The organism is Altericista sp. CCNU0014 (assembly GCF_044923475.1).
Lineage (GTDB): Bacteria > Cyanobacteriota > Cyanobacteriia > Thermosynechococcales > Thermosynechococcaceae > JAAURS01.
Genome location: NZ_CP137338.1, coordinates 789770 through 1242823 on the forward strand (window position 1 = coordinate 789770; position 453054 = coordinate 1242823).

Annotated in this window: 450 protein-coding genes, 4 tRNA genes, 1 other RNA gene and 5 pseudogenes (1 of these 460 running past the window's edge); 218 read left to right on the top strand and 242 right to left on the bottom strand. The window is 51.2% G+C overall.

Going from position 1 to position 453054, the window contains the following annotated elements:
• Positions 1–6: 6 nt before the first annotated feature.
• Together R6H26_RS03960 and R6H26_RS03965 are read left to right on the top strand one after the other, a co-directional pair.
• Positions 7–2310, top strand: coding sequence for a ComEC/Rec2 family competence protein (locus tag R6H26_RS03960; RefSeq protein ID WP_404788530.1), 2304 nt, complete (start codon positions 7–9; stop codon positions 2308–2310).
• 256 nt (positions 2311–2566) lie between these two features.
• On the top strand, positions 2567–3148 hold the full coding sequence (locus R6H26_RS03965) for a hypothetical protein (protein ID WP_404788532.1): 582 nt from the start codon (positions 2567–2569) through the stop codon (positions 3146–3148).
• A 140-nt stretch (positions 3149–3288) separates the two neighbouring features.
• Here the strand turns inward: R6H26_RS03965 and purQ are convergent, their stop codons facing one another.
• Positions 3289–3975 carry a phosphoribosylformylglycinamidine synthase subunit PurQ gene (gene purQ, locus R6H26_RS03970; protein ID WP_404788534.1) on the bottom strand — a complete coding sequence of 229 codons (687 nt, stop codon included), beginning with the start codon at positions 3973–3975 and terminating at the stop codon, positions 3289–3291.
• Positions 3976–3978: 3 nt separating this feature from the next.
• On the bottom strand, positions 3979–4281 hold the full coding sequence (purS, locus tag R6H26_RS03975) for a phosphoribosylformylglycinamidine synthase subunit PurS (RefSeq protein ID WP_404788536.1): 303 nt from the start codon (positions 4279–4281) through the stop codon (positions 3979–3981).
• Between the two features lie 308 nt (positions 4282–4589).
• Between purS and R6H26_RS03980 the strand changes: the two genes are divergently transcribed.
• Together R6H26_RS03980 and R6H26_RS03985 are read left to right on the top strand one after the other, a co-directional pair.
• A complete protein-coding gene (locus R6H26_RS03980; protein WP_404791198.1) occupies positions 4590–4958 on the top strand; it encodes a GFA family protein in 369 nt (122 codons plus the stop codon).
• A 698-nt stretch (positions 4959–5656) separates the two neighbouring features.
• Complete coding sequence (locus tag R6H26_RS03985; RefSeq protein WP_404788537.1) at positions 5657–6568, top strand: branched-chain amino acid transaminase; 912 nt, start codon at positions 5657–5659, stop codon at positions 6566–6568.
• Between the two features lie 67 nt (positions 6569–6635).
• Here R6H26_RS03985 and R6H26_RS03990 read toward each other — a convergent pair whose 3' ends face one another.
• Positions 6636–7547, bottom strand: a complete 912-nt coding sequence (locus R6H26_RS03990; protein WP_404788539.1) for a hypothetical protein — start codon at positions 7545–7547, stop codon at positions 6636–6638.
• A gap of 148 nt (positions 7548–7695) precedes the next feature.
• Positions 7696–9468, bottom strand: coding sequence for a peroxidase family protein (locus R6H26_RS03995; RefSeq protein WP_404788541.1), 1773 nt, complete (start codon positions 9466–9468; stop codon positions 7696–7698).
• Positions 9469–10458: 990 nt separating this feature from the next.
• On the opposite strand from R6H26_RS03995, the gene R6H26_RS04000 reads away from it, so the two are divergent.
• The 11 genes from R6H26_RS04000 to nuoK all read left to right on the top strand — a co-directional run bounded on the left by R6H26_RS04000 (position 10459) and on the right by nuoK (position 19750).
• Complete coding sequence (locus R6H26_RS04000) at positions 10459–11928, top strand: NADH:flavin oxidoreductase (protein ID WP_404788542.1); 1470 nt, start codon at positions 10459–10461, stop codon at positions 11926–11928.
• A 50-nt stretch (positions 11929–11978) separates the two neighbouring features.
• On the top strand, positions 11979–13436 hold the full coding sequence (locus R6H26_RS04005; RefSeq protein WP_404788544.1) for a c-type cytochrome: 1458 nt from the start codon (positions 11979–11981) through the stop codon (positions 13434–13436).
• A gap of 76 nt (positions 13437–13512) precedes the next feature.
• The gene (locus R6H26_RS04010; RefSeq protein ID WP_404788546.1) at positions 13513–14124 is read left to right on the top strand and encodes a hypothetical protein; all 612 of its coding nucleotides are present in this window, start codon (positions 13513–13515) and stop codon (positions 14122–14124) included.
• Positions 14125–14151: 27 nt separating this feature from the next.
• Positions 14152–14565 carry a hypothetical protein gene (locus R6H26_RS04015; RefSeq protein WP_404788548.1) on the top strand — a complete coding sequence of 138 codons (414 nt, stop codon included), beginning with the start codon at positions 14152–14154 and terminating at the stop codon, positions 14563–14565.
• Between the two features lie 265 nt (positions 14566–14830).
• Positions 14831–15130, top strand: coding sequence for a DUF3288 family protein (locus R6H26_RS04020; protein WP_404788550.1), 300 nt, complete (start codon positions 14831–14833; stop codon positions 15128–15130).
• Between the two features lie 27 nt (positions 15131–15157).
• Positions 15158–15655: a phosphohistidine phosphatase SixA gene (gene sixA, locus R6H26_RS04025; protein ID WP_404791199.1), complete on the top strand. Its 498-nt coding sequence runs from the start codon at positions 15158–15160 to the stop codon at positions 15653–15655.
• Positions 15656–15700: 45 nt separating this feature from the next.
• Positions 15701–16837 (top strand): citrate synthase, encoded by a 1137-nt coding sequence (locus R6H26_RS04030; protein WP_404788552.1) that lies wholly within the window; start codon positions 15701–15703, stop codon positions 16835–16837.
• A gap of 199 nt (positions 16838–17036) precedes the next feature.
• Positions 17037–18155: an NADH-quinone oxidoreductase subunit NuoH gene (gene nuoH, locus R6H26_RS04035; RefSeq protein WP_404788553.1), complete on the top strand. Its 1119-nt coding sequence runs from the start codon at positions 17037–17039 to the stop codon at positions 18153–18155.
• Positions 18156–18209: 54 nt separating this feature from the next.
• Entirely contained in the window at positions 18210–18815 is a 606-nt protein-coding gene (ndhI, locus tag R6H26_RS04040) for an NAD(P)H-quinone oxidoreductase subunit I (protein ID WP_404788555.1), read from the top strand.
• Positions 18812–19408, top strand: coding sequence for an NADH-quinone oxidoreductase subunit J (locus R6H26_RS04045; RefSeq protein ID WP_404788557.1), 597 nt, complete (start codon positions 18812–18814; stop codon positions 19406–19408). Before ndhI ends, R6H26_RS04045 begins: the two co-directional genes overlap by 4 nt.
• A 36-nt stretch (positions 19409–19444) precedes the next feature.
• Positions 19445–19750: an NADH-quinone oxidoreductase subunit NuoK gene (gene nuoK, locus R6H26_RS04050; RefSeq protein ID WP_404788559.1), complete on the top strand. Its 306-nt coding sequence runs from the start codon at positions 19445–19447 to the stop codon at positions 19748–19750.
• A gap of 85 nt (positions 19751–19835) precedes the next feature.
• Here nuoK and R6H26_RS04055 read toward each other — a convergent pair whose 3' ends face one another.
• The 4 genes from R6H26_RS04055 to hisC form a co-directional block, all read right to left on the bottom strand.
• Entirely contained in the window at positions 19836–22607 is a 2772-nt protein-coding gene (locus R6H26_RS04055) for a DUF3536 domain-containing protein (RefSeq protein ID WP_404788561.1), read from the bottom strand.
• A 179-nt stretch (positions 22608–22786) separates the two neighbouring features.
• Entirely contained in the window at positions 22787–23179 is a 393-nt protein-coding gene (gene nirD, locus R6H26_RS04060) for a nitrite reductase small subunit NirD (RefSeq protein WP_404788563.1), read from the bottom strand.
• Positions 23180–23261: 82 nt separating this feature from the next.
• Positions 23262–25796 carry a nitrite reductase large subunit NirB gene (gene nirB / locus R6H26_RS04065; protein ID WP_404788565.1) on the bottom strand — a complete coding sequence of 845 codons (2535 nt, stop codon included), beginning with the start codon at positions 25794–25796 and terminating at the stop codon, positions 23262–23264.
• A gap of 129 nt (positions 25797–25925) precedes the next feature.
• Positions 25926–26975: a histidinol-phosphate transaminase gene (gene hisC / locus R6H26_RS04070; protein ID WP_404788567.1), complete on the bottom strand. Its 1050-nt coding sequence runs from the start codon at positions 26973–26975 to the stop codon at positions 25926–25928.
• 311 nt (positions 26976–27286) lie between these two features.
• On the opposite strand from hisC, the gene R6H26_RS04075 reads away from it, so the two are divergent.
• The 6 genes from R6H26_RS04075 to R6H26_RS04100 all read left to right on the top strand — a co-directional run bounded on the left by R6H26_RS04075 (position 27287) and on the right by R6H26_RS04100 (position 31670).
• Positions 27287–27487, top strand: a complete 201-nt coding sequence (locus R6H26_RS04075; protein WP_404791201.1) for a YgiT-type zinc finger protein — start codon at positions 27287–27289, stop codon at positions 27485–27487.
• Positions 27488–28106: 619 nt separating this feature from the next.
• Positions 28107–28886 carry a photosystem II S4 domain protein gene (locus R6H26_RS04080; protein ID WP_404788568.1) on the top strand — a complete coding sequence of 260 codons (780 nt, stop codon included), beginning with the start codon at positions 28107–28109 and terminating at the stop codon, positions 28884–28886.
• Between the two features lie 8 nt (positions 28887–28894).
• On the top strand, positions 28895–29119 hold the full coding sequence (locus R6H26_RS04085; RefSeq protein WP_404788570.1) for an RNA-binding S4 domain-containing protein: 225 nt from the start codon (positions 28895–28897) through the stop codon (positions 29117–29119).
• Positions 29120–29281: 162 nt separating this feature from the next.
• Positions 29282–30481 (top strand): NAD(P)/FAD-dependent oxidoreductase, encoded by a 1200-nt coding sequence (locus R6H26_RS04090; protein ID WP_404788572.1) that lies wholly within the window; start codon positions 29282–29284, stop codon positions 30479–30481.
• A 77-nt stretch (positions 30482–30558) separates the two neighbouring features.
• Positions 30559–31158, top strand: coding sequence for a peroxiredoxin (locus R6H26_RS04095; protein WP_404788574.1), 600 nt, complete (start codon positions 30559–30561; stop codon positions 31156–31158).
• A 146-nt stretch (positions 31159–31304) separates the two neighbouring features.
• Entirely contained in the window at positions 31305–31670 is a 366-nt protein-coding gene (locus R6H26_RS04100) for a single-stranded DNA-binding protein (protein ID WP_404788576.1), read from the top strand.
• A gap of 18 nt (positions 31671–31688) precedes the next feature.
• On the opposite strand, the gene R6H26_RS04105 is transcribed toward R6H26_RS04100, so the two are convergent.
• The gene (locus R6H26_RS04105; protein ID WP_404788578.1) at positions 31689–32441 is read right to left on the bottom strand and encodes an SIMPL domain-containing protein; all 753 of its coding nucleotides are present in this window, start codon (positions 32439–32441) and stop codon (positions 31689–31691) included.
• 430 nt (positions 32442–32871) lie between these two features.
• On the opposite strand from R6H26_RS04105, the gene R6H26_RS04110 reads away from it, so the two are divergent.
• Positions 32872–34035 (top strand): AI-2E family transporter, encoded by a 1164-nt coding sequence (locus tag R6H26_RS04110; RefSeq protein WP_404788580.1) that lies wholly within the window; start codon positions 32872–32874, stop codon positions 34033–34035.
• A gap of 28 nt (positions 34036–34063) precedes the next feature.
• On the opposite strand, the gene R6H26_RS04115 is transcribed toward R6H26_RS04110, so the two are convergent.
• Both R6H26_RS04115 and R6H26_RS04120 read right to left on the bottom strand, forming a co-directional pair.
• Positions 34064–34900, bottom strand: a complete 837-nt coding sequence (locus R6H26_RS04115; RefSeq protein ID WP_404788581.1) for a sterol desaturase family protein — start codon at positions 34898–34900, stop codon at positions 34064–34066.
• Between the two features lie 159 nt (positions 34901–35059).
• Entirely contained in the window at positions 35060–35209 is a 150-nt protein-coding gene (locus tag R6H26_RS04120) for a hypothetical protein (protein WP_404788582.1), read from the bottom strand.
• Here R6H26_RS04120 and R6H26_RS04125 point away from each other — a divergent pair.
• From R6H26_RS04125 to psb34, 4 genes are all read left to right on the top strand, one after another.
• The gene (locus tag R6H26_RS04125) at positions 35208–35945 is read left to right on the top strand and encodes a GUN4 N-terminal ARM-like repeat domain-containing protein (protein ID WP_404788584.1); all 738 of its coding nucleotides are present in this window, start codon (positions 35208–35210) and stop codon (positions 35943–35945) included. The two genes, R6H26_RS04120 and R6H26_RS04125, sit on opposite strands and share 2 nt — an antisense overlap.
• 50 nt (positions 35946–35995) lie before the next feature.
• A complete protein-coding gene (gene glyS, locus R6H26_RS04130; protein ID WP_404788586.1) occupies positions 35996–38143 on the top strand; it encodes a glycine--tRNA ligase subunit beta in 2148 nt (715 codons plus the stop codon).
• Positions 38144–38293: 150 nt separating this feature from the next.
• Complete coding sequence (locus R6H26_RS04135) at positions 38294–39325, top strand: DUF2235 domain-containing protein (protein ID WP_404788588.1); 1032 nt, start codon at positions 38294–38296, stop codon at positions 39323–39325.
• A gap of 167 nt (positions 39326–39492) precedes the next feature.
• Complete coding sequence (gene psb34, locus R6H26_RS04140) at positions 39493–39660, top strand: photosystem II assembly protein Psb34 (RefSeq protein ID WP_404788590.1); 168 nt, start codon at positions 39493–39495, stop codon at positions 39658–39660.
• A 114-nt stretch (positions 39661–39774) separates the two neighbouring features.
• Here the strand turns inward: psb34 and R6H26_RS04145 are convergent, their stop codons facing one another.
• The 4 genes from R6H26_RS04145 to R6H26_RS04160 all read right to left on the bottom strand — a co-directional run bounded on the left by R6H26_RS04145 (position 39775) and on the right by R6H26_RS04160 (position 43216).
• On the bottom strand, positions 39775–39903 hold the full coding sequence (locus R6H26_RS04145) for a hypothetical protein (protein WP_404788592.1): 129 nt from the start codon (positions 39901–39903) through the stop codon (positions 39775–39777).
• Between the two features lie 122 nt (positions 39904–40025).
• On the bottom strand, positions 40026–41417 hold the full coding sequence (locus R6H26_RS04150; protein ID WP_404788594.1) for an aldehyde dehydrogenase: 1392 nt from the start codon (positions 41415–41417) through the stop codon (positions 40026–40028).
• Positions 41418–41545: 128 nt separating this feature from the next.
• Positions 41546–42487, bottom strand: a complete 942-nt coding sequence (locus R6H26_RS04155; RefSeq protein ID WP_404788595.1) for a hypothetical protein — start codon at positions 42485–42487, stop codon at positions 41546–41548.
• A gap of 210 nt (positions 42488–42697) precedes the next feature.
• Positions 42698–43216: a hypothetical protein gene (locus R6H26_RS04160; protein ID WP_404788597.1), complete on the bottom strand. Its 519-nt coding sequence runs from the start codon at positions 43214–43216 to the stop codon at positions 42698–42700.
• 97 nt (positions 43217–43313) lie between these two features.
• On the opposite strand from R6H26_RS04160, the gene R6H26_RS04165 reads away from it, so the two are divergent.
• Positions 43314–43559, top strand: a complete 246-nt coding sequence (locus R6H26_RS04165; RefSeq protein ID WP_404788599.1) for a hypothetical protein — start codon at positions 43314–43316, stop codon at positions 43557–43559.
• On the opposite strand, the gene R6H26_RS04170 is transcribed toward R6H26_RS04165, so the two are convergent.
• The 5 genes from R6H26_RS04170 to R6H26_RS04190 form a co-directional block, all read right to left on the bottom strand.
• Complete coding sequence (locus R6H26_RS04170; RefSeq protein ID WP_404788600.1) at positions 43525–43998, bottom strand: hypothetical protein; 474 nt, start codon at positions 43996–43998, stop codon at positions 43525–43527. The genes R6H26_RS04165 and R6H26_RS04170 overlap by 35 nt on opposite strands.
• An 87-nt stretch (positions 43999–44085) precedes the next feature.
• On the bottom strand, positions 44086–44439 hold the full coding sequence (locus R6H26_RS04175; RefSeq protein WP_404788602.1) for a HesB/IscA family protein: 354 nt from the start codon (positions 44437–44439) through the stop codon (positions 44086–44088).
• 74 nt (positions 44440–44513) lie between these two features.
• On the bottom strand, positions 44514–44906 hold the full coding sequence (locus R6H26_RS04180; RefSeq protein ID WP_404788603.1) for a phosphomannose isomerase type II C-terminal cupin domain: 393 nt from the start codon (positions 44904–44906) through the stop codon (positions 44514–44516).
• A gap of 10 nt (positions 44907–44916) precedes the next feature.
• Positions 44917–46785 (bottom strand): phosphodiester glycosidase family protein, encoded by a 1869-nt coding sequence (locus R6H26_RS04185; RefSeq protein ID WP_404788605.1) that lies wholly within the window; start codon positions 46783–46785, stop codon positions 44917–44919.
• Between the two features lie 9 nt (positions 46786–46794).
• Positions 46795–47154, bottom strand: a complete 360-nt coding sequence (locus R6H26_RS04190; protein WP_404788607.1) for a hypothetical protein — start codon at positions 47152–47154, stop codon at positions 46795–46797.
• Between the two features lie 469 nt (positions 47155–47623).
• Here R6H26_RS04190 and R6H26_RS04195 point away from each other — a divergent pair, with 469 nt between their 5' ends.
• Positions 47624–48295 carry a DUF1997 domain-containing protein gene (locus tag R6H26_RS04195; protein WP_404788609.1) on the top strand — a complete coding sequence of 224 codons (672 nt, stop codon included), beginning with the start codon at positions 47624–47626 and terminating at the stop codon, positions 48293–48295.
• Between the two features lie 70 nt (positions 48296–48365).
• On the opposite strand, the gene R6H26_RS04200 is transcribed toward R6H26_RS04195, so the two are convergent.
• On the bottom strand, positions 48366–48797 hold the full coding sequence (locus R6H26_RS04200) for a hypothetical protein (RefSeq protein ID WP_404788610.1): 432 nt from the start codon (positions 48795–48797) through the stop codon (positions 48366–48368).
• A 459-nt stretch (positions 48798–49256) separates the two neighbouring features.
• Between R6H26_RS04200 and R6H26_RS04205 the strand changes: the two genes are divergently transcribed.
• The 6 genes from R6H26_RS04205 to R6H26_RS04230 all read left to right on the top strand — a co-directional run bounded on the left by R6H26_RS04205 (position 49257) and on the right by R6H26_RS04230 (position 56379).
• On the top strand, positions 49257–50492 hold the full coding sequence (locus tag R6H26_RS04205) for a DUF4912 domain-containing protein (RefSeq protein ID WP_404788612.1): 1236 nt from the start codon (positions 49257–49259) through the stop codon (positions 50490–50492).
• 297 nt (positions 50493–50789) lie between these two features.
• A complete protein-coding gene (locus R6H26_RS04210) occupies positions 50790–52313 on the top strand; it encodes an AAA family ATPase (protein WP_404788614.1) in 1524 nt (507 codons plus the stop codon).
• Between the two features lie 16 nt (positions 52314–52329).
• The gene (locus R6H26_RS04215; RefSeq protein ID WP_404788616.1) at positions 52330–52722 is read left to right on the top strand and encodes an SH3 domain-containing protein; all 393 of its coding nucleotides are present in this window, start codon (positions 52330–52332) and stop codon (positions 52720–52722) included.
• Between the two features lie 25 nt (positions 52723–52747).
• Positions 52748–53953, top strand: coding sequence for a 5-(carboxyamino)imidazole ribonucleotide synthase (locus R6H26_RS04220; protein WP_404788618.1), 1206 nt, complete (start codon positions 52748–52750; stop codon positions 53951–53953).
• Between the two features lie 279 nt (positions 53954–54232).
• The gene (locus R6H26_RS04225; RefSeq protein ID WP_404788620.1) at positions 54233–55075 is read left to right on the top strand and encodes a mechanosensitive ion channel family protein; all 843 of its coding nucleotides are present in this window, start codon (positions 54233–54235) and stop codon (positions 55073–55075) included.
• A gap of 140 nt (positions 55076–55215) precedes the next feature.
• Positions 55216–56379: a DUF58 domain-containing protein gene (locus R6H26_RS04230; protein WP_404788622.1), complete on the top strand. Its 1164-nt coding sequence runs from the start codon at positions 55216–55218 to the stop codon at positions 56377–56379.
• A gap of 2 nt (positions 56380–56381) precedes the next feature.
• Here the strand turns inward: R6H26_RS04230 and R6H26_RS04235 are convergent, their stop codons facing one another.
• The gene (locus tag R6H26_RS04235; RefSeq protein WP_404788623.1) at positions 56382–57197 is read right to left on the bottom strand and encodes a hypothetical protein; all 816 of its coding nucleotides are present in this window, start codon (positions 57195–57197) and stop codon (positions 56382–56384) included.
• On the bottom strand, positions 57178–57426 hold the full coding sequence (locus R6H26_RS04240; RefSeq protein ID WP_404788625.1) for a hypothetical protein: 249 nt from the start codon (positions 57424–57426) through the stop codon (positions 57178–57180). Before R6H26_RS04240 ends, R6H26_RS04235 begins: the two co-directional genes overlap by 20 nt.
• Positions 57427–57752: 326 nt before the next feature.
• Here R6H26_RS04240 and R6H26_RS04245 point away from each other — a divergent pair, with 326 nt between their 5' ends.
• Both R6H26_RS04245 and R6H26_RS04250 read left to right on the top strand, forming a co-directional pair.
• Positions 57753–57929, top strand: coding sequence for a hypothetical protein (locus tag R6H26_RS04245; protein ID WP_404788627.1), 177 nt, complete (start codon positions 57753–57755; stop codon positions 57927–57929).
• An 81-nt stretch (positions 57930–58010) separates the two neighbouring features.
• On the top strand, positions 58011–58511 hold the full coding sequence (locus R6H26_RS04250) for a pentapeptide repeat-containing protein (protein ID WP_404788628.1): 501 nt from the start codon (positions 58011–58013) through the stop codon (positions 58509–58511).
• Positions 58512–58586: 75 nt separating this feature from the next.
• On the opposite strand, the gene R6H26_RS04255 is transcribed toward R6H26_RS04250, so the two are convergent.
• The 5 genes and pseudogenes from R6H26_RS04255 to R6H26_RS04275 all read right to left on the bottom strand — a co-directional run bounded on the left by R6H26_RS04255 (position 58587) and on the right by R6H26_RS04275 (position 62271).
• Complete coding sequence (locus R6H26_RS04255) at positions 58587–58742, bottom strand: hypothetical protein (protein WP_404788630.1); 156 nt, start codon at positions 58740–58742, stop codon at positions 58587–58589.
• Between the two features lie 715 nt (positions 58743–59457).
• Positions 59458–59790: a P-II family nitrogen regulator gene (locus tag R6H26_RS04260; protein WP_404788632.1), complete on the bottom strand. Its 333-nt coding sequence runs from the start codon at positions 59788–59790 to the stop codon at positions 59458–59460.
• An 84-nt stretch (positions 59791–59874) separates the two neighbouring features.
• Positions 59875–60987: a sodium-dependent bicarbonate transport family permease gene (locus R6H26_RS04265; protein ID WP_404788634.1), complete on the bottom strand. Its 1113-nt coding sequence runs from the start codon at positions 60985–60987 to the stop codon at positions 59875–59877.
• A 143-nt stretch (positions 60988–61130) separates the two neighbouring features.
• Positions 61131–61334 (bottom strand): annotated as a pseudogene (locus R6H26_RS04270) (SulP family inorganic anion transporter); the annotation flags it as partial.
• A gap of 718 nt (positions 61335–62052) precedes the next feature.
• Complete coding sequence (locus tag R6H26_RS04275; protein ID WP_404788636.1) at positions 62053–62271, bottom strand: REP-associated tyrosine transposase; 219 nt, start codon at positions 62269–62271, stop codon at positions 62053–62055.
• A 188-nt stretch (positions 62272–62459) separates the two neighbouring features.
• Between R6H26_RS04275 and R6H26_RS04280 the strand changes: the two genes are divergently transcribed.
• The 4 genes from R6H26_RS04280 to R6H26_RS04295 all read left to right on the top strand — a co-directional run bounded on the left by R6H26_RS04280 (position 62460) and on the right by R6H26_RS04295 (position 65284).
• Positions 62460–62771 carry a hypothetical protein gene (locus tag R6H26_RS04280; RefSeq protein WP_404788638.1) on the top strand — a complete coding sequence of 104 codons (312 nt, stop codon included), beginning with the start codon at positions 62460–62462 and terminating at the stop codon, positions 62769–62771.
• 135 nt (positions 62772–62906) lie between these two features.
• Positions 62907–64262: a bifunctional UDP-N-acetylglucosamine diphosphorylase/glucosamine-1-phosphate N-acetyltransferase GlmU gene (gene glmU / locus R6H26_RS04285; RefSeq protein WP_404788639.1), complete on the top strand. Its 1356-nt coding sequence runs from the start codon at positions 62907–62909 to the stop codon at positions 64260–64262.
• Positions 64259–65032 (top strand): hydroxyacylglutathione hydrolase, encoded by a 774-nt coding sequence (gene gloB / locus R6H26_RS04290; protein ID WP_404788641.1) that lies wholly within the window; start codon positions 64259–64261, stop codon positions 65030–65032. Before glmU ends, gloB begins: the two co-directional genes overlap by 4 nt.
• Positions 65033–65101: 69 nt before the next feature.
• On the top strand, positions 65102–65284 hold the full coding sequence (locus tag R6H26_RS04295; RefSeq protein ID WP_404788643.1) for an NblA/ycf18 family protein: 183 nt from the start codon (positions 65102–65104) through the stop codon (positions 65282–65284).
• Between the two features lie 4 nt (positions 65285–65288).
• On the opposite strand, the gene R6H26_RS04300 is transcribed toward R6H26_RS04295, so the two are convergent.
• Entirely contained in the window at positions 65289–66257 is a 969-nt protein-coding gene (locus tag R6H26_RS04300) for a glycosyltransferase family 9 protein (protein WP_404788645.1), read from the bottom strand.
• Between the two features lie 220 nt (positions 66258–66477).
• Between R6H26_RS04300 and ispD the strand changes: the two genes are divergently transcribed.
• On the top strand, positions 66478–67191 hold the full coding sequence (ispD, locus tag R6H26_RS04305; RefSeq protein ID WP_404788646.1) for a 2-C-methyl-D-erythritol 4-phosphate cytidylyltransferase: 714 nt from the start codon (positions 66478–66480) through the stop codon (positions 67189–67191).
• Here the strand turns inward: ispD and R6H26_RS04310 are convergent.
• The gene (locus R6H26_RS04310) at positions 67176–68054 is read right to left on the bottom strand and encodes a DUF4349 domain-containing protein (RefSeq protein ID WP_404788648.1); all 879 of its coding nucleotides are present in this window, start codon (positions 68052–68054) and stop codon (positions 67176–67178) included. The genes ispD and R6H26_RS04310 overlap by 16 nt on opposite strands.
• A gap of 220 nt (positions 68055–68274) precedes the next feature.
• Between R6H26_RS04310 and R6H26_RS04315 the strand changes: the two genes are divergently transcribed.
• A complete protein-coding gene (locus tag R6H26_RS04315) occupies positions 68275–69162 on the top strand; it encodes a DUF1003 domain-containing protein (RefSeq protein WP_404788650.1) in 888 nt (295 codons plus the stop codon).
• 176 nt (positions 69163–69338) lie between these two features.
• On the opposite strand, the gene R6H26_RS04320 is transcribed toward R6H26_RS04315, so the two are convergent.
• The 5 genes from R6H26_RS04320 to R6H26_RS04340 form a co-directional block, all read right to left on the bottom strand.
• Complete coding sequence (locus R6H26_RS04320) at positions 69339–69497, bottom strand: DUF4926 domain-containing protein (RefSeq protein ID WP_404788652.1); 159 nt, start codon at positions 69495–69497, stop codon at positions 69339–69341.
• A gap of 134 nt (positions 69498–69631) precedes the next feature.
• On the bottom strand, positions 69632–70000 hold the full coding sequence (locus tag R6H26_RS04325) for a hypothetical protein (protein WP_404788653.1): 369 nt from the start codon (positions 69998–70000) through the stop codon (positions 69632–69634).
• Complete coding sequence (locus R6H26_RS04330; protein WP_404788655.1) at positions 69997–70272, bottom strand: hypothetical protein; 276 nt, start codon at positions 70270–70272, stop codon at positions 69997–69999. Before R6H26_RS04330 ends, R6H26_RS04325 begins: the two co-directional genes overlap by 4 nt.
• 114 nt (positions 70273–70386) lie before the next feature.
• The gene (locus tag R6H26_RS04335) at positions 70387–70698 is read right to left on the bottom strand and encodes an AAA family ATPase (RefSeq protein WP_404788656.1); all 312 of its coding nucleotides are present in this window, start codon (positions 70696–70698) and stop codon (positions 70387–70389) included.
• Positions 70699–71185: 487 nt separating this feature from the next.
• A complete protein-coding gene (locus tag R6H26_RS04340; RefSeq protein ID WP_404788658.1) occupies positions 71186–71869 on the bottom strand; it encodes a class I SAM-dependent methyltransferase in 684 nt (227 codons plus the stop codon).
• 309 nt (positions 71870–72178) lie between these two features.
• Here R6H26_RS04340 and R6H26_RS04345 point away from each other — a divergent pair, with 309 nt between their 5' ends.
• Positions 72179–72439: a site-specific integrase gene (locus tag R6H26_RS04345; RefSeq protein ID WP_404788660.1), complete on the top strand. Its 261-nt coding sequence runs from the start codon at positions 72179–72181 to the stop codon at positions 72437–72439.
• A 335-nt stretch (positions 72440–72774) separates the two neighbouring features.
• Here R6H26_RS04345 and speA read toward each other — a convergent pair whose 3' ends face one another.
• The 3 genes from speA to R6H26_RS04360 form a co-directional block, all read right to left on the bottom strand.
• Positions 72775–74766, bottom strand: a complete 1992-nt coding sequence (gene speA / locus R6H26_RS04350) for a biosynthetic arginine decarboxylase (RefSeq protein WP_404788662.1) — start codon at positions 74764–74766, stop codon at positions 72775–72777.
• A gap of 70 nt (positions 74767–74836) precedes the next feature.
• Positions 74837–75571, bottom strand: coding sequence for a DUF928 domain-containing protein (locus tag R6H26_RS04355; RefSeq protein WP_404788663.1), 735 nt, complete (start codon positions 75569–75571; stop codon positions 74837–74839).
• Positions 75572–76126: 555 nt separating this feature from the next.
• Entirely contained in the window at positions 76127–76783 is a 657-nt protein-coding gene (locus tag R6H26_RS04360) for a YdcF family protein (RefSeq protein WP_404788665.1), read from the bottom strand.
• 92 nt (positions 76784–76875) lie between these two features.
• Between R6H26_RS04360 and R6H26_RS04365 the strand changes: the two genes are divergently transcribed.
• Positions 76876–77730, top strand: a complete 855-nt coding sequence (locus R6H26_RS04365; RefSeq protein ID WP_404788667.1) for an alpha/beta fold hydrolase — start codon at positions 76876–76878, stop codon at positions 77728–77730.
• Between the two features lie 28 nt (positions 77731–77758).
• Here R6H26_RS04365 and R6H26_RS04370 read toward each other — a convergent pair whose 3' ends face one another.
• The 6 genes from R6H26_RS04370 to R6H26_RS04395 form a co-directional block, all read right to left on the bottom strand.
• Positions 77759–78043, bottom strand: coding sequence for a DUF1816 domain-containing protein (locus R6H26_RS04370; RefSeq protein ID WP_404788669.1), 285 nt, complete (start codon positions 78041–78043; stop codon positions 77759–77761).
• Between the two features lie 127 nt (positions 78044–78170).
• Positions 78171–79109, bottom strand: a complete 939-nt coding sequence (gene rlmB / locus R6H26_RS04375) for a 23S rRNA (guanosine(2251)-2'-O)-methyltransferase RlmB (protein ID WP_404788671.1) — start codon at positions 79107–79109, stop codon at positions 78171–78173.
• Between the two features lie 77 nt (positions 79110–79186).
• Positions 79187–79621, bottom strand: coding sequence for a Mini-ribonuclease 3 (locus R6H26_RS04380; protein WP_404791203.1), 435 nt, complete (start codon positions 79619–79621; stop codon positions 79187–79189).
• Positions 79622–79749: 128 nt separating this feature from the next.
• On the bottom strand, positions 79750–80088 hold the full coding sequence (locus R6H26_RS04385) for an STAS domain-containing protein (RefSeq protein ID WP_404788673.1): 339 nt from the start codon (positions 80086–80088) through the stop codon (positions 79750–79752).
• A 115-nt stretch (positions 80089–80203) separates the two neighbouring features.
• The gene (carA, locus tag R6H26_RS04390) at positions 80204–81367 is read right to left on the bottom strand and encodes a glutamine-hydrolyzing carbamoyl-phosphate synthase small subunit (protein ID WP_404788675.1); all 1164 of its coding nucleotides are present in this window, start codon (positions 81365–81367) and stop codon (positions 80204–80206) included.
• A 71-nt stretch (positions 81368–81438) separates the two neighbouring features.
• On the bottom strand, positions 81439–81681 hold the full coding sequence (locus tag R6H26_RS04395; RefSeq protein ID WP_404788677.1) for a type II toxin-antitoxin system HicB family antitoxin: 243 nt from the start codon (positions 81679–81681) through the stop codon (positions 81439–81441).
• A 479-nt stretch (positions 81682–82160) separates the two neighbouring features.
• Here R6H26_RS04395 and speD point away from each other — a divergent pair, with 479 nt between their 5' ends.
• Together speD and R6H26_RS04405 are read left to right on the top strand one after the other, a co-directional pair.
• Positions 82161–82661, top strand: coding sequence for an adenosylmethionine decarboxylase (gene speD, locus R6H26_RS04400; protein WP_404788678.1), 501 nt, complete (start codon positions 82161–82163; stop codon positions 82659–82661).
• A gap of 227 nt (positions 82662–82888) precedes the next feature.
• A complete protein-coding gene (locus R6H26_RS04405) occupies positions 82889–83839 on the top strand; it encodes a spermidine synthase (RefSeq protein WP_404788680.1) in 951 nt (316 codons plus the stop codon).
• A 189-nt stretch (positions 83840–84028) separates the two neighbouring features.
• On the opposite strand, the gene R6H26_RS04410 is transcribed toward R6H26_RS04405, so the two are convergent.
• The 3 genes from R6H26_RS04410 to R6H26_RS04420 form a co-directional block, all read right to left on the bottom strand.
• Positions 84029–87019: a response regulator gene (locus tag R6H26_RS04410; protein WP_404788681.1), complete on the bottom strand. Its 2991-nt coding sequence runs from the start codon at positions 87017–87019 to the stop codon at positions 84029–84031.
• Between the two features lie 120 nt (positions 87020–87139).
• Positions 87140–87301: a hypothetical protein gene (locus R6H26_RS04415; protein ID WP_404788682.1), complete on the bottom strand. Its 162-nt coding sequence runs from the start codon at positions 87299–87301 to the stop codon at positions 87140–87142.
• A 352-nt stretch (positions 87302–87653) separates the two neighbouring features.
• Complete coding sequence (locus R6H26_RS04420) at positions 87654–88841, bottom strand: HhoA/HhoB/HtrA family serine endopeptidase (RefSeq protein ID WP_404788684.1); 1188 nt, start codon at positions 88839–88841, stop codon at positions 87654–87656.
• Positions 88842–89074: 233 nt separating this feature from the next.
• Between R6H26_RS04420 and R6H26_RS04425 the strand changes: the two genes are divergently transcribed.
• The 3 genes from R6H26_RS04425 to R6H26_RS04435 all read left to right on the top strand — a co-directional run bounded on the left by R6H26_RS04425 (position 89075) and on the right by R6H26_RS04435 (position 92517).
• Positions 89075–90562, top strand: a complete 1488-nt coding sequence (locus tag R6H26_RS04425) for a RecQ family ATP-dependent DNA helicase (RefSeq protein ID WP_404788686.1) — start codon at positions 89075–89077, stop codon at positions 90560–90562.
• Between the two features lie 1320 nt (positions 90563–91882).
• Positions 91883–92200: a hypothetical protein gene (locus R6H26_RS04430; RefSeq protein WP_404788688.1), complete on the top strand. Its 318-nt coding sequence runs from the start codon at positions 91883–91885 to the stop codon at positions 92198–92200.
• Positions 92201–92256: 56 nt separating this feature from the next.
• Positions 92257–92517, top strand: a complete 261-nt coding sequence (locus tag R6H26_RS04435) for a hypothetical protein (RefSeq protein WP_404788690.1) — start codon at positions 92257–92259, stop codon at positions 92515–92517.
• A gap of 104 nt (positions 92518–92621) precedes the next feature.
• On the opposite strand, the gene R6H26_RS04440 is transcribed toward R6H26_RS04435, so the two are convergent.
• Entirely contained in the window at positions 92622–93908 is a 1287-nt protein-coding gene (locus R6H26_RS04440; protein WP_404788692.1) for a transposase, read from the bottom strand.
• A gap of 244 nt (positions 93909–94152) precedes the next feature.
• On the opposite strand from R6H26_RS04440, the gene R6H26_RS04445 reads away from it, so the two are divergent.
• The 3 genes from R6H26_RS04445 (at position 94153) to R6H26_RS04455 (ending at position 97337) form a co-directional block, all read left to right on the top strand.
• Entirely contained in the window at positions 94153–95520 is a 1368-nt protein-coding gene (locus R6H26_RS04445) for an IS4 family transposase (protein WP_404783463.1), read from the top strand.
• Between the two features lie 269 nt (positions 95521–95789).
• On the top strand, positions 95790–96092 hold the full coding sequence (locus R6H26_RS04450; RefSeq protein ID WP_404788693.1) for a hypothetical protein: 303 nt from the start codon (positions 95790–95792) through the stop codon (positions 96090–96092).
• A gap of 93 nt (positions 96093–96185) precedes the next feature.
• Positions 96186–97337 carry a transposase gene (locus R6H26_RS04455; protein ID WP_404783408.1) on the top strand — a complete coding sequence of 384 codons (1152 nt, stop codon included), beginning with the start codon at positions 96186–96188 and terminating at the stop codon, positions 97335–97337.
• Between the two features lie 218 nt (positions 97338–97555).
• Here the strand turns inward: R6H26_RS04455 and R6H26_RS04460 are convergent.
• A pseudogene (locus R6H26_RS04460) lies at positions 97556–98760 on the bottom strand (ISAzo13 family transposase).
• Positions 98761–98879: 119 nt separating this feature from the next.
• Between R6H26_RS04460 and R6H26_RS04465 the strand changes: the two are divergent.
• A complete protein-coding gene (locus R6H26_RS04465) occupies positions 98880–99644 on the top strand; it encodes a hypothetical protein (RefSeq protein WP_404788695.1) in 765 nt (254 codons plus the stop codon).
• A 384-nt stretch (positions 99645–100028) separates the two neighbouring features.
• On the opposite strand, the gene R6H26_RS04470 is transcribed toward R6H26_RS04465, so the two are convergent.
• The 4 genes from R6H26_RS04470 to R6H26_RS04485 all read right to left on the bottom strand — a co-directional run bounded on the left by R6H26_RS04470 (position 100029) and on the right by R6H26_RS04485 (position 101449).
• Positions 100029–100328: a type II toxin-antitoxin system RelE/ParE family toxin gene (locus tag R6H26_RS04470; protein ID WP_404788697.1), complete on the bottom strand. Its 300-nt coding sequence runs from the start codon at positions 100326–100328 to the stop codon at positions 100029–100031.
• On the bottom strand, positions 100328–100570 hold the full coding sequence (locus tag R6H26_RS04475) for a type II toxin-antitoxin system ParD family antitoxin (RefSeq protein WP_404788699.1): 243 nt from the start codon (positions 100568–100570) through the stop codon (positions 100328–100330). Before R6H26_RS04475 ends, R6H26_RS04470 begins: the two co-directional genes overlap by 1 nt.
• Positions 100571–100763: 193 nt before the next feature.
• A complete protein-coding gene (locus R6H26_RS04480; RefSeq protein ID WP_404788700.1) occupies positions 100764–101093 on the bottom strand; it encodes a helix-turn-helix domain-containing protein in 330 nt (109 codons plus the stop codon).
• Positions 101090–101449, bottom strand: a complete 360-nt coding sequence (locus tag R6H26_RS04485) for a type II toxin-antitoxin system RelE/ParE family toxin (protein WP_404788702.1) — start codon at positions 101447–101449, stop codon at positions 101090–101092. The genes R6H26_RS04480 and R6H26_RS04485 overlap by 4 nt, the downstream gene beginning before the upstream one ends.
• Before the next feature lie 529 nt (positions 101450–101978).
• Between R6H26_RS04485 and R6H26_RS04490 the strand changes: the two genes are divergently transcribed.
• Both R6H26_RS04490 and R6H26_RS04495 read left to right on the top strand, forming a co-directional pair.
• On the top strand, positions 101979–102395 hold the full coding sequence (locus R6H26_RS04490; RefSeq protein WP_404788704.1) for a hypothetical protein: 417 nt from the start codon (positions 101979–101981) through the stop codon (positions 102393–102395).
• Positions 102392–102853: a type II toxin-antitoxin system VapC family toxin gene (locus tag R6H26_RS04495; protein ID WP_404788705.1), complete on the top strand. Its 462-nt coding sequence runs from the start codon at positions 102392–102394 to the stop codon at positions 102851–102853. The genes R6H26_RS04490 and R6H26_RS04495 overlap by 4 nt, the downstream gene beginning before the upstream one ends.
• Positions 102854–103184: 331 nt before the next feature.
• On the opposite strand, the gene R6H26_RS04500 is transcribed toward R6H26_RS04495, so the two are convergent.
• Together R6H26_RS04500 and R6H26_RS04505 are read right to left on the bottom strand one after the other, a co-directional pair.
• Positions 103185–103463, bottom strand: coding sequence for a type II toxin-antitoxin system RelE/ParE family toxin (locus R6H26_RS04500; RefSeq protein ID WP_404788707.1), 279 nt, complete (start codon positions 103461–103463; stop codon positions 103185–103187).
• On the bottom strand, positions 103463–103714 hold the full coding sequence (locus tag R6H26_RS04505; protein ID WP_404788709.1) for a CopG family ribbon-helix-helix protein: 252 nt from the start codon (positions 103712–103714) through the stop codon (positions 103463–103465). The genes R6H26_RS04500 and R6H26_RS04505 overlap by 1 nt, the downstream gene beginning before the upstream one ends.
• A 152-nt stretch (positions 103715–103866) precedes the next feature.
• On the opposite strand from R6H26_RS04505, the gene R6H26_RS04510 reads away from it, so the two are divergent.
• The 3 genes from R6H26_RS04510 to R6H26_RS04520 are packed head-to-tail and all read left to right on the top strand — an operon-like array spanning position 103867 to position 104679.
• Positions 103867–104004: a hypothetical protein gene (locus tag R6H26_RS04510; RefSeq protein WP_404788711.1), complete on the top strand. Its 138-nt coding sequence runs from the start codon at positions 103867–103869 to the stop codon at positions 104002–104004.
• Complete coding sequence (locus R6H26_RS04515; RefSeq protein ID WP_404788712.1) at positions 104001–104249, top strand: hypothetical protein; 249 nt, start codon at positions 104001–104003, stop codon at positions 104247–104249. Before R6H26_RS04510 ends, R6H26_RS04515 begins: the two co-directional genes overlap by 4 nt.
• A gap of 1 nt (position 104250) precedes the next feature.
• On the top strand, positions 104251–104679 hold the full coding sequence (locus R6H26_RS04520; RefSeq protein WP_404788714.1) for a PIN domain-containing protein: 429 nt from the start codon (positions 104251–104253) through the stop codon (positions 104677–104679).
• A 175-nt stretch (positions 104680–104854) separates the two neighbouring features.
• On the opposite strand, the gene R6H26_RS04525 is transcribed toward R6H26_RS04520, so the two are convergent.
• Together R6H26_RS04525 and R6H26_RS04530 are read right to left on the bottom strand one after the other, a co-directional pair.
• Positions 104855–105115: a hypothetical protein gene (locus R6H26_RS04525; protein ID WP_404788715.1), complete on the bottom strand. Its 261-nt coding sequence runs from the start codon at positions 105113–105115 to the stop codon at positions 104855–104857.
• A gap of 120 nt (positions 105116–105235) precedes the next feature.
• The gene (locus R6H26_RS04530; RefSeq protein ID WP_404788717.1) at positions 105236–105418 is read right to left on the bottom strand and encodes a hypothetical protein; all 183 of its coding nucleotides are present in this window, start codon (positions 105416–105418) and stop codon (positions 105236–105238) included.
• A 317-nt stretch (positions 105419–105735) separates the two neighbouring features.
• On the opposite strand from R6H26_RS04530, the gene R6H26_RS04535 reads away from it, so the two are divergent.
• The 7 genes from R6H26_RS04535 (at position 105736) to recR (ending at position 112049) form a co-directional block, all read left to right on the top strand.
• Positions 105736–106212 (top strand): YraN family protein, encoded by a 477-nt coding sequence (locus tag R6H26_RS04535; protein WP_404788718.1) that lies wholly within the window; start codon positions 105736–105738, stop codon positions 106210–106212.
• Positions 106213–106295: 83 nt separating this feature from the next.
• Positions 106296–107243 (top strand): DNA polymerase beta superfamily protein, encoded by a 948-nt coding sequence (locus R6H26_RS04540; RefSeq protein WP_404788720.1) that lies wholly within the window; start codon positions 106296–106298, stop codon positions 107241–107243.
• Positions 107244–107272: 29 nt separating this feature from the next.
• Entirely contained in the window at positions 107273–108055 is a 783-nt protein-coding gene (locus tag R6H26_RS04545) for a DNA polymerase beta superfamily protein (RefSeq protein WP_404788721.1), read from the top strand.
• A gap of 501 nt (positions 108056–108556) precedes the next feature.
• Entirely contained in the window at positions 108557–109513 is a 957-nt protein-coding gene (locus R6H26_RS04550; protein WP_404788723.1) for an RNA polymerase sigma factor, RpoD/SigA family, read from the top strand.
• Between the two features lie 247 nt (positions 109514–109760).
• Complete coding sequence (locus R6H26_RS04555; RefSeq protein WP_404788724.1) at positions 109761–110096, top strand: DUF760 domain-containing protein; 336 nt, start codon at positions 109761–109763, stop codon at positions 110094–110096.
• Between the two features lie 70 nt (positions 110097–110166).
• Entirely contained in the window at positions 110167–111306 is a 1140-nt protein-coding gene (gene mutY / locus R6H26_RS04560; protein ID WP_404791205.1) for an A/G-specific adenine glycosylase, read from the top strand.
• A 140-nt stretch (positions 111307–111446) separates the two neighbouring features.
• Entirely contained in the window at positions 111447–112049 is a 603-nt protein-coding gene (gene recR, locus R6H26_RS04565) for a recombination mediator RecR (RefSeq protein ID WP_404788726.1), read from the top strand.
• 9 nt (positions 112050–112058) lie between these two features.
• Here the strand turns inward: recR and R6H26_RS04570 are convergent, their stop codons facing one another.
• Positions 112059–112598, bottom strand: a complete 540-nt coding sequence (locus R6H26_RS04570) for a PleD family two-component system response regulator (protein WP_404788728.1) — start codon at positions 112596–112598, stop codon at positions 112059–112061.
• A 344-nt stretch (positions 112599–112942) separates the two neighbouring features.
• Between R6H26_RS04570 and lipA the strand changes: the two genes are divergently transcribed.
• The 4 genes from lipA (at position 112943) to R6H26_RS04590 (ending at position 117732) form a co-directional block, all read left to right on the top strand.
• Entirely contained in the window at positions 112943–113824 is an 882-nt protein-coding gene (lipA, locus tag R6H26_RS04575; protein ID WP_404791207.1) for a lipoyl synthase, read from the top strand.
• A 117-nt stretch (positions 113825–113941) separates the two neighbouring features.
• Positions 113942–115891: a two-component system sensor histidine kinase NblS gene (nblS, locus tag R6H26_RS04580; RefSeq protein WP_404788730.1), complete on the top strand. Its 1950-nt coding sequence runs from the start codon at positions 113942–113944 to the stop codon at positions 115889–115891.
• Positions 115892–116326: 435 nt separating this feature from the next.
• A complete protein-coding gene (locus R6H26_RS04585; RefSeq protein ID WP_404788731.1) occupies positions 116327–116941 on the top strand; it encodes a hypothetical protein in 615 nt (204 codons plus the stop codon).
• Between the two features lie 209 nt (positions 116942–117150).
• A complete protein-coding gene (locus R6H26_RS04590) occupies positions 117151–117732 on the top strand; it encodes a thioredoxin family protein (RefSeq protein WP_404788733.1) in 582 nt (193 codons plus the stop codon).
• Positions 117733–117756: 24 nt separating this feature from the next.
• On the opposite strand, the gene murG is transcribed toward R6H26_RS04590, so the two are convergent.
• The gene (gene murG, locus R6H26_RS04595; RefSeq protein ID WP_404788735.1) at positions 117757–118848 is read right to left on the bottom strand and encodes an undecaprenyldiphospho-muramoylpentapeptide beta-N-acetylglucosaminyltransferase; all 1092 of its coding nucleotides are present in this window, start codon (positions 118846–118848) and stop codon (positions 117757–117759) included.
• Positions 118849–119018: 170 nt separating this feature from the next.
• On the opposite strand from murG, the gene R6H26_RS04600 reads away from it, so the two are divergent.
• Together R6H26_RS04600 and R6H26_RS04605 are read left to right on the top strand one after the other, a co-directional pair.
• A complete protein-coding gene (locus tag R6H26_RS04600; protein WP_404788736.1) occupies positions 119019–119735 on the top strand; it encodes an MgtC/SapB family protein in 717 nt (238 codons plus the stop codon).
• Positions 119736–120177: 442 nt separating this feature from the next.
• Positions 120178–121530 carry an ABC transporter substrate-binding protein gene (locus tag R6H26_RS04605; RefSeq protein ID WP_404788738.1) on the top strand — a complete coding sequence of 451 codons (1353 nt, stop codon included), beginning with the start codon at positions 120178–120180 and terminating at the stop codon, positions 121528–121530.
• Positions 121531–121538: 8 nt separating this feature from the next.
• On the opposite strand, the gene R6H26_RS04610 is transcribed toward R6H26_RS04605, so the two are convergent.
• Positions 121539–122528: an AEC family transporter gene (locus R6H26_RS04610; protein ID WP_404788740.1), complete on the bottom strand. Its 990-nt coding sequence runs from the start codon at positions 122526–122528 to the stop codon at positions 121539–121541.
• Between the two features lie 449 nt (positions 122529–122977).
• Between R6H26_RS04610 and R6H26_RS04615 the strand changes: the two genes are divergently transcribed.
• A complete protein-coding gene (locus R6H26_RS04615) occupies positions 122978–123880 on the top strand; it encodes a LysR family transcriptional regulator (protein WP_404788741.1) in 903 nt (300 codons plus the stop codon).
• Positions 123881–123904: 24 nt separating this feature from the next.
• Here R6H26_RS04615 and R6H26_RS04620 read toward each other — a convergent pair whose 3' ends face one another.
• The 7 genes from R6H26_RS04620 to cobW form a co-directional block, all read right to left on the bottom strand.
• The gene (locus R6H26_RS04620) at positions 123905–124198 is read right to left on the bottom strand and encodes a hypothetical protein (protein WP_404788743.1); all 294 of its coding nucleotides are present in this window, start codon (positions 124196–124198) and stop codon (positions 123905–123907) included.
• Between the two features lie 124 nt (positions 124199–124322).
• On the bottom strand, positions 124323–125903 hold the full coding sequence (locus tag R6H26_RS04625; protein WP_404788745.1) for an iron uptake porin: 1581 nt from the start codon (positions 125901–125903) through the stop codon (positions 124323–124325).
• 103 nt (positions 125904–126006) lie between these two features.
• Positions 126007–126792: an amino acid ABC transporter ATP-binding protein gene (locus R6H26_RS04630; RefSeq protein WP_404788746.1), complete on the bottom strand. Its 786-nt coding sequence runs from the start codon at positions 126790–126792 to the stop codon at positions 126007–126009.
• Positions 126793–127005: 213 nt separating this feature from the next.
• Positions 127006–127899 (bottom strand): transporter substrate-binding domain-containing protein, encoded by an 894-nt coding sequence (locus R6H26_RS04635; protein WP_404788748.1) that lies wholly within the window; start codon positions 127897–127899, stop codon positions 127006–127008.
• 20 nt (positions 127900–127919) lie between these two features.
• The gene (locus tag R6H26_RS04640; protein WP_404788750.1) at positions 127920–128573 is read right to left on the bottom strand and encodes an amino acid ABC transporter permease; all 654 of its coding nucleotides are present in this window, start codon (positions 128571–128573) and stop codon (positions 127920–127922) included.
• 14 nt (positions 128574–128587) lie between these two features.
• Positions 128588–129259, bottom strand: coding sequence for an amino acid ABC transporter permease (locus tag R6H26_RS04645; RefSeq protein WP_404788752.1), 672 nt, complete (start codon positions 129257–129259; stop codon positions 128588–128590).
• A gap of 182 nt (positions 129260–129441) precedes the next feature.
• Entirely contained in the window at positions 129442–130491 is a 1050-nt protein-coding gene (gene cobW, locus R6H26_RS04650) for a cobalamin biosynthesis protein CobW (RefSeq protein WP_404788753.1), read from the bottom strand.
• Positions 130492–130628: 137 nt separating this feature from the next.
• Between cobW and R6H26_RS04655 the strand changes: the two genes are divergently transcribed.
• Positions 130629–131051: a peptidylprolyl isomerase gene (locus tag R6H26_RS04655; RefSeq protein WP_404788755.1), complete on the top strand. Its 423-nt coding sequence runs from the start codon at positions 130629–130631 to the stop codon at positions 131049–131051.
• 100 nt (positions 131052–131151) lie between these two features.
• Here R6H26_RS04655 and R6H26_RS04660 read toward each other — a convergent pair whose 3' ends face one another.
• The 7 genes from R6H26_RS04660 to R6H26_RS04690 all read right to left on the bottom strand — a co-directional run bounded on the left by R6H26_RS04660 (position 131152) and on the right by R6H26_RS04690 (position 139074).
• On the bottom strand, positions 131152–132912 hold the full coding sequence (locus R6H26_RS04660) for a DEAD/DEAH box helicase (protein ID WP_404788756.1): 1761 nt from the start codon (positions 132910–132912) through the stop codon (positions 131152–131154).
• A 296-nt stretch (positions 132913–133208) separates the two neighbouring features.
• Positions 133209–133598: a hypothetical protein gene (locus tag R6H26_RS04665; protein WP_404788757.1), complete on the bottom strand. Its 390-nt coding sequence runs from the start codon at positions 133596–133598 to the stop codon at positions 133209–133211.
• 181 nt (positions 133599–133779) lie between these two features.
• A complete protein-coding gene (locus tag R6H26_RS04670) occupies positions 133780–134046 on the bottom strand; it encodes a hypothetical protein (RefSeq protein WP_404788759.1) in 267 nt (88 codons plus the stop codon).
• A 20-nt stretch (positions 134047–134066) separates the two neighbouring features.
• On the bottom strand, positions 134067–134891 hold the full coding sequence (gene map / locus R6H26_RS04675) for a type I methionyl aminopeptidase (protein WP_404788760.1): 825 nt from the start codon (positions 134889–134891) through the stop codon (positions 134067–134069).
• A 195-nt stretch (positions 134892–135086) separates the two neighbouring features.
• Positions 135087–137384, bottom strand: a complete 2298-nt coding sequence (locus R6H26_RS04680) for a Tex family protein (protein ID WP_404788762.1) — start codon at positions 137382–137384, stop codon at positions 135087–135089.
• 84 nt (positions 137385–137468) lie between these two features.
• Positions 137469–138335 (bottom strand): hypothetical protein, encoded by an 867-nt coding sequence (locus R6H26_RS04685; RefSeq protein WP_404788764.1) that lies wholly within the window; start codon positions 138333–138335, stop codon positions 137469–137471.
• Positions 138336–138468: 133 nt separating this feature from the next.
• Complete coding sequence (locus R6H26_RS04690) at positions 138469–139074, bottom strand: DUF1517 domain-containing protein (RefSeq protein ID WP_404788766.1); 606 nt, start codon at positions 139072–139074, stop codon at positions 138469–138471.
• A gap of 277 nt (positions 139075–139351) precedes the next feature.
• Between R6H26_RS04690 and R6H26_RS04695 the strand changes: the two genes are divergently transcribed.
• The 3 genes from R6H26_RS04695 to hpnA all read left to right on the top strand — a co-directional run bounded on the left by R6H26_RS04695 (position 139352) and on the right by hpnA (position 142498).
• The gene (locus tag R6H26_RS04695; RefSeq protein WP_404788768.1) at positions 139352–140545 is read left to right on the top strand and encodes an ABC transporter permease; all 1194 of its coding nucleotides are present in this window, start codon (positions 139352–139354) and stop codon (positions 140543–140545) included.
• A 182-nt stretch (positions 140546–140727) separates the two neighbouring features.
• Positions 140728–141486, top strand: coding sequence for an ABC transporter ATP-binding protein (locus tag R6H26_RS04700; RefSeq protein ID WP_404788770.1), 759 nt, complete (start codon positions 140728–140730; stop codon positions 141484–141486).
• 10 nt (positions 141487–141496) lie between these two features.
• Entirely contained in the window at positions 141497–142498 is a 1002-nt protein-coding gene (gene hpnA / locus R6H26_RS04705) for a hopanoid-associated sugar epimerase (RefSeq protein ID WP_404788772.1), read from the top strand.
• 41 nt (positions 142499–142539) lie between these two features.
• Here the strand turns inward: hpnA and R6H26_RS04710 are convergent, their stop codons facing one another.
• The 4 genes from R6H26_RS04710 to R6H26_RS04725 all read right to left on the bottom strand — a co-directional run bounded on the left by R6H26_RS04710 (position 142540) and on the right by R6H26_RS04725 (position 145971).
• The gene (locus tag R6H26_RS04710; RefSeq protein WP_404788774.1) at positions 142540–143523 is read right to left on the bottom strand and encodes a homogentisate phytyltransferase; all 984 of its coding nucleotides are present in this window, start codon (positions 143521–143523) and stop codon (positions 142540–142542) included.
• Positions 143524–143528: 5 nt separating this feature from the next.
• A complete protein-coding gene (locus R6H26_RS04715; RefSeq protein WP_404788775.1) occupies positions 143529–144380 on the bottom strand; it encodes a methyltransferase domain-containing protein in 852 nt (283 codons plus the stop codon).
• Positions 144381–144711: 331 nt separating this feature from the next.
• Positions 144712–145800 (bottom strand): 3-isopropylmalate dehydrogenase, encoded by a 1089-nt coding sequence (gene leuB, locus R6H26_RS04720; protein WP_404788777.1) that lies wholly within the window; start codon positions 145798–145800, stop codon positions 144712–144714.
• A 42-nt stretch (positions 145801–145842) separates the two neighbouring features.
• Positions 145843–145971, bottom strand: coding sequence for a hypothetical protein (locus R6H26_RS04725; RefSeq protein WP_404788779.1), 129 nt, complete (start codon positions 145969–145971; stop codon positions 145843–145845).
• Positions 145972–146030: 59 nt separating this feature from the next.
• Between R6H26_RS04725 and R6H26_RS04730 the strand changes: the two genes are divergently transcribed.
• Both R6H26_RS04730 and R6H26_RS04735 read left to right on the top strand, forming a co-directional pair.
• Complete coding sequence (locus tag R6H26_RS04730; protein ID WP_404788781.1) at positions 146031–146357, top strand: hypothetical protein; 327 nt, start codon at positions 146031–146033, stop codon at positions 146355–146357.
• A gap of 581 nt (positions 146358–146938) precedes the next feature.
• Positions 146939–147199: a hypothetical protein gene (locus R6H26_RS04735; RefSeq protein WP_404788783.1), complete on the top strand. Its 261-nt coding sequence runs from the start codon at positions 146939–146941 to the stop codon at positions 147197–147199.
• 67 nt (positions 147200–147266) lie between these two features.
• Here R6H26_RS04735 and R6H26_RS04740 read toward each other — a convergent pair whose 3' ends face one another.
• From R6H26_RS04740 to R6H26_RS04755, 4 genes are all read right to left on the bottom strand, one after another.
• Positions 147267–148265 (bottom strand): aldo/keto reductase, encoded by a 999-nt coding sequence (locus tag R6H26_RS04740; protein ID WP_404788785.1) that lies wholly within the window; start codon positions 148263–148265, stop codon positions 147267–147269.
• A gap of 138 nt (positions 148266–148403) precedes the next feature.
• Positions 148404–149834, bottom strand: coding sequence for a Re/Si-specific NAD(P)(+) transhydrogenase subunit beta (pntB, locus tag R6H26_RS04745; RefSeq protein WP_404788787.1), 1431 nt, complete (start codon positions 149832–149834; stop codon positions 148404–148406).
• Between the two features lie 176 nt (positions 149835–150010).
• Positions 150011–151633 (bottom strand): Re/Si-specific NAD(P)(+) transhydrogenase subunit alpha, encoded by a 1623-nt coding sequence (gene pntA / locus R6H26_RS04750; protein WP_404788789.1) that lies wholly within the window; start codon positions 151631–151633, stop codon positions 150011–150013.
• A gap of 293 nt (positions 151634–151926) precedes the next feature.
• Positions 151927–152364: a GNAT family N-acetyltransferase gene (locus tag R6H26_RS04755; RefSeq protein WP_404788790.1), complete on the bottom strand. Its 438-nt coding sequence runs from the start codon at positions 152362–152364 to the stop codon at positions 151927–151929.
• 109 nt (positions 152365–152473) lie between these two features.
• Here R6H26_RS04755 and R6H26_RS04760 point away from each other — a divergent pair.
• Positions 152474–152596: pseudogene (locus R6H26_RS04760) on the top strand (IS4 family transposase); the annotation flags it as partial.
• Between the two features lie 256 nt (positions 152597–152852).
• Here the strand turns inward: R6H26_RS04760 and R6H26_RS04765 are convergent.
• The 4 genes from R6H26_RS04765 to R6H26_RS04780 all read right to left on the bottom strand — a co-directional run bounded on the left by R6H26_RS04765 (position 152853) and on the right by R6H26_RS04780 (position 157230).
• A complete protein-coding gene (locus tag R6H26_RS04765) occupies positions 152853–153593 on the bottom strand; it encodes a TerC family protein (RefSeq protein WP_404788792.1) in 741 nt (246 codons plus the stop codon).
• A 167-nt stretch (positions 153594–153760) separates the two neighbouring features.
• Positions 153761–154105, bottom strand: a complete 345-nt coding sequence (locus R6H26_RS04770; RefSeq protein WP_404788794.1) for a rhodanese-like domain-containing protein — start codon at positions 154103–154105, stop codon at positions 153761–153763.
• A 1163-nt stretch (positions 154106–155268) separates the two neighbouring features.
• Entirely contained in the window at positions 155269–155943 is a 675-nt protein-coding gene (locus R6H26_RS04775) for a hypothetical protein (protein ID WP_404788796.1), read from the bottom strand.
• A gap of 798 nt (positions 155944–156741) precedes the next feature.
• The gene (locus tag R6H26_RS04780) at positions 156742–157230 is read right to left on the bottom strand and encodes a nucleoside deaminase (protein WP_404788798.1); all 489 of its coding nucleotides are present in this window, start codon (positions 157228–157230) and stop codon (positions 156742–156744) included.
• Between the two features lie 533 nt (positions 157231–157763).
• Here R6H26_RS04780 and der point away from each other — a divergent pair.
• Positions 157764–159128 carry a ribosome biogenesis GTPase Der gene (gene der, locus R6H26_RS04785; protein WP_404788800.1) on the top strand — a complete coding sequence of 455 codons (1365 nt, stop codon included), beginning with the start codon at positions 157764–157766 and terminating at the stop codon, positions 159126–159128.
• A 173-nt stretch (positions 159129–159301) separates the two neighbouring features.
• On the opposite strand, the gene R6H26_RS04790 is transcribed toward der, so the two are convergent.
• The 3 genes from R6H26_RS04790 to R6H26_RS04800 all read right to left on the bottom strand — a co-directional run bounded on the left by R6H26_RS04790 (position 159302) and on the right by R6H26_RS04800 (position 160075).
• On the bottom strand, positions 159302–159595 hold the full coding sequence (locus R6H26_RS04790) for a hypothetical protein (protein ID WP_404788802.1): 294 nt from the start codon (positions 159593–159595) through the stop codon (positions 159302–159304).
• Positions 159592–159813 carry a hypothetical protein gene (locus R6H26_RS04795; protein ID WP_404788804.1) on the bottom strand — a complete coding sequence of 74 codons (222 nt, stop codon included), beginning with the start codon at positions 159811–159813 and terminating at the stop codon, positions 159592–159594. Before R6H26_RS04795 ends, R6H26_RS04790 begins: the two co-directional genes overlap by 4 nt.
• Positions 159814–160002: 189 nt before the next feature.
• Positions 160003–160075: transfer RNA gene (locus tag R6H26_RS04800), tRNA-Val, on the bottom strand.
• Between the two features lie 75 nt (positions 160076–160150).
• Here R6H26_RS04800 and R6H26_RS04805 point away from each other — a divergent pair.
• Both R6H26_RS04805 and mazG read left to right on the top strand, forming a co-directional pair.
• A complete protein-coding gene (locus R6H26_RS04805; protein WP_404788806.1) occupies positions 160151–160675 on the top strand; it encodes a metal-binding protein in 525 nt (174 codons plus the stop codon).
• A gap of 356 nt (positions 160676–161031) precedes the next feature.
• Positions 161032–161817, top strand: coding sequence for a nucleoside triphosphate pyrophosphohydrolase (mazG, locus tag R6H26_RS04810; RefSeq protein ID WP_404791208.1), 786 nt, complete (start codon positions 161032–161034; stop codon positions 161815–161817).
• Between the two features lie 96 nt (positions 161818–161913).
• Here mazG and R6H26_RS04815 read toward each other — a convergent pair whose 3' ends face one another.
• Positions 161914–164340: a pentapeptide repeat-containing protein gene (locus tag R6H26_RS04815; RefSeq protein ID WP_404788807.1), complete on the bottom strand. Its 2427-nt coding sequence runs from the start codon at positions 164338–164340 to the stop codon at positions 161914–161916.
• 528 nt (positions 164341–164868) lie between these two features.
• On the opposite strand from R6H26_RS04815, the gene R6H26_RS04820 reads away from it, so the two are divergent.
• The 3 genes from R6H26_RS04820 to R6H26_RS04830 all read left to right on the top strand — a co-directional run bounded on the left by R6H26_RS04820 (position 164869) and on the right by R6H26_RS04830 (position 168350).
• On the top strand, positions 164869–166200 hold the full coding sequence (locus R6H26_RS04820; RefSeq protein ID WP_404788809.1) for an MFS transporter: 1332 nt from the start codon (positions 164869–164871) through the stop codon (positions 166198–166200).
• A 72-nt stretch (positions 166201–166272) separates the two neighbouring features.
• Entirely contained in the window at positions 166273–167052 is a 780-nt protein-coding gene (locus R6H26_RS04825) for a sterol desaturase family protein (protein WP_404788811.1), read from the top strand.
• A gap of 50 nt (positions 167053–167102) precedes the next feature.
• Entirely contained in the window at positions 167103–168350 is a 1248-nt protein-coding gene (locus R6H26_RS04830) for a glycosyltransferase (protein ID WP_404788813.1), read from the top strand.
• 16 nt (positions 168351–168366) lie between these two features.
• On the opposite strand, the gene R6H26_RS04835 is transcribed toward R6H26_RS04830, so the two are convergent.
• Together R6H26_RS04835 and R6H26_RS04840 are read right to left on the bottom strand one after the other, a co-directional pair.
• Complete coding sequence (locus tag R6H26_RS04835) at positions 168367–169563, bottom strand: glycosyltransferase (protein ID WP_404788815.1); 1197 nt, start codon at positions 169561–169563, stop codon at positions 168367–168369.
• A gap of 569 nt (positions 169564–170132) precedes the next feature.
• The gene (locus R6H26_RS04840; protein ID WP_404788816.1) at positions 170133–171740 is read right to left on the bottom strand and encodes a B12-binding domain-containing radical SAM protein; all 1608 of its coding nucleotides are present in this window, start codon (positions 171738–171740) and stop codon (positions 170133–170135) included.
• Positions 171741–171967: 227 nt separating this feature from the next.
• Here R6H26_RS04840 and R6H26_RS04845 point away from each other — a divergent pair, with 227 nt between their 5' ends.
• Both R6H26_RS04845 and R6H26_RS04850 read left to right on the top strand, forming a co-directional pair.
• Positions 171968–174670 carry an ATP-binding cassette domain-containing protein gene (locus R6H26_RS04845; protein WP_404788817.1) on the top strand — a complete coding sequence of 901 codons (2703 nt, stop codon included), beginning with the start codon at positions 171968–171970 and terminating at the stop codon, positions 174668–174670.
• A 269-nt stretch (positions 174671–174939) separates the two neighbouring features.
• Positions 174940–176625, top strand: a complete 1686-nt coding sequence (locus tag R6H26_RS04850; RefSeq protein WP_404788819.1) for an alpha/beta hydrolase — start codon at positions 174940–174942, stop codon at positions 176623–176625.
• Between the two features lie 41 nt (positions 176626–176666).
• On the opposite strand, the gene R6H26_RS04855 is transcribed toward R6H26_RS04850, so the two are convergent.
• Both R6H26_RS04855 and R6H26_RS04860 read right to left on the bottom strand, forming a co-directional pair.
• Positions 176667–177935: a cytochrome P450 gene (locus R6H26_RS04855; RefSeq protein ID WP_404788821.1), complete on the bottom strand. Its 1269-nt coding sequence runs from the start codon at positions 177933–177935 to the stop codon at positions 176667–176669.
• Positions 177936–177972: 37 nt separating this feature from the next.
• Complete coding sequence (locus R6H26_RS04860; protein ID WP_404788822.1) at positions 177973–180078, bottom strand: AMP-binding protein; 2106 nt, start codon at positions 180076–180078, stop codon at positions 177973–177975.
• A 633-nt stretch (positions 180079–180711) separates the two neighbouring features.
• On the opposite strand from R6H26_RS04860, the gene fmdA reads away from it, so the two are divergent.
• From fmdA to R6H26_RS04875, 3 genes are all read left to right on the top strand, one after another.
• The gene (fmdA, locus tag R6H26_RS04865; RefSeq protein WP_404788824.1) at positions 180712–181914 is read left to right on the top strand and encodes a formamidase; all 1203 of its coding nucleotides are present in this window, start codon (positions 180712–180714) and stop codon (positions 181912–181914) included.
• Between the two features lie 15 nt (positions 181915–181929).
• Positions 181930–182196 (top strand): FmdB family zinc ribbon protein, encoded by a 267-nt coding sequence (locus R6H26_RS04870; RefSeq protein WP_404788826.1) that lies wholly within the window; start codon positions 181930–181932, stop codon positions 182194–182196.
• An 809-nt stretch (positions 182197–183005) separates the two neighbouring features.
• Complete coding sequence (locus R6H26_RS04875) at positions 183006–183440, top strand: hypothetical protein (RefSeq protein WP_404788828.1); 435 nt, start codon at positions 183006–183008, stop codon at positions 183438–183440.
• Positions 183441–183478: 38 nt separating this feature from the next.
• On the opposite strand, the gene R6H26_RS04880 is transcribed toward R6H26_RS04875, so the two are convergent.
• The gene (locus tag R6H26_RS04880) at positions 183479–183703 is read right to left on the bottom strand and encodes a hypothetical protein (RefSeq protein ID WP_404788830.1); all 225 of its coding nucleotides are present in this window, start codon (positions 183701–183703) and stop codon (positions 183479–183481) included.
• A 301-nt stretch (positions 183704–184004) separates the two neighbouring features.
• Between R6H26_RS04880 and R6H26_RS04885 the strand changes: the two genes are divergently transcribed.
• The 3 genes and pseudogenes from R6H26_RS04885 to R6H26_RS04895 all read left to right on the top strand — a co-directional run.
• Positions 184005–185591, top strand: a complete 1587-nt coding sequence (locus R6H26_RS04885; protein WP_404788832.1) for a peptide ligase PGM1-related protein — start codon at positions 184005–184007, stop codon at positions 185589–185591.
• 77 nt (positions 185592–185668) lie between these two features.
• Positions 185669–185899 (top strand): regulatory protein SipA, encoded by a 231-nt coding sequence (gene sipA / locus R6H26_RS04890; RefSeq protein ID WP_404788834.1) that lies wholly within the window; start codon positions 185669–185671, stop codon positions 185897–185899.
• 198 nt (positions 185900–186097) lie between these two features.
• Positions 186098–187036, top strand: a pseudogene (locus R6H26_RS04895) (IS5 family transposase); the annotation flags it as partial.
• Between the two features lie 260 nt (positions 187037–187296).
• Here the strand turns inward: R6H26_RS04895 and R6H26_RS04900 are convergent.
• Together R6H26_RS04900 and R6H26_RS04905 are read right to left on the bottom strand one after the other, a co-directional pair.
• Positions 187297–189165, bottom strand: coding sequence for an LIC_10190 family membrane protein (locus R6H26_RS04900; RefSeq protein WP_404788836.1), 1869 nt, complete (start codon positions 189163–189165; stop codon positions 187297–187299).
• 14 nt (positions 189166–189179) lie between these two features.
• Entirely contained in the window at positions 189180–190115 is a 936-nt protein-coding gene (locus R6H26_RS04905; protein ID WP_404788838.1) for a glycosyltransferase, read from the bottom strand.
• 212 nt (positions 190116–190327) lie between these two features.
• On the opposite strand from R6H26_RS04905, the gene R6H26_RS04910 reads away from it, so the two are divergent.
• Both R6H26_RS04910 and R6H26_RS04915 read left to right on the top strand, forming a co-directional pair.
• Complete coding sequence (locus R6H26_RS04910; RefSeq protein WP_404788840.1) at positions 190328–190783, top strand: helix-turn-helix domain-containing protein; 456 nt, start codon at positions 190328–190330, stop codon at positions 190781–190783.
• A complete protein-coding gene (locus R6H26_RS04915; RefSeq protein WP_404788842.1) occupies positions 190780–191472 on the top strand; it encodes an ISL3 family transposase in 693 nt (230 codons plus the stop codon). Before R6H26_RS04910 ends, R6H26_RS04915 begins: the two co-directional genes overlap by 4 nt.
• Positions 191473–191493: 21 nt before the next feature.
• On the opposite strand, the gene R6H26_RS04920 is transcribed toward R6H26_RS04915, so the two are convergent.
• The 7 genes and pseudogenes from R6H26_RS04920 to R6H26_RS04950 all read right to left on the bottom strand — a co-directional run bounded on the left by R6H26_RS04920 (position 191494) and on the right by R6H26_RS04950 (position 201264).
• Positions 191494–192957, bottom strand: coding sequence for a lipopolysaccharide biosynthesis protein (locus tag R6H26_RS04920; protein WP_404788844.1), 1464 nt, complete (start codon positions 192955–192957; stop codon positions 191494–191496).
• Complete coding sequence (locus R6H26_RS04925; protein ID WP_404788846.1) at positions 192954–194171, bottom strand: glycosyltransferase family 4 protein; 1218 nt, start codon at positions 194169–194171, stop codon at positions 192954–192956. The genes R6H26_RS04920 and R6H26_RS04925 overlap by 4 nt, the downstream gene beginning before the upstream one ends.
• A 48-nt stretch (positions 194172–194219) precedes the next feature.
• Positions 194220–196790: an FAD-dependent oxidoreductase gene (locus R6H26_RS04930; RefSeq protein WP_404788848.1), complete on the bottom strand. Its 2571-nt coding sequence runs from the start codon at positions 196788–196790 to the stop codon at positions 194220–194222.
• A gap of 51 nt (positions 196791–196841) precedes the next feature.
• The gene (locus tag R6H26_RS04935; protein WP_404788850.1) at positions 196842–197909 is read right to left on the bottom strand and encodes a glycosyltransferase family 2 protein; all 1068 of its coding nucleotides are present in this window, start codon (positions 197907–197909) and stop codon (positions 196842–196844) included.
• A gap of 740 nt (positions 197910–198649) precedes the next feature.
• Positions 198650–199180, bottom strand: a pseudogene (locus R6H26_RS04940) (IS4 family transposase); the annotation flags it as partial.
• A gap of 419 nt (positions 199181–199599) precedes the next feature.
• Entirely contained in the window at positions 199600–200907 is a 1308-nt protein-coding gene (locus R6H26_RS04945) for a M16 family metallopeptidase (protein WP_404788852.1), read from the bottom strand.
• 12 nt (positions 200908–200919) lie between these two features.
• Complete coding sequence (locus R6H26_RS04950; RefSeq protein ID WP_404788854.1) at positions 200920–201264, bottom strand: hypothetical protein; 345 nt, start codon at positions 201262–201264, stop codon at positions 200920–200922.
• 266 nt (positions 201265–201530) lie between these two features.
• Between R6H26_RS04950 and R6H26_RS04955 the strand changes: the two genes are divergently transcribed.
• Positions 201531–203063, top strand: coding sequence for a phytoene desaturase family protein (locus R6H26_RS04955; RefSeq protein ID WP_404788856.1), 1533 nt, complete (start codon positions 201531–201533; stop codon positions 203061–203063).
• Between the two features lie 55 nt (positions 203064–203118).
• Positions 203119–204333 carry an FAD-dependent oxidoreductase gene (locus R6H26_RS04960; protein WP_404788857.1) on the top strand — a complete coding sequence of 405 codons (1215 nt, stop codon included), beginning with the start codon at positions 203119–203121 and terminating at the stop codon, positions 204331–204333.
• A gap of 21 nt (positions 204334–204354) precedes the next feature.
• Here the strand turns inward: R6H26_RS04960 and opcA are convergent, their stop codons facing one another.
• From opcA to bchL, 6 genes are all read right to left on the bottom strand, one after another.
• On the bottom strand, positions 204355–205716 hold the full coding sequence (gene opcA / locus R6H26_RS04965; RefSeq protein ID WP_404788859.1) for a glucose-6-phosphate dehydrogenase assembly protein OpcA: 1362 nt from the start codon (positions 205714–205716) through the stop codon (positions 204355–204357).
• Positions 205717–205805: 89 nt separating this feature from the next.
• Positions 205806–207338 (bottom strand): glucose-6-phosphate dehydrogenase, encoded by a 1533-nt coding sequence (gene zwf / locus R6H26_RS04970; RefSeq protein WP_404788861.1) that lies wholly within the window; start codon positions 207336–207338, stop codon positions 205806–205808.
• A 13-nt stretch (positions 207339–207351) separates the two neighbouring features.
• Positions 207352–208503 carry a transaldolase gene (tal, locus tag R6H26_RS04975; protein ID WP_404788863.1) on the bottom strand — a complete coding sequence of 384 codons (1152 nt, stop codon included), beginning with the start codon at positions 208501–208503 and terminating at the stop codon, positions 207352–207354.
• A 40-nt stretch (positions 208504–208543) separates the two neighbouring features.
• Positions 208544–209593, bottom strand: a complete 1050-nt coding sequence (gene fbp, locus R6H26_RS04980; protein WP_404791211.1) for a class 1 fructose-bisphosphatase — start codon at positions 209591–209593, stop codon at positions 208544–208546.
• Positions 209594–209765: 172 nt separating this feature from the next.
• Positions 209766–211172: a ferredoxin:protochlorophyllide reductase (ATP-dependent) subunit N gene (locus R6H26_RS04985; RefSeq protein WP_404788864.1), complete on the bottom strand. Its 1407-nt coding sequence runs from the start codon at positions 211170–211172 to the stop codon at positions 209766–209768.
• A 55-nt stretch (positions 211173–211227) separates the two neighbouring features.
• Positions 211228–212097 (bottom strand): ferredoxin:protochlorophyllide reductase (ATP-dependent) iron-sulfur ATP-binding protein, encoded by an 870-nt coding sequence (gene bchL, locus R6H26_RS04990; protein ID WP_404788866.1) that lies wholly within the window; start codon positions 212095–212097, stop codon positions 211228–211230.
• Positions 212098–212806: 709 nt separating this feature from the next.
• On the opposite strand from bchL, the gene R6H26_RS04995 reads away from it, so the two are divergent.
• Positions 212807–214771, top strand: coding sequence for a CHASE2 domain-containing protein (locus tag R6H26_RS04995; RefSeq protein WP_404788868.1), 1965 nt, complete (start codon positions 212807–212809; stop codon positions 214769–214771).
• Positions 214772–214779: 8 nt separating this feature from the next.
• Positions 214780–215841: a tRNA-dihydrouridine synthase family protein gene (locus tag R6H26_RS05000; RefSeq protein ID WP_404788870.1), complete on the top strand. Its 1062-nt coding sequence runs from the start codon at positions 214780–214782 to the stop codon at positions 215839–215841.
• Here R6H26_RS05000 and glnT read toward each other — a convergent pair.
• The 5 genes from glnT to hpf all read right to left on the bottom strand — a co-directional run bounded on the left by glnT (position 215838) and on the right by hpf (position 220764).
• On the bottom strand, positions 215838–217145 hold the full coding sequence (gene glnT, locus R6H26_RS05005) for a type III glutamate--ammonia ligase (RefSeq protein ID WP_404788872.1): 1308 nt from the start codon (positions 217143–217145) through the stop codon (positions 215838–215840). The genes R6H26_RS05000 and glnT overlap by 4 nt on opposite strands.
• Before the next feature lie 169 nt (positions 217146–217314).
• A complete protein-coding gene (locus R6H26_RS05010) occupies positions 217315–218331 on the bottom strand; it encodes an alpha/beta fold hydrolase (protein ID WP_404788874.1) in 1017 nt (338 codons plus the stop codon).
• Positions 218328–219275: a fatty acid desaturase family protein gene (locus R6H26_RS05015; RefSeq protein WP_404791213.1), complete on the bottom strand. Its 948-nt coding sequence runs from the start codon at positions 219273–219275 to the stop codon at positions 218328–218330. Before R6H26_RS05015 ends, R6H26_RS05010 begins: the two co-directional genes overlap by 4 nt.
• A 66-nt stretch (positions 219276–219341) precedes the next feature.
• Complete coding sequence (locus R6H26_RS05020; RefSeq protein WP_404788876.1) at positions 219342–219758, bottom strand: hypothetical protein; 417 nt, start codon at positions 219756–219758, stop codon at positions 219342–219344.
• A 400-nt stretch (positions 219759–220158) separates the two neighbouring features.
• Complete coding sequence (hpf, locus tag R6H26_RS05025) at positions 220159–220764, bottom strand: ribosome hibernation-promoting factor, HPF/YfiA family (RefSeq protein WP_404788878.1); 606 nt, start codon at positions 220762–220764, stop codon at positions 220159–220161.
• Positions 220765–220943: 179 nt separating this feature from the next.
• Here hpf and lipB point away from each other — a divergent pair, with 179 nt between their 5' ends.
• Positions 220944–221639, top strand: coding sequence for a lipoyl(octanoyl) transferase LipB (lipB, locus tag R6H26_RS05030; protein ID WP_404791214.1), 696 nt, complete (start codon positions 220944–220946; stop codon positions 221637–221639).
• 341 nt (positions 221640–221980) lie between these two features.
• On the opposite strand, the gene R6H26_RS05035 is transcribed toward lipB, so the two are convergent.
• The 7 genes from R6H26_RS05035 to R6H26_RS05065 all read right to left on the bottom strand — a co-directional run bounded on the left by R6H26_RS05035 (position 221981) and on the right by R6H26_RS05065 (position 224732).
• Entirely contained in the window at positions 221981–222298 is a 318-nt protein-coding gene (locus R6H26_RS05035; protein ID WP_404788879.1) for a hypothetical protein, read from the bottom strand.
• A gap of 109 nt (positions 222299–222407) precedes the next feature.
• Positions 222408–222626: a hypothetical protein gene (locus tag R6H26_RS05040; protein ID WP_404788881.1), complete on the bottom strand. Its 219-nt coding sequence runs from the start codon at positions 222624–222626 to the stop codon at positions 222408–222410.
• 103 nt (positions 222627–222729) lie between these two features.
• Positions 222730–222861 carry a hypothetical protein gene (locus R6H26_RS05045; RefSeq protein WP_404788883.1) on the bottom strand — a complete coding sequence of 44 codons (132 nt, stop codon included), beginning with the start codon at positions 222859–222861 and terminating at the stop codon, positions 222730–222732.
• A gap of 231 nt (positions 222862–223092) precedes the next feature.
• Positions 223093–223323 carry a hypothetical protein gene (locus R6H26_RS05050; protein WP_404788884.1) on the bottom strand — a complete coding sequence of 77 codons (231 nt, stop codon included), beginning with the start codon at positions 223321–223323 and terminating at the stop codon, positions 223093–223095.
• A 107-nt stretch (positions 223324–223430) separates the two neighbouring features.
• Complete coding sequence (locus tag R6H26_RS05055; protein WP_404788886.1) at positions 223431–223568, bottom strand: hypothetical protein; 138 nt, start codon at positions 223566–223568, stop codon at positions 223431–223433.
• A gap of 29 nt (positions 223569–223597) precedes the next feature.
• Positions 223598–224215, bottom strand: coding sequence for a leucine-rich repeat domain-containing protein (locus R6H26_RS05060; RefSeq protein WP_404788888.1), 618 nt, complete (start codon positions 224213–224215; stop codon positions 223598–223600).
• Between the two features lie 181 nt (positions 224216–224396).
• Positions 224397–224732: a XisI protein gene (locus R6H26_RS05065; RefSeq protein WP_404788890.1), complete on the bottom strand. Its 336-nt coding sequence runs from the start codon at positions 224730–224732 to the stop codon at positions 224397–224399.
• 284 nt (positions 224733–225016) lie between these two features.
• Here R6H26_RS05065 and R6H26_RS05070 point away from each other — a divergent pair, with 284 nt between their 5' ends.
• Positions 225017–226375: a S41 family peptidase gene (locus R6H26_RS05070; RefSeq protein ID WP_404788891.1), complete on the top strand. Its 1359-nt coding sequence runs from the start codon at positions 225017–225019 to the stop codon at positions 226373–226375.
• 290 nt (positions 226376–226665) lie between these two features.
• Here R6H26_RS05070 and R6H26_RS05075 read toward each other — a convergent pair whose 3' ends face one another.
• From R6H26_RS05075 to R6H26_RS05095, 5 genes are all read right to left on the bottom strand, one after another.
• A complete protein-coding gene (locus R6H26_RS05075) occupies positions 226666–227676 on the bottom strand; it encodes a sulfate/molybdate ABC transporter ATP-binding protein (RefSeq protein ID WP_404788892.1) in 1011 nt (336 codons plus the stop codon).
• 48 nt (positions 227677–227724) lie between these two features.
• Complete coding sequence (gene cysW, locus R6H26_RS05080) at positions 227725–228567, bottom strand: sulfate ABC transporter permease subunit CysW (RefSeq protein ID WP_404788894.1); 843 nt, start codon at positions 228565–228567, stop codon at positions 227725–227727.
• The gene (gene cysT / locus R6H26_RS05085; RefSeq protein WP_404791216.1) at positions 228554–229396 is read right to left on the bottom strand and encodes a sulfate ABC transporter permease subunit CysT; all 843 of its coding nucleotides are present in this window, start codon (positions 229394–229396) and stop codon (positions 228554–228556) included. Before cysT ends, cysW begins: the two co-directional genes overlap by 14 nt.
• A 99-nt stretch (positions 229397–229495) precedes the next feature.
• Positions 229496–229849 (bottom strand): NIL domain-containing protein, encoded by a 354-nt coding sequence (locus tag R6H26_RS05090; RefSeq protein ID WP_404788896.1) that lies wholly within the window; start codon positions 229847–229849, stop codon positions 229496–229498.
• Between the two features lie 23 nt (positions 229850–229872).
• Positions 229873–230967 carry a sulfate ABC transporter substrate-binding protein gene (locus R6H26_RS05095; protein ID WP_404788898.1) on the bottom strand — a complete coding sequence of 365 codons (1095 nt, stop codon included), beginning with the start codon at positions 230965–230967 and terminating at the stop codon, positions 229873–229875.
• A gap of 238 nt (positions 230968–231205) precedes the next feature.
• Between R6H26_RS05095 and R6H26_RS05100 the strand changes: the two genes are divergently transcribed.
• Together R6H26_RS05100 and R6H26_RS05105 are read left to right on the top strand one after the other, a co-directional pair.
• Entirely contained in the window at positions 231206–231997 is a 792-nt protein-coding gene (locus tag R6H26_RS05100) for a Crp/Fnr family transcriptional regulator (RefSeq protein ID WP_404788899.1), read from the top strand.
• A 568-nt stretch (positions 231998–232565) separates the two neighbouring features.
• Positions 232566–232895, top strand: coding sequence for a hypothetical protein (locus R6H26_RS05105; RefSeq protein ID WP_404788901.1), 330 nt, complete (start codon positions 232566–232568; stop codon positions 232893–232895).
• Between the two features lie 6 nt (positions 232896–232901).
• Here the strand turns inward: R6H26_RS05105 and gntT are convergent, their stop codons facing one another.
• A complete protein-coding gene (gene gntT, locus R6H26_RS05110; RefSeq protein ID WP_404791218.1) occupies positions 232902–234272 on the bottom strand; it encodes a guanitoxin biosynthesis MATE family efflux transporter GntT in 1371 nt (456 codons plus the stop codon).
• Positions 234273–234573: 301 nt separating this feature from the next.
• Between gntT and R6H26_RS05115 the strand changes: the two genes are divergently transcribed.
• On the top strand, positions 234574–236805 hold the full coding sequence (locus R6H26_RS05115; RefSeq protein ID WP_404788903.1) for an NADP-dependent isocitrate dehydrogenase: 2232 nt from the start codon (positions 234574–234576) through the stop codon (positions 236803–236805).
• A gap of 183 nt (positions 236806–236988) precedes the next feature.
• Here the strand turns inward: R6H26_RS05115 and R6H26_RS05120 are convergent, their stop codons facing one another.
• From R6H26_RS05120 to htpG, 6 genes are all read right to left on the bottom strand, one after another.
• Positions 236989–237336: a hypothetical protein gene (locus R6H26_RS05120; protein WP_404788905.1), complete on the bottom strand. Its 348-nt coding sequence runs from the start codon at positions 237334–237336 to the stop codon at positions 236989–236991.
• Complete coding sequence (locus tag R6H26_RS05125; protein ID WP_404788906.1) at positions 237333–237497, bottom strand: hypothetical protein; 165 nt, start codon at positions 237495–237497, stop codon at positions 237333–237335. The genes R6H26_RS05120 and R6H26_RS05125 overlap by 4 nt, the downstream gene beginning before the upstream one ends.
• 97 nt (positions 237498–237594) lie before the next feature.
• Positions 237595–239181: an IS5 family transposase gene (locus R6H26_RS05130; protein WP_404783413.1), complete on the bottom strand. Its 1587-nt coding sequence runs from the start codon at positions 239179–239181 to the stop codon at positions 237595–237597.
• Positions 239182–239401: 220 nt separating this feature from the next.
• Positions 239402–239473, bottom strand: a tRNA-Thr gene (locus R6H26_RS05135).
• 10 nt (positions 239474–239483) lie between these two features.
• Positions 239484–239565, bottom strand: a tRNA-Tyr gene (locus tag R6H26_RS05140).
• Positions 239566–239745: 180 nt separating this feature from the next.
• Positions 239746–241695 carry a molecular chaperone HtpG gene (gene htpG, locus R6H26_RS05145; protein ID WP_404788908.1) on the bottom strand — a complete coding sequence of 650 codons (1950 nt, stop codon included), beginning with the start codon at positions 241693–241695 and terminating at the stop codon, positions 239746–239748.
• Between htpG and R6H26_RS05150 the strand changes: the two genes are divergently transcribed.
• Together R6H26_RS05150 and R6H26_RS05155 are read left to right on the top strand one after the other, a co-directional pair.
• Positions 241660–242178, top strand: coding sequence for a hypothetical protein (locus R6H26_RS05150; RefSeq protein WP_404788909.1), 519 nt, complete (start codon positions 241660–241662; stop codon positions 242176–242178). The two genes, htpG and R6H26_RS05150, sit on opposite strands and share 36 nt — an antisense overlap.
• Before the next feature lie 299 nt (positions 242179–242477).
• Complete coding sequence (locus R6H26_RS05155) at positions 242478–242855, top strand: hypothetical protein (RefSeq protein WP_404788911.1); 378 nt, start codon at positions 242478–242480, stop codon at positions 242853–242855.
• 685 nt (positions 242856–243540) lie between these two features.
• Here the strand turns inward: R6H26_RS05155 and R6H26_RS05160 are convergent.
• Positions 243541–243825 carry a type II toxin-antitoxin system RelE/ParE family toxin gene (locus tag R6H26_RS05160; protein WP_404788913.1) on the bottom strand — a complete coding sequence of 95 codons (285 nt, stop codon included), beginning with the start codon at positions 243823–243825 and terminating at the stop codon, positions 243541–243543.
• The gene (locus R6H26_RS05165; protein ID WP_404788915.1) at positions 243816–244088 is read right to left on the bottom strand and encodes a CopG family ribbon-helix-helix protein; all 273 of its coding nucleotides are present in this window, start codon (positions 244086–244088) and stop codon (positions 243816–243818) included. The genes R6H26_RS05160 and R6H26_RS05165 overlap by 10 nt, the downstream gene beginning before the upstream one ends.
• A 121-nt stretch (positions 244089–244209) precedes the next feature.
• On the opposite strand from R6H26_RS05165, the gene R6H26_RS05170 reads away from it, so the two are divergent.
• Positions 244210–244848, top strand: coding sequence for a restriction endonuclease subunit R (locus R6H26_RS05170; protein WP_404788917.1), 639 nt, complete (start codon positions 244210–244212; stop codon positions 244846–244848).
• A gap of 108 nt (positions 244849–244956) precedes the next feature.
• On the opposite strand, the gene R6H26_RS05175 is transcribed toward R6H26_RS05170, so the two are convergent.
• The gene (locus R6H26_RS05175; RefSeq protein ID WP_404788919.1) at positions 244957–245280 is read right to left on the bottom strand and encodes a hypothetical protein; all 324 of its coding nucleotides are present in this window, start codon (positions 245278–245280) and stop codon (positions 244957–244959) included.
• 343 nt (positions 245281–245623) lie between these two features.
• On the opposite strand from R6H26_RS05175, the gene uvrB reads away from it, so the two are divergent.
• On the top strand, positions 245624–247627 hold the full coding sequence (gene uvrB, locus R6H26_RS05180) for an excinuclease ABC subunit UvrB (RefSeq protein ID WP_404788920.1): 2004 nt from the start codon (positions 245624–245626) through the stop codon (positions 247625–247627).
• Between the two features lie 47 nt (positions 247628–247674).
• Here the strand turns inward: uvrB and R6H26_RS05185 are convergent, their stop codons facing one another.
• Positions 247675–247803 carry a hypothetical protein gene (locus tag R6H26_RS05185; RefSeq protein WP_404788922.1) on the bottom strand — a complete coding sequence of 43 codons (129 nt, stop codon included), beginning with the start codon at positions 247801–247803 and terminating at the stop codon, positions 247675–247677.
• A gap of 131 nt (positions 247804–247934) precedes the next feature.
• Here R6H26_RS05185 and R6H26_RS05190 point away from each other — a divergent pair, with 131 nt between their 5' ends.
• The 4 genes from R6H26_RS05190 (at position 247935) to R6H26_RS05205 (ending at position 249754) form a co-directional block, all read left to right on the top strand.
• Entirely contained in the window at positions 247935–248249 is a 315-nt protein-coding gene (locus R6H26_RS05190; protein ID WP_404788924.1) for a muconolactone Delta-isomerase, read from the top strand.
• A 94-nt stretch (positions 248250–248343) separates the two neighbouring features.
• Positions 248344–248970, top strand: a complete 627-nt coding sequence (locus R6H26_RS05195) for a methyltransferase domain-containing protein (RefSeq protein WP_404788925.1) — start codon at positions 248344–248346, stop codon at positions 248968–248970.
• Positions 248971–249062: 92 nt separating this feature from the next.
• Positions 249063–249425 (top strand): cupin domain-containing protein, encoded by a 363-nt coding sequence (locus tag R6H26_RS05200; RefSeq protein WP_404788927.1) that lies wholly within the window; start codon positions 249063–249065, stop codon positions 249423–249425.
• Between the two features lie 41 nt (positions 249426–249466).
• Entirely contained in the window at positions 249467–249754 is a 288-nt protein-coding gene (locus R6H26_RS05205) for an antibiotic biosynthesis monooxygenase family protein (RefSeq protein WP_404788929.1), read from the top strand.
• Here the strand turns inward: R6H26_RS05205 and uraD are convergent.
• The 3 genes from uraD to R6H26_RS05220 all read right to left on the bottom strand — a co-directional run bounded on the left by uraD (position 249751) and on the right by R6H26_RS05220 (position 252188).
• Positions 249751–250248 (bottom strand): 2-oxo-4-hydroxy-4-carboxy-5-ureidoimidazoline decarboxylase, encoded by a 498-nt coding sequence (gene uraD, locus R6H26_RS05210; protein WP_404788931.1) that lies wholly within the window; start codon positions 250246–250248, stop codon positions 249751–249753. The two genes, R6H26_RS05205 and uraD, sit on opposite strands and share 4 nt — an antisense overlap.
• A 3-nt stretch (positions 250249–250251) precedes the next feature.
• Positions 250252–250614 carry a hydroxyisourate hydrolase gene (gene uraH / locus R6H26_RS05215; RefSeq protein WP_404788933.1) on the bottom strand — a complete coding sequence of 121 codons (363 nt, stop codon included), beginning with the start codon at positions 250612–250614 and terminating at the stop codon, positions 250252–250254.
• A 137-nt stretch (positions 250615–250751) separates the two neighbouring features.
• Entirely contained in the window at positions 250752–252188 is a 1437-nt protein-coding gene (locus R6H26_RS05220; protein WP_404788935.1) for an MFS transporter, read from the bottom strand.
• Between the two features lie 226 nt (positions 252189–252414).
• Here R6H26_RS05220 and atpD point away from each other — a divergent pair, with 226 nt between their 5' ends.
• From atpD to R6H26_RS05245, 5 genes are all read left to right on the top strand, one after another.
• Positions 252415–253872 (top strand): F0F1 ATP synthase subunit beta, encoded by a 1458-nt coding sequence (gene atpD, locus R6H26_RS05225; RefSeq protein ID WP_404788936.1) that lies wholly within the window; start codon positions 252415–252417, stop codon positions 253870–253872.
• A gap of 22 nt (positions 253873–253894) precedes the next feature.
• A complete protein-coding gene (atpC, locus tag R6H26_RS05230; protein ID WP_404788938.1) occupies positions 253895–254311 on the top strand; it encodes an ATP synthase F1 subunit epsilon in 417 nt (138 codons plus the stop codon).
• Between the two features lie 642 nt (positions 254312–254953).
• Positions 254954–255364 (top strand): hypothetical protein, encoded by a 411-nt coding sequence (locus R6H26_RS05235; RefSeq protein ID WP_404788940.1) that lies wholly within the window; start codon positions 254954–254956, stop codon positions 255362–255364.
• Between the two features lie 239 nt (positions 255365–255603).
• Positions 255604–256023 (top strand): hypothetical protein, encoded by a 420-nt coding sequence (locus R6H26_RS05240; protein WP_404788941.1) that lies wholly within the window; start codon positions 255604–255606, stop codon positions 256021–256023.
• A 201-nt stretch (positions 256024–256224) separates the two neighbouring features.
• A complete protein-coding gene (locus tag R6H26_RS05245; RefSeq protein WP_404783412.1) occupies positions 256225–257511 on the top strand; it encodes a transposase in 1287 nt (428 codons plus the stop codon).
• 46 nt (positions 257512–257557) lie between these two features.
• On the opposite strand, the gene R6H26_RS05250 is transcribed toward R6H26_RS05245, so the two are convergent.
• On the bottom strand, positions 257558–258319 hold the full coding sequence (locus R6H26_RS05250; RefSeq protein ID WP_404788943.1) for an AAA family ATPase: 762 nt from the start codon (positions 258317–258319) through the stop codon (positions 257558–257560).
• A gap of 573 nt (positions 258320–258892) precedes the next feature.
• Between R6H26_RS05250 and R6H26_RS05255 the strand changes: the two genes are divergently transcribed.
• Positions 258893–259297, top strand: a complete 405-nt coding sequence (locus R6H26_RS05255) for a type II toxin-antitoxin system HigA family antitoxin (protein ID WP_404788945.1) — start codon at positions 258893–258895, stop codon at positions 259295–259297.
• 12 nt (positions 259298–259309) lie between these two features.
• Here R6H26_RS05255 and R6H26_RS05260 read toward each other — a convergent pair whose 3' ends face one another.
• From R6H26_RS05260 to R6H26_RS05275, 4 genes are all read right to left on the bottom strand, one after another.
• Positions 259310–261430 carry an ATP-binding protein gene (locus R6H26_RS05260; RefSeq protein ID WP_404788947.1) on the bottom strand — a complete coding sequence of 707 codons (2121 nt, stop codon included), beginning with the start codon at positions 261428–261430 and terminating at the stop codon, positions 259310–259312.
• A 92-nt stretch (positions 261431–261522) separates the two neighbouring features.
• Entirely contained in the window at positions 261523–263229 is a 1707-nt protein-coding gene (locus R6H26_RS05265; protein WP_404788949.1) for a mechanosensitive ion channel domain-containing protein, read from the bottom strand.
• A 30-nt stretch (positions 263230–263259) separates the two neighbouring features.
• Positions 263260–263784, bottom strand: a complete 525-nt coding sequence (locus tag R6H26_RS05270; RefSeq protein WP_404788951.1) for a DUF4079 domain-containing protein — start codon at positions 263782–263784, stop codon at positions 263260–263262.
• A 225-nt stretch (positions 263785–264009) separates the two neighbouring features.
• Positions 264010–264417: a DUF1830 domain-containing protein gene (locus R6H26_RS05275; protein WP_404788953.1), complete on the bottom strand. Its 408-nt coding sequence runs from the start codon at positions 264415–264417 to the stop codon at positions 264010–264012.
• 467 nt (positions 264418–264884) lie between these two features.
• Between R6H26_RS05275 and R6H26_RS05280 the strand changes: the two genes are divergently transcribed.
• Together R6H26_RS05280 and R6H26_RS05285 are read left to right on the top strand one after the other, a co-directional pair.
• Positions 264885–266453 (top strand): photosystem II high light acclimation radical SAM protein, encoded by a 1569-nt coding sequence (locus tag R6H26_RS05280; RefSeq protein ID WP_404788955.1) that lies wholly within the window; start codon positions 264885–264887, stop codon positions 266451–266453.
• A gap of 43 nt (positions 266454–266496) precedes the next feature.
• A complete protein-coding gene (locus tag R6H26_RS05285; protein WP_404788957.1) occupies positions 266497–266883 on the top strand; it encodes a cupin domain-containing protein in 387 nt (128 codons plus the stop codon).
• 29 nt (positions 266884–266912) lie between these two features.
• Here the strand turns inward: R6H26_RS05285 and R6H26_RS05290 are convergent, their stop codons facing one another.
• Positions 266913–267194, bottom strand: a complete 282-nt coding sequence (locus tag R6H26_RS05290) for a hypothetical protein (RefSeq protein WP_404788959.1) — start codon at positions 267192–267194, stop codon at positions 266913–266915.
• 197 nt (positions 267195–267391) lie between these two features.
• On the opposite strand from R6H26_RS05290, the gene R6H26_RS05295 reads away from it, so the two are divergent.
• The 3 genes from R6H26_RS05295 to R6H26_RS05305 all read left to right on the top strand — a co-directional run bounded on the left by R6H26_RS05295 (position 267392) and on the right by R6H26_RS05305 (position 271574).
• Positions 267392–268159 carry a tellurite resistance TerB C-terminal domain-containing protein gene (locus R6H26_RS05295; protein ID WP_404788960.1) on the top strand — a complete coding sequence of 256 codons (768 nt, stop codon included), beginning with the start codon at positions 267392–267394 and terminating at the stop codon, positions 268157–268159.
• Positions 268156–269490: an ATP-binding protein gene (locus R6H26_RS05300; RefSeq protein ID WP_404788962.1), complete on the top strand. Its 1335-nt coding sequence runs from the start codon at positions 268156–268158 to the stop codon at positions 269488–269490. The genes R6H26_RS05295 and R6H26_RS05300 overlap by 4 nt, the downstream gene beginning before the upstream one ends.
• A gap of 305 nt (positions 269491–269795) precedes the next feature.
• Positions 269796–271574, top strand: coding sequence for a tetratricopeptide repeat protein (locus R6H26_RS05305; RefSeq protein WP_404788964.1), 1779 nt, complete (start codon positions 269796–269798; stop codon positions 271572–271574).
• Positions 271575–271790: 216 nt separating this feature from the next.
• Here the strand turns inward: R6H26_RS05305 and R6H26_RS05310 are convergent, their stop codons facing one another.
• The 15 genes from R6H26_RS05310 to R6H26_RS05380 all read right to left on the bottom strand — a co-directional run bounded on the left by R6H26_RS05310 (position 271791) and on the right by R6H26_RS05380 (position 284264).
• Entirely contained in the window at positions 271791–272030 is a 240-nt protein-coding gene (locus R6H26_RS05310) for a DUF6737 family protein (RefSeq protein ID WP_404788966.1), read from the bottom strand.
• Positions 272031–272033: 3 nt separating this feature from the next.
• Entirely contained in the window at positions 272034–272369 is a 336-nt protein-coding gene (locus tag R6H26_RS05315) for an NAD(P)H-quinone oxidoreductase subunit M (RefSeq protein WP_404788968.1), read from the bottom strand.
• Between the two features lie 52 nt (positions 272370–272421).
• Entirely contained in the window at positions 272422–273231 is an 810-nt protein-coding gene (locus tag R6H26_RS05320; RefSeq protein ID WP_404788970.1) for a sulfurtransferase, read from the bottom strand.
• 117 nt (positions 273232–273348) lie between these two features.
• Positions 273349–276039 carry a DEAD/DEAH box helicase family protein gene (locus R6H26_RS05325; RefSeq protein WP_404788972.1) on the bottom strand — a complete coding sequence of 897 codons (2691 nt, stop codon included), beginning with the start codon at positions 276037–276039 and terminating at the stop codon, positions 273349–273351.
• An 18-nt stretch (positions 276040–276057) separates the two neighbouring features.
• Positions 276058–276312: a UPF0175 family protein gene (locus R6H26_RS05330; protein WP_404788974.1), complete on the bottom strand. Its 255-nt coding sequence runs from the start codon at positions 276310–276312 to the stop codon at positions 276058–276060.
• Between the two features lie 27 nt (positions 276313–276339).
• Complete coding sequence (locus R6H26_RS05335; protein ID WP_404788976.1) at positions 276340–276792, bottom strand: type II toxin-antitoxin system VapC family toxin; 453 nt, start codon at positions 276790–276792, stop codon at positions 276340–276342.
• Positions 276789–277100 (bottom strand): hypothetical protein, encoded by a 312-nt coding sequence (locus tag R6H26_RS05340; protein ID WP_404788978.1) that lies wholly within the window; start codon positions 277098–277100, stop codon positions 276789–276791. The genes R6H26_RS05335 and R6H26_RS05340 overlap by 4 nt, the downstream gene beginning before the upstream one ends.
• A 34-nt stretch (positions 277101–277134) precedes the next feature.
• The gene (locus R6H26_RS05345) at positions 277135–278745 is read right to left on the bottom strand and encodes a site-specific DNA-methyltransferase (protein ID WP_404788980.1); all 1611 of its coding nucleotides are present in this window, start codon (positions 278743–278745) and stop codon (positions 277135–277137) included.
• A gap of 42 nt (positions 278746–278787) precedes the next feature.
• On the bottom strand, positions 278788–279123 hold the full coding sequence (locus tag R6H26_RS05350; protein WP_404788981.1) for a XisI protein: 336 nt from the start codon (positions 279121–279123) through the stop codon (positions 278788–278790).
• Positions 279111–279527, bottom strand: a complete 417-nt coding sequence (locus R6H26_RS05355) for an element excision factor XisH family protein (RefSeq protein WP_404788983.1) — start codon at positions 279525–279527, stop codon at positions 279111–279113. The genes R6H26_RS05350 and R6H26_RS05355 overlap by 13 nt, the downstream gene beginning before the upstream one ends.
• Before the next feature lie 56 nt (positions 279528–279583).
• On the bottom strand, positions 279584–279826 hold the full coding sequence (locus R6H26_RS05360; RefSeq protein WP_404788985.1) for a hypothetical protein: 243 nt from the start codon (positions 279824–279826) through the stop codon (positions 279584–279586).
• 44 nt (positions 279827–279870) lie between these two features.
• Positions 279871–280050, bottom strand: a complete 180-nt coding sequence (locus R6H26_RS05365) for a hypothetical protein (protein ID WP_404788987.1) — start codon at positions 280048–280050, stop codon at positions 279871–279873.
• The gene (locus R6H26_RS05370; RefSeq protein WP_404791220.1) at positions 280047–282686 is read right to left on the bottom strand and encodes an SNF2-related protein; all 2640 of its coding nucleotides are present in this window, start codon (positions 282684–282686) and stop codon (positions 280047–280049) included. Before R6H26_RS05370 ends, R6H26_RS05365 begins: the two co-directional genes overlap by 4 nt.
• Positions 282676–283827, bottom strand: coding sequence for a transposase (locus R6H26_RS05375; protein WP_404783408.1), 1152 nt, complete (start codon positions 283825–283827; stop codon positions 282676–282678). The genes R6H26_RS05370 and R6H26_RS05375 overlap by 11 nt, the downstream gene beginning before the upstream one ends.
• 23 nt (positions 283828–283850) lie before the next feature.
• A complete protein-coding gene (locus R6H26_RS05380; RefSeq protein ID WP_404788989.1) occupies positions 283851–284264 on the bottom strand; it encodes a hypothetical protein in 414 nt (137 codons plus the stop codon).
• Positions 284265–284406: 142 nt separating this feature from the next.
• Between R6H26_RS05380 and R6H26_RS05385 the strand changes: the two genes are divergently transcribed.
• Both R6H26_RS05385 and R6H26_RS05390 read left to right on the top strand, forming a co-directional pair.
• Entirely contained in the window at positions 284407–285069 is a 663-nt protein-coding gene (locus R6H26_RS05385; RefSeq protein ID WP_404788991.1) for a helix-turn-helix domain-containing protein, read from the top strand.
• A gap of 49 nt (positions 285070–285118) precedes the next feature.
• On the top strand, positions 285119–285721 hold the full coding sequence (locus R6H26_RS05390) for an RES family NAD+ phosphorylase (RefSeq protein WP_404788993.1): 603 nt from the start codon (positions 285119–285121) through the stop codon (positions 285719–285721).
• A gap of 9 nt (positions 285722–285730) precedes the next feature.
• On the opposite strand, the gene R6H26_RS05395 is transcribed toward R6H26_RS05390, so the two are convergent.
• Positions 285731–285910, bottom strand: a complete 180-nt coding sequence (locus R6H26_RS05395) for a hypothetical protein (RefSeq protein WP_404788995.1) — start codon at positions 285908–285910, stop codon at positions 285731–285733.
• A gap of 54 nt (positions 285911–285964) precedes the next feature.
• Between R6H26_RS05395 and cobU the strand changes: the two genes are divergently transcribed.
• On the top strand, positions 285965–286531 hold the full coding sequence (gene cobU, locus R6H26_RS05400; RefSeq protein ID WP_404788997.1) for a bifunctional adenosylcobinamide kinase/adenosylcobinamide-phosphate guanylyltransferase: 567 nt from the start codon (positions 285965–285967) through the stop codon (positions 286529–286531).
• A 6-nt stretch (positions 286532–286537) separates the two neighbouring features.
• Here cobU and R6H26_RS05405 read toward each other — a convergent pair whose 3' ends face one another.
• Positions 286538–286819, bottom strand: coding sequence for a LapA family protein (locus R6H26_RS05405; protein ID WP_404788999.1), 282 nt, complete (start codon positions 286817–286819; stop codon positions 286538–286540).
• Positions 286820–287129: 310 nt separating this feature from the next.
• On the opposite strand from R6H26_RS05405, the gene R6H26_RS05410 reads away from it, so the two are divergent.
• On the top strand, positions 287130–289586 hold the full coding sequence (locus R6H26_RS05410; protein WP_404789000.1) for a DNA topoisomerase (ATP-hydrolyzing) subunit A: 2457 nt from the start codon (positions 287130–287132) through the stop codon (positions 289584–289586).
• A 55-nt stretch (positions 289587–289641) separates the two neighbouring features.
• The gene (locus R6H26_RS05415; RefSeq protein ID WP_404789002.1) at positions 289642–290178 is read left to right on the top strand and encodes a hypothetical protein; all 537 of its coding nucleotides are present in this window, start codon (positions 289642–289644) and stop codon (positions 290176–290178) included.
• On the opposite strand, the gene R6H26_RS05420 is transcribed toward R6H26_RS05415, so the two are convergent.
• On the bottom strand, positions 290175–291068 hold the full coding sequence (locus tag R6H26_RS05420; RefSeq protein ID WP_404789003.1) for an amino acid ABC transporter substrate-binding protein: 894 nt from the start codon (positions 291066–291068) through the stop codon (positions 290175–290177). The two genes, R6H26_RS05415 and R6H26_RS05420, sit on opposite strands and share 4 nt — an antisense overlap.
• 203 nt (positions 291069–291271) lie before the next feature.
• On the opposite strand from R6H26_RS05420, the gene R6H26_RS05425 reads away from it, so the two are divergent.
• The 3 genes from R6H26_RS05425 (at position 291272) to nuoB (ending at position 293449) form a co-directional block, all read left to right on the top strand.
• A complete protein-coding gene (locus R6H26_RS05425; protein ID WP_404789005.1) occupies positions 291272–291748 on the top strand; it encodes an SRPBCC family protein in 477 nt (158 codons plus the stop codon).
• Positions 291745–292545 (top strand): bifunctional hydroxymethylpyrimidine kinase/phosphomethylpyrimidine kinase, encoded by an 801-nt coding sequence (gene thiD, locus R6H26_RS05430; protein ID WP_404789007.1) that lies wholly within the window; start codon positions 291745–291747, stop codon positions 292543–292545. The genes R6H26_RS05425 and thiD overlap by 4 nt, the downstream gene beginning before the upstream one ends.
• 187 nt (positions 292546–292732) lie before the next feature.
• Positions 292733–293449 carry an NADH-quinone oxidoreductase subunit NuoB gene (nuoB, locus tag R6H26_RS05435; protein WP_404789009.1) on the top strand — a complete coding sequence of 239 codons (717 nt, stop codon included), beginning with the start codon at positions 292733–292735 and terminating at the stop codon, positions 293447–293449.
• Positions 293450–293490: 41 nt separating this feature from the next.
• Here the strand turns inward: nuoB and R6H26_RS05440 are convergent, their stop codons facing one another.
• On the bottom strand, positions 293491–293679 hold the full coding sequence (locus R6H26_RS05440; protein ID WP_404789011.1) for a DUF2949 domain-containing protein: 189 nt from the start codon (positions 293677–293679) through the stop codon (positions 293491–293493).
• A 198-nt stretch (positions 293680–293877) separates the two neighbouring features.
• On the opposite strand from R6H26_RS05440, the gene R6H26_RS05445 reads away from it, so the two are divergent.
• From R6H26_RS05445 to cobJ, 7 genes are all read left to right on the top strand, one after another.
• Positions 293878–294093 (top strand): hypothetical protein, encoded by a 216-nt coding sequence (locus R6H26_RS05445; protein WP_404789013.1) that lies wholly within the window; start codon positions 293878–293880, stop codon positions 294091–294093.
• Between the two features lie 111 nt (positions 294094–294204).
• On the top strand, positions 294205–295212 hold the full coding sequence (locus tag R6H26_RS05450; RefSeq protein ID WP_404789014.1) for a S1 RNA-binding domain-containing protein: 1008 nt from the start codon (positions 294205–294207) through the stop codon (positions 295210–295212).
• Between the two features lie 46 nt (positions 295213–295258).
• The gene (locus R6H26_RS05455; protein WP_404789016.1) at positions 295259–297055 is read left to right on the top strand and encodes an RDD family protein; all 1797 of its coding nucleotides are present in this window, start codon (positions 295259–295261) and stop codon (positions 297053–297055) included.
• 121 nt (positions 297056–297176) lie between these two features.
• Positions 297177–299795 carry a TIR domain-containing protein gene (locus R6H26_RS05460; protein WP_404789018.1) on the top strand — a complete coding sequence of 873 codons (2619 nt, stop codon included), beginning with the start codon at positions 297177–297179 and terminating at the stop codon, positions 299793–299795.
• A gap of 13 nt (positions 299796–299808) precedes the next feature.
• The gene (locus tag R6H26_RS05465; protein ID WP_404789019.1) at positions 299809–300357 is read left to right on the top strand and encodes a hypothetical protein; all 549 of its coding nucleotides are present in this window, start codon (positions 299809–299811) and stop codon (positions 300355–300357) included.
• On the top strand, positions 300344–300955 hold the full coding sequence (locus tag R6H26_RS05470) for a HEAT repeat domain-containing protein (protein ID WP_404789021.1): 612 nt from the start codon (positions 300344–300346) through the stop codon (positions 300953–300955). Before R6H26_RS05465 ends, R6H26_RS05470 begins: the two co-directional genes overlap by 14 nt.
• 43 nt (positions 300956–300998) lie before the next feature.
• The gene (gene cobJ, locus R6H26_RS05475; protein WP_404789023.1) at positions 300999–302381 is read left to right on the top strand and encodes a precorrin-3B C(17)-methyltransferase; all 1383 of its coding nucleotides are present in this window, start codon (positions 300999–301001) and stop codon (positions 302379–302381) included.
• A 73-nt stretch (positions 302382–302454) separates the two neighbouring features.
• Here the strand turns inward: cobJ and R6H26_RS05480 are convergent, their stop codons facing one another.
• From R6H26_RS05480 to R6H26_RS05505, 6 genes are all read right to left on the bottom strand, one after another.
• A complete protein-coding gene (locus R6H26_RS05480) occupies positions 302455–302679 on the bottom strand; it encodes a type II toxin-antitoxin system HicA family toxin (protein WP_404789024.1) in 225 nt (74 codons plus the stop codon).
• Complete coding sequence (locus R6H26_RS05485) at positions 302679–302915, bottom strand: type II toxin-antitoxin system HicB family antitoxin (RefSeq protein WP_404789026.1); 237 nt, start codon at positions 302913–302915, stop codon at positions 302679–302681. Before R6H26_RS05485 ends, R6H26_RS05480 begins: the two co-directional genes overlap by 1 nt.
• Before the next feature lie 20 nt (positions 302916–302935).
• Positions 302936–303883 carry a hypothetical protein gene (locus R6H26_RS05490; RefSeq protein WP_404789027.1) on the bottom strand — a complete coding sequence of 316 codons (948 nt, stop codon included), beginning with the start codon at positions 303881–303883 and terminating at the stop codon, positions 302936–302938.
• A 26-nt stretch (positions 303884–303909) separates the two neighbouring features.
• Positions 303910–304530: a hypothetical protein gene (locus tag R6H26_RS05495; protein WP_404789029.1), complete on the bottom strand. Its 621-nt coding sequence runs from the start codon at positions 304528–304530 to the stop codon at positions 303910–303912.
• A gap of 126 nt (positions 304531–304656) precedes the next feature.
• On the bottom strand, positions 304657–305289 hold the full coding sequence (locus tag R6H26_RS05500; protein WP_404789030.1) for an EcsC family protein: 633 nt from the start codon (positions 305287–305289) through the stop codon (positions 304657–304659).
• 75 nt (positions 305290–305364) lie between these two features.
• Positions 305365–305514 (bottom strand): hypothetical protein, encoded by a 150-nt coding sequence (locus tag R6H26_RS05505; protein ID WP_404789032.1) that lies wholly within the window; start codon positions 305512–305514, stop codon positions 305365–305367.
• A 98-nt stretch (positions 305515–305612) separates the two neighbouring features.
• Here R6H26_RS05505 and R6H26_RS05510 point away from each other — a divergent pair, with 98 nt between their 5' ends.
• The 4 genes from R6H26_RS05510 (at position 305613) to R6H26_RS05525 (ending at position 307255) form a co-directional block, all read left to right on the top strand.
• Positions 305613–305825, top strand: a complete 213-nt coding sequence (locus R6H26_RS05510) for a hypothetical protein (protein WP_404789034.1) — start codon at positions 305613–305615, stop codon at positions 305823–305825.
• A 94-nt stretch (positions 305826–305919) separates the two neighbouring features.
• Complete coding sequence (locus R6H26_RS05515) at positions 305920–306063, top strand: high light inducible protein (RefSeq protein ID WP_404789036.1); 144 nt, start codon at positions 305920–305922, stop codon at positions 306061–306063.
• Positions 306064–306194: 131 nt separating this feature from the next.
• Entirely contained in the window at positions 306195–306902 is a 708-nt protein-coding gene (locus R6H26_RS05520; RefSeq protein WP_404789037.1) for a Uma2 family endonuclease, read from the top strand.
• 29 nt (positions 306903–306931) lie between these two features.
• Positions 306932–307255, top strand: a complete 324-nt coding sequence (locus R6H26_RS05525) for a low molecular weight protein tyrosine phosphatase family protein (RefSeq protein ID WP_404789038.1) — start codon at positions 306932–306934, stop codon at positions 307253–307255.
• Positions 307256–307291: 36 nt separating this feature from the next.
• Here R6H26_RS05525 and R6H26_RS05530 read toward each other — a convergent pair whose 3' ends face one another.
• The 4 genes from R6H26_RS05530 to R6H26_RS05545 all read right to left on the bottom strand — a co-directional run bounded on the left by R6H26_RS05530 (position 307292) and on the right by R6H26_RS05545 (position 309753).
• Positions 307292–308395 carry an ArsA family ATPase gene (locus R6H26_RS05530; RefSeq protein ID WP_404789040.1) on the bottom strand — a complete coding sequence of 368 codons (1104 nt, stop codon included), beginning with the start codon at positions 308393–308395 and terminating at the stop codon, positions 307292–307294.
• Positions 308396–308406: 11 nt separating this feature from the next.
• Positions 308407–308601, bottom strand: a complete 195-nt coding sequence (locus R6H26_RS05535) for a DUF2862 domain-containing protein (RefSeq protein ID WP_404791222.1) — start codon at positions 308599–308601, stop codon at positions 308407–308409.
• Between the two features lie 427 nt (positions 308602–309028).
• On the bottom strand, positions 309029–309463 hold the full coding sequence (locus R6H26_RS05540; protein WP_404789042.1) for a type II toxin-antitoxin system VapC family toxin: 435 nt from the start codon (positions 309461–309463) through the stop codon (positions 309029–309031).
• Complete coding sequence (locus R6H26_RS05545; RefSeq protein ID WP_404789044.1) at positions 309460–309753, bottom strand: type II toxin-antitoxin system prevent-host-death family antitoxin; 294 nt, start codon at positions 309751–309753, stop codon at positions 309460–309462. The genes R6H26_RS05540 and R6H26_RS05545 overlap by 4 nt, the downstream gene beginning before the upstream one ends.
• A gap of 156 nt (positions 309754–309909) precedes the next feature.
• Between R6H26_RS05545 and R6H26_RS05550 the strand changes: the two genes are divergently transcribed.
• Both R6H26_RS05550 and R6H26_RS05555 read left to right on the top strand, forming a co-directional pair.
• Positions 309910–313017 carry an alpha-mannosidase gene (locus R6H26_RS05550; protein ID WP_404789046.1) on the top strand — a complete coding sequence of 1036 codons (3108 nt, stop codon included), beginning with the start codon at positions 309910–309912 and terminating at the stop codon, positions 313015–313017.
• Between the two features lie 95 nt (positions 313018–313112).
• Positions 313113–313823 carry a DUF928 domain-containing protein gene (locus R6H26_RS05555; protein ID WP_404789048.1) on the top strand — a complete coding sequence of 237 codons (711 nt, stop codon included), beginning with the start codon at positions 313113–313115 and terminating at the stop codon, positions 313821–313823.
• A gap of 20 nt (positions 313824–313843) precedes the next feature.
• Here the strand turns inward: R6H26_RS05555 and R6H26_RS05560 are convergent, their stop codons facing one another.
• Together R6H26_RS05560 and R6H26_RS05565 are read right to left on the bottom strand one after the other, a co-directional pair.
• Positions 313844–315496, bottom strand: coding sequence for a CHAT domain-containing protein (locus R6H26_RS05560; protein ID WP_404789050.1), 1653 nt, complete (start codon positions 315494–315496; stop codon positions 313844–313846).
• Between the two features lie 45 nt (positions 315497–315541).
• Positions 315542–316567 (bottom strand): hypothetical protein, encoded by a 1026-nt coding sequence (locus R6H26_RS05565; protein ID WP_404789052.1) that lies wholly within the window; start codon positions 316565–316567, stop codon positions 315542–315544.
• Between the two features lie 262 nt (positions 316568–316829).
• On the opposite strand from R6H26_RS05565, the gene R6H26_RS05570 reads away from it, so the two are divergent.
• Positions 316830–317456 (top strand): COP23 domain-containing protein, encoded by a 627-nt coding sequence (locus R6H26_RS05570; RefSeq protein WP_404789053.1) that lies wholly within the window; start codon positions 316830–316832, stop codon positions 317454–317456.
• Positions 317457–317500: 44 nt separating this feature from the next.
• Here R6H26_RS05570 and R6H26_RS05575 read toward each other — a convergent pair whose 3' ends face one another.
• Positions 317501–318340, bottom strand: coding sequence for an SWIM zinc finger family protein (locus tag R6H26_RS05575; RefSeq protein WP_404789055.1), 840 nt, complete (start codon positions 318338–318340; stop codon positions 317501–317503).
• A gap of 128 nt (positions 318341–318468) precedes the next feature.
• Here R6H26_RS05575 and R6H26_RS05580 point away from each other — a divergent pair, with 128 nt between their 5' ends.
• Together R6H26_RS05580 and R6H26_RS05585 are read left to right on the top strand one after the other, a co-directional pair.
• A complete protein-coding gene (locus R6H26_RS05580) occupies positions 318469–319041 on the top strand; it encodes a Uma2 family endonuclease (protein ID WP_404789056.1) in 573 nt (190 codons plus the stop codon).
• A 358-nt stretch (positions 319042–319399) separates the two neighbouring features.
• Positions 319400–319927, top strand: a complete 528-nt coding sequence (locus R6H26_RS05585; protein WP_404789058.1) for a DNA-binding protein — start codon at positions 319400–319402, stop codon at positions 319925–319927.
• Between the two features lie 102 nt (positions 319928–320029).
• Here the strand turns inward: R6H26_RS05585 and R6H26_RS05590 are convergent, their stop codons facing one another.
• Positions 320030–323248: a DEAD/DEAH box helicase gene (locus tag R6H26_RS05590; RefSeq protein WP_404789060.1), complete on the bottom strand. Its 3219-nt coding sequence runs from the start codon at positions 323246–323248 to the stop codon at positions 320030–320032.
• Positions 323249–323365: 117 nt separating this feature from the next.
• On the bottom strand, positions 323366–324106 hold the full coding sequence (locus R6H26_RS05595) for a class I SAM-dependent methyltransferase (RefSeq protein WP_404789061.1): 741 nt from the start codon (positions 324104–324106) through the stop codon (positions 323366–323368).
• A 263-nt stretch (positions 324107–324369) separates the two neighbouring features.
• On the opposite strand from R6H26_RS05595, the gene R6H26_RS05600 reads away from it, so the two are divergent.
• Positions 324370–325740, top strand: coding sequence for an S-layer homology domain-containing protein (locus R6H26_RS05600; RefSeq protein WP_404789063.1), 1371 nt, complete (start codon positions 324370–324372; stop codon positions 325738–325740).
• Between the two features lie 30 nt (positions 325741–325770).
• Here R6H26_RS05600 and R6H26_RS05605 read toward each other — a convergent pair whose 3' ends face one another.
• Complete coding sequence (locus R6H26_RS05605) at positions 325771–326385, bottom strand: cupin domain-containing protein (RefSeq protein WP_404789065.1); 615 nt, start codon at positions 326383–326385, stop codon at positions 325771–325773.
• Between the two features lie 318 nt (positions 326386–326703).
• Here R6H26_RS05605 and thiO point away from each other — a divergent pair, with 318 nt between their 5' ends.
• Positions 326704–327780, top strand: a complete 1077-nt coding sequence (gene thiO / locus R6H26_RS05610) for a glycine oxidase ThiO (RefSeq protein WP_404789067.1) — start codon at positions 326704–326706, stop codon at positions 327778–327780.
• Positions 327781–327818: 38 nt separating this feature from the next.
• Here the strand turns inward: thiO and miaB are convergent, their stop codons facing one another.
• On the bottom strand, positions 327819–329174 hold the full coding sequence (gene miaB / locus R6H26_RS05615; RefSeq protein ID WP_404789069.1) for a tRNA (N6-isopentenyl adenosine(37)-C2)-methylthiotransferase MiaB: 1356 nt from the start codon (positions 329172–329174) through the stop codon (positions 327819–327821).
• Between the two features lie 374 nt (positions 329175–329548).
• Here miaB and R6H26_RS05620 point away from each other — a divergent pair, with 374 nt between their 5' ends.
• Entirely contained in the window at positions 329549–330589 is a 1041-nt protein-coding gene (locus R6H26_RS05620) for a fatty acid desaturase (protein ID WP_404791224.1), read from the top strand.
• Here the strand turns inward: R6H26_RS05620 and R6H26_RS05625 are convergent.
• Positions 330577–330774 (bottom strand): ParA family protein, encoded by a 198-nt coding sequence (locus R6H26_RS05625; protein ID WP_404789071.1) that lies wholly within the window; start codon positions 330772–330774, stop codon positions 330577–330579. The two genes, R6H26_RS05620 and R6H26_RS05625, sit on opposite strands and share 13 nt — an antisense overlap.
• 52 nt (positions 330775–330826) lie before the next feature.
• Between R6H26_RS05625 and R6H26_RS05630 the strand changes: the two genes are divergently transcribed.
• Positions 330827–331732 carry an Rpn family recombination-promoting nuclease/putative transposase gene (locus R6H26_RS05630; protein ID WP_404789073.1) on the top strand — a complete coding sequence of 302 codons (906 nt, stop codon included), beginning with the start codon at positions 330827–330829 and terminating at the stop codon, positions 331730–331732.
• A 156-nt stretch (positions 331733–331888) separates the two neighbouring features.
• On the opposite strand, the gene R6H26_RS05635 is transcribed toward R6H26_RS05630, so the two are convergent.
• From R6H26_RS05635 to R6H26_RS05675, 9 genes are all read right to left on the bottom strand, one after another.
• Positions 331889–332953 (bottom strand): 3-deoxy-7-phosphoheptulonate synthase, encoded by a 1065-nt coding sequence (locus R6H26_RS05635; RefSeq protein ID WP_404789075.1) that lies wholly within the window; start codon positions 332951–332953, stop codon positions 331889–331891.
• A 217-nt stretch (positions 332954–333170) separates the two neighbouring features.
• Complete coding sequence (locus tag R6H26_RS05640; RefSeq protein ID WP_404789077.1) at positions 333171–334940, bottom strand: SpoIID/LytB domain-containing protein; 1770 nt, start codon at positions 334938–334940, stop codon at positions 333171–333173.
• A 57-nt stretch (positions 334941–334997) separates the two neighbouring features.
• Positions 334998–335450, bottom strand: a complete 453-nt coding sequence (locus R6H26_RS05645; RefSeq protein ID WP_404789078.1) for an NUDIX hydrolase — start codon at positions 335448–335450, stop codon at positions 334998–335000.
• Positions 335451–335464: 14 nt separating this feature from the next.
• On the bottom strand, positions 335465–336634 hold the full coding sequence (gene lptC, locus R6H26_RS05650) for an LPS export ABC transporter periplasmic protein LptC (protein WP_404789080.1): 1170 nt from the start codon (positions 336632–336634) through the stop codon (positions 335465–335467).
• Entirely contained in the window at positions 336627–337259 is a 633-nt protein-coding gene (locus tag R6H26_RS05655) for an NYN domain-containing protein (RefSeq protein WP_404789082.1), read from the bottom strand. The genes lptC and R6H26_RS05655 overlap by 8 nt, the downstream gene beginning before the upstream one ends.
• A gap of 288 nt (positions 337260–337547) precedes the next feature.
• A complete protein-coding gene (gene metG / locus R6H26_RS05660; RefSeq protein ID WP_404789083.1) occupies positions 337548–339161 on the bottom strand; it encodes a methionine--tRNA ligase in 1614 nt (537 codons plus the stop codon).
• A gap of 121 nt (positions 339162–339282) precedes the next feature.
• Positions 339283–339627, bottom strand: coding sequence for an ATP-binding protein (locus R6H26_RS05665; protein ID WP_404789085.1), 345 nt, complete (start codon positions 339625–339627; stop codon positions 339283–339285).
• A gap of 137 nt (positions 339628–339764) precedes the next feature.
• Entirely contained in the window at positions 339765–339932 is a 168-nt protein-coding gene (locus R6H26_RS05670; RefSeq protein ID WP_404789087.1) for a hypothetical protein, read from the bottom strand.
• Positions 339933–339989: 57 nt separating this feature from the next.
• The gene (locus R6H26_RS05675) at positions 339990–341288 is read right to left on the bottom strand and encodes an MlaD family protein (RefSeq protein ID WP_404789089.1); all 1299 of its coding nucleotides are present in this window, start codon (positions 341286–341288) and stop codon (positions 339990–339992) included.
• A 196-nt stretch (positions 341289–341484) separates the two neighbouring features.
• Here R6H26_RS05675 and R6H26_RS05680 point away from each other — a divergent pair, with 196 nt between their 5' ends.
• The 6 genes from R6H26_RS05680 (at position 341485) to R6H26_RS05705 (ending at position 348183) form a co-directional block, all read left to right on the top strand.
• Positions 341485–342675 carry a hypothetical protein gene (locus tag R6H26_RS05680; protein ID WP_404789091.1) on the top strand — a complete coding sequence of 397 codons (1191 nt, stop codon included), beginning with the start codon at positions 341485–341487 and terminating at the stop codon, positions 342673–342675.
• Between the two features lie 157 nt (positions 342676–342832).
• Positions 342833–343621 (top strand): DUF2993 domain-containing protein, encoded by a 789-nt coding sequence (locus tag R6H26_RS05685; protein ID WP_404789093.1) that lies wholly within the window; start codon positions 342833–342835, stop codon positions 343619–343621.
• 122 nt (positions 343622–343743) lie between these two features.
• Positions 343744–344235, top strand: a complete 492-nt coding sequence (gene psbQ, locus R6H26_RS05690) for a photosystem II protein PsbQ (RefSeq protein WP_404789095.1) — start codon at positions 343744–343746, stop codon at positions 344233–344235.
• 129 nt (positions 344236–344364) lie between these two features.
• The gene (locus R6H26_RS05695; RefSeq protein ID WP_404789097.1) at positions 344365–345480 is read left to right on the top strand and encodes an NAD(P)/FAD-dependent oxidoreductase; all 1116 of its coding nucleotides are present in this window, start codon (positions 344365–344367) and stop codon (positions 345478–345480) included.
• 70 nt (positions 345481–345550) lie between these two features.
• Entirely contained in the window at positions 345551–347107 is a 1557-nt protein-coding gene (gene malQ, locus R6H26_RS05700; protein WP_404789099.1) for a 4-alpha-glucanotransferase, read from the top strand.
• A gap of 20 nt (positions 347108–347127) precedes the next feature.
• Positions 347128–348183, top strand: coding sequence for a zinc-binding dehydrogenase (locus R6H26_RS05705; protein WP_404789101.1), 1056 nt, complete (start codon positions 347128–347130; stop codon positions 348181–348183).
• Here R6H26_RS05705 and R6H26_RS05710 read toward each other — a convergent pair.
• The 3 genes from R6H26_RS05710 to R6H26_RS05720 are packed head-to-tail and all read right to left on the bottom strand — an operon-like array spanning position 348175 to position 349093.
• A complete protein-coding gene (locus R6H26_RS05710; protein WP_404789103.1) occupies positions 348175–348357 on the bottom strand; it encodes a hypothetical protein in 183 nt (60 codons plus the stop codon). The genes R6H26_RS05705 and R6H26_RS05710 overlap by 9 nt on opposite strands.
• 19 nt (positions 348358–348376) lie before the next feature.
• Complete coding sequence (locus R6H26_RS05715; RefSeq protein WP_404789105.1) at positions 348377–348550, bottom strand: hypothetical protein; 174 nt, start codon at positions 348548–348550, stop codon at positions 348377–348379.
• 33 nt (positions 348551–348583) lie between these two features.
• Positions 348584–349093, bottom strand: a complete 510-nt coding sequence (locus tag R6H26_RS05720; RefSeq protein ID WP_404789107.1) for a GNAT family N-acetyltransferase — start codon at positions 349091–349093, stop codon at positions 348584–348586.
• Between the two features lie 179 nt (positions 349094–349272).
• Between R6H26_RS05720 and cbiE the strand changes: the two genes are divergently transcribed.
• Entirely contained in the window at positions 349273–350490 is a 1218-nt protein-coding gene (gene cbiE, locus R6H26_RS05725; protein ID WP_404789109.1) for a precorrin-6y C5,15-methyltransferase (decarboxylating) subunit CbiE, read from the top strand.
• A 34-nt stretch (positions 350491–350524) separates the two neighbouring features.
• A complete protein-coding gene (locus R6H26_RS05730) occupies positions 350525–351019 on the top strand; it encodes a glutathione peroxidase (protein WP_404789111.1) in 495 nt (164 codons plus the stop codon).
• A 27-nt stretch (positions 351020–351046) separates the two neighbouring features.
• On the opposite strand, the gene R6H26_RS05735 is transcribed toward R6H26_RS05730, so the two are convergent.
• Entirely contained in the window at positions 351047–351394 is a 348-nt protein-coding gene (locus R6H26_RS05735) for a cupin domain-containing protein (protein ID WP_404789113.1), read from the bottom strand.
• Positions 351395–351589: 195 nt separating this feature from the next.
• On the opposite strand from R6H26_RS05735, the gene rpmG reads away from it, so the two are divergent.
• The 4 genes from rpmG to R6H26_RS05755 all read left to right on the top strand — a co-directional run bounded on the left by rpmG (position 351590) and on the right by R6H26_RS05755 (position 355403).
• Positions 351590–351778 carry a 50S ribosomal protein L33 gene (rpmG, locus tag R6H26_RS05740; protein WP_404789115.1) on the top strand — a complete coding sequence of 63 codons (189 nt, stop codon included), beginning with the start codon at positions 351590–351592 and terminating at the stop codon, positions 351776–351778.
• A 62-nt stretch (positions 351779–351840) separates the two neighbouring features.
• Positions 351841–352056, top strand: coding sequence for a 30S ribosomal protein S18 (gene rpsR / locus R6H26_RS05745; protein WP_404789117.1), 216 nt, complete (start codon positions 351841–351843; stop codon positions 352054–352056).
• A gap of 140 nt (positions 352057–352196) precedes the next feature.
• Positions 352197–354239, top strand: a complete 2043-nt coding sequence (locus tag R6H26_RS05750; RefSeq protein WP_404789119.1) for a ribonuclease catalytic domain-containing protein — start codon at positions 352197–352199, stop codon at positions 354237–354239.
• 168 nt (positions 354240–354407) lie between these two features.
• On the top strand, positions 354408–355403 hold the full coding sequence (locus tag R6H26_RS05755) for a hypothetical protein (protein ID WP_404789120.1): 996 nt from the start codon (positions 354408–354410) through the stop codon (positions 355401–355403).
• 142 nt (positions 355404–355545) lie between these two features.
• Here the strand turns inward: R6H26_RS05755 and apcD are convergent, their stop codons facing one another.
• Both apcD and R6H26_RS05765 read right to left on the bottom strand, forming a co-directional pair.
• Positions 355546–356031 carry an allophycocyanin subunit alpha-B gene (apcD, locus tag R6H26_RS05760; RefSeq protein WP_404789122.1) on the bottom strand — a complete coding sequence of 162 codons (486 nt, stop codon included), beginning with the start codon at positions 356029–356031 and terminating at the stop codon, positions 355546–355548.
• A 109-nt stretch (positions 356032–356140) separates the two neighbouring features.
• A complete protein-coding gene (locus tag R6H26_RS05765) occupies positions 356141–356452 on the bottom strand; it encodes a DUF6439 family protein (protein ID WP_404789124.1) in 312 nt (103 codons plus the stop codon).
• 59 nt (positions 356453–356511) lie between these two features.
• On the opposite strand from R6H26_RS05765, the gene ssrS reads away from it, so the two are divergent.
• Positions 356512–356695: non-coding RNA, 6S RNA (gene ssrS, locus R6H26_RS05770), on the top strand.
• A gap of 72 nt (positions 356696–356767) precedes the next feature.
• Here the strand turns inward: ssrS and R6H26_RS05775 are convergent.
• On the bottom strand, positions 356768–357421 hold the full coding sequence (locus tag R6H26_RS05775; RefSeq protein ID WP_404789126.1) for a TMEM165/GDT1 family protein: 654 nt from the start codon (positions 357419–357421) through the stop codon (positions 356768–356770).
• A 281-nt stretch (positions 357422–357702) separates the two neighbouring features.
• Between R6H26_RS05775 and R6H26_RS05780 the strand changes: the two genes are divergently transcribed.
• The 4 genes from R6H26_RS05780 (at position 357703) to R6H26_RS05795 (ending at position 364467) form a co-directional block, all read left to right on the top strand.
• The gene (locus R6H26_RS05780) at positions 357703–358467 is read left to right on the top strand and encodes a DUF2993 domain-containing protein (protein ID WP_404789128.1); all 765 of its coding nucleotides are present in this window, start codon (positions 357703–357705) and stop codon (positions 358465–358467) included.
• 263 nt (positions 358468–358730) lie between these two features.
• On the top strand, positions 358731–361442 hold the full coding sequence (locus R6H26_RS05785) for an EAL domain-containing protein (protein WP_404789130.1): 2712 nt from the start codon (positions 358731–358733) through the stop codon (positions 361440–361442).
• Positions 361443–361953: 511 nt separating this feature from the next.
• Positions 361954–362712: a hypothetical protein gene (locus R6H26_RS05790; RefSeq protein ID WP_404789131.1), complete on the top strand. Its 759-nt coding sequence runs from the start codon at positions 361954–361956 to the stop codon at positions 362710–362712.
• A gap of 156 nt (positions 362713–362868) precedes the next feature.
• Positions 362869–364467 (top strand): hypothetical protein, encoded by a 1599-nt coding sequence (locus R6H26_RS05795; RefSeq protein ID WP_404789133.1) that lies wholly within the window; start codon positions 362869–362871, stop codon positions 364465–364467.
• Positions 364468–364488: 21 nt separating this feature from the next.
• Here the strand turns inward: R6H26_RS05795 and R6H26_RS05800 are convergent, their stop codons facing one another.
• Together R6H26_RS05800 and R6H26_RS05805 are read right to left on the bottom strand one after the other, a co-directional pair.
• Entirely contained in the window at positions 364489–365181 is a 693-nt protein-coding gene (locus R6H26_RS05800; RefSeq protein ID WP_404789135.1) for an ISL3 family transposase, read from the bottom strand.
• Positions 365178–365633, bottom strand: coding sequence for a helix-turn-helix domain-containing protein (locus tag R6H26_RS05805; RefSeq protein ID WP_404789137.1), 456 nt, complete (start codon positions 365631–365633; stop codon positions 365178–365180). The genes R6H26_RS05800 and R6H26_RS05805 overlap by 4 nt, the downstream gene beginning before the upstream one ends.
• Before the next feature lie 368 nt (positions 365634–366001).
• On the opposite strand from R6H26_RS05805, the gene R6H26_RS05810 reads away from it, so the two are divergent.
• Together R6H26_RS05810 and R6H26_RS05815 are read left to right on the top strand one after the other, a co-directional pair.
• Entirely contained in the window at positions 366002–367033 is a 1032-nt protein-coding gene (locus R6H26_RS05810) for a hypothetical protein (RefSeq protein WP_404789139.1), read from the top strand.
• 22 nt (positions 367034–367055) lie between these two features.
• The gene (locus R6H26_RS05815) at positions 367056–367907 is read left to right on the top strand and encodes a hypothetical protein (protein WP_404789141.1); all 852 of its coding nucleotides are present in this window, start codon (positions 367056–367058) and stop codon (positions 367905–367907) included.
• A 9-nt stretch (positions 367908–367916) separates the two neighbouring features.
• Here the strand turns inward: R6H26_RS05815 and R6H26_RS05820 are convergent, their stop codons facing one another.
• From R6H26_RS05820 to R6H26_RS05835, 4 genes are all read right to left on the bottom strand, one after another.
• Positions 367917–371729 (bottom strand): hypothetical protein, encoded by a 3813-nt coding sequence (locus R6H26_RS05820; RefSeq protein WP_404789143.1) that lies wholly within the window; start codon positions 371727–371729, stop codon positions 367917–367919.
• Between the two features lie 191 nt (positions 371730–371920).
• Positions 371921–372733 (bottom strand): DUF928 domain-containing protein, encoded by an 813-nt coding sequence (locus R6H26_RS05825; RefSeq protein WP_404789145.1) that lies wholly within the window; start codon positions 372731–372733, stop codon positions 371921–371923.
• 193 nt (positions 372734–372926) lie between these two features.
• A complete protein-coding gene (locus R6H26_RS05830; protein WP_404789146.1) occupies positions 372927–374873 on the bottom strand; it encodes a CHASE2 domain-containing protein in 1947 nt (648 codons plus the stop codon).
• A 262-nt stretch (positions 374874–375135) separates the two neighbouring features.
• Positions 375136–375303: a chlorophyll a/b-binding protein gene (locus R6H26_RS05835; RefSeq protein WP_404789148.1), complete on the bottom strand. Its 168-nt coding sequence runs from the start codon at positions 375301–375303 to the stop codon at positions 375136–375138.
• Between the two features lie 340 nt (positions 375304–375643).
• Between R6H26_RS05835 and psaI the strand changes: the two genes are divergently transcribed.
• A complete protein-coding gene (gene psaI / locus R6H26_RS05840) occupies positions 375644–375742 on the top strand; it encodes a photosystem I reaction center subunit VIII (RefSeq protein ID WP_404789150.1) in 99 nt (32 codons plus the stop codon).
• A gap of 163 nt (positions 375743–375905) precedes the next feature.
• Here psaI and R6H26_RS05845 read toward each other — a convergent pair whose 3' ends face one another.
• The 6 genes from R6H26_RS05845 to R6H26_RS05870 form a co-directional block, all read right to left on the bottom strand.
• Positions 375906–376025 carry a photosystem II reaction center protein J gene (locus R6H26_RS05845; protein WP_404789152.1) on the bottom strand — a complete coding sequence of 40 codons (120 nt, stop codon included), beginning with the start codon at positions 376023–376025 and terminating at the stop codon, positions 375906–375908.
• Positions 376026–376150: 125 nt separating this feature from the next.
• Positions 376151–376267: a photosystem II reaction center protein L gene (locus R6H26_RS05850; protein WP_404789153.1), complete on the bottom strand. Its 117-nt coding sequence runs from the start codon at positions 376265–376267 to the stop codon at positions 376151–376153.
• Positions 376268–376276: 9 nt separating this feature from the next.
• The gene (psbF, locus tag R6H26_RS05855; RefSeq protein ID WP_404789155.1) at positions 376277–376411 is read right to left on the bottom strand and encodes a cytochrome b559 subunit beta; all 135 of its coding nucleotides are present in this window, start codon (positions 376409–376411) and stop codon (positions 376277–376279) included.
• Between the two features lie 6 nt (positions 376412–376417).
• Positions 376418–376669, bottom strand: coding sequence for a cytochrome b559 subunit alpha (gene psbE / locus R6H26_RS05860; protein ID WP_404789157.1), 252 nt, complete (start codon positions 376667–376669; stop codon positions 376418–376420).
• 182 nt (positions 376670–376851) lie between these two features.
• Positions 376852–377832, bottom strand: a complete 981-nt coding sequence (locus tag R6H26_RS05865) for a photosynthesis system II assembly factor Ycf48 (protein WP_404791226.1) — start codon at positions 377830–377832, stop codon at positions 376852–376854.
• Between the two features lie 93 nt (positions 377833–377925).
• Entirely contained in the window at positions 377926–378258 is a 333-nt protein-coding gene (locus tag R6H26_RS05870) for a rubredoxin (RefSeq protein ID WP_404789159.1), read from the bottom strand.
• Positions 378259–378457: 199 nt separating this feature from the next.
• On the opposite strand from R6H26_RS05870, the gene R6H26_RS05875 reads away from it, so the two are divergent.
• Both R6H26_RS05875 and R6H26_RS05880 read left to right on the top strand, forming a co-directional pair.
• A complete protein-coding gene (locus R6H26_RS05875) occupies positions 378458–378562 on the top strand; it encodes a PetM family cytochrome b6-f complex subunit 7 (RefSeq protein WP_404789160.1) in 105 nt (34 codons plus the stop codon).
• Positions 378563–378981: 419 nt separating this feature from the next.
• Positions 378982–379746, top strand: a complete 765-nt coding sequence (locus R6H26_RS05880; protein WP_404789162.1) for a DUF5672 family protein — start codon at positions 378982–378984, stop codon at positions 379744–379746.
• A gap of 131 nt (positions 379747–379877) precedes the next feature.
• Here the strand turns inward: R6H26_RS05880 and ychF are convergent, their stop codons facing one another.
• Entirely contained in the window at positions 379878–380969 is a 1092-nt protein-coding gene (gene ychF / locus R6H26_RS05885; protein WP_404789164.1) for a redox-regulated ATPase YchF, read from the bottom strand.
• Between the two features lie 123 nt (positions 380970–381092).
• Between ychF and R6H26_RS05890 the strand changes: the two genes are divergently transcribed.
• Together R6H26_RS05890 and R6H26_RS05895 are read left to right on the top strand one after the other, a co-directional pair.
• On the top strand, positions 381093–381398 hold the full coding sequence (locus R6H26_RS05890) for a DUF2499 domain-containing protein (protein WP_404789165.1): 306 nt from the start codon (positions 381093–381095) through the stop codon (positions 381396–381398).
• Between the two features lie 31 nt (positions 381399–381429).
• Positions 381430–381738: a DUF3593 domain-containing protein gene (locus R6H26_RS05895; RefSeq protein WP_404789166.1), complete on the top strand. Its 309-nt coding sequence runs from the start codon at positions 381430–381432 to the stop codon at positions 381736–381738.
• A gap of 62 nt (positions 381739–381800) precedes the next feature.
• Here the strand turns inward: R6H26_RS05895 and R6H26_RS05900 are convergent, their stop codons facing one another.
• Both R6H26_RS05900 and zds read right to left on the bottom strand, forming a co-directional pair.
• Positions 381801–382256, bottom strand: coding sequence for an SRPBCC family protein (locus R6H26_RS05900; protein ID WP_404789168.1), 456 nt, complete (start codon positions 382254–382256; stop codon positions 381801–381803).
• A gap of 22 nt (positions 382257–382278) precedes the next feature.
• Positions 382279–383754: a 9,9'-di-cis-zeta-carotene desaturase gene (zds, locus tag R6H26_RS05905; RefSeq protein ID WP_404789170.1), complete on the bottom strand. Its 1476-nt coding sequence runs from the start codon at positions 383752–383754 to the stop codon at positions 382279–382281.
• 226 nt (positions 383755–383980) lie between these two features.
• Here zds and R6H26_RS05910 point away from each other — a divergent pair, with 226 nt between their 5' ends.
• Entirely contained in the window at positions 383981–385222 is a 1242-nt protein-coding gene (locus R6H26_RS05910) for a hypothetical protein (protein WP_404789172.1), read from the top strand.
• Positions 385223–385280: 58 nt separating this feature from the next.
• Here the strand turns inward: R6H26_RS05910 and grxD are convergent, their stop codons facing one another.
• The 3 genes from grxD to R6H26_RS05925 all read right to left on the bottom strand — a co-directional run bounded on the left by grxD (position 385281) and on the right by R6H26_RS05925 (position 386746).
• A complete protein-coding gene (gene grxD / locus R6H26_RS05915) occupies positions 385281–385604 on the bottom strand; it encodes a Grx4 family monothiol glutaredoxin (RefSeq protein ID WP_404789174.1) in 324 nt (107 codons plus the stop codon).
• 103 nt (positions 385605–385707) lie between these two features.
• On the bottom strand, positions 385708–385983 hold the full coding sequence (locus R6H26_RS05920) for a BolA family protein (protein ID WP_404789175.1): 276 nt from the start codon (positions 385981–385983) through the stop codon (positions 385708–385710).
• Between the two features lie 61 nt (positions 385984–386044).
• Positions 386045–386746: a hypothetical protein gene (locus R6H26_RS05925; protein WP_404789177.1), complete on the bottom strand. Its 702-nt coding sequence runs from the start codon at positions 386744–386746 to the stop codon at positions 386045–386047.
• Positions 386747–386934: 188 nt separating this feature from the next.
• Between R6H26_RS05925 and R6H26_RS05930 the strand changes: the two genes are divergently transcribed.
• The 7 genes from R6H26_RS05930 (at position 386935) to R6H26_RS05960 (ending at position 397195) form a co-directional block, all read left to right on the top strand.
• Entirely contained in the window at positions 386935–387522 is a 588-nt protein-coding gene (locus R6H26_RS05930) for a nicotinate-nucleotide adenylyltransferase (protein WP_404789179.1), read from the top strand.
• Positions 387523–387586: 64 nt separating this feature from the next.
• The gene (locus R6H26_RS05935; protein ID WP_404789181.1) at positions 387587–388540 is read left to right on the top strand and encodes a class I SAM-dependent methyltransferase; all 954 of its coding nucleotides are present in this window, start codon (positions 387587–387589) and stop codon (positions 388538–388540) included.
• A 451-nt stretch (positions 388541–388991) separates the two neighbouring features.
• Positions 388992–390233 carry a response regulator gene (locus R6H26_RS05940; protein WP_404789183.1) on the top strand — a complete coding sequence of 414 codons (1242 nt, stop codon included), beginning with the start codon at positions 388992–388994 and terminating at the stop codon, positions 390231–390233.
• 127 nt (positions 390234–390360) lie between these two features.
• Positions 390361–390726 carry a response regulator transcription factor gene (locus R6H26_RS05945; RefSeq protein ID WP_404789184.1) on the top strand — a complete coding sequence of 122 codons (366 nt, stop codon included), beginning with the start codon at positions 390361–390363 and terminating at the stop codon, positions 390724–390726.
• 4 nt (positions 390727–390730) lie between these two features.
• Positions 390731–391228, top strand: a complete 498-nt coding sequence (locus tag R6H26_RS05950) for a chemotaxis protein CheW (RefSeq protein ID WP_404789186.1) — start codon at positions 390731–390733, stop codon at positions 391226–391228.
• Positions 391229–391411: 183 nt separating this feature from the next.
• Complete coding sequence (locus tag R6H26_RS05955) at positions 391412–393751, top strand: methyl-accepting chemotaxis protein (RefSeq protein WP_404789188.1); 2340 nt, start codon at positions 391412–391414, stop codon at positions 393749–393751.
• A gap of 21 nt (positions 393752–393772) precedes the next feature.
• The gene (locus tag R6H26_RS05960) at positions 393773–397195 is read left to right on the top strand and encodes a response regulator (RefSeq protein WP_404789189.1); all 3423 of its coding nucleotides are present in this window, start codon (positions 393773–393775) and stop codon (positions 397193–397195) included.
• A gap of 12 nt (positions 397196–397207) precedes the next feature.
• Here the strand turns inward: R6H26_RS05960 and R6H26_RS05965 are convergent, their stop codons facing one another.
• Positions 397208–397678 (bottom strand): VOC family protein, encoded by a 471-nt coding sequence (locus tag R6H26_RS05965; protein WP_404789191.1) that lies wholly within the window; start codon positions 397676–397678, stop codon positions 397208–397210.
• 31 nt (positions 397679–397709) lie between these two features.
• Between R6H26_RS05965 and R6H26_RS05970 the strand changes: the two genes are divergently transcribed.
• A complete protein-coding gene (locus tag R6H26_RS05970; RefSeq protein WP_404789193.1) occupies positions 397710–398474 on the top strand; it encodes a TIGR00297 family protein in 765 nt (254 codons plus the stop codon).
• 103 nt (positions 398475–398577) lie between these two features.
• Positions 398578–399681, top strand: coding sequence for a fatty acid desaturase (locus R6H26_RS05975; RefSeq protein WP_404789195.1), 1104 nt, complete (start codon positions 398578–398580; stop codon positions 399679–399681).
• A gap of 109 nt (positions 399682–399790) precedes the next feature.
• On the opposite strand, the gene R6H26_RS05980 is transcribed toward R6H26_RS05975, so the two are convergent.
• The 8 genes from R6H26_RS05980 to R6H26_RS06015 form a co-directional block, all read right to left on the bottom strand.
• Entirely contained in the window at positions 399791–402637 is a 2847-nt protein-coding gene (locus R6H26_RS05980; RefSeq protein ID WP_404789196.1) for a GAF domain-containing protein, read from the bottom strand.
• A gap of 91 nt (positions 402638–402728) precedes the next feature.
• Positions 402729–403679: a homoserine kinase gene (thrB, locus tag R6H26_RS05985; RefSeq protein WP_404789198.1), complete on the bottom strand. Its 951-nt coding sequence runs from the start codon at positions 403677–403679 to the stop codon at positions 402729–402731.
• 172 nt (positions 403680–403851) lie between these two features.
• Positions 403852–404283, bottom strand: a complete 432-nt coding sequence (locus R6H26_RS05990) for a type II toxin-antitoxin system VapC family toxin (protein ID WP_404789200.1) — start codon at positions 404281–404283, stop codon at positions 403852–403854.
• Entirely contained in the window at positions 404280–404651 is a 372-nt protein-coding gene (locus R6H26_RS05995) for a hypothetical protein (RefSeq protein ID WP_404789202.1), read from the bottom strand. Before R6H26_RS05995 ends, R6H26_RS05990 begins: the two co-directional genes overlap by 4 nt.
• A gap of 103 nt (positions 404652–404754) precedes the next feature.
• Positions 404755–405666 (bottom strand): EamA family transporter, encoded by a 912-nt coding sequence (locus tag R6H26_RS06000; protein WP_404789204.1) that lies wholly within the window; start codon positions 405664–405666, stop codon positions 404755–404757.
• Between the two features lie 9 nt (positions 405667–405675).
• A complete protein-coding gene (gene hemB / locus R6H26_RS06005) occupies positions 405676–406659 on the bottom strand; it encodes a porphobilinogen synthase (RefSeq protein WP_404789205.1) in 984 nt (327 codons plus the stop codon).
• 346 nt (positions 406660–407005) lie between these two features.
• Positions 407006–407266, bottom strand: coding sequence for a Txe/YoeB family addiction module toxin (locus R6H26_RS06010; RefSeq protein ID WP_404789206.1), 261 nt, complete (start codon positions 407264–407266; stop codon positions 407006–407008).
• Positions 407247–407501 carry a hypothetical protein gene (locus R6H26_RS06015; protein WP_404789208.1) on the bottom strand — a complete coding sequence of 85 codons (255 nt, stop codon included), beginning with the start codon at positions 407499–407501 and terminating at the stop codon, positions 407247–407249. Before R6H26_RS06015 ends, R6H26_RS06010 begins: the two co-directional genes overlap by 20 nt.
• A gap of 446 nt (positions 407502–407947) precedes the next feature.
• On the opposite strand from R6H26_RS06015, the gene R6H26_RS06020 reads away from it, so the two are divergent.
• From R6H26_RS06020 to R6H26_RS06065, 10 genes are all read left to right on the top strand, one after another.
• The gene (locus R6H26_RS06020; RefSeq protein WP_404789210.1) at positions 407948–409981 is read left to right on the top strand and encodes an N-6 DNA methylase; all 2034 of its coding nucleotides are present in this window, start codon (positions 407948–407950) and stop codon (positions 409979–409981) included.
• 3 nt (positions 409982–409984) lie between these two features.
• On the top strand, positions 409985–410635 hold the full coding sequence (locus R6H26_RS06025) for a Uma2 family endonuclease (protein ID WP_404789212.1): 651 nt from the start codon (positions 409985–409987) through the stop codon (positions 410633–410635).
• A 202-nt stretch (positions 410636–410837) separates the two neighbouring features.
• Entirely contained in the window at positions 410838–412124 is a 1287-nt protein-coding gene (locus R6H26_RS06030; RefSeq protein WP_404783412.1) for a transposase, read from the top strand.
• Entirely contained in the window at positions 412093–413382 is a 1290-nt protein-coding gene (locus R6H26_RS06035) for a restriction endonuclease subunit S (protein ID WP_404789214.1), read from the top strand. Before R6H26_RS06030 ends, R6H26_RS06035 begins: the two co-directional genes overlap by 32 nt.
• A 7-nt stretch (positions 413383–413389) precedes the next feature.
• Positions 413390–413998: a hypothetical protein gene (locus R6H26_RS06040; protein WP_404789216.1), complete on the top strand. Its 609-nt coding sequence runs from the start codon at positions 413390–413392 to the stop codon at positions 413996–413998.
• Positions 413999–414225: 227 nt separating this feature from the next.
• Complete coding sequence (locus R6H26_RS06045; protein ID WP_404789218.1) at positions 414226–414420, top strand: hypothetical protein; 195 nt, start codon at positions 414226–414228, stop codon at positions 414418–414420.
• Between the two features lie 22 nt (positions 414421–414442).
• Positions 414443–414745 carry a hypothetical protein gene (locus R6H26_RS06050; protein ID WP_404789220.1) on the top strand — a complete coding sequence of 101 codons (303 nt, stop codon included), beginning with the start codon at positions 414443–414445 and terminating at the stop codon, positions 414743–414745.
• Between the two features lie 28 nt (positions 414746–414773).
• A complete protein-coding gene (locus R6H26_RS06055; RefSeq protein WP_404789221.1) occupies positions 414774–414962 on the top strand; it encodes a hypothetical protein in 189 nt (62 codons plus the stop codon).
• A gap of 220 nt (positions 414963–415182) precedes the next feature.
• Positions 415183–415374 (top strand): type II toxin-antitoxin system VapB family antitoxin, encoded by a 192-nt coding sequence (locus R6H26_RS06060; RefSeq protein WP_404789223.1) that lies wholly within the window; start codon positions 415183–415185, stop codon positions 415372–415374.
• Positions 415371–415772 (top strand): PIN domain nuclease, encoded by a 402-nt coding sequence (locus tag R6H26_RS06065; RefSeq protein WP_404789225.1) that lies wholly within the window; start codon positions 415371–415373, stop codon positions 415770–415772. Before R6H26_RS06060 ends, R6H26_RS06065 begins: the two co-directional genes overlap by 4 nt.
• 21 nt (positions 415773–415793) lie before the next feature.
• On the opposite strand, the gene uvrA is transcribed toward R6H26_RS06065, so the two are convergent.
• The 4 genes from uvrA to R6H26_RS06085 all read right to left on the bottom strand — a co-directional run bounded on the left by uvrA (position 415794) and on the right by R6H26_RS06085 (position 420018).
• Entirely contained in the window at positions 415794–418808 is a 3015-nt protein-coding gene (gene uvrA, locus R6H26_RS06070; protein WP_404789226.1) for an excinuclease ABC subunit UvrA, read from the bottom strand.
• 99 nt (positions 418809–418907) lie between these two features.
• Complete coding sequence (locus R6H26_RS06075; RefSeq protein WP_404789227.1) at positions 418908–419351, bottom strand: ferredoxin; 444 nt, start codon at positions 419349–419351, stop codon at positions 418908–418910.
• Positions 419351–419737, bottom strand: coding sequence for a DUF1257 domain-containing protein (locus R6H26_RS06080; RefSeq protein WP_404789228.1), 387 nt, complete (start codon positions 419735–419737; stop codon positions 419351–419353). The genes R6H26_RS06075 and R6H26_RS06080 overlap by 1 nt, the downstream gene beginning before the upstream one ends.
• 71 nt (positions 419738–419808) lie before the next feature.
• Positions 419809–420018: a DUF2997 domain-containing protein gene (locus R6H26_RS06085; RefSeq protein ID WP_404789230.1), complete on the bottom strand. Its 210-nt coding sequence runs from the start codon at positions 420016–420018 to the stop codon at positions 419809–419811.
• A 534-nt stretch (positions 420019–420552) separates the two neighbouring features.
• Between R6H26_RS06085 and acpP the strand changes: the two genes are divergently transcribed.
• The 3 genes from acpP to tkt all read left to right on the top strand — a co-directional run bounded on the left by acpP (position 420553) and on the right by tkt (position 424358).
• Positions 420553–420798, top strand: a complete 246-nt coding sequence (gene acpP / locus R6H26_RS06090) for an acyl carrier protein (RefSeq protein WP_404789232.1) — start codon at positions 420553–420555, stop codon at positions 420796–420798.
• 139 nt (positions 420799–420937) lie between these two features.
• The gene (gene fabF, locus R6H26_RS06095; RefSeq protein ID WP_404789233.1) at positions 420938–422194 is read left to right on the top strand and encodes a beta-ketoacyl-ACP synthase II; all 1257 of its coding nucleotides are present in this window, start codon (positions 420938–420940) and stop codon (positions 422192–422194) included.
• Between the two features lie 148 nt (positions 422195–422342).
• Positions 422343–424358: a transketolase gene (tkt, locus tag R6H26_RS06100; protein ID WP_404789235.1), complete on the top strand. Its 2016-nt coding sequence runs from the start codon at positions 422343–422345 to the stop codon at positions 424356–424358.
• A 126-nt stretch (positions 424359–424484) separates the two neighbouring features.
• Here the strand turns inward: tkt and dcd are convergent, their stop codons facing one another.
• From dcd to R6H26_RS06120, 4 genes are all read right to left on the bottom strand, one after another.
• Positions 424485–425090 (bottom strand): dCTP deaminase, encoded by a 606-nt coding sequence (gene dcd, locus R6H26_RS06105; protein ID WP_404789237.1) that lies wholly within the window; start codon positions 425088–425090, stop codon positions 424485–424487.
• A gap of 59 nt (positions 425091–425149) precedes the next feature.
• On the bottom strand, positions 425150–425686 hold the full coding sequence (locus R6H26_RS06110) for a P-loop NTPase family protein (protein WP_404789238.1): 537 nt from the start codon (positions 425684–425686) through the stop codon (positions 425150–425152).
• 237 nt (positions 425687–425923) lie between these two features.
• On the bottom strand, positions 425924–426310 hold the full coding sequence (locus R6H26_RS06115; protein ID WP_404789239.1) for an MGMT family protein: 387 nt from the start codon (positions 426308–426310) through the stop codon (positions 425924–425926).
• Complete coding sequence (locus R6H26_RS06120) at positions 426303–426959, bottom strand: riboflavin synthase (RefSeq protein WP_404789241.1); 657 nt, start codon at positions 426957–426959, stop codon at positions 426303–426305. Before R6H26_RS06120 ends, R6H26_RS06115 begins: the two co-directional genes overlap by 8 nt.
• Before the next feature lie 233 nt (positions 426960–427192).
• Between R6H26_RS06120 and R6H26_RS06125 the strand changes: the two genes are divergently transcribed.
• From R6H26_RS06125 to R6H26_RS06140, 4 genes are all read left to right on the top strand, one after another.
• Positions 427193–427702: a bifunctional nuclease family protein gene (locus R6H26_RS06125; RefSeq protein WP_404789243.1), complete on the top strand. Its 510-nt coding sequence runs from the start codon at positions 427193–427195 to the stop codon at positions 427700–427702.
• Positions 427702–428838, top strand: coding sequence for an aldo/keto reductase (locus R6H26_RS06130; RefSeq protein WP_404789244.1), 1137 nt, complete (start codon positions 427702–427704; stop codon positions 428836–428838). Before R6H26_RS06125 ends, R6H26_RS06130 begins: the two co-directional genes overlap by 1 nt.
• 599 nt (positions 428839–429437) lie before the next feature.
• Positions 429438–430517 (top strand): glycosyltransferase family 4 protein, encoded by a 1080-nt coding sequence (locus tag R6H26_RS06135; protein WP_404789246.1) that lies wholly within the window; start codon positions 429438–429440, stop codon positions 430515–430517.
• A gap of 127 nt (positions 430518–430644) precedes the next feature.
• Entirely contained in the window at positions 430645–432042 is a 1398-nt protein-coding gene (locus tag R6H26_RS06140) for a glycosyltransferase family 4 protein (RefSeq protein ID WP_404789248.1), read from the top strand.
• Here the strand turns inward: R6H26_RS06140 and R6H26_RS06145 are convergent.
• Complete coding sequence (locus tag R6H26_RS06145; RefSeq protein WP_404789249.1) at positions 432039–433274, bottom strand: aspartyl protease family protein; 1236 nt, start codon at positions 433272–433274, stop codon at positions 432039–432041. The genes R6H26_RS06140 and R6H26_RS06145 overlap by 4 nt on opposite strands.
• Positions 433275–433748: 474 nt before the next feature.
• Here R6H26_RS06145 and R6H26_RS06150 point away from each other — a divergent pair, with 474 nt between their 5' ends.
• From R6H26_RS06150 to R6H26_RS06205, 12 genes are all read left to right on the top strand, one after another.
• Complete coding sequence (locus R6H26_RS06150) at positions 433749–435116, top strand: IS4 family transposase (RefSeq protein ID WP_404783463.1); 1368 nt, start codon at positions 433749–433751, stop codon at positions 435114–435116.
• A 262-nt stretch (positions 435117–435378) separates the two neighbouring features.
• A complete protein-coding gene (locus R6H26_RS06155) occupies positions 435379–435726 on the top strand; it encodes a transposase (protein WP_404789251.1) in 348 nt (115 codons plus the stop codon).
• The gene (locus R6H26_RS06160) at positions 435713–436105 is read left to right on the top strand and encodes a transposase (protein ID WP_404789253.1); all 393 of its coding nucleotides are present in this window, start codon (positions 435713–435715) and stop codon (positions 436103–436105) included. The genes R6H26_RS06155 and R6H26_RS06160 overlap by 14 nt, the downstream gene beginning before the upstream one ends.
• Before the next feature lie 401 nt (positions 436106–436506).
• A tRNA-Val gene (locus tag R6H26_RS06165) sits at positions 436507–436580 on the top strand.
• Between the two features lie 162 nt (positions 436581–436742).
• Positions 436743–437843: a tyrosine-type recombinase/integrase gene (locus tag R6H26_RS06170; protein WP_404789255.1), complete on the top strand. Its 1101-nt coding sequence runs from the start codon at positions 436743–436745 to the stop codon at positions 437841–437843.
• Complete coding sequence (locus R6H26_RS06175) at positions 437843–438601, top strand: hypothetical protein (RefSeq protein ID WP_404789257.1); 759 nt, start codon at positions 437843–437845, stop codon at positions 438599–438601. Before R6H26_RS06170 ends, R6H26_RS06175 begins: the two co-directional genes overlap by 1 nt.
• 197 nt (positions 438602–438798) lie before the next feature.
• Complete coding sequence (locus R6H26_RS06180; RefSeq protein ID WP_404789259.1) at positions 438799–439092, top strand: hypothetical protein; 294 nt, start codon at positions 438799–438801, stop codon at positions 439090–439092.
• Positions 439093–439104: 12 nt separating this feature from the next.
• On the top strand, positions 439105–439254 hold the full coding sequence (locus R6H26_RS06185; RefSeq protein WP_404789260.1) for a hypothetical protein: 150 nt from the start codon (positions 439105–439107) through the stop codon (positions 439252–439254).
• Complete coding sequence (locus R6H26_RS06190; RefSeq protein WP_404789262.1) at positions 439251–441773, top strand: DUF927 domain-containing protein; 2523 nt, start codon at positions 439251–439253, stop codon at positions 441771–441773. Before R6H26_RS06185 ends, R6H26_RS06190 begins: the two co-directional genes overlap by 4 nt.
• 243 nt (positions 441774–442016) lie before the next feature.
• Positions 442017–443168 (top strand): transposase, encoded by a 1152-nt coding sequence (locus R6H26_RS06195; RefSeq protein WP_404783408.1) that lies wholly within the window; start codon positions 442017–442019, stop codon positions 443166–443168.
• A 170-nt stretch (positions 443169–443338) separates the two neighbouring features.
• Positions 443339–443569, top strand: a complete 231-nt coding sequence (locus tag R6H26_RS06200; RefSeq protein WP_404789263.1) for a hypothetical protein — start codon at positions 443339–443341, stop codon at positions 443567–443569.
• A 13-nt stretch (positions 443570–443582) separates the two neighbouring features.
• Entirely contained in the window at positions 443583–443783 is a 201-nt protein-coding gene (locus tag R6H26_RS06205) for a hypothetical protein (RefSeq protein ID WP_404789265.1), read from the top strand.
• Here R6H26_RS06205 and R6H26_RS06210 read toward each other — a convergent pair.
• Positions 443780–444022 carry a hypothetical protein gene (locus R6H26_RS06210; RefSeq protein ID WP_404789266.1) on the bottom strand — a complete coding sequence of 81 codons (243 nt, stop codon included), beginning with the start codon at positions 444020–444022 and terminating at the stop codon, positions 443780–443782. The genes R6H26_RS06205 and R6H26_RS06210 overlap by 4 nt on opposite strands.
• A gap of 197 nt (positions 444023–444219) precedes the next feature.
• On the opposite strand from R6H26_RS06210, the gene R6H26_RS06215 reads away from it, so the two are divergent.
• Positions 444220–444588 carry a hypothetical protein gene (locus R6H26_RS06215; RefSeq protein WP_404789268.1) on the top strand — a complete coding sequence of 123 codons (369 nt, stop codon included), beginning with the start codon at positions 444220–444222 and terminating at the stop codon, positions 444586–444588.
• A gap of 7 nt (positions 444589–444595) precedes the next feature.
• Here the strand turns inward: R6H26_RS06215 and R6H26_RS06220 are convergent, their stop codons facing one another.
• On the bottom strand, positions 444596–445039 hold the full coding sequence (locus R6H26_RS06220; RefSeq protein ID WP_404789270.1) for a hypothetical protein: 444 nt from the start codon (positions 445037–445039) through the stop codon (positions 444596–444598).
• A gap of 88 nt (positions 445040–445127) precedes the next feature.
• Complete coding sequence (locus R6H26_RS06225) at positions 445128–445634, bottom strand: hypothetical protein (protein WP_404789272.1); 507 nt, start codon at positions 445632–445634, stop codon at positions 445128–445130.
• A 210-nt stretch (positions 445635–445844) separates the two neighbouring features.
• Here R6H26_RS06225 and R6H26_RS06230 point away from each other — a divergent pair, with 210 nt between their 5' ends.
• Both R6H26_RS06230 and R6H26_RS06235 read left to right on the top strand, forming a co-directional pair.
• Positions 445845–446249, top strand: a complete 405-nt coding sequence (locus R6H26_RS06230) for a hypothetical protein (RefSeq protein WP_404789273.1) — start codon at positions 445845–445847, stop codon at positions 446247–446249.
• Positions 446246–446506 carry a hypothetical protein gene (locus R6H26_RS06235; RefSeq protein ID WP_404789275.1) on the top strand — a complete coding sequence of 87 codons (261 nt, stop codon included), beginning with the start codon at positions 446246–446248 and terminating at the stop codon, positions 446504–446506. The genes R6H26_RS06230 and R6H26_RS06235 overlap by 4 nt, the downstream gene beginning before the upstream one ends.
• Before the next feature lie 378 nt (positions 446507–446884).
• Here the strand turns inward: R6H26_RS06235 and R6H26_RS06240 are convergent, their stop codons facing one another.
• The gene (locus tag R6H26_RS06240) at positions 446885–448990 is read right to left on the bottom strand and encodes a M3 family metallopeptidase (protein WP_404789277.1); all 2106 of its coding nucleotides are present in this window, start codon (positions 448988–448990) and stop codon (positions 446885–446887) included.
• Positions 448991–449179: 189 nt separating this feature from the next.
• Between R6H26_RS06240 and R6H26_RS06245 the strand changes: the two genes are divergently transcribed.
• Positions 449180–450844, top strand: coding sequence for a dipeptide ABC transporter ATP-binding protein (locus R6H26_RS06245; RefSeq protein ID WP_404789278.1), 1665 nt, complete (start codon positions 449180–449182; stop codon positions 450842–450844).
• A gap of 14 nt (positions 450845–450858) precedes the next feature.
• Here the strand turns inward: R6H26_RS06245 and R6H26_RS06250 are convergent, their stop codons facing one another.
• Positions 450859–451593 (bottom strand): M48 family metallopeptidase, encoded by a 735-nt coding sequence (locus tag R6H26_RS06250; protein WP_404789279.1) that lies wholly within the window; start codon positions 451591–451593, stop codon positions 450859–450861.
• A 10-nt stretch (positions 451594–451603) separates the two neighbouring features.
• Positions 451604–453054: the 3' end of a type I restriction endonuclease subunit R gene (locus tag R6H26_RS06255; RefSeq protein ID WP_404789281.1), read on the bottom strand. The gene runs 1702 nt beyond the window's last position; the window shows 1451 of its 3153 coding nt (coding positions 1703–3153); its start codon lies beyond the right edge, outside the window; it ends in the stop codon at positions 451604–451606.

Genomic DNA, 453054 nt, shown 5'->3' on the forward strand with positions numbered 1-453054 from the left:
GCATTAATGCCTGCATCGTTTTGGCCAAAGGAATCCGCAATTGCGCTGCTTTGCTGTGCTTACATTCTAGGTCTCCTCGTTTCAGGCTTGCCGCTGGGAAACCTTCTGGTTGCTGGATTGGGATTGACCGTTGCCTGGGTGCGATCGCCCGCAGCGCGGCAGTTCCTACAACGGCAGAAAATAGCTTTACCGCAGGCGTGGTGGCGCGGCCCGCCCTCTCGCTGGTGGGCTGTTGCATCGCTCGTCAGCCTTTTGGCGGCGGGGTACCTTCAAATTTCCTTGCCCTATGCTGCCTCTAATGATATCAGCCGTTTGGTGCCGTCCGCTCAGACCAGCGTGAGGGCTGAGGTGACTGGCACCATCCAAAGCCGTCCCGCCCTCACGCGCAGAGGCACGGCGCAATTGTGGCTGACCGCGCGCCAAGCTCGCGGAGCGCGGGGCAATCCTCAAACCGTATCGGGCAATGTCTTCGCAACTGTCCCTCGCAAAGCGGCAAGGGAACTGCATCCCGGTCAAACCGTTACCATTGCCGGATCGCTCTACCGACCGCAACGAGCGACGCGGCCCCACGGGTTCGATTTTGCGACGTATTTATCCCGAGAAGGTGCGTTTGCGGGGCTAAAGGGAGCGACCGTGCGAGTCGATCGCGAAGGCGGTGCTTGGGGCGGGTGGGCCATCCGGGCGCGGATCGTGCGATCGCTGCAAAAAGGGACGGACGCGCGGACGGGGGCGCTCATCGGCGCGCTGGTATTGGGCAAAGATGCGGCGGATGTTCCTTACGATCTCAAAGATAGTTTTATTCAGTCAGGGTTGGCCCACGCGCTCGCAGCCTCTGGGTTTCAGGTGTCGTTGATTTTGTCAGTCGTGCTGGGGGTGGGGCGATCGCGGCTCTCGACGGGGTGGCTGGTCGCGGTTGGCAGCGGAGCGTTGCTGCTGTACGGGTTCTTGAGCGGTGCCGATCCGTCGATCGTGCGCGCGATCGCGTTGGGATGCGCGAGTTTGGTTGCCCTTTTGCTAGAGCGCCAAATTCGCCCCATTCCGGCTTTAGCGGTCATTGCCGTTCTGATGCTCCTCTTCAAACCCTTTTGGATTTGGGATTTAGGATTTCAGCTCAGCTTTCTCGCAACCTTGGGGTTGCTCGCTTCGGCATCGCCACTCGCAGCAGCTTTAGACTGGCTTCCACCGACGATTGCCTCCGCGATCGCGGTACCTTTGGCCGCGACGCTCTGGACCTTGCCGCTTCAACTCTATGTTTTTGGGGTTCTGCCGCTCTACGGCTTGATGGCCAATGTGATGTCTGCGCTGCTCCTGTCTTTACTGACGGTTGGAGGGTTTGCGAGCAGTTTGGCTGCGTTGGTTTGGCCGCAGTTCGGCAGCGGGTTGGCTTGGGTTTTGTACTGGCCCGCTCAACTTCAGATCGCGATCGTCCGAGGCATCGGTCAGCTTCCCGGCCATTCCTTGGCCCTCGGTCGCATTTCTCTGCTTCAGCTTTTGGCCCTTTACGGCTGCATTGTTGCGGTTTGGCTGGTGCCTCAATCCCGGAAATATTGGCGGTTAGCGGCAGCCATTGGTTTGCTGCTCGTTGCGGTTCCTGTCTGGCAGGTGCAGACCCAGCGGTTTTCAGTGACGGTATTCGACCAAACGCAAACGCCCATGATGGCGATTCAGCATCCTCAAGGGACGGTTGTGATGAATAGCGGCGATCGCCTCAACGCCAGTCAATTTCTGGTTCCGTTTTTACAGCAGGAGGGCATCAACCGCATCGACTGGGCGATCGATACGGTCGATACGCCCAGCGATCGTTCTGGGTGGGTATCGCTTCTGCGAAAAATTCCCATTCAGGTGTTGAGTCGCTGCATCCCGCAGGCAGCGACGGAAGAACCGCAAAAACTGCGGCCTCAAAGGCAGATCGAGGTGAACCCTCACGAACGTCTGACCCTTGGCCACATTGAGATGGTGTTGTGGCGGGCGCGACCGACAACCCTAGAACTTCAGATCGGGCCTCAGAAATGGCTTCTTGTCGATGGCAGCACTGAGGCCGATTTTGCCGCTTGGCTGACGACCGTCCGACTTCCATCCATCCAGGTGCTTTGGTGGAGGGGAGCGCCGATTTCTCTACAGATCCTCGCCCAACTCAAACCCCAAACGCTGATTTTATCGGGGCAACGGATGAATCCAGCGGCGATCTCTGCTGAAGCGGTTCCAAAAGTGTTCTGGACAGAGAGAGACGGCACGATTCAATGGACGCCACAACAGGGTTTTAGCGGGACGATCAACCCCGGAGAAAATAATCTCTCCCCCTTGGGTTGAGGATGCGATATCCCCCTTGCGAGACGCCAATCTGAGCCACTGCAAGCATCACACGATCGAATGACATTGATTTCAAGTATAAGAATAGCTGATTAATTGAAACTTTATTTATGACAATTTGTCTATACATTTAGAAGGCTTAGTAGCTTAATTTCTGCTGGCATTTCTAATTCCTTGATGTCCCACGTTCCTTTATAACCGAGGTTTAACGTAAGCGGTCACGCAAGAAAGAAGTAAGAAAATTTGAGGTATTTTCATGAAAATTTCCAATTGTCTAGTTTCATTACTGGTGCTGAGCACTGCAACCTTTGGGTCGGTTTTAGCGGGCCACGCGCAGAAAGATAGCCCGGTCCTCATTTCGCAAACTACTCCTCCGGTGACGCCGAGCACTCCCGGTACAGTTCCAGAGACGCCTTCAACCACTCCTCCGGTGACGCCAAGCACTCCCGGCACAGTTCCAGAGACGCCTTCAACCACTCCTCCAACCACTCCTCCAGAGACTGCCCCGGCGATGCCGCCTAGTACTTCTCCCAGTACTCCCTCTGAGACACCCCCAAGTACTCCCTCTGAGACACCCCCAAGTACTCCCGCGGAACCGCCCGCGACACCTCCCAGCACGCCTGGCACGCCTGAGAGTCCAACAAGTGGCGATAAATCTTCTCCGTCGGGAAGCGGGGCGGTTTCCGATCCCACTTCAAGCACCTCTACTGGAACCTCAACAGCCGCTTTAGCCATGTGCGGTAAAAATGGCGCATCTTTCTTAATCGAAACAAATGAGGCTCCAGTCGGTTGTACGGAATCGAAAATCAACAGACCTCCTGCTGCTGCTCTGAAGTAAGCTGCCTTTTGTCTGAGCGGTTGCCCTATCTCGATGGAGGGCAACCGCTTTTTAATTTCAACTAGATGTCGCTATAGACTGACAAAAAGAGGAATTGTAAATTCAAAAATGAAGTGCAACGCCAAGACAACAACCTAGACCTAGGCATACTCTAACAGTCCTTTAAACAGCAGCAGCCCGTCTATACCGCCTAGCGCCGGATCCGAAGCTCGCTCTGGATGGGGCATCATCCCCAATACGTTTCCCTGACGGTTGCAAATTCCTGCAATATTATTGAGAGACCCATTTGGATTTGCCGCTTCCGTCGGGTTTCCTGTGGCATCGCAGTAGCGCAAGACGACTTGGCCGTGGGACTCCAGTTCTGCAAGAGTTTCGGCATCGGCATAGTAGCAGCCTTCTCCGTGGGCGATCGGAAGCTCGATGACCTGCTGCGGTTGATAGGCCGATGTCCAAGGAAGGTCGGTCCGCTCGACTTTGAGGGAGATGCGATCGCAGATAAAGTGCAAATCCCGATTCCGAACTAAAGCACCGGGCAACATCTTCGCTTCGGTGAGGACCTGAAACCCGTTGCAAATGCCTAATACCCATTTGCCCGCCGCCGCGTGTGCTTTGGTGGCCTGCATGATGGGCGAAAACTGGGCGATCGCCCCGCAGCGCAAGTAATCGCCGTAGCTAAACCCGCCTGGAATCACGATCGCGTCGAGGTCGCTGATGTCGGTTTCTTCATGCCAGACCATCCGGGTGGGCTGACCGAGGAGATCGCGGGCAACCATGGCCATATCGCGATCGCAGTTGGAGCCTGGAAATACCACTACGCCAAAATTCATGGGTTACGCTCCTGCTGTGGCAGTTGTGGCAGACTCTGGGTGCGCAGCGATCGCCGTTAACTCAAAGCGATAGTTTTCGACCACTGTGTTTGCCAAAATCCGATCGCACATTCGATCCACCTGGGCTTCTGCTAAAGCTTGGGTTTCGGCAGTAATATTTAGCTCGATGTATTTGCCAATGCGGATTTGGTCTACGTTGCTGTAGCCCAAGTGGCCTAATCCAGATTGAACCGCAGCGCCTGCTGGGTCGAGAACCGAAGGCCGTAACGTTACATAAATTTTGGCGAGATATTTCTGCTGCGTCACTGTGGGTGTTTTCCAACGACTCTGTAGTCTGACTGTACCCGATCTCGTTAACCCGCGCTATGCTCGATCGCCGTTTCGTCCCGGCTCGACCGATCGGACTCTGCGATTGTTGCTACTTGTGACGATGACCGCTTTCGACTCATTGCAGGCATAGAGACGTTGCTTTAGATTATTAGCACAAAGAGTACTATTGTCGAGTCGAGCTAAACGCTAGGGAGTCAGTGATGATAGACAGTAATCCTCATAGGACTGGTAAATGTAGATGTGGACAGGTTCAATTTGAAGTCAATTCAGAACCTCTAATTACCATGGCATGTCATTGCACAGGGTGCCAACGCATGACAGCAAGTGCCTTTAGTTTGAGCGCACTTTATCCAAGCAACGGGTTCAAGATAACGTTGGGTGAACCTGTCATTGGTGGACTGCACGGTACAACACGTCATTATTTCTGTGCGTACTGCATGAGTTGGCTGTTCACGCGCCCGGAAGGTATGGACGAGTTCGTCAATGTCCGAGCGACGATGCTGGATGATGCCCAATCTTTTAGTCCATTTGTCGAAACCTACACGGACGAGAAGCTGTCATGGGCGATGACATCTGCTGTGCATAGCTTTAAAAAATTTCCATCGCCAGATAGTTTTCCAGCGTTGCTCTCTGAGTTTGCAGAACAACATTAGTTGAAAGGACGCACAACAGACGATCGGTTAGTCTGCCAAGTCCCAGCAGCGATTGGTTGGGTGTGAGAGATGGCTAGGATGCAGAGGCGATCGGCGCGAGAACCCGCTAACAATCCCGTTACACGCCGACCGAAGGAGGGCGATCGGTTTATAATTCATAGGCGAGCTGCAGCGGGTGAACGGGAACGTTATGTTGCTTCATCTAATATTAGTTGTCCGATGTAAAGCCTAAAAGCTCTGCTAGTAATTGCTTCGAACAGTTTAGAAATAAGTGTGGCATCGCTAGAAGTCTTACTATGTCTCATCGCGCCGGAGGGAATATTCTTAAAGCAGTCCCAATTGGCTTTTCGGGTGCGAGCTATCTCGTAAAATTGCGGCGATCGCTGTGGTTGCCGCTACATTCCTGGCCCAATTGGCACTCACATGCAAAATTGCTCGTCCCGTTCCAGTTTTGCAAATTATGGGAACGCAAGATCCCCTGATGCCCTTTGACGACAGCAGTATTTCAAAAGGATATAGGAGGCACAGTTGCATCCGGCGATCGCGCCATTGCTTTCTGGGTTTGGCTGAATGCCTGCAAAACAGCCCCATTGACTGCCTATCTACCAAACGTTCTTAAACTCTCGCTTGCCATGCGGCACCCGCTCCCATAGGCTGAACTAAGGAGCTTTCCGCTGTTGAAGTCGATCGAGTCGCTCATGTATAACTTTTTGCCCGTCGCCTACTTTGAAAATCAATTCATCCCGTTTGAGAACGCCAAACTCTCAATCGCGACTCACGCCCTCCATTACGGCACGGGAGCCTTTGGCGGGATGCGAGGCATCCCGGACCCGCAGAACCCAGACCAAATTTTATTATTTCGGCTAGATCGTCACTGTCAGCGCCTTGCCCAAAGTGCCAAATTTTTGCAGTACGATCTACCCGCAGACCAAATTCAGACGGCCATTACTGAATTCGTGCAGAAAAACCAGCCCCACAAACCCTTCTACATCCGACCGTTTGTCTACACGTCCGACCTCGGCATCACGCCTCGGCTCCACGATATCGAAAAAAGCTTTTTTATCTACGGCATCGAGCTAGGAGATTATCTCCCTTCCGATGGCGTGCGCTGTCGCTTTAGCTCCTGGTATCGTCAAGAAGATCGCAGCCTCCCCTTACGCGGCAAAATCAGCGGCGCTTATATTACGTCTTCCTTGGCTAAAACCGAGGCGATCGCCTCGGGATTCGACGAATCGATCCTGCTCAACACTCAGGGCAAGGTCAGCGAAGCCTCAGGCATGAATATCTTCGTCGTACGAAACGGGCGCATTTTTACCCCCGGCGTCGATCAGGACGTCCTCGAAGGCATCACCCGCGATAGCATTGTCCAAGTTGCCCGCAATCTAGGCTACGAAGTCGTCGAGCGTCCCGTCGATAAATCGGAGTTGCTGATAGCCGATGAGGTATTTTTGAGCGGCACTGCGGCTAAAATTACGCCGATTAAGCAGATTGAAAATTACCATTTGCCGTCAGACAAACCCATTACCCATCAGCTCAAGGAAAAAATTACGGCAATCACTGAAAATCGAGAGGTCGATTACCAAGACTGGGTGTTTAAGATATCCCTATAGTAGGTTGATTATCTTCTGACAGTCTTTCTAGAACCTGACAAGAGGAAATAATATTTCTGCAATACATCTATCGATTTCCAAATCGTTGATGGCGAAAGAACAGAAAATTATCTCCATACTCCGAAGCCACAAATTCAGAGGTCGTCATTAACTGACCGATTTCTCGAGCTTGCTGGCGGTAATCCTTGCGATCGACGATTTTGGCAGCCGTCTCTGGATCGGCTTCTAGCGATTGAGGGTCTACTGCATAAACTCGGTAGAGCAAGCTCTCGGCGGGAATCGAGCTTAAATCTTCTCGAAAATCGCGGTCGGGGGTTTCAGGAAATTGAATGCTAGGGTTGGGAACTAAAAATATTTGATAGGGGAAGTAGGGCGTTTCAATAGGATTTCCATTCCGATCCACCTTTGCTAAATCCTGCAAGTAAAGCTTGGTGGGAAAGCGGGTCACCCGCTCAAAAATCCAATTGATGAGACGGGGACCAAAATCGCTGACGACTGGAACAATATTAGACATTTCGTTGGCAAAGAAATTGTAATTCTTCCCCTGTCCTGCCAAGGAAACCAAAGCCGAAAAATTCTCTGATGGTTTGCCATCGATCAATAGTTTTAATGCCAATCCTGGAGCAAATCCTCTTGCTGCGGGATCGCCAGTCAGAGAGAGTCGAACTAAGCAATGTTCTGCACCTTGAAACAGTCCTGTAAATGGGACATTAGGAGATGGCAAAAATTTGGCCTGAGCGACGACACCGTGGGCGTGAATCGCTTTTTTCCAAGACTGGGGAACCTGATCTGTTTTGAGATCCATTTTTACTCGAAGGGCAGTAAAAAATAAACCGATTGCATCAATGCGAGTCAATGGAGGTAAGGTTTGATAGCGAGAGGGTAAAATTCTTTCATTCCATAAATAGCGTTTCTTCTCTGCTGCCGATCGACTTTCGTAGTCGCTAGGCAGGGGAGCAATAGCAGCTTTTTGTCTCATCAGATCTTCCCTCGCTAGAAAGGATAAGTTTAGGATCGATGTCGATCTCCTTTGAAACAGAAGAGATCGATCGAGCCATCGCGATCGTCAAAAAAAGCGATCAAATTGAAAAATAAAGGGGGACTCAACCCATCCCCCAGTCCGAATGTTAATAACCAGAAACCCCTACTCGTCGCCAAGGCGCAAAGGCATGGGGAACTCTGAATAAAGCTGGCTTCAACTTAGGATAATGGCGTAAAATGACATCGATCATCGTAGTTTTATCGATGAAATCTAAGCCAAACTGCGTATAGACTTCCTTGCGGTAATCGTCCGTAAAAAAGCGATCGCTCTTTAAACGGCGAGAAGCCATCAAGATAAAGACGCGAAAAGCCGTATCGCTAAATCCAAAACCCTGGGGCAAATCTTCCGCATACATGCCGACCATCAAATCGACTGCTTCGAGGTCGTTATTGTAAACTTCTCGCAGTTCCTTTGCCCAAACTGGATTTTTAGGACAAATTTCTTCAAAAGAGTTCACCCGTCCCATGCCAATTAACTCTCGGAACTTATTGTAACGAGGAACGCCTCGCTCTCGATCGCGGAGGACATCTACCATGGCTAAATCGAGAGTTTGACCGTCATCCCGCACCAACGTCTGTAAAAAACGAGGATAGTTGTGCAGCGTAATTGCACCTGGATGAGCGATCCCCAAAGAGTACCAAAGATCGTTGATATCGATTTCTGCCATCAAGCCGCGCGTGCGGTTCCCCGCAACTTCTTGAAAGTTCTTTTCTGCCAGAAACTTTCCATTCGCAATAGAATAGAATTTCCAATCGTCGGGGATGAGGGGATGCAGGCGATACACGGAGACAAACTCTTCCGTCAAAGCGTAGGGCGCAGCGCCGTGATCCTGATGACTGCCGACAATACCGCTCAAAGCCTCGCCCCCTCCCACTCGACCGAACAAATTCTTAACGTGCTGCCCGAGTATCCCCCACCAGTTAGCAGCCATGGCAATTTGGAGGGCAGGATGAGATAAAATTCCGGGGGTCCATTCCACCGTATGGATTTTAGCCGTTAAGGCCGCATTGATTAATCGGGCTTTGTCAAATAGTTGACCGTCGTTCCAGTCAGGGTATCGTTTTTTGAGTTCGTCGCAAAGGTAGTTGTGTTCTTTAGCGAACGCAGTATGCAATAAGCTCAGACCTACCCACCAGTTGTCGTTAAACCCAGTGAAGTCAATACCGGGATGGGTTGGATCTTCTAACAGAAACCCATCTTCACCAATTTTGATTTTGCCGTCTTTATGGGTGCGTAACTCGTGCACCTTTTCAAAGGTACTCCCATAAATTTGAGATCCGTCCCACCAGTGGGTCACTTCGTTGATATGGGTTGGTAGGGCGGACGCGTCCCCTTCCAGACGAGAAGGATCGGGAGAGGTTTCATCGATGTTCATCGGACGGCGGTCTTGGGGCCAAGGATCGTCTTCCTTCAGCGGGATATTGATTTTCTTATTGGGATTGTTGCTGCCGTGAGAAAACCAATCGTGGTTTTGGAACTGAATCCACGCTGCTGCAAGCACGTTCAAACTGGTAGCGGGTTTGAATTCTTCCCGAGTCATCAATCTGCGACTAATTTCCCGAGGATTGGGGTTTAATAAATTCTTTGAATCGGGGAATGCATCTTCGATCGGCGCATTGCGACCGAAGCGCGCTCCTACCATTCCCATTTCAGGGTGTTCTAAGTCGTTATAACTACCATCCTCCATTCGCGCCGATAAATGGCGATCGCCATCTGGAGGAGCAGGATGGGGAAGCTTCTCTTTATCTGCAAATTGAGATGTGTCGTGCAAGTTATTTTTACGCAATTGCTCGCGAAATTGCGCCAATGCCAGCAAAGCAAGAAAAGTCGGTCGCTCGTGCCAAGGTTTTGTAGCCATTTCAAATTTCCTTTAATTCAAGTACTTTTGCTCGCCAAAGATAATGTTCTTACTCTCCGCATCAACCAGACAATTGCAGAACAAACCAGATACTATTAGAGCCTGGGTTGACGATAGATATTGTCTCGATCGAGATTTACCTTAATATTTATTCACAAAAAGCACTAGGTGATATCCAAGAAAGATTTTCAAGACCTCCACAATAACTGAGAAAAGACAAGATTTTCTGTCATAGCATTTTTATAATAGGATTTAACCTTAGGATCGCCAAAGTTGCTTCATCTAAAACGAGCTTTTATCAAGTCAATACAGCTTCATCACTTGAGCGTTTAAATTCTCAACCAATCTAGCGACTGGTATTTTTTCGTCAAAACTAGTCGAAACCAAACATTCTGCACGCTTAAGTTAAGACAACCTAACATTAATTCTTAGAACTTCCAGTATCAATCTACTACTTTAGTAATAGCAGATTCAAGAAAATCGCGATATTTAAACATATCTTTATTATTCGCTCTTAGAAAAACAGACTTAACCAGACTTTAAGAGTCTATTGCTTTTCTTCTTCATGCATGCATATTAAATCCTGTAACAATCTATGGACAATTCTAGAAGTCTTTCACTAAAGTTATATTGGTCAACTTGCGGTGAACTTTTCTTTCGGCTTGCTGAGATAAAATATAAATTAACAGCTTTTTAGATAAACTCTGAAGTACTTGCAGAGAAAATTATTGATTTGTCTTCAGTCTAAGTTTATAAAAATTTAAGTACAGACAACAAAGTAAGTTTGAATTGACAAAATAGCTCTATATTCAGAATTTATCGACGCTTAGAAAATGAGTCTATTAAGCTAAAGATTTATTAATTTCTTGATACTTAAGGTCAGTTTATACATATTAAATCAATCATTAAATAGATAGCATTCCTTACGCTTGAATTCATTTAGTTATAACTATTAAGATTTATATTGTCTACAAAGGAGTTCAGCTAAAGATGTCGAATGATATAATATTCGAGCCGTTAAAATTTCGTAACTTAACTGTTAAAAATCGTATTTTTCGATCTAATATATGCGGGCGTTTTGACAATTACGATGGTTCTGGCAATCAAGCTCGCATTAATTGGGAAAGGAAATTTGCGAAGGGAGGCGTTGGGGCGATTGTTACCTCTTTTGTGCCAGTCACGATCGAAGGAAGAATCGTCCCCAACTACGCAACGATTCATCGAGACGATCGCATCCCGTTCTGGCAAAAAGTTGGAGAAATGGCCCACGAGTACGACTGTAAATTCATCATGCAACTCAGTCACTCTGGCCGACAGCGAGATCTTGCCGGGGTGGAGAACCCTAAGATTGCAGTGAGTTCCACTGGCAAAACAGAATCTTTTCACGGGTTGCTCTGCCGTTCGCTGGCTCAAGATGAAATTAAGACTATCGTAAATGCCTTTGCAAAAGGCGCAGGACGCGCAAAAAAGGCCGGCTTAGACGGCGTAGAGCTGCACGGCGCGAATGGTTATCTGATTACTCAATTTCTCAGCTCCGGCATTAACGATCGTACTGATGAGTATGGCGGATCTTTGCAAAATCGGGCGCGGTTTGTGTTGGAAATTGTGGAAGCGGTGCGAAAAGAGGTGGGAGACGATTTCCACTTCCAAATGAAGATCAGTGCAGAGGATTTTAACAATGCCGTCATTCCTTGCGAAAAACAGGGCAATAAACTCGAAGATACTTTACAAATTTGTCAGTGGCTAGAAGAAGCTGGCATTGATGCCATCCACGTCTCTGTGGGCAGTATTTTCCCCCATCCCCTCAACCCACCCGGAACATTTCCCTTAGAAGGTATCTATGCGACGGATCGCGCCGTCAGTTCCTACGACACCATGCTATCCAGCGGCAACCAAACCTTCCGCAACTTTTTGTTGTTCAAATTCCCTATGTTGCACAAAATTTTTGAATTGCTTTGGTACCGCGTGCCTCGCAAAGTTTTCAAAGCTCCCAACGCGATCGCCGGGCTGCCGCTCAAGGCTGAAGATCTGCACGCGGAGTTTCTGCAAGGCATGGCCTTGGAAGCAATGCAAAAATTATTAGATACCTATCAAGGGCGCAATTTGGCCTATTCCAAGGCCATTAAAAATGCAGTTAAAATTCCCGTCATTTGTACTGGAGGCTTTCAACAGGCTTCTTTGATTCGCAAGGCGATTCACGAAGGATTTTGCGATGGCGTTAGCATGGCGCGGATGTTGGTTGCCAATAACGACCTAGTGCAGCAATTTCAAGCAGGCAAAGATATTCCAGAACGTCCTTGTACCTACTGCAATAAGTGTCTGTTGAATACCTTGGAAAATCCGCTGGGTTGCTACGAACCCATTCGATATGGGGGAGACTACGAAGCCACGATCCGCGAGGTGATGACCGTATACGATCCCCCGCCCTTTCCCGTCTTAGAATCAGCAGGAATCGGTTAGCAATCTGTAAAAACGGATCGATCTTCATTCACGATTTACTCGGTGCGACGATGAAAACCCTCATTCAAAAACTATTGACGCTTGTCGGTGGAATAGTGTTGGTCCTGCTTTTGATCGTGTTTCTTTCGATCGGGCCGTTGCCGTGGAACAATACCTCTGCCAGTTTTGCCGATATTGACGAACATTTCCGCTACGGATCCATCGGCGGAGAAAGTACGAATGGGCTTCCCTATTGGGTTTGGAAAGTACTCCCGACCATGTTTGCGGACAAATTGCCGGGCGAAGGCTATCAATCCCTCGGCTTTATGCAGGAACCTGGTAGAGACTTACCGATTGGCTTTGCAAAAAGTAAGGTTAACGGTTTAGAAGTCGTTACCCAAAATTGTGCGACTTGCCACGTGGGGCAGGTCAGAACGTCCCCTAACAGTAAACCGCTGTTCGTTTCCACCATGCCGTCTCATAACGTGGACTTGGGCGGTTATATCCAATTTCTGCGCGACGTTGCAGTTGACCCCCATTTCAACGCTCAGGAAATGATGCCCTACATTGAAGCGAGCGGAGCCAACCTGAATCCTCTAGAGAAGCTCCTGTACCGTTTTGTGGCGATTCCCCAAACCAAGGACGCGCTGATGATTCAAGGCAATCGCCTTTCATTTATGGATCGACAGTCCCCCTATGGTCCCGGTCGAGTAGATACCTTTACCCCCTATAAAACCTTACGGTTCAACTTTCCCAAGGATAAATTGGCTGACAGCGAACTCCAGGGCATCTCCGACTATCCCCCCGTTTGGAAACAGCGGGCCAGGGACGGTATGCAATTGCATTGGGACGGCAACAATGACTCCGTAGACGAACGAAATAAAAGTGCTGCGTTAGCCCTCGTCCAACCCACTACCATCAATTTTGCGTCCATTCACCGGGTCCGGGATTGGCTCTTTGACGTTCCCCCACCGAAATATCCTTTCCCGATCGATGCGGAGCTAGCCACCCAAGGCAAAACCCTTTACGAAAATAGCTGTGCCAGCTGTCATGCCTTTGGCGGGACAAAAACCGGAACGATAGAACCGATCGCGGAAATCGGCACCGATCGCGGTCGCCTGGATTCCTACACCCCCGAATTGGCCGCCAATCAATACGCGCTTTTTGCGGGCATTACCTACCAAGGAGAAGACCAACGGTTCACCCATTTCCGTAAAACCGACGGTTACGCCAACTTACCCTTAGATGGGGTCTGGCTGCGCGCTCCCTATCTCCACAACGGTTCTGTTCCCACGCTCTGGGATTTATTGCAAAAACCCAGCGATCGCCCCACTACCTTCTATCGAGGTAACGACCTATACGTTCCCGATAAAGTCGGTTTTGCAACCGATGTCGCGGCAGAAAATGGCAAGCGCTATTTCCCATACGATACCCGCTTGCCCAGTAACGGCAACGGCGGTCATCTCTACGGCACAGAGCTTTCTGCTGCGGACAAGAAAGCATTGCTGGAATATCTCAAAGGCATTTAAGCGGCTGCGGAAGTCTCCTGAATTCTGCTGTCGCCATCACGAGATCGCCACTCTTCCCTGTCATTCCACGAGTCTTATGGAACGATTTCTTCTCCTCTCCCAACGATTTTTCGCCCTGCTGTTGGCCTGTTTCTTAAGCATGGGAATCGTCTGGACCGATCGTTGGCTGCCGGGTCCTTTCAGCATCCCCTCCGCCTACGCTCAAACGGTCTCGACCGAACCGTCCTTTAGCGCGAGCGAGACCGAGCAGTATGCCGAGGTCATGCCCTATTGGCTGTGGGTCGTGTTGCCTCGCATCTTCCCAGAATATCTAGACGATAAAGGAGGCTATCTTTCCTTAGGATTCGCATGGGAAGCAGGCGAGAAAACTCCTGTAGGCATCGCAACCGATCGAGCGGGAGGGATAGAAATGGCATCCCTCTCCTGCGTTGCCTGCCACGAAGGAGGTCGAAATTTGTCGGATTCTACCTCAAAGCCGAGTTCCGCTCGATCGACGAGTCAGAACCTTCAATTCAATCACGAGCGCTACCATCAATTTTTCGTCAACTGCGCTCGGGATCCTCGTTTTACGGCTGATTATATTGTGCCAGCCATTGAATACAATCATCGACTCTCGTGGTTGCAAAAACAGCGCTATCGGTTATTAATTCCCAAGCTTAAAAATCGACTTCTGGCCAAAGCTGAATAATCCTTCGCCCGATTACGGGTATTTATTATGAACAAATTTTTAAAGTGGTTTAATATCGTTACACTTGTTGGCGTGCTGATTAACATCCTCGGGATGGCATTGCCATTTATTTTCACGCCGCAGTGGTATCTCGATTTTTTCGGTCTACCAGGTGGAGGCGGCTCTGTAATCTGGATGCGACAGGCCGGCCTGCTGCTATTTTTTATTTCGATCCTGTACCTCTCGGGAGGCCGCGATCCCATCCGTTATAGCTTAAATGCAAAGTTTGCCATTCTCGTCCGAATGGCGATCGGGAGTTATTGGTTGTGGCTGGTTTTTGTAGAGGGGCAAACGCGTTCCTTCTTGATATTTGGCATTCTCGACTGCACGTATGCTGTATTCAATGGCATTCTGCTTTGGTTGGCGCTCAAAAATAATAAACTTGAATTCAGTGCAAAATAATACTTTGGGTGATGAGTTAATTCAAGCTTTAAGGGGTATTTTTCAGATTTAAGGCGTTTCTAGAATTTCTATCGCTCGTGGATACCGATTCCAGGACGTTTGCTCATACAAATGACGATTAGCGCTGGATTTCCGCGACAAACTCAGAAAAGTTAGCTTATCTAGGTCGGCAATATATAATTTAGGAAAGTAAGCATGCCTGATGTGTTAAGAATGCTGCAAATTAAATTTTGACGACCCACGCGACCTTTATGCGGAGTCATTGATGGCCGACGCGACTAGTAAATCACCGAAAGAGCAACAACACCCCCAGTGGGGGTCCGATCGCCAAGTGGTCAATCAACTCCTGGCGGGGGACCCGATCGACTTCAACCTTGTCGAATTAGCCCGCCTGCTGATTCGGTATCGAGGGTTTCCGGGCGGGCGCGATATCCAAGCCGATCTGGAAAAGACTCTGAAACGATGGAAACTCACTGAAGAAGAGCTGTTTGCGAAAACGCGACAAATTCACGCACGCGAGCCCATCTATACAGTACGCTCGAATAAAAAGGAAGATTGGAACTAATCCGCATCAGGATAAAAGCTCATGCCCCTGCAGATTTACCTCATCCGCCACGGCTTGGCAGGAGAACGGGGAACCTATGAAGACGATCGCGAGCGCCCTCTGACGGCTAAAGGGCAATCCAAAACCAAGGCCGTTGCCCAGCAGCTCAAAGCCTTTGGTCTATCTTTCGATGAAATTTTGACCAGCCCTCTCGTCCGCGCGCGCCAGACTGCCGACATTTTGCTTCAGGCTGATCTCGCACCCCATCTCTCCACAACGGACGCCCTTGCGCCCCTAGGTTCTTTTTCCAGTTGGCTGGAATGGCTCCAAGCTTGGCGGCAGGGCGACAGCGATTCGCTCGCCCTCGTGGGGCACGAGCCAGATCTGAGCCAATGGGCCGAATTGCTGGTTTGGGGAGAGGTGCGGGGCGCGCTTCAACTCAAAAAGGCAGGCATCATCGGCATCGAGATTCCCGACAACGTCGATCCCCTTGGAAATAGCATTCTGTTTTGGTTGACACCGCCAAGACTCTTCGTTTTGTCGTAAAAGAGTAAAGGTAAGCATGCAGTCAACCCTTTATCGAGAGAAACCATGGCAGTTTGCGATTATCAACCTGGTTTAGAAGGCATTCCGGCTGCCCAATCTCAGGTCAGCTATGTAAACGGACAAGAGGGCGTTCTAGAGTATCGTGGCGTTGCGATTGAAGAGCTGGCCGATCGCAGCAGCTTTTTAGAAACGTCCTATTTGCTGATCTGGGGCCAACTCCCCACTGCCGAAGAACTGGCTGCCTTCGAACACGAAATCACTTACCATCGCCGCGTTAAGTACCGCATCCGGGACATGATGAAGTGCTTTCCTGAAAGCGGTCATCCCATGGATGCGCTTCAGGCTTCGGCTGCGGCGCTGGGGTTATTTTATTCTCGACGTAACTTGCAAGATCCGGCTTACATCCGAGCAGCCGTCGTGCGCCTGTTGGCCAAGATTCCAACCATGGTGGCGGCGTTTCAACATATCCGCAAGGGGAACGACCCAGTGCCGCCTCGGGACGACCTAAGCTACGCCGACAACTTTTTGTACATGCTCAACGAGCAGCAACCCGACCCCTTTTTTGCCCGCATTTTTGACGTGTGTCTGATTCTCCACGCCGAACACACCATGAATGCCTCCACCTTCTCGGCCCGAGTGACCGCCTCTACGCTGACGGATCCCTACGCGATCGTCGCGTCTGCGGTAGGCACCCTAGGCGGGCCGCTCCACGGCGGAGCCAATGAAGAAGTGATTGCAATGCTAGAGGAAATCGGCTCTGTAGAAAAAGTGGTGCCCTTTGTAGACGAGCGCATTGCCCGCAAGGCGAAGTTTATGGGATTTGGACACCGCGTGTATAAAGTCAAGGATCCGCGAGCCACAATTTTGCAGAAACTGGTCGATGAGATGGTGGCACGCTACGGCAGCGATCGCTACTATGACATCGCTCGCGAACTCGAAACGGTCTTAGCAGATCGGCTCGGGGACAAAGGCATTTACCCCAATGTCGATTTCTACTCGGGCTTAATTTATCGCCGCTTCGGAATCCCAACGGACTTGTTTACGCCCATCTTTGCGATCTCCCGCGTGTCGGGTTGGCTGGCCCACTGGAAAGAGCAGTTGGAAACCAACCGCATTTACCGCCCCACCCAGATTTACGTCGGTCAGCACCATCAGCCCTTTATCCCGATGGAAAAACGCTAGACCTCTCTGAATAAGGCTACTTCGACAAAAAATAAACCCTTGCGGCAACTGATGGACTTGCGAACGACGGAATGCCCTAAGTTTTTCATGCCAGCCCAAAGGAAATTCAATCCGATGGATGCTCTATAGACGAACCCACTATAGATATACTGTTAAGGGGCCAAGCCCTGCCAGTTCTGTTGAACCAAAGTCGAGGACCATGAACCCAGGGATTGACCTTCAACAACGCTTCATTGAAACCTTAACCAGCCTCGGACTTCCGAGCGGTGCTGCCAAAGCAGTCTGGATGCCAGTTCCCATGCTCCTCATGATTTTTGGAGCGACGGTGGGAGTTTTGGTTTCTGTATGGCTGGAGCGCAAGATTTCTGCCGCCGCGCAGCAGCGGATTGGGCCAGAATTTATCGGCCCTCTTGGCATTTTGGCCCCCGTTGCCGATGGTATCAAGCTCGTCTTTAAAGAAGATGTCGTGCCTGCCAACGCCGATCCGTGGCTCTTCACCCTCGGTCCGGCGATCGTCGTGATTCCAGTTTTTTTGTCCTACCTGATCGTACCCTTCGGCGAAAATCTGCTCGTATCCAACGTGGGTATTGGCATCTTCTTGTGGGTGGCGCTCTCCAGCATTGTGCCGATTGGCCTGCTGATGTCAGGATACTCCTCCAACAACAAATACTCCCTACTGGGCGGTTTGCGGGCTGCGGCCCAGTCCATTAGCTACGAAATTCCGTTGGCGCTGGCAATTTTGGCCATCGTGATGATGTCTAACAGCCTGAGTACGGTCGATATCGTCGAGCAGCAGTCTGGCTATGGCATTCTGGGCTGGAACGTCTGGCGACAGCCGATCGGATTGTTGCTGTTCTGGGTTTCCGCCTTGGCTGAATGCGAGCGGATCCCCTTTGACTTGCCCGAAGCTGAAGAAGAAATTGTGGCCGGGTATCAAACCGAATATTCCGGGATGAAGTTTGCCCTTTTTTACCTGGGTTCCTACGTTAACTTGGTGCTATCGGCGTTGCTCGTTGCAGTGCTGTATTTCGGCGGTTGGGATTTCCCCATCCCGCTCGACACAGTGGCAAATCTGCTTCATATTGAGACCGATAACATCATCTTCCAGGTGGCCACGGCATCTTTGGGCATTACGATGACTATGCTCAAAGCCTACTTCTTCATCTTTCTAGCAATCTTGCTGCGCTGGACCGTTCCACGAGTGCGGATCGACCAGCTTTTGGATCTTGGGTGGAAGTTTTTACTGCCCGTCGGCCTAGCCAACCTGCTTATCACCGCAGGCTTAAAGTTAACCTTTCCCTTCGCTTTTGGCGGTTAGCGTCACCCAGATTTCTTGAATTGAGCAGAACTCAACGATTGGAGAAGGTCTAGAATGCTGAAATTTTTGAACAAAGTGGGCGACTACGCCAAAGAGAGCGTTCAGGCCGCCCGATACATCGGGCAGGGGCTTTCGGTTACCTTCGACCACATGCGCCGCCGCCCCATTACGGTGCAGTACCCTTACGAAAAACTGATTCCTTCAGAGCGCTTTCGGGGCCGAATTCACTTCGAGTTCGATAAGTGTATCTCCTGCGAAGTTTGCGTGCGGGTCTGTCCCATCAACCTACCCGTGGTGGATTGGGAATTTAATAAAGAGTTGAAAAAGAAACAGCTCAAGCACTACAGTATCGACTTTGGGGTCTGTATTTTCTGCGCCAACTGCGTCGAATACTGTCCCACCAACTGCCTCTCGGTGACAGAAGAGTACGAACTCTCCACCTTTGACCGTCACGAGCTTAATTTTGACAGCGTGGCGATGGGGCGTTTGCCCTACAAGGTTACGGACGATCCGATGGTGACGCCCATTCGAGAATTTGCCTACCTGCCTGCAGGCGTTATGGACGGTCACGATCTGGCCAAAGATCGACTCAGAGCAGGGCAGCATCCTGAGGAAATTGCCCAGGCTGCCGAATCTAAGAAAGAGGAGAGTACCCCGTGAATTTGGCTGAAGGCGTTCAGTTTGTCTCGTATATCATCCTGGCAGTGATGATGCTCGGTGCGGCTCTTGGGGTGGTGCTGTCGGACAAGATTGTCTACTCTGCCTTTTTATTGGGCGGGGTCTTTATTAGCATTGCGGGCATTTATTTGTTGCAGAATGCAGACTTTGTTGCCGCTGCCCAGATTTTGATCTACGTGGGTGCGATTAACGTTTTAATTTTGTTTGCCATCATGTTGGTGAACAAAAAAGAAGAATACGTGGCTGTCCCTAGGCGCTGGCTTCGAAAAGGGGCAGCGGCATTTGTCTCCGTAGGTTTATTCGTGCTTTTGGGCATCATGCTCCTCAAAACGGACTGGAAAGTGGATGTGTCAGCTCCTTCTCCAATCTCGCCGATTCAGACGATGGGCGAGCATTTCTTTAGCGACTATCTGCTTCCCTTTGAGCTGGCCTCCGTACTGCTGCTCATGGCGCTGATTGGGGCGGTGGTCTTGGCCCGCCGGGAGACAGTGGTGGGAGAAGAGACTGCGATTGTCGGCGGAAGCCCTGCACCTGTCTTAGAGCTGCCAGAGCGTCCCCGCGAGCCTGTCGCTTAACGACGCTAGCTTTTGTTTGAGTTTTGGAATAGCACTATGCCCTTAGAATTTTTTTTGATGATTGCAGCGGCCCTATTCTGCATTGGCATTTACGGACTGGTGATCAGTCGGAATGCGGTGCGAGTGCTGATGTCGATCGAGTTGCTTTTGAATGCGGTCAATATCAATTTGATTTCCTTTTCTAATTTTTTAGACCGCCCGGCGATTAACGGCCAAGTTTTTACGGTGTTTGTGATTACGGTTGCAGCAGCGGAAGCGGCAGTGGGACTTGCCATTATTCTTTCTATCTATCGCAACCGCGATACCGTGGATATGGAGCAGTTTAATTTGCTGAAATGGTAAAGCCTTAGCGGCAGTCTGGATAGTAGCGAAAGCGCCTAGCAAGATATGCTAGGCGCTTTTTGATGTCCTTGTCTTCGGCAGGAACTCAGTCGCCCAATGCGATTTTGGCTGCTGGACTTTGGGCGATCGCATACTGTAACAGCGCCAGCCAAGGCTGCATGTCAATCGCCAAAAGCTGTCCTAGTTTCAGAAACGGCTGCACGTTGGGGAGGCGTTCTTCCGGGTCGAGCGCATCGGTGCCTATGGAGAAATGAAGCGTGGGCGACCCGCGATCGGAGACAGAAATGGTCGCTATTTCGAGCTGAAGGACGTGGGGCACCCATCGCTTTTGAAGAAACTGAATGTAAAGCTCTTGGAGGCGATCTTCCTGGATTTTGAGATGCATCCGGCGGAGCAACTCGAGCAGGTCTCTAAAGTCGTGGAGGAGCGCTAAGTTGTCGTGGTAGAGCGATCTCCAGAGCCAATCCTTCAGCAGCTTGTTGATGGGATGCGTCACGATGTCCAGGCTGAGATGACAGCCTAGATGCTGGGCTTCAGCGGAGATCGCCGCTAGTTCTGCCAGTTGGACGCGATAGTAAGGTTCGCAGGCAGAATCCTCCGCAAGGGGCGAAAGCAGCGACTGAATCGTTTGCGTCGCCCGATGGCTGAGGGCGACCTGAGCTGCCACGAGCAGTTCTTGGGGTGCTTCCAGATCGTCGTGGCGATAGGCCGTCAGAAGGCCGTAGTTATCGCGGTAGACTTGGGTGTACATTTGAGCGAGGCGCATGAGCGTCGCTTGGGAGAGGAGGTCTAGAAGCTGGTGGCGATCTTCGGCAAAGAGGTTTTGGATGCCGTAGTAGCGATCGCCGAAGTACTGGTTCATCGTCAGAACCAACCGCGGCGCGCTGGCCAGCTGCAATTGCTCGAACAGTGCCTGCTTCAGGGCGGTGTAATACGGACGGCCCGTAAAGGGCTGAATCACGACGTGAAAGTCCCAACCGCCCATGTGCAGCACTGCAAAAATGATTTGACTGGTCTCTCCAGTTGCGTCGGCAGTGAGCTGAAGGTGGCCGATTCCTAAGGCAAGGTTGCCCGTACGATGGATCTCGCAGTCCCACTGACGGGTTTGGTAACTGTAGGTCCACGACTCCTCTGGGTAAGTTCGAAAGAGCGAGCGCATGGCATAGTTGGCTACCACCTGATGGAATGTCACCTGAGACGACAGCACGAGATGGCGGTAGACCCCTGCCCCGTTCTCAAACTGTTCTATATTGCTGGGGGCCAGGGCGAGATGCTGAACGAATTCTGGCTCTAGGTTCGTGCCGGAGACTTCCCCCGCTAGGGCGATCGCCTTGGCCGCGTAGCGCAAGATTTGCACGCCCTCCGGACGGGACAGTTCTTCAAAAAACCAACCGCAGCTCGTGTACATGAGGAGCGCGTAGCGCTGAATTTCCAGCAGGCGTAGCGCGTCGACCTGCTCGGCAGCAGACAAGGGATGGTGCTGGTGCCGCGCGAGCAACCGATCTTTGGCTTCGGACTCGGTGGGATGCGTCCGCGCGAGCAACACGCTGATGTAATCATTGCGAGCGGCCCACGGATCTCGGAACAGGATTTCTCCCAATTCGGTATAAATCTGGGCCAACTGATCGCGCAACCAATCCAAGGCATCGCGCAACGGTCGCCGCCACTGCTGGTGCCATACGCCGCCCTCGCCGCCGCACCCGCAGTCATCCTGCCAGCGACCTACGCCGTGGGAACAACTCCAAGCCGTAACGGGCTTAATTTCGACCTCCCAAGCGGGCGGGTGAAGGCTGAGGAAATGGGCGAAGTTGGTAATCGTCCAGCCCCGTTGCGGCAGGATGTGGCGAAATCCGTAGGCGAGCGATTTTTCGGTACCGCGCTTGTGGTGGCCGAAGGTCTCGCCGTCCGTCGCGATGGAAATCAGCTGAGCGCTGTCCCGATCCTGCCGCACGGCTTGCCCCACTCGGTTGGCAAACTGCTCTGAGCTGTTGAGGACGTCTTCAAATCCCATCCCCCTCGAAATGGGACCGTCGTAGACAAAGATATCGATGTAGTCGCGGGTGCGATTGCCGCCTGCCAAAAAACAGCGATAGGGTCGGGTGGGGTCGATTTGCCCGCCCCCCACATCCTCCCAGGGATAATCCATGCCGTTGGGATCGGCCTCCGGTGCGATGGGTCGGCATCGCTGCACTTGAGAAGGAGCCAAAACAATAAACTTAATGCCCTCTTCGATCAGCGCTGCGAGGGTAGGGTAATCTACGGCAGCTTCTGCCAGCCACATGCCTTCAGCTTCGCGGTTGAAGCGCGCCCGAAAATCGGCCATGCCCCAGCGGATTTGAGTGACTTTGTCCGAATGGTTGGCCAGAGGCAAAATGATGTGGTTGTAGACTTGGGCGATCGCGTTGCCGTGGCCGTCGAGCCGCAGACAGCTATTGCGATCGGCCTCCAGGATGCGCTGGTAGACCTCAGTATCGTACTGTTCCAGCCAGCTCATTAGGGTGGGACCGATGTTGAAGCTGAGGTACTCAAAATTGTTGACGATCTCCACGACTTCGCCAGTGTCGTTCAGAATGCGGGCGAAGGCATTGGGACGATAGCACTCGTGGCAAATGCGCTCGTTCCAATTATGGAAAGGGGCCGCGCTGGACTGACGCTCGATAACGCCAATGTAGGGATTCTCGCGCGGGGGTTGGTAGAAATGGCCGTGGAGCGTGACATAAACGCCCTGGGTTGGTTTCGCGATCGCGCGTTCGGGGTAAGCGGTAGCGAGAGATCGGGCGGGATCTGTAGAGAGTCGGCCTGGATGGCTGTCCTGAATGGCTTTCAGAAACTGAGTTGGATTGAACTGTGCTTCCATAAGATACGCAATCGGAGGGGTTCCCTTGAAGCTCAGCTCTATAGCTAAAGCCGTCCTTAAGGCACCCTAGACGATCCCCATGCAAGCGTGGCGATCCCTCAATAGAAATTTATTAAGTTTTGTGTTTCTACGAGAAAGCCGAGCCGTTAAAATTGCAGCTCGCGAGTCCGTCTCAAGATTCACGAACGCGTGGGTTTTTGGTCGGTCCAGACGAATCGATCGCTCACCTGGACCTGTCCGTCTACGACTCGAACGGCAAATTTAGGAACGGTAATGCTGGGGTCGTCCAAGCATTCGCCAGTCGCGAGATTGAAGTTGTGCTTGTAGACGGGGGATGCCACTTTAGGGATGCCGTTGCGATCGCCGACAATCCCCCGCGACAGGACGTGGGCCTTGCTGAAGGGGTCGTAGTTGCCGATGGCATACACCTCCGTTCCATCGCCGATGCGAAAGACTGCAACTTGGCGATCGTTCACCAACGCGCAGACGCCCGTGTTGATGGCAATTCGATCTAAAGGACAGACGGTCGTCCACTGCGCTGCCGAGAATTGAGTCAATTGCGGGTCGATCATAAGAATGTAGAAAATGAAGACGAGTTAGGCTTGAGGGGAACGACGAGGGCGACAAGGTTGGCACCCGCAGCAGGCAGAGACGCTAGACCGTTTCAACGCCTAGGAGTTGGCGCTCGTGTTCGTAGGCCGGACGCTGTTGACCCCGCTCCTCAACGTGGATGAGATGGGGATCGGGGCGGTCGGTGTTGACGAAGTGGGTAAAGCGCTGAAGTCGGGTGGAGTCGTCGAGGGTTGTTTTCCACTCGCAGGCATAGGTGGCAATCTGATGGGCCATTTCGGCTTCGAGCTCGGCACAAATGCCGAGGGAATCGCGAACGATGACCTGTTGGAGAAATTCCATGCCGCCTTCGAGTTTGTTGAACCAGGTTGCGGTGCGCTCTAGGCGATTGGCGGTGCGAATGTAGAACATTAAAAAGCGATCGATGTAGCGAATCAGGGTTTCTTTGTCCAAATCTGCCGCTAGGAGTTGGGCGTGCTGGGGCTTCATACCGCCATTGCCGCAGACGTAGAGATTCCAGCCTTTTTCGGTGGCGATGATGCCAAAGTCTTTGCTTTGAGCCTCGGCGCATTCGCGGGTGCAACCGGAAACTGCCGACTTCAGTTTGTGGGGTGCCCGCAAGCCGCGATAGCGGAGTTCTACCTCTATGGCAAGACTGACGGAATCCTGAACGCCAAACCGACACCAGGTGCTGCCCACACAAGATTTCACCGTGCGCAGCGCTTTTCCGTAAGCATGGCCGGATTCGAATCCCGCTTCCACCAGACGCGCCCAAATTTGAGGTAATCGATCGACCCGCGCGCCCAGTAAATCGATCCGCTGCGCGCCCGTGATTTTGGTGTAGAGTCCGAACTCGCGGGCCACTTCGCCCAGCGCGATCAGCTTATCGGGCGTAATTTCGCCGCCGGGGATGCGGGGGATGACGGAGTAGGTCCCATCGCGCTGGATGTTGGCTAGATAGGCGTCGTTGGTGTCTTGCAATCCGGCATGGGGTTGGTTGAGGATGTAGTCGTTCCAAGCGGACGCTAAGATGGAGGCTACGGCAGGTTTGCAGATTTCGCAGCCCAGTCCGGTGCCGTGGCGCTCTAGGAGTTCGTCGAAGGTGTAGATTTGATGCGATCGCACTAAGGCGTATAAATCCTGGCGGGAGTAGGCAAAGTGCTCGCACAGGTGGTTTTTGACCTCGATTCCGGCTTTTTTGAGTTCTGCTTTCAGCAGGTCCGTCACCAACGGCACGCAGCCGCCGCAACCCGTTCCGGCATTCGTGCATTGTTTGACGCTGGCAATATCCCTTAATTCTCGGGTTTGAATGGCCGTGCAGAGCTCGCCCTTGGTCACATTATTGCAAGAACAAATCTGCGCCGTGGCGGGGAATTGGTCTACCCCCATCTGGACGGCGGCCCCGCTGCGCGGCGGCAAAATCAGATCTTCGGGATAGGGCGGTAGCTGCATTTGGTTCTGCACGAGCTGCAGCAGGGTGCCGTAGCTAGAAGCATCGCCGATCAAAATGCCACCCAGAAGGCGAGAGCTGGTCTCATCCACCACTAGCTTTTTGTAGGTGCCCTGCATCGCGTTGCTGATGGCAATTTCCCGCGCGCCGGGGGTTTTGGCAAAGGCATCGCCAAAACTGGCCACATCAATCCCCAACAGCTTCAGCTTGGTGGACATGTCCGCTCCGGTGAAGCTATTGCTGCTGGCCGGATTGCAAAGATGGTCGGCGGCGACTTCCGCCATCCGATAGCCCGGCGCGACGAGACCGTAGATAAAGTTTTTGTAAAGCGCGCATTCCCCAATTGCATAGATGTTGCGGTCTGAGGTTTGGCAATGCTCGTTAATGACAATGCCACCGCGCTCGCCAATCTCGAGGCCGCACTGACGCGCCAGTTCGTCTTGGGGGCGGATGCCCGCCGAAAAGACGATGAGGTCGGTTGCGAGGTCCGTGCCGTCGGCGAAATCCATCCGGCAGACTTTGCCCGTCTCGTCTCCTAAAATTTCGAGGGTGGATTTTCCCGTGTGGACTGCAACGCCCAGGGACTCGATTTTTTGGCGCAGTACGATCCCTCCGGCGTCATCCACTTGCACGGGCATCAAGCGCGGCATGAACTCGACCACGTGGGTCTCCAGCCCTAAATTCTGGAGCGCATTGGTGCATTCCAACCCCAATAACCCGCCGCCAACCACGACGCCAATTTTGCAGGTTTTGGCATAGGCGGCGATCGCTTCGAGATCCTCAATGGTGCGGTAAACAAACGTCCCCGGTAGATCGTTTCCCTTAATGGACGGTACAAACGGGTAGGAGCCAGTTGCCAGAACCAGCTTGTCGTAATCGACCACCACGCCGTTAGCAGAAGTCACGGTTTTGCGATCGCGGTCGATTGCAATGGCCTTATCGCCGATGTGGATCTGGACTTGGTGGTCTTGGTAAAACCCCGGTTCGACCAGGGAAAGGTCTCCTGCCGTCTTGCCCGAGAAAAAACTGCTCAGATTGACGCGATCGTAGGCAACGCGGGTTTCTTCGCAGAAGGTGACGATTTCCCATTGGGCCTCTTTCGCGATCGTCCGCTCTATAAATCTGTGGCCGACCATGCCATTCCCGATCGCAACCAGTCGATTAGCCATAGCTCAAGATGCCTGTCGCTGAATAAAATTTGTCTACCGTTAGGCTAGGTAGATCGATCGGGTTATTTTGTATTGATGGATACCTACGGCTTGACGAGTTTGATTTAATGCATTGAGAACGAGCGCTTTTTACATAAGTTCTTGCAGTCTTTGACAGAGCTGAGCGTTTTGTTCGTCGGTGCCGACGGTGATGCGCAGCTTGTCTGCAACCCCAGCCACATCAAAGTGCCGGACCAAAATTCCCCGTGCTTTTAATTGCTGCTGGAGGGCGATCGCAGCTATCTCTCTTGGCGGCTGCACTAGCAAAAAATTACCCTCCGACGGCCAAACCCGGAAGCCGAGCGCTGCGAGATCTCGATGCAAGATGGCGCGCGATCGCAGCACTTTCCGGACGTTACTGTTTTTGTAGGGCTGGTCTCGAATGGCAGCCGCTCCGACGAGGGCGGCGATCGCGTCCACGGCGTAGCTGTCTTTGATTTTGTTGAGGTCTCGGATGAGGGCGGGATGGGCGATCGCAAAACCAAGCCGCAGCCCCGCTAAAGAATAGCCTTTGGATAGGGTTCTGAGAACGATAACGTTGCGGTATTTTTGAACCAGATGGAGGGCGTTGGTACTCGTGAAATCCACGTAAGCTTCATCGACGACCAAGAGTCCCTGAAGGTTAGCGGCAAGCGTCTCCAGGTTATTGATTGAAACGACATTACCCAAGGGGCTATTGGGGGATGCGACAAACGTGACAGCGCCTTGGGCGTCTAGGATTTCTTTGAGTGGAAAATTAAAGGCTTCGTCGTAGGCGATCTCGACGGGTTGGGCTTCCTGAACCTGGGCCACCGCTCGGTAGTACACGTAGCTCGGCATGGGATAGATCGCAGTTTCCCCCGGTTCGACAAACGCTCGCACGACGAGACCGATCAATTCGTCGCTGCCGTTGCCGACGGCAATCCAATCGGGGTGCACGTTCAGAACCTCGCCGACGGCCTGACGCAGGGCGACGGTCGTGGGGTCCGGGTAGCGTCTGAGCCATTCTGGATCGAGGGTTTGGAGTACCCGAAAGACTTCTGGGGAGGGCGGATAGGGGTTTTCGTTGGTATTGAGTTTGATGACTGAGCTACCGGGGGGTGGCTGTTCGCCAGGTGTGTAGCCTGCAATAGATTGAAGGTGTTTTCGTAAAAAAGGCATGGGTCTAACAAGCGCTATCCACGTTCACCTTAAATTGAAATCGCGAAGCTACGCCATCGAGAAATGCGGTTCGATTGGCACCTCTGTGTTTGGCATAATTTGCCCTTCTCAATTCAACGCGTCCCGAAAATGAGTAACATTGGAATGGCAACTCGGCACTGTAATCCCATGCAGATCGATCGCATCCTCGCCAAAGCGGTACCAAAGTCCGTTATTGACGCTGAGCGAATAAGAGCGATCGCCTACAGCATGGATACGCTGGTGCCAGGGTTTTACGTTTGGCTTGGCTCGCTAACCCTTCGCTTTGGAGGTTGTATTCCAGACGACCAATCGGCAAGGGGGCGAATCTCCTTGTCATTGAGGGCATTCCGATGTGGTCTTGTCCGAGCTGTGGAGAGTCGTATTTCACGGCGCAGACGATGCATGAGCTAGAGCGAATCAAAGCCCTTCGTAAGTCTGTGGCAATGCCTCGGAATGTTGCGGTTGCTGTGTTCGCAGAGGTAGAAGCCTAGCTTTTCTCCGAATCCTATTTTGCTCGTTCCCGATGCCCAAATCTGGATGACCCGCATTGATTCGTGTTACGTCTACTGAAGAGTTTGATTGATGCTAGAAATCAGTTTTTTATGAAACCTTCTATTTCAATCATAAGGCGATCGCTCTAATGGGCTGAGATTTGGAGTGCGATCGGTACTGGGATAACGGTGGTAATCTGCACAAAATATCGAGAAAATGTAAATCAATTCCCACTAGACTGAGTCAATTTCGAGAGCAAATGCTCAGACATTTTTGATTCCCAGTCAGGATCTTCTGGACTTAAGGTTAGTTTCGCAGGTCGGCTACTCAGCTCTTTATAGAGAGGCTGTGCCTGAGGCGTCCCTCTTACTTCCCATAACAAATTGATTAACTGACGGGTTGTTAATTGGGACAAATCTAGTTGATTACTCATAATTTATAGAACTCCCTCCAGGGGTAATGTAGACAATAAAACGAGTCAGCGGATTGTCATAGCGACCAACCATTAAATATTAACTCTGGGCGTTATGAATCAGGTAGATCGCCCCACACCCCAGCATCAACCCTAAAAATGAAAGATACTGGAGAAGACAGAAAACACAGGCATTGTGACTGGGCATGTTACCGAAGACCGAGCTATTGAAAGGGATTGAGAACCAAGACCAAATCTCGCGGGTTCTAGATCGAGCCGACCAGGCCATCAAAACCTGGGAAGTCGTCTTTACCGATTTTTTATCGCCCCCAGAACTGGCAGAAGCCCAGACCGTCCTAGCCAAACTCACCGAAGTCTCAGCGATCGCCTGGGGTGGCTACCCCCAAGCCGAGCGGCAGCGACTGGCGATCGCCCGTTCCGAACTGCCCCTAGACACCGACCAAGTCGAACTGACCGCCCTCAGCATCGCGGGCAATTTCTTGTTCGACCCCGCATCTCACCGGGATTTTTTGGGTTCCATCTTGGGTACGGGTGTCGTCCGCGAAAAAGTGGGCGATATTTTGGTGCTGGGCGAGCGCGGCGCTCAGGCGATCGTCGTGCCGGATTTGGTCGAGTTTTTTCAGCAGAGCCTGACCCAAGTGCGGACCGTACCCGTCAAAGTTACGCCCATTCCCCTGAGCGAACTCCAAGTGCGGGAACCGCGCAAAAAAGAACTGGCAACCGTCGAAGCTTCGCTGCGACTGGATGCGATCGCCTCAGCGGGATTTGGGGTGTCTCGCAGTAAGATGGTGGATCTCATCAACAAGGGCGAGGTGCGGGTGAACTGGAAAGAGATCGGCCAGCCCAGCCACCAGCTTAAAGATGGAGACCTCGTCGCAATTCGCGGCAAAGGACGCCTGTTTGTGGGCGAAATTGCCGTTACCAAAAAAGATCGCTATCGAGTGCTGCTGACGCGGGTGAGTTAGGAGACAACATGTCAGACCGAGAAAAAATAATGAAGCTCGATCAGTTTTTGAAATTTCAAGGGGTGGTCTCCACAGGCGGCCAAGCCAAGCTTTTAATTCAAGATGGATTTGTTAAAGTCAACGGATTGCCAGAACTGCGACGGGGACGGAAGTTAGCGGTGGGCGATCGCGTGTTTGCCATGGGTCAAACCTTCACCGTAGACACCCTCGAACCTGAGAGTGAGATATCCTAAAGGTAAAGTTTTGTAATCTTCAGCCTTCCACGCACGAGATGGGAGGGTTGAGCGGCCTGTCCTGAGCGACCTGTCCTGAGCGGAGTCGAAGGAAGTCGAAGGGAGCCGAAACCCGCTTTATAGATAGCAATGTTTACCTACTTATCTGCGCGAGCTAAACCGATGTCTGAATCCTCACCCTCTATTGTCATTCTCGGCGGCGGTTTTGGCGGACTTCATACTGCCCTGCGCCTGAGCCAGTTCCCGTGGGCCGACGATGTTCGCCCCAATATCGTGCTGGTGGACCAAAACAGCCAGTTTTTGTTCTCGCCGCTGCTCTACGAACTGGTCACAGACGAACTCGACGCCTGGGAAATTGCGCCAGCCTTTAGCGATCTATTAGCCAATACATCCGTTCAGTTCGAGCAAGATACCGTCAGCGCGATCGATCTCGCCCAGCAGCAGATCGCCCTTGGCTCTGGCAAAACCCTGAACTACGATCGCCTCGTGTTGGCCCTGGGCGGCGAAACGCCCTTAGACATCGTGCCCGGTGCCGCAGAGTATGCCTTTCCGTTTCGCACTCTAGCGGATGCCTATCGCCTCAAGGATAAACTTCGACTTTTAGAAGCCTCCGAGTGGGACGCGATCCGCGTCGCAGTTGTAGGGGCTGGGCCCAGCGGGGTCGAGCTGACCTGTAAGTTAGCCGATCGATTGGGCGATCGCGGACGCATCCGCCTCATCGATCGCAACGATCGCCTCCTGAAACAGTCGCCCAAGTTCAATCAAACTGCCGCCCAAAAAGAGCTGGATCGGCGCGGTGTATGGGTAGATCTAGACACCCGCATCGAGCAGATTGGCGAAAGCGAGATCGTGCTGCTCTACAAAGAGCAAAAAGATAGCATTCCCGTCGATCTAGTTCTGTGGACCGTCGGCACGGCGATCGCCCAGCCGATCCGAGACTTACCCGTCCCCCACGCTGCCGATGGCCGGATCCGCATCGATACTACCCTTCAAGTCAGCGAACACCCCACCCTATTTGCCCTCGGCGACCTTGCCGAGGGCCTCGATGCCGAGGGGCAAGTCGTGCCGACTACAGCCCAATCTGCCCTTCAACAGGCAGATAACGTGGCCTGGAACGTGTGGGCGTCTCTTTCAGGGCGGTCTTTGCTGCCGTTCCGCTATACCTCCCTGGGCGAAATCCTGACCCTCGGGACGGATACGGCTGCCCTATCGGGTTTGGGTTTGACCTTAGACGGCCCTTTTGCGTACCTCGCTCGCCGTTTGATTTATCTCTATCGCATGCCAACCTTCGAACATCAGATGAAAGTGGGCTTTAACTGGGTCGTGAAACCTTTTTTAGAAGCGCTTCAACCTAAACCCTAACGTCCATTAGCCTTTACTATGGTGAAAGCGAAAACTCGCTAACAACCCCTATCGCTCTCTAAATAAGGTGAAGCATAATGACGGATAACGGATGCTTGCGAGTCGGCAACTTAGCGCCTGACTTTGCCGCCACGGCTGTTTACGACCAAGAATTTATCGACGTTAAGCTATCGAGCTATCGCGGTCGCTACGTGGTGCTGTTCTTTTACCCCCTCGACTTTACCTTTGTCTGTCCCACTGAAATTACCGCCTTTAGCGATCGCTACGATGAATTTAAGGCCATCAACGCAGAAGTTTTGGGCGTCTCCGTTGACAGCCAATTTTCGCACCTCGCTTGGATTCAAACCGATCGCAAATCCGGCGGCGTCGGCGATCTGCAATACCCCCTCGTAGCGGACTTGAAGAAAGAAATTAGCACGGCCTACAACGTCCTCGACCCAGATGCAGGCGTTGCATTGCGGGGCCTGTTCATCATCGACAAAGAAGGGATCGTCCAGCACGCAACCATCAACAACCTGGCGTTTGGGCGCAGTGTGGACGAGACCCTACGCACCCTCCAGGCCATTCAGCACGTCCAGGCCAATCCCGATGAAGTGTGTCCTGCTGGTTGGAAACCAGGCGACAAAACTATGAATCCCGATCCGACCAAGTCCAAAGTCTACTTTGAATCGCTTTAAATGCAGCTAGCCTTTTTAAAGTAGCGATCGTCGCCTCAGGTCTCATCACTCGATCCGTACTGTTTTGGATAAAACGAATCATCGTTTAGGATGAAGACATCGTCAATTGTGCGTAAAATCTAGCTCGTAATCCAGGTTGGGTTTGTATGAGTTTAAATGTTGTCAGTTTGGTCGGTCGGGTTGGGACAGAACCTGACGTTCGCTACTTCGAGTCGGGCAGCGTCGTCTGCAAGTTAACGCTGGCGGTGGATCGACGCACGCGCAACAACGACCAGCCCGACTGGTTTAATTTGGAATTGTGGGGCAAAAATGCCGAGATCGCAGCTCAATACGTCCGTAAGGGCAGCTTGATCGGCATTACGGGGTCGCTCAAGTTCGACCATTGGAAAGACCGCAGTACGGGCATGGATCGCCACCAACCCGTGGTTCGCGTAGATCGGCTCGATCTGCTGGGTTCTAAGCGGGATAACGATCCTGCCATGGCCGCTGCGGGCAGCCCGGACGAATTTTAGACCCATCCAAATGATGGTTCAATAGCTCATTTGCAGGGTAACAGAAGCCTGTACGGACTGCTCTCCACCCTCAACGGGGGTGGAGACAGCTTCTCCTGCCATTTTTGTGCTGGTCGAAAAGGCAACGGGGTAGGGTCTAGGTGGAGGCGTATTCGCATTGTTGATTTGAATGCTAACCACGTCTTTGAAGGTCAGCCCCAGCGTACCGAATACGGCCTGTGCCTGCTCTTGGGCATCTTGAGTGGCTTTGCGCAGAGCGATTTTCTGAGCATCGGCGATCGCCCGATCCGAAGCCGTGAAGGATAGGCTATCAATTCGACTGGCTCCAGCTTTGACAGCATCGTCTACGATGGATCCGGCTTGAGGGATGGGAACGCGGAAGCTGACGGTATTGCTGGCCTGATAGCCCGTGAGGGTTTGTTTGCCGTCGTTGTAGCTGTACTGCGGATTGAGGTTAATCCCGGTTGTTTGCAATTGCTCTACATTGCGAGACTTCAGCAGCGCGACGACTGCGGAGGATCGTTTGGCAACTTCCTGCTGAACCTGCTGGGCTGTCTTGCCCTGAGCTTCGACGCCAAGCTGAACTTGGGCAATGGTCGATGCAATTTTTTCCGTCGATTGACCCGTAACGGTTAAGGTGCGTAGCATTCGTTCCTGAGGGGGTTGGGGGAGCCGAGGTTGCGCTAGGGCAGACAAGGTAAGGGGACCTAACCCGGTCGCGCCTAAGGTACACAATGCGATCGCCGCAATAGTGTATCGTTTCCATTTCAAGATTGTATTGTTTGTTACTAGCGAGTTGTACATGATTGAATGACGTGACGATTTATTGTTCTTAAACCATCGCACGAGTCCAAAGGTGGATTGGCAAAGTTACAGAAACGGTAACCATTTTTACAGGCCGATCCATTTACAGAGCCGTACTAACACCCCGATATCTCTCTTAAGGGATCCACCCGTGCCAACGGGTAAAGCTTCACCGACCGCGTTGAGGAGATGGGATCGGTATTGCGACAGCGGGGGAAATGCCCCTAACGACGCCGTAAAATGATGGATACAATAATGACATCCGCGATGCAGCTAGACATTCAACTAGACATTAAGGATATTGTTCTAGTCATTGTTCAGTCGTTGATTATCTTCATTAGCCGCAAATTCAGTTTTTCAAAACCCGTAGTTTGCATTGCTGCATAAGGGCAGGCCCATGAATCGCTCTAACTATTTTCAGTGGTGGAACCAGCTTTCGGTTCCCGCAAGGCTTCTGATGATAGGGTTGTCGGCACCTATTTTGGTGTTGAACTTTTGGGCTATGGGATTGATGGCCAAGTTCTTTGGGGCGCTGATCGGCATTATTGTGGTCGCCGCGCTGCTGGCCTTTTTGCTCAACTATCCGGTGAGCTGGTGCGTAGACCGCAACCTCAAACGCGAACCCGCCTCTATTATTATTTTTCTGCTGGCACTTTCGGTATTGCTGGGCCTCGGCATTACGCTGTTCCCCTTGGCCTACGCTCAAGTGCAACAGTTGGCAGTTCGCCTGCCGGACTGGATCGAATCGGGGCGCCAACAGTTGCTGGTCCTGAGCGTAGAGGCCGAAGAGCGCGGCATTCACCTCAACTTGGATGGAATGACAGCTCAGATTGTGGATCGCTTGCAGGGACAGATCCAATCCCTCACGAAGAGTTTGGTCAACCTGACCTTAGGCACCGTCAGCAGTTTGTTCGAATCCGCCATTTCCATCTTGATCACTACTATTCTGACGTTTTACCTGCTGCAGCATGGCGACGAACTTTGGCAAAGCCTGATCGAGTGGCTGCCGGAAAACAAGCAAAAGCCCGTGTCTAATCTTCTGCGGCTCAGTTTTCAAAATTACTTTATCGGACAGCTCATTTTAGGCATCTGCATGGCCTTGGCGCTGATTCCTACCTTTCTCGTTCTGAAGGTTCCCTTCGGTTTGCTGTTCGGTCTCACGATTGGCACCATGGCGCTGATTCCCTTTGGTGGGACGGTGGGCATTATTTCGGTGACGCTGCTGGTGGCCCTGCAAAATATCTGGCTCGGTCTCAAGGTTTTAGTTGCAGCGGCGATCGTGCAGCAGGTGCTGGAGAATCTAGTGGCTCCCCGCGTCTTGGGTAGCGTGACGGGTCTGAATCCAGTTTGGGTGTTTATCTCCGTCCTCGTCGGCGCAAAAACGGCAGGGTTGGTCGGGGTGGTGGTGGCCGTGCCGATGGCAGTGGTCGCCAAAACCAGCCTCATGAACTTGCGATCGCGGATGGCGCAGCAAGAACCCGAAACCACGATCGAGATCGTGCCGGCCACGGCAGAGCCTGCCGCTACAGAAATAGAACGGCGGTCTAAAATTCCTTCTTGATAAAAAAGCAGCAAGGCGCGTTCTACTCTTAGCTGTAGCTGCGAGGACCGATCCACTTTTTGACGGCCTTCCATTTACGGAAAGGGTAGAGCATTTGCGCCTTAAAGGAATCCGGCATGGCCTCGCCGTCTAAACCAAAATTGCGAGGCTGTTGCCCCTTAGGCATGTAAAAGGTCCCGAACATGACATCGAAAATGGGAAACAGTCCGGCAAAATTTTTGCCATGTCCTTCCTTTTCGCGGGTATGGTGCCAGCGGTGAAAGGCGGGACTGGCGAACCAATAGCGAAAGGGTCCGTAGGTCCAGGACAGATTGGCATGAATCATTGCGACGTAGGCGGAGAGGAAAGGAACGTATAACTCGGCAGAGAGAGGAGAAAGCCCCAGCAGGAGGACGGGTGATGCTTGCGCGACTTTCGCGATCGCATCGTTGACGGGATGAATCCGAACGGCAGTGAGCCAGTCCATGACCTCAGAGCTGTGATGTACCGCATGGTAATCCCAGAGCTGGCGAGAATGGTTCAGGCGATGCACCCAATACCCCAAGAAATCTCCCAGGACAATGGCAATGAGTCCCTGTTCCCAAATGGGCAGTTGGGCCAGCGGGCCGTACCCTTTCAAAATGTCTTCAATGGCAAGGGAACGGCCTAATAAGAAATAAATAGGCAAGAACAAGACGACCATGGCCGCGATGTCTACAATCTGGGTTGCCATGGGCGTAAAAAACCAGTAAAACGCGTCCAACCACACGCCTCGACGGAACTTCGGTTGATTGCGAACGCTGGGAAACATCTTCTCCAGGATCCCAAAGACGAGCGTTAGCAGGACGAACAACAAAAGCGTTCTGAGAAACCGTTCTTGCATCATTCCGTGGTAGCTCCAGCTAATGTAGAGTAGGTTCAAATTCGGAAACTCGCGGCCAAATTAATATTAATGCGCGTTTTTAAAGTCGATGCAACTGCGATCGCCCTTCTCGCCCCCAGGCAAAGGCCCACTAGATGGGAAGATGGGAGGTTGAAGGGGAGCCTAGCGCGATCGCCCCACCACTGCATTGACAACCCTGAAAAATACTGTCGATCTAGAAGAGTTGCTCGTCAGGGTAAAGCCCTTTTTGATAGGGTTAAAGGGTAGGTAACGAATCCCATTCACACCCCCACTGTCGTCGAGTATCTTCATGCCTGAGTCTGCAAACGCATCTGCTCCCCTTTCCAGGGATTCCAACCCCGATCTGCATGAATTAAAAACCCAGCTCGCCACAGGCTCTGAGAAAAATCAGCTTCAGGCTGCGGCTGCACTCTACGAAGCAGGCGCAACGGGGTACGCCCTGCTGCAATCTTTTTTGCTAGAGCGACAGGCTGAAGGGGTAGCTGCCGCACCCGTTGACGGTCGCTGCTACGAGCTGTTGCTGTATGCTGAAACGCCCGAGACCGAAGCATTTTTGCAGGCGCATTTCCCCCAAGGCGTCGTGCCGCTCAAGTCAGAATCTGGCATCGACTATCGTCCGCTCCAGCAGCTATTGGCGCGGCAAAAATTTTTAGACGCCGATCGCCTGACACTTCAAAAACTCTGCGAATTGGCAGGTCCGGCGGCGATCAAGCGCAAATGGGTCTACTTCTCAGAGATCGACGGGTTTTCGGTAACGGATCTCAAGACCATTAACGCTCTATGGGTCGTGCATTCTGAAGGAAAGTTTGGATTTTCGGTGCAGCGGCAGATCTGGCTGGGCGTCGGCAAGGATTGGGAGGCGCTTTGGCCCAAAATCAAGTGGAAATCTGGCAAAACTTGGACGCGCTACCCTGGCGAATTTATTTGGGATTTGAGCGCGCCTCGCGGCCACCTACCCCTCTCCAATCAGCTTCGCGGCGTCCAGACCATCAACGGATTGCTGTCCCATCCTGCATGGACGACCTGAGAAACTGCCGAGCTTTCATTCTTTCTTTAAACCTGCACGAGTAACGCGCCATGGCGACATTTTTATTAGAAGTGGGCACCGAAGAACTTCCGGCGCAGTTTGTAGCGTCGGCGATCGACCAGTGGAAAGCCCGCGTTCCCGCTGACTTGAGCGTCTACGCGTTGGCGACCGAGCGCGTTGAGGTGTTCGGTACCCCTCGCCGTCTGGCAGTGCTGATTCGCGGTCTCCTCGACCGACAGCCCCAACAAACAGAAGAGGTAAAAGGCCCGCCCGCTCAGGCTGCGTTCAAAGATGGCAAGCCGACCCCTGCAGCGCTGGGGTTTGCTAAGAAGCAGGGCGTGGAGGTGACCGATTTTGAGATGCGCCCCACGGATAAGGGGGAGTTTGTCTACATCCGCAAAGTCATTGAGGGCCGTAAAACCCCTGACGTGTTGGCTGAGCTGATCCCCCAGTGGATTTTTGGCCTTGAAGGCAAGCGCTTTATGCGTTGGGCCGATGGCGATTTGCGGTTCTCTCGTCCGGTGCGGTGGCTGGTGAGTCTCTGGAATGAGGAGATTTTGCCCGTCCAGCTTGAAAATGAAGGGACGATCGTGAAAGGCGATCGCCAATCCGCAGGCCACCGCGTCTTGCACCCCGCACCTGTCACGATCGCTACCGCCTCTGACTATGCCAAGGCGCTAGCAGATGCTTACGTCCAAGTCGATCCGGCTAAACGAGAGTCTGCGATCGTGAAACAGGTCGAGACCGTAGCCCAATCTGCGGGCGGCGTTGCCGAAATTCCTCAGGACTTGCTGGCGGAGGTGGTGAATTTAGTGGAGTGGCCGACGGCGGTGGTCGGCTCCTTTGATGAAACGTTTCTAGAGCTGCCTGCGGAAGTGGTGGTGACCGAAATGGTGAGCCATCAGCGCTATTTCCCGGTCCGCAATGCGAGCGGCGACCTGCTCCCCTATTTCATTACGGTTTCCAACGGGGATCCGGCAAAATCTCAGATTATTGCGTCTGGCAACGAGCGCGTCATTCGGGCGCGGCTGTCTGACGGTCAGTTTTTCTTCAGGGCCGATCTCGCCATTCCCCTTGCAGACTACTTGCCCAAGCTCGAAACCGTTACGTTTCAGGCCGATCTAGGCTCGGTTCGGGCCAAGGTCGATCGCATCCGGGACAATGCCCGACGGATTGCCGAGCAGCTTCAGGTCGATGCTTCAACGGCAGCGACGGTCGATCGCGCTGCCCAACTGTGCAAGGCGGATCTCGTGACTCAAATGGTGGGCGAGTTCCCGGAACTTCAGGGCGTGATGGGCGAAAAGTATGCCCTAGCCAGTAAAGAACTCAAAGCCGTTGCTACGGCGATCGCCGAGCACTATCTCCCTCGCGGAGCGGAGGATGGCTTGCCCCAAACGCAGGTGGGTCAGGTGGTGGCGATCGCCGACCGTCTCGATACGCTCGCGTGCATTTTCGGGTTGGGAATGCTGCCCACGGGGTCGTCGGATCCCTTTGCATTGAGGCGATCGGCCAATGCCATTCTCAATATCATCTGGTCTGCGAAGCTATCGCTCGATCTCAAACAGCTTTTACAGGCTGTAACGGCAGCCTTTGCGCAAACGTTCGATAAGGCTGAAGGATTAGAAACCCTACAGCACCAGCTCCAGGAATTTTTCTTGCAGCGCATCCGCACCCTGCTCCAAGAAGAACAGCACGTCGATTACGACTTGGTCAACGCGGTATTGGGCGAAGCCGACCCAGACTACACCCAACGCGCCCTTGAGGATCTGCTAGACGTGCAGTCCCGCGCCTTATTCTTGCAGCAGCTCCGTACCGATGGCACCTTAGCCCGCATCTACGAAACGGTGAATCGAGCCACGCGATTGGCAAAGCAGGGAACGCTCGATACTCAGACCCTAGATCCGTCTGCGGCGGTAGATCCCAAATATTTCCAACAGCCATCCGAAAAAAATTTCTACGATGCGCTGGTGGCGCTCCTGCCGCAAACGCAAAAAGCTTCTAGCAGCCGAGATTACGGGCTGCTAATGAAAGGGCTAGCGGCGATCGCCCCCACCGTCAGCGAGTTCTTTGACGGCTCTGACAGCGTCTTGGTGATGGCGGACGATCCCCATCTCAAGCAAAATCGGTTGAACCTACTGGGCTTGCTGCGCAACCATGCGAGGATACTGGCCGACTTCGGTAAGATTGTCAAAACTTAGACCGCAAACTCGGACCCCGCAAACTCAACCAGTGTTACGAGTCGTGAAGGACATGATGCGATCGGAGATCGATTGTCGTTCAATAGTTTCGAACGTTACTGAGGAGACTCAATCCAGAATTTCTGTCGATCGCTCGAGAGGATTAAGCTGATGAAACGTCTCGTAGTCTGTTGTGATGGAACGTGGAATGGTTTATCTGGGGAGTATCCCACCAATGCGCTCAAGCTGTCTCAGATCGTTTTAGAAGTCGACGCACTCGGAGTTCCGCAGCAGGTCTACTACCAGGAAGGGCTGGGGACGAGGTGGTACGACCGATGGGTGGGGGGTATTTTTGGTTGGGGCATTGACAAGCATATTACGGAAGCCTATCGGTTTCTTTGCCTTAACTACAACCCTGGCGATGAAATCTACTGCTTTGGCTTCAGCCGGGGGGCCTACACGGTTCGAAGTTTAGTGGGATTAATCTATTGTTCGGGATTGCTGAAACCCTCCAATATTCAGAAAATTCCAGAAGCCTATCGGATCTATCGCGATCGCGAGATTAAACCCTCTAATGACATTGCCGTGGCATTTCGTCAGGAATTTGGCGATCGCGTCCCCATTACCGTTCTGGGTTGCTGGGATACCGTCGGCGCGCTGGGGATTCCAGATTTGGTGCCGTTGCTGCCCATCGATCGGCTGGCCAATCAAAAATATCAATTTCACGACACGGAGTTGAGCGCGATTATTCAACGCGCCTTCCACGCGCTCGCCGTTGACGAGCGACGCAGGTCCTTTATCGTCACGCACATGGGAAAAAGCGACAAGAACCCAGGTCAAGTCATTCGCGAAGTTTGGTTTCCGGGAACCCACGGCTGCGTCGGAGGCGGCACAGCAGCCAATCGGGGTTTGTCAGACGGGGCGCTGCAATGGATGATGGAGCAAGTGACCGAATCGGGACTCGGACTGGGGTTCGATCCGCGCCGGGCAAAAGATGGAATCGCGCTCGATCCGTCGATCGATTTCGATACCAGTCCGGGTATTTTTGGCCTGGTTGGAATGCTGGATCGCCCCGTAGAAGGCGGAATGGAAACCCTCCATAGCAGTATCAAAAAACGATGGTGCGATCGCAAAGATTATCGCCCTAACAACCTCAAGGCTCTGGCGACCGAACTGGATGCAGCGTGCCCGCCCCCTCCTTGAGCGACCTTTGGGTTGGAAAGCCCGAACGAACCACCCTATTTTCCCTATAACCCCTTCCTATCGGCGCAATTAGAAGTGCCGATGGCTCTTTTGTCAACTTCTATTGCTTATTTGTAACAATACTGTTATAAATATTTACATAGAGATACAACTTAAGGGGAAACACAATGTATACCGTTAACGAAACTGGGGTTCTGAACAACTACGCCACTGAGCCTGAAATTTACTTTGCTGAATACCCTTCACCAGAGCAGCAACGCCGTTATATGTTCCAAGGTGCACTTGCTGTCTTATTGGTTGCCGGGACCATCCTGACTGCGCTGTCTGTCAGCTAAGCTTTTTCGCTCGTTCGGTTCTGGGGCCAGTCGAGCGCCCCGCAATATTTGCGAAAAACCCCCGTCGGACGGTCCGGCAGGGGTTTTTCGATCGCGGGCAAATGCCATGGGACCTCAAGCAGCTTTAGGGATTTGAGAGACAAAGCGGTGCGTTGCGATCGCGAGGTTGTTGTCCGCGATCGACCATTGCAACTCTAGACGACCTTCAACAACAACCCAACGTGCGACCAATTCTGTTTTCATAGCTGTGACCTCCGAATTAATAACTGAATATCAGTATTATTCGACGATCTGCTAGAGGCGTCGGTGATGTCAGATCGAGCGAGCGATGATCCTCGTCACAAACGCATGCAGCTTATCTCGCCTCAGTCGTTGACAATCCGCCGGATGAGCTTGAGCTTCGCGTCTGTATAGGGAGCGTAGCGCCAGGTTAGATCGAGCCAGGTTCCTTTTTTGAGAACGCTTTTGTAGTGCGAAAACGTATCGAAGCTGGCCTTGCCGTGGTAGCAGCCCATGCCGCTTTCTCCCACGCCCCCAAACGGAAGCGAGGCGACCGCCACCTGCATGAGCGTGTCGTTGATGCATGCGCCTCCAGAGGAGGTGGCCTGTAAGACCCGCTCCTGTTTGCGCGCATCGTTGGAGAAAAAGTAGAGGGCCAAGGGTTTGGGGCGGGCGTTGACCAGGGCGATCGCCTCGTCCAAGCTCTCGTACTCCAGTACGGGCAAAATTGGCCCGAAAATTTCGTCTTGCATCACCGGAGCGTCCCAGCTCACTTCATCTAAAATAGTGGGCGCAATGTAGCGAGTTTCTGGGTCCGCTTGCCCCCCGACGACGGGCGTTCCATTGTCTAAAAAGGAGGTGAGGCGCGAAAAATGCCGCTGATTGATAATGCGTCCGTAATCTGAACTGGCGGCAGGGTCCGTACCGTAAAATTCTCGGACGTACTGTTCGAGCTTCGCAAGCAACGCTGGCTTAACGCGGCGATCCACCAGCAAATAATCGGGCGCGATGCAGGTTTGCCCCGCGTTGACGAACTTGCCCCAAGCAATGCGTTTGGCTGCATAGTCTAAGCGCGCGTCTGGTTCTACGATACAGGGGCTTTTGCCGCCTAGCTCTAGGGTAACGGGAGTGAGATGCTTCGCGGCAGCTTCCATCACGACCTGCCCGATCGCCTTGCCGCCTGTAAAAAAGATGTGGTCGAACTTTTCGACCAATAGCGCCTGACTGACTTGAGCGTCGCCTTCCACGACGGCAATGTATTGAGGGTCAAACGCAGATCGAATCAAATCTGCAATCACCCCAGCCGTATGGGGAGCGTGTTCTGACGGCTTGAGGATGGCGCAATTTCCAGCGGCGATCGCCCCCACCAGTGGCGACATCATCAGTTGAAACGGGTAGTTCCACGGCCCAATCACGAGCACGACCCCCAGCGGGTCCGGCTGAATCCAACCAGTGGAGGGAAACTGGTCTGCGGACACGGCAACCCGCTTTGGCTTCATCCATTGCTTGAGGAATTTGAGCGCCTGTTTGATCTCGGCAACGGTCGCAATTTCAAAATACGCTTCGTACTCCGGTCGCCCTAAATCCTGTTTGGCAGCCTCTACAATGGCCGTTTTATAGTCGGCGATCGCCTGTTGAAGTCGCTGAAGCTGCTGAATTCTAAATGCCAGCGGTTTGGTTTGACCCGTGCCGAAAAAATCTCGCTGCTGGCGAACCAGTGTTTGAAGGGTTGGGGGTGTTGCAATCTGTGCAGTCATGGCGATCGCTCTAACAGTGAACCTGAGGGGAAAGCAGTGGCCAGAACGCAACAGTCATTGGTTCTTGGAACGGTACCCTCCAGCTTTGTTATAGCAATTCTCGCCACATTGGTGAAACTAAGGTGCAGCTAAAACAAAACTTGAGAGCCGTTTGAGGCCGTATTGACCGCAGGGGTATTGCTGTCGATCGCGTATCTAAACCCAAACACCTGACTGATTAACTGTCGCTGCTGAACGGGAGGGTAGAGCGGCGCGGGAAGCTGAGTTGTGGCATAGTCATTGGCGGCGCGGATGATGTTGAGCGCGTCTGCCTGAGACATTTGACGCTGTTGGTAGCTTTGCAGTATTTTATCCAATCCCGCTTGATATTCCTGTTCCGTGCGGAACCCAAACCGAGGCGCGGTGGGCGCGCTTGCTGGCGTTGCCGCAACCGGAGCGGGAGGGGTTGAAAGCGCCACAGCAGTCTGTAGCGTCAGAACGTAGAGGCTGCCCTGGGGGATCTCGACGATGTGAACCGACTTCCCAGACGCAAGCCCGGCGATCGCCCCAATGCCAGAACCCAGCATGGCCCCTTGGCTGAACTGCATCGGATCGCCACCGTTGAGTCCGCCGAACAATCCGCCGCCAATCCGACCTGCTACGGGGCTGAGTGCTTTTGCTTCATCGGTGCCGTTGCTGAGGGTGACTTTGCGGCTGGGCAACACGGGGCTGGTGGCCTGAATGGGAACCGTACGTCCTTGAATGACAATGGATTCGGCAATTACCTGCGCGCCATCTTTCACCGGACGAATGCGGGCCGATACGGGGGAGTTTTGAGCCGCAATTTGATTGCCGTAGCTATCGAACAAGGGCTGAGCCAGCAAAAGCGTCGTCGGATAGTCCTGTTCTTTTTTGGCGTCGATGGTTAGATTGGCGGGAAATACAACCGTAAGAGCCGTGGATTGAGGGATGACGGTGGCGGGCGCATCGTAAGACTGAGGAGAAGGGACCGATTGCGCCGCTGCGGGGAGTGCTGTAGGAACCATGACAGAAGCGGATAAGGCTAAGACGTAGAGCAGTTGGCGTTTCATGGCGGGTTTCCTAGATAAGGCGGGTTGGATTGCTTCGATGAATGTATCTTCGCGGTTTTCCAAAAGAGTCTCAGTGACGATGCGGCTTGGGACTGGGTGACTTTACGGCAGTTGGGTTGCGATCGCCGTCACTGCAGGGACGCAAGCCCTTGCGTCCCTACAGAGTGGTTGGTCGTTTCTTTTTCGGGAATCGCCTAAGACGCGGCGACTTTACCACCCGATGAGCTGTTGGGTAATGGCCGTGCGGGATTGTACGACTGCGGTACAGTCTTGGCCGACAACGGCAGTAGAGCTGCTGGTGTCGTCGAAGGTGCTTTTATCGTGGAAGTAGTGGGAGCTGCGATCGTAGTAGTTACTGCTGGAGCCATAGCCAGAACTGGCTGTCTTATAGCCGCTAGAGCTGGCGCTACCGCCCGAACCGCTGGCACCAATGCCCAAAAAGCTGAAGCCACCGCCACCGCCTGCCGACTGTTGTTTGTAACCGGAAGCGCTGTTCATATAGCCGTAGGCATTGGACGAGCGACCGACGTCGTTTTGAGTCTTATCGACAATATTCTTGCGTTCGTGAATGTTGTTTTGGATATTTTGACCCAGATAAACGTCGTTGCACATGGCGCGACCGCTATTGCCGCTGCGGCTGCTTGGGGGGACTGGGTTGGCGCTGGCGGGAAGGATAGAAGCAAAAAGAGTAGCAGTGAGCGTCAGGGCGTAAATCGTTTGGCGTTTCATGGCGGGCTTCCTTTGGGCGGGTGATAGGTATTTCCTCGATGAATGTATCTTCGCGGTTTTGCTAAATTTACTCAGTGACTGATATGCTTGCCCCTTCGTGATTCTGCGGATTTCTTTCGGCGATCGCGCAGACCGCTGCCGAGCGATCGCCATCACCCGAAGCAACGCTTTTCACCGCGCCAAAGCGAAGCATTGGCCCAAAAAGAGAGCTGCCGACCTTCAAGGTCGGCGGCTCAAGCTAATGTTTGCAACGATACCCGAAACGGAGTTCGATCCAGATTTCAATCGATTTCAGTTGATTCTTCCACTTATTCTTCTGGCTCTGAAGGGACTGCGGGCGTAACTGCTCCGACTTCAACCTTTGGGGACGCGGTAACGGATTCTTTCGGCGGTGCAGCAGAACGAGCAGGCGACGGTGCGGACAGCACCGCTTTCGGCTCCGTCGGCAAGCCCAGCTGTTCTTTTGCCTGGGACACGAGTGACGTGGCGCTCGAGCGAGTAATAGCAGTCAATCGTTCCCTAGTTTCCGACCAAATATAGTCGGCTTTCGGTTCGGGAATGCTGGCAATCCAATCTTTCAACTGCCGTCCCGACTGCTGGCTTGTTTCCCCCAGCCAAGTAAACGACACTAGACCCAGACATAAAAACAGCCACACGAGCTTGGCGGTTTCTTGTAAGATGCGCCAAGTGAGCTGAATCGTTTTTTGATAGGTATCGAAGGTCTCTTTATTGGCAAGCGTCTGCCACCAAACATTAAACTGGTTTTGAAGTTGATAGCTCACTAAGCCCTCCTCGTATTCGACAAAAAATAGCTGCCTAAGGGCGTAGCTGTGCCTGGATCGGGCTCCGCTTCACTGAAATGTTCGAGGCTAAATCTGATAGTGATAAGTCCCAGACTCGACCGAGAAAGAGTGCCCGCAGCTACAGGTTTGCTTGGCATTGGGGTTGTGAAAGCGAAAACTGCCGCCCATTAGGTCTTCGGAATAGTCTAAGGTCAAACCGTCTACATAAGCCAGACTATGAGGATGCACGACAACCCGAATACTGTCGCATTCAAACACGCGATCGTCGGCCTGAACTGTCCCATCAAAACCGAGTTCGTAGGACAGTCCCGCACAACCTTTCGACTGAACGCTCACCCGTAAAGCCCCATCGCGAGCGCTCGGGTTCTTGCTTTGGAGCCGTTTAATTTCGTTAGCCGCAGTGGCGCTTAAGCGAATCATCAAACCATTGCCTTGGGAATCACTGTGCTAAAAAGTTGCTGCGCGCCAAAAAGCGGATTCAATCGTATCCTCTCCTAGCGCGAATAATCGTCGTCGAATCGGACAATATCATCTTCGCCCAAATACTCGCCATTTTGAACTTCGATGATCACGAGAGGCACTTTACCGGGATTTTCAAGTCGGTGGGCTGCAAAGCGATGCACGTAGGTAGATTCGTTGGTCGAGAGCATAATGACATCCTCGTCTCGCGTGACCTTAGCGATGCCGGAAATGACGATCCAGTGCTCGCTGCGGTGGTGGTGCATTTGAAGGCTGAGGCGATGTCCGGGCTTTACTTCAATGCGTTTGATTTTATAGCCAACCCCTTCTTCAAGAATTGTAAATGAACCCCAAGGACGCAGTTCCGTCGCAGCTAGCGGTTGAGACGATACTACGGTCAGAGAATCGACATCTTTGACTGAAGCCATAGGATTTACCTTAGTGATTTTTAAGTGATTTTTGCTCTATAGTACCCAACCCCATTCGGGATTGCGTCAAAGGTTGTAAAAATACGCCAATGCCATTCTGAACCCGCGCGGCGGTTTTGGGATGGCGGTCTAGCAGTTGTCCGCCTAGGTAAAGGCTGGTGGAACTGCCTCCATCTAGATTGAGGGCATTGACGGTGCCGAGACGCTGCATGACCTGCGCCCATTCGCCGAGGGTCGGCCCTGCCCCGCCGATCCGATTGTGGGTGACCGCAAGCAAGATGGTCCCGTCCGCAGTTTGACCGATCCCGCTGCGATCGGCGGCCTGGGTCGCAAAATTTTGGCTGAACTGCTCTGCGATCGCATCCACTGTCACGCGCCCGTTCTCGACCAAGACGGGTCCTCCCCCCACAATGTTGGGGAATGTCTCAAATTCCGGTCGCGAGGGCTGCATGCGATATTGAATGGAGGAACCCAAGGGCAGTTCTGAGAGTGCCGTCACCGATCGCGCGACGAGCAACGCACCGTTACTGGGGATCGGAAATGCCATGCCCTCTTTTGCGGGCTGCACGGACACCACGCGATCGTTGATGACGGTGAAGATCTGCTCGTTTTTGAGTACGGGACTGTAACTTGCCCCCCACTGTGCGGTGTAGCGAGCGATACCCTTTTGGGGATAACCGCTGTTGCTCGACGCAACGGTCAATGTCGTACCGCTACTCGTCACGATTTGCTCCTGCAGCATCAACCGCCCGACGCTCATGCGCCCCCGAGCGTCCCAGGCGACAACGCCTCGATTGAGGATGGGGCTAGAAATCCAGGTCCCGTCTCGACGAATGGCCCCCAGCGGAGACTGGCGATCGCGGCCAAAATAACCCGCATTAATCGCCGCAGCGGCCTGACTTTGCTGCGCCATCTTAGACAGCGGCGCGATGCCGACGATACCGCTCCCGCTGCTGCCCCAAAACGGCAGTAGCTTGAGTCCGGGCTGGCGCGGATTGACGGCCAACCAGGTTACGGGAAACTGCGCCTGCCCGACCGGTACGATCGCTTCTCGCCATTCGATGCCCGGCGCCCAAAGAATGCGACGCGATCTGACGGGATCCTGGCGCAGGTCCAATACCAGCCGAGGCGGATTGTCTAACGTCGATAGTTGAGGCTGAAGCCGCCCATCCATAGAACCGTGGATCAGCGTTTGCTGGGGCTTCCGTTCGACTTTTAACGCCTTTAATCCTGCCCCTGCAGGCGCGGATAAACCCTTAAATTCATCGGACCCCAGCGTTGCATCTACCTCAAGGGTGAATTTCCGATCTGTCCGACCCGTACGGCTGTTGGTCAACGCAGATACGCGCCAAGGGGCCGCGCGATCGAGCCGCACCACGAGGCGCTGCCCCCAAGGCTGCTGCCCCAATCCAATCGACTGGACGACAGCTGATGCAGTCTGAATGTCGAGCACCGCCCCCCTCGCCTGAACTTGCCATCCCCACTGACGCGCGCCCTCAGAAATAGCCAGATAACGGACCGCTCCGTTTTGACCCAGTCGGGCGGAGAGCGTTTTGGGAGAATCGGCAAACCACCGGACGGGCTGTTGCGCGGGACTGGTGTTGTCCAGTAAATCTCCGCCCAATTGACGCATCCAAACACTGTCGCTCACGCCAAGCATCGACTGCCCGGACTGCGGATCCGTCCATTGCGCCCAAGCGCCAGCAACCTGCTTGCCATCGATCGAAATCTGGCTGCCTTCTTGGATAAATGCGGCGGCGGGCAACTGTGAAGTTCCATCCGCCAAAGCCATGGAGCTGGAGAACAAAGAAACGCCTAAGCTTGCGCCCAAGAAAACACTTAACGTTTGGCCGATAGATTGCGGCACGGGATTAATCATGCCTAAATGCTATGGAAGCTGCGATGGACTGGAAATCGGCGAGGATGGCGCTACGGGAGACTGTGTTTTTTGCTGCTGCTTTTGACGAAATTCGCTCACCGCAGACTGAAAATTCTCATCTTGCTCGGCAGCAAAATCGTTTGGGTTGCGACCGTTAAGCAACTGGATCTTGTTGATCAACCCAAATAACGAGGAAGCGCTCTGGTCCCGATTCGTAAAAATATTGTTAAGGTCTTGCTCGCCGTTCAGACTTCCCCCCAGAGGCTGCGCTGTTGACTGAGCCAAAAGTGGGGCTGCATTTGTCCCCCATATAGCCACTAAGCTGCCCCCTACAAGAGATAACTTCAAAATTTGAGTCGAACGTTTCATAACGCACCTTTTAAAGCTCAACAGATTTGATTTGGAGGCCAGCACCGTCTCGCAAAACGTCGGGTTAGCTCTCTGAATCTTGCTGTACCCAAGATAGCAATTTTTATCGCCTTCACCCTGGAAACGCAAGGAGGATAGGCTGTCAAACACACCGTAAACGATTGAAGCCACGCTCTATGCTGCCGCTAAGATTCGTTATTCTAAAGGGACAGCCTCTACCCATGAGTCGGACTTTGCCGTTTTTTGTTCCGCCCGCGCCTTGATGTTTTCTAGAAAATCGTGGCATAACAAGAGAACTGTAAGTGCTATAGCAGCGTAGCTGTAAGTTATGGGTATAGATATAGGTCGCCCTCAATTGAAATCCCATGTTAAACCGCAGACTGATGGAGATTGCAGAAATAAAGTCAGGTCAACTGTCATACTGAGGGCTCCAACAGGGAGTGATAGATATAGGAAACGCTGTTTTTAAATGCTGGGAAAAGCAATGCAGTCAGACTACGCGCAATCGCTATCGCATGACAACTGGATGGACTTGACTGAGGAGCCGTCAGCTCAAACCGAATCGACATCAAAAGGGTTGATGCATTTTCACAGCCACTTTGTGGGTGCGATGGAACTAAAGGCCGATGCAGAGACGGTCGAGCAGTACCTCAACATCCACCGAGGCTGGTTTTGCCGCTGCGCCCACCCGATGGCCGTTGAGCCAGTCGGCGAAAATGGATACTTGCTGACTATCGGTCGCTACGGATCGTTTGGGTTTGAGGTCGAGCCTAAAATTGGCCTGCATCTCCTGCCGCCAGACGAACAAGGCATTTACCGAATTGAAACGATTCCTGACGTGACGCCTGAAGATAACGGATATAAGGTGGATTTCCGGGCGGCCCTTGAGTTGGTAGACCGTGCAACCGACAGGTCGCAGCAACCCGATGCATCCCAAAGCTCACCCCCCCAAAACTCAACTCATATCGAGTGGACCTTGGACTTAAACGTGGCGCTGCTGTTCCCGAAATTTATCCGACGGCTTCCCCATAACTTGATTCAGGGGACGGGCGATCGCCTTCTCGCTCAGATCGTCCGTCAAGTCTCCCGACGGCTGACCGCTAAGGTTCAGGACGATTTTCATGCCAGTCTCAATCGCTAGACCAAACGAAAAGCCTCAAACGCCGAACGTCTTGAGGCTTTTTAATTCCGGGTCATTCGAGCGATGAGAACTACTGACTTTTTTTAGGCATTACCGCTTCAACCAGCTTCTGTTGCTGTTCGCTATTGAGGACGGGTAAAAGCTCCATCCCGATCCCGATTCTCACTTCATTTAACTTAGCTTTCTGGTCGTCGGTGAGATTTAACGCTTTAAAGGATTCGGCATCGCCCTTTCCAGATTCGGCCAAAACCTTCAGCTGAGCCAGCTGATCGGGCGTCAGCACCTCTTTAATTTTCACGGCTGCTGAAGCCTGGATTTCGTCGACGCGCTTTTGCTGCTCGGGGGTTAAATTGAGCTGCTTCAAAATTTCGGTCACGCCAGTGGGCGTAGACGACGCAGATGTCGATGCAGGCGCAGTCTGCGCTATGGCTGGATGCGCGATGGACGCGGCTGCGAGGGCGATCGCGCTAGCCAATAACGCCAGCATTTTTTGTTTGATCATGGTATGTCCCCATTGGTGTAGACGGTCGTGAGGGTGGAGCAATCCTAGTATGCCCAATACCTAATTCTAACGGCAGCATTGGGACGCACCTTAAGTCCTCTGACTTCCTCTGACGATTTCTGCCTTAAAAGTTCCATCCCTGCAACGGGCCATGGGCAACCGATCGAGACCTGACCCCCTGCGCTCAAAAAAAGATCGCAGATCGAGACTTGGTTTTCGCAATCGACCGGGCTAAGACTGGGATCTTAATGTCATAAATTCATGACATTAAGATCCCCAAATTCCTGATAAGTCCTATAAGTCATTAATAACAATGGTTTTGGGGCTTGACTTCCGAACGTAAAATGTTACATTGTTGTTAAGAAGCCGATCCCCACGGATTGACCTCCCCTTAAAAAAGAATTTACTGCCAGCATTAATTTCTTTATTCTTAGTCCAGTTCAGGAGGTCTATCGACCTATGACCTACGATCAACCCCCGTTAGAAGAAATGACCTTGCGGCAGCTCCGCCGAGTTGCCAGTCGATTTGGCGTCTCTCGGTATAGCCGAATGCGTAAGGATCAGCTCTTGGCCGCTATTCAAGACATTCAAAATCAAAATATACAAGCTCCTATGGTTCCACACTCGTCCGATCCTCTCGAAATGCAAGAGCAGGTTGAATCCACTAAGTTTGACGTGGGTGTCTCTGCGCTCTACGATCCGTCCTTGGCGAGCGTGGACGAGTCCCTCGGCGACCTGCCCGAGGGTTATGGAGAAAGCCGGATCGTGCTCATGCCCCGCGACCCACAGTGGGCCTATGCTTACTGGGATATCCCTAACGAGCACAAGTCGGAGCTGCGATCGCAGGGCGGACAGCAACTGGCGGTGCGCATTTACGACGTAAGCGATATCGACATTCAGTATCAAGTTCCCCACAGCGTCCAGGAGTACCCCTGCGACGAGATGGCGCGGGAATGGTACTTGCCAATTCCGGTCAGCGATCGCGACTACGTCGTGGAAATTGGCTACCGCACCTTTGACGGACGCTGGTTGTTGATGGCGCGCTCTGCCGCCGTGCGCATTCCGCCCACCTACCCTTCGGACTGGATCGACGACCATTTCGTGACCGTCGATTGGGAATCCGACCTGCGCGGCCAGACGATTGCAGAACTCAAGCAGCCATCTCGCACCGTCGTGACTTATCCCAATGCTGGCGATGGAATCTACGACCAGATCTTCAACATGGCGCAAGGCGCAGAAGCGCTCCGAGTCGATGGATCCGTGTTCGGCTCGATGCAGCAAGCGAAGGTACACGAGCAAAGCATCAGTTCTTACGTGTTCCCGTCCGGTGTGGGTCTGTGGGCCTTGCCGACGGCCTCTGGCGCGGGATTGACGGCTTCTGGTGCGGGGCTGTTCTCCGGTTCTCTGCCCGCCCGCCCGCGCAAGTTCTGGCTGGTGGCAGATGCCGAGCTTATTGTCTACGGCGCGACGGAACCCGATGCCCACGTCACCATTGGCGGTCGTCCCATCGAACTCACGCCGGACGGTACGTTCCGGTATCAGATGTCCTTCCAGGATGGATTGATCGACTTCCCGATCATGGCAGTGGCTTCGGATGGGGAGCAGACTCGTGCCATCCACATGCGGTTCACCCGCGAAACGCCAGACCGACGAACCAACACGAAGGCGGAAGCCCTCGAAGAATGGTTTGTCTGAGGATGACAGTTTGAGCTGAGCTAAGAGGGTGGAACAATCCACCCTCTTTTTTTTGTAATTCAAGCCCCCACGAAATCAACAGTCTCGTACGGGTCCGCCATCTGGATTTGGATTTCTAGAAAAAAGAATACCGAGTCGTAGGAGCGCAAGGTATGCGCGCCCCTACAGAATGATTGGTCGTTTCTATTTCGGGAATAGCCTAAGATCTCGATCGCCCTCCGCCCTCGAAAGCGCTAGCTTATTAACATGCCGCTAAACTGATTTTGAGTGCTTTTATAACCTGGCTGAAAGAGATCCATGAGTTTCCAGCATGAATTTGACTTGTGTCTGCGCGCCCGCTACCCCCTCATTTACATCCCAACCCAGGAAGAAGAGCGGGTCGAAACGGCGATCGCCGAATCTGCCAAACACCACGGCAATCGGGCGATCTACACCTGGGATTTTGTAGACGGCTACCAAGGCAACCCCAACGATGCGGGTTTCGCCCAGCGCAATCCCCTCCAAGCCTTAGATCTGGTCGAAAAACTGCCTGCCAACGCCCCCGCCATCTTTATCCTGCGAGACTTTCATCGGTTTTTAGGAGACGTTGCAATTTCTCGTAAATTGCGAAACCTGTCCCGCAGCCTCAAATCTCAACCGAAAAACCTCGTACTGCTGGCCGCAGAGCTGTCCATTCCCACGGATCTGAGCGAAGTGCTGACGGTCGTGGACTTTCCGCTGCCCACCCTTGCCGATATTCGTCCTGAAATCGAACGGATGATGGCTGCCATGGGCTTATCCATGCTGCCCAGAGCCTTAGAAGAAATGGTGCGCTGCTGTCAGGGGCTTTCGATGGAACGGATTCGTCGCGTTCTGGCCAAGGCGATCGCCACCCACGGCTCCCTCAATATGGAAGACTTGGATCTGATTCTGGAGGAAAAGCGTCAGACCATCCGCCAAACCCAAATTCTCGACTTCATTCCCGCCAGTCAGACCATTGCCGATATTGGCGGGCTGGATAATCTCAAAGATTGGCTGCTCCTGCGCGGCAGCGGCTTCTCCGAGCAAGCCCGACAGTACGGTCTCCCCCACCCTCGCGGGCTGCTGCTCGTCGGGATTCAAGGAACCGGGAAATCGCTGAGCGCCAAGGCGATCGCCCACCATTGGCACCTGCCCCTCCTGCGCCTCGACGTGGGCCGCCTCTTCGCGGGACTCGTCGGCGAATCGGAATCTCGGACCCGCCAGATGATCCAGCTGGCCGAAGCCTTGGCCCCCTGCGTCCTGTGGATCGACGAAATCGACAAAGCCTTTGCTGGAGCCGATGGCCGGGGCGACTCCGGCACCACCAGCCGCGTTTTCGGCACCTTCATCACCTGGCTTGCCGAAAAAACCTCCCCCGTCTTCGTGGTCTCCACCGCCAACAACATTCAGGCATTGCCTCCAGAACTATTGCGCAAAGGCCGCTTTGACGAAATCTTTTTTGTAGGGCTACCCACGACGGAAGAGCGCAAGGCCATTTTTGCCGTCCATCTCAACCACCTGCGGCCCCATAACATCGCCGCTTACGATCTAGAGCGCCTCGCATACGAAACCCCGGACTTTTCGGGCGCTGAGATCGAACAAAGCCTGATTGAAGCCATGCACCTCGGCTTCAGCCAAAACCGCGACTTTACCACCACCGATATCCTCGAAGCCGTCAGCCAGATCGTGCCCCTCGCCCGTACCGCCCAAGAGCAGGTCCACGTTTTGCAGGAGTGGGCCGCATCGGGGAAAGCTCGGTTAGCATCTCGGCATAGTACACTGAGTTTGCGCGTTCAGCGCCAGTTCGAGCAGCCTGACTAACCCAAGCTTAACTATCATGCGATGGTCTAACGTAGCCCAATCTACCCTCGGCATTCTTTTAGGTCTGCTGACCGTCACCGTTGCCGTCGTGGGAACGAGTTTTCTTTTATTGCAGCAGCTCTCCCGCAGCCCAGAGAAGCCAAATTTTGCCGAAGCCAAGAAAGAGCCTTCGCAGCTTGACATCCGTTCGGAAGATGATAAGACCTATCCAGCCCTTGTAGTCTACCAGCAAGGTCTGATCTTGCGGAGTAAGCCGGATGCCAGCAGTACGGTCGTCGATAAACTGCAATTTAACGATACCGTCGTTGTTGTGGGGGAGTCTGACGATAAGCAGTGGCAGCAAGTGCGCTTTGAATCCAAAGGGGTCGAGGGTTGGGTGAGAGCGGGCAATATCAAGCGAGCGCAGTAGATTGGGATGCAATTGAGACGACGGTATGAATAGCGATCGAACGCCTGCAATTCCTGCAATCCGTCAGGTCGGCGTCATTGGAGGCGGGCAGTTGGCTTGGATGATGGTGGAGGCAGCGCAGTCGCTCGGGTTGGAGATCGTCGTTCAAACTCCCCGCGCGACGGATCCGGCCCTCAACAATAGCCTTCGGGCGGAAACCGCGTTTGCGATTAAGGCCGTACTCGCGCCGATCGGCGATGCCGAAGCAACGGCTCGACTGGCTCAGCAATGTCAGGTCGTTACGTTTGAGAACGAGTTTGTAGATCTCGATGCGCTGAGGCATCTAGAGGCGCAAGGCGTTTGCTTCCGTCCGGGATTATCGGTGTTGGCCGCCTTACTGGATAAGTACGAACAGCATCAATTTTTGGAATCCCTGGGCGTTCCAGTCCCGGCTTTTGCCACCATTACGCCTCAAACGGACTTAGCGGCGCTGGGGTTTAGCTTCCCCGTTGTCATTAAATCTCGTCGCCATGGCTATGACGGTCAAGGGACGTTTATGGTGCGAGATGCCGCCGAATTGGCGCAGTTTTGGCAGGGTTTTGCTGGCGATGCCGACACGACCCATCGATTTATGGTAGAGGCCTTTGTGCCCTTCGAGCGGGAACTGGCAGTGATGGCAGCCCGATCGGCCACGGGGGAAATTGCGCTCTATCCGGTGGTGGAAACTTACCAAAAACAGCAGGTCTGTCGCTGGGCGATCGCCCCCGTCGCGCTACCCCCCCAAACCCAAACCCAAATCCAGACCATTGCCACGCGGCTTCTAGAATCTTTGGATGCGATCGGAATTTTAGGCATCGAGTTATTTTTGACGCCAGACGGACGAGTTGTTGTCAACGAAATTGCGCCGCGCACCCATAATTCAGGCCACCTCACCATTGATGCCTGCAAAACGTCTCAGTTCGAGCAGCATCTGCGGGCAGTCTGCGGTTTGCCCTTGGGCGACCCTTCGCTCCATGCGGCAGGAGCGGTGATGGTCAACCTGTTGGGATACGAAACGGCTATGTCCGATTATCTCGAGCAGCGCCAGCACCTCGCTGCCGTTCCGAACGCTACCGTGCATTGGTATGGCAAAACAGATGCTAAGCTAGGGCGCAAGTTGGGGCACGCGACCGTTTTGCTAAATACGTCAGAGCGGGAGCAGGCGATCGCGATGGCTCGACAGATTGAGGCCCTTTGGTACCCAAATCCCTAACAAGACAGGCGATGCGATTCTGGGCGATCGTTCGAAATCGAACTGTATTATCGAGCGTATGCTATCGATCGATCGTGCGTTTGGGCGGGACCGATCGGAACAAAATCTCCCAATATTGTGTATGCTCTAAGCTTAGCTAAACGTGTAATAGTTTTCTTTTTTTAGACCCATACTACAGGAAAAATCGGACTAAACCAGTAAGAAATACAGTAATTCCCACTACAGGCTTAGGGATAATTCTGATAACTCGGAGCGGAAAAGATTGAGGAGACAAAGATTATGAATGGAACAGCATTCAGTGCTTCCCTAGCTCAGTTTCAACCTGAAATTGCTGCTATTGCGTTACGTCTGCTAGGGGCTATAGCGCTTTTTTATGGGGGACGCTGGTGTGCCACGCAAATTCAGCGGGTGATTCGTCAAATAATGACCAAAGCCCGTATGGATGCCAGCCTCATTTCTTTCTCCAGCCATTTTTCTTATTACGGAGTTATTGCACTGGTAGCCCTGACGATTATGGGGTTGTTGGGAATTGAGACCACTTCTTTAGTTGCAATGCTAGGGGCAGCCAGTATCGCGATCGGCCTTGCCCTCCAGGGTTCGCTGTCTAACTTTGCTGCTGGAATATTGCTCATTATTTTTCATCCCTTCCGCGTCGGCGATTTAATTGAAGGGGCAGGCGTTACTGGGATTGTCGAAGAAATTCAGCTATTTACTACCTTTGTTTTGACGGATGACAATCGGTTGGTGGTCATTCCCAATTCAAAGTTAATTAACGACAACATCGTTAACCGCTCGGCGAAGGGATGCTTGCGAGTGGATTTGGTGGTTGGCATCGATTACGAGGACAATCTTCAGGATGTCAAAAGCATTATTTCAGACGTATTGAGTGCCGATGCTCGGATTTTGAAAGACCCCAAGCCTGAAATTGGCGTTTTAGAATTGGCGGAAAATTACATCCGTTTGGCGATTCGCCCGTGGACGGAGTCTCGCAACTACTGGCCCGTATATTTTCACGTCTACGAGCGGCTGGTCGAGCGATTTCGAGAGGAGGGGGTTACCGTGCCCTCGACCAAACAAGACGTCCACATCCACGGAATACCGACTCCCCAATCGATGAATTAGTAAGGACTGGTCTTCAAATTTGAAGCCGATATTGAAGTGATAGCCGTTGCGCGCGATGGGATTGAAGGCAGCACCTGGGATGAATCCGGGTCAACTTGGGCATGATTGTAAATACAACTGTCTGACTTTTCTACCGATTTATGAAGCGCGTCCAAAGGTTATTGGCTTGGCTGGAAGCTCGGGGTGCAGCGCCTGCCTATGCAGGCTGGGTACTCGTGGGGCTAACGGTCTGTTTCTGGATTGCCGCAACAAATACAATGGCGGGCTGGCTCTACGTTTTGAGCGGTGTGGGGGGTGCGTTGCTGTTGCTATCGGCAGTGCTGCCTGCGAGAGCTTTAAAGGGCATAAAAATCGCGCGATCGCCCGTTTCTCCAGTCCATGTCGGCGAAGCTCTGTTTGTGGCGGTTGACTTACAGAATCCCACAGCCCAAACAAAAGGGTTGCTGACGGTCTGCGATCGGGTCCCCAGCTCGCTCGGAAACGCGCCTGAAGTGGCAGTGGAGGCGATCGCCCCGCACGATACCTATCGCTGGGACTATCTCCTCGAACCCGAGCGACGCGGACGCTACTGCTGGACGACCCTCATCTTGAGGACGGGCGCGCCTTTTGGTTTATTTTGGAGCCGTCAAGCGCGCGCTGTTCCCACCGAAGTGCTGGTCTATCCCAGGGTACTGCCCCTCGCCCGCTGTCCCATCCTGGATGAGGTCGGGCCATCGGTGCAGCAGCTTCAGCAGGTTCCCCGTTCCCAAACGGGGAACGACGGCTCGACGCGATCGCTGCGCCCTTACCGCAAAGGCGACCCGATGCGGATGGTTCACTGGCGATCGAGCGCGCGGTTCGACGCGTTGCGGGTGCGGGAGATGGAGGTCTTGAGCGGCGGGAATACTTATATCATTGCTCTCGATACCTACGGTAACTGGCATTCCGATTGTTTCGAGCAGGCGGTCGTGGCGGCAGCTTCTCTCTTTCGCTACGCGACCCAGCACCACGGTGCGGCGCAGCTCTGGACGCCGCAATGGGGACTGGTGCGGGGAATGCATCCGGCTTTAGAAGTGCTGGCGCAAATTGAGCCGCAGCCGACTGGCGAAAAGCTGCCGGAGCAGCCTGTAATCTGGCTGACGGCAAACCCCGAAGGCATAAAAACCCTCCCCTCGGGCAGTCGCTACATTTTTTGGCCGCAGTCTGCTTCTACAGGGGAATCTGGGCCAACATACTCTACCGCGCCATTGGATCGTGCAGGTATTACTATTTCTCCAGCAACTCCCCTGCAAGTTCAGCTTCAAAAGGCTCTTTATCAAGGTTAAGATTATGCATCGGAAGGATTACTCTTACTCCTATCCTCAATTCGCTTCATGACGGATAGATAGCGATCGCGTTTTTCCCCGATCTGCTCGACCCACTGCGGGAAGCGGATCGTACAAAACTTTTCCCACTTTTCATTAGGCAACTGCTTCAGATATTCAATGGGGATTGCCCTCTCAACCTCCAGATGGTGGCGATACCAAGCGCTCAGCCCATCTTCTCGAAGGTTAATGTCTAAAATCCGCTCTACGGGCTTTAATCCAATTCGTGGATCTTCAGCATTACAAAGCCCCTTCAGCATTTCTCTGACGCAGATCGCGGATATGGACGCATGTTTTAGATCTTGTCTGCTCCCTTGCGGCAATCCTCTAAGACACCTCAGCTTCCCTTCTAGACACAGAATTGGATGCAAAACCTTAATCTGTATTCCTTGTAGAATCCCTTTCCCTATAAATAGCAGCGCTGAGCCGACCACTTCAGCATCGTTTAGCCCAAAGACCGACGCTAACACATCTATTCTCAATACCCTATCTTCGCGATTCACCAAAAGCACTCCGGCATTGGGGCTAGGGTCAAAATCCCGATTGAGATTGAGCTTCCCGCCCAAAACATCTTGGCAAAGTATTGCTTCCACCCGTCCGCCGTAAAAGTCTAGGTCTTCACTGGCAAATGGGAGGTATTGCTTTAGCTCCGGGGCTTGTTCGGAATACTGATAGGCCCAAAGGTTGACGGCTTGGCCGCCAACCACTACTGCATCCAGGTTTGCAGATTGAAGGTCAATAAATATCTCTCTCAGAACTTCAGGAGTTAGTTTCTCCATAGTGGCTCGGTAGGCTTTCTTCCCATCGGTAATCTTCTGCGCGACATTCCCAAAGTTGGGGGTACAGTGTTTGTTCGACGATTCTCTGCGCTTCTTCTGGCGGCATCGCAAGCAATCGCAGTCTGGCTTCTATTTTCTGCTGGGCTAATGCATCTAATGCCAGATCGGAGGCATGGCTTAGACTAGCTGTGGCGGACTGTTGAGATGCGTTTTCTAGAACCCGATCCATCGCAAACCCCTTGCTCTGAAATGAATGCGTTAGAGCCAATAAGCACAGTTTAGCTGCTGGATTAAAATTTGGACTTTAAATTGTAGGGGAGTTCCGAGTGATACGTTGAGGATGCTGAGAGGCAGTTTGAAAGACCTCATTCGTCCCTGCATTAGCCCCCCGCTCCCCAATTCTGGGGGGAGAACACCGAAAATTAGGTCATTTCCGAAAACTAGGCTTATTTCCCCCCAGAATTGGGGGGTTAGGGGGGCGAGTGTAATGTCTGAGAAACTTTTCAAACTGCCTCTGAGGTTGACGGTGGCGCGGTAAGCAGTATCGGTTAGGGTTTGGCTGTATTCGGTGTTGTCCCAGGGGGTGGAGTCGATGTACCAGTCGAGGCCGTTGGCGTCGGTGTCGAGGTAGAGGATGCCGGAGTTGGGGCGGCCTGTGGGGTCGAAGCCTGTGATGGTGGCTTCGGCGAGTTGGCCTGTGGGGAGATCTGCGATCTCGATGTTGAGGTTTAAAGGTGTGGTGGATTGGAGGGCTGTATTCCAGAGAGTGAGTACGGTATTGTTAATCTCGTAAATTGATGTAGGAGAAGTGTTATGGATAGAGAAGAAATAATCAGACGCTATGCCACTGGCGACAGAGATTTCAGCGGAGTTAGCTTGAGGGAGTCTGAATTGGAATATATTAACCTGATGGGCAGCGATTTGAGTGGTGCCGACTTGATTTGCACCAACTTGAGAGGTGCTGGTCTCAGCAATACCAATCTGAGTGGAGCTAACTTGAGAGGTGCTAACTTGTCTGGTGCTACTCTCAGGAATGCTAAGTTGGATAGTGCTGATCTCAGGAACGCCTGTTTGTGGGGTACAAATTTGACAGATAGTAGTCTTGCTAGAGCCAATTTCGATGGAGCCAACTTGACTAACGCTGTTTTGAGTAATGCCAGAATGTATGGTACCAATCTGGAACGCACTATTCTGATCAACACTATTTTGAGAGATGTTATGGATTTGAATTTCGTTCTCGCCTTCAATGCTTTTTTCTGGAATACTACTTTGCCTGACGGAAGCATTAAGGTCGGTCCAATATATGGTAGTTGAATCTGATACAAATTGTGGATCAGCGAGAAGTAATGTAGACTGGGTTGAGGAACGAAACCCATGCCCCACAACGACTCACTCAAAGTCCTCTTCCACCCCAAGCGAAGTATCCGCCCCCCACATCACGTCATACTTCCCTTCCCGCACATACTTGTGAAAACTGGAATATTCCCAATCCTTAGGTGCCTTCACCAATCCATGTCGTACCGGATTGTAATGGATATACTCCACATGCCGTCTCCAATCTCGCTCGTCGCGAATACAGTGCTCCCAAAACCGTCGCTGTCATACCGCCTGCTCTTTCTTACGCCGTCTGGAAGCTGAAATAGCCCCTCGTACTTTATCCCCACACCGTCGCGAAAAAAAAGTCTTAATCAAACGCCAGCGCATTGAATAATCCGAATCCCCTTCCGACAACGTCCAAATGCAGTGCAGATGCTCCGGCAGAATGACCGCCGCATCAATCTCAAACGGATGCCGCTGCATCACTTACCAATAAAGACCGTCTGAGTAAATCGATAGAATAAGGCTCGCACAGAAACGATCGCCGATGGTGCGTCACTAACGTAAAAAAGTAGGTGCCGCCTGATATTCTTGCTCTGCGGTATTCCATCGGTTATACCAAATCTACTTGTCGTGGCTACACATCAAGATCCCCCTAAATCCCCCTAAAAAGGGGGACTATGAGTAGATTTCCCTCTTTTTAAGGGGGCTATGGGGGATCGGATTTGTAGCGTGATTTTGCAAAATTGGTATTAGACATTGGGTTGAGGCACGAAACCCAAGCTACCACTGAAAGAAGGCAAAATGTTGGACAAAATCATGAGTTTAAGACGATGAAGGTTAAGGGTTTGAGGAAATCATCAAACTGGGAGTGCAGACAGGAAACAAGGCTATCAAAAAGCCGGGGCATGCCCCCGGCTTTTTGGGCCTGTGTCGTCTCGATTCAACAGCCGTCTGGTCCACAGAAACTTCTCCCATACAGAACCTCTGCTTCACAAAGATAGGCAATGCCCGCAAAATCGGTGAAATACTTGAGTGCGACCTTATCCGCAATATCCTCAGCCATCTCCCGACTTTCGGTGAGGATCTCGAACTTGACATTCGAATCGGTGTCGGCAGTGTTGGGTTTACCCGTAGAGCGCACGTTGCGACTGCCTCTACCACCCGTATCCACCACCGTGTAACCTGTCGCCCCGCATTCATTAATGATCTTGGCGACCTTTTTAATCAGAACCTTTTCCGTGACGATGACAAGCTTATTAGCTTTCTTAGACATGTTGGCGATCTCCTTAAAGATGTAGATTAATCTGCTTGGTCTGCCGGAGTAAGGGAGCACCGACAGACTGCGACCCGTCTGGGCTCAGACACCCCCGATCGCTTGGGCGAGACCGACGAAGAACGGAATACACAAGCCGATCGCAATGGGCGTACCGACGGCTGTGGAGGCACCGATATAGGCGGAAGGATTTGCTGACGGGATGCCAGCTCGCAACGTGGGCGGACCTGAGATGTCTGAACTAGAGGCAGCAATGACAGCCAGAATCACAACGCCGCCCATGCTGAAGTTCATGGTGTAGTGGGCAATCATGCCGAGACCGAAGGCGATCAGCCCGTGAATAAACGGTGCCACCACGCTATACACGACATACCACTGGGCTACCTTGCGCAGTTCACCAATCCGTGACCAAGCCTCCATACCCATGACTAGCATCAAAATCGAAAGCAAACCACGAAAGAGGGGATCGTAGAAGCTTTTATAGACACTTTCCGGCTGGGTGAGGATGCCAAGGGCGAGGCCCAACAACATTGCCGATAAGGCAGGACCCCGAAGGCTTTCCTCGATAATTGGCCATATCTTGACCCGATTTTCCCCATCCCCCTTCTGCTCGTTGAGATACTCCTGTCGGCTGCTGGGATACTCTTTTCGATCGGGATAATCGCCAGCCGCAACGGTCTTCATGATAGAGTTGGCTGCTTCTTTACGCTTCTTGTTGTTGAGATAAATGTTAGCCACAACAATCGCAGTGACGAGTGCTGGGATATCCATGAAGGGATAGAGTGCGCCAGCCCATGCCTCGTAGGAAATTTTTTGTTCTTCCAGTACCGTCAGACCAGCAGCCATCGTGGATCCACTCACGGCTCCAAACAACCCCCCAGTCGCGATCGCATCGACGACTTTGACCTTTGGCAGCTTGGCCAACGTATAGCGCGCGATGAAGACAACCAGAATCCCTACGACTACAGCACAGATCATGGGTAACACCATGTCTGCCAGGTTGGAATTACGGATGGCAATTCCACCGGTCAGACCGATTTTGGTGAGCAGCATGAAAACGATGATCGTACAAATCGACTCGGGAATGACCAATTCGCTTCCGAGAGCCGCAATCACCATCCCACCAATCAAAAAAGCGAGTGTTGGGGACTGTAACTGTTGCACGAAATCCTTTACAAAAAGGGAGAAAAAATCCACTAATACCTCCTTATGTCTCCTCTGAGGAGGAGTATTGCGATGAATGAACGAACTGAACTCTAAAGAGTTAAAGAGAATCAGAGTGAGGCGCTTCACCCCTACAGCACAGGTGTTGCACGAGAACCTGTAGACAGGGTTTACGGCATTGACCCGGTTGGTTCAGGGATCGACGTTAGGGTGCCGCCAAACAGGGCGGCAAAAAAGCCGCTACAAACTGCCCCATAGAGTCCACCGAGGGAACCCACCCCGAAGGCCAGAGCCAGAGGTAATGAGACAACGGCAACCGTGAAACCGCCGAATCTATCGCCCCGTAGGTTATTAAACCGGATGAGATTGGTGATTTCCATTATTGAGGTAAATGAACGGTAGATTAAACTAACTAGAATCGACCCATTTCATAGATCGGCTATAGATAAAAATCGGCTGGAGAGTGGAATCTGGCATCTGAGATCTCGCGCTCAAAGAAGTCTCAACAACAAACTACCGAGAATCATTGCCGAGCGCCTTCAAGCTCTGAAAAACTAAATCGTAATAAATAAACTATTTGGATTGTTTTTAACTGTACGCTACTCTGGGTAGCGATATTTACTGAGTCTCATAAAAAAGGTGTTTGTCTGCATAGAGATCTTCTATGGTTTTAATCCACTGGCACCGCGAAGCCAGTGGTCGGCGGCAGCAGCCCAACAAGTCTTTGCAGAGGCGAAATAAAGGTTATTGTCAGGAATCATAAGTCACTAGCCGCCGCTGAACTTGGACGTTATGCCTCCAGCGATATCGAGTCTTTGCAAGTCTCTCTATCCCTCATAAATAAGCTGAATTTGGGTTGCGAAATTATCGCTTGTTTTAAAGATTTGTTACTAGCAATTGCGAAAGTTCTTGCAGATTTAGTGCCTTTAAACAAGTGCGCAGGTAGCTGCTGAAAGTTCAAGCATGTTAGATTTTTGCGTGGTTTGCCATAACGACCTGGTTGACTGACAAAAGATGAGAATCAAGAACCCCGCCGCAAGCGGACGGGGTATGAAAGCAGACCCGCTCCCGAACCTAAAGATTCGGATTGCAGTTTTATTAATCCGAATCCCCTTCCGGCAACGTCCAAATGTAATGAAGATGCTTCGGTAAAATTACCACCGCATCGATCGCAAACGGATGTCGCGCCATCACATGCCTAAAAGACTCCCTCAGCAAAACAAGCGACTCAGTCTCGCACAAAAACGATCGCCGATGGTGCGTCACTAACGTAAAAAAGTAGGTGCCGCCTGATATTTTTGCTCTGCGGTATTCCATCGGTTAGACATTGGGTTTCGTGCCTTAACCCAAGCTACCACTTCTAAATTCAGTATCAACTTATACAAATCTCAGGCCTGTCTCAGGAAGTATCTCTAGGGTTAAAGGTAGAGGGCTAAAGCTTAAGGGATGCGCTACATTGACATCCCATCTCTAATCCTCCGTCGAGACTTTAAGAGGATATTCCTATGCTGAAATTCAAAGCTTCTATTGCAGTTCTGTCTTTAACCGCAGGGCTATTAGGTGCCCTGGCCTTGACCCTCAGCCCCGCTGCATCGGCAAAGACCCTCGTGGTGTGCGGGCCTAAGGGGGCTGCCTCCATTGTCGATATCGTTCCGGCGGGATGCCGGGTGTTGAGCGTCGCATCGCCTCCCATGCAGGCTGGCAATACCGTCGAAGGCAGTCAGCTCGGCTTTTACTTTACAGCTTCAGTTCCCCATCGAGTTGACGCGAAAAAGGTTGGGACGATCGCCAGCACCCAGATTGCCGTCCATCCCTAGCGCGCCGATGCTCTGACGTCATTCCATTCGCGTTTGAGGATGCTGATTTTCCCCCAGCATCCTTAACGCTCGGGCATGGGAAAGCAGGTCAAACCGCGTTATACTGTGCCGTTGGTGACTGGCTAGGAACAGAGCATGATTGCAGTAGCGATATTGGCAGCAGGTCGTGGAACCCGCATGAAGTCAACGCTTCCCAAGGTGGTGCATCCCCTAGGGGGGCGGACGTTAGTGGAACGAGCGCTGGACAGCGTTGAGTCCCTCAATCCTTCGCGTCGGCTCGTGATCGTCGGTTACGGGGCCGATCGCGTTAAAGCCGCGCTCCAGCACCGCACCGATGTGGAATTTATCGAGCAAACCGAACAGCTCGGGACCGGACACGCTGCCCAGCAAGTCATTCCAGCCCTGCAAAACTTTGAAGGCGACCTGCTGATTCTCAACGGCGACGTGCCCCTGCTGCGCCCCGAAACCCTCGCGCAACTCTTAGAAACCCACCGCCAGCAGCAAAATGCTGCCACGATCCTCACCGCGCAACTGCCCGTGCCAAAGGGTTACGGTCGCGTCTTCTGCGACGCGCAGAACTACCTTCAGGCCATCATTGAAGATCGCGACTGCAACGAAGCCCAGCGCCAAAACCACCGCATTAATGCGGGCGTCTATTGTTTTCGCTGGTCCGCCCTCAAGGGCGTCCTGCCGAACTTGAGTGCCGAGAACGACCAGAAAGAGTACTACCTGACCGATGCCGTTAACTTTTTAAGCCCGGTCATGGCCGTGGACGTTCGCGACCATCAGGAAATTTCGGGCATTAACGATCGCAAGCAGTTGGCCGAAGCCTATCAAATGTTGCAAGCGCGGATCAAAGACGATTGGATGGCGCGCGGCGTCACCCTCATCGACCCTGCGAGCATTACCATCGACGATACGGTCGCGATCGGCTCCGATGTCATCATCGAGCCGCAAACGCACCTCAGGGGCAACACGACGATCGGGTCGGACTGCCGCATTGGGCCTGGATCGATGGTGGAAAATGGCATCATCGGCGATCGCGTTTCTATCCTGTTCTCTGTGATTCGAGACAGCACCGTTGCAGCGGATACCACCATCGGGCCTTACGCTCACCTGCGCGGTCAAGCAGCAGTGGGTTGCGACTGCCGCATTGGCAACTTTGTGGAGCTGAAGAATACCCGCTTGGGCGATCGCTCCAACGTCACGCACCTGTCCTACTTGGGCGATACCACGACGGGCACGCAGGTCAATATTGGCGCGGGTACCATTACGGCCAATTACGACGGCGTCAACAAGCACAAGACGGTCATCGGCGATCGGACTAAAACGGGATCTAACAGTGTTTTGGTCGCACCCCTGACGATCGGTGCTGATGTCAATATTGCAGCGGGTTCCACGGTGACAGAGAACGTCGGGGACGATGCCCTCGTGATTGCCCGCGCCCGCCAAGTCGTCAAGCCGGGATGGCGGTTAAAATCTAAAGAATGAAGATATACCGTCTGCCTGCCCTCAGCGACAACTATATTTTTTTACTCCACGACCCGCAGCAGAACGTTGCTGCGGTTGTCGATCCTGCCGAAGCAGGGCCAGTGCTGAAAAAGTTGGCCGAATTAAAGGCACCGCTCGTCGCTATTTTCAACACCCATCACCACCGCGATCACGTGGGCGCAAATCAAACGTTGCTGGGGCATTTCCCAGACGCGACCGTCTGCGCTAGCGAATCCGACCGAGGCCGCATTCCAGGGCAGCGGGTTTTCCTCCGCGAAGGCGATCGCGTTCCCTTTGGCGCGCGAACCGCAGAAGTGTTGTTCGTACCCGGTCATACCAGCGGCCATATTGCGTACTATTTCCCGGCGATCGCACCCCACGAGCCGGGGGATTTATTCTGCGGCGATACCCTCTTTTCCGGCGGCTGCGGTCGTTTGTTTGAAGGCACGCCCGCCCAGATGGTCGATTCTTTAAGCAAAATTCGCCATTTGCCCGATAACACGCGGGTGTGGTGCGCCCACGAGTACACCTCGAACAATTTGAAATTTGCACTGACGGTAGACCCTCAAAACGTATCTTTGCATCGGCGCTTTGAAGAAGTGAAGGCCATGCGCGAGCGACAAGACGCGACTATCCCTTCGCAGTTGGGTCTCGAAAAGCAAACGAATCCTTTCCTGCGCTGGGACGATGCCGCACTCATGCAAGCGATGAAAACCCAAGATCCGGTTCAGAGCTTTGCGCGACTGCGGGGGATGAAAGATCGGTTTTGAGGGAGCGCGTTTAGTTTTGCCCGAGCTTGGGCAAACTAAAGCAAACATCTTCTACTTCTTGGGGTGATTATGAATACGCCTTTAGAGCTTTCCTTGGAGCAGCAGTTCAACATCCGCGCGTTTGCAGAACAAGTTAAGGACCTATCGAGAGAGCAAGCCCAAGATTTTTTAGTCGATCTCTACCAGCAGATGGTGGTTAAGGAGACGATGTACAAAGGCTTTCTGATGGAGCAGCTCGGCATTAGCGCTTGAGCGCCTACTGGCTCCAGATTTTTTCTAACACTTGAATGGGTGCAATATCGGCGACCTTGCCCGTAGGCGATCGCATGACGGTAACGCGCTTGTCCTCGGGCAGAACCAAGGCTGGATTGGTCGGGCCAAATAAAGCAAATAGGTACGTTCCAACGGCGACGGCTAAATGCATCGCGTCGGAATCGGTACACACCATCAATTGAGCGCTCGCCACCATGGCGGCAAATTTACCGAGGTCTTCCGGGGTACTCACTTTAAGCCCAGGCAAACCCTCTAGAACGGCTCGAAACCAGTCTCGATCTTGCGGGGCGTGGACCAAGACTACGGGCAAATCAGGCTGGCGGTCCTGCAGCCCTTTAACGAGCGATCGCCAGCTAGGTCCGGGATAGATACTGTCTGGCCCTTTGGTGTCGCGATCGACGGCAGAGCCGCCATGAATTGCGATATAGCCCTGGGATAAATCAATCCCCAGTCGTTTCTGCTCGACCTCGGCCCATTCGATATCTTTGCGCGGCACGTTAATAGACAGCGGCGGACAGTTGCGCCGCACGTGCAGGCCGCCGAGCAGGTCGTGGTATCGGTGGGCCGCATACCGATCGGCCTTGAGCGGTACCGTATCGGTCAAAAAAATAGAGCCAGGCTGGCCGGCAAAGCCCACTCGCGTGGGAACGCCCGTCAACCAAAGCAGCAAGCCGCCAAAGTAGCTTTTATCCAGCGAAATTAAGGCATCGTATTCGCGTTCGCGCACCCATCCGATCAAATTGCCCCAATCGGCAGGGCCAGTGCGACCCGAAAAGCTATAGGTCAAAACTTGTTTTACCACTTGGCTGACGCGGTAAGCGTCTTTCGACTGGGGTTCTACCACCACATCAATCTGGGCTTGGGGATACTGGTGCTGAAGGCTTTCGAGCATCGGAAAGCAGAGCATCTGGTCGCCAATTCCGCCGGGAATCAGGGCTAGTAAGCGAGTCATGCGTAAATTGGGTATCTAAAACGTGGGCTAAATGAAAATGAGTGCGAGAAGGACCGCCCTCCATTGTAGTCGATGACCTGAACCGGAACGGTTTAACCCGATCGGGTCGGCTAGGTTCTTATCTTACTTTGCAACCTGAGGTTTTCTCGGTCTTCTAGGATGCTGCTGCTATTCTAGAATCTGAGCGATCGGCGCGAGATGGCGCTAAGTAGGGGACTCAATGCATCTTCTGATTCCAGCGGCGGGTATGGGAAAACGAATGGGGGGCGATCGCAATAAGTTGCGGTTGCGCCTCTTAGAAAAACCGATTTTGGCCTGGACCCTACTGGCTGCCGAGTCCGCAAGCGCGATCCGCTGGATTGGCCTGATCGGGCAACCGACGGACTGGCCGTTATGGGAGTCGCTGTTAGAGGAATTAGGGCTATCTAAGCCCGTCGTCCTCATCCAGGGCGGCGCAACGCGTCAGGAGTCGGTCTACAACGGGCTGCAAGCTTTACCACCCGAAGCAAAGCAGGTGCTGATCCACGATGGCGCCCGCGCTTTAGCAACCCCAGATTTGCTGGATCGCTGTGCGGCGGCGTTGGACACCTACGCGGGTTTTGTGGCGGCGGTTCCGGTTAAGGACACGATCAAGGTCGTCGATGCCCAGCGCCAGATCTGTTCGACGCCGGATCGCGCGCAGCTATGGGCCGCCCAAACGCCGCAGGGGTTCGATGTGGAAAAGCTCAAGGCTTGTCACGAGGAGGGTCGCCGCCGGGGATGGGAGGTGACGGACGATGCGGCGCTATTTGAGAAGTTCGACCTGCCCGTCCACATCCTGCCTGGGGAGGAAACCAATCTGAAGATTACGACGCCGGAAGATTTGGCGATCGCGACCTTAATTTTGCGCCAGCGTTTAGCGTCTTTGGATGCAGGGCTTTACTCAGAGGCTTGAGTGGGTGTAGCAGGCCGTTTCGAGCGAGACAGCCCCTTTTTCGCCAGCCAAATTAAGCCCGCTCCGCCCAGTAAGTAAGGACTGAAGACCAAAAGCCACAGTGCGAGGCGCAGCAAGTTTGCGGTCGTTTCGCCGACGGCATGCGTGGCCTGAGACCAGGTTTCCTGGAGGCGATCGCCTAGGGGTTCTGCCTGCTGATTTTGGGCGATCGCCGCTTTCAGCGTGAGATTGACGGTCGAGTAAGCCACTTGTCCTTTTAAGCTCTGGACTTGGGCCTGAATTTGCTCGATTTGACTGCGGATATTCCCCAGCTCTTGGGAAACCTTCAGCACCTCCGACACCGAACCCGAACGTTCCATGATGCCTAAAACCATCGTTTCGGATTTGCGCAAGTTCCGCAGTCGCGCCTCGGAATCGACAATTTGGGTGCTTACATCCTGCGCTTGAATAGAGCGCGTATCGACGGTGCCGATCTCGACCAAGTCGGCCAGAGTTGCATCCAGTTGAGACTGGGGCACGCGAAACTTAAACGTAGCGGTGCGACGGTCGTTCGCATCTTCAGGTACCCGATCCTGTAGCTCTAGCAGGTCGCCGCCGCGCGCTGCGACGATAGCAGTCGCTTTCTGGATCGTCGCTTCGACATTCTGCACCCGGAGTTCTAGATTGGCGGTTTTGATCAACTGAGCCTTGGGTTGGGCTGCAATGACCTTAGATTGCGAAGCAGTTTGCGCGAGATTCTGCTGTAGTGCCCTATTGTCCGGCACCTTCGCCGCTAAATCCGCAGCAGGAGAAGACATCGGCGCTTCTTGCCGCGTCTCATTAACCGCAGCAGAACAGCTTCCCAGTAAAACCTGCCCTGCCATAACACTGGCAATGATTAGCCCCGATCTGCATTTATTGCCGTCCATTACATACTTCTCCGCTACACCGCTAGGCCCTATTATCAGCTCGAGCTAGACCGTCCTGAAGATTGGTTACAGTTTAAGCAACGAATTTTATTGCGTGCGGTGCAATCGCTCTGAATTTTCAAGAGAGAATGCAACACTAAGAACATTGATGGTTCCCCGATCCAGGCTTTTTACTATGTCTGTTCGTCACCCCTCTACCCAGCTTCAAGATATCGTCCGCCTGCTCGAGAGCATCGATCTGTTTGCGGGCATCAGCCGCCAGGATTTAACCTTTTTGGCTCAACGGGTCGAACTTCACACATATCGAGCGGGCGAAATTATTTTTAACTATGGAGAAGTAGGTTCCATCATGTACGTCGTCGCGAGCGGCGCGGTCAACATTTACCTGCCGGGGGAAGCTTCTCGCCGGATTTCCCTCAAAGATATTTCGCGAGGCGAATACTTTGGAGAGCTGGCCCTCTTCGACGATCGACCCCGCAGTGCCAGCGCCCTTGCCACCACGGATGTGGAAGTGCTGGAAATCACTCAGGCCACGTTGCTCTACTACATCGATCGCCATCCCCACGTGGCGATCGCCCTTTTGCAAACGCTTTCCAATCGCCTGCGCGCCACTTCTATGCTGCTGTCGCAGCGCGCCACCAAAGACATGGAGCTAGAGTACGATAGCAAGCTGACCTGGAGCGATCGCATTGCCGACAAGGTTGCAGCCTTGAATGGCAGTTGGCTGTTCATTCTCCTGCTTCTCGGCATCACCTTAGGTTGGATGGCGATTAACTCTGTCACTCTCTATCAAACCCCCTTAGACCCCTACCCTTACGTATTTTTTAACTTGCTGCTGGCGATTTTAGTGGCCCTGCAAGGTCCCTTGATCGTGATGAGTCAAAACCGACAGGTGCTCAAAGATCGCACCCACGCCAAAATTGACTACGAAATCAACCTCAAAAACGAGGTCAATATCGAAACCCTCCTGCGAGAGCTCGGTGAATTTCGGATGGAAACCCACGAGCGACTCAGTCGTCTAGAAAGCCCAGGGACGCCCAACTCGGATCGATTGGAACATTAAGTCTGAGGGAGATCGTTAAAATCTGTAAATCATTGCAGCAGAACTCTGTGCGATCGCGTGGCTGTTACCAAAGGATTGCTGCTCTGAAGTAGTAAAAAATCGATCGCCCTTTTCTTGTTCCACACATTAAATATTAGGCTGTAGCCATTTCAGACTTTAAGTCAGGCGATGTTGGGTCAAAATGCAGTACCATGATTTGCTTTGGGCGTCTCAAACGCTGCACCACCAGCCAGTAGCTCAAATATGGTTCCGACTTGCCCACGCCACAAGTTGTATTCAGGCAAGTCTACTGTCAAAGCTACGACATCTAGCAATTTGGCTCTATTCTTCGTCACTCATATCACCACCAAGCATTAGAGAGGATAACGGCTTGGATTTCTAGCGGTGGCAAGGATTTTCGAGTATCACCAGAGTGTTGAGACCATACGCTGCAAACCCTGGTTAGACACGCCTCACTGACCATTTTGCTTTACTTCAAGGATTCAATCGTAACCGTTCCCCCCTCGATTGTTTGAATCCGTAGATCGTAGCCACGCAATAGCCTCATACCAATCAGAGGAACGGTTTCCGACTCATTGACGTAAATCTCGCGATATTGCCCATCCCAGATCACGATCGCCATGTAGACCTCAAAAGTGCAGGAAGTACCATCACCTAATGTCGCAACATCACGACCTTCCCAACTGAGTTCTAGAGCAGAGATAATATCAAATGGCAAGGTTAAGAAGCCAGAAAATCCCGTGTCAATCACGGTATCTACAAGTTGTGTTGTCGCATTATTCTTGATGACAATCGGTAACGTCGCCTCACAACTCTGATTCACAATTCCTTGCATCATCGCGTCGTTCTTAAACTCCGCGCACCAAAGTGATCGACTGCTGGATACCCAATGCGAACAAACCACGTCTGTGCATTCGGCAATCGAGCTAGGAGGTGTTTTGATGCTGCCAACAAATCATCCGCAACCTCAAAGGCTCCAGTCTCAATGTCGATCGCCACAATCCTCCCATGATTGTCTGCTTCAACTTGCGATCGTACCTGAGCATCATAGATTTCGTTTCCACGTCGAGCAAACTCTTCTTTGCTATATCGGGGCTGTCGAACTGCCATAAGGTTGACCTCGTCTCAACTGTGCCTCTCTATTTTAACTTGAGCGATCGCCTCTAACGTATGTGGCTGCACGCACTCGATTGGGTCGAGTCTAATATTCCCTGCAATCCTTAGTTAAGCGGTAGCAGAAACAACAATGTGAGACTCATCTTGACCAAGTTTCTCGAAACGACTTTTGAACACCTCAAAAGCATAATCATCAATAATCAGAGCACCTTCAGGTAATACATTACTTCTTTGTATTACTCGCTCTTTCATTATGTCCTCTGGCGCAGAAATATAGTAGAGTTTGACCTCAGCTTTCATGACTCGTGCCTTTTCGCGTGCTTCGTCATGTGATTCTCGGCTCCAGAAACCAAAATCAAGAATAACATCTTGTCCAAGGTAAATAATTTGGGCTGCTACTTGCCAAATAAGATCTATCACTCTTTTAAGGCAGCAAAATACTCTACTGGTGGATGATTCCCGTACAGCTTAACAATCTACTCATCAGGCGTAAAACGTATTGCACTAATCTCATGTTCTAGTTGCTTCGCATAGGTTGTTTTGCCTGCGCCTGTGAAACCATGTAAAAGGTGTACTGTTGCCATAGAAAACTACTTAATAAATAGAGTTGTTAGGTAATAAGTTCAAAAATCCTTGAAACCCAATCTAAGTAAGAATTTTAGTGACTTTAATCGCCATTTCTAAACAAGTAGAAGAAGCGGTCTAACGGCAAAGTTCAACGGCGGCACGTTATCTCAACTCCAACCGATTGCCCCGTTCCGTCGGTTGCAACGTCGTGTTAGCTGGCTATTGCTCCGATCGCTTTCATGGATCTTACTCTTCCCTCCTAATCGATCGCGCTCATTCACACTGCCTCAACCGATCGCACCATCGCTTTGATTTGATGCCCTGAATCCAGGAGATAATCTCAAACAAAAATTTGAACGAATGTGTCAGTCGCATCTGGAAAAAGGTGTTCTTGATAAAGTTGACATTGAGAACACTGCAACGACGCAAGTATGCATCCAAGTTCCTCTAATGGTAAGTAGGTAGAGTGTCCGATTTCTAAAGAATGCATATAGTGAGGTGAGTCTGGATCGACCTCTGTAATTAAATTGAACAATACCGCATGGGAAGAAACGCTAGTCATCTTCTCAACGAAGGCTCGAATGTAGTCTTGATAATTCCGTACACGGGATACAAGAACTCCGAGCGCGAGTACAATATCAAACTTTTTGTCAGGGGCAAACTGTTCCGAGATGAAATTTGATAGTTGAAATTCAAATGCTGGATACGCTCTCCGTGAGAATTGGATAAACTCCGGGACTATATCAATTCCAAGATATCGCTGGATGGCACAATTCGGGTACGCATCGTTAAGGAATTTCAGCAGATCGGCTTTGCCACATCCAATGTCGAGGAAGGAACACGGAAGGGATAATTCAATATTTTGAAATAGGTGTTCGTGAAAAAGAAAGTCCTTGCGATCGGTTCGCTGTCCAAGACTTTTTGCCGAACCTAAGCCTTCCTTAGTGATTTTCTCAAAGTAACGCGAGGAAATGCTCCTAGCGTCGTCTTCCCAGTTGCGTAAGAATTCCGAATTCATTATCATTCGACTTATGTGTTAGCTGGATCTCGCTCCCGATCGCCTCCTCAATTCACTCTCCCACACCCGCCGTCGCCTCTCACCACTATCTCCTAAGCGCTCTCGCACTCCCTGACGACTGATAAGCACGAGTGCAAGCTCTGTACGAAGCCAGCTAACTATATATTATACCGATGACGGATGATAATTCTGGCATTAGAGGTGTTATCCGACCTAATCCGTATAATTCTGAGATAAGGACATTGTCCAGATAAAGTCGGATAACTCCGACCTAGGGACATTATCCAGTAATTTACTGAAATTGGGAGTCTGTGTTTGGGAATCTTAAGACTGGGCAATGCCACGCCCATAAACCCTTCACTCAATATCCTATCCATGTCGGAGCCTCCAAAACTGTTCGAGCGTATCCACGCTACGTTTCGCCTCAAGCACTTCAGCCCCAAAACCGAAAAGTCTTACCTTTATTACATCAAAGACTATTTACGCTATCACCAGATGCGATCGCCCCGCGAACTGGGAGTCGAAGAAATTCGTCAGTACCTTTCCCATCTAGCCGTAGAAAAATACGTCTACTGATTGCGAAACGGATTCACCAACAGGATCTAGCCGAAGGATTTGGAGCCGTAGAGGTTGGAGAGATACGATCGCCCGCTATAGCTCTACCAAAGTACTGCGATCTCTCTTGGGATTCGAAATGGGGACTACGATTGGCGTTTCGTCAGACACAGTTAGAGATGCGATCGCCCGTCATAGCGATACCGGAGGACTGCGATCGCCTGCTTGCCAAGACCTGCGATCGCTCTAAAATTTATGCTTCAGGAGAGATCGCTATTTGCAATCCATGCCACGTCAATTGACCAGATTGCAAATGGGCTGGGAAAACCCTCGATCTAACGCTAACCCAACATGGCTCAAGGTTTGAGATAAGTATAGCTACCTAAACTCTTCTCGTAGTTTTTTAACAAAAGCTGAGATTCCGCAAGCGTAATTTTGCCTTCTTGGAGCGCCAATTCAGCTCGATTGCGGATATTTTCGAGCAGATCGTCAGCATCGTACTGGACGTAGCCTAATACCTCCCGCACCGTATCGCCCCGGACGACATGCTCGATCCGGTAGCCCTTGGGCGTTAGGCGAATGTGCACCGTATTGGTGTCGCCAAACAGGTTGTGCAGATTCCCCATGATTTCTTGGTAGGCTCCGTTGAGAAACATCCCCAGGTAGTAAGGTTTGTCCGCTTCAATCGGATGTAGCTCTAGCAACGTCTTGACATCCTTGAGATCGATAAATCGATCGATCTTGCCGTCGCTATCGCAGGTGAGGTCTGCCAAAGTCGCTCGATGGGTGGGTTCTTCGTTCAGGCGATGAATCGGCAAAACCGGAAAGAGCTGATCGATGCCCCAGATATCGGGAGCGGATTGAAAGACGGACAGATTGGCGTAGTAAATGGAAGCCATATTCTGTTCGAGGGATTCTAGGTCGTCGGGGACGTACTTTTGCTGGCGCGCGATGTCCATAATTTTATGGCAGCAGGCCCAGTACAGCCGTTCTGCCCGCGCCCGATCGCTCAGGCTCAAGTAGCCGAGGGTAAAGCGGTTAATCGCCTCATCTTTGAACTGAATGGCGTCGTTATAGGCTTCTTGGTAGTTATCGACGCTGATGGATTGGTAGGTTTCGTAGAGATTCTGAATCGTCAAGGATTCGTCGGGGCGCATCGGTTCGGGTTCTTCCATCACCACTTCGCTGGTACCCACGATATCGAAGACCAGGACGGATTGGTGGGAGGCGATCGCCCGTCCGCTCTCGCTAATCAGGGTGGGTCCGGCAATATTGGCAACGGTGCAGGCGTCTTTGATTTGGGCCACGACATCGTTGGCGTAGTTCTGCATGTTGTAGTTTTTGGAGGCGGAAAAATTGGTCTTGGATCCGTCGTAGTCCACTGCCAGACCGCCGCCCACGTCCAAGTACCCCATCGGCGCGCCCAGTTTGACCAGTTCCACGTAAATTTGGCTGGCTTCTTTGAGGGCCTCTTTGATCGTGCCAATGGAAGAAATTTGAGAACCAATGTGAAAATGCAGCAACTGAAGCGAGTTCAGTAGTTCTGCCCCCTGGAACTTTTCTACCGCCTGAATGATTTCGGGAATCGTGAGGCCAAACTTCGCACGATCGCCTGCCGAAGTCCCCCAGCGCCCTTCTCCGGTTGCCGTCAGCTTTGCCCGCAGCCCCACGATCGGCGCAATGCCCAGTTTGCGGCTGGACTCGATCACCAAATCTACTTCTTCGACCTGTTCTAGCACGATGATGCACTTTTGCCCGAGCCGCTGGGCTAAAATCGCGGCTTCAATATACTCGCGGTCTTTATAGCCATTGCAGATCAGCAGCGCCCCCGGCGTGTCCAGCATGGCTAGGGTAATCATCAATTCCGGTTTAGATCCCGCCTCCAACCCAAACTGGTGGGACTTCCCGAACCGCACGAGATCTTCGATCAAATGGCGGTGCTGGTTGCACTTTACCGGAAACACGCCCCGGTAGACACCAGAATAGTTATAGCGGGCGATCGCTTTAGCAAAGCAGGCGTTGAGACGCTCGATCCGGTCTTCTAAAATATCGGCAAAGCGAATGAGGAGCGGCAGGTGAATGTTTCGCTGTTTCAGGGCATTGACGAGGTCGTACAAGTCGAGCGAACCCCCGCGATCGCCCTTCGGCGCGACGAGGATGTGCCCCGCTTCGTTGACCGAAAAATAAGGCTCGCCCCAACCTCGAATCTGGTAAAGCGTCTCGCTGTCTTCCACAGACCAGACCGCAGGAGAGGGTAGCTCAGAGGCACTCTGTTCGGATGGGTGGGCGCGACCGTTTGTTTCTGCGCGAACGGCCAATGGTTCTTTCTGTTTTGGCTTTGCACCCATCTTTTGCCTTACCCTCTGACAGCATCAACGCAAGCCAGTTTAACGCACTTGCCCATCGCCTTGACAGAAGTTACAAGTCAGCAGACTTTAAGCGCGTCTCTTGCAAAAGATCGCGCCAGTCGAGCCTCAATTGTGCGTTTTGAGGTTGCAGTTTCCGCCGGACCGCGAGGTCGTGAATGGCGTCGTACCATAGACCTTTCTCGGCGTAAGCATTGTAGCCATCGTAACGATCCGAAGCGTTCGCCACCTTAGCGTTCGACCCCGCTTCAGGGGCAACCCGCGCAATCCAACCCTGAACGCTGCGCTGAGAGCCGCTCGCCATGTCATCATCCGGTCCCCCTTGGGAGCAAATCAGGGTTACTTTCCAAAGGTAGTCTCGGCCCGGCGCAAGGGGTGGCAGACCTACCGCAGCCGGAAGTGTCAGGCTGGCCAAGCGGGTCTCCCGATTGAGGCGGAAGGTGGTTTGATAGATGGGATCGGATTCTAGTTCGAGGGTCTGCGGCTGGGCTGCATACAATTCGAACCTGGCCCAGGAAAACTGATGGTTGACGTGATACCAGTAGAGCGTGGGATATTCAGCCGCAGTCAGGCCGTAGTTGGATTCAGGTACGACGGGCGCAAAGGTAAAACCTGCCTTGGCACAATCCGTCCGCGTCGCTGCCCCCTGCCGACCTGCTGGGCGCACCAGATTCGATGGAGGCCGATAGCGGGAGCGAGCCGTGCTGGGCAATGGCTGTAAAGCAATGCCCGCAAGCGCGACCGACAGGGCGATCGCCGTCCAGCGCAATAAATAGGTTGTAGCCATGGGTAAGCACCGTGAAAGACAATAATCCAAGGGATAATCTTTGTCTTTTCACCATAAGGGCAGAAGTAGAGGATCTCGACGATCTAAATCGTTCCTCAGGGTGATTCTCGTCACCGGATACAGTTGCTTCAAATCGGGGGAACTGTAAAACTTTTCTCTCGGCTGAGGAAGCATTTTGCCATTTGGAAATGACCGAGCGTGTCAGGTCAGCCGGGAATTTGGGTACCCTGACTCTAAAGCTCCTCTTTAAAACTAGTATGTTTAAGAAATCTGATGATTCCTCAGAATCCAACAATCATCGCGAAGATACACAGGTTTCAAACAAAGAAAAAATTGTTAAGTCCTTGCAAGATCCGCTATTAGCCAAATATATAGACATTGACGGCGATATTTCCGGGATATTTAATAACATTCGGATTGAATCCGTTTCTAAGAACTTATAGATCTCGATTGCGCCCGTTCGCGAGCTTGCCTGCGCTCGCACCCGCGTCCCAAAGGCAGCCATCGTTGCTGGGATCGCGTAATTCTCGATCGCTAGAATATACCTAGAAGAAATTATTGAAATTCTTGCTTGAGGGCTAAACTCGTCTCTCCTGTCGTTACCCATACCACTGCCCGCAACCCATCAAAAACAGCCTTTTCGAAAGGCTCGGAAGGTTTGCGAGTGGGGATCGAGACGGTCTGGAACTGAATCCCTCGGCTGCCTAACACGACTTGTCCGATGACCTGCGCCCGTCGCATGTGGTAGTCGGAAGTAATGAGATAAACGCTGCGAATGTTTTGCGATCGCAGCTTATCTACGATCGTGGTGAAATTGGTTAGGGTATCGACTGCATCGTAGTCCAAGTGAATCAGCCCCTCAGAAACGCCAGACTGACGAAAGACCCACTCCGCATATTCGGGATTGCTGCCCCCAGACACCCAAATCGGCAATCCCGGATGTTGTTTTGCGAACTCCGCCGCGAATTGCTCCCGACTCGGTTCGCCCCCAAGCACTAAGACCGCTTCAGGAGATTTAGGCAAAGGTTTGAATTGAAAGTAGGCTAAGCCACCCCCCAACAATGCTGCGACGGCAACTCGACGCAGCTTGAGTTGCCGTCGGCGTTTCTGTTTTATTTTTTGTTTTTGTTTAAGCACTCTCAACTCCCCCAGAGGACTTCCGCTAGCCGTTTGACGAGAGGCCGTTTGACGAGAGAGATGCTGCTCTGGCATTGTGCTTTAAGGGTAGCGGAAGTCAACAAAGCGGACCCAGTATAGCAAGATTTTTTTGCTCCCTCCATCAGATCCGTTAGGTTTTACCAAAAATGTCCCCAGCTAACGCTCCCTCCACGCCATTTCCGCTATCCGTCCGGCAACAAGGCAAAGGGTTTCCCATCCTTTGTCTTCACGGCCATCCGGGATCGGCGGACTGCATGGGGGTATTTACCGATTCGCTATCGGAACAGTTTTGGACCATTGCACCTGACTTGCGGGGCTATGGCAAAAGCCGGACCCGAACCCCGTTTACCATGCAAGATCATCTGACGGACCTAGAGGCGTTACTGGATAGGTTGGGGATCGAAGAATGCCCGATCCTGGGCTGGTCTTTAGGCGGTATTTTGGCAATGGAATTGGCCCTGCGCAATCCAACTCGATTTCCCGGCCTCATCCTGGTAGGGACTGCTGCTCGTCCCATAAGCAACCTTCCGCCGCCAACGGCTTTAGAACTCCTCTTCACCCTCCTTGCAGGGGGCTTGAATTGGCTCAAACCAGGCTGGCACTGGAATATCGACACCTTTGGACGGCAATCGCTTCTTAAGTATCTGCTCGCTCAACACAACCCGACCGCCTATCGGTTTTTAGCCCGAGCAGGTGGCCCGGCGACCGTCAAAACTTCTCGCCATGCCCATAACGCACTGAACCGCGCCCTAGCGCAGCACTACAACCGCATCCCCGACTTAGCAGCTTTGGACTGCCCCTGTCTGGTTCTCAGCGGTGCTGAGGACCGTCACATTCTGACCCAGGCCAGCTACGAGACCGCTCAGCACCTGAAAAACAGCCAGTGGATTTGCTACCCAGAGACCGCACACCTATTTCCATGGGAAATTCCGGCACGCGTCAATCGAGATATTCAGGAGTGGTTGCGGACGCATTTCAACGCCGAGCAAGGCCGTCTGTAGACGCCAGCAACGCGGGCAAAACAAGTCGTCAGAGGGTCTGCTGACTGAAGCGCTGCTGTCCGGCACTCAGGCGTTCTGGCTCGTCAAAAATGGTGAGCTCGGCAGGCTGACAGCGTTTTACAACGGCCTGAATTCCCTCGGCACTTTCGTGGTTCAGATCTTCTAGATACCCTGGCAACTCTTCTTTCGCTTCCTCGGATGAAGCAAACGGTCCAAAATAATAAACGCACTTTGGCGATTGCGTGGTGACTTCAATCCACCACGCCAAACCTACACGATTTAGCAAGTATGCCAACTGGCCTTTTAAACTCATGGACCCTGTCTTTTGTACAACTATCAAAATGTTAACCTCCTAAACGGCGCTCGTTTCCACGCGCCAGGCAAAAATGGAAATATTTTTTTTTGTTGTTATCCCTTCTTACAGTCTTTCAGAGTTACCGCTAAACATGATGTACTCTGTGTAACCATCGCTGGCGAAAAATCTCGTAAAGGGCCATTCCCGCCGCAACCGAAGCATTCAAACTCGCAGTCTTGCCTTGCAGCGGAATGGAGGTCAACACGTCGCAGTGACGCTGGGTCAGTAAGCTCAAGCCTTCGCCTTCAGCGCCTACCACCAAAACAATGGGTCCGTTTAAGGTCACTTTGTGCAAAGATTGACTGGCATTGGGCGCCAGTCCGTAGATCCAGAACCCGCTTTCCTTAAGCTGCTCTAGTGCCTGATTGAGATTGATCGCTCGCGCCACAGCAATCGACTCTAACGCTCCTGCTGCCACCTTGGCGACGGTTGACGTGATCCCGACGGCCCGTCGTTGGGGAATGACAATACCCTGCGCTCCCAACGCTTCTGCCGTGCGGATAATCGCACCCAAATTATGGGGATCGGTCATGCTGTCGAGGGCGACAATGACAGGGCTATCGGTGGCAGCTTTAGCTTGAGCGATCAGGTCCGGCAAATCTAGGTAATCGTAGCTGGCCACCTGGGCCGCGATCCCCTGATGTCTGGCCTGTTCGGTAATGAAATCGAGGCGTTTGTTATCTACCTCGTCGATGACCGTCCCCTTTCGTTTGGCTCGATCGAGTAAGGCTGTAAACTTTGCGTCGTAGCGTAAATGTGGCACCACCCAGACGCGATTGAGGGCGCGATCGCCCTCCAAGGCTGCCAGCAAGGTATTGCGCCCGTAGATCAAGTCGTTGGACTCTTCTTCGACCGCTGGGGCCGGGACGGACGGCGATTCTGTCCTGTCCGAGACTGGGGCCAAAACTTTCCTGACCGAAACGGGCTTTTGAAACTTAGGCCGGGACGGACGCGCGCTGCCGCCGCTGCTGTGTTTGGAGCGGCCTCCCGCAAGCTTGGGCTTGCCTTTAGGTGATTTAGGCATGGGGACGTTCCTCATAAGATATAGCGCTTCATACTAAAAAGATGGGTAATACTGCTAGAGCAGAAACATGCGAGCAGTTAGGGGAGCGATCCCTCGGGGTCGGTCAATTCGCTCAGACAGAAACGCCCGAGCAGCTCGTGCAGCCGATCCGTATCCGTTAAGTAAAGATATCCTACGAGAGTTTCCAAGGCCGTAGCATACTGATAAGTCTCTAGACTCAACCGCTTGGGTTGACCCGTGGCGGCATTGCGCCCCTGCTTTAAAATTCGGATTTCCTCCGGGGTCAGAGCGGGCGTTAGTGCCTTGACAAAAGCCGCCTGGGTTTCTGCCCGGACGCAGCTCACGACCTGCTGGTGGTAGTCTCGAATGCGCGCGGGCGGCAGCAGGTATTGGGTGCGAATATAGAGTTCGTAAACGGCATCGCCCAGGTAGGCAAGAGCGGCAGGAGAGAGGGTTTGGGCCGTATTGGCAGCTAAAGGATAGGGCACCTTCAACGGAAACAACGGGTGCATTGTCACGACACCTCGTTACACTTCCCAAGGGAAAAATCGGTCAGCAAATTTTGGCCCATTTGAACGATCGGTATCGCGGCACGCTCGAAGCCTTCTCCAAGCTGTCGCTCTAGAGTTTACAACAGTTGTTAGCTGGCGGGAAGATTGGCGATCGCCGTTTCAACGCTAGTCTGGAGGGACAGAAAATCCTGGAGTCTGACTAGCTTGACCGTTTGGGTCACGCGGGGGTTCGTTACAATTTGAAAAGAACCCTTCGCATTCTGCATCTGCTTGGCCAGACGCACTAAGACGCCCAGTCCAGAGCTATCAATAAAATCGATCTTGGACAGATCTAAAATGATATTGGCAGGCTGCTCTTCCAGACACTTTGTCATCACCTTCAGAAAAACGGGCTCTGAGAAAGCGTCTAGCAAACCTGTGAGGCGAAATAGCTGATAGTTATCCCTGACGTCCCGTGTGCCTCGCAAGCTAACGGTCAGGTTTAATTGCTCAGGAATAGTCCCCTCCTTATCGAAGCTGTAAACAAAATGTTCAAATTCAAAGATGAGGCATTAGTATAGGGTCTTTCAGTGCCCTTGTCTACTAGACCTTGGACGGGTTCCGATGAACTTCCATTGCCTCGACAAACTGCCGAAAGAGGTAGTCTGCATCGTGGGGGCCTGGGCTGGCTTCGGGGTGGTACTGCACGGAAAACAGAGGCAGGGTTTTATGGCGCATTCCGGCAATGGTTCGGTCGTTCAGATTGAGGTGGGTGACTTCAACGGCGATCGCCCCTAAGGAATCGGCATCGATGGCAAATCCGTGATTTTGGCTTGTAATTTCGACCTGTTGCTCCAGTCCGGCGGGTTGGTTGAGCCCGCGATGCCCGAATTTAAGTTTAAAGGTTTGCGCCCCTAAGGATAGCCCCAAGAGCTGATGGCCGAGACAAATGCCAAACATGGGGGTGCGGGTTTGGATCAGCGCTTGGGCAGTGGCAATGCCTTCTCGAACGGCTGCCGGATCCCCCGGACCGTTGGACAGGAAAATGCCGTCGGGGTTGAGCTGCAAGATGGCTTCGGCGGAGGTATCGGCGGGAACCACGATGACGCGGCAGCCATAGCTCGCCAAACGCCGCAAAATATTCCGCTTGATGCCGAAATCGATGGCAACGACTAAAAACTTAGCTCGATCTTCAGCCGCGTTGGGACGCTCGGGCATAAATTCCCAGGACTCTGGGCTGGGTTCGCTCCACTCGTAACGTTCGGGTGTCGTAACGACTTGGGTTAAATTTAACCCTTCCATTGCAGGGGCTTTGAGCACCAACTCGTGGAGCTGCACGGGATCTAGAATTTCCGTGGAGATGGCACCGTTCATGGCTCCAGCGGAGCGCAGCTTGCGGGTGAGCGCTCGCGTGTCGATCCCGTAAATGCCGGGAATTCCATGAGCTGCAAGATAGTCTGGCAGCGACTGCTGCGATCGCCAATTGCTCGGCTCCAGGCAAATATTGCGGGCGATCGCCCCTTTGATTTGGGGACGGCTCGATTCTTCATCTTCAGACGTGACGCCCGTATTGCCCAGCTCTGGATAGGTAAAAGTAACGAGCTGACCGCAGTAGCTGGGGTCGGTCAGGACCTCTTGATAGCCCGTCATGCCCGTGTTAAAGACCACCTCGCCAATCGCAGTGCCGGGCATCCCAAAAGACCGTCCTTGGTAAGCGGTGCCGTCAGCCAACACCAAAAGAGCAGAAGGAGCAGAAATACGAGGCATAGGCTTACAAACCGTTAAAACGAAACCCTGTAATACCCTACTACGCTCCGAACCCGCCCGCAGCAATCAGGCTATTGAAAATCCTTATCCCGCAACTCCACCCCATCGACCTCAGGCACGGGCAGCTTGCGCGAAATCCGAAAGAAAATCCACTCCTCCAACGCCTCTGATAGGTCGTGCCGACAAAGCTCTAGCGTCTCGGCTTTGGCACACACCCCTTCGAATCCAGGGATTTCTCCATAGATGCAATCATCCTTAGGCGTCTCTCGGTATTGGGCGTGAGCCATGACCGCACGAATATAATTTGACAACATAGCTGACCTAAAACACCTGCTCGAAAACTGCGACTGCTGCGCGCATCTCCCTTCACTATAGAGTTTGCCCAGAGCGCTACACCCGCACCCCAAGCGTGCGTATTGTCTTTTCCCCCTCTCAAACGGGGCCTACTTAATCTTTTCTTTACCTGGTCGCTGGCGCTGTTTTTCTTTCCCTTACGCCCGCTCGTGTGGGAAAGCTTCGTTTTTCTCCTAGCACTTCAAAATTTCCTCAAGATCGTACCAAACGCGCTCTAGTGCTTCTTGAGGCTAGTTTTGAGGCTCCTAATGCGTGCATCGGTCTCTTCAACTTTTTTGCACAATTGGGTTTCAAATTTCATCGTGAGTGGGCATAATTATCAAGAATCTGAAAATCGTTGGGAAGATTTTTGTCTTTTTAGAGACATGTCCCTGACTTTTCAGTTATCATCGTTTCTTGTGTGCAATTTTTGTACTTTCTGGCCAATAAGGGGATAGACATGTATAGATCGCTATCTGGCCAATTGGGGGACAGGTTCCTCACTCCAGTCGATTCGTCCGACGATCCGCTGGTTCGGGTTCCTGCCTCCGTTGGTTTCCACTGCATTTTAGAGTTGTACGACTGTTCCAAGACGCTTCTGAACGATGCCGACTTCGTGCGTCAAAGTTTGAGAGATGCGGCTACGCAGGCAAAGGCAACATTATTGAACGAGGTTTTACATCAATTTGAGCCCCAGGGAATAACGGCGCTGGCCTTGTTATCCGAGTCTCACATTTCAATCCATACTTGGCCTGAAGTGGGTTACGCGGCGCTCGATGTATTTACCTGCGGCCATCACACCGATCCAGAAGAAGCCTGCAAACACATGGTTAAGGCGTTTCAGGCCGGTCGACACTTGATGAAGAAGCTGCGCCGAAATCCACCGCCAACCTCCCTCACTCTTTGTTCGAGTGAAAGTTCCACTATGGTGGATGAGCTTGTTTTAAGTACGTCTGTCTAAATTAAGGCATTTGACTACTTCCCATAGATAGCCGTCTGACGCGATTCTGTCGCGCGCGTTCGCGTCAGCGCCTTCTTTTATGCATCCCTGTGCCTCATCGGTTTAGGGGCTGTTGTATTCTAGGTTGTTTTTGGATCGTCCAGATAGGCGGTATAAAGGAAACTGAGTTTAGTTTTAGGCTCAGTCGCTTTCTGCTGTGAATTAATGGTTTTGAGGGGTTAAATATTATGGCGGGTGCGGACATTCAAGCAGATATGTGGTTGACCGAGGTCATTACGCCTTGGGATATGTACATGCACGGCGCGACCAAGGTGTTGGCCTATCGCAAGACCCAGTTTCAGGATATGTACATTATTGAGTCTGGCTCCTTTGGCAAAGCGCTGATGCTGGATGGGAAGTGGCAGTCTTCGGAGAAAGATGAGTTTTTGTACCACGAGGGTTTAGTGCACCCGCCGTTGATCGTGCACGGCGATCCCAAGAAGGTTTTGATTCTGGGCGGAGCGGAGGGCGCAACGATCCGCGAGGTGTTGCGCTGGCAGGGTGTGGAGCGCATTGTGATGGTGGATATTGATGGGGAGGTGGTGGAAGCCTGCAAGGAGCTTTTGCCTGAAATGCATCAGGGTGCGTTTGAAGATCCTCGCGTTGAGGTCATTATTGATGACGCTCAAAAATATATCGATACTACGACGGAAAAGTGGGATGCGGTGATTTCGGATTTATCAGATCCCATCGAATCTGGGCCTGCTTTTGCACTATTTACCCAGGAACACTATCAGCAGGTCAGTCGCATTTTGACTCCCAACGGTATGTTTATGCTGCACTCTGGGCCGCTGTTTTGGACGGAACTGTACATGCACGCCCGTCTTGCCAATACGGTTAAGTCGGTGTTTCCCTACGCTCAGTCGGCAATGTGCTACGCCACCAGCTATGGTTTGCCATTGTCTTATATCATTGCGTCAAACCAAGAATTTTCGGCGACGCCCGATCCTGAAGAGAGCGATCGCATTCTTGCTGAAAAAACTACAGGCGGGTTCCGCATGATGGACGGTCGGACTTTATTGGGCATGCTTCAGGTCCCGCTGCATATCCGCAAGTTAGTAGAAGCCGAGACTGAGGTCTATACTCTCAAAAGTCCGCCCACACCGTTTGGACGAGGTTCGATGGAAGCAGAACGTTGAAGCTGTTTTGGAAAATGCGATTTGAGGCCCCCCTTTTTCTTGGCGTAGCCGCTCTGAAAGAGCTGGGGGACTAGGGGGGATCGGATGTGTAGCGTGATTTTGCAAAATTGGCATAACAAGGTTTTCCGTTCCACCGCACCTCAAACCCCAGATTCAAATTCCCCTTACGTCCTGCGATCTATGACCCAATCAAGTTCTGGTTCGATCGACGGGAGTTTTAACTGAGTTGGAGGTATGCACGGTGCGAATCGCCGTCAGCAGCGCATCAGCTGTGAAGGGTTTTGCCACAAAGGCTTGCACTTGGGTATGGCTGAGAACGCTGTTTTGATGCGAAGCGACTCCACTCATCGCAATGATGGGTACTGGTGGCGTGAATTTGGCAAGCGTTTCGATCAGTTTGAACCCATCCATCGCGGGCATCATTACATCCAGTAGCACGAGGTCAATCTCCGATCGATATTGGGCATAGAGCGCGATCGCATCAATGCCATCTTGCGCGACTAACGCTCGGAAACCATGCGTTTCTAGTACCACCTGGATGGTTTGCCGAATTGCCGATTCATCATCGACCACTAGGACAAGTTCGCCGTTCCCATTGAGAAGCTCCGGTAATGCGGTTTCAGGGGAAGGATGCCGAGTCGTGTCTTCATCGGGCGGTAAAGCAGGCAGGTACACTTGAAAACTCGTGCCCTGTCCAGGGGCAGTCTCGATCGCTATAAATCCACCATGATTTTTGACAATTGTTCGCACCGTCGGGAGTCCTAAGCCCGTCCCCTGACCTTGCGCTTTGGTAGTGAAGAAGGGATCGAAGATGCGATCGAATGCTGCGGGTGCAATGCCTGTGCCCGTATCAGCAATGGTGATTTTGACATAGGCACCTATCTGGGCATCGAGATGCCTGTGGGCAAAGGTTTCGTCGATCTCACAATTTTCGGCGGCGATCGTTAACGTGCCTCCGTCGGGCATCGCATCGCGGGCATTCACACACAGATTCATCAATACCTGATGCAATTGCGTCGTATCGGCATGCATCAGCCACAGGTCACGGGTTGACACCTGAGTCTGTACCTGGATCGATTTGGGAAAGGTTTGGCGGGCAATTTTGCCCATCTCGGACAGAAGATAACCCACTTGCAGGATATGCCGTTGCTCATCCTGACCGCGGGCAAAGGACAGCACTTGCTGCACTAAATCTCTCCCCCGTTTCGCACTCCCCTCTAGTATCTCTAGTAACTGCTGGGAGGTAGGATCGACAGGTGCGAGTCTACGGGGTAGCAGTAGTGCCGCCGCAAGCACTGGTGTTAGGATGTTGTTGAGATCGTGGGCAATGCCGCTAGCGAGGGTGCCAATGCTTTCCAGACGCTGGGCACGCAGAAACTGGGCTTCGAGCTGTTTCTTTTCAGTAATATCTTTCATGAAGCAGTGATGCCCGATGAACTGATGTTGGTCGTCGTAGGCACCAATCATCACCAGTTGCTTGTCAAAGATCGACCCATCTTTGCGGATGCCTCTGGCTTCGAGTTCTACTTTGCCTGCGTTCAGCATGTGCTGATACTCTGCGATGACTGCTTCTAGATCGTCTGGATGAATCGTTCTTTGCCAATCCATGCCAATCATTTCTGCGGGCGTATAGCCGACTGCTTTGGCGTAAGCTTCGTTGACGAAAAGGTAGCGTCCTTGCGGATCTAAGCGCGAGATGCCTTCTACTGCATTGCTCAAGGCGTCGCTTATTTCCCGCAGTTGAATTTCCCCTTGCTTGCGAGCGGTGGTTTCGGTGAATAGAACGCCGACATGGTGCAATTCGGGATCGGCAACGGAAAAGGCGAACACGTCATACCAGCGCTGCAGTTCCGCCGCATAATTCTCGAACCGCATCGACTCCCCTGTCAAAGCAACCTTGCCGAAATTCTCGAACCAATAGTCTTCGTGCTGGGGTGCGATGTCGCGCATCCGTTTGCCCACTGCATCTGGAATCGTGCTCAGTCGCTCGAACGCTGGATTGACTTGCAGAAACCGAAAATCAACGGGCTTTTGCTTTCGATCGAATAGAACCTCAATGATGCAAAAGCCTTCGTCGATGGACTCAAACAGCGATCGATATTGGGCTTCCGAAATTTGAAGTTTTTCCAGGCTCTGCCGCAAGTCCTGGGTGAGTTGGGACAGTTCAGCGGTCCGCGCTGCCACTTGTTGCTCTAGATCTTTGCCCATCTCTTGCAGGAACACCTCAGTTTGCCGACGCTGAGATAGCTCATCCTGTGCCTGCTGATAGAGTTCTGCCTGTTGCACGGCAATGCCCACCTGAGTCGCCACTTCTCGCACTAACTCAATGTCGAACGGTTGCCAGTGGCGCGGGGCAGTACAATGATGGGCAATCAGCAGTCCCCACACCTGCTGGTTTTGCAGAATCGGCACGACTAGATTTGCCCGCACCTCCAACCGTGCCAGCAACTCAGCATGACAAGGATCGATGCTGCCATCGTGAATATCTGATTTGGCGGTAATGACTCCCTGGCGGAAGGATTGCAGGGATTGTCCAGTGAAGCAGGGGTCATAAAGACTGGCGGACAACAGGGGAGTCCACTCTGCGCCCACGGATTCGGTGGTGATAGTTCCCCAGCCTTCGGACTGTAAGCGGAATATCAGCACCCGATCGGTTTGCAGAAACTGCCGCACTAGGGTTGTTGTGGTTTGAAGAATGTAATTGAGATCCAGCGATCGGTGAATTTCTCCTGCGATCTGTGCCACCAGTTGTTCGCGTTTGAGACGTTGCTGTAATTGGGTACGTAAGTGCACGCGCTCAAGGGTTTCATGTACTGTCAGTTGCAACCGCTCTGGCGTAATTTGACCCTTGACGAGGTAATCCTGTGCGCCTGCTTTGATCGCTTGGACTGCGAGTGCTTCATTGCCCTGTCCAGTTACCATAATCACAGGTAAATGAGGGGATGCGGTTTGGATAGAGAGTTGTGTGAGCCATTCCAATCCATCCATGTCGGGCAAGCGGTAATCGAGCAAGATGAGATCGGGCTGATGTTGCTGACAGAGTGCGAGTCCTGCTTGCCCTGATTCGGTTTCTAAGAAAGTGTAGGTGTGAGTTTTATCTTGCAGCAAATAGCGCCGATACAGTTCGCAGTCCTCTGGGCAGTCATCCACAATTAGGATAGTGTGTGTGGACTGATTCATCACAGGTGTCACCGGGGAGGGGAACGTTTAACCAGGATGGCAACAGTGCCAAACGAACAAGCTAGAGGATTGCGCTTTCTAGGGCAGACTCAATTTGTCCCAAGGAGAGCTAAGAGTATTTTAAGGCACAAATCCCAAACCTAAAAACCGATCGTCGAGTGCAGCCTGGAGGGGCATCATGGCGGCGCGGCAGCAACAGTGAATGGGCGATCGCTCCAAAAGCAAGCTGAGCAGTTCTTGCAGGCGATGGGGGAGGAGTGAATTGTGGCGCTCGCCAATCAATCACCGCTTAAAGCTTCTTTATAGACGGGTTCTTATACCAAATCTACTGGTCGTGGCTACACATCAAGATCCCCCTAAATCCCCCTTAAAAAGGGGGACTATGAGTAGATTCCCCCCTTTTTCTTGGCGTAGCCGCTCTGAAAGAGCTAGGGGGGCTAGGGGGGATCGGATATGTAGCGTAATTTTGCAAAATTGGTATTAAACCTTCTCGATTGTCTTTCAAAGAGCTATTCAATAAAGCGGATGACTTTCACCTTGTTAGGTAAATCCATCTCTTCAGCCCTGCAAGAACCCAACCCGAGCTAGAGGAAGCCCAGGCTGAGACGGTGCGTACGGTAAGTTTTACAGCTCGCTAGTTTTGGGTTAATTGGCTTGGAATGGGTTCTGGCTGGATGGCAATGGGAAGCGTTTGGCCGTTGCGCTTTACTTCTAGCTGAAGCGATCGCCCGGTGGAGGTTTCTTCGACCTTTTGTTGAACCTGGCTGGCTTTCGTGATCTCTTGGCCGTTAATGCGCACGATCACATCGCCCGTTCTTAGGCCCACCTTAGAAGCAGGCGAGTTTGGAAGAACCTGGAAAATCAAAACGCCTCGGTCTTCCTGCACCCGCAGGTTAGAGCTTGGGTCGCCATTAATGCGCTGCTTTAACTCGGGCGATAGATTCGTCATCCGAATTCCCAGAAAGGGATGGTTGACTTTCCCCGTCGCAATGAGCTGATTGGCGATCCGCTGGGCGGTTTTGATGGGGATTGCAAACCCCAAGCCCTGAGCGCCGCCGCCAATAATGGCAGTATTCATCCCGATTACCTGACCGAACTGATTCAGCAGCGGTCCGCCGGAGTTTCCAGGGTTGATGGCCGCATCGGTCTGGATAAAGCCCACGCGCTTGTCTGGGACGCCAATATCCCCACTGGTGCGCCCGGTGGCGCTGACGATACCTGCCGTGACGGTATTGTCGAGACCCAACGGATTGCCAATGGCGATCGCCCATTCGCCGGGGCGCAATCGATCGGAGTCACCCACTTGGGCCACGGGTAGATTGCTGGCCTGAATCTTGACCACTGCAACATCGGTGAGGCTATCTTGACCCAATACCTTTCCTTTGAGGGTACGGCCATCCTTGAGCAGTACCGTGACCGAATCCGCCCCATTGACGACATGGGAGTTGGTTAAAATTAGCCCGTCGTTGCTAATAATAAAACCCGACCCCGTACCGCGCTCCACGCGGGTGCGGCTTTGGGGAATCTCTCCGCCAAAAAACTGCCGAAAAAATGGGTCGTTAAATACCGCAGGCACCTGGCTCCTGACGGTTCGGGATGCATCGATCCGCACGACCGCAGGACCGACTTTCTCGACAGCCCGCGCGATAAAATTGCGATCGCCTTGGCCCACCGGAGGCGCATTTAATTGAGCGACGCTGGGTTGCGGGGAGAGGGGTTGCTTACCCGGAACCATCTGAGTTCCAATAAGCGTTGCGAGAGAACCAACCAAAAGCACAGACAGATAGGTAGCCGATTTCTGAATGGAGACTTTAGGCGACATGGCAGTAAACGGTGATAGAGGTAAGTTAGGTCGAAAGACATTCACAGAGACAAGCCATCCTGTGGGCAGTTTTTACCCACAGCACCTAAAAGATAGGTTGGGTTTTTATGGCGCTATTTAGACCTTAGTCATATTCTAAAGGGTTTAGAAAATGACGCTCTTTTTCCGATAGGTTGCTCGATGCCATCCTAAAGGGCGAACGTCATTAGACAGTGTGAGGTACATGTTGAGCGATGACGGGGGAGCCCTTCGAAAAGTTTCCAAATCTAGAGGAAGATATGACGGAAAATCGACCGTCACAGCTATGGCAGCAGGCTCAAGCAGGACTGCAAAAGTTTTGGGGATACGATCGATTTCGGCCTTTACAAGGAGAAATTGCGACGTCGCTTTTACAGCATCGAGATGCTTTGGTTATGTTGCCCACGGGTGCAGGCAAATCCCTTTGCTTTCAACTCCCGGCGTTGCTGCAGGAGGGATTGACGTTAGTGGTATCGCCCCTCGTCGCGCTGATGGAAGATCAAGTGCGGGCGCTCGAGGCCCGCCACGGTGCCGCGACTTTACTCCACAGCGAACAGTCGCGAGGACAGCGCCAGAAAACCCTACAGATGCTAGAGAACGGACAGGTCAAGCTCCTTTATCTGTCCCCAGAATCGTTGCTGAGCGTCAACCTATGGCAGCGGCTGACGCCTCTATCCCAGCGCGTCCAAACCCTCGTCATCGATGAGGCCCATTGCATCGCTCAGTGGGGCAGCCATTTCCGTCCCGTATATCGACGATTGGGAACCGTGCGACCTGGCCTGCTCCAGCATCGATCGCCGACCGATCGGATCGCGATCGCCGCTTTCACTGCCACCGCAGATGCTGCGACGCAGCAAGACATCCGAAATGTTCTGGGGTTAAAGCAACCGCAGGTTTTTCGCAGCAGCCCGTATCGCAAAAACCTCTCCCTCCAGATCGTGCGAGTGTGGACTCCGGCTGCTCGCCGCGATCGCCTCCAGCAATTCGTTCGCGCTCGGGGACAAACTACGGGATTGGTCTACACCCGCAGCCGTCGCGATAGCGAGCAGTTGGTGGAATGGCTTCAGCAACAGGGGCTTCGCGCTGCCGCTTACCATGCGGGCCTCGCGCCCCAATTGCGCCGTCAAATCGAGCAACAGTGGCTTTCAGGCGAACTTCCTTTTGTAATCTGCACTTCTGCGTTTGGGATGGGGGTGGATAAAAGTAACGTGCGGTGGGTATGTCATTTTCACCCGCCTCTAACCCTGGCTGAATACCTCCAGGAAATTGGGCGAGCGGGACGAGACGGAGTGGCTTCCCAAACGCTCTTGATTGCCAGCGAACCGACGGGACTGCTGGACCCGACCGATCGCCAGCGACGGGAAGGGTTTCTAAGACAGATGCGATCGCAGGCTCAGTTGGCGCAAACATTGGCAAAACAGCTCCCCAAGGAGGGCTACCTGCCGGATGTCCTCAAGCAAGAGCCGCAAGCCGAACTGGCCTTGGCAATTTTGCAGACTCAAGGGCAACTCGTTTGGATCGATCCCTTTAACTATCGGTTTCAGCCCAAAGCGGCGGCGATGTCTCAGGCCGAACCGCAAGCGTCTGTGGAAGCCTATCTATCTGAGCGCGGCTGTCGCTGGCGGTTTTTGCTGGATGCATTCGGATTTGGGCGAGAGGCGCAGGGGTTGAGGTGCGGGCACTGCGATCGCTGTCAGCCCTGATTTTCTTTAAAAAACTCGGAAAATAGAAAGATTTGATATTGAGCTTGTGATTTAGGCAAGGCTGCGATCATCCAATTTTGTCGGGGGTTCGACTATTTCTACCTGCCTCGGACTCTAACACCACGGACCTGATCTACGCAGCGTAAATGTATATAGTCGAGCTAAGTTAAGGGTACCCAATAATATCTAGTGATTCAACTTTTTTATCAAAATTGTTTTGAACAGCACATTAATCTCAAGATTGCATATAGTTTTGTAATTATTTTCTTGATTTTGTAATGATTTGATTACAGGCTGGGCTAAATAGTGATGTGCCTTAAGTAAAAAGATCGTGATTAAAAAATATATAACTCCCTTTACTGCTATAACAGTAATGTTTCTTACATCTGGATGCTCAGGTAGTTCTTCTGAGTCATCTGGCACTGGTAGGGCAGAAATGACCTGCTCTGAGATTTCTTGCAGTATTAGAGATAAAGATGGTCAGACCGTCATAGGAGACGAGTGTGAATCAGGTGCTAAAGACTGTTTAAAAAGGTAGATACCTTAGCCCTATTCGAGAATCTGGAGTTTGGAGAACAGTAAATGGAGCTGAGGTGTCGTGTAATGTAAAACAGGGTAAGTAATCCATTTGGCATAGTTTAATGCACCAAGTTGGAGGTCAACACTTTTGCCCAAGAGGCTAAGGTGCTTTTGTTATAAATAGCAAGAGTTCCGGCCTTTTTGATTCTCCCGGAAATGTTACCTTTATTTGAAGTACGCAAAAAAATGAACCAGTGGTTATAATAGGGAGGAGGTTATAAATTTGATTGAATTTAGAATCTCGTCATACCTAAACTTTATAAAACATAAAAACGTGAATATTAATATAGCTAATAACGAAATCAAAGACCCAAACAACAAATCTAAAAACCAGAGAATTAACGTTTATTTAATTGGAGATAAAGTTTTATACAAAGGCGCAAAATATATCATTAGATCAATAGACAAAAGATTATATAATTATCCGATTAGTATAATATACAGCAAAGCAAAAACATATTAATTAATGTAGGTTACGAAGAACTTTTGTCTATTGATTCGCAAGGTAATGTAAGATGGGACGTTATGGATAACCCTCTTCTACCTTTTGAAGCCGATATAAAATCTCCATAAGCCAAAAACAAAACCTTTATTATTTCTGAAAGTTCTAATAAAGTGACGTTATCAAAAGAAAATCCCTCAGCATTACAAATGGTGCTGAGGGGTTGTTATGATTGGCGATTACTTTCCGCCTTATTGTTGGCATATACTGTTACTTGATGTCAGTTAAAAAAAGAAATTATGACAAATTGCCCTAATTGTGGTTCTGATAATATTCAACTTAAAAGTAAAACAAATATTGACTGGAAAAATGTTGTGGATAGAGTTGAATTTTTTGGTATTACAGATGCAATTGAATCTGTGACAGATGAATACGGAAATGTTAATGCTTGCCTTGATTGTGGAACTTCTTGGAAACCTTCTGAATTATACAATGTTCTAGAACTTATTCAAAATCTAACTGCTATAAAACTAGATTTATCTAGCAAAAGAGATCGTACAGCCTTAAACGAATTTACTAATAAGCTTGACTCTAGAAAAAAAGTATTTCAGAAATAGAAAGACAAAAAAACATATCTATTGCAAGCAATCAAAAAGATGAAGGATATGGATGTTTGGGAATTATATTCCTTGGAGTAATTGTTATTGTTATAGCTGCTTTCTCTGGTGCCAGCATTGGAATTCTTGGGTTAATCTTCTTTGTTGTAGTGATAATGGTGATTGGTGCACTTTCTAACAAAGATGATTCTATATTACAAGAAAAAATAAGAATAATAATAGAAAAATATGAAAAAGAAATAAAGGTAGCTGAAGAGAAATTTGGAATTGAAGCATTAGAATTCAAGAAAAACTATTTTCTAAGTAAGGATCAATAATAGTGCTCTGTTCATTATATTGAGAGGTACGGCAGTTACGTCATTACAACACGAGAACCTTTTGAGCGTGAATGAGAAGATCATCTGGCAATCAGTTAGTGTCCCTAGTTTTTCGCCACAGATTTGAGACGGTCATGCTTGGTATGGTCACGCTGTAAGACCAAGAAGAAAATGGTCAAACAACTGTCTTCATTGGGGAACGCACCAATTTCATCGGACTTGTTCCTAAACTCTCGAAACAATCGTTCGAGCGCATTAGTGGTTCGGACGAGTGGATATAAGGATGGGTTCAAATCATAGAAATTAAAGGTCAAAACAATATCTCTCAAAAAGGAGCGGATGGCATTAGGTTCAACAGACTGCCAAGTCTCGACAAAGACCACCAATCGCTCAATGGCTTCCATCCAATCATCGGTTTTATAGATGTCATAGGCGTCAGTCTTAATCTGGGTATAGCGAAGCTTCTTTGCTTCTGGAAGGTCTAGGGTCTGACCTTGCGCATCTTGGATGGATAAATTCTCATAGCCCAGATGACGCAGCATTGCCCTGATTTTATGAGTGATGCACAGTTGATGCTGGGCCTGAGGTACCCAGGCTTTGAGCACAGCGGGCAATCCATTGGTCCCATCACTGACGACAACCTCAACCCCATCAAGCTTCAATCCACGCTCCTGTAAACCCTTGAAAAAAGACTCCCAGGCGAATTGAGATTCACTCTCGGCAATCTCATAGTGCAAGATTTCACGAGTGCCATCTGGATAAATGGCCATTGCCACTAAAACAACCCGTTCTTCGGCTTGACGCAAGGCGCGCACATGTCCAGCTTGGTCTTCAAAGGTTTCCCCGCTTGCATATTGAATTCTCACCCAAACACCATCGACAAGCAAAATGGGTACAGCAGTGGTAATTTTTGCCGTGCGCCGTTGATTCATCTGCTGTTGAGCGGCTTCTGTGATTCGGTTGATGGCATTGACCGATAATACAGCCCCGAGTAATGGATAGAGCGCTTCTTGCAAGTCTCGCAAGGACAGGCCCATGACATACAGACTTAGACAAAAGTTTAATAGACTGCCAAGGCCCCGTTGATAGCGCCCCAAGATTTGCCAGTCTCGGTCTCTGTTCCCATGGCGCAGCTTGGGTACCGACAAGGATTCGATGCGCCCGTATTCGCTATCAAGGACTCGCTTGAAGTAGCCAGACCGACGAGGTCGTTCTCCCGCAAGCTGATTGAGATGCTCTTGTAATTCTTCGCACAGAGCTGCTTCTAAGACGCTTTGCGTAACCCCCAGAACCTCTGTATTCAGTTTTTCCTGTAGGACTTCGTTCAACTCTGGATATGGATTTTGGGTTTGAACCCGCAGTATTTGGGCTTTGCGTGCGACGATATCCATTCTCTGTTGGCCTGAATCTCTTATCCTCAGACCTTTTCACGCTTTGGCCTCTATGGCGAAAAACTCAGGACACTAACGTTGACAAGCTTAATAGATAGAGCCAGACGACAAAAAGATGCAGCGGTATCAGTTGGCAAGAAAGTAGTATGGATCAATGCCACTGAAATAAGGAGACAAAAAAATCTGCAAGGCATGATTTAGAAGCATCATAGCCTTACAGACCAAAATAATACCTCCTTATCTTATGCTGAATCGTGCCGAAATTCTCAAGCAGCAGTTCAATCAGAGTATTGGATTACCTTGGTTGAAGATATTGCCAGCGTCGCGGATTGAAGAAATTTTAGTAGAAGAAAATATTCAGTATCGAAACTGTGTGTATACGCCGATTGTGACGCTATGGGCACTCCTGTCTCAAGTTTTAGACCCGGATAAAAGCCTCAGCAATGCCGTCAAACGGATTACGGCTTGGGTGGGAGCGGCAGGCGGAGACAGCCCCTCCCCTGATACTGGAGCCTATAGTAAAGCCCGTCAACGATTGAGCGAAAGCGTCTTGCAGCGTCTGATTCCCGATACGGCGGAGTCGTTAGAACAAACGATTCCCTCGACCGAACAATGGTGTGGACTTCGGGTGCGGGTCTATGACGGTACCACAGTGCTGATGAGCGATACGCCTGCCAACCAAGCCGATTATCCTCAACACAGTAACCAAAAGCCAGGGTGTGGATTTCCCATCGCCAAGCTTGTGGTGGTCTTCTCCTTAATGACAGGTGCGGTTGTGTCGGCTTGCGTGAGCTGTTTTAAGACCAGTGAGCTGGAATTGAGTCGTCTGCTGTATGCGGACTTAGTGCCTGGGGATGTAGGGCTCGGCGACCGAGCTTATGGAACTTTTACAGATCTGGCCTTAGTCCAAGCCCAGGGCGCTGATGGGGTGTTTCGTAAGCATCATGCCCGTCATAGCGATTTTCGTCGAGGTCAGAAGCTGGGTATTGGAGACCATGCTGTTCGATGGCATAAACCTTCCAAACCTCCTCAACACATGAGTGAGGAAGACTTTAGCCAGTTGCCAAAGTTTTTAGATGTTCGCGAGGTGTCTATCCTAATCCGTCGTCCAGGTTTTCGAGACCTACGAATCATTATTGTCACGACTTTACTCGATGCCAAACGCTATAGTGCCAAGCAGTTAGGTCAACTCTACGGTCTGAGATGGCAGGCGGCTGAGGTTAATTTACGACATCTCAAAACCACCTTGGGTATGGAGATGCTCAGCGCCAAAACCCCGCAAATGGTGCGCAAAGACCTCTGGGCACATCTATTGGCCTACAATCTCTTGCGAACCGTCATGCTCCAGACAGCGCAATCCTCAGAACAAGCCCTATCTCGACTGTCGTTGCAGGGAACTCGACAGCAGTTCCTACAAACAATAGGGTTGTTGGCAATTACAACGCAAAAGATACAGCAAAATTTGTATCGAGTTCTAATGGAGGTTGTAGCAAAGGACTTGCTGCCTTTGAGAGTTTTTCGGTCTGAACCCAGAGTGCTAAAACGTAGGCCAAAGCCATTTGCGCGAATGAATAAACCTCGTGCTGTTCTCAAAGCTGCTCTAGTAAATTGATTTAGCTTATTTCAGTGGCATTGTAGTATGGATACTTGCCAAAGAAAAATATGTTAAAACATTTCAACAAGCAATAGATACAGCAGGCGCAGGAGACACAATCTCAGTCGAATATAAACCATATCAAAAACCTCCTTCTGAGGAGGCCAAAAAATTCTGTGAAGAGAAAGACTCCAGTCCAGATAGTCACTAGAATATAAGAGCTTGATTTTTTACTTTTTCACACATTCAAAATTGCTTGGAAATTGAATGATTTGGACTCAATGATAATGGTTAAGGCAAAACTCCCGCAGTACAAACGTTATCGTCTTATTGCTTGGTGGTACAACCGTCAGCAAACAGCACAAGAGAGTGCTATTTCAATCATGTCCTTCTTGAAACAATTAGAACCACATGGCTCTCCCTTCATTAACTGGAGCTATCTAAATTCAAGAAGAAAAGGTGAATTCATCCCGAATGAGATTGATGAATTTCGTAAGCGAGTGCTCGTTCCCATAGGTGGGCGTCGAGGTGCAAAACCTGAAGAGCTAGATACACTAGGATTTAGCCTTGATGGTGCAGAAAAGTCATGAAGACCTTACCAGCAGGCAATATTCAAATCTGTCAAAGGTGACAGAGAGGGGCATTCAATGTGATGCTTAAGTTCCCAAACTCAGAGCAATCCTATGTCAACCCCTCAACTCTATCGTCAACTGCAAACTCAACTGAGTCAATGGGTCACACCCAAAGATAAACGTCACCTTACTGTGTTTGCTGAAAACATCGCTGCAATCCTCCAAGCCCAAAGTGGCAGCTTAAGCCATTGGCTGACTTATTTGAGTCATCGTCGTTGTAAAGCCCGCTCTCACATGGAACGACTGAGCTACTTCGTTCATAATCCCAAGATCACCTCAGAAACATTCTATGTTCCATTACTGCTTCAATTTCTTCAAGCGTGGGCGGGCATGGCGACGACATTGACCCTGGATACAAGCATGCTGTGGGATGAGTATTGCCTGATAGAGGTCTGTCTGACTTGGGGAGGGCGCTCTTTCCCTTTGGCTCAAAAGGTGCTCAAGCATGGCAGTGCTACGGTCGCTTTTGCGGACTATTGCTCAGTGCTGGATGTGGCTGAGACGGTCTTACCCGCTGATTGTCAAATCACACTATTGGCTGACCGAGGCTTTGAGCATGGTGAGTTAATTCGTTGGCTACGGAGCCATCAATGGTCTTGGGCAATTCGCGCTAAATCCGATTTGAGGGTCACGTTGTCTAATGCTCAAACCGAGTCGGTTGCTGACCTGCTGCCAGAGCCTGAACAAGCTTTTCTATTTTCTGATGTCACGATTCTTGAAGATATCCACTGTCATTTGGCGACCGCTCGATTATCCATCGCCCAGGAGGCTTGGGCTGTGATTACAGATAAATCGCCTTCTGTGCAAACCTTCGCGCTATATGGTCAACGTTTTGGTGGCATTGAACCCCATTTCAAGGATTACAAGTCTGCCGCCTTTGAACTGCCTCGTTCTAAACTCAGAGATGCCCATGCTTTAAGCCGACTGCTGATGTTACTGGCGGCTGCGACCATTATTGCCATTTGCGTTGCCATTGAAACGATCGCTCAAGGCGCACTAAAGTCCATTGATTGGCATGCTCACAGGGGATTGAGTTTTCTGCAAATCGGGCTAAGACGGATTAATCAGTTGTGCTATCAAAGATTACCGCTGCCACCCTTGAGATATTTGCCACGATGTAATCCACCACCTGCTTATGCCTCTCTCAAGAAGCGAGATGCGATGAACACTCGCATTGAGTTTGCCAAGGTGACTGTCTTCTAAAGCTTTCAGCTCCTTTGAGTTTTCTGCACCACTAAGATTCAAAAACTAACAGGAAAATTATTTTCTCTTATAATGTTTATCCATTTGAAGATAAAAAGATTGGCGTCATTCATATTCCAATTCAAGAACGTCCGACTTATGCAAGCAGAGATTTTGGTAAAGTCAAAAAAGAAGTTGTCTATTACCGCTTAGGATCGTGGATTAAATAACCTCCAGAATTAAGCTTTTTGAGGCTTGGCGGTGTAATTCCATTTTGGCAGGTAAGCATCAAAAACGATTTCCATTGATTCCTTAAACGCCTGGGTGACTTTTCGCCCCGTTTGATACACCTTATCTAATACCGTCGCCAAGACCTTCAGACCCGTTTTCGTCTTGGCTTTACCCATCAAATCTTTAACAGTTTCCACCGACTCAAAAATGACACCTTCACACACCCGTGTCAGATGAGGGAACAGACGATGCTCAATGGGATTGTGTTTTGAGGTATACGGTGGATAGTGGGCAATGCGAATCTCAATCCCCAATTCATTGACCAATGTCTGTAAATCTTGCTTAAACAGATAGTGGCGTGAACTGTTAGACCCGCCTCCATCACAGAGGATCAAAATAGAACTGGCCTTCGGATACTCCATGGAACCGTAATGATTCCACCAGTAGCGAATCGAGTCACAGGCAAACTCTCCCGTGTCATGACTGACCCCAATCTGCACATAGCCGATGTTCAGGTCTAAGTCGTATAGTCCATGGGGAATGGCAACCCCCTCTGCCAGGGATGGCCAATCATGGTCAAGCACCTGAATCTCTTGTTGGGTATACAAACGACCCTCTCGATACAGGAGTCCAATCAACTCTTTTTTTTAGTGTCCATGCTTAAAACCGGATGACCTGAGTCTTGATAGGTTTTTCTAAGATTCCTGATGTTTTCAAACTGTTCGTTACGATGGGCGGTTTCTCCTGTAGACAGTCGTTTCTGAGCTTTGCGTTTGCGATAATGATGCTTTTTAAGCAATTGGTCAACGAGGGTAACGCTGATGGCTTTTCCGTCAACTTCGATCAACTGAGCAATCTCTTGACGCTTGAGATTTGTCCATTTCTGCCCCTCATCCATCGGCGACCCTGCGGTGTGCGCCTCTAGCCCCTCAATAAAGACTTCATCCAGTCCCTCGACGGTCTCAAAGGCTGATTTGCGTCCCCCGCCTTTTGCCCGAATCCCCGCCTGATTCATGGCCACTAAATCATCTAACTCTGATAGCCCCAATCGAATCGTGTAATAATCACACCCAAACAGAGCGCTAATGTACGATATTCCACCCCATCCCAGTTTCGCAGCTTCGATGGCCCCATAACGACGACGATCCTTTTGATTTAAGGACTTGTAAAGCCGTTGCATTTGCTGCTCAATAGCGAAGGGGTAGGGATTCATCTAAAAACAGATAAGGAAAGGATCTTCAAGCTATCACGCTTCCTATATTCTGGAGGTTATTTAATCCTCGATCCTTAGGGAGTTCTACAGCAATTGCCAAGCCGGAAGAAATTGCCAAAATGGGAAAAGATTCTCATATTCAATTTCTTCCGTCAAAGCCAGTAATTAGTTTAGAGTATGCCAACCTAAGTCTCAGAAAGAGTCTTGGTCAAGATATTATCCTCAATTGTTTAGCATTCAAAGAACCTTCTTCTCGTCTTCCAAGTTTGCAAAAACCGAATTCACATAATAGCTACTCAAATTTTTCAATTTCAATGGACACCTTTGAAAGGTTTAATCCTGATTACTGGCGTGAATATGAGGCATATATTCGATCACTTGCGCTTGTTCGACAGATAGGCTTTGTGCTATACAACCAAAGTAATTTTCTTGCACAAAATGTGCGCATAGAAATTCATGTAAACGCTGAGAAGAATATTACTGTTTTTGATCTTGACTCGGTACCAGATCGTCCTGCCAAAACAGAAATGGAAAAAATTTCTCGTGGAATAAAATCTGTTCATGCAAAGAAAATACAAACTATTGTTAAATCTTATGGTTCCCAATGGATAATTTCAGCAAATATTGGAAATATTCAGCCTCAGCAAAAAGCATGGATAGAAGAGCCATTCTTTATTGGATGTACATCTCCAAATTCTCTGGAAATGGAAGTCTTGATATATGCCGACAATCTTCCTGAACCCAAAAAAGAGAGGCTAGTCATTCAGTTTGAAGTTCAGGATGAACCAGCACTCAATATAAATAAATTGGAATTTTTTCAAACTTCTCATAATTTCATTGAAGATAACCTAAATTTTCATCGAAATAGAACTTTATTGCCTTAACCATGCCGGATTTCGATAGGTGAAAGCTAAAATTCATAATGAGAATCCTGGTTAGGAATGTATAGCTTACTCAAAGTCCCCCAATTTTGGGGGATTAGGGGGCGAGTGCAACATCTTTGCAGCTTCACCGAATAGCTTTGGGGCGATCGCTTTTCCTTCTCAGAGCCAGCTAGCAAAATCCATCGTCTCAGCCTCGCTTTAGTCTAGCGTTTACTTCAAAAGCTGAACGACCGTCTGGGATTGCGTGAGCGGCTGTATCTGGAGTCATCCTTCCGCGATCCTGTGTTTTGGTTGTGGAGAGCGAGGTGGTTTTTGTGGGGGGCGATCGCTGGATTGAGTCACAGGGCGATCGCCCCAGTATTAACTGAGTGCGAGTGAGTTTATTCACTCATCGTCAAAATGCGTTTCTACATCCATTTGGTCATGCAAAACACGAATGACCTCCAGACCTTCTGGTGATTGACGGTAAAAAATGAGGTGTCGCCCAACATGATATTTGCAATATCCCGGACGAATATCGTCACATATCCGCCCTCGGTGCGGCTCCTTTGCTAGTCGATGAAAAGTCTCATCCAGCTTGGCAAGATAGCGATTTCTCTGCTCCCGTCCCCAAGTCGCCTGCGTATATCGACCAATGGATCGCAAATCCTGTTTAGCGCGTTCGGTAAGGCGAAAAGTCGGCATTAGACAGCGTGTTCCCCATCCAACTCTTCCAGCAGCCCCTGCAAGGAATATTCAGCAAATCCGCTGTTCTCACCCTCTTGCAATGCTTGGCGTAAAGCCGCCAACTTCATCTCATGCTCCTCTAGCAAGCGAAGCCCAGCGCGGATTGCTTCACTAGCAGAAGCAAAACGCCCATTCTCAACTTGGTTGGCAATAAACGTCTCAAAATGCTCCCCCAGCGTCACGCTTGTATTTTTTTGCATATTGCCTCCTCCAGAAAGGATATACCATTTACTATTATATATTGGTATGCATCAAATTTGCTTTTGTCGCTTCAACGCCAAAGCCTCTCACTCTAGGTCTTTTCCGCGATCACCGTTGGATTGCGTCACAGGGCGATCAAACCCAGACAGACCTAGGGGAATAATGGCGATCGCCTTCTTTACTCAAATTATTTCAGAGAGAGAGGGATATTCCATGGCGTTGGTCAGGTTGAGTAATCACTAGGGTTACTTCCCGATCCAGCTTCTTCAGAAAACCCAATAGTTTGCCCTCGCTGAATCGACCGAAACGACCATTCATCAGATGAGAAACTTCAGATTGCCCAATATCCAACAGCTTGCCAATCTCACGTTGTTTCAGTTTTCGTGATTTGAGGATTCTCAGCACCTCAATCCCAATGCAAGCACGGGCATATAGCTCATCAGCATTCTTTAGCCCAATATCGGCAAAGACATTGCCCGATCCTTCATAGCATTCAATCGTTTCTATCGCTTCATCACTCATTGTTCGCCTTCTCTCCGCTGCGCTTCCTTCAACCGTTTAACAATCAGGTCTATATCCTGCTGCGGGGTTTTAATCCCCGATTTCGATTTTTTCTGAAACACATGTAATACATAGATATGCCGACCAATCTTGATTGCATACACCGTGCGATAGGTGTCACCGTCATACCGCGTAACAATCTCAAAAACTCCGCTCCCAACTCCTTTTAACGGCTTTGCATCAATTGGCATTAACCCCGCTTGAACAATCATCAAGCTATATCCAATATCGTCCTGCACTTCATCAGGGAAACTTCGTAAGACCTTCAGAGAATCGCCCATCCAGTGAACAGGTCTTAAGGGCGGTCTTTCTTGCATTCCAGAATTCCATTGTATGTGAAATTTCCAATAAAATCTACATGAGTATGCCGACATTGGCAAGCACTTGAACAGAGATTAGCTTACTCGCGGGAATCCCTGTGCTGTTGTAGAGAATCTGTTGACAACATCGCTTTGCGTGACACCTCCAGCACTGTCAGGAGATCGCCTTTGGATTGAATCTTCGGATGATCGAAGCCAAAACCAGACCTAGAGGAATAATGGCGATCGCCCTAGCATTGGTTTAAGGTCTGCGATCGCCTTGGTCTATCGTTTGTTTCAAAAGCTGAATGACCGTTTGGGATTCTACGAGCGACTGTATTTTGAGTCATCCTTCTGCGATCCTATGTTTTGGTTGTGAGGGCGATCTGTTTTAGGGGATTTGGGGCGATCTCAGTTCGGCAAGGTGGGTTTTTGTGGAGGGCGATCGCACCCATGTCCATTTTCAAGAATGCGATCGCGCTCGTGTCACACAGGAAGGGGCGATCGCCATACCATTGGCCATCCTTGTATCATATAAAAATAACCCTTGCCAACACAAGATCATCGATACCAAAGCCAACAGCGATCGCCCTCAACCAGAAAACAAGCCATGAATCCTGCCAGTCATCCAACGCTAACCCAAAAATTGGCCCTCAACATCCTGATCAAAGACGAGCAAGATGGTCAGGTTAGTGCAACCGTCCTAGGCTTACCTGAATATCGAGTCCTGAGAAGCGATCGCACCTCAGCCATAGCTGAACTACAACAAAAGCTAGCTCATGCCCTATCAGAAGGTGAAGTAATGGCGCTTGAAGTTGAAATTTCCAAACCTGAGCACCCCTGGCAAAGATTTGCGGGAATGTATCAAGACAGCGAACTCTTTGAATCTGTACTGGAAAATATTGCTACCCAACGGCAATTGTTCAACGAGCAAACTGCTCAGGCAGAGGATACGACGCCGTGAGTCTTTGGATACTCGACACAGACCACGTTTCACTATTCCTCAGAGGCAACCCAACAGTCATCGCACGAGTACTCCAGTCCAATCCTGACGATATTGCCATTACAATCGTGACGGCTGAAGAAATTTGTCAAGGCTGGCTAAGCGAAATCAACAAACGATTCCAGCCTACTCAATCGCCAAAGTTGCTACTGGCCTATGCTGAATTTCAAAAAGCGATAGAATTCTTCAGAACCGTTCAGATTATGAGCTTCGATGGCAATTCCTACAAACGTTTTGAGAGTTTACGCCAGCAATTGAGAAGACTGGATACCCGAGACTTGAGAATAGCTGCGATCGCAATGAATACTAGAGCTATTTTGGTTACACGTAACCGCCAAGATTTTGCACAAATTCCCAACCTGACAATCGAAGATTGGTCTGTAAGTTTTACGGACAACAATCCCATTTCTGACAAATAGAAGTATGTAGAAACCGGAGCGATCGCACTTCAACGAGGCATTTTTTGTAGAAGGCGATCGCCAAACCTAAGCCAGACCTAGGGAATAATGGCGATTGCCCCAGCATTTGCTTAAAGTCTGCGATCGCTTTGGTTTATCGTTTGTTTCAAAAGCTGAACAACTGTTTGGGATTGCGTGAGCGGCTGTATTTGGAGTCATCCTTCTGCGATCCTATGTTTTCGCTGTGCAGGGCGATCGGTTTTCAGTGAGGTGGTTTTTGTGGGGGGCGATCGCGTTTCCTTTGCAGAGCTAGTCAACAGAGTACATCAACATCTGTTGAGACAGCGATCGCTTATTTGGGCCAATCTTGCGCTCCATGCAGAACCCGCAGAATCACCACATTCTCGTCTACCAAAATATAAACCACCACATAAGGCAACCCCGAAATCACTAGCTCCCGCGTTTCCTTAACCCGTCCAGGCTTCCCTCGCTTTGGAAACTGCAATAACCCCTCAACCGCCCTCAAAATTTCACTACTCACCAACTCAGCCGCATCTGGATTTCGCGCCTCAATAAAATCCCAGATCGCATTCACATCGCGCCGTGCCGAAATCGTCCAAACAATTGCCATCAGACTTGAGCGCCACCGCGACGTGCCGACCAATCCGCCACCACCTGCTCATGACTCACCACATTTCCCTCGGCCAAATCCGTCAACCCCTCTTGAACCGCATCGATAAACTCCAGCTCAGATGCAACATAAACCTTCAAAGCTTCGTGTAAAAGCCAAGAGCGTGTTCGTCCTAACTGTCCAGATAACAGGTCCATTTGCTCCGCCAACTCCTCCGTCACACGAGTTGAAATCGTCACTTCCTTCGGCATGGCTTAAATGACCTCATAGCCTCAATGACAACTATTATATCTACAAAGTAAACATTGTAAATTTGGTCTTGGTCTAGCGTCTGCGTCAAAAGCCTGATGACCGTTTGGGATTGCGTGAGCGGCTGTATCTGGAGTCATCCCTCTGGGATCCTATGTTTTGGTTGTGGAGGGCGATCGCATTTAGGGGGCTGGGGCGATCGCAGTTCAGCGAGGTGGGTTTTGTGGGGGGCGATCGCATTCTCGTAAAACTGCTAAAATATGACCACAAAGTGACCACATTTTTGTTATGAAAGCAATTGGCATCCGCGAATTCCGAGATAAAGCCACCCATTACCTTGCATCGCAAGAAGTCGTAGCCATTAAGCGCCACAACAAAGTAGTGGGATTTTACATCCCAGTCCATGCGTCTGAAGAAACCGAAGTAAAGCAAGCACTGGAAAAGCTCGAACAAGCCATTGATTTATCTTTAATTGAAAGTGGCCTGGACGAAGAATCCCTCAGTCTGGCCCTCGACCTATCTACTTCAGGGCATTGAAATGCGACTGGTTGTAGATGCCAATATTTTTGTGGCGGAATTGATTCGTCAAAGAGGACGAGCATTAATCTCCCGCAGCAACCTTGAGTTATTTGTAGCAGAAGCCGCATGGGATGAAGCTCAACATGAACTTCGCAAACGCATTCAAGCAATGGTCGATCGAGGCAAATTTGGTTTCGAGACAGGCGAAATACTTTTAGAAACCGCCTTTACCCTAGCAGAGGCAAAGGCACGGCTCATTCCTGAAGAAATTTATGCACCCTGGCAAGACCAAGCACTCTTAAGAATTCCACGCGATCCTGATGATTGGCCGACTGTAGCCCTAGCACTAGCAATAGATGCAGCAATCTGGACATCCGATTTCTTGGGATGTGGAATTGCAACCTGGACAACTGAGACCCTTCTGCTGATGAACCGCGCTCAAGATTAGCTTTTACTGATGCGGCGATCGCTTTTCAGCTCAGCTTCACCTTGGTCTAGCGTTTGTTTCAAAAGCTGGACGACCGTTTGGGATTGCGCGAGCGGCTGTATCTGGAGTCATCTCCCTGCGCTCCTATGTTTTGGTTGTGCAGGGCGATCGCATTTAGGGGGCTGGGGCGATCGATTTAGCTCTTAGATGGGAAGCCCCGCGCTCTACCTGAGAGGTGAGCGTCGGGAAGAGAGGCGCGTGACGGAGGGTGCGTTGCCTGACCGATTCCGTCGGACAGGGAAGGCAACAGCGCCCGAAGGAACACCCAATATTGAGTGAGGTGTTTTTGTGGGGGGCGATCGCTATTGGCTTGAGTTACAGGGCGATCGTTTTGCTGGATGCGTTTGGCTTCGGGTGAGAGGCAAAAGCTGAAATACGGGCACTGCGATCGTTGCAAAAGCCAACCGTTCGAACTTGAGGGCGAGCTGCTCAGAAAGCGACCCCCAGCTTATGGCCGTGCCCGTAATCAATGGCTATTTTTCGATGTGGGCGCTAAAGAATACCCAAGCATTCAGACTCACTGCCAAGAGGAGACGCTCCCAATAGCGCTGCTCGAAGGAAACAGCACGCTAGTCCTCCCTTCTAGGCGCATAGAGGGTGCATCCTGGGGAGATGGCGTTTTCCAGGCTACTACCACCAGCAGAATGAGCGTAAGGGCGATCGCGTGACTGAGTAGCATGCCCTGCTTTAATTGCGTCATCTTCTTCACTCCTATCAAGGCTAACTTGATGGGATAATCCCACACCATTAAATATCGTCTGTCCCTTAAAGATTTTATGTGACCTGATAACATCCTTTCTGTGACGGCGGTCACACCTTTGGATGAAAATTTATATCTATAGATTAAGATTTAATCGAGCTGCTGTAGAGTAAAAAACTCGACTGCATCCCTGAAAAGATTCACTCCCTTTCTAACAGTAGTTTGCCGCAGGTTCTCTCTTAATTCTCGAGCGGTGGGGCTTTGGAATTCTTTACAATACACGACAGTTGCCCAATATTGCTATTCGCCAACGTCCTATGCCAGAAGCTCCTCAGTCAAAACCCCAGTCTTCCGTTGTAGGCCAACAGGGCGAAACGCTCGTGTCCCAGTGGCTTCAGCAGCAGGGTTGGTCTATTCTGGCGCGGGGTTGGACGTCGCGGTGGGGAGAACTGGATATTGTGGCGCTCAGACAGGAAAAGGGCGGCCCTTGCCTTGCGTTTGTAGAGGTCAAAACTCGCAGCCGCGGCAACTGGGATGAAGATGGGTTATCTGCCATCACTCCTTCGAAACAAGCCAAACTCTGGAAAACTGCTCAACTCTTCTTAACAAAGCACCCGCACCTTGCAGAAGCGATCTGCCGTTTCGATGTGGCGCTGGTGAACGTACGGCGATCGCCCTCCAAAACCACGCCGACGACCGCCGCCAAGATCGATATAGGACAGCCCCTCACCACAAGCGGATACGACCTAACCCTCCATACTTATCTCGAGTCGGCCTTCGAGCGGAGCTATTAAAAAGCGAGCGATCTCAGGCCGAAGATTCAGGCGACGCCGCTGCAGGTATACTACAAGTACTACAAGCGCTATCCTCTTTCCCGATGAACTCTGCCGTCAATGCCGCTGCCCCCTTCAATCTAGTTTTGTCCGTGGGGACTCAAGTTGTAAGCCGCGTCGATCTCAAAGCGACAAGGGGAGAAGCATCCTGTCTCAAAGGTGCGGTAGGCGTTATCGTCCAAGCCCCTACGGATGGCTCCCATGCCTATCAAATTCGCCTGCCCGACGATCGGGTCGTCAGTCTCAAGCGGCATGAATTCAGCATTCGTAAGCATTTTCAGGGTGAAGGCATCGAGAAATCGCCCGCTCAACTCGCAGAGTACAACCTCTACGAGCACGTCATCTATCGCTGCGTTGTAGGGTCTAGAGCCTATGGCTTAGAAGACGATGCGTCAGATACGGATTTGCGGGGCATCTACTTACCTCCGGCGACGCTGCATTGGTCGCTGTATGGCATTCCCGAGCAGCTCGAACAAAATGAAACTCAGGAATGCTACTGGGAACTGCAAAAATTTATCGTGTTGGCCCTCAAGGCCAATCCGAATGTTTTGGAATGTTTGTACTCGCCGTTGGTCGAACTGACGACACCGTTAGCGCAGGAATTGCTAGAGCAGCGATCGCTTTTTCTATCGCAGTTAGCGTACCAAACTTACAACGGCTACGTGTTGTCCCAGTTCAAAAAATTGGAGCAGGATCTGCGCAATTGGAATCGGATTCGTTGGAAACACGCGATGCATTTAATCCGAATTTTACTGTCTGGAATTACGCTGCTCAAAGAAGGTGTGGTGCCAGTCAGGATGGAAGAATATCGCCCGCAACTTTTGGCAATTAAACATCAGCAAATGGAATGGGATGAGGTCAATGCTTGGCGACTGAGGCTCCATCAAGAGTTCGACGCGGCATTTACCAAGACCGAACTACCCGAACGGCCAGACTACGCCAAAGCCAACGATTTTTTGATTCGGGCGCGACGGAGTAGGGTGGAAAGCTAGTTTTTACAAAGTACCGATCGGAACAAATCATGCGCTATCCGCTCCCGCTCCAATCCATCGCTGCCGCTCAACCTTTTCCGCTCTTGTTTGCAACCATCAGCGGCGCGCATCTCTACGGCTTTCCATCGCCAGACTCGGACTTCGATCTGCGCGGCGTGCACATCTTGCCCCTCACAGAGGTAGTTGGATTAAATACTGGGCCGGAAACCATTGAAGTCTCAGAGCGTCAAACAGATCTCGAGCTGGATTTAGTCACCCACGACATCAAAAAGTTTTTCAGCCTCATGCTCAAGCGCAATGGCTACGTGCTGGAGCAGCTTTTCTCCCCGCTAATCGCGCTCACTACTCCAGAACACGAAGAACTAAAAGCGATCGCCTCCCATTGCATCACCCGCCACCACAGCCATCACTACCTGGGATTTGCCAAAACACAATGGTACCTGCTTGACAAAGAAGCCATGCCGCGCGTCAAACCGCTGCTCTACCTCTATCGCGTCCTGCTCACAGGCATTCACCTGATGCAAACGGGTGAAGTCGAAGCAAACCTTGTCACCCTGAACGATCGATTCCAGTTGCCGTACCTGCCTGAATTGATCGACCGCAAGCGGTTTGGTTCGGAAACCGAAGCCTTGGGTCACATCGATCTAGCATTTCATCGTCAGGAGTATCAAAAACTCGTGCAACGCTTAGAGACTGCCCATCAACATAGCGCTTTGCCAGAAGAACCTTCGGCTAAAGCGGCCCTTCACGATCTCCTCACGCGGCTGCGCTTGAATACCTTCGCGCCGACTCAGTTAAACCCCAACCCCTAGCGCTTGATGTCCGTGATGCCAAAAGGTGCGATCGATGGGACAATACTCACACCATCAGAAAGCGATGAGTATATCTACTTATTTAAATTGTCAAATATTTCAATTGCTAAATCGATCCACAGATTAATTCGCAGATTTACCGCGCTCGGAACTACTGCGGGTACTCTTTTAGAAAGGATTACAGGTACCTCAGGCAGTCGCAAACCGTAGCCGTCTCCAGCAAAAATCATCCGAATGGGGGCTTGCTTTATTGGAAAAATATTACAATACTTAATACAAGCGAGGAGTTTGTTAAAATTCATTACTAAACGGGATCCAATCTTTCAAAGGGTAAAGCCGCTAACTGTTGCAACAAAAAGATTGCGATATGTTTCGCCTAATTCAAGCGATTGCAAAACCCTCTGAGGCTTGATATGGATCCCCACGCTCCCCCCATGGGAATTCGGCCAAATTCAAGGCCGCTCAACGACCAGCAACTTCCAGTAGGCGAGGCTTTTAGGCATGAGAGCATCCGAAACATCGAAAGATTTGGTGCGCACTTATTTACGAGAAATTGGTCGTGTCCCCCTGTTAACTCACGAGCAGGAAATTACTTACGGCAAACAGGTTCAGAGCCTGAACGTCCTCAACCGCATTAAAGAGCAACTCCAAGAGCAGCTCGAGCGAGATCCGACTCTAGAAGAATGGGCGATCGCCGCCAATGCGGACGAGGTCACCCTTCAAGCCACGCTCTCGGAGGGCGAGTTGGCCAAACGCCGCATGGTTGAGGCAAACCTGCGGTTGGTCGTGTCCGTCGCCAAGAAATACATCAAGCGCAACGTAGACCTACTGGATTTAATTCAAGAAGGAACCATTGGGATGCAGCGAGGGGTCGAAAAATTCGACCCTACCAAGGGCTATCGATTTTCAACCTACGCCTATTGGTGGATTCGGCAGGCCATTACAAGGGCGATCGCCGAAAAGGGGCGTACCATCCGCCTCCCCATCCACATCACCGAAAAACTCAACAAAATCAAAAAAACCCAGCGGATTTTATCTCAGCAATTTGGTCGAGCGGCCACCATTTCCGAGCTAGCCGATGCGTTAGAACTGACCCCGCGTCAAGTGCGCGAATACCTTGAAAAAGCTCGCCAGCCCCTCTCTTTAGACGTGCGGGTTGGAGACAATCAAGACACCGAACTGGGCGAACTGCTCGAAGATCCTGCAGAGTCCCCCGAAGACTACACCCTGCAGACTTGTCTGCGGCAAGACCTTGAAAAACTCATGAGCGATCTGACCCCCCAACAGCGTCAGGTGCTAAACTTGCGCTTTGGCCTAGAAGACGGACAACCCCTCACGCTGGCAAGGGTAGGCGAATGCCTGAATATCAGCCGGGAGCGCGTCCGTCAAATCGAAAGGGAAGCCCTCACCAAGCTGCGCAAGCGCAGAGCTGATATTCACGAATATGTAGCAAGCTAGAGGGGAACCCATTCTTTCGAAAAAGGTCTTCTAGGGTTATTACCCCCTCAAAAGTTCGGTTTTGCCCCCTTAGAAAAATCGAGACGATTGTTACATTGTATTGAGATTCAGTGCTTGCCTCTTTAGCGTAGGGGGGCGCTCTTGCCCCCCAGCATTAAACAACTAGACAACTAGAAAGAAGGGGAAGGGCTGCTTCTGACTCCATTTTCTCCATCAACCTCTGTATCCTGTTTCTATGGATAACCTCATGAATCAAGCTGCAAACTTTGGCGGACAAAACCTCGAGACGGGCAACCAGCTCTGGCAATACGTCGCATCTATGGAGCCGGATATCATGGCTCGACTCTCGCAACCTGCTTCAGAAGAAGTGTTGCAGGTTATGGAGCGCCATGTTGTCGCAATGCTGGGGCAGCTCCCCTCCCAACATTTTGATGTCACCATTACGACCAGCCGAGAAAATCTAGGGCGATTGGTTGCTTCTGCCATGATGAATGGCTATTTCCTGCGGGCTGCAGAGCAGCGCATGGCTTTTGAAAGTACGTTGCAAGGCAGCTTTTCTTCAGACAGTTCTTCTGAATCCTAGCTCGTCGATTGGTTGCTTTACGAAACTCGCGATCGGAGATGGCGTGACGTCTCAGCCCCATCAACTTTCTATCTCGAAACTCCCGCCCAGTGAAGATTGCTGGCGGGAGTTTCCCCTTGAGACGCTCCGGCGATCGCTGCTGGATTGGTATGCTTGTCAGGGCCGCAACCTGCCCTGGCGGACCACTCAAGACCCCTACGCCATCTGGGTGTCGGAAATCATGCTTCAGCAAACCCAGGTCAAAACCGTACTGCCTTACTACGAGCGCTGGCTGGCCCGGTTTCCAACCCTCCAGACTTTGGCTGCAGCGGAACAGGAGGAGGTCATGATGCTGTGGCAGGGTTTGGGTTACTACGCACGGGCCAGAAACCTCCACCGAGCCGCCCAAAAAATTGTGTCAGACCACGGCGGCCAATTCCCAACTCGGATGGAGGAGGTTCTGACCCTTCCCGGCATTGGCAAAACAACCGCAGGTGGGATTCTTAGCTCCGCTTTCAACCAGCCTTGGCCCATTTTAGATGGCAACGTCAAACGAGTATTGGCGCGCTTGAGCGGGCTATCCGTCCCCGTAAAATATGCCTTATCCTTTTTGTGGAAAGGCTCCGAACGATTGCTAGCCCCGGACGATCCAAAGGCGTTCAACCAGGCGTTAATGGACTTAGGCGCGACGGTTTGCACGCCCAAGCAGCCTAACTGTTTGTTATGCCCTTGGTCGGACTTTTGCCAGGCCCATCACTTAAATCTACAGTCGGTCATACCTATGTCTGAAACCCGCAATCCCATCCCCCATAAACTCATTGGCGTAGCTGTTATCTGGAATGCACGGGGACAAATTTTAATTGACAAACGACCTCAGAGCGGCCTCTTAGGCGGGCTATGGGAGTTTCCAGGGGGCAAGGTAGAACCCAACGAGAGTTTGGCCGAATGCGTGGTGCGCGAAATTCAAGAGGAGTTAGGAATTGCCATAGAGGTGTTAGAGCACTTTATGACTGTCGAGCACGCCTACACTCATTTTAAGGTGACGCTATCGGTGCATCACTGTCGCCATGTCTCCGGTCAACCCCAGACCCTCGAGTGCGATGAGGTGAAGTGGGTGGTGTTGGATGAATTGAACCAGTACCCTTTCCCAACGGCAAATCAGAAAATTATTGCGGCGCTCCGAGAGGAAGGCGTTCCATCTGGTTTATCAGCGCGTGCCGAGTGGGACTGAATCGGGACTGAATCGCAGGAAGAGAACTCGGAGGGGCGGCAACGGCCAAACCGGATGCGTTCGGAACGGCGGACTCTTGGTGCGTAGCTATCGCCCACTCTACAATGACTTAAAAGCAGACACAAAAGGACTCGCAGCACTTGAGTAGCGTTTATACCCGTCCCCTCGCCCGACTGGTCGAACAATTTCAGAAGCTCCCAGGCGTTGGACCCAAAACAGCCCAACGCTTGGCTTTACACATTATTAAGCGGCCAGAATCCGAGGTCCAAGCCTTGGCCCAAGCCCTCATTGACGCCAAACAGCAGGTTGGGTTTTGCTCCATTTGCTTTCACCTATCCGCCGAACCAACCTGCGAAATCTGTCGGTCGCCCGGTCGAGATGACACAACAATCTGCGTCGTCGCAGACTCGCGAGACGTCATTGCCCTCGAAAAAACCCGCGAATTCCGGGGAAAATATCACGTCTTGGGGGGCTTGATTTCGCCCATGGATGGCATCGGCCCAGAACAGCTCTCAATCCAGCCGCTCGTTCGCAGAGCCAGTCAGCCCCAAGTGTCGGAAATTATTTTGGCGATAAACCCCAGCATTGAAGGCGAAACGACCACGCTATACGTCGGTCAGCTCCTCAAGCCGTTTACCCGCGTCACGCGCATTGCCTTTGGGTTGCCTATGGGCGGCGACCTAGAATATGCCGATGAAGTGACATTGGCCCGCGCCCTCGAAGGTCGCCGCGAACTCGATTGAGCTGCGTCTCTAAAGCTTTTGCTTTACAAAGGCCACAAGCTGACCGATCGCCCGTTTGAGCGCGACAATTTCGTTCTCCATCTTTTCGACTCGTTCGCGCAGAATCGCAACCTCGTCGGAGCTGACGCCAGACATCGTGGTCTTCGACAGATCCGCAGACTTGATGCGAGGGAGCTTTGACTTAGAAATTGCGCTGCGGATGGCCCCCTGAAGTTGATGGGTTTCAAAGGGTTTTTCGATAAATTCAAAAAACTCGAACGGTTCGGTCATCTTATCGGTGACCTCTTCCTTTCGACCCGACATGATCACCAGCGGAATGCTTCTCAAGTCGTCTTCCTGTTGAAGCTCTTGGAACACTTCCCAACCGCTCAGTCGGGGCAGCAAGAAGTCCAGCATAATGAGATTAGGGCGCTCTTGGCGGATGAGGTTTAAACCTTCAAGTCCATCCTTGGCCTCGAGCACTTCAAAATCTCCCTCAGGAAGCATATCTCGGACGCGCATCCGAATGACTTTGCTGTCGTCAATTACCAGGATTTTGTGACCGGCCACGCCTATCTCCTACGTGCTCTGAACGATAAGGGTAAAGTATATCAGTCTATTTCTTAATGAGACTGTACACGTATAAGACTAAATGTACAGAAAATTAAGCAAGGAAAATCTCCCTTTTTAAAGTCTGCCCAAAATGGACGGACGAATACACAGGCGAGAATTTAAATGCCTTCGCCTAAATCTAAGATATCGATCGAGCCCATATCACCCATATATGAACGGTTTTAATGCCCTATCGGTTGGACGCTCAACTAAAGCCTGCCGGGCATAACCCAGCCGATTTTTCTGAGCCGATGCGAGCACTCAAGTTATCATGACAGAAAAAAGCCCCATATTTTGGACAGATACCCACTAAAATGACAGTACAACCCCCAGCAGTACCAATGGAGCGTCTCCCAGAATGGTTGCGGCGACCGATTGGAAACGCTAGCGCGCTGTTGCCCGTCCAACAGGTGATTAAGCGCCACGGGATTCATACGATCTGCGAAGAAGGGCGATGTCCCAATCGAGCGGAGTGTTACGCCCAAAATACAGCCACGTTTCTATTGATGGGGCCTGTATGCACCCGCGCCTGTGCGTTCTGCCAAGTCGATAAGGGCCACGCGCCAATGCCTTTGGATGCGGAAGAACCGCAGAAAATTGCAGATTCGGTCCGCTTGTTAGGGTTAAAGTACGTGGTGCTGACGTCTGTAGCGCGAGACGACCTACCCGATCAAGGTGCGGAATGGTTTGCTCGTACGATTCAGGCGGTCCGTTCGATAAATCCAGGAACCCTGGTGGAGGTGTTAACGCCGGATTTTCGGGGAGACGTGCGGTGCCTTCAAACAGTTTTAGAGGCCAATCCAGTTTGTTTCAATCACAATTTAGAAACGGTGCGGCGCTTACAGGGTCCCGTGCGGCGGGGAGCCAAGTACGAGCGATCGCTTTTCATCCTCAAGACTGTCAAACGCCTGCGGCCCGATATTGCAACTAAATCCGGTCTCATGCTGGGGTTGGGCGAAACGGAGGCCGAAATTTTGGAGGCAATGGCAGATTTGCGTCAGGTCGGATGCGATCGCCTAACTCTAGGGCAATACCTACGACCGTCCCTAGAACACCTCCCCGTACAGAAATACTGGCACCCCGATGAATTTGACCGATTGGGAGAAGCCGCGCGTTCCATGGGCTTCGCTCAGGTACGATCCGGCCCGCTCGTCCGCAGTTCCTACCATGCTAGCGAGGCGTAAAACATGCCTCGCTGTCTCCTGAAGTCGTAGATTTTTCAGGTCGTGTCACAATGAAGACATTTCAATCGTGCTTTAGACCTTTAACGTTCTGAGATCCCTAGCGGATTTAAATGCTGAGTGGCTGACCTCCTTAGAAAAATCGGAACAGACATTGGGCGCTGGTGGGCCGAGTTCAACATCCAGACTCGGTTAATGGCAGCAGCCACCCTTGTCGTGTCCCTAGTGATGAGCGCGCTGACGTTCTGGGCCGTCAACAGCATCCAGCAGGACGCGCGGCTGCAAGACACCCGCTTCGGCCAAGACTTAGGATTGTTAATCGCAGCGAACGTCGCGCCGTTGGTCTCGGAGAAAAAATACGATGAAGTGACCGAATTCACGCGGAAATTTTACAACCGCACCACTAGCATTCGCTACATGCTCTATGCCGACCAAGAGGGCAGCATTTACTACGGCATCCCCTTTTCCGAGCTTCAGTCTAAAAGCTCCCTAACCTTAAAGCGTCGCATCAGACTGCCCGAAAACTATAGCCCTCAATCCGGGGCCGTTATGGTTCGCCAACACCAAACCCCAGACGGAGAAGTGGCCGACATTTTTGTCCCTCTGATTCAAGACGAGCGTTACCTTGGGGTATTGGCTTTGGGCATCAATCCAAATCCAACCGTCGTGACCTCTTCCAGCTTGACCCGCGATGTCACCATTGCGGTTTTTATCGCCATTTGGGTGATGGTGATCTTGGGTGCTGTGTTTAACGCGCTAACTATTACGCGGCCCATCAAAGAACTCGTGGTGGGGGTGACCAACATCGCCTCCGGTAACTTTAAGCAACGGGTCGATTTGCCCTTCGGTGGCGAGCTGGGAGAGCTGATTTCCAGCTTTAACGTCATGGCAGAACGATTAGAGCGTTATGAAGAGCAGAATATCGAGGAGCTCACCGCAGAAAAAGCCAAGCTCGAAACGCTGGTCTCAACCATCGTCGATGGTGCTATTTTGCTCGACACCGACATGAAAGTCATTTTGGCAAACCCAACATCTCGCAGACTTTTGGGGTGGGAAGATCGCGATATTTTAGGCCACAGCGTTTTACAAATTTTGCCAGAACCCATCCGAGCCGAGCTAACGCGCCCGCTTCAAGACGCAGCCCGTGGAGACGCAGATGGGGGAGAGTTTCGCGTTGGCATCAAGGAACCGTTGCCTCGCACCGTGCGGATCGTCCTCGCCACCGTGCTGGATCAGTTCCGCGAGAAGCCTAAGGGGATTGCGATTACGGTACAGGACATTACCCGCGAGGTGGAACTCAACGAAGCCAAGAGTCAGTTTATTAGCAACGTCTCCCACGAGTTAAGGACTCCGCTCTTTAACATCAAATCTTTCATTGAAACGCTGCACGAGTACGGCGACAGCCTCAGCGAAGCCGACCGTCTGGAATTTTTAGAAACTGCCAACCACGAAACCGATCGCCTGACCCGCCTTGTCAACGATGTCCTCGATCTGTCGCGCCTCGAATCTGGCAAGCCTTACCGCTTCGAGATGGTGGATTTGGCGCAGCCGATCGAACAAACCTTACGTACCTATCAGCTCAACGCCAAAGATAAGGGTATCGAACTGATTCAGGATATCGAACCAGATCTACCGGCCATATGGGGGCATTACGATCTGCTGCTTCAAGTCTTAATTAACTTGGTAGGTAATGCCCTAAAATTCACCCTCAGCGGCGGGAAAATCGCCATTCGGGCTTACTGCCTCTCAGGGCTAGAAGGAACAAGCAAGCCAACCACCGTTCGGGTTGAGGTCTCCGATACGGGAATTGGAATTTCCCAAGAAGATCAAGCGGCTGTGTTCGAGCGCTTTTACCGAGTTGAAAATCGCGTCCATACCCTGGAAGGCACGGGTCTCGGACTGTCGATCGTCCGAAATATTATGGATAAACATCACTCTAGAATCCACTTGGTGAGCGAAGTTGGAGTAGGGACCACCTTTTGGTTCGATTTAGCGGTATATCAGACCATCCATCCTTCAGTTAATTTAGAACTCGAAAAGAGTATCAAAACTGAAACTAAAACTATTTAAAGCTCGACTCAGCGCAGCATTTAACTGCTTTCACAGGAGAGTTGGCAATGTTGTTAATTCTAGCTGGATTTACGAGAAAGTAAGCTGCTCAAACAAAGGCTATCTTAGGTATTCCACAGCACAAAATATCAAAAACATCCAGCTTAGAGCAGAGATTTTAGATTGCGGCTTCACGAGCGCGATCTCTTCGTTACGCGCCTGCAGCTCTAAATGCTTCGTCTTGTAGAGATTTGGTTTATAATTAACGATATTTAATAGCTAAATTATTAATTTTTCTTTACTTGAATTTCGAGTCAAGAAACGAGTTTAGATTTCTTTGTCTTTGGGTATTTTCTTTGGCAAAGAGTTTAAATCTTAGTAAAGGAAATGACTCATTTTACGAGATAGCGCTATGGTAAAAGAAGTCATAACAGCTCCATTGATTGAGGTTTCAATATGAAATGGCTAACAGGTATTTTGGCGTCGTCGGCATTAGTTGTTGGTGTTTCTTTGCCAGCCTTGTCTAACCCTGAAATGACAAGCGCGCTATCATCTGGCAAGGAAATCAGAGGTCAAGTTGAATCTGTGGATGGGTCGGTCTTGAAACTGAAAACCTCGGCGGGGGATACGCAAGTTTATCGGGTAGACCCTACGGTCATTTCGGCTTTGAAGTTGGAAACAGGGTCTAACGTTGTGGTCGATGGTTCTCGCCTGCAATCTGGGGTTGTGACCTATTTGACGCCCAATAACGCTTCGATAGAATTAGATGGAAATGCTGGGGAAAAAGATTACATTCTGACCCCTGTTTCTCGTCGTTACTTGAGTTTGGGCGATCGCGTCGTAGTTACGCCAGACTTAAGGGTCGTTCGCGAAGATCACTACAAGCTGACCGCCTCCGACTTGAGATTGCAATCTGTGGCAGTCGCTAGCAGTTCCAGTAGCAGTATGAGTACCGCAAGCAGCAGTTCTAGCAGCACGGTCACTTCCCAGACCAATACTGGCAGCGCTGAAGTTGCCCCAGCCGTACCCGCTCCAGTTGAGGAATCTCCTGCGGTCAAAGGTCTCTGGTAGGTCGTTTGGGCGAGTCGAGACTTTCAGTCGAGCGATAAATAACGAGGCCGATGCATCGGCCTCGTTTGACGATCGAATGGAGATCGTTCTTGCAAAGATCGATCTTGAGAAGAAGACAAATTTTATAGAATGGAGTTTGCGGCAGTCTTGGACGCGCTCCATGGGTTTGCTCCAAAAATGACGGTATCTTCGACTGGATTTTGCAATCTATGACTCCATCTTCCTCCGAACCTCAGACGCCTGTGTCTCGCGCTCGGCAGTTTCGCAATTTGCTGATTGTTGGGGTTGCTGTAATCCTGAGCGTGCTTCTAACTCTAGGACTTCAAAATCAATCGGCACGGCCTACGCTGACGACTCTGGCAGCATCTGCAACGGCTTTGGATACGGCGATCGCCAATGGCAAGCCTTCCCTAGTCGAGTTTTATGCCAACTGGTGCACCAGTTGTCAGGCCATGGTAGATGACATGACGGCCCTAGAAGCGGAATACAAAGACCGCGTCAATTTTGTGATGCTAAATGTAGACAATAGCAAATGGCTGCCCGAACTGATGCGCTACCGGGTGGATGGCATTCCCCACTTCGTGTTTTTAGATCGTCAGGGTGGGGCGATCGCAGGGGTCGTGGGGGAGCAACCCCGCACCATTCTGGACAACAACCTAGCGGCCTTGGTGGCAGATGCAGAACTTCCCTATCAGAAAAGTAGCGGTCAAACCTCTGCATTTTCCCCCAACATCGGCGGCAGTATTGGAGACGACCCTCGCGCCCACGGCAGTTCTACCGCTGGCACGTAATGACAGCACCCAGCGCCAAAGGCTTCAGCGAATATAATGGCGGACAATATCGGCAAACTGCTGGGTACTGTCCGGGACGGCAAGGAGCTTAGCCTGGGTTGCCATGTGCTGGAGGATCTGGGGCGATCGCATCAGATCCAACACCGCCTCTTGAAGCTGGGCTGCGGACAGTTCCTTTTCGCGAAACACTCGCGCCGCACCGCCATCAACAAAATACTTAGCGTTGTAGTATTGGTGGTCTTCGGCGGCGTAGGGGAAGGGAACTAGGACGCTAGGGGTGCCCGTGATGGCCAGTTCTGTCATGGTGCCAGCCCCGGAGCGGCTGATAGCGAAGTCTGCGCGCTGCAATAGCCCAGCCATGTTGTCGTAGAAAGGTTTTTCTAAATAATGGGGGTGCTTGAAGGTTTGGGCATCGGGGTCGCGATCGCCCGTCAAATGGACGATCCAAAGCCCTTTCTCTAGCCAAAGCGGGGCGCACTGCCGCACCAGCCGATTGAGTGCCCGTGCGCCTTGACTGCCGCCCATTACCACCGCCACCAGCGCCTCTTTAGGAACGTCTAGATCCAAGGGACTTACTTTTAAAAATCCATCTCTCACGGGCGTACCGACCACTTGGGTTTTCACCCCTGGCAGGTAGGGCTGGGCTGCGGCAAAGCCCAAGGCGACGGCACTACACCAACGGCTCAAAAACCGAGTCACCTTCCCTGGAATGGCGTTGGATTCGTGCAGGACGCTGGGAAGGCCCAAGGAGCGCGCGGCTAAAATAGCGGGGGCGGCAATGTATCCTCCCGTGGTCGCTACCCCTCGGAATTTGCCGCGTTTGAGAAGCTGTCGGGTTTGCCAAAAGGAGAGGACAAATTTGCCCAAAATCGCCAATGTCTTGAGGCTGGGTTTACTCTGGAACCCCTCCACCGGAATAATGTGCATCGGATAGGTTTTGGGCACGAGCTGCGTTTCCAGTCGATCGCGCACCCCCAGCCACTCGATCTCGTAGCTGCTCTCGGTCAAGGCTTGAGCCACGGCGATCGCCGGGAAGAGGTGGCCTCCGGTGCCGCTGGCTGCCACCAACAGCCGAACGGGAGATGGGAGGGAATGGGGAGGAATGGGGGAGGTCATGTCAAACAACAACGCGCTCAAAGCACTGATTGTATCAGCTTGTATCAGCGGATTTGCCCTACTCCCTCCTGCAGGAGGGAGTAACTGCTGGGATTATTCTCTAGACAAAGTTAATTAACCCTTAGTCAAGCTGCGTCACAATACAAGACTGGATCTTGATGAGAGCGTGGATGACTTGGATTGATTTTAGCCTTCGCCTAGCGGTAGCGCTTTTCTTGGGCGGGGCCATTGGAATCGAGCGGCAGTGGCGACAAACAAAAGCCGTTCTTAAAACCAATGTCTTGGTCTGCATGGGTTCTTCCATGTTCGTGATGATGTCTGTCATGACGCCAGGGGATTCAAGTCCAACCCGAATGGCCGCTCAAGTCGTCTCGGGAATCGGATTTTTGGGAGGCGGTATCATCCTGCGGGACGGAGCCAGCATCAAGGGGTTGAATACGGCTGCCACGCTTTGGTGTGCGGCTGCGGTGGGTACCCTGGCAGGGGGCGGTTTTCTGTTTCAAGCCTATGTGGGGTCTGCTGCGGTCGTGGTGGCCAATTTAATTCTACGGCCCTTGATCGAGCAGATTAAGTTTCAACCTCAGAAATCGGGCGAAACCAATACCTATTACCGCTGTAGCTTGGTCTGCGATCGCGAAGAGGAAATGATCGTACGCGACTTATTGCTCCACCTTCTGAGTGGCAAAGCCATCATGCTCAACGGCATTCAGAGCCGCAGCATGGAATCGATCGGTAAAGTAGACCAAACTGCCCTAGAGATCGATATCATGACTCCCCGCCGCAACGATCGACTCGTCGAACAGTTTGCGCAGCAATTGCAGGATAAAGCGAAGAATAATGGATTGAGCTGGCAAGTATTGTCGGAAGACCCTATCGAAGAAGAATAAACCTTACCCAAATTCAAAGGGACGGGGTCTTCTCGATACAGCAGACCGTGGTTTTCCTCTCGGAAGGCCACAATGTCCGTAATTCTACGGTTGTCAATCGTTCCTAACGGCGATAATATTATGTTCCGGTGCTTTTGTGTGTATTGACAAAATGAAACCATGCCGAAAAATTCAAGAATATGCTGATTTGTGCCATAAAAAAGCTTGAATTGAGATATTTTATCGATTTCCTTTTGCCTTTCTTACAGAAAAGTTCTTATTCATGAGGAATTAATTTGATGGGGGATCCAAATTAATGCATGCGAGTCCAAAACAGGCAATTCTTGCCTCTTCCTTTTTAGTTTTTAGCCTAATTGGCCCGCTCATTTTCTGGTTGAGCAATCAAGAAAGCGACTCAACATTAAGAGCAACAAGATTGCCGCTTTCAACAAATTTGACTTCTGTGAATTTACCGACAGCACAGCCAAAAGCAAACAACTCCTGGAATTTTCCGAAACTTTCCTTGCCAGAGTTTCTCAATTTCAATAAAGACAAATCGCTCGATCGACGTATTAGTTTGGGCGAAAAGATTTTAGTGGCCGCAGATAACAGTTTAGAGAAAGAAGCGGGCGTAGAAAATTTTAAAGCCGGACAATATGAAGCGGCGATCGCCCAGTTTAGCGCTTCGCTTCAAACGAACCGGAACGATCCAGAAACTTCAATCTATCTGAATAACGCGATCGCAGGTTCTAGTGGAAATTTCGTAAAAATTGTTGCGAGCGTTCCCATCGGTGGCAACGTGAATGTAGCCAAGGAAATTCTTCGAGGCGTCGCGCAGTATCAGCGTGAAGTGAATCGCGGAAAATCTATTCAGGGAAAGCTACTTCAGGTTACCATTGCAAATGACGATAACAACCCTGAAATTGCCAAGAAATTAGCCTATAAATTTGCTGCGGATTCGAGCATTTTAGCCGTTGTAGGGCACAACTCCAGCGATGTATCGTTGGCTGTGGCACCCACTTATCAAAAAGCGGGCTTGGTCATGATATCACCAACGAGCATATCTAGAAATTTATCCGGGGTTGGCAGCTATATTTTTCGGACCGTACCGAGCAGTCGAAAAATAGCTGATGCGCTAGCAAAACATGCAGTCACATCGGCTCGCAAAAATCGCATCGCACTTTGTACTGACTCAAAGGCCCAAGCCAGTATCTCTTTTAAGGAAGATTTTACAGAAGCAATCTATGCTGAAGACGGACAGATCGCGCGAACCGTCTGCGATTTTTCCGCTTCCGACTTTAACCCATCTGAGATTATTAGCAAGGCCATCAGCGATGGGGCCAATGCTTTACTTTTATCGCCTTCCGTTGAAAAACTAAACCAGGCAATAGAAATCATCCGTTCGAATAACGGACGGCTGGCCTTATTTGGTAACCATTCGATGTACTCGTTTGATGTGTTGAAACAGGGTCAAACTGAGGCGAATGGCTTGGTCTTATCTGTTTTTTGGCATTCCTCAGAGGGGAAAAATATCTCTTTCTCTGGCGATGCTAAGAAATTATGGGGCGGTTCGGGGAGTTGGCGAACCGCAATGGCCTACGATGCGACCAAGGCGATCGCCACCGGTCTCAATGCGGGCCTTCGCCGAGACCAACTGCAAAAGACGCTTTCAGGAGAACGCTTTGCCGTGAATGGCGCAACAGGCGCAGTTCGATTTTTGCCTTCTGGCGATCGCAAAGGAAACGGCTTATTGGTAAAAGTATTGCCAGGTAAGGTTTCTGGGGCTGGATACGATTTTGTCAGTCTAAAACCTTAGCCGTTTGCTCAACCAAAAAGTTTGACCCAGAGCGGAATCGCGATGGGTAGCCCTAACGTGCTGATGAGGATGCTCCCGGCGGCCAGTTGGCGGTCGAGATCGTATTCCTCTGCCAAAATCAAGTTGGCAAAAGCAGTGGGCATTCCGGCCATCAAGACCAGCGCTAATCGGGCATCGCCGGAGACGCCCAAAAGCGTCAAGCCAATCCCGGCCAAGCAAGGAATTGCCAACATCTTGATAGCTGCAGGGAGCGCGGCAGCCTGGAGTCCCTTGACGCCTCCTTTAAGACGGCTGAGCTGCATCCCGATCAGCAGAAACGAACCGGGAATAACGGCCCACAGGAGATGGTTTAATCCCAGCTCGATGAATTGGGCAAACCGAATGGGACGGCTGATGCAACCGATGCAAAAGGCCCAAAGGGTTGGAACGCTCAATAGGGCGCGGAGTTTGCTCGACCAATTCTGTCGATCTTGGGTTTGTCCGAAATGGCTGGCTAGAATCACTCCTAACCCGTAGCTCCCCAAAAGATTGTTTGCGACGCCGTAGACCACCACCCACCCCAGGTACGTTTTGCTGACGAAGGAAGGGGCGATCGCCAATCCAACGAATCCCGTATTGCCTAGCATGGATGCCAGGACAAAACTGCCCTGCCCGGAACGATGGGGAGGCCAGATGCGCTGACAAAAACGAGAAAAAGAAGCCAGTTTAAGCTGTAAATCTAGAAGCTTACCGCCAAATCTAAACTCAGCAACTTGACGATTGCTAGTGCGCCGCATCAAACGGTCGATCGAAAAAGCACTCAGATACTTTAGACTTTTTAGACTCTGTAGACTGACCAAAGAGAGTCCTAAGCCGAGAAAGAGGATCGTCAGCGTAACGACCGAAGGAAACCACAGCGCGAGAGAAAGATTGGAATGGCGGGCTAAAACCATGACCTGAAGCGGCACCCCCACCCAATAGAGCGTTCGACCGAGATACTTTGGGAAAGAAGTTGGCAAAAATTTGAAGAGCAGTAGACCTAGACTGGTCCATAAAACTCCTGTTACGAGTTGCCACATTAAGCTGAACCCCTGAATCTGTCATCATCAGGGCTTGAACATTTCAGTGTCTTTTCAGAAACAAATCAAGACTGACTCGTTAATGTATAGATACGTATTGAGATAAGTTGAGTGTTTGCTTATTTCATTAAGTCCGAAATGCTTTCTAGGCAGTACTTGTAGAATTCAGCGCGAGCTAGGCACTTATAGAAAAAACAAGTCAATCCATACAAGCCTTCTCTACTTAATGGGATCGAGGTAAGGGGAATATTAAAACGAAAATAAGGTTTGATTGAGAACCTATTATGTTTTGGATAAGACGTTGCAACTCCACCCGTTTGTAATTCCCATTTAGGATTGCTATATGAATAGACTGGGATGCCATTAAACGCGCTTAAACCGTAGCCCTTATGAGCCGAAATCCACAGAACCAGCTCAAGCTGTCTCAACTGAGAATTTTGGCTGCGGTTGCGGAACACAATAGCTTTAGTGAAGCCGCACTAGATTTGGAGATGTCGCAATCAGCGGTGAGCCATGCGATCGCCGCGCTAGAAGATCATTTAGGCATAGTGTTATTTGTGCGGGGTCGCCAAGGGGCTCGCTTAACGCCTGTTGCTACCCAAATTGTCGAGCATTCCCGTGCAATTGTAGGAAGGATTGAGGCCATTCATCGGGTAGCTGAAACGGCGAAAGGTCTTCAGGGCGGACAGGTTCGCATCGCGTCCTTTCGCAGCGCTGCGGCTCATCTGTTACCATCCACGATCGTCGCCTTTCACCAGCGTTTTCCTGACATTACAGTCAATATTGCTGAATACAATGCCTCTGCTGACGTCGAGCAGGCTTTGCGGGAGGGCGATGCAGATATTGGCTTTACACTTTTGCCTGCGGGACAGCATTTAGAAACTTGGGAGGTAATGCGAGATGAGTTTATTGCGCTATGTCCGGCAGCGCTGAAACCGCATTCGTCTCCGTTAACCTGGCAAGAATTGATCGACTATCCGCTGATCCTGCATCCCGCAAACTATCGGATGATGCAGCAGGTGTATGACCACGTGCGATCGCAGGGGTATACGCTCAAAGCAGCCTACGAGGTGGAAACGGATGCCACGATTGTCAATTTAGTGGCTCAAGGCTTAGGGGCAACCATCCTGCCACGACTCGCGGCTGAACCGATTCCGCCCCATGTTAGGGCTTACAGTTTGCCCGTTCCGTTCGCCAGAGTCATTGGCGTTGCGGTCTTAGCCGAGGGTCTGCATTTACCAGCGGTTTATGCATTTCTAGAAACCATCAAGGGTAAAGGGATAGAGCCGTGATGGGACTTCTACGCCAAATCAACCTTAGTGGGCTGAGCAGTGGTACTGGTAGTGGCGCTCTTCTAGCCAGATTCTAAGTTCTGCTTCAGACACGCCTTCTATAGCAGTTCGTGTCGTGGGGTCATAAGCGTTCCATTGCGGATAGCCTGCTGCATTCGTCGTTTCCCAGACATAAGGTTCAGAGCCTGCGGTGAAGTAGGCGCTGGCCGAGCGAAACATATGGATCAGTTTTTCTTGCAGACTTGGCTTAGAAGGCTTTTGACCGTGCGTAGCCGAAGCTAGAAATTGATAGATGTTACAGGTTAAGGTTGATTTCACGAGCGAACATTCTCCATGACTTGCTTTTGATATCCTTACGATACAAATTCGTAACAAAAGATACAAAAACTAGCCTGCATGTTTTACATGAGAAGATTTGATGGATCTAACCCAAGGTCCTGGGTTAAAACGCGAACGTTGTACGGACTACGCCTAAGATAATATCGTCGTTGTTCTTGTTGTGGTTTGGTGCAGTGAGCCAGACCACGCCAGGGGTAATCGAGATGTAGTCATTGATGGCAATCCGATAAAACGCCTCGACATGAAATCCAGTGTCTGGGTCTTTTCGCTGCGTCAACCCACTTAAGAGGGCTGTGGTACCTGTAAGGCGAGGCTCCATCCCAAAAATAAAGCCCCCCAAGTTTCCTTTTTTACCCAGGTCAGGAAAGGCCATCGTCACGGCATAGGTCCAAATATCGGCATTGCCCTGGACTACACCCGTTCTAGCCTGAGCATTCATGTAGCCCACCCAGCCCCCAAGCTGAAATCCAGGGGTAATCTTGAAATTGGCCTCCAGACCGTAGCCATCGGTCGAAACCTCTCGTCCACCCAAATTAGACAGGACGCTGCCCGTTCCGTGACCCAGCCCGTTGTTGTTGTCTGCTCTGACGTACGTGAGCGCGATGGTGCCAAATTTCGGCGCATACACGATTTGGGCCAATGCCCCATAGTTGCCTCCAAACAGGCCATTTCCGCCGCCTCCTGTGGAAAAGCCTGCCCGACTGGCAAGGTATGCTAGCTCCAGCTTAAGGTCTTTGTTGAGTTTAATATTGGCGGAAGCACCTGTATCGGAGCCGAGGCGATAGATGGGGTTATAGCGACCAAATCTGGAGATTGCCCCCGCCGCATCGCTGGCTAAGGGATTGACCACATCATCAATGACATCAATAAACCCGACGTTAAATCCGGTGGCGACGGATAGTTTAACTCGGTTGTTGACCGGAAAGGTGTACTGCAATCTCCCTAGGCTAAAGGTATTAGTGGTATCGCTGCCGGATTGAAAGCTCAGACGGGCTTCATTGCCTGGGGCGCTGTCCGTGGCGGGTCGCGGATCGGTGAGGTTGCTGGCCTGGAACCTCACAAAAAGCTGATCTTTTCCGGTAAAGCTGGTGATGAAGTTGAGCCGGACGCGATCGCCAAACGAAGTCCGAAAGTTGTCGTTTTGACCGTTGCCGCTGGCCCCACCAAAGGCATCCACAACGGCAAAAATAACTTGCCCCTGAAGTTTGGTGGTGGTGGAAAACTGCTGGGCTTCGAGGGTGGCAGTACGAGCTTCTAGTCCATCCACTCGACCTTTGAGGGTTGCAAGTTCAGTTTTAAATGCTTCTTGGAGTGCTTTAACGGTCGCCAAGTCTTCTTTTGTGGTGAAGCGATCGCTAATTTGGTCGAGACAGGCATTCAGCGCCGCTGCCAGCTCGTACCGAGTTGCGGCGCGATTGCCCTTAAAAGTGCCATCAGGATACCCTGCAATACAGCCATAGCGTTCTACAAGCGACTGGACTGCCTGAAACGCCCAGTCCGTGGGCTGAACATCGGAGAGTTGCGAAACGGACGTAACCTGATCCATCGGATCCGCCGGATCGGGTTCTAAGGAAAATAAAGCAGGCTGGTCAGAGTGCAGCAGCGTTTCTGCGGATGCTAGAGCAGAAAAGACGCCAAGAATAATGGGCACCAGTAGCCCTAGGGTTTTCCAAAATTTAAACATGAACGAATCCTCACACCAAAAAATAGTCAAAACAGTTTGAACAGAAGCTGACTTAAACTTCTGCTGCGGGTTAAAAAGCCTTGGATCGATAACGGGCGAATTTCTAGTGCAAGATTTGCGACAGGAATTTTTTCACCCGCTCCTCTTTCGGATGATTGAAAAACTCTGTTGGGGTTGTATCTGCCATCAGCTGTCCTTCGGCCAGGAAGATAATGCGGTCTGCCACCTCACGCGCAAAGCCAACTTCGTGGGTCACAGACACCATCGTCATGCCAGATTCTGCCAGCGATCGCATCACGTCCAGCACCTCGCGCACCATTTCGGGGTCTAATGCCGAGGTCGGTTCGTCAAACAGCATCACCTTAGGTTTCATGGCAAGGGCACGGGCGATCGCCACCCGCTGCTGCTGCCCCCCTGACAACTGACCGGGATACTTATTGGCCTGATGGGCGATGCCGACCCGCTCTAAAAGCTGCATCCCTAGATCGTGGGCTTCGGATTTGGGCAGCTTGCGAAGGTGCATGGGGCCAAGGGTAATGTTTTTGAGCACCGTGAGATGGGGAAACAGGTTGAACTGCTGAAACACCATGCCCACCTCGCGCCGCACCATCTCGACATTTTTGAGATCGTGGGACATCCGAATGCCGTCAATTTCGATGCTGCCCTTTTGGTAGGGTTCTAGTCCATTAAAGGTACGAATAAAGGTCGATTTCCCGGAGCCGGAGGGACCCATCAGCACCACCACTTCGCCCTTATTGACCGTTAGGCTAATGCCTTTAAGAACGTGAAACCCATTGCTATAGGTTTTCTCTACGTCCTTGGCGATAATAATCGGCTGGGGAAGCGTAGCAGTGCCAGAAGCGTTTGTCTGAGGCTGAGAGTAGGTCATGGATCGAATCTCCTGGATGTTGTTCTATTGCATTCCTTAGAGATGGTTTGAAAAGTTTCGTAGACATTACACTTGCCCCCCTAACCCCCAAAATTGGGGGGAAATAAGCATAATTTTCGGATTTCTCCCCCCTTTCTTATGGCCCTGTCGGGCCTTGAATTGGGGGGGCGGGGGGCTAATGCAGGGTTGAATTGAGACTTCTCAAACAGCCTTTTAGGCAGCGAACTTTTGAGGTAAAGGCTCGCCCAACCACTTCATCGAGAGTGCGTTGAGCGTTCCAGACTGCACGAGGTCAGCAATAATCTCATCCACCCGCTCCACCAGTTTGGTGTCGCCCTTGCGAATGCCGATGTAGCAGGGCGAGTTTTTCATGATGATCTTCTTCTCAATGTTCTGGCTTGGGTTATCTCGAATCAGCTTGTTAGCCACCACGTTCCCCGTCGCAATCAGCTCAACCTGTCCCGACACCAGCGCTGAAGCCGTTAGGCTATTGCTGGCAAATCGCCGCACCTGCATGGTTCCGGCGGGCTGTTTGGAGATTTCTAGGTCTTCAAGCGAACCTTGGGCCACGCCAATGGTGCGCCCTTTGAGGTCATCCATTGAGGCAACCTTGAGGTCTGACCCGCCGTATATGCCGGAAAAGAACGGAGCGTAGGGTTTAGAAAAGTCAATAATTTTGGCGCGGTCTTTGTTTTTGCCCAGGCTAGAGACCACCACATCAACCCGATCCGTTTGTAAAAACGGAATGCGGTAGTTACCCACCACGGGCACGAGCTGAAGCTTTACGCCCATGCCCTTGGCAACTTCGCCAGCAACATCAATGTCATAGCCCCGCAGCTTCATGTCAGGCCCTACCGAGCCAAAGGGAGGAAAGTCGTCTGGAACCGCTACGCGGAGGGTTTTATCCGCCATGATTTTATCCAAGGACTTCCCTGGATCGGCCAAGGGAGCGACGATCGCATCGGCCTTAATCACCGCTAGCTTTTTAGCAGAGGCTGCTGGCCCGCTAGAGCAGGATGCAATGCTAACCGTCAGCCATAGACTCGCGAAAAAGAGGGCGATCGCCCGCTGTAGCCTATTAGGAAAAAATGCCCGCAGTATGTGCATGCGCAACGCTCCAAATCGGATCAGGTTTTATAGGTCAGTTTTTTCTCAAGGTGCTGACTCCAGGCCGAGAGCGGAAAACACAGGATGAAATAAATCAATCCCGCCATTGAAAAAATCAGCAGCGACTGGAGCGTGACGTTATTGATTTGGGCGGCGGCACGGGATACTTCCGTAAACCCAATAATGGAGGCCAGGGACGTGCCTTTAATCACCTGCACTAAAAACCCCACCGTGGGAGCAATGGAGAGCTTCAGCGCCTGGGGCAGCACAATCAGCTGAAGCTGTTTAAAGTAGCCAAACCCAATGGCAGAAGCGGCTTCCCACTGGCCCTTGGGCACCGCTGCGATCGCCCCTCGCCAAATATCTGCCAGGAAAGCGCTGGTAAACCCCGTTAAAGCCACGGTTGCGGCCTGGAGGGGCGAGAGGTTAAGGCCAAACACAACGGAAATGCCAAAGAAGGCTAAAAAGAGCTGTAGCAACAGCGGCGTGCCCTGAAAAAACTCAACGTAAAACCAACTCACGCCTTTGAGCCATTTGTTAGGAGAAATGCGCATCAGCATGATGCCAAACCCCATAATGCCGCCACAGACAAACGCAATCGCCGATAAAATAATGGTCCACTGCGCTGCCATCAGCAGATTGATAAAAATGCGCGGGACGGTAAAGTCATCCATACTACTCCTGCCGACTACCTGAACTTAGCAAACGCAAAAAAGCGCTGTTCGATGGCAAAGGAAACGCCCTTAATAAACCAAACTATCGCCAAATAAATCAGCGAAAGCGTGAAGTAAATCTCAAAGCTGCGGAAGGTGCGCGAATTTAAGTAGTCCCCAGCAAAGGTCAAATCTTCCGTTGCTATCTGCGACACTACGCTGGTAAAAAGCACCGCCAAAATCACTTGTCCAACCAGGGCAGAATAGACGTTTGCCAACGCTGGCGGCAGCACGATCAGACGAAATACGTCTAGGGGCTTAAACCCAATAGCAAGACCTGCCTCAATCTGGCCTTTTTGAATGCTCTGCACCCCAGCCCGCACGATCTCAGTGGAGTAGGCTCCGAAGTTTACCGCAAGGGACAGAATGGCAGCTTGCTCTGCACTTAGCTTAATGCCAAGGTTGGGCAGCCCAAAAAAGATAAAAAAGAGCTGGATTAGGTATGGCGTATTGCGGATAATCTCGACGTAGGCTAGAGCAATCCAGTCCAGAATTTTGTTGCCAGAGGTTCTAAACAGTGCCCCAAAAATACCGATGACTAGACCAAAGGCGATCGCCAGCAGCGATATCTTGAGGGTCATCCAGGCACCTGCAACTAGCAGCCCAATATTGTCGCTAATCACTGAAAACTGAAAGGAGTAATCCATGGGTTCTCCCATCGCAGAAAATTAGACCAAAAAGCACTGAAATTTTAGCGGCGCGAAGATCATCAGCATAAATGAATCACTCATGAATACTGTATGCAGTGCTACTAATCATTGCTTCTTAATAAATTCTGCTCGGCAAATGGATGCAGGATGCAGATCGGGCTACATTACCATCAGCCCAATCATCGGATCGCCGCAGAAATCTGCGCTGCATCTAGATCGCGCCCAATAAAGACCAACCGCGTTTCGCGCACTTCATCCGATCGCCAAGGACGGTCGTAGAAGGTTTCGAGGCGATCTCCCACCCCTTGCAACACCATCCGCATCGGTTTGTCTGCCACATTCACAAACCCCTTGATGCGATAGATATCCTGCTCGGCAATCAACCCCTTGAGCTTGCCAACGAGCACCTGCGGGTCCATCGCTTGGGCTAAAACCAGAGGGACGGAGAGGATGTCATCGTCGTGGTCGTGCTCGTCTTCCGTATCGTGATGGCTGGGGCGAGACTCCAGGTCGTCTTCCACAGCGGCATTGAAGCCCAAGAGAATTTCCGAACCAATCTGCCCATCTCGACAGGGGATAATCTTGACGCCAAGGCGCAGCTCTTGTTGAACGCGCGCGCGCACTTCCGCCTGAGTCTGACTGTCCACGCAGTCCGTCTTGGTCAACAGCACCAAATCGGCACAGGCCAACTGATCTTCAAACAGCTCTTCTAAAGGGGATTCGTGATCTAAATTGGGATCTGCTTCGCGCTGGGCATTGAGCGCATCCAGATCCGCTGCCAGCTTGCCCGTCGAGACCGCTTCGCAGTCCACCACCGCAATCACGCCATCCACCGTCGCGCCCGTGCGGATCTCGTCCCAGCGAAAGGCTTGGATAAGGGGTTTAGGTAAAGCTAAGCCAGAGGTTTCGATTAAAATGCAGTCGATCTGGTCGCGGCGCTCGAGTAGCGCCTGCATGGTGGGCAAAAACTCTTCCTGCACCGTACAGCAAAGGCAGCCATTGGTGAGTTCTACAATATTCGGCATTTCTCGATCGGGCAGCACCTGCCCGTCTTCATCGCAGACCTGGCAAGATCGCAGCAGGTCGCCGTCAATGCCAATTTCGCCAAATTCATTGACCAAAACCGCAATGCGACGACCCTGATTATTTTGAAGCTGCTGGCGAATCAGTGTCGTTTTACCACTACCGAGAAATCCGGTAATCACTGTCACGGGAATTTTCGCTGCCATAGTCTTCTCTCAATTCAATAAACACTTCAGCTTACCGGATGGACGAGACTTTGACGAACGCGACCCATCAGTACCGTCAGCCGCTTGCAGAGCAAACGGTATAATTGCAAACGTAAACCTTCTAAAGGGCCGTGTCTGTGACTCGCGCAATCATTGAAACCGACAAAGGCACCATTAACATTCAGTTTTTTGATGCCGACGCACCTAATACGGTTAAAAACTTTGTCGATCTATCCGAAAAAGGCTTCTACGATGGCCTAAAATTCCACCGCGTCATCCCCGATTTTATGATCCAAGGCGGTTGTCCCAATGGAGACGGTCGCGGCGGACCGGGCTATAAGATCGAGTGCGAAATCAACTCCAACAAACACCTCGCAGGTACCCTATCGATGGCCCATGCGGGCAAAGATACGGGCGGGAGTCAGTTCTTCATTTGTCATTCGCCGCAGCGACACTTAGATGGCGTGCATACGGTATTTGGCAAAACTGAAGACATGGACGTCGTAAACGCGATTCGTCAGGGAGACAAAATGCTGTCTGTCAAAATCGTGCCCGAATAGGGTTCGCCAGAGAAATCGTCGCCGCACCGCGCAACGCAAAAACTCGCGTCTCGCGGTGCGGTGACCTCAACAATCGCTAACGCCCGTTTTGGCAAATGCGTTAAGGCGCCACGCTGCTAGCGCGTTTCCTAGTGCGTTTTTGCTCTTCCTTGCCCGGTTTATCGGTTTTCTTGGCCTTATGGCGCTTGTCGTCGCTTCTATCCGAGTCAGAAAATGGGCCGATCTGAAGCTGCTGACCGCAGATCCAAACCTTTTGCAAATGCTTGAAAACTTCCTTAGGCATCCCTTCAGGGAGCGTCACTACGCTGAAGTCTTCGAAGATTTGAATCTGATGGATGTAGCGGCTGTCTAAGCCCGCTTCGTTGGCGATCGCCCCTACAATATGCTTTGGTTGCGCCCCGTGCTCGCTCCCCACTTCAATCCGAAAGCGCTGCATGGGTATGTCTGGTACGTTTTCGCGGGCATCACGCCGTTCGGTACGGCGGTCCGCGCGATCGCGGTCTTTTTCTTTACCGCCCTTGGGCTGCTCTGCTTTAGCCAGCTCCTTTGGCGAAAGGGGGCGTTCCTTTTGCAGCAGAAACGCAAGGGCAGCGGCAATTTCGCTGAGGCTCAAATCCTGTTCTTGCTGGTAGCGCGCGATCAGCTCTTCAAAAAAGAAGAGATCTTGGGATTCAATCGTATCGGTCACTATTTTTTTGAACTGCGTAATGCGCCGATCTGAAATATCCTCTGAGCTAGGCAACTGCATGGGTTCGATGGGCTGTCGGGTTGCCCGCTCGATCGTACGCAGCATCCGCCGTTCGCGGGGCGAGATAAGCAAGATGGCATTGCCTTTGCGTCCCGCGCGTCCAGTGCGACCGATCCGGTGAATGTAGGTTTCGGTGTCGTAGGGGATGTCGTAGTTAACGACGTGACTGATCCGCTCTACGTCCAGTCCGCGAGCTGCCACATCTGTTGCAACTACAATGTCCAAAGAACCACTTTTGAGTCGCTCTACAATTTTTTCTCGGACGGCCTGCTTCACGTCCCCGCTGAGCGCCGCGCAAGAATAGCCCCGCGCTTCCAGCTTCTCAGACAGCTCGTCTGTCGCAAGCTTAGTGCGCACAAACACTAACATGGCATCAAAGTCTTCAACTTCGAGCATGCGCGTCAAAGCGTCCAGTTTGTTGATGTCTGTGACCTGCCAATAGCGCTGGCTGATGGTGGCAACCGTAGCCGTTTTGGACGCGATCTTAATCTCGACGGGCTGCCTCAGGTGGCGCTGGGCAATCCGCTTGATGGCCTCGGGCATGGTTGCAGAAAAGAGTGCGACCTGTTTTTCTGTGGGGGTGTGCTGCAAAATTTCGTCTACGTCGTCGATGAAGCCCATGCGCAGCATTTCATCAGCTTCGTCTAACACAACGGTCGATAAAGCACTCAGCTTGAGGGTTTTACGGCGCAGGTGATCTAAAATCCGTCCCGGCGTTCCTACCACCACATGCACGCCGCGTCGAAGCTGGCGGAGCTGGGTGTCCATACTCTGACCGCCGTAAAGCGGTACGATATGAAACCCTTTGAGGTGACGGGCGTAAGTTTGCATGGCTTCGGCTACTTGAAGCGCCAATTCCCTAGTGGGAGCCAAAACCAGAACCTGAGGCATGTTGAGGTCTAAGTTGAGGCGGCTGAGGACGGGCAGGGCAAAAGCGGCGGTTTTTCCAGTTCCGGTTTGGGCTTGGCCCAGCAAATCGCGGCCTTCTAGGAGCGGCGGTATGCTTTCGACTTGGATGGGCGAAGGAGATTCGTAGCCAATTTCTTCGATGGCCTGGAGCAGGGGAGGGGCGATCGCCAACTGGGAGAACTGAGTAATTGTAACTGGAGCCATGACTGGGCCTACGCCTGCTGAAAATTGTGGGTTCAATCCGAGCAGGAATGCTGGCTCGGCGAAGAGATCGAATGGTTGTTAAGCCAGTTCATCACTACGCCTACTATATCGGTATTTTTGGCTGCGACGATTTCAACTATTGCTGGAGTTTTAACGAAAACGGTTGTCGCAGCAGTCTCTCGATCGAACAAAACGGGTCGCCCAGAGCGCGAGAAAAGAGCGCTGGGCGACCCGTTTAGGCTTTCTAAAGAAACATTCAGTTTTTTCGTGCAAAACTCATTAAAACCAATAGGTTTCTACCACAATCCGTTGACTGGCTCAGAAGCGCTATCCGTGCTTGCTGGTGTCGCGCTTTCATTCCTAGGAGCTTGGGCGCAGATTTTTCTGGGTGCTGAAGCGCTAACCTTTGGGGTGGGAGTATCGGGCGCTTCAGTATCGGGGGCAGGAACGCCAACGCCCTTGCGCAAAATTTTACCGACATTGGGCACCAGTCTACTGACATTGGGTACAGATACGCCAACCCCCGGTGCAGATGCTTTAACCTCCTCGCAGTCCACCGATGTCCCTCCTACGTTAACATCTGAGGACTGAGCGATTTTAAGGGGGGTTGCGGAAGCACCGACCATCCCGAAAGTAGTGAATAGGGCAACGCCAGCGGTGGCCACAATACTATATAAATTATTCATCTTCTGCACGATCCTAAGTTCTTCATGCCTTCAGTTTTAGGCTTTTTTTAGGTATTTTTTTTCAACCTTAAGACCTGAATCGGCACTTTTCTTTCTCTATCCTCCGAAGGAGATTGAAACTGCAAATGCAGTAGTTTCGCGCATTGCTTACCTTCGAGGCTTGTCCTAACAAAAACTTACCCTAAGGCTCGGACCGATCGCCCGACGCTTCATCCTCCATGGTTTCTAGAACGAAGCGGCGTGCCAATCGCTTGTAGGTACCCGCTCCAAAAAATTGAGGGTAGCGATGAAAGCGATCGTAGGCCCACACCAACTTGCCGTCCTCTAAAACTTTAACCTGCCCAAATAAACCCTTGCAGGACGGAATGAGCGATTTTGCCATCTCAAGCGCGTCAATCCAGCGCTCAAAACTTTGCTCGAAGTTCTGTGCTGACACTTTAAAGGCCACGAACGTACCCTATCGCTGAATTACAATTTAGTCCGGTCTGTCAAAATTTCGTAGCCCGTTTTGGTCACCAAGACGGTGTGCTCGAACTGGGCGGAAAGCGCGTTATCCAGCGTCACTGCCGTCCAGCGATCGCGCAAAATTTTGGTATGCCTCGTCCCTGCATTGACGATCGGTTCGATCGCCAAGGTCATCCCTTCGCGCAGGCGTACGTTTTTAAGATCGTGGGTGCGGGTGTTGAACACCGAGGGTTCCTCGTGCAGGTTGCGTCCGACGCCATGACCCGTAAATTCTTCCACTACCTTAAACCCATTGGCTTCAACGTGATCTTGCACGGCACCCGCCAAGTCCATCAAGAAGTTCCCTTCCTTGACCTGCTCGATACCCTTATAGAGCGCTTCTTCTGCAACGCGGATCAGCTTAGCTGCTTGGGGGGTGACTTGCCCCACTGCAATGGTGATGCAAGAGTCGCCGTGAAAACCTTGGAAAAACGCGCCCGTGTCTACTTTCAGCACGTCGCCTTCTCGAATTACCTTTTTGCGGTTGGGAATACCGTGGACCACTTCATTATTGATGCTAGTGCAGAGAGAAGCAGGAAATCCGTGGTAGCCCTTAAAGCTAGGAGTTGCACCCATCGCGCGGATTCGTTTTTCAGCGAAAGTATCGAGGTCGGCGGTGGTCATGCCGGGTTCGACCATCTCGGAAATCTCTTTCAGCACTGTCGCTACAATCCGCGAAGACTGACGCATGATATCGATCTCACGCTTGGATTTAATCTCAATGCCCTTCCGCTGCTTTGCAATGGTGGGTTGGGCGGGTTGGGTCAACAAGTTGGTGAGGATGTTCATGCAGGTTGAGCTGAAACGATAAATCTGAGGTCAAAAACAAACGTGTAAAATAGCAAACACTTCCTACAGAATAACGCTAAAGCCCGCCTTATGGCATAGAACGGCTGGAAGGCAGAATAGCTGGAGACGCTTGCCAAAGCGAAGGGGCGATCGCTCTAGCAAGTGCCTCTGCTGATGCAAGCGGATTAGCGCTGCTTAAGTTTTTTTGCCAAACTTAGCCTTCAAAGCTTCAAGCGTCGGTGCGGATTTTTGCATTTGAGGGTCTCGCGCGCGCTGACCGATCTGCGGCGAAGCCTGGAGCGGACGAATCTTTGCGTTCGGCGATCGCCCTCCTGCTTCCTTCCCGGTCCGCATCGACAAACTAATCCGTTTTAGCGGTTCGTTCACCTCCAATACCGTCACCTTAACCACCTGGCCCACTTTCACGATCTGATTGGGGTCGGAGACAAATTTATCCGCCAATTGGGATACGTGAACCAGCCCATCCTGGTGGACGCCAATATCCACAAACGCGCCGAAATTCGCCACATTGGTCACCACTCCTTCTAAACTCATCCCCACTTGAAGGTCCTTCATTTCAGTAATGTTGTCCTGAAATGTCGCGTACTTAAACTCCTCGCGCGGATCGCGGCCCGGCTTTTCTAACTCCGAGAGAATGTCCCGCAGCGTCGGTTCGCCAATCGTTTCAGTCGTGTAGGGCTGAAGCGGCTTTCCCTTCAGTCGTTCTGGGATTTGCGCGATCTGGGCCAGCGGAACGCTCAGATCCTTCGCCATTTGTTCGACGATAGGGTAGCTTTCAGGGTGCACTGCCGTATTGTCTAAGGGATTTTTGCCATCGCGAATCCGCAGAAATCCGGCAGCCTGCTCGAAGGCTTTTGGTCCCAATTTTGGAACCTTTAGCAGTTCTCGTCGCTGCTCGAACGCTCCGTTCTGATTGCGGTAGGCCACGATATTGTTGGCGATCGCCTCCGTTATCCCCGACACAAAGGTCAGCAGCTCTTTAGAGGCAGTGTTGAGATCGACCCCCACAAAGTTCACGCAGCTTTCGACGGTATCTTCCAGTTTGCGCTTGAGCAGCTTTCGATCCACATCGTGCTGGTACTGACCCACCCCGATGGACTTGGGGTCGATTTTGACCAGTTCGGCCAAAGGGTCTTGCAGGCGTCGCGCAATGCTGATGGCACCGCGCACCGTCACGTCTAGGTCGGGAAACTCGGCGATCGCCACTTCGCTGGCGGAATAGACCGAAGCCCCAGCTTCGCTCACGATGACCTTGATGGGTTTGCGCTCTAGCGTTTTGAGGACTTCGCCGACGAATACATCCGTTTCGCGGCTGGCGGTGCCGTTGCCGATCGCGATCAGTTCGATGTTGTGTTTTTCGATCGTGCGTTTGAGCGTCTGGGCGGCATTTTGGCGCTGCGCGGCGGACTGGTGCGGAAAAACCGCCTGATATTCTAAAAATTTGCCCGTAGGGTCGAGGGCAGCCACTTTACAGCCCGTCCGAAAGCCCGGATCGACTCCCAAGGTCGGCTTCATTCCCGCAGGGCTAGACAGCAGCAAATGCCGCATGTTTGCTGCGAAGGTTTCAATGGAGGCCAAATCTGCCGCCCGCTTGCACTCGCTGCGAATGTCGTTGAGCAATGAAGGCTTGATCAAACGATTGAAGGCATCCTTCAACACCTCTTGGTAAAAGGTGCGGACTTCCGGCGTCCGGGTATGAATTTCGCCCTCTGCCATATCGGAAAGCAGGCGATCGCCGTCAAACTCGATCTCCACCTGCAAAATGTCTTCGGCCTCGCCGCGATAGAGCGCCAGTAAATTGTGGGGCGCAATCTGCGGAATCTGGGCCTGAAAGTTGCGATACATTTCGTATTTGGTCGAGCCTTCGGGCCGATCGCCTTTCATGCGAGAGGCAAACGAGCCCGTCTGGAAAATCTGCTTGCGCAAATAGGCGCGGAGTTCTGCTTTGTCGGCGATCGCCTCGGCCAAAATATCCGATGCTCCCTTGAGCGCCTCGGCAGGCGTCGTAATGCCCTGTTCTGGGTCGAGATACTTCGCCGCTTCGGTTTCCAGGGATTGGGGCAGAGCGTTGGGTTGATTGAGGGCTTGAATGAACAGGGCCAGCGGTTCCAAGCCTTTTTCGCGGGCGATCGCGGCTCTGGTGCGGCGCTTGGGCTTGTAGGGCAGGTAGAGATCTTCAAGCTCTGTTTTTTGCAAACAAGCTTCGATTTTTCCCCTTAATTCATCGGTGAGTTTTCCTTGCTGCTCGATCTCGGCTAGGATGCTGGCTTTGCGGTCTTCTAGCTCGGTAAGGTAGGCGTGGCGTTCGGAGAGTTGCCGCAATTGGGTTTCATCCATCTCGCCCGTACGCTCTTTACGGTACCGCGCGATAAAGGGAACGGTTGCGCCTTCTTCAAATAGCTCGAGCGCGCTTTGCACCTGAGATATGTTGAGAGACAATTCCTGCCCTAACACCCGAACGAGGTTCAACATTAAAAGCAAATCCTAGACGGTACACACCCTCTAGGATATCGCTAACCATTCCAAGCGCTCGCGCAGCCGCAAAAACGAAGCCGATTAGCGGCGGCGACCGCCTGAAAAGGAACGACCGCTGCCAAAAGAGCGGCTGCTGCCGAAACCAGAGGAAGGTCGTCGATAACTGGTGGAAGGTCTAGACCGTTCTAGGTTGCTCGACCCAAATCCCCTCCCCGTCGAACGTTGATTGGACGAGCCGCTAACGCTCCTCCGAGGGCCAGACGAACTGCCAAAACCCGTCGTCCGCCGTTGTTGAGTCGTTCGATAGGCCGTGCGGTTGCGCTCCACTGCCGGAGCTTGGTTGTAGCGCTGTCGATACGCTGAAGTTGCCTGTCCGTAAGAACTACCATAGCCTCCAAAGCCAGATAGCCCGCCCCCGCCGGGTTGGTACAGCGGCGGCACGTAGTATTGAGGTCTAAACAGGAGATTTCCGACTACTTGTCCGGCCAACGCCCCTGCAAAAGGCGACCAAAAATTAGATTCCTGCCGCACCACGCGCTGCTCGACCTCACCCGTTTGCGGGTTTTGAGCTTGTTCTACCACGTTGTGGACGTACTCCAACTTAAAGTCCTTAGGAATGTGTAATGCAGCTTGTCCGTCTTTAACTTGTAAATAAGGTTCCTGAGAGGCCGAAACCTCCTCAGGCGTGAGCTGGGCCATCTGAAGTTTGTCGGTACGGAACGTTGCGGAGGTTCCTGGAGGCGTGTTTAACAGAAAAAGCGTGTATTCGCCATTGCCATCGTTATAGGTGGCCTGCTGCACGTCGTACTTACCATCGGCGATCTTTGTCGCCCCTTGGCGGTTTGCTGTATTGGAGGCAGATTGCGGGAGTTCCCTACCCCCTTGGGCCGTTCGGTCGGGTGTTGGACCGCCGCAAGCGATCGTGGTTAAGCTCAAGAGTATCGCCATGCCCAAGATCGCGAATCGACGCAATCTAGCAGACGAGAACTGTGTGAGGAAGCCTCTAAACATGGCAGGTTTCATGGAATAAAATACCTATGGTTTAAGACTGTAATCGTGCGCGGTCGGGACGTGTAACGCCCTAAAGAGGGATGAGTTCGGGGAAATTAACTAAGATTTGATCTGGTGTCAATTCATCTCCCAACTGAGCGGGCGAAAAATGAATCTGAACCGCCCTGAGCGCGTTCTGATAGTGCAAATTGATCAGCGCCTTTAAACCCTCTTTCAAAGCTTCTACGTTGGAAAGGTCTGATTCGAGTTCGGGTACTTCGCCTTCGTAGGCAACGGTCAGCATCACGATGATGTTTTGGGTGATAGGCACCACTAAAGGATCGTTTTTTTGCCCTGAAGTGCTGCTCAAGTCGGGTTGGCTGAGGTAGCGCTGGGCGGAGTCGGTAAATAACTCGTTCACGAAGTTTCCAGCTTCCCCTTCATCCCAAAATACATCTCCTTCATTGGCCGCAGACCGCCAGTAGGTATCGGACTGAAGCAAATTCTGGCAGATTTTCTCCAGCTCTTCACCGAGGACCTGCATGTCTCCCTCTGCTTCATCGGCCATGAATGCTGCTTGGTTGAGCGCCCCTAGCAGTGGGGCAACCTCATTGCCCGCAAGGTGAAGGAACAGACGGCACACTACATAACGCGTGCGGCCACTAAACTGATTGATGCGATCGCGCCAAGAAGTCACGCTATTACCTAACTCTAGTAGACTCGATCCTATCGTTTCTAAATCGACTCTATAGTACGGCTTTTACACCTTACAGGTACGTAGATTTGCCCTAAACGTCAATCTCAGACGGCATTATTGCAGGCTTACATACAGAAATTTTCCAAAACTTTGCTCTACCGCTGGGAAGGGTGACGCTCCGCGCAGCGTCACCCTTAAAGGTCGCTCTGCCCATAAATCATTTAGGATGGCTGTAAGCAAATTTTAAAATTATCGCTGCGTCATCACCAAATCTTTCATGGTTTCCATTGCGCGCAAAAACCTGTTTCAAGACCTTCCCCGCTTCATCGTGGCTCAAGCAGGCATCATGTTTGCGGTGGGCCTTGTCACGATCCAAACAGGCTTGCTCAATGGATTTACGCGCTCCTCTAGCTTGCTAATCGACAGTGCCAGTGCCGATCTATGGCTGGCTTCTAAAGATATCCGTCACCTCGACTTTACCCTACCCATTCCCTACGAAAGCCTGAAGCAAGCCCAAAGCGTCAATGGCGTCGAACGAGCAGAAGCGCTAATTACGCAAGGTTCGGTCTGGCGCTACGGATCTAATGGCACCTCTACCTCTAGTGCGATCGCCCCCATTCGCATTATTGGCTTCGATCCAGATGGAACCCTATTTCGTCCTGCCCCCATCGCTGAGGGTCAGTTAAGCAGCATCAAAAAGCCCTATAGCATTTTTATCGATCGAGTCGATCTCAATACTTTAGATGTTAAGGGCATTGGCGACACTGCTGAAATCGGTGCTTACAAAGGAAAGATTGTAGGGTTAACTGAAAAAATCCGATCGATTGTATCGAGTCCTTACGTCTTTACATCCTTACCAACGGCGAAAGCCTTCCTCACCTCAGCCATTGTCGAACCCAAGGCAACGCCACCGACCCCACCAGCGTTACGGGATGAGGATCGGGTGACCTTCATCCTGATTCGGGCAAAGCCAGGGGTCGACCTCGAGCAGCTTAAGAACCGCCTCGAATCAGCCGTACCCGATACCAGAGCCTTAACCCAAGCAGAACTCACCACCCTTACCCAAGATTATTGGCGAGATAGCACTGGAGTCGGCTTTATTTTAGGTCTAGGCGCAGTCGTCGGCGTGATTGTTGGCACCGTGGTCGTCGGTCAAATCTTGTATTCGTCCGTCACCGATCACTTGAAAGAATACGGAACGCTAAAGGCAATGGGGTCCTCAGATTGGTTCATTTACCGAATTATCTTGGAGCAAGCGCTCTGGATGGCAATCCTCGGATACCTCCCAGGCATGGGTATCGTGCTCCTCGTCGGGGGATGGACCCAAAAAGCGCAGGCCGTGCAGATTTTAGTAGGCCCAATGACTGCTGGCGGTGTTTTGGTCCTGACCATCGTGATGTGCTGCGGAGCCGCTATTTTTGCAATTCAGAAAGTGACGCAGTTAGATCCGGCGATGGTATTTAAATCCTAATGGTGGAGGAAATTAAAATAGTGAACTGGGTAACATTACTGAAAGACCGTTGCCATATCAGTCAAGCTTTTATCTGTAAGCCTTGTCTCGAGCACGATCGCGGTGCGCCTCGGAGCAGTCCACGTGAATAGGTTCGCTGAACTCATTCCTCACGCGAGAGTAAAGTTACCGAGACATCGCTCATGCCGTTTCCTTTTATGACTCGATCGAAGCCAAAGTCGGTGGAATTATTGCCTGAGTACGCCCTCTGCGCCGAAAACATCGAGATGACGTTCCCAACCGGAGATCAACCCCTCAAGGTTCTCAAGGGAATCGATCTCAACATTAAGACTGGCGACATCCAGCTGTTGATGGGTCCCTCCGGCTCCGGCAAGACGACGCTGCTCTCTATTTTGGGAGGAATACTCACGCCGACAGGGGGTGATGTATTTCTATTAGGCCAAGAAATTACGGGCCTGTCTCGCCATAAACTGGCTCAATTTCGCCTGAAAAATATGGGTTTTATTTTTCAGGGGTTTAATTTGTTCCCTGCCCTCACGGCAGCAGAGAATATCGAAACAGCGTTGAACCTCAAGGGGTTGTACGGTCGAGAAGCCCGACAGCAGTCCTTAAAACTGCTCGATCATGTCGGGTTGTCGGATAAGAGCCAAAGCTTACCGTCAGATTTATCGGGAGGGCAAAAGCAACGCGTGGCGATCGCCCGCGCGTTGGCGGGCAAACCGCGCCTCATTTTTGCCGACGAACCCACGGCAGCCCTCGATTCCCAGCGCGGTCGTGCGGTGATTGAATTGCTGCGATCGCTCGCCAAGGAAGAAGGCTGCACGGTCGTCATGGTGACCCACGACCCTCGGATTATGGATATTGCAGACCGAGTGGTTTACGTTGAAGATGGCATGATTTCTCCAGAACCTCCAGGCGGTTCGAGCGTTCCTTATTCTTGACGGGGGAGAAATGCGAGCTTTCATCACAGGCGCGACGGGTTTTGTCGGGGCTAACCTAGCCCGCCTTTTGCTAGAGCGCGGCTATGAAGTTAGAGCCTTGGCTCGGCCCGAAAGCAACCTCAATAACCTGAAAGGGCTTGGCATCGAATTGGTGGAGGGAGATCTCTGCGATCCATCCTTAGCCACGCTCATGCAAGATTGCCAAGTTGCCTTTCACGTCGCAGCTCACTATAGTCTGTGGCAATCCGATCGCGAACAACTCTATCACAGCAATGTTTTGGGGACTCGTAATATCTTGGCGGCAGCTCGCGAAGCAGGGATAGAGCGGACGGTCTATACCAGTTCCGTAGCCGCCATTGGCGTGCCAAAAGATGGACGCATTGCCGATGAAACCTACCAAAGCCCCGTCGAAAAGTTGATCGGGGATTATAAAAAGTCCAAGTACTGGGCCGAACGAGAAGCCCATGAAGCAGTGCAGAACGGTCAGGACGTGGTGATCGTGAATCCCAGCACGCCCATTGGCCCCTGGGATCTCAAGCCCACCCCCACCGGGGACATTATTCTGCGATTCCTGAGGCGACAGATGCCTGTTTACCTCAATACAGGCCTAAACCTCATCCACGTCAAGGATGTGGCCGAGGGGCATCTATTGGCATTGGACAAAGGTAAAACGGGCGATCGCTATATCTTAGGCAATGAAAACGTAACGCTCCAGCAAATGCTGGCGATGCTTTCCAAACTGACAGGACTACCTGCGCCAAAGTCTACAATTCCAGCCTGGATTCCGCTCGGCGTTGCCTGGGTCGATGAAAAAATCTTAGCGCGTCTGGGCAAGAAACCTTCTGTCCCTTTAGATGGCGTGCGAATGTCTCAGCAAATGATGTTTTACGATGCCACTAAAGCCCAGCAGCAGTTGGGGCTTCCTCAAACATCCATCGCAACCGCACTCAAAGAATCTGTTGACTGGTTTGTCAACCATCATTACGCCACGCTCAAAGAATCGAAGGATTGACCCTCAGCAAAGGGTCTTCGCCTTGCGGCCATTCCATACAGTTAGATTGTCAGGAGGCAGGCGAGGGGAAATAGTAAATACTCCAGAAAAAATAGCTTCCAAATAAATTGGTAAAACTGGCTAATGCTGCGATTGTCCTCCAGATCGACCCTAGAACTGCGGAGCCAGAGCCAGACCAGCAACCCCAAATGGGTAGCGATCGAAAATAAAGGCTGCACTGGGATAGAACCCAAGGCCGCCGCTGCAATCAGCAAAAGATAGCCCCCGGTCAGCACCCAAAGGGCCAAATTAAAGACCGCAGGAATCCCCAACCGCAGAGCGAGGGTGCCGATTTGAAACAGCCGATCGCCCTTGGCATCCGGGATGTCTTTGAAAATGGCGATCGCAAAGGCAAACAGAATCACAAAGGCCGTCAAAGCCCACACCTGGAGCGGAATTGCGCCAGACCCGCCCAAGTGTTCCTGAAAGTGTAGAAAAAAACCTAGATTCACCACTAACCCGCGCACCCCAAAAATACAGAGGGCCGCCCAAAAGGGAAACCGCTTCAATCGCAAAGGAGGCAGGGAATAGGCAGTGCCGATGCCGATGCTAGCCAGCACGGTCAAGAATAGGAATTGCCCCCCCATCGCGGACAGGACAAGGGCTAAAATCCCCGTCGCGATGACGATGGCAACCCCTTCCGTCCGGGAAAAATCGCCGGAGGCGAGGGGAAGGCCGGGCTTATTCACGCGATCGATTTCGACGTCTTTGAGCTGGTTGAGACCCACAATATAAACATTGGCGCACAGGCTAGGGATTAACGCGCTCAGGATTAACCCTATCGTTTGCGGCCAGGGGATTTGAGCGATACTCGCTAAACCGCTGCCCGATCCTTTGGCTTGGAGCGAAGCGGCAAGGGCGATCGCCGCGAGACCCAGCACGCTCAGACTGGTTCCAATAATGGTATGGGGTCGAGAGAATTTCCACAGCGTCTGTAACCACTGGATCCACGGTTGGAAGTACTTTGGCAAAACGTTTAAACCCATACAACTTAAGATTTGGTGGCGCTGAGCAGACCGTACCGCACCAACCCTTGACGATAGCCTTGGGACATGAGTCCTAAGGCAAACGCGCCCTGAAGGGTCATCCAACCCGCGCTTAAAATTTTGAATGCGGTGGCGGGGTTCAGGGCCGATGCAATCACTTCGTCCCAAAAGGGAGCAACGGCATCGGACCAATCTGCTGTTTGAATGTGCTGAAAATTGAGGCTTTGGGCAATATCGGCATAGTCCGGCAGCGAAATAATGTAGGGCAGGTGATACACGCTATAGATTTTATTGAGGAGGCTTTGTTCCTGAGGGGTCAAGGCGTCTTGAGGCGAAGTCAACGGTCGATGGCACCAAGTGACCAGAATCAAAGTCCCGCCCGGCTTTAGGACTCGAAAACACTCCTGCAAAAACTGCCGTTTATCCGGCATGTGCTCCCCGCTCTCTAGGGACCACACCAGATCGAACGCGTTGTCGGCAAAGGGCATATCCAGGGCATCGGCGACCTGGAACTGAGCTTGGCCCGACAGGTTGGCCTCCTGGGCGCGGGCGATCGCCCGATTCGCCTGAACGGGACTGAGGGTGATCCCAGTGGCTTTGGCATTAAATTTCTGAGCGAGATAGAGCGAACTCCCGCCAATACCGCAGCCTACGTCTAAGAGATCGGTCACCGCTCCCGGCTTCGCCCAAGCCAGAAGTTCTTCAATTAGGTCGATTTGGGCTTGTCTGCGTTCGCCCCTGCGTTTTCCATCTGCACCATAATAGCCGTGGTGCATGTGCTCTCCCCAAATCTGTTCCCACAGACCAGAGGAAGTGTCGTAAAAGGTTTGAATGCGTTGCGACAGGGTTGAGGTCATAGTTAGCAATCTAGGATGTTCGCAACCTTTCGGAGCTGGGATCACTATAACGTGGAATCTAAGACGACAAGAATTTAGCCTGAACGCCGACGCGTAATACCAAATCTACTTGTCGTGGCTACACATCAAGATCCCCCTAAATCCCCCTTTTTAAGGGGGACTATGAGTGAATTCCCCCCTTTTTAAGGGGGGCTAGGGGGGATCAGATGTGTAGTGAAATTTTGCAGAATTGGTATAAAGCCATGGATTGCTCAGCAAGACCCCGACCGCCAACATGAAACTTGCCTAGATTAGCAAAGGCAGAGATAGAACGATTCTGCCAGCCGACAGATCAAGTACCCAACGCCCGAATCAACTCTTCCCCCATGGCCTGACAGCCTAGAACCGTGGTACCTGGAGATTGGATATCGATGGTGCGATAGCCTGCTTCTAATACCTTCTGCACGGCTTGTTCGATGCGGTTAGCAGCCTCAGGTTGGTTGAGGCCGTAGCGCAACATCATCGCAGCGCTCAACACCTGAGCGAGGGGGTTCGCTTTATCTTGACCCGCAATATCCGGTGCGGATCCGTGGACGGGTTCGAATAATCCAGGCCCGGAGGCTCCCATGCTGGCGGAAGGTAACATGCCAATGCTGCCCGTGAGCATGGCGGCAATATCGGACAAAATGTCGCCAAAGAGGTTGCCCGTGACGATGGTGTCAAACTGTTTGGGCGCGCGGACCAACTGCATGGCAGCGTTATCGACGTAAAGATGGGTGAGTTCTACGTCGGGGTACTCGGCGGAGAGGGCCGTAATGCGATCGCGCCAAAGCTGCGACACTTCCAAGACGTTGGCTTTGTCCACGGAGCAGAGCTTGCGGCTGCGCTTGCGGGCGGTTTCAAAGGCAACGCGACCGATGCGATCGATTTCGGAATCGCTGTAGGCCATGGTATTGAAGCCCCGCTGTTCTCCGGTTTCGGTGGCAAAAATGCCGCGCGGTTTTCCAAAGTAGATGCCGCCCGTGAGTTCGCGCACTACCATCAGATCGACGCCAGAAATCACTTCTGGTTTGAGGCTAGATGCATTAATGAGTTGGGGCACAATTTGAGCTGGACGCAGGTTTGCAAAGAGTTCTAGTCCGGCGCGCAGGCCCAACAGCCCCGTTTCGGGACGCAGTTCGCGGGGAAGGGCATCCCACTTGTAACCGCCGATCGCCGCCAAGAGCACGGCATCGCTATTGCGGCATTTGTCTAGGGTTTCCTCCGGTAAGGGTTGCCCCACGGCATCCACCGCAGCGCCTCCCACCAACGCCTCCTGAAAGGTAAAGCTGAGGTTGCCCTGGAGTGCCGCAACCGTTTTGAGGACATCCACGGCGACGGCCATAATTTCGGGTCCGATGCCGTCGCCGGGCAGTAGGGTAATGCGGTATTCCTGAGTCATGGGTTGGGTTTCGGCAATGATGGTAGGAGGCGATCGCTGTTTTTACAGACAGCTAACCATCATAGGACGATTTGCGGTGCGCTGGATGAAGGAATTTCTGGCCCCGCACAGGGTGATCCGAGACACTTCAATCGATCCGAACGATCGCCGATCGCCCCTGCGTTGGCGCATCGCTCCAACGGCTGAATCCCGCGATAGTAAGCGTATTCACCGTTCAGGAGACACCCATCATGATTCGTCGAACATGGCTTGTATTAGGATTGGTTGGCGCGGGCGCGATCGCCCCGTTCTTGATTTCTCCCGCCCATGCCTGCACCCCGCATCCCGACAACCCCAGCGGCTGCGATCGCATTAACCGTCGGTATAACATTCCCGCGGTTGGCAGCGGCGGCTGGGATGACCCTTGGCCCCCTAACTGCCCCCAATGCGGAAAGTTGAAATTAAACCGAGAGGACTTGATATTACCTGCCGACCGATTCCGGCCCCAGGGCAATTTTGGGCAACAAATGCTAAACCCTCAACCGCTCCCGCCCAAGGCAGTCCAAACTCCGTACTAGTTCGAGGAGAAGGCAGGCAACGGTCTGCTTTCTCTTTCTGCTCCGGCTGTCGGAGAGATAGGATGCAGCATGCCAAACTGAGCCGACTTTTTCTTGCACTGGTTTTCATGAACCTCAAGTGAGGGCTGGGGCTGAAGCGCTTGAGGCGAGGGGCGGCGTGGATGCGGTCAAATCATTTGAGCAACTCGGACATGAATGGAATATTAAGTGAAATACATACCGAGTAGGAAGTTTCAATCTTAAGATCCCTCATCTGAGTCCCCAAATCAGAAAATTACTGGATAATATTCTCTGGTCGAAGTTATCCGATTTTAGTTAGAGAATGGCCCTATTTTGGAGTTAGCATACGTCATTCACGTAGTACATAGTTATTTCGACTTGCCACTTATACACATTAAAGTGCTTGAGTACCCTACGTGGATTCTATGAAATCCGACAAGCTGGCGGAGATGTAGTTCGAACCTCTGGTCGTAGCCCAAATCACGCTACTCTGACAGGATTAAGCCCGGAAAAAATCAGCGATTTGCTAACTCCAACAATACCGAATCCATCCCGAAAACTAACCTGATTGGAGATTTTCCATGAGTTATCCAAAAGTCTACGCTGATTTTCATAATGCCGATGTCAATGGTCGTCTTCGCTTGAATTGTGTAGGGACAATCGAAGATCTGAGCCGTTTGCATATTGAATTACGGGATGGTCAGCCATTGACCCTTTATAGCGAAGCCTTAGAGGCGGATGGCGTAGTGCAGTATTCCGATGAAGAACATCTTTGGGTCGCATTAATTGACTGGGACGCGGTACGCGAGATTGAAGAGGTAGCAATTTCGGTCAGTCGATAGTGCGAGAGCGAATACTGCATTTCAAGATGCCAACGCATGGGGCCATGGGGCGACTATTGCATGCCAACTAACGTTCGCTGTCTAGCATTTGCATTTGGTCCTCGCTGTAGCGAGTTCCCGCGATCGCCGTAGCAGGAATTGCATCTTCAATATGCGTCAACTCCTCGGTCGATAAGCGAACCTGGACGGCTGCCAACGATTCCGACAGTTGAGATAGTTTCCGAGCACCAATCAGCGGAATGATTTTTGGGTTTTTGGCCAGGACCCAGGCGATCGCAATTTGGGACGGCGTTGCGCCCTTCTCTGCTGCAATTTTCTTCAACTCGTCAATCAAAGGTTGATTCTTGGTCAGATTTTCGCCGCTAAAGCGAGGCAGATGGGCGCGAAAATCATTGGGCGCAGTCGGCGCAGAGCCGCTCAGCAAACCCCGAGATAGCACGCCATAGGCCGTTACGCCAATACCCAGTTCGTCAAGCACGGGGAAAATCGCAGTTTCAGGGTCGCGACTGATCAGAGAATATTCAATCTGAAGATCGCAAATAGGGTGAACGGAATGGGCGCGGCGAATCGTGTCTACCCCCACCTCCGATAGTCCGATATGACGAACATACCCCGCTTTGACCAGATCTGCGATCGCCCCAATCGTCTCCTCGATCGGAACCTGCGGATCGAGACGGGCAAGGCGGTAAATGTCGATATGGTCTACGCCCAAGCGAGTCAGACTATAGGCCGCAAAGTTTTTGACCGAGTTGGGTCGCCCATCGACGCCAATCCAGCCGCCCTCTGGAGAGCGTAACGCCCCAAATTTGACAGAGAGCATCGCGCGATCGCGACGGTCCTTGAGCGCCCGACCAATGAGCATCTCATTATGGCCGCAGCCATAGAAATCGCCAGTATCCAGCAGGTCGACACCGTTGTCCAGAGCCGCATGAATCGTGCCAATGCTCTCATCGTCATTGGTTGCGCCATACATGCCAGACATGCCCATGCATCCCAGGGCAAACGGAAAAACGGTTGGCCCTGTAGCGCCCAGTTGTCGAGGTTCGATCGAACGCTCTGTCGTCATAGGTTTTGGTCAAATCGATTGGATTTGTCTTTAGTCTAGTCGCGCAGAACGTAAAACAGCAGATCCATCGGTAACAGACAAGCAAGCTTCAAGCTGCTGCCCTATACCCTATATAAGAACAGCAGCCAAAAAATGGGCTTAAGCGGCGACCAATGCCGGAGCTGCGGCATCTTCTTGGACCAACGCCGCACGAATCGCATCCACGTTTTTGCGGGCATCTCCAAACAGCATCAGCGTGTTGTCTTTATAGAACAGCGGGTTGTCCACCCCAGCGTAGCCGCTCGCCATACTGCGCTTCATCACGATCGTCTGTTTGGCATTCCAGACTTCCAGGACGGGCATTCCGGCAATGGGACTGTTGGGATCTTCCAACGCACTGGGATTGACCGTGTCGTTGGCTCCGATCACCAGCACCACATCGGTTTTCTCAAAATCCTCGTTGATTTCATCCATCTCCAACACGATGTCGTAGGGCACGCTGGCCTCAGCCAACAGCACGTTCATGTGACCGGGAAGCCGTCCTGCCACCGGATGGATGCCAAAGCGAACCGTCACCCCGCGATCGCGCAAAATCCGCGTAATATCCGCCACTGCGTGTTGGGCTTGAGCTACAGCCATACCATAGCCCGGTGCGATGATGACGCTGCGGGCATTCTTCAGCAGCTCCACCGTGTCATCGACGGTGGTCGAGGTTGCTTCGCCTTCAATGGCCTTAGCAGGGCCGGAGGTTTGACCCGTGCCAAACCCGCCTAAAATCACGCTAATAAACGAGCGATTCATGGCGCGACACATGATGTAGCTCAGGATTGCCCCGCTGCTGCCCACTAAGGCTCCTGTGATAATGAGCAGGTCATTATTGAGCATGAACCCTGCCGCCGCCGCCGCCCAGCCGGAATAGCTATTGAGCATGGAAATCACCACGGGCATATCCGCCCCGCCGATCGCCGCCACGAGATGCAGCCCCAACAGACAGGCGATCGCCGTCATAATCAGCAGGGGTTGGAGTCCAGCAGGGGTATCCGCGCCCATGAACTGCACGCCCAGTACGGCGGTGCCGACCAAAAAGCCGATATTGAGCAGGTGCCGACCGGGCAGCATCAGAGGTTTGCTGCCGATGAGTTCGCGCAGTTTGGCAAAGGCCACCACGGATCCGGCAAAGGTAACCGCTCCAATGAACACGCCCAGGTAAATTTCGATTTGGTGGATCGTGGCTTCCGCCCCGGTCAGGCTGGCTTCCTCGCCGAGGTAGTTGCCAATGCCGACCAACACGGCGGCAAGCCCTACAAAACTGTGGAGGATGGCAACTAATTCCGGCATGGACGTCATGGCCACTCGCGAGGCTAAGGTTGCCCCAATTAAAGCGCCGGGGACAATCATGGCGGCGAGGGTTGCATACCCTGCGATATTGACGTTACCGTTCAAAGCCGTTGCCAAGAGGGCGATCGCCATGCCGATAATGCCAAACAGGTTGCCTTTGCGGGCGGTTTCTTGGTTGGAGAGCCCGGCGAGACTCAAGATAAATAAGGCGCTGGCTGCAATGTAGGCAACTGTGACGAGACTGTTGTTCATAACGTGCTGATACTCTTCAAACTGCTGTGGCGTCTGTAATGCTTAGAAGATTTAGAATTACTTGCGGACTCTCATCCCCCTCATCCCAACCCTTCTCCCAAGGGGAGAAGGGCTAATTCAATATTGCTCCCCTCGCCCTTTGGGAGAGGGGCTGGGGGTGAGGGGCATCCGTCTATCTACCTGCGGAACATGTTCAACATGCGCTGCGTGACCCAGAACCCTCCGGCAATGTTGATGGTGCCGACTAGAACGGCGATCGCCCCTAACACCGTCGTGGCAGAAGTTAGCGGCCCTGAAATTTGGAGCATCCCGCCCAAGATGATGATGCCGCTGATGGCGTTGGTCACGCTCATGAGGGGCGTATGAAGGGCAGGGGCCACGTTCCAGATCACCTGCCACCCCACAAAGCAGGCCAGCACAAACACAATAAAGTGGGATAAAAACGACTCCGGTGCGCCTAAGCCAATGCCCAAGAGCGCTAAGCCCATCAAGACAATCCAAATCCAGCCGCTGGATTTCTTCTCAGGTTTTGCTTCCACGGCTGCCGCAACTTTTGCTGGGGCTGCGGGAGCAGGGGTAGCGGGCTGCGGCGGGGCGGCTGGTTTGGGGGCAGGCCAGGTCAGCTTGCCATCGTGCAAAATCAACGCGCCGCGCACGACTTCGTCGTCGTAGTTAATGGCGTAGTTCTCCGAACCGCCCATGTCCTTGAGCAGATGGCACAGGTTGGTGCCGTAGAGTTGGCTGGCCTGGTTTGCCATCCGGCTGGGTAAATCCGTCAGCCCCACAATTGACACATCATGGTAGCGATAAATTTTGCCCGGTTGCGTGACTTCGCAGTTGCCGCCTTGTTCTGCGGCCATATCCACAATCACAGAACCCGCCTTCATGCTCTCCACCATTTCGCGGGTAATCAGCTTTGGTGCGGGTTTGCCCGGAATCAGCGCCGTGGTGACGATGATATCCACATCCTTCGCTTGGGCGGCAAACAGCGCCATTTCGGCGGCAATAAATTCGGGACTCATTTCCTTGGCGTAGCCGCCCGCTCCAGAACCATCTTCTTGAAAGTTCAGCTCTAGGAACTCCGCACCCATGCTTTCGACTTGTTCCTTGACGACCGGACGGGTATCGAAGGCGCGGACGATCGCCCCCATGCTCCGCGCTGCACCAATGGCGGCCAATCCAGCCACCCCAGCCCCAATCACCATCACCTTAGCGGGGGGAACTTTGCCTGCGGCGGTAATTTGTCCGGTAAAAAAGCGACCGAACTGGTGGGCGGCTTCGATAATGGCGCGGTAGCCTGCCAGGTTTGCCGTGGAACTCAGGGCATCCATTTTCTGCGCCCGCGTGATGCGCGGCACGGAGTCCATGGCGATCGCAGTGGCTTTGCGAGCGGCAAGCCGATCTAGCAATTCTGCATTTTGAGCGGGCCAGATAAAGCTGATGAGGGTTTGGCCCGCGCGAACCAGTTCTGCTTCGTGAATACCCAAGTCGGGGTGCTGCTGAGGGGCGCGGACTTTGAGGACGATATCGGCGATCGACCAAATCTGTCGCGTATCGGCACAAATGTAGCATCCGGCCTGCGCGTAGCTATCGTCGGAAAAATTGGCGAGAGCGCCCGCCCCAGATTCTATCCAGACTTCAAAGCCCATTTTCTGGAGCACTTGGGCGGTCGCGGGCGTGGCGGCAACGCGCTGCTCGCCGGGGTATATTTCCTTGGGAATCCCCACTTTGAGCGATGTTTTTGCCATCTCCTCCAGGGTTTGATCGGCCTGTGGTGCTGGCTCAACGGCAATGGTCATGGGTGCTCCTTAAGCTGAATACAAATCGTTCGTGAAAATGCGCTAGTGCTTGCCATCCAAGACGTCAGAACGACCTTGGCCCGCAGGCAGCTTTAGCCCGCAGCTTATGCGCATCCTAGACGATCCCAAAACATTAGACCGCGCTTCGTAATGTGTCTTTATTTGAAGGTTAAGATTGATTGTGGATGGTTGCAAAACGTTAATGCATTTGCACTGGTCGGGACTGATGCGCGGGTAAAATGCCTAGCGTTTTGATTGAAGGCTGCCGGGGAATTGCCCGATACGGCAAAGGTTTAGGGCGATCGCTGCAAACTTAACGAGTAGTGACAAAAATTTTCATCTTTGCAATATCCAAGGGATTGGTAAAGCGATCGAGCGGCAATGTTGGAAGTTTGAGTTGAGAGAATGATTTGGACGGCTCCTGTTTCTCGCGCAAAGTTCTCTGCCGCACTCATTAGCAACGTTGCAGCGCCTTTCTTGCGGTGGACTTCTCGCACGAATAAATCGTTCAAAATCCAAACCCGTTTCATTGACACTGAAGAAAGACTAGGAAAAAGCTGGGTAAAACCAAGCATCGATTCATCGTCGCGAATTGCAAATACAGTGGAGTCGTTTTTCTGGAAACGCTCTCCCATAAAAGCTCTAGCAGCTTCGAGATCTGAGGGCTGGTCGCTTAGTGGTGCAGAAAACTTTTTATGCTCTGCTTGAAACAAGCGTTTGACTCTAGACATGGCTCTGAAACCTTGACTTTACGTTAGTTTTTAGCCATATTCTCAATAAGCTTGAATTTATGAGAATCTTTGCTCTGTAAAGGTTTCACGAGTTTTCTATGCCACTAAGAGATTACCCTTACTACCTTTAAGATATTTGCCACGATGTAATCCTCCTCCTGCCTACGCCTCTCTCAAGAAACAAGATGCTATGAACACTCGCATTGAGTTTGCCAAGGTAACTGTTCTCTAAAGCTTTTAGCACCCTTTGAATTTTCTGCACCACCAAGGAGGCTGACATAAAGTTACTTTCTATGAAGGAATTTAAGCATTACATTGAATGCCTATTTCCGATATCTCTCTTTTTGTTGATTAGCAATCCTTGTCTGGGAAGGCATTGACGAGTTTTCTGCACCACTAAGGTCACAAAAATTATCCCAAAAGCAATATCAGCAATGAGCTAGACGATTATTTTAGGCATCTTCGATCGTGATAAATATGCAAAAAAATTAGATTTTTTGCACACTTTTAATGGTGACATCTTCCTTAAGTTGCATATTCAATGATTTATACAAAGATGTTTGCGTTCGGCGTGAAAATCCCCATATAAAAACCGCTGCAATTAAGCCGAGCATAACCCATTCAGGAGTTATTAAGTTAGGACTCAAAACCCTGAGTAACAAGCGCAGTCCAACCAAGACAACTGCAACATATCCAGCATCTTCTAAATGAGTAAATTCTTGCAACCAGTGAATGAACAATCCTGCCAAAAATCTAAGTGCTATTACTCCAATCGTTCCACCTAAAACGATTAGCCAGAGTTCTTGAGAAATTGCAATTGCCGTAGTCACACTATCCAAAGAGAAAGCGAGATCCGTCAAAGCAATCAATGGAATGATCTGCCAGAGTGATTTAGCTGGTGCACTATAGTGTGTATCATCTGATCTATCTGTTGTAAAATATTTCCAAGCCAACCAAAGTAAATAAACTGCTCCTGCAAGTTGAAATTGCCAGAATTGTACAATCCAGATTGCACTTAGAATCAAGAGCATTCGAAGAATGTAGGCTAGCCCTAGTCCAATATTTAGGGCACGTTTTTCCAGTATTGGATTCTGTAATGTTCGGGTCAATGTTGCCAGTGCGATCGCATTATCCGCAGACAGTACTGCCTCCATTGCGACTAATACAAGCAACAAAAATAATGTTTTAATTCCGATATTGAAAGAAGAATCGAAGATTTGATCTAGCATTAGTTTGATTTAACCTCCTAATTAAACAAACACGATTAATTAGTGTCCCAAGGCGTTCGCTACTCCCAAAAAACTCATCCAAGAATATCAGAATCGTAGAAATCTTACATGTGCCTGGGATTCAGCAGTGAAAATGAGGGACATTAATTATGATAAAAATTGAGAACCTAACTAGGAAGCTTAGTTAGCCATACTGTTAATTTTGCACTCTGCCACGCCATAATTCCACCTTTCAAAACGTAAACTTCGCAGTAACCTCGTTTAATCAGTTGTTGAGCTGCACTAAAACTTCGCTGTCCAGTTAGACTGGTTATTAAGATAGGTTGATGTATAGAAATATCCTTTAGAAAGACATCAATACTCAATCGTTTTGCACCTGGAATCATACAGGTCATAAATTTTGGATTTTGTACATCAATCACAAGCATATTTGTGCGGTTAAGCCTAACCTCATGTGATGTCAGCAAAATGGGCTTGATACTTCGTTGAGTCATAATTGTTTGAGATGTCATGCAGGTTCTCCCGATCTTTATTAATTGACTAAAATTCTGACTTAGAGAATCTAGATTTATGGCGGGAAGATTAATTCGATAATAATAATGCAGATAAACTCATAAAGTTGAATCATAAAATGTGAATCCATGATTAATTATTTTAACGTTTTTGGCTGCTATATTTTTAATTAAATTAAATTGCAGTAACAATCAGATCGTAATTCAGTAAGATTTTAATATTAAATATTTTGCCGGAAATAATCTACAGAATTATGAGTTTATTGATACGTAAAGATAACTTCATTATCTGACGACTACAAAAAATTCACTAAATAGTACAAAAAATAGTATCCATATTTGAAGATACCAAGGAGTTAAAACACAGCTTATTACAAAGCTAGCAAAAGCCACAAACAGCGCAAATATTCTAACCATTTCCTCTTTTGTGAATTTGGCAAGATAGATTGCAAAACAAGCAGCTACAAATGGTATAAGAAACATCATGGCGTGTCAGTAAATGAAAATGGCGTTCAAAGAGATAATAGCTTGCTGATAGAAGAGAGCTTATAATCCCAAAGTCACGAGTTTCAATAAGTCTTTTTTAGGGTGGGTTAACCTATTTTTCTGTAAAACTTTTCTAGAAAGTATTGCTCCAAGCAATGGCATTTCTTGCCAGCAACTTCTACAGAACCAATAAATTCTTTGATCCTTTAAGTGCCGCAGCAATAAATAAGAGCAGCAGGGACAAATTCTTGAATCAGATCTCTCGATCTGTCGCTGTAAATTTACCATTATCAAAACTCCTACTTCAAATGAGGTTACTCAAGTTGGACGAGTCAAGATCTAAACAGATGCTGACCGCCTTACCATGAGATAGACTGATTGATTTAAAGCTGAAAGGGTTAACGCTACTAATTGCAATGAAAATTGGAGAAAAAACTAAATACTCTGAACTTGAGGATTTGCAAGAACTGTCTCAAAATAGTGAAAGGAGCAGTTGTTTTGATTGATACCCTCTTCCCGGCGTCAGATTAGTAAAATGTTCAAAGTTGAAAGAAAATATTGGGATAATGTTCAAGTGTTCATGAGTATCAGTATCCATGATTCTATGAACTCTATTCTTCTTATTTCCATTGAATGTTTTTAGTCAGTAGTCGTTGCTTGTTCTCACTATTTTGAGTCTAGTAGTTGAACAAGAAAACCATTGAACCCATCGCTAGGAGTATTCCAGAAAGTCCGATGAACTCTGTTTTAGCCTTAGAAAGCACATAAGCAGGTTTCAGCCAAAACTCTAGAGATCGAGTAATTGCAGGCATTACAAACCATGTAAGAATAATGGTCGTAACAAATAAGTTGATCAGCATCGAGTTAGCAAAAGACCAAGACTGCATAATGCCCAAAGATTCAAAAAGTTTCGATTGAAGAAACACGATAGGATATAGTCCTAAGACAACAATTAGCGCTTGCTTCCAAGCTGAAGGGCCTAAACTGGTCATTTCATTTCCTGATTGATGAGAAAACCAACCTTCCAGACCTGTAGTAAATGATTTGAAACGATAGCTCTCAAAAAATTGTTGCCCAATTTTCATGATTTCTGTGCGATCTTTTGAAGTCAACCAGTCGTCAAGATGATTGGGTGAATCGAAATGCATTACTGAATACCATTTCAGCACACCATTTTTGCATTCCAAGGGTGCAGGTAGATCGATTCGAACAAATCCCTGATATTTCTGAATGTTACGTACTAAAGAGTTATGCCACCGTCGAAAAGCAAGTTTTTTACTTTTTGGAACAATGTGTTCAATCACGGCACTCGAATAAAAGATTTCATCTTTCTCTTGATAAGTCGCCAACATGACTTCTCGATTCCTTTCTCAAAACAGTAGTAATGGCAAAATTTTGATTCAATATCTTTTAAGTTATCTCTCTACTTGTGGAGATAACTCTTTTACCTAAAGATATAGATGCTTTTATTTCAAAGCATTATCAAAATTGATAGCTAGTTTTAGATTGAAGCAATCTGAGTTAATCAAATGCTCCAATCAAAAAATCAGTCAATAAAAATCTGCATCAGCAGTACGCCCGGTGCCGATCGACAATTGCGGAAGCTTTTGTAAAACCAGCTATCGATCGCAACATATATTTATGCCGATCAATAGCTGCAAGTACATAGTTTGCAGCAGAAGTTTATTAGAAATAACTCAAAAGTTTAGGCTCTGAAAGAAAAGCGCGCCAAACAGTGCCTCAATGAAGCGACAGAAGCTTTTGCTTGACGGTTCTTTCCCAGTATTGAGCAGTGAAATGGTCAGGATTCGAGCTGGCGGGAGAACTTGAGTCTTCACTCAAGCATCGGAAAACATCTACATTCATGTCTATTCACGTTTTTGCGTTTCATTCTTACGTCAACATTTATTATTGTATCATAAGAGACAGTATTTATGACAAATATGCTGATACTGAATCCGAGAATCTCTCGTGGCTGAGGTGCGTGACATTCATTACGCAATCCAAGAGCAACCGAGTCAATGGGTCGTGCCCGAAGATCGCCGTCACCTTCAAGGGTATGCCGAAATACTAGGGGCCATCGGTGGTGTGCCAAATCTGTGGAGGCGTGATATTTGCCTGTTCATAATGAATCCGCCCAAAACTGAGCATTAGCTTGCTGCTCGCGAAAAACTATAGAAGCGACGATGTAAGTCTCGTACTTGCTCGGCCAAGTCGGGAATCGGACCCTCTACCACGAGGCTTGGAACGACCTCGTGAATGGGTAGACTCTGGACAGGAGATCCCGGAACCCCTAACTCGGCAAGCCAAGCAGACAGTTGCTTGGAAGAGCTGATGTACACAATACGTCCTAGCCCAACCCAACCGTGAGCGGCAGCACACATCGGACAATGCTCTCCGGAGGTAAAAACGGTCGCCGCTGCTCTTTCCTCAATAGTCATGTTCGTTGCCGCCCAGCGTGCTAAAGCAAACTCTGGATGGCGAGTTCGATCGCCGGAGCCAACATGGTTCCGTTCCTCAGCGAGAACGGTTCCGTCAGCAGTGACTAGCACAGAGCCAAATGGCTCATCTCCTGCCTCCAAAGCTTCGGTTGCCAGTTCTACGCAGCGGTGCAAATTCTGCAACTCAGCGTCGTTCATTGTTGGGGTCTCCTAAAGTTGTTTCTTGCGTTCTCTCAAGCCTCTATCGAGCGTTTCGCTTTGAATCTTTGGCCTGAAGGGGTGAGGAAGGTTGCTACAAGGCAGACTGGATAAGCTCTATCGCCCTAAGTCCCCTGAGATAATACTTGTAATTGTTGCGATTGAGTTACATTAGCTGAGCGACCTCGTCGGCGCAGTAACCTTGAAAATTGAGCCAGCTTTGCCCCTGCAATCCAATGTAAAACCGACTGTGATGACGCATCGTCCGATCTGCAAACAAGCACAGAGCCTACCACAAAATCAACAAAAGCAGACGTTAAGATAGACAAGAGGTCGGATAAACAAGCTAAACTATTGAAGCTGAACGGTAGCACAAAGCGATCTGTGGGTTGATGGGCCAGTACAACAGAGCGACTCGATCGTGTTGTCATCCACAAACGTTTTCACCCATAGACGTTAGGTACCGACCCCCTGAAAATGATGACGAATCAGGGCTTGCACATTACTTTTCGTTGTTGAGAGAATCTTTCCCTATGGGACTTCCTATTGTGGCCGTTGTTGGCCGTCCGAATGTCGGTAAATCCACCCTTGTCAATCGCCTCACGGGCATGATGGACGCTATCGTCCACGACGAACCCGGCGTCACCCGCGATCGCACCTATCGACCTGCCTACTGGTGCGATCGCGAATTTATGGTGGTAGACACGGGTGGCTTAGTCTTCGATGACGAAACCGAATTTTTGCCCCTGATTCGACAGCAGGTGATGACCGCGCTGGCTGAAGCGAGTGTTGCCATTATGGTGGTGGATGGCAGAGAAGGGGAGATGGATGCAGACGCAGAAATTGCCCAGTGGCTCCGCCAGCAGAAAGTCCCCGTCGTCCTAGCCGTCAATAAGTGCGAATCGCCTCAGCTCGGACTGGCCCAAGCTGCTCAGTTCTGGAATTTAGGTTTGGGAGAACCGTTTGCGCTCTCAGGCATCCACGGCAACGGAACGGGCGAGCTGTTGGACCGGGTGTTGGTTCACTTGCCTCCAACGCCAACCGAACCCGAAGAAGAAGAAATTAAGGTGGCGATTATCGGTCGCCCCAACGTGGGTAAGTCCAGCCTCCTGAATGCCTTTGTCGGAGAAGAGCGCTCCATCGTGAGTCCCATTTCCGGCACCACGCGGGACACCATCGACATGGTGGTCGAGCGGGACGGCAAGCGCTATCGGCTCATCGACACGGCAGGCATTCGTCGCAAAAAGAATGTGGAATACGGCCCCGAGTTTTTTGGAATTAATCGAGCGTTCAAGGCAATCCGCCGCTGCGATGTCGTGTTGTTTGTGATCGATGCGGTAGATGGTGTCACGGAGCAGGAACTCAAGCTGGCAGGTCGCATCATCGAAGAGGGCCGCGCCTGTATTTTGGTCATCAATAAGTGGGATGCCATCGAAAAGGACAACGACACGATTTACGAGTACGAAAAACTAATCCGCGATCGCCTCAACTTCATGGACTGGGCGCAGATTATTTTTGTGAGCGCCAAGACCGGGCAGCGGGTCGCCAATATTCTGGCCTTGGTCGATGCCACCAACGAGCAGCATCAGCGTCGCGTCAGCACGTCTGTGGTAAATGAAGTGTTAGAAGAAGCGCTGAGCTGGCACACGCCCCCCACCACTCGGCAAGGGAAGCAGGGCAAGATTTACTATGGCACTCAGGTCAGTACCAAACCGCCCACGTTTGCGCTGTTTGTGAATAACCCTGCCGTGTTTAAGGATAACTATCGCCGCTACGTCGAGCGCCAATTCCGAGAGGTGTTGGGCTTTGCCGGAACGCCGCTCAAGATCTTTTGGCGCGGCAAGAAGGTGAGAGAGGCCGAGCGCGGCGGTACTGCTAATCGTGCAACCCGCGTTTAGTCAAGCAACATCGACGATTTCATAATGAATGGGCGGTGAGGGACTCGAACCCCCGGCAACCTCGGTGTAAACGAGACGCTAGGGAGTCTATATCTATTGCTATGAAAGGCTTCTAGGCATTGTCAATAAACAACGGGGTAAAAAACGGGGTAAACTCCCCAGCGATCGCAGTTTTAAGAGTCTGACAATTTCCGCTCTAGCGCCACGACTCGATGGCGTAAATCCAGGATGTCCTGCTGGATATCCAGGGAGTCGCGCTCTCGATTGATGCTGTACCCAACGAGCTGCTCGATCCTCCGGTCTGTGGCCTTACCGTGTTCCAGGAGTGCATCCATTGCAACCAGGGTTTGCTTCTGTGCTTCCTTCAGATCGCCCAGCTCAGCTTCAAAGCGTAGCTGACTGCCCTGCAATTCCCTTTGTACCGAGAGCAACCCCTCAATGGACTGCTGAATCTGTTCCGGTGTCATGACGCATCCCCCTGATGGAGCAATCCATCGCGTTGAAGTTTTTCGGCGATCGCAGCTCGAATGAACGCGGAACGATTGGGCAGCTTGCGCAGTATAGAATCAGTCGAGACCGGAAGCCTGACCTGAAAAGGTGTCGGAGCTAATTTTTCGATACCATCGTCACGAGTGAATCGCGTGTCTAAAAACGCTTTGGTTAAAACAGGGTTGGAATTTGTCATGGCTAATGGCTGCAAGCTGAACGATCGACCGTCTTATATCCTATTATACCTACATCCCCAGTATTGTAGGGAATAAGGGTTTTGTTGTTTTTGAGTTCGACCTTGCAGCGTAGGAGCAATGTGGAATTTAGGAATTGCCTAAATCTCCTGAGGCCTTACTAGCAATAGTTTCAATGTTTCCCCAACCAATGGGCGGTGAGGGACTCGAACCCCCGACAACCTCGGTGTAAACGAGACGCTCTACCAACTGAGCTAACCGCCCTTGTGCATTGTTAATGCGGATATTACTATAGCAAACATTAACTGCCTTTGAACAGTCTTTTCCAATATCTCCAACATGCCAAGCGGTGCCACCCACGATCGCATCACGCTCGCGAGCTTGCCCGTCGTGAGCGGCCTTACCCTCTTAGCGAGTCGCGACGCCAGCATCACCCTCAGCTTAGCGGGCAGCTTTTTATTTAGCGGCCTCATGTTTGGGCCGGATTTAGATATTTACTCCGTACAGTTTAAACGCTGGGGCATCCTGCGCTGGATTTGGCGGCCCTATCAAAAAAGCATGCGCCACCGCTCCTGGCTCTCCCACGGACCGATCGTCGGCACGATCGTTCGGTTAGCCTATTTAGGCCTCTGGGCAGCATTGCTGGGGGCCGTTTTCATTTGGATTGCAACCTTGAATCGCTGGTCGCTCTGGCCTTGGCAAGCTATCAAAAGCCAGCTCCAGCAGATCGCACTTCAATATTGCTGGCAGGGGCTTGCCATTTTAATCGGACTAGAATTGGGGGCATTGAGCCATACGTGGAGCGACTCGATCGGCTCGACTTGGAAAAAGTGGCGGAAATCGCATCGAAAGAGTCGTCCTTAACGTTTCTATGAAAATGTCTGGGGTACGATGGGCTGATGAAGAACTTATCCGATCCACCCTTTCCTATGAATATTCTGGATGGTAAAGCAGATCTTGAAGTCATCCCAGCGTCTCAACTGTCTAGAACACCAGCTCCGTTCTGCTGTCCCGTGTTGGTCACTCAAATTGAAGGTCGCGAGCACTTACAGCAATTGGTGGATTGGCTCTCGGCGCAAGGGCGTCTTTCTCAGCCCCTAACCCTCATTTCCCCAAGCAACGGTCAAACCCTTACTCATTCTGGCTCAGAACTTCTCACCTTAGACGATCGCGTATTTCCACTTCAGGCTTACGTCTCTAGCCAACGCTCGAATCCAGCGATCGCCCTCCAGAGCTTGGCCGACGTAGTCGCCCAGCTGCGCGATCCAGAAGGTGGCTGTCCGTGGGATCTAGCGCAAACCCCAGAAACCCTCATTCCTTATATCATCGAAGAAGCCTACGAAACCGTCGATGCCATTCGGCAGGGCGAACCAGGGGCGATCGTCGAAGAACTAGGCGACCTGCTCCTTCAGGTTGTACTGCAATCTCAGATTGCCAGCGAAACCCAGCAATTCTCCCTCGCAGACGTTGCCGACGGCATTACGCAAAAGCTCATTCGCCGTCACCCCCACGTTTTTGGCGAAGTTCAGGTCAAAGATATTGATGAAGTCCATGCCAATTGGGATCAGATCAAAGCCGCAGAAAAAGGAGAATCCCACGCGCAGCAGAACTTACTCAGCAACAAGCTAGAGCGCTATGTGCGACGTTTGCCGCCCTTAATGGCAGGACTCAAACTTTCAGAAAAAGCCGCCTCCGCTGGATTCGAATGGCCCGATATGGATGGCGTGTGGGCTAAATTCTACGAAGAGTTAGCCGAATTTCAAGAAGCACTCCTCAAAGGCGATCGCTCCGAGCAAGAAGCAGAGTTGGGCGACCTATTGTTCACCTTGGTCAATATCGCGCGCTGGTGTCAAATCGATCCGGCTGCGGCTATCCATCTTACCAATCTAAAGCTGATCGAACGCATCCGCGCGATCGAGCAACAAACGGAAAAACCTTTCCCCGAGCATTCACCTGAGGAGTTAGACGAACTCTGGCAAGCAGCCAAGCACGCATTGAAATCCTAAGGCGTACCTTGAAATAGGCGATTTCTAGAAAAGAGAACACCGAGTCGTAGGGGCGCAAGGCCTTGTGCCCCTACAGAATGCTTGGAAATTTCCTAACTAAAAGGGAATCGATACACCAACTCCCACCGCTGGTTCATTTTGCTCCCTTACCCTAAATTGTTGAAATACAGACGCCCCAACCCGATTCGTAACGAATAGCTCAAAACTAGGCTTTGCTAGCGAATCGCCAAAGTCAAACCCTAATAATTGAGAGGGAGTCCACCGCACCGCGAAATTCCAAGGAATTCTATCGGCAAGACGATTCCCAATAAAAGCATTTCCATCTCCCGCGACGTTAAAACCGACTTCGCCTAAAAGACTGACATCCTTGACAATTTGCACCGAACCGCCCGCAGTGATACCAGCAACTGAAATCCCGCCTCTTTGAACAAAACCGATCGTTGGAGTGGCCCATACAGCAGTACCTGTCCCGATCTGATACTGCAAAGGCACTGAAAACGTCGCGACAATCAGTCCTCTGCCGGTATTCAAACTATCATCAAAAAAGTAAATGGGGACAGACTTGTCTACGCCTTGTAGGGCAAAGCGATCGGCCTGATTGTTCGTCAAGTTAAAAATAGGCTCGTTTGCCAAACCAAAGGTTACTACCCCACTTGCTGTAAATAACGCACCTTTGGCCTGATCGAGAAAACGCACCTTGGCCGCAATACCAGACTCAGATTCGTCTACATTACCGAAAACATAGTCTAGGTAAATACCCAGTTCTAAATCTCTCAGTAACCCGTAGCGTCCCGCAGCCATGATGCCGCCGCTACCTGCCTGGACTTGCAATAGTACCTTGCCTGCGGGTACAGTACCACCATCAAAAAATCCAAGTCCATCCGTTGTTAATGGACTATCTTCTCGATTAAACTGCCCTTTAAAGTTATTGGGATAATTCTCGCGGTTGGCAGGAATAATGCCCGGCATGAAGACTAGATTCGCCCCAAATCCAAAGTTTTCATTGTCGGCGGTCAAGGCGAGGGGGCCTAAGGAGCCAAACGTATTGGTTGCATAGAGATCGATCCCCAAACGAGGGTTGACGAGATAGCGAATCCCGGCATTAATGGCCAAAGTTTTTTCAGGAAGGCCGCTATTGCGGCTAACGCTGTTATTCCCGACAAACGGAAAGAACGCTTCTCCCCACAATACCAATCTGGGATGAACTTGAAACGAGATCGCACCTGTCAACCCAAAGTTTGTACCAAAGGAGCCAGGGTTGGCCGTGGGAAGGCGATGTAAGAATAAAGCGCTGTCTGCGGGAAAGAATGCAAAAGTGGGAGAGATGGTTAGATTTAATCGATCGTTAATTTGAGTGGTGAATGGAAAAGCCAACCCTGGAACAATTCCATTTCCCTTTCTGACAATATCCCCTGTGGCTGGGCTGTTAAAGATAAATCCTGGCTCAGTAAAACCTGCCAGTGATATCACCCCGCTCAGCGCTTGGGTTTTCGATTTATTTTCCCAAATTTTCTGCTTGAACTCTACGCCAAAATCCCAAGTAGGGGTAGAGTCTTCTACAAAAATACTAAATGCTCCCTGGCGTTCAATGGATACCGGATCGGTATTTTGGTAAGCCACGGCCAATTCCGAACTATTGGTAATACCCCAGCGAATTCCCCCGCCCGACCAAGTGGGAGAGCCACCCGTTCTTGTTGCAGAGGACGAGAACACATCATTCGTGAAAAAGTAACGCTGCCTGAAGTCGAAGACGACTTCGCCGCGTTTGAGATGTTGGGCAGTTGGGAGTTGGTTTGGGATTTTTGCGATGGGGCTATCTTCTGCTTTGAACTTTGTATTTTCTAAAACGTCATCGGCCTTTTCTGGATTCTGTCCGCTTCCAGGCGCGGTCTGTGCGGTTCCGGGCTGTTGCGCTAAAGCGGTTTGGGATAGATTGGAACCTGTAAAATTAGCATCTTTAAGCGTAGCGGTCTGCAAATTTGCGCCCGTCAGATCGGTTCCGCTGAGGTTCGCTGCGGTTAAATTGGTATGGCTTAAATTGGTGCCGATCAGCTTTGCTTTTTCTAAATTGGCTTGACTTAAGTCCGCGTCTCCTAAGTTGGTCTTGCTCAGATCTGCGCCGCTGAGGTTTGCACTGGGGAGGGTTGCGTAACTAAAGTCTGCCCCAGCAAGGTTGCTGTCCGTAAGGTTCGCACCTGCTAGGGTTGCACCTTTGACGTTGGCACCGCTGAGATTGGCACCCGACAGATCGGCATTCGATAATTTAGTTAAGTATAAATTTGCGCCGCTTAAGTTTGCATTTCTTAGATTTGCGCCACTCAAGTCTGCGTTTCCGAGATTTGCGCCGCTCAAGTCGACATTACTAAAATCTTTGCCTTTTAGATCGGCATTGCTAAAATCGCATCCTTTGCAGATCCGACTGTTTTGAAGCTGCTCGATCGGAGCAGAGGTTTGGGCATAGGTAGGGTTAGCCCAGCTGACGAATGCTAAAACACCGAGCGCTGCAATTCTTGCCGATTTCATCTATTTTTGATACTCCCCAACCATAATCAAAAGTTTTATCACGATAAACTCCCAATAGCACACCACTTTTGCTATTGGTTAGCGCTGTTAAGCCAAAATCATTCTTGGTTTTGCTTTATAGTATTGTCCTGGTCGTCAAAAGGACGATCTGAAGAGGCCTCGCTTTTTGCGATGCCGCACTTGGGCGTGCATTTAAGGCTTATCGCCCTTTAAAATTCAACTTTTCGATTCAAAGAATCGGATTGGATTGAATCTCAGTCAGACTGGGCGATCGACTCGAGAGATCGCTACAGTTTCGGCAGTTTTGAACCTCCTATCGGCCAACCTTTTCACCTGAGGTAGATAATAGCAGACCGATTGGCTCTAAGGCGGCGGGTAGCAGCAGCATAATTATATAGAGACGATTGACCGTAGTTTAAGATTGTTAGCGACGTGAAGGTGGCTTTTGGGGACCGCCGATCGCCGTCAAATCAATTTCTGTATATGCTATAGAAGCTCTTTTAAGCTTTTAGCTCACCGTAAAGCTTCATGAGAACGTTCTTAAGCGTATGGTTCGGACAATTCGTGTCAATGCTCGGCTCTAAGCTGAGCGAATTTGCTCTGGCGATCTGGGCTTACCGACAAATTGGTTCCGTCACCCAAGTGGCCCTGCTGGTCGTTCTGATGTACTTGCCAACGATTATTGCGGCTCCACTGGCCGGGTCTCTCGTCGATCGATGGAATCGTCGCTGGGCGATGATTTTGAGCGATTCGGTTGCGGCAGGGTGTTCTTTTACGGCCCTCCTGCTGTCGCTGTCTGGAAACCTGCAACTCTGGCACATTTACCTTGGCGTTCCTATTCTTGCAGTTTTTAGCGCATTTCAAGCCCCGGCCTATTCTGCGGCGATCGCCCAGCTCGTTCCCAAGCGCCATCAAGGACGGGCAAACGGCCTAGCCGACCTGCCCCAAGGTGTGGCAGCCATTTTGACCCCCCTGTTGGCCACCTGGCTCATTGGGATCGTCAAACTAAACGGCATTCTACTGATCGACTGCCTTACTTTCATTCCCGCCTTAGTCATTCTTTTAAGCGTGCGATTTCCCCACGTGACGCATCGCGCGCAGCTCGGAGAGGCGCAGACCAAAAAGTTTAGAAAGCTCTTACAAGAATCTATCTCTTCTTGGAATTACATCAAAGCTAAAGCCAGTTTGTTTAAGTTATGGATATTTATTATCTTGACTTATTTTACAATTGGCATGTTCGATATTTCATTCTGGCTGTTAGTCATCAAATTTGGTTCCGTCACTAAATTTGGAATTGTCGTATCGTCTGCGGGGTGCGGAATGCTGGCTGGAAGCGCGGCAATGAGTACGTGGGGCGGTCCCAAACGCCGCGTATTTGGAATACTAAATCTTACGATTTTACAAGGACTTGTTATTATCATTCTTGGATTGGGAATTAAGCTATCTCTGGCGATCGCCAGCGTGGGAGTTTTCATTTATCAACTCGCGGATCCCATCATCATGGGATCGAATCGAGCAATTTGGCAGAGCAAAGTTCCCATGGAGCTTCAAGGTAGGGTGTTTTCGCTTCAGCTCATGTTTCAACGGGCAGCCCTCATTCCTGCTTTCATCATTACGGGCGTGTTGGTCGATCGCTTTTTTGAGCCGTTTTTAACCAATAATCAATTCATTCAAGGTGCCTTGGGACAGGCGATCGGGAACGAGCCAGGTACGGGTATCTGTTTGTTTTTAATCGCTTTAGGAATCGCTAAAATTTTGCTTTCTGCCATGTTGTATCGAGATCCCTTGCTCCTTAGCGTTGAAGCGCCTTCTTTAAAGCACTCTCTCGATAAATCTCCCATCCCCGATCGCCCATCTTAATCTTCTTGTCAAACGCGCGAGCTTTTTGTACTTCGGAAAATTTTTATAAGTTACGCAATCAGACAGAAATTTATGCAATCTCAAATACAATATTTTTTAGCCATACTAGCTATTTCTTATACGGTGCTTCTAGGAATTTATTTTTTATTTGGGAAAATAATCACTTTTTGGAATAGACATCTTGGTTGCAGCAAAAAAATTCAGTCTAAGACCAGTTCGGAAGTAGAAATTAAACGCGATATCGTTCAGAGTGTAAAATCTTTGTTTTTTATAGCGTTGATGCTTGCAGGAGGCATCTTCTGCCAGCGGATTGGCCTTACCCTGCGGCCAACTCATCTGACACCCCTAAATTCGCTGCTTTGGTTTTTAGTTTCGATGTTTATTTTTGATACTTGGTTTTATTGGGGACATCGGCTGATCCATACTAAAGTGCTCTACCGCCAAATCCATGCCTGGCATCACCGATCGATTACGCCTTCCGTGTGGAGCAACAATAGCGATACGCTGTTAGACGATCTGATTTTGCAGTCTTATTTCTTTTTTGCACCTTTTTTCTTGCCTATCCCAGCTGCTATCTTAATCGCCCATAAGATATACGATCAAATTACAGGGATGATCGGCCATTCAGGCTATGAATATTCCGCCGGACCCTTATCTAGATTTCCATTTCTACTACTGGGCGTGACTTTTCACGATCAGCACCATGAAAGCTTTAACTATAACTATGCCACTCACTTCTCTCTATGGGATCGGCTCATGAAGACCATTCATCCAGCTTACGATCGAAGAATTCTTGACTTTGAAAAATCCCCGGTCGATCTTTTGGAGATCGAACCAACGAACGAGTCCTAAAGCAATATTAGATTGAATTTATTAATTATTAGTTTCTCTATATTCCGTTCATGAAAATTGCTATTATTGCGTCTGGCTTTCTCCCCGTCGTCGATGGTGTAACGGTCAGCGGATTCCAGAGACTGCGAAAATTGAGCGAGTGGGGGCATCAGGTCTTATTTTTTTGCCCGGACTATCGTGCCTTACAAGATGTGTACCCGGACTGGAAAAACTATACGGGCGATCTCTTCCCTGGGGTTCGGGTTGTCAGTCTGAAAAGTAATGGGTTGATGGGGTTTGGGTTTGACCGCAATGTCTCGTTTTTCGCCTATCCATCGGTTCTGAAAGCGTTGAAAGAGTTCCAGCCAGACATTATTCATGTTGACGAACCGGAGCGATTATTTTTAGGGTTTTTAAAGGTGCCTGGTATTGGCTATGCAAGATCTGCAAACATTCCTTGCGTTAGTTTTTATAGGACAAACTTTATAGAGTATGTCGATGATTATTTCATCCTGCCATCATCGATTAATGCATTGATTCGATTCGCCTTTATAAAAATTTTTCTTTATATTTATGGATGTTATGAAATTACTTTGGTCTCCAGCCGAATTACCTATAAAAAAATAGTTGAATTGGGATTTAAAAATGCCGAGTACAGAAACTTACTTGGATTTGACTTCGATGCCTACACGCCCGATCTAAAAGCAGCGGAGTTTTTCGAGCAGACTTATCAAATATCGGGTCTAGAGCGAAAAGTAAAAATTATTTTTTTGGGACGTTTGACCCCAGACAAAGGATGGGAATTTACAATTGATTGCTTGTCTGCATTGGGACAGGAGATCGATCTGAAGGAAATAGCCCTTGTTTTAGCTGGAGATGGGCCTATGCGGGACGAAATCATGACTAGATTGAGCGATCTAGGATTTGAAGTTCGCTTTTTGGGCAGAGTCTCTCCCGATCGCGTTCCAAGTCTTCTCATGAATTGCGATATCCACGTTACCACCTCTGAGAAAGAAACCCGTGGATTGACGATTCTCGAAGCTTTTGCAGCAGGTATACCAGTACTGGCTCCCAATCGGGGAGGGGTCGTTGAAAATATTCAGGATGGAAGAAATGGGTTTCTGTATCATCCTGGCGATCGCGTTGATTTTCTGCAAAAGCTCGTCCATCTCATTCGAGATCGGCCTTTGCGAGAAGCCATGGGTCGGCATGGCAGGGAAGGGGTGGCGGACTACAGCTGGGATCGTACGATCGCAAACTTAGTTGAGGTCTGGGAAGAACAAATCGAGCGATACGATCGATCCGTTGCTAAAACATGACCGATCGACGCTCAAATCAGCGTAGGTTTAATTTAGTCGCTCGCGTTTTGCGATCGCCCAATTCCTGCTCGTAAAGTGCGAACAGCGCCTCAAAGTGCTCGTCCATGCTGCGGATCCGATGGGTCGCAGCATCGGCGCAGGCCGCTTGCAACATCGGGCGATCGCGGTCGAGCAAGCGCCGAATTGCAGCAGCACAGGCTTTAGCATCTCCCGGCGGGTAATCTTCTGCGTAACTGGGCTGGGCTAGGTCGAAGGCTCCACCTCGATCGGGGACGACGATGGGGGTGCCCGAACAAATGGCTTCTGCGACGGCAAGGCCGTAGGTTTCCGCTGAGGAGCCGTGGACGAGGGCATCCGCGCTGGCGATCGCCGCAGATAAAAACGCACGATCGTAGGTAAAGCCAGCAATATGGATATTAGGCGCATTTCGAGCGCAATACTCCGTCCAGCGTCGCAGCGGACCATCGCCAAACAGAACCAGCCCTACAGGTTGAGTTCGGTTGACCCGCTTGACCGCATCGATAACCGTCCCCAAGCGCTTTTCAGGATGATGGCGGCTGACCGAAATCAGGAGAGGAGCCGTTTCGGGCAACCCGCAAAGGGTTAAAAGCTGTTTGCGCGCTTCGGGATCGCGACGGGTGGGTGCGAAATGCTTTTTCTCGATCCCGAAGGGAACGGTCTCGACCCGCTCGACTCCAAAACGAGACAGTCGGTGCTTTAGCCAAGCGCCGCTAACCGTCGTGACATCAAAGTGTTTGCTGAGGCGGCGCAGATACATCCAGTAGGCGAAAAAGAGGCGATCGACGCGATCTGCACCCAAGATCGGGCCGAGAAAGGTTTGGCCCCACACTGCAACCGGATCTTCATGGAAAATCAGCGCCTTCAGCGCGCGACCCGGCCAGCGCGCCGCAAACCACCCACCCGCCCAAGTACTGGATCCTTCCACCACATCCGGGTTCTCGCGGGTTAGAATCTCGCGAACCGCCGCCTCTCGTCGCAGCAGGTAGTAGCGCGGATCTAAAGGGTCCGGGTTACTCTTTACCCAGATAATGCGACCGCCCTTATCGCAGATTTGCTCGTCGTCTTTAGGTCCGGGGGCAATGATGGTGATTTCATGGCCTGCTTGAGTTCCAGCCCTTAGTTTTTCTAAGGTATAGACGCGAACTCCACCGCCGCGCTCGGCGTAGAATTCTGAAACGTCAACGATTTTCATAGAGATCGCACTTTAACATCTAGACGGGAAGTCCCGCGCTGTAACCGATAGGGTCAGCGTCGGGATGAAAGGCGCGGCGTTGAGGAGTTCAACCCCTGAACATTTTTGCCCACCGCGCAAACAGTGAAGGGGTTGGCGACGAACCGCCAAAAGTGTAAGGTTGAGGAACACCAACTAATTACAAGGTTTTTCCACCCCTCCTTTTGTGTGTCGAGAAAAATATCACCCTCGAAAACGTAATGGTGACGCGCCAACGCAAGGAAGAAAGGAAAGCTCAAATCAATATTCATAAAGTCGGCGGGAGGTCTATCTCGTGGACTATAAACAAATTGCCTGCGGACGGGGTTCTGAACGGGGATTGTAAATCTCTTGCAATCTAGGAAAGACCGGATGATGTAGGAACTTCTCAAAGTGCGGTGCTCCTTCAGTGGTGGTACATGAGCCGAGAAGCCCGCGCTGTATGCGGAGCATCAGCGTCGGGAGTATGTCACAGACCTATACTCCGGTGCAATGCAATCGGGACGAAAAGCCTCGCGTCCCTACAATGCATAACTTTGTCTGAAGATAAATTAAACCGCGCTTTTTTGAGGTACGGGGACTGGAGCTGGAACGTAAAAATCGGGCTTGTTGGGATTTAAGGACAATGCCTTAACCTGTTCGCCAATGCGTTCCTTCGCTAAAATGCGGTAGTCAAAAAAGTGCTCTCCTTCAGCACACATCGAAACATAGTAGTCAAACAACTTTGGTTTGCGAATCAACACCGTAAAGAGTTGCCGCCAAAACTGGATCCTGGCCCCGCTGCGACGGATGCCTTGGTACCATGCAACCCGGGCGAATAACAAAAGCTCTTGTTGGAGGGTGAAGTTGCTCCACTGGCGCTTAAAGGGCGGATCGGCAACATTCAGGCACTGATCCATACATCGCTTGAGGTAGTTTCGCGGCTCGTACATCGTCCACATCGATTCGACGTATTCTTTCGCAATCTCGGGCTTAGGACGGGTGGGCAGAAAGTTCATCAAGGAGTTTTGATCGCCGGAGTGTCGGTCGTCAAAGTTTATATATTCTAGGCGCTCCTCTCGTTCTAAACGATCCCAGAGGGCCGTGTTGGGTGGAGCTTGCAGAATCCCTAGCATGGGTTGATGGATGCTGGTGGCATCCACAAAGGCTTGGATGCGATCGCCCGCTCCTTTGCGCTCGCCATCAAATCCGATAATAAATCCGGCATAGATGAACAACCCAGCTTCGTTGATTTTCCGACATGCTTCAATCATCGGACTGCGGGTATTTTGGAGCTTGCGGGTGCCCTTGAGGCTATCTTCATCGGGGGTTTCAATGCCCAAGAAGACTGCAAAGAAACCAGAAAGACGCATGAGATCCAGCAATTCTGGGTCGTCGGCTAAGTTAATGGAGGCTTCGGTAATCAAGACAAAGGGATAGTTCCGTTCCTCCATCCAGGGAATGAGTTCTCTCAGGAACAGTTTGACGTTGCGCTGATTGCCAATAAAGTTATCGTCCACAATGAAGAGCGGGCCGCGCCATCCTAGGTCGTAAAGCCGCTGGAGTTCGCCCAAGGCTTGGGTGGGGGTTTTGGTGCGGGGTTTGCGACCGTACAAGGTAATGATGTCGCAGAACTCGCAGTTAAAGGGACAGCCCCGCGAAAACTGAATCGACATGGTTAAGTAAGCTTTTTGCTTCAGCAATTCGAAGCGAGGCATGGGGGTCAGGGTCACATCGGGCTTCTCGGCAGATCGGAACACGCCCTTCTGGTCTCCTCGGGCGATCGCGCTTAAGAACATCGGAATCGTCAGCTCGCCCTCATCCAAGACTAAGTACTGAGCACCAGCATCTAAGGCATCTTGGGGAACGGAGGTGGGATAGGGTCCGCCCACAGCTACCTTTTTGCCAAGTGCCACCCCTTTGCGGATTAACGATAGAAAGTCCGAGCGCTGGGCCATCATGGCCGAAACAATGACCAGCTCGCACCATTCCCAGTCTGCTTCCGTTTCCACCCCTACATTCCGGTCGGCAAAGCGAATGTCCCAGTCGTCTGGTAGCATGGCCGCAACGGTAATAATGCCGAGGGGAGGCAAGAGGGCCTTCAGGCCAGCCATTTCCAGGTAACGGTCGTAGGACCAAAAAGACTGCGGGAATAGAGGATACAGTAATAGTGCTTTCATTAGGAACCTTCCTGCCAATGCAGGCGAGAATTACGTTGGCAATGGCCGAGTCCTAGTTCAACCTGTGCGAATAATTCCCTAAACTATAGCGCAAGGCCAAATTGTGTCTTCAAAAAACAGGCCCGAAGGGATGCTTTGTCCCGATCTCGTCGTCATCGTCGCTGAGGGTTGCTATTGCAGTCGCTCCTTTGGCCTTCTTCCGCTCCATTCAATACTGAAGCTGACTTATGCCTGCTCCATTTGCAAAGTTATGTTTACTCAAAGCAGAAAAGCCCGATCTCGAATTTGCGCTCGAGGGCGATCGCTTTACGATCGGGCGGGCGTCTGACAATAGCCTGGTCTTGACAGAGGAAGGCGTCCTACCCTATCACGCTGAAATTACAGGCAGGGGCGATCGCCTTGAGTTAACTGCCGCAACGGCTGACGCGGCGGTTTTGCTCGACGGTCGCCCGCTTGTATTTAAGGTGCCCTATGGATTGTCGGACGGAGATATTGTCGAAATTGGCAACACCAAACTCCAACTGGCGATCGAGGCCCAAATCGAGTTGCCCGACGACTGGCAATTGCCATTGCGCGCATCGGGCGCGCAACGAGGTCCCGCAGAAATCATTGAGTTGCGGGGCCGCAACAGCCTAACCTTGGGCCGCGACCCCAGCAACGATACGACGATCGACCATCCAGTCGTGGCTCGCTTTCAAGCCAAAATCGAGCTAGAAAAAGGAAGCTGGCTCATTACCGATCTCAATTCCTCCGACGGCACGTTTGTTAACGACCGACAGATCCTGCACCCCCAGGCGCTGCGCCCTGGCGATGAAATTCGGATCGGTCCCTGTCAATTCACCTTCAACTTTGACGAGACCCTCACGCAGAAAAATGAGTTTGGCAATCTGCGCCTCGATGCCGTCCACCTCACTCGCACCGCCGCTCGACGCCAAGTCCTTCTAGATGATGTGTCGCTGTCCATTCTGCCCAGGGAATTTATTGCCATTGTGGGGGTGAGCGGGGCTGGAAAAACGACCCTTTTAGATGCCTTGAGCGGATTTCGTCCGGCCCAGCGCGGCAAGGTCTTCGCGAACGGTCACGACCTCTACCTCAACTTCAAGGCTTACCGGACTGAGCTAGGCTACGTTCCCCAAGACGACATCATCCATCGAGATCTGACGGTATACCAGGCGCTCGATTTCGCCGCTCGGCTGCGGTTGCCTAAAGACATCTCAAAACAGGAGCGCGATCGGCAAATTCAGGCTGTTTTAGCAGATTTGGAGCTGACGCACCGCCAACATGCCTTGGTTAGGGAGTTGAGCGGAGGGCAGCGGAAGCGCGTTTCCATTGGGGTTGAATTGCTGACAAAACCCAGCCTTTTCTTTTTGGACGAGGCAACCTCCGGTCTCGATCCGGGTACGGAAAGTCAAATGATGCGTTTGCTGCGGCGGCTGGCCGATCAAGGACGTACCGTGATTTTGATTACCCACGCCACTAAAAATGTCATGCAGTGCGACCTGGTGGTGTTTTTGGCAAAGGGAGGCAAGGTTGCGTTCTACGGCCCGCCCCAAGAGGCGCTGACCTATTTTGATGTTAAAGACTTTGACGATATTTACCTCAAGCTTGAAGAAGACCTGCGATCGCCGCAGGAGTGGCAGCAGCATTACCGCCAGTCGGAGGTCTGGCAGCGGTACGTGGGCGATCGCCAGGAGCGGCTCGACGCTCGCGCTCAGCAGCAGGCCCGAGGATCTTCAACGCGCCGCTACAAACCTTGGGAAAATCAAAGCAGCTCCTTTTGGCGACAACTGTTGCTGCTCTCCCACCGCAACTTGACGATTCTGTGGCAGGATCGCGCCAGCTTGATTTTAGTGGCGATCGTCGCGCCCCTTTTGGGCCTGCTGGACTTTGTGCTGTGGCAGCGCGATATTTTTGATGTTGCGACGGGAGACTCAGGACAAGCCCTAACGCTGCTGTTTACATCCGGCCTCGTGGTCGTGATAGTGGGCAGCTTAGTCACCATGCGCGAAATTGTCAAAGAGTCTGAGATCTATTGCCGCGAGCGAATGGTGGGGCTGCAAATTTTGCCGTACCTTCTCTCTAAGGTTTGGTTTTGCATGGTGCTGGCCCTATACCAAGCTGCGGTCCTGTTCGCGATCAAAGCCCTCGCCGTAGACTTGCCTGGAACGCCCTACGATCTGGGTGCCATGTATTTCACGCTATTTCTCGCCATGCTAGGCGGCATGATTATGGGACTCTTGGTTTCTGCCCTGTCCAACAACCAAAACGTCGCGCCCTTGCTCACCATCTTATTTCTAGTGCCGCAGTTTACGCTGGCGGGCGCATTTCTGCCATTGCCCAGCTTAGGGCCAACAGGTCAGTGGATGAGTCAATTCACCATGACGCGCTGGAGTTACGAGGTAATGGTGACGATATCGGGATTTGGCCGCGATGTGGCCCAGGATCCGTGCTGGCAGAAGCCAGAAGCGATCCGCCAAAAATGGGGAGATGCAGAGAAGTCTGGATGTCAGTGTTTGGGACCCCGCCTGTTCGAGCGATGCTATTTTCCTGGATTGCTGAAGGAATACAACGCCGCAGTGGCGCAGCCAGAACCGCTCAAGCCTAAACCACTCGGAAGTCCGCCCCAATTACCAGACAATCTGCTCGATCCTGAAGCGGCAGCTACCTTACGCAATGACTTCAAAACCTATGAAAGCCAAGTCAAGTCGTACCGTACCGCAATGCTGCGATGGCAGGATAAATTTGGGCAATGGAAAGAAAAGCGAGGCAAGGCGATCTCCTCTGCAGAAGCGCTCTTGGAGCGGGTTCGCAAAAGTCAGGGGGGCAGTTATGCCGTCAATATTTATACGCACTGGTTAAAGATGGGCCTCCTGCAAATTGGAATGCTGGGACTTCTGGTGGTGTTTCAAAAGCGCAAAGATAGCCTTTAAGCAATCCGTTCCCGAATGCCAGCAGCACAGGTCGAACTTTCAAGATACCCCGCAGCCCGATCTAATGCATCGACTGGTTCCATCCCAAGCATAAGAATAGATAGATAACCCCCAGTAGGTAGATAGATAAGGCATTCCGCGCAAACCATCCTCGATCGTGCAAGAATGGCTATCGGTCTATCAGGGGGTAAGTCCGCATCATGAATTTCTCTTTACAGTCTTCTAGAAGCAATCGCGGACTCTCGATAGTTCCGCGAATCTCAAAATCTATGGCTACACTAGCAGGCTTTGTTTTAGGGATAGCGATGGGATTTGGGGAGCCTGCGGTTGCCGCTCAGAATATTCTGCTCAAATACGGCTACTTAAAAATCGACATTCCCGTGAGCGCCCTAGAAACCTACGCCAATACTGGAACGGCAGAGCCTGCGCTAAAACCCTACTTAGATTTGCTCACTTCAAGACAGCAAACCCAAATACGACAGTTTCTTCAATTCAAACTCCCAATTACGCCTGAGATCGCACAGCACATCTTGCAAGAGCCTAACGTCAATGAATTTTTATCGTTGTACGTAGAAGACATCCTACAACCCGTTAGCGCGCAACAGGGGAAGGGTACGGGAGCCCTAAAAACTGCTATTCTGAATTCGGCGGCGACCTTTAATAGTCTGTCCATACTCCAGGTTCTACAGCAGTTTTCCAGCGATACCATTGAGGTCAACACATCTCTCGCACTCAGAGCATTGCAGGAGTCGAGAACGCTCCATACCATCACCCAAACGCTCGCAAAAAACTTGGAAGATATGACCGCTGCCGCTGCCGCCACGGAGGCTTTGCCGGCAGCTGGGATAGACTTGCGCCAGCCTGGAATCTTCACCCATACCTTCCAAACCTTAACGCTGACAGATCCCCGGCGCAAGCGGCGATTTGCCGTTGATTTATATGTTCCGAATGCAAAAAAAACGGTTCCTCTCATCTTGATTGAAAACGGACATGGTGCCCAGCGACATTACTTTGACTTTTTAGCTCAACACCTGGCTTCCCACGGTTTTGCTGTGGCAATTCCAGACCACCCAGGCAGCAATTACCAACAACAGCAAAAGTTCATCACGCAAAAAGCGTCAACTATTTTTGTGGCTCAAGAGTTTGTAGATCGGCCACTAGACGACACCTATTTGCTAGACGAGCTGGAACGCCTGAATTCCTCAAAATTTCAAAATCGCCTCAACACTTCAAATGTGGGCGTGCTGGGATACTCCCTGGGAGGGACGACCGCTCTTTCCCTCGCGGGCGCCACCTTCAACTTCGATCGACTGACTCGAGATTGCGGGCGCAATCGCAACCGCTGGAATTTGTCCTCAGTCTTTCAATGTCGGGCATTGGAACTACCGCGAAAGTCCTATGCGTTGCGGGACGAGCGGGTGAAAGCTGCTTTTATTTTCGTTTCCTTCGGTAGCAGCCTTTATGGGGAGTCGGGACTGAGTCAGGTTCGGATTCCTGTCTTTGTTCAAGCTCTAGTAGAAGATATTTTTACCCCTTTGACGATCGAGCAACTGCCTACCTTTGCTGGGCTGCAAAGTTCGTCAAAGTATCTCAGCATTATCTCTGGATTTCCCCACGTTACGGCCAAGTCTGTCTTGCGGACCTATGTTGAAGCGCACAACGCGTCTTCCCTTCCCACGGCCAATCTAACCAGTCGGTCTCAGCCTGTTGCTCGCCTTTCCCTGGAAGAAAAAGGAATGCGGAAAACTTTAAATCCTTTTTCTTTGGCCTTCTTTCAGCTCCATCTGGCTCAGAATAACCAGTACCTACCCTATCTACAAGCTGCCTACGCAAAAGCGTTTTCTGAGGGTAGTTCCTACGATGTCAGTTTTGTGAGGTCTCTTTTGCCCAAGCAAGTGGAGAGTCTCCAAAATTTACAACACCATATATCCGGGCTGGTATCTGCCTCGAACTAATTCCCCTCATGATGGACTGCTATGGCCAGCACCAGAAACATTTACCTGGGTGTCGTCGCGATGCGCAGTGCAACCAATCCTCTTAAGACTAAATTCTTGCGCCACTGCAGGGATTCATCGGCAAGATGGATTTGAGCGTACTGTTGCAATAAGGTGTTAATGGCAATTTGCCCTTCCATGCGTGCCAATACAGAGCCCAAACAGTAATGAATCCCCGCTCCAAAGGGAATGGGCGAGGTTCCCCGACGGGACAGATCCAGCAGGTCGGGGTTGGGGAATGCATCGGGATCGCGATTGGCGGCACCCAAGCATAGATGCACCCGTCCCCCAGCCTTTAAAGTTTTTCCCCGAAAATCAACATCTTCCTTAACGGTTCGAGCCACAATTTGAACCGGGCTATCGTACCGGAGTAGCTCCTCAATGGCACTTGAAGACAGATCGGGGTTTTGTTGGAGCCGATCCAATTGGTCGGGATGGCGCAGTAGCGCTAGCACGCTATTGCCGATCGAGTTTTCGGTGGTTTCTTGGCCCACGCTAAACAACATGGCGCAAAACCCGATCGCTTCATCGAAACTGAGTTTGCTTTCTCCTACGGCAGCCGCTAGCAGGCTCATCAGATCGTCTTGGGGTTGGCGCCGTCGTTCTTCAAGCAGGGTGCAGAGATAGGCTTGAAACTCTACTGCGGTTCGATCGAGGGATTTGTAATCTTCCAACGACAAGGGCTGGTCGAATACGCGGAAAAGCTGATAAGACCAATGGATGAGCTGGGGACGATCGCTGTTGGGCACTCCCAGCATGAGAGCTGACACAGTCGCGGGCAAAGGCGCGGCCAATTCAGCCATAATATCTAGAGTCTGGTCGTCTCGGCGCTGCTTGAGGAGCTCGTCCACAATGCATTGAATCTGGGGGCGCAGCCGCTCGAGTTCTCCAACTGAAAAGGCCCTACCGACTAGACTTCTGAGTCTTGTATGGTCGGGGGGGTCGAGAAAAAAGAGCCAGGGACTGATCGTCTGATTGAGGGCAGCAAAGGCATCAGGCTGCTTTAGAAACAAACTCTTTTTTTCCAGTCGTCGGGGTAAATCATCTGCGTGGAAGCGCGGATCGTTCAGCACCGCTTTGACATCTGCGTAGCGCGTTAAAAGCCACTCTTCCCCTTGAAAACTTTGGGTTTGATAGAGCGGTACCTCAGTCCGCAGCCGCCTGTAGATCGGATAGGGATCGATATGAAATTCAGGCAAGAAAGGATTAAACCGAAAGACTCGAGCTTCGGACTGTCTAGGGGTTGGGGGCGGATCGATTTCAGACGGCATAACAGCGCTCAAGTACGAGAATGGGGCGGCAGGTTTATCAACGCTCTCCTAGGTAATGGGCGAGTGCTTCAATACTGGGGTATTCCCAAAAAATGGTAGGCTCCAGCTCTTTGTCAATCCACGTCGACAATTCAGACGTCAAACTTAAAGCGACGGAGGAATCTAGACCGTACTGGGAAAAGGGGTCGCTAACATCGACGTCATCTGGTTTTACGTTGAGATACATCGCAAGATTGGCAACCATCCAGCATCGGATCTCTTCAGGGGTCGGTTGATGCTTCTCCGACCGGACGCGATCGGGGGCTGTGCGGGCGCGATGGTTTTGTTGAGAATCCCTTCCCGCCCGTAACTTTTCAAGCATCGCTTCTGCTGACTGTTGGATCTCGCCGACATCCACAGAACTTTCTCGCCACTCCGCCACGCTTGCTAATTCCCCTGCCAAAAATGCTGTTTTGCAAGCATTTCGCTGAACTTTACCGCTGGAGGTTTTGGGTAAGGTGCCGGGTTTGAGCAGGGCGATCGCGTATACCTGAAGCTGGTGTTCTTCAGAAATAGCCTGCCGAATCGCCCGCATTGCCCCATCTGCATCCAACGCGCGCAGGGCTTGGCGATCGATTTCTTGATGGATAACGAGACGCTCAATTCCATCCACGGCAATCGAAAACGCCGCACTGTGGCCCACCCGAAAGGCGTGATGGCTCGACTGTACCGTCCATTCAATGTCTTGGGGATAGTGATTGCGCCCTCGAATAATCACCACATCCTTGAGACGACCCGTGACAAATAGTTCGCCATTTTGGATGAACCCCAAATCGCCCGTGCGCAAAAACGGCCCTTCGTCGCTATCGGCAAAATGGGCGTCAAAGGCGAATTTCGACTCATCCGAGCGTCGCCAGTAGCCCTGGGCGACGCTCGGACTGGATACCCAAATTTCACCGACCGTATGGGCCGAACAGGGCTTTAACGTAACCGGATCGACGATGGCGACCTTTTGATCGAGCCAAGCGTCTCCGCAACCGACGATCGCTCGAGCCGATGCCGCATTTGGATCCGCTTGCTGGATGCGGTTTTGCTCGAGGGCGACTCCATTGACGGGAAGGATAGTTGGCGAAGAACCGACCCGCTTGCTGGAAATCATGAGGGTTGCTTCAGCCATGCCATAGCAAGGGTGGAATGCAGCTGGGTCGAATCCGCAGTTCTTAAAATGACGTGCGAAGGCTTCTAGGGTTTTGGCCCGGATCGATTCTGCGCCGCTAAAGGCGATGCGCCAGCTGGTCAAGTCGAGGTGTGTTTTTTGTTCCGCTCTAATTTTTTGGATGCAGAGATCGTAGGCAAAGTTAGGTCCCCCGCTCGTCGATGCGCGATAGCGTGAAATGGCTTGGAGCCAGCGGATGGGCTTTTGAATGAAGGCCGTGGGCGACATCAAGACCATAGGGCGACCGACATAAAGCGGCTGCAAAACCCCGCCAATAAGCCCCATGTCGTGGTACATCGGTAGCCAAGAGACACCCGTACTGTTCGCTGTGTCTTGAAAGGAATGCTGAATCATCGCTGCATTATGCAGCAGATTTTGATGGGCGATCGCCACCCCTTTGGGCTTTCCGGTGGTGCCGGATGTGTATTGTAGGAGGGCGAGGTCGTTGGGGCCGAGGGGAGGAGACTGCCAGTTCGAGGCATCTTCAACATCGATCGCGTCAGTGGCGATCCACCGGAGCGAATCCAACCCCAACTCAGACCCCACCCGCTCTCGAAGTTCCATCTGGAGAGATGTTGTCGTGAGCGCTATCGCGGCCTGAGCGTCGGATACGATGGCTTGAAGGCGATGCTTGCTTTGATGTCGTTGAGGTGGATAGGCAGGAACGGCTGTCACCCCAGCGTAGAGACAGCCAAAAAATGCAGTGATGAACTCTAATCCAGCGGGGTAGAGCAATAAAGCGCGAGAACCACCGGCTTTTAACGATTGCAACCGTGCTGCAATCGCCCGAGCTTGAAGATCGATGGCTTGATAGGTCAGGCTAACACTCTGGGTTTCGCCATCGGTCAAAAATGTATATCCCGTCAGTTCGGATTGACAGCTTGCTCTGTGCCTCAAGATGTCTATAACGGTTGTTTTTGGCAAAGTGTTCGTTAGCAATTCATTCACTCTGTCTAGGCCTAAGGTTTTAAATCGCATTAGGGTTTAAGACTATACGGTCTCGAGGCAAGAAACGTTAAGAAGGCGATCGCAGGGGCCTTGCAGCCTTGCGAGCTCTACAAAACCGATCGATGGCCCCGCACCCTCTCGCGGGCGCGCGACCCATCGCGGTTCGATCCGCTGAGGGACTTTCAAAGAATAAACCATTCCAGTCGAGTTATATAAATTGACAAGCGTTAGCGTACGGCGCAGCTTTGACGGATTGGAAGAGATCGATCGCTTAAAAATAGTTTTAGAAGAAACAGCTCGACCCCTGAAAGGCAGCGATCGTTCACGAGTCAAGCATTAATCCGTAAGTTTTTATACAAAATTCGCAGAACTCGCTCTGTAAGATTCGGTTACGTAACGGGACTGGGAAAATCAGCCTAGGTCTGCTCAAACAGGATTAATTGCCCAGTTGATGGCCTTAACTGCCATTGGCTGCGCTAGATTCTGCCCGATCGCTTTTACGTGACCTTAAGACCGGGAAAAGTAGATGGACTTAAGAACGGATTACTCTACCGTAGGATCTGAAACTTAGCGGTCAACAGCATTGCTACTCGAGAAAGCGCAATTTCTTTATCCAAATTCAGGATTCTTTCTATGCCTAAGACGCTTTTCAAAGTTGACTTAACCAAGTCGATGGACCAGCAAGAATTGCCGGGACACAATCGTTGGCATCCAGATATTCCAGCAGTGGTTTCAGTCAATCCCGGCGAAGTCTTTCGGATCGAATGCAAAGACTGGACTGACGGCCAAATTAAAAATAATGATAGCCCCGATGACGTGCGAGATGTAGACCTCACCGTCGTGCACGTCCTTAGCGGTCCTATTTGGATCAACGGAGCGGAACCCGGCGATATTTTAGTGGTCGACCTTTTGGACATTGGCGCGCTTCAAGGAGACGAGTGGGGTTTTACGGGTATCTTCGACAAAAAGAACGGCGGTGGATTTTTGACCGACCATTACCCCGACCCCGCCAAAGCCATTTGGGATTTTCAGGGAATTTATACATCCTCTCGCCACATCCCCGGCGTTAGATTTGCAGGCATCACTCATCCCGGACTGATCGGCTGCGCGCCCTCCCACGAATTACTCGCAACCTGGAACAAGCGGGAATCGGAATTGCAGGTATCCCAACCCGATGTTCGCACCTACGGCACGGGCCTTGCGGGCGACGTTCCCGTATTGGCGGCCTTGCCCAACCCCACCAATGCCATTTTGGGCACCCTCCCCCCATCCGACTTCGACCGAGTGGCTGCCGAAGCAGCCCGCACTGTCCCGCCCCGCGAGCATGGCGGCAACTGCGATATTAAAAATCTCTCCAGAGGGACTAGAATCTATTTCCCCGTCTACGTCGAAGGCGCAAAGCTCTCCATGGGCGACATCCATTTTTCCCAAGGAGATGGCGAAATTTCGTTCTGCGGCGCGATCGAAATGTCGGGCTTTATCGACCTGCATGTGGACATTATCAAAGGTGGGGTCGAGAAATACGGCATGGTCAACCCCATCTTCAAACCCGGCCCCGTAGAACCGCGCTACTCCGAATATCTCGTCTTTGAAGGAATTTCTGTAGATGAAATGGGTAAGCAGTATTTCATGGACGTGCATATTGCCTATCGCCGGGCCTGCCTCAATGCCATCGAGTACCTTAAGAAATTTGGCTTTACGGGCGAGCAGGCTTATCTCCTCCTCAGTTGCGCGCCCGTCGAAGGCAGGGTCAGCGGTATTGTGGATATCCCCAACGCCTGTTGCACGCTAGCCATTCCCACTGAGATTTTCGATCGAAATGTTTTACCTGTATGAGGATGATTTGAAACTATGCCCCTCTATGAGTTTCGTTGCGATGACTGCGGTGTATTCGATGCTTGGCGGGCGATCGCCGAGCGCAGTACCCCGGCATCCTGTCCCTCTTGCGAGGAGCCATCGCGGCGGATTTTTTCGGCCCCCGCCCTGCAGCTCTCCGGCGCGCTTCGGGTCAAGGGAGAAAATCTCGAACCTCAACTCGTCAAGCGCGAAGTCGATCCGGCTGCCCGGACGAAAGCGAGAACCCATTCTGGCGGTCGCCCCTGGATGATCGGACATTGAACCCGGTCCCTCAATCCTGCGATTGATGGCCGCAACTTTAGCGATCTGCCTGCTGCCTGCAAGCCTAGAGATGCAATTTCCCTGCAACTCTAGGCTTTTTTAGTCGGGGTGCCGCCAGCGCTGGATGGACGATCGAAAACTAAAGTTAAGTTTTTAACATTTAGACGGGAAGTCCCGCGCTGTACCTGATAGGGTCAGCGTCGGGATGAAAGGCGCGGCGTTGAGGAGTCCAACCCCTGAACATTTTTGCCCACCGCGCAAACAGTGAAGGGGTTGGCGACGAACCGCCAAAAGTGTAAGGTTGAGGAACACCAACTAATTACAAGGTTTTTCCACCCCTCCTTTTGTGTGTCGAGAAAAATATCACCCTCGAAAACGTAATGGTGACGCGCCAACGCAAGGAAGAAAGGAAAGCTCAAATCAATATTCATAAAGTCGGCGGGAGGTCTATCTCGTGGACTATAAACAAATTGCCTGCGGACGGGGTTCTGAACGGGGATTGTAAATCTCTTGCAATCTAGGAAAGACCGGATGATGTAGGAACTTCTCAAAGTGCGGTGCTCCTTCAGTGGTGGTACATGAGCCGAGAAGCCCGCGCTGTATGCGGAGCATCAGCGTCGGGAGTATGTCACGAGAGATTATATTCATTTGCAAACGAAAGATAAAATCTTGAGTTGCGAATTATTAAAATGCACCAAAGTGTATCGGATTTATCAGATAGATTAGGAGTAAGAGGTGCAGATGTTAATTCAAAGCTGCCAGCTCTTATAACAGTTCTGATAAATAGAGTCACGCAGTGACCGAGAACCATGAAGATTCACCTAGAGCGAAAACTCAGCTCTTGCCCCGATCGGATCCCTTGTACCGTTTGCCACGAACTTTTTTGGGTTCCCGATATTAGGGCATTGCTGTACAGCGATAACAATCTCCTTCAGGGAGATGTTTGCCCGGAATGCGTAAAATTAAGTGCTTCTAAATTCCAGCAGAAGCTGAGGAATCAGGCCAATCGTTTCGTTCAAGAAGCCTTTACCCATCCCGAACGCTCCGATGCATTTCACGCGCGCGCGGTAGAGCTATTGGAAACCTCGGAAGAGAAGATTAAATTCCCTACATTTCTACAGTGGTCGATCAAAAAAATTCAAATCTTCTGCGAGGAAAGTCGGGAGTTAGAAGCAGCAAGGTTAGGTTTAGATCGGTACGGCTGCGGGGGGCGATCGCAAAGCTTGGGGCAGAAATCTCTCTAGGTTTGCGTTGTTACCAAACGCAGCCAAAATTTATTCCTTCAAGCAGGAGAATCTTCTCGATCGGACCAGCCACAGGCCAAACAAGAACAGTTTCCTGGCGTACGCGAGACGAGGGACAGTTTTTGTTTGCACTGCGGACACTGGCCGGTGAAAAATGGATGCGTCGTAATGACCTGAATTTGCTCGAAATAGTCGAGCTGGGAAGGGGCATAAACTTTCGATGCCAAGAAAGGTGGATTCAGCGGGTTGTTCGCAATATTCATCGATCGGGCTAATTGATTGGGCTATAGGAAAGGACGTCATAATTGCAGTTAATTCCCGCCCTACTAAGCTGTCAGACAGAGCAAGGGTTCGTCAATTGTGGAAACTACGGAATTCGACAGTTACGAGCGATCGGGTATCTTGTCATAATGCTCCAAAGCGGATGCGAAGGATTGCGAACAGATGACCGCAGCCGACATTCAAGCCGTTAGGATTGCGGAATAGAGTGCGAGCGACGTACTCTTAAAGCTCTTGTCTGAGAGCGAAATCAAGGTTGATTATTGGTACCAGGATCGCTGCTGTATGGCCACGTTATCTTCACCGGAAACCCTCGACCGATTCAAAGCGCTTCAAACCAGCCTCAGCGATCGCTGGAAGTCGTTGGAAACCGACGAACAGGGCGATGTCGATATTTTAGTGGTGCCTTCCTTCAGCGTGGACCAGCAGGAGCTGCAAAAAATTGATGGGTTTCTGCACTATGAAGAGCGACTGCTGTTTTCGCTGATCCGCCTGCGCAACCCGCGTACTCGGCTCATCTACATCACGTCCCAGCCTCTCCCGCCCATTGCGATCGACTACTACCTTCAGCTGTTGCCAGGGATTCCGTTTTCCCACGCGCGCGATCGCCTGCTGCTGGTGCCCGTCTACGACCAATCCCTCAAACCCCTCAGCCAGAAAATTTTAGAGCGACCGCGCCTGATGGAGCGCGTCCGCAATGCACTGCGGCCCGACCGCGCCTATATGGTTTGCTATAACTCCACGTCCTTGGAGCGATCGCTCTCCGTCCAGTTGGGCATTCCGCTTTTAGCCGCCGACCCAGAATTGCTGTACTGGGGCACCAAAAGCGGCAGTCGCCAAATTTTTGCAGAATGCGGCCTCCCCCATCCAGACGGCAGCGCTTTAGTCAAAACCGTCAACGATTTGGTGAAGGAATCTGCCCTGTTATGGGAGCGGCAACCCCAGCTTCAGCGCATGGTGGTCAAGCTCAATGAAGGATTTTCGGGCGAGGGGAACGGCATCTTAAACCTAGCGCCGCTCTATCCCCAGCTCAGCTCTCAGCCTTCTATTGCAGAACGCATGGATTTACTAGATGCGCACCTCCCTTCGCTCGTGTTTGAGTCTGTCACTGAATCCTGGGCGCACTATGGCGCTCGGGTTCCCATTCTGGGGGCGATCGTCGAGGCCTATATCGAGGGTAGCCCCAAATACTCCCCGAGTTTTCAAGGACGCGTTACCCCCACAGGCGAAGTGGAAGCCCTCTCCACCCACGACCAAATTTTAGGCGGGCCGAACGGTCAGGTGTATCTGGGCTGCCGCTTTCCGGCAAACGATCTGTATCGCTTGCAGATGCAGGAGTTAGGCTTGAGGGTGGGCCGAAATCTGGCAGACAAAGGCGTCTTCGAGCGCTTTGGCGTCGATTTTGTCGTCGTTCCTCGGTCTGATGATGTAGCAGAATGGGACGTACAGGCGATCGAAATTAACCTGCGTAAAGGGGGCACCACCCATCCATTTATGACCCTAAAGCTCTTGACAAACGGCGAGTACGATACCCAGACGGGCCTCTTTACGGGGCAGAAGGGAACGGCTAAGTACTACGTTGCTTCGGACAATCTTCAGAAACCCCAGTATCGAGGGCTTCTGCCCAACGATCTGATGGATATCATCGCCCACCATCACCTGCATTTTGAGTCGGGCAGCGAGACGGGGACGGTATTTCATTTGATCGGCTGCCTGTCTGAATTTGGGAAGGTCGGTTTGACCAGTATCGGTAACTCTCCTGCTGAGGCGGATGCCATCTATCGCCGTGCGGCTGAGGTGCTGGATGCAGAAACCCAGGCAAAGGATCTAGCTCATCCTTTAATGCCCTTAGCATGGTGTTTGGGGCAGTAATTTCTATACACTAGCGGTCCGGTATTGCCGTTGCAGTCAATGCCGGACGCGCGATCGAACTTAAAGGAGAAGTTGCTTTGGATAATGACATGGCGTTTAAGACGGGCGATCGCGTGCGATTGATAACCCTTCCCCCCTACTTTAAAACCGCCGAGCCAATCCCCATGCTGCGGCCTCCGAATGTCGTGCAGCTTGACGAAGAGGGCGTCGTGATGGGTCGAGACCCAGGGGATTTCTGGCGGGTGCGCTTTAGCAGAGGGGCTTACCTCGTCGATCGGAAATATTTAGGGCCTGCTGAAAAAGTATAGAACATAGGGATTGCAGTGCATCTGTCTGAAAAAAGGGTTGAAAAGTGCAAAGAAAAAGGCGAAAAATAGTCAAAACCCTTGCATTGGCGTCGGCATGTATCGGACCTCACCCCCAGGCCAACTGTCCTTTGAGAACTTCTACCTGCCCTTCGGCGGCAAATTGTCCAGCGATAATCGCTGGGTAAAACTTGACCCTCCCCCCATCAAGGGCAGCTCATCTTAGATGCGACCTGTGCCCCTGCGGATATTCGCTACCCGAGCGACTTGAGCTTATTGAATGAGGCCAGAGAGCAGAGCGAAGCCATCCTAGATGCCCTCTACGTCCAAGTGAGCGACCAATTTAAGACCAAGCCTCGCACCTACCGAAAGCTCGCGCGCAAAGCGTATCTATCCATCTCGAAGCAACGAAAACCCAGCCGTCAACTCAGGAGAAAAGGGATTCGTCAGCAACTCAACTATCTGGGTCGCAATCTCAAGCATATTGATATCCTCATAACAGCTGGGGCATCCTTGGCACAACTGAGTCGGCGTCAGTATCGCCTGCTGTTGGTCATCACTGAAGTCGTCAGGCAACAACGAGCCATGTTTGACGCCAACATCCGTCGCATCGATGACCGGATTGTGAGCATCGCCCAGCCCCATGTGAGGCCCATTGTGCGTGGCAAAGCAGGCGTGCCCGTGGAGTTTGGTGCAAAGCTATCGGTCAGTTGTATCAACGGCTGTGTGTTTCTAGACCGGCTCAGTTGGGACAATTTCAATGAGTCGACCCATCTCCAAGACCAGGTGGAAGCTTATCGGGCTCGGTTTGGCTGCTATCCCGAGTCGGTTCATGCCGACCAGATTTATCGCACTCGCGCCAATCGCAGTTGGTGTAAGGCGCGTGGTATCCGATTGAGTGGCCCGCCTTTGGGCAGGCCGAAGCAAGACCCATCGGTGCAGGCTCAACTCAAGCGACAGGCGCGTCAAGATGAGAAAGTCCGGGTCTGGATTGAAGGTAAGTTTGGTCAGGCCAAGCGACGCTTTTCTCTGGCACGGGTGATGGCGAAATTGGCCCACACGGCTCAAAGTGCCATTGCGATTACGTTTCTCGTGCTCAATTTGGAGCGCTGGCTCGCTGGGCTCTTAGGCTTGCTTTTTTGGCTCTATGCTTGGTGTCTACAAGTCCTTCATGGCTTGCTGACGCGCGACGAAGCCCCTCAGCTGACGATGGGAGAATCGATGCCTTTTGAACCCAGAACAGATGCATCTCGACCAATCTATGATTTTCCGGCCAATTCAAGTTTGAAGTGCAACACCTGCTCAACACTGATGCTGAAAGGGGAATCCGTAAATCGAACTTTGATAGCGCTAAGCCTTTTTGTGAAATAGGGTGTAGAGGAAGACTAGGCTAACAAAGCTCACATTGCACCTGGGCAGTCTTGATCAGGGTGTTGCACTTCATTTTTGAATCGGCGAAACCCTGCTCGTATTCCCTGCCTTGGGTCGCGCAATGTAACGTCTTTGACTATAAAGGCGCAAGGGAGTGGAGATGCCCAACACAATCCTTTTTTGCCGGGAGAGTTGTAGGTTAGATCGTTGACACGCTTTTGAATTGTTTTTGCTTGTCGCAGCGGTGGTGGAATAAGAACTCGAGAATATTGACCTCGAAGTTGAATAACTGTCAGGATAGAAACAAAAAACAATGCGATCGTAATGCTCCAAGCCAACAATTGACGACTCTGCCCCCTCTGAAGTTTGAGTAAGCAATTTAATGGAAAACTCTTATAGCTTTGCCCGCAGTAGAGCGCGATCGCGAAAGCTGGCATTAAACCCAATAAGCCGCACATGAAGCGAAAGAAAGGTGCCTTCATGAGGATAAAACCAATGCCAAGCAAAGCCATGGCTACAATCCAAAAAGCATCTGGTATTTTTTTCTTGACCGCGATCCGTAGCAAATAAACTGCAACTCCAATGGAAGCTAGAATCAAAACTGCAAGAATCTGATTCATGGAATCAGTCGTAAACCATTGCGTCAACCCCCAAACCCAGGGATTTGCCCCTGCAGGAGGCTTTCCATACCACGTTATCCATTGCTGTGTTGAGCGCATAACCGCTTGAAGCTGGTCTGGCGGGAGTGACCAAGAAACATTCAGACAAAACATTGAGGAGGGAAACAAAGGACAACCCGAGGTAATTAAACTATGAATAATCAATGGAGAAATTAAACAACTTAATATTAGTCCCCCCACGAGTAACCGTTGACATCGCTGTTGAGATGAAAATCCTGGAAAAGTCAACTGTTGGATGCTAAACCTTAACCCCGTGACTATTACTAAGGGGATAGCGATCAGTTTGATAGTCAGTGTTCCTGCGGCTAAGACTAGTGGAATCAGGGCAGCGGAGGGCAAGTCTAACTGAGATTTCGAATTCGTTGCTGCACTGAGTTTCAGATTCAGTTTCGGATCTATTGCAACATCGGAGAAGAAAGGTTCAGCGGTCGAACTTAACAAGGGTGGCTTCTGATCGCTAAGCAATAAGTATGACCAGGCAATTGTTCCAGCTAACAGGATCACAGGAAAATCGGGAGAAGGTGAAATCCGAATTTGCGCCAATGAATGAAATCCGATGACCAAGGGTAAAATTATGCCCATAAAGGCGATGATAAACCAGTCACTTCGTCTAGCTCTAAGCTGAAAGATTCGCACCATTGACCACAAAAATTGCAACACTGCCAGCAATAAAACAAAGCTGTTCGTGAACCCACTCGCCCGATCCCCTAAGAAGGCGGGATTAAAGGGAGATGCTAAGGCAAACCAAGATGAGGTGAACCCAAAATTTTCAAATAATAGGGCGACACCCGGAACCGTGCCAAAGTCGGCTAGCCAGCGAATGACACCATAGTGATATAGACCGGTATCATTCCATGTGACTTCTTGACTAGATATAGCCGAGATCGCTACCATCACAACGCACAAAATTCTACTCTGCGTAGGCGAAACTTGTCGTTTTAAGTCATATAAATCAAGTCGAGTTCTACGATTGAGAAGAGCAACACCGCTCAAAGAAAACGCAACTACCAACCCCACTAGCGGACTCAATGGCACAATGATCGAAGTGGCCAGCAACCCGATACAAAAGATAATTAGTCCCAACCAGATGGCCAGAAATAGTCGATCGCCGGCCCGATCGATTAATCTATCTGATCCTTGACATTGTCGAATTAAGCCAGTACCAATCATAGTGCAGATTAGCAATAAAAAGAGCCAAGCTGCCATGAAGTAGAGCATTTAGTCCTCACCAATCAGATTGTGGTAACATTGGAATCTATAGTCGGCATTGAGCGATGCCGTTGCCAGAAAAATCCTATGGTGTTAGCTACCTGAGAAATCAAAAGCAAGAGGCTCAAAACTGCTGTTGTAAGCAGGGGAAAGGTTTGCGTAAACGGGTAGGTCAACAATCTCACATAGAATGATAAAGGCTCCACTCGTATTCGATCCTGGTGACGCTGAGCACGCAATCGATGGAAATAGAATGCACCCCGCCCATAGTTAAAATGTTGTTTCCAAAAGGATCTGAGTGTTAACGTGTGAGCATGGTAAGTTTGAGCTTCAGGGGCATAAGTCATGTTGTAACCGGCATGCAGCCAGCGATCGCATAATTCCCGATCTTCCCCTGCCGCCAAGGGGAAGGTGGTATCAAAGCCACCTAATTTCTCAAATATTTGAGTCGGCAAAGCAAAATTGTTTGAAGCAAAGAAGTGCATACCCTCGTTGTTAGTGTTGTAGTACTTGTAAAGATAATCAATTAAAATTTGACTCGCTGTCGAGTAAATATTATCCGGTAATGCATTTAGAACATGCCCCCCAATCAGATTCTGTGGCAACGTGTGAAATCGATTCATGAGTGCCATCAACCAGTTGGGTGTTGGCACACAATCATCATCAGTAAAGATCAAAAACTGACCTTTAGCCATTGCGGCTCCGGTGTTACGAGCCGTCGCAGGGCCAGCGTTTTCCTGACGCAATAGGGATAACCGCAGCACCGATTGAAAAGGTTCAACAATTTGATCCAGCGGCATTACACTCCCATCATCAACCACAATCACTTCAAAATAATCGTGTGGATAGGCAAGCTGGCTCAGCCCTTGCAGGCAAGCCCTCAAACGATCAGGACGATTATAGGTGGGGATGATAATTGAGCAGGAGAGCGGGTTAATGTTAGGAAATTGAGCAACCATATACGAAGAACAACCCTATTGTTGACTGCAAGCGGAGCGATTAATTTATAAGCTTTTAGAATCGATACCAGTGGAATTGATGCCAGTGGAATTGATACTAAAAGAATCAGTGCTAGCAGAAGCATTACTAGTAGAATCAGTACGAGAAAATTGCGGTTCTTCTGGAATCTCGCTGATAATTGTATAATAGACTACATTCTATCGTGTATTGAATGATGGACATTCACTTAGATCTCCTCCTCAATTTTCCCAATGTTACGGTACAAAGTTGCGTTCATGAAGATGAAGGCATTCGCCTAGATTTAGGATTTATAAAGGAAGGTAGCCATTGTCCTAAGTGTAAGCATTTTAGTGATGATCTTCATCGAAGTCGACCTAGCTTAATTCGAGATTTATCGATTTTTGGAAAACAGACTTATCTTCGTATCTATCGTCGTCAATACTATTGTTCAACCTGCCAAAGTTACTTTACAGAACAATTATCCTTTGTCGATTGGCATCGTCGCTATACTCAGCGATATGAGGCATATATTTATGAAAGCGTGCAACGTTCGACCATTGAACAAGTATGTCGAGAAGAAGGACTGACTTGGGATCAAGTTCATGGGATATTTAAGCGACAATATAAGCTAAAAAAACCGAAACTTGGAGTCCGATTACCCGCTTGAGTATTGATGAGATTAGTAAACGTAAAGGGCATAAAGATTTTGTGACAGTGGTTTGTGATATTGAGCAGGGAAACTTGGTAGAGGTCATTGACAGTCATAAGCAAGATAAAATCATTGAAGTGCTTGAGCAACAGCCCTTAGAGATACGTGAGCGAGTTAAAGAAGTGAGTATTGACATGTGGGGTGGCTTTCCAAAAGTGATAGAAAAAGTCTTTCCTAATACAGTAGTGGTCATTGATAGATTTCATGTAATGAAGGCAGTCAATAGCAATTTGAATACGATTCGAAAGCAATCTGGGATAAAGGTCAAGAATAATAAATTTATCTTGCTCAAGAATGGGATAGATTTGAGTGCTGAAGAGAATGAAAAATTAGAACTAATATTAAAGCAGTCAGACCGACTGAGAACGGCATATGAGTTAAAAGAGTCATTTCGAGCGATATACGAGTCAGAGCTAACTGTTGAAGACGGGAAAAAGAAGATAGAGTTATGGATGGATAAAGCCAGGAAAGTTTACTGTAAAGCGATTACAACGATCTCTAATCATATAGAGGGGATATGCAACTACTTTTTAAGTCGGACTACGAGTGGAGTAATGGAAGGAATTAATAATAAAAGTAAACTGATTAAACGACGAGCTTATGGATTCGTTAACTTTGACAATTTCCGTATGCGTCTATTAGCTTAATTTTTTGATTAGACAAATTTATCAGCCTAAACCCAGAAGAGCCGAAATTGCTACGTTGAACATAGAATAAAAGTCTTGGAACAGTTTAGGTGCCGATATCCGAAGTGTAATCACATACGTTACCATTCCCACCAAACTACACAGACAGATTAATCCGAGGGACGATTGGGTAAACGTTTGTAGCAACTGTTTGCACCCAAGCATGACTATCACCATTACCGCTGAGCTGCCCAGCGGAGCCAAAAATTTTTGGATGTAAGTCTGCATAGAAGTATGAATCAATTGCCCGACTGCCCACTGACCGATCGGAAAAACAAGATATCCCCGGATAACAAATGCTGCAGCAACGGCCACAATGCCCCATTGCACGGCGATCGTAAAACTAACTAAATTCAGCACCGCACTCAAAATCGATAGCCAGAAGTTCCACATCGGTTGTCCCATGGCCACAAACACAGCACTTTTGAAGAAACTGATTGACTGAAACACACCGGCAAGTGCCAACACCTGTAGAACGGCAATTGAGGGCAACCACTGCTGACCAAACAGCACCATCACCAGTTCCGGCGCAAGTACAACCACACCTAAAAAGATTGGAAACGCAATTATACTCGTCAACTGCGTCGCTTGATAAAAGGCCGCTCTGAATTGTTCTGGGTCATGCTGTAATCGTGAAAACGTGGGTAGGGCCACCTGCTTGCTAACTTGAATCAGTAACTGCTGCATCACCCCCAAAATTCGATAAGCAGTACTGTAGTACCCTAAAGATTCTAAGCCTAAAAAATAACCAATGAGTAGATCATCTGCTCGGCTATTCCAAAATTGTAAAAAGTTAAATCCCAGCAACGGCCAACCAAACTGCATTAGATCTCGGCAATAAGCAGCAGAAAACTGAACTCTTGGTCGCCACGGAGATAATCGCCACAAAACGACTGTTCCTACCCCTTCTTGTACGAGTTGCTGACTGACCAAACTCCAAATCCCCCCTCCCTTAAGCGCGATTCCAATCCCCACGATACCGCCAATACAGGTTCCCACCAACTGCTGAATTGCGATCGCTTTAAATGCAAACTGGCGCTCCAAAAGAGACTGTTGTACTTGGCTAAATGCCAGAACGGGGAGTAACAATGAAAGGGTAGCCAAAATCGGAGCTAATTGTGGTTGAGAGAATCTATTAGCCACCCAAAGGCTGGACGTTAACATCAAAAACATCAAGCCGACGGCAACTGCAAGATTGAGCCAGAATGCAGTTTGGAGATAAACTGCATCCAACGTCTGCCGCTGAATTAATCCGGCAGTGAGCGATCGCTGAAAGAAAACTTGCAAGAACGCAACCACAATAGCAGAGATCGCCGCTAATCCAAACGTTTCAGGATTTAGCAGCCGCGCCAATACAAAAAAGATAATCAGTGTTATGGTCTGATTACCCCAGTTTTGAATGGCTGACCATACCACGCCTTGAATTGCCTGCTGTTGCAGATTCATACCTCTGTCCTACCGGATAAAATCGAGGAGACATAGCGCTGGCGAATCTGCTGATAAAGCTCAAGAAATCTTTCAGTACGTCGATCCTCACTAAAGTAATGGATTGCTCGCTGTCGCCCGGCCTGACCCATTGCCTCCGCCGTGGACTGATGACTAAGAATATGACCTAACTTCTGTGCCAACAGCTCCACATTGCCTGGTGGAACTAACCAGCCCGTGATGCCATCGGCAATAATTTCTGGCTGAGCCCCGACGTGACTGGCAACCACTGCTGTCCCTCGCATCATTGCTTCTGTTGTTACATTGCCAAAGGGTTCTTCCCAGCTAGAGGGAACGACCTGCACCCAAGCTGATTCAAATTTCTCCTCCATGCAATCGCGAGATACATGCCCCAACCACACAATCTGGCTTTCAATGCCTAAGGTTTGTGCCAATTGACGGAGCCGAGTCTCATCGGGGCCTTGCCCAGCAATGAGCAGGCGCACCGTGGGTAGCTCAGCATAGAGGATTGCAATAGCTCGAAGCAAAACATCTACCCCTTTCTCAGGCACTAGTCGCCCAGCATAGGTAACCGTTGGTGGATCGCTTAAGTCCGAGCGCAGAGAACGCCATGGCACCCCGTTATGAACGACTTCGATCGGTTGAATCCCTTCGGCTGCCAGTTGCGCTTTCATGGCATGACTTAGAGCCACTACTAGATCGAATACAGAGCGCCATTTTAACCACAGACGACGTTGTAGCATTAACACAGCCCACGACTGCGGGGTTAAACACCCTGACTGTAAACAAGCCATACCCGCTACAGACTGACACGCTAAGCCATTGGGCAACACCTTGGTTCCCATTGGGCAGATCGCCTTGTATACGGCAGTTTGATACAGACAAGGCACTGTTCGCAATAATGGCAAAATCAGCGGAGATAGCTGCCACATAAACATGCGAACATGCACAACATCCGGTTGAAACTCTTGTAAAGCCCTCCGTAAGCTGAAGTAGGCCGAAAGATTAAAAGTCTGAGAGAAAACCTGCAGACGGCTGGTGGAGCCGAAGCAACTGTAGTCTGATAGCAGGGCGCTATCCTGAACTAATCTAGCTCGACTAGAAAATAGGCGAACCTCATGACCGCGATCGCGCAGCCCCTGACGCAGAGACAACATTTGCAGCTCAGCCCCACCCGTGGGCGTGCCATAATCATTCAACAGCAAAATTTTCATCGTATGTTTGTTTGCTGAGGCTTACTCATTCATCGTTGTGATAAGTTGCTACGAGTTTGCAGGTTCGGAGATAGGGCTGCGTACCGGATCGATCTTCTGAACAGAGGCATCGTTTGCTAGAAAATGCTGCCTCTGTTCATAGCGATCTGTCAGATAGCGATTGAGGCGTTTTTCGACCGGCGCAAACAGACCAAACATTAATAACTTGTTCAAAAATTCATTGCGTGTGCCCAGCATCAGCCGATTAATCAAAGGCTGTAAAATAGTGCTCCGTCGTCGCCATCCTAACGCCTTATGCTTATGTTGAAAATAACTATCCTCAGCCAGATCCCATTTCTGACGCAAGCGACTCAAGCTAGCGAGTTCCCAAGCATCGCTCCACCGCAACATATAGAAATGCAAATCACTCCAATTTAGAGGGGTTGTCGGTACATAGGTTGCTATACTCTCTGGTTCAAAGTAAACGCTACCCCCTGCTTGCATCACTGCCATGCAAAAATCTAAATGCTCTTTAGTGTTTAGCATTGTTTCATCAAAGTTCCCTAAGGTTCGGAAAATCTTAGTTCGCACCAACATGCAATGAAACTCAGACAGTTCAGTCACAGCTCGCTGCAGCTTTGTCCGAACTTCAGCGACATCTTTCCCTTGCTTATACATTTTTTCACGCAAGCGGCGTCTGCCCTGGACATCCACCACCACATGAGACTCTCCACCAGCAAAGTGAACATTCTCATGTAAAGGCAAAAACTGGCACATCAATGGGCCCACTACCGTTGCATTTGTTTCCTCAGCGCAATTGACAAGAGCTTCTAACCAACCAGGCGAGACAACCACGTCATTATCAATAAAGACAACGTAGGGCGTATCAACATAAACCAAGCCAATATTTCGTGCTCGATTGGGGAAGAGATAGTAGTCTGTCCGAATCAAGTCAAATCCTCGGATCTGAGATTGTTCTTGCAAGTAGTGTTTAACTTGCTCAGGAGAGTTGCCATCAATATAGACCAACTTAAAAGGAAAAGTCGTATATTGGTAAATACTTTCTAAAGATTCACGTGTATAGCTAAATCGCTCCCGCGGGGTCACAACCAGCGTTACCTGAGTCTTCGCGACTTCAGCTATCGCGGGATCACTAGTTTGCATCGGGGTTGCACTAGGTTGCAATTTCTGTAAATTGTTTTTTTTAAGCCGATCCCAGGATTCTTTCGTAAACTCCTCTTGGTACGATCGCTCAACGTTCACATTCCATAGATTATGTTTCTCACCCGCAAGATTCCTTACCGCTAGCATAGCCGTCAGCATGGAATGATCCTGGTTATTGTAGCGATGCATCCCATTGCGCCCTACGGTTTGCAAATTCTCAAACGTGGCGAGATAGTCTTGGATAACTTGCAAATGCTGGCTATACTCCCCGTCGTAAACTGGGTAAGCTTTGCGTTGGCGAATCACCGCTCCATCCTCGACATCTTTAATATTCACACCCAATTGCAATGCAGCTGCCTCACGGGATGCTAGATTAATCAATTCCCGATCGCTTAGCTCCCAAAGCTCATCCCCTTCACCACAAAAATATTCCATCCCTAAACTGGTTTTGGAGGCATCAGGCACCATGCACGGACTCCAATTCTTAAAATTTTGAATTCGTCCGACTTTAAACTCAGGACTATGAATGTAAATCCAGTTATCTGGGAAGAGTTGCTCTTGGTTGACAACTAGCGCCACAATTAGGAAATCCCGATATTTTAAGCCACGAGCTGCTTCTAGTACTTCTGGAGGAGCTGGTGGATCGAGCTGCCGAAGTAGTGCTGTCACAGGGATGCTTGAAATAAAGTGATCGGCGCTGATCGTCTCTTCTCCATCCCCGCGGTGCACAGTCACACTTTTGACCCGTGAGCCTTGACGTTCAACTCTTTGAACCGTAGTGTGGAGTTGAACGCTCCCCTGTTGCTGTTCAATTTTTTCCTGGCAACGCTCCCACATCATACCTGGACCAAAAGTAGGATAGTCAAATTCTTTAATTAAACTTTTCGCGTTTTGACTCCCCCAAATTGCATTGATTACGGCTCGCTTCAGTGACATGCCTTGAATGCGCTGTGCTGCCCAATCAGCTCGGATTTGATCGCAGGAGATCCCCCAGACTTTTTCGGTATAAACCTTGAAGAAGGTTCGGTAGAGGCGATCGCCAAAGCAGTTAATGACCCAATCCTCAAAAGTTTCTGGATCGGGTATCAAACCGAGCTTTGATCGTAGTTTTGCTTGCAGATAACTCAGCAAAATTAAAAAGCTTCTCCACAAACCCAAGTTCGATAAAGTGTTTGTTATGGAGAGGGGATAGTCATAAAGCTTGCCCTCATAGTAAATGCGGGACAGTCGAGGGACTTTGATAAATTCGTTGCCTAATATTTCTTTCCAAAATTGCTGAACTTCCTCAACCTTCGTAAAAAATCGATGCCCCCCAATATCAAAGCGGTACCCTTTATATGTCTCAGTGCGAGAAATTCCCCCTACACGATCGCTTTGCTCAACAATCGTTACTTTTTTCCCTTGCTTCAACAATTCATAGCCTGCCGTTAATCCAGCTGGGCCAGCACCAATAATCATTACATGTGAGTCCTGCATTGAACTGACCCCTCAGGTAAAATATTTAACAACTACGAAATGCTTCTACTCTCAAAACTTAGCTGCGCTCTGAAATGTGGACTCAGAAGCGTGCAACCGAGAAATTGATTTAGCGGCTCTCGGCTTGCCAAATATTCGGTAGCGGAGGGTGCCGATGACAAAAGACAATCCACTGTAAAAAAAATAAAGCCAGTGCCAAGGAACTGTCCAACAGGCGAACCATAATCCGCGTTTGCTCCAAAAGAAACGATAAACCGATCTATTGATCGCCAAAAGAATTAAACTGAGAACTGCAGTGACCAGCAAACTCGGTGACCACCACCCAGACATCGCGATCGCAAAGACTAGTAAATAGGTGAGCAATACACTGGCGCGAGTTGAAACCTTTAAATTGAGGTCATTCACAAACTGGCGATCGCGCCAGAGAAGCTCTGTCCAAGGAATGGCTCGATAAAAGATCTCAGCTTTTAGAAGGGATCTTGATCGCCACTCCTTTAAATGTTTCACTTGAATGGTTTTACAGAGTAGAAGCTGATGACCTGCTTTCTTTAAGCGATACCCTAATTCAATATCTTCTACAGAGGGATATCTATAGCTCTCATCAAACCCATTCATCTCTAAAAAAATCGTTCGCCGAATCGCGCCACAAGCTCCCCAGAACGTTGATGCGACTCCACTAGCGGTTTGATGGGTATAGTGGTGAAATAAATTTTTGTACTGCGATAAAAAATTAGTCGCGCCTGGTTCGTCGTCATAAGAACCAATGAGTGCGGCGATATCGGGGCGGCCTTGAAAGATTTGCATCACTTGCTCCAAAGTATCTGCCTGCAGCACCACATCAGCATCCATAAAAAACAAAATGTCTCCTTTGGCAATTTTCGCTCCCAAATTGCGGGCATGTGCCGGTCCGGATGCTGTTACAGAAACAAATACTTTAGCCCCAGAACCTTGGGCAAAGGCGCGCGCTAGTGCCTCAGATTCATCAGTGCCGCCATCAACAACGATAATAATTTCAGTGGAGAGTGGGGCAAACTGCTCCAGACTACATAAACAAAGACTGAAATTCTGGCCACCGTTATGAACGGGAATAATCAGAGAAATTGCTGAGTCTATCATCATGAAGCCAAAATTCGGGAACTACATAACTAGACATCTCCAGAAATTAAACCTTGACCCAAGCACAGTAAGTTTCCTGGGTTTATTTCTGGAGATGTCTACTGGGTCAACAAGCACTAACCTTGCAATTTTGATTGCGGAGTTAGAAGCAAAAAATTCTAATACTTTAGAAAGTTGATCCGACAGTTATTTTGACAAGAATATAACTTCAGTTGATTTTTAGACTTTGAGTGACATTCGGCTGCTCTTCCTATCCCCAAATTCTAGAAGAGGTATAGAAATACAGCAATCTTAAATAGAATATGAACAATACATTTTTACAAGATAAGAACTGGAGGCATTTCCAATTTCATAATCAATTTAGGACGGCCGTGGATCTTTCTAGAAAGATATACAAGAGCCTGAGAATAGAAATGCTCTTTAGTGCTTGAATGCAATGGGCTGCAGGGGAGGAACTCTGACTTGCAGGAATGGTTTTTCCTCCTTATAATACGCAAAGTATTTTTATTAAAAATAACTTATCATAGAATTAACTTAAAAGCAACTAATAAAAATGAGAATTTTCTCATTATTGAAATTGTAGTTATTAATGCCAAGTGCCTTCGCAAGCTGTTCAGCATTTATTTTTTCAAAATAAATGCCTTACCACAAGGGTTTCAGCGACCGTTTTGTGCAAGTTAGATGCTTGACAGCCTTAGTGGTGCAGCTTAGTGGTGTAGAAAACTTTGAGGAGGCTGAAAGTATTAGAAGGTGGTCACTTTGTCGAATTCAATACGAGTGCTCATAGCAGCTCGTTTCTTGAGCGAGGCACAAGCCGGAGGAGGATTGGCCCGTGGCAAGCTTGGCAAAGGGCGTAATGGCAACCTCAGGTACCAAAGATGATTGATATAGCGCAGACCGATTTGCAGAAAAGTTAGGCCCCGTTGAGTATGCCAATCAATGGAATTGAGAAGACCTTGAGCCATCACCTCAATCGCCATGGAAATAGAAACGATCGTGGCAGTTGCTAGTAACATCAATAGTCGGTTCAAGGCATCTGCATCTCTGATTTTAGAGCGGGTCAGCTCAAAGGCAGCAGACTTGTAATCCTTGAAATGGGGTTCAATTCCCCCAAAGCGTTGACCATAAAGCTCAAAGGTTTGTAAGGACGGAGAATCTCCCGTAATCACTGCCCAAGCCTCCTGAGCAACGGATGGATGAGCCGTGGCCCAATGGCATTGAATATCGCCCAGAATCGTGACATCGCGAAATAGCGCTGCCTGTCCAACCTTGGGCGTGGCAGTTGATGCTCGTCCTTGCCGTTCAATGCGGACTTTGATGTCCGGGCGATAGTGCGAGATTCGGCTGCCGTGGAATAGGTGGCGACCCTTGCTGCGCGACGGTCTTTTTGACCCAGGTGGAATCGGTCTGCCACCTTCTCTCAACATACAAGGCGGGTTTTGTTCTTGTAGCCGCGATTTCAATCGCTGGATTTTATTTAATCCACGATCCTTAGCGCAAGCGACCCAGAGCTATTTCATTCTGATTGAGTAACTGTTATGGTAAGGTCATGCATCTCGACCAATCTCTGATTTTCCGATCGCGTTCCAGTTCTCAGCCTGATTAGACTTTTTCAGCAGGCTCTATTTAGCGCCGATTGACGCATCGTCCCATTTGCCCTCAGATCCACTAGCAGATTGACGGCTCGCGCGGGCTAAAGCGAAGCCAAACTGGAAATGCCTGTCTCTGGACCGACGACAGAAACGAAAGGTTCCTTCAGGTGTTGAAGGGCGGCTCGATAGAGCTGCTCTGGAGCGATCGCCTGGATGCTCTGCACGAACGCTCGGTCGTAGTCAGCACCGAGCTGGAGGAATTCGTATAGCCCGTATAAATGGGCGATCTGATGGTTTGTTTGTTTGCCGAGCGCGTGTTGGCCCAAGAGTTTATTTTTCGCGACCCGAACTTCTGTTTCGGAGAGGGGCTGGGTCGAGAGTCGCAACAGTTCGTCTTTTAAGAGCGAGAGGGCCAGAGCCGTATTTTGGGAGGCTGTTCCCAAGTACGCGACAAAATGCGAGGGATGCAGCCGCGTAGGAAACAGTCCCGACACTTCGTAGGCCATTCCTCGTTTTTCCCGCAGTTCCGTGAATAGGCGGCTGGACAACCCGCTGCACAGGTAGGTATACAAGAGCTTGAGGGCCGAATAGTCCGCATCCCGAATTGCCGGGGCCGGATAGCCCAACATGACAATCGACTGCTGCGTATTTTGAACTCGCACGCGCTGATGGGGAGTGCTGTCTAAGGTCAAACGGCTGGCGGCTGGCGGTGCGGCAGACGCAGGCATCCAGTCTCCGAGGAGTTCTTCTGCTAAGGATCGGGCTTTTTCTAGGGTAATGTTTCCCGCAATGCTCAGCACGGTGGTATCTGGACGAAAATACCGCGCGTGAAACTGCCTGAGTTCGCTGCGCTGAAGCCGTTCTACGGTTTCCAGGGTACCGAGTCCGTTCTGGCTGTAGGGATGGTGGCGATAAATGGATTGGCGCAGTTGCTCGAGGGCGATCGCCATGGGTTGTTCTTGACGCGCTCGAATGGCCTGGAGCGTCAGCTTGCGTTCTAGCGCTAGCTCTGACTCGGGAAAGATCGGATGTCGAATCAGACCCGCTGCCAGTTTCAAAATATCGGCAAAGTCCGAGCCGATCGTTTTGAGGCTGACCAGGAAATAATCCGGCGCGCTGCTGACCCCAAGGCTAGCTCCAATAGACTCGACCTGTTCTGCAATTTCTTGAGCGGTCTGGGTCTGGGTCCCTTTGGTCAAGAGCGATGCGGCCATGTGCGAGAGACCGGCTCGATCGAGCAGTGGTTGCTCGTGGCGACTGCCCGCATCTAAAAAGATGCGAGCTGCAATAATATCAGCCGATGGATTTTCGGTAACGAGAATGACGAGGCCGTTGTCTAGAACCGCACGGTGGCTATCGAGCTGCAAACCCGAGCTGCGATCGCCCTGAATCGAAGAAACCTCAGCCATTCTTTCCTGTGTCTATTTTGATGTACCTTTACTGGGCACCTTAGCACAAGACTTATTCGGCGCAGAAGCACTGACCTTGGGTGCCGAAACATCAGGCGCATTGGTATCGGGAGCGGGAACCCCAACCCCCTTACGCAAAATCTTGCCAACATTGGGCACCAAGCGGCTCACGTTCGGGACCGACACGCCTACATCTGGCGCAGATGCTTTCGTTTTTACCTGCGGACAGCTAACGGTCGGGCCTTTGACATTGACATCGGCAGACTGAGCCATTTTGGCGGGAACGATTGAGGCACCCATCGTTCCCGCGAGCAGCACGATGCTGCTATTTTTCAAGATTCTAGATAAGCGGTTCATGGTAAAAGTCTCTTGAGTGCTGTAATTCCATCTTAAAAGGTGAGGCAGAACTTTGAGATCGCTCCATCAGAGACAACTTCCAAAATCTACCTCTGCCGATCGGTAGATTATTTAGACTCGCAGCGCGAATGCCTTGATGCTTTTGCGCGCGATGGTTCTAGACCCATGGGATGCAGAATTTCCTCACAACTTCTTCATCCCAAGCTGTCAATCTATGATTGACAGCTTGGGATAAGGAAAGACAGCGAGGGCGTGAAGGAATTGCAATGAAAACCGATTTTCTAATTGTGGGTAGCGGCCTATCTGCTTTGGTCTTTGGGGCCTTAATGGCCAATGCAGGCAAGACCGTCCGAGTGTTAGAAGCCCACGAACATCCGGGCGGCTTCGGTCATACCTTTACGATGGCTAAAAAATATACCTTTAACGCTCAACTTCACTATGTCTGGGACTGTGGCGAAGGCTATACCGTCAATCGAGTGCTCCAGAAACTGAATTTAGATAAAAAAGTTACCTTCGAGCGCTACGACCCCAATGGATTCGATCGCATGAGAATGCCAGGTTACGCCCTGGATATTCCCTCAGACTCTCAGGAACTGATCCGGCGACTGTCCGAGCTATTTCCTCAAGATGCGAAGAACATTCGCAGGTTTGTATTGGAAGTTGAAAAAACGAGCGCGGGACTGAAGAAACTAGCGCCGCCGCTCGACCCTGGCGAACTTCTCAGGCATTTGGGAGAAGTATTGGGTACTGCGTCGTACCTCAATAGTACGCTTCAAGATGTATTCGATAAATTTAAGCTGCCCCAAGCCGCACAAACCCTACTGGCGCTCCAGTGGCCCGACTTTTTGCTCCCACCAGCTCGACTTTCATTTTATGCTTGGGTCATTTTATTCACGGGTTATCAAAAGGGTGCTTTTTACCCGACCCATCATTTCGAGCACGTCATCCAGTCCTTGGTGAACGCGATCGAAACAAATGGTGGCGAAGTCCTTCTCAACCTTGAAGTGAAGCAGTTTACCATTGCAGACAAAACGGTCGCTGGGGTTCGAGCGATGGATCGCATTACCCACCAAACTCGTGAATTCGCGGGCGAAACCGTTATTTGTAACATCGATCCTAAGAAAGCCGCCCAAACAATTGGGATGGAACATTTCTCGAAGGCGGTGCGAAAGAAGCTCGATTACGACTACTCCCCCTCCAACTTCATGGCCTACTGTGCGGTGAAGGATCTCGATCTGCGGGACTACGGCTTTGGGAAATGGAACACATTCCATTCCGGGCACCTGGATTTGAACGAAGCCTTCGAGCAAATGTACGAAAAGAACGATTTTTCAAATCCCAGCTTTGCCATTACGACTCCTACTTTACTCACCAGCGAACATCGCGATTGTCCGGAAGATTGTCAAATCATCGAATTCTTGACGGTAGCCAATTACGACTACTTCAAACACCTCAAAGACTCGGACAGAAAAGCTTACAGACAGAAAAAAGCAGAAATCCTCGATTCCATCTTAGATGCGGTCGAAAAACAATACATTCCGAATCTCCGAGAGCATCTGGTCTTTAAAGTTACGGGAAGTCCTACGACAAACGAGCGGTTTTGCTGGTGTCCCAGCGGCAATTCCTACGGCTCCAGCCTTACCCCGCGCAATATGGGTTTGGGACGGCTCAACCATCAAACCTCCCTCAAAAACTTTTATTTTTGCAATGCTTCATCGGGCTATCCAGGATTTGCCCCAACCTTTTGGACGGGTGCGATCTTGTACCAACGCTTGTCCGGCGATCGCATTTTAGGCTGAAGTTGGCCCACCTTTAGCACCTCATCCGTCAGACCCTCCTATCGGACGCAACGTTATGAGAATCGCGATTATCGGCGGCGGCGCAAGCGGCTTAGTTACGGCCTATTTACTCGACAAACAAGGACATCGCGTCACTGTTTTCGAGCAACAGCCGATTTTGGGCGGGCATATCCGCACGCTCAATAAAAACGTCAAACCGGATCGGCCAGCGTGCCAAGAGATTTTAGAAGGCGGCGTATTGGAATTTCCCACTGCATTTCGCAGCTTTCTAGCCCTCATGAAAGAGCTAGAGGTTGAATTAGAGCCAGTTCAGGTTGGCTCGGCGCTATTTTTGCGAGATGGTCGCCATTTTCTCTCAGCAAACGCGATCCAAAAAAACTTCACCGGAATGCAGCGCGCGATCGAGTATCTCCGCCTCGATACGCTCTACGCTCGTTCTGCTGCATTCTGGGTCAAGATGCAGTTTCCTAAAATCCAGGATTTTTACAACCAGCCCTTGTCTCAACATTTGAAAGGCGAAGGAATTCGGAATTGCTGGCTGAAGTTGCTGACGATGTACAGCTACTCGATGCCCTTCGAACGACTCGACAATTTCCCGGCGGAGCTAGCCATTCCGGCTTTGAGAGAATACGTGTTTTCGGACTGGGTAAGGGTTAAAGGCGGCGTATATTCCTACGTTGAAAAAATTTTGGAACGATTCAAAGGCGATATCTGGCTCGATGTTGAGATTGCCAACGTTTCTAGAACGACCTATGCCACGAACGTTCAATTCTTGGACGGGGTGACGCAGACGTTCGATAAGGTCGTTTTTGCAACGCCACCGGATCGGGTCATGCAGTTATTGAGCGATCCCACCCCTAGCGAAACAAAACGATTCTCGCCCTGGCAGGCGAATTACCAGAAAACCGTACTCCATACCGATACCTCAATGTACGATCGCCACGGCATCAGAGAATGTTCGGAATTCGATTTTTTTCAAACAGACCGAGAGTGGGGCTATAACGCCTATCTCAACCACCTGTGCGGGATCGAATCGCCCGTAAAGTACAGTCTGGCGTTTCACCTCGAAGAATTGCTTGCGAAAGACAAGATTGTGCAAGTCTTTGAACACCACACGCCGCTCTATACGGTCGAGTCGTTCCGCTACCGGGATGAAGTCGCGAGAACCAACGGCGAAAACAATACCTACCATGCCGGAGCTTATCTGGGGGATGGGTTGCACGAAGGGGCGATCGCCTCTGCGATGGAAGTCGCTCGATTAATTGGTTAGGTAATGGGTGAGGGACGCCCCCTACCCCGCTTGAAGAATCTGAGCGGCAACCGCAAGACTTTCCTCAAACAGCAAATCGTGGCCCCACCGCTGGAGCTGCTGGCTCATCAACACCTCAGGGCTGTGCTCCGTCAAAGGCGACACATGCTGCACCCGACAAGATTGGGCCCCGCCGCCCGCCTCCATCCGCATACAGCCCCGCGTTTCGGAACAGATAATCGTGCAGCAATCTGCCTCTAGATTGGTCGAGGTTAGCTTTAGGTCGATCAAATCTCCAATCACCTCTCCGGGACTGGCGACCGGAATAGCCGCCAATTCCGCTTCGATCGCGAGCTGTTCGTCATTGGTAAACTTAATCCGACGCAGGTCGTAGTCGCCACCTTCGCGAACGCTTGCGACGAACTTCCACTTCAGACGGCTGGCCAGCCAACCCAGATATAAAAATGCCTGCGCGGCATTGCCCGCTTCGTAATCTAAAACAAAGCGATCCACTTCCTTGAGTGCTTCGCGTCGGGAGGGTGGGTCGAAGGCTTCCGCCGTCAATTCTTGCCAAGCTGCAAGCCGTCGCCAATTGAGATCCGCAACGTTGATGCCTTGCTGGTGCAGGTTCTGGATATTGACTAAGGCTTTGGTCGCCTCATCGAAGGTGCTAGTGTCTACAATTACCAAATTGATAAAGGATGACAGTTTGCGAAACAGATCCTCCTGTAGATCTGGAATTGTCTTCCACCACAAAAATTTAGGCAGTTCTCCAATGAGCAAAGATTGAATAAAGCCGCTCGCCTCTGCCAGTTCGGCATCGGTGCCCGTGAGCGTGATGTATTCGCAGCAAATGAGGCTGCCGCTGCTATGCTTTTGCACCGGGCAGTAGGCGGAAACCTGAGCCGTCACGCCCCCCGTCGATTCCGGCACGGGACACAGGGCGATGATGCGGCAGGGATTTTGGCTGGCGACCTCATCGGCACCCCCTGCACCCCCCGCATCCAATGCGTAGGACATTTCGGGGACGGGGGCTTGGTTCGGCTGCGATCGCCGCATTGCCAACTGCTCGCGGAGCGTCATCCGCAGTTCCGGCGAAGACCGACCGTTCATGGCCAGACCTAAGTGGTTCTGCGCTGCTTGGATAGCAGCTTTTGTGCGCGGTCCGTCGATGCCATCGATAGGCCCCGTATAGTAACCCAGCTCGGCGAGCAACTGCTGGGTTTCAGAGGGTTCGTACACGATCAAGCTAAAGGTCGAAGCCCGAGTTGCCCCAGCTAGGCTACCATCGTCGCCTGAAGTGAGGTCGCTCGTCCAAATTTTATTGAGTGCTTCAGTCACCTCTTCGAGCGATACGTTTTGAGGTGCTTTTAACGCAATGAGCGGGGCAGGAGAAGTTATCATAACGCCTACGTTTTATGCTTTTAAGTGGATCGCAATAGAAGGAAATCAGAAACGACTCGCTACATTCAACTTTAAAATCTGCGCCAGCTTTAAAGCCTGCGCCAACGCCGACCGTCGCGGTTGAGCAACTGTTCCGCCGCTTCAGGACCCCAAGTCCCGGCCTCATGGGTGGGCATGTCCGCTGGATTTGTGGGGGATTCCCAAACCGTGAGGGCGGGCGTCACCACTCGCCAAGCCGCCTCTACTTCGTCGGCGCGGGTAAAGAGCGTTTGATCCCCCATCATGCAGTCTAAAAGCAGGCGATCGTAAGCGTCGGAACTGGTGACGCCAAAGGCAGCACCGTAGCCAAAATCCATATCGACCGAGCGCGTCCGCAAATCTGGCCCTGGCATTTTGACCTCAAAACGCATTTCAATGCCTTCGTTGGGTTGAATCCGCAAGGTCAGAACGTTGGGATTTACCTGCTGCGCTGCCGACTGAAAAATCAAGAAGGGAACTTCTCGGAAGTGAATGGAGATTTCGCTGACTTTCTTCGGTAACCGCTTCCCGGTTCGCAGGTAAAAGGGCACCCCCTGCCAGCGCCAAGTATCGATGAGGAGCTTCATCGCCACAAAGGTCGGCGTGTTGGAGTTGGGATCGACCCCCGGCTCCGTCCGATAGCCCTCCACGGGTTTGCTCTTCATCCAGCCCTTGGTGTACTGTCCCCGAATGGCAGAGTGTTCTAGGTTGTTGATGTTGGCTAGGCGCATGGCTTGCAACACCTTCACCTTTTCATTGCGAATGCTATCGGCATCGAGGGCGTTGGGGGGTTCCATGGCGGTCAGGCACAAAAGCTGCAAAATATGGTTCTGGACCATATCCCGCAGGGCGCCCGCACTTTCGTAGTAGCCCGCGCGGTCCTCTACGCCGACGGTTTCCGCGACCGTAATTTGGACGTGATCGACAAATTGGCGATTCCAGAGGGGTTCGAAGATCGCGTTGGCAAACCGAAACACCAGCAAATTCTGAACCGTTTCTTTGCCCAAATAGTGGTCGATCCGGTAAACCTGGTTTTCGCGGCAGACCTTTTGCACCACTTTATTGAGCGCCTGCGCCGATTGCAGATCGCGCCCGAAGGGTTTTTCGATTACCAAGCGGGTTTTTGCCCGATCCTTGAGCATCCCGGCGTTGCCGAGTTGCTGAATGGCTTCGGAGAAAAACTTGGGCGACACCGAAAGGTAAAACACGCGATTGCCAAAGGTGCCGCGACGACCGTCCAGCTCGCTCAAAAATAAATTGAGCTTTTGGTAAAAGGCGGGATCGTCCATATCGCCGGGGCAATAGAACAGTCCCTCAGCAAAGTTATTCCAGGCATCTTCGGCTTTGATACCATCGGAAAATTCTTCCACGCCCTGCTTCAGGTGTTCTCGGAAGAAGTCGTGGCTCCATTCCCGTCGCGCGACGCCCACGATGGTCAGCTCGCTGGGGAGGCGGCGGGACTGCATCAGGTGATAGATGGCTGGAACCAGCTTCCGCTGAGTCAGATCGCCGGAGGCTCCAAAAATAACCAGAATTTGCGGTTCGGGAATGCGCTCTTGCTGAAGGCCAACGCGCAGCGGGTTTTCGAGAAACGTAGTCGCCATAGGGTTTATGTTCTTATACCGTTGCCAACCGTTGAACCTTATCTTGGAGGGAACCGAGCAGCGATTCGAAGGGCTGCACGAATTTCACGATGCCGTCTGCCAGCAGCTCTGTCATCACTCCATCTATGTCGATGTAGATATCGGGATCGCTGAGGGAGGCGATGATTTGACGCGCCTCGTCAACGCCCGTTGCAACGCGGTTGTCAACGTCGCAGTGATCGGCACAGGCTTTAATGGTGCTGGGGGGCAGGGTATTCACCGTGTCGGGGCCGATCAGCTCGTCTACGTACATCACGTCGCTGTAGTTGGGGTTTTTGGTGCCCGTGCTGGCCCACAGCAGCCGCTGTACCCGCGCACCCTTTGCCGAAAGCGCTTTCCAGCGATCGCTCTGGATAATCTTGAGATATTCCTGATAGGCAACCTTAGCATTGGCGATCGCCACTTTCCCTTCAATCGATTTCAAGCGCTGGGTTAGCTCGGGATTCCCCTCAACTTCTTTAAGGCGCGCTTCGAGCAAATCATCGATTTTGCTATCGATTCGACTGAGGAAGAAGCTGGCGACCGATGAAATGTTGCTGATGTCTTTGCCCTCAGCTACCCGCGCTTCTAGCCCTCGAATGTAGGCCCAGGCTGATTCGACATAGCTTTGGACTGAAAACAACAGCGTTACATTGACGCTGATGCCATCGGCGATGACTCGTTCTACCGCCGGAAGCCCCATGGCCGTACCGGGAATCTTAATCATCACGTTGGGGCGATCGATGACCTTGTGGTAGCGCCGCGCTTCCGTAATGGTGGTTTCAGTATCGTCGGCAATGGTGGGCGGAACCTCAATGCTGACATAGCCATCCAGCCCGCCGCTTTGGTCGTAGATGGGTCGTAGAATATCGCAGGCATTGCGGATATCGTCAAAGACGAGCGACTCGTAGATTTCCATGACCGTTTTTTTGGCGCGGATGCCCGCTTCGATATCGGCATCGTAAACGGCATTTCCGGCGATCGCCTTTTCAAAAATGGCTGGGTTTGACGTGATGCCTCGCACGCCCTGATTTTCAATCCAGTCCTTGAGTTCGCCAGACTGGATCAGGCTGCGGCTGAGGTTATCCATCCAAATGCTTTGACCGAAGTCTTTAATTTCGAGTACGTGGTTTACAGCAGCAGTCATTGCAATTCTCCAAAACGTTAATAGCGAAATCACTAAATCTTTAAGGCGTCACCTGAAGTTTGTCTCGATCGAGCTTGATTCGCTCCTCAATGAAAGACTCGACCAGGGCAACATCCTCTTTGCTTCCAATGATGAGGGGCGTTCGCTGGTGCAGATACTGCGGCATCTCATTTAAGAGCGGTCGAACGCCCGTACTTGCGGCACCGCCTGCCTGCTCGATCAAAAATGCCAGGGGAGCCGACTCGTAGAGGAGTCGCAGTTTGCCTTGCGGATCTTTAAGGGTTCCGGGATATAAAAATACGCCGCCTTGAAATAGGATGCGATGAATGTCCCCCACTAGCGCCCCACTATAGCGCGCAGTGTAGCCTTCGTGACGGTGCACGTAGCGAATAAAGTCGCGAATCGCATCGTCCCACTGCCAGAAGTTCCCTTCATTTACGCTGTAAATCGGCCCGTGGTTGGGGATGCGAACGTTTTCGCTAGAGAGAATAAATTCGCCCAAACTGGGGTCCAGGGTAAAGGAGTGAACGCCCGTGCCAATGGAATAAACCAGCATCGTACTGGGACCGTACAAAATATAGCCTGACGCTAGCTGATGGTGGCCGTTTTGGAGTAAATTCGCACCAATTTGTTCGGGATCGTCGCCCGCCTGCTGTCGGATCGAAAAAATCGAGCCGACGTTGAGGTTGATGTCTACGTTAGAGGAGCCGTCAATGGGGTCGTAGAGAAGTGAATAGCGACCGATGGGACAGTTTTCCGGGATGTAGTACGGCTTCTCCATTTCCTCGGATGCCATTTGACAGACCAACCCGCTCTGTTTGAAGACGGCGATGAAAACCTCATTGGCAAACAGATCCATCTTTTTGACGGCTTCGCCCTGAACGTTAATATCTCCGGTAAACCCGAGCGCGCCTTCGACTAACCCAGCACGGCTGAGCCGGCGCGAAATAATTTTGCCTGCCAGGGCAATGCGGCTCATAATGGCGCTCAAGTCCTGGGCCTCGGGGCCGAAACTTTGAAGTTGTTGCAGCACGTGACGCGACAGCGTGGTGCAGTCTCGATCGAGCGCGTAATCGTAGGACAGTTCCATTGGGGCTGTATCTAAATTAGCCATATTCCCTTTTTCCCTTCGATTAGGGTAGCGGACAGGACACTTTCCTGCGGTGTTGAGCGTTACTGCTCTCTTCCATCTTAAGAAAAAGAAAGAGGATGCGATCGCATCCTCTTTCAATCCACACTTCAATCCCCAGTTCCAGAGCGTCCTAAACGCTTGCTGCTTCCTTCACTAACTTTTCCCAGCCGAGATCCTTGAGATTGTTGTTGCGACGCAGCGGTCGCGTCACCAGCTCTAAAATATCGCGGGTATTGGTAAAGCCATGAATTTGAGCGAAGGTAAACTCAACCGACCATTTGGTCGTGATCCCCCGCGCTTCCAGGGGGTTGGCATGGGCCATACCCGTAATCACCAAGTCGGGCCGAAGCTCGCCGATCCGCTGAAGCTGGTTGTAGTTGTCGGGTTTTTCCACGATGGTGGGTAAAGGCACGCCCATTTCTGCACAGGTCTTCTCCAGCAAGGCCAGCTCGGCCCCCTGATAGCGTTTGTCCATGTAAGGGATGCCGATTTCTTGCACGGTCATGCCGCAGCGCACGAGAAAGCGTGCCATCGACACTTCTAAAAGGTTGTCGCCCATGAAGAATACTGATTTGCCGCGAATGAGCTTCAGGTAGTCTTCGACGCTTTCCCAGATTTGGGCTTCCCGCTCGGCGAGTCCCTGCGGCTCGATTTCCAGCACCGCACAGATTTTTTCGATCCAGGCACGGGTGCCGTCCGGGCCGATGGGGAAGGGCGAGCCGATCAGCTTGCACTTGCGGCGACGCATGAGGGTGGTGGCCGTGCGGCTCAAGAAGGGATTGACGCCGCTGACGTAGTATCCTTCTTCCACCACGGGCAGTTCTGTAAAGCGCTTCGAGGGAAGCCAACCGCTGACTTTGATCCCCTGTTTTTTCAGTTCTAGCGTCAGTTGCGTGACGACGGGATCGGGCAAAGACCCAAACAGCACGAGGGGTGTATGCTTGCGATACTCTGATTCGTCTGCCGCAACGTCTTCCTTTTTCTTGCCGAAATTCATCAAAGAGGCGATCGCATTGCGTTCCTTCTTCTCTGCTTCGAGGACTGGCGGTTTTTCGGGACAGCGATGGGCCATGGCTGCCAGTACTGTATCTTCACCCTGGGTGAAGGCGTAGTCCAATCCGTTGGCGCGAGCCACCACGATGGGGATACCAATTTCGGCCTCGAGGCGAGGGGCTAACCCTTCGAGATCGGTTTTGATGATCTCCGTGGTGCAGGTTCCAATCCAGACGATCACGCTGGGATTGCGATCTTTTTTGATTTGGAGGCACAACCGCTTCAGTTCTTCGTAGTCGTTGAGCTTGGCCGAGATATCGCCTTCTTCGAGTTCCGCCATGGCATAGCGCGGTTCGGCAAAGATCATCACGCCCATGGCGTTTTGGAGAAAGTAGCCGCAGGTCTTGGTGCCGATGACCAAGAAAAAGCTATCTTCAATTTTTTGGTAAAGCCAAGCAACACAGCTAATGGGGCAAAAGGTATGGTAGTTGCCCGTTTCGCACTCAAACTGCAACCCTTGGGGCTGCGCTTCTGCAAGCGTCATAATGTGGGGTTCCTTTGTCTTCTGTGAGTCGGGATTGGGTTGGAACGAGAGCGCGCTAAACCATCATCAAATCCAGCTCTTCATCTGCGGTCTGGGTTTGCTTGGGCGGCACCGGATTGAGGTAGAAGTCGGACAACAGCGCAAACAAATCGCGATCGGGCGTGTCGTTGGGCACGACACCTTCGGGCCGCGCCAGAATTTGGTCGGCAATGTTGAGGTAATAGTCGCAGACGTAGCTGAGGGAGGGGTCGGATTCTGCCATCTCAAACAGGGTCTTCCCCTTCACCCGCGAAACGCGAATGTCCTCGATCAGCGGCAATACCTCAAGTACGGGCATGGGGACGGCTTCGATGTATTTTTCGATCAGGTCGCGCTTGGAGGTGCGGTTGCCGATCAATCCAGCCAGCCGCAAGGGGTGGGTGCGGGCCTTTTCGCGGACGGAGGCCGCAATCCGGTTGGCGGCAAACAGCGCGTCAAAACCGTTGTCGGTCACGATCAGGCAGTAGTCAGCATAGTTGAGGGGCGCGGCAAAGCCACCGCACACGACGTCGCCCAGCACGTCAAATAATATGACGTCGTATTCGTCAAATGCATTCAACTCTTTGAGCAACTTGACGGTTTCGCCGACGACGTAACCGCCGCACCCCGCACCCGCTGGAGGGCCGCCTGCTTCGACGCAGTCTACGCCGCCATATCCTTTGTAGATCACGTCTTCAGGCCACACGTCTTCGTAGTGGTAGTCTTTGGCCTGGAGCGTGTCGATAATGGTGGGAATCAAGAAGCCCGTGAGGGTAAAGGTGCTGTCGTGCTTTGGATCGCAACCAATTTGAAGCACTTTCTTGCCCCGGCGGGCCAACGCCACCGAAATATTGCAGCTTGTGGTTGACTTGCCAATTCCGCCTTTGCCGTAAACTGCGAGTTTCACGTTTCGTCCTCTCAAATAGGGTTCTATCTCAAACACGATCCTGGACTATCTGCTTAAAACCCAGGGTGCAGAGGTAAGCATCTAGCGATTGCTATGAGTGCATTATTGTTCAGTTTGAAGGGAATGGGAAGATTTCAAGGGAATCGAAACAAGACTTAAGGCTTTATATCGGGCTTAATATAGCGTTAAATTATTCTCAATCTGACTGAGGAGAATATTAAAGCTCATTTCTATCTAAAATAGATTTATGTAAAAATTTATATAAAAAACAGAACAAAAACAAAAAATTAAAAAATCAGCGTATTTGAATCGGTTTTCCTTTGTCAGAGGACATTGTAGGGACTGAGTTTGAATTTCAGATTCTAGGCTCAGTTGATTTCCTCCCTAAAAGCCCCGATGGATCGATTCGTATTAAAAATCGTTACTTCCGCGTAAAAGTCTAGATTTGTAACGTTTTGAGCGCAGTGGAGGAGGGCTTGTTGGGGTTTGGAGAGGGTGGAGGGAAGGATAGGGGAAGATGGGGATGGTCGGCAAAATGGGGGAAGTATCGAGCGGCCGTCACCGTTAGCGTTGGTCGATCGCCAAGATTTTCGTTTTAGTATGGCGATCGCTGTCAGTACGGTGCATGGGTTCGGATCGTAAAATTCAAAAACGCTCGCTTTCCGCCGTAAGCTGGCTGTAAGGATGAAAGGTCGGGCCACTTCGAGCGATGGGAAGAATTGAAAAGCTGCTCCAAATGATGCGTAAATCCGATCGCAAGCGTCGAGAGCGAGATTCGACGCTCGTGGTTGCGGTGATGGCCAGTCTTGCGGTCACCCTGCTGGTGCTGGGATTGCGCGGACTCGGAAGGTTGGAGTGGCTAGAACTGGTTTCCTACGACTGGATGATGCGCCTCCGTCCCGAGCAGGAGGCGGACGCTCGTATTTTAGTGGTGGGCATTACTGAAAAAGACCTGCAAAGCCGAGGGAGCCTGTTGCAACTGCCGGATAGCGTTTATGCAGGACTGCTGGCCAAGCTACGGCAAGCGAAACCCCGCGCCATCGGCATCGACATTTACCGCGATACGCCCATCGAGCCAGGACATGACGCTTTCGTGCGGGAACTGAAGCAAAGCGATCGCATTATTGGTATTACAAAGCTAGGAGATGCCACCCAACCCACCATTCAGCCGCCCAAAGCACTCCCAATCGACCAGATTGGGTTTAACGATGTTCTGGTGGATCGAGATGGTATTCTCCGACGGGCCATCCTATTTCAACCTGGAGATGATGGAGAACCGCTCCCATCTTTTTCTCTTTTGTTGGCTTGGCGCTATTTACAAGACCAAAACATCGAATCTAAGCCGAGCGAGCGAGACCCCCACGACATGCAGTTGGGCCAGACGGTGTTTCCTCGCCTGCAAGCCAACGATGGGGGATACGTCCGGGGAGATGCCCAGAGCTATCTCACTTTACTGAACTATCGGGGTGGGACGCGCGCGATTCCAATGGTGTCTTTGGGTGCCATGATGGCAGGGCAGGTGCCGCCGGAGCAAATTCGCGATCGCATTATCTTGATTGGCAATGTGGCTGAGAGTGGCAGGGATTTTTTTAATACGCCCCTCAGTGCGGGACAGGTTGAAGGCCGCATGCCGGGGGTGATCGTGCACGCCCAAATGGTGAGCTTGTATCTGGATGCGGCGTTTGGAAAACGCCCTTTATTTTGGTTTTGGCCTGAGATTGCAGAGGGCTTTTGGGTCTTGGGGTGGTCTGCCTTGGGGGGCATTTTGGCCGTGCGATCGCGCAGTCCGCTCTTTTTGGGAACGGTCGTGCCCGTCAGCTTGGCGGGATTGGTGGGCTTTTGTTTTGCGATCTTTCTCCACCATGGATGGATTCCGGTCTTGCCGCCCGTGCTTGGATTTGTGATGGCCCTTGGCAGCGGAATCGCCTACAGCGCTCAGCAGGCCCAGCGCCAGCAACAGATGATCATGCGCCTGCTGGGGCAAAGCACTTCTCCCGAAATTGCAGACACCCTCTGGCAGCGCCGCGATGAGCTATTGCAGAATGGAAAGCTGCCCGGACAGCAGCTGACCGCAACCCTCCTCTTTACCGACCTCAAGGGCTTTAGTGCTATTGCGGAGCGCTACGCTCCCGAACAGGTTTTGAATTGGCTGAATGAGTACCTCGATACGATGGCGCAACTCGTCCAAAAGCATCAGGGCATCATCAATAAATTTACCGGAGATGGCATTATGGCCGTTTTTGGGGTGCCCATTCCCCACGAGCAGACCTACGAAATTCAGCAGGATGCTAGAAATGCGGTAGATTGCGCGATCGCCATGGATCGCGCTTTGGCCGCGCTCAATGTGGGATGGCAGACCCAGGGCTTGCCCGAAGTGAAGATGCGAGTCGGAATTTTTACGGGACCCGTGGTGGTCGGGAGCTTGGGGAGTCCCATCCGGCTGGAATACGGCGTTATTGGCGATGGAGTTAATATTGCCTCGCGCTTAGAAAGCTTCGACAAAGATCGGCAACCCTCCACCTGTCGGATTTTAATTGCCCAGCAAACCCGAGATTGTCTGACGGAGGACTATCAGCTGGAGTCTTGGGGGGCCATCCCTTTGAAGGGAAAGGCAGTGCAGGTGCAGGCGTATCGAGTCCTCGGTCGAGTGTTACGGATCGATAAAGGTAAATAGTAAATAGAATGACTGCAATCTTGCCGCGATCTGTTCATCTCCCACCGCCCCTGCATCCCGATTTAGGGCTAACGGCCTTAGCACCCATGCAGGATGTGACGGATTTGCCATTTATGCGGGTCATTGCTAACTACGGCAGTCCCGACTATTTTTTTACAGAGTATTTCCGCGTCTACGCGAATTCGAGCTTAGATCCGCATATCCTGCGGGCCATTACAGAAAATACCACCGGACGCCCTGTATTTGCCCAGCTCATCGGCGAAAATATTTCCGACTTAACCCGCACGATTAGGGCTTTGAGCCGTTACCCCATTGCGGGCATCGACCTCAATATGGGATGTCCGGCCCCTCGGGTTTATCGCAAAAATGTAGGTGGCGGGCTCCTGCGCGACCCGGAGAAAATCGATCGAATTCTGGCCGCGCTGCGACAGACGATTGACGGTCTGTTTACGGTCAAAATGCGGATCGGCTTTGAAGATGCTGCGAACTTCGATCGCATTCTCGATCTGATTAATCTCCACAACGTGGATCTGCTAAGCCTGCACGGGCGTACGGTTAAAGAGTCCTATCACGGGGCCATTCATTACGATTTAATCGCCCGAGCGGTCGAGCAGTTGAATTGCCCGGTCTTGGCGAACGGCAATGTTTCCTCTGCTGCTTCTGCTGCCGCGACTCTAGAGAAAACCGGAGCTGCGGGCGTGATGATCGGTCGCGCGGCAATTCGAAATCCGTGGATTTTCAAGCAGGTGCGACAGCACTTAAGCGGCCAGCCCATATCGGTTGCGACGCTGGCAGAGGTGCGGGACTACATCGACAAGCTGAACGATACGGTCGCAGTTGCAGATATCCCCGAGCGATCGCGGGTGAGTTACCTCAAGAAGTATTTGAACTTTATCGGTCAGAGCGTGGATGCGGAGGGGCAGTTTTTGTTCGAGATGCGCCGCGCCCGGACGGAGGCGGAACTGTTTGGAATCTGCGATCGCTTTTTACTCCGCGAGCCAGATCGACCCTTTGCGGTGGAACCCTATCCGGGTCTGATCGCGCGACCGAGTTGCGAAACAGAGCATTAGCAATCCAAGGTATTTTCGAGTTCCCAAGGGCTGATGGTGCTGCTGTAGGTGCGCCATTCTTGATGCTTGAGTTTGAGATAGGCGGATGTAAGATCTTTTCCGAGCATTTCTGGAAAAATGGAGTTGCTCTCCAGATTCCGTAGGGCATCTAGTAAATTTGTCGGTAGTGCTTTGAGGGTTCCTGGCGGAAGCGGATCGGTGTAGGCGTTGTTGTCATACCGAGGGCCTGGGTCGCGTTTGTGGGCAATGCCGTCTAGTCCGGCGGCAATCAGGGCGGCGGGTAAAAGATAGGGGTTGGCAGATCCGTCGGGCAATCGAAATTCAAAGCGTCCGGGTTCTGGGATGCGGATGGTGTGGGTGCGGTTGTTGCCGCTGTAGCTGATGGCGTTGGGCGACCAGGTGGCACCGGATGCGGTGACAGGGGCGTTGATGCGTTTGTAGGAGTTGACAGTGGGATTGGTGAAGGCGCACAGGGCTTCGGCGGAGTGCAACACGCCGCCGATAAATTGATAGGCGAGGGGCGAAAGTCCCAGTTCTCCGGCTGGATCGTGAAAGAGGTTGGTGGTTCCGGCGTTGTCCCAGACGGAAAGGTGGGTGTGGCAACCGTTCCCCGTCAGGTGGGGGAAGGGTTTGGGCATGAAGGTGGCGCGGAGGCTATGCTTTTCGGCGATCGCCTTGACCATGTACTTAAAAAAGGCATGGCGATCGGCGGTGGTGAGGGCATCGGCGTAGGTCCAGTTCATCTCAAACTGACCGTTGGCGTCTTCGTGGTCGTTTTGATAGGCTCCCCAACCGAGGGTTAGCATGGCATCGCAAATTTCTGCAATGACGTCGAAGCGGCGCATGAGGGACTGTTGGTCGTAGCAGGGTTTTCTGGCAATATCGCAGGGGTCGGAGAGTTGGGTACCATCCGCACTCAGCAGGAAAAACTCGCACTCGACGCCTGTTTTAATGCGATAGCCGAGGGATTCTGCTTGACGTAAGACTTGTTTGAGCACCAAGCGCGGCGTTTGAGCGACTGGCTGTCCGCCCATCGCGAGGTCGGCAGGCATCCAGGCGACTTCGGGTTTCCAGGGAAGTTGGAAGAGGCTACTTGTATCGGGTAGTGCAAACAGATCGGGGTCGGCGGGGGTCATGTCTAGCCAAGTGGCGAAGCCTGCAAAGCCCGCACCGCTGGCAGCCATTTCATCGATGGCTTGGGCGGGAACCAGCTTCGAGCGCTGAGTGCCAAACAGATCGGTGAAGGAAATCAAAAAATAGCGGATGCCTTGTTCTCGGGCTATTTCTGAGAGCGAAGTTGTCATAGGTAGGCAAACGTAATTGAACTGTCTGGCTGGGATTGGGGTTCGGCTTCGCTCACCCCACGCCAATTCTGCATGGAATAGGATTTCAATTGAGAACTCAGTCAAGTGGTAAGCCGCTCAATTCTTGCCAATACGGGATTGGAGGGTTGAGCGAAGTCGAAACCCGTTGTTAGCAATCCAGTAGCTCGCACACTGCCTTCTGGATAAACGCCTCATCCTCAGGGTTTTGGTAAGGATTCCCCGCCCGATGTCCCCAAATCGAGGGAATCGGCAAATATTTTGCATGAGGAATCAGCGCGGCTTCTGCCGCACAGTCTTCAGGGGTGAAGTAAAGGTCTGTTGTAGAGGGCATGACAAGGGTATGGGCTTGAATAGACTTCAAGGCGCGCGGGTAGTCTTTTTGATAGGCTGCATTATCGCTTAAGTCGCAACGCAGCCAAGTATCGAGCATGGCAATTAGGTTGTGGGGGTCGCGTTTGCGGTAGCCTGCCTCCCAACTCCGCACCAGGTAATCTTCTAAAGATTCATAGCCTAAGGAATAGTACAGTCCCTCGCGGTAGAAGGCTTGAGATGCAGCCCAACTGGCATAAATCCGCGCAAAGGCGCGGAAACCTCGGTCTGGAACGCCCTCAAATCGGCGACCGTTCCAAGCCGGGTCCGCCGTCAATGCCGATCGCAAACTTTCCAAAAAAATCCGATTGTGGTCTGTCGTCCGCGCCGTACCGCAAAGCGCCACAATCCGCTCCACTCGATCGGGATACAGCGCCCCCCAGTGATACGCCTGCTGCGCCCCCATCGACCAGCCATAGACTAGAGCCAATCGCTCAATGCCAAACGTCTCGCGCAAAAGCTGTTCTTGAGCGCGGACATTATCCAGATGCGTAAACCAAAAGCCCTGTTCGGCTAGACCGCAGTCCTCGCAATTGCTAGGCGAACTCGACAGCCCATTTCCAAACATGTTGGGAATGACAATAAACCAACGGGTGGGGTCGAGAATGCCGTCGGGACGGATCGACCAGTCAATATCGGCGTGCTGGGCACCGTAGGACGTGGGGTAGAGGATAACGTTGGAGCGATCGCCCTTCAGCTCCCCATAGGTTTGATACACGAGCTGGGCTTCTGGTAATACAGCGCCACACTGAAGCTCAAACTGCTTCAGCGTCAGACAGTCCGGTATACGGGTCATGCCTCAAGCTGTCCCAGGTTCTTCAGAATAGTTCGATTCACCTGGACATAGCCCGGATCGACGTGGATGAAATGGGACTTCAACTTTTCGTGGGCCGCAGGCAATGCGTGGAACGGAATCGATGCGTAAAGGTGATGCTCGGCGTGGAATGGCATATTCCACATCAAAAAACGTAGCGGAGCCAGGGTTAAGGTTGTACGGGTATTGGCAAGCGGGTTTTCATCTAAGGTGCAGTTGGTGTGTTCCGCCAGCAGGATGAACCGCAGGATCGGCTGACCGACTGCTAAGGGTAAAAGCCAGTAGAGCAGGAACCAAGGTTGAGAAAAGGCAACGGAAAGGGCGATCGCCGCTCCATACGCCAGCAGTTGCAGCCGCGTGGAGCGAATGACCTCTGAGCGAGCCGTTTCGGGAATGTAGGGATAGTCTTCGACCTGCCCCAGCGCGATTCGAACGTGGTTCTGGATTTTTCCCCTCCACCAAGGAATGCCGCTAATTTGCCAGACATACTCGCCTATTGTCTTCGGCTGCGGGTCGCCCAGTTCTGGGTCTTTACCGGGAATGCGCGTATAGCGGTGATGCCACTTGTGATAGCGACGATAAAACGTGCTGTTATAAAACGATAGCAAGCCCGCAAACCAAGCCACAGCGTCATTGAACTGATTGTTCGCAAAAGCGGTGCGGTGAGCGCACTCGTGCGTGGGCGCAAACATTGCGGCAAAGCTGAAGCCGTAGATTGCCAGGGCGGGCAATGCAATGAACCCGCGATCGAGATAGGTGGCCCAGAGGTAGCCGCTGATGCCCATGACGGTCAGATGACCCAACAACCGTAACGCGCCCTTAAGATTGGATTTGGCGTTTAAGTCGCTCAACTCTCGGGCAGACAGAATCTGACTCGATTTAACATGCCAAGCTTCGGAATCGCCATTTTTTGACCGTGCCTGCATAGAAGCAACAGATGAACTCTTCAACATGGCAATCCCCTGCAAAACCGAGAACAGAATTACGCGCAATTACGAGTAAGAGCCGCCAGGAATAAAATACAGATCGACTATTTCCCCAAACGCCAGACCTAACAGCGCGATCGCGACCAACGGCCAAAGCCTTGATTTAAATCTCGGTAATTTGCGCTTAGCAATGCAGTCTTCCATATCCTGCCAAGCCATGAACGTGGAGAGCGCTGGCACGACCACTAAAAATATGGTTGCCGGATAGGCAATGATAAAGGTCAACAGTAAGCTCAGGATTAAAATAACGGTTACGGCCTGGGGAATATACCCAAAAACCCCCTGAATCCAGGGTTCATCCTGAATTGAAACCAAAATCACGACAATAGAAATAAGGAAAGCCACATAGTAGACGATGTCCCCTAAAAGGAGCTTCCAGCCTACCAATGCATAGGACAACCACAGAACAAAAAGTGAACCCATAGGAGGACGTCTTGTTAAACCTGTACAACAAGAGACTCATCGAGACCAAGAATTTGGTGCTGCTATCGATCTTAAATCTTCTAGCAAGCTTGCCACAAAAAGTGTACTCAAACTTACTTTGAAAAGAATATGCGTTAGCCTGGATTATTCACCAATCGCCAGAATACAGATGGAACGGCAACCTCAAAAAAAAGACTGTTTTTTAGACCAGTCGCCAGACTGCTTGATTGGCATAGGTTTCGAGGATTTTCCGAAATCGTCATGAATAATGCAGGTTAGAGGAGGAAGTTAAGTCACAAAGATTTTAAACAAAAAGAGTTTGAGACATTCGCGCCCCAAACCCTGATTATCGAAACCCACGATCGCAATGAATTATCGCAACAAGCGTCTTGCAGAACCGTTAGGCTGACTTTACACTCCCATTGCTGCCATTCTTAGGCTGAATTAGCCCGTAGCCGCCATGGTTGCGTTCGTAAATTACGTTGATTTGGCCTGTCTCCGAATTATGGAAGACATAGAAGTCGTGGTCTACTAAGTCAAGTTGCTCTAAAGCCTCTTTAACCGCCATGGGCGGCATGGCAAAGTACTTGTAGCGCACTACTTCATGTGCTTCGTCCGGTAGGGTGGGTTGGCGATCGGTTGCGAGACTGGGAACAATTGGCTCCTCAGGTACCTCAAGTTCGTCTTTAGTCCGTAGATAAGTCTTATCCTGACGTTTCTCTTTGTATTTGCGAAGCTGACGGGCAATTTTGTCAGCTACTAAGTCAATACTGGCATAAAGGCTCTCTGAGCTTTCTTCTGCACGGATAACGGAGCCATTGACGAAAAGCGTTACTTCTGCATTTTGGCTGGCGCTGATTCTAGGATTCGGGGCCACCGACAGATGCACGTCAATTTCGGTCGTTAGATTCTGGTAATGATTTGCGGCTTTCTCAATCTTTTGATGCACGTATTCACGAATCGCATCAGTGACCTCAATATTTTTACCGTGAATCACAAACTTCATAGGGTAGCCTCCCCTGAGCTGACGTTAACTTAACCCTAACACTTTGTTTACCTGCCATCGATTGCTAAATCAGGGGTCTTTATGATGATTTGTAATCCTTGACAATTCGTAATTGCAATCGTTGTCAATCCTCGTAAATTTACGCTTGTTTTCTGCTAGACGGGTTAAAATAAGCCATGATGGTTCTCAATCCGCAATTTTCCTGCCGTCTCTGCTGGCTCTATAGCTGTGGGCTTGTCCCTTACCAGCAGGCGTGGGAATGGCAAAAGTCTCTGGTGCGCGATCGCCTCTCTCACCCCGAAGCCCCGGAAACCCTGCTGCTGCTAGAGCACCCTCCGGTCTATACCCTCGGTCAGGGCGCAACCCTAGAGCATCTCAAGTTTGACCCCGACACCGCCCCCTACGAACTTCACCGAACCGAGCGGGGCGGGGAAGTGACCTATCACTGTCCCGGTCAGATTGTAGGCTATCCAATCTTGAACCTGAAGCTGTTTCAACCCGATTTGCATTGGTACCTGCGCCAGCTTGAAGAAGTGACGATCCAGACGTTGGAGGTGTATGGGTTGAGGGGCGATCGCATTCCCGGTCTCACGGGGGTCTGGGTGGAAGGGTACAAGGTAGCGGCGATCGGGATTAAGGTAAGCCGCTGGGTGACGATGCACGGCTTTGCGCTCAATGTGCGTCCCGACCTAGATGGATTCAAGCAAATTGTGCCCTGTGGCATTGCAGATAGACCCGTGGGCCGAATGGCAGATTGGATTCCAGATATTGACCCTGCGAAGGTGCGGCAGACGCTGGCGACGACGTTTGCTCGGGTGTTTGGGCTCGAGCTGATGCGAGCGCCTCACGAACTTGAGCTGTTGTTACCACACTGATGAGATCGATGAGTTAGCCTAACTGAATGAGGTGGGGATGGTGGGTGCGACGTAACTTTGAGAACTTCCCAACAGTGGCAGAACCCAATCTTTCAAAATAACGATGTGGGAGTTTTAGCTCAATCCTGCAATGAGGTAACAATAGACAAGTACTCCCAACAAGGCAGCGATTCCTTGAGGGCTGGTGAGGAACTCGATAAACTCAAGCATCAGAAGCGCAGATTGAAGAATGGAGCACGTGGTTCTGTTTATATTCATCTTTGACAAAGCCTACCAAGCGCCAGATCGCAGTCTATTCCTTTGGATTTGAAAGTTGGAATACTCTGTAGTTCCAATTCAGCCTACTGGGGTTTATTTGGGCCTGGCAGATACTTAGGCGTGTAGACTGAGCCTGCATCGACTCGCCCGATGATGGCCGATGCCGCTCCGCAGAGAATTACTACGATCTGAGCTGCGTCTTTTGCTAGAAACTGATGGGCATCGATCTTTTCCCCCACGATGGGTGCGATCGCCGCTACTGCTGTAAACACGACGCCCCAAAAGGTTTTGCTGGCAAAAATGCTTTTGGGTACGGGTTGTTCTGCCGGGGTCTGGATGGCTGCAGGAGAGATGGAACGTTCTTCGGATGCCTTGGGTGGGGTTTGGAGTGCGAGGGTCATGGCTCTGATTTCTGAACTCGACAAGTCTAAGTGTATGGTGAGCCAGGGTTATAGGCTGTGACCATACATTTAAACTAGGTGTGATGTTAGCCCCTAAACTAGGGCGATCTCAGTCACAATCGGGTTGAGGTTGAGGTGTTGTATTGGGAGGGATGGCTTTGCTGAGGGGCGATCGCCGAATTGCGCCTTCGCTATAGCCTAAGTCGTATAGGCTAGCGGCTTCCACGTCTTCTTCGGGTGGGCACTTTGACCGTCCGGCCCAGGCATCTGCTTTACCTCGAGCGAACCCATCTTCAACGGCGTTCCAGAGGGCGGCTATGACAAACATGACATACCTCCATTGAGGCGAGGCTTGTGAGCGACCTAAAATTAATCGGAATGACCTGTCTTTACTGTAACGCTTCGCATATGGATAGGGGTTGAAAAGGCGTTCAAGCTGGCGATCGCTTGGCTTTGGGTCTGGCTACGGGATTTTCCCCAACCGCGATCGCCGTTTTCTCTTTCTCCGTAACAGAATTGCTTCGGCGATGGCGTTCATGAGTAGAATTGTTCGTACTCGTCATGATCGCCGATCCAAAACCACGTTACCGTATCATCTTCCGAAACTCCAAGGGCACGGTGGCTTTTCGTCACCCGCACTGACCATATTCCTTCTTTGCTGTTGATGCATTTAAAGTGCAACGATGGATGAAATGGATTCTCTGCCCATAAGCGGTATGCTTTTCGTGCTCCTGTCCTGACTGGATCGCTTAATCCTCGATATTTAGACCAGAAGGACGGTAGCGTGGCAGATTTCATAATTTCTCATAGTCCATTGGGACTGATTTCCCGGCTGCAATCTCCTGTCTCGCTTGCCGAGCTGCTGCAACTAAGTTACCTTGCGTTCGCTCAAATGACGCATCCCAACGCTTTTCATCCTCTAAATCAGTAATAAACTCTCGAATATGCTCGGCAACGCGTTCCTGTAAGTCATCTGGCAGAGATTCAACCATTTTGACGATTGTAGTAATGGCAGCAGATGTCATCAATTTGGCCTCACAGCGACTTGACCCTTTTATTTTAGCTGGAGGAGGCGATCGCCTCTTCCAGATCTTTTACGATGTTCCCCTTAAACTTGAAGATCGTGTTGGGGTTAAGAAAGGCGATCGCCCTTCAGTTCCTCGATCTCGTTGGAAATGCCTGCTGCGACGTTTTTCCAAGCGGCATCTTGATCATCCCAAAGCCTTACAGGTAGAGCATCTTTAAGAAGGGTTTTAGTTTTGTAAGGCACGAGATATTATTAAGCGGACGTTTGTCTCCTTAGCAAGTGCGGAAGTAATAGTTGAGGATGTCTGATGGTTTTGCAGGGGGCGTTTGTTCTTCATTGGCCTCTTGCCATGTGGGTCCTAAAATTTTATGCGGGAGATTAAGTCTGTCATTGCCGTGGAGGTAAAGCTCTTTTAAATGAACAAGTTGTTTTATCCCCTTCGGTAGACTTGTTAGTTGATTGTTGTCGAGAAAAAGCAGATGCAGATTTGTAAGCTGACCGATCCCATTTGGAAGGTCCATCAGTTGATTATTCTCGATATAAAACAGATGCAAGTTGGTAAGCTGGCCGATCACATCTGGAAGGCTTTTCAGTTGATTGTCTCGGAGGTAAAGTATTTGCAAATTAGTGAGCTGACTGATCTCATTGGGGAGACTCGTCAATTGATTGTCGGAGAGGTAAAGCTCTTGCAGACTGGTAAACTGGCTGATCGCATCCGGCAGGCTCGTCAGTTGATTGTTGTGGAGGTAAAGTATTTGAAGATTGGTGAGCTGGGAGATCTCTTCTGGAAATTCTGTTAATCCCAAGTCGGACAAATCCAACTTATCTGCACCAGAATTCTGGGCTTTCTGAATTCTTTTTTTCGCTTCATTTTGGGATTTTTTTGACATCTTTGGGACTTTGTTTAGGTCAATGACTTGCCAGATTTTTCTCGGATATTGATAGCGAAACTAGAGAGTTTAACCCTACCGTATGGGGTTCGGCTCCGCTCACCCCACACTGAACACGGGATTGAGGGTTGAGCGAAGTCGAAACCCGCCGCTCAAAGCCATCCGTAAACCTATGATTAGCCTACGCCACGCCAAACCCAGTATATTCCCGCATATATTCAGCCTGAAACCCCAGCACAATATCCTCCTTCGCCACCCCCATCGCCATCAACGCTTGAGCGATCTGCATCTCCGTCATATTGTGCTGCACCCAAACCTTGCCATCCTTAATATCCAAATGCAGCACGCAACCATGCACCCGACGGTTGCCATCCCACCCCACATTCATCACCTGATAATGGTCGTGTTGAGTATCAAATACAACCTGCGATTCAATTTCGCCATTTGAAATCGGGGTTTGAACATATTCAGTCAAAATCTGCTGAATGACTTGACGGTAGTGATTTAGGGTATCCATTGAGCACATTCCCTTTGAAAATGATGATTTATGGATTACAGCACGAACTATCAAAGGTTCTGCCATGCACCGATCCATCAATCCCCTCCTGGGAGGGGTAGGGGTGGGTTAGTCATTGCGCAATTGACTAACCCACCCCGCCCTTCGGGCACCCCTCCGAGGAGGGGATCGATCGCATTTTTGACTTTTCTTAGCCTTGTGCGTACACCGTAGCCCCCAAATAACGGGAATGTCCCCCTAGCGATTCAACACAAACTGCTTAAATCCTAGCCCATCGGGAACCTGTGGCAGATCGCAAAGTCAACCATCAGAGTGATTCTGCTAGCTGTCAATCCAGTAAGCTATACCTGCATTTGTACCTGTCAAGTCCGTCCCACCCCCAAGCAATGATGGATTTAAGCCTCAAACACTGGAAACGATTGAGCCGCATTAGCCTATTGGCAGGGCTACTCCTCGTTAGCCCCTTAACGTCCCCCACCCAAGCCGTCCTCAAAGATAGCCCCAAAGCCCTCGTGGATCAGGCCTGGCAGATCGTCCAGCGTAACTACGTCGATCGCAGCTTCAACAAACAAGACTGGATTGCCGTGCGATCGCAGTATCTCCAGCCCGCCTATCCCTCCACCGCCGCCGCCTACAGCGCCATAGAGAAGATGATAGGCAGCCTGGGCGACCCCTACAGCCGCTTTTTGACCCCAGAAGCCCTCAAAGAACTCACCCAAAACGTTTCAGGCGATTTTGTCGGCGTCGGACTCACCGTCAGCCTCGATCCCAATACCCGCGAATGGGTCGTCCAAAAAGCATTCGACGAGTCCCCCGCTGCGATCGCCGGACTCAAACCCCAGGACGTCATCGTCAGCCTCAACGGAAAGCCCACGCCAAGCATTGACCCCTCTAAAGCAGGCCCGTTTCTGGTGGGTCCAGTCGGCAGCAAAATTGCAGTGCAAGTGCGGCGAGGGAACGAGAACCTGTCCTATACCCTCGTGCGAGAACACATCAACCTCAACCCGCTAACCTACCAAACCGTCGCGTCTAAAGCAGGAAAGATCGGCTATATCCGTCTGCCCATCTTCACCACCAAATCGACAGACTCCATGAAAAAAGCCCTCAGTACCCTAGAATCCCAGCAGGTAGCAGGATACATCCTCGACCTGCGCGGCAATCCAGGTGGGGTGCTGGATGCAGGGATTGCGATCTCTCGAATGTGGCTCTCCCAAGGCACCATCCTTTCCGTCCAAGAGCGCGACAACCCGCGGGAAACGGTAAATGCCAACGGCCCCTCCTTAACCAACAAACCGCTCGTCGTGCTGATCGATCGCCAGTCTGCCAGTGCCAGCGAAGTTCTATCCGCCGCGCTCCAAGACAACAAACGAGCGGTATTGGTGGGTACGACCACCCTAGGGAAAGGGTTGGTTCAGTCCTTCGAACCGCTCAACGATAATTCCGGGGTTTTAGTGACGATCGCCAAGTACTTTACTCCAAACGGTCAAAACATCCACAAGGTTGGGATTAAGCCCAATATTTCCGTAGAGGCCACCGTCGAGCAGCCGTCTGCAACCGAGGGCGATCGCCAGTATCAAACGGCCCTCGAAACCTTATCTCAAACCATTCAACGATCCGCCTCATCTTCCGGCCCTAAAAAGTAAAAAGCCAGCCCCATCACGAGCCAGCTTTGCAAAAAAAAATCAGTCAAGTTGTATTTTCAAGTGTAGGAAGCCTGCCTGCGCGTTCCCCAACGGTTTGGCGGCTTGTATAAAATCCTTCACATTTCCATCATAGTGTAACGAGGGACACAAAAGTTAATTTATAAAACTTTACGTCTCTTGGGGGATGTTATATAAATTTGCTTTATATAGTTCGGCCTTTTAGTCAAGGCGATGGGGCGATCGCACGGCTGCGATCGCCCCAGTCTTGTATGACCTGTTCGTTCCGAACTCTATCGGGCGGTCTGAGCGAAAACCTTAGCGGACTTGGGCTTGATAAAGATCTGCTGACCCGTTTTAATGGCTAGGCGATCGAACTGTTCCCGATTGAAGTGTGCCGTCACCAGTTGACCCTCCGGCAGTCGTATCTCCACCTGAATTTCCCAGCCCAGATGAATCACGCGATCCACGGTAGCCCGAACCGTTGCGCCATTGGCAGAGGTTTGAATTTCAAGATCGTGGGGACGGATATAAAGCGGCCCATCCCCTAAGGCGTGGCGATTCGCGCCCAGCGCAGAATTGCCGGGAAGCACGTTGACCGGGCCAACAAAGCCCATCACAAACGAACTGACCGGGTTATCGTAAACCTCGGACGGCGAGCCAATTTGCTCGATCCGGCCTTGGTTCATAATCACAATTTCGTCAGCGACTTCCATCGCCTCTTCTTGGTCGTGAGTCACAAAGACGCTAGTGACTTGAAACTCATTGTGCAAGCGCCGCAGCCACGCTCGCAGTTCTTTGCGCACTTTGGCATCTAGAGCGCCAAACGGTTCGTCTAGCAACAATACATCCGGCTTCACAGCTAAAGACCGCGCCAAAGCAACCCGCTGCCGCTGTCCGCCGGAGAGTTGAGACGGATAGCGATCGCCCAATCCCTGTAACTGCACTAACTCTAATAGCTCTTCAACCCGCGCCTTAATCGTCTCGCGGGGGACTTTGCGAATTTCCAGACCGAATCCAATATTTTGTCGAATCGTGAGGTGTTTGAACAGGGCGTAATGCTGAAAGACAAACCCGATGTTGCGACGGCGCACGTCGAGGTCAGTGGCATGTTGCCCGTTAATATAAATTCGACCGGAATCGACAGTTTCCAGACCTGAAATCACTCGCAATAATGTAGACTTACCCGAACCGGAAGGCCCTAACAGGGCAACTAGCCCTCCGTCCTTAACCTCCAAGTTAATGTTGTCGAGAGCATGATAGCGGCCAAAGTGCTTGTTGACGTTCTCAACCAAAATACTCATAGGAATTACCTTATTTACCGTTTTAAGAAATAGTTGAAATTCAAATCCTCAATGCTCGCCCTGTCGCTGAGTCCGATGCTCCAAAATTTCCTTTAGAACCAACGTGACAACGGCCAAGAAAGCCAGAATGGTTGCTGCGCCAAAAGCTGCCTCAGTCTGATAGTTTTTATAGGCTTCTTCCACAAAAAGGGGTAAGGTCTGGGTTTTGCCCGCAATGTTGCCCGAGACCACCGCCACCGCTCCAAATTCACCCATCGCTCTGGCATTGGTCAGCAGTACTCCGTACAACAAACCCCATCGAATATTCGGCAGAGTCACGCGCCAGAAAATTTGCCAATCCTTTGCCCCTAATGTCTTGGCCGCTTCTTCTTCGGCGGGGCCAGCTTCTTCGAGCACGGGCATGACTTCGCGGGCAACAAAGGGTAAGGTCACGACGACTGTTGCCAGTACGATTCCTGGCGTGTTGAAGATGAATTTAACGCCCAAGGCCTGAAGTGCTGGACCCAACCATCCTTGCTCGCCGTAGAGCAGCACCAACATTAAACCGACCACGACAGGGGAAATGGCAAAGGGTAAATCGAGGATGCTAATTAGAAGCGATCGCCCTGGAAACCGATTGCGCGCCAGCACCCAGGCCGCACACAACCCAAACACTGTATTGAGCGGAACTGAGATGGCCGTGGCCAGCAGGGTCAGCCTTACAGCAGCAAGAAAATCAGGGGAGGCGATCGCCTTTAGAAATTCGCCAAAACCCTTATGAAATGCTTCATAGAAGACTGCAACGGTGGGTATCAACAACACTAGCGCTAGATACACCACTGCAATACCGATCGACAGCAGCGGCCCCAGCCGAAACTTAAGAGATAACTTGGAAGCACTACTTTGTGGCATAACGTCGTCCCCACTGCTGCAATGCATTAATCACAAACAACATCAGCAGCGAAATCAGCAACAGCACCGTGCCAACTACCGTTGCACCACCGTAATCGTAGGCTTCTAATCGCTGAAAGACCAAGACAGGGGCTATTAAATCCCTAAAGGGAATGGAAGAAGACACCAGAATGACCGACCCGTATTCCCCAACCGCCCGCGAAAACCCTAGCGCAACCCCCGTCAAAATCGGTGGAATCAGGGGTGGTAAAATTACCTTCAAAAAGGTTTGCCGATCTGTCGCGCCTAAAGACCAGGCCGCTTCCTCTGCTTCGCGTTCCATTTCCTGCAAGACTGGTTGCAGCGTACGCACGATAAATGGCAAAGAGATAAAAATCATTGCGACGAGTACCCCCAATCGGGTAAAGGCAATCTTAATCCCGAAGGGTGCAAAGAGCTGACCGATCCAGCCCTTATCGCTGTAAACCGTTGCAAGGACCAAGCCCGCTACTGCCGTTGGCAACGCAAAGGGCAAGTCCACCGCCGCATCCATAATCTTGCGCCCTGGAAATTGATAGCGCACTAATACCCAAGCCACTAGCGTTCCCATGACACCATTAATTAACCCTGCAATTAAAGAGGTTACAAAGGTCACATCGTAGGCAGAGAGGGCAACGGGAGAGGTGGCAATGCGCCAAAACTCAGTGGGCCCAACGCTAATGGACTTGGTCAGCAGAGCTGATATTGGCAGTAACAACATGACTACTAGGTAGAGAATTGTAACTGCCCAAGGGATGGAAACTCTTTTATAAGAAGGAATTATAGTTTGAGATTCCGGTACTTTAGAAATTCGTACCCCAGAAGTAGAGTTTGCCAAATTGCTGGCCAATGCTAAGGTCTCCTTTACAAAAATCAGTCCAAACGAGAGAATGCGTCTCTACAAAAAAAATTACTGAAAAGTCCAACTCTTTTGAGTCGCTGTATCGTCGCTGAGAATCTCGATGTGCAGCTGCTCCAAATACTTCAGTGCGGCTTGAATCCGGTGAGGGATGCCGTTCAGTTCTAAATCGAACCAACCAGACTCGCTAGAATTGCTCGCCAAGAGCGCGCTTAAGATATTCACGTCCAATTCGTAGCGAGTGGCCAGGGTTGAGACGATCGGCTCTTGCGCGTATTTTGGCGGAATTTGGATTTGGATCCGCTGCCGGATCCGGCGCGCGGCTTGCTCTAGGGCAGAACGTGGCGTACTCAAACTACGCTCTGTCGGTTCGCTGTGGGTAGTACGGTCAAAACTAAACGTCATGGCGCGCGCTCTCAAATAGATTGCTAAGACTGAGAAACTTTGGTTTGAATTTGGTCGAAGATGGCTCCATCCTTAAAAAACTTCTCGTCAATTTGGCCCCAGCCGCCAAAATCCTTGACGGTAATTAGCTTTCCGACCTTGGGATACTGGGCCTCAAACTCTTTGAGGACGGACGCGTCTACAGGACGGAAGCCTACTTTGGCATACTCGCGTTGGGCTTCGGGGGTGTACAGAAACTGGACAAAGGCTTCAGCCACCTTGCGGGTGCCGTGCTTATCCACGTTTTTATCGACCACTGCCACAGGTGCATCAATGGAAATATTGACATCTCTGGGGATGCTAAAGGGCTGGGTATCTCCTTTGAGCTTGGCTAGCAATACTTCGTTTTCGTAGTTGATTAGGACGTCTCCCTGGCCTTGCTTGTAAAAAACGTCGCTCGACTCGCGCGCATCCTTGGGCAAAACAGGCGTATTTTCGAGTACGTTCTCGGCAAAGGCCAGCGCCTTAGGTTCGTCTCCCCCAGTCTTAGCCACGGATGCCCAAAGGGCGAGAAAGTTCCATTTAGCGCCGCCGGAGGTTTTAGGATTGGCTGTAATCACTTTAAGCTGCCCGTCTCCAAGCTGAGACCACTGCTCGACTTTGGGCCTGCCAGGACGGGTTACCAGTGCGACAACGGAGCGGGTTACCGTTGCGTCATTTGGCGCTTCTTGCTCCCATCCCGGCTCGATTAAACCTGCCTTTTCGATTTTTTTCACATCTCCCGCGAGGGCAAGCTGCACGATGTCTGCCTCTAGCCCATCAATGACGGCACGGGTTTGCGATCCAGATCCGCCATAGCTTTGTTCGAACGTCACCTCTTGCCCCGTTTTAGCTTTCCAATCCGCCACAAACTTCGGAATGATATTTTCGTAAGCCTGCTTGGTGACGGCATAGGACACCAAGGTTAACTTAGCGCCAGCACTACTGCTCCCTGTATTGGCGGCTGAGGAGCTACTAGCATTCCCGGAGCTACCCGCACACCCAGATAGCAGAATCCCGAGCGAGGCACAGGCCGCTAAGACTTTCCGCGCTTGCGGCGCAAGCGAACTCGCTTGGAACGCTGCATCTAAACGATTCATACGGCCACTCCTCTCTGATTCAATTGCACATTAAACTCTTTTTAACTCTATATGATGTTCAAGTAAATTTCAATACATTTGAAATTTAATCTTAGGTCGCGTCAACCTGTCTCAACGAGGCATTCAAATTCATGTCAAAATTAATTTATGGGACACAGGCCAATACAGCTCTGTTAGTAGGCCGTCTGCTTTATGTTGGGGTATTGCTTAGCGCTCTTTCAAAAATTCATAGGGATGTATGGGCACGACTGTTAAAGCATCTAAACAGGATGCTCTCAAGGCCATTCTTCGCCAAAACGCTCTGTTTCGAGTGTTAAATGCTTCCGAACTCGGTCAAGTTTTAGAGGCGTGCGCTCCTGAATCGGAAAAGCTTTACTCTAATCGCCCGGTTTATACGGCCTATCGCCCAGGCCATCAGCTCGCTTTTCTTTACCTGATCGCGTCTGGAGGCCCTGCGATCGTTCGCAGCAGTCCTTTAGACCGCATTATTGCAATTCACTACCCCGGCAGTTGCTTTGGTATGGGCAGCTTGCCGATTGGATTTGGCAAGATCCAGCTGGGGTTTCCGAGCTTACTCGAGTCTTACAAAACGACCGACGTTCTTAAGATTCCATTGGAAGCGGTGCAGCGTTTATATAACGAGCATGAAGGTTTTCAGAAGCGTTACGACCTGCTGTTCGAGCTGCACGAAAAATTTCAGTATCACTTGCTCAATTGCAGCACCTATCCCCCTCAGGCTGTGGCATCTATCCTTCGCGGTTTGATCTACCAAGAGCGCGAATTGGGGAACCAGCCCAATGAGGCTGGCGTTTATACCTTCGATTTACCCGTGGATATTATTGCTCGGGCGAGTCAGCTCAACCTTCGCACTGTCGAACAAGTCCTCAAGGGGATGGAGCAACAACGGTTGATCGAGACAGGGCGCTCCAGCGATTTTTCTGCAGACACTCTATCCGTGCTCGACGCAGAAGGGATGAAAGAGGTCTATAGCACCACGCGCGATAAGGTGCACTGGTGGCCTCTGAAGTGATGTTTGCGGGCGCATGCAAACCCAGGCCGCTGTCTCGTTATGTTCGATCGACAAACCGACGCTCGTTCTTAATCCAGCGAGAGCGATAGATTACCGCGTCAACGCTGCCAATAGAGCAAGCATCTCAATGCTCGCACTGTTGGCTCGCGACTGTAGAGAAGAAAAGAAAGCGACTTTGCTGCAACGCCTCTGGTGGCAGTTACCACAAACCAGCAAACACGGCGGTAGCAGGAGCTTCGCGCTTTTCATTTTTTGCTGGCAGCTTCAATTAGGAAAGCATAATTTGCGATTCAATTCTAAATGAATCGCAAATGCTTTACAATTCATTCAGAATTGTGTAAGATGATTTTCAGTCGGAATATGATGCCGCGCACTAGCCCTAAGCGTTATAGGCAGCACTGGCAATCGATCCAATCTTGGCGATGTTGTTTCCAAGGTGCTGACCGTAGCCGATCTGTCTGCTGCTCTATAACGTTTATCTAAACAATGCATCTGCCGCGCGTAACCTTGTCTAGTCTCCAAGCATCGCGCCTTCACCGTAAAACTTCTCAAATGGGGCGAAAAAGAGATGAATAGAAATCATGATTTTACGAATATTCACTGGGGACAAGAATTTTCTATTGAAGCTCCTCTTGATAGCGTTCGGGGAACTGTAATCGGACAAGGCAATCTTAAGTCTGGCGATTGTGTTGTCTTGTGCATTCAGTGTCGCGTCAGCGAAGTAGAGCGTTATATCGATACTCCTGAAATTTGGCAGGCCAAAATTTCTGTCGAGAAACCGATCGCATTAGAGACCGTAACGCAGAGCAATACGATGCAGGCGATCCAAAATTCGATCGCTCAGTTCAGAGAATCTCTTACGAAGCCTTTTGCGCAAATCAAAAATTTAATTGCCTGAAAACATTTATGGAGGGAGTTTGCGAAGCGTTTTCGGAATTTCTAGCCCTAAGGCGATCGCCCTGAGCGCCATAAACAATGTCAGCCCCAACCACAGCAAATGAGCGTCGCGCAACTGCCAGGCGGCGATCGCCATCGGCATAAAGCCTCCTAAGGCGGCGATCGTCACCGAGCGGCGCAGCAGTCGCCCTGCCGTCAAACCCAAAAAATAACCATCGAGCAAGTAAGCAATGGAGCCAAATCCCAGAACGGGCAACAACCAAGGCGTATAGTCTCCAATGCGATCTAAAATCTCGCGGTGGTTGGTCAAGTGTTGGAATAAAGCCGTCGGCGCGAGGGTAAAAGCGAGGGAAACGAGCAGCCCCAACCCAAAACTGGTGGCCGTTGCCACCCGCAGGAGCCGTGCCAACTGCGCGAATTCTTTTTGGGCGCTCAGCATTCCCGCTAAGCTTTCAATTGCAAAGGCAAATCCGTCAATAAAGTAGGCCGCTAAAGTCACCACTTGCAGCAGGACGGCATTCGTCGAGAGAATCTCAGTGCCCAGGTTAGAGCTGAGATTTGTAAACGCGGCAAAGGTAGAGATCAGGGCAAAAGTGCGGACCATCAGCTCGCCATTCAACATGACGGTGGCCCTAAGCGCGGTAGGGTCTAGCAAGTGTTTTGCAACGCGCTGCAATTGCCCTGCGCCCACGTCTCGACTCACCATTCCCAATCCGACCAGCAGCATTGCACCCTGACCGAGGGCAGTGGCGGCGCCCGCTCCCCTACTTTCCCAACCCCATCGCACGATGAAGAGATAGTCGAGTCCTACATTCGTCAGATTGCTGACCGCAGAGAGCAGCAATACCTTCTTGCTCTGCGATCGCCCTAAGAACCATCCCAGCACCACAAAATTGAGCAACGTTGCGGGCGCGCCCCAAATCAAAGCGTCGTAATACGCTTGACCTGCCGCTTTTACCTCTGGTGTAGCGCTAAAGAGGGCAAAGCCAGCAATCCGCAAAGGATATTGAAGCAGTACCAAAGCCGTGCCTAAGCCAAGGGCGATCGCGCCATTGCGCAGCCCCACCAAAAGTGCGGCATCTACATCCTCGCGCCCCATTGCTTGGGCGGTCATGCCAGTGGTGCCCATGCGGAGAAAGCCAAAGGTCCAGTACAGGTAGTTAAACAAGACCGTGGCTAATGCCACCCCAGCCAAGTGGCGGATCTCAGCGAGATGGCCCAAAAAGGCGACGTCCATCAATCCCGCTAGGGGAACCATCAGATTGGCAAGGATGTTTGCGATCGCAAGCCGGAAAAATTGATGCAAAATACCCATCTTTGCTTCGATAGCTCGGTTTGTTCCTCTCAGCCTATCGTCTGAGGATTTTAGAAGGTTTATCGTAAATGTAACGAGTAAGACGTAAATTGGTTCTTGTTACGTTTTACCTTCGATGTCTGGTCTCAATTACGCGAGCTAAATGTACAGACATAATCGTCTGCAAGGCGGGTTTCGGCTCCCTTCGACAGGCTCCCTTCGACAAGCTCAGGACACAGCAGGGCACCGCCGCTCAACCCTCAAATTCAGAATGGGCGAGGGTTGAGGCTTCGACGGTGAGCTCAGCCGAACCGCGGTGTCGAAACCCAATCTCGTCTAGAAAGTTTAATGGCTCCGACTTATACAAAAACCGATAGGAACCTCTATGACCGACCAAACCTATAAAATTATCTATACCTATACAGATGAAGCACCTGCGTTAGCAACGTATTCCTTCCTTCCGATTGTCAAGGTTTTTACAGATGCGGCTCGCATTGCGGTAGAAACGAGCGACATCTCCCTAGCAGGGCGTATCATCGCCAATTTTCCTGAAAAGCTGACGGAAGCGCAAAGGCAACCCGATGCCCTGACCCAGTTAGGAGAACTCGCTAAAACGCCGGAAGCCAACATCATCAAGCTGCCGAACATCAGCGCTTCTCTGCCGCAATTAATGGCTGCCATTCAAGAATTGCAAGGGCAAGGGTACGACATCCCCAACTATCCAGCCGAACCTCAAAATGAGGCCGAAGCTGCAATAAAAGCGCGTTATGCCAAAGTTCTAGGGAGCGCGGTCAACCCCGTCTTGCGCGAGGGCAACTCAGATCGGCGAGTTGCGGCGGCGGTGAAGCAGTACGCGCAAAAGCACCCCCATGCTGTGGGTGCGTGGGCGGCTGATTCTAGATCTCACGTCGCCCACATGGACGCTGGCGATTTTTACGGAAACGAACAGTCGGTCGTTATTGAGAACGCAGGCGATGTCAAAATCGAGCTAATTGCAGAGGATGGCTCTACAACGGTTCTCAAAGCGAAAACAGCGGTGTTGGAAGGGGAGGTCATCGATTCGTCGGTGATGAGCGTAAAGGCATTGCGGGCTTTCTACGAGCGAGAGATCGACGCCGCTAAGGCAGAAGATATTTTGCTCTCGCTCCACGTCAAAGCGACGATGATGAAAATTTCTGACCCCATCCTGTTTGGGCATGCCGTTGCTATCTACTACAAAGACGTTTTCACAAAATATGCCGATACGTTTGCGAACCTAGGTGTCAACCCCAACAACGGACTCGGCGACCTATATGCCAAAATCCAAGCCCTCCCCGGCGATCGCCGGGCGGCGATTGAAGCGGACCTGCAAGCCACCTACGAAACTCGCCCTAAACTGGCGATGGTCAACTCTGACAAAGGAATTACCAATCTCCACGTTCCCAGCGATGTCATTATTGACGCCTCTATGGCTGCGGCGATTCGGACCTCTGGCAAAATGTGGGGGCCGGATGGCAAACTCGCCGATACCAAGGCAATGATTCCAGATCGGTGTTATGCCACCATCTACCAAGAAATCATCAAATTCTGCCAAGAACAGGGAGCCTTCGACGTGACGACGATGGGAAACGTGTCCAACGTCGGTCTGATGGCCCAAAAGGCGGAGGAATACGGTTCTCACGATAAAACGTTTGAAATTCTTGCGGATGGGACGGTTCGGGTTGTGGATGCGGCGGGGCAAACTTTGATGGAACACAGGGTCGAGAAAGGGGATATCTGGCGCATGTGCCAAACGAAAGACCTGCCGATCCGGGATTGGGTAAAGCTGGCGGTCAGTCGGGCTAAAGCGACTGGTTCGCCTACGGTTTTTTGGCTGGATCCGAATCGCGCCCACGATGCCAATCTCATCGAAAAGGTCAACCAATATCTTTCTCATTACGATACCGCCGGACTTGCAATCAAAATGATGTCGCCCGTAAAAGCCATGCGCTTTACTTGCGAGCAAATTAAGGCAGGGCACAACGTCATCTCTGTCACGGGTAATGTCTTGCGCGATTATTTGACGGACCTTTTTCCGATTCTCGAACTGGGTACGAGCGCCAAAATGCTTTCCATTGTCCCTTTGCTGGCGGGTGGCGGTTTGTTTGAAACGGGTGCGGGCGGTTCTGCACCCAAGCACGTCCAGCAATTTGTGAATGAAGGCCATCTTCGCTGGGATTCTTTGGGCGAGTTTTTAGCCCTTGCGGTTGCGTTGGAGGATTTGGCAAATAAGACGAATAACGAGACTGCCCTGATTTTGGCTGAGGCTCTCGATCGAGCTAACGGTCAATACCTGGACAATGCCAAGTCTCCTTCTGCAAAGGTCAATGAGTTAGATAATCGCGGCAGTCATTTCTATTTGGCGATGTATTGGGCGCGAGCTTTAGCCGAACAAGATAAGAATGCGGAACTAAAAGCCAAGTTTGCGAAGCTTGCCCAACAGCTCGCCGATAATGAAGCTGCAATTCTGGACGAACTTACAGCGGCTCAGGGTAGTCCGGTCGATATTGGAGGCTACTATCACGCCGATCCAGAGAAAACTACCAAAGCAATGCGTCCCAGTGCCACGCTCAATGCGGCACTAGCATCCGTTTCTTAAATGACGAGAGATCGGACTTTTCAGCTCTGAAGTTGAAGTCGTGACTTTCCCTTGCCAAGGGTGGGACAGGACAGGCTAGAGATTATTCACAGCAAAGCTTTTGAGCATTGTCAATATAATAGTGGGGTAGATTTCGGGGTAAGTGAGCTTAGATTGCAAGTTGTAGTACGTCCTGAGTCGGGGTCAGTCTGACTGTTCTCCAAACAGATGATCTAGGATGCGACGGTTTTCGGTTTGCAGCCCTCTAACTTCAGCCTGCATTTCTTGGATGTCAGCGCGCATTTCTAACATGTCTCTGCGATAGTCAGCGGACTCTTGAATCATCCGCAATTGAATTTGAGACAATTCGGTGATTGCAAATTCCATACGGGTCAGCCGTCCATCACTGGATGCGATCGCTTCACTGTTTGCGGCGATCGCTTCACTATTTGCGGCGATCGCCTGTGAGTTGGCTGCTATTTGCTCATTGTTGGATTCAACCGTTAGGGCTAGCCTATCCAGCCGCTCATCTGTCCATCGTTCCGCCGTCACGATCTACCATCCTTCGACAAGCTCAGGACATCGTCCTTCATCAATTCCCGCTGGGCCGCTTCGGTAATGACCCGGCGTAGCCATGCGGTCATAGAAGGCAGCGATCGCACTGCTGCATCAACATACTCCGTCAATTTCACTGAGACAACCTTTTTAGACAAGACTCCCTTACCTTTATCGGCTCTTGGCCTGGGTATTAAAAATTCTTTGCATGGACGTGGATTTGGCATTTATCTAGGGCTTGCTGAAAAAGTCATTTCAGACTGAGATTGGCAACGCGATCGCCAATTCAGACATAGCTGGATATGAATGCTCAGTAATGGACACAAAGGACATCGATTCTCCCATCGTCAGCTGAGCGGCTTCGTCACGCTCCATCCCGCCATGAAGGACTTGCAGACACAGATCGAAAAGCCAAAAAAGCAAGGCTAAGAGCCCAGCGAGCCAACGCTCCAAATTGAGCACGAGAAACGTAATCGCAATGGCACTTTGAGCCGTGTGGGCCAATTTCGCCATCACCCGTGCCAGAGAAAAGCGTCGCTTGGCCTGACCAAACTTACCTTCAATCCAGACCCGGACTTTCTCATCTTGACGCGCCTGTCGCTTGAGTTGAGCCTGCACCGATGGGTCTTGCTTCGGCCTGCCCAAAGGCGGGCCACTCAATCGGATACCACGCGCCTTACACCAACTGCGATTGGCGCGAGTGCGATAAATCTGGTCGGCATGAACCGACTCGGGATAGCAGCCAAACCGAGCCCGATAAGCTTCCACCTGGTCTTGGAGATGGGTCGACTCATTGAAATTGTCCCAACTGAGCCGGTCTAGAAACACACAGCCGTTGATACAACTGACCGATAGCTTTGCACCAAACTCCACGGGCACGCCTGCTTTGCCACGCACAATGGGCCTCACATGGGGCTGGGCGATGCTCACAATCCGGTCATCGATGCGACGGATGTTGGCGTCAAACATGGCTCGTTGTTGCCTGACGACTTCAGTGATGACCAACAGCAGGCGATACTGACGCCGACTCAGTTGTGCCAAGGATGCCCCAGCTGTTATGAGGATATCAATATGCTTGAGATTGCGACCCAGATAGTTGAGTTGCTGACGAATCCCTTTTCTCCTGAGTTGACGGCTGGGTTTTCGTTGCTTCGAGATGGATAGATACGCTTTGCGCGCGAGCTTTCGGTAGGTGCGAGGCTTGGTCTTAAATTGGTCGCTCACTTGGACGTAGAGGGCATCTAGGATGGCTTCGCTCTGCTCTCTAGCCTCATTCAATAAGCTCAAGTCGCTCGGGTAGCGAATATCCGCAGGGGCACAGGTCGCATCTAAGATGAGCTGCCCTTGATTGGGGGAGGGTGGCTCATCGTCATCACGGTCTGATTCAGATGCTGCTTCACTCGATACCGCCATCTGTGATTCAGTAGCTTCTGCCACTCCTTGCATCTTCTGCACGACGGCTTCGTTGACCTGACCCACTAGCTCCAGACTCAGGCGTTTGCGAAAGTGAACCAACAGGGATGAGTCAAATGGCGCTTCATCCCGATACTCGCTAAATCCCAAGAAGTACTGCAAGTATGGGTTCTCGCGGATCTGCTCCACGGTCTCTTCATCGCTGGTGCCGAGCTTCTCTTTGATGATGAGGGTTCCCAATGCGACTCGAAACGGTTTGGCTGGTGCGCCCATCGTGGCACTAAACTGGTCGGCATAACTCGCTTCTACTGTTTCCCACGGGATGAGTTTAGCCAGCTTTACCCAGCGATTGTCACGGGACAATTTGCCGCCGAAGGGCAGGTAGAAGTTCTCAAAGGACAGTTGGCCTGGGGGTGAAGTCCGATACATGCCGACTCAAGTGCAAGGGGTTTGACTATTTTTCGCCTTTTTTCTTGCACTTTTCAACCCCCTTGTTCGGACAGATGAACTGTAATCCCTACGTTCTATACTTTTTCAGCAAGCCCTATCTAGGTCAACTTGGATAAAAATATCCTATTCATGTTGACCAAATTCCGTCAACGCACCTACTGACTTCGTAGAGAGCTTGACTCTATAATTTCCCAACCAAAGCCCGTGACGAGGATTGAACTCGTGACCTCACCCTTACCAAGGGTGTGCTCTACCACTGAGCCACACGGGCAGCGAAGGTATGGGCCGAGCTGGATTTGAACCAGCGTAGGCGTAGCCAGCGGATTTACAGTCCGCCCCCATTAACCACTCGGGCATCGACCCAAACTACCTTCCGGTTAACGAATATAGCACATAGTCCTTCTCAAAAACACTTTATCTCTAATTTTTGTGGCGGAGCACGTGGCTCGCTACAGACAAAGCCGGAACCTCTGGGACAAAAGACGACAAAAGCCTGAACCGGACAACCTGGTTCAGGCTTTTGCATTAATTAATTCAAACAAACTATCGAGCCGCCAACTCCGTCAGCCGCGTCAGCACCTGGTTGGAGCGCTCCGTAAAGGACTTCATTCCCTCCGCATCGAAGCCCTTCTGGGCCATCAGCGCTAAGTCGTAGACATATTCGCAGATTTGGTTGGCCAACTCCGCCGAGGGGGATGTTCCAGACCCGCTAATGACGCTGCCCTGGCTGATGTTGACCAGATTTTGAATCAGGGGGTGGGATGTATTGACCAATAGCGTGTGTTCCTCAGGGAACTGCATCTGCTGCTGTTGCATCATGGCCATAAGCTCCTGCATCCGCCGTGCCGATTCCGGCAGCAGAATCATTGCAGGGGGCGCGCCTTGACCGTTATCGGCCTTGAGGGCCTCCGTACGGATGGTGATTTTAGGCTTGTTCAGTGCCTTCTCGAAGAGTTGCTTAATGCCTTCGCTGCGGGTTTGGTTGGTTTTGGGGTCTACGATTTCTGCGGCTCGATCTTTATCGATCAGCGTTTCGTCTAAATCGGAGTCCACCCGCGAGAACTTGACATCGGAATATTCCCGCTCTAGGAACGGTACAAAGTGCGTGTCGATGAACGCATCCATAAACAGCACTTCTAAGCCCTGCTTTTTGTGCAGCTCGACGTAGGTGGCTTGATTCACCTCATCGGTACAGTAGTAGATTTTATTCTCGTGGCGCGCTTTGTTGCGCTCTAGATAGTCCTTGATAGTGGTGTAGGAACCGACGGTAGATTTTTCGGCGCTCCAGGCATCGTCGCCTTCGGCAGCTTCGGGTTGGGCGGCATTCAAGTCGGCGGTGCTGCGGAAGATCAGAATGTCTTCCACTTGCTTTTTGAACTTTTCGTCGTTGATGGAACCGAACTTCACGAAGGTGCCCAAATCCTGCCAGCAGCGGATGTATTCCTCGCGGCTGTCGCGGTAGAGTTCCTTGAGGCGATCGCCCACTTTCTTGGCAATATGGTTCGCGATCTGGCGGACGGTGCGATCGGCCTGCAGGAAGCTGCGGGATACGTTGAGGGGAATGTCGGAGCTGTCGATGACGCCGCGTAGGGGCATCAGGAACTGAGGGATGACTTCCTCGCAGTTGTCGCTGACAAATACCTGATTGCAGAAGAGTTTGATTTGACCCTTAGTGACATCGATATCGGGTTTGATTTTGGGGAAGTAGAGAATGCCGTTGACTACAAAGGGGTAGTCGGTATTGACGTGCACCCACAGCAGCGGCTCTTCTTGGAAGGGATAAAGGTACTGGTAAAACTCTAGATAGTCTTCTTTGGTCAGGTTGCTGGGCGATTCTTTCCAGGGGGCTTTCTGCTTGTTGATCTGCTCGTCGCCGAGCTTAATGGAAACGGGAAGAAAGTCGCAGTAGGTTTTAACCAACTGCTTGATGCGTTCTTCTTCGAGGTACTCTAGCTCTTCGTCTTGGAACGTGAGGGTAATGGTGGTGCCCCGTTCTGCCTTGTCGGAAGACTCTAGGGAAAAGGCGGTGCTGCCATCGCAAGACCAGTGCACGGCTTCAGCGCCTTCTTGGTAGGACAGGGTTTCAATATCGACGTGTTTTGCCACCATGAAGGAGGAGTAAAACCCCAGCCCAAAGTGACCGATGATGTTTTGGTCGTTGTTGGACTGATATTTCTGGACAAATTCTTCGGCGCTGGAGAACGCCACTTGGTTGATGTATTTCTTCACCTCGTCGGCGGTCATGCCAATGCCGTTGTCGGTGATGGAAAGCTGCTTTTTGTCTTTATCGAGTGCCAGTGTAATTTGAGGCTCCCCTAGATCCCCGGAATATTCCCCGGAGAAGGAAACCATTCTGAGCTTTTGAATGGCATCCACTCCGTTGGAAATCAGCTCCCGCAGGAATATTTCGTGATCGGAGTAGAGCCACTTCTTGATGATGGGGAAGATATTCTCGGTATGGATCGAGATGGTGCCCTGTTCTGCGATCGCCATAGTGCTGTCCAGACTCTAGTAAGTACGGTTTATCCGCCATTCTGTAGGGAAAGGGGCACGCTTGCCAAGGTGGGACGTGGTGCGATCGCCGTCAACCCCCCATTCGGATTTCCGAACCTAGACCTGTTTGGGATTGTGCGCTTTAGGTATGGGCTACGCGATCGCCAAGCAGCCGCGAAGGTTGCCACGTCTTCAGTAAGACAGGTTTTTACCACTAAGTTTGGCAAGGCTAAGGCTAAGCAGTTTGTGAAGGCTGGCGTTTCTTTGAAAGGAAGCCATAAGGAGCATCAGTTTGATGTTGCGGTGGCGAATGGTCGGCCTTATTTGGCGGCGCATGGGATTTCGTTTGAGGTGCATACGCCTGAGTCGATTCAGGCTGCGATCGCATGGATAAATATCGAGGTGAAACAGGTCGACCGACTCTTTACGCTGGTCATTCTTACTTTACCGCCATCTGATGTACCTGACTACAAAGTGCTTTGAGCAAGCTACGGAAGAATGACGGCAACTTATCAAGACCTTGGGGCTGTGATTGTTGACGAGCAAAAAATTGAGTCTTGACTATATCAACAGTTAGGTGATATCAAAATCTAGTAAAAGAGTGAAAATTTTCTGTAAGTAATACCAAACCTCTAATTGACTCATATCTTAAGGACGAACTACCTACCTACTGACTTCATTAAATCAATTCGAGCCTTTTTCTCTTGCAAGTGCATAATTCATTTCTCAAGGAAATCGCTTAAAATAACATTAAATATATAGAATATTACGGTTTTGATTTCATGAATCCTACAAATAACCTAATTTGCCCTAAATGTGACAATAAATACCCACTCAATAGTCAGCTTATCCAATGTCCGGCTTGTGATGTTGATTTAATCGTACCTAATCAGTATTCAAATATTAATAGTCGTAAAGCTGGAAAAATAAAAGGCAATACTGCTCCAGTTATCTTAGGAGATGGGAATATAATAAATGAACAAGAAAAATCTAAAATAGCTGACTATTCTTTTAGCCCAAAAGGCGAGGTAAGTCAATTTCAATTGGGATTTCCAGTAGCATCATGGCTAACTTTCTCGGCAGTTTCAATGTGGCTTCTACATACCAGTGGAAGCATTGCTTCAGTGCTTCAGTTCTATCAATATTTGGTGTTCAGATAAAGTCTGATTCGCTAAAATATGACCCATTAAAGCAAATAATTAATTCTTTTGTTTTAGTAATTTATGATTCTCGATGGATTATTTCAGGCATTATTGCATGTGTTTCACTATATTTTATAGTCGTCTGGATTAATAAAATCAGAGATTTAAATAATGGAATTCCCATACATGTTTCAGGCAAAAAATTCTATAAGAGATATCGTGGAACCGTTCTTGAAGGTTTATTTAATAGTGAGTGTCCCGCTGAAGGGTGCTCTGGATATTTAACGGTGACAATAGCCCCAAGTAACCAAGAGGGTTGCAAAATCATAGGGAGGTGTAATAAAAGACCTAAGCTTTATACCTACGACTTTGATCCAGAAACTCTTAAAGGTGGATGGGTGAAATTGACTGAGAAACCAAAACCAAATAACAACCAGACTCACAGACAGTAGAGGCCAATCGCTGTGTCTGTGATCGCCTCAGCCCTAGCGCACACCACCAAACACAGGCTGCTGAATGAGAATGGTCGCTGGGGGGAGGCTGAAGAGGGCGATCGCCTGGGTGGGGGTTAGGCAATCGTTAGGATGGGCTTTAAGGCTGCGGCGGTCTAACTGCGATCTCGCTTGGGACTTAGCTGGCGATCGGCTCAGCTAAACCAGGGTAAATATTGCAGTCTCAAAAACTTTCCTACCCAAGACCTTTCCTAGAGAGCATCAGGAAAATCTTGCCGCCCATGTAAAACTCGCAGAACCTCAACTCGCTCGTTTTGAACGCGATACACCACCAAAAAAGGCGTCTTTTGTACCGCCAGTTCGCGAGTCCCAAAAATGCGCCCCGGTCGTCCTACATTAGGCATTGTTGCCAGCAGATTCACTGACTTATCGATACGCAAGGCAACATCCTTAGCAGATGAAGGATCTCGATCGGCAATGTAAGTGCGGATGCGAAGGACATCTTGAACTGCAACAGATAACCAAACTATGGGCATGGAGGAGCCTTTTCATCCTCATTGCCCCAACTATTCAGCCATTCCGATACCTTCTCATGAGAGACCCATTCAGCATCGGGGCGATCGGCTTGCCCAAGCGCTTCCTCAATCTGCTGGATTTGCCAAGCCTCTCGATCGACATAAGCCGCGATCGCCTCAGCCGCCAGCCAAGATTTACTGCGCTGGGTACTTTTAGACAAAGCTTCTAGCTTCTGCTTCAGTGCCGCGTCTAATCGAACCGTAACAGTATTCGTGTCAGACATTGGCTTGAAATTGATTGACAATGTACTTATTGTACACAACATAAACAGTCTACTCAAAAAAACATCGCCTCCTTTTCACTCCCTCTATACTTGAACTAATCAGCATTGATGCAACGCAATCATGGTTCAGGCACTTCAGGCAAACGAACTTACCCTAAGCGACGTTGAAGATCGGTTCAACCTGCGACAAAACTTTGGCGATCCAACCTTCTTTCAGGAGTGGCAAGATAGCTTGCCGGAGCTAACCCCATCCGAAAAGCAGGCCCTCGATCGCATTAGGACAGAATTTCTGTACCTCAACAAATATCCAATGCTCGAAGACCTCGTAAAAATGGTCATCCTGTCGCCATTACTTTCCCTAGCAGGCTTTTATCGACCGCCCTTACGCCCCGTCCTCGAAAAACGAGTTGACGTAGCCATTCAGGATGGCGAAAATACAGTGTACGGTCGTATCGATTTATTAGCCTTACTGCGGCAAATTTGGGTTGTAGTTATAGAGTCCAAGCAAGCAGGTTTTTCTCTCAAAGATGCAACCGCCCAAACACTGTTCTATATGATGGCAAACCCCAAATCCGAAATCCCTACCTTTGGTCTAGTCACCAACGGTAGTCACTTTATCTTCATCAAACTGATTCAGAATAACCTGCCTCAATACGCTTTCTCCAGCGAATTTTCCCTGTTCCGCCCCGAAAATGAACTTTACATCGTCTGCCGTATTTTGAAACGATTGGCCGAATTAGCTATCGGTCGGAGTGCCTAAGGTTGACCGTGCGATCGCCTCGGCTCTAGCTTGCCCCAGCTTACACTTGCGGCTGAAATTGTAGAGGGCGATCGGTTGGAATGATGATGGGCCTGTTCTGTCCGTCGATCAATCTCTCGGCTTTTGTTGGCGCTGTTGTTCTAATTCTTGAATTGCTCTGCGCCAATAGTACGATTCCGACCGATCGTAATGCCCGAACCTGGCGCGGGAGACTAATTTTTCCGCTTCCTGTCGATTCCCGCCAACCATGTCAATCAACTGCTGCTGGAGTTCGGCGCTCGCTTCTTCGCGGGCGCGATAGGCATTCCAGCGTACAGCCGTTCGCTTCTTGGATTGGGAAAAACTTTGCCTGGTAGATGAGCGCGAGCCAAAATACAGGCCGCACAAAACCCCCAACAACCCGATTAGAATGCACCCCACAACCGTCAGCATCGATGCCTGCAACACCTCTCAAGTCAGTACAACGTTATAGTTCCCTTGCCAGTAGGGTTTCATAAAGCTCAATTGTTAGTGCGGGATGACACCTGAAGGCATCAACTCATGTTTTGGATGCTTTCAACCGCAGCCGAGCCATCTCAATGGACTGAGCCAATAAATTCAGCATAGCAAGGGAAGCTAAGGGTTGTGCGGAGAGACCGCGTTTAAAGTTTGAGGGGACAGTGCTGCCATAATGCCCCAATTTTAGGTTTTCCCCGGCAATCCTCATAGACTTTGACCACCCCCGCCAAGGGTAAGCGCTATCGTAGTAGCTGAGGTATCGCCCTTATTCATCCCCATGAAAGACTTTTCGATTCAGGCTCCCTTTGAACCGACAGGCGACCAACCCAAGGCGATCGCCCAGCTCGCCGAGTCCCTAAAATCTGGGCATCAGTTCCAAACCCTCCTGGGTGCGACGGGGACGGGCAAAACCTACACCGTCGCTCAAGTGATTGAAAAAATCGGCAAACCCACGTTAGTCTTGGCCCACAACAAGACCCTAGCCGCGCAGCTCTGTAACGAACTACGAGAATTTTTCCCCAACAATGCCGTCGAATACTTCGTCAGTTATTACGACTATTACCAACCCGAAGCCTATATTCCCGTCACCGATACCTACATCGAAAAAACGGCTTCGATTAACGAAGAAATAGACATGCTGCGTCACTCCGCCACGCGATCGCTGTTCGAGCGCAAGGATACGATCGTGGTGGCGTCCATTAGCTGTATCTACGGCTTGGGGATGCCTTCCGAGTACCTCAAAGCCTCTATCCCGCTCATCGTAGGGGCAGAGGTGAATCAGCGGCAATTGCTGCGATCGCTCACCAATATCCAATACACCCGCAACGATGTGGATCTGGGTCGGGGATGCTTCCGGGTGCGCGGGGATGTCCTCGAAATTGGCCCTGCCTATGAAGATCGCATCGTGCGGGTCGAGTTTTTTGGGGATGAAATCGATGCGGTGCGTTTGGTGGATCCGGTTACGGGGGAGATTTTACAAAGTATGGATGGGCTAAACATTTACCCAGCCCGTCACTTTGTTACCCCTAAAGAGAAGTTGGAAGCTGCCATTGAGGCCATTGAGGCTGAAATGAAGGCTCAGGTTGCGCTTTTAGAGTCCGAGAATAAGTTGCTAGAAGCCCAACGTTTGAGCCAGCGCAGCCGCTACGACCTGGAAATGCTGCGGGAAGTGGGCTACTGCAACGGCGTCGAAAATTACTCCCGCCATCTGGCCGGACGCAATGCTGGCGATCCGCCGGAGTGCCTGGTAGATTACTTCCCGAAAGATTGGCTGCTGGTGGTAGACGAATCCCACGTCACGGTGCCTCAGTTGCGGGGCATGTATAACGGCGACCAAGCCCGCAAAAAAGTGCTGATCGATCACGGCTTTCGGCTCCCCAGCGCGGCAGACAACCGTCCCCTCAAGTCCGAGGAGTTCTGGCAGAAAGTATCTCAGTGCATTTTTGTCTCCGCCACCCCTGGTGATTGGGAAATCGGTATTTCGGAAGATCGCATTGTCGAACAGGTCATTCGACCCACGGGCGTCCTGGACCCAGAGCTGTTTGTGCGCCCCACAGAGGGACAAATCGACGACCTGCTCGGCGAGATCCAAGCGCGCGTGCAGCTCGGCGAGCGCACTTTAGTCACCACGCTCACGAAGCGCATGGCAGAAGATTTAACGGAATATTTCCAAGAGCGCGGCATCCGGGTGCGATATCTTCACTCGGAAGTCCATACCATCGAGCGCATTGAGATTTTGCAGGATCTGCGCAAAGGTACTTTTGACGTGCTGGTGGGCGTGAACTTACTGCGGGAGGGCTTGGATTTACCGGAAGTTTCCCTGGTCGCAATTTTGGATGCCGATAAGGAAGGCTTTTTGCGGGCCAAGCGATCGCTGATTCAAACCATCGGACGGGCAGCGCGCCACATCAAAGGGCAGGCTATCCTCTATGCAGATAATCTCACGGACAGCATGGCTGCTGCCATCAGCGAAACCGAGCGACGGCGAGCTATCCAGCAGGCATACAACGAAAAACACGGCATTACGCCAACCTCTACTAAATCTCGGTCCGGCAATGCAATTTTGGCTTTCCTAGATGTATCGCGCCGTCTCAACGCTCAAGACTTAGAGATGGTCTTCGAGCAAGTGGACGATCTACCCCTTGAGGACATTCCGGTTCTGATTCAGAAGTTGGAAGCTCAGATGAAAGAGGCTGCGAAGAATTTGGAATTTGAAGAAGCCGGGAAATTGCGCGATCGCATTAAGGTGCTCCGGGAAAAATTAATCGGTCATCGGAATTAAGCCGGGGATCGGAAGCCGATCTTCCCTGGTTGAAGCAAAAGCTTCAGCTACCTCGGCTGGCGCGAAACCAAATTGCGATCGCCACCTCCAGCTAAAACTAAAAGGCTAAGGTGCAGCTTCTCCATGCAGTGGGTTCTTTGGAGTGCGAGTTTGAGGGTGCCAGAAGGAAGAGACAAGCGATCTCCTAGAGCAAGTCCAACTCGCCTGCAACCATGGAGTCGATCGACTCCCCTACTTTCGCTCAAAATACCCTATCCAAATCGTGACGCAGATGTAATATTCTCATTATTAATTAGCAAAATCAGTCATGTTGTATCATTTGGATTTTCAGGTCGAATACGGTGCCCATATGTCCCAGCAAGATTTATTCCGCATTTGGGCAGAGGAGGCAGAAGCGGCACTGGGCGCTAAAAAAGCTGGCGTGGTCGTGGATTTATGGAAATGCGTGGGAATGCGTCGGGTAATTGCAATTCTGGATGTTAACTCGCCGGATCGGCTCGACCAAATCCTGTTAGATCTGCCCATCATGAAACAGATGGGGCAATACGTCCAGGTTACAGTAACAGCTTTAAGGCGCTACGAAGATTTTGCTAGCGATGTGCGCGATCGCATTCTCCCTTAACCTTTACAACCCAGGAGAACGGCCACGAAAGGCAGAACCTATCCAACCGCACCGAGCGATCGCATGACCTTTTTTAGAATTAAGGAATCCTTCAATGACTAACCTTTGGTCATCCGCCGACCACGCCTTGAAATACTTGGCGATCGCCGATACCCTTCCCCATCGCACTGAAGGAGAAGGCGTGCTGTTAGAACACGTCCCCAAAACCGTCCAACGGATTCTGGATTTAGGAACAGGCAACGGTCGGCTGCTCTCGCTTCTCAAAATCGATCGCCCCCAAGCCAAAAGCATCGCCCTCGACTTTTCGCCCACGATGCTAGAGGCAGCTCAAACCCAGTTTGCCGATGACGAAACCGTGCAAGTTATCGCCCACAATCTGGACGAGCCGCTACCAACGCTTGGAACATTCGATGCGGTGGTTTCTAGCTTTGCAATTCACCATCTCTCCCACGAACGAAAGCGATCGCTCTACCAGGAAATATTTACCTTGCTAGAACCCGGCGGTATTTTCTGCAATCTGGAACATGTGGCCTCTCCCAACGCCAAAGTTCACGAACAATTCCGAGTGGCGATCGGCATTAGCGAACACCCCGACGATCGATCGAACATTTTGTTGGATGTAGAAACGCAGCTGCAATGGTTCCGAGACATTGGCTTCGATGACGTAGACTGTTACTGGAAATGGCTGGAAATGGCGCTCTTGATTGGGATTAGGCCCTGAGTGTCCATTGACTTTCCGAATTGCTCAATCCAATAATCTGTGCTGAAACGAGCAAAAAGTATATTGTCCTTAATCGCTGAAGGATTCCATCAATGGTCACGTTAATCGGCAAAACAACCAAAATTGAGGCAGTGGGGCATCCGCCGAAAACCATCGAGGAATTTATTGGCAGGGTCAACTCCCGCATAGAAACCGTCAGCATCGCCCGAATGCAAAGCCCTAGTGGCTGGAGCGAGCCAGGGCAAACCCCAGAATTTGACGAATATACCGTCGTCCTTCAAGGTTGTTTGCGGGTAGAAACTAAAGAAAAAGTGTTGGATGTGATGGCTGGGCAGGCGGTTATAGTCAATCGCGGAGAGTGGGTTCGCTACAGTACGCCTGGAAGCGAGGGTGCCGAGTATATTGCAGTCTGCATTCCAGCCTTTTCGCCGCAGATCGTCCACCGCGACGATTAATGACTCTCAGCCCTTGAAACTTGCTGTTAGGAGTTGAACCAATGATCCTAGAAGTCGCAATTTTGGAGGTAAAGCCGGGGTTGGCAACTGAATTTGAAACTGCCTTCAAAACGGCCTCAGCCATCATTGGTTCCATGCCGGGATATCTTTCCCACGAACTTCAACGCTGTATCGAGACAGAGAATCGCTACTTGCTGCTGGTGCGCTGGCAAACCTTAGAAGCTCATACGGTTGGGTTTCGACAGTCGCCAGAGTACCAAGAATGGCGCGCTTTGCTCCACCATTTCTACGATCCGTTTCCAACGGTAGAGCACTACGAAATGGCTTAGACCACCAAATCCAGGAGGCGAAACTTGGCAATTTGCGCGATCTCAGCCAATGCCTGAGCCGTTTCTGCCTCTGCCGAATGGTTGAGGCGGCGCTCGAACGACTCTAAAATGCTGGCCTTAGTGTGATTTTTGACCGCCACAATAAACGGAATCCCAAATCGTGCTTTATATTGCCGATTGAGGGATTGAAACTGCTCGAACTCTTCTGCGCTCAGCCGATCTAGCCCCACGCCAGCCTGCTCCTTCACCGATGCCTCCGCCATCTTGACCCGCGTCCCTAAATCGGGGTGGGCTTGAATCAGGGCTAATTTTGCGTCGGAAGACATGGCATTGACGCAGTCAACCATCGCTCGATGCAGGGCTTCAACATCGGCAAACGGTCGCTGAAGCCAAGCTTGACGGGCAATCTGGGGCGTTGCTTCAAATACGGCACCGAGGGCGGCCCCAAAGTCGTCCTGACTCATTTGGTTGAGAGCGGCGATCTCATAAGCCATGATTCAACTGCCTCGATAGGTACTGTAGGCCCAAGGCGAAGTCAGCAACGGCACATGGTAATGGACCGAGGCGTCCGCAATCCCAAACTGGATGGGAACCCGATCTAAAAAAGGGAATTCAGAAGGGAGATCGGTCCGGTCTGCAAAGTAGGAGCCAACAGAAAACACCAACTCGTAAACCCCTGCCTGAAATGCCTCTCCGATGAGCAGTGGCGCATCCGTCCGTCCATCGCTGTTAGTCGCCACGGTTTTCAAAAGTATTTTTTGCCCGGACTGCCCTTGAATAGACCATAATTCCACTGTCATATTGGCAGCAGGCCGTCCAAAAGCTGTATCTAAAACATGGGTGGTAAGCTTTCCTGCCATAAGCGCGTTTAGATCTCGTATTCAAGAGTGCGGGGAAAATATTTCGGTCTATTTGGGATGACTCGAGCGTCTTTAACAATTGCCTTTCATTCTGGCAGATTAACCGTCGCTTGACCTTTACGCTCAAAATTTCAGCGCTATCCCTCCGACTGAATCGATTTTGCGGCAGAAGAAAAAACCTGTACGAGCTGGCTTAAAGACAAATCGCGATGCTCCCGCACAAACGCCAGCGGGACTAGCGCCACCACGCGGCACGCGCTCGACAATAAAAAGATTCCCAGCAGCCCTCCTTGCATCCAGTGCTCCGCCCAGTACCCGCCTAGGGTTGTCCCCAATGCGCCACTGACGCCAGCTGCCGCTGCAATCCAACCGAAATAAGTAGCTTGGTTGCGCAAAGGAGCAACGCCAATCTGCAAATTGTTGCCGCACAAATCGATCGCCGCGCCAGTTCCTCCCATCGCAACGTGGAGGAGCGGGAGCCACAGCCAAATTGAAAGGGAATCCGTGCCGACAAACAACCAAAGGGGCGGGATGAGGGCGAGGATGATTCCGGCGATCGCCAAGACAAAACGGTTCCCCATGCGATCGGCCAAACGGCCCCAAATCAGAAGCATTAGTAAATTCGCACCCGCCATCAAACTGTTATAGAGCGTGACCTGCGAGATCGGGAGGTTCAAGTCATCCAACATGTAAAGATTGAAAAAAGGCGCGCTCAGGCTAAAGGCAAAAATCCAACTGCTGAAATAAATCAGAAACATCCACACATCGGGAAACTGGACTTTTTCTGGCTCCGATGCATCGGATTCCGCTTCGACGCCAGATTGGATCGCAGCAGGTAAGACGTGCGACGGCTCCGTAAGAGCGTGCTGAAGCTTGGGGTTTACGTCTGCCATAAAGTTTTGGAAGAGCAGACTGATCGTGCCAAAGACGATCGCCGCCCCTAGCAGGACGCCAAACCCCTCCACCGAGCCACCGGGCCATCGAGCGATCGCTACCCCCATCAACGGCACCGCAATGAGGTTGGTCAAATTAGCCGCACTGTTGCGCAAGCCAAAATATCGCCCTCGCAGTCGCTTCGGGACCAAGACGGCCATCCAGCTCAGCCACGCCGCACTGCCTAACGCACCAATGCTGTAACTGAACAGGGCGATCGCCAAGGTCCAAAGAATGAGGGTTTGAGCATCTATATAGTGCCAGTGCAACAGCCCTAGCCCTACCAACAGGAGTACCCACAATAACCGAGACGGTGCGTATACGCCCAAACAATACCAATGACGGCTGGCAACTCGCTCCGAAAAGTAAGCCCCCAGCGGCTGCATTAGGTTTGCAATCAGGGGAATAGATGCCAAAAGACCCACTTGCGTGACATTAGCACCCAAATCCATCAAGAAATTGGTGAGCAACACGCCTCCCGTCGCATTAGTGTAAATGGCCGCAAAAATGCCATCGATCGTGGAAGCCTGGAGGCTCCTGCGGATAGCGTCCTTCGCCAGCCTTACGAGCGGGGGATTCCCGACTCCGAGTACGGTCTCTCCTAAAGCGCGTTCTGGAATTTTGGCCGAATGGGTACTCATGCTGACCCCTATGACATGCGTTCGATCCGAGCTTCGCTCTCAAGATAGGGCTTAAGTGCCCTCCCCGTCGCTTGGAGCGAAATGAACTGGATTTCTGCAAAGAAAGTTTACCTTGCGATCCCATTCAGTGATAATTTGGAAGGTGGCGATTTTATGCAATGAGCTGCCCCTCTACTATAGGTAGGTAAATTGCAGCATTGTAGGTCATCACATCATAGGCTTGAGCATGGTCACCACCACAGAGAAGACAAACGTCGGTCAGATTACGCAAATTATCGGCCCCGTCGTGGACGCCGAATTTCCCAGTGGCAAAATGCCACGAATTTACAATGCATTGAGAGTTGAAGGTAAAAACTCGGCAGGCAATACCGTTTCGGTAACTTGCGAGGTACAGCAACTCTTGGGCGGCAACCAAGTCCGGGCCGTCGCCATGAGCGCCACGGACGGTATGGTTCGCGGCATGGATGTGGTGGACACAGGAGCCCCAATTTCTGTTCCTGTGGGCAAAACAACCCTCGGTCGGATCTTCAACGTCCTCGGCGAGCCCGTCGATAACAAAGGTCCCGTCAACAACGAAGAGACCTTCCCGATCCACCGCGCAGCACCCAAGCTCACGGAACTCGAAACCAAGCCTTCGGTTTTTGAAACGGGCATCAAGGTGGTTGACCTCCTGACTCCTTACCGTCGCGGCGGAAAAATCGGCCTGTTTGGTGGTGCTGGTGTGGGCAAGACCGTCATTATGATGGAGCTGATCAACAACATCGCTACCAATCACGGTGGTGTATCCGTGTTTGCCGGAGTTGGCGAGCGGACCCGCGAAGGGAATGACCTTTACAACGAAATGATGGAATCGGGCGTTATCAATAAAGATAGCCTCAACGATTCTAAAATCGCCTTGGTCTACGGTCAGATGAACGAACCCCCCGGAGCTAGAATGCGGGTGGGTCTGACCGGACTGACGATGGCCGAATACTTCCGGGATGTGAACAAGCAGGACGTGCTTCTGTTTGTGGACAACATCTTCCGATTCGTGCAGGCGGGTTCTGAAGTATCTGCACTCCTCGGTCGGATGCCTTCTGCGGTGGGATATCAGCCTACCCTGGGGACTGACATGGGAGATTTGCAAGAGCGGATTACCTCTACCCTGGAAGGTTCGATCACCTCCATTCAGGCCGTGTACGTTCCTGCTGATGACTTGACCGACCCCGCACCAGCAACCACCTTCGCTCACTTGGACGGTACGACCGTGCTGTCCCGTGGCTTAGCGGCAAAGGGGATTTATCCGGCTGTGGATCCGTTGGATTCTGCATCTACCATGCTTCAGCCTTCAATCGTGGGCGAAGATCACTACACGACGGCGCGTGCGGTCCAGTCTACGCTTCAGCGCTACAAAGAGCTGCAAGATATCATTGCCATTCTAGGTCTGGACGAGCTTTCGGAAGACGATCGCCTTGTTGTGGCTCGCGCCCGCAAGATCGAGCGTTTCCTTTCTCAGCCTTTCTTTGTGGCAGAAGTGTTCACGGGTTCCCCTGGAAAGTACGTGACCTTAGAGAAGACGATCGCGGGGTTCAAGAAGATCCTCTCTGGCGACCTCGACGATTTGCCGGAGCAGGCCTTCTACCTAGTCGGCGACATTGACGAAGCGATCGCCAAGGGTGAGAAGCTCAAAGCCGAAGGCAAATAAGAGGCACCCATAGGAGAACTCCATGACCTTAACCGTTCGGGTGATTGCACCGGATAAGACTGTGTGGGATGCGCCCGCAGAAGAAGTAATTCTGCCGAGCACCACGGGTCAACTTGGGATTTTGACAGGCCACGCCCCTTTACTCACGGCGCTCGAGCCGGGCGTACTGCGGGTGCGGGAAGGCAAAGGCTGGCAGGCGATCGCCCTTACGGGTGGGTTTGCCGAAGTGGACGCCAACGAGGTGACGATTCTGGTCAACGGAGCCGAACGCGGCGATGTTATCGACCGAGAGGCAGCTCGGGCCGCGTTTGAGGCCGCTCAATCCCGTTTGGCAGAAGCGGATCGAGGCAGCGATCGCCAAGAACGCTACCAAGCCGTTCAGGACTTCAAGCGGGCGCGGGCGCGACTTCAAGCTGCTGGCGATGTGGTTCAGATTTAATTAATGTGAGCTGTCCATAAAACTTAACCCCCTTGTTGTAACAGCGAGGGGGTTTTGATCTAAATGTATTTTAAGTTTGACTAGGTGTTCTTGATACGAGAACATAGGGCTAGTAAGGATTTCTAGACACTACATGTCATTAGTCGAGCAATTCTGCGAGAGTTCTGCGAGAAACATGCTGATTCGTGAGAAGCCCTCTATGCCAGTCTGTACCAGGCATAGAGGGAAACTGGAAAAACCTAGCAGAGGTTCAGTTCTACTATCCAAAGGCTGAAGCAGTTGATGACTTTACCATTTTTTAGATTAAGAGAAATAAATATTGGTTAATTGTGAATGAACGACTCCTTGTTATATAAGCTATTTAATTTACTTTGAGGCCACATTTATTCACTCATTAAGCGAACCCAAATCCTTGAGCAGTCAGCATTTTGTATCTCTCCAAGAATTGCTCAGGTTAGTCTACATTAAACGAATTTGAAACACTTAGGGAAAAAAGTGTTGCCTTTTTTTTGATTAATGTAAAAATTACATAAACGTACAAGAGCAATCATTTGGATAATAGCATGAAAAAAACTCAGGATAAAGTTCCTAAAAGATTTGCATCTGTCAGATTGCTATTCTTTTTTTCTTTCTTCAATCATCATGACCTTTATCATTATCATCATGGAATCTAGTTCTTCAGCCCAACAACCATCTAGCCCCTCAGATCAAGAACCAAAGCTACCACCAGAAATCATTCAGAAAATAAAAAGTAGACATCCTGAGATTTTTACTTATGATGACCTTTCTCCAGAATTGAAGGCAAAATCTAAATGTGTTGACGGGACGTGTACGCTAGTCATCCCAAAGGGGGAAAAAGCAACATTACCCAATGGAACAGTTATTGACGAAGATGGCACTCAAACTTTTAAGAGCGGTCTAAAGTTAAAACCTAATTTTGAGAAAGGTGTCCGCAAAGGGTTCAAGTTCGTGAAACCTGATGGGGTAGAAATGAAGCCTGGAGAAACCTTTAAAGGTTCAGATGGAGCTACTTTCCGATTTGACCCAAACTAAGAGTGTCAAGATACTTTCTAGCGTCTGATTTAGTTGCACTAGAAAAGCTAACTTCACTAGCATTAGATCTTAAGTATCCAACGAAATTAAGAAAGCTTCTAACTTCTACTAAGTTAGTAAAATTTTCTTGCAATAAATTATTTGTGTGGTGTTTTCAATCTTAAACATTAAAAGTGGATAGGAAACAGCACAAATTAGATTAAAGAATCCAATCAAACTAAACCATGGAATGCTTCAGAATGAAAAAACAATCCTACGCTCTTCTAGCCTCTGGGTTTATCTCTACTTTACTGATCGGTGCATTATCATGCCCAGCGAATGGAGCTTCAAAAACCTATTATGGAAACGCAGGAGATTTAACGATGAGGTGTTCATTATTTACTGGAGGCAAGGCAGTAGCAAGCTTTACAGTAAATACCTCGAAATCTTTCACTGTCATAACTAGTCTCACAGGCGATGTATTTTTTGATAATTTTTTTGATGACAATAGTATAGTATTTGGAGGTAATGGGAAAGCTATATATAATAGTCCATCTTATTACTCTACTGCACGTAGAACATATTTTTGGGCTTACCTATTTGGCATTGGTAATGATGGAGCAGGAAATACAGTTTACTTCTATCCAGCCGAAGGCAATGGCTATGTTAATTGTGGCTAATTAATGATAGTTTCAACTAAATTATGTCGATAGATTTATTCTTGCAGACTCAAAGAATTTGCAAGAATAAATTCGGCCAAAGATCTCAGTATTCTGTAAAATCGTGTTTTTTTGAACAGTTACAGTTAGTGTCCTGAGTTTTTCGCCATAGAGGCCAAAGCGTGAAAAGGTCTGAGGATAAGAGATTCAGGCCAACAGAGAATGGATATCGTCACACGCAAAGCCCAAATACTGCGGGTTCAAACCCAAAATCCATATCCAGAGTTGAACGAAGTCCTACAGGAAAAACTGAATACAGAGGTTCTGGGGGTTACGCAAAGCGTCTTAGAAGCAGCTCTGTGCGAAGAATTACAAGAGCATCTCAATCAGCTTGCGGGAGAACGACCTCGTCGGTCTGGCTACTTCAAGCGAGTCCTTGATAGCGAATACGGGCGCATCGAATCCTTGTCGGTACCCAAGCTGCGCCATGGGAACAGAGACCGAGACTGGCAAATCTTGGGGCGCTATCAACGGGGCCTTGGCAGTCTATTAAACTTTTGTCTAAGTCTGTATGTCATGGGCCTGTCCTTGCGAGACTTGCAAGAAGCGCTCTATCCATTACTCGGGGCTGTATTATCGGTCAATGCCATCAACCGAATCACAGAAGCCGCTCAACAGCAGATGAATCAACGGCGCACGGCAAAAATTACCACTGCTGTACCCATTTTGCTTGTCGATGGTGTTTGGGTGAGAATTCAATATGCAAGCGGGGAAACCTTTGAAGACCAAGCTGGACATGTGCGCGCCTTGCGTCAAGCCGAAGAACGGGTTGTTTTAGTGGCAATGGCCATTTATCCAGATGGCACTCGTGAAATCTTGCACTATGAGATTGCCGAGAGTGAATCTCAATTCGCCTGGGAGTCTTTTTTCAAGGGTTTACAGGAGCGTGGATTGAAGCTTGATGGGGTTGAGGTTGTCGTCAGTGATGGGACCAATGGATTGCCCGCTGTGCTCAAAGCCTGGGTACCTCAGGCCCAGCATCAACTGTGCATCACTCATAAAATCAGGGCAATGCTGCGTCATCTGGGCTATGAGAATTTATCCATCCAAGATGCGCAAGGTCAGACCCTAGACCTTCCAGAAGCAAAGAAGCTTCGCTATACCCAGATTAAGACTGACGCCTATGACATCTATAAAACCGATGATTGGATGGAAGCCATTGAGCGATTGGTGGTCTTTGTCGAGACTTGGCAGTCTGTTGAACCTAATGCCATCCGCTCCTTTTTGAGAGATATTGTTTTGACCTTTAATTTCTATGATTTGAACCCATCCTTATATCCACTCGTCCGAACCACTAATGCGCTCGAACGATTGTTTCGAGAGTTTAGGAACAAGTCCGATGAAATTGGTGCGTTCCCCAATGAAGACAGTTGTTTGACCATTTTCTTCTTGGTCTTACAGCGTGACCATACCAAGCATGACCGTCTCAAATCTGTGGCGAAAAACTAGGGACACTAACAGTTACACGTCAGTTGCACAAGTCAAGTATGCCTATCTAATCGTTTAATAATACTTCAATCATACGATCTGGGTTAGACAAAAAGTTATACATAACTCTGTAATGTTCAGTGTCGCGGTAATTTATTTGCTGTATACCCTCATTGGAAAAGTCGTATATGTAAGCATCTGGATAAGCCATAATGATAGGAGAGTGTGTTGCAATAAGAAATTGAGAATTATCCTGAATAAGGTCATGTATTCGGACTAAAGCAGCAAGCTGCCTTTGAGGGGATAGTGCTGCCTCTGGCTCATCAAGGATAAAGAAGCTATTTCCACTAAAGCGATTCATCATAAGAGATAAAAAAGCTTCCCCATGAGATTGCTCGTGCAGAGATTTCCCCCCATAATTGTTGATCAGTGGTGGACGAGAGGATAAATTTTCATCTTGATCTTCATCTATTTTATCTATTGCCGTCGCAACATTAAAGAAGCTTTCCGCCCTCAAGAAAAATCCATCGCGCGGTTTTTTAGTTCCTTTAGACAAACGAATATATTCATGTAGAGTGGAGTGGGAAGAATGAGTATTAAAGTTAAAATTTTTTGTCCCGCCTTCCGCATTAAATCCCCAGTTAATCGCCGTTGCCTCAAGTAGAGTTGATTTTCCTGATCCATTTTCACCTACAAAAAATGTAACTTTTGGGTGAAGTTGAAGAGTGTCTAAATTTCGGACAGCAGGCAAAGAAAAAGGATACTCGTTGAATGAGGATACTTTATCGCGAGTGAGCTTGATTTCGGTAACATACTGTTGTGTCAACATTTTTGTTTTTTCGAATGACACCTTTTCACGGCGTTTAACTTCAGAACTAAATTCATTTATTTATTTATTTTAGCTCAAATATATCCAATTCGAGCTTGCCTAATAGCTACTTTCAAGGTCTATTCTTGTTGCTTTCACGAATACGCTTTTGCAAACGCTCAATCATTTCAGCTCTAACTAAACTGTTGGTTTGATTCTACCTGTTCTGTCTTACCTGAAATCGGCATGCTTTCAGTGAGCTAAATCTATTCTAAAGTTCTAAATCCTTGAAAAGTGATCAAAAGACTTGTTCTTGCTTTGCGATATCAGATTCGGCAATGGGCTAAACTGTGTAGGTTGATGAGTCGATAGGTAAATAATGCACTGACTCAGTGAGGCTTGTTCACGCTCTGCCAAGCTGACCAATCGCCGATGAAGCAATTTGAGCAATTGCATTACACAGCTTATGGTTTAAATTCCTTCAGATGCCAATCTTGTTACTAACTCAACTTGTGGATTTACTCTATTCTGATCTACAGATTTTTATTAAGTACATCCTCACGCACGCTGAATACGACAGAGATAGGTGGAAAGATGACCCTTACTTTTAATAGAGAAGCTTATGCTGAATTGTTAGCTCGATATCAACCCCAAAAAATTTCTAGCGACAATGAGAATGAAAAGGCGATTGAACTAGCAGAGAAATTAAGCCACAGTTTAAATCGAACGCCTGAAGAAGATGCGCTACTCGATTTGCTAACGACGCTGATCGAAAAATTTGAAGATGAAAACCATCCTATCCCCGTTGCTAGCCCCTTAGAAATGCTGAAGCACTTAATGGAGGCGAGAGAACTCATTCAAGAAGATTTGGTGGGTGTCATTGGTTCCCGTGGCGTTGTATCAGAAGTGATGAACGGAAAACGAGGCATCAGCAATGCTCAAGCGAAAGCTTTGGGAGATTTTTTCTCTGTAGAACCCAGTCTGTTTCTCGCCTTGTAGTCCGATCGCCCCTTAAGACATGGGTTGGAATCCCGTGCTAAACGTCGGGCTGATGGGCAAATCGACGTTGAAGGCCGTCATTCCCCCTCGGCTTTCAACGCCAATCTTGCCTTGGAGCTGCTCGACTAGACGCTTGACTAAGGCCAATCCGAGCCCCGTTCCGCCCTGCTTCCACGGGTCTGCATTCGGCACGCGATAAAACTTGTCAAAGATCCGAGTCAGTTCGTGTTCGGGAATGTCGGACTGATTGGCAACCCTAATATGAACGATATTTTGAGGTTCAGAAATGTGGCTGACCTGGAGCGATATTTCGCCACCTTGAGCCGTATATTTGCAGGCGTTGTTCAGCAGCTCCGACAGGATGCGCTCCAAGCAAGCGCGATCGGATTTGATCGCCGGAATTTCAGCATCGCAGTCCATCCTAAACTGCTGTTCTCGTTCGCTGAGCCGAGATTGAAAGGGCTGGAGGACGCGCGGGACCAAATCTTTAAGGTGGACATCTTCAACCCCGACAGGATTTACGCCCGCCTCAAGGCGCTGAAGATCCAACAGATCGTTGATCAGCTCCGTTTCCCGCTCGCATTCGGCGTCCAAAATGTCGATGTAGCGCTTTTGGCGCTGCTCTAGCGGGAATTGGTTCAGCATGTGAATCGCCATTTTGATATTGGACATGGGGGTCCGCAATTCGTGAGAGACAGTGCTCAAAAAGTCGTCCTTGAGGCTGTTGAGTCGTTCTAGCTCCTGCATTTTTTGCTGGAGCTGGGCGGTCCGCTCCTGGACTTGGCGTTCTAGGTCGGCGTTGAGATCCTGGACCTTTTGGTAAAGCTGAGCTTGATGGATGGCGATCGCGCATTGGTCGGCGATCGTTTTGACCAGACCGCGCTCGTCCGTATTCCACTCGCGCAGCGTGGCGTTGGCGGGGTTGCTCTTTTGGAAAAGGCTAATGCTGCCCAGATAGTTTTGCAGGTAAATCAACGGCGTCATCAGCACGGAGGAAACCTGACACTGCTGGGCGATCGCCAAAATCTCCAGATCTAGGCCCCCGTCGTCGTCCGTGAGCACCACCTGGTTTCCTTGAATCATTGCGTCCTGACACAACCGCAGAAATCGCTCGTTCCCTTGAATTAAATCGTGACGACCGACCGCCGTATGGCTGACGTAGTGATCGATCGGCTCTCCATCTGCACCGATCTGCACGATAATGCAATGGCTGGCTTCCAGCGCCTCCAGCAGCAGCCCTACCGTAATTTGCAGCACCTCTGCCGTCACCATGGTGCCCCGCATGGCCTGAACGATGCGATTGATAATCGCCTCGCGCTGTGCCTGGTGGCGGAGCTGTTCTTCAGCCCGCTTGCGCTCCGTAATATCGGCGACGTAGCTGCGCACTAGATCGCTCTCGGCAATGTAGTGGACCGATTGCTCGAAAACGCGATCGCCAATCTCCACTTCCCGCACGAAAAAGGTGCGGTGGCCGGGCTGCGCGGGCTTTGCCATCGGCAACAACCCTTGAAGCATGGGGTGCATGACGCCGATATCCGAAATATCGGGAAATTGCATGACCGCCGATGGGTTGAGATAAGTAACAATCCCCGACAGATCGATCTCTAAAATCGGGTACGGAGTCAGTTCCGGGAACGACGCCAAGCGCACCAGTGCCGCTTCGCTCATGTCCTGAAAATCGTCATCCGTCGGCACTAAAGTCTGAAACGGATTGATCGAATTTGAGAGAATGGTAGAAAGGTCCTTTGCTTCCACAAATCGATCAAAATCCGAGTCCGTCAAGTTGGAAATGGCGTAATATTTTGCCCGGACATCTCCCCCAAACACCACCATGTCGCCGTGCTTGAGATCGTGAGAAAACAGCCGCCGTCCGTTGATGATCAGACCGTTGGTGCTGCGCTTGCCCTGCAAATCGCCATCGATAATCCGAAACAAATAGGTAGAAGAATCGGGGGACGTCACCCGCAGCAAAATGGCGTGCTGTCGCGACACCATCTTAGAGTGCAGCACCACGGAATTTGTCGCATCGCGGCCAATGGAGTAGGTTGCGGCCTCTAGGGGAACGGTCCGCCGTCCTTCCGCATCGTCAATAATGAGCAAATGGCGAAACCGATTGCGTTGATCTTGATCCATGATTCGCGCCGGGGCTGAGGGGTAAATTCCGAGTAAGCTCAGGGGGATCGATCGGGAGTGGGCGAGAAATCCCTTAGGACCAATTTTAGAGGTTAAATCCCAAAAAGACTGTGAATGCGCTGCCGAATCCACCACAAGGGGGCCTCTGTCTCATTCTGCGATAGATCGGCAGAAAGAACGCCCAATTCTCTCAACACTTGCTGACGTTGGGCCAAGACCTCGGCAATTTTTTCGGCGAGTTCCCGATGATCTTGCAGGAGAATTTTGAGGGCGCGGTGGTCTACCACAAACAGGGTAACGTCTTCGACGGCTCGAACCGTCGTGGAGCGCGGCATTCCCGTAAACAGCGAAATTTCACCAAAAAATCCACCCGCTTCAATGGTGGCGATCTCTTGGCCTAGCTTTTCGGAGATGACCTCAACGCGGCCTTTGAGCAGAATATAAAAACATTCTCCGGCGTCTCCTTCTTTGCAAATAATTTGGCCGTGTCGGAAAAAACGACGGTAGCCCTGCTCGATCAGCACTCGCAGTTGCGAGTCGCTACAGCCTTTGAAGTAGCTGACTTGCTTGAGGAGCACGCGCAGGGACTTTAACTCTTGATAGCTGGCGCGCTCTGGCGACGCGCGTTCGGCGATGGCAGCGGCTGGGGTGGTAGCGGGGTGCTTGAGGTCGATGCCGCGCTCGGACCAGCGGGTCCCATCGCGCAGCCGCAGCTCGCGCTGGGGAAACGGAATTTCAATGCCGCTTTGGCGCAGCTCTTGCTCGATCGAGAAATTGAGCGAGCTTTTAATCGGTTCGAAATTTTGGGGTCGATCGATCCACACCAACAGCTCGAACTCGTAGGCGCTTTCTCCAAAAGCCTTAAACCAGACGGAGGGCGGCGGATCGTCCAAAACGCCATTCTCCATGCGGGCGCAGGCAATTAAGGTTTCGGTCACGAGGACTGTATCGCTACCAAAAGCGACCGCGACGGGAATGTGGATGCGCGTGACTGGCTCTTGGTAACTCCAGTTGATGACATTTTTCTGGGAAAACAAATGATTGGGGACGATCGCAAAGCGACGATCCGTGGTGCGCAACGTGGTGGATCGAATCGAAATCTGCTCGATGGTGCCCGCGATGCCGTCAATCTCAACGAAGTCTCCCACGCGAATTTGCTGCTCGAATAGCAGGGTCAGTCCGCTGACAAAGTTGCTCGCTAATTCCTGAAGCCCCAGCCCAAACCCCAAGCCCACGACCCCAGCCAATACGGTTAAGGAACTGAGGTCCAGACCGATGGTTTGGAGCAAAATCACGAGACCGAGAATGGCGAGCGCGTAGGTAATCAGGGCAGAAATGGCCTCCTGCATTCCCCGGTCCATCCGCGATTGGCCCAGCACCCAGGTCTTAATAGACTGGCTGAGCAATCGCGCGCCAATAAAAATGGCGATCGCCGCTAGAATCGCCGTCACCACCGTACTTAAGGACAGTTGAGTTCGACCTAAATTGATGGCGGGTTTCGTCACCCAGCGCCCGAACTGCCCCGACAGTTCGGTATCCAACACTTTAGAAAAGGGCTTCAAAAAAGGGATTTGGGAGAGCAGTATGGCGATCGCCAACAGCCACAGCCCCCCTCGCAACAGCAGCAAGAGCAATACCCCGCCCAACTCCGTCCACAGGCGTTCGGCGGGGTGCAAGTGCTGTTCGGACCAGCGTCTGAAGCGACGCAGCAAAATGCCAAAGAACCAATGCCCCCAGTAGGACAGCCCCAAAATGGCTAAAACAAAAGCAACTTGAAACAGTAACGGGCGATTCATCATTGCCGTAAGCATCCCATCCCTTTGTTCGAGCTAAGGAAGATACTTTTGAACCACAGTCCATCCAGTCCAAAGTACTGCCGCAAAAGACGCCCCCAGAAGACCGTTCAGACTGACGTGGACGCGTCTAGCCCAAACGTTTCCTTCTTTGATCTGTAGCGCTGCCCCCGCAGACAGCACTGTGATGGCAACCACGATGCTACCAGCCAATGCATGGAAAGAATGTCCCAGATTGCCATAATGACCCAAGGTCCCCACAATGCCAATGGTCAACAGACCCAGCACTAGTGCGACCAAGGTAAGCCCCAGAACGATATGAACGGTTCGCCATCGCGCCCTCGGCGATTGGCCGTGGCGGGCGCGGAGCATTCCCATGCCCGTAACCGCCAAACAGACGTAGGTCAACAGCGCAAACCCCATCGACCAGGCCGCAATTTTCCAAAGCCACAGAAACGACGGAAGATTCATAGACCGATCCTTAAAGGAAGAAAAATTCCACAGTGCAGAGCGCATCCCCACCATCAGCGTTGCAACAGTAATATTTTCTATTATTTTCAAGGCATTTCAGCAGCATTATAAAGGGCCAGAGCATTACGCCCTAGCCCTCCATAATAGACATCCACAGTCTTTATAAGATCGGTCTCTGTTTATTAACGGTTCTTTTGAAATCGACTGATATTGAGTAAATTGAAATTCCTCACATTTTCCAAATGGGAAAATGCATAGGCAAAATTTTTAATGAAAAGCGATCTTCAACTTTTAAGAGGATCTTGCGAGATAAAATCAAGAAACCTGAGCGACTTGAAACTTCAACGGCTCCGCAGAGAACGCTTCAAACTGGCTTTCAAGCTGCACTGGCCTCTGACCGTAGCCCTCATTTCTAGCTTCGAGACGGCGTTCGTCCTGAATCGTGTAGGCAGGTTCCATGACTTCGTCGTCAGTAATTTGAATTTGCGTGCACGGGATGGTATCCGACAGGATGGCGCTGGCCATCATGCCGGTATGGATCTCCAAATGCCCTTCAGGTAGAGCTTCAAATAGCAAGCGCTGGCCTGGAAAAACAACGCGCTCGAAATACCAATTGGGGATATTGGTGATTCTGGCAATCTGAATCTTACTCGTTGCGTTGATATAACAACAACAGATTAAATCCGAGGCATCGGACGGGACGGGATCGATGAGCTGAGCCATGACTATACCGGAATTTTGTGATATTATCTTCTGTCTTTTCACAAAGCTAACACTCCCGATCCCTAATGACTGTAAAGGTGACTACCATCCGAATTTCTTTCTCTAAAACTAAATAAAGCTTGACATTAGCTTTCCCAGATTTGGGAGAATTTCTAGCGCAGATGCATTCTTTTTAAATTCTGGTGCGGCTGGCGTCACCTTACGCATTCTAGTCTCAAGTCTTCGATCCCTGGGTCAACCTTAAGATTCATTCTTTAATTGTCGTAGGGAGCTGGGGATCGGTTCCGGGTCGCGGGTTAGATTCTGGATTCTCGCTCGGAGGGCTTGACTGGAGCGCGTGCCTCTCATGCTTGCAAAGAAGCCCAGGCCGTCTTCTCGAGCTGCCCGGATCTCGAAGACTAATATAGAATGAGAGAGTGTTAAGAAATATATTTACCCTACCGCTGGTCTGAAAGCGATTGAGCAGAATGGACGCACGGATTCTCTACGTTCGCTTGCCCTGTAACCCCATTTTCCCGATTGGGGTCGTGTACTTGGCCGATCACGTTCGCAAACTTTTTCCGCAAGCGGCTCAGCGAATTTTCGATTTGGGCACGGTACCGCCCCTCGACTTCGCGCCCGCGCTGGAACGCTGCATTGACGAATTTCGACCCGACGTTCTGGTATTTTCGTGGCGAGACATTCAAATCTACGCGCCTGTGGGCGGTCGAGGCGGCAATCCACTGCAATACACGTTTGAATTTTTCTACGCTCGCAATCTTCTGCTCAAAGCGAAGGGTGCAATTGGCTTGCTGCGTATCGCCAGCGGTTACTACGGCGAACTATGGCGCAATCTCGGGCTGATCAAGCGGGGCATTGCGCGGGCAAAACGCTACAGCCCCAAGCTGAGGACTGTGGTGGGCGGCGGTGCGGTGAGCGTGTTTTACGAGCAGGTCGCCAGCACGCTTCCCAAGGGGACGATCGTCTCCGTCGGCGAGGGTGAAGCGCTCCTAGAGAAGCTCCTGCGGGGCGAAGACTTTGCAGACGAGCGGTGCTTTGTGGTGGGGGAGACCAAACCCCGCGATCGCATGATTCACGAGTTCCCCGCACCCATCGAAAAATCAGCTTGCAATTATCGCTATATCGAACAGATCTGGCCGGAATTCGAATATTACCTGCAAGATCGAGACTTTTATGTGGGGGTCCAAACCAAACGAGGGTGTCCCCACAACTGCTGTTACTGCATCTATACCGTCATTGAAGGGAAGCAGGTGCGGGTTAACCCAGCCGATGAAGTGGTGGCCGAAATGCGCCAGCTCTACGATCGCGGCATTCGCAATTTCTGGTTTACCGACGCTCAGTTCATTCCGGCTCGCAAATACATGCCCGATGCAGTAGAGCTATTGCAAAAAATCTTGGCCGCTGGAATGGACGATATCCATTGGGCCGCCTACATTCGCGCCGACAATTTAACCCCAGAGCTGTGCGACCTCATGGTCAAAACGGGGATGAACTATTTTGAGATCGGCATTACCAGCGGCTCTCAAGAACTGGTGCGCAAGATGCGGATGGGCTACAACCTCAGAACGGTGCTGGAGAACTGCCGCGACCTCAAGGCGGCTGGATTTAACGACCTGGTTTCAGTGAACTACTCTTTCAACGTGATCGACGAGCGCCCGGAAACCATCCGCCAAACCGTTGCCTACCACCGCGAGTTAGAGCGGATTTTTGGCGCGGACAAAGTAGAACCCGCCATCTTCTTCATCGGGCTTCAACCGCATACCCATTTAGAAGAATACGCGTTTAAGAACGACATCGTACGGCCTGGCTACGATCCGATGAATGTCAAACCCTGGACGGTCAGGAAACTGCTTTGGAATCCCGAGCCGTTGGGTTCTATGTTCGGCGAGGTCTGTCTCCAAGCTTGGCAGCAGAATCCCAATGACTTTGGACGGGAAGTCATGCGGATTTTAGAAGCGCGCTTCGGCTGTGCCGATCTGGAATCTGCTTTGACGGCCCCCATCGAGCGCGACACCCGCGAACTGGTGGAGGCATGATGCTAGGGTAGCGGTACGAACTGCTATCCAGGAAGGTCAATTTATGGAAGCCTATAACCTTCAATCCATCGTCAAGGATTTGCCAGAGCTAAAGATTACGCCGGATACGACTTTTGAAGAAGCGATGGCCGCGCATCGGATGCTGACATCGTTCGATCGCTCCCGCATCGGTCTGGTTCGTTATTGCGGCGATGTGCCCTGGGAGCGTCATTTGGATGGAGACGAACTGCTCTACGTGTTAGATGGCGAGCTGGATCTCAAGGTTTTGCCTGAGGGAGAGCCGATCTGTACGACGCTCAAAGCTGGGTCTATCTTTGTCGTCCCCAAAGGACTGTGGCATCGACCCATTGCACCATCTATGGTTACGCTCCTGTTCTCAACGCCCGTGGAACGGAACGAACATTCTTTTGCGGAAGACCCGCGCGTCTGAGGATGAGCATGGTGAAATTACACATTGAGTCAGGAGGGAGGTTTTTGTTCTTTCCCGTCATCCGAATCAGACTTGCCGATTCCTAGCCCTTTCTTGCTCTGCTTGAGATTCTTAAACAACGCCTTAATCTGCCGATAGGCTTCGGCGTTGGATATCTTGCCGCTGGTTTCTAGGGCGCAGATAAAGCCGACTTGAGCCGCAAACTCTTGGAGGTTCGCATCAAAAACTAAATTTTCGGGCGTGAATTCCCCGTAGTATCGACTGCGAGGGCGAAGGAATTCATCTTTGCTGGGCGGTTTATCCTCTATCATTTTTGAAACCCTATCGCTAAGGTTAAGTAGTTTATCTTTCCTATAGTCTTCACTATGGCACTTATCCTCTGAACCAGCTCGTGTCAGAGCGCACGTCTCTCAAAGCATTGGGCCAGTTTGAAAAATACGGGATTGAAAAAGCTTATGGAACGCAGTTTGCGTTATTCTGTGTTGCAAATCCATGAATTTGAATCAGCATGTTGCGAGATCTCTTGATTGGCGGGGTTTTTGGCGTTGGCCTCTGTTGGTGGCGAACCCAATCCCAGCGCGTCGAGCATACGCTAGAGCAATCCCAAAGTACGACCCAGCAGCTCCAGCAGCAATTGGCCAAAGCTCGGCAGGAGCTGGCGATGGCCCTTGCCCAGCACACCGCTCTCGAAACCCAAGTTGCCGAACTCAATCAACTGGCTACGGATCGCGCGATCAATCTGATTCAACTCCAAGCCGATAATGCCGACCTCATGGCTCAGGTTGCCGAACTCAGTCAAAAACGCACCCGCAAAAAACGCGCTGTCAAAGGAGCGGAACCGTTTAACGAAACGACTGCTGCCTCCCAGTCCTCGACTGCTCCATCAATCCACGCCGAACCAGAACCAGAACCAGAACTCCCCGCACCCGCACCGTTTGCCCTAAACTTAGAGCGGATTCAAGCCAAGCAGCTCGAATCCGCAGAAGCCATGCAACTTCTTCAGTCTGTGTTCGTGGAGGAACCGATTTCAGTTCCATCCACCAGCCCGTCGTTAGGATTGGATTCTGCCCATGCTACCTTTCTGCACACCCTAAAGCAGCAGACCGTCTGGAGCCGGGAAGATCTGGTGCGGGTTGCTCGACAATTGGACTTGCTTTTAGATGGCGCGCTAGAACTCATCAACGAAGCCGCCTTCGATCGCTGTGACGAAGCCTTAACGGAGGGAGAAGACCCCCTTGAAGTGAACCCAACTGTCTTGCAGGAGCTGCTGTCGTGACTAAACCCCTCCCCATTAAAGCGAAAGAGCGCGAAGCCGTAATTCAATCTCTGCGGGCTGGCGTGGTGCCCCGCACGGGGTTGCCGCTGATTCAGGTGGGGCGGGTGCGCGAGCTGGAAGCCGTCATTCAGGATATCAAACGGATTGCGGAGGGCGGCTCTGCCATTCGCTTTGTGATTGGGGAGTACGGTTCTGGGAAAACTTTTTTTCTGTCCCTCACCCGCTCTATTGCCCTTCAGGAAAAGTTAGTGACGGCGCACGCCGACCTCACCCCCGATCGCCGCCTCCATGCCACGGGAGGGCAAGCGCGATCGCTCTACACCGAACTCATGCGAAACCTGTCCACCCGCACGAAGCCGGAGGGGGGTGCCCTTGCCAGCGTGGTGGAGCGATTTGTGACTTCTGCCATTAGCGAAGGACGCGATCGCAGTATCAGCCCCGAGGCGGTCATTCGGGAGCGGCTGGCTCACCTGTCGGAGATGGTGGGTGGCTACGACTTTGCCGAAGTCATTGCTGCCTACTGGCGCGGCCACGATACCAGCGACGAAGTCCTCAAAACCAGTGCCGTCCGCTGGCTGCGGGGGGAGTTTAGCTCGAAGGTCGAAGCGAGGCAGGCGCTGGGCGTGCGGACGATCGTGGACGACGAGAATGTCTACGATCGGCTCAAGCTCGTGGCGCAGTTGGTCAGATTGTCCGGCTACGGGGGGCTGCTGATTTGCTGGGATGAATTGGTGAACTTATTCAAGCTGTCTAACGTGCAGGCGCGCAAAAGCAACTACGAGCAAATCCTGCGAATTTTAAACGATGTCTTGCAGGGCACCGCAGCGGGCCTAGGCGTGCTGCTGGGCGGCACACCTGAATTTTTGACCGATACCCGTCGAGGACTCTACAGCTATCCGGCCTTGCAATCCCGGCTGACGGTCAATACTTTTGCCGCGAACGGACTGGTGGACTACAGCGGTCCCGTTCTACAACTGACAAATCTCAGTCCCGAAGATCTTTACGTTCTGTTGGGCAACATTCGTCATGTTTATGCGGCTGGGGAGCCTAAACAATATCTCATTGGGGATGAAGGCATTCAGCAATTTATGGCCCACTGTTCCCAGCGGATTGGGGATGCCTATTTTCGCACCCCTCGGAATACGATTACAGCCTTTGTCAATCTGTTAGCGGTCCTCGATCAAAATCCTCAAGCCAAGGTGGCCGATCTGATTGCCCAAACGGACGTTAGAGCAGAACCTGGCGCAGTGGGAAGCAAAACATCAACCCTCAAGTCATTAGCCAACTCAGACTCTGCGGCGGATGAAGACCTTGCGACGTTTACGCTTTAGGGATTAAAGTTATTGGCGTTGTACCATCGCTTAGAATCTCCGACTCAGACACCTGAAGATGCAGTTCGACAGGAATCTAGTCAGGAAATATGGGGTAAACCCGCCAGAGGCAGCGAGGTCCCAAAGGTTAAGGCGTATTGTGGGCCATTGCCAACGGGAAAAAGAGGGATCGAATTTACGACGAATATTGAACCAGATTTTGGAATGCCGCCAGGGTTTGCGTTCTGGAGTGGCCCACGAGAAGGTGTTTTAGTGAAGGATGGCTTCGCTATACTCAAGGCAATAGCGCTTGTAAATCGTCAGCTATGAAAAGTGTCCTCAGCCAAGATAAAGGGATTGATTTGGGTGAAGCGACAATCGCAACAATGCCCGTTGCGGTTTTGCGGATGGAGCCTGATGAACTGACGAGTACAGGGGTTCTGAGCTTCCGTGAAGGATTTGATGACCTTGACTATCTTGTTTTTGCAATGCTTTCGCTGCCTTCTGGGCGAGAGGTGACGTTGGTTCGTCATGCCAATGCACCCAATCCTGGCACTGAGGTTTGTGTTGTGCCGGAGGAGAAGGCGATCGCTAGCTCTCTCAGAGCGGTGACGCACCAAGAGTCCGCACTCGCTATCCTCGAAACAGTTAAAACATTAAACCTGACGGTAGCTGATTTATCCTGGATTCATCCAGATTACGCTGAGGCTGTGATGGATGAGCAGGGAGCGATCGACTTCGTGACTGAAACAACATATCAAAAGAGGCAGCTTGTTTCGTTTGTGAATGCATCGCAAGGGTTGACGATTGGGTTTATTGAGTCAAATTTTAAGCCTGATACAAATGCTGTTCTTGAAGCACTTCAGCAAGATCCTACCTGTCAAGAAATTCAGTTTGAGGTGTTAAATTTCCCAGATCCGCAGCTCCGGTTTTTGCGAGATTTGATCGTGAAAGCGTTGCAAAACCTTCAGGTTCCGTCAGGGAAAAAACTGGTTTTGATTATTCGAGGATTAGAGCAGTCCATCGGGATGACGGGGGACTACCCCCCCATATTGCAAGATCTCAATTTTGTGCGGGATGATTTTGTCAAAAGTATTCCCCATCCGCTGCTATTTTGTTTGCCAGATTATGCCATTACTCGGCTGGCAAGGTATGCACCTGATTTTTGGGCTTGGAAATCGGGCTTATTTCGGTTTCAGACATCGCCAAGAACTCAGGTTCATGCGTTGTCCCACACTCTTGATTCGGAGCAAATTCACGGAAGTTTAGGTTTAGCAGAAAAGCAAGAGCGAATTGATTTGCTTCAGCGCTTATTAATGGAGTATCAACCCTCTGGTCATGGGCAAACTCAAGCGAATATTAAGACTTGTCTACAGATCTTGAATGAGTTGGGTGTTCTTTATCGCAGCCAAGGAGATGTGGTTAAAGCTGAGAAAATGTTTCAAGATGCTTTAGCTCAAATCACTGATGAACCTGAGCTTTTATCCATCAAGGCTACAGTGCTCCATGAGTTGGGGGTTCTCCGCAATAATTTGGGTAAGTCTGAAGAAGCGATCGCACTTTACAAGCAATCCTTAGAGCTGCATGAACGCATCGGCGATGTCCGGGGCAAAGCCGCCACACTCCATCAGATGGCAGGAATCTATGCCGATCGAGGGGAGGTGGAACAGGCGATCGCGCTTTACCAGCAATCCTTAGAGCTAAAAAAACGCATCGGCGATGTCCAGGGCAAAGCCGCCACACTCCATCAGATGGCAGGAATCTATGCCGATCGAGGGGAGGTGGAACAGGCGATCGCGCTTTACCAGCAATCCTTAGAGCTGAAAGAACGCATCGGCAATGTCCAGGGCAAAGCCGCCACCCTGGTTATGATGGCTCAACTACTTGCAACGCAGGGAGAATTTAATCGAGCAATCAAATATACTCACGAATCGCTGGGCATCTTAACCCATCTCAAATCTCCCGATGCAGCCAACGTGCAGAGCATCCTTTTGAGTATTCTGTTGGCATCACCCCACGGCGAACAGATCCAGCAACTGCTCAGCCAGGGCGATCGCGAAGGCATACAGACCCTCATTCAACAAATCGTCCAAGCAGAACCATAACAGCAGGGGCTAAAGCGATCTGGGCGTAAAATTTGGGTACTCTATCCCTGAAATGGGTACAGCGCGATCGTTGCCCCCATGCCGCTCCTCAACCTCACCGAAGCCAGCCTCCGTCTGCAAAACCCTTTGAGAGCCAAGCGTCTTAAATATCCTAGCGAAATAACAAGTCAGGGCTTGCGCGATCGCAGGCAGTAAGAGCCTTAAGCTAAACGTTTCCTACAAGTCTGGATTCCCTGATTTCGTAGCAGCTTCAACCATTGCCGCCCGCATCAGTTTCGGCCAGAGCAACACAAAAAATCCCATCCACACGCCGATGGGGATTGCCACGAGTGCCGTCACCCATATGCGATGGAACAGAAGCCAGCTCCCGCCGATCGCGCTAGTACCCGTCAGCAGGATCGTCCAAGGTTGGCACCAGCGCGGTTTATCGCTCCAGGGATTGTAGTTTGCATTCATGGGCTACTTCTGCACCACTTGCGGCAGACCCATGCTGTAGTTATTCACGCGGCTGTTGAGGTTGTAGCCGATGGCCCCCTTTTGGAGCAGCGATCGCACGAAATGCTCCAGATCGGACCCGATGCGTCGCAGGTTGTAGTCCGTCAAATCCTCGCCGCCGGACGCTTCGACTAATTCATCGAATTTTTGATAGACCCGCTGAAGGGCATCCTCGTTCCATTCCAGTTCGTTGTCTGGATCGACATCCAAGGTGAGGACGTTCTCGCTGGGGACGAGTTGATTGTCAGAGACCTCAGCCGTAAAAATATGAATGTGGCGCGTGGTGGACTTGAGTAACATCGCCGATCTCCGCTGCGTGCAATTCCAACTGCCATTGTAAACCCTCGTTCGGTCAATCGAGCGGGTAAGAACACCAGTCGCTCCAACTGCCCGCGTAGAGCTTACCCGTTTGAATGCCAGCCGCTTCTAAAGCCAGCAAGTTGACGCAGGCCGTCACCCCAGACCCGCAATAGACGACGATCTCATCGGCAGTGGCAACTTCCGACCAGTAAGTGCGGAGATCTTGGGGCGATCGCAGCCGTCCGCCTTCATCCGTCACCTGCTGCCAAGGATAATTGACCGCTCCGGGGATATGCCCCGCCACCGGGTCGATCGGCTCCCGTTCGCCCCGGTATCGCTCGCCCTCCCTGGAATCCACGAGTTTGACATTGGGCTGATTCTGGCGCTGCCGGACGCCCATTCTATCCACCACCCATTCCGGTTTCAGCTTGGGTACGAATTGCCCGCTCCGCTCCGCCGGGATTTCCGAGGTCACGGGCAATCCAGCCGCGCGATAAGCCGCAAACCCGCCATCGAGCACTGCTGCGCGATCGTGCCCCATGTATCTCAACAGCCACCAGAGCCGCGCGGCAAAGGCAAATCGACTGTCATCGTAAGCGACCACCTTTGTGGCAGCGGTAATGCCCATCTGCGAAAGTTTCGCTGCCAGCGTCGCAACATGAGGTAAAGGATGCCGACCCCCGTGCGCCTGCACCGGACTGGAAAGGTCTTGGTTGAGGTCTAGATAGTAAGCGCCTGGAATGTGGCCTTGAAGATATTGCTGGTGGCCTAATTGCGGGTCGGCTAACGAGAAGCGACAGTCTACAACGACAAGGAGTTCTGATGTCGCACGAGTAGCGAACCAATTGGGTGAAACAAGCATAAAAAAGGCTTACAGGGTTAGGGTTATCGATCGAATTGCTCGATAATGGGAAGGCGATCGCAAAGCCGAGCATCTTTTTAACCTGTTCAAACGGAGCAGCGATCGGAGTAAAAATCTCTACTTTGGCGACTCGAACAGCTTTAGAAAACCCTCAATGGTTATATTTTCGGCGATCGCATCATGGGGAATCAGCACATAGCGCCAGGGCTTTCCGCCATGCTGCTGCATGTAGTCTGAGGCTTGTTGGCACCAGCGCACTGCCACTTCTTTTTTTGCCAGGACTTCAGGATCATTCATCTGGCTTCTCATTTTGGGTTCGAGCATGTAGATGGCATCCTCCATCTCTGCGACGAAGTCGGGCTGATACTCTGGGTGTTCGCCGTTCCAACGATAGAAGATCTGGAACTGCCCTTTGGCGGGACGGAACCATTTCAGAGCCTCCCGCTCTAGAATGATGGCCAGCATTCGTTCAGTATTGGACTGAAACTTTTGGACGGGGTAAAGACATTTAGAAAATCCGCCGAAGAGATACCGAGCCATGTTGCTCTTATCCGTTGGTGCATAGCGAAAATCGCGGGGTGGTTCATTGGCGGTAGTGGTATAGGCGCTGGGCTTAAGGTCGGTGAAGCCTCGGCTAATATTGACTTCATAATCAACAGGTTCTTCCCAAAAGTGCTTCAGCATCTGGGAGTGGATGAAGCGGGCAATGTCTCGCTGATAAAGTCGGAGTACCTTTCGGGTGTCTGCTTCAGACAGGTAGCCCAAGAAGTGATTTATGACCTGTCCGGCTAGATCGTAAAGCAGGTCGGCGTGTTCGTCGTAAGCAATGTCGTCAAAGTCGATGAGGCTGCTTACGATATAGTCTTCTAGACGGACTTCATCAATTCCGCCTTCGCCCAGTCCCAACACTTCGCGCTCATGGGTTCTGAGGTGCTGAATCCAGAGTTCATCGGCTGGGGCCTGGTAATTGAGTCTCGATAGTTCTAGGGTGAACGACCGAAACCCGGTTTTAACTTCGCCTTTCGGCACGACTAAAATACGGGGGATGTCGATGGTTTGCTGCACGACCAGTTCTGCCGTCTTCGCCACAATCTCGGCTATATTCGGCTGCTCTTTGATGCCTTCTAGCTCTAGTTGAGGCAATCGATATTCTGCTTCTACAGCTTCTTTAACTTTGGCCTGTACGGCTGGGGTTAGCAAAGCGGCTGAGGTGGGTACGGTATCTGGCTGATTTTCTAGCTGACGGATGACTTGATAGGTAATTTGAGCGATTTTCTGTTCTTGTGGCGTAGTAAAGATCGGCGGAGATGCTTTGGTCTGGCTTGTTATGTTGGTTGGCGCAGTGTTTTGCGGGGACTGAAGTCCTAGCTGATTTGCCAATTGAGATTGGGAGACAACCGTGACGTTTTTCTGCTCTATGGTTTTGGGGTCGAGGATGACCTGCTGGAGGCGAATTTGGGAGTCAGGGCGGTTGGCTTCGTCGATGATGTCTTGGAATTTATCGTGGGCAATGATGTTGAGGCGATCGACGGTCATCACACCTGTTCGTTTGCCGTAGGGTAAGCGCAGTCCTCGACCAATGGACTGCTCGATCAAAATACGGGCGTTGGCGGCGCGGAGGGGGACGATGGTGTAGAGGTTGGTTACGTCCCAGCCTTCTTTAAGCATGTTGACGTGAACCACAATTTCGGTGGATTCATCGGTGTGTTCCACTTTGAGGAGGCGATCGATCATTTCGTCTTCTTTAGTGCCTGTTGTGCTGGAATCGACTTGGATGACTTTATCGGTGTAGCGGCCTTCAAAGAATTTTTCGGACTGAATCAGCGCAACTAATTGGGCGGCGTGGGTGGTGTCACGGGCAATGACGAGGACGAAGGGTTTGACGATGGGGTTGTTGGTTTCGCGGGCGTAGGTTTCGAGTTCGACTTTGATGCTTTCGTGGAGGCGCACCCCGTCTTCGAGTTTGAGACGTTCGATTTCTTCGGCGGACATGCCAGCGGGGTTAAAGTCTTTGCGGGTGACGACGGCGGGTTCTTTGACAAAGCCGTCTGCCATTGCCCGTCCGAGGGGATAGTCATAGATAACGTTTTTGAACTGAATTGCGCCTTTGCTGGTTTCTACAAAAGGAGTGGCGGTTAATTCTAGTCCTAGGACAGGTTTGAGGTCGTTGATGGCGCGAATCCCGGCAGAGGCGCGGTAGCGGTGGGATTCGTCCATGAGGATGACCAGGTCATCCAGGTTGGCTAAATAATCAAAATAGCTTTCGCCGATGTACTCGGAGAGGCGTTTGATGCGGGGGCTTCTGCCACCTCGGACTTCGGAGTTGATTTTGGAGATGTTGAAGATGTTGATTTTGCAGCGGATAAAGTCTGTGATGATGGCGGCTTTTTCGTAGTTGTCGCCTGTGATGATTTCGGGGGCATCGGTAGCAAATTCTGAGATACCTTTGAAGACGTATTTGGGGGTGTTGGGGGTGAAGTCTGCAATCAGTTTGTTGTAGATGGTGAGGTTGGGGGCGAGGACAAAGAAATTTTTGACGCCGTGGGCAAGATGCAAGTAGGTGATGAATGCGCCCATGAGTCGAGTTTTGCCCACGCCTGTTGCTAGGGAAAAGCAGAGGGAAGGGAATTCGCGCTCAAAGTCGGTGACGGTGGGGTATTCACTTTGGATGGTGGCTAATGCGGTGTCTCTATTGCTGTTTGGCTTGGGTGGCAAGATTTCGCAAATGCGATCGAGGATTTCGAGGGAGTCCCGTTGGGGTTGGCGCAGGCTGAGGCGAGCGGAGATGGCATTAACATGGCAATTCATAGACATTATTCTCTAGGTTCAATCAGCAGAACTGAGTTCTCTGATAAGGTCGGCTTCGGTGTACTGCAATACAGAGGCTCGGTAGCGGGAAAGCGCCTGAATGAATTCAGCACGGGTCAATCCGGCGATTTCAGCAGCTTTGCCTTGGGAGATTTGCTCTAGCTCATACCATTTGACAGCAGCAGCGAGCCGCATTTCTTGACCGAATTCGTCAGGGGTTTTGCGTAGGGAGGAAAAGGCAGTGTCGGGTAGGTGAATGGTGATGCTGGTCATGTATCTTTCCTGGAAACAAACTTAGGGTTAGGAGACATCTGGCACCTGAAAATCCGTAAACAGTCGCACGTCAAAATGACTGTCGGCTAACGAGTTGACTAAGCGCTTGTCTAGGGTTAGCAAGGGTGCCTCAACTTGCTGTGATAGTGCGACATAGCAAGCGTCATAGGCAGAAATGCCATATTTCAAGGCGATTTCAGTCGCCTCCGTCATTAATCTCCGTGTTGGAATAACCTGAAGCCCTAAAATCTTCAAGTCAATTAAATCGGCCTTAGCTTGTTCTGCCGTATAGAGGTTGGCACGGACATACTTACAAAAGACGCTGGCACACTCGATATAAAACAGATCGGGTACGAAAAACCTGGTTGCGGAATTATTAAGGTGATCAAACAGTTGATTTACTTTTGGTGTTAATGGGTCGTCAATAAACTGCTTGATGCAAATGTTGGCATCTAAAACATAACGGAGTGAAACGGTCATCGGTCACGATCCTCTCGGATTAGATCTGTGCTGTCCGGCAGACTAAATTCAAGCGGGTTGACTCTAGGACGGTTTCGGATTCTGGTCAATGCTTCTGCTGAGAGAACTGCGGCTAGTTCATTTTGGATATCTGGATCTTTAGCCATCTCGTTCAGATCAGCCACTTGATCCTGATGATTAGTGGGCAAGTTTGCTATCGGCAAAACAATAAAAATATCTACTTCTTGTCCTTCAGAACCGGATGGAAGCTGAACTTCTATACGATTTCCTGGCAATACCTTGGCTGTGATGTGTAATGCAGATTGCATAGGTCAAACTCCGTAAATTAAGAGATCAAAAGATTTATAGGTTTAGCTCCATCTGTCCAGGTTTGACTGGGGCTTTGGGCAAGTTCTCGACTTTGAGGCTGTAGTCGTCGTGACCCCACTCGCAGCGGGAGAGCACCTGTTTGGGGATTTTTTTGACGGTGAGGTTGGGGAATTTGTCAGCTTTACCCCGAAAGGCCATGCAGAGCACTAGCAGGGTACGGTCTGTGCCCACTTCATCGGAGAGTTGGGCGAGCTGGTCGTGGCTGAGGTTTTGGGTGGTGATGTAGATGAAGTCGCGTTCGGTGGAGTAGCCTTGCTGCCAGTAGAAGGTATCGGACGGGGCGTAGGTGAAGCCTTCGAGTTTGCAGAGGGCTTCGGCGAGCATGGCGGGGTTGTAGGTTTTGTTGATGACCCAGTTGCCCCATTTGTCTTGCTCTAGCAGGGAGGGGGCGAGGCGATAGTAGCGGAAGCCGCCGCCGCCTTGCCAGTTGACGGTTTGGGTGATGCCGCCGTTGTCTTCACCGTTGATGACTTTTTGCAGGCGGGGAATGATGTGGGTGTGGCAGTGTTCGCCGAGTTCGATCGCGATCCAGCGGCGACCCATTTTGTGGGCGACTGCGCCTGTGGTGCCGGAACCTGCGAAGGAATCGAGAATGAGATCGCCAGGATTAGTTGCGATTTCTACAATCCGCTTCATAAGGTTTTCTGGTTTTGGGGTTCCAAAAACATCATCACCAAACAAAGCAACAATCTCTTTCTTTGCATCTTGCGTATGACCTACTTCTGAATAATCCCAATATGTTTGTGGTACTCTACCTTGCTTAACTTCTGAAAGAAATCGTTTTGGAGCAGGTATATTATTCCCATCCTTCCCCCACCAAATACGATTATCTCGGTCTAATTGAAAAAACTTTTCCTTTGATATAGACCAATAATGCCCTTTTGGTGGTCCTTCAATAACACGTCCACTTGGAGTAGTTATAGAATAAATTCCTAAACTATAAGGATTCCTAGCTGATAAATTATCAGGACGCCAAAGACCTCGTGGATCATTGTCTGGATTTTTATAAATTTCATCTTGTTTCTCACTTCTTGGCATTGGATTAGGAGTCCAATGCTCTGCATTTTTCGCAAGTATCAAAATGTAGTCATGATCAACAGAGAAATGTCGAGCACTAGACTTGGGGGCATAATTTTTTCTCCAGATAACTGATGCAATAAAATTGGCACGTCCAAAGATCTCATCACACATGATCTTTAGATAGTGGACTTCATTATCATCAATCGTTATCCAAAGCGAGCCATCATCTGATAAAAGCTTGCGAATAATTTCTAGGCGATCGCGCATCATCGACAGCCAAATCGAATGTTCTAACCCATCGTCATAATGAGTAAATGCACTGCCCGTATTGTAAGGCGGGTCAATAAACACACACTTTACCTTGCCTGCAAACTCCGCCTCCAATGCCTTCAGCGCCAGCAAATTATCGCCAAAAATCAGCCGATTGTCGAAGCAGTCATTCTCCGTTACTCGATGGGCAGCATGGTAAGACTTTTCGGGGTCTTCCAGCAAAATGCGCGGCTCCAGCTTAGGCCGATGCTCTTTGCCAATCCAGGTTAATTCAAGTTTTTGTTTCGCAGTCATTCAAGAAAACACTAGCGTATTAAAATAAATTGAGAATAAAAATTAGGCCACTGCAAACCCAGTATAGGGACGAATGGATGGCTCATGAAATCCCAGCACAATATCCTCTTTAGGAATGCCAGACTGAATCAATTCTTGGGCGACACCATCTTCTGTTCCATCCATCTGAATCCAGACTTTGCTATTCATAATTTCAACATGAATTAAAACACCATGTAGGTGCTGAGTATTTTCCCATCCTTCCGAAAGAATAATGTACTGATCTGTTTCGGCATCAAAGGCAGCGCGATTTTTAACCTGAACATTTGCATAGCTGATATCTGCGTAAGGTTTCAGTACAGTGCGAATAATTTGACGATATCTGTCTAGCCGATCCATTTTGCGATCACCTCAGTTTCGGGATTAAAGGCTAAAAGTTTAAGAACTTTATTCTCTAAAAGAATTTGACCAACCTCTTGCTCAAACAACTTATGAAAAACTGCCTCTCGAATTGCCAAATATAGAATGCGATCAGGTTCTATTTTCTGTAGAACATTTTGATAGAGAATATATTGACCTAAAGCATTTTCTAAATCTTGAATTTCCGAAGGACTGACAAAACTTTTGATTTCAACAGCAATTTTTACAGAATCTTTCTCAGCTGTGATTAATTTTTCTGCTCCGAGGTCAACAAACAGATCTTTTTTGCCAATCTTTAAGCTATAGGGATCGTGGCTGATCTGCCACCCATCTCTAATGAGGGCTACTTTCACACAGTCATGAAAAAGATCTTTTGCTGGCATAAGATAAATCTATTTCAACGCTCTTGGAATCATTTTTATATCCAGTAAATAAGGGATTATACGCGACGATCGTCATAAATACTTCCACGATGCAACGCTTCGGCAGGTAAACTAATATCGCTTTTTGGGAAGCAATCAACCCATTGGCGAAACTGTTCAGCTTTTTCTATTGGTGCTAAATCATTAGGAGACCCTTCCTCGGACTGTCTTGCATGAAGTTGGGATTCAAAAAGTTTTTGGTTTTCAGGTGAGAGGTTTAGAACCACTTCTACCAATGAGCTAACAAGTTGTTTATTCATGGCGTTGTAGGCAATCAAGCTTAAATGATTTCATTATCTCAGTTTTACGAAAATTCTTTAATCCGTTGCTGAACTCGATCAATTGCCGCAGCACTTAAAGCGTCTTCCGGCGCGACGGATTCCCTTTCAGCCAAAATAGACTTGACTTCATCACTAGAGCCTTGCTTTAACGCCTGTAATAACATAGCAAAGTCCTTCTGTTGTTGAGTTTCATCAGGGGTCATGAAAGGCTCCATCGAATTGTAAAAAGACCTTTGAGTTCGCTTTTCTGCTCAAGTTTCCCTTCAATGAGGGCAATTAGCTCATCCCGCTGACGATCCACTTCGTCTTGGGCTTCAAATAAAGACCGACGTTTCTGGTTTCGCTGCTTTTCTAGTTCCTTCACCTGCTTTTGCCCCTCAAGCTTCGCCTCCAGCGTTAGGGCAGCAGTCGCCGCCCGTTTAGCCTCTTTAATCTGACGGTCAAACTCCTTAATATCCCGCTCCAAAACCACCTTCCGGTCATCCGCCCAGCCATCCAGCTTTTTGGCCTCCATCTCAAAAAAATTAGCATTATGCTCAGCAATCTCTTGCTGAATCGCTCTGATGCGTTGCTGTGTGATTACGTCCAAAGAAGAGAGGGAGATCGCCTCAGTCAAATTCCTGATCTGACCTGGAATGAGCAAAAGCTTTTTTGCTCTATCTTCGTCTAAAATCTGGCCATCATCAGTAACCGCAGAAAAAATTATGCGATCTTCAGTGTGATCTAACGCTTCAACCGTCAATACCGATAGACTCAAATACCCACTCTGTCCCAGCATTGGCTCCAGAACAAAAATTCTGCTGCCATAGGCCGCATAGTCAAAATGAATGGCACCAGCAGGTAACGCACGATTCTTCGCCCGCTCAATCAACGCCTTTGCCAACGGATGACCACTGCGATAGGTGTGGGCAGCCTCTGAGCGACGCGGCAACTCGTATAGCCCTAGGGGAGCTTCATCCTCTCCTAAATCGTTCGGTACCCGATCCAACCGAAACGAGTAATCCTCCAGAAACACTGCATCCTGATTTAATTCATACCGAGTCAGCCGCATCAAAAATCGCTCAAACTCATCCAGTAGCGCCTTAGATTTTTCTCCGCTCACCCTCAACTTGCCCCGAACATCCTCATCGAAATTTTCTAGAAGTTTGCGCCGCGTTTGAGTCATAGACTCATTGATCTCAAGGCTCAAATCCTGCTGAAGCTGATTAAACGCCTTCTCAATTTCATCGGGCTTTCGACATTGTTGATAGATCGCAGCAATTCGCTTTTCAAAATCTACCCCAGACTCGATCGCCCCCAGTACCTCATCGCTCGTACCAAACACACCCTCAAAAAGCTGGAACTTTTGGTCTAATAGCTCAAAGACACGGCGATCAGCCGCATTTTCTTGGTTCAGAAAATTGACCACCACTACATCATGTTTTTGCCCGTAGCGATGGCAGCGCCCAATCCGCTGCTCAATGCGCTGCGGATTCCAAGGCAAGTCATAGTTAACAATCAGCGAGCAAAACTGAAGATTAATGCCTTCAGAAGCCGCCTCTGTCGCAATCATGATGGTTCCTTGCTTCTGGAAATAATCCACCAAAGCAGACCGCATATCCGCCGTCTTTGAACCAGTGATGCGATCTGTCCCTTCATTCTGCTTTAGCCAATTTGCATAAATTTCCTTAGACTGAGCATCATTATTTGAGCCGTTAAACAATAAAAGCCCTGCACCCCAGGGGCTGTCTTTCAGCAATCGCAGCAAATAGTTCTGAGTGCGGCAAGATTCAGTAAAGACAATCGCTTTTTCGGCACCGCCATAGTTCGCCGTTTCTGCAAACGCCCGCTTAAAGGCTTTTAGCAATGCTGTACCCTTCGCATTATGCTCAATCGAAGTGGCTCGTTCCACAAAATCATCTAGCTCCGCCACTTCACTTTGAATTGCAGCCCGTTCCAACTCAGAGATGGGTGATTCAAACTCCTCTTCTTCCCATTCTTCAGCCGTCTCTTCTAACCCCTCGTAGTCTTCGTCTAGCTCATCCAATAAAGGTCGCAGATTCTCTTGCTGATTCAATTTAGCTTTGAGCCGTTTGGATAACGCGGTTAGCGTTCCGGCGATCGCAAAGGTCGAAGAGGCCAACAGCTTCCGCATTACTAACGTCGTCAGCGCTCGCTGACTTGCAGGCAAAGCCTGTAAATTATCGCGAGAGAGGTACTCAGATACCAGATCATAAAGCTGCTCTTCTTCTTGCGTGGGCGTAAACTTTTCCAGAATGGCGTGGCGCTGTGTAAATGGAACATAGGCCATCACGTCTCGACGTAACGTGCGATGGCAAATCGGCTTTAGCCTCGCCTTTAGCATTTCAGCCGCATAGGGCTGATTTAGATTAGAAAACTGTTCTCGAAAACTTTTTAAATTTCCAAATGCCTTGTCGTCAATGAAGCTCACCAGCCCAAATAGCTCTAGCAGCGAATTTTGCAGCGGTGTTGCCGTAAGCAGTAGCTTGTGTCGCCCTTGGAGCGATCGCCTCAACGTCTTTGCAATTACATTGGAGGTCTTATATACATTCCGCAGACGATGGGCTTCATCAATCACCACTAAATCCCAGGCTACACGCTCAACATCCTCGGATTTATTGCGCGCAAACTGATAAGAGCAAATTACTATAGTATCTTTTGACTCAAACGGGCGATCGTCTCCCCCTTTGATTGCTGCGTTATAGGACTTTGTTTCTAAAATTGAACAGGGCACAAAAAATTTTTCAGTCATCTCCTGATGCCATTGCTTTCGAAGGTTTGAAGGCGTGATGCTTAGTGGTGCAGAAAACTCAAAGGAGCTGAAAGCTTTAGAAGACAGTCACCTTGGCAAACTCAATGCGAGTGTTCATCGCATCTCGCTTCTTGAGAGAGGCATAAGCAGGTGGTGGATTACATCGTGGCAAATATCTCAAGGGTGGCAGCGGTAATCTTTGATAGCACAACTGATTAATCCGTCTTAGCCCGATTTGCAGAAAACTCAATCCCCTGTGAGCATGCCAATCAATGGACTTTAGTGCGCCTTGAGCGATCGTTTCAATGGCAACGCAAATGGCAATAATGGTCGCAGCCGCCAGTAACATCAGCAGTCGGCTTAAAGCATGGGCATCTCTGAGTTTAGAACGAGGCAGTTCAAAGGCGGCAGACTTGTAATCCTTGAAATGGGGTTCAATGCCACCAAAACGTTGACCATATAGCGCGAAGGTTTGCACAGAAGGCGATTTATCTGTAATCACAGCCCAAGCCTCCTGGGCGATGGATAATCGAGCGGTCGCCAAATGACAGTGGATATCTTCAAGAATCGTGACATCAGAAAATAGAAAAGCTTGTTCAGGCTCTGGCAGCAGGTCAGCAACCGACTCGGTTTGAGCATTAGACAACGTGACCCTCAAATCGGATTTAGCGCGAATTGCCCAAGACCATTGATGGCTCCGTAGCCAACGAATTAACTCACCATGCTCAAAGCCTCGGTCAGCCAATAGTGTGATTTGACAATCAGCGGGTAAGACCGTCTCAGCCACATCCAGCACTGAGCAATAGTCCGCAAAAGCGACCGTAGCACTGCCATGCTTGAGCACCTTTTGAGCCAAAGGAAAAGAGCGCCCTCCCCAGGTCAGACAGACCTCTATCAGGCAATACTCATCCCACAGCATGCTTGTATCCAGGGTCAATGTCGTCGCCATGCCCGCCCACGCTTGAAGAAATTGAAGCAGTAATGGAACATAGAATGTTTCTGAGGTGATCTTGGGATTATGAACGAAGTAGCTCAGTCGTTCCATGTGAGAGCGGGCTTTACAACGACGATGACTCAAATAAGTCAGCCAATGGCTTAAGCTGCCACTTTGGGCTTGGAGGATTGCAGCGATGTTTTCAGCAAACACAGTAAGGTGACGTTTATCTTTGGGTGTGACCCATTGACTCAGTTGAGTTTGCAGTTGACGATAGAGTTGAGGGGTTGACATAGGATTGCTCTGAGTTTGGGAACTTAAGCATCACATTGAATGCCCCTCTCTGTCACCTTTGACAGATTTGAATATTGCCTGCTGGTAAGGTCTTCATGACTTTTCTGCACCATCAAGGGCGTGATGACTAAAATTCGACGTTTGCGCTCAGCCCATTTCTGAGAAATAACTAGTCCTGCCTCAATTGTTTTACCTAGGCCCACCTCATCTGCTAGTAAAGCCCCTCGAGACAGCGGAGAACTAAAGGCAAACAGTGCCGCATCAACCTGATGGGGATTCAAATCGACCTTTGCTCCGGCAACAGTACCCGCCAACTTCTCTAAGCTGTCGGATGGGCAACGTTTGGTGAGCTCATAAGCAAAATATTTAGATTGATAGTCTGTCAGATTCATGAATGGGTCAGCACCAACCATTAAGGAAAATTTAAAAACTGACAAACGTTGCCTTTCCTCAAATCAGTTTAATTGAATTCCAGCTTTCAAAGTTTTATAAACTCGCACAAATTGATTTGCCCTGCGGCAGAAGTTGACGCAGTCAATCCATGGCATAGAATGGAATTGGTCAACCTAAGCCACCAAAATGTCCCTAACGCTCAAAGAAAAGAAAGCAGCCCTTTACAGTGCCATGGAGCGAATGCCCTCAGCTTCCGCTAACCTGCTGATGCCCGTAATGGCTGAAGTGATTGAAAAAGAAGGGAATGCTGCCGTTTTCCTCTCCCGTGCCATCCGAGCGCTGGTGGATCTCGTCGAGCAGGCCAATTTACAAGAGGCGATCGCCGCTTCATCAGACTACGACTTACTCTTAAACCTATTGCAGCAGTCAGAAGTGCTTCCCCTCCTTGCTGCACAGGATCCGCTCGCCAAAGCAAAAATTCGAGGGTTATTGGCAAAGCCTGAGCTTTTAAATGCAGAAGGCGGCTGTCTCTCCTCCGATGAAACCGCAAAACTCTTGGGTATTAGCCGAGAAGCCGTCAACAAGCGACGGCAACAGGGAAAACTGATTGGCCTTCCCGCAGGTAGAGCCTACCGCTATCCCGTGTGGCAGTTTCAGGGAAGTCAAGCCCTTAAAGGAATTGAGGCAGTTCTCAAAAGCTTGAACGTACAAGATCCTTGGATGCAAACAGCTTGGATGCTCAATTCTAATGCAAGGCTGGGACAGCGCCCTCTAGATGCATTGCGTTCTGGACAAATTGAGCCAGTCGAGCGGGCGGCTTTACTTTACGGGGAACAGGGGGCAAGCTAACACGACCCCTGTCAAAGTGCGACTATGTGTCCTGTAAAAACGCGTCGCAATGGCTTCTGCTAAAAATCCAGCGCCACATCCTGAGCCGCCCAAACATCTTTCAACGCAAAACTTGCCGCTGATCCAGCTTCAGCAATCTTGGTTCCGAATTCATCAAAGTCGCTATGAACCGCTTCATTTTGGCAATTCGGGATATCGGTTTGATGCGTCAGGACAGGAGTATCGCATTTTATACATTGCCCAATACGAACAAGGCGCGTTTATTGAGACCTTTGGCACTTACACAGGCATTCGGATTATTTCAAATGATGAGTTGTCTTTGCGGAGCATAAGCTGTCTCCAACATTCTTGCCCGCTTAATTTGGTCGATTTAACTGGGCCAGGGCTTGCCAAGATTGGAGCTGATAGCAGACTCTGTGACAGCGACCATCCACTAGCACAGCGGTGGGCTTTAGCCTTTTGGCAACACCCCATGCAGGTAGACGGAATTTACTATCGGGCACGTCACGACCCATCTCAATACTGCGCCGCTATTTTTGACCGCGCAGCGGAGGGTTGGCACGTCACTCAAACCCTTCGCTGTGCCAGTCAAGACTTTAGAGGGATCTTGGCCAATATTCTCGATCGCTATGAGTTTGGATTAATCGAGTAAATCCCTTCGCTATACTGGCATCATGCCTTTGCGGAATACGATCGCATGGTGCAGCAACTTACGCTGCCAGCCCCCACCGATATTTGCTATCCCGAACGCGACGGACAACTTCACACCCAAAAGCGCTAGCGGGCAGACGAGGCGATCGCCCAGCTTAGTCTCAAGCGAGAACGGGTTGCGCTCCTGCAAGCCAAGCTCAAAGAGATGGGTGCAAATTTCGACCCCTTCTAGGCAAGCGTTTAGATGACAAATCCCTCGGTATTACGGCAAGAAGTAGGCCGTCTGAGTTTAGTGACTGGGCCATCCCGTTCCGGTAAAAGCGACTGGGCAGAAGCGCTAGCAACCCAATCCGGGCAGCCCGTACTGTATATTGCAACCTCAATCAATAGCCCCGACGATCTGGAATGGCAGGCCCGTATTCAACGCCATCGCGATCGCAGGCCCGCTCACTGGACGCTATGGGAAGTTCCCCATACCCTTGCAGATGCCATCGCCCAGGCACCAGAGCGGCACTGCATTTTGATCGATTCTCTCGGGACCTGGTTGGCCAACCAGATAGACCAACCGACCGCACAGTGGCAGAAAACCGAAGCCGAACTTCTCGCAACGCTTCAGCGCAGCGCTCAACCGATTATTCTGGTCGCTGAAGAAGTGGGCTGGGGTGTCGTGCCTGCCTACCCAGTTGGGAGGCTATTTCGCGATCGCCTTGGCACGCTATCGCGACGCATCGGTGTCATAGCAGATCGGGTTTACCTGGTTGCGGCAGGGTATGCGTTGGACCTCAAAACCCTGGGTCATCCCGTGCCCTAGGAACGGTTAGGTATCCCAATCGTCGCTGCTGTCTTTATTAAAACCTGAAGAATCTGCAAAGGCTGCTTCGTCTAGATCGTCGTAAACCACGCCAAGCCGCCATATTGCGGGAAAGATAACAGAGAGGATCGTACCGAGGGCAAAACCAATGCTAAGCACCAAGCCCAAAGGCAAGTCAATCGATCGCCAAGCTAAAAAACGAATCGAGATCGGTGCGGCATTTTGTACGGATATCAGTGCGGTACCCACTGCGATCGCTCCGATCGTTAGAAACGCTACTCCCTTCATGTTCTTTATCAAGTCCTTACTGTTTTTAATGCCCAAAACAACGCGCTCAAGCTTCTAAGCGCTCAAGCTTCTACCCCCTTAACCTCATTCTTCCCCTTCTTCGCACAACATTTGCGGCAGTACATATGACGATACAAAACTCTCAAACTTTAGGCTGAATCTTTTTAGGCATCGGGAATCTAGCCAATGAGGCGATCTATGATTGGCAAATGCACTCTATAATTCAGCAGAACTGCGGTACTCCCGTTCCTGCGAATGGGTTGCAGCCCACCGACTTCATTCCTCCTTGGCGCGTCAGGCTTTTTTTTCTATGGCAAAACAGCTAAATCTTCTGTCTACGGGTAAGGTCATTGCCACAGCGCTGCATACCGAGATGGAGCAGTCTTACCTGGAGTACGCGATGAGCGTCATTGTGGGTCGAGCGCTGCCAGATGTAAGAGATGGCTTAAAACCCGTTCATCGTCGGATTCTCTACGCCATGCACGAGCTGGGGCTGACGCCCGATCGCCCCTATCGCAAGTGCGCCCGCGTGGTAGGGGATGTGCTGGGGAAATATCATCCCCACGGCGATCAGGCGGTTTACGATGCCCTCGTCCGGTTGGTGCAGTCGTTTTCTAGTCGCTACCCGCTTTTGGACGGGCACGGCAACTTTGGCTCGGTGGATAACGACCCCCCGGCGGCGATGCGCTATACGGAAACTCGCCTTGCGGGAGTTGCCAACCAGACGCTCCTAGAAGAAATTGGGGAGTCTACGGTTGACTTCATCGGCAACTTTGACAACTCGCAGCAGGAGCCAACCGTACTGCCCGCCCAACTCCCAATTTTGCTGCTCAACGGTTGCTCCGGCATTGCGGTGGGGATGGCCACCAATATCCCACCCCATAATTTGGGAGAGGTGGTAGATGCGCTGATTGCCCTGATCGATCGTCCCCACATGGAGGCAGAGGATCTGCGAACCTTCATCCCCGGCCCGGACTTTCCGACGGGGGGCGAAATTATAGGTACAGAGGGCATTGCCGAAGCCTATGCGACTGGGAGAGGCAGCATTACAGTGCGAGGGATCGCCCAGTTTGAAGAATCCCAGCCAGGGAAAGGTCGGCATCGGCGCACGGCGATCGTCATTACGGAACTACCGTTTCAGGTCAATAAGGCGGGGCTGATCGAGAAAACCGCCACCCTCATTAACGCAGGCAAAATTGAGGGGATTGCCGACCTGAGGGACGAGAGCGATCGCGACGGGATGCGCGTTGTTATCGAGCTAAAGCGGGAGGCGCAGCCAGAGCAAGTTTTAGAGCAGCTCTACCGCCAAACTGCACTCCAAAGTAACTTTGGTGTAATTACGCTGGCGATCGTCAACGGTCAGCCCCGGCAATTGCCGCTCAAGGAATTGCTGCAAGAATTTTTGCGCTTCCGCGAAGATACGCTGATTCGGCGCTATCGGCACGACCTCGATCGAGCGCAAGGCCGCATTGACATTGTAGAAGGGTTGCTGCGCGCCCTCGAAAACCTGGACGCGCTTGTCGATATCCTGCGCCATGCCCCCGACGGTTCTGCGGCAAAACAAACGTTACAAGAGCGCTTCAGCTTAGACGATCGCCAGTCTGATGCAATTCTAGGAATGCCGATGCGACGTCTGACGGGTCTAGAGCAGCAAAACTTACGGAGCGAATTCGAGGAGCTGACCCAACAAATCCGACAGTTAAATCAGCTTCTGGGCGATCGCAAAGAGCTCCTCAAAACCCTGAAGCAAGATCTCCGCGCCCTCAAGCGCAAGTATGGCGACGCTCGCCGCACCCGGATTGAAACCGCAGTCCCGGAAAAGCTGGTGCCGCTAAGCCCCCCTGAAGAGAATGAGCCAGTGCAGGTGGAGTTATCCCAACGGGGGTATATTCGCTGGATCGGAAGTTCCAGTCGCGCCCGTCGCCGCGAGACCCTCGAGCGATCGGAACAGCTTCAGGAGGTATCTCAGGATTTGCCACTGTATACGGGCAAGGCGCTGCTCTCGGAACAGCTTTTGGTCTTTACGGCCAGCGGTAAAGCCTATGCCGTCAACCTTGCCGATATTCCCGGATCCTCGGGACGCGATCGCGGCACGCCCCTGGTTACACTCTTGAGCGATTCCGCCCACGGTGAGGAAGTCGTCGCTCAATTTTTGCCCTCCGACTACGCGGACGCCGATCGGTTTGTCTTTCTGACGCGGCAGGGTCGGTTTAAGTGGTTGGCCAAGGCCGATTTTACCGAGTTGACGGCTCGCGGACTCAGTGCCATTAAGCTCAAAGACGATGACCAACTTCAGTTTGCCATTCCTGCAACGGCAGACATGGAAGTGGCGATCGCCACGTCTACGGGCCGTCTTGCCCGCTTCCCGCTCTTGGAAGTTCCCGAAATGGGGCGTCCTGCTCTGGGCAATCAGGTTTTGCGTCTTCTGAGACAGGAAGTCTTGGTAGGGTTAGCCGCTGTTTCCGATCGAACCGATATTCTATTGCTGTCGCGGCAAGGTTATGCCAAGCGGCTGCCGATCGGCTCCGCCCGCCTCGGGCATCCGGGGGGGTTAGGGACGCCCCTCGTGCAATTTGCTAAGAAAACCGATGCGCTCATTGCCATGATTGCGCTCCAGCCAGAGGGCGATTTGCTCGTGACCACGGATCGAGATCGGATGGCAGTTGTCGTACCGCAAAGCTTACCCTTGGCAACCAAAGAAGGGGCTGGCACCCTTTGGCTTAAGCTCAAAGCAGGGGAACAATTGGTCAGTGCATTTCCCCTTTGAACGCCCAATGCGGAAAATCCTCAATCTCTAGCCATTTCCTAGGAGTCGCATCGCAATGACTAGCCCAAATGTCTCCCCTCCTGGTCCTAAAAGACCGCGATCGCCTTGGGTTTGGGTCGGCCTTGGTTGTGGGACTGCTCTCCTGTTGACCTTTGGGGGGTGCGTGTTGTTGTTCGGTACGATCGGTCAGCGAGCCGCCCAAGAAATGGGCAAGCCGCTCGACCGCCAAGAAGCTATCGCAAAGCTGGGCGATACTCCCATTTATCAACCCAGCACGTTTAACGAAACCATGACCAAAGGAGCGCGTCTGGGCAGCTCCATTTTTCCAGGCGCGATGGTTTCTGCTGCGGCCTTCAATACAAGCGACGGTCCCGATAAAGTTATTGGGTGGTACGAACAGCAACTGGCTGCGAAAGGATATCGAAGAATGCCCGAACAGTTCAACCCGAACGGGAAATCGAAGCAAGCAACCTTTCAAAATAAATCGGAAGGCATCATCGTCCAGATGGATGATGTTGCGGGTGCCGCAGGGTCGCAAAAAAACTATACGCTTCTGTTGATGCGCATGAGATTCTCTAAAGCGCCTTCCTAGGTCGCGCTATCCGGCATCTCCTCGCGCATATCTAAAATGCTCTGCATGCTTTCTTTGACTAAATTTCTCAGGTCCTCGGTGAGCGGAACGGAGCTGTTGGGACCAAACCATTTATCGAACGTGGAAACGGAAGACGGGTTATTTTTGACAAAGCCCTGCATAAAACTCAGCAAAGCATAGTTCGTTCTATCCAATAGTTTCGAGTTATTCTCCGGTACCATGCAGGCAATGCCTTCCTTGGAATAGGGATAGCCATCCACCTGGTAGTTTTTTGTATTCGAGTTTTTTTGGAGCCAGCCTTCCAACAGCAGGCCATCCCCAGCAAATGCATCAATTTTGCCTTCCTGTAAAGCCTTGTAACCTTCAGCGCGATCCTTAAACAAGACGATCTGAGCTTTTGGCTGCGCCCGTCGAATCGAATCTTCGTTCGTGGTCTTTGGCAGCGCGCCAATGCGCTTGCCCGCTAGGGACTCAGGCCCCGCAAAGGTCGTATCGCGCTTGACCAGGAGGCGGGTTCCGGTAATGCCGTAGCTGACCGAAAAATCGATGAGTTTGTCCCGTTCCCAAGTGAAGCTGCTGCTATCGCAGACAATATCGACTTCCCCGGTTTGGAGTTTGGGAATCCGCTCTCCTGGGCTGAGGGCTACCAGTTTTAGGGTAATGGGCCGCTTGAGTTCTCGCTCGACCTGGGTTTTAATCAGCTGAAGCATGTCTACGGAGTAGCCCACGAGTTGCCCTTTGTCGTCGGCGTAGGCGAGGGGGAAAGCATCTTTGCTGGTTCCAGCCGTAAGGACGCCCGTTTTTGCAACTTTTTCTAAGACGGTTTGGGCGGCAACAGATTGCAGGGGCACGCAGAGTGCCAACAATATGCCTACAGCAGATATTTTCATGGAATTAGACATTCGCAACGCTTGTTTGTGCAGCATATCCGGCGATTCTTAAAACAGCAGCTTTGAGGTAAATATGGCACGGATCTTACCACTACATTAAAGATACGCGGTGTTACGTTCTTTGACGGAACGAAACGACGCTCGGTAGGGCAGGGCGCTGGCCATGGGTCTTTAAAACTTGAGTTAGAGTGAGGGGGCCAAATTTGCGAGTACGAACCGTGCTGCACTTCGAGAAAACGAGCATTATTGATGCATCCCCTGAGACGGTGTGGCGGTTCCACGAGCGCTCGGATATTTTGCAGATTCTGACCCCTCCTTGGCAGCCCGTACAGATCGTGCGCCGGGAGGGCGGTTTGGGCGTTGGCGCGATCTCCGAATTCCGGTTGTGGATTGGCGTTATTCCGGTGCAGTGGATTGCGGTACATACTGCCTGCGAGCGCGATCGATATTTTGTAGACGAGCAAAAAACGGGACCGATGGCCTTTTGGCAGCACCGCCATCAATTTGAAGCGCAGGGCGATCGCACCCGACTGACAGATGCGATCGACTACGCGCTCCCCGGCGGTCAGCCGCTCGAACAACTGCTGCAGTGGTGGGTGGACGCCCGCCTCGCGGATATGTTTGACTACCGCCACCGGGTGACGCGGCAGAACTGCGAAGCCATGAGGGATGACGGATGAGCGTTCCAGTTGCACTAACCATTGCCGGATCTGATAGCGGTGGCGGGGCGGGCATCCAAGCCGATCTGCGAACGTTTGCTTTTCATCGAGTCCACGGGACCAGCGCCCTGACCTGCATTACGGCCCAAAATACCTTAGGGGTCAGTCGCGTTGATGCCTTACCGCCGGAATCGGTGGTCGCGCAAATTGATGCGGTTGCTGCGGATATTGGATTTCAATCGGCTAAGACCGGAATGCTGCTGAATGCCGACATTATTCAGGCTGTCGCCGCAGCGCTGGATAGCCTGCAGTTTGACAGGTTGGTGGTCGATCCGGTGATGGTGTCTCGTACGGGGGCGCAGTTGATTGACGATAGGGCGATCGCAGCGCTCGTCCAGGTTCTTCTTCCCAAAGCATTAATTGTTACCCCCAACCGCTACGAAGCTCAAATCCTGGCAAACCTCGAAGTCAATACCTTGGATGCCATGAAAACCGCAGCTCAAAAGATTTACGCCCTCGGCCCGCAGGCCGTTCTGGTCAAAGGCGGCGGGATGGCAGGAGAACTCAAAGGCATCGATATTTGGTTTGACGGACGCGAACTAACGGTCTTAGAAACGCAACAGGTGGATACGCCCCATACCCACGGGACGGGGTGTACCTTGTCAGCGGCGATCGCCGCTAACCTCGCCCTCGGAAAACTCCCCCTAGACGCAGTGCAGAGCGCCAAACAATACGTGACCGAAGCCTTGAAACACTCCCTGGCGATCGGCAAAGGACAGGGACCTGTCGGACATTGGTTTGCACTCACCCAGCTTTAAATTGAGGAGATCGAAAAGGGGGGCCAACCTCCCCCTCAACCCCTAGCAGGATCTAGAATGTCAGCAAGGAAAAATCAAGTCTTTGCTTTGCAGGGTCGCAGCGCGCTGCGAATCCAATTGCTCGGTGCTTAATTTGCGAACGCTTTGTCCTTTCCCAGGACCTATCCAACGCTAAGGAGCTACAGCTATGAACTTTCCTGCGACGGCCAACGCCGAAATCGATCGGATCGCGTATCCGATTAGTCGCCCCGAGATTCCCCCCCAGCTTTCCGAAAACGTGATTTTAGCCAGCGTCAATGACTTGTACGACTGGGCTAGACTCTCGAGCCTGTACCCCCTCATGTTTGGCACTGCCTGCTGTTTTATCGAATTTGCCGCAACCTTAGGCTCTCGCTTCGATTTAGATCGCTTGGGCGTTTTTCCGCGTATGAGTCCGCGCCAGGCCGATCTAATTATCACCGCTGGCACGATTACCATGAAAATGGCTCCAGCATTGGTTCGTCTCTACGAACAGATGCCCGAACCAAAATACGTCATGGCCATGGGTGCCTGCACGATTAGCGGCGGCATGTTTAGCGCCGATTCTCCGACTGCCGTGAGGGGAGTTGACAAGCTACTCCCCGTTGACGTGTACATTCCCGGATGTCCGCCTCGCCCGGAAGCGGTGCTGGACGCGATTGTAAAACTGCGCAAAAAAATTGCCGACGAAAATCTACAGGAGCGCGGGAATACTCGACAAACGCATCGGTATTACAGCATAGCCCATCAAATGAAGCCCGTGCCGCCCATTCTGACGGGCCAGTACCTTGCTGCCGCAACGCGTCAAGCGCCGCCGAAGGCGTTAGCAGAAAGCTTGGGCATACCCGTGGTCGCAACTCAACCCGTGCGGGAAATGGCCGACTGAGATTTGTCTGTTAACTTTTAACTTTGAAGTGCGAATACGGTCTAGGGAGCAGTTTTTTCAATCCAATCAAAAATGTGCTCTAACTGCTTCAAGCTGATGAGGCCATAGTTCCAAAGCACGATGGGCAGCTCCGTAACGCTGGGTTGCTGGTTGCGCGTTACAGAAGCGATCGCCGCATCGGAAAGACCTAAGTCATGCTGCAAATACTGAATTAAATACTGATTGTTCACTGACAGGGAAAACTACGTCACTCGTAATGGTGCCCAATACTGTATCAGTTATTTAGCATTTTAAGACTGCAAAAAAACAAAAAAAATCTTAAGCTTGTTTTGCGCCGATTTATTAACGAGACGTATATCTTTGCCCTAGTGGCTGAATGCTTTGCAGAGAGGGCATCCTTAAGGAAAGATTTTGGGAGATCGATGATTATGAAGCCAGTTTGGATTGTCAATACGCTACATCCAGAGAAAATGAATTCCGAAGCAATGGCATCGCCCGAAATGGGTGCCGATCGATCCGATGCCGTCTGGCAGAAGTGGCTTGCCGATAAGGCCCTTGGAGAACCGCAACCTACCGATGGACTTTCTGTGGACGATCTGAAGGCTCAAGGATATGTGGGCGTTTATAAGTATGTCTGGGGTTAGGTAAAGTCTGGTAATCCGTACCAAAAGATTAAAACAGCTTGGAGTAGAGTCGTGTGCTTGGGTAGAATCAAACCAGAGCGAACTATTTAGAAGCGAATTAGGATTACGAGCTTGAGTTTTTCACACGATGATTTTTTGAAAGCCCTCGACCAGCATGATTTCGCCTTTGAAGTGGGCCAGACGGTTCTGGGTAAGATTGCCAGCTACGGGAGCGATGGCGCTTATATCGATATTGGGGGTAAATCTGCGGCGCTTTTACCCGTGCGGGAAGTGAACCTCGGTGCCGACCAAAAGCTAGAGGAGCTTTTGCCGCTTCAAACCGAGCGAGAGTTTTTAATCGTCCGCGGGCAGGATGAAAACGGTCAGATTACTCTTTCTCTGCGGCAGCTTGAAATTAAGGCGTTTTGGGAAAAATTGCAGACCTTCGATCCCGGACAAACCCTCAAGGTGCGCGTCAATGGGACCAATAAGGGCGGCTTAACGGCGAATGTCAAAGGCATCAAAGCCTTTATCCCGCGATCGCATGTGGTTCAGCGAGAAAACATCGAAGAATTGGTGGGGCAGCAGATTACCGTCAGTATCTTAGAGGTGGATCCCGCTCGCAAAAAGTTAGTGTTATCCCAGCGCCAAGCCCAGCGCGCCCAGCGCATGACCGAGCTAGAAATCGGGCAGCTCGTCAGCGGCAAGGTTGCAGACCTCCGACCCTTTGGCGCATTTGTGGACCTGGGCGGCGTGACTGCCCTGCTCCACGTCAACAACATCAGCCAGAAGTACGTTTCCTCGGTCAATACCCTACTGCCCATCGGAACGGCCTTGAAGGCCGTCATTACCGATCTCGACGAGCAGCGCGGGCGCATTTCGCTCTCGACCAGCGTGCTCGAAAATCGACCGGGAGAGATGCTTGATGCCTTTGAGGCCGTGATGGCGGAGGCCGAGCAGCGAGCCGCGCAGCACCGCCAAACGGTGGAGGAAACCAAACTTGAGGCGAGTGAAGAACCCAGCGCGCCTGAAGCAGATTCGTCTCAATCATCTGCGATCTCAGAAGCGCCTGCTTCTGAGATCCCTGTAGAGGTTCCAGCCGTTGTAGAACTGAAAGCTCCTAACCCTCAAGTCCATTAATACCGGGGTTGTTTCAGCGTCAAATGCCAAAACGTTTTGCAACCCTATGACACCCAAACCCGATTCGATTCAAGCTTCCGTCCCATCTCTGACCATGGGCAACGTCATTACAATCGGATTTCAGGTGTTTCGGCTGAATTTCAACGATCATTTTGTCCGCAGCCTGCTGTCCCACCTGTGGCTGTGGTTGGCGATGCTTGGGGGCTTGTTGGTCTTTGGAATTGCGCTGTTCTTTAGTTTTGCCCTCAGCAGCACTGGGGGATTCCCCAATACCTCGGCTGGCGTTCTGGGTGTTGCGATCGGGACGGTCTTTGCTTTGCCCTTCACGCTCTTTACCGGGGCGCGCATGTTTGCCGTAAGCGGACTCATGACCCGAATGGGGTTTAATACCTTGCGGAAATGGGTAGAACCCGACGAACTCTACCGTCAAACGATATTGCGCCGACTTTGGACCTATTTGGCCGCTTGGGTGTTCTCTTCTCTCATCGTGTTGCTGATTTGCGGTTGGCTGTTGGGGATTGGGTTTTATGTATTCGTGTTGCTCTCGCCGACTTGGCAGGCATTTCTGTTGCAAATAGCGGATTCGCAATTGAGAGGAACCTTTGTGCTGGTCACGTTTACCCTAGGCCTAATCTACGTATTGGGTGCGGTTATGGTGGGGTATTATCTGTCGGCGCGGTTGTGGTTTTTCGATGCGGTTCTTGCCATTGAAGATCGACATTCTGCCCTTACATCGCTGCTCCGAAGCTGGGAACTGACGCGGGGTAAGGGGTGGAGTGTAATCACTATCATGTTTACTGCAAGTCTCATCACGCTTCCAATTCTGTTGCTTGCCAGTAGTATTAACGTGTTTGTGCCCTTCGTCAGTCTGATTGCCGGGGTGATTATGCTTCCCCTGTGGCAGGCGGTGAAGGCGGTCAACTTTTACGAACTCGTAACGGCGAAGACAGGGCTTTTGTTCGATTTGGACAGTCTATCTTCCGATCCTCGTCGCTTTCTCCGTCGCGTGGCAATGCAGACGCCAGAGGGGGTAGAGCTAGATTTTGCGTTGGGCGGTATCGGCAGTCGCGCGATCGCCTGGATGGTGGACCAAACAATTTTGTACCTGGTGTTGGCGGTATTTTGGGTGGCTGGCGGCTGGACTTATATCTATGTCGTGTTGCCGATGCTGACGGATCGATTTGAAGCGTTCTCGGTGGACGAGCTCAATCTTTGGGTGGGGGCGATCGCCGGAATTTTGAGTTTTGCCATTGCCAATGGGTATTTCATCAGTTTTGAGACGATCTGGCGCGGGCAAACCCCTGGCAAACGCTTGGCGAAGATTCGCGTGGTCCGGGATGACGGTCAGCCCATTGGCGTGAAAGAAGCGACCCTCCGCAGTTTTGTCGGTTGGTTTGACCTCGGGTTCTTTTTCATCGGACTCATGCTGGTGATGTTGGGACGTTCTGAGAAGCGTCTGGGCGATATGGCGGCAGGTACCCTTGTGATTCAGGATGAAAAGTCTTCCCAACAGGGTGCGGCGATCGTTCCGACTAGCTTCAGCACGCTGACTAAAGATACGGTGGAAATCCTCACCGCTCAAACCAATACAGCGGTACTATCTATGGATCGCTATTTTGTATTGCAGAATTTTCTAGGCCATCGCGCTGAGCTGAGCGCTAAAGACCGCAAGTCTGCGACGTCGAAGTTAGCCCGACAACTGCGATCGCTCTTGATGCCCCACAGTCCCGACGCTCTTGGAACTATTCCTGACGAAAATCTAGTGGAAGCTGCCTATCTGGTCTGTCGAGTGGGAAGGGATGATTTGTACGCGACGGAACAACAGGAGTTCGATTACTCTTAGCGCGTCTTACCGGGCGTTAATTTTGACGCCGCCGATCCAAATCTAACCTCAGTTATCTTTGCGGAGACGGTTTAGGGCGATCGCATACCATAGGAGTAGAAAACCCTAAGCATTGTTCGGCATGGCTGCGGAAATCGATTTTCAGCCTTATTTGCAATCCATTAGCACCCACTATGAACAATGGTGGCGACTCTACACGCTAACGGATGCGGAAACCAAGGCTCAGCAACAGAAGGAGCCGCAGCCTTGGAAAACGCCGTTTGATTTTGGGTTGATGGTGCAGACGGTGCAACGCGATCGCTCTCTAGGATCGGATGGCTCGGATTTTGAAGCTCAGTCGCCCAAGGAAAAGATCGAACGATTTCCGGTTTTAGAGGGGATTCGTAAATTTGTGAAGGAACATCGGCAGGTGTTGCTGGTGGGGCGACCGGGTTCGGGGAAATCGACGACGTTGGCGCGGTTGTTGTTGGAAGAGGCTCGTGGGTGCTCTGCCATTGACCAGTCCAGTAATCCCCTCCTGGGAGGGGCTAGGGGTGGGTTAGTCAGTGGCGCAATTGATCGACCCACCCCGCCCTACGGGCACCCCTCCGAGGAGGGGATTGGTGACAGGACATGTATCCCCGTCCTCGTCGAACTCCGATTCTTATCCAACTCAACCCTCCTCGATCGCATTCAAGCCTTTTTCCAACGCCACGACCTCCAACTCGATCGTACGCAAATCGAAGACCTGCTGTTTCATCGACGGTTATTACTGTTGATGGATGGGCTGAATGAATTGCCCTCAGAGGCTGTCCGACTGGATGTGGCAAAATTCCGGCAAGATTATCCCAAGGTGTCGATGATTTTTACGACGCGGGATTTGAGTTTGGGGGGCGATTTTGGGCTGGAGAAAAAGCTGGAGATGCAGCCACTGACGGAAGCGCAAATGCAGGATTTTGTGCGATCGTATGTGCCAGAACAGGCGGAGGCGATGCTGCGGCAGTTGAAGGATCGGTTGCGGGAGTTTGGGCAAACGCCGCTGTTGTTATGGATGTTGTGCGGGTTGTTTCGGCAGACGGGGGAGATTCCGGCGAATTTGGGTGAGGTGTTTCGGGCGTTTACGCAGGGATATGAGAAGAATTTGAAGGCGGATGTACCTGTTGAAAGCGATCGGCGTTGGTGGCCGGAGTTGTTGCAGGAATTGGCCTTTGCCATGATGCATAGCCAACCCGTAGGGGCGAACGGCGTTCGCCCTCTTGTAGATGTGGATTTTCGGGTCGCAATTCCTAAAATAGAAGTTCACCAGATTTTTGCCAAGTTTTTACAAGGAAAAGAAGCAGAGCGAGAAGGTAGCGCACAGCGATCTTTAGATGACCTATTGCGACATCATCTGATTCAAGAGAATGGAGAACAGGTAGAGTTTCGGCATCAATTACTTCAGGAATACTACGCGGCAGAATATTTATTGGGGCATTGGGAGCAGCTTAGCGAATTGGAATTCAAGCGAGACTACCTCAATTATTTGAAGTGGACAGAGGCGATCAGGTTGATGGTAGGTCGAATAGACAACGAAAATTTAGTCTTAAAGGTAGTGGAGTTGTCACTGAATGTAGACTTAATGTTGGGAGCAAAACTCGCAGGGAAAGCGAAGGGTGAGTTGCAGTCAGCTACAGTTAGCAGAGTGAGCAATCTGGAACTTCCAAAATGGTTGAAATTTAAGCTATTGAAAGAAATTGGAACAAGTAAAAAGATTCCAAAACTACTCGCTGATAATAATGACGAAGACTTCGAGGCGAATTGGAACAATTTTGGTGCACGGTGGATGTACGTTAATTCCCTAGGGATACTAGCGGACTCAGAGGAATCAATTTCAAGTTATCTCGCAATTCTGGAGGATTATAACTCCGATAATCGTGTTGTTGCAGCTTTGATTTTAGGGCAGAAAGTTTCAGAAAAAGCAATTCCAGGGTTGATCAAAGCCTTTGAAGATCAAGATTCTGATGTGCGCTGGGCTGCTGCTGTTTCTTTGGTAGGACCTTTCAAACATGTAGCTAGAGTTCACTGTTTGCCTCAACTCAAAGCACTCATCCTACATCCATCGGGACAAGCCGCTTTCAAAGCCATGTCCATCATCCAATTCCGCTGTGGATTCTACAACTACGATCTCACCCAATCCACCCCATCCATGAAACTCTTCTTCTCTTACGCCCACAAAGACGAAACCCTCCGCGACGAACTCGCCAAACACCTCAGCCTCCTCAAACGCCAAAACATCATCACCGACTGGCACGATCGCAACATCACCGCCGGAACCGACTGGGCACAGGCCATCGACAACAATCTCAACACCGCCAACATCATCCTGCTCCTCATCAGCTCCGACTTCCTCGCCTCAGACTACTGCTACGACAAAGAAATGACCCGCGCTCTAGAACTCCACAACCAAGGCATCGCTTGCGTTATGCCTATCATCCTGCGCCCCTGTGACTGGCACAGCGCCCCCTTTGGCAAACTCCAAGCCCTCCCCAAAGACGCCAAACCTGTCACAACATGGGACAACCCAGACGAAGCCTTCACCCACATCGCCCAAGGCATCCGCAAAGCCGTCGCCGAACTCCAGCAACGCAAAACCAGCCCCGCCACACCCCAACCCAAAACCGCATCATCCCAGCCTGCAAATGTCACAATGAACTTTTACGGCACCGTCCACGGCGCAGCCGGAACCGTTCAAGGAGACCAAAACATCCAACCTACCGAATAAGGAATACCTCCCCATGACCACCTTAATCACCGTCGAACTATCAGATGCAGTTGTCCAGCAATGGCAAGCCAAAGCCCAGCAGCAAAACACAACCGTAGAGAGCTTTCTTGCGGAGCATCTCACCCAAACACTAAGAACAGCCTCAAAAGGGACAACATTATCATCTATGCCCCCTACAGAGTGGCTAGCGGGTTATTATACAGTTGCCGAAATGTTTAGCTTCATTCGCGCCGCCAAGCAATTTAACAGAGACCGCATCCAAGTTCCAGCAACCCCTTTAGCCCGTCACATTGCCAATCAAATGGTTAAACACAACTTCATCCGTAGCGTTGAAGTCGATCCAACCCCACCATCCGAATTCATGACACTACATCTTCTCGAACAGACGCCAACCACCTCAACCTATAGTCCCGACGAGAACTATAGTCTCGACGATTTTCTGAACTTACCCACAGATAACCCTGAACTGAAACAGATTTTAGAAAAACTAAAAGACCCAGATCCCAATATTTGCATTCAAGGTATTAATGCATTGGGAGACCTGTATAGTGAACCCGCTTGAGCGTGCAATTACCACCCTAGAGCGAATGTTGCTCCATCATCCTAGTTCTAGCGTCAAAATTGCTGCCCTTCAAAATCTTGCCAGAATAGGTCAATATCATCCCATCAACCTACAGCTCCTCTACAACGCCGCCGAAGACCCAAATCCTAATATCAGCATTGCAGCCCTTGCCGCCATTACAGACCTTGTCCTTGCTTCATTTTCTACCTTCCCCATGTCAGACCAACCCAAAGTGCAAATGACCTTCAACGCTCCTGTCTACGGCGCAGCAGGCACCGTCGCAGGCGATCAAATCATCAATGCCTCAGCACAAGACTTTGATACTCTCCTGAACGACTACAAACAATTCTTCAACGACCTCCAGCAAAAATATCCCGTCCAAATCCCCGAAGCGGCCTTACTGCCCATCATCGACGCAGAATTCCAAGAACTTCAAAAAACGCAACCCCAACGCTGGCAAAACTTCCTAAACCTCAAACGCCTCTGGAACGGCGGCAAAAAAGCCACCTTCAAACTGGGCGAACACTTCACCGAAGAGAATTTGTGGGGGAAAATGGCGATCGCATTTCTCGAAGGGATCGCAGAAGATCCAGAATAATAGTAGAACTGCCACCCTCCGCATCGCAAAAAGGCTCCATTCCTTGAACTCATCTGCCATCATCATTCTGAGCGAATCCAGCACGGCGATCGCCCGTCAAATCCAGACTGTCCTCCCCGAGGCTACGGTCTACGGTCTGGTCGATCGCACCCAATCCGCAGACATTTTCTACACCCACTTTGGCGATACGGTCAGAGATCTGTTCGCCCAAGGCACCCCTATCATTGGCATCTGCGCCGCTGGAATTCTAATCCGCACCCTCGCGCCGCTGCTCTCGGATAAACGGGCCGAGCCGCCCGCGATCGCAGTGGCTGAAGACGGCAGTGCCGTGGTACCGCTGCTGGGCGGGTTGACAGGGGCCAACGAATTAGCCAAGGCGATCGCCCAAGCCCTTCAGACCCAAGCCGCCATTACCGCCACGGGTCAACTGCGATTCAATATCGTCCTGGAAGCACCGCCCTCCGACTACCGCCTCGCCAACCCGGAACACGCCAAATCCTTCACCTCCGACCTGATTGCAGGCGCAACGGTTCGACTCGTGGGAGAGGCCCCTTGGTTGAGCCAAAGCAATCTGCCCTTCAGTCCCAAAGGAACGCATCTCATCGAAGTGACGAAACGCGATGTCGCGGGTAGCGCCACCCATTTGGTCTATCATCCGGTGGCCGTTCAAGGGCGACTTGCCATTGTTGGAACTGGTCCCGGTTCTGCCCAGTGGATGTCTCCTGAAGTTAAAGGGATTCTCCAGGCCGCCACGGATTTAGTGGGATACAAAACCTATTTAGATTTAGTCGGAGATCTAGCCCAAGGCAAGCAGCGACACGAGTCCGACAACCGCGTAGAGCTAGATCGCGCCCGCCTTGCCCTGGCGCTGGCAACCGAAGGAAAATCGGTGGTGGTGGTATCCTCCGGCGACCCTGGCATTTTTGCAATGGCGGCGGCAGTTTTTGAGGTCATCGATCGAGATGCAAATCCCGCTTGGACCGATCTTGACATTCACGTCGCGCCGGGCATTTCGGCCATGCAGGCCGCAGCGGCGGCGGTGGGCGCGCCCCTCGGTCACGACTTTTGCGCAATTTCTCTATCCGATATTCTCAAACCCTGGGACGCGATCGAGAAGCGCATTGCAGCAGCAGCAGCAGCAGACTTTGCGATCGCGTTCTATAACCCCGTTTCCACCCAGCGGACTTGGCAGCTCGACGCCGCCAAGGAGATTTTGCTGAAATGGCGATCGCCCACCACCCCCGTCGTTATTGCCCGCAATCTAGGCCGTCCTGGACAATCTGTTCGGGTTATTAATCTTGGAGATTTGACCGCCGATCGAGCGGATATGCGAACGGTCTTGATTATTGGCTCTAGCCAAACTCGAACGGTTCAACGCTCTGACGGAACGGTTTGGGTCTATACGCCTCGCAGGCATCAACTCTAATCGGAGGCGATCGCCTTTCTCCATGCAGCCACGATCTCGCTTTTGTCTGTGCTTTCAACGAAATGGGTAAAAATTACTCTTGCAGGAAATCATCCGGTGCAATATCTGCTTGTTTTAGAATGGCTCGAAGGGTTCCTTCTGGCATATCGCCAGGGTGATTGGGAATGGTGGTATAGCGATTTGTATCAGCATTGAACCAAATTTCATGACTGCCTGCAGCTTGTCGATAAAAGGCGAAGCCGAATGATTTCAGTTTTTTGACGACTTGTTTATAACGGAATCCGGCGAGTCTGCCCATTATCTAGACAATCCAACGATCAAAGGGTAGTCGAACCGATCAGCGACGATCTCTAAAGATTGAAGTTGCTCTTGTTCGGTTTGGGCTTCGAGTAATTTACGCGAGATATCGCGGGCAATTTCTAGGGTTTCAGTAATGGTTCGTCCTTGTGCGACTAGCCCTTGCAATTCATCTGATGTGGCGAGATAAACCCCTTCAGGCAGTTTTTCGATATGGAGGTTAATAATTTTTTCCATGCTGTCTAGCCTGTCAACAACTATTCTGGAGTAACACAACGTTTGAGTAACTTATCTGTCTCTCCTAATAGATTGTAAGCGATGATTCGTGCCGTGATACGACCATCTAAATTATTTTGAAAATATGAAGAATGCGCATCTTCAGCCGCAGCAATCATTGCACCGTCGGGTTGCCCTCCTGACATAAAATGTAATGTAGCTTCAGCCCCATTAGCATCTTGCCACACATACTGATCGCTAAATAATATTTCAGAGCTGATTTCATCTTCTATCGCAGCTTTTAAGGGATAAGCAACTAAATCAGAAGAATGAATAATATTAACCCATCTAAGTTTATAAGCATTAGAACTCGTGTTGATCGGTCTTTTTGAAAGTTTTAACCAAGAGTCAATACGATGAAAATCTAAATCCAGCATTTCTTTGAAGAATAAAAGAGGAGAACCCATTGTTGAAATACTAATCAAATCAAAATCTTTTAATTTTTTTTGAAATAAAAAAGCTGGACTCCAAGAATCTTGAGAATTCGAGAAAAGCAAATCCCACAGGATAATACTTCCTAAAGAGTGAGTAACAAAATGAATTTCTTTTTGTTTAGGATGATCTTCTGTATATTGTTTAAATTGTTCATAAATCGTTTTGCGAATCACATTTCCACGTTCAATGTTTTGATAAATCAGAAAATCACCTAAAAAATTATTGATAAATTTTTTTCTTTGTTTTTGATATCTATAAATATCGCTTCGAGGAGTATATTTTGGGTGGAGATTACAAGCCCTTGAAAAATCTTTTTCTATATATCCAATAATTTTATTTTTCTTGTTATTAAATAAATTTCCCCAAAAACTAGCATAAAAACTCGTTGCAGCGCCTGTATTGCTTTTAAGAAGCTCTCTATTAATATTTTCTATGAGCTTATTTGCATAGCCGGAATTTTGAGTGTTAATGCCGTGAATAAAAAAAGTAAGCATGTAATTAAAATTTTAGTTTTATCGCCTTAATGAAAACAAGAAACATTAAAAATCTGGAGTAAGTATTGAAGAGAAATATCTCTCAAATTAATTGAAACCTCACTCTCAATTCGTAATTCTCCCTGATTCAAAAATAGATTTAAAGCTGAATTATCCTCAAGTTTTTGGAATAGTGCATTCATAAGTCTTGTTTGAACCTTGGGCAGCGAATAAAAAACTTTATCACCGTCGACTCTTACTCCTTCTGGTAGCACCTGATTTGGAATATAACCGCCTAAAAAAACATTCCAACCCGAAATTAGAATTCGGTACATCAGAGAGTTGGCCTTGAATTTGGGTTTATTCAATAAACGCAATTGTCCCTCAACCAAATCACCGTTAAAAAATATTTTTTCAGGCGTAAAATGGATCTCAACCTTAATTTGCTGATGTTCGATTATAGCAATTAAACCTTCATTCGCATCTGGTACTAAATTCACCAATTGCTCTACCCTATCAGTTGCCTTTTGGCAAAGTAGCAAAACAGCTTTAGGCTTCACTATCAATTGATTGGACTGCAGACTAACGTCAATGTAGTCCTTTGCATACATTTGTAATAACTTAGCAGACCCTTGAAAAGCCTTTCCTATTTGATTCGGAATTTTCATTGGAGTTTTAAAACTAATTCTTATAAAGCTATCAAAGGAAAACGAGCGCACCTAGTCGAAGCTCTAATGTGAATACTGGGCATAAAGACCTACTGCACAACAAGCACAATATTCTGATATATCTGCTTAAGAAAATATTCTTTTAGCAGTTTTCCCACAGCCATGTACAAAAATACTGTCAAATGTGCCTCCTATAAAACCTCCAAGCAGTGGTACTATTTTCATAATATTGACCACTCCTTTTTGGCCAGCTTTGGTGATTAGTCGGAAACCTATCTTCTTGTTAATTTCAATAAAAATCTTGCCAGGTATCTTTTTGATCGTGCTCTGAAGTAGCTTAGTGCCAACAGTGATGCCTGCGGTTTTAAGAATATTCTCTCCCTCCGTACCGATCAAACATAATAGAACCATTGTTCTTACTTGATCGGAGTGAATGTCATGTCCTCGAAGACATGCAACCGCAGCCGCCGTATTTGCGCCAAGTGCGTAAGATGCAGCCAATCCTACTGGAATGGTGAAAGGCATGGCTGCAATACCACCCAGTCCAGTGATAAATCCAGTCCCAGCAGCATAGGTGGTTCTCCAGGCAATAACTGAATCTATGGCATCCTCAACATTGTCAGCCTTACTCAAGTGGTCTTTTGCAACCTGTTCTGCAGATGGTAGACCTCCTAATCCATTAATCCCAGCATCGGCAATCCATTTAAGAATTTTCTGTATTGGATCGCTATCATCGCTGCCCGAGCTAGCTGAATGCATGTAGTTCTAGTGTATGGGTGCTTTATCCTATTTGTTTCAGTCTTCCCAAGCCTATGAACAAACGATCTCCGTCATTCACATATCTCCCGTTGAACTCTCTTCTTTGGCAATAAAACGATCGCCAAGGATCGGTAAAGAGGGCGATCGCAGGCCATAGCGATCGCGGGAAGCCAGGGCCAGAGGATCCCTCGTAGAAAGCGATCGCCATTTGTCTGACTTCAACACATCACAGCAGGACGATCGCCTTGCCAGATTTTGCGATCGCCTTCTATAACCCCATCTCCACCCAGCGGACCTAGCAGCTCGACGCCGCTAAGGAGATTTTGCTGAAATGGCGATCGCCCACTACCCCTGTCGTGCTAGCCCGCAATCTGGGCCGACCGGGACAAGCCACCCAGGTTATTGCCCTCCAAGATCTCGCCGCCGACCAAGCCGATATGTGCACGATTCTCATTGTGGGCTCTAGCCAAACCCGTACCATCCAACGCCCCAACGGCAACGTCTGGGTCTATACCCCCCGCAAATATCAGGGTTAGCTAACCTCGGTACAATTCTACGCATTGCAACGGAAGGTAAAGTTGTGTTAACTTTATTTACATAAGGTTGATGTTTAGCGGAGCTTGTACATCCATGTCTAATCAAGAAGGGAAATTCGGGTTTACGCAGTTTGCCGAAAACTGGAATGGTCGCTTAGCCATGTTGGGCTTTGCGATCGGATTAGCAACAGAAGTCATCACCGGACAAGGCATTCTGACTCAAATCGGTATCATGTAATCTTATTGAGCCACTTTTGTAGGCTTAAAGATTGGGGGAAGTAGTTATACTGCTTTCCCCAATTTCTGTATGGGTTCGAAACAATCGGATTGATTATGATGGAGACGTTGCTGTAGCAGGCGGTACAATCCATGGTTCTGCAAATCCCCCGCGATCGCCAAGCGCCTTTGGTCACCTGGGAACCTCTTCCAGCGGACTTTGTCCTACCTGATGACCCCGTGGAGAATATTCAACAGCCTACCCTCGCTGCGGCCCTAACGGATGCGCTAGGCGCATCTGGTCTGATTCAGCCCCAGATGCTGATTGCTTCCAACTTTGGCATTGTTGCGACTCTAGACCAAAAAACCGTCGTCAAAGCCCCCGACTGGCTCTATGTACCGCAGACATATCCTACGCCGGACGGAGCGATCCGCCGCAGTTATACGCCGCTGTTCGAAGGTCAACCCGTTGCGATTGTAATGGAGTTTCTCTCGGACCACGATGCAGGCGAATATTCTGTACGACCGACGTTCCCCTACGGCAAGTTGTACTTCTATGAGGCCATTCTTAAGGTTCCGACCTACGTTATTTTTGACCCCTACCAACTCTCGTTAGAAGTGCGAAGTTTAGGGGAAGGCGACACCTACGTCTTACAAACGCCTTCCGCAGACGGTCGTTACTGGATTCCTGAGCTACAGCTATTTTTAGGATGTTGGTATGGCACAAGGCTGGGGACTACAACCCATTGGTTACGCTGGTGGGATGCGTCTGGCAAGTTGCTGCTGTGGAGTTCGGAGCAAGCAGAACGATTGGCTGCTAAGCTCCGAGAGTTAGGCGTCGATCCCGATGCGTTGGTTTAGAGGGCGGAGGGGTTCAACGAGAGGATTTAATGCAGCGCGTACTGTTTATCTGTAGCCAGAATAAGTTGCGAAGCCCCACTGCGGAGCAAGTCTTTTGCGACTATTCCGGCCTTGAAGTTGCCTCTGCGGGGACCAATCGCGATGCTGAAGTTCCCGTTGGGCCTGACCTCTTGCAATGGGCGGAAGTGATTTTTGTAATGGAAAAAGTGCATCGAACCAAGCTTGCACGGCGGTTTCAGCAGCATCTCGCTCGCAAGCGCATCATCTGCCTGGATATTCCAGATCGATACGCGTACATGGATCCAGAACTTATACAGATCCTCAAATCCAAGGTGGCAAAGTTTTTAGTCTAAAAAACGTCTCGCTTTCCTACAAAGCTTTGCCTCTCATCAAAACGAAATAATTAAATAGCCATCTTGGAACTTCGCACCCGTCACTTTTTGCCCTTTTAATTCTTGGGGCAAAAATAGGTTCCGGCGCTGGTCGCCAGCGGCAATGGTAAGTTCGGGTCCGTATTGGGTGAGCTGTACCTGGCTTTTGGCAAATCCTGGCAGAAAAAGCTTGACCTGACGCTGGGCAACGTCTACTGCCATCGGTTTAGGGGCTTTAAGCGCCTCTTGCTGAAAGTTGGGCAGATGCTGGGTCAAAGGCTGCCAGCTTTCATCGGTGCGGTTGGGCAGGGAGTGAACGGGCAAGGGTTTGAAGTGTTCTTCTACAGAACCGAGTACTGCCGATCGATCGACCAGAACACCCCCTACCGTTAAATTGGCTTGCTGGGCGCTTCCCCACAAATACTCTGCCGTCTTAATGGCTAGCGGATCTTCCGTCGTGATGAGATAGGCCGCGACTCGACTGGGATCGGCGATCGCCCGTTGGCCCTGACTCAGCTCGTCGTCTGCCATGCCAAACGGTTGGGAGAAATTGCCGCTCGTCCAGTCCGCGTTATTTAAAACCGCTGCTGCTACGGGTTGCAAAAAAGGAGAGACCGCTTTGCCCAAGTCCGACTCCGCAAAAACCTGACGGAACCGTCGCAGATACCAACTCAAAACCTCCGGCATTCCAAACATGCGCAATGTTGCGGCGCTGCTGTAGCCGTCGTAGATGATGACATCGTAGAGACCGCTGCTGTCAAAATTTTTGAGAGAGTACAGTGCCAGGGCCGAATCGAGGCCGGGCAAAACGCCTAGCTCTTGACCGAACACGTTCTTAAAAAATGGGGTGCGCAGATATTGGGTCTCGAGCTGCTTGACCTGAGCCCAGCTTTGCTCTAAGAGCACTGAGGCTGAAAGGATAGCCACCGATAGCTTTGGTGAAATTTCCTTGGGTTCGGTCGTCAATCCGGTTGCTTCAAGCATTAACGGAAGCCCTAGCTCCGCCTCATGGCCCAAAAGCAGCACCCGTTGACCCTGGCTAGAAAGCGCTTTGGCTGCGGCGATCGCTGCTGTAGTGCGTCCCGTACCGCCTTTGCCTAAGAACGTAAGAATAAAAGACATGGATTTAGCGCCTATTGCACTGGTTCTAGTTCGTCTTCAAAAAACCAGGTTTGAAAATGGTCTTCAAATTTTACGCGAATCCCCACGCCGCTGCCATCTGTCATTTTATAGCCATGAATGGTGCCGACCTGGCCTAATTTTTGAGCGATATCGCCATTCACGCGATCGCGGATGCGGCAGATGCGAACTTTTTGACCGACTTCCATCACGATTGAGTTCTCCGAAAACATAGACCAATCCACAGTCTATCAGGGTTTTAGACCTTTCTATAAGATCCATCTAGCGGCGATAGCTGAGAGAAACAATGAGTTAAGCGTGGGCTAGACTGATGGAAATAGATAGACAACTATGACTCGATTCGAGGATTTCTGTTGGAGTAGACCGATCGAGCTGTACAGGACCCCCTGTTTTTGCCCCCCTGTTTTTGCTGTCGTAAGGCAACAAGAACGATGGTTCAAACGTTTTCCCCACCAAATCCTCCGATCGATCGCCCAGAGCAGCGATTTGTGTTGCTAGGTCAACACTCGGGGGCGCAGTTTGAAGTGCTAGAAGCATTGCTAAGCGCAGAATATTCAGGAGTTCCGGTAAGACAATATGGTCTCTACCGAGGATATGGTTTTTACCCAAGGAATTCTAGGGTTCGAAGTCAACAAATGGATTGAACACAACCACTCCTGATTTTTGGAAATCTATAACATTGCGAGTCACCACACAGAGATCGTGCAATGCTGCTGTTGCAGCAATAAACAGATCTGGCTGACTGTAGGTGTAGCCTTGTTTTCGTCCTTGTTCGACCATGTGTCGCCACCTCAAAATGACCACTTCGTCAACGGGTAAAATGCGATCGCTAAACCAAGGCCGCAGCGTTTCATTCAGCCATTGCGTTAACTCCTGACTAAACGCCTCATCTTTTGTCCGTTCTATCCCAAATCGAATTTCTGCAAAGGTAACGGTGCTCAAATAAAAAGATTGAGGCAACTGACGTTCTGACCATTGTTTGACCAACGGATGGCAGTTGGGTTTGCGCAGTTCGGAGATGATGTTGGTGTCGAGCAGCCATCCATTCATAACTCAACATCGCGCACGGGAGATTGAATAGCAGGTGACTCAAAATCGAGGCGACTGAGGGGCGATTGAGAAAGCAACCCGTGAAGGCTGGGCTGTTGCAACAAAGGGAGTAGCTTTGTAAATTCTTGGGCAGAAATAACCACGACGGCATCTTCACCCCTTACCGTAATCAATTGAGGTACCTGTTCGCGGGCTAGCCGCACAACCTCGCTAAATCGAGCTTTAGCATCTTCTAGTTTCCAGTGTGGGTAACGATCGAGGCTAGATGAGTCGAGAGGAGTAGAAACCATAATCTAATCTGACTAGTTCTAGTCAGATTCTATCTCATTTTTCATGGCTCGAGCCACGGTGTCAGCTCATCCGCCCAATCCTGCTCAAGTTGATTCTTGGGGTCGAGTCAACTCGTTCCATAATGGAATGGCTGTTGGTCCACAAGAGAAGTAACGATGGGCGAAATATCCTCTACCACAGAAAACTATTGCCAGTGCATCGAAGCTGCGATCGCCCGTCTGCGTCAGCTCGCTCAGCGCGATCGTCAAACCGAATGGCGCATGAGTTTTGAGGATGCTGCGGTTGCGATTCAGTGCGACCCCAACCAATGGGAAACCTGGAAAACCGTTACGCTCAACGAGCGCCAACACATTGCTTGGCCAGCGGGACGTCAGGTGCTGTGGCTGGGGCAAGCGATCTGTATGCCTGAAGCATTGGCCGACTATCCCCTCGCCGGATTTACCGCCAGACTGTCCCTGATTTGGTGGGCAGAGCAGGCCGATGTCTACGTCAACGGTCGGTTGGTGCAGCAGGGCGACCTCTTCGACATTTCGGCGCGAGTCCTTTTAACGGAAGCGCTGGTTCCGGGAAGCGTCGTGGCGGTTGCCATTCGGTTGGTCAGTCCCGCTCACGATGCCGGGGCATTAGTGCGATCGCACTTCCTCTGCGAACCCTCGACGGGCGATCGCATCGATCCGGGCGCGGTCGCCGATGAACTGGCGGTGCTGCAAACTTACGCGATCGCCTTTCGAGCAAAGGATCTGAGTACTCTCGCTGTTGCGACACAGGATATTGCTTGGGAGCAAAGCGGAGATGCGATCGCCTTCGATCGAAGCCTCCAACACCTGCGCGATCGACTGACACCTTTCGCACAAGAGATAAAGCAACGGCAGATTAACTGGATCGGTCACGCTCACTTAGACCTAGCATGGCTGTGGCCAGTCGCAGAAACCTGGGAAGCCGCAGAGCGAACCTTTGTGTCGGCGCTCAACTTGCAAAAAGACTTTGAGGAGCTGAATTTTTGCCACTCTTCCCCCGCACTTTACGAGTGGATCGAGCAGCATCGCCCCGCCCTTTTTGCCCAAATCCAGCAACGCGTCGCTGAGGGACGTTGGGAAGTCGCCGCAGGGCTTTGGGTAGAGCCAGAGCTAAACCTCATCAGTGGCGAATCTTTGGTCAGGCAAGTGCTTTACGGTCAGCGCTACACGCAAGAACGTTTCGGACACATCAGCCGCGTGGCATGGCTGCCCGATAGCTTTGGGTTTTGCAATCAACTGCCCCAGATCCTCAAGCAAGGAGGCGTGGACTATTTCCTCACCCAAAAACTGCGCTGGAACGATACCACCCAGTTCCCCCACGAAGCATTTTGGTGGCAAGCCCCCGACGGCACCCGCACTTTTAGCATCATGACCCCACCCATCGGGGAATCCATCGATCCGCTCAAAATGAGCGCCCATGCTAAAGATTGGGAAGCTAAAACCAGCCTGAAAGAAAGCTTTTGGCTCCCTGGCGTAGGCGATCACGGCGGCGGTCCGACGCGGGACATGCTAGAGGTGGCGCGCAAGTGGCAGCAGTCGCCCCTATTCCCGCAGCTCAAATCCAGCACTATGACGGAGTTCTGCCAGCAAGTCGAATCAAACCTTCAAGACGTTCCCGTTTGGGACGACGAACTTTACCTAGAATTTCATCGGGGCTGCTACACCTCCCACGCCGACCAAAAGCGCTACAACCGCCGCTGCGAGCATTTACTGACCGAGGCGGAGATGTTTTCGGCGATCGCCACCCTCACCACGAACGCCCCCTATCCCAAAGCCGAACTCGAAACCGCCTGGAAGAAAGTCTTGTTCAATCAGTTTCACGATATCCTGCCCGGATCTTCGATTCCTGAGGTGTTTGCGGATGCAAATCGGGAATGGGAACTGGCACTGCAAACGGCACTGGATCTCAGAGAAAAGGCGCTAGAGGCGATCGCCGCTCAAATCCGCCTGCCCGAACCGCCCGTTGCGAATGCCATACCAGTCGTCGTCCATAACTCCCTCAATTGGGAGCGCTCTGAAGTTGTCCGTTGGCAAGCCCCCGACCATCATCAAGGAACCGTTCTAGATAGCAACGGGCAACCGCTCCCGACCCAATACAATTCTCAGACTCAGAGCCTTAGCTTTTGGGCTAATGCGATTCCTTCCGTCGGCTATCGCGTGTTTTGGTATGTCCCCACCGCTCTCCCAACCCCCTCTGGTAAAGCAGAGGAATGGATTTTAGATAATGGCCATCTGCGTGTCGAGATTTGCGAACGCACGGGAAACGTCCGCTCGATCTGGGATTATGCCGCTCGACGGAACGTGTTGGCCGGGCCGGGAAATGTCCTTCAGTTCTTTCAAGATCGGGGTCAGTATTGGGACGCGTGGAACATTGATCCCAACTACGCCCAACATCCGTTGGAAGCGGCGGTCATGCAATCGATCGCGCTTGCAGGCGGAACGGTCGAGCCAGCGATCCAAGTGGAGCGGTGCTGGCGGAACGCTACGTTTGTCCAAACCTATCGCCTGGGGCAGCAATCCTCTGCGCTCATGATTGACACCCAGGTTGATTGGCAAGAAACCCACGTTCTTGTCAAAGCCGCCTTTCCGCTCGGCATTTCGGCAGACTATGCCACTTACGAAACCCCGTGCGGAGCCATTGAGCGGCCTACTTTACCCAATCCGCAGCCCCTGACCGAACATCAAAAAGCAAAATGGGAAGTGCCGGCGCTCCACTGGGCCGACCTAACGCAAGCGGGAGAGGAACCCTACGGCGTCAGCCTGCTGAATGACTGTAAGTACGGCTATGACGCCCAGCCGGATTGCTTGCGGCTGACGCTCCTCCGCAGCCCGCAATGGCCCGATCCAAACTGCGATCGCGGATTCCACTCCTTTACCTACGCGCTCTACCCCCATTCCGGCAGTTGGCAACAGGCCCAGACCCACCAAAAAGGGTACGAACTCAACCGTCCTTTAATTGCCAAAACTTTAGCCCCCGCAGCCCATGGATCTGGCACGCTCAATGCCGCGCAAAGTTTCCTCTCGGGATTTCCAGAAAATCTGGTATTGATGGCGCTCAAACAATCCGAGGATTCTCCTCAAAATTGGATTGTGCGATTCTATGAAGCTTGCGGTCAACCTGCAAAAGCAAGGCTAGAATCGACGTTACCTCTGAAGCTACTGGGAACTGTAGATGGATTGGAACGTCCTATTAAACAAAGCGATGATATGGGAGGGTGGGAAGTGCGATCGCAGTGCTGGAGCTGAGGTCAATGGGTATCCTACCTCACGGGTCCGCCAACAGTCCTTTCGCCAGCTCTCGCCCATTCAGGCATCCCGATCTCGCTCCCGATCGAAGGTATATGAAAAGTCAAAATTATTGGTTCAAAACGGCGATCGCCCTCACACTTTTAGGCATTAGCTGTCCTATTTCCCCGAGTTTTGCAACCCGGTATCGCCCACCTCAAACCCTTCAGCGTCCGGCAGGCCGTCAAGGAGGGGCAACTCGAACGGGTTGCGTTATGAAGGATTTTGTATTCGAGCCAATTATCCCGATCTCAAACTACGGGCACTCGACCGCAGATTATCCGACTATTTACTGGTACTTGAAGAATCACAATTACTCCTGGGCGCGACTTGACTTGTACCCTACTCAAGATTCGCTGCCAGAAGAAATGCCTCAGTACAGTAAAACTTGGAAATTAACGAACGCGCCCCCTCTCTACAGCTTTACCTTTCCTCAAAATGAAGATCTTAAACCCTTAGAAGTGGGCCGAGAATATCTTTGGAAACTCACTTTATTCTGTTCTCCTTTAGGCCCTGACGATGATACTGCCGACGGATCGCAAGTCAGCATTCAAGGGGCAATTACGCGCGTTTCTGCTTCATCCTCTCTCTCGGACCAATTAGAAAGAAGCGATCGAAAATATGATGTCTATGCAGAGGAAGGCCTCTGGTACGACGCCATTCACGACTTAGCCACCAGACGCCAGGAACGGCCTCAAGATCCGCAACTGAATAGCGATTGGTGCGATCTCATGAAAGAGACGCGGCTCAAGGATAATCCTTGTTAGCCCGTCAAAATCCAAGAATCTTAGTTCCAGTTGCCAACGACGGTGTAGGCTGCCCAGTAGTACGGATGAGAAAGATTAAACTCGTTTTGCCGGGAACTATCAGGCGGCAAAGCAACCTGCGAGCCGTCCGGAAATTGAATTTGGCCGTTGTTAACCTTAACCGCTCCGCTCAACAAACTCAGCTGAGCGTTGCGCAGCGCAGCAGCCCGAATGGGCGCTGTTTTGAGATTTCGATAAAACTCGCTCATTAAACCCAAGGTTCCTTCGTCGCTGACAGACCAGAGGCTGCCAATGGCAGTCTTAACTCCCGTTTGGACTGCGAGTCCAGTGAAGCCTAATTCTGCTTGGTCGCTGCCAATTGCTGTTTGACAAGCGCTGAGGACCAACATTTCAACAGTTGGATTGGAACCCCATTTCTGACTGAGCGCGATTTTACGCAACTTGGATAGGGTTAATTTTCCATCCCAGAACTGAATAAAGGACTGATTGACATTGCCGGGATTGAACTCTGCATGCGTTGCGAGATGAACGATGCTGAATTGCTCTCGTTTGGCCAGGGACTGAAATTGACTTAAGGTAACCTGTTGGTCGAGGTAGCCTGCACCCTCCCAGATTTTTTCAGTCAATGTCGGCACTTCAACTGAAACCGCAGGCAATGCTGGCAGCCCTCCGGCGGATTGGGAAATCCCCATCCCGAGCATTTTTGTACCGCGAATGGGTTGAAATCGCGTATCTGTCAGGCTAAAGCTAGGAATCAGCGCTAAGTTGTATTGCTCTACCAAAAATCGATCGCCATCGTAAAGTGCCGCAATGGGAAGGGAGCGGAATCCTCTATCTAAACTAAAAACCAGCGTATCGATCTTATTGGCATCTAGCTCGGCCTTTAAGGGAGCGACTATCCAACGGTAGAGTTCTGTGGCAGGTGCTTGATAGCTCGTACCTTGAGTCTTTCCAGGATCGCTAACTTGCTTGCGAAAGTTTCTTGCCGATCGCCTGACTAACTCTGGCTTTGCCTCGGGAACTAGATAGGTGAGTACTTTGGTGGATGGAGTTGGGGATTTGTTTTCTTGAGCGAGTTTAAATTGCGGTTGGATTGAAGCTAACCGCCCATCTAAAGAAGGTACGGGAAAGTTTGATGAAGATAGGGAAGGCGCGTTGTTCGGCAAGACGAGGACCAGCTTGAGTCCTTTACTGGTGGATATAACGTAAATTAGTGCGGGGTTTGTACCCGTTTTTTTGCCGAGCTTTTCCAGTGTCTGCGCGATTTGGTCTGCGCTGGTGAGCCCTCCGTAAAAATTCAATCCGAAATAGGTCGAGTAGGGGAGGGATTGATAGGTTTCAACTTGCTCTATGACTTGAGTGGGGTTGCCGGCTACAACTGGCGATCTTGCCGGCCCGTCGCCGGGAGTGCTGGGCAAGATCTCGTTCGAGGTCGGCAAGGTGGTGTCGCTTTGACTGGGGTCGGCGGGCAAGACTTCGTTTGGGTTGGGTAAGGTGGTGTCGCTTTGGCTGGGGTCGGCGGGCAAGACTTCGTTTGGGTTGGGCAAGGTGGTATCGCTTTGGCTGGGGTCGCTTTGCGATCTGGCCTGCTGAGCGAATCCCCCACAGTTTGAAACGATGATTAGGCTCGCACAAAGCAATTGAGTTGCTGTTTTATGAAACTGATTGCGCATGGATTGTGGCCCGTGAGATACCTATAAGTGCAAAATCTAAAAATGCTAAAACGTAAACCCCAATCCCACGCCTAGAGAAAAACGAGGGCCATCTCCAGCTGTTCCCGCGACATCGGTTACGGCGGGGGTAATGACAAAAGGAACTCTAGGAAACGGGAGGAAAGAAACGGCTAAGGTGAGGTCTTGTCCCGACCATTCGGTAATAAAACTGAGTTGCTCGGTGATGCGCAAGGCGGCGCTTCCAAAGACACCCACCGAATCGCGATCGTTGAGAACGTCGTCCTCAGATCGATAGCGACCCGTTCCGGCTCCCGCAGAGAGGTACAGTTGGCTGAAAAGCGAACGGGGATCCTCTCTTAATTGAAATCCTTTGGTCACGACGCCATAGGGGCTGATGCCTGCGTCTATGTTGCCCCATCCTACAATTGCATTGTCTACACCCACGGCGATCGCCAACCGATCTGGCAAGCGTCTGTGGAGCTTGAATCCAACGCTCACGCGCTCAAAATTGCTCACATCTGCAATGCCAACGCTCACATCTAGGCCAACGGCTTTGCGGGCATCCCCGAAGCCAATGCCTACACCCAAAATAGCATCGGAGTTGCTACCAAAGCGGATTCGATGTTGAATGCTACCGCCTACGGAAATTTGCCCCCAGGATTTGCCGTAGGCAGAGGGCGTGAGGTAGCTGATGCTAGGGCCATATCTGATAGACCGCTGAAGCAGTTCTTTTTTTGGTTGGAAGGGAAGATCGTCTGGGGTGGCGGGTTCGGTCTTTAAACTGGGCGGCTGCCCGACCTCCTCCTCTGGGAGGGGTTCTACCGTCCCTTGAGCCAATCCTTCGGAGAGGTGGGGAGAAGGGAGAGAATCGAGCTGTTCGGGATGCAGTTCGGACAGCGAAAACTTTAAGTCCGTTGCTGAAGTACTGACACTGCGAACGGGGTGGCCTTCTATGCCGTCGTCGAACGAAGGCTCGTTAAACACCGCGATCTGGGTAGGCGATTCTTGAGATTGCGCGACGGCTTTTAAGCCAAAGCTACTCAGTCCGCAAGCCGCGATTGTTAACAGCAAAATTTTAAAGAAAGTAAGATTACGATGGTTAAGTTTTGTGGATTTTTTATAAAAGTACGTTTGTAAGAGTTTTACGGACATATTTGCACGGCACAGTTACAATGAATTAGATTGAAAGCATTGTTCCATATTTTTCTGCCCATAGCTTATCAGAAAAATCCGAAGAAGTATTCTGCGTTATGCAAAAAGAAAAACTCCGATCGTGAAAATATAATTCTACCAGCGAGTTGATTGAGTATTTTATGATTTTTAGTCGTGTTTTATGAAAACACTTGAAATCCCTATGATTCGACCTATAAATGCCATTTTTGCCGCGATCGTGATGGGTTCTTCGATAGGTATTCCTCTTTTTCCTGCGCGTTCTGCTGACGAGCAACCTGCGACGCGATTTTTCTGCGGCCAGAGTCAGATTGCTGGAACGAGAAAAAAAGTTCCAACAACCTTTGCTCGGACAAAAAGAGGAAACGTACCCGTCATTCGATGGCAATCTACTTTTTTCCAAGCTTCTAGTCCTTACACGCCGTTAAAGCGTTGCGAGGAAGTTTCGCGTCGATTCCAAAAGTACTACAGCGAGGGCATCCTGGCTTACCTTACGGCTGGACAAATGAATTCACAAAATGTCATTTGCGTGAGCGAGGAATATGGCGGACCTTGTCAAGGTTTACTCCTGACTCTCGAGCCTAAGGACAATCCTAGAATGGTTTTGCAAGATTTACTGAACGCGCGCAATCGTGCCGGTGGACCTTTAACTCGTAGTACGGGTTCTATTTACGTGGATATGGCCGATTTTCTGGAAAAAACGCCAGTAGAGAACGATCTGTCCTCCCAGTCAGTTCCTCGAATGAATTCGCCTAAAGAAACCTTGCTAAAGCCTGCAAAGAAGCTATAAGTCCTTTATGCTGCGCTCATTGCCGAGCCTAAAAGAAGTCTGCTTCAAAACAGTGGCGCGTTCTTCGTTCCGATCCGTTTGTAGAGTTCTTCCATTGTCTCGATGAACGAACTCTCTTTATCCCAAAAGGGCGGAAAATCACCTTGCTTTTTCACTAGAATGGCGGGTACGCTGGCTTGGCTGGCGACTTCGATGGTCTGAGGGAGGCGTTTTGCGCCCTGCCAAAAGTCTTTCAAGCTTGCAACGGCAACGGATGTTTGCACCGCAGGTTTTGTGAAATAGCTCGGGTCGGGTTTGGGTGCAGTTTTTTCTAAGGTCATTTCTGCGGATAATGCCTGACCGAGGGGCGATCGCGCGAGTTCTTTCTGAAGCGCATCTCGCGATAATCCTCGCAGTTCAAACAGCAAAAAGGGATCTTCATCAAGCTGAGCTGCGATGAGGAAGTAAACTCCAGCGATGTGTTTGCAGGGATTGCTCCAGTCCGGGCAAGAACATTTGGTCTTAAAGTCATCTTTGCGATAGGGCAGTAGATGGAGATCGAGCTTGGCAAAGGCGTCATCGATGTTGTCGGGGATTTCGTTGAGCATGAGCCGCGAGATCAGGCTGGCTTTGGAGGCAACGTAGGCGATCGCCGCTGACCAATTGGCGGCACTAATGGATTTAAACTCGATGGTGGTGGTGTAGAGGGGTTCTTTGTAGACGCCAAAGTAGGGATTTACGGAGCCGCGTACTTTGGCAGAGATGACGCCGTCTTGAATTTCAAAGCTTTTGACTTTTCCGCCACGGGCGTAGGAACGACCTCGACCTAAGCGGCCCGAATCCATAATTTTTTCGAGGGCGGCGATGAAACGCTGCCCCCACCAAGTGCGACTAAATTGCGCCATTGTTTTGACTCCAAAGTTGCGCTTACTCAGTAGCTTAGCGATTTTTGAGTGTTGAGGTTGCTAAGTTGCGCAAATTTAAGCAAGGATCCGTCGATTAAAATAAAGGGGATGTATGGCCGGGTTAAGTCATGACATTTACAACTCCAAAATTGCTCAGTTTTGAAGAATACCTTGCCTACGATGATGGGACAGACACGCGCTACGAGTTGGTGAATGGCCAATTAGAACCTAGGAATCTGCCTACGTTCCGGCATTTGTTTATTTCTACGCATATCGAGCAACGGTTAGATGCAGAAATTAAGCGGCTGAGTTTGCCTTGGGTTTGTCTCCGCGAGGCGGGGGTACGCACGGGTTGGCGGAAGTCGCGGCTGACGGATGTTTATGTTTTGACCGCTGACCAAATCGCTGGAATGCTGGATCGGTCGGCGGTGTGCCAAACGTCGCCGTTGCTGGTGGTGGAGGTGGTTAGCCCGGATTCGGTGAAGCGAGATTATCGATACAAGCGATCGGAGTATGCGGCGTTGGAGATTCCTGAGTATTGGATTGTGGATCCGCTGGAGTCTAAGGTGTCTGTGCTGCTGTGGAACGACAGGCTATACGAGGAGACGGTGTTTGTGGGGAGTCAGGCGATCGAGTCTCGGACGTTTCCTGAGTTGCGGTTGACGGTGGAGCAGGTTTTGGCGGCGGGGAATGGGGAATAGGTGAGGCATGAGTAACTCCGGCTAATGGTTGTCACTTGACAACTGCTTGTTTTAAGTCTAGCCTGTATCAATAAAGGTTTTTATGGCAAGGCGATCGCACTCAAAGCCAGAGATAGAGGCAGCATTGAAATATGCCGAACAAAACGGGTGGCGAGTTGAGGTCGGTGGGGCGCATGCCTGGGGAAAAATCTATTGTCCTTACAATGACAAAGCATGTAGATGCGGAAATTTTTGTATCTCTAGCATCTGGAGCACCCCGAAAAACGCAGGGAATCACGCGAAGCAGATTCGGCGAATCGTAGACAACTGTACGACGCACAACAGGACAGATGATTCTGGCGAAGAGGAGGAATGAGCAATGAATGAGTATGATTTTACTTTAAAGTTTCATCTCCACAATTCCCAAATCGATCCTAATGACTATATCGAGCAACTGCATGAAAGCGGGTGCGATGATGCCTTGATTGGCATTGGGAAGAAGGGATATATAGCACTGAATTTTATGCGCGAGGCATCGTCAGCTTACGAAGCTATTTCTAGTGCTATTTCTGATGTAAAAAATGTTTTTCCACAAGCTAGCCTTATTGAGGCAACTCCAGATTTTGTTGGATTGACTGACGCCGCTAAAATTCTTGGATGTACTCGGCAAAATATTAGAAATCTTATTGTAAAAGGTGAGCCAAAGTCTCCACTGCCTGTTTATGAAGGGACGCCGTCTATCTGGCACTTGGCAGAGATTCTACTCTGGTTAAAAGAAGATAAGATGTACTCAATTGATGACTCTTTATTAGAGGTTGCTAAGATTAATATGGACTTTAATATTGCCAGAGGCTGGCACAAAATAAATCCAGATCTTCAAGAAAGTATTATGACTTTGGTTGCTTAGGTAACATTTATCAGGTTGTCAGCCGTTGATTCGGGCTTATATCAGCCAATGTTTGCGGGCTGATTTAGAGCGATTTGAGAGCGAGACATTATCAGAATAAATCTACTCTAAAATTGCGCTTTTATTTAGAGAGATGAGCTTCTTGAAAGCATCATTATCTAACTCCGTAAGCCAAGATTCATCCGAACCCACAATCGAACCTGCCAGCTTCTTCTTATCCTCAATCATTTCATCAATCCGCTCCTCCAGAGTGCCGATCGCCACAAATTTATGCACAAACACATTCTTCTTCTGTCCAATCCGAAACGCCCGATCCGTCGCCTGATTTTCCACCGCAGGGTTCCACCAGCGATCGAAGTGGAACACGTGATTCGCCTTCGTGAGCGTAATACCAACACCCCCTGCCTTCAGAGACAAAATAAACACCGATGGCTCTGTTTCCGGGTCTTGGAACTCCGTAATCATAGCCTCGCGCTTATTGCGATTGGTGCCACCGTGGAGGTAGTAGGTATTGTAATGACAGGTATGACGTAGGTATTTCTCTAAAGCATCCCCCAACTCCGTAAATTGAGTAAAGATCAGCAGACTTTCGCCTTCCTCCATCACCTCTGCCACCATCTCGCTGAGGCGGCTGAGCTTGTGCGATCGCTCCGGCGTAAAGTCGCTCTCGTCCTGCAAAAACTGACGGGGATGGTTGCAAATTTGCTTTAGCTTCAGCAGCGTCGCCAAAATCAACCCTTTGCGCTGAATGCCATCTGTCTCATCAATGTTACTCGTAACGTCCTTAACCACAGCCTCGTAAAGAGAAGCTTGCTCCTTCGTTAGATTGCAGTAAAGCTTTTGCTCCACCTTATCGGGCAAGTCTTTGATGATAGATTGGTCGGTCTTCACCCGCCGCAGAATGAAAGGTTCCACCAGCTTTTTAAGGGTTTGCGATCGCATCCTGTCGTTGTTCTTCTGAATGGGTAATTCAAAACTCTTGCGGAACTGCGCTTCTTTACCCAGATAACCGGGATTGAGGAAGTTAAAAATCGACCACAGATCCAACAGCCGATTCTCGACCGGAGTTCCCGTCAGGGCCAAGCGATGGGGCGCTGAAAGCTTCAAAATAGCCTTGGTCTGCTCGGCTTTGGGGTTCTTGATATTCTGCGCTTCGTCTAAAACCAACCGATGCCAGTCCACGCTTTCAATCAGCTTGAGATCCTTGCGGATCAGCGTAAAGGACGTAATGACCACATGGTTCTGCTGCGCCATCGCCTGAAATTCTTTCACATCCTTAGCACGTTCGTTCCCGTGATGGACGATCGCCCGTAGATGGGGCGCAAATTTCTCGACTTCCTTGCGCCAGTTTCCCACCACAGACGTCGGTGCAATCAGCAGCGTGGGCTTCAGAGGCGTGTCGGACTGCTCCTGCTCCTGCACCAGTCGAGCAATCACCTGAACGGTTTTGCCAAGGCCCATATCGTCTGCTAGACAGCCGTTCAGGCCCAATTGTTCTAGATAGCACAGCCAAGATACGCCGCGTTTTTGGTATTCCCGCAACGTGCCTTGGAGTTGAACGGGGTCGGCGATCGCCTCCAGCCGACTCTTGTCGTGCAGCTTATCCAGCATTTCGGCAAGCGTTTGAGCGCGATCGAACTCCACCTCCAGGTCTTCGCCCCCCTCAGCGGTCATCCGCATAAAGTCGATGAGGGTTAGCTCGGGGTTTTCGATCTGCTGCTTTTTCCAGAACTCCAGCATCTGCTGCATCTTGTCCTGATCTAGATGCATCCACTGGCCTCTAAACTTGACCAACGGTGACTTGGCCTCGACCAACTCCATCCATTCTTTCTCTGTTACCTGCTCGCCCCCGATGGCGAGGTCGTACTGGTACTCCACAAGGTTGTCGTAGCTAAAGTAGCTCTTGGCTTTTTCTTTAGCAGTAGAAAGCGATTTCCCCTTAGCCCGCAGGCGTACCTTAGCCCTTTGATGCCCCTTGGGCGTCCACCAGGCTGGAATAATCACCTTGTATCCGGCACTTTCTAGCACCCAGGCAGAGTCTTGCAGAAACTCGAATGCCCCAGCTAAATCCATAAAAATGCTGACGGGGCGATCGGTTTCTAACCCCTGCCAGAGTTTGGGATAGATCCGAGCCGCATACCCTAAGTTCAAGAGCAGATTTTGCTCGAAACTATCGCCCAATTGCTTTTGTAGCTCTTTCTGTCGCTTTGGCTTGGCCGACCAATATTCCGCGAGCGGAACCCGCAGAGATGGATCCTGGCGAGGAGCAGCTAGAAACTGGAGTTCCCAGTTGTCTTCTGGCTTGCTCGGTTCGCAAAGCTGAAAACACAAATAGAACGGGATTGCCGTTTGGGTATGGCTGATGCGATCGCGCCAAGTCCGCCACTTTTGATAGAGCGCCAGATCTTTGCCCAGCGGGCGATCGCTGGCAGTGAGGCAGGCGTGCAGAAGCGTGTTGTTGATTTTTTGGTCGAACCCTGCCGTTGAGGGCGTATGGGTTGCAATTTCAGTCAGCAAGCATTCCGAAAAATGGCGCAATAACAGTTCGCGATCGTAAAATTCTGGAACGTCGCGGGGTTCTGCAAATCCTGCAACGCAAGCTAAGGGCATGTAGTCTGCATACCTTTTCAGATCGGCCTCGTAGCGCTCGTCGATAATTTCCCAGCCCGGATAAATCTCAAAATCCGGTTCGCTTTTAGCCGGAGACTTTGCAGCGGATTTACCCTTACCTTTGGCTGAAGCGGCTGGTTTTGCCGCAGCAATTTCGCGATATTTCAAAGCCGGAATATATCGATCTTTCAGGATGACTTGCTTAAAAGCTTGGGTGTAGTGGTACCAGAATAGAAGATCGGCACCGAGCTGCACTTCTGCTAAGTTATTGATGGCTAGGAAGTGAATTTCATTGAGCAGTTTGATCGCGTTCGCGACTAGCTCGGAATGATACCCGGTCGTTTTAACTAAAGCTTTAGCGGCGTAGCAGTCCACCTGCCAATATTGCAGGTCGAAGGTTTCGGGAATATCCTGCTCTAGATACCGTGCCATCTCTAGAGAAGGGAGAGGGCGATCGCCCGCGCTGGGGAGCAGAAAATATTGCGGCGAAATCTGCTCTGCGATCGGGTGCGTTCTCAGCTCCGACTTAATACCTAGCTGTTGCGCCAAAAAAGGTTCGAGCTCGTCCTTAAAAAGGTGGCTTGGATGAATATTTTGAGCTGTTTTGCGTTTTTTGGTCGCCTCGGTTGTTTCCACCCAAAGGAAAAACGTACCCCTTTGGATGAAACTATCTTCTGCTTGTGGAATCCAGGTGCCGTGAAGAATTTTCATCGGTTCGGTTCTCGGAAGACTGCAACGTAGGACTGATGTAAAAGCGTTCCCCTGCCCCCTAGCGCTTGCAGAGAGGCTCCGCAAGCCGTAAGCCTTGTCTATAGCTTACTGTCAACTTTACGGCTTGATTGCCATGATGCGCAAACGGCGATAGTCTGCAATCCATCGGCCATCGCAATACAGCGTCGGTTTGAGTTGCTGTTCGACGGATGCGATCGCTTGAGTTTGCTGCTCGGGCGTTAGCCGATCTAAGAATCCGTTTGCGAACGCGCGCAGCCAATTGGCTAAGCCCTCATCTGCACCTTCTAGAGGCGTCGGGCGATCGCGCAAGGTTGCAAACACCACTTCCAATCCTTGCTGTTCCAGCCGCGTGGAATATTCCGCCACGCTGGGGAAATACCAGGGCGAGACGTAGAAAGCATGGGTCTTGGTAAGGGCTTGAGTAATGGCGTTTACATTCCCCTTCCCACCAAACTCAGCGACAAACCGCCCGCCCGGCTTGAGCGCTCGGCAAATGCACTGGATCGCCGCATCCGGTTCTTTAACCCAATGGAGCGCGGCATTTGAAAATACAGCATCTAATGGCTCGCGGACCTCAAAAAAACGAGCGTCCGCCTGCTCGAATACGAGATCTGGATAGTTCTGCCGAGCCTTAGCAATCATGGCTGCATCGGCATCCATTCCGCGTACTGCCGCCCCCAACTGCGCCAACTGTGCCGTCAACTGCCCCGTACCGCATCCCAGATCGAGAATCGACTCTCCAGCCTCGGGCGCAAGTAGATCCAGAAGTTTTCCCCCATACTGCCAGACAAAGGCGTGCTGGTCTTCATAGAGCGCGGCATTCCAGGTGTTTGTCATGTTTGATGGCTGCGGTTATCGATCGCCTCAGAACGCAAGCATTGCAGCGTACATCTACTTGCAAGAATCGATCCATCTTATCAGAGCGGGGTGAAGGAACAGGGCGATCGCGAACAACGTCATTAACTCGTTTATGGACATATTGTCTTGTTATTGACAAAATATAGCCTAATTATAAGGATTAAATTATTTATGCTCTGCTAGAAACTAATTTACTGGCTCTAGTGTCTATTTAAATGTCATCGCATTAAGTAGGCATTTTTATGAAAGGATCGTATTGGTTGCAGTCTGGAACAGCTTGGGCTTTAAGTTTGAGTGCAATTTCCAGCTTAGTTGCGGGTTGGGGCACGGCGGTGCGAGCGCAAACGCAACTCTCGGATATTCAGGGCGTTTGGGCCAATCGATGCATTACTTCCTTGGCCGAGCGCCGCATTATTAACGGGTATCCAGATGGTACATTTCGTCCCAATGCATCCGTTACCCGCGCAGAATTTGCAACCATGCTCGGGAGTGCGTTCCCGACTCAAAATGCTAGCAATAGTTCCAAATCCTACGGCGATGTAAGCCGAGGATTTTGGGCCTATCCTGCGATTCAGCAGGCAGCTCAGTCTGGTTTTTTGACGGGTTATCCCGACGGATCGTTCCGTCCTGCCCAAAACATTCCACGGGTGCAAGTTTTGGTTGCTTTAGCCAACGGGCTTAACTATCGGGTGCCTGCTAACTCAGACAGCGTTCTGACTCGCAATTACGACGATGCCGATGCGGTACCGAGTTATGCCAATGGAGCGATCGCCGCTGCCACGGCCCAACGCATCGTGGTGAACTACCCCGAAGTGAAGCGACTCGACCCGAATCGAAATGCAACCCGTGCAGAAGTGGCGGCCTTTCTGTGCCAAGCGTTGAAAGAACCGACCCAGACCGCGCTCGTACCGGCCAGTTATATTGTCGGCGGCGCGTTTCAAAACGATATTTTTCTGAACGCAGGCGAAACCATTCCGGTGAAATATACGGCATCCGATCGCATTCTGGTAACGCCTACTGAGACCGTTGACTTGACCCTAACGACAACGTCCAACGTCAAAACGGCGGATGGAGTCACGATTATCCCTGCCGGAAGTCAGATCGAAGGCGTGCTGAAGCCTCAAAGCGGTGGCTCCCAATTCGTGGCGCAGACGCTTCGCATCGATGGAGAATCCTATCCCATCTCGGCTTCGTCGGCAGTGGTCTCTCGCGTTAGAAACACTCGCGATATTAACTTGATTTCCCTCGCTCGAAATTCCGCGATCGGTGCGGGTGTTGCAGCCGGAATTTCGGGGCTAGCAGGCGATCGCACCATTACTGCGGAAAAAGTTCTTGCAGGTGCTGCCACTGGGGCCGCTATCGAAACCAATCGGGGGCGTCCGGCACTCTCTATTTTGAGAGATACGGCGATCGGGGCCGTACTGGGTGCTGGAGTGTCGGGAGTGGTGGGCGATCGCACCATTACGCCCCAGAAAGTCATCAGCGGTGCGGCGGCGGGCGCCACCATCGGCGGGGCTATCGACCGTCCCAAGTTGAATCGGGTGGTTGTGATTGAGCCGAATACAGACTTAACGCTCAACTTAAACGAGCGCTTGGTGGTAGCCCAGCGTTAAGCATTTGGGAGACTAATTGCGGTCCGGGGCCTAGCTCAGCACCCGTTCGGTTTCGAAATACTCGTCGTCCATCGAAGTATTGAAGAAAAACATGCATCCATCGTGGCTGTAGGGTGCATGAACCGAACCGGGATGAGATCTGATATAGTCCCCCGCACCGTAAACTTCGGTTCCAATTCTCAAGTCTCCGCTTATCATGTAAATCTCCTCAGTCTCCCGATGGCGATGTGGGGGATACTGCATTCCTGGCGATGCTTTCAATACTCCTGATATTCGCCTTGCAATGCGATCGGTGTAAAAAATCGAAACCTCAACGCCAGGCACGGGATGTGCCTTCCACTGAATATCTCGAAATCGTACGGTAAAAAGGTGGCTATCTTCTGGGGCTTCAGCAACGGGAGAAATGTCTTCAGGCGGAGCCAGATTTAAAGCGTCAAACAAGCGTCCTTTGAGATCGCCAGCGACTTCTTTAAGATCCGCGCCGTAGGGTAATGCAGTGGCTGCAACCTCGTACTGGTGAAACTCTTCCGCCAGTTCAGGTATCTCCAAAATCTGCCGTTCTACCCAATCGCGCTCGGCCTCGTCCAATAGGTCTAGGACGTAGAAGGGAGCGAGATCGCAAAAGCATTGGTGTGCCGAGTTCATGGCAGTAAAAATCTAAGGAGGATGAAATATCGCGAATATTGACTGGTTTAGTTCTAGAGAAGATTGCTAACTCAATTGTATCGATCGAGACTGACGAATTAGCTTCCGCCGTTCGGCTATGAGTACGTCTTCAATAGGGTCTACGCTGGATCGTTCGGTTTGGGTCTCTAGGCAGCATGCCTGTTAAGGCTGAAGCGAGCGATGACATTAACGATGCGCCTCCTTGTACAATGAAAGCTGCGGAGCATTTATCTGTAGGTTTGGAAAAGTAGCTCCTAGCCTTCGGGCTGGGAGAGGATTGGAACGAAGGGAAAACCCATGCAAACCCGCAGCGATGTCTTAATTATCGGGGGGGGAGCCATCGGGATGGCAACCGCCCTCGAACTGGCGTTGCGAGGGGTATCGGTCGCCATCCTCAGCCGCAATTCCCAAGAAGCCGCGCTCCACGCTGCTGCCGGAATGCTGGCTCCACAAGCGGAAGGTCTCTTGCCAGGACCCATGCTGGAACTTTGCCTCCGCAGTCGATCGCTCTACCCGGAATGGATTGACAAATTAGAGTCCTTGACGGGAATGAATTCCGAATATTGGCCCTGCGGTATTATTGCCCCGCTTTATCGCGATGCGGAGTTGCTACGGGGGACTGAGGAAGCAGCGCAGTGGTGCGATCGCCCTTCTTTGGATATCCTCCAGCCCGAATTGAGCGATGAGGTTGCGGGCGGCTGGTGGTTCCCGGAAGATGGGCAGGTCGATAACCAAGCCATGGCCCGAGCCTTGCGCGCAGCTGTAGCGCAGTGCGGCATTGCCGTTCGCGAAGGCGTTGCCGTCGATCGCGTTGCCCGCGATGGAAACAAAGTGACGGGCGTTTGTGCCGGAAATGAATGGTATCGGGCGGATTGCTACCTGTTGGCAGCGGGGGCGTGGTCGGGAGAACTCCTCCCCATTCCTGTCGTGCCGCGTAAGGGACAACTGCTGGCAGTGCGCTCGAAGACAGGGCGCCAGCCGCTTCAGCACGTCCTGTTTGGCAGCGAAGTATACCTCGTGCCCCGCCACAACGGGCGGATTGTGGTGGGAGCCACCAGCGAAGATGTCGGCTTTACCCCCCACAATACGCCAGCAGGCGTCCAGCAACTCTTGACCGCCGCCATCCGGCTCTATCCGCTACTCGAAGACTGGATTTTGGAGCAGTATTGGTGGGGGTTCCGCCCCGCCACCCCCGATGAGTTGCCGATTTTAGGCGCTAGCCCTTACTCGAACTTAGTCCTGGCAACCGGACACTACCGCAACGGAATTCTCTTAACGCCCATTACCGCCGCGTTGCTTGCAGACCTGATTTGCCAGCAACGCATCGACCCCATTCTCAATGCATTTCGGTACAGCCGTTTTACGGAAGCTTAACGTCAAAGCAAGGCTTAACGTCAAAGCAAGGCTTAACGTCAAAGCAAGGCTGGCATCAAAGGCATGCCCGTCAGGCTGAAGGGTCGGATTTCCGTGATTTTGACCGGAACGAGCTGGCCGCGCAACTGTTCGATCTCTCCTGCAAAAAAGGTCAGCCGATTGCCCCGCGTTCGCCCCATGACCTGGGTCGGATCTTTGTGGTTGGTATCTTCGACCAAAACTTCCTCCGTGCGGCCTAGATAGCGCTGCGATCGCCCTGCTGCCTTCTGGTTGACCAAGCGGTTGAGTTGCTGAAGGCGATCGGCCTTCACTTCCTCGCTCAGTTGGTTCCCCCAGAGCGCTGCTGGGGTGTTGGGACGCGGAGAGTAGGCCGCAGTATTCAACAGATCGAATTCCAGGTCTTCCACGAGCTGGAGAGTGGCCTCAAACTGAGCGTCCGTCTCCCCTGGAAACCCCACGATCGCATCGGCGCTGATGGAGGCATCGGGCATGTAGGAGCGCACCATCTCGATAATGCGGCGATAGCGTTCCTGGGTATAGCCTCGGCTCATAGCCTTCAGAATTTCATTGTCGCCGGATTGGAAGGGGATATGGAAGTGTTCGCAGACCTTTGGCAGCTCGGCACAGGCGCGAATCAGCCGCTCGGTGAAATAGCGCGGATGGCTGGTGGCAAAGCGAATCCGCTCGATGCCCGGCACGTCGTGGACGAAGTAGAGCAAATCTGTCAGGGTGTGCTGGTGGCGGCCTTCAACCGTCGATCCGGGTAGGTCCCGACCGTAGGCATCGATGTTTTGGCCCAGCAGCGTCACCTCTTTGAACCCTTGGCGGCTCAGGGTCTCCATCTCCGCGCGAATCGCTTCGGGGGTCCGAGATTGCTCGATCCCGCGCACGTTGGGGACGACGCAATAGGTACAGCGCTCGTTGCAGCCGTAAATGACGTTGACCCAGGCCGTTACCGCACTATCCCGTCGGGGCTTGGTGATGTCTTCGACGATATTGATGGGTTCGGTGGCCACCACCTGATTGCCGTCAAACACTTGCTCTAAGAGCTCCTGAAGCCGATTGGCATGCTGGGGACCCATGACGAGGTCCAGCTCTGGAACGCGGCGGAGGAGCGCTTCCCCTTCTTGCTGGGCCACGCAGCCCGCTACGACTAGGGTCAGGTCTGGCTCTTGTTGCTTGCGCTTGGCTTGCCGTCCCAGATACGAATAAACCTTCTGCTCGGCATTGTCTCGAATCGTGCAGGTGTTGTACAGAACGATCTTGGCATCGTCGGGTTGTTCGGCCCACTCGTAGCCCATTGCTTCTAAAACGCCGGCCATGCGTTCGGAGTCGGCCTTATTCATCTGGCATCCAAAGGTGACGATGTGGTAGCGACGGGACTCTAAATTCATGGATGACACAATCGAATTGACAAAGCAGCAACCTCTATCCTAAAACATGGCTGGCTCCTCCACTGGCAATTTTTGCCGCTTTAGAGTGAGCGATTTTGATGGGTATTCTTAATGAATGTTCAAGATATGTTATAAAAAACAAGGGTTTCGGTGTTTAGGCTGCGCCTACGACAACGGTTGTGCGATACCTCTGGCATGGCCGCGTCTCTGGTGCAAATTTTTTGACGCACCCAACACTAGCCCCGTTCTTTGCTGCAATAGTGCATTGCCGCCTGCCGTCAAAATTGTCTCTCAGGAGAGAGTTTAAGGCAGTGTTTGCTGCCTGTAACTGGCAAAGCGTCTTTCATCTGCTGCTCTTTTTATTACTCCAACCCATGACAGCGACTGTAATTTCTTCTCTGCGTCCTGCTGAACAGGACAGTACGCTTCAGCTTCGCAATATTATTCAATCGCTTCCCAAAGCCTGTTTTGAACAAGATCCGATCCAAGCGTGGAAAGGCGTAGCAATCAGCGTCTTGTTTGTGGCCCTGGGCTACGGATCTATTATTTTTTCGCCTTGGTTTTTACTCCCCCTGGCCTGGGTTTTGACTGGAACGGCCTTGACGGGTTTCTTTGTCATCGCCCACGATTGCGGACACCGTTCTTTTTCAAAAAAGCGTTGGGTTAATGACTGGGTTGGACATATTTTTTTGCTGCCCTTGATTTATCCGTTTCATAGCTGGCGGATTTTGCACAATTTTCACCACACCCATACCAATAAGCTAGATGTCGATAACGCTTGGCAACCCAGCCGAGCCGAAGAGTACGTGCAGTTTTCTCCTGGCATCCAGGCCGGATACCGCGCGCTTCGCGGCTATTTCTGGTGGGCCGGTTCCATCGCTCACTGGGCCAAGTATCACCTCGACTGGCGCTCGTTCGAAGGTAAGGAACGGGAGCAGGTGAGGGTTTCGGTGTTGGCGATCGCCGCATTTGCCGCCATCGTTTTCCCTACCCTGATCGCGACCGCAGGCATCTGGGGCTTCGTCAAATTCTGGCTTTTACCCTGGCTGGTCTATCACTTCTGGATGAGCACCTTTACCCTGGTTCACCATACGTCTACTGAAATTCCGTTCCATCCCGAATCGGAGTGGAATGCTGCCGAATCCCAGCTCAACGGGACCGTCCATTGCGACTATCCCCAATGGGTTGAAGTGCTGTGCCACGACATCAACGTTCACGTTCCGCACCACATTTCAACGGCAATTCCGTCCTATCGCTTGCGGATGGCCCACGCCAGCATCAAGGAAAATTGGAGCGAATACGTACGGGAATGTCGTTTCGACTGGCCGACGATGAAGAGCATCGTCCAGGAATGCCATCTCTACCATCCTGAAGAAAACTATCAGTCTTTCCGTACCTTTCATCAAAACCGATAGGTTCGTGCGGGCGATCGCTCGCAACAGTTGAGGGCAATCCATTCGTAGGGGCGCGAGACATCGCGCCCCTGCAATGTTTTTGCCTCAATCCAGAAACCTATAAAGGTAGTGAGGCTGGCTTGCGGACCCGTATCGATGAGTAAGACACGATGATTCCGCTGAGCCAAGTGATAGCCCAGGTTCATCGTCAGGCTGTTTTGCCAACGCCACCAGATTGGTTGAATTATGCGATCGTCTGTGACACAGTCTTACGAAGCGGTTCGACAAGCTATAGTGTACGGTGGTTCTCGCGGATCGTTTTCATCAATTCAGGGTCAGTGGAGTGCTGTGAGACGAGACGCCATTTTCTATCAAATCTTCAAACGCTTTCCCAGTCTGCTGTTTACGTTGCTGGAGCATCCACCAGAGCAGGTGCAAGGATATCGCTTTGAGTCGGTTGAGGTCAAAGAGCCGACTTTTCGGATTGATGGGGTGTTTTTACCACCAGAGGATGCCTCACCGAGGGTGGTCTATTTTTCCGAATTTCAGTTTCAGCCCGATGAGCTGCTGTATCATCGCTTTTTCTCGGAGTCTTTGCTGTATCTGCGTCGCAACCCAACCCTTTACGATGATTGGCATGGGGTGGTGATTTTTCCATCTCGCAGCATGGAACCAGCCAATACGACGATCCATCGTTCCCTTTTGGATGGCCCCCAGGTACAGCGGTTTTATCTGGATGAACTGGGGGATCCAAGTCAACAGCCTATTGGCGTGAGTTTGATGCAGTTGACCATCGCATCGGAAGCGCAAACGGTTGAACAGGCTAAACAGTTGATGGAGCGGGTTGCTCGGGAAGATACAGGTTTTCTTGCAAGAAACGAGATAATTGATGTAATCACTACGGTCGCGATCTACAAGTTTGCTGAGTTAAGTCGTGAAGAGGTGGAAGCCATGTTGGGGATAACGTTACAGGAAACCCGGATTTATCGGGATGCTAAAGAGGAAGGTCGGGAAGAAGGCCGAGAGCAGCGGGAAGCCGAAATGCTGGCGGTCACTGTTCCAGTGTTGCTCAAAACTGGGATGACAGATGAGCAAATTGCCCAACAACTGAAGGTTGAGGTTGAAGCGGTTCGTCGAGCTGCCCGAGAACATGAGATCGGGTAGGGACGGAATCTTCGTGCAAAGCGATCGCCCTAACTACAAAACAAGGAGGTCGCGGCTAATGCAATCCCTCAAAACCGTCACCTGCGATCGCCCCTGCCCCCATTGTGGCAAACTCGACTACTGGTGGGTGCTACCGTCTCGGGAACTCACCGTAGATTAGCAAGACACCATGGCAGACGATCGGACCGACTGAGCTAGCTTTCGCAACATCATTGCAGTGGTGTCAAAATCGACGCAGGCATCCGTAATGCTCTGACCGTAAACGAGCTGAGACAGATCCTCGTGGAGGGGTTGATTGCCCGCCACGATATGACTCTCAATCATGACGCCCAATAGATGGCTGGAGCCCGCTAAAAGCTGTTGGGCTAGGTCTTCTAGAACGACAATTTGACGGTTGTGATCTTTGAGGGCATTGGCATGGCTGCAATCGACCATCACGCGATGGTTGAGGTTGAGTCGGATCAGTTCCTTGGCAGAGCCTTCGACATGGGGTGCATCGAAGTTGGGACCCGATTTGCCGCCGCGCAAGACCAGATGCGTGTCTGGGTTGCCCGTGGTAGCCACGATGCTCGCTAGCCCGTGGAGGTTAATCCCCAGAAAATGATGGGGTTGGCTGGCGGCAAGCATGGCGTTGATAGCGGCTTGCAAACTGCCATCCGTATTGTTTTTGAACCCGATCGGCATGGATAAGCCAGAGGCCATTTCCCGGTGGGTTTGGCTTTCCGTGGTACGCGCCCCGATCGCCGTCCAGGCAATCACATCCGCAATGTACTGGGGTGTAATGGGATCGAGGAGCTCTGTAGCAGCGGGCAGGCCGAGGTGGGCTAAATCGAGCAGTAATTTCCGGGCCAGGCGCATGCCCGTATTGATGTCGTAACTGCCGTCTAGGTAAGGGTCGTTGATCAGCCCTTTCCAGCCGATATTGGTCCGGGGCTTTTCAAAATACACCCGCATCACAATTTCAAGATCGTCCGCTAATTCTTGGCGCAACTGAGCCAGGCGCTGCCCGTAATCGTAAGCGGCATCGACATCGTGCACCGAACAAGGCCCGACGATGACCAGCAGTCGCCGATCTTCGTTACGCATGATGTTGCGGATGCGATCGCGAGTTTCGGCAACCAAGGTGGAAGCGGCGTCTGTAATCGGCAGATCGTGGTGGAGCAGTGCGGGGCTAATCAAGGGCGTAGTTTTTATGACGCGACAGTCATAGGTTTTTTGCATGGCGGATATCGAGGAAATAAAGAGCGAAGTCAGACGCCAAGCAATGGCATCCCGCACGTCCTTTATTGTGCGGTGTTTTGGCTGCAAGCGTCAGCCTTGACTGCTGTTTGTAACGATCGTGAAACAGATATGCCTCTATCTTAGATGCTTAGATGGCCCCGTCGCTTTGCAGCAGATAGGGCTGCATCGTCGCGTTCTTCGAAGTGCTTTGAGATTGTTAGGCCGTCAGGGATTGAAACCATTCCAGAATAGAACCCAATCCGAGCTTGGGAAACTTCCACCCGAAAATTTGAAAGCCCTCTTCCCCTTCCGTCTTAGCCTGCTGGATTGAAGGCGAAGGTGATAAGGCCGTATCTTTCCAGAACGCCATCGTCGATGAAAGCGGCTGAAGGGAGGTATTGGGATAGTAAAAACTCAAAATTTTAGCGGCCGACCATCCCTGTTTGCTTAACGCATAGGATCCTGCTTGACTGAGACCTACGGCGTGCCCCAGACCGCCCCCCACGAAGGTGAAACCTCCTAGCACCTTAGGGTTTTTTGCATCGGCAACGGGTTCTACGTAAAACAGAAGGCTGTTAGGGGCTTCGAAGGCCCTCAGAATTTCATCCTTGGCCAGATCGATCGCGCCTAGGTCGGTTGTGACGCGCAGGCGCTGAACCCGACCGGAGCGGGAGCGTTCGACGACCTGAAGGTTCTGAATGGTACTGAATGCCGTCAGGGGATGTTGCTGTTTTTTAAGAAACTCCCGCAGGTTTTGATTGACTTGTTTGAGGGGAGCCGCGACTTTCCAGCGCAGGTAGTCCCATCCGTCTTCGTTGAAGCCTTTCTGAAGTCCGATGAAGGCGCGAAACGTTTTTTCTTCCGATAGATTGCGGGTATTGAGATCCCAAATGCGGTTGGGGTAGGCATCGATTTTGGCCTTGAGATAGGGTCTTGGCGTGCCTTCCCACACGTCTTCAAAGGCTGCAGTGACGCCCCCTGTGGTCGAAGAATAAAGCGCGTCGATCAGCTCGTTTCCGTAGGTCAAGACTTGACCGGTCGTCGTGGCAATGGCTCGATCCGAAACTGGGGTAGCACCGCTCAGCCCTTCGTAGACCTGGCATTGGGTTGTGGCACAAAGCTCGTATCCATCTACCTTAAAGCGGCGCAGGTTCCGCAGCGCGTAGGTTCTTGCCAAAATGGTTTGAGCTTGAACGGCGGTTTCGGGTGCTTGAGAGCCAATTTCGTGAGGAACGACGCCGCGAAGATAGGTTTCGACGGGCACTTGATTGACCAGGGTGTAAGACCCGTAGGCATTGGGCTGAAAGCGCAGGCGACCCCCAAAACTCTGGTTCCCAACCTGGATGACGTTTTGGGCTGCTGTAATTTCCAGCTCGCGGCGATTGTAGCGATACCCGTTTATTTCCCAGCTGAGGGTGGGGCGCGCGGTTAAGGTTTTGCGATCGATATAGCTAGTGGTAAGGCCTTTGCTTTTGAGGTCTTCCTGTAAGAGCAGGCGGCTCACGGTGGAGTCGTAGCGATCGCGCTTAGCCCAAACCTGCCAGTTTTCTGGCTGGGCAATTTCGACCTCGTATCCTTTGGCCCGCCACTGTTTGGCACTGGTTTCGGCGCTCTCATAACTGCGGTGAGTGCTGATGACCAATCGCTCGTCTTCCCGTGGGGCGCTTAAGGGCTCTTGGGCAATGTCGACCTGAAGTTTCTCTACGACAGCGGTGACGGGTTTGCCGCTCGTCCAAAACTTTAAGGTGAGGCGATCGCCCGGTTGCGCCTGAAGCACGAGCCGATCCTTCGGCTGCTGACCGAAGCGCTGTTCGATCCCCACCTTAATCTCGGGGTTGAGCGGAGCCGCTAAACCGGGCATTGCGATGATGCCAGTAGAAACGAGCGCTCCAGCGGCGACGCATTCCATCGCGCGATTCTGGAACCTAAAAAAGTACCCTAGCGTCATACCTTGAGGAAATAACGTTTGCCGATCGACGAACGCCATACGCGCGCTACTCCACATCTAAACCACAGGTCGCATTCAGATTTTACAATATGATTTTTATGGCTCGATTGCCACGGCGTTAGCTTGATGTTGCAAGAACTCCAGTAAAAGCCTTTGATGGGGAGCGCCAATGGGACAGGCGCGCTGAGCGATCGCCGAGTGCGCCCAGCCTGCCTGGATTTGCTCTGCCGTCAGCAATCCCAAATCCCAGCCCTCTCGCAAATCCAATGCCTCGATCGGGACGGCCAATTCCCCGTAAAAGACGTGTCGCACAACCGAGACCTCGCGATCTTCGCAAAATAAAGTTAAGGCTGGAGGAGTGTAGCAAATTTCTTCGGCCAGCTCTCGCCAGATTGCCTCCTGTGGGGTTTCGCCTGCGTCTAGATGACCGCCAAACATGCCCCAGTGGCCGGGATGCACGATATGAGGGACCGGATCGCGGAGCTGCATGAGGAACCGGTCGCATTGGGTGAGGATGGCGATCGCGACGTGCTTTACCGATTCGGCCATGGAAGGTCTGTTCCTTAGGGAATAATTTCCGTCACCACATCCCCACCGCTAATCCGAAGGGTTTGTTCTTCAATTCTGCCAACGGCCCTGGGCCCGCGCAGCGAAAATGCTGGGGATTCCTGCACGTAATTCACGCTTCCCACCGCCTCAATGCGCTCCGTTTCGGTATTCCAAAGCAACCGATCGCTCGTCAGGCGGGCGCGATCTTTGAGACCTGTAACCTCCACTTTGCCTTGGAGATCGATCGAACTGCGCGCCTGGTCCATAGACCCGCTGTTGGCAATAACCGTAATCTGACGGCGCGGATCCTGCAATTGCAGTAGCTCGCGGGTCGAAATTCGTTCCGCTGACGTGTCCCATGTCAGCGCGCGGCTGGTCAGCGTCAAATCGCCTATCGTCAGCCGCACGGGACTGTCGAGGACCACCACCCCGCGCTTGAGATCTGCCCGCGCTGTTCCCGCCAGAGCGACCGCTTTTTCGCGGGTAGAGTTGAGCTGCTCGATCTGAACCGTCGGCTGCTGCTCGCGCCCTGAAACGTTACCCGCCTGAAACTGCTGCCCCTCGACATTCCAGACGGCCCGATCCGCCTTCAGCCGCACGCGTCGAGCATCCTCGCGATCGTCGGGCGTGCGGGTTTCAAGCACCACATTGCCATCGGCCTGGATCGTGGTCCCCCGCTTTGACGCCCTTAATTCATTGGCCCAAAGCCGAAGTTGGGGATGTACGACCCTCAGTCCGCCGCGGACGATCAGCAAACCCGCCTGAGGATTCCACTGCGCTTCATTTCCGCGAAACACCACCCCATGCCGACGGTCTGTAACCTGAATGTTGCCTTGAAGGCTGACCTGTCGGTTGGTCTGACGAACCGTACCGCGCCCCGCTGCAATGTCGAAAACAGGTTGCCCCGCCTCGTAAAGCTGGCCCTTGATCGACTGGGCTGCAGCCACCTGCTGTCCTTCCCCAGAGGTCACGCCCTTCGCCTGAAACTTCCACAGCAGTTTTCCCTTCGCATCTGTTTGGGTCAGTGCCACATCGGAAAAAGACACTCCCCCCTCGACCGGTTTTATCGCGGCCCTAGGAGACTGAGGTGCTTGCCAAGAACAGGCACCCAACTGAAGGCAGAGAAGACCGAGAATGCCTTGAGAACGAAATTGTACCCAACCGCCGCGCTGCCCGTTAATCATTAAATACAGGTAATTCTGGCCGATCGTGATTTTCCGCGCCCGCGCTTACCCCCGTCAAAGGTCGATAGGTATAGGCCGATCGCGGTGCTTTTTGAATATCTTCTTTGATGGTATCCAAGTCAATATAGCGATCCGCTACATTAATCAGACTGTCGCTGGTCATCGAGCGCAAGCTCACCACCTCAACCCGAATCCCGCGATAGCTCACGGCATCTACGGCATAGGCTAAATCTCCATCGCCGCTGACCAAAATCGCTGTATCGTAGCAGCCCACCAGCGCCATCATGTCCACCGCAATCTCAACATCTAGATTGGCTTTCTTCGAACCATCTGGAAGCTGAACCAGTTCCTTCGTAATCACTCTGTAGCCATTGCGGCGCATCCATAGCAAAAAACCCTGCTGTTTCTCATTGGTCGGATCGACGCCGGTGTAGAAAAAAGATCTCAGGAGCCGCGATCCGCCCGTCAGCCGACACAGAAGCTTGGTGTAGTCAATTTCCACGCCCAACTGAAGCGCAGCGTAAAATAAATTTGAGCCGTCAATAAAAATAGCGATGCGTCCGCGATTCTCTAAAACCTGCTCCGGCGTAAAAATGCCATCTTGCCCCGATATATTTTGAACCATTTAAATTAAACCTTGTTTGAAAAATTCAGTCGATATTAAATGTGCGAGTCATTTTAAAGGATTGAGAAAGCAAATCTTCGAGTGTAAAAATGACTTAAGTCGAAATATAAATTCAGGTTAGTCCTCCCGGAAGGGAAACGAGCAGAGGCTAAACCTTAGAAAAAGTACCTTAAGCTTAAGTAAGTAAATATACTCTATTTGTCTCAGGTTTACGGCTATAAGTCAATGAAAAGACAATAATTCACAAATGTGCATTATAAATTCGTAGATTGAGCTTGTTTGAGGAATTTATGGCTCTGAGTCCGGATCTGGGGCGATTAGCTTTTGAAAAATAGGTTCGGGTTGGCCGAAGGTTTGGCCCGGCGGAAGAACGCCCCAGCGATCGTGCCCTCGAACTGAAAAAAATGTCTGAGGGGTTTCTAACGCGTCTAGGTCGTCGAAGTTAACGCAGTAACCGAGCTGCTGGTAAATCTTAGTGCTCAACCTCGGTACGATCGGTGCCAATAAGTAGGCTGATAGGCGCACGCTTTCCAAGACAGCGTAAAGAATTTGATGTACCGTCTCAAAGTCTCCTGTCTTGTGCCGACTCCAGGGAGCTTGTTCGTCGATAAACTTGTTGCCCGCTCTCACTAAGGCCAAGGCAGCCTCGCAGGCAACACCGAAATTTAGGGCATCGTAGGCTTCCAATGCCCGTTCTCCAGCAGTCTGAGCGAGTTGAACGATCGACCAATCTTGGGGGAGTGCCTGAGGGTCGAGGTGGGGGACTTTCCCCTCGCAATATTTCACCGCCATCTTTAAGGTTCGGTTCAGCAAATTTCCGAGATCGTTGGCTAAATCTGCATTGAGAATATCGATGAATCGAGTTTCGTTAAAGTCTCCATCTCGTCCAAAGGTAATCTCCTTAAGGAAGTAATAGCGAACGGCATCGGCTCCGTAGCGATCGAGGAGGTCGAACGGATCTAGGGTATTGCCCAAGCTTTTCCCCATTTTTTGCCCATCTTTGGTCAGGAAGCCGTGGCCGTAAATGGCGTTTGGCAGGGGCAGCTCCGCAGACATCAACATTGCAGGCCAGTAAATGCCGTGGAATCGGAGGATATCCTTGCCAATGAGATGAAGATCGATCGGCCACCAGTTTTCGAGCGCGTTTTCGAGGGTCGGTTCGGCTTCGGGTTCTAATAGAGCTGTAACGTAGCCCAACAATGCGTCAAACCAAACGTAAAGCGTATGTTTCGGATCTTCGGGCACCGGGATGCCCCAGTTTAGATTCACGCGAGAAATGGAAAAGTCTTGAAGCCCCCGATCGACGAAGCTTAGAATTTCGTTGCGGCGAATATCGGGCTGGAGGAAATGGGGGTTAGCGGCGTAATGGTCTTGTAAAGCCTGCTGATATCGAGACAGCCGAAAAAAGTAGTTTTGTTCGTCTCGCCACTCTACGGCCCGGTGGGTATGGATGGGACAGCGTTGTTCGGGCAGTAAGTCTCGCTCTTCTTTAAATTCTTCGCAGTCAACGCAGTACCATCCTTGCTGCTGGCCCAAATATATGTCCCCTTTAGTCCACACCCGCTGGAAAAATTCCTTGACGATCGCCGCATGTCGTTTGCTCGTCGTGCGGCTGAAGCGATCGTATTGAATGTTGAGGCGTTTCCACAGATCTTGAAAACCTGCTGCAATTTCGTCGCAATGGGCTTGCGGCTCGCGATGGAGTTGCTCTGCCGCGCGCTGGATTTTCTGGCCGTGCTCGTCCGTTCCGGTAATGAAAAGTACGTCGCAGCCGCGCAGGCGATAAAAGCGGGCCAGAGCATCTGCCGCCATGGTGGTATAGGCGCTGCCGATGTGAGGCAGCCCATTGACGTAATAAAGCGGTGTTGTAATTGAAAACTTTGCTCGGTCCGGAATTGGCATACGTTTAGAAGGAATGAAGCGTTGGACTTTCCATCCTTCCAATGATACAAGGCAGCGCTATTTTATGCGGGGTGGGGTTCGAGCGAGTCGCGGTGACGGGGGGTAGGGGCGATCGCCCGTCCTACCTGAGATATTTAGACAAACTCAATTCCGTGCCGGTCTTGTCCCAACGCACTTGGTCGAAAATCTCAAACAGTATGAAAAGGCCGCGCCCGCACTCGCACCCATGCTCGGGCAAATGGTCGTGGGGGGGCTGGTAGCAAGGTGAAGGTGGCGGCACGAATCCGAGCCCTTGATCGGTAATCACCCACTCGTGCCTGTCCTGAAAGCGGGCATAGCGCACGGAAACCGACTTGCCGGGGTTGAGTAGATTGCCGTGCTTTGCAGCATTGACCAGCGCTTCTTGAAGGCCGAGGCGCAATTCGGCGTGGAGGACATCTGGAACCTCTTGCAGCAGAAGATCCAAAATCGGGCATAGGTAAAGCGTAGATGGAAAACTTAGGTTAAGCCACCGTGGTTTAATTGGGCGCAGCAGAAAAGCAACCAATTGCAATACCCAGAAGCATCAACAACTCAACAGGGCAAAAGTACCCCATACCTTAACTATAACCAAGGGCAATGACCTCTGGCAAGAGATAGATATAATGCTCCGACTGGAGCGGGAATCATCTCGCCGCGCAGGTCTAGGAGCTGTACCAGCACCAGATACAAAACGCCTAGCAAGAGCGAAAAAATACCCGTAATGATGGCAATAACTTTAGATCGATCCATATTGATGCCCGTTTTTTATCAAAATAAAGATGGAGGAAAAGGTCCTGATGTTTCCCCTTATTCTGCTGTCGCTCCTAGAAGGGCGTCAGCGGAGAACAGGTTAGAAGAAAATGTTTGCGAAGCGGTCAGCCGTCCGAAATACTGGGGTGCGGGATCTTGAGGTGTAAAACTTTGAGGTGTAAAACCTTGAAGCGCGGACAGGCTAGAAACCGAAAACGTATTTTCCTCCTGGTGCAGCGTTGCGACTTGCCGATCGAGGCTTTGGGTCGAGGACAGCAGATTGCTGAGTCCGTTAATGAGCCTGATGATATTTTGTCGGAGTTTGGGATCTCCGGTGACTTGTTCTAAGTCCGTCGTAATTTTCTGAGTGTTTTGGAAGGTGACTCTGGCCGAGTCTAGGGTCTGAGCGAGGCCCAGCAGCGTTACGGGATTGTTGAGCGTCGTGCTGAGCGTTTTGAGGTTTGCTGAAGCTTTCGCTCCGTTTTCAGCCAAGGTTTCTAAATTGTCTAGCAGCTTGCCGTTTTCAACGCGGCTCAAGATGGGGCTCAACCCTTTAACCGCAACTTTCAGATCTTTGCTGGCATCTTGGAGGTTGCCGAGGGTGCCGATCAGGGTCGTGCGGTTATCGCGAACCAGGCCGGTTAAACTATCCGCCGCTTTCGTGACGGAACCGGCAGTGGGGCCAATTTTTTGGAGTTGCTGCCTCGCATCTCGACTCAAGCCCGTAAATCCAGTGGCCACCAGGGACACGTCCTTGAGGGTTTTGTTGGCGTTGCGAGAGAGTAGATTGACGCTGAGTGCCGTGGTGTTTAGAGTTTTGAGCGCGGTGTTGGCATTATCGATTACTTTACTGTCGCTCAATAGGTTGGTGAGCTTGGTCGTGGAACGAATCAGCTCGTCAAAATTGGCTCCGGTGGTGCTGCTAAGGCGATCGCCATCGCACAAGATCAAAGATTTTTCGCACTTGGGCTTGAAGGGCGACAGGTCGGGGTAAGTGGCCGTTTTGTCAAACTTCGCGTTTGGTTGAATGCTGAGTTCGACCTGCCCGATAAAGCCAGATTGCGTCACGCTGACGTCGCTATTGCGGGGAATGACGAAAGAAGCCGGGGCAATATCGATTCGAGCGGTCACGCCATAGACGCTAGGGGTTAACGACCGGACCCGACCGACCTTAACGCCGCGATACTTAACAGGGCTACCCTTATCGAGCCCGATCGCGTCGGACATCTCCACCTCAAGGGAGTACTGTCCGCCAAGGTGAGCGCCCCGGAGCCAGGCGACGATCCCAATTGCGATCCCCAGTCCTAAGAGCAGTAAAAGCCCTACCGATCCTTCTCGAACGACACGCGACTGCATGTTTCCTCCGTAGTTTGTAGTTTTGTTGCCGAGCGATTTATCGCTTCAATCGTGCAAAGCATTACAGCTTCTAAGGCCGAACCCCCTGATGCGCTTTGAGGGTGCCAAGTCCACCTCCATCATAAACGTTGGCTTTGATGATAAATTGAGGCTGTGAACTCCCCCCAATGGCTGTTATAGAGGAAAAGGAGCAGGTATGTCTGAGGATTCGACAACTCCCCATGAGTCTGATTCTCATGCGTCCGATCGCCCCGAAGAGGCCGAAGCAGCAGGAGAATCTACGGCTGAGGTGGCTGCTTCAACCCCACTGACCTCGGAAACTCTAGCCTCGGAATCTACGCCTGCTCGGGCTACTGCACCTGAAGCATCGGCAAAGCGACCTCGCGAATCAATTCCGGTGGCAGTTGAGGTCTCTGGAACGCAGCAGACGTTCAATAAGGTGCTAAAGCTGGCAAAGGATGCTTGGGTTAAAGTCCAGCCAGTGCTGAAGGAAAAAAGCATTCAGGCGCTACTGGTCGCAAATCGCTGGACCGAACATTTCTTGGATGAGACTTGGCCGAAGCTCTCGAGCCTGGCGATCGCCAAAGTTCCCAGCTCCACAAAGATGAAGGTCCAAGAGCAGAAGGTTAAGCTTCAGCCCACCCTAGATAAGCTGAAACCCCTTTGGGAGAAGGTGGCCGTTCCTTTTTGGCAAAAATTAGTGGTGCCCACCTGGAATAAGGGACTAGCCTTCTTGCGCCAACGCCTGCCCGAGAATCTCCAGGCATTGACCGATCGCTTTTTGACCGTCGCAATTGTGACAGCGGCGATCGCGATTTACTGGTTCTTTTCATCGCTGACCTCTGGGAAGCCTGCGGCGGCCAAACAACCTCCAGTTCCCACCAAACCCGTTCTGACGCGGCCCGCGCCCCAACCTGTCGCTCAACGCCCCACTATTAAACCCACTATTAAACCCACCATTAGACCTACCAGCGCTCCCTCTGCAATCGAACCCGCTCCAGTCGCGCCCAGCCCTCGGCCCGTCGCTCCAGCGGCGCAGCCGATCGTCACGGAAGCCCCAAGGATCGCGCCCGTCCCAACCCTCGATTTAGCGGAGATCCAAACCCAGCTCGAGAGTGCGGTAACGGGTATGGGAGAGGGTTTGATTGCTTCCATTAAAACGGCTGATGCCGATCGAACCTTGAAGGTGTCCTTAGGGACGGCTTGGGATGGCCTCAGCCGCACTGACCGAGAGAAGGTGGCTCAAAAGCTGTGGGAGCGATCGCAAAAGACCCCGTTCAAAAGGTTTGAGCTGCTGGACGACGCCAATACCCTTGTTGCCCGCAGCCCCGTAGTGGGATCGAATGTCATCTTCCTGCAACCGCCAACCTCAGCCAGCGCTACTTAGGCTCGCGTCCGTTCCACCAAGTCCGCTGCTCCCCTACAGAGACTCGAACTTCCCAGCACTCGACGCGTAGGTATTTTTACTGAACTCTTGACCTTTTGTTGTCGCGTTGCTTAATATTCTGTTACAAAGAGGGGGAGGCGCGACCGAGGAAAGCTTCATGTTCAGTGGATTTGCCAACGCTCAGGGTTCAATGCAGACTGATTTTGGCGAGCAGATGCTCAACACAGTGGCGAGTCAATCGATTCGTCGCATGTTTAGCCAGAGCGATTCGGTAGAGGTAACCATCCGCTGTTTCCCTTCCAGTAAGCTCCTTCAAGGCAGTGTGGATAATGTCAAGATGCAGGGCCGCGGCTTGGTCATCAAGCGTCAGTTTCAGGTAGAGGAGATGTCCTTTGAAACCGACGCGATTTCCATTGACTTCGGCTCGGTGCTGGGCGGAAAAATCAAGCTCAAGCAGCCCACCCAGGCGATCGCTCAGATCGTGCTTTCAGAGGAGGGTATCAATAAGGCTTTTAATGCAGAACTGGTCAAAAAGCGCCTCGATGAGGTGTGGTTGTCAGAAGAAACGGGGATCGACGAGCCCGTCTCTTTTGAGGATATTTCGATCGCGCTCTTACCCGGAAACCAAGTTGAAATTCAGGCCAAGGTTGACGTGCCGGGGCAAGACCTACAGATTCCAATTGCGCTGCGGGCTGTCTTGTCTGTAGAGCGGCGGCGACGCCTGCTGTTTGCCGAAGCGACATTTTTGGCGGATCGAATCCCCGAAGCCGTTCGAGATCTGTCCGCGCAAATGACATCCGACTTTGTAGCGCTTTTGAACGATATGGTCGACCTCGATCGATTCGATCTAGATGGCGTTGCCCTGCGCATCAATCGAGTTGAAACCCAGCAGCAACGGCTCTTGTTTAGCGGCTACGCCCAAATCGATCGTTTTCCAGGTGCGTAATGGCAGGCGGCTAATCCTTAACAATTCAAGAAAATCTGTGCCGAGACCGCAATGAGACGAACAACTCGTCCTAGAATGGCGAAAGAAATCTTTTTAGCCATATCGTTCCGTTTCACGTCATTATGTTTAGATTTCGCGCGCTACTGTCTTGCTTGTTAGCTATGGTTGCCTTTGTTTTAGTGAGTTGCGGCGGTCCCAGTAGGGTCGAAGTTCCTCCCACCTACACAGAGGCACAGATCCAGAAAATTCAGCAGTATCTCCCTGAAATTCAAAGCGCTTACGGGCGTTTGGATGCTTTAGGCGATGCCATCCAAGACCGAAATTGGCAGGAGGTTCGGAGTACGATCCGAGGGCCTTTTGGGTCGATGATTCAAGACTTGAAGTACGTTACGTCCAATCTGCTGCCAGCCGACCAAAAGGTCGCTCGGGAAATTTCACGCGATATTTTCCAAGACTTTATCGAGATCGACCAGGCTGCGATCGCAACGAATACCGATGCAGCTTTGCGGAATTTCGATAAGGCTGCTAAGGACATCGATGCTTTCTTAGGCAATTTGCCCGAGGTTGCGGCGACTGTCACGGAAGACCCGGATGCGGGCGGAGAGGATGCTTAAAATGCTGGCGGCTAAAGCCGCAGAAGCATAGACGCTCCAAACGCAGAGGAGCAATGGCGGATTCCGAACTCTTTTGAAGGTCGGAATCCGCTTTTTGTCGGTGGGACGATACGTTAGGGAGCGACTGCAGTGAACGTTGGCATCATTGGCGGGGGCGTGGTGGGAGCGGCGATCGCCTATCGCCTCAGCAAAATGCCTGGCGTGGCAATCCACGTCTGCGAACGGAACCCTCCCCAGCGTCTGGAGTCCACGGGTGCGGCCCTTGGGGTGCTCGCGGCGGTCATCAGTTCCAAGTTAAAGGGGAAACATTTAAAGCTCCGACTGGAGAGTTTGCGGCTTTACGAAGCTTTGATTCCAGAACTGATGGAACGGACGGGACTCGATATTCCCTACAATCGCCACGGCATTTTGCAACTGTTCTTTGACGCGGAAGATTTTGAGCGGTGGAGCAAAACCAAGGCGGTGAGGCAACAGCAGGGATTTACGCTGGAATGCTGGCCGCGAGAGACGCTGGTCGAGCGCTTTCCCGAACTCGCCGCAGCGCGATCGCGCGATACCGGGGCGATCGCCGTCGGAGCGGTCTATTCCCCCCAGGATCGACAGCTCGACCCCACGGCCTTGACCCGATCGCTGATCCGGGGGGCAATCCAGAATGGGGCGCAGTTTCATTTCAATACGGTCGCGACTGACTTCTGCGTTGAAGCCGTGCAAACGCGGCAACGGGTCGCGCGCCTTTGTACCTCCCAGGATGCTATCCCTGTGGACTGGGTGGTGATTGCAGCGGGCCTAGGTTCAGCCGCCTTAACCCAATCTCTAGCGCAGCCGATCCAGATTCGCCCCGTTTTAGGACAGGCGCTGCATTTGCACTGCCCTCAAGTCCTGCGCCCGGATAGTCCCGTCATCGACGGGCGCGATGTACATCTCGTCCCTTTGAGTCGAGACGAACTTTGGGTGGGGGCAACGGTCGAGTTCCCGGATGAAAAGGCTGTTCTCGAACCGAATCCTGCCGATCTAGAGCGGGTGCGCCAGCAGGCGATCGCCCTCTACCCAGCCCTAGCCGATGCCGAAATTCTCCGCACCTGGCATGGATTGCGCCCGCGCCCCGACGAGCGGGCGGCTCCGGTCATCGAGCAGCTCCCTGGCTATCAAAACGTCCTGATTGCGACTGGCCATTACCGCAACGGCGTTTTGCTGGCTCCAGTGACCGCAGAAAAGATTCGAGCGTACCTTGAGGCAGCAATGTAAACTTCTATAAGGTGCTAGGGCTGTCTTAGCCGTCGTCATACTGTCAATCTTTTTAAGGAATTATTGGGCTATGCCGTTTCCAAGAACCAGCGGGATTCTGCTTCACCCGACCAGTTTCCCTGGCCCTTACGGGATCGGCGATTTGGGAGGGCCAGCGCGACAGTTTATCGATTTTTTGGTGGAAAGCGGCCAGCGACTGTGGCAAATTTTGCCTCTAGGACCCACGGACTTCGGCAACTCGCCCTACATGAGCTTTTCCTCGGCAGCAGGGAATCCGCTGCTCATCAGTCTCGATGTCCTCGTCAGTCAAGGCTTTTTGTCCGACGAAGACCTCCAGAATCCGCCAGCCTTCAATCCAGACTTTATTGATTTCGAGCAAGTCGAAACTTGGAAAATACCGTTACTGCGCAAGGCCAGCTTTCAGTTTAAAGACGCTGCCTCCCCTTCCCAGCAGCAAGCGTTTGCGGATTTTTGTGCGGCAAAAGCTCGCTGGCTGGAGGATTACGCGCTCTTTATGGCGCTGCACAAAACCCAGCCGGAGGGGCTGTGGAATGCTTGGCCGCTGCCCCTGCGCGATCGCCATCCCGACGCCCTCGCGCAAGCCCGTCAAGAACTTGCCGACGAAATTTACTGTCAGAAATTTTGGCAGTTTGAATTCTTTCGGCAATGGAGCGGCCTGAAGCAGTATGCAAACCAGCACCACATTCAGATTTTTGGAGACATCCCCATCTATGTCTCGCTCAACAGCTCGGATGTTTGGGCCAACCCAGACCTATTTCAGCTCGACGACGACAAACAGCCCATCTTTGTCGCTGGGGTCCCCCCCGACTACTTTGCCGAAACGGGTCAACGTTGGGGCAATCCGCTGTATGACTGGAAGCATCTCGAAGTAACAGACTTTGCTTGGTGGATCGACCGCTTTAAAGATTGCCTAGAACTGGTGGATTTGATTCGGATCGATCACTTTCGCGGATTTGACTCCTACTGGGCGGTTCCGGCAGAGGAAGAAACCGCCGTCAAGGGGGCTTGGCTCCTCGGCCCCGGCGAGAAGCTCTTCATGGCAGTGCGGGACGCCCTCGGCAGCCTTCCGATCGTTGCCGAAGATTTGGGGGACATCGACCAGGCCGTCCTAGACCTGCGGGACCAATTCGGTTTTCCGGGCATGAAGATCCTGCATTTTGCTTTTGGCAGCGATGGTGGCAACCCCTACTTGCCCTACAACACCACTCACAACAGCGTCATTTACACGGGTACCCACGACAATGACACTACAGTGGGCTGGTACGAAGCCGCCAACGACCACGAAAAGGATCGCTTCTATCGGTATCTCGGCGGCATCAGTCCCGACGGGGTAGCGTGGGATGCGATCCGGTTGGCGATGAGTTCTGTCGCCAATCAGGCCATTGTACCGCTCCAAGATGTGTGCAGTCTGGGGACGAACGCGCGGATGAATACCCCTGGTACCGTTGACAACAACTGGCGCTGGCGGTATCGAGCCGAGGCGCTGCGCTCGGAGTACAGCCATCGCCTGTACGAGATGGCTGAGATTTACGGTCGATACGTTCCGCTTCCCCCGGTCGAGCCTCAACCCGCTCCCCCGCAACCCAGCCCAGAAGCAGACTCTTAGCCCCCTTCCGAGTTGTTCCCGTGCTTGCCGCAGTTCTATACGGTCGAGAAGATCTCCGCCTAGAGCGGGTGGAAGATCCAACCCCCAATGTTGGAGAAGTCATCCTTGAGGTCGGCGCTGCTACCACCTGCGGCACCGACCTCAAAGTGTGGCGGCGGGGCGGACACGCGCGAATGCTCAAGCCGCCCACCCTATTCGGTCACGAAGCTGCCGGACGGATCGCGGCTCTCGGCGAAGGCGTGACGGGATGGGCGATCGGCGATCGCGCGGTTCCCAATAACTCGGCCCCCTGCATGCAGTGTTTCTTCTGCCAGCGTCAGGAATATTCCCTCTGTCCCGACCTAACCTTTAACAACGGCACCTTTGCCCAATATCTCAAAATTCCAGCTCCGATCGTCCGCCATAACCTCCTTCCCATTCCAGAGGGTGTCTCCGATGCCCTGGCGTCCCTCACCGAACCCCTCGCCTGCGTTTTGCATGGCGTGGCGCGGTCTGGATTTTTGCCAGAGCTCCAGCAGCGCTGGGGTAGCGCGCCCAAGGTTGCCGCGATCGGAGACGGAGCCATCGGCCTCATGTTTGTGGGGGTCTTGGCCCATCGAGGGGCAGAGGTTATTCTATTTGGCGGATCCGAATCGCGCTTGTCTATCGGCAGAAAGTTTGGCGCAGCCCATACCTTTAACCATCGCCAAGTGGAAAGCATCCCCGCGATCGTTCAAAGTCTGACCGCAGGCATGGGTGCTGATATTGTCGTAGAGGCGACTGGAGTACCCAGTGTTTGGGAAACGGCGATCGCCTGTGCCCGTCCCGGCGCGACGGTCAATCTGTTTGGCGGCTGCCCCCGCAACACGCGCATTTCCGTCGATACAGAACAGCTCCATTACAGCGAACTGACCTTGAAAGGCGTGTTTCACAATACGCCCTTCTACGTGCGTCAGGCATTAGACCTGATTGCGAGCCGCGTATTACCGTTGGAGTTAATGATTACTGACCGACAACCCCTACAGAATCTGGGACAGGTGTTTGAGGACATGAAGCAGCGAAAAACCATTAAGGCTGCGATAGCGCCCCTAGCGTAGGCTGGCGATTGCTAAATAAATGCCCAGACTAATGGCCAGAATCCAAAGACCGCTCACGATCCCGCCGGGAATCATCGTCAAAATGGCAAAGCCCCGCAGCCCCAGCATGACGACAGCAGCAGCCAAAGTTCCCCAAAATAATGAGGTGAGCCAAGGTGGCTTGAATGAAGACATTATTTGTAACCCGTAAACATTATGGATTTTGGGGACTGGATTCTGGCTCGGCTGCAGGCAAAAATTCCTGCGCCTTCTGTTCGAATTGGGCGATGCCGAAGTTCACTGCTACGGATAGTCCGTAGCTTAAAACCAAAGTCAGTGCTAAGCATCCGGCAATGCCAACTAAAATTTGCTGCGTAATGGATTTCATAGTAAAAGGTTGGGACGATAGGCAAGCAGATCGCTATTCAAGATCGTCGAACTCCAACCGATATTTTACCGTTCCGTTACAGCCTTCGAGCGCGTCACTTTCCAATTCCAGCACCATAAAGGCTTCCTCCGGGACTGAGTACTCGCATTTCAACCCCTTCTCCTTGGCTGGTGCAAATCCGAATCGCGAATAGTATTCTGGAGAACCGAGCACGACAATAGCTTTAACCCCAAACCGATCGCACTCCTTTAAGCTGTGCCGAATCAGCAACGACCCAATGCCTTGTCGCTGATACTCGGGTAGGACGGCTACGGGTGCGAGTCCGAGCACGAGTCGATCGCCCGGACAGTTACCGTCGATCGCCACTGGACTCAAGAAAACGTGCCCGACAATTTGCTCGGTGTGAAGAGCGACAAAGGAAAACGTAGCATCAGTCCCCCGCAATCGATCGACCAAGATTGCCTCGCTCGCTCTCCCAAATGCAGCAACATTGACTCTGCGAACGGCTTCTAAATCTTCTGGCTTCTCGTTTCGAATTTCCATAACCTAGGATTCGCGATTGCAGCAGCGATACTCGCAACCAAGATAACCTAAACTAAGCGGCCAATCCGATGGTGGGGGCAACGGTTGGAAAACGGTAGGAGAATGGGCGGCAAGAGGATGTCAAAATTTCCCCATAGTTTAAGTCTGCGATCGTTCAATCAGAGGTAAAGATAAAAACGTTGGATCGAGACAAATTGCCAAAATGGCTGTCCGTTATCGGGATTGGCGAAGACGGGCTGTCTGGCCTCAGTCCTGTCGCGCGATCGCTCCTCAATTGCGCCGATGTGTTGGTCGGGGGCGATCGCCATCTTGCGTTCGTGCCCCCAGACGGACGGGAACGACTGATTTGGACTTCGCCGATTCACGACTCCATCCGCGAAATTCTGAACCGCAAGGGCCAGCAAGTCTGCGTTTTGGCCAGCGGCGATCCGCTCTGTTTTGGCATCGGCGTCGCGTTGCTGCGAGAAATCCCCATCGCCGAAATGGCGATCGTTCCAGCCCCATCGGCCTTTAGCCTCGCTCGCGCTCGGTTGGGTTGGTCGGCAACGGAGGTCGAAACCCTGAGCTTGTGCGGTCGTCCGCCCGCTCTTTTAAATGCTTATCTGTACCCCAACGCCAAACTCCTCATTTTGAGCGAAGGCCGTCACACGCCTAAAAGGGTCGCCGAACTGTTAACCCAGCGCGGCTTTGGCCCTAGCGCCATGACCGTCCTGGAACGCTTGGGCGGCCCTCAAGAACGCCTGGTTTCGGGAACTGCCGCAGCTTGGACTCAGACAGATTTGGCAGATTTGAATGCGATCGCCGTCCATTGCGACCCCAACCCCAGCCTGCGCCCCCTGTCGCGCTTGCCGGGACTGCCCGACGATGCCTACCGCCACGACGGCCAACTCACCAAACGCGAAGTCCGCGCTGTCACCCTCTCGACCCTCGCGCCGCTGCCGGGGGAATTGCTCTGGGATGTGGGGGCAGGGTGCGGCTCCATCTCGATCGAATGGATGCGGAGCCATCCCCGCTGCCGGGCGATCGCCGTTGAAAAATCCAGAATCGCCTCGATCGCGGACAATGCCGTCAGCCTGGGCGCGCCGAATCTGCAAATCGTGGAGGGCACCGCACCTCATGCTTTGAAAGACCTCCCGCAGCCCGACGCGATTTTTATCGGTGGAGGCGCGACGGCGGAGGGCTTATTCGAAACCTGTTGGAGCGCCCTGAAACCCGGCGGGCGCTTGGTCGCCAATGCGGTTACCCTCGAAGGCGAACAAAAACTGTTCGAGTGGCATCGCCAGGTGGGCGGCACCTTTACGCGCATTGGCATCCAGCGGGCGGAACCCGTGGGGAAATTCCTGGGATGGCGATCGCTGGCCACCGTGACCCAATGGGCAGTGATAAAATCGGCGTAAAGCGATCGTGTAGTTTTATTAAGTACTTCTAATCATGACCACTCAACTCGCCCCATCCATTTACGACTTTTCTGCAACCACTATTGAAGGACAATCCATCAACTTCAGCACCTACAAAGACAAGGTGTTGCTGATTGTGAATACGGCCAGCCAGTGCGGTTTTACGCCTCAATACCAGGGGCTTCAAGCGCTGTACGAAAAGTATGCAGATCGAGGGTTGGTCATTTTAGGCTTTCCCTGCAATCAATTTGGGCAGCAGGAGCCAGGCAGCGCCTCAGAGATTCGATCTTTTTGCGAAACCCGCTTTGGCGTCACGTTTCCGCTGTTTCAGAAGGTAGATGTGAATGGCAAGGACGCCCATCCGTTATTCCAATATTTGACGAAGGCCGCACCGGGGTTATTCGGCACCGAAACCGTTAAGTGGAACTTTACGAAGTTTTTGGTCGATCGCAACGGTAAAGTGGTGGAGCGGTACCCTTCGCTCGCCAAGCCCGAAGATTTAGAAAAAGCAATTCAGAAGCTGTTGTAGAACCTGTATGGGAAAGGAGCTGTCGGCCTACCCTTCGTCAGCGGATTGCAAAACCCCATGTACCGCCAGCCAAATACAGGGCGGTTCCGTGCTTGTGTACTCAACCCGGTGGCGACAGTGGGCTGGAATTAAAACATAGTCTCCAGCTTGTAGCCTCTGCCGCGTATTGCCTTCATACGCCAGTTCTGCTTCGCCTTGGAGCAAAATGACCCACTCGTCTAGATCTTGGTCGTACCATTCTCCTAGCGGAGTCGTTTGTCCCAGAGACAGAATCCGCTCGATGCGAAGTCGATGTCCTTCCACCAGGATTTCAAAGCGCTCTTCGAGCGGCAGGGGCGAGGGGAGTTGAAAGAGGTTTGCGATGATAGGAGGCACAGATTTAGCAGGATTGATGAAAAAAGATATTTTCAAAGCACCTTTTCTTTAGATGGTGCCATACTCTCTATCTCTCCTTGTCATCCGTCCTGCATTCCAAGCCAGCGCTCAGGCGTTCTGAAACTGTTTGACACAGTGCGGTCTAAGTATGAGATAATCGTAAGCTGTGTCTAACTAAATTATTCGTAAAGACTCATGGCTAAGGGCGTCCGTGTCATTATTACCCTAGAGTGCACCGAGTGTCGCTCTAATTCCAACAAGCGATCGCCCGGCGTATCGCGCTATACCACGATGAAAAACCGTCGCAACACCACTGCGCGGCTAGAGCTGAAAAAATTCTGCACGCACTGCAACACCCATACAGTGCACAAAGAAATCAAATAAGGCTTGCTTTGCGTCGCTTCCGGTTCAACCTGTTTACATCTACCCAGAATAAGTTCTAAATCATGGCCTATTTTCGACGTCGCGTCTCTCCGATCAAACCTGGCGACCCCATCGACTATAAAGATGTTGACCTTCTGCGTCGCTTTATTACCGAGCGCGGCAAAATCTTGCCCCGTCGCATCACTGGCTTGACCGCCAAACAGCAGCGAGACCTCACCGTCTCCATCAAGCGCGCTCGCATCATCGCGTTGCTTCCCTTTATCAATGCTGAAGGCTAGTTTCAATCCTGCCTTAGATCGGGACACATAGGAATAGAAAGACTCGGGTAGCCTGGGTCTAAAATAGAGTTGCATTGAGCCTAGGTTTTAGATGTCGTACCTAGGCTTATTGGTGTATAGAGGTCAACGAGCCGCAATTTGTGGATAAGGGAACATTAGTCGAGTTTCGAGGGCAAGGGGATACGGACGCCCAGCGATCGCCAAGATTGGGCGTTGCAGAGCGGCCTGAGGGCAAAAAAAACTGGATCGTCGTGGATGAGAGAGGCCATTCCCACAGCCTGCATCCCCGGCAGATTACGTTTACGGCCTCAGATCGGCTCTATGGTTCGTCGGATATCACTCCATTTTTAAAAGCTGTCGAGGTGTTTCTAGACCCTTCCAGCCTAGAAATTGCCTGGGAAATTTTAATTGAAGAAGGCGGTCGTGCTGTCGAACCCAAGGAATTGGCCCAGCTCCTGTTTTCAGAGCAGACGGTGCCCTGCATCTATGCCGCCCATCGGCTCCTGAGCGAAGATAAGCTCTACTTCAAGCAGAAGGGCGACCTTTACGAGCCTCGGACTGCGGCCCAGGTTGCAGAACTGAAGCATCAGATCGAGCGCGAAGCCCAACGGCAATCGGAGCAAAAGGCCTTCTTCGAACGCTGGCAGCAGGCGCTGGCGGGAGAACCCGTCGAGTGGCAGTCGGGCGATCGCCCCTATTTGACCGCCCTAGAGCGGTACGCCCTTTTTGCCGAAGAATCCCCCACCCGCAGCACCGCTGCCGACCTGCTCAAGCAGATCGGACGACCGGACAGCCCGCAATCGGCATTTCAAGTGTTGGTCGATTTAGGGCTTTGGAGTCACCACGAAAACTTATTTGTCCGCCGGAGCAACTTGCCTACCCAGTTTTCCGAGAGCGTTTTATCCGCTGTACGAGAGCGGCTGACGATGCCCCCCCCTGACCTAGAGCGCGATCGCAGAGACCTGACCCATCTGAAGGTCTATACCATTGACGACGAAAGTACCGCTGAGATTGACGACGGCCTCAGTCTAGAAACCCTCGAAAACGGACGGCAGCGCGTGTGGATCCACATTGCCGACCCCAGCCGCTGGATCGACCTCGGCGACGACCTCGATAAAGAAGCCCAGCGTCGCAGTACGACGGTGTACTTGCCCACGGGGATGATCCCCATGTTTCCCGTAGAGCTATCGACGGGGCCGATGAGTTTGATCCAGGGACAGCTCTGCTGCGCCCTCAGCTTTGGCGTGATCCTGAGCGACGATGGTGCGGTGGAGAGCTACGAGATTACCGCCAGCACCATCAAGCCTACTTATCGCCTCACCTACGAAGACGTAGACGAAATTTTAGAACTGGGGGTACAGGCAGAACCGGAACTCATCGCTCTGTCCGCTTGGGCGGAGCGCCGCCAAGCGTGGCGTATGGGCCAAGGGGCGATCGCCATCAATATGCCGGAATCGGTCATCAAGGTCAACGGAGACGACATCGATATCCTCGTCTTAGAAGATTCGCGATCGCGCAACTTGGTGGCGGAGATGATGATTTTGGCGGGCGAAGTCGCCGCCAGCTACGGTCAAGTCCACAGTTTACCCCTGCCCTTTCGCTCTCAGCCCCAGCCCGAACTCCCGCCCGAAGAGGAACTCATGCAGCTAGAAGCTGGCCCCGTGCGCTCCTCGGCGATTCGGCGCTGCATGCCGCGCAGCGAGATGGGAATCGTGCCCGCCCGCCATTCCAGTTTGGGTTTAGAGGGCTACTGCCAGGTCACGTCGCCCATTCGACGCTACGCCGACCTGTTGGCCCATTTCCAAATTAAAGCTCACCTGCGGGGCGAACCCTTGCCCTTTAGCGCGACCGATTTGCCGGCTTTACTGTCTAGCATCACAACGGTGGTGCAAGAGTCCAACTTTATCGAGCGTCAGACCAATCGATACTGGAGCTTGGAATTTTTGCGCCGCCAGGGCAATACTGTTTGGTCGGCCATGATGCTCCGTTGGCTCCGAGAACATGAAAGTCTGGGACTGATTTTGATCGAAGACTTGGGTCTAGAACTGGCAATGCGCTTTCATCGTTCTATCGACTTGGGCGAGCGGTTGCAGGTTCGGGTGATATCCTCAGATCCTCGGATGGATCGCATTGTTTTAGAAGAGTATTACGAAACAACGGCTTCAGTGTCTTCGTCTCCTTAGCGGTATGCGGCAAGCTGATGTTTGTATAGTTCGTATAGACCGATATCGCCAAAGCGGGCAGCCTTATCCTTAAAATGATTTCGGTTGCAATTTCCGTATAGATCTATGACACCCGTGAGGGGGCGCAAGGTATGTGCGCCCCGACGAGATATCTGGGGAGAATCAAAAATGGCTTTTCAACGTTACCGAGGATGGATTGCTGCGGGACTGGCTGCGATCGGTCTTAGCCAAAGCACCGCAACTTTCGCGCAAACGCCCATCAATGCGGGTGCGACCCCCAATCGTTTTGAGATCGCGCTGATTGGCGACGCGCCCTATTCTGCTTTAGAAGAACGGCAATATCCCAATGTGGTTGCCGATATCAATCGCAGTAAGTCTGCATTTGTCATCCACGATGGCGATATCCAGAGTAGCGCGTCGCCTTGTACCGATGAGCTGACCCTGAGTCGGCGATCGCTTTACCAAACCTTCCGCATTCCTTTCGTGCTCGTGCCGGGAGACAACGAGTGGACGGACTGTCACCGGACGGGAGGCGATCCCTTAGCTCGCCTTGCGAAGCTGCGGGAGCTCTTTTTTGCAACGGACTACAGCCTGGGACAGACGGTTTTGAAGCTAGAACGTCAAAGTCAATCGCCAAAGTCCGCTACCTATCGCGAGAATGTGCGCTGGGGGTATGGGTCTGTTTTGTTTGTGGGACTCCACCTCGTCGGTAGCAATAACAACTTTGGCCGCACGCCTGAAATGGATCGAGAATTTAAGGCGCGCGATCGGGCAAATTTAGACTGGCTCAAGTCTTCCTTTGCTTTAGCCCGGCAGCAGCAGCGCAGCGGCATCATGCTCGTCATGCAAGCCAATCCAGGGTTCGAGCTACCGCGCGAGCAGCGCACTGGGTTCAATGATTTTTTAGATGCGCTCCTGCCCGAGGCGATCGCGTTTGCCAAGCCCGTTGCCCTCGTCCACGGCGACAGTCACTACTTCCGCATCGACAAGCCCTTGGTCGGCCCGCGCAATCAGCGGGTCATGAATTTCACGCGCGTAGAAACCTTTGGACCCCCTGATATGCATTGGGTTAGAGCGACGATCGACCCAACCGATCCAAACTTGTTTGAGTTCGAACCCGTTACGGTCAAAGCAAATATTATGAGTGCGAGCGGTAATCGTTAGACGCGCCCGAACGGGTTCCGTGCTGAATCTTGAAAGTATTAAGAGCCTGCTTTGAATGTCAAAGCAGGCTCTTAAGCGATGGCGCAAAACGATAAACGCTAAATCTAGATGCACGCTGGCTATCAAGCGCGCGCATAAAGCTCTACGACATGCCCTGAATTAAGTAGTCAAAATAAGGTGCGGTGATTGCCGCTTCATCGTCTGACAGCAGCGCCAAAGATGCAGCCTTGAGGCAGCGGATTGCCTCTGCCATCCCAGGGACTGGTACCCCCAAGGAGTTGTACATTTCCCGAACCCCTATCAAACCAATGCTTTCAATGGGTTCTTTATCTCCAGAGACTAGCCCGTAGGTAATGAGACGCATATACCAGCCGTAGTCGCGCAGGCAGAGCGCGCGTTCGCGACTGCCGTAGGCATTACCACCGGGGGCAATAAAATCGGGTCGCTTTTGCCAGAGCTGCCGACTCGCTTGCTCTACAATGCGCTTCTCGTTGGAACTGAGGGTGTTGGCAATTTGTACCCGCACCTCACCAGATTTGAAGAACTCTGCAATGCTTTGTAGTTCGCCGGCGCTTGGATAGCGCAGCTCATCATCGGCCTGAAGTACGACTTGACTGACAACACTCATAATGTTTTCGCCACCTTTTTAATATCACTATGTAGTTTACCGACTGGAGGCGACCGAAGAAAGATAATCGCTTTTCTCTAAGGAAAGCTTTACTATTCTAAACATCTTTCTATGTGTCGGGGGAAGGTCGGGAATGCCCGTGGGTAGGGCAAGGTGGCGCGCTAATGGTGCGATCGAGCCATCCTACGGCCTGCTGGAGGCGAGCCAGCCCTTCTTCGGGTTCGTCCTTGAGCAGGTAGACCAATGCAGCCGCCGCTTGCTCTAGGGCGCGACTGCGGCGATTTGATTTAAGCCGATGCCAGTCTTCGGGTTTGAGGCTGAGCTGATGGGCAAGGCGTTGGGCCAGGGCTAGGGAATGCTCGGATTCGGCAGCGGCAGGTCGAGCGGGAATGGAATCGAGGCTCAATGGAGAAGGGTTCATGGCAATCCTTTGGGCGTCCAAGCCGATCTTACCGAAAATTATTGTTAGAATGCCTCTAGCTTTATCTGCGGCGTTGGTGACTGCCAACAAGTTTATTGATCTATGCTTGTTTTGTACGGGAGCCTATTTTGTCCGGTGGCAGTAGACCAGACTCGTATCTGGAAACTTTAAACTGAGGCATTCGGCACCCACCTGGTTTTAGCCAGGTCACAAACTGAGGTAAAACGGCGCTGCGGGAAAGCTACCTCAAAATTTTTTGAAATGGTAGGGCAAGGGTTGGCTCTGACTTCAATCGCAGGGGTCAGTCTTTGCGGTTTAAAGAGCCGAGGGATTGGAGAAAATGGCGATCGCCCCAAACAAAATAAACAGCAACCCTCCAATCCAAGTAATGACCCGTTCGGAAATTCGTCCCGCAGCCCAACGCCCCCCGACAACGGCGATTGACGTGCAGACTGCGTGTCCGGCAATCCCTCCCGCAATGACGCCAACCGGATGGCCCCGCATGGCGATCGCCACGGTTGCGAGCTGAGTGCGATCGCCCCATTCCGCCACAAAGGTCAAAATAAACGCCTCTAGAACGATGGCCCACGATGCGTTGGTTTTGAGCGCTTGCTGCCGCTTTCCCCAGTGGTGGTCTTGGGCTTCGAAAGATTTAACGTCTTGGGAGGCTTCTTGGAGGGGTTCTTGCTCGTCGGCTGGAGTCATCCGACTGGCCTGCCAGCAGAGCCAACCTCCAAATCCGAAACACAGCGCGATGAAGATGCGGTGGGTGACGGCCTGAGGCAGAAAGCCGAGCAGGTGACCCGCCCCAACGGAGATTGCAGTCATCGCGGCTAGGGCCGCAATAGAACCGCAGAAGACCCAGCGACGCGGATGGTGCATGGCCAAAATCAGCGCGATAAAAAAGGTTTTATCGCCCAGTTCCTGACTCGTAATCAGCAGCAGCGCAGACGTGAATGCCTCAAGCATGACAGCCTATAACCCTACAGTAAGAATGAAGAGACCTTTCTGCAGGCTGGGCTGTCGGTCAGACTTCACCAAGCCCGCAGTATTGATCTGCGAACGTTAGTGAAAGTCTCGCGCCGATAACTCGTGGAATGAATGCTATCGCGACCGGAACCAGGCTCATCGCCAGTATGTTGACGCCGATCTTGCGGCCTCGTGCCGCTCGCTACTCCCTTTCAAGTACGATCGTATCACGGACAGCTCGAACGAATCCTTTATGATGGGTGGAGTTTTGGTTGCCTGTGATGCCTTCTTCTGATTCGACTGTTGCACCTATCCTCAAACGAGGACCGATCCGTCGCATTCTAGAGCCCGCACTTCAGCTCTGGCTGAGATCGCAGGTTGAGTCTGTTTCTAGTTTAGAAGTGCATTTGGAAGGCGGCGATCGCCAAATTCTGTCGGGCCATCTCCCAAACGTGCGGCTCAAGACGCAGAAGGTCGTCTATCAGGGGCTGCATCTCAGCCAAATCGAACTCAACGGATCCAATCTACGGATTAACATCGGACAAATTCTCAAGGGCAAATCGCTGCGGTTGTTAGAGCCTCTCCCCATCGACTTAAGCGTCTCGCTTCTGGCACCAGATGCCCGAGCTTCTCTCCATTCCGCCCTGTTTCAAAGTGCCATCATCGACGCGCTTCTGATGCTCGTCGGCGAGCAAATTACCGAAGCGCTGGGGCAATCCGTCCCGTCCGAGCTGCTCGTGCTGCAAGACCCCTACCTGCATTTGTCCGACAATACCGTGCGCTTTAGCGCCCTGCTGAGTGTTCGGCAGGGCGAGCGCTCCGTTCCCGTGGCGCTCAAAACCTCGCTCCGCTTAGAGGGCCCCCATACCCTTTCCCTCGATCGCCCGGAATGGTTGCCCACTCCCCAGTCTAAGCGGGGACTGCCGCTCCGCGACCTGCAGGGCTACAGCTTCGATCTAGGTCCCCAAGTGCAGCTTCAAGAGCTGGCGATCGCCCCTGAAGGCATTTTTGTCCGGGGACGGATGACCGTTTTGCCTGAAATATAGATAGATAGCCATCTCAAACCTAGCCCTTTTCAGTGCGGGATTGATAAATTTTTATACTCTGGTAGGGAGTGCTGCAGCACGTTATGTTGTCAAGATAGAAAATTTGGGAATCTTAAGCACAGTCCCATGCAGTGTTGAAATTTCGTTTCCATCTCCAATTCGCTCGCGATTTGTCTGGATAAAACGCCCGATACTGAAGCGTATTCTGTCCCAGAGGAACCTGTTTTCTCCTAACTGTCCCTTAACGTGAAGGTGTATTTCCCTTGTCCGAGCCGTTTTTGTATGACATCAACCCCTATACTTCGGCCAGACATTCCGAACCTCAAGCCGAAGCATCCCTTTCTCCGAAAGGGGTTCGACACCTGCTTGCCGTTGAAGATGGAGAGGGACAGCGATTATTACCCTTAGAGTCTACTTCTCATTCGATTGGTCGGGATTCGACCAACTCGATCGTCCTGAAATCTAAAGCCGTTTCTCGACAGCACGCTCTGCTCTTACGGGTAACCAGTGCCGACCCCAACAACTACGGCTTTTTAATTATCGATGGCAATCTTCAGGGCAAACGCAGCACCAACGGCATTAAGGTCAACGGGCAGAGAAGCTATTCCCATCGCTTGAAGCATGGCGACCAGCTTTTACTCGGCAATCACGTTAAAGTCCGCTACCTTATTTTGCCAGCGCTGACGGATGAGGCTTTTTTATCCTATTCCCAGACGATCGACTATACAGAGTTATTTGCTGAATCGAATATCCCCATTGCCCCGGTTTCTAGTTCTGCTGAGGAGCAGTTTGACGAAGCTTCCTTGGTCCGGCTAGCGTCCTTTCCTGAAATTATTCCCAGCCCGATTTTTGAAGTCAATATCCATGGAGACTTGACTTATCTCAATCCGGCAGCGGCACAGATTTTTCCTGACTTGACCCAGCAGGGAATGGCACACCCCATGCTGGATGGGTTGCTGTCCCTCATTCGTCAGTCGGAGTCTCATATTCTGGTGAGAGAAGCGGCAGTTGAAGATAAAGTCTTCGAGCAGTCGATTCATTATATTTCTGAAAGCGATCTGATTCGCTGCTGCGTGTTCGATATTACGGAGCGCAAACGCGCCGAGTCCGAACTCAGAAAACACGATCGCCTCTTGCAGAGCGTGGCAAAAGCGACCACTCACTTACTGGCAAATGTCGGTTACGACTCTGCTATTAATGAAGCGATCGCAACCTTAGGCGCTGCAGCCCTCGTCGATCGCATCTGTATCTCCATGAATCACGCGCATCCTGGTACGGGAGAAATTTCGACCAGCATGCGGTTTGAGTGGACCCACGAATCGATTCCGTCCATTTTGAGACACAACCATCGTCACAACCAACCCTACAGCGGCGCTCATCTCAGACGTTGGTATCATCTCCTAACCGACGAAACTGCCATCAGCGATCTGACCCGAAACTTGCCAGAAAGCGAACAGTCGCTCTTGCTGCAAGATTGCGTGCTGTCCCTTTTAGTCGTGCCCATTATCGTAAATTCCAAGTTTTGGGGTTTCATCGAGCTGCACCAATGTACGACTGAGTATGTGTGGTCGTCCCAGGAAGAGTCGATTATCTTTGCAATGGCGGCCAGCATCAGTGCTGCCCTTCAGCGCCAGCAAACGGAAGAAATTATCCACCATCAAGCCTTTCACGATGCCCTGACCAATTTGCCCAATCGCATTCTGTTTAACGATCGCCTGGATTTTGCCTTAGCCAGCGCGCGGCGCAACGGCCAAAACCTAGCCGTGATGTTTATGGATCTCGATCGCTTTAAGACCATCAACGATACCCTAGGTCATTCGGTTGGCGACGCACTGCTCCAAGAAGTAGCGCATCGCCTCCAAGACTGTCTTCGCGAAGGCGACACCGTTGCGAGATGGGGCGGCGACGAGTTTACGGTGCTGCTACCGCAAATTCGAGATGTGGAAGATGCGTCTCAAACCGCTTATCGCATTCACGACGCGCTTAAGGCTCCGTTTAACGTCAACGATCGCGAGCTTTACATCGATGCCAGTATCGGGATTTCGGTATACCCCCAAGATGGCAAAGTTGCCGAACTGCTGCTTCAAAATGCCGATGTAGCGCTTTACCGCTGCAAAGATCAAGGCCGGGGCAGCGTTCAGCATTACGCGCCTGCCATGAATTCGGAAGCGCCGGAACTCTTTGCCCTAGAGAACAGCCTCCGTCACGCACTAGAGCGCCAAGAACTCCTGCTTTACTATCAGCCGAAGGTCGATGCCAGTACGGGCCAGATTATCGGTCTCGAAGCATTAATCCGCTGGGAGCATCCCGAACTGGGTCTGGTTTCCCCTGCCACGTTCATCCCTCTGGCCGAAGAGACAGGTCTGATTGTCGAAATTGGCACCTGGGTCATGCAAACTGCCTGCGCTCAGACCGTAGCGTGGCATCAAGCGGGGCTAGCGCCCTTGTCCGTTGCGGTCAATTTGTCTGCGCGCCAGTTCTTCCAGCCCGATCTTGTCAATGTTGTCGCTCAAGTGTTGGAGCAGACGCAGCTAGAGCCTCGATTTCTAGAGCTAGAGGTCACTGAGTCGACTGCGGTTAAATACGTGGACTTTACCCAAGGTCTACTGCGACAGATGCAGGACATGGGCGTCCATATTGCCATGGACGACTTTGGAACGGGTTATTCGTCTCTCAATTACCTCAAGCAGCTTCCGCTCAATACCCTAAAAATCGATCGGTCCTTTATTTGCGACCTAAAGCCCAATTCTAAAGATGTTGAAATTATCAAAGCGGTTATTTCCTTAGCACAGGGACTCGATCTGACGGTGGTGGCTGAAGGCGTCGATAGCGAAGTGCAGCTTGAAATTCTCCGTTCCCTAAACTGCAACATCATTCAAGGCTATCTGTTCAGTCGTCCTTTAGCGGTAGAGCAAATGACTGCAATGCTAGAGACCAACCGACGGAATTGTCCGGCATATCAACTGACTGCCTGAACCTTCCACGCGTTACCGGGATCGCAGACCTGAGTTTTCCTGACCTTGGTTGTCACACTTTGTATGACTTTTTCAACCTGCATAGTAGCTCCGCGTTTCCTATGCTTATTTTAGACCTGAGGTTTGAGCGAGTGCATCTTGAGTGAGTGCATCTCATTAATAACTTCTGTGGTTGTCGGTTACATCAATGCACTGGCTGGGGGTTATACCGCAGTGCCCCATTGCTAACGCTCAAAGGAGAGCGATGTCAGAGCGTTAGACGGTGCAAACAATATGACTTGAACGGTGTGGAGTTTCTATCGCTTCCTCCACTTTATTGCGACCGATGGAAGGCGAAACCCTTCGTCAGAGCGGTCAGAGGTCGCAAACATTCAGGCGTATTGAAAGACTCGCAAAGCTTATAAAACCGCCTTCTAACAAGAATCGGTGCTGCGCTCCGACGGTCTATCTTACATCTTGTTTTGAGCTGATTGGATATTCAATTTGCTTATTATTATTGAGGAATTCGATCGTGAAAAAAGTACTAGAAGTCATTGAGGTTAAGCTCTTTCCATTAAGAACTTTTCCGGCAAAGTTAAAAATCTCGGCATCGGGTACGGTACCGACCGGAGGTTGGTCTCATCCGCAGTTAGTCCCGTTTACGTATATCCAGGCCCCTCCTGATGGGATTTATGACTTTGACTTTGTTGCCGAACCTCCCGATGGGAGTGCTACCCAAGCGATTACGCCGATTGCGGCAGAGTTCCTATGGGAAAACCTACCTCAAGGATTGAAAGGCATTCGCATTCACGCATCTGCAAATTCAAAGGTTGCATTTTTCAGTTCGGAAAATTCTTCCAGCGAAGGAGAGACTGAGGAGGTTCCCCAGCCGAATCGTTTTGCCTTTACGGATGCGGATGGTACGACAAAGGTCGTGTTCTTTCCGCGAGCGTTCGGTCCATTGGGCGGCGGTGGCGATTCCGCAGAGCCTCAACTGGAATATGAGGGACCTGAAGGTCGATTCGTGTTTAGGGGAGCCGATATTGTCCGACAAGAGAGTCCGCTCGGATCTCTCATTAGCGCGACGTTAATTCCCAATGCCGATGCAGGCGGTTTGAGCTTTGCTTTGGCACTGCCGCCAGTGGTGATATTGGGTCAGAAAGAAGTAGAGTTTGAAACGATCGCAATTAAAATCGCAGAGCGCAGACGGGTTTTTAATCCGCTCGGCGCAGTCCTCAGCTATAAAGTATTGAATTTAAAGGGATTGGCTGAGCGCATTCCGCTTCTGTAATCTCCGACCGAAACTCCGCTTCTAGAGCAGGACGATGGACCGGCGATCGTCCCGCTTTTTCCCTTTGAGATGCCTTCTCTTCATCATCCGTCAACCTTTACGACCTGACCCAAACTAGGTTGGAGCGAACCTTCGCCGAATGACCTGATATTTGCCATGAAAACGGAAGCCTCATCCTCGCAATGGCTGAAAGTTGTTATTACCGTTGTGTTATTACTGGGTATCGCATTTCGATTTGTCAATTTGGATCGAAAACCCTATTGGCACGATGAAACCTATACCTCGCTGTATCTTTCTGGATACAGCGCTCAAGAAGCCATTCAACATCTCTTTGCGGGGCAAATTGTCAAAGTAAAAGATCTCTTACACTACCAATACCCATCATCGGAACACAGCGTGCTCGACACGATCGATGGATTGGCAACCAAGAACGCGCAACATCCTCCTTTGTACTATGCCCTCGCACGATTATGGGTCGATTATTTTGGCGCATCGATTGCAGCAATGAGAGTGCTGCCCGCTGCGATCGGTCTATTGGCATTGCCAGGAATTTACTGGCTGGGGTTAGAACTGTTTGCGTCTCCGGCAGTGGGATGGATGGCCATGAGTCTGTGGGCCGTTTCCCCCCTCTCGATTCGATACGCACAAGAAGCGCGTCAATATAGTTTGTGGATCGTCATTGTTTTATGCTCGAGTGCCCTGTTACTTCGGGCGATGCATTCAAAAGTGCTCTGGCACTGGATCTTGTACCTATGGATGCTGATCGCGGGGCTGTATTGCCATGTATTATTCGCTCTAACCTTGTTAGGGCATGGATTTTACGTACTCCTGATCGAACGCTTCCGGTTGAGCCAGAACGCGATTCGCTATCTTCTTGCGGCAGGGGTAAGCATTATCTCCTTTATTCCCTGGCTTTGGACAATGTGGCAACATCGAGAAACGATCGGGTTATCTACTGCCTGGACAAAGGAACCCGTCCCTTTGCTGACCTTGCTCAAATCTTGGGGCATTCATATCTGTCAACTCTTCGCAGCATGGCATTTTCGCTATGATGAACGGCTGGTTTACCTGGCCATTCCGATTTTGTTTCTATCCATTTTCGCCTGTGTTACCCTTTTCCGTCATGGACTCAAGCGGCAATGGCTGTTTCTCTTTATCTCAATGGGGGTGTCCTTCCTCCCAATCCTCCTTCCAGACTTGATTTGGGGAGGCCGACGATCGATGAATACGCGGTATCTTTTGCCATTCTATCTAGGAATCGATTTGGCGATCGCCTATCTGCTGGTCGATCGAATGACGCAAAAATACGCAACAGCAGTCCATCGGAAAACCTGGCAAAGTATTGCAGCCGTCCTGATGACCTGTAGTATTGTAACTTGTGCAATTTCATCTCAGGCGACGAGTTGGTGGGGTTGGTCCGAATTCGATGTCGAAATTCCAAAAATCGTTAACCGAGCTGTCGATCCGCTGCTCGTTTCCGATATGCCCTTAGGCGTCATCATGCCGCTGAGCCATCGGTTAGATCCAGATACTAAAATTCTGCTTTCGACCGAGCCAGAGACCCTGAAAATCCCCGATCTATCTGGCGATGTCTTTCTCTATAACCCTAGCGATCGCCTCAAAAGCGTTATCGCGCAACAGAGAATGAAATCAGAGATTGTCTATCAGTTTCAAGACGATACGCTAACGCTATCTCTGTATAAACTCCAAGCCATTCCCGAAATAAAAACTACGGCTCTTCTGGGTTTAGGCTGATAAATTTGTCTAATCAAAAAATTAAGCTAATAGACGCATACGGAAATTGTCAAAGTTAACGAATCCATAAGCTCGTCGTTTAATCAGTTTACTTTTATTATTAATTCCTTCCATTACTCCACTCGTAGTCCGACTTAAAAAGTAGTTGCATATCCCCTCTATATGATTAGAGATCGTTGTAATCGCTTTACAGTAAACTTTCCTGGCTTTATCCATCCATAACTCTATCTTCTTTTTCCCGTCTTCAACAGTTAGCTCTGACTCGTATATCGCTCGAAATGACTCTTTTAACTCATATGCCGTTCTCAGTCGGTCTGACTGCTTTAATATTAGTTCTAATTTTTCATTCTCTTCAGCACTCAAATCTATCCCATTCTTGAGCAAGATAAATTTATTATTCTTGACCTTTATCCCAGATTGCTTTCGAATCGTATTCAAATTGCTATTGACTGCCTTCATTACATGAAATCTATCAATGACCACTACTGCATTAGGAAAGACTTTTTCTATCACTTTTGGAAAGCCACCCCACATGTCAATACCCACTTCTTTAACTCGCTCACGTATCTCTAAGGGCTGTTGCTCAAGCACTTCAATGATTTTATCTTGCTTATGACTGTCAATGACCTCTACCAAGTTTCCCTGCTCAATATCACAAACCACTGTCACAAAATCTTTATGCCCTTTACGTTTACTAATCTCATCAATACTCAAGCGGGTAATCGGACTCCAAGTTTCGGTTTTTTTAGCTTATATTGTCGCTTAAATATCCCATGAACTTGATCCCAAGTCAGTCCTTCTTCTCGACATACTTGTTCAATGGTCGAATGTTGCACGCTTTCATAAATATATGCCTCATATCGCTGAGTATAGCGACGATGCCAATCGACAAAGGATAATTGTTCTGTAAAGTAACTTTGGCAGGTTGAACAATAGTATTGACGACGATAGATACGAAGATAAGTCTGTTTTCCAAAAATCGATAAATCTCGAATTAAGCTAGGTCGACTTCGATGAAGATCATCACTAAAATGCTTACACTTAGGACAATGGCTACCTTCCTTTATAAATCCTAAATCTAGGCGAATGCCTTCATCTTCATGAACGCAACTTTGTACCGTAACATTAGGAAAATTGAGGAGGAGATCTAAGTGAATGTCCATCATTCAATACACGATAGAATGTAGTCTATTATACAATTATCAGCGAGATTCCAGAAGAACCAAACTACCAAACATTCTGCAGGGGCGCAAGGCCTTGCGCCCCTACGACTCGGTATTCTCTTTTCTAGAAATCGCCTAACTAGTGATAATCGTCACTCTTTCTCGTGAAGGCGATCGTTCATTGAGCAATCCGAAATCACCGACAATCAAAATTAGAACGTCAATAATCAAGAGACTATTGAGATGGCGGGAGAAAATAGCTCGTGATTTTACAGTTTAGAAAAACTTTATTATTCCTGACGATCGTCCAATCTATGGGATTAGTTATCTTGTTTCCATATTACGCTTTTGTTAGTCAAGAGAGTATTGGATTGCGTATTTTTTCTGTTTTTCTATCGGGTTTTACGCTATTCGCGTTGGGCAGCGTATGGTCGCGCAAAAGCTGGGCTATATGGGCAGTTTTGACGCTGGTTTCATTTAAGTTAACCCTCGATCTTTACGCCTGGGCCATAAATTTAGATCGCAGTCTACTGATTTTTGCGAGCGAGGCCATTAATCTCAGTGTCATAGGAATCGCCTTTCGATCTAAAGTCTCGGCCAGTTCGGAAATTACAGGTCCTCAAAAAATCTTTTACGGCTTTGTTCTGGCGCTGGCAGCTACGATTGGAATTTGGGGTATGTTTTTCCCTGCCCATGTGTTCCAAGTACTCCCGTTGATGGTGCCCCCGTTACACTCGCGCTTTTTAGGGGCGATGTATCTCTCCGGTGCGACCTTTATGGGGCTAAATATCCTGGCCAAACAATGGGCGGAAGTCCGAGTGGTGACCCCCATGATTGCGATCTGGACGGGGACGCTGGGTATTATCTCGTTGTTTTACCTCCCGGCTTTCGACTGGGGGCGCGTGCAGGTTTGGGTTTGGTTTATCGCCTATATCAGTTTCCCGCTGATTGCAGCGTGGATTGCTTGGCAACAAAGATCGCAAATCGATCCCGCAGAGGGTTTACCGCTATCGGATCGTATGCGAACCTATTTACACATTCAGGGCGGGTGGGTTACTTTATTGGCCTTGGGCTTACTCCTTGTGCCGAGCTGGATGGCGATCGTTTGGCCCTGGAAAATCACCCCGATGCTGGCTCATATTTATAGCGCTCCCTTCTTGTCCTACGGCCTAGGGAGTTTGTATGCCGGATCTCAACAATCTTGGCAAGAAGTTCGCATCGTCATTTATGCCACTCTAGTCTTTACGGTAGGAGTCCTACTTGCTTCGCTATACCATATCGAATTGTTCGATTTTGGAACTTTTTCAGCCTGGATATGGTTTGGCGGCTTCGCAAGTTCTAGTTTCGCTTTAGCGCTATTTGGTACTACTCCAGCCTTCCGAATGCAACATGAATACGTTTAGCCGTTTAGAGCGTTTATCTTCCATGTCATCCATATCCTCGAACGCCTTTAAGACGCCAATCTCTTTATCCCTTAGAATTTGGCTGGGAATTGAAATTCTCTTTGGCATTGCTGCCATAGGAGCTGTGTTCGCACGCCCTGAAGCAACAGCAACCAATTTTGCCTGGACGATTAAACCCACTGTGATGGCAGCAACCTTTGGCGCGTTTTATCTATCGGTTGGCCTTCTGTTTGTGCTGGGTGCGGTTGCGCGTCGGTGGCAACAAGTGCGCGTTGTCAGTATTCCTGCGGCTGTTTTTACCGCGTTTATGTTGCTCACTACTTTTCTCCACTGGGATAAGTTTACGATTGGCACCCTCCCCTTCTATGTGTGGTTTGTCAGCTATCTGTTGCCTCCTCCCATTTTTGCACTGCTTTACAGATTGCATCAGCACCGATCGGCTCCCATCGGATTGGGGCGGACGCGACCGCTAGCACGACCGATTCGACGTTTTTTTCTGATGAATGGTTTGGTCTTAGTCAGTCTAGCCTTGCTCATCTATCTGTTTCCGATATTGCTCATAGCGATCGCCCCTTGGACGTTCACGCCGCTCACCGCTCGGACATTGTGCGGATGGCTGATCGGGGTTAGTCTGTTAGAGGTTTGGATAGCCTGGGAAGGCGATTGGCAGCGGGTCAAGATCGGAACCGCGATGCTGGTTATCTTACCGTTTGCCCTGATATTTCAGCTCGTGCGATTTCGCTCCGAGGTGCAGTGGAACAATATGCCCCTATGGATGTTGCTCGTAGATTTCAGTATTGCATCGCTTTTATGCCTGGCGTTGTGGTTCGGATTCGAGACAAATATCGCGAAATCGGACAAAATATTGCGATAGAAGGGTCTTCTAGCGGAGTGCCCCTAGGCGTTTAAGCGTCAGCTTCTGGGATTCGCTCAGACCCGTAACGCCCTCGATATTCATCCCTTCATAGAGACGATCCGTTTTGAGCGTTCTCAGACATTCCCCCGTTTGGATATCCCAAAATTTAAGGGTCTCGTCTTGACAACCGCTCATGACGGTTTGACCGTTTTTGGCAAACAGAACTGTATAGATCCAATTCGTGTGCCCCGCAAAGGTTTGGAGACAGCACCCTTTTTGTAAATCCCAGACCTTTACGGTCGTGTCTACACTGCCGCTGACCAGAGATTGACTGTCGGGGCTAAAATCGACCGCCTGCACCCAACTGAGATGTCCCCGTAAAGTATCCAGACATTGCCAGGTTTGAGTATCCCAAATTTTGATCGTATGATCCCCGCTGGCCGTGGCTAGTTTGGTTCCGTCGGGGCTAAAGGCAACACCCCAGATCCAGTGTGTATGCCCCTCTAGAACTTGCAAGCAGTCTTCCCGATCGGGTTGCCAGATGCGGACCGTATGATCGAAACTCCCGCTGGCGATCGTGTGCCCATCGGGATGCATGGCTAAGCCCCAAATCCGGCTGCGGTGTCCTTGGAACGTCCGCAGACAGGTCCCAGTGGAGAGATCCCAAAGTTTCACCGTACCGTCAGAACTGCCGCTGGCAAGCAATCCCGCCAACTCGTTGGGGTTAATGCTCAAGGAGCGGGCATTAAAGGCGATCGCCCGGACGGCGCTCAGATGTCCCTTGAGCACTTTGCAACATTGACCTGTTTCCAGATTCCAAAGCTTGATCGCAGCATCTTCCCCTCCCGTCGCCAGCCATCGTTCGGCAGGGCTAACCGCAACGCTCCAAGCAAATCCTTGATGCGCGCGGATTTGCCTCGCACAGCGTCCGGTTTGGACATCCCAAAACCGGATATACCCATCGCTGCTGCCTGTCAGCAATCTGTCCCCAGAGAGTTCTGCTGCCGCACAAAAGCCATTGCTGTACCCTCTCCAGGTCCGACGACAATGCCACTGTTGGGTGTCCCAAAACTTCACGGTGTGGTCAAAGCTTCCGCTGACTAGGGTGTTGCCGTTAGGGCTAAAGGCAACATCGAATACATCGTTGGTATGTTCCTGTAAAACCCGTTGACACTGTCCGGTCTGTAAATCCCAAACTCGAACGGTCGCATCCGACGCGCTACTCGCCATCATTTGCCCATTGAGACTCATACTGAGGCTGTAAATCAAACCGATGTGGCCCGTTAACGCCCCATAGCAGTTGCCAGTGTCCGAGTGCCACAACTTAATCGTGCCGCCCCCATCTCCCGTTGCTAGAATTTGACCCTCAGGGTTAAACGCAATGGACCAAATGTGATGGTTTTGTCCGGTCCAGGTTTGGAGACAGTCTCCGGCGATCGTGTCCCAGAACTTTAAGGTTTGATCGCCGCTACCCGAAACGATAACGGGTTGAGATGGGTGAAACGCGCAGGATAGGACGGGACCCTGATGCCCGGTGAGAATATGCCGACAGTTCCCCGTCTCGATCTCCCAAAGACGCAAGGTTTGGTCTTCATTCCCAACTGTGGCGAGCAGACTCCCATCCGGACTAAAGGCTAACTGCCGAATCCAGCCCGTATGATCGGTCCAAATGTTGAGGAGTTGACCGGCAGATTGAGGTGATTGTCCGTCCAAACCACCAACAGAATGGGATACTCCTGCCGCGATCCTCTCCTCAATCTGCCACAGTTTCACAATATGGCACGAAGCAGTGGCGAGCAATTGTCCGTTGGGGCTAAAGGCCATCCCGCACATGACGCCTTCATGGCCGCGCCAGCTTGAGAGCAGTTCGCCATCGGTCGCGCTCCGCAAGGAAATCTCGCCGTTGGAGTCCCCCAATGCCAGACAATTTCCATCGGGACTAAAGGCAATTCTGAAGACCCCGCCTAAGGTCTCGGAAAAAAGAGATTTCGTTAAATCTGCATTTTGAAAGTTAACCTGATGGAGCATCAGACTTTGCAAATTCGCTTGCCAAACTGCCAAATGGGAGAAGTCGTAGCGGGAAAAATCGGTCCCCATCTCCCGTAAAAGGTTAATGACATTGCCTGCGCCATAGCCAGGCAGGTTTGCGTAGTCGGCGTGCAAGCGTTCCAGAAGCTGGTTCAGCAAGGATTCCGATGGCTGTAGGGAATTGAGTCTCAGCTCTTCCAATAGTGGCTCAATAATCACCCGAATCTGACTGCGACGGACGTAGTCTTTGGCCGTTGCCTTCATCAAGGCAAGACGCACGATCCAGTCAATTTGCCGGGTCAAAATCTCTTGGGCGATCTGTGCGATCAGTTTTTCGGTCGCGTACTCCATGACGACGGGCTGCTGGGAAAAGCTGACGGACTGGGCTTCTGCCAGAGTAGACGTAGCGGTTTCAATCAGGCTGCGTCTTCCCAAGGAGCGCAGCGTTTCAGGCAATTGCAGTTGGGACTGGACAGAGACTAAATCGTCCCTGAGTTCGTTCAGCGAGACAAACTCGCGGTTGATGGCCAACCAGTACATGGCTTCCTGTTCGAGGTCGGAAAGACGATTAAACTGCCGCTCTAATAAATCCCGGATGTCATCAAACATCAGCGTTTTCGAATTCGGCTGAAGGTACTCTAATAAGCCAGATACGCTGCCGCCAAACACATCGTCTACAACAGCAGACACCATCTTTAAAGCGAGAGGATTTCCTGCATAATGGCGTACCAGTCCTTCCCATTCCATTTCAGTTGCTGCAAAACTGCCACGCTGTTGAACAATGGCCTGCCCTTCCGCTTCTCCCAGTCCAGAAAGACTCATCGATCGCACGGGGGATTCTTCTCCTTCTAGTAAGGTGATTTCCCTGAGTTTTTCTCGACTTGTAATTGCCAAACAGCTTTGATGGCGAGTTTCTCCCAGACGCTGAAACAAGTCTCCATATCCTTCATAGCCTTCTCGATAGATACCGGAACGTTCTCCTCCGCGCAGAATCGTTTCCGCATTATCCAAGATAATCAGACAGCGCGATCGCCGTAAATAATGCAATAACTGAGAAATTCGATCTTCTTGAGTGCGGGGCAGGCTTGCTTCGGTTTCCTGCCGATCCGAGAGAAATTGAATGATATCGCACAGCAGCGCATTTAAGGGCGGCGCATTCCGCAGCGATCGCCAAATGACATACTGAAACTCTGCGGTCTGCGAGGCGGGATTCGACAGGTCTGAACTACTAGTCTGCGGTATTCTACGATGGCCGATGACTTGCTCCGCCACCTTCACCGTCAGGGCTGTTTTCCCCATTCCCCCCATGCCCGACACTGAAATTAAGCGACACCGATCGTCGGCGATCCAGCGATGGAGAGTCTGGAGTTCTGCCATCCGTCCTAAAAAAACGGAAACATCCATGGCTTCTCCCCAGTCTTGGCGGAGCGTTGGGAGGACCTGCTCGGGGGTTGCCAGGGCAGAGAAAAGCTGCGGATTCTCGTTGGAAGTCTTTCCGCTGGCCGCTCGATCGATGACTGTGGAGGGGGTTAGGGTTGAAGGCGAGCTTTGCTCGTTGGCGTATCGACGAGCGTAGGTTTCTAGACTAGTGCGCAGGTTACTTTTCGTCACGTTTTGGCCCATTGCCTGAGTCAGGCTTTTCCATAGGCCAGATCCGACCGATTTGATATAGCCTTCATCATAGGCAGAGATATCTGCCATTTCCGCATAACTTTTGCCTTCCCATGCGTGCTGAAAAACAAAGGCGTGCAGATCGTTGAGGGGTTTGGGCAAAATTCGATCTAAAAGTGCCAGGGCTTCAGCAAGGGTCATGTCTAACTCCTGTGGCCATCCAAAGGTTTACCTTTTGACGCCATAACCTAAGCTTTTGGATGTGAAGATTACAAATAATTTTAAATTGAAGCGCGTACCACCCTCGAAAGCGACAGTTGTTGGTTGAGGAAACTTAAAACGGGAGGCAAGTCGATCGAACGCCTGTAGGAAAATCGATATCGTGCGTGACTTTACGAGCGCGACAGTGTCGTATTGTCGTGCTGCAGCACTTTAAGTCTTCGGATGGCAATCGAAGGCGACTTTAGATTGGCTAATCCTGCCTGCGCCAGCAATTGTTTCCAAAGTCGAATCGTGGTTTGGTTCTCAGGTTGGGCCTGCATGGATCGAGCGAGGACGGTCATGGCATCGTACCAAAAGCCTCGTTCTGTATAGAGCCGTGCTGCAGTCTCTAGCGTGCTGGCGTTGAGAGAAGCGCTGAGGGCGGGGGCGATCGCCACCTTCTGAATCGCTCCGCGAATGAAAGCGACCTGACTGGGGCGACTCGGGTTGCACTGAATGCTGAGGGTCCAACGATATAAAGTGCCAGGAACGAGGGAAGGAGACTGTTCTGGCACGGTCAGGCTGACCAGCTCTGGAGCGGTTTTGGATTGGACGAAAGTCGTTTTGTAGATGTAGCGATCTTCAGCATCTTGCAGGACGAACTCGACGGGATTATCGGTTTGGGAACGAGCTGGTAGATAAAACCAAAACGTCGGACGATCTGAAACGGTCAAATCTGGAGACTTGCTGCCAACGCCGCGCGGCGCTATTGCTTGCATCGCCGCGTACTGGGCGCAAGTTCCCCGACTGGCCCCTCCCCCGGTTCGACCTTTGGGGGCGCCGAGGTTAGGTGGAATGGGCGGGTTGTATTGGAGGACCGATGTTTTTGGACTGGACGCGCGGCGCGGCTCGGATGCCTTTAGGGGTAGAGCAGTTCCCAACGCCAAACCCAAGCCAAGACCCGCAACCCAAAGGGAAGTCGGTGCGATCGTCGACTTCCGCATCGATCTGTCTTCCCGTGGCTGGGCCTGCGATCGATGGAACCCTTCAAAACGCCGCCTTAGAGACAGATTGGCTGAATTGCGAGTTATATCCAGACAGCAGTACTTTTTCATTCCCCTCAATTCCGTACCACAGGAACGGTATGTTCTAAGCGTATCTTGCTTTTCGAGATTCTCTATGTGCTGTAGCAAAGATTCAGAACGATTCCCGAGATTTCCTTAACTTTTCCTGCTGTACGGCGAGTTTGCGATAGCCAATCGTGCCTCCTGTAAGCAATAACGCCAGCATAGCAGGCACTAAAGGAAGCCATCCACCCCAGGTCAGCGCTACCAAACAGATCGTGCAGAGCCCCAAACCGATCGAACTCAATCCGGCTAATACCTGAGGCAAGCGTCGCGCCCATCCAACCGCACAACCGCCAGCAATTCCCCAAACCCAGATCCAGAGACTATCGCCCCACAGGGGCCAGACCCAAATTGAAGGCCGCCGATCGAGGGTCGCGCTCAAGAGATGACTGATGGCATGGGCCTGAATGAGGACGCCGGGCACTTTGCGCGTGCCTCCCGCTCCGTAGGGTGTTGCCCAAAAATCGCTAGAAGAGTTTGCGTTGACGCCGATGAGAATCGCCCGATCCTCGATCGAGTCCGGGGTGATTTTGTCGTTCAAAACGTCGGACAGCGAAACCTGCAATGCAATGTCTTGCGGCTTAGGAAGCGATCGAAAGTTCAGTACCATTTGGTGGCCTCCCTCACTCTGGAACTGATAGCCGCCTCTTAAAGACTGGAGGCGCTCGAACGCAGTTTTGCCCAAGACTAGATTGCCATCTGGGGTAAAGGATGGTTGAATTCCCAGCTCTGCCAGATATCGCAGTGCAACTTGGGTGCCAAAGCTGTAGTGGGTTTGGCAGGGCGAAAGCGGGTCTGGTGTCATAAACAGGAGCTGTCGCCGGATGATGCCGTCGGGGTCTTCGATGAAGTCGCTAAAGCCCACGCGGGCGATGGGAACTTCGACGGGCGGAGAGACGCCCTCGGGATCGCCCTCGGGATCCCTCGCCTTGCAGACGGCGATTAATTTGGAGTTTTGGCGCAGGATTTGCGCCAACTGCGGAAACTGTGCCTGAACCGGAAAGTCGCGATAAATGTCTAGTCCAATCGCCCTAGGTTTGAAGGGTTCGATTTTTCGCAGGAGCTTTAGGAGGTTGCGATCGGACAAAGAACTGCGCCGACTGTCCGCTGTCTGTTGAAGTAAATCTCGGGCGGTTACGGTCACGATCAAAATCCGATCGTCTGGCCGTTCGTGGGGCCGCAGCCGCATCAACCGATCGAAGCTCCACAGTTCTAGCGCCTGCAATCCTCCGATCCACCGGAGCCCGCTTGCGGCAATGCTCCAGCTCAAGCTCGCGATTAAAATCCAGAGCGCGGTTTGTTGAGTACGTTTGCTTGGGGCGATCGCCGATAATGCAGCAGGTCGCTCCCGTCCCGTTGCGGCGGGTTCTGGCAAAACAGGCTTTAAGTAGCCCTCGTTAAACAATGCTTTCACATCCAAGCGAGGCGGTTGGGGCTGCTGTTGGTCCCAGAGGGCCTCAAAAATGGGAACCTCTCCCATGCTTTTGAGCAAATATTGCCCGTGACTGTGAATCTTGAGATCCTTTAGTCCTGAATTGCGGAGTAAGACTGCGGCAACTTCCGAGAGCAAAATTTGCGAGCCTTGGGCTAAGTCCGCAATCCGAACCAAGCAATCGACCTCCTGCCCGATATAGTCGCCATTGCTTTGGGTAGGGGTACCCGTGTGAATGCCAATTCTGACCTGCAGGGGACCTAGGGGCGTTTGAATGGGCTGCTCTCTGTGGTTTTTGAGCAATTGAACGGCCCATTCTAAGGCCAGGGTCACGCTAGAAAAGACTATAAAAAAAGCGTCTCCCTCTGTTTTGACGACCCGCCCTCGATACTGTGCCAGGCTGCGTTCCACCCGTTCCCGATGGGGCTGCAGGATTTGCGATAGGTAGATTCGGTCGCGATCGCTGACGTACTCTCCCTGCAGCTCGCGCTTCATCGCAGTGGAACCGAGCAAGTCGGTCCAGACCATAGTAATCATGGCGGCATCCGATGGGCGATCGCGTCCAGGCGTGACGTTCTCAGGCACATCGCCTCCTAACCAGCCCAAGCGGGTGGAACTGCCATGTTTTTGCCATGTTTTCGAGCGAATAACCCAGACAACCCAAGTCTAGTTGTTATACACGCCTCTGTACAGATACAAGCATGACAGCAGCCCCACCCCAAATGAGAGGAGAACAGAAGACAGCCGGCCTCGTGCCATTAAAAAAAAGCTATTGGTATCAATAGCTTTTTGGGATTGCGTATGGCGCGCGAGATCGAACTAGGAAACTCAGGCGTCGATCGCAGGTTTAGAGCAAACCCCAGAAATGAAGAACGCCTTCGTTTGAAAAAGCCTCAGTGAGGATAACAGCTAAAAACCCGATCATCGCCAAACGACCGTTCCAGATCTCTGCTTGAGGGGTAAACCCAAAGACCCACGCGTTGCGATTTTCAGCTTCGACTTGTGTTTTTTCCATGGTGATAAACCTACAGGAGTGATTTTCTTTAAATAATGTAACGAATCTTTTGACTTTATGCAACGAATTGTCAATATTCGTTAATGTGCGTGTCTGTTTGGTCCATTTTGATGCATTTGCGATCCTGCGCCTGGAGAACGCTCGATTTTTCGATGTGGCGTCTGGGACAATGGGAGCTTTTAAGGTGCTAGCAGATTGGGAAGCCGTTCAAAATCGAGCGTTCGAGATCGAGTGCCAACGCTATCGACGATTGCAATGAATTAATACTTTTCTCAGGAAGGCTTGATTGTTGGAAACCTCATGGTGATAATAAAAGGCGTTAGCAGAACGAGTATTGATTATGAGCTCAGATCTTTTACCTTCGGTTTTGGTGCCCTTAGTCGGTTTAGTCTTTCCGGCTGTTGCGATGTCCTTTTTGTTTCTTTACATAGAACGGTAACGCTGAGCGAGCGCTAAATTTTTTGGTCTAGCGCGATGTTTTTCTGACTCAACCCGTCCATAAATAAATCCGTCTGCCGCAGTCTTGCAGTAGACGGATTTATTTTTTATTGATGGACCCAATAAAGCCCCTCTGGCCGCCTGCATTCAGGCGACCGATGCTTCTAAAGCGACGATCCAAGACCTGCATAGGCCCCGTAAAAGAACAGCCCTAACACGACAAGGATGCCGGTTCCTGCTACTGTTGCTACGATCCACAAGGGTATTCGCCCACTTCCAGACATTCAGCGTTTCCTCCTCTAAAACTATGATTAAGGTTCGCCATCCCAGCGCGCTGGCACGGTAAACCCGTTTGCTGACAAGATTTGTTACGCGGTACTTCGCGGCACTGCGTAACGGGAATGAGATATTAGTTGAAAAAATAACTCGAAAACAGCAGTGCTACCACAAAAATGAGCAGCAGCCCTAAGTACAGAGAAGTACGGTTTAGCTCGACGGGCTGGTTATTGGGATTCTTTTCTGTCATGACAGCGTCCTAACGGTGAATGAACTGCATAGATGCGATCGCGCCTAAAAAGAAAACGCTAGGCACGGCAAGGGCATGAACAGAAAGCCAACGAACCGTAAAGATAGGATAGGAGACCGGTTGATTTGGATTATTGCTGGTCATAGTGTTTTAAAGTCCTTTTGTAAATTCGTCAATTTGCTGTTTTCCGGCAAAGCGATCGCTCACCAAGGGAACTTCTTGACGCGCTTGATCGAAGTATTGGTCGGGTCGAGGGGTGCCAAACGCATCATAGGCAAGCCCCGTGCTCACAAACAGCCACCCTGCAATAAACAAAGCCGGAATCGTAATGCTATGGATTACCCAATAGCGAACGCTTGTAATAATATCGCCAAATGGTCGTTCCCCAGTAGTACCAGCCACTTTAATTACCTCTTATCAACACAGTTTAAATCGAGATCTGCCTCCGAAGAGAGATTGGATTTTTTCCATCTCTGAGGAGGTCGCTTTTAACTTACATCCCCGATCATACGAAACAACAGAAACTCTCACAAGTAAATCTTCTGTGCGTCGATCGACGGCTCGCGTTTCTAGCCTCTGACTGCTCAGCCGACATAGCGCAGCAGAATGCCAGATTGACCGAGGACAAAGCCTCGATCGGGACTTTGGAACATCACGCGATAGAGATTGGTCGCCAGCTGATTGGCCGAGCGATCCTTCTGCCACGTTTTACCCCCGTCGAAACTGCACAGCAGGTTGCCGCTACCGCCCGTCACCCATAGCTCCTCTGGGGTTCTATAGGCTAGATCGAGCAGCCCCACGCTAACTGAGTAATCCGGCGCGATCGGTTCGTCCCATTCGTTGGCATCGTTGCTGAACTGAATTTGTCCGCCTCGAGCCAGCATCCAAAGCTGACCGTCAGGGGCAAATCCCATGTTCTGAACCCGTCGGGAACTGTTTCGGTTGTGGGGTTCCCAGGATAATTCGCCGGGCTTCCAGATAGAGTAGAAACTGCCTCGCGAGGAGACGGCTACGTAGCTTCCATTCGGTGCGCGATTCACGTTCCTGAGCACGCCGAAGGCTTCCTGAACCATGGCAGTCCAATGGCGACCGTTGTCTTCGGTTTTGTAGATGGCGCCCACGTCCGTTGTCATTTCGGCAGCATGAGGGCCAACCGCTACCACCATCGCAGGCTTGCCTGGCAGCTTAGCGCTTAAAGGAATGCTAGACCAAGACTGCCCAGCATCTTCGGTGTGCAACAAAATAGACGGCTCTCCAGCAATCCAGCCTTCGTTCCCAGAAAAGCTAATCGAATTAAAACGATAGGATGTATCGCCTAATTCAAGCTGTCGGGGTTCCCAGGTTTTACCGCCATCTACAGTTTCCATCAGGGTAGAGCGCGTCCCCGTCAACCACCCATGATCCTCAGACACGAAACTGAGGTCGAGTACCGTAGCGTCCGTGGGAAGCGACACCAACTCCCAAGGACTGTTTTCTAAGGCGGGAAGATAAGCACAGGAGGTACAAAAGACGAGGGCGATCGAGACGGCCAGCAGCGACTTCAACAGTTTTTGGAGCGAATGCATCATAAATCCAAGGTGAATCTAGCGGGATCGGTTGGGGGGTGGTTTACGGCGGATTTTCCTTCTTGCCGTGGAAAAAGTGGCAAGCTGGGTTATCTAACCCAATCCGTAAAAACTGAGCAAAATCAAAACAAACAACCCTAAGACACCAAATATTAAAAGATTTTTTTGGCCGGGAGGCAGTGCGTTAACGCCGATGCCATAGTTTAAGTTTTCCTTGAACCCGGATGGCGAACCGACAGGGCCAATGTTGCTGAACTTCGAAACGGATGCGCTGCAAACCGGGCAAGCCCAGTTTGCGGGAAGCGCTGCAAAGGCAGTCCCAGGCGGAACCTGGCGGCTATCTCCTTTTTCGGGCTCGTAGATGTAGCCACAAGCCCGACACTCGTATCGATCTAAGGATTCTGGCAGTGGCGTCTCTGAAGACATAACCTAAACAACGATTTTTTATGAAAAACACTGTAAACTATTATGACATGAAACTTAGCATCCCTATCTAGAATGCAGATTTAAGCTTTTGGGTAAGGTTTTTTGAATTTGATGTCCTAAGTTTTATAATGTGGGTTGTTTCGTTGCACCTTCGATTTGGAAGGCAGCGTCTAGAAAATGCGTTTTGGATATAAAAACTATGGGCGGAGAGATTTTTAACGCGGCAATCTTGCCATTTGTGCTGGTCTTGGTGGGGCTTGGATTGGGATATCTTCTTTTAAAGCTGACCCCTGAAGAAGAGTAATGCGTTGCTCGATTGTTTGGAAGGGTAAAATGTCTCTTCGCAACCTTTAATTGAGTGAATCGTTCTTTGAACCGATCGAAGAAATGTCCGTATGTATGCCTTAACGGACTTGAGTGTCTGATAGAAGTAACCGTAAATCTCCTGCACTGTAGATTTACAGCTATGCCTGTCAGGCACTTCCTTTTGGAACGATCCGTTAACTTGAGCTGAGTCTGCCACTGATGGTAAAGAAGAGAGGGGGCTGTGCGATCGCTTTGAGCGAGGCGCTTACCTCGGATTGAATTCCCCTCCCCCTAAATAAAGACTAAGACATTTGCAGAAATCGGTAGAGTACTTGACAATCTTTAGCCTGCCGCTCCACTATTTTGAAAATTTAAATACTGAAGTCCTCTAAGCCAAGTCTTTGGAGCGGAGTTTGTATGAGACAGGAAAATTTGGTTGCGGTTGTAATTCCAACTCACAAGCTTGAAATGAATCATGACGAGGAGATTTCTTTTCTCCAATGCTTAAAGGTTCTGCACAAATACCCGATTTTTATGGTTAAACCTTCTAGGATAGACGTTTCTAGCCTTGAAGCTAAATATTCAGGTTTGCAGTTTGAATCATTTGAAGATGAGTACTTCGAAACTGTTACTGCTTATAATTTGCTGATGCTTTCTCAGGAGTTTTACCAGAGATTCTCTAAGTACAAGTATATTTTAATTTATGAATTAGATGCTTTCGTTTTTGAAGATAACCTAGAATATTGGTGCAATCTAAACTATGACTATATAGGCGCACCTTGGCCCTGCGATTATCCCATTCAAATGCCAAATATTTCAAGGATTATCGATCTCGCAAGAAGAATTAATTCTTTTTTTGGGAAAGAAAAGTTATCTGTAGGAAATAGTGGCTTTTGCCTCAGGAAGACAAAATCTCACTTGCTCGCCCTCAAAATTTTCTCCAAGCAGGCTAGAAGTTGGAATAGATGGAATATCAACAACGATCTCTTTTGGGCTAGTATGCGGTACTTTTACCCGTTTTTTAAAGTGCCCGACAGTCGCGTGGCCATGCAGTTTTCATTTGAGATGGAGCCAGAGAAGTTTTTCGAGCTGAATGGCGATCGACTCCCTTTTGGCTGCCACGCTTGGGCAAAGTTTAGCCCGAGTTTTTGGAAGACAAAATTTAGTAACTTAGAAGTGTGAAATAAATAGGTTTGTGCCATTCTTGTATTATAGATTTCCTCAATATCTCTTGGAGTTCTTTTTAATTGAATTAGCCTCTATCGATTGTTCGTTGCTTGAATTGAATTCTCAGTTGACTCAAATTAATTGACTCAAACGTTGAACCGAAATAGCATAACATCTCCTTCTTGGACGACGTATTCTTTTCCTTCGCTACGCACCCAACCTTTTTCTTTGGCGGCTGGCATGGAGCCTGCGGTCACGAGGTCTTTGTAAGAGACGGTTTCAGCTCTGATGAAGCCTCGTTCGAAGTCGGTATGAATCACGCCAGCGGCTTGAGGCGCTTTCATTCCCGCATGAATGGTCCAAGCACGGGTTTCTTTGGGACCCGTTGTGAAGTAGGTGCGGAGGCCCAGCAGTTCGTAGCTGGAACGGATTAGGGTTTGCAGCCCACCTTCTCGAACGCCAAGGGATTCGAGGAAGTCTTGACGGTCTTCTGCGGGAAGGTCTACTAGCTCTGCTTCGACTTGGGCGGAAACGACGGCAACTTGGGCCCGATCTTGGGCGGCAATGGCGCGCACTTGCTCTACCCAGGCGTTTCCGGTTGCTAGGTCGTCCTCGGAGACGTTGGCTGCATAAATAACGGGCTTTAGGGTTAACAGTTCCAACAACCGTACGGATTCTAATTCTTCTTCGGTTAAATCGACTTGACGGGCGGGTTGGCCTTCATTGAGGGCAGCAGACAGTTTTTCGAGGGCGGTTAGCTCTAGCTGCGCTTCTTTGCTAGTGCGGGCGAGTTTGCGGGTGCGCTCGATGCGGCGATCGACTTGGGTCAGATCGGAAAGGGCTAGCTCTAGGTTGATGACTTCTATGTCTCGCACGGGGTCGACGGAGCCGGAGACGTGAATGATGTCGTCGTCGTCGAAGCAACGCACGACGTGGGCGATCGCATCCACTTCCCGGATATTGGCCAGAAACTGATTCCCCAACCCTTCTCCTTGGCTGGCCCCTTTCACGAGACCTGCAATATCGACAAACTCGACGCGAGTGGGTACGATCTCGGCGGAGCTGGAAATATCGGACAGAACCTGAAGGCGATCGTCTGGGACGGATACGACACCCACATTTGGCTCGATGGTACAAAATGGGAAATTGGCCGCTTCTGCTTTGGCGTTTGCCACAAGGGCGTTAAATAATGTTGATTTACCTACATTCGGAAGACCGACAATCCCAGCTTTCAGCATTGAAGACTCTTTAATATTTACCCTAATTATATGGGTTGAGCTGCATCGCTCGAGTCATAAGGGTTGCCTTAGCACTAGAAAATCGCGATACACTCCAAGTGGTTCTAGAGGACTGGCTTTACGATGCACGCGCTTTCCATCCCCACTTGGACGATCCATATTTCTAGCGTTATTGAATGGATTGCGGCAATTTGGCTGATCTGGCTCTACGCCGATGTCAGTCAAACCCCTAGCTGGCGCTGGCTCTCTTTGGGCATGTTGCCCGCGTTGGTGAGCGCGATGTGTGCCTGCACCTGGCATTTTTTCGATAATTCGCCCCAGTTGGAATGGCTGGTGTTGCTCCAGGCTGCCATGACGGTAGTGGGTAACATGACGCTTTGCGGTGCTGCCTGGTGGATTTGGAGAACGTCGCAGCGGTCTTCGGTTTAGCAATCCTCAATTCTTCGGGTAAGTTTAGCTGATGACAAAAGAAACGCTCTTTGCACTTTCCCTGTTCCCCTACCTGGGGTTTCTGTGGTTTCTGACCCAGTCTGGGCAAACCCCTCGCCTCGCGCTGTGGGGCTTTTACATGCTGCTGGTGTTTGTGGTCGTCACGATTCCGGCAGGGGCCTACACGCAGCTCGTGTTGGGAGAAACCCTTGCCAACGTCGATCCCATTCACGGCGGAGCCGAGTTTTTTTTAACCCTGTCTAATATTTTGGTCGTTTTAGGGTTTCGGCAGGCCATTCAGCAGCGCAAAGTAGCAAAGGAGCCGCCTCAAATTCCATGAGGGCACAATGCCTTGCGCCCCTGGAACAATGAATTTTTAGATAATTGAATACCTTTTGATACTTAATGTATGCCGTTTGCTTGAGCGTGCTTCACCGCATAGTCTCGGAATCGGTCCATATCGGCTTGAAGGGTCGATTCCACGATCTTTCCTAAAAAAAGGCCGTCCATCCATTTCAAAACTGCGGGAATCTTAAAGCCCACCGTCAGCCGGACGATACTGCCATCAGCTTTGCGATCGTAAAACCGAATGGCCCCTCGGTTGGGCAGACCATCTACCGATTCCCACTGAATGATTTGATGGGGAACTTCCCTTAAAATCCGCGAGAGCCAGGTAAACTCGAAATTGCCGCTTGCGAACTTCCAACGGGACAGTTCCGGGCGATCGGCTTGGACCTTGACCGATTCAATCCATTTCATCCAGTTGGGCATTTGCTCGAGATCCGACCACAGATCCCAAACCGCATCGACCGAAACGGGAACCTCTACCTGAGCGCTATGTTCGAGCCAGTCAGCCATGTTTTGCGATCGCTCCAAAGGTTTAAGTCGCTAGGGCAGGGGTACTTGTTTGCTGGGTAAGGGCATCGGCCTGGGCCAAAATCGCGCGGGCCGCCCGCCGTCCAGACAAGGTGGCTCCTTCCATGCTGTCAATATAGTCCTGCTGCGTGTAGCTGCCGGACACGAAAAAGTTGCCCACGGGCGTTTTCTGATCGGGTCGATAGGGATCCATGCCTGGAGCCTCCTGATAGAGAGACTGCGCCAATTTCACCACACTATACCAGGTCATGTTCAGCTCTCGTGCTGACGGAAACAGCTCGTGGATCTGCTGGAGGGCGTGCTGGGCGATCGCCTCGTTACCCATCTTGATAAACGGATCGCCGGGGGTCAGCACCAACTGAATCAACGATCCTTGTCCTTCTCGGTAGTAGTCCTTAGGGCTGGCTAAGGCCAAATCGGCAAAGCAAGAAAAGTCTGCGTCAGAACTATAGAGCAGGTTGTCTAACCCCGCTGCCCGATCGAGCTGCTTGCGCGCCTTCGCATCTTGCAGTTCCGTCACCCAACCATCAAATCGAAGTTGCACCGTTGCCACCGGGACCGCCTTGAGTTTGTAAATATTGTCGAATTCCGGCCACTGCCGCCATGCTTGGGGCAGCAGTTTTTGAATCCCCGGCACATCGCAGGCTGCAACGTAGGCATCTGCTGTCACTATTTCTTCCGTATCGTCCTTTGCAATCCGCAATCCCGTCACGCGGGTATCGGTACCCTCGCCTTCAAACAACACCTCGCGAGTTTGGCGGCGCGTGTGGACTTTTCCGCCTCTGGCCTCAATGTAGTCCACCAGGGGTTCGATCAAATATTTTGCGGGAGAACCTGCCAATAGATTGAGCTTGGATGCTTCTGTCTTAGTGGCAAACATCAGGAAAATCGTCAGCATGCACCGTGCCGAAATGTTTTCAGTGTCGATAAAGCCTAACGCTAGGGCGATCGGGTCCCAGAGTTTGTGGAGGCTTTGGTCATTTCCGCCATGTCCCCGAAACCAGTCTGCAAAGCTCATCCGATCTAAAGACCTAATCCATTTCATGGCTGCTTCATAGCTGACCAATCCCGGCACGACTGGGCTCGTGCCTAGAGCGAGGGCATTGCGAATTTTATCCGGCCAAGAAAGCTGCGTCGTCGTAAAAAATGCCTTTAGGCCGTTAAAAGGAGCGCCGAGGGCAAACCGGAAATCGAGCTGTCCGATCTTCCCGCCCCGATTCACGAAAGTATGGGTGTGGGACTTGGGCAATAAATTTTCAAAGGACCCTACCTTTTGCATGAGTTCGAACAAATTGGCATAGTTGAAGAAAAAAACATGCAGCCCCATCTCAATGTGGTTGCCATCGGGGTCTATCCAGCTCCCGACTTTTCCGCCTACAAACGGTCGTGACTCGAATAGCTCGACTTGGTGACCTGCATCCACCAGATCGATAGCCGTTACAAGCCCTGCAAGCCCCGCACCAATAATTGCAACCCGCATGTTTTCCTACTCAGCCCAATTTGCTTTACGTATTGTAATAGGCTTAGGGGTTTAGTACACCGATCGTCCGCGCCGCACCCTACTATTTATTATTTTCGTAGCGCGCGTTCGAGCGACAGTCCAAATAAGTTTTCTATTGCCCTCCGCAAAAAGTGTCGTCTAGGGCTACTGCAATGGCTAGGATGGGTACTATGAGTAAGGGACTCACCAACTGGGGTAGTGACTTGTGGCTGAACGGGCTAACGATGAAATTCTACAACTTGCTGGCCAAGGGAATTTGCAGGCTTTGTCGGTCTATTTAAACCGCCATCTGATCCCGAGCGGCGCGCATGTCAAAGTCAAGCAAAAAGAAGAAGCTTTGCATGTTTTGATTGTTGCCATGTCGGACTCTGAAAATGCGGGGCTGATCGACACGGTCCAAAAGCTTGTGGTCGGGCTTCGCCCCGCTCGCGTCACGCGCGTTAAGGTCTACACGCAGGTTTTGGGTCAAACCCAGGCGAGCTTGCGGCAGCAGTTTTCGATAAAATCGACTGCGGATCGGCAGGCACAAACTCCCCCTGTAATTTACTCGGGACCGCCCCCTTCCGAACGGTTTCCGTCTCCGTCTCCGTCCCGTCAAACATTTGCTCCGTCCGCTCCACCTTCGATCGCAAAAGATCCCAACTTTGAGGGTTCGACAACCTCCGAATCCGCGCCTGCCCCCAGCGCATCAGCGCCATCCTTAGAGACCCGTCGCTATTCAGTGGTCGAGTTTCTCGCGCAGGCAACCAACCTTGAAGATCTGAGCGTGCTGCACGATCATCCTTTTTTTACAGGCGTTTGCCCGAACTGTCACCATCAATTTCCGCAGGCCAGCCAGCCTCCCACTTACTGGGATTGCCCGAAGTGCGGGTGGAAAGACGATTTGAGCGGGGTAATGCCGCTTCGGGATAGTCGCGATTGTAAAAGCCAAATTTCTTTGGTCGAAAGTAAGCGTTTAGGCGATTATTTAGTTGAAGCAGGACTTCTAAAGGCCTCTCAAATTGAAGTTGCCTTGGCCGATCAGGGGACGACGGGTCTGAGATTTGGAGAGGTTCTGGTTCGGCGCGGATGGGTTAAGGAAGAGACAATTGAGTATCTGATGCAGAAAATTATTCTGCCGGAGCGCCGAGGCAATCAAAGTGGGGCGTCTTATTTGGAATCTAGCCGCAATCTGCTGAAGACTCTCCTAAAGAGCAAGCCCGCTCCCCCGGTTGCTGCGGATTCTCCGTTCTCTAGTCCTCCTGTAGCTCCTTTGGAAGCTCCGAAACCCCCTAAACCCCCTAACCCATCAACCCAAGACAGCAAGAGTAGTGACAGTACTCCGGCACCGGCCAAGGTTGCGCCTTTTAGTTCTGGCAAGCTAGCAAATGAGCGAGAAACGTTGATTTTGCCGGATATTGAACTGGATGAGTTGGATGCCTACCTGAACGGATCTCATGCTCCATAAAAAATGCTGCCGAGCCTCAGACCCTGCAGCAGTAACAACTGTCAAAATATTTTTCAACCTAGGAAGCTAAAGCGACCTCTACCATCTGCTGGAGCTCGCCTTGCTGGTACAGCTCGATTAAAACGTCCGAACCGCCTACAAACTCTCCATTGATGTAAACCTGCGGAATGGTAGGCCAATTGGAATATTCTTTAATGCCCTGGCGAATATCGGCATCTTGAAGGACGTCTACGGTTTCGTAGGGCGCTCCGAGGGAGTTTAGGATCTGCACTGCATTGTTGGAAAATCCGCACTGAGGCATTAGCTTGGAGCCTTTCATGAACACGACAATTTTGTTGTTTTGGACGAGTTCTTCGATTCGCGCTTGCAGTTCGGAGTTCATAAAAAATATCCCTTTAAAGTCACGACACAATCAAAATAGTTGAGGTTTAAAGCGTTTGGGCGGGTTTGCTGAATGGAGCGGAACATAAGATCTCCGCTTGGGTCTAACTGTCGGCCATTGCCGCTGCACCCGCTGCTTCAGCCCATTTTTCTGGCGTATAGGTTTTTAGCGCAAACGCATGAATTTGCTCTGTTTCCATGGCCCGATTGACCGCGTCATAAACTAAACGATGCTGCTGTACCAGAGATTTTCCGGCAAATGCCGATGAAACAACGATCGCTTGATAGTGATCTCCCCCTCCTGTCAGGTCTTGCACTTGCACCTGCGCGTCGGGCAAACCCGCTTGAATTAACTGTTGAACCTCATCTGGTCCGATCATAAACGTAACCTCGTTCAATCGACACGTTCTTCAAGCTTAGCGTTCGTCGCGAAGGGGACGATCACTTTTTCTCAACGGGAAGCTTCTCAACGGGAAGTTTTTCGGATGGCGGTTGTTGGGCTGGCGATTGTTGGGCTGGAGGCTGTTGGGCTGGAGGCTGTTGGGCTGGCTGTCGAAAAGGAACATCCACAAAGCCGAGCTCGAAGAGCTGCTGATAAGATTTTGTGCCGAGGTCTCGGCTTGGATTTTGGCTGCGGATAATTTCAATGAGCAGCGGGATCGCTTGTTCTGGTTTATTTTGGGCGCGGTAGACCAAGGCTAACTGATAGGTAGACCGATCGCGCACTTGGGCGGTATCTAGGGCCTTGCGACGCAGGCTATCCGAAGCGCGATTGTCGATGCCTAGAAAGGACCCAGCTAGGGCCTGGTAAAAATTGGAGAGCTGATTGGAAATCTGTCGCGCATCCTGGAGTTTCGTTGCAGCTAAGCTATAGTTTTGGGCGGAAACGGCACTTTCTGCTTCCGCAAGCAGGCGCTTTGTTGCTTCAATACTAAAAAGTCCGCCTTTGCCACCGGAGGGACTCATAATCTGCACGTTGTCGGGCACCGCAGGTTGCGCTGCGCCGCTACCGGTAAAGTCTCCGGCTTTCTGAGCGCGAACCGCTGCTGGAGACAGCAGGGCCAATACGAGAGAAACTGCACCGGCAGTCCGAAGACTCAATGTACGCTGCCGCTGTCTGCCAACTGTTCCAAATGACACCATGGATGCACTCTGTAATTTATCTGAGTAGTTTTATCTGGGCAAAGGCATTAAGCGCTAAGCTCCGAAACATCTTATCATTTGAAGCTTCGGTGCAAGCGCTTCTACCTGTAAGCCTTCTTGACCGAGATCGTGACGCTAAGCTACTCCATAAATGTTCCAATGTTTAGTCTGTAGCAATAACAGAGACGATGCTTGAGATTGCGCTCTTTGGAACCAGTGCCGATCCGCCGACGACGGGCCATCAGGCAATCTTAGAATGGCTGGCGACTCGTTTTGACGAGGTGGCGGTTTGGGCTGCCGATAATCCATTTAAGTCAGGGCAAACGCCCTTGGTGCATCGGCAGGCAATGCTGGCGCTGCTGCTGGATTCCGTCCGGCAAGATTGCCCTAACGTGCACCTGTGCGATCGTCTCAGCAATGCGCGATCGCTCAATTCCGTCCGTCTCGCTCAGCAATGTTGGCCGCAGGCTCGGCTGAGTTTGGTGGTGGGTTCCGATGTGTTGGCGTCGCTGCCGAGCTGGTACCGCATTGAGGAACTCCTGCAATCGGTTCGCGTCCAAATCGTGCCGCGTCCCGGTTTTCCCGTCGAGATGGCCGATCTGAAGACGCTGAAGGATTTAGGCGGTCAGTTTGCGGTAGCGGCGGATTTTGTGGGGCCGGATGTGTCTTCTACGGCCTATCGGCAGACCCAGGTAGAGGAGGGGATGATTCCGGCGATCGCCGCTTATATCCGCGAATACGGGCTGTACAATGGGGCAAAGCGGAGCGCGCCGTGATGTCGCGATCGTTCCAGCCTCTCCAAACCGAAATCGTGTAAGCCCAAGGGTTGAAAAGAGATCGATGACCGCAAAACTAAAGCCCGACTGGGCTGGTGCCAACCTCCTGTCTCAAGTTGTCAATGGCTTGATTAAAACCAAGCCCATTTACGGACTCATGAAGCAGCAGGCGCGGAAGGTCCTGATCGACACGGCTGAAAAAAACGGCATCCCTTGGCGGCAGAACGTTCGAGACTTCGAGGCTTCAGGGATACAGAGCCAGCTCGATCGCAGTACCAATCCCAGCATTGTCTATCCCGACTACTACAACGTCCCCTTCCATGCCTACGACGAAGGCAACCTCTGCTGGTTGGCCGCCTTTGAAGCAGAGTCTGCGACTTACGCAATGGCCATGCGAGTGTGGCGCGACGAAAAGCTAACTTGGCAGGCGGCCCAAGATAGGCTGAGATCGAGCTTTCATGCCGTGCTGGGCGATCGCGGCCCTCAGCAGGTCAAAAATATTCTGGATATTGGCTGCTCCGTCGGGATCTCTACGCTGGCGCTGCACCGCTATTATGCCGAGCGCGCCCAGGGGTTTGCGGTGAATACTGTGGGATTGGATCTTTCCCCCTACATGCTAGCGGTGGCTCGAGCGAGAGATTCCCACCGGGAAGTCAGCGAGTGGGTTCACGGGAACGGCGAAGCAACCCCTTTCCCCGATGGTGCGTTCGATCTGGTGACGCTTCAGTTTCTCATTCACGAGCTACCCCGCCAGGCCAGTCGCGCCATTTTTCGAGAGGCCCTGCGCCTGCTCCGTCCGGGGGGATGTTTGGCCATTGTGGATAACAACCCGCAGTCGCCCGTGATTCAAAATCTGCCGCCAGTGCTGTTTACCCTCATGAAAAGCACGGAACCTTGGAGCGACGACTACTACACGTTTGATGTAGAGGCGGCCTCGATTCAGGCGGGGTTTGCTCCGCCTGTCACAGTTGCGAGCGATCCTCGCCATCGCACGATTGTGGCAAAAAAGCCGGATTAATTTGAGACGCTGATGGGACGATCGCACGAAATCGCCCCCCGCAACGCAACTCCAGCCCCGTTCGAGCGCGTCAGTCGGCGATCGCGTCGTGCTTCTGCGCGTTACATAAATTTTGATTTGTAAAAGATGGTTGTAAAAAAGGGAACCATGGATCGATGCAATGGCCCTCAGCCAACCTCATGCGCCATGACCTGCCTCTCAGCCAATCATCCTTAGAAGCTTTGAGCGTTCGGCGGTTTCTAGCGGATCGTCCGTCCGTTACGGATGGGTTTGATGGGTTTCTTCCGACCGGCGATCCTGGTGGGAGAGCTGCGTTTCGGATCTTATACTCTGTCTACAAATGCGGAGCACCGATTGTCTATCCAGAAAGTCCTTTTTGTAAGACATCGCTGTATCCATTCAAGGTTTTCGTCTCGGACAAATTTCTCAAGGGAGTTAAGGGGTTAGAACGGTGGGTAACGATATCACGGTCATGACAAAACTTTTCCAGGAACTGAAACGCATTCAAATGATGCAGCTCTCTGGAAAGCTCGCGCTTGAGGTGGCTCAGGTGAATCAGCCACGTTCGAGTACGTGGCACATTTACTTTTATATGGGACGCGTCGTTTGGGCGACTGGCGGGATGCATCGGAACCGCCGATGGTTTCGAGCAGTTAAGCAGTTTTGTCCCCCTTTGATGACTCAGGACTGGATCCGCAGGACCGCAGCCATCATGACAGATTCCGAAGAAGCTGGATACTGGGAGATTCGAACGATCGATCTGGCCGTCCAAGCAGGCGTCATGACCCCCGATCAAGCCAAAGCGATTGTGGCCAATTACGTTCAAGAAGTCTTTTTCTGCATCATCGATCGGTCTGACGTTCAATGTCAGTGGAGTCCTCTAACGACATTACCGCAGCAGTTTGTTTGGTTAGACGTCGATCGAGTGGTTGAAAACGCGTCAATTTTGGGCGCGCAGTGGCGTAAAGCGATTTCTCAATATCTCAGCGACTGGCAGTTTGACGTTTCTCCCGATCTCGCGCCTGTTGTCAAACAACCTGAAAAACTTCAAAGCATCGTTTCTCCAGGGGTTTATCAAGGTCTTACGAAGGTCCTCACCGGACAAAATACGGTTTGGGATGTGGCACTGATCATGAAAAAACCTTTCATCACGGTCGTCAGTTCCCTCATCCCTTTCGTGCAAGACGATATTATGGGACTCAATACAATTCCCGATGCAGTCTTTCCCGGATTTAAGCCGCAAGTTGTGGTGAAGCCGATTGAATCCAAAGGTTTAATTGCCTGTATCGATGACAGTCCCGTCATTGGAAAGGAACTGGAGGCCATTCTCAACCCCCTAGGTTATGAAGTATTCAGCATTCTCGATCCTTTACAAAGCCTCACCATACTTTTACAAAAAAAGCCAAAGTTGATTTTCTTAGACTTAGTCATGCCGAATACCAATGGGTACGAACTTTGTTCCTTTCTTCGCAAAAGCCCTTTGTTCAAAGAACTTCCCATTATTATGCTGACGGGACACGATGGCGTCATCGATCGCCTCCGGGCTAAAGTGGCGGGCAGTACCGACTTCTTGAGCAAACCTCCTGAGGCGGTTAGGGTTATGCAAGTGGTTCAGAAATTTCTCAGTGAAATGCCGATAGATGATTCATCTGAAGTCGTTTCACAATCCATCAATCGAACTGTTTTTCAATAGAATTTTGTAAAGTTTTACCAAAAACTTTGACTTCGGTGATTTGGCGAGCAGAAAGGGCAACCTAAACATAAGGGAGCCTTCACCAATGAAGCTCACATGTATTTAGGTCGATTAGGAAGTAGCATTAATGGCAACCGTATTACTTGTAGAAGACACCATGACTGAGGCCGTCATTATTGGCGGTACCCTCAGAAATGCAGGCTTTGAAATTATTCAGGCCGTCAGTAGCGAAGAGGCTAAGGTGAAGCTGAGCCAACTCAGACCGGATTTGATTGTCCTGGATGTCGTGTTGCCGGGAGAAAGCGGTTTTGAATTGTGCCGAGAACTAAAGGAAAATTCAAACACGGCCAACATTCCAATTGTGATGTGCTCTACCAAAAACAGCGAGATGGACAAGTTTTGGGGAATGAAGCAGGGGGCTGCAGCGTATCTGACCAAACCCATTACGCCGGAAGACCTAGTGCGTACCGTGAAGCTGCTGGTTCAAGGCTAAAGCAATGAGTACTTCTACTTCCACTCCCCTGCCACCCTCCCCTCCAGAAACGCTGCAGCAATTTCTGCGCTTTCAACTCCCCGGCAATATTCAGGCAATGGTAGATACCCAGTATCTGGCTGAAATTTTGAATTTGAATTTGAGCCAAGTTGTGCCCATCTCCGGGACGAACCCAGTCATGATGGGCGTTTGTAATTGGCGAGGAGAAGTATTATGGCTGGCCGATCTGGGGTGCCTTTTGGGTTTCCAGCCCCTCTACGTCCAGAATTTGCGAAAAGGTCAAGTCAATACGATTGTGGCGCGCCACGAGGGCCGAACGTTGGGGTTAGGTGTGGAGCTGGTCGATCGAATGCTGTGGTGCGATCGCGATCGCATTCAACCCGATTTCAAGCAGCCATCGCATTCTCCAAGGCTCGAGCCTTACGTCCAAGGGTATTGGGCGGATCTTAAAGAGGGTGGATGGGTTTTGGATATTGAAGCAATTATGAATAGTTTGCAGTGAATACTGAGGTTGCCGCTGCAACCTAGCGATCGCGGAATTTTCTAAGTTTGACGGCTGGGCAATCTCCTCGAGGAGATTGCTGTTTCGGTCGTGTTTGACATCGATACGACTGGCTTCCATCGAGTCAGAAACGAGTCTTTACAACATTTTGATTTGTTATGCAGGAGAGCGCTCAATATGGTCATGAATAATTTATCTTCGGACGCGCCAGATTTTTCCGATGCATCCATTCCCAAGCGGTCGGCATCCGAGCAATCTGAGGAAAAGCTTCTGACTTATCGGGGCCAGACCTTTAATACCAAAGGCGATCGCATTGCCAACACGTCCAAGTGGTACGCGCTGAGCTTGCGAGCCAAAGCTACGATACTGGCGATCGCCCTAGGAACAATTCCTACACTGGGCGTAGGCGGCATTGCTTTCAATCTGGTTAGCAAAACCGTGACGCAACAAATTGTCGATACCCACCAAAACAAAGCAGTTGAGGCAGTCGATAAACTCACCCGATTTGTCTTTGAACGATATGGTGACGTCCAAGTTTTGGCCAATCTACCCATTTTACGCAACGCAAGTCTGAGCGCAGCCGTAAGCCTCCAGGAAAAACAGAAAGTTCTGACGCAGTTTGCCGAAACCTATCAGATCTATGACAGCATTGCGGTCTATGGCTTGGACGGCAATCTCATTGTCAACGGGGGCAAAGAAAAAGCACCTGCAAACAATTGGGACCGCGAGTATTTTCAGATCGCGCTCAAAACTGGCAAACCCTACATGAGCGAACCCATTATCTCGAAAGTGACGAAAGTCGCCAATATTTTCTTTGCGGCTCCCATTAAAGATTCTGTGACAGGTAAAACCATTGCCGTCATCCGGACGCGGATGCCCGTCAAAGACTTAGAGCAAGTCATTACCAGTTATGGGGACGAGGCAACTCAAACGAACTATCACTTTTTTGATGACTCTGGCAAGATCTTTATGGCCAGAGAGAAAGATGTGGTGAATCAAAATATTGAGGAGGAGTTTCCCAATCAGTTGGCCGAACGCCGAGCGACTGGAACCCCCAGTGTTTGGATCGGGAATGATGCCAGCCTTGGGAATACGCAAACTCTGAATGCTTTTGTCGCGACAAAAGCATTCCAAGGGATGCCTGACCTGAAGTGGGGCCTTGCCTACAACGTCAACACTAAAGATGCATTCAAATCAGTCAACGATCTTCAGTTGTCTCTCACATTAGGGACGGCGGCAGCGGCGATCTTAGTGGGGTTAATTGGCGCATACTTAGCAGACCGTGCTATTCGTCCCTTGCAGGCAGCGGCCCAAGCGGTGGAAAAAATTGGGCAGGGCGAATTGGATGCTCGCGTGAATGTGACCGGAGAAGATGAGCTTGCCGTACTGGGCGCTAACATCAATAAGATGGCGGCGGAGCTAGAAACGCTGATTGACAATCAAAAAGCCGAAACTGAGCGACTGGAGGTGGCACGGCAAGAGGCTCGCATGGATGCCGACGCTAGCGCTCAAGAACAAAAGCAGCAAAAGGAATTTCTTCAAAAACGAGCGTTGGAACTCCTAATTGAAGTAGATCCGGTCAGCCGGGGGGATTTAACCGTTCGGGCCAATGTCACGCCCGATGAAATTGGGACGGTAGCTGACTCCTACAACGCCATTATTCGCAGCCTCAGGCAAATCGTGCAGAAAGTGCAGGATGCTGCTGCCTCTGTAACTTACACGGCTGAGGGAAATGCCGCGACCGTGCAAAAGGTGGCTGATGAAGCGACCGAGCAAGCCTTGGCGATCGCCAACGCGCTCCAGCAACTTCAAGTCGTGACCCAAACCAGCGAAGGAGTATCCGAGTTTGCGAAACAGGCCGAGCAGCAAGTGCGCTTAGCCAGTGCAGCAGTTAAGGATGGAGACGACGCCATGAACCGCACCGTCGCGGGGATTTCCACCATTCGCGAAACGGTGTCGCAAACTTCTAAAAAGGTGAAGCGCTTGGGCGAAGCATCTCAGAAGATTTCTAAAGTGGTAAACCTGATTAGCGGATTTGCCGCCCAAACCAACCTCCTAGCGCTGAATGCCGCCATTGAAGCCGCACGGGCAGGGGAAGAAGGTCGAGGCTTTAGCGTGGTAGCAGAAGAAGTGCGCGCCCTCGCGCAGCAATCTGCCGCCGCAACGGCTGAAATTGAATCCTTGGTAGAAGAAATTCAAACCCAAACCAATGAAGTGGTGACGGCCATGGAATCCGGGACGGAACAAGTGGTGGCGGGAACGCAACTGGTGGAGGAATCTCGTCAGAAACTGACGCAGATTTCTGCGGTGAGTACCCAAGTCAACGCGCTCATTCAAGAAATTGGGCGAGCTGCGGCTGAGCAAACGGAAGCGTCTGCGACCGTGAGCCAGACCATGGAAGGCGTGGCCGTCATTGCAGCGGATACTTCGAAGCAATCGGAAAATATGGCGGGTTCCTTCGGTCGCTTGTTGGAAGTGGCGCAAAGTCTACAGGTCAGCGTGGCGCAATTTAAGGTTAGCTAATTCAGGGCGAGGTTTTTTCCCATGACGATGACTGAACCTTCCATTCGCGATCGGGCCTACCAGTTCTTCCAGCAGGAAGCGCTAGACCTACTGCAGACTTTGGAAGACGGACTACTCAACCTGCGCGTGCAGTACGATATCCCCCACATTCACGAACTAATGCGAGCTGCCCATTCGATTAAGGGGGGAGCCAGTAGCGTTCAACTTCACGGCATCAGCAAGATTGCCCACAAGATGGAGGACGTGTTTCGCGCGCTCTATCGCCGGACGGAGCCGCTAGATGCGGATCTCGACGAAGCACTCCTGCAAGCCTACGACTGCTTGCGGCTGCCGCTGATGGAGCAGCTCCAAACAGGCCAGTACGATGAAGTTGCTGCTTGGGAAAAAGCCGAACCTATTTTCGACCTCATCGAAGCTGTTTTTCAACTGGACATGGATGCGGATGTGGAATTGCCGACCGCAGCCGAGCTGGGAGTAGACATCGTTTATGAGGTGTTTTCTGGGGATGTTCGACGGGGGATTGACCGCATTACAGAAATTTTGAAGCAGCCTGGCGTAGAACCCCTCGCCGGGGAAATCCGGGCTACATCCGAAGTGTTTGTGGGCATCGGGGATCTGTTGGGGTTGGCAGGCTTTAGCGCGATCGCCCAGGCGACCATTCAAGCGCTCAATGCCAACCCGGACAAGGCGCTTGCAATCGGTTGCTTAGCCGTCGAGTGTTTTCAAGCCGCTCAGGCAGGCGTGATGGACGGCGATCGCACCCAAGGCGGCAGCCCCAGTCCCGCACTCCTCGCGCTCGGCCAACCCTCACCCGATCGAGATCTCGAAGCATCGACCGCAGATCGGACGGCGCTAGAAACTGCGACTGGCGATCGAGATCCACTTGAAGATACCTTTGGTAACGTTCAATCGACAGATCTGGAGAACCTCGAAGATACTTTTGGTGATTTTCAATCGACGGATCTGGAGAATCTTGAAGATACCTTTGGTAGTTTCCCATCAACGGACCTAGAAAGTCTGTACGGCGGATTTTCCGATCGAGATTTGGCCTTCCAGGCAGATCTTGACGTATGCGAAACCGCTTGCATCGAATTACCAGTCGAATTACCAGATGCAGAACCAGAAGTAGAATCTTCTAACGAAAGTACTGCCTCAGAATTCTCTGCCGATCCGGGAGCCTTGGAAGCGATCTTCGGTCAGTTTGCCTTTGAGACAGAAGAAGAGAGCGGCCAACCTCTGGAATCTTCAGCAGATAGCAATAGCGAGCTGGAAGATATCTTTGGCAGCGGTGCGATCGATCTGTCCTCGGCGGACTGGAACTTCTTACCCGCCTCTGAGGACGTCAACGCATCAGAAAGCTCGGCATTAAATCCTGCATCCCAGCTAGAAACGGCGATCGAGCGACCCTCGCAGGAAGTTGCGATCGATTTAGAATCGAACCGTCAAGTTGTAGATATAACGCCCGCAGTTAAATCGAATCAGAAAGCTGCAACTTCGTCCAATGCCTACATCGCTGACTCGGTGCGGGTGGATGTGCTGCGGCTAGAGCAGATCGATAACCTCGTCGGCGAATTGATCACTCAAGAAAACGGAGCTTTACTGCAAAGCCAACAGCTCCAAGCTACGCTTAAGCGATTGCAGCAAAAGTTTACTCGCTTTGAAGAACTGAGTAAGAATTTACAAACTTGGATGGATGAAAGTTTGTACTCAGAGGTGAGAGGCCAGCTTTCGCCCCTTCATCCTGCGCCTGCTCTAGGCGGGCAAAATCCAGATCTTGCCTCTCTCCAAGATTTCGATGCCTTGCAGATGGATTCCTACAGCGGGCTATACACCTTGCTTCAGGAATCCCTCGAAGAGATCGCTCAAATGGACGAGAGCATTGGCGACATCGCCCTCATTAGTCGGCAGTCCCAACAGATCCAGCGCAAAAAACAGCAAACGCTCAAACAGGTTAGAAACGACCTCATGTGGGCCAGAATGATTCCCCTCGGAGATATTCTGAATCGCTTTCCGCGCATGGTACGGGATTTAGCCACCCGGTATCGCAAGCAGGTTACGTTTAAGCAATACGGGACTTCAACCTTAGTCGATAAAGCGATCTTAGAGCGACTTTACGATCCGCTGGTGCATCTGATTCGCAATGCCTTCGACCACGGGACCGAATCTGCCGAGAGCCGCATCGCCCAAGGCAAACCTGCCGAGGCTACCATCGAAGTCCGGGCCTATCATCGAGGCAACCAAACCATTATCGAAGTTCGCGACGATGGTCGAGGCATCGACGCTGCCAAGATTCGCGCTACGGCGATCGCTCGAGGTTTGCTCGCCCCTGCGGAGGCCGAAACCGCTCCTCCAGAACGGCTCTACGACTTTCTCTTCGAACCCAGCTTTTCGACCGCTGCCGAAGTGAGCGAACTCTCCGGTCGAGGAATGGGGATGTCAGCAGTGCAGCAACAAGTGCAGGCGCTCAAGGGCAGCATTGCGATCGCCTCCGAACTCGGCAAGGGAACTTCTTTCACCATCAGTCTCCCGCTGACCCTGACCATTGCCAAGCTCTTGGTATTTAGCGTCGAAGCGCAATATATGGCAATTCCAGTGGATACGCTGGTTTCCATTGTCGCTGCGGCAGACAAAGACATGCAGCTCGTGGACGGTCAACCCTTCTACTGTCAGGGAGATCGGCAGATTCCGCTCTATTCGACGTCTACCTTTTCCCAAAACTATCCCCTTCCCGGCGGTTTTGCTGAAAAACCGCGATTTATGTCTCTGCCGCAAGGTGGGAAAGTGCCGCTATTGCTCATTGCCAGCGGTAAGGGTGTCATTGCGCTCCTAATCGATCGGATTGTGGACGAGCAGGAATTGGTCATCAAACCCTTTGGGTCCGTCGCCGCACCCCCTCCCTACCTCTACGGCTGCGCCATCCTTGGCAATGGTTCCTTGGTGCCAGTGATCGACAGCGCCGCGCTGATGCCAAACTGGCAAACTTCGACTGAGGTCGCTTCGCCCGTGCCGCCGCAAGTGCCCGCGCCGCCGATCGATCGGGACCAGCAGACCATCTTAGTGGTCGATGATTCTCTCACTACCCGCCAAAACCTCACCCTGACGCTGCAAAAATTCGGATACCAAGTCGTCCAAGCCGGAGATGGAAAAGAAGCACTGGAGAAGCTCCGCCAAGAACCCAACATCAAAGCCGTTTTCTCCGACGTAGAAATGCCGACCATGAATGGATTCGAGTTTTTGAGTGCTTGTCGAAAGGTTCATTCTGCCGCGACGCTGCCCATTATTATGCTGACCTCGCGCAGCAGCGATAAGCACCGCGGCATTGCCAAGCTTTTAGGCGCGAACCACTATCTCACCAAGCCGTACCTGGAGCAAGATTTACTTAAATCCCTCCAGAATTGTTTGGAGGCAGCTAGCGCTGAGCCGTTAGCTTCGGGTTCGCATTGAGGCACCGCTCGTTTAGAGGTGGTTTGAAAAATCGCTTTCTCCCACTCGGGCAAACTCGCGATCGCCAAAAATAGCGGATGCATGGCGATAAAACTTAAACTCCAGCAGATTGAAAAACGGATCTTCTAGAAAGAACGTGCGGTGCTCCAACGGGAGCCCTTCAAAGCGGAGTTTAGGCGGGGTATAAAATTTGAGCGCGTGGAACTGCGCGCGTTCCAGCAATGCTTCCCAATCCGCCTCTGCTTCAAAAACAAGCCCGAAATGACGGGGATAAATTCCCTTTTGAGGGTGTATCGGTTCGGGCGTGACGTGGGCGACAAGCTGGTGGCCGTATAGATTGAGGATGACCGAACTCTCGCTTTCGCGACCCACCTCGCAGCCCAACCTGTCGGCATAATAAACCTTGGTTTCAGAAATATCCGTGACAGGAAACGCTAGGTGAAATAGGATCGAACCTGTTCCCTGCTGCTTTTTCGATTCCATGCGGCACACCCTTTTCCTCGGCTATTAGCGTATGGCAGATTTTATCTATGGTATCCAGACCTGGAATCCTTGGCTCGTCGGCGCGCTATTAACCCTAGGACTGGGGCTGATGGCTTGGCCCGTCATCAGAAAACTCTTGACGCCTGGGGGGCTATTCCACGCCTGGATTTTAGGGAGTATTGTATGGGCCACGCTGAGCTGGCCTGGCTATGTGACGGTCGTTTTTTATTTTTTGGTCGGTTCTGGCGCGACCAAAATCGGTATGGCCGAAAAGGAAGCTGCTGGCATTGCTGAAAAACGTTCTGGGGCGCGCGGGCCGGAAAACGTGTGGGGCTCTGCTCTGGTCGCGACCCTCTGTGCCTTGGGGACGTTGGTGTTGCCCCAGTCTTTCCACGACTTGCTGCTACTGGGATACGTCGCCAGCTTTAGCACCAAGCTTTCGGACACCGCCGCCAGCGAAATTGGAAAAGCCTATGGCAAACACACTGTTTCGATCGCCACCTTCAAGCCCGTCCCGCGCGGCACCGAAGGCGCCGTGAGTTTAGAGGGCACCTTGGCCGGAGTCGTCGGGTCAGTGGCGATCGCCCTCGTCGGCGCGTGCGCGGGTCTTATTTCTCCGGTGGGCGTCGGGATTTGCATTTTGGCTGCGTTTATTGCCACCAATCTCGAAAGCGTAATTGGCGCTACTTTACAGCATCGATTTAGCTGGCTCACCAACGAGCTGGTGAACGTCCTGAATACGCTAATTGGGGCGATCGCCGCGATTGCCTTTGGCTGGCTTCTCAAAGGACTGTGAAATAAGTTTATAAAAGGTTACAATTGACTCGCTTGCCAGCCTGCATTGTTCGCTTCAAGGCTTCTTGAAGCGTAGCCCGTCAAGCGCGGGATGTAGGCCTTTAATGTTGCGTCAATTCGGAACCTTCGTGCAATTAAATACCGTTATTAACCCGTCCGCTCCTGCGGATCCCTCATCCCGCAAAGGGGAACTCCCCTTTTCGCTTCAAGACCTCAGAAATGCGATCCCAGCCTATTGTTTCGAGCCTTCTACGTTTCGGTCTTTAGCTTATTTCTTCTTGGACCTGGGCATTATTGCCGGACTGTACGCGATCGCCGCTTACCTAGACTCCTGGTGGTTTTACCCCGTTTTCTGGCTGATGCAGGGAACGATGTTTTGGGCTTTGTTTGTAGTGGGTCACGACTGCGGTCATCGCTCTTTCTCCAAATACATGTGGCTCAATAACCTGGTCGGGCATCTGTCCCACACGCCCATTCTGGTGCCGTTCCACGGCTGGCGGATCAGCCACAGAACCCACCATGCCAACACCGGCAATATCGATACCGATGAAAGCTGGTATCCCGTGCCGGAGACAAAATACAACGAAATGTCTTGGGCCGAGAAATTCGGGCGCTTTTACGCGCCATTGATTGCTTACCCGATTTATTTGTTTCGGCGATCGCCCGATCGCAAAGGCTCCCATTTCCATCCCAACAGCGATCTGTTCCGGCCTTCGGAAAAGTGGGATGTTTTGACCAGTTCCTTTTTGTACTTCTCAATGGTCGGGTTTCTAGGATATTTAGGCTTTCAGTTTGGGTTTCTATTCCTGCTGAAGTTTTACCTGGTGCCCTACGTTATTTTCGTGATTTGGCTGGACTTGGTTACTTTCTTGCACCATACCGAGCCAGATATTCCCTGGTATCGGGGTAATGATTGGTATTTCCTCAAAGGAGCGCTGTCTACCATCGATCGGGATTACGGGTTCATCAATCCCATCCATCACGACATCGGTACCCACGTCGCGCATCATATTTTCTTGAATATGCCGCACTACCATCTCAAAACCGCGACAGAAGCCATTAAGCCCATTCTGGGCGACTACTATCGCAAGTCCGACGAGCCGATCTGGAAAAGCTTTGCGCGCTCTTACTGGGCCTGTCACTTTGTACCGGATCGGGGTTCTAAGGTGTACTATCAGTCTCCAACCAACCCTCAATCGAACGGTTAGGGCTGAATACCGAACCCTAGCAAAATATTGAGTTAATTTTCAAGCAGCGTTGCGATCGACGCTGCTTGTTTTGTTCGATCTAGCTCCCAAGACGGCCTAGGCTCAACCCCTAATTTGGCGAACCTAAGGGTAAGATCAGGCGGCTCAAAGCTCGCCCGTCTTCGAGCTGAGCCAGCTCGATCTGGCCGCCAAAGCGCTCGACCAAAGACTGGCAGACTTTAAAGTGCAGTCCAGGAGCGGACTCCAGTACCGATGAATTGAAAGATCTCTCGGATACCGGTTGCCGAATCGCCTGGATCAGCAGCGGATTGAGGCGACCGTTATCGGTAATTGAAATTTCGACCCACTGCTCCGGTAAGGCGCGGCACCAGATATCGATGCGATCGCCCACTTTAGAGCGATAGCAGGCAGCCAGCAAAAGCTCGACCAGCATTAGTTCTAATTTGTGCCCCGAAACTTGCAGCGATACGCTTGGGGTCAAATTATGCACCTGAGTCCAAAGCTGTCGAACTCGCGTCACTTCCTCGATGCGTTCCAGCGATCGCCGCAGCAACGTTGCAACAGAGAGGTTCTCTGGTTCGAGCTGAAGTTCCCAAACCTCGGTCTTGAGGATGCTCTCTAATTGGTTGAAGGCTTGATAAAGTTCTCCCGCAGGATTGCGATTGCGACTTTTTAGTCCGGCTGGGCCTGCCGTTAGCCCCGCCTCAGATGAAAGTAGGCTCTGGAATTTAGGCATTTGCTCCGTCCACAGCCGCGATACGTGCTCGAGGTGCCGCTGTTTGTACCAGTTGAGACACTCTAACGTTTCTTGTTTTTGGGTTAGGCGCTCCAGCAAAAACTGCGATCGATGGTGGGCTGCCAGCTCTCGCGTCAAGAGCTGTATTCCCTCGCGCCTGAGGGCCGACCAGTTCTGACGGCGGCTGTCGAGGACCAGCACCAGTCCCAGGCAAGGGTCGTCTGGGTATATTTGCAGCGGTACGCTCAGCATTTCTACCCGACCCATCCCCGTCAGCCAGCCGCTATTTTGAGCTGCCAGTACCTCTAGGGAACCCTGGGCCGTCAAAAGGTGCGGCACGGTAGCCGTTTTTGAGGCCGCGTTTGCCGCCTGGGATAGCAGTCGCTGCAAAAAGCTATCGGTTTTCCAATCAATGGGGGTTTCCACATCGATGTGGAATTTAGAGTCATTGCGGAGGGCGGCGATCGTTGCCTCCGGTCGATCGGGCGACCAGCGTAGGATTGCAACGCACTCTACTTCGAGGAGCTGATGTAGTGCCTGGGCTGTTGCTGTAAAAAGCGCATCTCCCGGCGGCGTTTGCTGTACCGTCTGAAGCCCTTGGTTTAGGATCGTCATAAACCGGACTTGGTCTGTGTCGCTGAGCCACTGGTTGCGTTGGCTCAGCGCCTGCTCCAGAGGACCCGCAAAATGCCCCGCAGCCGCAATTTCCTCCGGCGTCCAGGTTCTGGGTAAGTCTGTTGCTAAGAGTAAAAACGAACTCTGCTTTGCATTGGGGTCGAGCTTGAGCAGCAGAAAAGACTGCGCGCCGCGATCGCTCAAAGACTGTCGCCAGGCCATAAGCCGCAGGTCTTGTTCCAGAGACTGCACTGCAATGGTTTCGGACATCCGCCCCAACATTTTTGCATCGACCTCGCTCAAGGCTGGCAATCGATCCGGGAGGGGCTGCTTTTTCTTATGACAAAATTGGGCGCGGCACCTAAAATCTCGATCTTCTGGATGGTGGGTTAAGATTGCAGCCCACCGCACTGCAAACTGAAGTCCGAGGAGTTCTAGGCAATGCAGTAAGGTCTTGTCCCACTGCTGCGAATCTTGATAGGTTTCGCGAAGGACGTTGAGCGATCCGTTGAGTCCCGAGGGTTCGCTTCCTCCGATCGAAGCATCTGCGGAGCGATTTGGATCTCCCTGCCCCATCAACTGCGCGAGGAGCTGTATCGATTGTTTGTCCGTGTCGCTCCAGAGTCGGGGTTCGTTTGCTTCTGCGGCTAGTACCGCAATCAGCCTGCCCCGCTCCACGATCGGGGCGCTCAGCCAAGCCCGAGACCGCGTTAAGTTCATCAAACGCGTGGGAGCGTGATTGCTGTTGAGTAAACCCTGTACGTCCGAAATGGCTGCGAGCTGGTTCTGCAGGCTGTTTTGGTAAAAAGCTGCAATAGCCTGAAGCGGTATTTCAACATGGGGGAGAGATTTAGACCCCGCTCGTTTGAGCGGCGGTCCGACATAGATATCGTGGAGCCTGCACACCTGATTCTCTCCATCAAACCAGTACAGGCAAGCCCGCGAAGGCTGAAGGGTTCCATGAACCTGTTCTAAAACAAGCTTGAGCCGCTCGTCGAAGGTTGCAGCCGCTAAAATTTGGCTCATCCCCCCTATCGATAGCTGAGAGCGTTCCGTAGATTGACTTGAAGAACGGTTGGCCAGACGGTCCAATTCCGAACCCAGCGCTCCTGCAAACATCTTGAGTTCGATCATTTCCTCAGAGCGCGGATGGCCGCCCCACAGGGTTGTACCCACCAGCACGATGCCCAGGGATCGCTGACGATAGCGAATCGGCAACACAACTGTCCCTTGAATGTTTTGGCGATTTGCAATAACTTGCCAGTCCCCTGCTCGCTGCTCTTGCTTGAGGTTTGGAACTTCTGTAAGGGTTCCCGTCAATAAAACTTGATCGAATAGGTCTCCCGGCAATATCGGCTGCTTTTGCTGGAGAATTCCGCGATCGCGCTCGGCATTGGGCAGGGTACCGTCAATTCCGCTCAAAACCTGGTATTGAGGCTCGTATTGAGCGATCCAGATCAGGTCAAATTGGAAACTTTCCCGCAAAAAATGGAGTGCGACGTGGCCCATGCCCTCTACCGTCTCTTGAGATTGCAGCCCTTTCAGGCATTGGTAAAATGCAAGCTGCCGCTTCTCGTACTGAGTTCTTACGGACGATTGATGCATAACCTTTGACCCATGCGAAACCTAAAGTGTTGGAGTAATTGTCCGAGACTCTACTGCACGGCGTTTCTGCTAAGGGTTAGAAGAACCGTCCTCAAGCGGATACGGGCTGTGCAATAGCGCCCTTTAAATCGAGCTGAAGCGTGGCAACTCGGGCCGTAATACCCTGATGCCCCCATGCTGCTTGGATCTGTGCCGCCACTGCTGGAGCGACTTCAGGCGTACATAAAGCCAAAAGCGTTGGTCCTGCCCCGCTAATGACTAACCCCTGGGCGCCTGCATCCATCGCTGCATTTTGAACTTCAGAAAATCCCGAAATTAACGCAGTCCGAAACGGCTGGTGCAGCCGATCCTGCAGTGCAACTCGAATCCATTCCCCCCGACCTGTCTCTAGTCCTTTCATTAGTAAGCCCAAATGGGCCATGTTAAAGATCGCGTCTGCATAGGAACTCTGCTGCGGCAGGACGGCACGGGCGGCTTCGGTGGATAGCTCAAAGTCCGGGATGGCGACGACGGGCACTACGTTTGCCGCCCATTGAACGGGACACAGCGTCCAGGCGGAGGTCGGTCGGTCGAATACAGCAAGCTGACACCCGCCCAGCAGCGCGGGCGCGACGTTATCGGGATGGCCTTCGAGGGCGATCGCCAGATCTAAAATCTGCGCTTGGCTCAGCGGATTTTCTGCCAGCGCGTTGGCCGCGACCAGTCCACCGACGATCGCCGTAGCTGAACTCCCCAGCCCGCGTGCCAGCGGAACCCCAAGACTAATTTTGAGGTGCAGGTTGGGGATGGGTTGTTTCGCGTGCTCGAAAAAATAGCAGAAGGCTTTGTAGGCAAGATTGCGGCGATCGCGACCGACCCGATCCGCCTCAGTTCCCTCGACTTCAATGGCAAGGCTGGGAAGGCTGTCAGCCCTAGAGCCAGGTAGGGCTGTAAATTGGAACTGATTGTAGAGCGTAAGCGCGGCCCCTAAGCAATCGAAGCCGGGGCCGATATTGGCGGTGGTTGCCGGAACTCGAACGTTGACACATACAGGGTTTGACATAGAGGGCTAATCTGACGGTAGGATGCTTCAGAATTCATCCTTGCATAAAGTGTTTAGCCCGACACCATTGGCGCACGAGCGGCATTGCGGCAAGGGTTACTTTGGCCGCACGAAGCCCAATGGAATGCGCCCTTTTACAGACCCCTCCGGCAAATGGAGACTGAGGATTTTCTTAAACTGTCCAATCTTCTATTTTCAGCCCTGGCACTTGCTCAAAATCTCGACGATTGCGGGTAACGACTGTGGCGTCAAGGGAAAGGGCGATCGATGCAATCCGCATGTCCTTTTGCAATCGTTTTTTGCGAAGGTTTGGATTTTGCTTGAGCAGATCTTCGTATAGATTGAAAGCGGATACATTAAATTCCAGAATAGGTAAACGCTTCAGCAACTCTATCGCTAGGTAGAGGCGACGATATTGATCGAGCATTGTTTTTGGCGTTGCACTAGCCTGATTTAATTCCCCAACCCATCCATTAAAAATTTCCTGGACTGTAATGATGGTGGTGCTAGTCTGTGCAGAAACTTGTCCCAAGCGCGAAACAACCTGAGGATAACCTCGCATTACTAAGGAAATATGATCGGTGTCGAAAATCCACAGACTCACAGAGTACTCAAACTGTCTTCAACGGATAGTATCTCATCTTCTTCAATATCATCTCGCTGTTTCTGTGCCCAGAAACGATCGCTCCATTCGGCAAAGCTTACATCATCTTTCAGGATCCCGCATAAGCTAGACCAGGGGGGGGTAGGATTTCCAGACGACAGTTGTAATGGCATGACTTGGATGGAAGCCATACGTTGATTCAAGCGATCCTCCAAGGCTAAGATCGCCGCGTCCTGAGATTCTGCTACAACCTTACACTCAGGAAACTCTGCTACCCAGGCCGCAATCTGCCCTCGATCGAGGGTTTCTAACAAAATATGCCATGTCAGAGTAGAAACAGGTACTGGTCGCAAAAGCGATAGATTCATCTGATTTCCCTTCAGATAACTTAGTCTAACAATCAGTCTCTAAATTATAGCTGAGGCTCGATCGCCCGCCGTTCCGTCTTATTTTGCCTGGACAAGATGTTCGCTAGCCTAATATCAGCAGTAAACTCACGCCGGCAAGGGCGATCGCCGAACCCACCCAAGACTGTAAACTCACCTTCTGTCCCGCTAAACGCGCCATCCCCAGAATAAAAATAGGGCTTGTCGCCAAGAGAGTTTGGGCTATTCCCGCTGGCGCATACTTAAATCCAATTTGCTGAAACCAGATGCCCAGGTAGGTGCCTAAAAAAGCCGCACCCGCTAGGGGTAATCCCACCGCACTATGTCCCAATTTCTGCCAGCCCTTGAGCGCCTTCGGCTTAGCGATGGCGACGATCGTCAAGCTCGCGACCCCGGCACCCAAGCGAATAATTGCGCTCCACAGCGGGGTGACCGTGGTTTCTGCCAATGCCCCGCGCGACAGCAACGCGCTCGCCGCAAAGATGAGGACCGAAAGCAGTCCCAGTCCCACGCCGCGCACCATTTGCGATCGCGCTGCGGGAACAGTGCCAACGGTGCGTTCCTGAATGACCCAGGCAATTCCGACGAGGGTTAGGCCCATTCCGACCCAGGCCCAGCCAGACAGAGATTCGTGCAGCAGCAATAACGCCAATACTGCTGTAATCGAGGGAGTAAGTACCCCAAACAATAGGGTTAAGCGAACCCCCAGACATTGGAGGGTTTCAAAGTAGAGGGTATCCCCAAAGCCAATCCCCACAATCCCGCTCAGGCTCAAGGCGATGAAGGGCATCGTCGGAATTGCGGGGATTGGCTCTGCGTGAATCGCGAGGGTGAGGAGCAAGAGCAGGACTGCGACGACCCCCTTGCTCAGGTTGAGCAGAAGCGACGAGAGCGACTGCCCCAATTTGGAATAGACCGCCGACGCTAATGCCCAGAGGAAAGCGGCACTCAGTGCAGCGAGTTCTCCCTGTGCTAAACCTGCCCCAAGGTTAATCAAGCTGCCTGCCTACGATCTCAACCAGCGGGCGGCATCTTTGGCGTGGTAGGTCAGAATCATGTCGGCCCCGGCTCGCTTGAAGCTGGTGAGGGTTTCTAGGACGATCCGCTCTTCATCGACCCAGCCGTTCAATGCTGCGGCCTTCACCATCGCATATTCCCCAGAGACGTTATAGGCGGCAACGGGCAGGTTGCAAGCCTGTTTGACTTGCCAAATAATATCCATATAGGACAGCGCTGGCTTCACCATCAGCATGTCTGCACCTTCGGCAATATCCAGCTCGATTTCTTTGATGGCTTCGCGGGAATTGGACGGATCCATCTGGTAGGTCCGGCGATCGCCAAACTGAGGCGTGGAATCGGCTGCATCGCGGAAGGGACCGTAGTAGGCGGAGGCGTACTTGGCGGCGTAGGACATGATGGGAATGTCCTGAAATCCTGCTTCGTCGAGGCCGGATCGAATCGCTTGGACAAACCCGTCCATCATGCCGGAGGGCGCAATGATATCTGCGCCCGCTCGGGCCTGAGACACTGCCGTTTTCTTGAGCAGTTCTAGGGTCGGATCGTTGAGCACGCGTCCGGTTAAGTCACCAACTTCTAGGTAGCCGCAGTGGCCGTGGGAGGTGTACTCGCACAGGCAGGTATCCACCATGACCACCAAATCTGGAACGGCGTCTTTAACTGCGGCGGTTGCCTTTTGGACGATGCCGCAGTCGTGCCAGGCTCCGGTTGCGTCGATGTCTTTGTCTGCGGGGATGCCAAACAAAATAATGGAGGGGATACCCAAGTCGTAGACCTGTTTTGCTTCATCCACAATCTTGTCGATGGAGAGCTGATAGACCCCAGGCATCGATTTTACTTCGGTGGCGACGCCTTCTCCGGGGACTGCAAACAGCGGGTAAATGAGGTCGTTGGCGGTTAGGACGGTCTCTTGCACCATCCGACGAAGTTGAGGGTTGCTGCGGAGGCGACGGGGGCGATGGGTAGGAAACATAGTGCAGGGCTACAAATTCGACGGTCAGGCTCAGGTTCTAATTTTAATGCAGTTTCAGGGTCTACCGAATTCGCAGCCTTGGGCTGTAATGTTTTTTGACACTCATCGGGATCTTCCTCACACCATAAAGATGTCGAGCGATGCTTTTGGCTCAGTGGCGAAAATTCTTCAACGGGTTTACTCCTGAGTAGATTCTGCGATCGCCTTTCTCCGCACAGCTTCAATGCGATCGCCATGCAGCGGGTGCTGGCGTGTCAGCTTGCTGAGGAGATGAAGTTGAAGGAGATCGCCGAAACAGAGATGACTAAAAAGAGGCAGACGAGTCAGTCACAACTAGATGGCCTGCTTACTCGTAATGGAATTTGCAACTGAGGATAATGATTGCAGTTTCAGTGACTTGGTAGACTAAACGATGCTCGTCGGTAATGCGCCTTGACCAGCAGCCTTTAAGGTCGTGCTTTAGCGGTTCTGGTTTGCCGATGCCTGTGAAGGGATTACGGAGAGTATCATCAATCAGTCCAACGATTTTTGCATAAATCTTGCGATCTCTAGTGGCCCAATCCGTAAACTGCTCAAACGCCTTTTTTTCAAATGCGATATTTCTCATTCCATTCGTCTGGCGTAATGACGATCAGATTATCGGGGTTCTTGATGTTTTCAAGGGATTGGAGAAGGCGCTCTTTATTCGCTGGGGTTGAAAGTAGGTAGTCAGTTTCGTCTGTGGCTGGGGACTCGACTAAAACAATGATTTCGACAAGTGTACCTTCTGGTAAGTCTGTCGAGGGAATCTCGATTTTGCCATTTTTGCCAACGGTGCTCTGTTGCTTGATTCCGCTTATCATTGCCAGCATCTAACCTTATGAGAATGGCGTTGTTTGAGCTATACCAATTATACAATGATGATTTGAACTAATTTGCGCGCGCGCCCCAGTTTAGTTAAAGGAGAGAGTGTGCTGTTTCCAGTAAGCCATAAAGGGATCGCCATTAAGCGAGAGCTGGCGCGTCAGCTTGCTGAAGAGATGAAGCTGAATGAAGATTACTAAAACTGAGACGGCGATCAAAGATGCAGACGAGTCGAGCGCAACTCGATCGCCTATTGGATCCTGAAAAAAAACTAAACCGGGCTTTTGTCAGTAGAGTCACATTCCATCTGGCCTGTAAGGCAACGCAGGTTTAGCCAGCACCGCTTCTGAGATCGGGGACTTCAGCTTTTGTTCTATATTTTTAGCTTGAATCACCAATTTGGCTTGATAATGATAAAGTTAACGCTCTAACAGCTTTAGTGTGCATGGCATTAGAAAACGAACCGGAATATACGCTCTCTGGGATTCTAAAATCTACGGACTATGGTCTGGATATTTTTAATTCAGATGAGATTTCAGCGATTCAGCTCTTTGATAAAAAGGGTAAGCCTTATCTACGTGACTTTATAGATGCTAAAGAGCGTCCAGCTAAGCCAGAAGAGATTGTCCGGCAGCTTTTTGTTTATCGCCTTATTCATACTTATCAGTATCCGACCAACCGGATTGCAATAGAAAAAGGCGTGTATTTCGGCTCTAATATTGCTGACAAACGTGCAGACATCATCGTGTACGAGAAGGATCATCCTGACACGGTGTATATCATTGTGGAGGTCAAAAAACCGAAGCGTCGTGATGGACTGGAGCAACTGAAGTCTTATTGCAATGCGGAAGGGGCACCGATTGCAGTTTGGACGAATGGTAGCGAAGTGGTGATTCTCCATCGAGAAGATCCTAATTTTTATCGCAGTATTTCTGATTTGCCTACCGCCCATCAGACCTTGACACAGATTATCAATAGACAGGTCACGATTGAAGAGCTATCGGAAAAGAATAAGTTAGTTGTAGAGCGCTTGTCTTTACGCGATGTCATTAAAGATTTAGAGAATTTAGTGTTGGCAAATGCTGGAGTCGATCAATTTGAAGAAGTCTTTAAGCTGATCTATGCAAAGCTCTATGACGAAGCACAGGCAAAGCGCAGAAAAAAGCACCTTGTTGAGTTTCTGGCTTCGGGGCATACAAAACAAGAACTTTATGACAAAATAAACGGTCTATTTCATGCAGCCAGGGACAAATGGAAAGGAGTATTTTTGCCGGGTGAAAATATAGATTTAAGTCCAGATCATTTGGCGGTCTGTGTTTCATTTTTAGAAGATATTAAGCTATTTAATTCTAATTTACAGGTTATTGACGAAGCGTTTGAATATTTAGTGACACAGGTTTATAAAGGCTCAAAAGGCCAATATTTTACGCCGCGCCATGTGATTGATATGTGTGTCAAGATGCTAAATCCCAAGTGGGAGGAATACATGATTGACACGGCGGCGGGAAGTTGCGGGTTTACAGTGCATACGATTTTTCATGTCTGGGGTGGGGAGATGACTTCGGACGGGCCAACGAAGGATCAGGCTGAGTATGCGAGCGAGATGGTGTATGGCTTAGATTTTGACGCGCGTAGTGTGAAGGTTGCTAAGGCGTTGAATCTGATTGCGGGGGATGGCAGAACCAATGTGTATCGCTCTAATACGCTTGACCCTAGGAATTGGGGCGATGAGGTAAGGGTGGCGTTAAAGGATCGGTTGCGTCGTTTTGATGCTCATGCGGATGATGTCTGGAATCAAAAGAATTTCCGCTATTTTGATTTTGATGTGTTGATGACGAATCCGCCGTTTGCAGGGGATATTACAGATACTAAGATTTTGTATCAATATCAGCTTTCTAAGAAGTGGCGGGGCATCGACATTGAGGCATTGACTGACCCGAAGGAGCAAGAAAAGCAGGCGCTCAAGATTATGCAAAAGCGCTATGAGGAGGCGGGTAGCTGGTACAGCAAGCAAAGCCGAGATGTGTTGTTTATTGAGCGGAATTTGGAGTTTTTGAAGCCAGGGGGCAGAATGGCGATCGTGCTGCCTCAAGGGAGGTTTAACAATATTTCAGATGCTCATGTGCGATCTTGGATTAGTGAACGCGCTAGAATTTTGGCGGTGGTGGGTTTGCATGTCAATACTTTTAAGCCCCATACGGGGACTAAGACCAGCGTTTTATTTTTACAGAAGTGGAATGAGGATCGAAAGTCTGGACACTACTGTCCGCAAGTTGAGGATTATCCGATCTTTTTTGCGACCAGTGAAAAGAGCGGTAAGGACAATTCTGGTGAGTATCTTTGCAAAATTGGAGATGATGGTAGAGCAATGCTAGATGATCATGGTCATTTAGTGATTGACCATGATCTGACTGAAATTGCGGATGCATTTGTTGGCTTTGCTAGAGATCAAAAATTCTCGTTTTGGCCGGAGGTTTAGAAAATGCAAGATTTACAGGCTAGACCAATCACAGATACCTGGGTGATGGCGGATTGGGATGAGTATGTTCGCATTCTTGAAAACCCGCTCTATGAGAAAGCAAAGGGCTACTACTATAAAGGACACATGAGGATTGAGATGTTACCAGTGAGTTTCGATCATGGTAGCGACCATGTGGTGATCATTTTCGCGGTTAATTTATTTACGGCGATTATGGGTATTCCAGCCACGGGTTTAGACACAACAACGTTTCGTAAGACAGGGATGCGGGACTGTCAGCCGGATGTGTCTTATTACCTTGGTAATGGTGCTAAATCAATTCCAAGCGGGACGGGGGTTGTGAATCTGGATCGGTATCCGGCACCTACTTTGGTGATTGAAGTTTCAAAGTCTTCGTTGCTGGATGATGTGGGGGCAAAACGCGCACTATACGAAGAGTTGGGTGTAGATGAGTATTGGGTGGTGGATGTCCAAAATGCTCAAATTTTGGCTTATGCAATGGCCGACCAAGGCAGCAAACGTATTCAAGTCTCTCTAGTCTTGCCAGGACTCACCATTTCTATTTTAGAAGAGGCTCTGCGTCGAAGCCGAGAGACTGATCAATCTCAGGTGGGAAACTGGCTGTTGACCCAGTTTCAAAAAAAGGAGAGCTAAATTTTGGCAGTTTGGAGTATTGTTCTTAAATCAGAATTGGAAGGCCCAGAGCGACTAGATGCGGAGTATTATCAACCTCTCTATTTACAAATCTCATCATCTTTAGAGCAGAAAAGGTACGTAGAGTTAGTGTCCTGAGTTTTTCGCCATAGAGGCCAAAGCGTGAAAAGGTCTGAGGATAAGAGATTCAGGCCAACAGAGAATGGATATCGTCACACGCAAAGCCCAAATACTGCGGGTTCAAACCCAAAATCCATATCCAGAGTTGAACGAAGTCCTACAGGAAAAACTGAATACAGAGGTTCTGGGGGTTACGCAAAGCGTCTTAGAAGCAGCTCTGTGCGAAGAATTACAAGAGCATCTCAATCAGCTTGCGGGAGAACGACCTCGTCGGTCTGGCTACTTCAAGCGAGTCCTTGATAGCGAATACGGGCGCATCGAATCCTTGTCGGTACCCAAGCTGCGCCATGGGAACAGAGACCGAGACTGGCAAATCTTGGGGCGCTATCAACGGGGCCTTGGCAGTCTATTAAACTTTTGTCTAAGTCTGTATGTCATGGGCCTGTCCTTGCGAGACTTGCAAGAAGCGCTCTATCCATTACTCGGGGCTGTATTATCGGTCAATGCCATCAACCGAATCACAGAAGCCGCTCAACAGCAGATGAATCAACGGCGCACGGCAAAAATTACCACTGCTGTACCCATTTTGCTTGTCGATGGTGTTTGGGTGAGAATTCAATATGCAAGCGGGGAAACCTTTGAAGACCAAGCTGGACATGTGCGCGCCTTGCGTCAAGCCGAAGAACGGGTTGTTTTAGTGGCAATGGCCATTTATCCAGATGGCACTCGTGAAATCTTGCACTATGAGATTGCCGAGAGTGAATCTCAATTCGCCTGGGAGTCTTTTTTCAAGGGTTTACAGGAGCGTGGATTGAAGCTTGATGGGGTTGAGGTTGTCGTCAGTGATGGGACCAATGGATTGCCCGCTGTGCTCAAAGCCTGGGTACCTCAGGCCCAGCATCAACTGTGCATCACTCATAAAATCAGGGCAATGCTGCGTCATCTGGGCTATGAGAATTTATCCATCCAAGATGCGCAAGGTCAGACCCTAGACCTTCCAGAAGCAAAGAAGCTTCGCTATACCCAGATTAAGACTGACGCCTATGACATCTATAAAACCGATGATTGGATGGAAGCCATTGAGCGATTGGTGGTCTTTGTCGAGACTTGGCAGTCTGTTGAACCTAATGCCATCCGCTCCTTTTTGAGAGATATTGTTTTGACCTTTAATTTCTATGATTTGAACCCATCCTTATATCCACTCGTCCGAACCACTAATGCGCTCGAACGATTGTTTCGAGAGTTTAGGAACAAGTCCGATGAAATTGGTGCGTTCCCCAATGAAGACAGTTGTTTGACCATTTTCTTCTTGGTCTTACAGCGTGACCATACCAAGCATGACCGTCTCAAATCTGTGGCGAAAAACTAGGGACACTAACTACGTAGAGCTAGGCGATATCGCATGGATATCTGATGGCGATCACGCAATAATGCCTGAAACCTTTGATTCAGGAAGAAGATATTTAAGAGCTAAGGATCTTAAATATTTTTGCATTGATGATTCCGATCCAGTTTATGTTTCAGAAAATTACTTTAAAACACTCCTCCGTTCCCACGTCAAATCTCACGATATTCTGCTATCTATCATGGGGACAATTGGAAATATTGCAATATTTCCAGAAGACTTAGAGGATGTAACTGCGAACCGAGCAATTGCAATTATTAGAGTGAATTCTAGTTCGGGATTTGATCCTTATTTCATTGCTGCATTTCTTGAATCAAATATTGGCATTGCTTTAAGAGAACGAGAAAGCCAAGGAGGAATTCAACAGAGAATAAATTTAGAAGGGTTAAAAAGGCTTAAAATTCCTTATATTTTACCTGATGCTCAAGTGAAGGTTAGAGAAAAGATCCTTGCTGCATTTAGTCAATACAAAAAAAGCGAATCTCTATACGCTGAGGCTGAGGCTTTACTGTTGCATGAATTGGGGTTTGATACCCTCGACCTTTCCACACAAAAGACCTATATAGCAAATTTTAGCGAGACAGTAGAAGGCGATCGGTTAGATGCAGATTATTTGAACCCTAAATATACAAATTTGATAGGCCACCTGAAGAATTTTCCACATAATACACTTAATAATTTAGCAACATTCTCTAATGGTGCAACTCCAAAGGGTGCGAGTTATTTGGAAGAAGGAATTCCCTTTTTGCGAATTCAAAACGTTAATAAAAATCGGCTAGCTCTTGATGATGTAGTCTACATCGGCAGAAAGATCCATGATGGTGCTCTTAAACGTTCTCAACTAAAACCAAGAGATGTTCTAATAACAATTACTGGGCGTATTGGAACAGCGGCTGTAGTACCTGATAGTTTACCTGTAGCTAATATGAATCAGCATAGCGTTAGGTTGCGATTAAAAAACAAAGAAATCAACCCTTACTATTTGTCAGTATTCCTTAATTCTAAGGCTGGGCTTCTTCAGTCTGAACGAGAAGCTTATGGTGCAACACGAGAAGCCCTACCGTATTACTGCTTAGAACGTTTGATTGTTCCATTGGTATCCCAAAAGTTACAAAAGCAGATAGAGTTAAAAATATACGAAGCTGAAGAAAAATTTATCGAAGCTAAAAGTTTATTAGAAAAAGCTAAGCACCAAGTTGAACAGATGATTTTAGGGCATTGAACAGTTAATGAGTACACCTCCTGAAATCATTGATGCTCTCGAATCCGTTCTAGAAATCTACTTTTCAGGCGTTCGCCATCGCGAACGAGCAGCCTTCATTCTTTGCGATAACCTTGTTGAGATGACCTGCAAATCTAAGGCACAGCAGCACAATCATAGATTTGATATGAGCTGTACTTTTCATGAAGCCTGCCAATCTCCAGATGTTGCCTTGCCGCCAGATCTAACGACAAGAGTCAAAGGCTATCGCAACACTCGAAACAACATGCAACATGCCAGTGCCGCAGGAACCGTAGACTTGCATCATTGCGCCACCTCAATTCTTGATGGGGTAAGGGTTATAGATCATTGCTGGACAGACACTTCAACAACCCGATTTCCCGGCAGAATCAAATGTGCTTTACGGATTGTCTGGTTGTATTCCTCTGAAGGTGATGTGTCACTCCGAGAAACCTTTGAAACCAAAATGCAGAGAAAACGCTGGCGAACTCAAGAAGAAAAAGTCAGCGTTACAGGTCGGCAAATTCAACCAGGAGTCCGGGATTATTGGTATGTTGCCATTCGGATGCAAACGCCGCTGGTTGAAGAGTGCCTGAATGAAGTGGGTGTTCTATGAAATTGGGTTAACCCTACAGCCTTTGCCTCTGGATTGGGTGATTTTTCTGTGGAGATATTGGGCGATCGCAGTATGTAGCGGTCACGAGAATCTTGCATGAGGGGAACTTCAGATGAGCGCGATCGCCTTTTGCTCAATCTCCATAAAGGCTATAGACGATGCGATCGTCCTCCCTTCAGCCTTCAGATCGCCGTGATAAAATCACAATACGGATTTAAAGCAATCCGATGTCCAACACTGAAATCGAAGCCAGACTCATTGCTCTAGAAACCGAAGTTGCCCAACTCAAAGCAAAACAGCAGCCCTCTACTGAAACGCCTTGGTGGGAAGAAATCCTCGGATCCTTCGCCAACGATCCAGCCTATGATGAGGCCATGCAGCTCGGTCGGCAATACCGTGAATCTCTCCGCCCACAGGCATAATCAACCTTCGCAACCTAGCCAGATGGAAGCCTCCAACGCGCAAAATATTTCTAAGAAAGCACCAGCGTCTGCAAAAGCTGCTAGAAATTCTGCCCATGCAGAGAGGATTAGGGCGATCGCCTACAGCATGGATACCCTAGTTCCTGGAGTTTATGCTTGGTTTGGCCCATTTACAATTCGCCTTGGCGGCTGCACCCCGGACGATCGCCCCTACCCTTACCCCGGAACCCTTCACAGCCAGTATGGGTTAGCCCTCGTACTGCCCGGATATCGCATTTTCACAACCTATCAAGGCACCTATGACCCTGGACAAGCATCAAATTGATGGCCTGCCTGGGTTCAAGCAAAAGACAATGCCAGCTAACGAATTCGAGAACCTCATGGGTGAGGCTGGTTACGAAAGGGCTGGTTCGGGTCAAGGGCAGGCAGGTCGAGTCAAGATCTGGTGGTCCCATAAAACCTATCGCTTTGTAGAATCCATTTACAGCGGCGATAAAAATATCGTCATAACGGCATATCATCCCAGCGAGAAAACGGATTAGAGCAATCCTCTACAGCTTTTTCTGATTGACTGGACGATTCTCCTAGCCCTTTCAGGGCGGTTTCGCCAGCAAAGACGCCGGGAGGCGATCGCCAGGAGGCATCGATTCATCATGTCGTTTGCCCAATAGCCCATTCCCAGGAGATTGCGCCATGACAGGCTGAATTATGTGTAAAATAACAATAAATCATACACACGACTCGTACTTTGAGAAATCGCAAATGAGAACAAACATTGTGATTGACGATGACTTAATGACAGAGGCATTGCAGGTGACGGGACTTAAAACCAAGCGCGAAGTTGTAGAAGTTGCGCTCCAGAAATTAGTGCAGCTTAAAAAGCAAGAAGCGATCAAATCCTTTCGCGGCAAGCTTCCTTGGGACGGAGATTTAGATGCAATGAGAAGTCTATGATTTTGGTCGATTCTAGCATCTGGATTGATTATTTCAACGGTCGCGATACGCTCCACGTCAATACGCTAGATACTTTGTTGAGTGTAGAGCTATTGGCGATTGGAGATTTGATTTTAACTGAGGTATTGCAGGGATTTCGGGAAGATGCCGACTATCGGATAGCCCAAAAGCTATTGACCGGACTAACGATTTTCAATTTATTAGGGACTGAACTCGCAATCAAAAGTGCCGAGAACTTTCGCAGTCTGCGGAAAAGAGGTATTACCATCAGAAAAACCGTAGACGTAATCATTGCGACGTTCTGTATCGAACAAAATCACGCCTTACTGTTTTCCGATCGAGACTTTATCCCCTTTGTTCGGCACCTAGGCTTAAAGGCCGTTGCGGTAGAGCCATGAAGTCAACCTTGAAAGGAATGTTCAATCGCAAGCAGCCGCTAATTTAGGCGGATGCAGCGCTAAAACCTGCTTCAGATATTGGCCCGTGTAAGATTCCGGGACTTCCGCCACAGCCTCCGGCGTTCCCACCGCCACAACCTCGCCCCCGCGATCGCCCCCCTCTGGACCCAAATCGATCACCCAATCCGAACAGCGAATGACATCGAGATTGTGCTCGATGACCAGCACCGAGTTACCCTTATCGACCAACCGCTGAATCACATCTAGCAACTTGTGGACATCGAAGAAAGAAAGTCCCGTCGTCGGTTCGTCAATTAGGTATAGGGTTTTGCCCGTCGCCCGTCGGGAGAGTTCCGTCGCTAGCTTCACCCGTTGGGCTTCGCCCCCAGACAGGGTAGGGGCAGTCTGTCCCACCTGAACATAGCCCAACCCCACATCCACCAGCGTTTGGAGCCGACCTTCCGCCTTAGGAATATTGCGGCAGAAGTCCAGCGCCTCTTCCACGGTCATATTCAGCACGTCGGCAATGGACTTGCCCTTATACTTCACCTGGAGCGTTTCGCGGTTGTAGCGGGCGCCTTTGCAGACCTCGCACTGAACGTAGACATCGGGCAGAAAGTTCATCTCAATCACATTGACGCCCTGACCGCCGCAGGCTTCGCAGCGGCCCCCTTTGACGTTAAACGAAAACTGCCCCTGCTTATAGCCCCGCACCTTGGCTTCAACCGTTTCCGCAAACACCATGCGAATCGCGTCGAAAACGCCCGTATAGGTGGCGGGGTTGGAACGCGGGGTTCTACCAATGGGAGATTGGTCGATAACAATGACCTTATCCAAGGCATTTAGCCCTGTGAGTTGGTTTAACTCTTGGGGGAAAGGCACCTTTTGACCGAAGTGATGCTGAAGCGACGGGTACAGCAATTCATTCATGAGCGTCGATTTGCCGGAACCCGACACCCCCGTAATGCTCACCAGCTTGCCCAAGGGAATCTCGACGTCGATATTTCTGAGGTTGTTGCGATAGGCGTTTTTAAGCTGTAGCTTCTTCCCATTGCCCTTGCGACGCTCGGCGGGGGTTTCGATGGTGCGTTGGCCAGATAAATAGGCTCCGGTCAAAGAATCGGGGGCTTTGAGCAAGGTTTCGAAACTGCCTTGGGCAATGACCTTCCCCCCATGGATTCCGGCACCGGGACCAATATCCACGATGTGGTCGGCGGCTCGAATGGTGTCTTCGTCGTGCTCTACCACAATCAGGGTGTTGCCTAAATCCCGCAGTTTGGTCAGGGTATTGAGCAGGCGATGGTTGTCCCGTTGGTGCAGTCCAATGCTGGGTTCGTCCAAAACGTAGAGAACGCCCGTCAATCCAGCTCCAATTTGGGTGGCCAGACGAATCCGCTGGGCTTCGCCGCCGGAGAGGGTCATAGCAGTGCGCGTTAGGGTGAGGTAGTCGAGGCCCACATCCAGCAAAAACTTGAGGCGTGCCTTAATTTCTCGCAGCACGAGGTCGCCAATCTGCGCCTGCCGCGAGGTTAAGTCCAGGGTTTCGATGCGGTGCAGCGTCTCTCGAATCGAAGCTTCGGTGAGGTCGGTGATGCGGTATTGGCCAATCCGCACGGCCTGGGCTTCGGGCTTCAGGCGCTTGCCGTGGCAGACTTCGCAGGGTTCGCTGACGAGGTATTGTTCGAGCTTTTGCTTGTAAAGGTCGGAGGAGGCTTCCCGGTATTGCCGCTCTAGGAGGGGCAGGACGCCTTCGTATTTGCGGTGGTAGCCCTCGGACTTGCGGTAGCGAGAATCCACTTCCATGTAAATGGGTTCTGGGGTGCCGTGGAGAACGACGTGTTGTTGTTCTGCCGTCAGCTTTTGCCAAGGGGTTTGCAGCTCGAACCCAAAAGCTTTCCCCACGCTATAGAGGAGCGAGAAATAGTAGGTGTTGTCTTTTTCCGACCAGGGGGCGATCGCCGCGTACACGGGCAAGGCCGGATCGGGCACCACCAAATCCGCCGAAAAGACCTGAAGGCTGCCTAAACCATGGCAGTTGGCACAGGCACCGTAGGGCGAATTGAAGGAGAATAGCCGAGGGGATAGCTCCTCCATCACGGCCCCGTGTTCCGGGCAGGCAAAGTTTTCGGAAAATACGATCAGCGGGTTTTCAGTGGAGGCATCGTCGGAGGGCTGGCTCTCGTAGCTGCCTTCTGCTTCCGCCGCTTTGGGCTGAGGCTGGGGAAACGGAATCACGTTCCCCGCCGCAGACTCGCCGCTGAGAATTTCAACCATGACGATGCCCTCGGCCCGCCGCAGTCCCGTCGTCAATGAATCGACTAAGCGCTCCTCGATGCCCTCTTTTTTAATCAGGCGATCGACCACGACTTCGATATTGTGCTTGAAGTTTTTGTCCAACTCGATGTTGTCAGCGAGTTCTCGCACTTCGCCATTGATGCGCACCCGCACAAACCCCTCGGCGGTTAAGGCGGAGAGCAGCTTGCGATGGGTTCCCTTTTTACCGCGCACCACCGGGGCCAAAATCTGAAACCGGGTGCGATCTTCGAGCTGCATCACCTGATCCACCATCTGATCGATAGTCTGGGGCGAAATTTGGCGATCGCAGATCGGACAATGGGGTTCTCCGGCGCGACCGTAGAGCAACCGCAGGTAATCGTAAATTTCCGTAACCGTACCCACCGTGGAGCGCGGGTTGTGGGAGGTGGATTTTTGGTCGATGGAAATGGCCGGACTCAAGCCCTCAATGGCATCCACGTCGGGTTTATCCACTTGGCCTAAAAACTGACGGGCGTAGGCGCTCAGGGATTCGACGTAGCGCCGCTGACCTTCGGCAAAAATGGTATCGAAGGCTAGGGAAGATTTGCCGGAACCGGAGACGCCTGTAAACACGATCAGGCGATCGCGGGGAAGATCCAGATCTAAATTTTTGAGGTTGTGCTGCCGTGCGCCGCGAATCCGAATCGTATTCTCAGCTGTTTTTTGTCGCGGGGTCGACTGTCCGTTCTTTGAAGCTGAAGCGTCGGAGTGACGGGCCATATCATCATCTTGAAGAAATCCCTAATGATTGTAACGTTAACGCCCTAGGTCCATAGATAAACAGATGAAAGATACAGCCCGAGATCGTTGTACCGCTCCCTATCTTTTTCGTTTTTTTCGTCTGAGGGCAGGATCGACGGATGCCCCTACTGCGGGAATCACTTGATCGCGTCGCTCCATCTCTAGAACCTTGAGGCGCTCGTAATCTACCCAGTGAATGCAGTCCACCGGACACGTGTCGATCGCCTCCTGTACCACTTCTTCGGCATCCCCATCCTGACGGAACGCGCGGGAACGACCGTAGCCTTCCTCAATGTAAAACGTATTGCGGGCCACTAAAGCGCAGTGACGGCAACCAATACAGGTTACTTCATCCACGTAAACGCCCCGTTGGCGCAGCCCGCCACCCAGTTCTGGCTCCAATCCCGAACGACTCTGCCGACCTCTTAAATACCCGCCCAACTCCGGCTCGGCCCCTGTAAAGGCAGACTCCCGAGCGAAAGATTCGTCGGAGTTGGCGGGTATGGTGCTATCGTTCGGCATTACGCGCTCCAGCGCTGCACCACGAGGCGAATGCTGCCATCCGCCGCTTTTGCTTCCTCAGCGACCTGGAAACCCTGAGCTTCAGTTGCGCTCAGAACAGTATGGTAAGCATAGCGCTGGGTCACCATCTTGAGGAAGCGGTCGACCGACCAAGCCTGCTGCCAAAAATCTAAATCGGTAACCAGCTCGTATTCCTGACCGTTCCAGCTAAAACCAACACCGTAGCCGTTCTCTTGCTCGACCACCAAGGCCGCGGTTTGCGCTTGTCCCCGATAGCCCCGTACGGGTTGGGGGCCGCTTTTCCAGTCCAGGCCCAAATCCGTCAGTGCAGATTGTAAGGCGGGTAGGCTGCGAATTTTGGTTTTAATTTGGCTGAAGTGTGACATAAGGAACTCTTCTTATAAGTAGATAAAAAAACGACAACAAACCCGTCCTTAAAAACTTAAAGCTCGGGTATTTACCATTGGCTGACTTCAGCTTGAGCCGAAGTGCCCTGCCGAGCCAAAGCCTCCTGAGCAAAATACTCAGATGTGGGCTCGCAGCTCGCGACTTGTCCCAAAAGCGCTTCAATGGCGGCAGTCACCTCCGTACAGGAGGAACCGATAATGCCCGTCACTTTTTCTTGAACGCGCCCGTCGGGATAAATTATAAATTCTAAGGTTTCCATCGGTACGACATCCAATTGGAAATTACGTGTCCTGAACGCGCTCTGTCTCTGCTTGACGTCAAGCGGTCAAACCTCAAGCATTGATTGAGAGTCTCGAGAGAACTCCACCTTCTTTAAGTTAGAGCATATTGAGTTTTAGTGTTACGTATAGGGCTATTACCCGTCAAGAATTGATGCGCTTTGTTACGCGGATCGCCTCATACTGTAGAATCTATCGTCCCTATTGATTCTTTCCATCTACTGTTTGGTCGATCGCGAATCATCCTCATTTGAGAGGCCGGGGCGCGATGGCTTAGAACAAAGTCCCTCAGATTTTAGGTATAAGGGTTGACCGCTTTCGGATTACTATAAAGATTGGCTTAAGTTAAATGCTTTCCGCTATGCGACCTGAAAGTATGTAGCGATGGGCTTTAGAGCCGGAGCGTGGCAAAAATTTTGCACTGCTTTCCTTGTCTGTGACTTAGCGCCTGTCCTGTTGGCGACGCTTTCCGCGTTTGGTAAAGCTCCAACTTTCAACCCTAACGAGAGAACACCATGAGCAAAGACGAAATCTTTTCCAAAGTTAAATCTATTGTTGCCGAACAGCTTAGCGTCGAAGAAGATCAAGTTACGCCCGACGCTAACTTTCAAAACGATCTGAATGCTGATTCTTTGGATGTGGTTGAGATGGTGATGGCGCTCGAAGAAGCCTTTGATGTCGAAATCCCAGACGAAGCAGCGGAAGAAATCAAGACGGTACAAGACGCCGTCGATTATATTGCTGGCAAAGCGGTCGCTTGAGCGGCTTTGCTATCGAGCGCGACGATTTCTCTCAAGGACTGCGTAGATTGATGTTTTCAATGCCAGCTTTTGGGAGAAAGCACCTCCACCTATCGTTTTGACGTGTCTCTGGCGCAGTAAGCCTTTCTAGACTGACATCATGACTAATTTCGAACTAAAACGGGTTGTTGTCACTGGCCTGGGGGCCATTACTCCCATCGGAAACACGGTCTCCGACTATTGGGAGAGCCTGCTGGCAGGCCGTAGCGGCATCGGACCCATCACGCTGTTTGATGCTTCTCGTCACGACTGCCGCATTGCCGGAGAGGTCAAAGGGTTCGACCCTGTCGATTATATGGACCGCAAGGAATCAAAGCGGATGGATCGCTTTGCCCAATTTGCCGTTGCGGCCAGCAAACAGGCAGTCAAAGATGCCAACCTGGTTATCGACGGTAGCAACGCAGCCCAAATTGGCGTCACGATCGGCACGGGGATTGGAGGTCTAAAGGTTCTCGAAGACCAACAGGAAATCAATCTGACCCGCGGACCAGATCGATGCAGCCCGTTTATGATTCCCATGATGATTGCCAATATGGCAGCGGGGTTGACGGCAATCCAGCTCGGCGCAAAAGGTCCTAATTCCTGTGCGGTGACGGCCTGTGCCGCAGGTTCAAATGCGATTGGAGATGCCTTTAGGCTCGTACAGCGAGGCTATGCGAGCGCGATGATCTGCGGGGGGACCGAAGCGGCGGTTACGTCGCTATCGGTTGCGGGTTTTGCCGCTTGTAAGGCTCTATCTCTCTCTCGCAATGACGACCCCCTCCATGCCAGTCGTCCCTTTGACCGCGATCGCGATGGGTTTGTCTTGGGCGAGGGTGTTGGGGTTTTAGTCTTAGAGGAGTTGGAATTTGCGCTCGGTCGCGGGGCCAAGATCTACGCTGAGATCGTGGGTTACGGGTTGACCTGCGATGCCTATCACATGACCTCTCCAGTGCCGGGGGGAGAGGGGGCAGCGCGCGCCATCGAGCTGTGCCTCAAGGATGCGGGTCTGACCCCGGATCGGGTCACCTATATCAACGCCCACGGAACGAGTACGGGTGCAAACGACCCGACGGAAACCGCCGCGATCAAGCACGCCCTCGGGAATAATGCCTATCAAGTTGCCGTCAGCTCGACGAAATCGATGACGGGACACTTGCTCGGCGGGTCGGGAGGGATTGAGGCCGTGGCGACGGTTAAGGCGATCGCCGACAGCCAGATTCCACCTACGATCAATTTAGATAACCCGGACCCCGAGTGCGATCTCGACTACGTTCCGCATCGCAGCCGCGCCCAAGCCGTTGACGTCGCACTCTCCAATTCCTTTGGATTTGGAGGACATAACGTGACGTTAGCCTTTAAGAAGTACGTTGAGTAGTGGAAAGCGGGACAGAAAGACGGAATGGTTTTTTGTCGTTCAGTTTGGGTTGAAACGCTTTAAATTAGTTAAAGTGCCAAACCTGCAGAACTTTATGTTGTCGCTGTTGTTTTGTCGTTGCTATCGAATCTAGGAAGACTTAATTACTATGGTTGTTGCCACCCAGTCCGTCGAAGAGCTTTGTATTAATTCCATTCGCTTCCTTGCGGTCGATGCGATTGAAAAGGCAAAATCCGGTCACCCTGGCTTGCCGATGGGCGCGGCTCCCATGGCGTTTGTCCTTTGGGACCAGTTTATGCGCTTCAATCCCAAGAACCCGAAGTGGTTCAACCGCGATCGCTTTGTCCTGTCCGCCGGCCACGGCTCGATGCTCCAGTACGCGCTACTGCACCTGACGGGCTACGACAGCGTGAGCATGGACGATATCAAAAACTTTCGACAGTGGGGTTCTAGCACCCCCGGCCACCCTGAAAACTTTGAGACAGATGGGATTGAAGTCACCACTGGGCCTTTGGGGCAAGGCATTGCAAACGGCGTAGGGTTGGCCCTGGCAGAAGCGCATTTGGCAGCTAAGTTCAACAAGCCCGATGCTACTATCGTCGATCACTACACCTACGTCATTTTGGGCGATGGCTGCAACATGGAAGGCGTCTCAGGAGAAGCGGCTTCCATTGCAGGCCACTGGGGCTTGGGCAAACTGATCGCGCTGTACGACGACAACCATATTTCCATCGACGGCTCCACGGACGTGGCGTTCACGGAAGATGTTTCGAAGCGATTCGAAGCTTACGGTTGGCACGTCCTTCACGTCGAGAACGGGAATACGGATTTGGAGGCGATCGCCGCTGCCATTGCGGAAGCCAAAAAGGTCACCGACAAACCGACCATGATTAAGGTCACGACCATCATCGGTTATGGTTCTCCCAACAAGTGCAATACCGCTGGCATTCACGGTGCGGCGCTTGGCGGCGACGAAGTGAAGCTCACCCGCGAAAACCTCGGCTGGGGCTACGAACCCTTCGAACTGCCTCCAGAAGCCGTCGCCCATTACCGCAAGGCGATCGAGCGGGGTGCTAGCTACCAGGCAGAATGGGAAGCGGCTTTGGCCCAGTACAAAACCAAATATCCCCAAGAATCGGCTGAATTTGAAGCGTTAACCTCCAACAAGCTTTCTAGCGATTGGGCTAGCGTCTTGCCCACCTACACGCCAGAAGACAAAGCATTGCCGACTCGGAAACATTCCGAAAATTGTCTTAATAAGCTAGCTCCCGTCCTGCCCGGTCTGATCGGCGGTTCTGCCGACTTGACCCACTCCAACTTAACCGAGCTCAAGGGCCTGGGCGATTTCCAGAAAGGGCAGTACCAGAACCGCAATATCCACTTTGGCGTGCGCGAGCACGGCATGGGCGCAATCTGTAATGGAATTGCACTGCACGGCTCGGGGCTGATTCCCTACGGTGCAACGTTCTTGATTTTTACGGACTACATGCGCGCCTCCATTCGGCTCTCCGCGCTATCTCGGGCCGGGGTGGTTTGGGTGATGACCCACGACTCTGTCGGTCAAGGGGAAGACGGCCCCACCCACCAACCGATCGAAACATTGGCCTCTCTGCGCGCCATTCCGAACCTGACGGTGATTCGTCCGGCAGACGGAAATGAATGTTCGGGTGCCTATAAGGTTGCTATTGAGCGCGCGAACCAAAGCGCTCCCTCGCTCTTGGCCTTTTCTCGGCAAAACCTGCCCAACTTGCCTGGCACCTCCATTGAGGGTGTCGCCAAGGGTGCTTACACGATTGTTGAAGCGCAAGGTACGCCAGACCTAATCTTAATCGGCACGGGTTCTGAAGTCAGTCTCTGCGTCGAAGCAGCTAAAGCCCTAGAGAGCGAAGGTAAGAAGGTACGCGTCGTGTCGATGCCATCTTGGGAAGCCTTTGAAGCCCAGGATGCCGCCTACAAAGAATCCGTGTTTCCTAAGGCCGTCGCGAAGCGGTTGGCAGTGGAAGCAGCGGCAAGCTTTGGCTGGCACAAGTACATCGGTACGGAAGGCGATACGGTTACCCTCGATCGCTACGGTGCCTCGGCTCCGGGTGGGGTTTGTATGGAGAAGTTCGGTTTCAGTGTTGAGAACGTGTTGGAGAAAGCCAAGGCGCTGTTAAGCGCTTAAGCTTCGAGTCAACCTGACGACAGTTTGTTCTGTAGGGACGCAAGGCTTTGCGTCCCTACAAGTCTAGAATCTAAAAGCAGGCGAATACATGAGTACTCGCCCGCTTTTTTCGTCTGAATCCAGAGCCTAAATGCGCGCTAGCGTGACAACTTCGGATTGGTCTTGATACTTGCCTTGGCGATCGGCGTAGCTGACGTTACAGGGTTCGCCTTCAAAAAACAGCAGCTGCACGATGCCTTCGCTGGCATAAATTCGGCAGTCGGCACTGGAAGAATTAGAAAACTCTAGGGTCAAGTGCCCGCGCCAGCCGGCTTCGGCGGGCGTGAGGTTGGCAATCAGGCCGATGCGGGCGTAGGTCGATTTGCCAATGCAGATCACCGATACGTTGTCGGGAACCTCTAACCGCTCCAGGGCTACCCCCAGCCCGTAGGAGTGAGCGGGCAAAATAAAGTAGCTGCCGTGCTCATCTTTATGAAGCGCTGCTGGCTCTAAGTTGGCCGGATTGAAATTTTTGGGATCGACGATCGTGCCCGGAATGTGGCGAAAAACCCGAAACTCATTGGGGCTGAGGCGCAAATCGTAACCGTAGGAGGATAGCCCGTAGCTAATGACCCGATGGGAGGTTTCCGGCGTGGCTGCATCCAGCGCCACCGCACGCACGAGCTGCGGTTCGAAGGGGACGATCATCCCCTGGTGGGCCATTTTTGCAATCCAAGCGTCGTTCTTAATCACAGGGGTTCCGTTGGCGATCGCCTTAAAATACCAGGGGCACTAGAGAACATTGGAGGGCACTAGGGGCAAAAACTGCGGCGCAGTTCCGTAATCTGATCCGCTCGATCGATCAGCGATTGGGGCATCTCTGGGCCTGTGAGAATCATATCAACGTGGCGGGGTCGCTGGGCGATCAAATCCAGCACTTCGGCCTCGGCAATCAACCCCAAATGAATTGCCAAGCTGAGCTCGTCTAGGACTACCAAGCTAAAGCGATCGCGGATTACAGCCTCTTTGGTATACTGCCACAGCTCCGCAAGCGCCTCCATCTCGTGGGGCTCTAACTCTGGCGTATCGATGCATCGCGGTACGTTGCAGCGCAGCCATTCGAGATGCTGGCAAAGGTGGATGGGGTGGTCCGGTCCCATGCGGATGCCGCCTTTGAGAAACTGAACCACCAAAACGGGCGTCCCCTGCCCTGCCACTCTCAGCGCTTGGGCCATAACGTTGGTAAAAAAGTTGCGGTGGGGAGCCGTAACAATTTGGACTAACCCTTCTATCGCAGGGTGGAATTGGGGTTCGAGGGTAAGGGTTCGGGTTTCAACCTGAGCGACCATAGCGTATGTTATGTCTTTAGGGCGTTAAAGCAGGAGTTGACTAGAGTCTCTTCAAACTGTCCAGTCGCTACAGATGTAGCGCACATCTGTTAGTTCTCACCATAGTTAACGCTAGATATAATCATCCGTCAATAGCCGAATGTAAAATCTTAGCGATGCGACTGGCATATGACCTCTGCCGTATTGCCCCAGAGGCTAACACTTTATAATCTGTTTAAATCGCCTTAAATTGACGCTTTAAGACGAAAACGTCTCCTCCAGGCTGGAGCGATCGGGGTGCCATTGGAAGCGCTTGAGATCGACGCGTCCTCGGGCATCGAAGATAATCCCTTCCCGCTCTAGTAAGATCTGCTGGAGCTCGTCGTTCCCCTGGCGCATCGGCGATTGCGAAATCGTGCCTTTGGCATTGATGACCCGCTGCCAAGGCACTTGAGAATCTAAAGGGACTCGGAATAGCGCGTACCCCACCAACCGCGCCCGTCCGTATAGCCCCACCAACTCCGCAATTTGTCCGTAGGTTGCCACCTTCCCCGCCGGAATCTGCCGCACCTGCGCGTAGATCGACTCGTATAGCGGACTTTTCTCCTTAGCCCGCTCTAATTCGGTCTCGTTTGGTTTAGGCAAACCCATGCTCCGCTAAAAAATTGAGGTCGATGTCGGCTTGGGGTGCAGCAGGCCCTGAAGGCAATCGCAACAATTTTGCAACGTACTTTCCTAAAAGATCCGTTTCAATATTGACTGCTTGGCGAGGGGAAAGATACTGCAAGTTTGTATTGGCAAAGCTGTGGGGGATTACTGCAACCACGAACTGAGTGCCATCGTCAGTACAGTTGGCAATCGTCAAACTTACGCCGTTAATGGCAACGCTGCCCTTCGATAGAAGGTAGCGTCCCAACTCTGGCGGCACGGTGAAGTGCATTTCCCAGGACTCCGCACTTCGATCGAGTGCTTCAACGCGACCCATACCGTCGACATGTCCGGCGACAAAGTGACCGCCCAAGCGATCGCCCACTCGCAGCGCAGGCTCTAGGTTTACAACCCAATCCGTATCCATTGCGCGTTCCAAGGTCGTTCGCCGCAGGGTTTCTGGAGAAATTGCGACCGCAAACCCCGAATCTGCGAGCGTTTCTACCGTCAAGCACGCGCCATCTACCGCAACGCTATCGCCGACCGCGAGCGCCTTTACAAAGGCGGCATCTTTGCAGCGGACCAAGAGCTGGCGCGGGCTTAGAGATTCAAGGGATCCTGACGCTTGAATTAAACCTGTAAACACGATGTCAACATTCGTAATAGTTTTTCCGTAGATTCGCGGATGCAAAAGATCCTGTCAGACAATTAGGGTAGTAGTAGACCGATTATGACTAGAGTTTAAGCGATCGATCCCCTTAAAAATTCAGTACTCTAGAGATAGGAACAGAGTATTATCGGTGTGAAGTTTCCCCTGAATCCGTTGTTGTGTCGATGCCTTGTCTTGTTTGAGATCCGCATTCCCGTGAGGCCCAGTGCATGATTGAGATGAATGTTGCAGGGATCGCCCTAGACGCAACCACACGCGTTCCAATTGTGTTGCTTAAAGATTCGACGGAGCGCCGCGCTTTGCCCATCTGGATCGGTCAAAACGAAGCCAGAGCCATCCTGAGCGTGCTAGAAAATCAGTCTCCCCCTCGACCGATGACCCACGATCTGTTGGGGAACTGTTTGACCGCGTTGGACGTATCCCTAGAGCGAGTCATTATCCACGCCCTTGAAGATAACACCTTTTTTGCGGTGTTAACCCTCAAGCAGGGGGAGAAAACCCAGCGCGTTGACGCGCGGCCTAGCGACGCGATCGCCTTGGCTCTTCGCCTCAACGCTCCGATTTGGGTCATGGAGGAAGTGGTAGCGGATGCTTCCATTCCCGTCGATCAAGAAGCCGACGAAGAAGAGCGCGCCGCTTTCCGTAACTTTCTAGATAACATTCGCCCCGAAGACTTTGCCCAAAGTTCCGGCGGCGGCGAACCCTCCAGCTTGGGTTAGTGCGGTATCGTCGCTTTGGCAAAACGAATCTGTCTCTTTCGGTCTTTACCCTAGGGACGATGCGCTATCTCGCGTCGGCAGCCAACGCTCGGGCGACTCTGGCACGGGCCGTTGCCCTGGGCGTCAACCATTTTGAAACCGCTCAAGGCTACGGTCAAAGCGAACGATACCTGGGTCAAGCGATCGAGCAGGGGATCGGAGCCGCGCGCGAAGACCTCGTCATTACTACGAAAATTGCGCCAAAACCCGATGCGGCAAGCATGGCAGAGGCAATCGATCGATCGCTGGCGCGGCTTCGGCTAGATTACATCGATTGTCTGGCCATCCACGGTCTCAACACCGCAGAGCATGTGGCGCAGGTCCTGGATTCTCGGGGCTGCATGGTTGCCGTTCGAGATGCAGTCGCCGCTGGAAAAGTTCGCCACGTCGGGTTCTCCACCCACGGTCCCCTAGACATCATTTTGGCTGCTCTAGAGAGCGATCGGTTTGAATTTGTAAACCTGCACTACAACTATTTCTTCCAGCGCAATGCTCCAGCCGTAGCGTTAGCCCACCAAAAAGATTTAGGCATTTTTATCATTTCGCCTGCGGATAAAGGCGGGTTGCTTTATACGCCCCCCCAAACCCTTAAAGACCTCTGCGCCCCTTTCGCACCCCTCCACGTCAACGCTCGATTTTTGCTGAGTCAGCCTGCTGTGACGACCCTCAGCGTGGGCGCAGCCATCCCAGAAGAACTGGATTGGCCTTTGGCGATCGCCGATCGCGTCGAGCCTCTCAACGCGTCCGAACGGGCCATCTTAGAACGATTAGACGCGCATTCGGATCGGGTGCTCCAAACGGATCGATGCCATCAGTGCCATGCCTGCCTGCCTTGCCCGGAGAGCATTAATATTCCAGAAGTATTGCGGTTGCGCAACTTAGCGGTGGCCTACGACATGGAGGCGTTTGGCCGTTACCGCTACCGCATGTTCGAAAATGCAGGCCATTGGTTCCCCGGACGCAAAGCCGATCGATGTACGGAATGCGGCGATTGCCTGCCCCGGTGCCCCTCGAACCTCCCCATCCCAACCCTCCTCTTTGACACCCACGATCGGCTTCGAGACACGCCTCGCCCTCGATTGTGGGAGTCGATTTAAAGGCAAAAAGCGCTTGTTTTTTGTCCCCCACGACAAGATTTAAGGCTACCTTTGTCTCAATCTCGTGCGAGAAAGCAACGACTTTCAGAGCACTTTAGCGTGCAAAACTATCGTGCTTTCTGAGGGAATTTTTGCTAGAAGACTCGCGCTCTACGACAGACAGGTCCCGTGAAGGTATAAATTCTAGCCGAGGTTTGACCTGTTTAAGCCTTTCTTTAGACAGATTGAAACCTCAGCCCAATGCGGCTTTGAGCTACCCTTAACGTACTTTAAGATTGAAATGTAACTGAAATACTTTGGCTTTAAACCTAGGCAAACGAATTTAATTCGTTTGCCTAGTAGGTCCAGTTGGCGATCGAAGCTACTAGCAATTGGCTGAAATCGAGAGGAGAAACTCGATATTTTCTAGAATTTTGTTCGTCTCGAACAATTCGGGAAACCGTACTTCATTTTGTGGCGAGGAAGCGTTATAATGCTTTAAGTAGTAATAATAAATTTTTCAAAGCCTTAAGAAAAATTAAGAAAAACCTTTATCGAGCAACGCTCAAGAGAACGATCGACCTTCTCTTTTTCAGCGTGTCGCTCAAGGAGAAAAAATCATGAGAATCGCTCAAGTTGCACCGTTGTGGGAAAGCGTTCCCCCTCCCGCCTATGGCGGTATCGAATTGGTTGTAGGCCTGCTGACGGACGAACTCGTCCGTCGCGGTCACGATGTGACGCTGTTTGCTTCTGGAGACTCTACTACTGATGCAAAGCTGTCCTCCGTCCATCCCAGAGCGTTACGCTTGGATGCCGCAGTAAAGGAATACAGCGTCTACGAAGCGCTGCAGCTCAGTCACGTTTGTCAGCGGGCTGCGGAGTTTGACATCATACATTCCCACATGGGATGTTCGGCTTTGCCCTATGCGAAATTGATTAAAGTTCCTACCGTGCATACATTGCACGGTATTTTTACATCTGACAACACGAAGCTTTACCAGCATGCGAAGGAGCAGCCTTACATCAGCATCTCCAACGCGCAAGTCGCCGATCTGGATTTGAGCTTAAATTGCGTGGCAACGGTCTATAACGCGATAGATGTCAATCGGCATCGGTTTTTCCCAGCCGCAGACGAACCCCCTTATCTCGCGTTCCTCGGTAGAATGTCGCCGGAGAAGGGACCCCAGCACGCGATCGCCATTGCCAAACAGGCAGGACTGCCGTTGAAGATGGCAGGCAAGGTCGATCTGGTGGACGAAGAATTTTTCGATCGCGAGGTCAAGCCTCTCATTGACGGCCAGCAGATTCAGTTCTTGGGCGAAGCGAATCACGTTCAGAAAAACGAGCTGATGGGACGGGCGATCGCCACTCTGTTTCCCATTACCTGGCGCGAGCCATTTGGCTTGGTGATGATCGAGTCAATGGCAGCGGGTACCCCCGTGGTTGCAATGCGCCTCGGCTCCACGCCAGAGGTGATCGCCCACGGCGAAACGGGCTATCTGTGCGACACGATTGAGCAATGCGTTCGGGCTGTCCAGGATATCCGCAAGCTCGATCGGCAGACCTGTCGCGATCGCGTTGCTGCCCGCTTTAGCGTCACGCAAATGGCCGACGGATACGAAGCCGTCTATCGCAAGCTCGCGTCCGGCATCGCATCTAAGAACGGTCACAGCCGCACGCCCGTCGCGATTCCCCGCTAGTCGCTACAATCTCCTCGCTTGACCCGCCAACCTTGTTGGGCGGGCAAGTTCCGATTAGCTAAATCCAAGCTCAAAACTAAAACAGTGAAGTGAAACGAATCAAAGTGAAGCAATGGAACCTCATGTTATGCAGAAGACATCGATCGTTCGCAGTCCCAAGTTTGAAAGTCCGCAGTCAAAATCTTCTTCCTTTGTAACCCCTCGGCGCTCAGTTCCGTTGCGTCAGTCGATCGCGTTGATTTCCGAACACGGCGATCCGGCTGCCGATATCGGGTGCGAAGAAGCTGGCGGCCAAAACGTCTACGTTCGTCAAGTCGGCGAAGCCCTGGCTCGGTTGGGGTGGCAGGTGGATATGTTTACGCGCAAAACGCGAGCGACCGATGCAGCGATCGTGCAGCACGGGCCTCATTGTCGCACCATTCGCCTTAAGGCCGGGCCAGAGCAATTCGTCCCCCGCGATCTCCTTTTTCAATACATGCCGGATTTTGCAGACGCGCTCCTTAAATTCCAAGCTAAAGATAGCGGTAACTATCCCCTCTTCCACAGCAATTACTGGATGTCTGGTTGGGTCGGGCTGCAGCTCAAGCAGGCGAGCAATATTCAGCTCGTGCATACTTACCACTCCTTAGGTGCGGTGAAGTACCAAAACCTCGCGCGTCCGCCCGTTGCCGATACCCGCCTTGCGACAGAACGACAAATTCTCGAACGGGCAGACTGCGTGGTTGCGACCAGCCCCCAAGAACGAGAGCACCTGCGATCGCTGGTTTCGCGCGGCGGCTACGTCGAAGTGATTCCTTGCGGCACTGACGTGGAGACATTTCACCGGATGCCTCAGTTAGATGCTAGAGCGAGTTTGGGGTTCGATGCGGGCCAAAAAGTAGTGCTGTACGTAGGCCGATTCGACCCGCGCAAGGGCATTGAAACCTTGGTGCGCGCTTTTGCCGCATTGTACGAGCGCTCGGAAGACTCGCTTAAATCTCAGCTTCGGCTCGCGATCGTGGGCGGGTGCCAGATCGGACAGGCCGATGCCGAAGAACGATCGCGCATCGAAGCGCTGGTTGCCGAGTTGGGTATTGCAGAACGCACCACGTTTGCGGGGCAGGTGGGTCACGACCGTTTGCCGCTGTACTACACGGCTGCCGATGTTTGCGTTATCCCGAGCCACTACGAACCGTTTGGGCTGGTGGCGATCGAAGCCATGGCCTGCGGTACTCCTGTTATTGCTTCCGATGTCGGCGGGCTGAAGTTTACGGTCGTTCCGAACGAAACGGGTTTGCTGGCGCTGCCTCAGGACGTGCAGGGTTTTGCAACGGCCATAGAGCAGGTTCTGACTCAAGCGCGGTGGTCCACTCAAGCTAAAGATCGAGCGACGACTTGGGTGCGGCAAAACTTTAGCTGGACGGGCGTTGCGGCTCAGTTGAGCGATTTGTATCGCCGTCTTCTCGTCGGTTCTCTGACGGAAAGGTCTGTCTCTGAGTTAGTAGAATCCACGATCGATCGAGAACCCTTGCGTCTGTCCGCTTAGATCGAGGGTTGGAGTCTCAGTCGAACCGGAATTCGCTCCGTCTTCCGTTGCAGGACTAAGCTCGCAGTCTGCCCGGCTTGGCTCAATTGCTGGCGAATTTGAACCAGCGTCAGCTCCGATGTTTCTATGTTGTTAACTCGCACGACCCGATCTCCGACTCGCACGCCTGCGGAGAATGCGGGCGTGTCTGGAGAGACTGCACCAACGCGATAATCTTTGAGTTGCGGGCCAGTTGCCTTCAGCCACAGTCCGCTCAGGTCGTGGTTGTCGGGGGGTGGCGGGTTACCTGTATTGGGCTCTAGAATGAGCTGTCGATGAGGGTAATCTAAAATTACCTTAAATTGCCGTAAAACTTGATAGCCAATTTTCCCGGTGAGGCGATCGCATTCTCCTGTCCTCGTTGCGCCAAAAATCGCCGTGGGCCGATCGATTTGAAGGGGTCCGATTTGCACTCGTCGCAACCGTCCCATCACAATTTCATCCGAGCCTTGAATGGTGGCAAGGTTGCGCTTGAGGGTGCGCGGGGCCGCCGCAATCAGCCGTCGGTCTAGGCCGCAAGCAGCCGTTAGCGAAAGGGCCGCATTGCTGCCGAGGTCGATCATGAGTTTTCCTGGAAGGGCCGGATAGCCGTGGGGGACGATGGTGGCATCGATGTAGGGGCGATCGCCCGTGACGGTCATGGGAATGCGCTGGCCGTTGCCTCGATAGCGATAGGTTTTGGGCCGAAACAACCGCAGCGTTCTGCGCGAATAGTCCAGTTCCACCACGAGCTGCTCGAATAGCTCGTAGCCTACAATGCCGCTAATGCGGCGGCCAAAGTATTGCTCTAGACCCAGGGTTTCAGCTTGGGGAATCACGACGGAAGTGCGATCGTTCAAGATTAACGGGCCCAATTGCAGTGCTAGGTTGGAAACCTTGACCGTTGCGATGGTCTCTGTTCGTCCGGGAATCATCGCTTTGCCCTGGGGTTGAAGTTGCAGTGCTTTAGCCTTAGATTCGCTGATAAATAGATCGGCGGCTCCGCTGTCTAAAATCAGATCTTTTGTAGGGACCCCGTCGATCTTACCTTGCACGTAGATATGTCCCCCGTAATCCTCAAACGGAAGCGCGACCGTATCTCCGGCCAGGACGAGATGGGCGTGGGTCTTTTGGTTGAGGCGATCGCGAATCGAGAATCCCAGCCCGAGCGAACCTGCGACGAGCATCAAAAACAAGAAAGCTTGAAGCTTCACGAGCTATTGCTTTAAACTTCGTCCCTATTATGCGCTATGGAATGCACTCTGGATTTAGACTGGCGAAAAAAATTAGAAGGTTAATTAATTGCCATGGGTTAACTTCCTCTATGGGCTGACATCCTCGATCTTTTTATGAGTTATCTATTCAATTGTCAAAAATCAATAACAAGAATAACTAGTTTTGTTGTGATTTTATCTTTGATTTCTTGCGACTTCTATAGGAACGGCACCCGTGAGACTGCGCCAACGGTTCTCACTCCAGAACAGCAAGTTAAAGATGCAGTACTACAAACAGAAAAGAAATCTGATAATCCTAGCGCATGGCCAAAAGTTACTAATATAGTAGTAATCGAGAATTATGCATTAGCCAGATATAGTTCAATGCCACTGAAATAAGGAGACAAAAAAATCTGCAAGGCATGATTTAGAAGCATCATAGCCTTACAGACCAAAATAATACCTCCTTATCTTATGCTGAATCGTGCCGAAATTCTCAAGCAGCAGTTCAATCAGAGTATTGGATTACCTTGGTTGAAGATATTGCCAGCGTCGCGGATTGAAGAAATTTTAGTAGAAGAAAATATTCAGTATCGAAACTGTGTGTATACGCCGATTGTGACGCTATGGGCACTCCTGTCTCAAGTTTTAGACCCGGATAAAAGCCTCAGCAATGCCGTCAAACGGATTACGGCTTGGGTGGGAGCGGCAGGCGGAGACAGCCCCTCCCCTGATACTGGAGCCTATAGTAAAGCCCGTCAACGATTGAGCGAAAGCGTCTTGCAGCGTCTGATTCCCGATACGGCGGAGTCGTTAGAACAAACGATTCCCTCGACCGAACAATGGTGTGGACTTCGGGTGCGGGTCTATGACGGTACCACAGTGCTGATGAGCGATACGCCTGCCAACCAAGCCGATTATCCTCAACACAGTAACCAAAAGCCAGGGTGTGGATTTCCCATCGCCAAGCTTGTGGTGGTCTTCTCCTTAATGACAGGTGCGGTTGTGTCGGCTTGCGTGAGCTGTTTTAAGACCAGTGAGCTGGAATTGAGTCGTCTGCTGTATGCGGACTTAGTGCCTGGGGATGTAGGGCTCGGCGACCGAGCTTATGGAACTTTTACAGATCTGGCCTTAGTCCAAGCCCAGGGCGCTGATGGGGTGTTTCGTAAGCATCATGCCCGTCATAGCGATTTTCGTCGAGGTCAGAAGCTGGGTATTGGAGACCATGCTGTTCGATGGCATAAACCTTCCAAACCTCCTCAACACATGAGTGAGGAAGACTTTAGCCAGTTGCCAAAGTTTTTAGATGTTCGCGAGGTGTCTATCCTAATCCGTCGTCCAGGTTTTCGAGACCTACGAATCATTATTGTCACGACTTTACTCGATGCCAAACGCTATAGTGCCAAGCAGTTAGGTCAACTCTACGGTCTGAGATGGCAGGCGGCTGAGGTTAATTTACGACATCTCAAAACCACCTTGGGTATGGAGATGCTCAGCGCCAAAACCCCGCAAATGGTGCGCAAAGACCTCTGGGCACATCTATTGGCCTACAATCTCTTGCGAACCGTCATGCTCCAGACAGCGCAATCCTCAGAACAAGCCCTATCTCGACTGTCGTTGCAGGGAACTCGACAGCAGTTCCTACAAACAATAGGGTTGTTGGCAATTACAACGCAAAAGATACAGCAAAATTTGTATCGAGTTCTAATGGAGGTTGTAGCAAAGGACTTGCTGCCTTTGAGAGTTTTTCGGTCTGAACCCAGAGTGCTAAAACGTAGGCCAAAGCCATTTGCGCGAATGAATAAACCTCGTGCTGTTCTCAAAGCTGCTCTAGTAAATTGATTTAGCTTATTTCAGTGGCATTGAGATATAGTTACTAAGCAGGTTCTTCTTCAGAAATGTTACTTAAAAAAATAGAAGATAGATGGTCTGAGATATTCAGTGGTGATTCTATTGGTTTAAATACATTGATAAGATTGAAAGTCCCTGTTGAAATAGCTAAAGGATTATCAAAAAAATAATTTTCACCAAAGATAGATATACTTCTCTTTTGTCACTTTCGCCGGAGTAAAATAGGAATAAAGGCTGAAACTAGGGAGGGGCTATGACAGCGCCTAGAGACCCCAAACCAACAGTTAACTTTATCGACGTTTATTGTGCGTACTACCAAAACCTATTTTCAGGAGTAAGAAGTTTTGAAAATTTTAAGGCTCTGCATTTGGGAATACTTTCAGAGCTGAAGTGCAAAACACTGCCTAGAATTGCGAAAGTTGCTGGATTAGATAATTCTCAGTCATTACATCATTTTTTAACTGAATCTCCTTGGGATGTTGCAGACTTAAGGCATCGGAGATTAAATCGAATCTTACAAGTTTTAGAAGGTCGTTCAATCATTTTAATCGAAGGCTCAAGGACTCCAGTCTCTAGACCCAGACGTATTGAACGCTTTTGAGGTCCGCTATCAGGTCATTCTCAACGAAGGGTTTGATACAAATCCTCCCGTCCCCTCAGATCCGCCAAAGTCCAGAGGTCGTCCCAAACAGAGTCCTGCCAAAAACTTACTCGACCGTCTGCAAAACCAGCAAACTGAGGTCTTGAGGTTCATGGTTGACTTTGAGGTGCCCTTTGACAACAATCAGGCGGAACGGGATTTACGAATGATGAAGCTCAAGCAGAAGATCTCTGGTGGTTTCCGCTCATTGCCGGGTGGACAATTCTTCTGTCGCATTCGGGGCTATATTTCTACGCTCAAAAAGCAGGAACAGAATATTTTGGATCGGCTGAAACAGTTCTTTGGGGGGAACCCAACTATCCCTGTACTCCTGACCTGAGTAATTACTAAAATTCTCACAATTCTTGAAAGCCTTGATTCAGAAGCGTTGAGCCGAGGATTAGCGAATGATGTACATCTGCCTTGTACGCCGAGGCTCTTGAATGAGCAACACGACCCATTTAATGCGCTTGAACTTGAGTCTTAAGATACTGAGTTGAGCGCGTGCAGATCGAGCTGAGGCCGCTGAAGTGCAGATTTTTGGTGCGTTGCGATCGCCCTAACCCTAAAGACCATTACGGTCAATTTGCGATCGCCAACCCCGATAGCAACGCTAACAATCGGACTTCGGCATTCACAAAACCCAGCCCTACCGAATATCGCCGTGAGTTCAAACCCCGCTCAAAATGGCGCGATTCTGGTTTGCAACTTCGCGAAGCCTATGGTAGTTTAGAGTTCTGCGGACGCATAGCTCAGTTGGTTAGAGCACCACGTTGACATCGTGGGGGTCTCCCGTTCGAGTCGGGATGTGTCCATTGGTTGGGGAACCATTAATTGATAAGGCTTGCGGGGTTTCAAGGGAAACTTCACAGGTCGCTTTTTGCTGAATAGGCATCCACGAGGATAGGCTGTTTAGGGCTTTTAAGTACCGTAAGTTTCCCGCAATGTTCCCGTAACGGATTGCGAGTGAAACCCGTATGAGAGTTTATGTTGAGCGCGATCGCTCACGATTGAGGATCAGAATCGTCCACCAGGGCAAAAAGCATCAGTTCAGTACCGGGCTAATGGACACCAAAACGAACCGGGCCTATGTTCAGGGCATCGCCAGCCGAATAGAGCTGGACATGGTTTCAGGGCAGTTTGACTCTACGCTGCTGAAGTACCGTCCCAATGCGGTGGGGTCTAACCCTGCCGGGGTGAGCTGCCCTGAGTTGTTTAGGCGGTTCACTGAGCATCAGTTCAAAACGAAAGGGTTGGCACCAGGTTCAAGGCGACGGTATCAGCCCATCCAATCTTGTCTTGAGCAACGGCTGAATATTCCTGCCCATCAGGTGAGCGATCGCACTGCTGGCAACTATGCGGCTCTGCTGCTGGAGCGACTGACGGCAAGGTCGGCGAAAGAGCGCTTGTGGATGCTTGCGGCCTGCTGGGACTGGGCGCAAGGGCGCTATCACGTCGCTGAGCTGAATCCATGGACAGTCCAGGTTCAAAGAATCAAACCCCAGCCATCGCAGAAGGTGAAACCCTTCACTGCTGCTGAAGTCAAGGCCATTCTCGGAGCCTTCCGCAGCTCTCCCCACTACCAGCATTATGCTGATTTTGTGGTTTTCCTGTTTGGGGTTGGGTGTCGATTTGGCGAAGCCGCCGGACTGCAATGGAAGCATGTTGCAGATGATTTTCAAACCGTCTGGATAGGGGAGAGCGTGAGCCGTGGACATCGCAAAAGCACTAAGACGGGGAAGGCTCGGACGGTGATGCTTAGCCCGATGGTGGCGAAGATGTTGGGCGATCGCCAGAAAAGGTTACAGCCCATGCCAGATGACCTGGTGTTTCCCAGTCCGAAGGGTTTACCCATTGATGACCACAACTTCAGAAATCGAGCCTGGAAAACCATTCTTGAGCAATGCCATATCGAATACCGCCGTCCTTATTGTGTCCGGCACAGTGCCATTAGCCACGCCCTAGCCAGCGGCGCAAATCCGATGGATTTAGCGGAACAGGCTGGACATGATAAGCGGGTGCTGCTGAGCACCTATGCCCATGCGATCGCCAAACAGAGTCTTTTCGTGGAGTTTTGATGATGAAACCAACAAATGACAGTGAATTCATAGCGTATGACCTTGCGGCATTTCAACAAGACGATAAGGCCGGGTTACTCGATGTCTTGAGATTTCTCTATGACGAAGATTCCGATTGGGAGATGCCGAAGTCGGAGAGAGACGAATTTAATTATCGAAGGCTAGTGATTGCCAGATTCATCCAAAAGGAGATTAATTCAAGGTTCAAGATGAAGGAACTTAATCGCAAATGGACAAAGGTCGTCGATCCTGAAGTTGAACTATGGCGCAAAACTCTAACGATGCTAGAGAGACTGCACACTCTGGGCTTTTTACCACGCCCGCACCCTCATCCGGTTATAGCCTTGCTCGCACTAATTAAGGAAAAAGCGTTGTTAATGTGCAATTTTTCGTTGACTGAATATGAAATCGAGGGTATTAACGGGAAGGAAGATGCGATCGCTATGTGGAAGCGGCAAAATCGTCAAATTCAGGCGCAAGAGATAAACCCTTTCGGTGCTGAACATTATCCGCATACCTGGCAAATACTGAATGTCGCTCAAAAAGTTGCGGAGGAGTCAAATCAGTTTTGCAGAAGCTATTTTACGCCTGTCGTTCGCGCTCGGATGACGGTCGTTGCTCGGATTGACGACTCTCAAGGCAAGCTTCGGTACAAGGGCAAAATAATTCGACAGGGAAAATCTGTAAGCGAGATTCGTAAAAAAGAGGCTCACAATACCGAGACCCAAAAATTTGATTTTGAAATGCCTTCCTCGTAAGGGTTTCAGTCTTAAAACGGCTTTTAAATTTTTCCAGTTTTTCTAGGCAATAATCCTGAAAACCCCAAAAGCCTTATTTAGCATCCCCCAACCAACCAAAAACCATTAGCACCCCCTCTCCGTAGTTTCCAGGCCGCAGAGATTTGGAGGTGCCAACGGTTAAACCCCAACCAACTATAAATAGCGAGGTTTCCATTATGGTCAATCAATTCTGGCGACGTGGCAAGAAAGCGGCTCTTAAGCCCATCTGTCCTTACGGCAAATCAAAAATCCAAAGCCTCATCCGTGAAGGCGTGTGGCGCGAAAACCTGCATTTTGTCACCGACCCTTCAGGCGATCGCATCTACAACCTAGATTTAGTGGCTGACTGGATGGCGAATATGAACGATCCGGTTGCTCATATTCGAGCCTGTGAGCTGTATTTAGCGAGTCTGCCAAGCAATCAGGCCAAAAACAAAACCCCCAAAAGCCAATCCGGTAAAGCGGCTTAAGGGGGTTCCGAAATGAAACTAAAACTCTGGGTTAATCTTAACCCACAAATGCCGCAACGTCTAGAAACCTTTCTGGACATGCCCTGGAACCATCAAGCTTCCCTTGAAGTTGACCGATGGCTGTGGTACATCGCTCAAGAATTCGAGGGGGTGCGCCAGTGACCTTCGATATTCGCGAACACCTAGCCAAGCTTACACCTCATAAAGAAACCTCGACCGAGCATCGCTGTATCTGCCCGGTCTGCAAAGGCAATAACCTAACCATCAGCAAAGACTCAGGCGCTTATCAGTGTTGGAGCGGCGGGTGTAACCCGGCTGATATTCGGAATGCGATCGCACCGCTCAACCCGCCAAAGTCAACCCGTCCGCAGTCAGACCGAACATGGCAATACACAGATAGCGAGGGGAATCCCCTCATCCAGACCAGGCGAACTGATGACGGGTTAGGCAAGCGTAAAATCTGGCAGGAATACCGTCTTGATGGGCAATGGCAGGCCAAGGCGACGGAAGCCACCAAAGCCTCTAAGGAAGAGGCAAAACGGGCTGTCATGCCTTTCAACTGGGCAGCGGTTAAAGAGGCGATCGCCGCATGTGAACCCATCTTTTGGGTAGAGGGCGAACCCTGCGTTGAAGCCCTTGAATCCATTGGGCTGAGCGCAACAACCTCCATCGGTGGCAGCGCTGGCTATCGCAAATACGGGGATTATGCTCAGATCTTTCGGGGGGCAACACTGGTCATCTGTCCAGACCGCGACACCAGCGGAATGAAGTATGCGCTTGAAGTCGCAAAAGACTACCCTGATGCCCAATGGCTCTATGCCTTCCCAGACAGCCCATCATGGAAGGCTCTATCTAAGGATGGCGGTTGGGACGTTGCCGACTGGATTGACGCCCTCAAAATCGAAGGATTATCGATCGAGCAGATCCGCGATCGCGTCCTGGCGGCAGTTGAACCCCAGCGGGTCAGTAGCAAACCCAAAAGCGAAACTGAATCAACCCATCGCTTTGAGTCATCCATTGAACATGGGTTGAGTTTTGTCAGTATCCGAACAACTGAGGACGGCATCAAAGAGGATCGAACCCCCATCGGTCATCACCTCAAGGCGATCGCCAAAGTTGACACCATTACCGCTGACCGTGCGGGCATCCATTTAGAGTTCCTGGATTATGAAGGCAATATCCGACGCTGGACTATGGAGCGCGGTCTATTGGCCGGGGAAGGGAACGAACCGCTTAGAGAGCTGATGAATCGCGGCTACCAGTTCAAGCGCTCTAAAAAAGCAAAACTGCTTGATTACCTTCAAAGCTTGGGTTCAGACCTCAGTGATAAATATCGGCTTAGCGATCGCACCGGATGGGTCAAAGGCTCATTCCTGCTGGACAACCGAACCTATGGGGATGAGTTTTTGCGGTTCCGTACCGTCGAACCCCCAAATGATTCAGCCTTCGAGTGCAAAGGCACCCTTGAGGACTGGCAGGTAAACGTAGCGGCTCACGCGATCGGCAATTCAAGACTGATTTTCGGTTTCGGTGTGGCCTTCGGTGCTGCACTGACCGAATGGCTAGACCTTGAGGGCGGCGGCTTCAACTTCGTGGGGGAAAGCTCCAAGGGCAAAACCACGGCCTGTTTAGTCGCTGCATCGGTCTTTGGTCATCCCGAACGGCTGAAGCATTCGTGGCACGCTACAGCAAACGGCCTTGAGGGTATCGCCTGGAGCTACAACCATTTGATGCTGTATCTGGATGAGATGGGTAACGGCGATGCAAAGACCATCGGCACCAGCGCCTATATGTTGGCCAATGGCACCGGAAAAATCCGAGCGAACCGCAACGGGGCTGCCATCAATGAAAGACGCTGGAAACTGCTGTTTTTGTCCTCGACTGAAGTAGGGCTGACCCAAAAACTGCATGAAGCGGGAATGCCCGTTAAAGCTGGTCAAGAGGTGCGGATCATCGACATTCCGGCGATCGCCCACCCTGACTATGGAGTGTTTGAGGACATTGGCAAGCGTAAAACATCAAAGGAATTTGCAGAACACCTTGAATCGAACTCACGGCAATATTACGGCACTGCCTTCGATACCTATATTCAGAAGTTAATTGATGCCCCACCGGAATACCGAGAGAAGCTTCAGGCCCGTCTCAGGGAATTTGCCAAGGAACTCACCCCAGAGGTCGCCGATTCAACCATTGGCAGGGCTGCGAACCGATTCGCGATCGCCTACATTGGCGCATCCGTCGCTTCCCACTTCGGCATTCTGCCCATTGACCTAGACGAAATCAAGCGAGCCGTGCAGTCGGTTTTCAATGCCTGGATTGAAGGGCGGGGCGGGACAGGCTCTCAAGATTTGAACCGAGCGCTTGAGCATATCGAACACCTGCTGGTCACAAATCAACATGGCGATCGCATCTATGACCTGGGAGGTTCTGACAACCAGATCGTCAGAAACCTGCTGGCATATCGAAAGAAAGGCTTAGTGCCACAGGAAACCGAGCATCTGATTCCTACGAGCGTTTTCAACGCTGAATTCTGCCAAGGAGTGAATCGCTCTGCATTGATTGCAGAGCTACAGCGGCGGGGCTGGCTAAAACCGCCTGGATCCGATGGAAAAAATAGCCATCAAGTTTGGGTTGAAGGAGGCAAAAAACGATGCTACGTTTTTGCACATTTTTTCGATTGATTTTCCCTTTGACCCTGTTTTGCGGTGGTAGAGGTGGTAGGCGTGGTAGACCGTTGCTGAGCATAGCTTTCACGCCTACCACCTCCCTACCACCTTGGTTTAGAGGTGGTAGGAAATCAAAAATCCCTTGATGGTGCAGAAAAGTCATGAAGACCTTACCAGCAGGCAATATTCAAATCTGTCAAAGGTGACAGAGAGGGGCATTCAATGTGATGCTTAAGTTCCCAAACTCAGAGCAATCCTATGTCAACCCCTCAACTCTATCGTCAACTGCAAACTCAACTGAGTCAATGGGTCACACCCAAAGATAAACGTCACCTTACTGTGTTTGCTGAAAACATCGCTGCAATCCTCCAAGCCCAAAGTGGCAGCTTAAGCCATTGGCTGACTTATTTGAGTCATCGTCGTTGTAAAGCCCGCTCTCACATGGAACGACTGAGCTACTTCGTTCATAATCCCAAGATCACCTCAGAAACATTCTATGTTCCATTACTGCTTCAATTTCTTCAAGCGTGGGCGGGCATGGCGACGACATTGACCCTGGATACAAGCATGCTGTGGGATGAGTATTGCCTGATAGAGGTCTGTCTGACCTGGGGAGGGCGCTCTTTTCCTTTGGCTCAAAAGGTGCTCAAGCATGGCAGTGCTACGGTCGCTTTTGCGGACTATTGCTCAGTGCTGGATGTGGCTGAGACGGTCTTACCCGCTGATTGTCAAATCACACTATTGGCTGACCGAGGCTTTGAGCATGGTGAGTTAATTCGTTGGCTACGGAGCCATCAATGGTCTTGGGCAATTCGCGCTAAATCCGATTTGAGGGTCACGTTGTCTAATGCTCAAACCGAGTCGGTTGCTGACCTGCTGCCAGAGCCTGAACAAGCTTTTCTATTTTCTGATGTCACGATTCTTGAAGATATCCACTGTCATTTGGCGACCGCTCGATTATCCATCGCCCAGGAGGCTTGGGCTGTGATTACAGATAAATCGCCTTCTGTGCAAACCTTCGCGCTATATGGTCAACGTTTTGGTGGCATTGAACCCCATTTCAAGGATTACAAGTCTGCCGCCTTTGAACTGCCTCGTTCTAAACTCAGAGATGCCCATGCTTTAAGCCGACTGCTGATGTTACTGGCGGCTGCGACCATTATTGCCATTTGCGTTGCCATTGAAACGATCGCTCAAGGCGCACTAAAGTCCATTGATTGGCATGCTCACAGGGGATTGAGTTTTCTGCAAATCGGGCTAAGACGGATTAATCAGTTGTGCTATCAAAGATTACCGCTGCCACCCTTGAGATATTTGCCACGATGTAATCCACCACCTGCTTATGCCTCTCTCAAGAAGCGAGATGCGATGAACACTCGCATTGAGTTTGCCAAGGTGACTGTCTTCTAAAGCTTTCAGCTCCTTTGAGTTTTCTGCACCACTAAGCAAAAATCCTACCACCTCTACCACCTACCAAAAACAAGGTGGTAGGCGTGAAAGTCTCTCCCCATATAGCCCTACCACCTCTACTACACCTACCACCGCAAAACATAAGGAACGGGATTTTTGAAGGGGAAAATATGACTGAACAATCAAATCGATACCGCTCAAGTCATGAATGCGACCAACGAGGGCAGCTCTACCAGGAATGCCTGAAGCTGCTGGCCCAAATTAATCGCGGCCCCTACTACATGAAGGGGCTTATCGGTGCCCGAAATGCTTTGCAGATGTACGCCGGGTATAAAGCAAACCGTACCCATCGCAACAGCACTGATGCAGATGTCGTTACCCAGTCCCTAACCCACAAATAAGGAGAATTGTCCCGTGCCTATTTCAGAAGAGAAAATCAACCAGCTCAAGCGCGATCGCCATACTCAACGACGGCACCATAACCGCTCAGCCTTTCCCCACCTGTGGAAAAGTGCTAGACCTGGCAGCATTAGCCGAAATCATTCGGGGGGCAACCCCAGTGCTGGCAGTCATTCAGAAAGTGGGTTCAATGCCCGCTCAAGGTTAGCGGGCTAAAGCTTGGCCGTCTTCCAAAATGCGCAATGCATATCGGCATCGATCCAGCTTTGTTTGAATAGAGATTGCTTTTCTTTCATGCATTGCTCGTACTTAAGGCTTTGGTAGGCCGTCATCGGCGGTTCGCCTTTAAAGATTTGTTGGCAGCCCATGAAGACAATCGGCATAGAAATGCATAGGCCGATCAACGCTAATCTTGCTTCGCGCTGAGTCATCTTTTTCGGAGGTTTTGCGGTCATGATAGTTGTGTCTGTAGCGATATCTTTAGGTTGCCCCCCGAATGACTAACATTCTCCTTGGATTGGAACTTATCGCTCAGGGCAGTCCCTAGACCGTAAGGGAATTTCAGAAAGTCCAGGCGGTGATCGCCACTTTGAAGCAGTACGGCACAATCGAAGCAACCGAGGACGGGCATATTTTATAGGACAGGGGTTTGATGGCGAGAGAGTTCAACCATGAACGAGCGGCAATGGTGCTCTGTGACGCTGTGATGATGGGCGATCGCAAAGCTGCTGACAAGTGGGATATTAGCCTTCGGACCATCTGCAATTGGCGCGACAGACTCGAAAACGATGAAAAATTACGCAATTTGATGCAAGAATACCGAGAAAAGCAGACTGAAAAATGGCTGGAAGATATGCCTATAGCGATGTCTGCGATTGTTCAGTTTTTTTACAGGGCAGCGACTGAGATGAACCCATCCAAAGCGGATGACGTGACCGCTGTAGTGGCTGTGTTTGCAGCACTCGCAGATATTGAACTGACCCAGAAGATTGTTCAGGCGCGGCTCAGACATACTGAGTAGCAAAACTCTACCGCAGTAAGTTTTTAGGTAATTTGTAGTCAACGGTCGCTTGGGCAAACTTCAGCAGTGAGTAAAGCTCTACGGCAAAATAGCCATCCCTGGACACCAACGGCTCTCCATCCACATCTACACCCAACAAATACAGTGTCTGCCCAGCCACATCCCCAATGCTGACTGGATACTTGCGCCATTGAGCACCTGGAAACCTGGATTGGTTGGGAATGACAATGGGTTCTGGGAGTAGGGATTTAATCAGTGAAACGTTCAGTTGCCAGCCGCGACCACCATGAGTATGAGCAAGGAAAGACTCGAAAGGTACCTCTGGGAAACCCTTAACTTTGACCAGTAAGTCTCCCTTCCTAGTCCCCGTTGCGAGCAGAATCCGATCGCCAGAGGTACCTACAGAAACCGGGGCAACAAAAACTGTGTTTTTCAGAAACCTTGATGCCATTTTTGTCTTTCTCCTTTAGGTCGTAGGCAAGGGACTGGGTGTGTTTTCCCAGGGTTTGGAATCTGGTTCCAATGCCCTGGGGACTGAGTTAATCAATGGGGATGCCCTGATAGAGCGTGGGCTTCTTTCTGGGGGCAATCCCAGCAGGTTTACGGCTTTTGGGCGAAGGCTTACCCTTAGTCTCGGTCTTAGGCTTGCGCTGACGTGCTGGCTTTACTTCAGCCACTTTCTCCGGCAGCTCGATTACGGTTGGTGCTACTGGCATAAGCAGCCCAGCAATGCGGGTCTTTGGCGCTTCAATCATCAGAATCGGTTCCTCTATCAAAAGGGTTTCAACGGCTGGGACTGCATCGAGGCAATACCGAGCAAACCAAGCATCGAACCATTCGCGAGTGTCTTGGCCAGCGATGAAGGTCAGGTATGCCCCCCGAACGAATGCGATGAATGCGGCGATCGCCACTTGTTCAACAGTTGGGACAATATGGGACTGATACCAATCGTCCGCCCGGTAGATGGCGGCTTCAGCTTGGGCGGCAGCGGTCAGAATGCGGTCGATGACTTGAGCGGTCTGTAATGTGGCGGCGAGTTCGTACATTGGAAATCCTTTGAGTGAATGTAGAGGCGGGAAACGGAATGAAGTGCATCGCTTCCATATCTCTATGTTGCCCTAAAAGCCTTGTATTGTAAGCAATCAAATATTTAACTTCTTGATTGGTTGCCCCACGTCCAATCAGTTAAACTAATGCCGTGCAATACCTAGCGATATGCCATACAATACGAAGCATATTATCTTTTTGACTAAAGTATGTCTAACCCTAATCCAGTCATCCCCGATAAATTCAGGGCGGCAATGTATCGGCCCAAATATCCAGACGACCCACTGTCAAAGCAGGCGATCGCGATCCGGTTCCGGGGGTCTGTGGATGCAAAGCTAAGGTCAATTCCAGAATATTCAACCCTCATCCGAGATGCTGTGGATGAGTATTTCACTAGGCTTGAAAGCCCTGTTACAAGCGCGTTGCAGCAGCCCCAAAGCGATATTCCCCTGCCAGCACTAGAGGATGATGGGCGGCCCATGGAGAAAGTTGGGGCTAGAGTTCCGGCTGTCGTTTCCGAGGCGATCGCCACAGTGCCCAACCGTACGGAATGGCTACGCCGGGTCATCACCGAAGCGGCACAGCGGGAATTGATGAAGGGAGGTGAGTCATGACCGAAAGATGGACAGATGAACGGCTGGATAAACTTGCTGACACGGTGGTTCAGACTGCCGATACAGTAAACCAGTTGGTTTCGGGTATGAATCAACTCAATCAGAGAACAGAAACAATTGCGCTTGCCGTAGAGCGCATGACCGATGTACAGCTTCAAACCTTTAGGGTTATTGAAGAAATGCAGGCTGAAGTTAAAGGACTGCAAACTGAGAACCGTCGCATCCTCGATCGTCTCTTTGGCCAGCAACCAAACTGACCCCAATGCAGGGATACTACAGCCCGTAATCTAGGGGTTTTCCCGCGATTTTCCCGCAAGCGTTTTTCTTGAGCGCCGAAATCTATGGCCCGTAAGCATTTCAAGGATGCAAAGCACCACGTTGACATCGTGGGGGTCTCCCGTTCGAGTCGGGATGTGTCCATTGGCTGGGAATATCGTATTATGGAAAACCTTCCGAAGTTATTCGAAACTTCAGAAGGTCGATTTTCAACAATCCAGTTTTAATGCAGTTGGCACCTAGAACGGCAAAGGAGTACCTGTCAGTGCTTGCGGTAGCAAAACAGTTGTTAAAACAGCGCCTCGCTTTGCTCGATCGCAGCCGCGAACCCGCAACCGCTGCGACCGCTTGCGAACCAATCAAGCCGCTTGCAGTAAACCGCTGTGACGCAGGAGCGCTTCCGTATTGGGTTCGCGACCGCGAAAAGCCTTAAATACCTCCATGGGGTGCTTGCTGCCGCCAAGGGCCAAAACGGTCTCGCGGAAACGGCGTCCCGTTTCGATGACTGCCGCATCGTTATCTAGCCCGGCTTCTTCAAAGGCCGCAAAGGCGTCAGCACTGAGGACCTCTGCCCATTTATAGCTGTAGTAACCCGCCGAGTACCCCCCCGCAAAAATATGCCCGAACGAACACAGAAATGCATCTTCCGGCAGCGGTTTGAGTACGGTGGCAGTCTGGGCAATGCGATCGCGCAGTTGTTGGATCGTCTCGCTGCCGCCCGGCTGGTAGCGATGGTGCAGTTCGATATCCATTGTCGAAAAATAAACCTGACGAAGCGTCGCGCTCCCGCTCATGTAGGTGCGAGCTGCCAACAATCGCTGGTAGTATTTCTCCGGTAAAGGCGCGCCCGTCTCGTAATGACGGGCCATGCCAAACAAAGTGGCTCGGTCGTAACACCAGTTTTCCATAAACTGACTGGGCAGCTCCACGGCATCCCATTCGACATTGTTAATCCCCGCAGCCCCTGCAAAATCGACGCGGGTGAGCATGTGGTGCAGGCCGTGTCCGAACTCGTGAAAGAGGGTTTCCACTTCCCGGAACGTCATGAGGCTGGGTTTGCCGTCCACGGGCGGGGTTTGATTGCAGACCAGATAGGCCACAGGCGTTCTTAAGGTTCCGCCAACCTTCGCCCGACCGATGCAGTCATCCATCCAAGCCCCGCCGCGTTTTTCGGCAGGTCGGCTGTAAGGGTCCAGGTAAAAATGGGCGATCGCATCCCCTTGATCGTTGGCAATTTGAAAGTAGCGCACGTCTGGGTTCCAGACCGGAGCCTCCCCGTCGGCAGGCGTGACGGTAATGCCAAAGATGCGATGGACCAAGCCGAACAATCCCTCGAGCACCTGAGGCAGCGGGAAATAGGGCCGTAGCTCTTCATCATTGAGGGAGTATCGTTCCTCTCGCAGGCGCTCTGCCCAAAAGCTGGTGTCCCAATGCTTGAGATCGGATCCTTCCGGGGCATTCCTAGACGCTGCAAATGCCTTCAGTTCCTCTAGTTCCTGCTGAGCGGCCCGATAGCTGGGCTGGCGCAATGCCTCCAAAAGCGCTTCGACAGAATCGACCGTGGGAGCCATTTTGCTCGCCAGACTTACTTCTGCAAAGGTTTTGTAGCCCAGTAGCTCAGCCTCTTCCTGCCGTAGCGCGAGGATGCGCTCGATAATCTGAGAATTATCGTATTCACCCGATGCGGCGCGGCTGATGAACGCGCGATAGAGTTTTTCCCGTAAATCTCGGCGCGAGCTGTGCTGCATAAACGGGCCAAAGCTGGGAAAATCGAGGGTGATCCGCCACGGACCTGCCTCTGGAGTAGCTTCTGGGCTTCCGGCTTCGCGAGCGCTTTGGGCGGCAAAGGCCAAAAGACTAGCGGGCAGTCCGGCAACGTCGTCCTTATCCTGCAAGGTCAAACTAAAGGCTTTGGTCGCATCGAGGACGTGGTTGGAAAATTGCGTGGTCAAGTTTGCCAGTTCGAGCTGAATGGCATTGAAGCGTTCCTTGCGATCGCCCTCTAGCCCCACCCCTGAAAGTTCGGCATTGCGGATAGCACTTTCGACGATGCGCTGTTGGGCAGATTCTAGTGCGACCCAACCCTCGCCATCGCGGATGCGCTTAAATGCATCGTAAAGGGGACGGCTCTGACCGAACCGATTGTAAAACTCCACCACTTTGGGCTGAATCGTTTCGTAGGCTTCGCGCAGGGTAGGACTGTTTTGAACGCCCATCAGGTGTCCGACAATACCCCAACTCCAACGCAGCCGTTCCTCGATATCTTGGAGGGGTTCCACCAACCCTTCCCAGGTCGGTCGAACCGTTGCTTCAAGTTGGGTTAAGGATGTTTCTAAGTCTGCTAGCAACTGGGTTAAGGCGGGTACGACATGCTCTGGCCGTACTCGATCGAAGGGCGGTAAGCCTTTACCCAGCAGGAGCGGATTGGGGGCGATCGCAGCAGCGTTGGATGGATTGACAGTCATAAGGTTCTGGAAACAGTGAGGGACAAAGCATTGACATCACGGTAGCAATTGCAATTTTTGCTCTGCTCGGTGGCATCGCTCTCTTTATAATTTAGCGAGAAATACAGTTAATCGACTTGTTCGGTAGGGTGGTAGGCTACTGACATCTCATTTGCTGCTCAAGATTCACCTCTTCGCGACATCATCCCTATGGACGAGGTTCTTCTTTCAATCGAACGCCTGCGCGTGGCTTATCCCCATCATTCCGGCAGCGGCTCCCGCGGCTCCGAATGGGCAGTAGACGATGTCTCCCTCTCTCTGAAGGCAGGGGAATGCATCGGACTCGTAGGAGAGTCGGGCTGCGGCAAATCAACTATTGGCCGGACGCTGTTGCGGTTGTTGCCGTCGGAGAGTACGGTAGAGGGCCAAATCGAGTTTGCAGGGCAGTCGGTTTTAGCGCTCTCTCCCCAGGAACTCCGCCAATTTCGGGGAGAGTGCATTGGCCTCGTTTTTCAGGACCCAATGACGCGGCTCAACCCGTTGATGACCGTTAAAGATCACTGCTTGGAAACGCTCAAGGTGCATCGGCCTAATTTGTCTGCCCGAGCAGCCAAGGAGCGCGTACTGGCAGCTTTGGCCTCCGTCAATATTCCTGAGGATCGGTGGGCGCAGTATCCCCACGAGTTCAGCGGCGGCATGCGGCAGCGGGTGGCGATCGCCCTGACTCTCCTCCTCGACCCGAAGCTGATCGTGGCAGACGAACCCACGACCAGCCTAGACGTGACAGTTTCGGCCCAGATTCTGAAGGAACTCACGCGCCTCTGCCGGGAACGGCAGATGGGACTCATTTTGATTTCCCACGACCTCGCGCTGGTGAGCGAACATTGCGATCGCGTGGCGGTGATGTACCAGGGCAAGATAGTAGAACTCGGCCCCGCCGATCGAATTCTCCAGTCGCCCGAGCACCCCTACACCCAGTCTTTGCTCAGAGCCGCCCTGCACCTGCAAACCGAAGCCGTTGCCGAACCCGAATCACAGGCGCAGTCCCCGAACCAGGGGGTTTTGCTGAAGCTGGAAAATCTCCAGCAGCACTACGATCTAGACAGCAGCCTGTTAGCACGACTGCTATCCAAAAGCTCTAAAAGCGCGATCCGCGCTGTCGATGACATCAACTTAGAAATTTTTGCCGGAGAAACCCTCGGGCTAGTGGGGGAATCGGGTTGCGGCAAAAGCACCCTCTCTCGCACGATTTTGCGGCTCGTGCGACCCACGGGCGGGCGGGTCATCTTCAAAAATATCGATCTCGCCCAGCTCAGCCAGCAGGAAATGCGCGCCTACCGCCGCGAACTGCAAATGATCTTCCAAGACCCCAGAGCCTGCCTCAACCCCATGATGAAGGTGGGACAAAGCATTGCCGAACCGCTGTTGATTCACAAACTGGCAACGCCCCAAGAGGCCGAAGCTCGGGCTAAAAAGCTCTTCGAGCGAGTCGGACTGACCCCCGCCAATGACTACTACCATCGCTACCCCAGCGACCTCTCCGGCGGTCAGCTCCAGCGCATTGCGATCGCCCGCGCCCTCATCACCCATCCCAAGCTCATCATCTGCGACGAACCCGTGAGCATGCTGGATGCCAGCATTCAGGCTCAGGTGCTGGATCTGATGCAGGATCTGAAAGACGAGTTCGAACTCACTTATCTGTTTATCACCCACGATCTTTGGGTGGCAAGGTTTTTCTGCGATCGCATTGCGGTCATGCACAGGGGTCAAATCGTGGAACTTGGCGAAACTGAATCTATCTTTCGCAATCCTCAACATGCATACACTCAGAAGCTTTTAGGGGCTGCTCCTCTACTGGCTCGGCTGCAAACGTAAATCAGTCCTATGCTCTAACGCATGTCAGTCATCAAGCGATCGCTGTTTGCACAAAGCCACTGCTTGGCTCGCTCCATCTCTGGACAAAGGCTTTGAACCGTCAGCCAAAATCGTTTTGAATGATCGGGAACGACTAGATGAACGGCTTCATGGGTTACCAGGTACTTGAGCACAAAGTCCGGTGCCATAATCAGCCGCCAGTTAAAGGAAAGATTGCTGAGCGAAGAGCAGTTTCCCCACTTTGTTTTTTGTGCCATGACATAAACTTTGTTGGGGGACTTTCCTAATTTCTGGGTCAATGTTTCTAAGAAACGGGAGATTTCCTGTTTAGCCTGCCTTCGTAGCCAATTCTCAAGGCTTTTAATAGGCGAAGTGTGGGATTTTACACCCAAAAGAATAGTGAGCGTGCCGTTCTCGAAAACAACTTTATTAGTGCCTTTACGTTGGAAATTTTCTTCGACCTGTATAGGGGTAGGAATCCCCCGAAAAAGGATCTCGCCTGCTGTTGTTTTGAGTGGCTTACGAATTGAGCTTAGGCGCTCTGCTCTATCTAACTGATTGATAATCCAGCCCTGATTGTGTTCAAGAAAGGCTTCCAGTTCTTGGGTATCTCTCTTTAAGGGCTGCACAACTTCAACGCCGCTAAGCCCTACGCGCACCTTAAGCTTTTGAGCCGTTTTCGACTGCACTAGATGGTAGTCAACCTTTCGCCCCCCTAAGTCAATGGTTTCTAACGTTGCTTGCTTCATGTCATCAATCTCACCGATCGCCTTTCGCAAGTTCGTCTACCGCTGTTTTTAAGAATGGCGGATTGGAATCATCTGGGTTAAAGCCTAGGTCAGCATAGGCTGGGTTCCAAGATTCTGCTAGCAAAGATCGCTCAACCCGCATCTGTCCACCTTGTGTATCGCTCCACCCAGCCGCCAGAAGCTGATGGGATTTTAGATAGTCAACCATCTTTCGTGCTGATTCGGCAAGGTATGATTCATCGCTACTCTTGGCATAGGCACGCAGTACGGTGAATAAAGCATATTCTCCAGGCTGGGTAAGGTTTAGCTTTTCGGGTTCTTCTTTTACTTGAATGATTTCGGCTGCAATATTGCACTTGTCTCTTAGGGAGGCAGCAGCGGCCTCATCGCTGGCGTCTTTACGTTGTTTTAGCTGCTGTAACCGTTCGCCAAGCTGTCGATAGATGAAGCTAGGGTCATCTTCTGACAGCTCCTGCGACAGGATGGCCTCCAGTGCAGCGGCTTTGTCAGCCGGAGTTGGAAAATTTTCTAGGTTGGGGATGAGGTTGGCATCAATTTTATAAACAGGTAGAGATTCGGCGATCGCAATAAAGCGAGTATTTTCTTCGATTAACTGACGGGTTTTGGCAGATAGCTCACCGTAGGTTACTTGAGTGCCGCGCTGTCTTCGGCGGTGGGCAATGTAGATGCTACACAGCCAGCTATAGCTATGCCGATGGTCGTATAAGCAAGGGTCGGGGGCGATCGCTTCCCATAGCCGTTCTAGACTTTTGAAATTTTGCTCAAATGTTCTAGCAGTTTCAGGGTCTTGCAGCCGTCTTAGCGCTGCCAGCAGACAATCTCGCGTATCTTCAATCCCGATGCCTACGAAGGTGGTCATACATTGCTGCACTTCTTCAGGGACTGCGGACTTTAAGACATCCCAGTCAATTAAAGACTCTTCGCGGATATTTTCATCAAAGTTAAGTGCCCGTTCTAAGTTTTCAAACACGCCAAAGTAATCGACTACTAGCCCAGTTCGTTTGTTAAGGCTGGGGAGTGGGCGATTAGTGCGGGCGATCGCCTGGAGTAGGTTATGGTCGCGCAATGGCTTGTCGAGGTACATGACTTGCTCAATTGGAGCATCGAAGCCCGTGAGAAGGCGATCGCAGACAATTAAAATCTTGAGCGGCGGTCGCCACTGGCTACGGTCATCGCCGTGGAGATCGCGGTTCCACTGCTCCCACTCCGCAGGCGTTAGCTTGAAGTAGTCGATTAGTTCATCGGACTGTTGTTTGGAGTAGTTGAACCGATCTAGCTCAGCGTCGTCATTTTGCCCAGCGGAGATGATGACCGCCGACCATTCCGGCGGCAGCCCACGGGCGCTAAGTTTTGCATCTAAGGCATCTTTATATTTAGAGCAAGCAAGGCGATCTACCGCGACCAGTTGAGCTTTAAAGCCGTTGGGGTCAGGATGGGTTA

What these genes read in the sequence shown, in the direction of transcription:
- R6H26_RS03960 (WP_404788530.1), top strand. Translation starts at nt 7, where the DNA reads ATGCCTGCATCGTTTTGGCCAAAGGAATCCGCAATTGCGCTGCTTTGC.
- R6H26_RS03965 (WP_404788532.1), top strand. Translation starts at nt 2,567, where the DNA reads ATGAAAATTTCCAATTGTCTAGTTTCATTACTGGTGCTGAGCACTGCA.
- purQ (WP_404788534.1), bottom strand. Translation starts at nt 3,975, where the DNA reads ATGAATTTTGGCGTAGTGGTATTTCCAGGCTCCAACTGCGATCGCGAT.
- R6H26_RS03980 (WP_404791198.1), top strand. Translation starts at nt 4,590, where the DNA reads ATGGCATGTCATTGCACAGGGTGCCAACGCATGACAGCAAGTGCCTTT.
- R6H26_RS03985 (WP_404788537.1), top strand. Translation starts at nt 5,657, where the DNA reads ATGTATAACTTTTTGCCCGTCGCCTACTTTGAAAATCAATTCATCCCG.
- R6H26_RS03990 (WP_404788539.1), bottom strand. Translation starts at nt 7,547, where the DNA reads ATGAGACAAAAAGCTGCTATTGCTCCCCTGCCTAGCGACTACGAAAGT.
- R6H26_RS03995 (WP_404788541.1), bottom strand. Translation starts at nt 9,468, where the DNA reads ATGGCTACAAAACCTTGGCACGAGCGACCGACTTTTCTTGCTTTGCTG.
- R6H26_RS04000 (WP_404788542.1), top strand. Translation starts at nt 10,459, where the DNA reads ATGTCGAATGATATAATATTCGAGCCGTTAAAATTTCGTAACTTAACT.
- R6H26_RS04005 (WP_404788544.1), top strand. Translation starts at nt 11,979, where the DNA reads ATGAAAACCCTCATTCAAAAACTATTGACGCTTGTCGGTGGAATAGTG.
- R6H26_RS04010 (WP_404788546.1), top strand. Translation starts at nt 13,513, where the DNA reads ATGGAACGATTTCTTCTCCTCTCCCAACGATTTTTCGCCCTGCTGTTG.
- R6H26_RS04015 (WP_404788548.1), top strand. Translation starts at nt 14,152, where the DNA reads ATGAACAAATTTTTAAAGTGGTTTAATATCGTTACACTTGTTGGCGTG.
- R6H26_RS04020 (WP_404788550.1), top strand. Translation starts at nt 14,831, where the DNA reads ATGGCCGACGCGACTAGTAAATCACCGAAAGAGCAACAACACCCCCAG.
- R6H26_RS04030 (WP_404788552.1), top strand. Translation starts at nt 15,701, where the DNA reads ATGGCAGTTTGCGATTATCAACCTGGTTTAGAAGGCATTCCGGCTGCC.
- nuoH (WP_404788553.1), top strand. Translation starts at nt 17,037, where the DNA reads ATGAACCCAGGGATTGACCTTCAACAACGCTTCATTGAAACCTTAACC.
- ndhI (WP_404788555.1), top strand. Translation starts at nt 18,210, where the DNA reads ATGCTGAAATTTTTGAACAAAGTGGGCGACTACGCCAAAGAGAGCGTT.
- nuoK (WP_404788559.1), top strand. Translation starts at nt 19,445, where the DNA reads ATGCCCTTAGAATTTTTTTTGATGATTGCAGCGGCCCTATTCTGCATT.
- R6H26_RS04055 (WP_404788561.1), bottom strand. Translation starts at nt 22,607, where the DNA reads ATGGAAGCACAGTTCAATCCAACTCAGTTTCTGAAAGCCATTCAGGAC.
- nirD (WP_404788563.1), bottom strand. Translation starts at nt 23,179, where the DNA reads ATGATCGACCCGCAATTGACTCAATTCTCGGCAGCGCAGTGGACGACC.
- nirB (WP_404788565.1), bottom strand. Translation starts at nt 25,796, where the DNA reads ATGGCTAATCGACTGGTTGCGATCGGGAATGGCATGGTCGGCCACAGA.
- hisC (WP_404788567.1), bottom strand. Translation starts at nt 26,975, where the DNA reads ATGCCTTTTTTACGAAAACACCTTCAATCTATTGCAGGCTACACACCT.
- R6H26_RS04080 (WP_404788568.1), top strand. Translation starts at nt 28,107, where the DNA reads ATGTTACCGAAGACCGAGCTATTGAAAGGGATTGAGAACCAAGACCAA.
- R6H26_RS04085 (WP_404788570.1), top strand. Translation starts at nt 28,895, where the DNA reads ATGTCAGACCGAGAAAAAATAATGAAGCTCGATCAGTTTTTGAAATTT.
- R6H26_RS04090 (WP_404788572.1), top strand. Translation starts at nt 29,282, where the DNA reads ATGTCTGAATCCTCACCCTCTATTGTCATTCTCGGCGGCGGTTTTGGC.
- R6H26_RS04095 (WP_404788574.1), top strand. Translation starts at nt 30,559, where the DNA reads ATGACGGATAACGGATGCTTGCGAGTCGGCAACTTAGCGCCTGACTTT.
- R6H26_RS04100 (WP_404788576.1), top strand. Translation starts at nt 31,305, where the DNA reads ATGAGTTTAAATGTTGTCAGTTTGGTCGGTCGGGTTGGGACAGAACCT.
- R6H26_RS04110 (WP_404788580.1), top strand. Translation starts at nt 32,872, where the DNA reads ATGAATCGCTCTAACTATTTTCAGTGGTGGAACCAGCTTTCGGTTCCC.
- R6H26_RS04115 (WP_404788581.1), bottom strand. Translation starts at nt 34,900, where the DNA reads ATGATGCAAGAACGGTTTCTCAGAACGCTTTTGTTGTTCGTCCTGCTA.
- R6H26_RS04125 (WP_404788584.1), top strand. Translation starts at nt 35,208, where the DNA reads ATGCCTGAGTCTGCAAACGCATCTGCTCCCCTTTCCAGGGATTCCAAC.
- R6H26_RS04120 (WP_404788582.1), bottom strand. Translation starts at nt 35,209, where the DNA reads ATGAAGATACTCGACGACAGTGGGGGTGTGAATGGGATTCGTTACCTA.
- glyS (WP_404788586.1), top strand. Translation starts at nt 35,996, where the DNA reads ATGGCGACATTTTTATTAGAAGTGGGCACCGAAGAACTTCCGGCGCAG.
- R6H26_RS04135 (WP_404788588.1), top strand. Translation starts at nt 38,294, where the DNA reads ATGAAACGTCTCGTAGTCTGTTGTGATGGAACGTGGAATGGTTTATCT.
- psb34 (WP_404788590.1), top strand. Translation starts at nt 39,493, where the DNA reads ATGTATACCGTTAACGAAACTGGGGTTCTGAACAACTACGCCACTGAG.
- R6H26_RS04145 (WP_404788592.1), bottom strand. Translation starts at nt 39,903, where the DNA reads ATGAAAACAGAATTGGTCGCACGTTGGGTTGTTGTTGAAGGTCGTCTA.
- R6H26_RS04150 (WP_404788594.1), bottom strand. Translation starts at nt 41,417, where the DNA reads ATGACTGCACAGATTGCAACACCCCCAACCCTTCAAACACTGGTTCGC.
- R6H26_RS04155 (WP_404788595.1), bottom strand. Translation starts at nt 42,487, where the DNA reads ATGAAACGCCAACTGCTCTACGTCTTAGCCTTATCCGCTTCTGTCATG.
- R6H26_RS04160 (WP_404788597.1), bottom strand. Translation starts at nt 43,216, where the DNA reads ATGAAACGCCAAACGATTTACGCCCTGACGCTCACTGCTACTCTTTTT.
- R6H26_RS04175 (WP_404788602.1), bottom strand. Translation starts at nt 44,439, where the DNA reads ATGATTCGCTTAAGCGCCACTGCGGCTAACGAAATTAAACGGCTCCAA.
- R6H26_RS04180 (WP_404788603.1), bottom strand. Translation starts at nt 44,906, where the DNA reads ATGGCTTCAGTCAAAGATGTCGATTCTCTGACCGTAGTATCGTCTCAA.
- R6H26_RS04185 (WP_404788605.1), bottom strand. Translation starts at nt 46,785, where the DNA reads ATGATTAATCCCGTGCCGCAATCTATCGGCCAAACGTTAAGTGTTTTC.
- R6H26_RS04190 (WP_404788607.1), bottom strand. Translation starts at nt 47,154, where the DNA reads ATGAAACGTTCGACTCAAATTTTGAAGTTATCTCTTGTAGGGGGCAGC.
- R6H26_RS04195 (WP_404788609.1), top strand. Translation starts at nt 47,624, where the DNA reads ATGCTGGGAAAAGCAATGCAGTCAGACTACGCGCAATCGCTATCGCAT.
- R6H26_RS04200 (WP_404788610.1), bottom strand. Translation starts at nt 48,797, where the DNA reads ATGATCAAACAAAAAATGCTGGCGTTATTGGCTAGCGCGATCGCCCTC.
- R6H26_RS04205 (WP_404788612.1), top strand. Translation starts at nt 49,257, where the DNA reads ATGACCTACGATCAACCCCCGTTAGAAGAAATGACCTTGCGGCAGCTC.
- R6H26_RS04210 (WP_404788614.1), top strand. Translation starts at nt 50,790, where the DNA reads ATGAGTTTCCAGCATGAATTTGACTTGTGTCTGCGCGCCCGCTACCCC.
- R6H26_RS04215 (WP_404788616.1), top strand. Translation starts at nt 52,330, where the DNA reads ATGCGATGGTCTAACGTAGCCCAATCTACCCTCGGCATTCTTTTAGGT.
- R6H26_RS04220 (WP_404788618.1), top strand. Translation starts at nt 52,748, where the DNA reads ATGAATAGCGATCGAACGCCTGCAATTCCTGCAATCCGTCAGGTCGGC.
- R6H26_RS04225 (WP_404788620.1), top strand. Translation starts at nt 54,233, where the DNA reads ATGAATGGAACAGCATTCAGTGCTTCCCTAGCTCAGTTTCAACCTGAA.
- R6H26_RS04230 (WP_404788622.1), top strand. Translation starts at nt 55,216, where the DNA reads ATGAAGCGCGTCCAAAGGTTATTGGCTTGGCTGGAAGCTCGGGGTGCA.
- R6H26_RS04235 (WP_404788623.1), bottom strand. Translation starts at nt 57,197, where the DNA reads ATGGAGAAACTAACTCCTGAAGTTCTGAGAGAGATATTTATTGACCTT.
- R6H26_RS04240 (WP_404788625.1), bottom strand. Translation starts at nt 57,426, where the DNA reads ATGGATCGGGTTCTAGAAAACGCATCTCAACAGTCCGCCACAGCTAGT.
- R6H26_RS04250 (WP_404788628.1), top strand. Translation starts at nt 58,011, where the DNA reads ATGGATAGAGAAGAAATAATCAGACGCTATGCCACTGGCGACAGAGAT.
- R6H26_RS04260 (WP_404788632.1), bottom strand. Translation starts at nt 59,790, where the DNA reads ATGTCTAAGAAAGCTAATAAGCTTGTCATCGTCACGGAAAAGGTTCTG.
- R6H26_RS04275 (WP_404788636.1), bottom strand. Translation starts at nt 62,271, where the DNA reads ATGGAATACCGCAGAGCAAAAATATCAGGCGGCACCTACTTTTTTACG.
- R6H26_RS04280 (WP_404788638.1), top strand. Translation starts at nt 62,460, where the DNA reads ATGCTGAAATTCAAAGCTTCTATTGCAGTTCTGTCTTTAACCGCAGGG.
- glmU (WP_404788639.1), top strand. Translation starts at nt 62,907, where the DNA reads ATGATTGCAGTAGCGATATTGGCAGCAGGTCGTGGAACCCGCATGAAG.
- gloB (WP_404788641.1), top strand. Translation starts at nt 64,259, where the DNA reads ATGAAGATATACCGTCTGCCTGCCCTCAGCGACAACTATATTTTTTTA.
- R6H26_RS04295 (WP_404788643.1), top strand. Translation starts at nt 65,102, where the DNA reads ATGAATACGCCTTTAGAGCTTTCCTTGGAGCAGCAGTTCAACATCCGC.
- R6H26_RS04300 (WP_404788645.1), bottom strand. Translation starts at nt 66,257, where the DNA reads ATGACTCGCTTACTAGCCCTGATTCCCGGCGGAATTGGCGACCAGATG.
- ispD (WP_404788646.1), top strand. Translation starts at nt 66,478, where the DNA reads ATGCATCTTCTGATTCCAGCGGCGGGTATGGGAAAACGAATGGGGGGC.
- R6H26_RS04310 (WP_404788648.1), bottom strand. Translation starts at nt 68,054, where the DNA reads ATGGCAGGGCAGGTTTTACTGGGAAGCTGTTCTGCTGCGGTTAATGAG.
- R6H26_RS04315 (WP_404788650.1), top strand. Translation starts at nt 68,275, where the DNA reads ATGTCTGTTCGTCACCCCTCTACCCAGCTTCAAGATATCGTCCGCCTG.
- R6H26_RS04325 (WP_404788653.1), bottom strand. Translation starts at nt 70,000, where the DNA reads ATGATGCAAGGAATTGTGAATCAGAGTTGTGAGGCGACGTTACCGATT.
- R6H26_RS04330 (WP_404788655.1), bottom strand. Translation starts at nt 70,272, where the DNA reads ATGGCAGTTCGACAGCCCCGATATAGCAAAGAAGAGTTTGCTCGACGT.
- R6H26_RS04340 (WP_404788658.1), bottom strand. Translation starts at nt 71,869, where the DNA reads ATGATAATGAATTCGGAATTCTTACGCAACTGGGAAGACGACGCTAGG.
- speA (WP_404788662.1), bottom strand. Translation starts at nt 74,766, where the DNA reads ATGGGTGCAAAGCCAAAACAGAAAGAACCATTGGCCGTTCGCGCAGAA.
- R6H26_RS04355 (WP_404788663.1), bottom strand. Translation starts at nt 75,571, where the DNA reads ATGGCTACAACCTATTTATTGCGCTGGACGGCGATCGCCCTGTCGGTC.
- R6H26_RS04360 (WP_404788665.1), bottom strand. Translation starts at nt 76,783, where the DNA reads ATGCCAGAGCAGCATCTCTCTCGTCAAACGGCCTCTCGTCAAACGGCT.
- R6H26_RS04365 (WP_404788667.1), top strand. Translation starts at nt 76,876, where the DNA reads ATGTCCCCAGCTAACGCTCCCTCCACGCCATTTCCGCTATCCGTCCGG.
- R6H26_RS04370 (WP_404788669.1), bottom strand. Translation starts at nt 78,043, where the DNA reads ATGAGTTTAAAAGGCCAGTTGGCATACTTGCTAAATCGTGTAGGTTTG.
- rlmB (WP_404788671.1), bottom strand. Translation starts at nt 79,109, where the DNA reads ATGCCTAAATCACCTAAAGGCAAGCCCAAGCTTGCGGGAGGCCGCTCC.
- R6H26_RS04380 (WP_404791203.1), bottom strand. Translation starts at nt 79,621, where the DNA reads ATGCACCCGTTGTTTCCGTTGAAGGTGCCCTATCCTTTAGCTGCCAAT.
- carA (WP_404788675.1), bottom strand. Translation starts at nt 81,367, where the DNA reads ATGCCTCGTATTTCTGCTCCTTCTGCTCTTTTGGTGTTGGCTGACGGC.
- R6H26_RS04395 (WP_404788677.1), bottom strand. Translation starts at nt 81,681, where the DNA reads ATGTTGTCAAATTATATTCGTGCGGTCATGGCTCACGCCCAATACCGA.
- speD (WP_404788678.1), top strand. Translation starts at nt 82,161, where the DNA reads ATGTATAGATCGCTATCTGGCCAATTGGGGGACAGGTTCCTCACTCCA.
- R6H26_RS04405 (WP_404788680.1), top strand. Translation starts at nt 82,889, where the DNA reads ATGGCGGGTGCGGACATTCAAGCAGATATGTGGTTGACCGAGGTCATT.
- R6H26_RS04410 (WP_404788681.1), bottom strand. Translation starts at nt 87,019, where the DNA reads ATGAATCAGTCCACACACACTATCCTAATTGTGGATGACTGCCCAGAG.
- R6H26_RS04420 (WP_404788684.1), bottom strand. Translation starts at nt 88,841, where the DNA reads ATGTCGCCTAAAGTCTCCATTCAGAAATCGGCTACCTATCTGTCTGTG.
- R6H26_RS04425 (WP_404788686.1), top strand. Translation starts at nt 89,075, where the DNA reads ATGACGGGGGAGCCCTTCGAAAAGTTTCCAAATCTAGAGGAAGATATG.
- R6H26_RS04430 (WP_404788688.1), top strand. Translation starts at nt 91,883, where the DNA reads ATGACAAATTGCCCTAATTGTGGTTCTGATAATATTCAACTTAAAAGT.
- R6H26_RS04440 (WP_404788692.1), bottom strand. Translation starts at nt 93,908, where the DNA reads ATGGATATCGTCGCACGCAAAGCCCAAATACTGCGGGTTCAAACCCAA.
- R6H26_RS04445 (WP_404783463.1), top strand. Translation starts at nt 94,153, where the DNA reads ATGCTGAATCGTGCCGAAATTCTCAAGCAGCAGTTCAATCAGAGTATT.
- R6H26_RS04450 (WP_404788693.1), top strand. Translation starts at nt 95,790, where the DNA reads ATGGTTAAGGCAAAACTCCCGCAGTACAAACGTTATCGTCTTATTGCT.
- R6H26_RS04455 (WP_404783408.1), top strand. Translation starts at nt 96,186, where the DNA reads ATGTCAACCCCTCAACTCTATCGTCAACTGCAAACTCAACTGAGTCAA.
- R6H26_RS04465 (WP_404788695.1), top strand. Translation starts at nt 98,880, where the DNA reads ATGGGAAAAGATTCTCATATTCAATTTCTTCCGTCAAAGCCAGTAATT.
- R6H26_RS04470 (WP_404788697.1), bottom strand. Translation starts at nt 100,328, where the DNA reads ATGCCGACTTTTCGCCTTACCGAACGCGCTAAACAGGATTTGCGATCC.
- R6H26_RS04475 (WP_404788699.1), bottom strand. Translation starts at nt 100,570, where the DNA reads ATGCAAAAAAATACAAGCGTGACGCTGGGGGAGCATTTTGAGACGTTT.
- R6H26_RS04480 (WP_404788700.1), bottom strand. Translation starts at nt 101,093, where the DNA reads ATGAGTGATGAAGCGATAGAAACGATTGAATGCTATGAAGGATCGGGC.
- R6H26_RS04485 (WP_404788702.1), bottom strand. Translation starts at nt 101,449, where the DNA reads ATGCAAGAAAGACCGCCCTTAAGACCTGTTCACTGGATGGGCGATTCT.
- R6H26_RS04500 (WP_404788707.1), bottom strand. Translation starts at nt 103,463, where the DNA reads ATGGCAATTGTTTGGACGATTTCGGCACGGCGCGATGTGAATGCGATC.
- R6H26_RS04505 (WP_404788709.1), bottom strand. Translation starts at nt 103,714, where the DNA reads ATGCCGAAGGAAGTGACGATTTCAACTCGTGTGACGGAGGAGTTGGCG.
- R6H26_RS04510 (WP_404788711.1), top strand. Translation starts at nt 103,867, where the DNA reads ATGTTTTGGTTGTGGAGGGCGATCGCATTTAGGGGGCTGGGGCGATCG.
- R6H26_RS04515 (WP_404788712.1), top strand. Translation starts at nt 104,001, where the DNA reads ATGAAAGCAATTGGCATCCGCGAATTCCGAGATAAAGCCACCCATTAC.
- R6H26_RS04520 (WP_404788714.1), top strand. Translation starts at nt 104,251, where the DNA reads ATGCGACTGGTTGTAGATGCCAATATTTTTGTGGCGGAATTGATTCGT.
- R6H26_RS04530 (WP_404788717.1), bottom strand. Translation starts at nt 105,418, where the DNA reads ATGACGCAATTAAAGCAGGGCATGCTACTCAGTCACGCGATCGCCCTT.
- R6H26_RS04535 (WP_404788718.1), top strand. Translation starts at nt 105,736, where the DNA reads ATGCCAGAAGCTCCTCAGTCAAAACCCCAGTCTTCCGTTGTAGGCCAA.
- R6H26_RS04540 (WP_404788720.1), top strand. Translation starts at nt 106,296, where the DNA reads ATGAACTCTGCCGTCAATGCCGCTGCCCCCTTCAATCTAGTTTTGTCC.
- R6H26_RS04545 (WP_404788721.1), top strand. Translation starts at nt 107,273, where the DNA reads ATGCGCTATCCGCTCCCGCTCCAATCCATCGCTGCCGCTCAACCTTTT.
- R6H26_RS04550 (WP_404788723.1), top strand. Translation starts at nt 108,557, where the DNA reads ATGAGAGCATCCGAAACATCGAAAGATTTGGTGCGCACTTATTTACGA.
- R6H26_RS04555 (WP_404788724.1), top strand. Translation starts at nt 109,761, where the DNA reads ATGAATCAAGCTGCAAACTTTGGCGGACAAAACCTCGAGACGGGCAAC.
- R6H26_RS04585 (WP_404788731.1), top strand. Translation starts at nt 116,327, where the DNA reads ATGAAATGGCTAACAGGTATTTTGGCGTCGTCGGCATTAGTTGTTGGT.
- R6H26_RS04590 (WP_404788733.1), top strand. Translation starts at nt 117,151, where the DNA reads ATGACTCCATCTTCCTCCGAACCTCAGACGCCTGTGTCTCGCGCTCGG.
- murG (WP_404788735.1), bottom strand. Translation starts at nt 118,848, where the DNA reads ATGACCTCCCCCATTCCTCCCCATTCCCTCCCATCTCCCGTTCGGCTG.
- R6H26_RS04600 (WP_404788736.1), top strand. Translation starts at nt 119,019, where the DNA reads ATGACTTGGATTGATTTTAGCCTTCGCCTAGCGGTAGCGCTTTTCTTG.
- R6H26_RS04615 (WP_404788741.1), top strand. Translation starts at nt 122,978, where the DNA reads ATGAGCCGAAATCCACAGAACCAGCTCAAGCTGTCTCAACTGAGAATT.
- R6H26_RS04625 (WP_404788745.1), bottom strand. Translation starts at nt 125,903, where the DNA reads ATGTTTAAATTTTGGAAAACCCTAGGGCTACTGGTGCCCATTATTCTT.
- R6H26_RS04630 (WP_404788746.1), bottom strand. Translation starts at nt 126,792, where the DNA reads ATGACCTACTCTCAGCCTCAGACAAACGCTTCTGGCACTGCTACGCTT.
- R6H26_RS04635 (WP_404788748.1), bottom strand. Translation starts at nt 127,899, where the DNA reads ATGCACATACTGCGGGCATTTTTTCCTAATAGGCTACAGCGGGCGATC.
- R6H26_RS04640 (WP_404788750.1), bottom strand. Translation starts at nt 128,573, where the DNA reads ATGGATGACTTTACCGTCCCGCGCATTTTTATCAATCTGCTGATGGCA.
- R6H26_RS04645 (WP_404788752.1), bottom strand. Translation starts at nt 129,259, where the DNA reads ATGGATTACTCCTTTCAGTTTTCAGTGATTAGCGACAATATTGGGCTG.
- cobW (WP_404788753.1), bottom strand. Translation starts at nt 130,491, where the DNA reads ATGGCAGCGAAAATTCCCGTGACAGTGATTACCGGATTTCTCGGTAGT.
- R6H26_RS04660 (WP_404788756.1), bottom strand. Translation starts at nt 132,912, where the DNA reads ATGGCTCCAGTTACAATTACTCAGTTCTCCCAGTTGGCGATCGCCCCT.
- R6H26_RS04665 (WP_404788757.1), bottom strand. Translation starts at nt 133,598, where the DNA reads ATGAATAATTTATATAGTATTGTGGCCACCGCTGGCGTTGCCCTATTC.
- map (WP_404788760.1), bottom strand. Translation starts at nt 134,891, where the DNA reads ATGAACATCCTCACCAACTTGTTGACCCAACCCGCCCAACCCACCATT.
- R6H26_RS04680 (WP_404788762.1), bottom strand. Translation starts at nt 137,384, where the DNA reads ATGTTGAACCTCGTTCGGGTGTTAGGGCAGGAATTGTCTCTCAACATA.
- R6H26_RS04685 (WP_404788764.1), bottom strand. Translation starts at nt 138,335, where the DNA reads ATGGCGATACTCTTGAGCTTAACCACGATCGCTTGCGGCGGTCCAACA.
- R6H26_RS04695 (WP_404788768.1), top strand. Translation starts at nt 139,352, where the DNA reads ATGGTTTCCATTGCGCGCAAAAACCTGTTTCAAGACCTTCCCCGCTTC.
- R6H26_RS04700 (WP_404788770.1), top strand. Translation starts at nt 140,728, where the DNA reads ATGCCGTTTCCTTTTATGACTCGATCGAAGCCAAAGTCGGTGGAATTA.
- hpnA (WP_404788772.1), top strand. Translation starts at nt 141,497, where the DNA reads ATGCGAGCTTTCATCACAGGCGCGACGGGTTTTGTCGGGGCTAACCTA.
- R6H26_RS04710 (WP_404788774.1), bottom strand. Translation starts at nt 143,523, where the DNA reads ATGGGTTTAAACGTTTTGCCAAAGTACTTCCAACCGTGGATCCAGTGG.
- R6H26_RS04715 (WP_404788775.1), bottom strand. Translation starts at nt 144,380, where the DNA reads ATGACCTCAACCCTGTCGCAACGCATTCAAACCTTTTACGACACTTCC.
- leuB (WP_404788777.1), bottom strand. Translation starts at nt 145,800, where the DNA reads ATGACTCAGGAATACCGCATTACCCTACTGCCCGGCGACGGCATCGGA.
- R6H26_RS04725 (WP_404788779.1), bottom strand. Translation starts at nt 145,971, where the DNA reads ATGCGCCAACGCAGGGGCGATCGGCGATCGTTCGGATCGATTGAAGTG.
- R6H26_RS04730 (WP_404788781.1), top strand. Translation starts at nt 146,031, where the DNA reads ATGATTCGTCGAACATGGCTTGTATTAGGATTGGTTGGCGCGGGCGCG.
- R6H26_RS04735 (WP_404788783.1), top strand. Translation starts at nt 146,939, where the DNA reads ATGAGTTATCCAAAAGTCTACGCTGATTTTCATAATGCCGATGTCAAT.
- R6H26_RS04740 (WP_404788785.1), bottom strand. Translation starts at nt 148,265, where the DNA reads ATGACGACAGAGCGTTCGATCGAACCTCGACAACTGGGCGCTACAGGG.
- pntB (WP_404788787.1), bottom strand. Translation starts at nt 149,834, where the DNA reads ATGAACAACAGTCTCGTCACAGTTGCCTACATTGCAGCCAGCGCCTTA.
- pntA (WP_404788789.1), bottom strand. Translation starts at nt 151,633, where the DNA reads ATGACCATTGCCGTTGAGCCAGCACCACAGGCCGATCAAACCCTGGAG.
- R6H26_RS04755 (WP_404788790.1), bottom strand. Translation starts at nt 152,364, where the DNA reads ATGTCTAGAGTCAAACGCTTGTTTCAAGCAGAGCATAAAAAGTTTTCT.
- R6H26_RS04765 (WP_404788792.1), bottom strand. Translation starts at nt 153,593, where the DNA reads ATGCTAGATCAAATCTTCGATTCTTCTTTCAATATCGGAATTAAAACA.
- R6H26_RS04770 (WP_404788794.1), bottom strand. Translation starts at nt 154,105, where the DNA reads ATGACATCTCAAACAATTATGACTCAACGAAGTATCAAGCCCATTTTG.
- R6H26_RS04775 (WP_404788796.1), bottom strand. Translation starts at nt 155,943, where the DNA reads ATGTTGGCGACTTATCAAGAGAAAGATGAAATCTTTTATTCGAGTGCC.
- R6H26_RS04780 (WP_404788798.1), bottom strand. Translation starts at nt 157,230, where the DNA reads ATGAACGACGCTGAGTTGCAGAATTTGCACCGCTGCGTAGAACTGGCA.
- der (WP_404788800.1), top strand. Translation starts at nt 157,764, where the DNA reads ATGGGACTTCCTATTGTGGCCGTTGTTGGCCGTCCGAATGTCGGTAAA.
- R6H26_RS04790 (WP_404788802.1), bottom strand. Translation starts at nt 159,595, where the DNA reads ATGACACCGGAACAGATTCAGCAGTCCATTGAGGGGTTGCTCTCGGTA.
- R6H26_RS04795 (WP_404788804.1), bottom strand. Translation starts at nt 159,813, where the DNA reads ATGACAAATTCCAACCCTGTTTTAACCAAAGCGTTTTTAGACACGCGA.
- R6H26_RS04805 (WP_404788806.1), top strand. Translation starts at nt 160,151, where the DNA reads ATGCCAAGCGGTGCCACCCACGATCGCATCACGCTCGCGAGCTTGCCC.
- R6H26_RS04815 (WP_404788807.1), bottom strand. Translation starts at nt 164,340, where the DNA reads ATGAAATCGGCAAGAATTGCAGCGCTCGGTGTTTTAGCATTCGTCAGC.
- R6H26_RS04820 (WP_404788809.1), top strand. Translation starts at nt 164,869, where the DNA reads ATGAGAACGTTCTTAAGCGTATGGTTCGGACAATTCGTGTCAATGCTC.
- R6H26_RS04825 (WP_404788811.1), top strand. Translation starts at nt 166,273, where the DNA reads ATGCAATCTCAAATACAATATTTTTTAGCCATACTAGCTATTTCTTAT.
- R6H26_RS04830 (WP_404788813.1), top strand. Translation starts at nt 167,103, where the DNA reads ATGAAAATTGCTATTATTGCGTCTGGCTTTCTCCCCGTCGTCGATGGT.
- R6H26_RS04835 (WP_404788815.1), bottom strand. Translation starts at nt 169,563, where the DNA reads ATGAAAATCGTTGACGTTTCAGAATTCTACGCCGAGCGCGGCGGTGGA.
- R6H26_RS04840 (WP_404788816.1), bottom strand. Translation starts at nt 171,740, where the DNA reads ATGAAAGCACTATTACTGTATCCTCTATTCCCGCAGTCTTTTTGGTCC.
- R6H26_RS04845 (WP_404788817.1), top strand. Translation starts at nt 171,968, where the DNA reads ATGCCTGCTCCATTTGCAAAGTTATGTTTACTCAAAGCAGAAAAGCCC.
- R6H26_RS04850 (WP_404788819.1), top strand. Translation starts at nt 174,940, where the DNA reads ATGGCTACACTAGCAGGCTTTGTTTTAGGGATAGCGATGGGATTTGGG.
- R6H26_RS04855 (WP_404788821.1), bottom strand. Translation starts at nt 177,935, where the DNA reads ATGCCGTCTGAAATCGATCCGCCCCCAACCCCTAGACAGTCCGAAGCT.
- fmdA (WP_404788824.1), top strand. Translation starts at nt 180,712, where the DNA reads ATGCCTAAGACGCTTTTCAAAGTTGACTTAACCAAGTCGATGGACCAG.
- R6H26_RS04870 (WP_404788826.1), top strand. Translation starts at nt 181,930, where the DNA reads ATGCCCCTCTATGAGTTTCGTTGCGATGACTGCGGTGTATTCGATGCT.
- R6H26_RS04875 (WP_404788828.1), top strand. Translation starts at nt 183,006, where the DNA reads ATGAAGATTCACCTAGAGCGAAAACTCAGCTCTTGCCCCGATCGGATC.
- R6H26_RS04880 (WP_404788830.1), bottom strand. Translation starts at nt 183,703, where the DNA reads ATGAATATTGCGAACAACCCGCTGAATCCACCTTTCTTGGCATCGAAA.
- R6H26_RS04885 (WP_404788832.1), top strand. Translation starts at nt 184,005, where the DNA reads ATGGCCACGTTATCTTCACCGGAAACCCTCGACCGATTCAAAGCGCTT.
- R6H26_RS04900 (WP_404788836.1), bottom strand. Translation starts at nt 189,165, where the DNA reads ATGCTCTACTTCATGGCAGCTTGGCTCTTTTTATTGCTAATCTGCACT.
- R6H26_RS04905 (WP_404788838.1), bottom strand. Translation starts at nt 190,115, where the DNA reads ATGGTTGCTCAATTTCCTAACATTAACCCGCTCTCCTGCTCAATTATC.
- R6H26_RS04910 (WP_404788840.1), top strand. Translation starts at nt 190,328, where the DNA reads ATGATGGACATTCACTTAGATCTCCTCCTCAATTTTCCCAATGTTACG.
- R6H26_RS04920 (WP_404788844.1), bottom strand. Translation starts at nt 192,957, where the DNA reads ATGAATCTGCAACAGCAGGCAATTCAAGGCGTGGTATGGTCAGCCATT.
- R6H26_RS04925 (WP_404788846.1), bottom strand. Translation starts at nt 194,171, where the DNA reads ATGAAAATTTTGCTGTTGAATGATTATGGCACGCCCACGGGTGGGGCT.
- R6H26_RS04930 (WP_404788848.1), bottom strand. Translation starts at nt 196,790, where the DNA reads ATGCAGGACTCACATGTAATGATTATTGGTGCTGGCCCAGCTGGATTA.
- R6H26_RS04935 (WP_404788850.1), bottom strand. Translation starts at nt 197,909, where the DNA reads ATGATGATAGACTCAGCAATTTCTCTGATTATTCCCGTTCATAACGGT.
- R6H26_RS04945 (WP_404788852.1), bottom strand. Translation starts at nt 200,907, where the DNA reads ATGGCTGAGGTTTCTTCGATTCAGGGCGATCGCAGCTCGGGTTTGCAG.
- R6H26_RS04950 (WP_404788854.1), bottom strand. Translation starts at nt 201,264, where the DNA reads ATGAACCGCTTATCTAGAATCTTGAAAAATAGCAGCATCGTGCTGCTC.
- R6H26_RS04955 (WP_404788856.1), top strand. Translation starts at nt 201,531, where the DNA reads ATGAAAACCGATTTTCTAATTGTGGGTAGCGGCCTATCTGCTTTGGTC.
- R6H26_RS04960 (WP_404788857.1), top strand. Translation starts at nt 203,119, where the DNA reads ATGAGAATCGCGATTATCGGCGGCGGCGCAAGCGGCTTAGTTACGGCC.
- opcA (WP_404788859.1), bottom strand. Translation starts at nt 205,716, where the DNA reads ATGATAACTTCTCCTGCCCCGCTCATTGCGTTAAAAGCACCTCAAAAC.
- zwf (WP_404788861.1), bottom strand. Translation starts at nt 207,338, where the DNA reads ATGGCGACTACGTTTCTCGAAAACCCGCTGCGCGTTGGCCTTCAGCAA.
- tal (WP_404788863.1), bottom strand. Translation starts at nt 208,503, where the DNA reads ATGACTGCTGCTGTAAACCACGTACTCGAAATTAAAGACTTCGGTCAA.
- fbp (WP_404791211.1), bottom strand. Translation starts at nt 209,593, where the DNA reads ATGGAACTGTCCTACGATTACGCGCTCGATCGAGACTGCACCACGCTG.
- R6H26_RS04985 (WP_404788864.1), bottom strand. Translation starts at nt 211,172, where the DNA reads ATGACGCTTGCAGAAGCGCAGCCCCAAGGGTTGCAGTTTGAGTGCGAA.
- R6H26_RS04995 (WP_404788868.1), top strand. Translation starts at nt 212,807, where the DNA reads ATGGGAAGAATTGAAAAGCTGCTCCAAATGATGCGTAAATCCGATCGC.
- R6H26_RS05000 (WP_404788870.1), top strand. Translation starts at nt 214,780, where the DNA reads ATGACTGCAATCTTGCCGCGATCTGTTCATCTCCCACCGCCCCTGCAT.
- glnT (WP_404788872.1), bottom strand. Translation starts at nt 217,145, where the DNA reads ATGACAACTTCGCTCTCAGAAATAGCCCGAGAACAAGGCATCCGCTAT.
- R6H26_RS05010 (WP_404788874.1), bottom strand. Translation starts at nt 218,331, where the DNA reads ATGACCCGTATACCGGACTGTCTGACGCTGAAGCAGTTTGAGCTTCAG.
- R6H26_RS05015 (WP_404791213.1), bottom strand. Translation starts at nt 219,275, where the DNA reads ATGCAGGCACGGTCAAAAAATGGCGATTCCGAAGCTTGGCATGTTAAA.
- R6H26_RS05020 (WP_404788876.1), bottom strand. Translation starts at nt 219,758, where the DNA reads ATGGGTTCACTTTTTGTTCTGTGGTTGTCCTATGCATTGGTAGGCTGG.
- hpf (WP_404788878.1), bottom strand. Translation starts at nt 220,764, where the DNA reads ATGAAGTTTGTGATTCACGGTAAAAATATTGAGGTCACTGATGCGATT.
- lipB (WP_404791214.1), top strand. Translation starts at nt 220,944, where the DNA reads ATGGTTCTCAATCCGCAATTTTCCTGCCGTCTCTGCTGGCTCTATAGC.
- R6H26_RS05035 (WP_404788879.1), bottom strand. Translation starts at nt 222,298, where the DNA reads ATGACCCTCGCACTCCAAACCCCACCCAAGGCATCCGAAGAACGTTCC.
- R6H26_RS05040 (WP_404788881.1), bottom strand. Translation starts at nt 222,626, where the DNA reads ATGTTTGTCATAGCCGCCCTCTGGAACGCCGTTGAAGATGGGTTCGCT.
- R6H26_RS05045 (WP_404788883.1), bottom strand. Translation starts at nt 222,861, where the DNA reads ATGACGAGTACGAACAATTCTACTCATGAACGCCATCGCCGAAGCAAT.
- R6H26_RS05050 (WP_404788884.1), bottom strand. Translation starts at nt 223,323, where the DNA reads ATGACATCTGCTGCCATTACTACAATCGTCAAAATGGTTGAATCTCTG.
- R6H26_RS05060 (WP_404788888.1), bottom strand. Translation starts at nt 224,215, where the DNA reads ATGTCAAAAAAATCCCAAAATGAAGCGAAAAAAAGAATTCAGAAAGCC.
- R6H26_RS05065 (WP_404788890.1), bottom strand. Translation starts at nt 224,732, where the DNA reads ATGGATACCCTAAATCACTACCGTCAAGTCATTCAGCAGATTTTGACT.
- R6H26_RS05075 (WP_404788892.1), bottom strand. Translation starts at nt 227,676, where the DNA reads ATGAGTATTTTGGTTGAGAACGTCAACAAGCACTTTGGCCGCTATCAT.
- cysW (WP_404788894.1), bottom strand. Translation starts at nt 228,567, where the DNA reads ATGCCACAAAGTAGTGCTTCCAAGTTATCTCTTAAGTTTCGGCTGGGG.
- R6H26_RS05090 (WP_404788896.1), bottom strand. Translation starts at nt 229,849, where the DNA reads ATGACGTTTAGTTTTGACCGTACTACCCACAGCGAACCGACAGAGCGT.
- R6H26_RS05095 (WP_404788898.1), bottom strand. Translation starts at nt 230,967, where the DNA reads ATGAATCGTTTAGATGCAGCGTTCCAAGCGAGTTCGCTTGCGCCGCAA.
- R6H26_RS05100 (WP_404788899.1), top strand. Translation starts at nt 231,206, where the DNA reads ATGGGCACGACTGTTAAAGCATCTAAACAGGATGCTCTCAAGGCCATT.
- R6H26_RS05105 (WP_404788901.1), top strand. Translation starts at nt 232,566, where the DNA reads ATGAATAGAAATCATGATTTTACGAATATTCACTGGGGACAAGAATTT.
- R6H26_RS05115 (WP_404788903.1), top strand. Translation starts at nt 234,574, where the DNA reads ATGACCGACCAAACCTATAAAATTATCTATACCTATACAGATGAAGCA.
- R6H26_RS05130 (WP_404783413.1), bottom strand. Translation starts at nt 239,181, where the DNA reads ATGTATCGGACTTCACCCCCAGGCCAACTGTCCTTTGAGAACTTCTAC.
- R6H26_RS05150 (WP_404788909.1), top strand. Translation starts at nt 241,660, where the DNA reads ATGGATCGAGATGGTGCCCTGTTCTGCGATCGCCATAGTGCTGTCCAG.
- htpG (WP_404788908.1), bottom strand. Translation starts at nt 241,695, where the DNA reads ATGGCGATCGCAGAACAGGGCACCATCTCGATCCATACCGAGAATATC.
- R6H26_RS05155 (WP_404788911.1), top strand. Translation starts at nt 242,478, where the DNA reads ATGAATCCTACAAATAACCTAATTTGCCCTAAATGTGACAATAAATAC.
- R6H26_RS05160 (WP_404788913.1), bottom strand. Translation starts at nt 243,825, where the DNA reads ATGCCCATAGTTTGGTTATCTGTTGCAGTTCAAGATGTCCTTCGCATC.
- R6H26_RS05165 (WP_404788915.1), bottom strand. Translation starts at nt 244,088, where the DNA reads ATGTCTGACACGAATACTGTTACGGTTCGATTAGACGCGGCACTGAAG.
- R6H26_RS05170 (WP_404788917.1), top strand. Translation starts at nt 244,210, where the DNA reads ATGGTTCAGGCACTTCAGGCAAACGAACTTACCCTAAGCGACGTTGAA.
- R6H26_RS05175 (WP_404788919.1), bottom strand. Translation starts at nt 245,280, where the DNA reads ATGCTGACGGTTGTGGGGTGCATTCTAATCGGGTTGTTGGGGGTTTTG.
- uvrB (WP_404788920.1), top strand. Translation starts at nt 245,624, where the DNA reads ATGAAAGACTTTTCGATTCAGGCTCCCTTTGAACCGACAGGCGACCAA.
- R6H26_RS05190 (WP_404788924.1), top strand. Translation starts at nt 247,935, where the DNA reads ATGTTGTATCATTTGGATTTTCAGGTCGAATACGGTGCCCATATGTCC.
- R6H26_RS05195 (WP_404788925.1), top strand. Translation starts at nt 248,344, where the DNA reads ATGACTAACCTTTGGTCATCCGCCGACCACGCCTTGAAATACTTGGCG.
- R6H26_RS05200 (WP_404788927.1), top strand. Translation starts at nt 249,063, where the DNA reads ATGGTCACGTTAATCGGCAAAACAACCAAAATTGAGGCAGTGGGGCAT.
- R6H26_RS05205 (WP_404788929.1), top strand. Translation starts at nt 249,467, where the DNA reads ATGATCCTAGAAGTCGCAATTTTGGAGGTAAAGCCGGGGTTGGCAACT.
- uraD (WP_404788931.1), bottom strand. Translation starts at nt 250,248, where the DNA reads ATGGCTTATGAGATCGCCGCTCTCAACCAAATGAGTCAGGACGACTTT.
- uraH (WP_404788933.1), bottom strand. Translation starts at nt 250,614, where the DNA reads ATGGCAGGAAAGCTTACCACCCATGTTTTAGATACAGCTTTTGGACGG.
- R6H26_RS05220 (WP_404788935.1), bottom strand. Translation starts at nt 252,188, where the DNA reads ATGAGTACCCATTCGGCCAAAATTCCAGAACGCGCTTTAGGAGAGACC.
- atpD (WP_404788936.1), top strand. Translation starts at nt 252,415, where the DNA reads ATGGTCACCACCACAGAGAAGACAAACGTCGGTCAGATTACGCAAATT.
- atpC (WP_404788938.1), top strand. Translation starts at nt 253,895, where the DNA reads ATGACCTTAACCGTTCGGGTGATTGCACCGGATAAGACTGTGTGGGAT.
- R6H26_RS05235 (WP_404788940.1), top strand. Translation starts at nt 254,954, where the DNA reads ATGACCTTTATCATTATCATCATGGAATCTAGTTCTTCAGCCCAACAA.
- R6H26_RS05240 (WP_404788941.1), top strand. Translation starts at nt 255,604, where the DNA reads ATGAAAAAACAATCCTACGCTCTTCTAGCCTCTGGGTTTATCTCTACT.
- R6H26_RS05245 (WP_404783412.1), top strand. Translation starts at nt 256,225, where the DNA reads ATGGATATCGTCACACGCAAAGCCCAAATACTGCGGGTTCAAACCCAA.
- R6H26_RS05250 (WP_404788943.1), bottom strand. Translation starts at nt 258,319, where the DNA reads ATGTTGACACAACAGTATGTTACCGAAATCAAGCTCACTCGCGATAAA.
- R6H26_RS05255 (WP_404788945.1), top strand. Translation starts at nt 258,893, where the DNA reads ATGACCCTTACTTTTAATAGAGAAGCTTATGCTGAATTGTTAGCTCGA.
- R6H26_RS05260 (WP_404788947.1), bottom strand. Translation starts at nt 261,430, where the DNA reads ATGGATCAAGATCAACGCAATCGGTTTCGCCATTTGCTCATTATTGAC.
- R6H26_RS05265 (WP_404788949.1), bottom strand. Translation starts at nt 263,229, where the DNA reads ATGATGAATCGCCCGTTACTGTTTCAAGTTGCTTTTGTTTTAGCCATT.
- R6H26_RS05275 (WP_404788953.1), bottom strand. Translation starts at nt 264,417, where the DNA reads ATGGCTCAGCTCATCGATCCCGTCCCGTCCGATGCCTCGGATTTAATC.
- R6H26_RS05280 (WP_404788955.1), top strand. Translation starts at nt 264,885, where the DNA reads ATGGACGCACGGATTCTCTACGTTCGCTTGCCCTGTAACCCCATTTTC.
- R6H26_RS05285 (WP_404788957.1), top strand. Translation starts at nt 266,497, where the DNA reads ATGGAAGCCTATAACCTTCAATCCATCGTCAAGGATTTGCCAGAGCTA.
- R6H26_RS05290 (WP_404788959.1), bottom strand. Translation starts at nt 267,194, where the DNA reads ATGATAGAGGATAAACCGCCCAGCAAAGATGAATTCCTTCGCCCTCGC.
- R6H26_RS05295 (WP_404788960.1), top strand. Translation starts at nt 267,392, where the DNA reads ATGTTGCGAGATCTCTTGATTGGCGGGGTTTTTGGCGTTGGCCTCTGT.
- R6H26_RS05305 (WP_404788964.1), top strand. Translation starts at nt 269,796, where the DNA reads ATGAAAAGTGTCCTCAGCCAAGATAAAGGGATTGATTTGGGTGAAGCG.
- R6H26_RS05310 (WP_404788966.1), bottom strand. Translation starts at nt 272,030, where the DNA reads ATGAATGCAAACTACAATCCCTGGAGCGATAAACCGCGCTGGTGCCAA.
- R6H26_RS05315 (WP_404788968.1), bottom strand. Translation starts at nt 272,369, where the DNA reads ATGTTACTCAAGTCCACCACGCGCCACATTCATATTTTTACGGCTGAG.
- R6H26_RS05320 (WP_404788970.1), bottom strand. Translation starts at nt 273,231, where the DNA reads ATGCTTGTTTCACCCAATTGGTTCGCTACTCGTGCGACATCAGAACTC.
- R6H26_RS05325 (WP_404788972.1), bottom strand. Translation starts at nt 276,039, where the DNA reads ATGAATTGCCATGTTAATGCCATCTCCGCTCGCCTCAGCCTGCGCCAA.
- R6H26_RS05330 (WP_404788974.1), bottom strand. Translation starts at nt 276,312, where the DNA reads ATGACCAGCATCACCATTCACCTACCCGACACTGCCTTTTCCTCCCTA.
- R6H26_RS05335 (WP_404788976.1), bottom strand. Translation starts at nt 276,792, where the DNA reads ATGACCGTTTCACTCCGTTATGTTTTAGATGCCAACATTTGCATCAAG.
- R6H26_RS05340 (WP_404788978.1), bottom strand. Translation starts at nt 277,100, where the DNA reads ATGCAATCTGCATTACACATCACAGCCAAGGTATTGCCAGGAAATCGT.
- R6H26_RS05345 (WP_404788980.1), bottom strand. Translation starts at nt 278,745, where the DNA reads ATGACTGCGAAACAAAAACTTGAATTAACCTGGATTGGCAAAGAGCAT.
- R6H26_RS05350 (WP_404788981.1), bottom strand. Translation starts at nt 279,123, where the DNA reads ATGGATCGGCTAGACAGATATCGTCAAATTATTCGCACTGTACTGAAA.
- R6H26_RS05355 (WP_404788983.1), bottom strand. Translation starts at nt 279,527, where the DNA reads ATGCCAGCAAAAGATCTTTTTCATGACTGTGTGAAAGTAGCCCTCATT.
- R6H26_RS05360 (WP_404788985.1), bottom strand. Translation starts at nt 279,826, where the DNA reads ATGAATAAACAACTTGTTAGCTCATTGGTAGAAGTGGTTCTAAACCTC.
- R6H26_RS05365 (WP_404788987.1), bottom strand. Translation starts at nt 280,050, where the DNA reads ATGACCCCTGATGAAACTCAACAACAGAAGGACTTTGCTATGTTATTA.
- R6H26_RS05375 (WP_404783408.1), bottom strand. Translation starts at nt 283,827, where the DNA reads ATGTCAACCCCTCAACTCTATCGTCAACTGCAAACTCAACTGAGTCAA.
- R6H26_RS05385 (WP_404788991.1), top strand. Translation starts at nt 284,407, where the DNA reads ATGTCCCTAACGCTCAAAGAAAAGAAAGCAGCCCTTTACAGTGCCATG.
- R6H26_RS05390 (WP_404788993.1), top strand. Translation starts at nt 285,119, where the DNA reads ATGGCTTCTGCTAAAAATCCAGCGCCACATCCTGAGCCGCCCAAACAT.
- cobU (WP_404788997.1), top strand. Translation starts at nt 285,965, where the DNA reads ATGACAAATCCCTCGGTATTACGGCAAGAAGTAGGCCGTCTGAGTTTA.
- R6H26_RS05405 (WP_404788999.1), bottom strand. Translation starts at nt 286,819, where the DNA reads ATGAAGGGAGTAGCGTTTCTAACGATCGGAGCGATCGCAGTGGGTACC.
- R6H26_RS05410 (WP_404789000.1), top strand. Translation starts at nt 287,130, where the DNA reads ATGGCAAAACAGCTAAATCTTCTGTCTACGGGTAAGGTCATTGCCACA.
- R6H26_RS05415 (WP_404789002.1), top strand. Translation starts at nt 289,642, where the DNA reads ATGACTAGCCCAAATGTCTCCCCTCCTGGTCCTAAAAGACCGCGATCG.
- R6H26_RS05420 (WP_404789003.1), bottom strand. Translation starts at nt 291,068, where the DNA reads ATGAAAATATCTGCTGTAGGCATATTGTTGGCACTCTGCGTGCCCCTG.
- thiD (WP_404789007.1), top strand. Translation starts at nt 291,745, where the DNA reads ATGAGCGTTCCAGTTGCACTAACCATTGCCGGATCTGATAGCGGTGGC.
- nuoB (WP_404789009.1), top strand. Translation starts at nt 292,733, where the DNA reads ATGAACTTTCCTGCGACGGCCAACGCCGAAATCGATCGGATCGCGTAT.
- R6H26_RS05445 (WP_404789013.1), top strand. Translation starts at nt 293,878, where the DNA reads ATGAAGCCAGTTTGGATTGTCAATACGCTACATCCAGAGAAAATGAAT.
- R6H26_RS05455 (WP_404789016.1), top strand. Translation starts at nt 295,259, where the DNA reads ATGACACCCAAACCCGATTCGATTCAAGCTTCCGTCCCATCTCTGACC.
- R6H26_RS05460 (WP_404789018.1), top strand. Translation starts at nt 297,177, where the DNA reads ATGGCTGCGGAAATCGATTTTCAGCCTTATTTGCAATCCATTAGCACC.
- R6H26_RS05465 (WP_404789019.1), top strand. Translation starts at nt 299,809, where the DNA reads ATGACCACCTTAATCACCGTCGAACTATCAGATGCAGTTGTCCAGCAA.
- R6H26_RS05480 (WP_404789024.1), bottom strand. Translation starts at nt 302,679, where the DNA reads ATGGGCAGACTCGCCGGATTCCGTTATAAACAAGTCGTCAAAAAACTG.
- R6H26_RS05485 (WP_404789026.1), bottom strand. Translation starts at nt 302,915, where the DNA reads ATGGAAAAAATTATTAACCTCCATATCGAAAAACTGCCTGAAGGGGTT.
- R6H26_RS05490 (WP_404789027.1), bottom strand. Translation starts at nt 303,883, where the DNA reads ATGCTTACTTTTTTTATTCACGGCATTAACACTCAAAATTCCGGCTAT.
- R6H26_RS05495 (WP_404789029.1), bottom strand. Translation starts at nt 304,530, where the DNA reads ATGAAAATTCCGAATCAAATAGGAAAGGCTTTTCAAGGGTCTGCTAAG.
- R6H26_RS05500 (WP_404789030.1), bottom strand. Translation starts at nt 305,289, where the DNA reads ATGCATTCAGCTAGCTCGGGCAGCGATGATAGCGATCCAATACAGAAA.
- R6H26_RS05515 (WP_404789036.1), top strand. Translation starts at nt 305,920, where the DNA reads ATGTCTAATCAAGAAGGGAAATTCGGGTTTACGCAGTTTGCCGAAAAC.
- R6H26_RS05520 (WP_404789037.1), top strand. Translation starts at nt 306,195, where the DNA reads ATGGTTCTGCAAATCCCCCGCGATCGCCAAGCGCCTTTGGTCACCTGG.
- R6H26_RS05525 (WP_404789038.1), top strand. Translation starts at nt 306,932, where the DNA reads ATGCAGCGCGTACTGTTTATCTGTAGCCAGAATAAGTTGCGAAGCCCC.
- R6H26_RS05530 (WP_404789040.1), bottom strand. Translation starts at nt 308,395, where the DNA reads ATGTCTTTTATTCTTACGTTCTTAGGCAAAGGCGGTACGGGACGCACT.
- R6H26_RS05535 (WP_404791222.1), bottom strand. Translation starts at nt 308,601, where the DNA reads ATGGAAGTCGGTCAAAAAGTTCGCATCTGCCGCATCCGCGATCGCGTG.
- R6H26_RS05540 (WP_404789042.1), bottom strand. Translation starts at nt 309,463, where the DNA reads ATGAATGGATGGCTGCTCGACACCAACATCATCTCCGAACTGCGCAAA.
- R6H26_RS05545 (WP_404789044.1), bottom strand. Translation starts at nt 309,753, where the DNA reads ATGGTTTCTACTCCTCTCGACTCATCTAGCCTCGATCGTTACCCACAC.
- R6H26_RS05550 (WP_404789046.1), top strand. Translation starts at nt 309,910, where the DNA reads ATGGGCGAAATATCCTCTACCACAGAAAACTATTGCCAGTGCATCGAA.
- R6H26_RS05555 (WP_404789048.1), top strand. Translation starts at nt 313,113, where the DNA reads ATGAAAAGTCAAAATTATTGGTTCAAAACGGCGATCGCCCTCACACTT.
- R6H26_RS05560 (WP_404789050.1), bottom strand. Translation starts at nt 315,496, where the DNA reads ATGCGCAATCAGTTTCATAAAACAGCAACTCAATTGCTTTGTGCGAGC.
- R6H26_RS05570 (WP_404789053.1), top strand. Translation starts at nt 316,830, where the DNA reads ATGAAAACACTTGAAATCCCTATGATTCGACCTATAAATGCCATTTTT.
- R6H26_RS05575 (WP_404789055.1), bottom strand. Translation starts at nt 318,340, where the DNA reads ATGGCGCAATTTAGTCGCACTTGGTGGGGGCAGCGTTTCATCGCCGCC.
- R6H26_RS05580 (WP_404789056.1), top strand. Translation starts at nt 318,469, where the DNA reads ATGACATTTACAACTCCAAAATTGCTCAGTTTTGAAGAATACCTTGCC.
- R6H26_RS05585 (WP_404789058.1), top strand. Translation starts at nt 319,400, where the DNA reads ATGAATGAGTATGATTTTACTTTAAAGTTTCATCTCCACAATTCCCAA.
- R6H26_RS05590 (WP_404789060.1), bottom strand. Translation starts at nt 323,248, where the DNA reads ATGAAAATTCTTCACGGCACCTGGATTCCACAAGCAGAAGATAGTTTC.
- R6H26_RS05595 (WP_404789061.1), bottom strand. Translation starts at nt 324,106, where the DNA reads ATGACAAACACCTGGAATGCCGCGCTCTATGAAGACCAGCACGCCTTT.
- R6H26_RS05600 (WP_404789063.1), top strand. Translation starts at nt 324,370, where the DNA reads ATGAAAGGATCGTATTGGTTGCAGTCTGGAACAGCTTGGGCTTTAAGT.
- R6H26_RS05605 (WP_404789065.1), bottom strand. Translation starts at nt 326,385, where the DNA reads ATGAACTCGGCACACCAATGCTTTTGCGATCTCGCTCCCTTCTACGTC.
- thiO (WP_404789067.1), top strand. Translation starts at nt 326,704, where the DNA reads ATGCAAACCCGCAGCGATGTCTTAATTATCGGGGGGGGAGCCATCGGG.
- miaB (WP_404789069.1), bottom strand. Translation starts at nt 329,174, where the DNA reads ATGAATTTAGAGTCCCGTCGCTACCACATCGTCACCTTTGGATGCCAG.
- R6H26_RS05620 (WP_404791224.1), top strand. Translation starts at nt 329,549, where the DNA reads ATGACAGCGACTGTAATTTCTTCTCTGCGTCCTGCTGAACAGGACAGT.
- R6H26_RS05625 (WP_404789071.1), bottom strand. Translation starts at nt 330,774, where the DNA reads ATGAACCTGGGCTATCACTTGGCTCAGCGGAATCATCGTGTCTTACTC.
- R6H26_RS05635 (WP_404789075.1), bottom strand. Translation starts at nt 332,953, where the DNA reads ATGCAAAAAACCTATGACTGTCGCGTCATAAAAACTACGCCCTTGATT.
- R6H26_RS05640 (WP_404789077.1), bottom strand. Translation starts at nt 334,940, where the DNA reads ATGGCGTTCGTCGATCGGCAAACGTTATTTCCTCAAGGTATGACGCTA.
- R6H26_RS05645 (WP_404789078.1), bottom strand. Translation starts at nt 335,450, where the DNA reads ATGGCCGAATCGGTAAAGCACGTCGCGATCGCCATCCTCACCCAATGC.
- lptC (WP_404789080.1), bottom strand. Translation starts at nt 336,634, where the DNA reads ATGATTAACGGGCAGCGCGGCGGTTGGGTACAATTTCGTTCTCAAGGC.
- R6H26_RS05655 (WP_404789082.1), bottom strand. Translation starts at nt 337,259, where the DNA reads ATGGTTCAAAATATATCGGGGCAAGATGGCATTTTTACGCCGGAGCAG.
- metG (WP_404789083.1), bottom strand. Translation starts at nt 339,161, where the DNA reads ATGCCAATTCCGGACCGAGCAAAGTTTTCAATTACAACACCGCTTTAT.
- R6H26_RS05670 (WP_404789087.1), bottom strand. Translation starts at nt 339,932, where the DNA reads ATGGATCGATCTAAAGTTATTGCCATCATTACGGGTATTTTTTCGCTC.
- R6H26_RS05675 (WP_404789089.1), bottom strand. Translation starts at nt 341,288, where the DNA reads ATGCAGTCGCGTGTCGTTCGAGAAGGATCGGTAGGGCTTTTACTGCTC.
- R6H26_RS05680 (WP_404789091.1), top strand. Translation starts at nt 341,485, where the DNA reads ATGTCTGAGGATTCGACAACTCCCCATGAGTCTGATTCTCATGCGTCC.
- R6H26_RS05685 (WP_404789093.1), top strand. Translation starts at nt 342,833, where the DNA reads ATGTTCAGTGGATTTGCCAACGCTCAGGGTTCAATGCAGACTGATTTT.
- psbQ (WP_404789095.1), top strand. Translation starts at nt 343,744, where the DNA reads ATGTTTAGATTTCGCGCGCTACTGTCTTGCTTGTTAGCTATGGTTGCC.
- malQ (WP_404789099.1), top strand. Translation starts at nt 345,551, where the DNA reads ATGCCGTTTCCAAGAACCAGCGGGATTCTGCTTCACCCGACCAGTTTC.
- R6H26_RS05710 (WP_404789103.1), bottom strand. Translation starts at nt 348,357, where the DNA reads ATGTCTTCATTCAAGCCACCTTGGCTCACCTCATTATTTTGGGGAACT.
- R6H26_RS05715 (WP_404789105.1), bottom strand. Translation starts at nt 348,550, where the DNA reads ATGAAATCCATTACGCAGCAAATTTTAGTTGGCATTGCCGGATGCTTA.
- R6H26_RS05720 (WP_404789107.1), bottom strand. Translation starts at nt 349,093, where the DNA reads ATGGAAATTCGAAACGAGAAGCCAGAAGATTTAGAAGCCGTTCGCAGA.
- R6H26_RS05730 (WP_404789111.1), top strand. Translation starts at nt 350,525, where the DNA reads ATGACCACTCAACTCGCCCCATCCATTTACGACTTTTCTGCAACCACT.
- rpmG (WP_404789115.1), top strand. Translation starts at nt 351,590, where the DNA reads ATGGCTAAGGGCGTCCGTGTCATTATTACCCTAGAGTGCACCGAGTGT.
- rpsR (WP_404789117.1), top strand. Translation starts at nt 351,841, where the DNA reads ATGGCCTATTTTCGACGTCGCGTCTCTCCGATCAAACCTGGCGACCCC.
- R6H26_RS05755 (WP_404789120.1), top strand. Translation starts at nt 354,408, where the DNA reads ATGGCTTTTCAACGTTACCGAGGATGGATTGCTGCGGGACTGGCTGCG.
- apcD (WP_404789122.1), bottom strand. Translation starts at nt 356,031, where the DNA reads ATGAGTGTTGTCAGTCAAGTCGTACTTCAGGCCGATGATGAGCTGCGC.
- R6H26_RS05765 (WP_404789124.1), bottom strand. Translation starts at nt 356,452, where the DNA reads ATGAACCCTTCTCCATTGAGCCTCGATTCCATTCCCGCTCGACCTGCC.
- R6H26_RS05775 (WP_404789126.1), bottom strand. Translation starts at nt 357,421, where the DNA reads ATGCTTGAGGCATTCACGTCTGCGCTGCTGCTGATTACGAGTCAGGAA.
- R6H26_RS05780 (WP_404789128.1), top strand. Translation starts at nt 357,703, where the DNA reads ATGCCTTCTTCTGATTCGACTGTTGCACCTATCCTCAAACGAGGACCG.
- R6H26_RS05795 (WP_404789133.1), top strand. Translation starts at nt 362,869, where the DNA reads ATGAAAACGGAAGCCTCATCCTCGCAATGGCTGAAAGTTGTTATTACC.
- R6H26_RS05805 (WP_404789137.1), bottom strand. Translation starts at nt 365,633, where the DNA reads ATGATGGACATTCACTTAGATCTCCTCCTCAATTTTCCTAATGTTACG.
- R6H26_RS05815 (WP_404789141.1), top strand. Translation starts at nt 367,056, where the DNA reads ATGTCATCCATATCCTCGAACGCCTTTAAGACGCCAATCTCTTTATCC.
- R6H26_RS05820 (WP_404789143.1), bottom strand. Translation starts at nt 371,729, where the DNA reads ATGACCCTTGCTGAAGCCCTGGCACTTTTAGATCGAATTTTGCCCAAA.
- R6H26_RS05825 (WP_404789145.1), bottom strand. Translation starts at nt 372,733, where the DNA reads ATGCGGAAGTCGACGATCGCACCGACTTCCCTTTGGGTTGCGGGTCTT.
- R6H26_RS05835 (WP_404789148.1), bottom strand. Translation starts at nt 375,303, where the DNA reads ATGGAAAAAACACAAGTCGAAGCTGAAAATCGCAACGCGTGGGTCTTT.
- psaI (WP_404789150.1), top strand. Translation starts at nt 375,644, where the DNA reads ATGAGCTCAGATCTTTTACCTTCGGTTTTGGTGCCCTTAGTCGGTTTA.
- R6H26_RS05845 (WP_404789152.1), bottom strand. Translation starts at nt 376,025, where the DNA reads ATGTCTGGAAGTGGGCGAATACCCTTGTGGATCGTAGCAACAGTAGCA.
- R6H26_RS05850 (WP_404789153.1), bottom strand. Translation starts at nt 376,267, where the DNA reads ATGACAGAAAAGAATCCCAATAACCAGCCCGTCGAGCTAAACCGTACT.
- psbF (WP_404789155.1), bottom strand. Translation starts at nt 376,411, where the DNA reads ATGACCAGCAATAATCCAAATCAACCGGTCTCCTATCCTATCTTTACG.
- R6H26_RS05865 (WP_404791226.1), bottom strand. Translation starts at nt 377,832, where the DNA reads ATGCATTCGCTCCAAAAACTGTTGAAGTCGCTGCTGGCCGTCTCGATC.
- R6H26_RS05870 (WP_404789159.1), bottom strand. Translation starts at nt 378,258, where the DNA reads ATGTCTTCAGAGACGCCACTGCCAGAATCCTTAGATCGATACGAGTGT.
- R6H26_RS05875 (WP_404789160.1), top strand. Translation starts at nt 378,458, where the DNA reads ATGGGCGGAGAGATTTTTAACGCGGCAATCTTGCCATTTGTGCTGGTC.
- R6H26_RS05880 (WP_404789162.1), top strand. Translation starts at nt 378,982, where the DNA reads ATGAGACAGGAAAATTTGGTTGCGGTTGTAATTCCAACTCACAAGCTT.
- ychF (WP_404789164.1), bottom strand. Translation starts at nt 380,969, where the DNA reads ATGCTGAAAGCTGGGATTGTCGGTCTTCCGAATGTAGGTAAATCAACA.
- R6H26_RS05890 (WP_404789165.1), top strand. Translation starts at nt 381,093, where the DNA reads ATGCACGCGCTTTCCATCCCCACTTGGACGATCCATATTTCTAGCGTT.
- R6H26_RS05895 (WP_404789166.1), top strand. Translation starts at nt 381,430, where the DNA reads ATGACAAAAGAAACGCTCTTTGCACTTTCCCTGTTCCCCTACCTGGGG.
- R6H26_RS05900 (WP_404789168.1), bottom strand. Translation starts at nt 382,256, where the DNA reads ATGGCTGACTGGCTCGAACATAGCGCTCAGGTAGAGGTTCCCGTTTCG.
- zds (WP_404789170.1), bottom strand. Translation starts at nt 383,754, where the DNA reads ATGCGGGTTGCAATTATTGGTGCGGGGCTTGCAGGGCTTGTAACGGCT.
- grxD (WP_404789174.1), bottom strand. Translation starts at nt 385,604, where the DNA reads ATGAACTCCGAACTGCAAGCGCGAATCGAAGAACTCGTCCAAAACAAC.
- R6H26_RS05920 (WP_404789175.1), bottom strand. Translation starts at nt 385,983, where the DNA reads ATGATCGGACCAGATGAGGTTCAACAGTTAATTCAAGCGGGTTTGCCC.
- R6H26_RS05925 (WP_404789177.1), bottom strand. Translation starts at nt 386,746, where the DNA reads ATGGTGTCATTTGGAACAGTTGGCAGACAGCGGCAGCGTACATTGAGT.
- R6H26_RS05930 (WP_404789179.1), top strand. Translation starts at nt 386,935, where the DNA reads ATGCTTGAGATTGCGCTCTTTGGAACCAGTGCCGATCCGCCGACGACG.
- R6H26_RS05935 (WP_404789181.1), top strand. Translation starts at nt 387,587, where the DNA reads ATGACCGCAAAACTAAAGCCCGACTGGGCTGGTGCCAACCTCCTGTCT.
- R6H26_RS05945 (WP_404789184.1), top strand. Translation starts at nt 390,361, where the DNA reads ATGGCAACCGTATTACTTGTAGAAGACACCATGACTGAGGCCGTCATT.
- R6H26_RS05950 (WP_404789186.1), top strand. Translation starts at nt 390,731, where the DNA reads ATGAGTACTTCTACTTCCACTCCCCTGCCACCCTCCCCTCCAGAAACG.
- R6H26_RS05955 (WP_404789188.1), top strand. Translation starts at nt 391,412, where the DNA reads ATGAATAATTTATCTTCGGACGCGCCAGATTTTTCCGATGCATCCATT.
- R6H26_RS05960 (WP_404789189.1), top strand. Translation starts at nt 393,773, where the DNA reads ATGACGATGACTGAACCTTCCATTCGCGATCGGGCCTACCAGTTCTTC.
- R6H26_RS05965 (WP_404789191.1), bottom strand. Translation starts at nt 397,678, where the DNA reads ATGGAATCGAAAAAGCAGCAGGGAACAGGTTCGATCCTATTTCACCTA.
- R6H26_RS05970 (WP_404789193.1), top strand. Translation starts at nt 397,710, where the DNA reads ATGGCAGATTTTATCTATGGTATCCAGACCTGGAATCCTTGGCTCGTC.
- R6H26_RS05975 (WP_404789195.1), top strand. Translation starts at nt 398,578, where the DNA reads ATGTTGCGTCAATTCGGAACCTTCGTGCAATTAAATACCGTTATTAAC.
- R6H26_RS05980 (WP_404789196.1), bottom strand. Translation starts at nt 402,637, where the DNA reads ATGCATCAATCGTCCGTAAGAACTCAGTACGAGAAGCGGCAGCTTGCA.
- thrB (WP_404789198.1), bottom strand. Translation starts at nt 403,679, where the DNA reads ATGTCAAACCCTGTATGTGTCAACGTTCGAGTTCCGGCAACCACCGCC.
- R6H26_RS05995 (WP_404789202.1), bottom strand. Translation starts at nt 404,651, where the DNA reads ATGAATCTATCGCTTTTGCGACCAGTACCTGTTTCTACTCTGACATGG.
- hemB (WP_404789205.1), bottom strand. Translation starts at nt 406,659, where the DNA reads ATGTTTCCTACCCATCGCCCCCGTCGCCTCCGCAGCAACCCTCAACTT.
- R6H26_RS06010 (WP_404789206.1), bottom strand. Translation starts at nt 407,266, where the DNA reads ATGAGAAATATCGCATTTGAAAAAAAGGCGTTTGAGCAGTTTACGGAT.
- R6H26_RS06015 (WP_404789208.1), bottom strand. Translation starts at nt 407,501, where the DNA reads ATGATAAGCGGAATCAAGCAACAGAGCACCGTTGGCAAAAATGGCAAA.
- R6H26_RS06020 (WP_404789210.1), top strand. Translation starts at nt 407,948, where the DNA reads ATGGCATTAGAAAACGAACCGGAATATACGCTCTCTGGGATTCTAAAA.
- R6H26_RS06025 (WP_404789212.1), top strand. Translation starts at nt 409,985, where the DNA reads ATGCAAGATTTACAGGCTAGACCAATCACAGATACCTGGGTGATGGCG.
- R6H26_RS06030 (WP_404783412.1), top strand. Translation starts at nt 410,838, where the DNA reads ATGGATATCGTCACACGCAAAGCCCAAATACTGCGGGTTCAAACCCAA.
- R6H26_RS06035 (WP_404789214.1), top strand. Translation starts at nt 412,093, where the DNA reads ATGACCGTCTCAAATCTGTGGCGAAAAACTAGGGACACTAACTACGTA.
- R6H26_RS06040 (WP_404789216.1), top strand. Translation starts at nt 413,390, where the DNA reads ATGAGTACACCTCCTGAAATCATTGATGCTCTCGAATCCGTTCTAGAA.
- R6H26_RS06045 (WP_404789218.1), top strand. Translation starts at nt 414,226, where the DNA reads ATGTCCAACACTGAAATCGAAGCCAGACTCATTGCTCTAGAAACCGAA.
- R6H26_RS06050 (WP_404789220.1), top strand. Translation starts at nt 414,443, where the DNA reads ATGGAAGCCTCCAACGCGCAAAATATTTCTAAGAAAGCACCAGCGTCT.
- R6H26_RS06055 (WP_404789221.1), top strand. Translation starts at nt 414,774, where the DNA reads ATGCCAGCTAACGAATTCGAGAACCTCATGGGTGAGGCTGGTTACGAA.
- R6H26_RS06060 (WP_404789223.1), top strand. Translation starts at nt 415,183, where the DNA reads ATGAGAACAAACATTGTGATTGACGATGACTTAATGACAGAGGCATTG.
- R6H26_RS06065 (WP_404789225.1), top strand. Translation starts at nt 415,371, where the DNA reads ATGATTTTGGTCGATTCTAGCATCTGGATTGATTATTTCAACGGTCGC.
- uvrA (WP_404789226.1), bottom strand. Translation starts at nt 418,808, where the DNA reads ATGGCCCGTCACTCCGACGCTTCAGCTTCAAAGAACGGACAGTCGACC.
- R6H26_RS06075 (WP_404789227.1), bottom strand. Translation starts at nt 419,351, where the DNA reads ATGCCGAACGATAGCACCATACCCGCCAACTCCGACGAATCTTTCGCT.
- R6H26_RS06080 (WP_404789228.1), bottom strand. Translation starts at nt 419,737, where the DNA reads ATGTCACACTTCAGCCAAATTAAAACCAAAATTCGCAGCCTACCCGCC.
- R6H26_RS06085 (WP_404789230.1), bottom strand. Translation starts at nt 420,018, where the DNA reads ATGGAAACCTTAGAATTTATAATTTATCCCGACGGGCGCGTTCAAGAA.
- acpP (WP_404789232.1), top strand. Translation starts at nt 420,553, where the DNA reads ATGAGCAAAGACGAAATCTTTTCCAAAGTTAAATCTATTGTTGCCGAA.
- fabF (WP_404789233.1), top strand. Translation starts at nt 420,938, where the DNA reads ATGACTAATTTCGAACTAAAACGGGTTGTTGTCACTGGCCTGGGGGCC.
- tkt (WP_404789235.1), top strand. Translation starts at nt 422,343, where the DNA reads ATGGTTGTTGCCACCCAGTCCGTCGAAGAGCTTTGTATTAATTCCATT.
- R6H26_RS06110 (WP_404789238.1), bottom strand. Translation starts at nt 425,686, where the DNA reads ATGGTCGCTCAGGTTGAAACCCGAACCCTTACCCTCGAACCCCAATTC.
- R6H26_RS06125 (WP_404789243.1), top strand. Translation starts at nt 427,193, where the DNA reads ATGATTGAGATGAATGTTGCAGGGATCGCCCTAGACGCAACCACACGC.
- R6H26_RS06135 (WP_404789246.1), top strand. Translation starts at nt 429,438, where the DNA reads ATGAGAATCGCTCAAGTTGCACCGTTGTGGGAAAGCGTTCCCCCTCCC.
- R6H26_RS06140 (WP_404789248.1), top strand. Translation starts at nt 430,645, where the DNA reads ATGCAGAAGACATCGATCGTTCGCAGTCCCAAGTTTGAAAGTCCGCAG.
- R6H26_RS06150 (WP_404783463.1), top strand. Translation starts at nt 433,749, where the DNA reads ATGCTGAATCGTGCCGAAATTCTCAAGCAGCAGTTCAATCAGAGTATT.
- R6H26_RS06155 (WP_404789251.1), top strand. Translation starts at nt 435,379, where the DNA reads ATGACAGCGCCTAGAGACCCCAAACCAACAGTTAACTTTATCGACGTT.
- R6H26_RS06170 (WP_404789255.1), top strand. Translation starts at nt 436,743, where the DNA reads ATGAGAGTTTATGTTGAGCGCGATCGCTCACGATTGAGGATCAGAATC.
- R6H26_RS06175 (WP_404789257.1), top strand. Translation starts at nt 437,843, where the DNA reads ATGATGAAACCAACAAATGACAGTGAATTCATAGCGTATGACCTTGCG.
- R6H26_RS06180 (WP_404789259.1), top strand. Translation starts at nt 438,799, where the DNA reads ATGGTCAATCAATTCTGGCGACGTGGCAAGAAAGCGGCTCTTAAGCCC.
- R6H26_RS06185 (WP_404789260.1), top strand. Translation starts at nt 439,105, where the DNA reads ATGAAACTAAAACTCTGGGTTAATCTTAACCCACAAATGCCGCAACGT.
- R6H26_RS06195 (WP_404783408.1), top strand. Translation starts at nt 442,017, where the DNA reads ATGTCAACCCCTCAACTCTATCGTCAACTGCAAACTCAACTGAGTCAA.
- R6H26_RS06200 (WP_404789263.1), top strand. Translation starts at nt 443,339, where the DNA reads ATGACTGAACAATCAAATCGATACCGCTCAAGTCATGAATGCGACCAA.
- R6H26_RS06210 (WP_404789266.1), bottom strand. Translation starts at nt 444,022, where the DNA reads ATGACCGCAAAACCTCCGAAAAAGATGACTCAGCGCGAAGCAAGATTA.
- R6H26_RS06215 (WP_404789268.1), top strand. Translation starts at nt 444,220, where the DNA reads ATGGCGAGAGAGTTCAACCATGAACGAGCGGCAATGGTGCTCTGTGAC.
- R6H26_RS06220 (WP_404789270.1), bottom strand. Translation starts at nt 445,039, where the DNA reads ATGGCATCAAGGTTTCTGAAAAACACAGTTTTTGTTGCCCCGGTTTCT.
- R6H26_RS06225 (WP_404789272.1), bottom strand. Translation starts at nt 445,634, where the DNA reads ATGTACGAACTCGCCGCCACATTACAGACCGCTCAAGTCATCGACCGC.
- R6H26_RS06230 (WP_404789273.1), top strand. Translation starts at nt 445,845, where the DNA reads ATGTCTAACCCTAATCCAGTCATCCCCGATAAATTCAGGGCGGCAATG.
- R6H26_RS06235 (WP_404789275.1), top strand. Translation starts at nt 446,246, where the DNA reads ATGACCGAAAGATGGACAGATGAACGGCTGGATAAACTTGCTGACACG.
- R6H26_RS06240 (WP_404789277.1), bottom strand. Translation starts at nt 448,990, where the DNA reads ATGACTGTCAATCCATCCAACGCTGCTGCGATCGCCCCCAATCCGCTC.
- R6H26_RS06245 (WP_404789278.1), top strand. Translation starts at nt 449,180, where the DNA reads ATGGACGAGGTTCTTCTTTCAATCGAACGCCTGCGCGTGGCTTATCCC.
- R6H26_RS06250 (WP_404789279.1), bottom strand. Translation starts at nt 451,593, where the DNA reads ATGAAGCAAGCAACGTTAGAAACCATTGACTTAGGGGGGCGAAAGGTT.